Origin of the sequence: Flavobacterium limi (genome assembly GCF_010645075.1) — a bacterium.
Taxonomy (GTDB): Bacteria; Bacteroidota; Bacteroidia; order Flavobacteriales; family Flavobacteriaceae; genus Flavobacterium; species Flavobacterium limi.
Window position 1 is genome coordinate 461,370 of the sequence record NZ_JAADZV010000001.1, and the last position, 461,373, is coordinate 922,742.

Consider the following 461,373-nt stretch of genomic DNA (forward strand, 5'->3'; position numbering starts at 1 on the left):
GAAAATGGAGCACACCGTAAAATCGAAACCGATTATTTCATTCCACTTTTTGGATTGACTCCAAAATTAGGTCCAATTGCTGACTGGGGATTAGAAATCGAGAAAAATGCAATTAAAGTAAACAATGCATTAGATTACCAAACCAACATTCCGGGAATCTTTGCTATTGGTGACGTGAATACATACCCTGGAAAGTTAAAATTAATCCTTTGCGGTTTCCACGAAGCAACTTTAATGTGTCAGGCAGCTTACCAAATCGTTAACCCTGGTAAAAAATACGTTTTAAAATACACTACAGTTTCGGGTGTAGACGGTTTTGACGGAACTCGTAAAGAAGCGCCGAAAGCAGTTGTAAAAGCGATAGTGTAATCATTAATGCTGAAGTTTTAATGAAATAAGGCGTTAAGGTTTTAATATCAAAAGCTCAAACTTTTTTAGTTTGGGCTTTTTTGTTGATGTTAATTTAAACTTAGTCTGTAAGAAGTGGGTTAAATTTGCAGTATTAATTTTTTTTCAGATGAGAAATTTTGATTTTAGTATTTTGAATTACCAATATAAAATATTAACTTTAAGAAAGTATTAAACAAATTATCTATTATGAACAATGACGAACAACTACTAGAAGAAAATTCCAAAGTCGGCAGTGAAATGAAAATGACAGATAATGAATTAACAGATCATCAGGAAGTCATGGATACATTTCTAAAATGGGACAGAAGTTTTTAAACAAATCACATTTTGATTTTATTAATGAGTCAGTCTTTAGGCTTATTAGCGAGAAATTTAGAATAAAAAAAGCTCAACTACTATAGTTCGAGCTTTTTTTATTCCGGAAAATTTAATCTTAGAACCACAGAACCTTAGCATTTTAGAATCGTAAAAAAAACTTGCAAGTCGAAAGGCTATTTTGTACCTTTGCACCGTTCCTAATTTTATTGAAAGTTATCACGAAAGGCGGAGGGAAAGACCCAATGAAACCTTAGCAACCCTTTGCCATAAAGAAGGTGCTACATTCTACTTAATGCTTTGACATTCAAGATAGATAACGCAAAATACATCGCGTATTTCTCAAAACTTTTCCTGACAACATTACAACATAATTTTACTGAATCAATTTGGTAAAAGGAGCGAATTATTGGTGTGTTTTTTGCCATCATGGTTTCCCGCTGTCCGCAATATCTTTTATTCTGAACCCCAGAATAAAAGGATATTTGCTCCCATCGGGGCTAAAGAGCCGTCAATTGTGAGTTTTGGAAACAAATTAAAAATAATCATTCAAGTTCAAACCTAACAGGTTTTTAAAACCTGTTAGGTTTACTTTGAGAAAATATAAAAAAGCTTAGTGTCTTAGCGTCTTCGTGGCAAAAGGCAAAACAATATGTCAACAATACAACAAGCAATAAAAGAAAGAATCCTGATCCTCGACGGAGCAATGGGAACCATGTTACAACGATATAACTTCTCTGAAGAAGATTTTCGTGGCGAACGTTTTAAAGACTTCCCGCATCCTTTAAAAGGAAACAACGATCTATTATCCCTGACACAGCCAAAGGCCATTCGTGACGTACACGCTGCATATTACGAAGCAGGCGCAGATATCGTAGAAACCAACACTTTCTCAGGAACGACAATTGGTATGGCCGATTATTTCATGGAAGATCTGGTTTATGAACTAAACTACGAATCGGCAAAAATAGCCCGAGAAGTAGCTGACGAATTCACGGCCAAAAATCCGGAAAAACCTCGTTTTGTAGCAGGTTCAATCGGACCGACAAACCGTACGGCTAGTATGTCACCAGACGTAAACGATCCGGGCTACAGAGCCGTAACGTTCGATGATTTACGAATTGCATACAAAGAACAAGTAGAGGCTTTACTAGATGGAGGCTGCGATTTACTTTTAGTAGAAACGATTTTCGACACACTAAATGCAAAAGCAGCACTTTTTGCAATTGAAGAAGTAAAAGAAGAACGCAATATCGATATTCCAATCATGGTTTCAGGAACGATTACAGATGCTTCAGGAAGAACACTTTCCGGGCAAACGGTTGAGGCATTTTTGATTTCAGTATCACATATTCCGTTATTGAGTGTTGGTTTCAACTGCGCTTTAGGAGCCGATTTGTTGAAGCCATATTTAAAAACATTAGCGCAACATACACAATTCAACGTTTCAGCACATCCAAATGCAGGATTGCCAAATGCTTTTGGACAATACGATGAAACACCGGAGCAGACTCAGGCATTCATCAAAGAATATTTAGAAGATAATTTAATCAATATCATTGGCGGTTGTTGCGGAACAACTCCGGATCATATTCGATTAATGGCTGAAGTTGCTAAGGATTATAAGCCGAGAGTGGCGCCGGTTTTAGTGTAGAGAATCAATATAATTTATTTTAGTCAATTATGAGTCAAACATTTCAGTTACATTATTTCGATTTTAATATTTTGACGGAAAGAATTTTAGGGTTCAAAAATTCATCGTTTAAAGATGAAAATACCGTAAGAAAGACAATTGAAAATTGTGTTTTATTTTTAAAAATTGACAAGGTATTAGAAATTGGTGATATAAGTTTTTCTGGAGGTTCTATAGGTGAAAATTCATTTGTTCATTTTACATTGATAAAAAAAGAAAACGTGGACCAAATGGATTTTTTAAAAGCACTAAAGGTTTTTAATGTAGGTTAAAAATTTAAATTATCGGAAGGACATAATTTATTATGAAACCAAGTCTGCGTGAGGGATAGCAGTGAAAAGCCCGCAGACCAATGCAGTGATAACGGAATTGGTTGAGGACTTGTAATGGATAGCCCGACCGGAGGGCACGCCCAAAATAAAAAGATTAAAGGTTTAAAAGCCTAAAAAATATAGAATAAAACTTAGAACCTAAGCCTCTCAGAAGCTTAGCAACTTTAAAGAAAATGACAGAAAAAAGAAGAGACCTTGTATTATCAGGATTAGAACCGTTGATTATTACGCCCGAAAGTGTTTTTGTAAACGTTGGGGAGCGTACGAATGTAACAGGTTCGCGAAAATTCCTTCGATTAATCAAGGAAGAGAAGTATGACGAGGCACTTGATATTGCAAGACAGCAGGTAGAAGGAGGAGCGCAGATTATCGATATTAATATGGATGAGGGAATGTTGGATGGTGTAACTGCTATGACCAAATTCCTAAACTTAATTGCTGCAGAACCAGATATTTCGAGAGTGCCGATTATGATCGACAGTTCGAAATGGGAAATCATCGAAGCGGGTCTGAAAGTAGTACAAGGAAAAAGTGTTGTCAATTCAATTTCGTTAAAAGAAGGAGAAGAGGCCTTTATTCATCATGCTAAATTAATCAAACGTTACGGAGCGGCTGCGATTGTTATGGCTTTTGACGAAGTAGGTCAGGCGGATAATTACGATCGAAGAGTAGAGATTTGCCAGCGTTCGTATGATATTTTGGTAAACAAAGTAGGTTTTCCTCCACAGGATATTATTTTCGATTTGAATATTTTCCCGGTTGCAACCGGAATGGAAGAGCACCGTTTAAACGCTTTGGACTTTTTCAGGGGAACAAAATGGGTTCGCGAGAACTTGCCGCACGCACATATTAGCGGAGGTGTGAGTAACGTTTCGTTCTCGTTTAGAGGAAACGACGTCGTTCGTGAAGCGATGCACTCAGTGTTTTTATACCACGCCATTAAAGAAGGAATGACGATGGGAATCGTAAATCCGGAGATGTTGACGATTTACGATGATATTCCAAAAGACTTATTAGAACACGTTGAAGACGTAATTCTGGATAGACGTGACGATGCTACAGAACGACTTTTAGATTTTGCGGAAAATGTAAAAGGCGAAGTAAAAAGTGACGAAAAAGCCGTTCAGGAATGGCGTTTAGGATCGGTTCAGGATCGTATTACACATTCATTGGTAAAAGGAATTGATGCTTTTATTGAAGAAGATGTAGAAGAAGCACGTTTGGCAGCTACAAAACCAATTGAAGTTATCGAAATCAATTTGATGGCCGGAATGAATGTCGTAGGAGATTTATTCGGAAGCGGGAAAATGTTTCTTCCTCAGGTAGTTAAATCGGCTCGTGTAATGAAAAAAGCAGTGGCGTATTTATTGCCGTTTATTGAAGCAAGTAAACAAGCCGGTGACAAACAAGGAAACGGAAAAATCCTGATGGCCACTGTAAAAGGCGACGTTCACGATATTGGTAAAAACATCGTTTCGGTTGTTTTAGCCTGTAACAATTACGAGATTGTAGATTTAGGTGTAATGGTTCCTCCGGAGAAAATCATTGCAGCGGCGATCGAACACGAAGTAGACATTATCGGTTTAAGCGGACTGATTACCCCTTCGCTTGACGAAATGGTGTATTTAGCGAAAGAATTAGACAAACAAGATATTAAAATCCCGATTATGATTGGCGGGGCAACGACTTCGCGCGCACATACAGCCGTGAAAATTGCACCTCAATACAGAGAAACTGTAATTCACGTAAACGATGCTTCGAGGGCTGTTACCGTTGCAGGAAATCTGTTAGATCATAACCGAAAAATATACGCAGCGGATATTCGAGCAGAATATGATGCTTTTAGAGAAACATTCTTAAATCGTTCCAGAGATAAAAACTTCCTGACGATTGAAGATGCCCGTAAAAACAAATTGCAGTTGGATTGGTCTGAATATACTCCGACTAAACCAAAGAAAATTGGCGCTCAAACTATCGAAATAGAATTGGATGTTTTAGTTCCGTATATCGACTGGACTCCATTTTTTCAGACTTGGGAATTGCATGGAAAATATCCGGCGATTTTAACGGATGAGGTTGTGGGTGAGCAGGCAACTTCTGTTTTTAAAGATGCCCAGGCAATGCTGAAAGTGATTTTGGAAGAGAAAAAACTAAAAGCAAAAGGTGTTTTTGGAATTTTTCCGTGTAATCAGGTTGACGACGACGATATCGAATTGCGTGATGAAAACGGAAAAGTTTTAGAGAAGTTTTTGACTTTGAGAGTGCAGTCACAAAAGACGAAAGGAGCACCAAATATAGCTCTGGCTGATTTTATTTTGCCAAAAGAAAGCGGTATTGATGATTACATGGGAGCTTTCTGTGTAACAACCGGTTTTGGCGTAGACGAGTGGGCGGCAGAATACGAGAAAAACCTTGACGATTATAATTCGATTATGGTTAAGGCACTTGCCGATCGTTTTGCTGAGGCTTTCGCCGAATATCTTCACGAGAGAGTCCGTAAAGATTTCTGGGGTTACGACTCAGAAGAATCTTTAACCAACGAAGAATTGATTAAAGAGAATTATAAAGGAATACGTCCTGCTCCGGGTTATCCAGCTTGTCCGGATCACCTGGAGAAACCTACGATCTGGAAGCTTCTTGATGTTGAAAAACAAATTGGAGTTACATTGACAGAAAGTATGGCAATGTGGCCGGCTTCATCGGTTTCAGGATATTACTTCGGAAATCCGAAAAGTAAATATTTCGGACTCGGAAAAATAAAGGAAGATCAGGTTACAGATTACGCCAAACGCCGAAATGTACCGCTCGATTACGCAATGAAATGGTTAAACCCTAATATAGCAGATTAAAAATAGTCATAAAGTCAAAAGTCATAAAGTCCGAAAGGAAAGACTTTGGACTTTGGACTTTACAACTTTAAGACTTAAGATGAAAGTAACAGAACATATAGAAAACGCCAAAGGAAAAACATTATTCTCATTTGAAATTATTCCGCCTCAAAAGGGGAAAAGCATTCAGGAATTGTACGATAACATTGATCCGTTAATGGAGTTCAAACCGCCATTTATTGATGTAACGACATCTCGCGAAGAGTATATTTACATTGATAAAGGTAACGGACTTTTAGATAAAAAGTTAACTCGTATGCGTCCGGGAACGCTTGGAATCTGCGCTTCTATAAAACACAAATACAACGTTGATACAGTGCCTCATTTGCTTTGCGGCGGATTCACACAGGAAGAAACTGAATATATGTTAGTGGATTGTCATTATCTGGGAATCAATAATGTTATGGCACTTCGCGGTGACGCAATGAAACACGAACAGTCTTTCGTTCCTAAAGATGGAGGTAATCATTATGCTGTAGATTTGGTTAGACAAATTAACGATTTAAATTGTGGAAAATATCTTCATGAAGTGATGGATATCGACAATAGAGCCGATTTTTGTATTGGTGTTGCAGGTTATCCGGAGAAACATTTAGAGTCGCCTTCTTTGCAGTCTGATTTGCGAAGATTAAAAGAAAAAGTAGATGCAGGAGCAGATTATGTGGTAACGCAAATGTTTTTCGACAATGCTAAATATTTTGCATTCGTAGAAAAAGCAAGAGAAATGGGTATTACAGTGCCAATTATTCCTGGAATTAAACCAATTGCAGTTCAAAAACACATGCAGATCCTGCCACAGATTTTCCGCATCGATTTACCTGAAGATTTGATTCACGAAGTGGACAAATGCAAAAACAACGCTGAAATCAAACAGGTCGGAATCGAATGGGCGATTCAGCAGTCAAAAGAATTAAAAGCAGCCGGAGTTCCGTTTTTACATTATTATTCAATGGGTAAATCTGAGAATATCCGTCAGATTGCCAGTCAGGTTTTTTAAAGTTACTTTTCTGGCAAAAGAATAAAAAGTTTCAGGAGCTATTTCCAGCTCTCCACTGTATCTTTTGTGGTGAACCCCACCACAAAAGGATGCCGTTCCTATCTGGGCTAGGGCATTAGGAGTTTTAATTTCAATTTGTAATATTAAAAAATTATGGAAAAAGAAGAACTACAGGCAATAGCATCCCAGTTGAAACATCCAACAGGAGAAAAAGGAATCGAAATGGCCAATATGATGCATGAAACCAACATCAATATGACACGCCACTCAATTCAAAACCTGAATATCTCGGCAGAAAATAAAATTCTTGAATTAGGCCATGGAAACGCAGGCCATGTTGAATTTCTTTTCGAACAAGCCAAAAATCTAAAATATTACGGTCTTGAAATGTCAGAACTAATGTTTCAGGAAGCACGCCAGATGAACAGAAACTTTGTTTCTCAAAAACAAGCTTTCTTTTCGGTTTATGATGGAAATATCATTCCGTTTGAAGCAGCATCTTTCGATAAAATATTTACTGTAAATACCATTTATTTTTGGCAGAATCCTCAAAAACTACTCTCAGAAATTTACAGGGTTTTAAAACCAAATGGCAATTTCTGTCTGACTTTTGCAGAGGAAAGTTTTATGAAGACTCTTCCGTTTACTCAATTTGAATTCGAACTTTATGGTACAGGAAAAGTGTTAAAACTAATTGAAAAAACAGATTTTAGAGTTGTTTACACTGAAAGCCAGACAGAAAAGGTAAAAAGCAAAACAGGAGAGCTTGTTGACCGGACTTTTACAACAATTGTTTTAGAGAAGTAAGTTTTTATCAGCTTCAATAATGGTAATAATTAATTCTGTTTATTACCGTTTTAATACGTCAAACTTTTTAAAATTTATATAGTGAATTCAGTACTTCAACACGATTTGAATAATTTTGAAAACATTTTAGAAAAAACAAAAAAGCAAGGAATCGATTTTTTGAATGATCTCGAAAATATTCCAACTTCTAACAAAAATTCAATCGATCACAGCAGAGAATTAAACGAATTAGGTTTGGGATCGCTGGCAGCTTTAGAAGAGTTTAATGAAAGATTAGCACCATTAATGGTGGCTTCTTCCGGACCCAGATATTGGGGTTTTGTTACAGGAGGTTCAACCCCTGCATCTATTGTTGGGGACTGGCTGACTTCAGTTTACGACCAAAACACACAAGCTGTAAAAGCGCAGGGCGGTGTATCGGCATTGATAGAATTTGAAACAATTAATCTGCTTTTGCAATTATTAGAGCTGCCAAAATCATTTTTAGGAGGATTTGTGACCGGTGCAACGATGTCAAATTTTACCTGTCTTGGGGTTGCCAGACAATGGTTTGGAAAACAATCCGGGAAAGATTTTGCTAAAAATGGAATTTCAGAAACCATAAATATTTTTTCGGCTACCCCGCATTCTTCTTCCATAAAAACATTATCAATGTTAGGAATTGGAAGCCAGAATTATACCCCAATTCAAACCATTGAAGGAAATCGTGAAGGAATTGATATAGTAGATTTAGAGAAAAATATTAAAAATCTAAATGGTAAACCATTTATTTTAATTTCAAGTGCAGCAACAGTCAATACTGCCGATTTTGATGATTTTGAAGCAATTCTAAAACTAAAAGAAATATACAGTTTCTGGTGGCATATTGATGCTGCTTTTGGAGGTTTCGCTGCTGTTTCAGACAAATACAAACATTTTGTAAAAGGGTGGGAAGGAGCAGACAGTATTACAATTGATTGTCATAAATGGCTGAATGTACCCTATGAAAGTGCTTTTTATCTGATAAAAGAACAGCATACAGCTTTACAGATTGAAACTTTTCAGAACTCAAATGCACCTTATTTAGGAAATCCATTAGAGAATTTTAATTACTTTAATGTAGTACCTGAAAACTCAAGACGTTTAAGAGCTTTGCCTGTCTGGTTTTCATTATTGGCATACGGAAAAGAAGGTTTCCGGGATATAGTTGAAAATAACATTTCACTGGCTCTGAACTTCGGAAATGCTCTTATTGAAGAAGAATCTTTTGAACTTCTGGCGCCAATTCGGTTAAACAATGTTTGTTTTACATTAAAAGGAGATCATAATCAGGGAAAAGTATCCCAGTTTTTGTCTGAACTTAATAATACCGGAAAAGTGTTTATGACACCAACGGTATATCAAAACCGAAAAGGTATCAGGGCATCATTTGTCAATTGGCGAACAACAGCAGAAGATATCCGGATTGTGATTGATGAAATGAAAGAAGTTTTTTCTAAAATTTAATTCTTTAAAAAAAACATTATTACAGTTTAAAAGAAAGGATCTGCTTAAAAAAACAGATCCTTTTCTATTCAAAAAAAATAAAAAACAAAAAAAGGTAACTAAAGACATAGGTTTCAAAGAGTATTCAAACCTGTTACGATTACAAATATAATATTATTTGTAATAATTCTAAATAAAAATAATAAAAAATATTTAAATTTTATAATTAGATTTCGTTTAGGAGTTTTGATTTATAAAGTATAATTGTACTTTATAATCAGTATATGACAAATTTGTATAAACCGGATTGTTTTGATTACCTTATATTTAGCATTTATTTCTAAATTAATAGAGAATGAAAATTGTAAAAAAGAATATCTATTTCTGTCTTTTGATTTTTTTCAATGTAATTGTATCTCAAAATAAAGGTATTCAGATCCCATTGTGGGAATATGGAGCCCCTGGCTTTGAAAATCTTAAAGACGAACCGGAACAGTCACAGGACTGGTGGGTCAGAAACATTCATAATCCATCGATAACCGCTTATTTACCGGAGAAGCCAAACGGAATGGCGGTACTTATTTGTCCCGGAGGGGGGCATGAAAATCTGGTTTTTAATTCAGAGGGAAAAGATGCAGCTGTTTATTTGAATAGTATCGGAGTGACGGCTTTTGTTCTGAAGTACCGCTTAGCCAGAACAAAAGATTCCCCATATAAATTAGAAACACACATTAAACAGGATGCCGAAAGAGCGATGAGAGTAATAAGAAGTAAAGCCACTGAATATAAAATTGACCCTAGCCGAATTGGTGCAATGGGATTTTCGGCAGGTGGAGAAGTTGTTGCCCTGATTGCTTATAATTCTAATAATGTTTTGAAAAACACTTCGGATGCAATTGACAAATTAGATGCACAACCCAATTTTCAAATATTAGTTTATCCAGGACCATTGTTTATTCCGAAAGAGATTAAGTCCGATGCGCCTCCGGCTTTTTTTGTGGCGGCAAATGATGATTCCTGTTGTTCAGCTCCGATAATTGAACTGCTAAACGGATACCGGAAAGCGAATGTATCGGTTGAAATGCATTTATACGCAAAAGGCGGTCACGCTTTTAATTTGGGTAAAAGAGCCAAAACAAATTCACTGAAATCATGGCCGCAAAGATTGACAGAATGGTTTGAGGTTAATAGTTATTTTGTGAAACAGGATTAAAATTTACCTGCACTTTTTGAAAATACTTACACAAACGTTCAGGTGTAAAAATTCAAAAGCTCCTTTGAAGAGGAGCTTTTAATGTTATTGTTTAAAAAGAGTTATCTTAAAATATTCATTTTCGACACTTTCATTTAACCAAATCCCTTTGTCTGAAAAATGAGCTGAAAAATAGGTCTTATTGTCGGACTTGATGCTGTTGATATATTTGGCTACTTCTGAATTATAATTGTAGGCCGCAACAGCATTAAAATCAAAGGTTGTATTCTTTAATTGTTGAAGATTTTTAAAATCTTTATTGATATGAAAGTCATTATTATTAGTTTCGTTGAGATGAGCAAAAACATCTTTAAACTCTAAATTTTGGGTTTTTACCATTTTTCCTGTTGCCTTCTCTACAATATTATAATTAAAGAAATCCTTTAGTCCATTAATTCGGATAGTAAAACAAACAGTATTGTTCAATTGAAATAAATCAACATAAATGGTATTCATGACATGACCTTTGTTAAAATCATTATCTTCAATAGCATTGATAGATTCCCAAGTTTTGTTTCCTAATTTGTCATACTTAAAAATATAAAATCCTTTCGGGCTGGCCATCGTATTTAATTTTCCGGCTTCATCACCAAAAAGACCATAAATGTAGATATCACCAGTATTTGCATCTTCAATATAATTGTTTATAGAAAGATCATCAGCGAAATGAATAAAGTCATTATTATAACCTCCAAAATTATATTCACCGGCATCATTTTTTGAATATAGAAAAACACGATTAGGGATTTTCAGGTCATAAACTAAATTGTTTAAATTTTTGCCTTCATTGGATAATCTGGTTTTATACAAGATAGTATTTGAATAATCTTTTGAAATCGATTTACTAATTAAATCAATCGTTTCGTCATAATTCACTCTCAGGTCAAATCTGAATTCCTCCTTAACACTTATAAAATTCGATCCAATGTACATATCTAAATTAGGTTTGTCAATTTTATAAATATTCTTTTTTCTGGTAACAATATCTTTTACAGCTAAATAAATATCGTCTTTTAAAAAATTCAGTTTAAATTTCCCCTTGTTATTAACTAAATTATATTCATACTTTGAAGTAAAATTTTGGTTCTTTTCGAACATCTGGATATTAGAATCCTTAACTTCTGCATAATTTATTTCTATAATTTTCCCATCAATGATGTACATACATTTTTGATTAAATGCTCCTTTAGACCGGTCAACATTAAAGAAAGAATTTTCGGAATTCGATATTGCTAGAAAGTCTTTATTGAAATCTGTATTTGAAAGTGGTTTTTTATTGCCATTTTCGTCATAGATGTTTTTCCCTATCAAAACTGAATTGCTGTTTGGTAATAGGGTAGATTTGTAATATAGATACTGTTTACTATCTTTTTCTTCATAAATAGTGGTTTGAGCAGTAGTGTAGAAACCAGAAATTAAACATAAACAAAATATAATTTTTTTCATAAAAAGCGTTGGGATGATATCAATAAAAAGCAAAAATAGATAAATTAATAATAACAAATAATTTCTGTTAATAGCTATTGGTTTTTTAAAATAAAACAACATTGATTATTATATTTGAGAATCTAAACCTACTGTATATGATGAACTCTCCAATCTTAATGGGTATTACTTCCGGAGCTGCATTTTTACTTGGTTTTTTACTTTTTTTCGATGAACGAAAGGTAAACGTAAAAGCAAATAAATACCTCGGATTGTTTGTAGTTACATTAGGTTTTGCCATGCTCGAGATTCCTTTGTTTTATCAAAAAATTTACACAGCACATCCAAATCTTTTTGAGCTGATAGGTTTGCTGAGGTTTTTAACAGCCCCTTTTCTATATATCAGCATACAGTATTTCACGTCGTTGAATAAAAAAATTGAAAAGAAAAATCTATGGCATTTTTTACCGTTTGTCATTTTTCTCGTTTTCAGATTGCCTTTTTTTGCTACCGGAAAAAATATCGAATTCAGTCATGAAACAGGAAGGGTAGTTTTCTTTGTTCTTCGAACGGCACTGCCGCTTCAGGTGATTGTGTACTGGAGTTTGTCTTTTGCAAAATTGCAGCAACATCTTAAGAATTTAAAACAGTTTTCGGCATCGACAGAAGAAATAGATTTGGTCTGGCTGAAATATTTTCTTCTTATTTTGCTGGTAATTGTAATCGCCTGGTTTAATCTGGTGTTTTTCGAGCTGAAAAATTTAATTGAATTTACTCCTTTGCTGTATTGTGTAAGTATCTTTTTTCTGGCGTATTTTTCTCTGCAGCAAAAAGAAGTTTTTGATTTTAACAATTACGAAATAAGTGATTTATCTGAAATTAAAACCGACAAAAAAGATAATCCTAAAAGGGTTTCTGAAAATCGCCTGAATGAACTGAATGGAAAATTACAATTGCTTATAAACGAAGAAAAAGTGTATTTAGAAAATGACCTTAGCCTGCCGAAATTAGCACAAAATCTAAATGCCAGCTGTAACGAAACTTCGTTTTTGATTAACGAATTGTACAAGGACAATTTCTATAATTTTATAAATAAATACCGTATTGAAGAAGCAAAAAGATTGTTGCTCTCTGATAAATACAATCAATTAAACGTTTTGGGAATTGCTTATGAATCTGGTTTTAATTCAAAAACAACTTTTAATACCACATTTAAAAAACATACCGGAATGTCTCCCACAGAATTTGTAAAAGCGAATACAGTTTTAGTGAAAAAAGAGGTTTAATTACGTTCGAAAGGGTACATCGGAACATTTAGTGGTTGGGTAATATTCAAATTTGCAGGATATTAACTCAAATACTGATAAACCATGTTAGAACAATCATCTTTAGAAATTCAAAATTCAATCTGGAAAAAATTTTTCACTACTTTAATTCTTGGACTCGAATTTTCTGCGTTATTATTACTGCTTGGCAATGGCGGAAATATTCCGTGGTTTCCACCAGTTCTGGTTTTTTCCTTAATTGGAATTTCCTTGTCAAGTGTATTATTTTTTCCGCTTATCTGGCACTTTTTAGAAAAAAAACAAAAAATAAATTCCACAAAAATATATGGTTTTTTGTACAGCAGTATTCGGTATTGTATCGCTTTTACTATTGCTGCTTTTGGCTGGAAGAAATTTTATGGACTTCAGTTTATTGTGCCGGCAGAAATTGCTAGTATGCCAATGAACAGGCAGACAGGAGAGTGGCTGACCTGGTTTTATTTTGGATATTCACATACTTTCGGAATCATAGTAGCGATTATCCAGATTGTGGGAGGATATTTATTATTGTTTAGAAACACCTCATTAATTGGAGCCATAATTTTGTTTGCTTTACTTTTTAATCTCACTTTGATTAATATTTTTTATCACATGAATCCCGGTGCTTTATTACAATCGGTCTTGCTGACAATTGGGGTTTTATTTTTGATTTTGTTAGATTATAAAAAGCTCGCCGTATTTTTTCTAAAAACTAAATCTAATTTACCCTCACTAAATTTTGAGAATGGCTTACTAAAAAACATACTTCGGATTTCCGCCATTGTATTGTCGTTATTGTTTACGATTTATCTGAAATCATTGATGAGATAAAAAAGAAAAACTCGTTTTAAACTATTTTAAAACGAGTTTTTTATTATCTCAAACAGGTAAGCCTATTTAGTAATCTCTCTAAATACAGCTTCGAGATTTTTATTTTTCTGATTAAGCTGTAATGTTTTCAAACCATTATCATGGGCAAAATCAAAAACAGTCGGACGCATATCTTTATCTGCTAAAAAGGTTAATTCCCATAAAGAGTCATGTATGTTTACGTATGATTTTAAATGTGGAATTGTAGCAATTACCTGTTCTTCAATTTTATAATCAAATTCTACTTCGATTACCTGCTCTTTGTCTGCTGAGATTAAATTGTCCAGTTTTTTATCTGCCACTATTTTTCCTTTGTCAATAATAATGACACGGTCGCAAATGGCCTCGACTTCCTGCATGATGTGTGTGGATAAAAAAACGGTTTTATCTTTTCCCACATTTTTAATTACATTACGGATTTCGATTAACTGATTCGGATCCAGTCCGGTAGTGGGTTCGTCTAAAATTAATACATCAGGATTGTGTAATAAGGCATTGGCAAGTCCTACACGCTGGCGGTACCCTTTAGATAACTGGCTTATCTTTTTATGGCTTTCCGGTGTCAGTCCTGTCAGTTGAATTACTTCATCGATTCTTGATTTATTCACTTTATAAACATCGGCATTAAAAGCCAAATATTCACGAACATACAAATCTAAATATAACGGATTGTGCTCAGGTAAGTACCCAATTGAACGCTGGACTTCTTTGGTGTTTGTCATGACATCGTGACTATTTACAAGGGCTGAACCACTATCTGCAAGTAAATAAGTCGTCAAAATTTTCATTAAAGTAGATTTTCCGGCACCATTTGGTCCCAAAAATCCTACGATTTCTCCTTTTTCAATTTTAAAAGAAATTTCATCTAAAGCTTTTTGCTCTCCGTAACTTTTTGATATGCTGTTTACTTCTATCGACATGACTTTTTATTTGTTACAAAAGTAAACAGAAATAGTCTCGATTACTAAAAAATTATCTTTTAAAGTAATTATAAAAAAAATGAACAGCCCGGTATTCACGGCATCGTTGTTGTTAAAGGAAGGCTAAATTAAAATAAACCCAAATTATGAAAAAAATTTTAGTGATGGCTGCATTGGCTATCTGTAGTTTTGCAAATGCTCAAAAAGGAACAATCTTAGTAGGTGGAAACATCGGTTATGAGTCTGAAAAATCAGAGTACGGATTTAGCGAAGAGAAAGTAAATACTTTTTCTTTTTCTCCAAAAGTGGGTTATCAGTTTAATAATAACTGGACAGTTGGAGGAGAATTTGCAATAAGTTCATCTGATGTTGATAACTTCGATGTAAAACGTAAAGACAATAACTTCAGATTAGGAGGATTTGTACGTTACTCTGTGCCATTAAATCAGACTTTTGCTGTTTTTGCTGACATGGGAGCAGGTTTCCAGACTGAGAAAAATAAAATCTACGACAACAACGGAAACGGTTATGTGAAATACAAAGGAGACGGTATATATTTAGGTGTGACTCCGGCTCTTTTTATTAACATGAAAAAAGGTTTTGGTCTGAACTTCAGTATTGGTGGTTTAGGATACGAAACATTAAGTTTTGACAATAATGGAGAAGATTACAGTAGATTCTACATCAACTTCGGTCAGACTTTTAATATTGGGATTTCTAAAAACTTCTAATTTTAAGTTTTATATTCAATTTCAGAGAGCACTCCAATTGGGGTGCTTTTTTTGTGCTAAAGGGACTTATGAAAACTAAACCTGTCGTTTAGCCCCGATAGAAGTGGTATCCTTTTGTGGCGGTGTTCGCCGCAAAAGATATAACGGATAGCGGGACAGAATGTGATGTGAGAAAGGATGCTCTTAGCTTCAAAAAATAAAAAATGCCAGCTTAAACAAAGTCGAAATAAATCATAACTACAAGATTTTCGACTCCGTTTGCCGGCACTAAAAAAATATTTAAAACTTATAAACTTACAGGGTATTCAACAGCAGCTCTCATTTCCTGAGCGGCCGCAACCATTTCAATTAACGCTTTTTTGGTTTCATCCCAATGGCGTGTTTTTAAACCGCAATCCGGATTTACCCATAACTGATCTACGGGAATAACGGCAGAGGCTTTTTCTAATAATTTTACCATTTCCTCGCTTGACGGAACTCTTGGAGAGTGAATGTCATAAACGCCAGGGCCAATTTCGTTTGGATATTTAAAATCGGCAAATGCATCCAGAAGCTCCATTTGAGAACGCGAGCATTCGATAGTAATTACATCGGCATCCATATCAGCAATATTCTGAATGATATCGTTGAATTCGCTGTAGCACATGTGTGTGTGAATCTGCGTATCATCCTCTACACCAGAAGCAGAAATTCGGAACGCTTTTACGGCCCAATCCAGATAAGCAGCCCATTCTTCTTTTCTTAAAGGTAAACCTTCACGAATTGCAGGTTCGTCAATCTGGATGATTTTGATTCCGGCTTTTTCTAAATCCACAACTTCATCGCGAATGGCCAAAGCAATTTGCGTGCAGGTTTCAGAACGGGGCTGGTCGTTACGGACAAATGACCATTGCAGGATTGTTACAGGCCCGGTTAACATTCCTTTTATCCATTTTGGAGTCAAAGACTGTGCATATTTTGACCATTTTACGGTCATAGGGTTTGGTCTTGAAACGTCTCCGTAAATAACAGGAGGTTTTACGCAGCGGCTTCCGTAGCTTTGTACCCAGCCGTTTTTGGTAAACGTAAATCCGGACAGTTGTTCTCCGAAGTATTCCACCATATCGTTGCGTTCGAATTCTCCGTGTACCAAAACGTCAATTCCGGTTTCTTCCTGAAAACGAATCGTAGCTTCCGTTTCTTTTTCGATTAAATCATTGTATTGCTCGGTTGTTAATTCTCCTTTTTTGAATTTTGCCCTCCAGCTTCTCACTTCAGCAGTCTGAGGGAAAGATCCAATTGTAGTGGTTGGGAATAAAGGAAGGTTTAACGCTTCAATCTGACTTTTTCTTCTTGTGGCAAAAGTACTTTTTCTTTTGTCATCAGAAGCAGTAATTCCGGCAACACGGGCTTTTACTTCATTATTATGAATTAATTTTGAAGTTTTACGATTATCGTTTGCCACAACATTTCTTTCGTAATCAGCCGAAAATTTAACATCAACTTCTTTTGAAGCGAATTTTTTCAACAATACAATTTCGTTGATTTTTTGTTTTGCAAAAGCCAGCCATTGTTTGATTTCAGGAGTTAAGGTCTGATCATTTGTTTCCAGATCCAAATCGCAAGGACTGTGAATTAAGGAACAGGACGGAGCAACTAAAATCCTGTTTTCGCCTAATACAGCCGTTGCTTTTTGGATTAATTTTAAAGATTTTTGGAAATCATTTTTCCAGATGTTTCTTCCATCGACCACTCCAAGAGAAAGATTTACATTTGCAGCTAATTTTCCCGATTCTAAAATATCATCCAATTGAGAAGGACAGCGAACTAAATCTAAATGGAACGTATCAACCGGAAGAGCTAAAGCGGTTTCAAGATTTTCTCCGAAACAATCAAAATAATTGGCTAAAACGACTTTAAGTTTAGGAAAACGTTTGTTGATTTCGTTGTACACTTTCGTGAAAGTATTCCTTTCTTTGTCGCTCAGGTTTAAAGCTAAAAAAGGCTCGTCTAATTGAATGTATTCGGTATTTTCTGCTTGTAATTTTTCTAAAATTTCAAAATAAACAGGAAGTAACGCATCGATAAGATCAATTCTTTCAAAGCCTTCTTCTTTTTCTTTACCCAATAATAAATACGAAACAGGTCCGATTAAAACAGGTTTTGTTTTGATTCCGATTGCATTTGCCTCTTTAAATTCATTGATTATTTTTTCAGAAAACAATTCGAACTTTTGGTTTTTAGTAAACTCAGGAACAATATAATGATAGTTGGTATCGAACCATTTAGTCATTTCCATTGCCACAACATCTTGTCCGTCTTTTTGAGATCCTCTCGCCATTGCAAAATACAAATCAAGAGAGGAGTTACTTTTTGCCATTTCATGATAACGTGTTGGAATTGCGCCAACAGCCAAAGTCAGATCCAGAACCTGATCATAAAAAGAAAAATCATTAGACGGAATCAGATCAACTCCTGCCTCAGCTTGTAACTTCCAGTTTTTAAGACGGATTTCTTTTCCGGCATCAATAAGTTCATCAGCAGAAATTTTTCCTGCCCAGTACAATTCAGAAGCTTTTTTTAGTTCTCTGTTGCTGCCGATTCTTGGGTAACCTAAATTATTTGTTTTCATTTAGTTTCAGTATTTTTTACTGAACAAATTTACATTTATTGGTTTTTAAAACTTATATTTGATTTATATTTCAGTAAAATGTGTTTTTAAAATCATATTTTAAAGATTATATTACTGTAAAATTATTGTAAAAGGATTTTTAGCCGTAAAAAACACTATGGAAAATTTAGATAAAACTGATTTATTGATACTGAAACACCTTCAGGAAAACTCCAATATCAATACAAAAGATCTCGCCAGTAAATTATTTCTTACCGTTACACCAGTGTATGAACGTATAAAAAAACTGGAAAGGGATGGTTACATTACAAAGTATGTTGCGCTTCTGGACAGGAAAAAAATGAATCGGGGCATGACAGTTTTCTGCAACGTTCGTCTAAAAGAACATGCAAAAAACGTAGGGAGTAATTTTGTAAAAGATATTGTCGCCCTTCCTGAAATCATCGAATGTTACAATATTGCCGGTGATTATGATTTTATGCTCAAAATCTTAGTAAAGGATATGGCTAGTTATCAGGATTTTGTAATGAATAAATTATCGACCATAGAGAATATTGGAAATACCAATAGTATTTTTGTAATGGGTGAAATCAAACATAGTACGGCGTTGGAGTTTTAAGCATAATAGGTTTTAAAATAAAATGTAATTTTGGTTTGTAAAACAGAAAGAGAAATGAAAAATACGCGTTTTAAAATCCCAAATTATTTATTGGCATCAAAACCAAAACGATTTCTAAATTTTATTATTGATGGTGTACTAAAACTCATTATTGCAAGATTAACAATAAAATTTTTAAATATATCTGAGATTCAAAAGGAATTAATTCATTAGATATTACAGAACGTTATTTGTTTTGGGGCGTTATTAGTTTTGTGTTATGGAATAACAGAAACATTTCTTTCCCGCTCACCGGCCAAGTATTTTACTAAAACAATTGTAGTGATGGAAGATGGATCAAAACCAGCCTTACTGCCTGTTCTTGGCCGATCTTTATTGCGTATTGTACCTTTCGAAGCATTTAGTTTTTTAAGAGGGCGTGCTTTGGGACTGCATGATAAAAATTCGGGAACTTTTGTAGTTGTAAAATCTAAACTCGAAGAGCAATTAAAAGAACATCTTGAATTAGTATCTTTAGAAAAGTCCTAAAATAAAATGTATTTTTGATTCTTCTAAATCATAAAATCTAAAAATCGTTAATCGACAATCCAAAATCATAATGAACTGGGAACAACTTTTATCTCTTAAAAAACAAGGCGACACAAACAAAAGATTACGTATAGAACAAGATGATACCCGATTAGGTTTTGAGGTCGATTATGACCGTATCATTTTTTCATCGGCATTTAGGTCTTTGCAGGATAAAACACAGGTAATTCCGCTCTCTAAGACAGATTTCGTACATACACGCTTAACGCATAGCCTTGAAGTTTCGGTTGTAGGACGTTCGCTTGGACGTTTGGTTGGGAAAAAAATTATTGAAAAATACCCTTATCTAAGAGAGGTTCACGGTTATCATATGAATGATTTCGGTGCGATTGTGGCTGCGGCATCATTGGCTCACGATATAGGGAATCCGCCTTTTGGACATTCTGGTGAAAAAGCGATTGGAGAATATTTTTCGAGCGGAAAAGGATTAAAATACAAAGATAAGCTTACTGCAAAACAATGGCAGGATCTAATTGATTTTGAAGGAAATGCTAATGGTTTCTCTGTTCTAACAGGAAGTCGTCCGGGAATAGAAGGAGGATTGCGTATTTCGTATGCCACTTTAGGAGCTTTTATGAAATACCCAAAAGAAAGCCTTCCTAAAAAACCAACAAGCAATATTGCAGATAAAAAATATGGTTTTTTTCAGGCCGATAAAATATTCTTTCAGGAAGTTGCAGAAGATATGGGGTTGATCCCAAATAAGGAAGATGATGATATTGGTTTTGAAAGACATCCTTTGGCTTATTTAGTTGAAGCTGCCGATGATATTTGCTATACAATAATCGATTTTGAAGATGGTATTAATTTAGGGTTGGTTTCTGAAGATTATGCTTTAGAATACCTCATCAAACTGGTAAAAGATAATATTGGTGTTGATAAATACAATTTATTAGAAACCAAAGAAGACCGAATCAGTTATCTTCGTGCTTTGGCAATTGGAGCTTTGATCAATGATGCTGTAGAAGTTTTTATTGAAAACGAAGAAGCAATTCTGGCAGGAAATTTCCCTTTTGCCTTAACAGATAAAAGCAAATATAAGGCACAGATGAATGATATTATCAAACTAAGTATAGATAAAATCTATCAAAGCCGTGAAGTAATTGAAAAAGAAATTGTCGGTTATCAAATAATCCAGACTTTGCTGGATAAATTCATCACAGCTTTTAATAACAAATATGAAGGGACTGCTTCAAATTACGATAAATTAATCCTGAAGATGCTTCCTGAAAAGCATCATTTGGAAAAAGGTAATTTATATGAGCGTCTGCTTCATATTTGTCATTACGTTTCTCTTTTAACCGATGGAAACGCGTTAGAATTATATGAAATGATTAATGGCAGAAAAAAAAGTTAATTCATTTAAAAAGCATATACAAGACCTACTCCCAGAACTTGTCTTAGTTGAACTTTTGGCCCGTCATCTACCTGTGACTTTGAGCCTGAAACAGGATCAACGACTTCTTTTTTGGCTTTAATATCATCGTCGTAAATGATGTGAAGTCCGATATTGGCCTTTACGTATGCATTGACAACGAGATCCAGACGTGTATCGTAATCTACGTCTACATTTCCAAATCGGTTTAAATAATCAGTGTATAAAGTCAGTCTGTTTTCGTAAAAAATGTTTTTGTAAATTTCGCTTTTCATGTATCCCGTAAAAAGGATACCAAATTCAGCCTTTACTTTCTGACCTTCTTCAATTAAGATCTGATTATCAGGATCAAGAGGATCTGGAGCATAAATAGCTTTTTTAACACCAAAAGCGCCCTGATTTGCTAAATCCTGATCTAATACCAAAGTAGTTTTTAATGTGATTGGAGAGAAATAAAAAGTTCTGTTCTTTTTTTTGTCTGAATTCTCAGCTCCTGCTCCAAGAAAGATATAAGCCGGAGCAAAAGGTTTAGAAATTGCTACATCCCTGTTTGGGTATCGATAACCGTTGGTAAACTGGGTGTTGAAATTGAATTTTGCAGAATAAAACCAATTGGATATAGTATCCTTTCTAAAACCATAAGTAGAGTTAAACTGTACTGCATCGTCCGTTTTTCTTAGTTCTGTCCCATCTTGCTTATTCATTCCATACTTCACAATAAGTTCATTAAACCATTTGTGATTGTCTTTCATGTATGTTCGGGTAAATTCGCCTTTAAACAATCCTGAAATAGAACTTGTTCCCCCTGCACTCCAGTTAACAAAGGCAATTTCTGAAATATCAAAACCAAGTTTGTTTTTTTTCGCCCAGTTAGAAGGAGGCGGGGCTATCTGCCCAGGATCTAATGTAGTTCTGATAATCTGAGAAAAACTGTTTGTTGTAAATAAAAGAATGAATAAAAAAAGGGTATAGCGGAGTAATTTCATTAGGTTTAACTTTTGATTTCTTTTCGGCTGTGCAAAATACTTATTTTATAATTTTTTAAAAAGATTTACAAGATTTTTAACGTCAATTTTGCAAAAATGTTGTTGCTCAATTACTGTGCCATGTTCAATAAAAATGTCTGGAATACCTAAAATTTCTATTTTTTTTGCAAAACTATTTGCTGTAGCATACTCCAGAACCGCGCTTCCAAAACCACCAATTTTTGTTCCTTCTTCAATGGTAATGATATAATCAAAAGAGGCTAATATTTTGTCTAACAAATCATTGTCCAAAGGTTTTATAAAAGGAAAATCGTAATGAGCAATGGTTTCAGGATTGCCTAATTGATTTAAAGCGGCAATTACATTATTTCCAATAGCGCCGGTAGATAAAACAGCTGTTTTTGTTCCGGATTTTAAACAATTTGCTTTCCCAATCGAAACAGGTTTATAATGTCCGAAATTTTCTGTTCTCCAATTTGGCAAAACGCCACGCCCGCGCGGATATCGGATAGCTATTGGATGATTTAATCCCAGTTGGGCTGTATATAAAATATTTTGAAGCGCAATTTCGTTTATTGGCGCATAAATGATCATATTTGGAATAGCTCTTAAATAAGCAATATCGAAAACGCCATGATGTGTTGCACCGTCTTCGCCAACCAGACCGGCCCTGTCTAAACAAAAAATAACAGGTAAATTTTGAATTGCAACATCATGGATGACCTGATCATAGGCACGCTGTAAGAAAGTAGAATAAATATTACAATATACAATCATGCCCTGTGTTGCCATTCCTGCGGCAAGTGTTACGGCATGCTGTTCTGCAATTCCTACGTCAAAAGCACGTTCCGGCAATTCATCCATCATGAATTTTAAAGAACTTCCGGATGGCATTGCAGGTGTGATTCCGATAATTTTTTGGTTCTTTTTGGCTAAATCCAGTATGGTCAGGCCAAAAACATCCTGAAATTTTGGAGGTAAATTTTCTTCAGACTTTAGATGAATTTCTCCGGTTGAAGCATCAAATTTTCCTGGAGCATGATATTTTACCTGATTTTCTTCTGCCTGCTGCAGACCTTTTCCTTTTGTAGTAACAATATGAAGAAATTTTGGTCCTTTTATCTTTTTTAAACGATTTAATTCTTTGATTAATAAGGGGATATCATGTCCGTCAATTGGGCCTGAATAGTCAAAATTTAAAGATTTGATGATATTATTCTGCTTCGGATTTTTTCCGTTTTTAACCGCTGTCAGATATTTTTTTAAAGCCCCTACACTTGGATCGATTCCGATAGCATTGTCGTTTAAAATAACCAAAATATTAGCATCGGTAACTCCTGCATGGTTTAAGCCCTCAAATGCCATTCCGCTGGCAATTGAAGCGTCACCGATTACGGCAATATGTTCTTTGTCAAAATCTCCTTTTAGTTTAGAAGCAATCGCCATTCCAAGCGTTGCAGAGATTGACGTTGAAGAATGTCCAACACCAAAAGCATCGTAAACGCTTTCGTCTCTTTTTGGGAATCCCGCAACGCCGCCCAGCTGTCTGTTGGTGTGAAAATTTTCTCTTCTTTCGGTTAAAATCTTATGTCCGTAAGCCTGATGGCCCACATCCCAAACCAGTAAATCTTCTGGGGTGTTAAAAACATAATGTAGTGCAATTGTTAGTTCAATCACGCCCAAACTCGCTCCCAAATGTCCTTCTTTTACAGAAACCACATCAATAATAAACTGACGTAATTCCTGAGCAACCTGAGCAAGTTGCTCTTCTTTTAAAAGGCGTAAATCGGCGGGATTGTATATACCTGAAAGTAAATTGCTTTTCATTGTAAGGATAAAAAGCAAATTTACGGTTTTATATTTAATTTCTTTGGATGTGTCTTATTTCAAAAAAAGTGGAACAGAATATTGCATTTTGATTTTTTTTCCGTTGAATTCTCCCGGCTTCCATTTAGGGCATAAGTTCAGAACTCTGATCATTTCTTTTTCAACAGTTTCTTCGACTGCCGGCGAACACTCAAGAAATGAAACTGTACCGTTTTTTTCTACTGCAAATGCAAGATTGAGATTGATTTTCCAATAACTTGCACTTTCCGGTTTTTTATATTCTTTCATAAAAAAATTATGAAACTGTTCAATTCCACCAGGAAATTCTGCATTGATTTGAGATGGGATTTCTGCTGCATGAGTAGTTTTACTCGTTACTTTTGCAGCGCTGTTTTTCTCATTGTTTACTTTCTCAGCCTGAATGTTTTTGTTTACTTTGAGTTTAGCAGATTTTATAAGATTTTCCTTTGCCGGTGATGAAACGGAATGATTAGGATTGTCTTTGAGAGAAGTTGTTTTAGTAAGGATAACTTCTTCTTCAGTGTTTTTTTTAGCATGTTCCGATTGAATTTCTTGTGGAGACGGAGAAATCTGTTTCGAATTATCATTTTGCTTGTTTACGGAATTAGCAACAACTTCTGTTTTACTATTTTCTTTCTTATTGTCATTTTTATCCGCACAGCTAAACAGTGTTGTTACTGTAATAAAAAATGAAGCAAATAAAAACATTTTAGAGTAATATTTCTGCATATTTAAAGTAAGATTGATAATGTATAAGATGATCGGACAATGTGATTTTTTCGTTTTCCCGGAATCCATTTCGGACCTGTTTTTAAGATTCTGATAGCTTCTTCACCTATTTCTTTCGGTGTATTTTTGACTATGTTAAAGTTACTCAGACTGCCATCTTCTTCTACCACAAATAAGACAGCAATTTTACCTTTAGTTGAGACAGTATAATTTTTATTAAAAAATTTATAGAATTGTTTCATCCCGTTTTCCGGAACAGGTAAGACATCTAAATCAGTTTGATTATAGATAATATGATACTTAAAATTTCCTGATTCACTAATACCAGGAGATATTATTACTCCCATTGTAATTGCGATGTCACGTTTTATTTTTTTGGTTTTTTTAGATTCTATCTCATGTCCATAACATGTTGAAACAACTTCTTCATCCTGATTTTGTTCTGTATTATCAACAACTTCGATCTTATCAATTTTCTTTTTGTTTCCATCTTTATCAGAACAGCTAAACAAGGTCGTTCCCATTGCAATAAATAAAGCAAGTAAAAATATTTTAGGATAATGCGTTTGAGAATATAATACGCGATTTGGAATTTGAATAATTACAGAATCTAATTGCGATTTTTTAAATCTGCCGCAAATACTTCCATTTTGATTCTGAATAAAGAAATGCTGAATTTCATTCGGGAGCATGGAAGTAAAATCAACCACCGTTTTAGAACAGCTCATACAAAAACGTCCATTATCCTTTGGCGTCATCTTATCCCAGTTTTCCTGGCAGGGCTCCGGTATGGTGATTTTGTAATTTCTTTCCATGCTTTGAATTTCAGGATTTAAATGTAATAAAAATAAAGTGTAAAAGTTCTATTTTTGTACTTATGATAAATCCTTTCACCCACGAGTACTTTATGAAGAAAGCTTTGCAGGAAGCTGAAATGGCTTTTAGTAAAGGCGAAATTCCTGTTGGCGCTGTGATTGTTGTGGCTGATAAAGTGATTGCAAGCAGTCATAATTTAACGGAATTGTTAAATGATGTTACAGCTCATGCCGAAATGCAGTCGATAACCGCAGCAGCCAATTTTCTGGGAGGAAAATATTTAAAAGACTGTACCTTATATGTCACACTTGAACCTTGCCAGATGTGTGCCGGAGCTTTGTATTGGAGCCAGATTTCAAAAATTGTTTTTGGTGCTCGTGATGAGCAACGCGGATTTATGAATATGGGAACCAAACTGCATCCCAAAACAACTGTGGTTTCAGGAGTTATGGCTAATGAAGCTGCCGATTTGATGAAAAGGTTTTTTCTGGAAAGACGTAAATAGCCTTATGAAAACCTGATGCCTAGCCCAGATGGAAGCGGCATACTTTTTATTCGCTTTTTTTGCGGATAAAAAGATATAGCGGACAGCTGGAAACAGCTCCTTATCAAACATCAGCTGACGTGTAACTTCAATGAATACCAAATAATTTTGAGTAGGGAATTTTCTTCTTAAAAGATTCAGAAAATATTATACTTTTATCATAATTTAATTTGTGTTTTACTGTTATATTTTTTAACTGTGAAGGCTATTAAATTTCTTAATTGTTAACCATTAACTCTAAATAAAAGTGAAAACAAAAGGATTAGTTCTCGTACTTTGTGTGTTTTTTATTTTTCAATCCTGCGGGCGAAAATCAGCTGCAGATTTTAATTCTGATTTTTCATTATTTAAAGAGTATATCACCAGTTTTACAGGTGGAATTGTTTCTGCGGATTCTGATATCCGCGTGGTTTTAGCTTTTGATAAAAACGACTGGAAACCGAATCAGGAATTAGACGATGATTTGTTTGATATTTCGCCCAGTGTGAGTGGGAAAGTTGTAGCGCTTTCAACCAATACCTTAGCTTTTATTCCAGAGAAAAAGCTAAAACCCGGAACAGAATATCAGGTTACTTTAAACCTGGATAAATTAACTGCAATTCCGAAGGAAAAAGAAAAGGAACTTTCTAAATTCAACTTTACAGTTAAGACCTTAAAACAGGATTTTACTATAAATACGGCTGATATTCAATCCTATAGTAAGGAATACCAATATTTAAACTGTGTTTTAAAAACGGCAGATAATATTGATCTGGAAACGGCTAAAAAATTAGTTGAAGCCAAACAGAAAGGGAATGATCTTAAAATTAAGTTTGATAGAAATCCGGCTTCGGGTAAAGAGTTTCACTTTATAATTGACAGCATACAGCGTTATTCTGAGGCCACAAATCTTGAAATTATTTATGACGGAGATGATTTTGATATTGATCAGAAAGGCCAAATCGATTTTCCTATTACCGGTATCAATGAATTCAAAGTTATTAAAGTCGAAGTTCCTGATGGAAGCAGTCAGTCTGTATCGATCAATTTTTCTGAACCATTGGAAAAAGGGCAGGATTTTGCCGGATTAGTTTCGATTCAGAATACCAATAATCTGAAATTTTCTACTCAGGGAAATTTACTGAAAGTTTATTTTACGAATCAAAAAGCTCCTAAAAAAGAAGAGCCGGTAGTTGTTGCTGTAGAAGAACCAGTTGCTGTTGCAGTGGATTCAGCGGCTGTTGTCGTGGATTCAGCAGCAGTTGCAGTGGATTCAGCGGCTGCTATTGTAGAAGAAGCTGTTGAATATGTGCCGGATGAAGAACCGGAACAAGTGGTAATGGGTGAATTGCTGTTGGAAGTTTTTCAGGGAATTGAAAGTCAGTATGGTAAAAAAATGGAGGCGAACTACTCTGAAAAAATATCTTTTGACCAGATCAAACCCAATGTTCGTTTTATTAAAAACGGAACGATTCTGCCAAGTTCAAATAATCTAAAACTAAATTTTGAAGCTGTAAACCTTAGTGCTGTTGATGTAAAGGTTTATAAAATTTACAAGAATAATATTCTTCAGTTCCTTCAGTATAATGAATTAAACGGAGCGCAGAATCTCAAGAAAGTGGCTCAGCCAATTGCGAAAACAACACTTAATCTAAAAGAAAGTACACTTGTAAATCTAACCAAATGGAATACCTACGCCCTGGACTTATCTAAAATCATCAAACCGGAACCGGGAGCGATTTACAGAGTCGAATTTGAATACAAAAGAAAATATTCGTTATACAAGTGTGAAAGTTCAGACGAAGATTCAAATCAGGAAGAGGAAGAAGAAGTTGATGAAAATGATGTAAACTATAGCGGCAATTCGTACGACGATTATTACTATGACGATTATGACTGGCGAGAAAGTCAGGATCCGTGTTCTGGTTCGTATTATTACAATGCCAGAATTGCTACCAATATTCTGGCTACAGATCTGGGTGTAATTGCTAAAAGAGGTGAGAACAAATCGTATTTATTTGCGGTAAATAATATTGTTACGACAGAACCGGTTTCGAACGCAAGAGTAGACTTGTATAATTTTCAACAGCAGAAAATTGCCAGTGAAGCGACCAGTAGTGAAGGAATCGCTTCTTTTCAACTGGATAAGTTTGCTTATTTTGCGATTGTTACTTTAGGCGATCAATCTACATATGTGAAGCTGGATGACGGGCTTTCGTTGTCTGTGAGTAATTTTGATGTTGCCGGTGAAACGTTGCAAAAAGGGCTGAAAGGTTTTATTTACGGTGAGAGAGGTGTGTGGCGTCCGGGCGACAATCTGTATCTGTCTTTTATTTTGAATGATGCAGCGAATAAATTGCCTAAATCTCATCCAATTAAATTTAGATTGAATGATCCGAATGGGAAAACGGTTTATCAGACGGTTCAAAAAACAAATGAACTGAATCACTATGCCTTTATAGTCCCAACCAATTCAGAAGTGCCAACCGGTAACTGGGAAGCGATGGTAAGTGTTGGTGGTGCTAAATTTTACAAAAGCATTAAAATTGAAACCATTAAGCCAAATCGTTTAAAAATTAAGAATAATTTTTCCAGAAAAACGCTCTCATCGTCGTATCCAAATACGAGTAATCTTGAGGTTACCTGGCTTCACGGCGCGATTGCCAAAAATCTGAATGTAGAAATGCAGGCGAAGTTTTCTCAGCAGACGACTACTTTTAAAGGTTATGAAAAATATTCCTTTGATGATTTGGCGCGTCAGTTCAGTACCGAGGAAATCAACGTGTTCTCCGGAAAATTAAACGAAAAAGGAAAAGCTTCAGTAAACATTCAGCCAAGATTACAAGGTCAGGCACCGGGAATGCTTCGTGCTTCATTCATTACTAAAGTCTATGAAGAAGGAGGGGATTTTAGCACTGATGTAATGTCGACAACTTATTCTCCATATAAAACCTATGTCGGTATAAAATCGCCTGAGCTGAACAAATACAATATGCTTGAAACGAGAACAAATAATCGTTTTGAGGTTATTACAGTAGATGAAAACGGAAGGCCGAAATCTGTTAGAAATCTGGAAGTGAGAATTTATAAAGTTGACTGGCGTTGGTGGTGGGATTCTTCGAGCGATAATTTATCAAATTATAACTCTTCAAATGCTACAACATCTTATAAATCAACTATAATTAATACCGATTCAAGCGGAAGAGGTAGTTTTCAGTTTGCTTTGACCGATGAAGAATGGGGTCGTTATTTAATTCGTGTGGAAGATCAGCAAGATGGTCATGCTACTTCTTTAACCGTAAATATTGACTGGCCAATCTGGTCTGGGAAAACACGTAACAGAGATGCTTCTACAGCTAATATGCTGGTTTTTTCTACAGATAAGAAAAACTATGCTGTTGGAGAAAAGGCACAAATTTCTTTCCCTTCAAGTGAAGGCGGACGCGCTTTAATCTCAATCGAAAACGGATCAAGAGTTGTACAAACCATTTGGGCTGAAACCAAAAACGGTGAAACTAAAGTTGAGGTTCCAATTACAGGAGCTATGGCGCCAAACGTTTATTTCAATATTACCCTATTGCAGCCGCATGCTTCAACTAAAAACGATTCGCCAATTCGTATGTACGGAATCGTTCCGATTGAAGTGGTAGATAAAAATACCATCCTGACCCCAACACTTTCAATGCCCGATGTTCTGAAACCTGAGCAAAATTTTACCGTAAAAGTGGGTGAAAAATCAGGGAAAGAAATGACCTATACAATTGCCGTTGTTGATGAAGGGCTTTTGGATTTAACCCGTTTTAAGACGCCAAATGCCTGGGATAGTTTCTACGTTCGTGAAGCTCTTGGAGTAAAAACATGGGACATTTATGATGATGTGATTGGAGCGTATGGTGGAAAAATAAACCAGATTTTCAGTATTGGTGGAGATCAGGATTTAGGTGGCGGAAAAGCGAAGAAAGCCAATCGTTTTAAACCTGTTGTTTTGTACTACGGACCATTTAAATTAGGAAAAGGAGAAACGAAATCACATCAGTTAAAACTGCCAAAATACATTGGTTCTGTACGAACAATGATTGTGGCGGGAGACGCGAATACAAGCGCTTACGGAAGCGTAGAAAAAGCAACGCCTGTTAAGAGTCCGCTGATGGTGTTGGCTTCATTGCCAAGAAAGATTTCACCATCAGAGAAAGTAACACTTCCGGTAACTGTTTTTGCAACTGAAAACAAAATCAAAAATGTCACAGTTCAGGTTAAAACAAGTAATGGATTGAAAGTTATGGGGGGTGCAGTTAAGAGACTGAATTTTGCACAGCCGGATGAAAAAATGGCTTATTTTAATTTAGTTGTCGGTTCTGCGACCGGAATTGCTAAAGTTCAGGTAATCGCAACATCAGGAAGTGAGAAATCAGTTTACGATGTTGAAATCGATATGACGAATCCAAATCCGGTTACGAGTACTTTTACAGATGTTGTTTTAACGCCAAATAGTACCAAAACAATTTCATGGAAGACATTCGGAATTGCAGGAAGTAATAAAGCAAGACTGGAAGTTTCATCAATGCCATCTATGAACCTGAATGGAAGATTGCAATTCCTGATTCAGTACCCGCATGGTTGTGTAGAGCAGACGACTTCATCTGTTTTCCCTCAATTGTATTTGGGAGATGTTGCTGATATTGATGCGAAACGCAAAGATCTGATTCAGAAAAATATTGCGACGGGAATCACCAGATTGGGTAATTTTCAATTATCGAATGGCGGAATGCCTTACTGGCAGGGCAATGCAATTGCAGATGACTGGGGAACTTCTTACGCCGGACATTTCTTGATTGAAGCAGAGAAAAAAGGATATGTACTGCCAATAAATTTCAAATCGAAATGGATTTCATATCAGCAACGTGAGGCAAAACAATGGCGTTTTGAGCCGAAATACGGAAATGATCTGGCTCAGGCGTATCGTTTATATACCTTGGCTTTAGCAGGAAATGCCGATTTATCAGCCATGAACAGATTAAGAGAAACAAAAGGGATTTCGAATGAAAGTATGCTTCGTCTTGCTGCCGCTTATGTTTTGGCAGGACAAAAATCAGCTGGACAAAGTTTGTTTTTACGTACCAGTATCGACGGAAGTTCAGATGGTTATAACTATTACTATTATGGTTCAAGTGAAAGAAACAGAGCAATGGCTTTAGAAACGATGCTTCTTTTAGGACAAAAGCAAAAAGCATTTGTAACGGCGACTAAATTAGCTAAAGAAATGTCGGCTAACCAGTGGATGAGTACGCAGACAACGGCTTACTGTTTGTATGCAATGTCGAAATTTGCGATGAGTAACGGTCCAAAAGGAATCAATATTCAGTTTAGCAAAAACGGAAAAGGAGAAATAATCAATACAGGTAAATCGGTTGCAGATCGCAGTTTGTCTGTAGCTTCCGGAGCAAATAGTATTACGCTGAAAAACAATAAAGCCAATACAGTTTATGTTCGTGTTCTGAATACAGGAATTCTGCCAATCGGAAAAGAAAATGCAGTTCAAAGTGATGTTACCGCTTCTATTGTTTTCAAAAATAGAAAAGGAAGCGTGATCAATGTTTCGAAAATTAATCAGGGAACTGAATTTGTTGCTGAGGTTACGATTAAAAACCAAAGGGGAGAAAGCGTTCAAAATGTAGCATTATCACAAATTCTGCCTTCAGGATTCGAAATTGTGAATACGCGTTTCACAGATTATGGAGATGCTATAAATAACATTGCTGATTATATTGATATCCGTGATGACAGAACGAATTTCTATTTCGGAATGAAAGCAAGGGAAACCAAAGTCTTCCGTATTCTGCTGAATGCATCGTATTTAGGAAATTATTATCTGCCGGGATTGCAATGCGAAGCAATGTACGATAATACATTCTTAGCAAGAACAAAAGGATTCTGGGTTGAGGTTGTGAAATAAAAATAAAGTTTCACGCAGATTCAGCAGATTTGGCAGATTTTATTTTATCGGCTTGATCTGCAAAATCTGCGAGAAAAAAATTTGTGAACTTTGCGAAACGTAGCTGCTTTGCGGTTAAATCATCAATATTGAAAAATAAATTAAAAGCGTTTTTGCAACGCATTATAAACTGGATTAAAAACAATAAAATAAAATCAGCAATTGCATTTCTGCTCTTGCTGATTTACTATTTTTCGTTACCCCGAACGTTATTCAAAGAACCGTATTCAACAGTTATAGAAAGTAAAGAAGGAGAACTGCTTGGTGCTAAAATTGCCAGAGACGGACAATGGCGTTTTCCGGCACAAGACAGCGTTCCCGACAAATTCAAAAAATGTATCGTTTATTTTGAAGATGAATATTTCTATAAACACCCTGGTTTTAATCCCGGTGCGATGATTAATGCTTTTAAGCAAAATAGAAAAGCAGGAAAAGTAGTTCGAGGTGGAAGCACGCTGACGCAGCAAGTTGTAAGATTATCCCGAAAAGGAAGAAACAGAACCTATTTCGAAAAGATAATAGAAATTATTCTCGCTACCAGATTAGAACTAGGCTATTCTAAAAATGAAATTCTCGAAATGTACGCTGCACATGCGCCATTTGGAGGAAATGTTGTGGGATTGGAAATGGCTTCGTGGCGATATTTTGGCGTTCAGTCGAATCAATTATCCTGGGCAGAAAATGCTGTTTTGGCTGTTTTACCTAATGCTCCAAGTTTGATTTATCCGGGGAAAAATCAAATAAAACTATTAAACAAACGAAACCGGCTTTTATTAAAACTGCATCAGGAAGGCATAATCGACAAGCAGACTTATGAACTTTCAGTTGAAGAGCCATTACCTCAAAAACCTTATGATCTTCCTCAAATCGCTCCGCATTTACTTCAAAGAGTCGCTAAAAACGAAGAAGGAACAAGAGTAAAAACGACTATTGATTACGCACTTCAAAACAGAGTCAATCAAATTGCGAGATATTATTATAATCAGTACAAACAGAATGAAGTTCATAATCTGGCGATTTTGGTAATTGATGTTCAGAGCAGAAATGTAATGAGTTATGTTGGAAATTCTCCTGCCGATTCAGATCATCAAAAAGATGTCGATATTATCGATGCACCAAGAAGCACAGGAAGTATCTTAAAACCACTTTTGTATGGTGCTATGCTGGATGATGGTGAATTACTGCCGAATACCTTAATTGCCGATATTCCAACACAGATTTCGGGTTATACGCCACAGAATTTCAATCTCACGTTTGACGGTGCGGTTCCGGCACACCGGGCATTGTCACGGTCTTTGAATATTCCGGCGGTTTTGATGCTTCAGGATTTTGGAGTAAATAAGTTTTACGAAGAATTGCAGAAGTTCAAATTAAAGAACATTAATAAAACACCTGATCATTACGGGTTATCGTTGATTTTAGGAGGTGCTGAAAGCAATTTGTGGGATTTATGCCGAACGTATGCGAATCTTTCTTCTACGGTTAATTATTACACAAAAAATAAAGGGCAATACAGAACAAATGAATTTGCAGAGCTGAATTATAAAAACGATTTTGAACCCGATTTTGGTTCAGAAACCAATCAGAAGAATATCTTGGGGGCAGGATCAATCTGGCTGACTTACAACGCAATGGAAGAGGTAAACAGGCCGGAAGGAGACGAGGCCTGGAAGTTTTACGACAGTTCGCTCAAAATTGCCTGGAAAACCGGAACAAGTTTCGGAAACAGGGATGCATGGGCTATTGGAACAAATTCCAGATATGTTGTTGGGGTTTGGGCTGGAAATGCTACAGGCGAGGGAAGGCCAACTTTGACCGGCGTTACCAGTGCAGCACCAATTTTATTTGATGTTTTTAATTTACTGCCAAGACAAAGATGGTTTGATACTCCATATAATGATTTGGCTGAAGTTGAGGTTTGCCGATTAAGTGGTTATCTCGCAAAAGATAATTGCCCGAAAATCAAACAATGGGTTTCTAAAAAAGGAAAATCGACAAAAGTTTGTCCGTATCATAAAACGGTACATTTAGATAAAACCGAGCAGTTTCAGGTTAATAGCAGCTGTGAAAACATCGATAATATTGTGACTAAGAACTGGTTTGTACTGCCTCCGGTTATGGCTTGGTATTATAAAAGCCAGCATATTGAATACTTGCCGCTGCCACCGTTTAAAGAAGGTTGTGAAGCAACTCAAATGACAACAATGGATTTTATTTACCCGAAAGCGAATAGTAAAATTTATTTAACGAAGGATTTTAATAGTAATGTACAGCCAGTCATCATAAAAGTTGCTTATTCTGAGAGAGATAAAGAGCTTTTTTGGTATGTAGATGATGTTTATAAAGCCACAACCAAAACGTTTCATGAATTGCCAATTACACCTTCAGCAGGAATTCACTATTTAACTGTTGTTGATGCTGAAGGGAATGAAATTAGAAGGAAAATTGAGATAGTGAGGGAATAAATTTAAAAATCAGATCTCAATTTTTATAAATCCCAAATTCCAAAAATGTTCATTAGATGATGTTTTGTCAGACGGACCGGAGTCGAAGCCATTTACTTTTCATAAGCCTTCGACTTCGCTAAAGACGAATTCTTATAAATAAGTTTTTTTTGCAATAAATAGAATGACTTTTTGAAAACGGCTGCCTAGCCCGGATAGAAGTGGAAATCCTTTTGTTTTTTTCTTTAAAAAACAAAAGATTACAACGGATAGCCGGAAATTGCTCCTGATAAAACAAATTGTATTTTAAATACAAAAAAATGAGATTGCTTCGTTCCTAGCAATGACCCATAAAAAAACCGCCAGTCTTTCGAAAGGCGGTTTTTGTTTTATTCTGAGATAACATTTCCTTTTTTGTCGTAGAAATGATATTCTAAGTACGTGTAAGCGTCACGAGGTATGATTTTCACCCATTTCTTATGCTCAAAAAACCATTTTGAGCGTAAGGATGGAAAACCTTTACTGAGGTATGCAGCCACAAACGGATGTACATTAAGGACAACATTTTTGTGGGTTTTTAGAAGTCGGTCTAAATCAGATGAGATTTTATCGATAATTAAGATAGGTGCTTCAATTTCACCATTTACTTTATTAGGATCTTCTTCTCTGGTTTTGATGTTGACTTCGGGTCTTACTCTTTGCCTTGTAATTTGAACCAGGCCAAATTTACTCGGAGGCAATATTTTATGTTTTGCTTTATCGTCGCTCATTTCTTCTCGCAAGAAGTCGAACAAAACTTTCCTGTTTTCAGGATTAGACATATCGATAAAATCAACTACGATTATTCCGCCCATATCACGCAGACGAAGTTGTCTGGCAATTTCAGCGGCTGCAATCATATTCACTTCCATGGCGGTATCTTCCTGGTTGGTCGCTTTATTAGAACGATTTCCGCTGTTTACGTCTATAACGTGCAGCGCTTCGGTGTGTTCTATGATAAGATAAGCGCCTTTGCTCATTGAAACCGTTCTTCCAAAAGAAGTTTTGATTTGTCTCTCTATATTGTATTTCTCAAAAATCGGAGTGTCGTTTGATTGATAAAACTTCACAATTGATTGTTTTGAAGGTGCAATTTCCTGCAGATAATCCTTCGTTTGATGGTACAACTCTTCATCATCTATCTGAATACCACTAAAGGTATCGTTAAAAACATCTCTTAATATTGAAGAAGCTCTGTTAAGCTCTCCTAATACTTTGGATGGATGATGAGCAGTTGGTAATTTTTTACACATTGCAGTCCATCTGCCAAGCAGGTTCTGCAAATCTTTTTCTAATTCGGCTGTATTTTTGCCTTCGGCTACTGTGCGAACAATAACACCAAATCCTTTAGGTTTGATCGATAGAACAAGTTTTTTTAAACGGTCCTTTTCTTTTTTGTCTTCTATTTTTTGAGAAATAGAAACACGATCAGAAAACGGAACCAGAACGATAAATCTTCCTGCCAGTGAAAGCTCAGCGCTTATTCTTGGCCCTTTGGTCGATATAGGTTCTTTAACCACTTGTACTAAGACAGATTGATTGGCACTTAAAATATCAGTAATGATGCCATCTTTGTCAATCTCTTTTTCAAACTGAAAGGTTTTTAGGGAGAAATCTTTTATTTTACCTGCGCTTACAAGTTTTATGAATTTCAGTTGGGAAGCTAGGTTTGGCCCTAAATCGTGATAATGTAAAAAGGCATCTTTCTCAAAGCCTACATTTACAAAAGCAGCATTAAGTCCGGCAACTGGTTTTCTGATTTTGGCAATAAAAATATCACCAACCTGAAAGTTGCTTGTTTCTTGTTCCTTGTGTAATTCAATTAGTTTTCCATCTTTTAATAAGGCAAAATCTACGGCTTCAGGACTAGATCTAATGATCAATTCTTTATTCACTCTGTAAATTTTTATCCGTGAATTGGTTGTCAGTTGTTTTGTTGATAGCTGTTGGTAAAAACCAAAAGCCAAAAACCAAAAACCATCAACTTCTACAAGGATGGATTAAACAATATTTTTTAACAGGTATTAACCCGGCGAAAAAAAATTAATAGAGATGTAGAGTAAAGACTATAGATTTTGCGTCTATATTCTATTTTTCTTTTCTCTTTCATCTTTTTTCAATTTCAATGAACGTTTAAAAAGAAAAAAGTAGTTTAAAACTACTTTTTCTTTTTGTGACGGTTAGCTCTCGCTCTTTTTTTTCTTTTGTGAGTAGCTACCTTATGTCTCTTTCTTTTTTTACCACTTGGCATATCGTATCGATTTTATGATTAATTAATAGTGTTATTTTGCTTCGTTGTTTGTTTTTACCCCCTCTACAAAAACTTTTGCAGGTTTAAAAGCAGGAATATTGTGTGCAGGAATTTTGATTGTGGTATTTTTAGAAATGTTTCTTCCTGTTTTCTCAGCTCTGGTTTTTACGATGAAACTTCCGAAACCTCTTAGGTAAACATTGTCACCAGTTTCTAATGAAGTCTTAACTTCTTCCATAAAAGTTTCAACTGTTGCCTGAACGTCTCCTTTTTCAAGACCTAATTTCTCTGAAATCTTCGCTACGATATCTGCTTTCGTCATTTTCTTTCCTATTTTATTTATAAATGATGTACTATTTTTTTGAGGTTGCAAATATAGGAATTAAAAAAATAATTAATCAAGCTAATTCGTTAAATTTTAATTACATAAACATTTACTTTTGTTTTCTAAGTATTTTAAAATGAATTTTCATAACACGCTGATAAATTGGTATTTACAAAACAAACGTGATTTGCCCTGGCGAAATACGGTTGATCCGTACCATATTTGGCTCTCAGAAATTATGCTCCAGCAAACAAGAGTGGCGCAGGGAATGCCGTATTTTTTTTCTTTTACAAAGGAATTTCCTACTGTTTTTGATTTGGCAAATGCTGATGAAGAAAAAGTTCTAAAACTCTGGCAGGGATTAGGATATTATTCCAGGGCGAGAAACCTGCATAAAACAGCTCAGTATATTGCAAATGATTTAAATGGAGTTTTTCCGGCTACTTATAATGATTTGTTGAAGTTAAAAGGTGTTGGCGAATATACAGCGGCTGCGATTGCTTCTTTTTCTTATAATGAGGCTGTTCCGGTGGTTGATGGCAATGTATTCAGAGTGCTTTCACGTTATTTCGATATTGAATCGGATATTACATTACCTGCGACTAAAAAAGAATTTACTGCGCTTGCAAAAGAATTGATGCCGGACGGTAATCCTGCTATATTCAATCAGGCTATTATGGAATTTGGGGCGATACAATGTGTTCCTAAAAGTCCGGATTGTAATATTTGTGTATTCAACAATAGCTGCCTGGCACTGCAAAAGAAAAAAGTAGATGTTTTGCCTGTAAAATCAAAAAAGCTGAAAGTGACCAACCGCTTCTTTAATTATCTGATTGTAGAAGATATTGAGGGAAAAACCTTAATACAAAAAAGAACCGCGAAGGGGATTTGGCATAATCTCTATGAATTTCCGTTAGTGGAAACTCAAGAAATTATAAGCTTTGATTTTATCTCAAAAGTTGTTCAGCAGGGTATTTTGTCTTCTTATACCATTACCGCTATTGAAGAATGTTCGCAAGCAACTGTTATTCATAAACTTTCCCATCAGCATCTACACATACAGTTCTGGAAAATTAAAGTAAATAATGTTTTGGTTAATGGGTTGAATTTTAGTGATTTAAAATCGCTTCCATTTCCGATTGTGATTTATAATTTTATTGAAAAGGAAGAAATAAATCGTTAAAAAAAAGTACCTTTGATACAAAACACAAATGTTATATCATGAACGGAACATTAAACAAGGTGATGTTGATAGGCCATTTGGGCGACGATGTTAAAATGCATTATTTTGATGGAGGTAACTGTATCGGCCGCTTTCAGCTGGCAACAAATGAAGTATATATCAATAAAACGACAAACGAAAAAATTACTTCGACCGAATGGCATAATTTAGTTGTGCGCAATAAAGCCGCTGAAATCTGTGAAAAATATTTATCCAAAGGAGATAAAATATACATTGAAGGGCGTATTAAATCAAGACAATGGCAGGCGGAAGACGGAACTACAAAATATACTACTGAAATTCAGGTAACCGAATTCACTTTTTTAACAACTAAAAAAGAAACGGAACATAAACATCATCAGGCTTCAGAATCACCAAAAAACACTAACTTTGAAAATACAAATGAAGGCTTGCCTATTAACGATTTGCCTTTTTAATTGTTTAACTAATCTTTTTTAATTTGGACCCGGAGCCCGGTTTATTTTTTGTTTATACTGACGCCAATCTGATTGTTGGTTTTGTCGGGATATTTATTTTACTTTTCTTATCAGCAATTGTTTCAGGTGCAGAAGTCGCCTTTTTTTCCTTGTCACCAAAAGAAATTGAAGATGTGCTGCAGGAAAATAGTCCGAAAGGAAAAATAATTTCAAACCTTTTGGATAAACCCAAAAAGCTCTTAGCTACATTATTAGTAGCGAATAATTTTTTGAATATTGGAGTAGTTATCCTTTTCTCTTTTATCGGTAGAAATATTTTTAAAGATGTCGTTTCTGACTCATTAAAATTTATCTTAGAGGTTATTCTGGTTACTTTTCTGATTTTGCTTTTTGCAGAAGTTCTTCCAAAAGTGTATGCAAGCCGAAATAATATAAAATTTGCTAAAAGAGTAGTTTATCCAATTGCTTTCTTAGATAAATTACTTTCTCCGGTAAGTTTGCCAATGCGTTCACTTACGTTATATTTGCATCAAAAATTAGGGAAACAAAAAACAAATTTTTCAGTAGATCAGCTTTCGCAGGCTTTGGAGCTTACCGATTCTGAAGGTACATCCACAGAAGAGCAGAAAATACTGGAAGGAATCGTTTCTTTCGGGAATACAGATACCAAACAGGTAATGAGCCCAAGGATTGATGTTTTTGGGTTGGAGATTTCCGAATCTTTTGAAGAAATCTATCCAAAGATAATCGAAAAAGGATTTTCAAGAATTCCGGTTTATAGGGATAATATTGACCAGATTGAAGGAGTTTTATTTGTGAAAGATTTACTGCCTCATATTGATAATGACGGATTCGACTGGACGACTTTAATCAGGGAAGCTTTTTTTGTTCCCGAAAATAAAAAACTGGATAATCTGCTTAAAGATTTTCAAAGTCTGAAAAGCCATTTGGCGATTGTGGTCGATGAATATGGGGGAACTTCCGGGTTGGTATCTTTAGAAGATGTGATTGAGGAAATTGTAGGTGATATTAGTGATGAGTTTGACGATGAAAATCTGAATTATTCTCAAATTGATGAAAAGAACTTTCTTTTTGAAGGAAAAATCAATTTGAAAGATTTCTACAGAATAGTAGAAGTTAATGAGGAAATTTTTGAATCGCATAAAGGAGAGGCTGAAACATTAGCAGGTTTTATTCTTGAAATTCTCGGCAATTTCCCTAAAAAGAATCAAAAAATAGCGTTTGAAAATTGTGTGTTTACTATAGAAGCAGTTGATAATAAACGTATAAAACAAATAAAAGTAACAATAGAGTAAGATGTTAAAAAAAACAATTTGGTTAGCGGTGATTTTACTTGCGCTGACTGTTGTAAGCTGTAAAGATGAGGTATTGCCAAAACCGGCTGGTTTTTTGCGTCTGGATTACCCGGAAGCTAAATATGTAAACTTCGAAAATACATGTCCTTTTTCTTTTCAAATGAATGAAGGTGCAGTAATTAAAGGAGAAAAAGAATGTGGATTTGCTATCACATATCCAAAAATGAAAGCCACTATTTATCTTACCTATAAACCAGTAAATAATAATATCGATAAATTGCTCAGAGATGCTCAGAAATTAACGTATGAGCATGTTATAAAAGCTGATGATATATTAGAACAGCCGTATTTAAACCCTGAAAAAAAAGTATACGGAATGTTTTATCAGGTAAACGGAAATGCGGCAACCAATTCACAATTTTATGTGACCGACAGTACAAAACATTTTATAACTGGATCGGTTTATTTTTATTCCAAACCTAATTTTGACTCGGTTATGCCGGCTGCCAGTTATATCAAAAATGATATGCAGAGGCTTATGGAGACTCTAAAATGGAAATAAATAAATTTCTTTATTTTTCCAAAGTGCAGGCATCACGTTGGCGCGTTAATATGGATTTTGTCCTATTTTAACTCTGTCAATTATAATACTTTGTATTGTTTGAAATTGTAATGGTTCGATCCAGTTATCATCATCAGAGTACGGTTGCGCTTGAAAAACAGGTGGATTATCTCCTTCGTCTAAATAGATAAATAAAAAATTAAGACCTCCCCATACATCAAAGGCATAAAAAGGACGGTTTATAGAACGATTATTATCGCCCATATGCTCTCTTATCCATTCTTGTATTTCTTGCTGGCTGTCATTTGGCCCATAATCACATACATAACAAAACTCACCTGCTAAAAATAATAACTCTTTTAGGACCTGAGGAAAAAGATTACCGTTGTTCCATGTTAATTCTAATTGTTGAATTTCTGACTCAGAAATACCTTCAATTTTAAATTGAATTTCTGTATCACTTGTATAAGCAATAGGATTGTCTTTTAAATGTTGCAAATATTTTATGTTCATAATATTCTAGCTATTTAATATGATTTTTATGGTAATATGAGTACAGTCAAAGATGCATTTAAAAATCAATTCACGATAATATTTCAAACTACTTTTAATTTTGTCACTCTTCAGCAAATACAATTAAAAAGGCGTTCAATTTGAACGCCTTTTTTTATGGAGAAACTTTAATCTTAAGATTTCATGTTCGAAACTTTATATGTTTTTCCATCTCCTGTTTCCTGGACAACCTTTGTCAAAGATTCAGGATTTTGAATTGTTTTATCGAAAGTTACAGTTGCTGTTTTTTTGTCAAAATCAACTGCAGCTTTTTCTACACCGTCAAGATTAGCTAGTTCTTCTTCAATAGTTTTTGCACATCCTACTGCACAGGTCATTCCGTCAATTGTGAAACTGGCAGTCTGTACATTTTCTGCAGCAATTGGTTTGTGTTCTTTTGGTGCTTCTGTTTTTTCGCCTTTTGCTACAGCTAAACTTTTATCTTCTTCTTTTTTGCAGCTTACTAATACTAAACCCGCAATGGCTAATGAAGCTATTATTTTTGTGATTTTCATTTTATATATAATTTTAGGTTGTCTGAATAAATTTGTTGCAAAATTAATAAAAATCAGAAGGTCAGTTCCTAAAAATTATTACAAATTTGTATCAAAATACGATTTATGGAAGCAAAACAATTAAAGTGGTTTTATTTATTGCTGCTTTCTCTAATTTGGGGAAGCTCTTTTATTTTAATCAAAAGAGGATTGGTGGGATTGACAGCTGTTCAGGTAGGTTCAATCCGAATTATTTTTGCTGGTTTGTTTCTGCTTATAGTCGGTTTTTCAAGTTTAAAGAAAATATCAGCTCATCAGTGGAAATTTGTTGCTCTGACTTCATTCTTCGGAACATTTATTCCTGCTTTCTTTTTTGCCATTGCCGAAACTCAGGTTGACAGTTCCATTGTAGCTATTTTAAATTCGCTGACTCCTCTAAATACGTTGGTTTTAGGAATTATATTTTTTGGAATTCAGTTTCAAAAACGCCAGGTTTTAGGTGTTTTTATCGGATTAATCGGTTGTTTGTTGTTGGTTTTAAACGGTTCTTCAGGTTCATCAGGTCAAAATTATTATTATTTGATTTTAGTCGTAATTGCAACACTGTGTTATGCAATTAATGTAAATCTGATTAAGAAATATTTGTCTGATTTGAATTCGCTGAGTATTACTACCGGAAATTTCGCTGTTTTGTTCTTGCCGGCTTTAATTATTTTAAGTACTACAGATTTTACCCGAAAAATCCATCTTGAGACAACACATTATTCTGTTTTGTTCGTGATGATTTTAGGCGTTTTAGGAACCGGAATCGCAAATGTTTTATTTTTTAAGCTAATACAAATGTCTTCACCGGTATTTGCTACGTCAGTAACCTATTTAATTCCCATAGTGGCCTTTTTCTGGGGATTACTGGATAACGAGATGCTAACGCCAATTCAGTTCTTTGGAGCTTTTATTATTTTAATAGGGGTTTATTTGTCGGCGAAAAAATAATTCACAGTTATGAATTATGAGTGAAAAGTTATTTGTAAAATGTAAAAGGGGCTTCGACTTCGCTCATCCTGACAAAATGTATAACAAAAAAAGCTGTCAATTACGACAGCTTTTTTTGTTTAAAATCTTAGCGCATTGGCAGTTCAACTTTCTAAAGAAAATCCTTTTCAGCAACACCTTCGTTAATTTTGATGTCAGACATTTTGATATCTAATTCAAAACCTGCATTTTGAATTAAATTAAAAGGAACTTTTACGCCCTTTACTTCCTTGTAATCATTAAAATAAGTTGTTTGCGTAGTCGATTGTCCGCTTTGTTCTTTTACTTTGGTTTCGGCTACTTTTAAACCTGATTTTACATCGTAAAAGTAAATCGTTTTGCCGTCTTTTATCGAGTAAGCATCATTGCCGTTAATAGATTCGATTCCGTCAACCTTCAGGTCTGTTCTTTTGCTTAATTGTAATTCTTCAAAAGGAGCTGCGTTAGCTTTCATTTCTGCCAAATCTGCACCTTCTAAATTTTTACGTTGTCCCTGCTGCTCTACATAAGCTCCTTTTTCGTTTACAACCTGTTTCATCAAAGCCATACTTCCCATAGAAAGCGAAACCATCATTTTTCCTTTTGAATCTAATTTTGAAACAAAAGTCAAAGGTGACGGTGCCTGCGGAATTGTTGTAGTTCCGTTCATAAACAATGTTTTTACAGAAGAAACGGCTTTTTTTCCCCCAATTGCTTTGATATAATTTTCAAAAACGCTTTTTGCAGTAATTCCGGCCGGAACTTCTTTTTTAGTTGCAGGTTTTTCAACAGGATTTCCGTATTTGTCAAAATAAGATATCGGAATCCCGAGTTTTTCTAAACCGGGAAGTACTTCTGAACCTTTACCGACAATTACAATTCTCATGTTGTCGATTTGAAAATATTTATTTGATACACGATTAATATCCTCAATTGTAACAGTGTTGATGGTCTGAATGTATTTTTCGTAGAAATCAGCAGGAAGTTTTTCGGTTTCTATATTTAAAGCATAACGAGCAACAGACTGAGGTTTCTCAACCTGCATTACAAAACGTCCAATGTAGCCTGCTTTTACATTTTTAAGAACATCTTCAGAAACTTTTTCAGTTCTGATTCTTTTAATTTCTTTTACGAATTGAACTACAGCACTATCGGTAACGGCATTTCTAACAGCAGATGAGGCTTTAAATTTGGTTACGTATTTACCGCTACCAATATTTGAACTAGCGCCGTATGTCCAGGCGTGTTTTTCGCGTAAGTTCATATTAAGGTAACTGTTGAAATCGCCTCCTAAAATTTGATTTGCTATAACAGCAGGGAAAAAATCAGGATCGCTCATTTTTAGATTCACTGTATTTACCAGCGAAATTTCAGATTGAACAGCATTTGGAACATCTACAAAATCAATTTCGAGTTTTGATACATTTTCAGGATTTGGGTAAGTATTTTTTGGTGCAGCTTGTTTTTTCCATCCGCTAAAAAGCTTTTCTACGGCCGCTTTTGTTTCTTTAAATTTAATGTCGCCGACTATAACTAAATAAGCATTTTCAGGAACGAAATAAGTGTTGTAATTAGTCTGTACATCTGCAAGAGTAACATTTTGTAGCGTTTCTTCAGAAACAAATTCACCTGAAGGATGATTTTTTCCAAAAGCTAAAACATCAACAATACGACTGGCTATAGCAGGAACGCTTTTTTCATCAGCTTTAAGGCCTTCGAGCATTTTTGCTTTTTCTTTATCAAACTCTGTCTGAGTGAAATTGGGTTGTAAAGCACCTTCTGCTAAAAGCTCTAAGACACGACCTGAGTACTTTGAAAGAGCGCTCGCTGAAGCTCCCTGAGAAGTGAAATTGATGTTTGCCCCGTAAAAGTCAATTTCTTCATTGAATGCTTCTTTTGTCGTTTTTTTGGTTCCGTTTCCAATCAGGCTGCTGGTTAGTTCATCTACACCTTTTTTGTTCCCTTCGGTAAAAGGAGCGTTGTCCAAAGTAAGATTAAAACTCACTCTTGGTAATTTATGATTTTCAACTACCAAAACTTTCATACCGTTTGCTAAAACAAAAGTCTGTGGTTTTTTGATGTTAACAATTGGCGATTTTCCTGGTTTTGGCTGTGGTCGGTCTTGTGCTTGCATAATTCCGGTAAGGAATAAAAGGATTAAAACTGTATGTATTTTTTTCATGATTCGATAGTCTTAGTTTTGAGCTTTTTTTGAAGGAACATAATCTAAAATTAAACGCTGATTAGGATTTAAATACTTTTTAGCGACTTCCCTGATTTCTTCTCTGGTAATAGAGTGGTAGATGTCAATTTCGGTATTAATAAGGTTTACGTCTCCATAAAGCAAATAATAAGAGGCTAGATTTTCTGCAATTCCTTCAACACTAGCATTTGCATTGACAAAATTATTATCGAATTTATTTTGTAGTTTTTGATAGTCTTTTTCAGAAATCAAATCGGTCTGGATTTTTACGATTTCTTCGTCCATCTCTTTCAAAATGTCTGTTGTAGTGTGTTTACCCATTGGCAAACCATACAAAATGTACATTCCGTAATCTTCCTGGCTAAAACCTACAGCACCAATCTGAAGCGCCATTTTTTTATCATCCACTATTTTTTTGTACAATTTAGAGCTTTTTCCATCACTTAAATAAGAAGATATCAGATCTAAAACCCTTGCATCCCTTGTTTTCATGGAAGGCGTCCTGTAAGTAGCAACGACCATCGGAATCTGGATATTCGGATCTTCGTAAGTGGCGGTTATGGTCTGAGTAATGGGTTCTTCCGTGTAAGTTTGTTTTTTTAAAGCTTCTCCTTTCGGAATTGGTCCAAAATATTTCTGAATCCATTCTTTAGCTTTAGATTTTTCAAAATCACCGGCTACAACCAAAACGGCATTATTTGGAGTATAGAATTTTTTATTAAATGCCTGAAATTCTTCCAGAGTGGCGGCGTCAAGATCTTTCATGGAGCCAATAGTAGTCCATCGGTACGGATGGTTTTTAAACATGTATTTTTTAACCTCCGGCAAAATATTTCCATAAGGCTGATTGTCATAACGCATCCTCTTTTCCTCTTTTACGACTTCATTTTGAGTGTCAACACCAATCTTATTAATGATAGGATGCATCAAACGCTCTGATTCCATCCATAATCCAAGTTCAAGGCTGTTAGAAGGGAAAACTTCATAATAATAAGTTCTGTCATCAGAAGTATTCGCATTGTTTACGCCTCCATTTGCGGTAACGATTTTCATCCATTCGCCACGTTTTATATTTTGGGTACCTTCAAATAATAAATGTTCGAAGAAATGCGCAAAACCGGTTCGGTCAGGACGTTCGTCTTTTGATCCTACGTGGTACATTACAGAAGTAATAACAACAGGGGCCGAAGGGTCATTGTGCAAAATAACATGCAAACCATTGTCTAAATTGTATTCTTCAAAAGCTACTTTTTGGGCATTAGCTACTCCGCCTAGCATTATTGCAGCACTTAACATCATTATTGAGTTTTTCATAAAGATTAATAATTTATAATTATCTAATAAATTAGATATCCGGAAATTGGTTATGTTACATCAAAAGTAAGTTTTTTTAGTTGTTATTTAAAAAAGGGGATTTATTTTGCCGGTATTTTAACAATCTATTACTTCTGAGTTGTCTTAAAAAAGAGACGGAATGCATTGAAAAGCAGACTTTAAAGGGTGAAAAATATTTTTGAATTAAGGGATTGCACAGTAAATTATTAATTGTATATTTGCAACCTTAAAAATCAATAAATCAATTTGGTATGTATGCAATCGTAGAGATAGCAGGGCAACAATTTAAAGTAAGCAAAGACTTAAAGGTTTATGTTCACCGTTTGGCTAACGAAGAAGGTTCAAAAGTTTCTTTTGACAAAGTTCTTTTATTAGACGATAACGGAAGCGTAACTTTAGGCGCCCCAGCTATAGAAGGTGCTTCAGTAGAAGCTAAAGTGTTACAACACTTAAAAGGTGATAAAGTTATCGTTTTCAAAAAGAAAAGAAGAAAAGGATACAAAAAAAGAAATGGTCACAGACAATATCTTACACAAATTGTAATTGAAGGTATTACTGCAGCAGGCGGAACTAAAAAAGCAGCAGCTAAAAAAGCAGTTGTAGCAGAAGAAGCTCCGGCTACTGAAGCTGAAGCGGCTCCAAAAGCAAAAAAAGCAGCTCCAAAAGCAAAAAAAGAAGCTAAAGAAGAATAATAACAATATTTAAACTCATACGTCATGGCTCACAAGAAAGGTGTCGGTAGTTCGAAGAATGGTAGAGAATCAGAATCAAAACGTCTAGGCGTTAAGATTTTTGGTGGACAGGCTGCTATTGCTGGGAACATCATCGTTAGACAAAGAGGTTCAAAACACAATCCAGGTGAAAACGTTTACATCAGTAAAGATCATACTTTACATGCTAAAGTTGATGGAGTTGTTAAGTTCCAAAAGAAAAGAGATAACAAATCTTATGTATCTATCCTTCCATTCGAAGCATAATCATTAGATAAATTATTATAGAAAACCCGTTCTGAAAAGATCGGGTTTTTTGTTTTATGGGGTATTATTGGCTTTTCTGTCATTTCGACGAAGGAGAAATCTCCGCAACAATATTCCTCAAAGACGAAGAATACTTTGTAGAGTTTCATGTAAAGATTTCTCGTTTCTCGAAATATTGCATTAAAAAACCATTTTCAAAGTTTTAAATTTTGAAAATGGTTAATGTTTTGAGTGGAAGTATTTTTGGAATTTATGTCTGAGTATTCTGTTTTTTAATTGAATTTTGCCATTGCCATTGTTATTGAAGTTTTATTCAGTGTCCTGTGTTTCTTCCAGATCTTCAGTATTTCTTCCAACTTTTACTTTTGGGTTATTCTGTGTTCCGGTAACTGTCAGCGGGATTCCAAATATTCCCAATGGAGGCAATCCTAAACGCATTTTTAAATTCAGTTTTCCGTCCAGACTTGTTGTTCCTTCAATTCTTGGTCTGAATCCGGCAAATTTAAATTTAAAACGTTCCACAGTCATAATATTGTTTTTGATTGTAGTTTTAATATTTACTTTAGAAACATCAGGATTTTTCATGGATTCAGAACTTGTTTCCTTGCTCACGGCATTAAACATTTTCAATCCCCTTATTTTTACATCTTTTACAGAAAGTGTTCCGCCGCCTGCTAAAGATGGATAAACAGGTTCCATATTACCACTTAAACGGCCTTTTAGTTTGTAGTCTAAAGAAACAATTCCCTGCGCTTTTTCAGCAGAACTTGCCATTTTTCTAAACACTTCAATTTCATTATATGCTCTTTTAATATCAAAATCCGAAGCGTTAATAGCATAATCAAAACTGGCTTTTTGAGGTGTTGTTGCCTGATAATTGCCATTCATGCTTACATTACAGCCAATTAAATTAAATCCTGTATTTCGCATGGTAAGTTTGCCACTTTTCATGCTTAAATTTCCTTTTGCATTTTGAAGGTTAAGTTTGTCAAAATATACCTTTTGGGCATTTGCCATTAACTGAAGGTTTAGATTCGCCGGAATTATGATAACTCCTGTCTGGTGCGTTGTACCAGGTTTTGTTTCAGTTTGCGGAACAGGATTTTTTGTTGTAGATGTGTTAGTGTTTGTAGTTGACATAAATTCGTCTACGTTAATATATCGTGCCGAAACTGTAAATGACCCTTTTAGAATCCCCGTATTAGTGGCATAATTAAAAACATTTTGCAGATATCCGTTCATTTTAAAATCAGATTGTCCGTAAGCGGCCAAAAAGTTATTAAAAGACATTTTGTCCTGATTGATTTTAAAAATACCTTCTTTGATGATGAATTTTTTAGGGAGATATTCTGATGCGATTCCAATGTTTCGTAATTCAAGCGTTCCCTTATTATTAAGTTTGCTGTAATTTCCTTTTGTGGCATCGCTTTGTTTTCCTTTTAGAGTCAGATCAGCTTTTATAAAACCATCCAGATCAAGTCCTTTTTGAGAGAAAACCTTATAGATTTTTTTAACGTTGAGTTCTCCTTTTGCTTTTACATCATAATTTAAATCGTCAAAATTGCTCAGATCAGCCGATACAAAAACAGGTTTTCCTTCAAAAGTAAATTGTGCCGGTTTTAATTTTACTTTTAAATCATCAAAAGTCCCTTTTTCATTGTCAATGGTAGTTTTTACTCTGATATTGGTAATCGGATTTGGATAATACGGGGTTTTTATATACCCATTATTCAATTCGATTAAACCTTTAGTAGTAGGGAATAGCCTGTTCTTTTGATCAAATTTTCCATTGGTTTTAATGTCTCCGGTTAATGCTCCTTTCAATGTAATACCGGGAATTCCTAAGGCTTTGCTTAATTTGTCAAGATCGATTTTGGTTTTAAAATCACCATTTATATCAGGAGTATTTGCTCCTTTTATATAGAATTTTGATTTTAGATAATCTTTATTAATGTTTAAAGACAAATTTTTGGTATCAACAATTAAAAGATCCGGATCTAAAGAAGGAACTGTTGTTTTAACTTCTAAATTTAAGTTTGAAACCGGAAAAGCACTTTTATCATAATTTACAAATCCGTTATCGATTTTTACATCTAAATTTAAATTCGGGGCAATGTTTTGAGAAGCGATATAATTTCCTTTTAGGGTAAAAAGTAAATTAGTTTTTCCTTTTAATTCGGTTTTTGAAAGCCAGGTAATATATTTTGGAGGGAAAGCCGTAAAGACATCATACAAATCACTATTGTCTGATTTAATGACAAAATCCATATTATAGCCATCTTTCAAAAAGTCAAACTTGCCTTTGAAATCAACCAATAGCTGATTGATTTTTAAGTTGTTTTGCTGGAAATAAAAAGACAATGAGTTTATATTAACTTTAGTAATCAAATCTGCATCGATCTTTTTATTCATTAAATACGGTTCGCCATCATAAACAATATTCAGTTTTTCAATTTTTGCTTTTGAATATAAATCGAAAACGGCTTTGTTTAAATCCCCTTTTCCTAAATAGTTAAATCCTAAAGCGTCAAAATGCACTTTGGTTGACTGGTCGTCGTAAATGATTTTGCTATTTAAAATTTCAATTCTATCCAGTTTTAAAGCAGTATCTGTGGTGTCATTTGATTTTTCCTGTTGTGAAGTAGATTTGTAAATGTTATAGTTTGCCTCTCCTTTCGGATTGACTTTTACATTAATAAACGAATCAGATAAATAAATCTGATCGATTTTTACCTCTTTGCTAAATAGCAGACTGGCAACATTAATTCCAAAAGATACTTCTTTGGCTGTAATGAATTTTTGATTTGTATAAGGTGCTGATCCGTTTAAGTTTAAATCATTTAAAGTTAAAGTTAACGAAGGAAAATGATGAAAAAACGAAAGAGAAACATCTGAGTAATTCAACTCTGCACTAAGTTTTTGGTTCGCAGTTTTTTTGATTTGCTCTTTAATTTTATCAGAAAAAACAATAGGTGTCAAAAAAAGTAATGCCAAAACAACGGCAAATGTTATTCCAGAATATTTGGCAATTTTTAATAAGATAGATTTAGATTTGTTTTTTGACATAAATAATATTGAGAAGTTGTTTGAAATAATGATTAAAGAAGAGGATTATCCGTGAACAGTTTCGTTTTTTCCATAATTGGTAATAATGGAGCCTTCGTATTCAATCCATTCTTTCCAGCGTTTATCTACATCGACATTGTCAGCATATTTCCTGGCAAATCCTAAAAATGTAGTGTAGTGACCTGCCTCTGAAATCATCAAATCGCGATAAAATTTGGCTAATTCTTCGTCCTTTATATTTTCAGAAAGCACTTTAAAACGCTCACAGCTTCTGGCTTCTATCATAGCTGAAAACAATAAACGATCACAAAGGGCATCTTTTCGGCTCCCGTCTTTTTTCATGAATTTAAAAAGTTCATTTACATAATGATCTTTTCTTTCACGTCCCAAAGTCAGTCCTCTCTTTTTGATTACATTGTGAACCATTTGCAGATGTTCCAGTTCTTCTCTTGCAATAACGAGCATTTCGGTTACTAATTCCTCTAATTCAGAGTTATACGTAACTAAACTGATGGCGTTTGAAGCAGCTTTTTGCTCACACCACGCATGATCCGTTAAAATTTCTTCGATATTCGATTCGACTATATTTACCCAGCGAGGGTCTGTGGCTAACTTTAATCCTAACATGACAACGGTAATTTAGATGCTGCAAAATTAGTCTTTTTTTATAACCAAAACTTAGTAAAAATGGTGCAAAAACGTTCAAAAAACCATTATTTTGTAAAATGAAACCAATTATAATGAAACGGTTGAAAAAACTATTAATTATAGGCTTTGTCTGGCCTGAACCAAATTCTTCTGCGGCTGGCGGGAGAATGATGCAGTTGATCACTATTTTTAAAGAAAATGGATTTGATATTACATTTGCGAGTCCCGCTTTAGACAGTGATTTTATGGTTGATTTGTCTGAATTTGGTGTTAAAAAAAAGTCAATTGAGCTGAATAATTCGAGTTTTGATGATTTTATAACTGAACTCAATCCGGATGTTGTTTTGTTTGATCGTTTTATGATCGAAGAGCAATTTGGCTGGCGTGTTGCAGAAAACTGCCCAAAAGCTATTCGGCTATTGGATACCGAAGATTTGCATTGCTTAAGAACTGCCAGGCAAAAAGCTTTTAAGGAAAACAGAATTTTTAAGTTGACGGATTTGCTTTCTGAAGAGGTTGCCAAACGTGAAATCGCCAGTATTTTGAGATGTGATTTAAGTTATATTATTTCAGAATTTGAAATGCAAATTTTAAAAGATTTCTTTAAAATCGATGCTGCGCTATTGCAATATTTGCCTTTTTTGGTTGAAAAAATGTCTAGGGAAGATTTACTGCAATTGCCTTCTTTTGAAGATCGTAAGAACTTTGTTTTCATCGGGAACTTTCTTCATGAACCTAATTGGAATACGGTTCAATATTTAAAAGAATCGATTTGGCCTTCCATAAAAAAACAGTTTACTGAAGCTGTTTTAGAGGTGTATGGCGCTTATCCATCTCAAAAAGTTTTGCAGTTGCATCAGCCTAAAAACGGTTTTTTTATCATGGGAAGGGCAGAAGACGCTAATGAAATCGTTAAAAAAGCGAAGGTGGTTTTGGCTCCCATACGTTTCGGAGCGGGTCTCAAAGGAAAATTACTGGAAGCGATGCAATGTGGAACGCCAAGCGTAACTTCAACGATTGGTTCAGAAGCTATGAATGAAAATTTACCATGGAATGGTTTCATTGAAGATAACCCACATGAGTTTGCTAAAAAAGCAATTTCGCTATATCTGGATGAAAATCTTTGGTTACAGTCTCAAAAAAATGGAATTCCTATTGTCAATGAATGTTATTTAAAAGATAAATATTCGGAAAAATTGATAAATAGAGTTAATACATTATTGAATGATTCTGAATCCCATCGCCTTCATAATTTTATGGGAAACCTGCTGCAGCATCATACTTTAAAAAGTACAATGTATATGTCTAAATGGATCGAAGCGAAGAATAAAAAAGTTTAATTTTTTTCTGATGCTTTAATCGGGCTTGACTTGTTGTCAATACTGATATTGGTATAGGTTGTTGATTTTTAAATATTTATATTTTTCAGAAGGAAGGATGGTACAGGATAGTTTTTGGTTTCAATAGTAATAATTTACTGACCTATTAACTATCAAACCAAAAAATAGTATGAAAAAAGAAATGTTTAAGAGGCTTTTTTTAGCCTCGATGTTATTCGTTGGATTAGGTTTTTCCGCAGGCTGCGAAAGTGACACAGAAGAAACAAACACTGAAACTGCTGCACAGAACGAAAAAGAAACCTATGTAGTTTCAACTGCAAAAGGAGGTAATTTATCCGGTGAAGTAACCGGTTCTACAGGTGCTTATGTCGCTAAAGTAAACGGTGTAACCAAGTACACTGGATCAGATTATGTAGCTGCGATTCAGGCTGCGATTAACAATCTTACTTCAGGAAGAGATACAAAAGAATGGGTAACGGTTCGTGTTTCTGGTGCCTCAGGTTCTACAGGCGGTGCCTTAAAATATGTAAATATGGCCAGTTACACAGGGCTGGATTTTGCAAATAACACTTTCAATGCTAATAGTGGTGATGCTTTGGTGATTCCTGTCTGGGCTGACAGAAAAACCAATGTTGAAGTAAAAAACCTGAAAGTTACAGGAAAACCTCGCTATGGTATTTGGTTTAAAGGTTGTACGGTTATGAATATCAGTAATATTAATATGAATATTGGAGTGCCTCAGTCTGGTTTAGGATTAGGAATCAGAGTTGATAATAGTACCGCGGCTACCAGCAATTTGACTATTAGCGGAACGATAAATATTACTGGTGGGGATAATTCCGTTGAAACTTACGGTGTTAACGGATTTAGTATTGGTAACGTAACTTCCAGTAACAACGCGGCCTGCGGAGTATTACTGAATCAATCTAAAAATGGTACTGTGGGCACTGTTACCGGAACAAATAATAGTACAACAGGTTCGACTACAGGTTATGCAACTTTTCGTTGTGCGAATAATAATGGACCAAATGTAGTTTGTACTAAAGTATATTCCCGAGGAAGCGGACGTGGCTTTTTTAGTGTTACGGGCAGTAATGGATGTACTGTAAATACGGTTGATATTGCCAATACGGCTATTCAGGGAATTTTATTGCAGGACGCTACTAATACAAAAGTCCTAGGAGGAACAGTAACGAATGGACATCCGAATGTTCAGCACGTCAACTCAACGAGCTGCAGTACTAAAGTAAATGGACAAACCTATACTGCTGCAAACGGTATCTGGTAATTAATATGTAATATAGAAACCAAAAGCGATGTGATTTTTTACATCGCTTTTATTATAATTTTTTCTATGAATGGATTAATAAACCGAGTATTTTTTTGTGTATTTCTTTGGTTTTTCTACGGATGTAATAATTCGTCCCAGGAGAACATTGTAGATTTTGAAAGAACTATTTCGGAGCAAGACAATGTTTTTACAATTCCTAAGGAGATAAAAAATGCTATACTTCGTCAATTTCCATCAGTTGAAATAATAAAAAAGGAAGAGTATTCGAAGTTGTTTTGGGATTTTTATGATTCAAGTATAATTCCAAATGAGTGTTTTACAGATGTCAACAATGATCAGCTTCTTGATTATGCTATATTAGTCAGAGAAGGGAACAAATTGAAATTGGTAATTATTTTGTCTGACAATAAAGATTATTCCTATTGGATTTCGCCTTTTTCAATTGAAAAGATAACTGCTGAAGGAGTAAATTTTTGTGTATCAATAAAACCAGCAGGAAGAACAGATGTAGTGAAAAAAGTACCTGAATCACTGGTTATAAAGAAAAATGGGTTTCTTGTGCGGAATTTAGAACAAGATCATTTCGTATTTTATGAAGAAAATGGAAAGATAAAGAATTTTAAAATGCTTTAGAATAATTAATCATGAAACAACTTAGATCTATTTATAATTATACAGCTCTTTTTCTCTTTTTATGTGTTGCATTTTCCTGTAAAAATGCAGGAACAGTCGAAGATATAGATGGTAACATATATCATACAACCAGGATTGGAAACCAAACCTGGATGGTAGAAAATTTAAAAGTTACCCGATTTAATAACGGTGATTCAGTTAAATATCTTAAAAGTAATAACGATTGGAAACAGGAAAAGCAAGCAGGTTATTCTTTTTATAATAATGATATAGCTCTTGTAAAAGATTATGGTTTTTTATACAACTATAATTGTTTGCAGGATATTCGGGGAATTGCACCGAAAGGATGGAGGATTCCAACAGAAGATGATTTAAGAGAGTTGGAGTCATTTATAAAATCTAATTCAGCAGGAATTTTTTTGAAAGAAAAAGGCAATTCACATTGGCTTACATCAAATGTTATTGGAAATAATGCGACACGTTTTACTGCTTTACCGGGAGGATACAGAGATGAAGAAGGTTCTTTTTATATGCTGAAATCGAACGGATATTACTGGACAAAAACTGGAAGTTTCGAATTCTATCATTGGAGTTCCAGAATGTTTCAGGCTTTCGCCGATGTAAGAAGGGATAGTATTTTTAAAAAATATGGTTTTTCAGTTAAATGTATTAAACAAGAATAGTTTGTATAGGTATTTGCTGTAGCATCATATAAAAAGTAAAAATATATGGTAAAATATAGAGGCTAAAAATAAAATTAGGCCTGCATTTTTCCAAATCCAACTGTCTCGCGATAAATTTGAGGAGAAACATCAGCATTCGTTTTAAAGAAACGACTAAAATAATGCTCGTCGTCATAACCCAATTCGTAAGCAATTTCTTTGACTGTTTTATTGGTCATGTATAATTCTCTTTTCGCTTCAATAATGATTCTTTCCGAAATTAAATCGGTTAGGGTTTTGTTGAAATAATTCTTAGCTAATTTAGCCAGCGCTTTTGGAGATATATTTAATAAATCAGCATAATTTCCTGCTGAATGTTTGGTTTTAAAATTGAGTTCAATCGCATCCTTTAGGTTTTGAAGAATCAAGGGTTGTTTTGCATCTGGAACCGAATTCATTTCTTCTAATTGTTCTGTTTTTAATCTTGAAGCTGTAATTAAAAAGATTTTTAAATACGAAATGAGCAGTTCATATTGTGCCAATTCTGCATTTTGAATTTCAGCTTTCATTTGGTCAATAACCATATTAAAGGTCAATCCCGCCTGTTCTGTAACTTTTACATAAGGAGGCTGATAAATATTATTGAACAAAACACCATTGCAGGAAACCTCTTTTTGATGCATGTGAATGCAATAAAAATCTGGATGAAAATGAATCGCAATTCCTTCAATTGGCTCGCTTACGCAAAGCATAAAAGGCTGGTAAGGTGAGAAGGCGAGGAGAGAGTTTTCGTCAAAATAATGTTCTGCAAAATCGGCTTTGACTTTCCCTTTTCCTTTAGTTACCCAAATTAAGGAGTAATAATTATTGCGCTGCAAATGATCAAAATGAATATTACCTTCAAATGGAAGAATTTTGAAGGCTAAATTACCGGTATGCGGATTTATTAAAGTAGAAACATTGTGGGAATTCATAAAGTGCAGTTTTTAAAAATATAAAGATAGTCATGAAAATATTCACAACTATCCTTATAATGATTTTTGGTAAAATTAGTTTTGTAATTCAGCTACAGCTGGAAAATCAATTTCAGTATTAGCTAAATTGTTAAAGTAGTTTGTTAAAACGTTTAGCGCAGTATGAGCAACAGTTTCTGCAATTTCAGCATCTGAAATTCCTGCATTTTTGGCTTTATTTACATCTTCATCGTTTACCAAACCATTTTTGCTGATTAAGGTTTTTGCCAATTGCAAAATAGCTTCTGTTTTAGCGTCAGCAGAATTTCCTGATCTTGCTGCTTTTAAAACTGCCGGATCTGCTTTTACTAATTTCTCTCCGATAAAAGTGTGAGCAGCTAAACAGTAATCACAAGAGTTGCTTTCTGAAACCGCCAAAGCGATTAATTCACCTGTTTTTGCACTTAATTTACCGTGGCTCAAAGCACCGCTCAAATTCAAATATCCTTCCAAAACCGCTGGAGAGTTTCCCATTGTTCTCATCATGTTCGGAATAACTCCTAATTTTTCTTGTACAGCGTTGAATAAATCTTTAGTTTTTCCACTTACTTCTTCCGGGTTTAATGCTGTTAATCGTGTCATTTTATTTAATTTTTAATTGTTATTATTTGTTGTTGTCTTTTGACATTACAAAGGTGCGACGATTACAGATTTTAGAACATGGAGGATTGACGCTATGTGATGGACAATTTTCCCTGGCTTTATTTTCAGTAGCTAATCCAGCTTTCCGTTTCAAGTCCTCGCTCAAAAGCCTGGTTTTTCTAAACCATAAAACGAGCTTCCGTTGGTCGCTGTTTTCTGGTAAGAAAAATCAGGCTTTTGAGCTCCGGGCTTTTTCACTTCAATCTGGGCTAAGAGGCTCGTTTTCATAACGGTGTTTTGTCATTTCGACTGAAAGGAGAAATCACACTCGTAACCACAAAGATTGGAGACTTTCTTTGCGGAGTTTCCCTTCGGTCCAAATGAAAAATCTTTTCGCTCATGCTTTGGGAGAAGCTAATTTGAGCCTAGTTTGTCATCCTGACGAAGGAAGGATCTTCTTAAGAAACTCTACAAAGATTGTCGACTCTGATTATGGAATTTCTTGCGGAGATTCCTCGTTCCTCGGAATGACAAATATTACTCACAAAAAAAAAGAGATTGTCTTCAAAAAAAGCAACCTCTTTGTATTATATTTTCGAAAAGTTTATTTCAAAACATCTTCAACAGCCAGAATAGTTGTGGCATGATAACCAGATTTTGCTTTTTCAAAAACCTGTTTTGCCCAAACTTTCCCTTCCGGAGTTTTTACCATTTCTTTATAAAGCATTATCACAGATCCCGTTCTGCTGATTCCGATCAAGAATTGCTCAATTGCAGGATTAGCATCTTTGTATTGATGGCGAATAGCCTGAACAAACCATTGACGTTTGATAATGAAATTGCCGCCTTTTGTAAAGTTGAATTCTTTGTCAATGGCTTCCATTTCTTTTGGAGTAATATCAGCCGGAAGGTGATCTATAAAATGTTGTTTTTCTGCTGTAGTCGTGATTTTTTTGCTTAAACCTGTAACACCGGTTTCTCTCCGGCTTTTTTGAATTTTATCAATAGCGTCGAAATCAGCTGAACTTACAGGAACAATGTTTGATGGAATTCCTGGCTTGTAAATCCAGTCTTCTAATTTGATTTTATCAGCTAAGGTTTTGTCTCCTTTGATCAGATTTTCATTGATGTATTTAACGAAATCCTCTGTTGTAATGGATTTGAATGCATGAGCATCGAAATAATTTTTGATAAACGGATCGAATTTTTCGCGTCCCACAGCATTTTCAATGACTCTTAAAAAAGCATATCCTTTTACATAAGGAATCATGCTGATTCCGTCATCAGGATTTCTTCCGGTCAGGCTAACTTTCAATCTGGTGTCAGGACTGGTTTCGCCATATTCAGCAACATTATCAGTTAATTCTTTGTTGGTGATAACGTTTTGCATTTCAAATTCTTTTTTTCCAAAAATTGCTTCTCCAATTCTGTGTTCTACATAGGTTGTAAAACCTTCGTTTAGCCAAATATCATCCCAGGTTGCATTAGTAACTAAATTTCCGCTCCAGCTATGACCTAGTTCATGAGCTAATAAGCTAGTTAACGAACGGTCACCGGCAATTACACCCGGAGTTAAAAAAGTTAAGTTTGGATTTTCCATTCCGCCATAAGGAAAGCTTGGAGGTAAAACCAAAACATCATAACGCCCCCAGCGGTATGGTCCGTATAGTTTTTCTGCAGCCACAACCATTTTTCCAAGCTCAGCAAATTCATAAGCTGATTTTTTAAGCATTGATGGTTCTGCATAAACTCCGGTTCTGTTATCGATGGATTGAAATTCAATATCTCCAACAGCAATTGCCATTAAGTAAGACGGAATCGCTTTGTCTTGTTTAAAAGTGTAAACTCCAGTATCATTTTTCTTCTGCGGATTTACAGCGCTCATTACCGCCAGTAAATCTTTAGGAACCGTAACTTTTGCATTATAGGTAAAACGAATTCCTGGTGAATCCTGACATGGAATCCACGTACGGGACCAAACACTTTCTCCCTGAGAAAAAAGAAAAGGGCTCTTTTTGTCTGCTGTTTGTTCCGGTGTAAGCCATTGTAGTGCAACAGCGTTTTTAGTTGTGCTGTAATAAATGTTTACTTTGGTTGTATTTGGTTCAATTGTGATATGAAGCGGTTTTCCGTGAAATTCAGTATCTTTTCCCAATTCAAATTTCGTTTCTTTCTCTTCGTCGCCTAAGGTAACTTTTGAAATATTTAAAGTATTCTCGTCGAAAATAATTTCGTTTCCTTTGCTAATATTGTCAATCAGCCAAGAAGCTTTTCCTGAAATAGTCTGCGTATCAAAATCAACTTTAATATCAAGGTCCAGATGCTTGACCACAGCGAGTTCCGGTTTAGAATAGCTGTGTTCATCTGTAACTGTTGGTTTTTCGGATTGTTCTTTCTTTTGACAAGCTATAGCTGTCAGAAATAAAGTCAAAAGGATTAGCTTTTTCATATTGTCAAGAATTGAATTTTGAGGATGAAAATTAAACAAAAAATCCCGTTTTGAATAACAAAACGGGATTTAAATATAAAATTAACAAAGAATTATGCCAGCATAGTAACCGGGCTTTCGATGTATTGTTTTAATGTTTGTAAGAACTGAGCTCCGGTAGCACCGTCGATTGTTCTGTGGTCACATGCCAATGATAACATCATGGTGTTTCCAACTACAATCTGACCGTTTTTAACTACTGGTTTCTCAACAATTGCACCTACAGAAAGGATGGCAGAATTTGGCTGATTAATGATTGAATTGAATTCAGTAATACCAAACATTCCAAGGTTGGATACTGTAAAAGTACTTCCTTCCATTTCCTGTGGTCCTAATTTTTTGTTTTTAGCTCTTCCGGCAAGATCTCTAACAGAAGCACCAATTTGAGATAAACTCATCGCATCTGTAAATTTCAATACAGGAACTACTAATCCGTCTTCAACAGCAACAGCAACTCCAATATTCACGTGGTGATTGATGATGATAGCATCTTCTTTCCAGGTAGAGTTGATTTTTGGGTGTTTTTTCAATGCTAAAGCACAAGCTTTGATTACCATATCGTTGAAAGAAACTTTAGTATCAGGAACTGTATTGATTGTTGCTCTTGCTCCCATTGCTTCATCCATACTAACTTCGATCACTAAGTTGTAGTGAGGAGCAGTGAATAAAGATTCAGAAAGACGTTTTGCAATGATTTTACGCATCTGAGAATTTTTGATCTCTTCTGTGTAAACTTCTCCGGCAGGAACAAATACTTTTGGAGCAGCAGATTCTTGTGGTTTTGCATCAGAAGCTGCTTTAGCGGCAGGCTGTGCAGATGGAGTAAAGTTTTCGACATCGCTTTTTACGATACGTCCGTTTTCTCCTGAACCTTTAACTTGTGATAATTGAATTCCTTTGTCAGAAGCAATTTTCTTAGCTAATGGTGAAGCAATAACTCTTCCGTTTGAAGTTTCTCCTACAGCTTCAGGAGCTTTTTCAGCTTCAGGAGCAGCAGTTTTAGTTTCTTCAGAAGCAGCAACAGGAGCACTTGCAGTTGCAGTACCTCCGGCAGTAAACCCATCAGCAATGCCTGAAATATCAGTTCCTGCAGGTCCAATTATAGCTAATAAACTGTCAACAGGAGCAGTGTTTCCTTCCTGAATTCCGATATATAATAAAGTACCGGCATTGAAAGACTCAAACTCCATTGTCGCTTTGTCTGTTTCAATTTCCGCTAAAATATCACCTTCAGAAACTGAATCACCTACTTTTTTCAACCAGGTTGCAACTGTACCTTCAGTCATAGTGTCGCTCAAACGAGGCATAGTTACAACTACAACACCTTTTGGTAATTCAGCTGCAGCTTTTGCAGGAGCAGCAGTTTCATTTTTTGCTTCAGCAGCAGGAGCGTCCGCTTTCGGAGCTTCAGCAGCAGGAGCAGCACCACCGGCTAAAAGAGCAGAAATATCTTCTCCTTCATTACCAATGATGGCTAATAATGAATCAACAGGAGCAGTTTCTCCAGCCTGAATTCCGATATGTAAAAGAGTTCCTTCGTTGAAAGATTCGAACTCCATTGTTGCTTTGTCTGTTTCAATTTCAGCAAGGATATCTCCTTCGCTAACTTTGTCGCCTACTTTTTTTAACCAAGTCGCTACCGTTCCTTCCGTCATAGTATCGCTCAAACGGGGCATTGTTACTTTAATTGCCATAATGATTTATAGTTTATGAGGTGTAAATGGATAGTCTTCTTGTGCGTATACTACATCGTATAATTGTTGTAAATCCGGATATGGAGATTCTTCAGCGAATTTCACACATTCATCAACCAAATCTTTAACTCTTTGATCGATCACTTCAATTTCTTCTTCAGTAGCATATTTTTGATCCATAATTACATCTAAAACCTGAGTAATTGGGTCAATTTTTTTATACTCTTCAACCTCGTCTTTAGAACGGTATAATTGTGCATCAGACATAGAGTGTCCTCTGTAACGGTACGTTTTCATTTCAAGGAAAGTTGGTCCGTCTCCGCGACGGGCTCTTTCGATAGCTTCATGCATTGCTTCAGCAACTTTTACAGGATTCATTCCGTCCACTGGACCACATGGCATTTCGTATCCTAGACCAAGTTTCCAGATATCAGTATGGTTTGCAGTCCTTTCAACAGAAGTTCCCATTGCGTAACCATTGTTTTCCACGATAAATACAACTGGAAGTTTCCATAACATAGCCATGTTGAAGGCTTCGTGCAATGAACCTTGTCTGGCAGCGCCATCACCAAAGTAAGTCATAGTTACACCACCTGTTTCAAAATATTTATCAGCAAATGCTAATCCGGCTCCTACAGGAATTTGTCCACCTACGATTCCGTGACCTCCGTAAAAACGATGTTCTTTTGAGAAAATATGCATAGAACCTCCCATACCTTTAGAAGTTCCTGTAGCTTTTCCTAAAAGCTCGGCCATAACACGTCTTGGGTCAACTCCCATACCTATTGGCTGAACGTGATTTCTGTATGCAGTAATCATTTTGTCTTTAGTCAGATCCATAGCATGTAAAGCTCCCGCTAATACTGCTTCCTGACCATTGTAGAGGTGAAGAAATCCTCTGACTTTTTGTTGGATGTATAATGCTGCAAGTTTGTCTTCAAACTTTCTCCAAAGCAGCATGTCTTCATACCACTTTAAGTAAACCTCTTTTGTAACTTCTTTCATCTGAATTCTTTCTTTTGCTAAAGTTGTTTTTTTGTGTTATCAATATCACCTATAACGCAAAAATAGTTTCCTCCCACAAATTTGCGCCCGAAGGGTCGGGATGCAAAAATAAGACATTACATTTAAGAACTAAAATTTAAAAGGTACTTTTTGGCTTTTTTTGTTTTTTTTATAAAAACTTTTTGTCAAACATGAAAGGGAGCAGGTTTTTTAGGGATGAAGATTGATAAATTGCACCAATTTCTCCCATAAAATAGATTTCTATAGGGGTATCTTGTTTAATTTCATACTCTGCAATGGATTGTCGACAGGATCCGCAAGGAGGAATTGGAGCTTGTGTTTGGTTTGTATCCGAAGCTGCAGTAATTGCCATTTTTAAGATTTTAGCCTCCGGATAAACGCTTCCTGCATGAAAAATAGCCACACGTTCTGCACATAATCCGGATGGATAAGCTGCGTTTTCCTGGTTTGACCCTAAAATAATTTTTCCGTTATCCAATAATAGTGCAGTGCCAACTTTAAATTGGGAGTAGGGTGCATAGGCTTTTTTACGAATGGCTACGGCCTGACTCATTAAATCCTGAATGTCTTTTGGTAATTCTTCTAAGGTGTCAAAAACCAGAAAAGATGATGTTACGCTTATTTCTTTCATTGTTTTTAAGGGAAAAAAAATCCAAATTCCTAGTAATAGAAATTTGGATTTGATTTAGTTTTTTATTTATCTGATTAATACTCTTCGTATTTTTCGCCAAAATTAAAGGTTAATGAGAAGCGAAGTGTATTCTCTAACGGATTTTTAACTTTTGATGCAGAGAATAAGTAGGATACATCAACTTTTACAATGTTATACTTAAATCCTGCTCCTAACGAGAAAAATTGTATGTTCCCTTTTTCAGGACTTTGATGATAATATCCTGCTCGCATCGAAAATGAATCCTGATAAGTATATTCTCCGGATAAACTATAGGTTATTTCTTTTAATTCTTCACTGAAGCCATCCGGTGCGTCACCAAAAGATTTGAAAATTCCGGGAACCCAGCCTATGGAATTATATTCATTGTTGGCTTCCTGTATGCCATTAGATTCTCCTGCGTCTGAAGTGTCGCCATCGTTATTTAAGTCGATTGGTTTAGGTATTTGTGGGGTAGGTACCAGTAGTTTTGTAAATTCAAGACCTACGGCTACTTTGTTATAGTCATCTAATATAAAGTCAAAGCCACCGCCTACTCTTAAGTTTGCAGGAAGAAAATTTGAGCCAGGCCCATCTGTTGTTTCACTTAAATCGTAATTAATTTTTGGTCCAAGATTCTGGAAATTAAACCCCGCCCTCCATCTTCCGTTGAAATCTCTGTATGCAATCTCTTCAGACTGATAAAATCCGGCAACGTCAAATGCAAATGATTTAGCAGCAGATAGATTTTCCCCACCTGATGTAATTGCTAAATTTGAACTTATGAATCTTGCTCCGACAGCCATTGAGAAAGTTTCACTTAATTTTAAAGAATAGGAGCCGTCAATGGCGAATTCTGCTGGTTTAACTACATTGGCAGGATCGTTTGGGTTCTCTCTTAATTCAATTTCTCCAATGCTAAAATAGCGTATACTGCCGGCAAAAGCACTTCGCTCGTTAATTTTGTTGTAATATGTTAACTGGCTTAGTGAAATGTCATTTACCAAATCAGTTAAATAAGGAGTGTAGCTGACAGAAAATCCTTGTTTGTCAATAGAAAATGCATATTTTGCCGGATTCCATTGTTGAGAAAATACATCTGCAGAGGTTGCGACACCCTGATCTCCAAGACCGGCAGCCCTTGCATCTGATGCAACTTGTAAAAAAGGGACTCCGGTTGTAATTGGCCTAATTTGTGCGTTGGCAAACGATATAATAATAAAATAAAATAATAATAAAGGGGATATTTTTTTCATTTATATTAAGTAAGGTGTTAGTTTATGTTGTTAGTTGTGCAAATATATATTATAGAATTACAAGTTTTTCATACTTTTCTGCTTTTTTGTTTGTTAAATTAGATTTGACGGTGAGTTTGTAAATATAAACTCCTTTTCCGATTCTGTCTCCAAAGTCATCCTTGCCGTCCCATGTAATTTCCCTTGATAAAAATCCTTCAGTAGTAATAATTTGGTTTTTTGTCCATACAACCTTTCCTGTTATTGTCATCACCTGCACCTGAACATCTAAAGGTTCGTAAGGTTTGTTGTGAGAAAACCAGAATTGTGTGTAGGTAGAAAACGGATTCGGATAATTAAGAACGTGAGTCAATGTGAGCGATTCGTCGCCAACGACCATAAATTGTATTTCACTTGTTACCGGATTGTTGTAAACATCCCACGCAGTAAAACTTATAGTATGCATTCCTGCACTTAAATTACGTAATGGGAAACGTAAATTTCCATTGGTGTAATCATCTAATTTTGTTTGGTAATAATCATTTAAAATATAAGGATTACTAACATCTCCATCTAAAATAGCCACTATGTCATGGCCAATTCCACTTGCTGTATTAATTCCGTTTTCGTCTTCAAGAAGCGCTAAAAGAAAAGGAGAGTCATTTGTGATTCCTCCTGATACAAAAGTTTCATCGTTCATATATAACTGAACTTTTGGACTAATATTGTCCTGAGGTGCATTTTCGTTAATTCCTCCAATTTTTATTATATCATTAAAGCCAGATTGATTTTCTAAAACTTCATTCTTTTTCGAATAAAAGCTAATTCTGCCATTCTTAACCGGAATTCGGATGTCTCTTGGGACGACAAAACTAAATTCAAACTGGCCATTAACTACAGAAGCGTTCCCTCTAAAAATAGTTTCGCCCAGAGTTTTAAACTGTATTGCCGGACTAAAGCCATCGTTGTTAAGTGTGGTATTTGTAATTAGTTTATCATAAATTGCAGTTGAAAGCTCACCGTTATAGTTGCTTAAAAGGTTGTTGTTTTCGTCTGTAATTTCTCCTGATATTTTAATTTTTGCCAAAGATTTAAAATCTTCAATTGTTCCTGAAACAGGTACATCGTTTACTTTTGTTAAATTAATTCGGGGTTTAGGAATGGCCAGCATTATCGCAGGATCTCCTAAATAAAAAACGACATTGCTGGATGAGCTTGGATTTTCATTTTTTGAAATCCGAAGAGCTTCTGCAATAGTTGTATATTGATTTGAACCGAAAGACAGCAGATTTTTCGTTAAGTTGTCATTGAAATTTTCGGCATTATACTGTCCTATTGAGCGAATGGTGGTTAACATTGCTATAGCACCCCCTTTTGGGTTCCAAAAAGTATATTCTCCGGCTGTTGGGTGAGTTGGGTCATCAAAACGAGAAAACTCACAGGTTATGGTTATAAATAAAGGGTATCTGTATTGATTGTTTAGGTTTTGACCATCTGATTTTTCCCAAATCCTTTCGCTGGACAAGCCATCTTCTCCTCCGTGTCCTAAATAATTAAAGACTAAAGCACCTTTTTCAAAAGCATCAAAAAAGTTTGTTCTTGCTTTGGGATATCTTGAGCCTCCTGCAGATGCTTCTTGTGTATACGAGTCCAGAAAAATTTTGTCAATATTTAAAAAAGGTTTCTCGGCAGCGATTTTGTCAGCCAATGTATTTTGTCGTGACTGTAAAGTGGCATCAGAAGCTTTGTCGGAATCATCGCTAATTAAGACAAAATTATTTCGCCAGTTTCCGTAAGATTTAGTATTATGATATTCTAAAACTTTATTGACCATTTCTTCTGCTTGCGTATTGTCGGAAACTAACATTCTGCCTGTTGCAATATCAATTCCTCCAAAAAATGAGATTACATTTCCTTCATTATCATCCATTAATCCGTAGAAGTCATCAGATGCAAATGAAGATTCTCCAATAGTGTTACTGTTTAAAGAGTGGTATATAGGTACAATATTTGTGTTGTTGGAAATGCGGTTTTTGTAATCGAATGAAGCATCTCCAAAAAGATTCAGGTACTTTATTCTTTTATTTGATGAAGAGGCATTTTTATAAACGTACCTCACACAATTTCTAATCGCTGCAATATCTTGTTTTCCTGAAGAAAATTCCTGGTAGATATTTTCAAGAGTAACAACCTTCACCGTTAAATTGGAGTAACTTCTGTGGAAGTTAGCTAATTTTTCAGCTTGAGAAAGTAAAAACTTAGGAGTGACAATTAAATAATCAATGTCCTGAAAATTATTCTGGACATTCTTAAAAAGAGTGCCTTTTAGATTTTGATTTGCAACTTTTGACTGATTCTCTTTTAAAGGGGTGTAATAGTCTGCTGGATCAATTGCTATATATTTTCGTATTTCACCTAACGGAGCCTTGAAACTTAAATTGTTCAAATTGCTGTTTTCGATTTTTGAAACATCATACAAGTCTGTTATATCCCAAATTTGTGAAATGCCTGAGGCATTCGAGATATTGTAAGTGGCAATGCCGGATGTAGAACCTGCCTGATCGTGTTGGAATTGGAATTGCTTTCCGTAGCCAGTTAGTTTTCGTTTTGCTACTAAATTGATATAATCCAGATATCCTTTAGAACCCGGGACTCCATTATTATTATAAATGAGTTTTATTTTTACGTTTTCAGATCCTGTAAAGCTAGTATTGCCAGGTAGATTTCCAGTATAAAACTTTATGTCGGAATTGAGGCTAATTTGACCAAAAGAAATATTCCCAATATTCTGTCCGTTAGCAGAAATAGTAAATGAAGTGTTAGTAAATGCAGCTGATGCTGCAACAGTTTCTATTTTTATTGGAGAGGCGGGCTCAAAATTGGGAAAATTAAATTCAAACTCCTGTTCCTGATTGATTTCAAAAGATTCTCCAAACCATTGACGTCCTAAATGTGCAATATTAGTGAGATCGATTTCATGAAACTGATGGTCGTCGAAAGTTGTTAATTCTACAGTGCTGTTTTCGGTGGGTTGGTTCATGTTCGAAATCCTTTTTCCGTCACCTCCTTGGCTGGTAATATAATAATATGATTTAGTAGCGTATAAGTTAAGGTTGGTTTTGCTTTCAGTGTTCCAGTTGTTTATTCCTTCTGCGTAAAAAAGGATATAATCCTCATTGTTGAAAATGCCGTCATTCTCGCCCACAACCTGAATTGCATTTTCAGTTAAATCTTCCGGATAATATGAGTTATTGGATAAAGGAAGCATTCTTCCTCCATTTCCGTAAATTTTTATTTTTTTTGGGTCATTTTTGCCGGCATCAAAGCCCAGGCTTTGCAAAAAAGATCTTGAAATTTTATAAACACCTGATTTTTCAACATAAAAACGGTACCATTCTCCAGAGGATAGAACCGAATTTGAAATAATATTAGACTTTAATGTAGATGCAGAGCTGTTGTTTTTTGATAAACTGCCATTAATTGAATAAGAAAACGATTTGATTCTTTTAAAGCTATTTCCTTCAGATATGATTGGGGACAAGGAGATGAATCCTTGTTTTTGATCTCTTGATGTAACTATTTGAAATGTTTCATTTGGTTCTTTTGGGATGTTTGTTAATGATAAATCTCCTAGATCTTTAGCTGAAACAGGTTCGTAAATAATGTTGGTGATTTGAACTCTACTGTCGGCAGAATAATCCGAATAATCCGGTTTAAATAGCAATGTTATGGTTTTTTTAGTAATGTCAAATCGAAAATTATCACCTGTAAAGTAAGGAATGTCTATTTTTACTTCACCAAAATTCATTTCTTTTTTATTTTTCCAATCTATTGTGAGGGTGCCATTTTTCTGGGAAAACAAGAAAAAGGGTGTCAAAAAAAGATATAAAAGAATGATTTGTTTCATGATAAAAGAAAACGAAATTAAGGTTAAAATATTTTAGTAAGTAAAAATATAGTATTTAATGTAATAGTAATAATAAAAAGTATATTTTTGCGTTCGAAACTATAGGTTATTTTCTGGTAAAAAACAGCTAAATAAAATTATTAGAACAGATGTTGCTAATTAAATGTTAATTATTATATTGCAGCACCTAAATTTATCACCTAAGAATGAGTATGAAAGTAAACAAAATTGTAGCCTTGCAAGTAATGATGTCAATAGTATTGATGTTGGGCACGGCTAGTTGTAGCAAAAAATCAAGTTCTAGCCGCGGTTCAAGAGCAACAGGTTGGGATGTTGATAGTCAGAACGGAACAGCTGCTAGAAATGCAGGAAAAAAACAACAGGCTGGTCCTGGTTTAGTTTTTGTTGAAGGAGGTACATTTACTATGGGTAAAGTACAGGATGATGTTATGCACGATTGGAATAACACACCAACTCAACAACACGTTCAGTCGTTTTACATGGATGAAACGGAAGTTACCAATGGTATGTATTTAGAATACCTTGAATGGTTGAAAAAAGTTTTCCCACCTACAGAAGAAAGTTATAAAAACATCTATGCTGGTGCATCGCCTGATACCTTAGTATGGAGAAATCGTTTAGGATACAACGAAACGATGACAAATAATTATTTAAGACATCCTGCTTATGCTGACTATCCTGTAGTTGGTGTTAATTGGATCCAGGCAGTTGAATTTAGCAAATGGAGAACAGACCGTGTTAACGAAGCGGTTTTGGAAAAAGAAAGATATATTAAAAGAGGGGCTAAAACACAAGATGTTAGTGCCGAAAGTTTATTCAATACTGAAGCGTATCTTGCATCCCCATCTACTTCTTATGGAGGTAATGAAGAAATTGTTTTAAAGAAAAGCCCTACTGGCAAAAGACCAAGAAAAGGTAAAGATGGTACTGTAGAAGAGCAGAAAAATGTTTATGCACAACGTTCTTCAGGGATTATTTTGCCAGAATACAGACTTCCTACAGAAGCTGAATGGGAATATGCAGCAGCGGCAGATGTTGGACAAAGAGAATACAATATTTATAAAGGACAAAAGAAATATCCTTGGTCTGGAGATTATACCCGTTCAGCAAAACGTAAAAACAGAGGTGACCAATTGGCTAACTTTAAACAAGGAAATGGTGACTACGGTGGAATCGCAGGTTGGTCAGATGATGGTGCAGATATTACAAATAAGATAAAAAGTTATCCTGCTAACGATTTCGGTTTATATGATATGGCTGGTAACGTAGCAGAATGGGTTGCTGACGTTTACAGACCAATAATTGATAACGAAGCAAATGATTTCAACTATTACAGAGGAAATCAATATGCTAAAAACAAAATTGGTAAAGATGGTAAGTTAGAAATTATCACTAAAGATAATATTAAATATACCACTCTGAGTAATGGTAAAGTAGTTGCTACAAATTTACCAGGAGAAATAGCTCGAGTTCCAGTTGATGAGAATGAGACTTATTTGAGACAAAATTTCAGTAAAAGTGATAATATCAATTACAGAGACGGTGATAAACAATCTTCAAGATATTATGACTTCGGAGATTCTGAATCAGGTGACAGTACTAAAGTAGCTATGTATAATTCTCCAATACATAATGTTACTACAGATAGTTTAGGTAACATGGTGAGAAAATATGACAACTCAAGCAAAAGAACAACTTTAATAAACGATAACGCAAGAGTTTATAAAGGAGGTTCGTGGAGAGACAGAGCTTACTGGTTAGATCCTGCTCAAAGAAGATACTTCCCTCAGGATATGGCTACTGATTACATTGGGTTTAGATGCGCAATGTCTAGAGTAGGTGCTAAAACTGAAAGAAGAAAATCACCAAGGAATTAAATTAGAAAATTCCGATAAAAAAAATTCCAAATTCCAAAACTGAGTTCAGTAAGGAATTTGGAATTTTTTTATTGTTTTTTTTTATTTTTATAATCTAAATAAATGCTTATAAAATGAATATTAAAGAAATTCATAACTTATTTTTAAAATGTAAATCGCTTTCAATTGATACACGCAAAATTGAAAAAGATTCTATGTTTTTTGCTATTAAAGGAGAAAATTTTGACGCCAACACTTTTGCCCGGGAAGCACTCGAGCGTGGAGCTCTGTTTGTTATAATTGATAATCCGTCTTATTTAATAGATGAAAGAACAATTGTGGTGGAAAACAGTTTGCGAACATTACAGGAGTTAGCAAAATTTCATAGGCAATATTTAAATATTTCTATTGTTGCATTGACAGGAAGTAATGGAAAAACTACCACTAAAGAACTTATAAATGTTGTTTTAGCACAAAAATACAAGGCAAAAGCAACTGTCGGAAATTTAAATAATCATATTGGAGTTCCGTTAACCTTATTGTCTTTTACCAATGAAACTGAGATTGGAATTGTAGAAATGGGTGCTAATCATAAAAAAGAAATTGAGTTTTTATGTTCAATAGCTCAGCCAGATTATGGTTATATCACAAATTTTGGAAAAGCGCATTTAGAAGGTTTTGGAGGGATAGAAGGAGTAATTGAAGGAAAAAGCGAGATGTATAAGTATCTTGCGTCAAACAATAAACTGGTTTTTGTAAATCTGGAAGACCCAATTCAGGTTGATAAAACCAAAGAAATAAAAAAATATACTTTTGGGATTGATCGTAATGAAGCAGATGTTAAAATAAATTCAATTGAAGCAAACCCTTTTGTAATTATCGGTTATAAGGATTTTATGGTTAGTTCAAATTTAATAGGTCTTTATAATGCTAATAATATCAATGCTGCCGTAGCCATTGGAACTTATTTTGAGGTTAGTAACATCGAAATTAAAACCGCAATTGAAAATTATATTCCCACTAATAATAGGTCTCAATTAATAAGAAAGGGATCATTTGAAATTATTCTGGATGCTTATAATGCTAATCCGAGCAGTATGGCTGTTGCAGTTACTAATTTTTTACAATTAGACAATTCACATAAGATAATAATTCTGGGAGATATGTTCGAGCTTGGTAATGAAAGCCAGCAAGAACATAAAATTATTGTTGATTCTTTAGCAGATCAGAATCAATCGACTGTTTATCTGATTGGAAAATCTTTTTTCGGGAATTTTATTGCTAATGAAAAACTTCATTTTTTTGAAACTTTTGAAGATTTTGCTGAATATTTAAAAATAAATAAGTTCAAAGAAGAAAGTACTATATTGATTAAAGGGTCGCGTGGTATGGCTTTGGAAAGAACATTGGATTTTCTTTAAGATTAAAATAGATCAATCTGATGACTAATTAGATTTAAATTAACTATTCTATTTGTCGATTCCTAACTTATAAATGTGTAGAAAGCACTAATCTGATAAACATTATATTTTTAGAAACTAATCCGATGATTGATAGTAAAGAATGGAATATAAAAGTTCTGCCATATAATTCGGCTTGGGCAGAGGAATTTAAAAGAATTAAAAGCGAATTACTTGCACATATAAAGGATATGGTATTGACTATTGAGCATGTGGGCAGTACATCGGTAGCGGGTTTGCATGCAAAGCCTATTATTGATATAGATATTGTGATAGAAAATGATATGTTTTTAATAGTAAAACAAAAGCTGAAAGAGATTGGTTATAAACATGTAGGTGATTTAGGGATTAAGGGCAGGGAAGCATTCAGTTATAAAAATAAAATACATCTCATGGAACATCATTTATATGTATGTGATGAGAATTCTAATGAATTGAAACGCCATCTTACTTTTCGGGATTACCTGCGAAAACATGCTCATGAAAGAGAAAAATATGCCAGGATAAAAATTGAAATGGCAAAGAAATTTCCCCATGATATAGACCAGTATCTTTTAGGAAAACAATCTGTAATTTTAGATATTTATAAAAAATGTGGTTTGATAAATTGATTATTTATATTGTACAATAGTCCTGAAAGTTAAATTTACCCGTGGTTTTGTAGTTGTTTTTGTTGGCGGTAAACGATGCAGCCAGTGTGTTTGAGTTTCTTTTTTCATAACCAGTAAGCTGCCATGTTCCAAAATTAAAGAAATCGTTTCTTTAGTTTTTTTATGTTTGAAAGCAAACTTACGCTCTGCACCAAAACTCAACGACCCAATAGCACCATTCTTTTTTAAATCTTTTTCCGCATCGCTGTGCCATGCCATTCCTTCTTCTCCTGAATGATATAAATTAAGTAAGCAGGAGTTAAATGTTTCTCCTGTTTTTTCTTCAATTATAGCTTTTAATTCAAGTAATTCTGGAGTCCACGAAAGTGCTTTTTTAGTCGTATTCGAATAAGTATATTCAAATTCCTGATCACCATACCAGGCAACTTTTCGTTTGGTCAAAATTAATTTTCCGAAAATAATCGCTTCGTCATTTTTCCATTCAATAGTATTCAGTAAAATTTCTAAATAATGATTCGACTCTTCATTGGAGAATAATTTTCCATAGTAATTTACAGTCCCGTCTTTTGGAAGCCGGTTTGCTTTTTCGTCTTCGTGCGAATTAAATAAGTCCATTTTCCAGTTTTTATATTCGGTTTTCATACAATGTCCACAAGGTCTGAAGCCATTTTGTTTAGCTTCGTTTTCAGATAAAAAGAAAATCCGGTTTTCGCGCTTCATTCTTTTCCCCGAAGAACATTTTAGAGTTCCGTAGATTTTTAGTTTTTGGTTGCCACCAAAGCAAATTTCGCCATTTTTAATTTTATTCCGAAGATCGGAATCGGAAATTTTGTTGTGTTGAAGCATATTGTTATGTGTTTTTTTTCGCCACGAATTCACGAATTAAAATAATTCTATCCGCATAGATTTTAAAAATAATTCGTGAATTCGCGGCAAAAAAATATTTATGATAAGGCATCATGAAAAATAATTCCCAGTGTATACCTTTCGCCAGAAAGAACTTCGCTGACACCATGTTTCATATTTACGCGATAATATCCTATTGATCCTTTTACAGGTCTGAAATTGGTTGTAAAAATCAAAACATCTCCCTTTTTAGGTTTTAGAACAATCGCTTTGGATTGCGCTCTTGGTGTTTGCTGAGTCAGTACAAATTCTCCTCCGGTGAAATCTTCTTCGCATTCTGAAAGGAAAAGTACAATTTGAATAGGAAAATAAATATCTCCGTATAAATCCTGATGTAAAGTATTGAACCCGTTTTTTCCGTATTTCAAAATTAAAACTGTTGCTTTAAGCTGATTGTTGTCATGACATTGCTGTAACAATTCTTCATGAGTTTGAGGAAAAATGGTATTGATATTTAAAACTTTCATCCACGTATTGGCAATTGTGGCAAGCTTAGGATAAATAGAAGTTCGGATATCCCGAATTAGATCCGGAAGCGGATAATTAAAATATTTATATTCTCCCAAACCAAATCGATAGCGTTCCATTACAACCGTTTTTCGATATAAAGTAGGGGAGTCATAATCGAATTTTAAGTCTTTACATTGTTCATTATCTAGGATATTTGGAATAATAGCAAAGCCTTTTTCGTGCATAGATTCGGTGATGCCTTCCCAGTTTTGAGAAGCAATTTTTGATTGTATATTTTGCATGATTAGATTTTAGATATGTGAAATTTCAATGACAATTAATCATTAGAATTTGTGATTTAAAAATTTAGGATTTTTCCTTTTAAGGACTTATTTGTACGCCTTCCCAGCCAATAATGGCTGTTTTTCTGGTTTTTCCCCACATATAACCACCAAATGTCCCGGAAGATTGGATAACACGGTGACACGGAATCAAAAAAGCAACAGGATTGCTTCCGATCGCTGTTCCAACTGCACGCGATGCATTTGGTTTTTGAATTTGATTCGCAATTGTTCCGTAAGTAGAAAGCTGTCCCATCGGAATTTTTAATAAAGTTTCCCAAACTTTCAGTTGAAAATCCGTTCCTTTTAAATGCAGTTTTATTTCGGTTAATTTGCTCCAGTCGTTTTGGAAAATGAATAAAGCATTTTGTTGTGACAAATCTAGTTTTTTAGAAAATTGAGCATTCGGGAATTTATCTTTCAAGGCAGTAAATCCAGAGATTTCATCTTCGGCGAAAGCCATAAAACAAACTCCTTTTCGAGTAGACGCAACGATAATTTTCCCAAATGGACTTTCGGCAAAACTGTAACTTATTTCAAGATTCTTTCCTCCGTTTTTATATTCGGCTGGTGTCATTCCTTCGATATTTACAAATAAATCATGAAGCCGGCTTGTTCCTGAAAGTCCTGTTTCAAAAGCAGTTTCAGAGATTGTTGCCTGATTTTCTTTGAGTAGTTTTTTGGCGTATTGAATACTGGTATATTGCAAAAACTTCTTCGGACTTGTTCCTGCCCATTCACTGAAAAGCCGTTGAAAATGAAACGGACTCAAATGTACTTTTTCTGCCACTTCATCCAGATTGGGCTGATCTTTAAAATTAGCTTTGATATAATCTATAGCTTCGGCGATACGATTATAATTGATGGTTTCCTGTGTGTTCATCTTCTTCCCATTTTATAATACAAATATCGATTGGTTTTAGAAGGTACAAAATCCGAAACTTGCTGTAAATGTTTATCCAGTTTTGTACTTGAATACGAAACAATTTTTACAACTCTTTTTCCATTTTATAGTTGATCAATTCAACATTTAAACGGATATTTCTTTGTTCAGCTTTTACTACAAATCCTTTCTTTTCAAAAAAAGGTTTTGCAGTTATGCTAATATCTGAGGTTATGACTGATGAATGACATTTAGCAGCTTCAATTTCTAATTCATTCAGAATTTTGTCTGCGATTCCCTGCCTTTGAAAATCCTTATGGATGTAGAAGAAATCAATATAATTTCCGTCTTTCAAAGTTCCAAATCCGGTAATTTTATTATCTATAATAGCTAATAATACAAATTGTGAATGGATAACTTCAAACCACCTTTCGGTATTTTCTACACCCAAACTCCAAACTTTAAGCTGTTCCTTATTATAGTCATCTTTGCAAACTGCCTGAATAGTTTCGATATATAATTTTTGCATTTCCGGTAAATCTGAAATCGTCGCTTTTCTGAAAACAATAGACATGTTAGTTATAAATTTTGTAATTATTACTTAAGATTATTTTTTGCATCTGAGACCCCAATTAGCTTATAACCATTTTCAGTTCGTAAAAACTCAAAATGGTCTTGTCCTGAATCTGCTTTATTTCTGGATGAAATTATAACGCTTTTGACAGGATAAAGCCAGTCAATAGATTCTCTGCAATTATTAAAATACTTTTCATACTCAGCTGTTTCGTATATAAACGGGTTTAAACCATTTGATGAAACAAAATATTCAGGATTGTCAATGGTAAGTTCTGTAAGTTTCATTTTTATAAATTGATGATTCTGGTGGATAAATTTTGATTTTGGTTCGCTTATCCATCCCATCGGTTCTTTCCAATACGTAATTTTATCAAACGAATGTTTTTCTAAATTGGCTTTGGATAAATCACGAAGTAAAGTTTTTTTCAGCCATGATTTAAATTCTTTGTCAAAATTGATAAAGGAATAATATTGACCGTCAACACCTAAGAAATATTCTCTTGTTTCATCTTCGCCTTTTTCTTTTGATTTTTCTAAAGAATAAAAATTCAGTTCATCATTATAAGGAAAATTTTCAATCAGTATCTGGTTGTTAACATCGATTAGAAATTCTTTTCCTCCTGTCCAGAAAAAATGCTCACCATCGATTTCTTTTTTTGCATCTTTTAAAGCAATCGCCATTCCGTTTCTAATTTTAGTTAAATTACTATAATTAGCAGGAATTACAATTTTTCCTTCGCTATTAAACATTCCTATTTTATCAGTTTTAGGATCTCTAAAACGGATAAAACCTTCATTTTCGCAATCCGGACTATTGTCGAAAACATATAAACTGTCGCGGCCAACTATTTTTCCTTTTTTGGTTAAATAATAACTTTTCCAGCTGTCTTTAAATTCTTCTGATACGGAAATAATGTTTTCAAATTTACTGGCTGTTGTAAGTCCCATAAATTTGGGCTCGATTTTGATATTGCCGTTTTTGTCTTTAAAACCAATAAGTGTTGTGTCTTTATTTGGAAAAGAAATCCAGATGTCTTTTTCTTGTGCAAAAAGGGTAAAATTTATAAAGAAGAAAATTGTTATTATATATTGTTTCATAGAGAGGGTTTTGTAGTAAAAATAAACTATAAAATTTTAAAAGAGAAATCGTACAAGTTAATGTTTTCTTATTGTTGCTGAGTGTGAGGTATAAAGCGGGACACTTTTACAGAGCGTAAACGGAATAAAAGATTACTTCGTTAGTTTGCTATCGCTTTTGCGTAGCGGATAACACGATCCTAAGTTTTGACGCAGGGAAATGTCCAATAAAAAACCCTCACATTTCTGTAAGGGTTCTATCTTAATTCTTAGTACTAAAAACTTAATACTAATATCTGTAGTATTCCGGTTTGAATGGACCCTGAACTTCAACACCAATGTAAGCAGCCTGATCTTCACGAAGAACTTCTAACTCAACTCCTAATTTAGCTAAGTGCAAAGCAGCAACTTTTTCATCTAAATGTTTTGGTAACATATAGACGTCGTTTTTGTAAGCTGCGCTGTTGTTCCACAATTCAATTTGAGCCAAAGTCTGGTTGGTGAAAGAGTTACTCATTACAAAACTTGGGTGACCTGTAGCGCAACCAAGGTTTACCAAACGACCTTCAGCCAAAATGATGATATCATTGCCGTTGATGTTATATTTGTCAACCTGAGGTTTGATTTCGATTTTAGATGCGCCGTGGTTTTTGTTTAACCAGGCCATGTCAATTTCGTTATCGAAGTGACCAATGTTACAAACAACAGTTTTGTCTTTCATTTGTTCGAAATGTTTTCCAACAACGATATCTTTATTCCCTGTAGTAGTAATGATGATATCAGCATTTGCAATTACAGTATCTAATTTTTTAACTTCATAACCGTCCATTGCAGCTTGTAAAGCACAAATTGGATCGATTTCAGTAACTGTTACAATAGAACCGGCGCCTCTGAAAGAAGCAGCAGTTCCTTTTCCAACGTCACCGTATCCGCAAACAATTACTCTTTTACCAGCCAACATCAAGTCAGTTGCACGACGTACAGCATCTACAGCAGATTCTTTACAACCGTATTTGTTATCAAATTTAGATTTAGTAACAGAATCGTTAATGTTGATTGCAGGCATTGGAAGTGTTCCCGCTTTTACTCTTTCGTAAAGTCTGTGAACACCTGTTGTAGTTTCTTCAGAAAGACCTTTAATTCCAGGAACCAATTCAGGGAAACGATCGATAACCATGTTTGTTAAATCTCCACCGTCATCAAGGATCATGTTCAATGGTTTTCTGTCTTCACCAAAAAATAAAGTCTGTTCGATACACCAGTCAAATTCTTCTTCATTTAAGCCTTTCCATGCGTAAACAGAGATTCCTGCGGCAGCAATAGCAGCAGCAGCCTGATCCTGAGTAGAGAAAATGTTACAGGAAGACCAGGTAACTTCTGCACCAAGGGCAATTAAAGTTTCAATCAAAACAGCAGTCTGGATTGTCATGTGAAGACATCCTGCGATACGCGCACCTTTAAGAGGCTGCTCATCTTTATATTCAGCACGAAGTGCCATTAAACCTGGCATTTCAGCTTCAGCTAGTTCAATTTCTTTTCTTCCCCAGGCAGCCAGAGAAATATCTTTTACTTTGAAAGCCACATATGGCGTAGTTGTAGTACTCATTTATATTATATTTGTATATGTATAATTTTTTGCAAATTTACATAATAGCTTTTGAATTTTACTACTTTCTCTCAGATTTATGAAATGTTTAATTTATTAATCTTTAGAATGTTAGTAATAATGGTTTTTAGAAGCTAATCCTGCTGTCCGCTATATCTTTTGCGGCGAACCCCGCCACAAAAGGATGCCGCTTCCATCAGGGCTACAAACCAACAACGTTAAATTACAAATTCAGTTTTAGACAAGATAATTCACCACTCATAATTCATAATTAGAAAGAATGCCTCTATTTCAGACTATACAATTCAACGAAACCACTAAAATCTTAATTTGGGAGATAACAGAATCTTTTGACGAACTAAGGAGCAAAGTTGTTTTAAAAGAGAAAACCCAAAAAAGACTGGACGGTATGAAGTCTCAAATGCATCAGCGTGCTTTTTTGAGCGTGCGAATGCTGATTCAGGAAATGGGTTTTACAGACAAGGACCTTCATTATGATGAGTTCGGTAAGCCGTATTTCGATTGTCATAATTATATTTCGATAACCCACTCATACAATTATGCTGCAATTATTATCAGCAATGAAACAGTTGGAATTGACATGGAACTGCAGCGCGAAAAAATCATTCGTATTGCCGATAAATTCACCGATTATGAATGCAGTTATTTAAAACCTGATTTTACCGAAGAGTATGTGAAGAAATTAACAGTAATATGGGGAGCCAAAGAAGCGATTTTTAAAATCAGAAACGAAAAAGGAATCAGTTTTAAAGATCACATTTTGGTAGAGGATTTTTCGTTAGGGAAACCCCAAACACAGGCAAGCCTGCATTTTGATGATTTGGTAAAAGATTTTGATATACATTACAAGGAAATACAATCCGATAATTTTGAAGGAAAATTTACTTTGGTTTATGCTTTTGAAAAATAGATTTAAACTTAGTTTTCCTTTTTTCGATGTTCAAACATACTCATAAACAAAAATGTTCCCATTTTTCTGGCGCGACGTTTTAAGGTGTCTGCATTTTCACCTTCAAAGTGCTGATCCAGAGTCTGAAACCAATGATTAAGCCATATTCCGAATTCATTTGAAGTGATTTTACCATCAAAATGAGCATCAACTTCATTGTGAACTGCAAGCGGATTGCCATTGTATTTTTTTACGCCAAATAAATTCATTTCCCAAAAATCGGTCAGCTTTTCCAGATGCGCATCCCAGTCTTGGATAATATCATTAAAATAAGAGCCGATTTCTTTATCGGCTCTTATTTTATCATAGAAATGATCGACTAAAAATGCCACATCGTCTCTGTTTTCTATTTGTTTTTTCACAGAAAAATAGTGTTTAAAAGAATAAATACTACACTTAAAACTGAACTCAGAATCAAAAGGTTAAAAACTACTTTGTGTTTCATTTGTGCCAAAATTGAAGTGTTGACAAAGATACAGGCTAAAACGATAACTGCCAACTGTATCATTTGCAGAATTGAAGTTCCGTTGGCTAAAACATACATAGCAGCGGCACCTCCCAGACAGCTTTGACCAATTACAGCCATTGCAGCTGATCCCATGTAATTTTTATTGAAAATGTCGAATGTTGTTTGATATAGTGTCATGATATTCAGATTTTTATAGGACAAAGATACTCCCACTATACCGCTGTATTTTATGATTTAAATCATAAAACAGAAACTATTTTATCTGTATACTTTTCGGTTTATAATCTTCAGCTCGCCTTTTTTCTCTAGGGCTTTTATGGCTCTGATGACGGTTTCTACGCGCAAACCGGTTAAATCACCAATTTGTTGTCTGGTGAAATTTATCAGATAGCCGTTTTTGTCTTTTTGAAAATTGAAATAAGCAATTCCGTGATCGATAAGTTTTAAAACACGGTGCTCAGGTTCATGCGTTGATATCTCGGCAGCCATAACTGATTTGTAATATAACCGCTGGGCCAGATTTTCAATTATTTTGAGGCTAATGGCAGGATTTTCCTCAAGAAGTTTCATGAAATTTGATTTTGAAAGCATAAAAACTTCGCATTCTTCAACCGCAATGGCATTGGCTGGATATTTTTGATTTAAAAACAGAGGCGGCTCACCAAAAGACTGTTCCTTGTAAAATATTCCCTGAATAAATTCGCGTCCCTCATCATTATAATTGCTCATTTTTACTTCACCTGCAATAATCTGATAATAGTATGTAGGTAAATTCCCTTCCTCAAAAACAATTTCATTTTTGTCGAAAGCTTTCTTTAAAGCACCGTATTTCTCTAATAATTCAGGGCTAATCATCAATCTGTCACTTTAGTTATCAAAAGGATTCTACAAATATAATTTATTCAAAATAGTTCTTCTATATGAAAAAATTTTACTTTTACGCCCGTTATGCAGCAAAAAATACTCAATATACATCAGCAGATTTTAGAAGCTAAAAAAAGTGGTCAGAAACTTCTGGCTATACTTTTAGATCCTGATAAAATTGTGCTGGAAAACCTGGACAGGTTAATCCTAAAAATTAATCACTCTCCTGCAACCCATATTTTTGTAGGGGGAAGTATCGTTCAGGCAACTATTTTAGAAGAATTAATTACAAAGCTAAAACAAAATACAAACTTACCCGTTGTTATATTTCCGGGTGATCCTTCACAAATTTCACCATATGCTGATGCAATTTTATTTCTTTCATTATTATCCGGCCGGAATCCGGATTATTTGATTGAATATCAGGTTCAGGCTGCACCAATTCTTAAGAAAACCAATCTGGAAGTAATTTCAACCGGTTATATTTTAATAGAAAGCGGAAATGAAACAGCTGTTGCACGTGTCAGTAAGACAAAACCGCTTAATCGTGAAAATTTTGATTTGGTTTTGGCTACTGCTCAGGCTGGGGAAATGTTAGGTAATAAATTAATGTATTTAGAAGCAGGAAGCGGGGCTAAAAACGCAGTTCCACTGGAAATGATCCGGTTGATTGCCCAAAATATTGAAATACCTGTAATTGTTGGAGGAGGAATTACCGATTTGCGCGGAATCCAGAATGCCTATAACGCCGGAGCCGATTTAGTAGTAATTGGTACTGCATTTGAAAACGACACTCATTTTTTTGAATTATAAAATAACAGTTTAAATGTTTGATTTTTTTCTGAACAATTACAAAAATGCTCCTTTATGGCATATCACTTTAGAGTTTCTGGCTTTTATTTGCGGAATCTTAAGCGTCTGGTTTGCCAAGAAAGAAAATATATGGGTTTATCCGACTGGCTTAATTGCTACAGTAATTTCAGTTTATCTTTTGTATCTGGCTGGTTATATAGGTGATATGATTATTAATGGGTATTTTTCAGTTATGAGTATCTACGGCTGGTATTTTTGGGCAAAAGGAAAAACAGTTGAAGATAATCTACCTATTACAAGGACAAATCTGAATGAAAAAATAACAGGAATTTTATTGTTTATTGTTACGTTTTTTGTAGTTTTCGGTATTTATAAATATTTTGGTTATGAGATTAAAGCTGACAATTATATTGATATGATTTCGTCAGGAATATTCTTTGCAGGAATGTGGTACATGGCCAGAAAAAAGATAGAAAACTGGACACTTTGGATTATAGGTGATATTATTGTTGTACCATTGTATGCCTATCGAGGCTTAGGGATGCTGTCGCTACAATATTTAATTTTTACAATTTTGGCTATTTCAGCTTATATAGAATGGAGAAAAATCTTAGACAGCAAAAAACAAACATTATAAAAATTGCCCTATTTGGACCTGAAAGCACAGGGAAAACCACATTGGCAAAACAGCTTGCAGATCATTATGAAACCGAATGGGTTCCTGAATTTGCACGTGATTATTTGCAGGCTAAATGGGATAAAAACCAGCAGCTTTGCACCGAAAGGGATATGATGCCTATTGCGTATGGGCAGGTAGTATTAGAAAACGAAAAGCTGGATACTGCTCAAAAATATTTGTTTTGCGATACTAACTTAATGGTAACAAAAGTTTTTTCTGAGGTTTATTATGGAAGTTGCAATCCACTTTTAAACGAAGCAGCTTTAGCGCATGAATATGATTTGTTTTTTCTTACCGATATTGATGTTCCCTGGGAAAAAGATGATATTCGTGACACTCCAAATAAAAGAGAAACTGTTTTCTCTGTTTTTAAACAAACTTTAATAGATAACAATAAACCATTTATCACGATTTCAGGCGATAAGGAAAGGCGTTTGGCAAAAGCTACTGCTATTATCGATAATCTGACTATTGCTAAAAGAAAAGGATTTTCGTCAGCAGATTTTGTAGAAATCTATAATCATGGAATTCCTTTCGAGAATATTCTAAAACAGCTTAAAATTTTTAAAAAAGGAATTGCTAAAAGTAATTTAATAAGTCCGGCAACTGTTAATAACGGAATTTTAAGTTTGTCAACTGCTGATTTTGAAGAAAAAGCTGCCTTTTTTGATGCACATAAAGGATGTTTTAAAATATGCAAATTTATTCCGGCATCTGGTGCTGCAACCAGAATGTTTAAGTTTTTAATTGCCTTTTTAAATAATTACGATATCGAAAAAGAAACCATTAATTCCTATATCAATAGAAATAAAGACAATGATTTGTCTATTTTTATTGTTGGGATGGATAAATTCCCCTTTTTTAAAGCGGTATATAAAAAACTGAAAGAAATTTATCCTGATTTTGATACTTTAGAAAGGGATTATAAAAATTATTATTTTATAAAATTATTATTATCTCCCGATTACTTCAATTTTGCCAATAAACCAAAAGCGGTTTTGCCTTTTCATAAATATAAAACCCATATTGCTAATCCGATTGAAGAGCACCTGAATGAATGTGTGCATTATGCAGAGACTAATAAAACTTCTAATTTGCACTTTACAGTTTCAGAAGCACATCGTGAATTATTTGAAAATGCAATTGCTGAAGTTAAAGAGAAAGTTGAATCGGCATCAGGAACGCAGATAAATATCAGTTTCTCTTATCAAAACAAACAAACAGATTCTATCGCCGTAGATGTAAAAGATAATGTTTTCAGAAGTCAGAAAGGATCTTTTATTTTCAGGCCTGGAGGGCATGGAGCATTAATTGAAAATTTGAATAATATTGATGCGGACATTATTTTTATAAAAAATATTGACAATGTGATTCAAAATAATATAGATAAAACTACTTTATACAAAAAAGCATTAGCCGGGATTTTAATAGAAGCACAGCAAAAAGTTTTTGGTTATTTGAATGCGATAGAAAACGAAGAAATTAAGGACCAAGATATCGAAGAAATTGTTAAGTTTTTAATGCAAAGACTTAATATAGAAATTACTGGAGACTTTAATAAGTTTACTTTTGAAAATAAAATCAATAAAATAAAAGAATTGCTTGACAGACCAATTCGTGTTTGCGGAATGGTTAAAAATGAAGGTGAAGCCGGTGGAGGGCCTTTTTGGATCAGAAATGACAAAGGCGAAATTTCATTGCAGATAGTGGAAAGTTCGCAAGTTGATTTAAGCAATAAAAAGCAAAAGTCAATTTTAGAAAATGCAACCCATTTTAATCCGGTTGATTTGGTTTGCGGAACCAAGAATTACAAGGGAGAACAGTTTAATCTGGAAGAATTTGTAGATCAAAACACAGGATTTATCGTAGAAAAAAGCGCAGAAGGTAAAATAGTCAAAAACTACGAATTACCGGGATTATGGAACGGAGGAATGTCTAATTGGCTTACGATATTTGTTGCGGTTCCATTAATAACGTTTAATCCGGTAAAAACTGTAAATGACTTATTAAAACCGCCACATCAGCCCAATAAAAAATAATGAACGTTGAAAAAATCATATCAGAATTAAATTTCAAAGCGGTAAGAAGTAGTGGTGCAGGTGGACAAAACGTGAATAAAGTGTCCTCAAAAGTTGTACTTTCTTTCGACCTGAATGCTTCTCAAGCCTTGTCTGAAGAAGAAAAATTAATTTTGCAGACCAATATTGCACCACGTTTAACTACAGAAAACATTCTGATTTTAAATTGCGACGAAGACAGAAGCCAGATTAAAAACAAAGATATTGTCATAAAACGCTTTTTAGAAATTATCCAAAAAGGATTATATGTACCGAAAGTTAGAAAGGCAACAAAAGTTCCGAAATCGGTAATTAAAAAAAGAATCAAGGATAAGAAGAATATTTCTGAAATTAAACAATCTCGTAAAAAACCCAGATTGGATTAAGTTCAAATCTCACATCGAATTTAATTTTTGTGATTGATATTGATTTTAGCCATTGCTTTTTGATTTTAGCAATTTTAAACACTACTTTTGCACTGTCTCAAAGGGGTGCTCTAAATAACGAGCTGAGATCATACCCAAAGAACCTGAGCGAGTAATGTTGCTAAGGGAAAAACGACAACCATTTTAGTATAAAACTATATTTTGTCGGGAACACATTTATTAATTTAACCAAAAGAATAATTCCCCCTTTTATTCGTAATTCTTTACGGATGAAAACTTTTTTCAAAGGTACTGAGGTACTAAGTTACAAAGGTTCGAAGTTGAACCAAAAGTCTATTTTCTACTTTCTGTTTGCTATTTTCTTTACTTTTTCGGCATTTGCACAAGAGGAGGATTCAACCAAAGTTAATCAGTTGGATAATGTATTGGTTTCTGCTGTTCGTGTTACTACAAAAACACCGGTGAGTTTTAGCAATATGGATAAAAAAGAAATCAAATACAGGAATTTAGGCCAGGATATTCCAATTTTAATGAATTATCTTCCATCAGTAGTAACCACCTCTGATGCCGGAAACGGAATGGGTTATACAGGAATACGAGTACGTGGGAGCGATGCTACAAGAGTAAATGTAACCATAAACGGAATTCCCTATAATGATGCCGAAAGCCAGGGGACTTTTTGGGTAAACATGCCTGATTTTGCTTCTTCAGTAGAAAGTCTGCAGTTACAGCGTGGAGTTGGAACGTCAACCAATGGCTCAGGAGCTTTTGGTGCCAGTTTAAACATGCTTACAGATAATTATGCTACAAAAGCAAGTGGTGAAGTTTCAAGTTCTTACGGAACTTTTAATTCGAATAAAAACACCGTGAAATTTAGCACAGGCTTGTTAAATGATCATTTTGAACTTGCAGGACGTTTGTCTACAATGAAATCTGATGGTTATGTTGACAGAGCAAGTTCGGATTTAAAATCGTATTTTTTACAGGGAACTTATGTTGGAAAAACGACTTTGATTAAAGCACTTGTTTTCGGCGGTACTCAAAAAACGTATCAATCCTGGAACGGAATTGATGCTGAGAAATTAAATGATGACCGTCAATACAATTCTGCAGGAGAATATACAGATGAAGCAGGAAAAACCCGCTATTACGATAATGAAACCGATAATTACAATCAGGATCATTATCAGCTGCACTGGAGTGAATCATTCTCTGATAAATGGAGTACGAATTTAGCTTTTCATTATACTAGAGGAAAAGGATATTACGAAAATTATAAAGAAGATGCCGATATGGCTGATTATGGTTTGCTTCCTGTTGATGCGATAAACACAACTGATTTGGTACGTCAGAAATGGTTAGACAATGATTTTTACGGAACTACTTTTTCTGCGAAATACAAAGATGAAAAACTGGATGTTATACTTGGCGGAGGCTGGAATAAATATGAGGGAGATCATTTTGGAAAAGTAATCTGGGCAAGATATGCTTCACAATCGGAGTTGGGAGATCACTACTACGATGATTTTTCAACAAAAAGGGACGGAAATATTTTTGCAAAAGTTAATTACCAGATAGTTGATAAATTAAGTTTTTATGGTGATCTGCAATACCGAAATGTAAATTACACAGCCAATAGCTGGGAAACAGGTCTGGTAGATGATACTTTTGATTTCTTTAATCCAAAAGCAGGTCTGAACTTTGAAATCAATCAAAAAAACACACTTTATTTTTCATATGCCCGGGCAAATCGTGAACCAAACAGAACCGATTATGAAGGAGGAAATGTAAAACCCGAAAAATTGAATGATTTTGAATTAGGATGGAGGTTCAATTCAGAAAAGTTCCAATTGAATTCTAATCTATACTACATGAGATATAAAGACCAGTTGATTTTAACCGGAACATTAGATGATGTTGGGAATCCAATTCGTTCAAACACAGATAAAAGCTATCGTTTAGGACTTGAAGTTGATGCAACTATAAAACTTTCAGATAAATTTATTGTTAGGCCAAACTTTACAGTAAGCAGTAATAAAAATGTTGATTTAGATGTAGAAGGTCAAAATTACGGGACAACAGATATTGCGTATTCGCCTTCAGTTATTGCAGGAAACATAATCGTGTACAGCCCGATTCAGGATTTGCATATTTCGTTATTACAGAAATATGTTGGAGAACAATACATGAACAATATCGAGTTGCCGGCTGCGAAACTTGCTGATTATTTTGTGAACGATTTGAATGTTTCTTTTGAAATTAAACCAGCATCTATTTTCAAATCAATAATGATTACAGGATTGGTTAATAATATTTTAGATAAAAAGTATGTTTCAAATGGAGCTATGTGGGATGTTTACCCGTATTATTATCCGCAGGCCGGAATCAATATCTTAGCCGGACTGACATTGAAATTCTAAAAAATACTTCCAAAACAAAAGCCTGAAAGTTTAAAATTTCCAGGCTTTTGTTTTTTAATTATAAACATGTATCAAATTACCGTTTACTGTAACCCGATACTGTTTCATGGGATATTCTTCTTTTGCATATCCAAGTCCCGAATATAAGTTGTATTGGCTTTTGTCACAGGAACAAACGGCATTTATACCGTCGAGTGTCATTGCTTTACACGACATTGCAGACTGGTTTGGACACGCGGCATCAAAAGCGTTGTACATTCCCTCACCCACTTTCATAACAATGACGCCTTGAGCACCTTGATTAGGAATTAATACAGGATTGCTGAGATGAAGAAGTCCATTGTATAATGGAAAACTGGTGTTGATTTCTATATCAACACGATAATTTGGTATGTTTGGGTTTTTATTGTTAATACTATTATCGCTGCACGAAAAAAGTACTGAAATAAAAAGGAGTAAAAGCCAGTTTTTTTTCATAAGTTGTAATGGGAATTAGTGAAACAAAAATAATTTATTTGCTTTTGAATTCTATATGATTAACATATAATTATGTACTCTAAAAAATAATACTATATTTGTAATAAGAAAAATCCCGTCCCGATGGGATTTTTTGTATTTATATAAACGATGAAGTTATGAGTAAAGTATCTTATTATACCGCAGACGGTTTAAAAAAATTAAAAGATGAATTGGAGCATTTAAAGAGTGTAATGCGTCCGAAGGCATCTCAGGATATAGCAGAAGCAAGAGACAAAGGCGATTTATCTGAAAACGCCGAATACGATGCTGCAAAAGAGGCGCAGGGTTTATTAGAAATGAGAATTGCGAAGCTGGAAGAAGTTTATGCAAATGCAAGATTAATTGATGAATCCCAATTGGATGTTTCTAAAGTTTTGGTTCTTTCGAGTGTGAAAATCAAAAACCAGAGCAACGGAATGGAAATGAAATATACACTTGTTGCAGAAAGTGAAGCCGATTTAAAAACCGGGAAAATTTCGGTAACTTCTCCTATTGGAAAAGGACTTTTAGGAAAATCAGTTGGTGAAGTAGCAGAAATAACTGTACCAAATGGTGTTTTGAAATTTGAAATTCTTGAAATTTCAAGAGACTAACATATTAGAAGATGAGTTCGATATTTACCAAAATAGTAAACGGAGAAATTCCTGCCTATAAAATTGCCGAAGACGATAATTTTTTAGCTTTTTTAGATGTAAATCCAAATGCTAAAGGACACACGCTATGTATTCCAAAACAGGAAATTGATAAGATTTTTGATATAGAGGATGAACTGTATTTGGGATTGATGAAATTTTCTAAAAGGATCGCAATTGCTCTGGAAAAAACTATTCCCTGCAAAAGAGTTGGTATGGCAGTTGTAGGTTTAGAAGTTCCTCATGCACACGTACATTTGATTCCGTTAAACGAAATGGATGAAATGCGTTTTATCAATAAGGTATCACTTTCTAAAGATGAGTTTGAAGCTTTGGCAAAACAAATCCAGTCGAATTTGTAATATAAACAAACCCTGATTTTGGTAATTGATAATTAAAAATAAGGTAAGTATACCAATTTTACACCAGAACAAAAATAAAAACAAATATTAACTTGAATCCATCTTTTTAGGTGGATTTTTAATTTATAGAAATTATGGAAAATTTACAAACATTAACTAAAAAGCAGTTAATAGATAAAATAGAAAATCAAAGGCTGAATAATCGAGGTAGATGGGAAATCGAAATAAAAAGAATATCGGATTTCAGATTTTTTAAGCAAATAGAATTACATGATAAATTTACTATTATAATAAACTCTCCTCAATACACAGAGGTTGCAATATACATAACAACAAAAGAGTTAGTAGACCTACTTAAAACCTATAAAGATAACCTTAATAATCGATAGACTCATGTGTAATTCCCATATTTCTTAATTGTTGGATATTTAATTCAGTTTTTGCTCCGTTTATTAGGATATTTATAGTTTTGTCATTTTCCTCGTAACATTCGTAATTTTCAGAAAAAGCAATAAAAGCATAACGTCTGAAACTAAACTTTTCTATATTGGTAACATTAAAAGACTTTCTATCGCTTTCCATTAGGAAATTAAGTCCTATCTTTTTAAACACAATATTTAAATCATTCTCAATACAATTTACATATGTTTTATGCAGTAGTTTATCAATTGTCAATATAGATAAGAAATCATCAATTTCAATCTCAGAATGATTATTGTAAGCTTTAATAACCCCTTTGTATATTTTATCTACTACTTCCTGATTAAAGTCATTAGAAGGAGAAATTTGAATATTCCTAAGAAATCGGATAGTTTTTGTTGACATAGATTTGAATTAAGTTAGAAGTTAAAGATATATTTATTAGTTGGTTTGTCGTTTTTATCAAAAGTATCAAATAAAATAACAGTTTTGAAATCTGCATAAATATAAACATTTCCAAAATAGGATGCATAAAAATAGTAATTGCCTTTTTTATTGTAACCTTCTAACATTATATATCGAATAAGAGGTTCTTTAAAATGACTTCTTTTAAATGTTAGGTAATAATTGTTATAATTGATTTCGGAAGTGGTTGTATCGTTTGATACAAATACCTATTCTTCGTCAACAAATTTGTATTCATAAACTGATTTACACGCATGTTTACCTTTGTATTGGATAAGAGCATCAACAGTATTTTGTTTTGCTGTTGGTAGGTAGAGTTTATTTACAGGGTCATCTATAGGAATTTCTTGCGAAAAAGAACTAAAAGAGAGGAACAAAATAGAATAAAGTATTACTTTCATATATTAGTTACAGTCTTTAAAGTTATCACAAGCTATTTTTAAAGCCCCTTTTGACAAAAAAGCTATTAAATCATTTGTTACCGTATCATACGATAAATCATACTTACCATAACGAATTTTATCTACGTAGGAAACATCAAACTCAGTAACTGACCTTTTACCTTCTTCATATGAATAACCTTTGCTCTTAGAACAGGCGTATATATACATGGTAGATTGTTGTATTTCATCTTTGATTCTTTGCAAATTAGCATTGTACTTGGATTGTTTAGACCCCAATGTTTTTTGCACAACATCTAAGTTAATATTTGATTGAGGTTGTTGGATTTGATAACCATTACTATTACCTGTGCTATCATAATATTCCCATTGATTTAAGAGTGTATTGTACTGTTTATAACCAGTCATGTTGCCCCGGTTGTCAAAATATTCATACCTTCTCATGAGGGAATTATATTTTTCAGTGACTGTTTGGGCAAAACAATTAACTGATAGAAACAAAAAGAAATGATAAAAATACTTCATGGTATCTAAAAATTAGTTTTTTCCAATGTTCCAATATATTGACCCGTTAAATTTCCCGCACTACTAACTATATTGAAACTAAAGCTAAATGTACCGTTTGGGTTTTTAGTAATATTAACTCTACTGGGATTTGCAGAACCTGTTAAATCAGCTGTTGAGAGTATTGTAATAGTGGTGTTATTATTAATTTCTGTTAGTGCTACATACTCTAAATTAGATGCCTCCTTATATGTATATTGACCTGATTTAATGTCGTCTGCGGGACAACTTGGGCAAGAGTTATAAGAAGTTCCAATCCTAATCCCAATTTGAAAAGCATGCGAAGTTTTTTTATTTTTAAAAGTTATTCCAAACTCTGTTGCATCGTAGTTATTAGGGGTTCTGTTTATTGTAGCTCCTTCTAAAGCATACTTTTTACCCTTAAATTCTACAAAATTGATACTCGGATTTTCAACAGATGATTTAGAATCATCAGACGAACAGGCAATAAAAATTAAAGATAAGACTGCAAAAATAATTTTTCTCATAGGTTTGATTTTAGTATCACTCAAACCCAAAGTGACTTTGTTGTACAAAAAAGCGTGGGTTTATAACTGTACCACGAATCGGGGTTCTGGACAAACCTTGCACCAATGATAAGTTACACCCACGCCTAAGCATGAGCATAGTCTTATTATCGTGTGGTGCATTTGAAATTGTCCAGATTTCGATACCATGATAATAGCTAACGCTAATATTTTATTCAGCGGTAAAAGTAATGAATTACAACAAATTTCAAACATTTGCTGTTAAAAAAATAACCCTGATATCTTTGTATTCAAGTCTTTAAGCAGTAAAAAACAATTAGTAATAGAATTTACTTACACTAAAATTTTGTTTAAGTGTAAAAATGTTCTAAATTTGATAAAAGAAAAAAGAAGACCCATGTTTAATAAAGATTTTAATTCGATACTGGAAGTTGCGAGAGAGTTCGCAACAGAACAAAAGTGTATTGAACATTTAGAAGCACTTTATTGGAACAATAATCCAGTAAGCCCTTTCCATGAAGATAGTAAAGTATATAAGTGTAAAGGAAATAAATACAAATGTAAAACCAGTGGTAAATACTTTACAGTAAAAACTGGTTCTATGTTTGATAATACCAAAATTGAATTACCTAAATGGTTTATGGCTATCTTCTTAGTTACAAACCATAAAAAAGGAATCAGTTCTGTACAGCTTGGTAAGGATTTACAGATTAGTCAAAAGTCTGCTTGGTTTATGCTTATGAGAATCAGAAAATGCTTCGGTATTGAAAATGATATTGATGACAAGTTTGAAGGGATTTGCGAAGCTGATGAATCTTTTTTCGGCGGAAAGAATAAAAACAGACACAAAGACAAAAAAGTTCCAATGTCACAAGGTAGAAGTTTCAAAGACAAAACACCTGTAATAGGAGTACTTCAAAGAGGAGAATCTGAAATAATAGACGGCAAAAAGATTATGCATACACACAGTAAAGTAAAATGTATAGTCGGAAGCAACACTAAGAGCGAAACAATACAGCCGTTTATCAAATCAGTAGTAGTTAAAGACAGTGTTTTGATTTCTGATGAATGGTTTGGTTACAGAGGTTTAGATTCAATGTACGACCATCATGTAGTAGATCACGGAAAGAAACAATATGTAGACTTTGATAATCCAGAAATTCACAGTAACTCAATGGAGGGATTTTGGGGAATAATAAAACGAGGGTACAATGGAACATACAACTGGTGGAGTAAAAAGCACATGCAAAACTACGTTGATGAATTTGTTTTTAGATTTAATTTAAGAACTGTGCAAAATAACGAGAGATTTAATTCATTACTTTTGAACTCTCAAATACGAACTAAATACAAAGATTTAATGAATGCTTAGAATATTGCAAAAAGAAAAGATTTTAGCGGATGAAACTATCCATAAAACAGAATTTGAACAACAATGGTATTTCAGTCTTGAAGATATAGCAGAGTATTTACAGGAAGATTTATCAGAGGTTGAGTATTTAGAACTTCCTTTATTGATTGGCGGGCAAAGAAAGACTGTAAAAACAGCAACTTTTGAAGCAATTGAAAAAGGACGTAAGAAAGAAGAATTATCAGATTTCAATAAAGCACTTTTAAAAGCCAGACATTTTAAGAAATAAAATAGAGCAATGGTGGAACACTGCTCTAAGTATCATTCTTGCTACTATTGTTCACAAGAGTTACAGTGATGGCATTCTACTTCTTCGACAGGTATAGTAAAGGGATGTCCTTTCGGAGCTATCTCTTTTCTACCGTTTCTTAGACGTGACTGACGAAAAATCCACTTGTAACAAACGCCATCAACAAGGTTGTAAAAGTGATTCATATCGGTTGACTAAAGTCCTTCTTCTTTAACTGAAGTCTTCCAAAATTCAACAGTGGTATGCAGGAATGATTCTATAAAAATAGAAAAATAATTCACACAACAAAGCTCTAATTTATTTTAGGGCTTTTTTATTTACTATATTTGGAGTAAACTAAGAAAATCTAATGGAACTTGACGTATTTATTACAGAAACAATAAAATCAATTAGCAATGGAGTAATTAATGCTCAAATTTTTGGAAAGGAAAACAATGTTTTGGTTAATCCTTTGCGAAGCTTTGATGATAAATTTGCTCAACATTCACTAACTGTGAAAGATGGAGAGAGACGATCTAAAAGAACTATTACTCAAATTGATTTCGATGTTGCAGTTACTGTTTCCGCTGAGGATGCCAGTAAAGTAGGCGGAGGACTAAAAATACAAATATTTAATGCTGATGCATCTACTGCAACAAGCACTATTAATCAAACTACATCGCGAATTAAGTTTCAAATAGATATGTCATTACCTTTTGAAACGCAAACACCTTAACAAAATAATTCCGCCACAAACTAGAAAATAAAAAAAATCTAGTGTAAAGTGGGTATACTTACCAAAAATAATTATGAGTGCAGTAGTAGTTTACTGCACTTTTTTATTGAGTGAAATCTGAAATGTAGTCCCTTTTCCAATTTCAGAATTTAAGACTTTAATCTTTCCGTCATGGTATTCTTCGACAATTCTTTTTGTTAAAGAAAGTCCGAGACCCCAGCCACGTTTTTTAGTGGTATATCCAGGCTCAAAAATCGTTTTGAACTGTTTTTTATGAATTCCGGTACCTGAATCCTTAATGTTGATTTTTACATGTTGCGAGTCTTGTTCAATTTGAAGATCCAGACTTCCTTTTCCTTTCATGGCATCAATTGCATTTTTAACTAAGTTTTCAATAGTCCAGCTGTGCAGTATTGGGTTAATCAAAGAAAAAACAGGTTCCTGAGGAGCTTTATACGAAAAAGCAACTTGTTTAGAAAAACGGGATTGCAGATATTCATAACTGTTTAAAGTTTCGGCTACAATATCATGAACTTCTAAAACAGGTACAGAGCCAATTTTTGAGAAACGGTCAGTAATGGTCTGTAATCGTTCAATATCTTTCTCTATTTCTGTGGTAATAGAGTGGTCAATTTCTTCTGTTTTCAAAATTTCAACCCAGCCAATTAATGAGGATAGGGGCGTTCCGATCTGGTGTGCGGTTTCTTTTGCCATTCCTGCCCAAAGTTTATTCTGGGTAGCCATTTTGGTGCTTTTATAGAAATTGTAAATGAGAGCAATGCATAAAAACACAATTAAAAGCAGCGCAATAGGATAATATTTGAGTTTGTTCAGCAACGCTGAATTTCCGTAATATAAAGTTTGATATTTTCCTGTAGCATATTCAAAAGTTATAGGCTCATTCTCTCTTTTTAAAGTTTTTAAAAGAGCATCTCTTTTTTTCTTGTCATTGAGAATTTCATCAGGGACATTTTTAGAACTGACCACTTTATCATACAATATTACAACAGCCGGAATCGAAGTATTGTTGTTTATAATCTGAAGAGGCAATTCTACATCTGTATTTTCGTCTGCATTTACTATCGTAATCTGCGCGTTTACAAAAAGATTCATTTTTAAACGTTCCTCATTTTTAAAGATTTGGAAAAAAGTATAAGTATTCCAGAGAATCAGTGAAATGATTAAAAAGCAGAGTGAAATAATTATCCAGCGTACTGTATTTGTTCTTTCAGAAAAAGACATATCTATTGTTTTGAGGTATAAATATAACGAAATATACACATTTAATATTTTGTGAATATTTAAAGATTTTTTTGCTTTTAAGTCTAAAACTATTTCTTCGGGATAATCCATTTCTATACTTTTGTAATTGCATAAATGAGATTCTGTTAAAAAATAATGTATGATCAGCATTAATCCAAAAGAGATACCAACAGCAAAATTGCAGGGTTATCTGCAAAGTGCCATTGGACCACGTCCAATTGCTTTTGCAAGTACAATCAGCGCAAAAGGAATTCCAAATTTGTCGCCCTTCAGTTTCTTTAATGTGTTTAGTGCCAATCCGCCAATTTTAGTTTTTTCACCCTCAAGACGTGTGCGTGACAATACAGTTAAACATACTTTAATTAATGCTGAAGCAACACGTGAGGTTGTGATTAATGTTGTTAATTATGATCTGGTCCAGCAAACTTCTTTAGCAAGTACAGAATATGGAGACGGAGTAAACGAATTTATAAAAGCGGGATTAACCCAGATTCCGTCAGATTTGGTAAAACCCTATCGTGTAAAAGAATCCCCGGTGCAGTTTGAATGCAAAGTAACACAGATTATTCCTTTAGGAACTGAAGGCGGAGCCGGAAATCTGATTCTCTGCGAAGTGGTAAAAATTCATATTCATGAATCAATTTTAGATGAAAACGGAGCCATTGATCAGCATAAAATTGATTTGGTTTCAAGACTGGGAAATAATTGGTATTCGAGATCCAATCAGGGACTTTTTGAAGTAGAAAAACCACTGACCACTTTAGGTGTCGGAGTAGACGCTATTCCTAATTTTATCAGGGAAAGTAAAGTGTTTAATGGAAATGATCTTGGCAAATTAGGCAATATTGAAGCCTTGCCTACAACAGAAGAAGTTAGTATATTTGTGAAAGAAAATTTTTCGGTAAAAGGAGTTTTGAGCTCTGATGATCAGGAAAAATTACATTTAGAAGCTAAAAAATACCTCGATAAAGGTGATGTTTTATCAGCCTGGAAAGTGCTTTTGGCAAAGAAATAAGAAAAGAAACAATAATTAATATAGACAGAAGATGGAAGTTACAGGAAAAGTAAAAGTGGTTAATCCGGAGCAGCAAGTTAGTGCCTCATTCAAAAAAAGAGAATTAGTTGTTACTACTGATGAGCAGTATCCACAGCATATTTTAATCGAATTTACACAAGATAAATGCGATTTATTAAGTAGCTACAAACAAGGTGAGGCTGTAAAAGTTTCTATCAATTTAAGAGGAAGAGAATGGGTTAATCCACAAGGAGAAACCAGATATTTCAATAGTATTCAAGGTTGGAGAATCGAAAGACTGGCACCGGAAGGTCCTGGGCAAACACCTCCAATGCCTGCTGCAGAGGCTTTTGCTCCTGCTACAAATTTAAACGAAGACGAACCGGACGATTTGCCATTCTAAAGAGTTTAAATCACAAAAAAATAAAATTCCAAATTCCAAACACTCTGATGATGTGGGATTTGGAATTTTATTTTTGAAAGTAATTTTGTTATCCAAGGATAAGAAATAACAATATTCAGAAAATTGGAATTTTGGGATTAATTTTATTGGAATTTAAAAAATATGTATTACGTATTCAAAGATTTATTTTTTCCACCAGTTTCAGACGCTGATGAAGAAGGTGTTCTGGCAGTTGGAGGAGACTTAAGTTCCGAACGATTGCAGCTGGCTTATAAGAACGGAATTTTCCCATGGTTTAATGAAGGAGATCCGATTCTTTGGTGGGCTCCGGATCCCAGAATGGTTTTGTTTTTTGATGAATTGGTAATATCCAAAAGCATGAGAAAAATCCTGGATAAGAAAATGTTTAAGGTGACTTACAACAAAAATTTCAGAGACGTAATTTCTAATTGTCAGCAAATTAAGCGTGATGGGCAAAATGGGACCTGGATATCTGATGAAATGATTGAAGCTTATTGTAAATTAAACATTGAAGGAGTTGCTAAATCAGTTGAGGTATGGCAGGATGATGCTTTAGTCGGAGGTCTGTACGGGATTGATTTAGGCCATGTTTTTTGTGGAGAAAGTATGTTTTCTAAAGTTTCAAATGCTTCAAAAACAGCCTTTATTGCATTAGCATTATATTTAAAAAAAGAAAATTATAAACTATTAGATTGTCAGGTTTATAATCCGCATTTAGAGAGTTTGGGCTGTCGCGAAATTGTCCGTGACGATTTTATGTCTATTTTAAACAGTAAATAAAAATGAGTGCAGTTTATATTGTCGAAGAAATTTATATCTATCCGATAAAAAGCCTTGCCGGAATTAGCTGTCAAAAGGCTTTTGCTGAAGAAATGGGGTTTGAAAACGATCGCCGATGGATGTTGTTGGATTCAGATAACCAGCATATCACACAGCGTGAGTATCCCATAATGAGTCAGTTTTATCCACAAATTTCAGACGGAAAAATTACAATTACTTTTCAGGATCAAAAACATGAATTTTCGATAAGTGAGCACTTAAATGATCAGATTTATACAAAAGTATGGGAGGATAAAAGTTTTGTTTTTGAAGTAAATAAAGCGACTTCAAAATGGTTTAGCGATCATATAGGATTTGAATGTAAATTGGTTAAAATTATAAACAATGGAGACCGTAAACACGAAAGTTCAAGATCCAAAGAAACGTATAATGTCAGTTTTGCAGATGCATATCCATATTTATTAACCGGAACAAAAAGCTTAGATTTTCTGAATGAAAAGCTGGAAGAAAAAATCACGATAAAAAGATTTCGTCCCAATATCGTTGTAAGTACTCAAAAGGCTCATGAGGAGGATGATTTTGAGCATTTTAAAATTGGTGAAGTTCAGTTTAAAAACGTGAAACCCTGCGGAAGATGTATTATGGTTAATAATGATCCGCAGAGTGGAATTGTGAAAAAAGAACCGTTGAAAACATTAAGTAAATACAGGAATTTCAATAATTCTGTTTTATTCGGAACCAATATTGTGGGTTTGAATCCTGGAATAATTCAGGTGGGTGATGCCGTTGTATTTTAAAAATTCAATTTCGTAAAATTATAATCCCAAGTATTAAAAAGCACTAATTCATTTTTTAATGTTGGCAATTTAAGGATTAATTTAAGTGTTTCATGTGCCATCATTGTACCTATAATTCCGGGTAAAGTACCGAGAACTCCATTTACACTGCAATTCGGAACATACTTCGGATCAGGCATTTCAGGAAATAAATCACGAAGATTTTTACTTCCGTTATGATTGAAAACAGCTATCTGACCTTCGAATTTTAAAATGCTTCCGTAAACAAGAGGTTTTTTTAAAGTAACACAAGTGTCATTTACCAGATAACGGGTTGTAAAATTATCTGAGCCATCCACAACAACATCATATTGTTCAATTATCTGCGCTGCATTTTCAATAGTTAATTTTTCAGTAATAGCTTTAGCCTGAATTAAAGGGTTTAGTTTCAAAACAATATTTTGGGCTACAATGGCTTTCTGCTGGCCAATTTCGCTTTCAGTATATAAAATCTGTCTGTGAAGATTGTGAATTTCGATGGTGTCAAAATCCATTATTCCAATAAAGCCTATGCCAGCCGTAGCAATATATTGCAAAATTGGACAGCCTAAACCTCCGGCTCCAATAACCAGAACTTTGGCTTTTTTAAGTTTTTCCTGACCTTCATCGCCAATTTCCGGTAAGATAGTTTGCCTGCTGTAACGCAAAAATTCTTTTATAATGCTCATTATTGTGAAATGTAAAATGGATTTTGTAAAATGTTAGATCTGATGACCAAAGCTTCTGTCCCAGTCTTTCAAAACAGGTTCATAGCCTGAGTTTTTTATAATTTGTTTAATTTCTTCTGCAGAGCGTTCATCGCTGATTTCGAATTGTTCCAAAGACTGAGGATCAACGACATAACCACCTGGATTGGTTTTAGAACCGGCACTCATACTGGTAACACCAATCGGAATAATATTGTTTCTGAATTTTTCGTTTTCTCTTGTTGAAATGGAGATTTCAAGATCCTCATTCCATAGGCGATAAGCGCAGATTAATTGCGTTAGGTCTTTATCATCCATAATAAAATTGGGTTCGATAATGCCTTCTGCAGGACGTAACCTCGGAAATGAAACCGAATATTTGGTCTGCCAGTATTTTTTTTGAAGATAATCAAGATGTAATGCATTAAAAAAACTGTCGGTACGCCAGTCTTCTAAGCCTAGTAAAACACCCAGACCTATTTTATGAATTCCGGCAGTTCCAATTCGGTCAGGAGTTTCAAGTCTGAAATCAAAGTTTGATTTTTTACCTTTTGTATGGTACTTTTTGTATACTTCCTGATGATACGTTTCCTGATAGACCAAAACTGAATATACGCCGGCTTCGTGCAAGCGCTGGTATTCTTCGGTAGAAAGTGGCTGAACTTCAACAGAAATAATAGAAAATTGTTCTCTGATTAAATTAATTGAATTCAGGAAATAATTAATATTTACCGTATAATTAGCCTCACCCGTGACTAGCAAAACATGATCAAATCCTGTGTTTTTTAGTGCTTCTGCTTCAAGTTTTATTTCGGAATCAGACAGCGTTTTTCTTTTAATTTTGTTGTCCAGACTGAATCCGCAATATGTACAGATATTTTGGCATTCATTGCTCAGGTAAAGAGGTGCATACATCTGAATTGTTTTTCCAAAACGTTTTTTGGTGATTTCATGGCATTTTTGTGCCATTTCTTCCAGATAATTTTGAGCTACGGGAGAAATTAGAGCCAAAAAATCATCAAGACTTCGTTTGGTTTTGGACAAAGATTGCTCTACATCTTTTGATGTAGTCTGGTATATTTTGGATTGAATGGAATCCCAATCGTACTGTTCAAAAATGGATTTGAATGTTTTCATTGTATTGTTTTCTTTCACGCAGATTTTGGCAGATTTAAGCAGATAAAAGTGATTTATCTAATTTTTGATCTGTTTAAAATTGTGTTTCATTTTTATATTTATTGGCAATTCTTTTAATATCGTCCAAGATGTTTAGAGTATTGAAATTTACCAATAAACCTATTTTCTTGTTAGTAAGCCTTAGATAAGTTGCAATTTGCTTATAATGAATAGGTGCTAAATCTTCCACAGATTTTAATTCAATAATTACCTTATCTTCAACTAACAAATCGATCTTAAAAGCGACATCTAATATTAGTTCATCATAAGGAATTGTAATTGATATTTGTCTTTCAACTTTTAAATCAAGTTTTGTTAATTCATAATATAAAGCGCTTTCATATACAGATTCAAATAATCCCGGGCCAAGTTTGTTGTAAACTTTAAATATGGCACCTCTTATTTTATATGATATTTCGTTTTCTGTCATCATTCTTTATTTTTCAATCGCTTAAAAATAAAGATTTTTCTTCCTTTTTTAAGGTGGTTCAGAAAAATAAAATCTTTTTTAGATCTGCATAAATCTGCGTGAAATAATTTATTCATATAAAAAAGAAGTCAATGGACTGGATGCTATAGCATAATTTTGCTTATTAGGCACTTTGGCTTCAAAAGCTTTTCTTCCGGCTACGACAGCTTCTTTAAAAGCTTCAGCCATTAGTTTTGGATTTCCGGCTACTGCTATTGCTGTATTAACCAAAACGGCATCAGCACCAATTTCCATCGCTTTTGCAGCATCAGAAGGAGCACCAATTCCGGCATCGACAATTACAGGAACATTGCTTTGTTCTATAATTATTTCCAAGAAATCAATTGTTTTTAAACCTTTGTTGCTTCCAATTGGAGATCCCAAAGGCATGACTGCGGCTGTTCCTGCATCTTCTAAATGTTTGCATAAAACAGGATCTGCATGAATATACGGTAGGACGATAAACCCTAATTTTGCCAGTTCTTCAGTAGCTTTTAAAGTCTCAACAGGATCCGGCATAAGATATTTTGGATCCGGATGAATTTCAAGTTTTACCCAATTGGTTTCGAGAGCTTCACGTGCTAATTGCGAGGCAAAAATAGCTTCTTTTGCATTTCTGGCACCTGATGTATTAGGCAATAAATTGATGTTTGGATGTTGTAAGTGTGATAAAATAGCATCCGTATCTGTTTCGAGATCAATGCGTTTTAAGGCGACTGTTACCAATTCACTTTCTGAAGCTAAAATTGCTTCTTCCATTTGCAGATTAGAACCAAATTTACCTGTTCCCAAAAATAAGCGGGAATTAAAGGTTTTGTCTCCTATATTAAAGAATGACGTTAGCATATAATTTGTCGTTAAGTTGTTGAACCAGTTTTTCCTTTTCGGGACTTTTTGTAATTATTCCGGATACGGCAATACCATGAACACCTGTTTTTATCAGGTTTTCTATGTTTTCTAAAGTAATTCCGCCAATAGCGTAAACTGGAATTGAAATGTTTTCTGTTTTCATTTTATTTAGAATTGAAGCATAACCTTCAGTACCTAAAATCGGGCTTAGTTTTTCTTTGGTTTCAGTAAATTGAAAAGGGCCTAAGCCAATATAATCACAGCCGTTTTTCGTCTGAAGAAGAATGTCTTCAAAGGTGTTTGCGGTTGCACCAATAATTTTTTTCTCTCCTAAAATAGCTCTTGCCCCTGAAATGCTCATATCGGTTAAACCTAAATGTACGCCATCTGCAGCTATTTTCTGAGTCAGTAAGACATCATCATTTACAATGAAAGTTGCCAGATATTCTTCGCATAAATTTTTTACAGCTTCAGCTAAAGCAAATCTTTTTTCAGAAGTTTGATTTTTAAACCGCATCTGTATCCAATTACATCCGGCATCAAGAGCCTGATGAATATTTTGCAATTGCTTTTCGTTTGTCTCTCCTTGCGAGATATATTGTAATTTGTTAAACATAATGATGGCCAATTAATGATGGTGAAGAATTTAAATATTTTTCTATATACATTTTTGCCTCCTGACAGGCGGTTTTTAAGTCATATCCTAAAGCTAAATTTGCGGCAATTGCTGAAGACAATACACAACCTGAGCCGTGCTTTGGGCGGAAATTGATTTTAGTTGGCGAGAGTTCAATTAGGTTACTCTTTAAAAATAAATAATCAGTACCCAAAGCGGTATGATTATGCCCGCCTTTTAATAAAATAGCAGCTGGAAGTTCATTTTTAACCCAAAGTTTTTCAGAAATAAAATTTGGATAAAGCTGAAGAATTTCCTCATAATTGGGTGTTATCAAATCAATTTTGGATAATGTTTTTTGTAAATCTGCTTGGTTTTCAATTGTTAAAAATTCAAATTCAGTAGAGGATTTCAATACAGTATCCCACACAATAATAGTGTTTGGGTTTAATTTTTTAATTAAAGAAACGACCTCATTTAAGTATGAAAAGGAAGGAATAATACCAATTTTAACCGATTTTACCGGATAATTTTTGAATAGTTTTTTTATGGAACGCAATACAAAATCAAGCGATGTCCATTCAATTTCGTAGAATTTACAATCGGTTTGGATTGTATTTGCAGTACTTATAGCTAATCCCTGCACCTGATGCTGTTCAAAAGTTTTAGTGTCTGCTAAAATTCCGGCACCTCCCGAAGGATCTAAACCTGCTATGCTGAGAGCGAAAGGGCGATTTTTTGACATAGTTTAAAATTTTTAATTGCATTTGAATCATTCCATATTGTACCTAAAAGAGCGACATCATCAAAACCATTTTGAAGGGTTTTTTCAATATTGTCTGAATGTATTCCACCTAAAGCGACCATTTTTGTATTGAAATTTTTTCTTTGTTTTATATCTTCAGAAAGATTAGTTTTTGGATTGTAATTTTCTTTCGAAATGCTGGGAAATACAGGACTCAAAAAAGCATATTCGAAAATGTTTTCCAAAGCATTGAAATCCTGAATTGAATGTGTTGACGTAGACAAAACAAAACCCGATAGCCCATTAAAATCAATTCTTTTTTTTCTTTCTGTTTCTGGAAAATGAATTCTGTTAATTCCAAAATCGGCCGCTATTTCATGATGATGGTGTAAAACCAGATTCTTTCTATACTTGTGTTTTATCTGATGAATAAATTTTGCTGTTTCTACTTCTGAAAAATCAGGTTTACGAATATGAAGTAAAGACAATCCTTCTTCAAATAAAGAATCAATAATGCCAATTTCATCTGCAACAGCCGAAGGATTTGTAATTACGATCATATTTAGTAAAATGTTTTCTGTGAGATGTAAAATGTGAAAAGTCCTAATTTTCACATTTTACAAGTATCATCACATTATATGTAAATCTCTTTTCCCTGTTCAATAAATTCCTCTGATTTTTCCTGCATTCCTTTTTCGGCAGCAGCCACATCACGGATTTCCTGAGATATTTTCATTGAGCAGAATTTCGGTCCGCACATCGAACAGAAGTGAGCGACTTTTGCACCATCGGCAGGAAGCGTTTCATCATGGAACTCTCTTGCGGTATCAGGGTCTAATGCCAAATTGAACTGGTCTTCCCAGCGGAATTCGAAACGGGCTTTGCTCAATGCGTTGTCACGATACTGTGCTCCAGGGTGACCTTTAGCCAAATCGGCAGCGTGGGCTGAGATTTTATAAGTGATTACGCCGTCTTTTACGTCTTTTTTATTGGGTAAACCAAGATGTTCCTTTGGAGTTACATAGCATAACATGGCACAGCCGTACCAGCCAATCATCGCAGCGCCAATCGCTGAGGTGATATGATCGTAACCTGGGGCAATATCTGTCGTTAACGGGCCTAAAGTATAAAACGGAGCTTCATGGCAATGCTCTAATTGTTTATCCATGTTTTCTTTGATCATGTGCATCGGAACGTGTCCCGGGCCTTCAATAAAAACCTGAACATCATGTTTCCAGGCAATTTTTGTAAGTTCTCCCAAGGTTTCTAATTCAGCAAACTGAGCAGCATCGTTGGCATCAGCAATCGAACCCGGACGTAAACCGTCACCAAGAGAAAAAGCCACATCGTATTGTTTCATTATTTCGCAGATCTCTTCAAAATGGGTGTACAGGAAGTTTTCTTTATGATGAAATAAACACCATTTTGCCATAATTGAACCGCCTCGTGATACGATTCCCGTAACTCGATTTGCGGTTAGATGGATATAACGAAGCAAAACCCCGGCGTGAATCGTAAAGTATGAAACCCCTTGTTCTGCCTGTTCGATTAATGTGTCTCTGAAGATTTCCCAGGTTAAATCTTCGGCAATTCCTTTTACTTTTTCCAAAGCCTGATAAATAGGGACAGTTCCAATTGGAACAGGAGAATTACGGATAATCCATTCTCTGGTTTCATGAATGTTTTTTCCTGTCGAAAGATCCATAATCGTATCAGCTCCCCAGCGGCAAGCCCAGACTGCTTTCTCAACTTCTTCCTCGATACTTGAAGTCACAGCGCTGTTTCCGATATTGGCATTGATTTTCACTAAAAAGTTACGGCCAACAATCATCGGTTCGCTTTCCGGGTGATTGATGTTATTTGGAATAATGGCCCTTCCGCAAGCTACTTCAGAGCGTACGAATTCGGGTGTAATTTTGCTTTTTGGAGTGTTTGCACCAAAACTATGGCCGCTGTGCTGACACTGCATGGCTTTTGTTTGTTCATTTAAAAGCTCGATGCGCTGGTTTTCACGGATTGCAATATATTCCATTTCAGGGGTAATAATTCCTTGTTTGGCATAATACAACTGTGTTACGTTTGCACCTTTTTTTGCGCGTTTTGGCTGGTGTAAATATTCAAAACGAAGGTGGTTTAAGCTTTCATCTTTCAATCGGCTTTGTCCATAATCAGAAGTTATTTCGTCTAAGATTTCAACGTCATTTCGGTCTAAAATCCATTGATCTCTCAAACGGGGCAGACCTTTTCGAATGTTGATTTCAATATTCGGATCAGTATAAGCTCCCGATGTGTCATAAACGGTTACGGGAGGATTTTTTTCTATTCCGCCATTCGAAAGTTTGGTGTCGCTTAACTGAATTTCGCGCATCGCAACTTTTATGGGGTGAATTTCGCCGTCTATATATACTTTTTTAGAATTTGGGAATGGGGTTCTGGATATTTGTTCTTCGTTTGTCATAGTCTGTAAGTTGTATATTGTAAAATGTAAAATGTAAGATGTGATGGTAGAGATCTGCAGTGCGTCTTTTTTAGTCCCAAATTGGAATTTGGATATTTTAAAATTGGAATTTAATTCCTAACCTCCCTGAGTAGCAGAAATAATTAAAATTTCATCCGTTTCGGATACGAAGTGACTGCTCCAGTTAATTTTTGGAACAACGGTATTGTTGATGGCAACGGCGATTCCGTTTTGTTTGTTTGGAATTTCGAGATCGAGCAATGATTGAACGCTAAGCGATTCAGTATTGAATTGTTTGATTTGTTGGTTGATTTTTAGTTCCATTCCTTTTGAATTTAGTGTATAGTGACACATTAGGAATGGCTGCAATTGCGCATAAAAATGCGTGAAGAAGTCATCTTACTTTTCCCTACGCTAGTATGAACTAGATCAGGTTCAGAGGGTAAAATCTCAGCCTGCACGATGCAGACACCCCTAAAGTGTGAAGCAAATGTAATGAAAATTTTGCTTGGGAGTTTAAAAAAGTTTCATGTTTTAAGTTTAAAGTTTACTATTGGATAATTTCCGTTTCGATCGTAACCTGAAACCTGAAACTTGAAACAAACCTTTATTTTGTTCTTGTCCAGCAATCTTCCGCATGATCATTGACCATTCCGGTGGCTTGCATGTGAGCGTAAATTACGGTAGAACCTACAAATTTAAAACCTCTTTTTTTTAAATCTTTACTGATTTCGTCAGAAAGCGGAGTAGTAGCGGGAACGTCTTTTGAAGTTTTTGGATGGTTTATGATTGGTTTTCCATCGGTGAATTTCCAGATATAATCTGAAAAACTTCCAAATTCATCCTGAACTTTCATAAAAGCCTGAGCATTAGAGACGGCAGCTTTTATTTTGAGTTTATTGCGGATTATTCCGTTGTTCTGCATCAGTTCTTCGATTTTATCATCGCAATACAGGGCTACTTTTTTATAATCAAAATGATCGAAAGCATTTCTGAAATTTTCTCTTTTGTTTAAAATCGTAATCCAGCTTAATCCGGCCTGAAAAGTTTCCAGAATCAGAAATTCGAATAGAGTAGGATCATCATAAACGGGTATACCCCATTCTTCGTCATGGTATTTTTTGTATAAGTCACTGGAAGTACACCAGCCGCATCTTGTAGGTTCCATAGATTTTACATTAAATAGGCAGGTTTATTTATTTGCCGATTTGCCAGCTGTATCCTTTTACACCTGGAATATAGGCTGAACTGCCTACTATAACCAGATTATTGTAGATTCTTTTTTCATGTTTGATTCCGATTGCAGTTCCGGAAGTATATAACTTATTAGCTTTGAAAATAATTTTCATAATGCCGTCTTCGAATTTTGCATCGGAAACTTTTTCGAGTAGCCATGTCGATTTCCATTTCACAGCTATTTCATCATCAGCGGTTTTTGTAATGCTTTTAACGATTTTGACGGCTTCTTTTGGAATTTCGAAATTATCAATTAGTTCTTTTTGGGTAAAAGTATCTCCAATTTCGCTATTCGACAATATTTTTTTTAAATTATCAAACGTCATTAGATTCTTGTTTGATTCTTTTATGTTAACTTCCATATTTTCTGTATCAGTGTAGAAGTTTGGCATTACAGATTTGTCTTCGGAATCTTTATTGTATGAAAGAAGGTTTTTTTTGTGCGAATTGTAATTCTTGCTTAAATATTTGATCTCCGGCTTTTGTAAAGAAGCTGTTTTTGTCTTTTTTTCAGAAACAGGATTTAATTTATTTACAGAAACGATCACTTCCTTTTTAAGCTGTTTGTTTGCTTCATTGCCACAGCTTAAAAAAAAGTAAGATATTAATATGATTATCCCTGTATTTTTCATACTGTGAAGATAATTCTAATCGACTACAGATGTGTGCTCATTTAAATATTTTTTGATCAAATAATGACCCAAATAAATTAAAGGTGTCAAAACAATAGCAATTGAAAGTTTAAATGTATAGCCAACCAGTGCAGATGACAGGAAGGTATTAAAATCAATTTTTCCGGGCAAATAAAATGCAATACCCAGAACGATAAACGAATCAAATAATTGCGAAATTATGGTTGATCCTGTTGTTCGAAGCCATATTTTTTTATTTCCCGTACGGTTTTTAAAAAACCAGAAAACACTAACATCTATAAGCTGCGAAACCATAAAAGCAATAATACTTCCTACAATAATCCACATGCTTTGTCCAAAAACTGCCTGGAACTGTTGATCATTAACCGGACTAATTCCTTTTGCTGCCGGAATTGCAATCGCCATAAACAATATCAAAAAGGCATATGCAATTAGGCAAGCGGTAATAAAAGATAATTTTTTCACCCCTTTCTCGCCAAAATATTCATTGATTAAATCTGTTGTGAGAAAAACAATTGGCCAGGGTAAAATCCCAATACTCATTACAAACGGTCCTATTTGAATTAATTTGCCCCCAATAAGTTCTGCAACAATTGCATTTGTTATAAATATTCCTGCCAGAATTACAAAAACAATTTCTTTTTTGGTTTTAAACATATAATCACGATAAAAATTCAGATTTTCAAAGTTAATTCTTTAAGCTGAATTAATTTAAAAATGATTCATCAAGAGCAGTTTCGTTTATTGATTTTTCTTTTTCAAAACTTGCTCTTGGGTGACTGTCATTTAGCAATTCGTTGATAATCAATTTGTATTTTTCTTCTAAATTTTCTTCATCATCTATTTGTATGATATCGAAAGTTTTGAAAGCTAAAGGATTTATTTGTTTGTTTTCTGTTATAAAGGCTATTGTGTATAATTGATCTTTAGTTGTTTCTGTATCTGGTTTCTTTGTTTTGATTTTGTAAAAATAGAACGAAATTTCTTTGCCGTTTTTCTCAATTAATTTTTTTTGTAACAATGAAACAGAGTCTTTTTTAGTTAAATTTTGAAAATGTACAACAGCAGATTTAGAGATTTCTTCATCTGTAAACTGCAGCAGTTCTTTCTTGTTTTGATTTAATAATAAATTGATCATCACAAATTGTATTTTTGGGTCTTTTAAAAACTCCTGAATCTCTGATGTAGTCAGTTTATTATGAATAATTCCTAATCTGGCCAACTCTATATTCAATTCAGGAATATCAAGTTTTTTTATTTTGTTTAAAACCTCTTTTACCGCATTGTCATCAGTATAATTATAGATTAAGCTAGTATAATTTATGAGATCAGTCAGAGATTCTGCGGGTTCTGAATATAAATCAACATTTTCTTCAGATTCTTCTGTATCATCACTTTTTTTGTTTTTTTGATTCCAGCTTGCCACTCTTTTATATTCCAGTTTGGTGTTGGTAAGAATGATTTTTTTGAAGGCTTTTATCTTATTGACTGTTATAAGTTTCTTCTCTAATAACAAATTGCAGAAATCAATAATTGGCTTATTGTATTCTTTGATACTGTAATACTGAAAAATTTCAGGAAACAAGTCCTTGCTGTTTTCCGGATCAATTTCAAAAGAATTAAAAAGGTTTATTATTTCGTATTGATTATCAGAAATGGGTAAATCATACTCTAAAAGTTCATTTATTTTTTTATAACCTGCTTTTGATTTTTGAAGAGAAATACTCTTTAGAATACTAATCTGAACATCAGTTTTTACAGATTCTTTTTTGTAATAATTTTCGAGAAAGGGAATTACCCTATCGTCATTTATTTGGCCTATTTTTTCTAAAAGAGAAGTGATTGCATCTGTTTCGTTTTCTTTAAAATTATACGTATTAATAAAATTAGTAATGCGCTCCAGATCATTTTTTGTAATGTCGAGATTCTCTATAGATTTTAATGCAGAGTATCGAATAGTATCTTTTTCACTTTTGGCATCTTCTATAAAAAGTTTGATTTTATCCTCTGAAAGATTTTCTTTTTTGTTTTCGGCGAAAGCTAATGAATTAAAAGTATTTTCTATGAAAGGATCATTATTCTGATAATTTTTCTCTGTCAGGGTACTCAGTAAATAGTAAGTGTTGTTCTTATAAAGTGCTTTATATTTAATGGACTGAACGGCATCTGGTTTAGCGACAGTTGCATTAATAGTGTAGCTGTTTTCATCTTTGTTGAAAGTTGTGTTTTCAGCTAAAAACTCATAGCTATTTGTTTTGTCAGCTAAAATTTTATTCCAAAGAGATTTCGAAAATCCTTTTTTTTGATATAACGCAATATTTAATAATGAGTTAAGATTCCCATACGATTCATCTTCTCCATAATCGTAATCATTTTCAGCTAAGTCATCTTCAAATTGTTTTAAAAATGCTTTTTTAAATTTACTTTGAATGGAATCAATTGGTAAATCACGTTCATACTTATGGTATTTGTGATATTCGAAGTTTATTTTTCTGCCTGTTTCAGAATTAAAAACCAGATATTGATTTACTTGCCTGAAAGTGTTTTTTGCTTCGGATTTTGTTTTTAATTTTAAAAATAAATTTTTATTTTCTTTTTCGGGAATTTCTATTTTATAATTCGCTATAGAATCAATTAGAATTTTCGATTTTGATTTATAGTCAAAAGGCTTTATTAAAAAAGAATTGAAAAATCGGTTTGTATTTGTTTCGGATGCATTGATGGTTCCTAATAAATAATATTTGTTTCCGTGTACAATGGTTTTAAGATTTATTTTTCTGTCCCCAATGGCAGAGGATGAAACAAAAGAATTTTCAAATTTATTATAGCTTGCTTTTGTAGAATCCTGGTCATGCTGTAAATAAAACTGATAATGTATTTGCTTTTGTTCATACTCGGAATTCTCTAATAAATCAGTATCATTTAATGTTTTTTCTCTTAAAAAATAATATCCTTTTTCCTGATTATCATAGCCCTGGATCTCAATATTGGTTCCTTTTTCGATACTATTTCCAAAAACTAAATTAAAAGATGGAATTTCTATTTGAAATCCGCCTTTTATTGGTTTTATTTTTTCCCAGTCATTTTTAAAGGGCTTTATTTTTATATTTTCAAAAACACTGTTTTCATATTGACGTACATAATTTGCAGGACCAGTCATAGAGACTGAGATGATTTCTAAAGGTGTTATGTAGAATCTTGAGTGCTGGCTATTGCCTGTTTTAGTAATGTTTTTTATATCATATCCTGAATAATTCGCTTGTTCAAAATATTTTTTCTCAATAATATCCCCGGCAATTTTTTCAAAAAACAAGCTGTCCAAAGATTTGGGATTATACTGTATATCATTCTTTTTAAGGAAATAATTGAGAGGGATTCTTTTTATGGTGATAGCGCCTCCATTGGTGAAATCAGGTGATCCTAAAATTTCATTTTCATCTATAATAGTACTGTATAATGGAATTTGTACCATCTTGTCTTTTGTTGAAGAAGCAACAAAGTTTGGATTAGGAAAATAAGCCTCAATTGTCTTTTTTTGATTTTTTCCGTTGTCAGTAAAAATGTCTATTATAGGTTTTACCGTGTATCCTTTACGCTTTAAAATTTCGATCATACCATCACTTCCGGCAAGATGCGCTGCACCTACTGCAGAAAATAAACTTCCGGTCTTAGCTATAGAATCTATGCTGTTAGCCATAATTTTATTTCGGTTTACAATAAGGGCGTCATGCGCTTTTTTTGAAAACATTAGTTTGTAGATAGAATCCAGCATGATGATATCCTTCTCTCTGTAGTATTCTTTTAGGGCCTCTGTTGGATTTTTGTTCTTTAAAAGTTTCATTAAAGCAACTTTGTTCTCTTCTTTTGGTTTGGCATCGTTATCTTCAATCTGAAGTATAGAAAGTATCGACTCTTTAGCATTTTCTAAGCCTACGATTTTTTTCTTATACTTTTTACCGGTTTGAAATATAAACATATCAAGTACAGTATTTTCCTGAAAATCTGCCTGTTCCCCTTCAACTCCGGAAAGCATGCTTCTAAAGAATCGGGAACTGTCATTGTTGAAAAGTGTTTTGATATTTTCTTTTGTTGTTGGAAAAAGATAGAATTCGGTATAAAATTTATTATACAAGTTAAAATTGTCGCCTTTCATTAAGTCACTCAAATCAGTCCATGTTTCAGGATTACTCTCATTAGCTACAATATCTGAGTTTAAAAGGTTCTTGAAAAATGAGTCGGATAAATGAAAAGATACCTTATCATTTACGTGCATCGTACCATACAAGTAAGAGTTTTTTGTAAGTCCGTTTCCTGATATTTCCCAAAATAAACTTTTGTTTTGAGACTGAACAAATGAAGTAATCAATAATGAAATTAAAAGTAGTTTTTTCAATGGAAGGTTTTATTAGTTTTGCAAAACAAATATAGATAGAATCCTGTTAATTTACCTGTAAGTTTAGTTTTTCTGAGTTAAATTAATTCAGGTTTGAATGTAGGTATGAAGTTTTAATATTTTAGAGAATGTTAAAAACTATTTATAATTAGTAAATTTTGGATACTTTTGAAAGATTACTAATTCAAAATAATAATATGAAAAAATTAATGTCAATTTTTCTCATGGGAACAACTTTTTTTGCGATAAATGCACAAAATAAGGAAAAAAATCCTTTGCATAAACTGTGGACAGGACCTTATGGAGGTACACCGGCTTTTAATGAATACAAAGTTTCAGATTTTAAACCAGCAATTGAATTTGCCATTCAGGAAAAATTGAATGAAGTTGATGCCATTGCCAACAATTCAAAAGCAGCAACTTTTGATAATACTATCGCAGCCCTGGAGCGTTCGGGAGCAACAATGGATAGGATTTCTGCTGTTTACGCAATTTACAGATCGAACCTGAGTAGTGCTGAATTTAATATCATTGACAGAGAAATGTCTCCAAAATTTTCTGAACTCAGCGACAAAATCAATCAGAACAAAAAATTATTCACAAGAATCGAAGCGCTTTACAATTCTAAAGAGAGTAAAAAATTAACGAGCGAACAACAGCGTTTAATTTGGTTGTATTATACCAATTTTATTCGTCAGGGAGCAAAATTAAATGAAAAAGATAAAGAGAAAGTGGCAGCAATTAATAAAGAATTGGCATCGCTTTACACACGTTTCAGTCAGAATTTATTAGAAGAAGAGCAAAATCAATATGTAGCTTTAGAAAAAGAAAGCGATTTTAACGGACTTCCTGATGAAGTAAAAAAAGCAGCTATTTCTGAAGCTAAGACAAGAAAATTAAGCGTTTTGGGATGTATTGCTAATACACGCTCGTCTATTGAGCCGTTTCTAACATTCTCAACTCGTAGAGATTTAAGAGAAAAAGCTTTTAATATCTTTGTAAAAAGAGGTGATAACCGAAACGTTAATGACAATAATTCAACAGCAGTTTCAATTTTAGAATTGAGAACACAGAAAGCAAAATTACTAGGTTTTCCAACATTTGCACATTGGAGTTTGTCAAACAAAATGGCAAAAGATCCACAAAAAACTTTAGATTTAATGCTTTCGGTTTGGGAGCCTGCAGTTAATAAAGTACATGATGATGTAGCTGAAATGCAGAAAATTGTAGATGCTGAGGGAGGGAAATTTAAAATTGCTCCTTGGGACTACCGTTTTTATGCTGAAAAAGTAAGAAAAGCGAAATACGATTTAGATCAAAATGAAGTAAAACCATACCTTCAATTAGAAAAATTAAGAGAAGGAATGTTTTGGGTTGCAGGTGAATTATTTAACCTGCAATTCAAACAAATTACAAATGTGCCGGTTTATCATTCAGATGTGCGTGTTTGGGAAGTAAGTAATAAAGTGACTGGAAAAACGGTTGGGTTATGGTATTTTGACCCATATGCACGTCTAGGGAAACGTTCAGGAGCATGGATGAATGCTTATCGCAATCAGGAAAGGATGGATGGCGAAGTTTTGACAATCGTATCTAATAACTGTAATTTCATAAAAGGAGTTTCAGATGAGCCTGTTTTGATTTCATGGGAAGATGCAAGTACTTTATTCCATGAATTTGGACATGCATTACACGGTCTATGTTCAAATGTAACGTACCCAAGTCTTGCCGGAACTTCTGTTGCCAGAGATTATGTTGAGTTTCCATCACAATTGTTAGAGCATTGGTTGGCAACTCCAGAGGTGTTAAATAAATTTGCTCTGCATTATAAAACTGGAGAACCTCTTCCGAAAACTATGGTAGATAGAATTGAAAGAGCTGGTACTTTTGGTGAAGGATTTTCGACGGTTGAAACAATTTCAAGCTCTTTGATTGATATGAAACTGCATTTGACAACAGAAAAAATAGATCCTAAAAAGTTTGAAAAGGAAACTTTAGATGCACTTCATATGCCGTCAGAAATTGTAATGCGTCATAGAATTCCGCAATTTGGTCACATCTTTTCAGGAGACGGCTACTCTGCAGGATATTACAGTTATTTGTGGGCAGATGTTATTAATGCAGATGCCTGGGAAGCTTTCTTAGAAGGAAAGGGACCTTATGATAAAGCAGTAGCAAAAAGACTTCATGATAACGTGTTTAGCGTAGGAAATACTATTGATCAGGAAAAAGCATATGAAAATTTTAGAGGAAGAGCTCCAAAGTCTGATGCTTTAATGAGAGCAAGGAATTTTCCTGTTTCATCTAAAAATAATTAGATAATTTTAGAGAATTAGAAAAGCCCGAATAGTCAATATTCGGGCTTTTTTGTGGCATTGTATTAATTGATTAAGAAAAGAACCTTAATCATGTCAATAAAAAAAGCCCCGAATAACTAAATATTCGGAACTTTTTAATATTGAAAAAAATATATTAACCTAAAGTAACTCTTTTGAAACCAGTGATTTCAACGTTGAATCCTTTAACATAATCACTCACTTTTTTACTGTCATCTTTGATGAAATTTTGGTCAAGTAATGCTTTTTCCTGATCTAATGTAGTATTGTCAGAGATAAAACGCTGTACTTTTCCTGGAAGGATTTTATCCCAGATTTGTTCTGGCTTACCTTCAGCTTTTAATTCAGCTTTAGCATCTTCTTCAGCTTGTTTGATAACTTCAGGAGTTAATTGAGAGAAAGAGATATATTTAGGAACATTTTTTAAAGTTTTTCCTAAACGTTTTGCTTCTTCATTATCTTTTTCGATTACAGCAATACGGGCAGCAAGTTCAGATTCAACAAAAGCAGGATCAAAATCTTTGTATGATAATGTATCAGCACCCATAGAAGCAACCTGCATAGAGATGTCTTTAGTTAAAGTCTCAGCGTTGTCAACTTTTGCAGAAATAGCTGTTAAAGCAGCAATTTTGTTAACGTGAACATAAGATCCAACGAAAGCACCTTCTAAAATTTCAAAACCACCGATTTCGATTTTCTCACCAATAACACCTGTTTGCTCGATTAATTTCTCAGCAACTGTGATTCCGTTGAAATCAGAAGCTAAGAAATCTTCTTTAGTAGAGAAGTTGATAGCTCTTTCAACTAAATCTTTAGCTAAAGTTACGAAAGCTTCATTTTTACCTACGAAGTCAGTTTCACAGTTTAAAGTGATAATAGCTCCTTTAGTGTTGTCTGCATTGATAAAAGAAACAGCAGCTCCTTCAGAAGACTCACGGTCAGAACGGTTAGCAGCAACTTTTTGTCCTTTTTCTCTAAGGATTTGTATCGCTTTATCGAAATCTCCTTCAGCTTCAACTAAAGCTTTTTTACAGTCCATCATTCCGGCACCTGTAGATTGTCTTAATTTATTTACGTCTGCAGCAGTAATTGTTGCCATAATATTTTAAGTTTTAATGTTTTTAAAAGTAAAAATTCCAGCTTTTAAATCCCAAACTCCAATTTTAATAAATTATCAACATAACGTTTTTAATTTTGTCTTGGATTTTGGAATTTAAAATTTGGAATTTAAAATTGATTTATTCTTCAGTTGCAGGAGCAGCTTCAGCTTCAACAGCAGGAGCGGCTTCTTCTTCAGCAGCAACTTCAGTTTCTTTTTCAGCACCTCTGTCAGAAAGACCTTCGATTACAGCAGTAGTTACTAAAGATAAAATTTTGTCAATTGATTTAGAAGCGTCATCATTTGCAGGAATCACGTAATCAACCTCTCTTGGGTCAGAATTCGTGTCAACCATTGCAAAAACTGGAATGTTTAATTTTTGAGCTTCTTTTATTGCGATGTGTTCAGCTTTGATATCTACTACGAACAATGCTGCAGGTAGTCTGGACATATCAGCGATTGAACCTAAGTTTTTCTCTAATTTAGCACGTAGACGATCAACTTGTAAACGCTCTTTTTTAGAAAGTGTGTTGAAAGTACCGTCTTTCTTCATTTTATCAATAGAAGACATTTTTTTAACTGCCTTTCTGATAGTTACGAAGTTAGTTAGCATTCCACCTGGCCATCTTTCAGTAATGTAAGGCATGTTTGCGGCTTTTGCTTTGTCGGCAACGATGTCTTTTGCTTGTTTTTTGGTAGCTACGAATAAGATTTTTCTACCTGATGCAGCAATTTTTTTCAAAGCTTCGTTAGCTTCTTCGATTTTAGCTGCAGTTTTATATAGATTGATAATGTGAATACCATTACGCTCCATATAAATGTAAGGAGCCATGTTTGGATCCCATTTTCTAGTCATGTGTCCGAAGTGAACACCTGCTTCTAGTAATTCTTTTACTTCTATTTTGTTTGCCATTTTTGTACTAGTTTACGTTCTGTTGATTAGCAATGTATAAATGGCGATTTCTCAGGCTTTATACATTTAGATGCTAAACTATATCCTACCTCGATAGGAGAGCAACAATAACTGTGTTTTTTAATTTCAATAAATAATTGATAATGTCTTGTTTCTATATCAACAAGACAGGTAATATTAACGTTTAGAGAACTGGAATCTCTTACGAGCTTTCTTCTGACCGAATTTCTTACGTTCAACCATTCTTGGGTCTCTTGTTAATAAACCTTCTGGTTTAAGGATTCCTCTGTTTTCAGCGTTAACTTCACACATTACACGTGCTAATGCCATTCTTACAGCTTCTGCCTGACCAGTTGTACCACCTCCGTAAACGTTAACTTTTACGTCAAAGTTACCAGCGTTTTCTGTCATAGAAAGCGGTTGTAATACTTTATATTGTAAAGTTGCAGTTGGAAAGTAAGTTGCGAATTCTTTTTTGTTTACAGTGATGTTTCCAGTTCCTTCAGAAACGTATACACGTGCAACAGCGGTTTTTCTTCTACCGATTTTGTGAATAACTCCCATTACTTAAGATCATTTAGGTTAACAGTTCTAGGTTTTTGAGCTCCGTGAGTATGCTCAGCACCTACAACAACATTTAGATTTCTAAAAAGTTCAGCTCCTAACTTGTTTTTAGGTAGCATACCTTTTACAGCTTTTTCTACTAATAATGCAGGGTTTTTAGCTTGCAATACTTTAGCAGTTAAAGTTCTTTGTCCTCCTGGGTAACCTGTATGACGCATGTAAATTTTGTCATTCATTTTTGTACCTGTAAGGTTAATTTTTTCTGAGTTGATAACAATTACGTTATCTCCACAGTCAACGTGCGGTGTGTAACTTGGTTTGTACTTACCTCTCAAGATCATAGCAACCTTTGAAGCAAGACGTCCTAAGTTATGACCTTCAGCGTCAACAACAATCCACTCTTTAGTTACGGTGGCTTTGTTTGCTGAAACTGTTTTGTAGCTTAATGCGTCCATAATATTATTTTAATTAAACATTCCATCCCCAATAAAGGGGATGCAAAAGTACAATTAATTATTTTAAAACCAAATACCTTAAAAGATTATTTTAACTGCTGATTTTCAGCTGCTAATTTTTATTCAAAACAATAAAAAGCCATCTCTGCAATATTAAGCGGAGAAGGTTTGTCGATGAGCTTGTAAAAAATACCCTTTATAGATATATCGGTTATGTCGACAAGTTTGTTTTCTTTATAATTTCTTTAAAATAAGGAGTAGATGCTAAAATTTTAATGTACTCTCAGGTGAATTTTGTTGTGATTTCACTAATTCCACTATATTTGTACTAATTCCATAAATTATGATAGAATGAAAGCTAAAGCAACTTTAAAACAAATAGCAAAAGAACTTGGTGTTTCTGTATCAACTGTTTCTAAGGCATTAAACGATAGTCCTGAAATTAGTGAGCAAACAAAGGTGAAAATTAAAGAGTATGCCAAACTCAAAAATTATAAGCCAAATGTTATTGGTCTGAATTTAAAGAATCGTAAAACCAAAACAATAGGTGTAATTATACCTAATATATTGAACTCTTTTTTTGCAAAGGTTTTTAGTGGTATTGAAAAAGTAGCAGACAAAAAAGGATATAATGTAATTACATGTATTTCGAACGAATCCTTAGAGAAAGAAGTTCATACACTTGAAATGCTAAGTAACGGGACTATTGACGGATTTATTCTTTCTGTTTCACAAGAAGCTCAGAATTTGGAAGAATACAGTCATTTTTCTGAAATCATCAATGATGGTACTCCAATTGTAATGTTTGACAGGATTGCTGATGGAGTTGAATGTGATAAAGTTGTAGTTGATGATTTTGATTCGGCTTTAAATTCAACACAGCACCTGATTAATTTAGGATGTAAAAATATTGCTTTAATTTCTTCAGTAGATAATTTGAGTGTTGGAAAACTTAGAGCTGATGGGTATCTGAAAGCTTTAAAGGAAAATGATATCCCGGTAAACGAAAAAATAATTCTTCGTGCGAATTCAGAAGAAGAGATGAAAAGTAAAATCGAAGCAATTTTCGATCATAAAATTGACGGGATTTTTGCTTTGGATGAAAATGATTCAGTTGCTGCTTTGAGGGTGAGTTTAAAGAAAGGATTTAATGTTCCTGAAGATATTTCAATAATAGGATTTGCTGATGGGATTTTAGCATCAAGGCGTTTATCTCCAAGTCTGACAACTGTAAGCCAGCACGGAATTGAGATTGGTGAAGTTGCTGCTAAACGATTAATTTCAAGACTGGAAGAAGAAGAAGGGGAAAGTTCTGCTTATGAAACAATTGTTATTAAAACAAAATTAAAAGAAAGGGAGTCAACGAGAAAATCTAAATAAAAACCAGAATTCCATTTTAACACAAAATTGATTTCTGGTTTTTATTCTATTTTTAAATTTTAAATGTTATAACGGGTCTTGCAGTATGATTCACAAGGCCTTCACTAATGCTGCCGTTAAAAAAGTGGGCAAAGCCTGTTCTGCCATGAGTGCACATTCCGATGATATCGGCATTGATGCTGTTTGAAAAATTAATAATTCCTTTTTCTATATTGGTGTCATTATATATATGTGTAGAATAATTCGTCAGACTAAATTCGTTTACAAAATCTTTCATTGCTTTTTCAATAACATGAGTTGGTTTGAAACTGTTGGGGGTGCAAATTGTAACAAGATGTATTTTTGAATCAAAGAATTCAGTGAAGTTTAATAGTTTTTCAAATGGTTTTTTTGATTCTTCTGTGAAATCTGAAGCAAAAACGATATTAGATGCATTAAAATCTGAAATGTCTTTTTTAATAACCAAAACCGGAATGTCAGAATTTCTAACCACTTTTTCAGTATTAGATCCAATTAATAATTCCTGAACACCTGAAGAGCCGTGAGATCCCATTATAATTAAATCAATATTGTTTTCTTTGCTGACTTGCGAAATCCCATGAATTGTTTTATCAATTTTTAAGATTTCAGTTACGGAGATGTCTTGAAGGTAGGGTTTTTCAGTAGTTTTGTCCAGCATTTCATTAGCTTTTTTCATAAACAACATTGTTTCAGGAATACTCGCTCCGCCTGTAATTGCATCGTTCATTTGGCTTGGTAGTTCCAGCATATGAACCAGGATAATCTCTGAATTGTGTTTTCGTGCAATTTGTGCTGCGACTTTTAAGGCGTCTTCAGCATGTTCTGAGAAGTCAGTAGGGACTAAAATTCGTTTCATAATTTTTGAGGTTAAATTATTTGAATAATCCGTTATTTTAATGCTCTTATAAAGATAAGAAATATTATTAGAGCAATCTAATTATTTGATTTATAAAAAAAACACTATATTTGCACCGTTATTTATTAAAATCTAAATAATGAGGGGACTAAGTGTCCCCTCTTTTTATAAAATTATGACATTTAAAGAAAAAGTAAACGCATTAATCACAGAAGCCCTTTTAGAAAGACCTTCAATCTTTTTGATTGATTTGAGTATTTCTGATTCTTTTAAAATTAGTGTGGGTTTAGATGGGGATAATGGAGTGGCGCTTCAGGATTGTATTGATATTAGTCGTGCAATCGAGAATAATCTTGATCGTGAAGAACAGGATTTCTCTCTTGAAGTAGCATCTGTTGGAGTAGGTTCGCCACTGAAATTTACAAGACAATACAAGAAAAATATTGGTAGAACATTGATTGTTACTACAAATAGTGAAAAAATTGAAGCAGAATTGGTTGAAGCTAACGATGTTTTTATAATTTTGTCTTGGGAAGCAAGAGAACCGAAGAAAATAGGAAAAGGAAAGGAAACAGTTCAAAAAGAGCAGCAAATACCTTATACAGAAATTAAAGAGGCAATTGTTACAGTAACATTTTAATTTAAAGAATTCGCATGGAAAATTTAGCATTAATCGATTCATTCTCAGAGTTTAAAGATAATAAACTTATTGATCGTGTAACGCTTATGGCAATTTTAGAAGACGTGTTTAGAAATGCATTGAAGAAAAAATACGGTTCTGATGATAACTTCGACATTATTATAAATCCTGATAAGGGAGATATGGAAATTTGGAGAAGAAGAGTAATCGTTGCTGACGAAGATCTTGATTTTGAGAACGAAGAAATTACCCTGACAGAAGCCAGAATGATTGAAGCGGATTTTGAAATTGGTGAGGAGGTTTCTGAAGAAGTTAAATTGATTGATTTAGGAAGAAGAGCTATTTTGGCCTTGCGTCAAAACTTAATATCGAAAATTCACGAACACGATAATACAAATCTTTACAAACAATTTAAAGATATTATTGGTGATATTTATACTGCAGAAGTGCATCATGTAAGGCCAAGAGTTGTAATTTTGGTAGATGACGAAGGAAATGAGATTGTACTTCCAAAAGAAAAACAAATTCCGTCTGATTTTTTCCGTAAAGGAGATAATGTTCGTGGTATAATTGAAAGTGTTGAATTAAAGGGAAATAAGCCTCAAATTATTATGTCCAGAACTTCTGAGAAGTTTTTAGAGAAATTGTTTGAGCAGGAAATCCCAGAAGTTTTCGATGGATTAATTACGGTTAAAAATGTAGTTCGTATTCCAGGTGAAAAAGCAAAAGTAGCTGTAGATTCTTATGATGACAGAATTGATCCGGTTGGAGCTTGTGTTGGTATGAAAGGGTCTCGTATTCATGGAATAGTTCGTGAGTTAGGAAATGAAAATATTGACGTAATCAACTACACAAACAATATTCAGTTGTTTATTACAAGAGCATTAAGCCCTGCAAAAGTTTCTTCAGTTAAAATTGATGAAGAAAATAAAAGAGCTGAAGTTTTCTTGAAATTAGAAGAAGTTTCTAAAGCAATTGGTAGAGGAGGTCATAATATTAAATTAGCAGGTCAGTTAACAGGTTATGAATTAGATGTTATTCGTGAGGGTGATGTTGCAGGTACGGTTGCAGATGAAGATGACGTTGAATTAACTGAGTTTTCTGATGAAATCGAAGAATGGGTAATTGAAGAGTTTGCTAAAATAGGTTTAGATACTGCAAAAAGTATCTTGAAACACGATGTAGAAGACTTAGTAAGAAGAACAGATCTGGAAGAGGAAACTATTCTAGATGTTATGAAAATACTAAAAGAAGAGTTTGATAGCTAGAAACAGCTGAGTATCTGCTCTAACAACACAAACGAAAAAGGTAATAATAAAAAGGTTATATGTCTGAAGAGAGAGTAATAAGAATAAACAAGGTTTTAAGGGAATTAAATATTTCGTTAGAAAGAGCTGTTGATTATCTAAAAGATAAGGGAATTGCTATTGATGCAAATCCGAATGCTAAAATTTCTGACAGTGAATTTAATATCCTGCAAAGCCAATTTGCGGGCGATAAGGGGAATAAAGAGGCTTCTAAAGAAGTAGGGGAAGAGAAAAGAAAGGAAAAAGAAGCATTGCGTGTAGAACGTGAGAAAGAAATTGAAGACAAACGCAGACAAGACGAGGAACGTCAAAAACAACAGGAAATTATAAAAGCAAAAGCTGTTGTGACAGGACCTGTTCAGGTGGGTAAAATTGATTTGAATCCAAAAAAACCTGCTGCGGTTCAAATTCCTTCAGAGGGGCCGGCAAAAGTGAAAGTTGAGGAGCCTAAAGTTGTTCAGCCAGAAACCGAAAAATTAATACCAAAAGAGGAAGTTAAATCTGAAGCTCCTTTACCTCAAGACAAAGTAGAAGAACCTGTTATTACTGAGAAAAAAGAAATAAAAGCAGAAACCTCTAAAACAGCACAGGAACCTGTTATTGCAACTGATCCTGAAACTTCAGAAGAGACTATTACTACACAATACCAAAAATTATCTGGAACAACTCTTACTGGTCAGACTATTGATTTGTCTCAATTCAATAAGCCAAAGAAAAAGAAAGAAGATCCAAAAATAATGCCAAATAAACCGGGTGCTCCGGGCGCAAATAATAATGCTAATAAAAATAAGCGTAAAAGGATTGCTCCTAAACCTGGCACTGGTACTCCTGGATTGCAAAAACCGGCTGCGGGTAATGTACAGGGGGCGCCAGGATCTAATAAAATTACGCCAAATACTGGTGGTTTTAATGCCAATAGAAGTGCTCGACCTGGTTTTGTAAAAGGAAATCGTCCTGCTATAATTGCTAAGGTGGAGCCTACTGAAGAGGAAGTGAAAAACCAAATTAGAGAAACTCTTGAAAAACTACAGGGTAAAGGCGGAAAATCAAAAGCAGCTAAATACAGAAGAGACAAAAGAGATACGCATCGTCAGAAATCTGATGAGGAACAAAGAGCTCTTGACGAAGGAAGTAAAACCATAAAAGTTACTGAGTTTGTTACTGTAGGCGAAATTGCAATTATGATGGATGTGCCGATTACTAAGGTAATTGGAACCTGCATGTCTCTGGGTATTATGGTAACGATGAACCAGCGTTTGGATGCAGAAACTTTAACTATCGTGGCTGATGAGTTTGGTTATGAAGTTGAGTTTATTACAGTTGATATAGAAGAAGCTATTGAGATTGTAGAAGATAAAGAAGAAGATTTAGTAGTTAGGGCACCGATTGTTACTGTAATGGGACATGTCGATCACGGTAAAACATCTTTACTGGATTATATTCGTAAAGAAAATGTTATTGCTGGTGAGTCCGGAGGTATTACGCAGCACATTGGGGCTTATGGAGTTACTTTGGATAATGGTCAAAAAATCGCATTTTTAGATACGCCAGGTCACGAGGCTTTTACCGCGATGCGTGCACGTGGTGCTCAGGTTACCGATATTGCTATAATTGTTGTAGCAGCCGATGATGATATCATGCCACAAACAAAAGAAGCAATTTCTCATGCACAAGCTGCGGGTGTGCCAATTATATTTGCAATAAATAAAATTGATAAACCAAATGCTAACGTTGAGAAGATTAAAGAGCGTTTGGCAGGGATGAATTTACTAGTTGAAGACTGGGGTGGAAAAATTCAGTCACATGATATTTCTGCGAAAGTGGGGACAGGAGTAAAAGAATTATTAGAGAAAGTTTTATTAGAAGCTGAAATTCTTGATTTAAAAGCTAATCCGAACAAAGCTGCGCAGGGAACTGTTGTTGAGGCTTTCTTAGATAAAGGAAAAGGTTATGTCTCTACAATTTTAGTACAGCAAGGTACTTTGAAAATTGGAGATTATATGTTAGCAGGAAAGCATCATGGTAAGATTAAAGCGATGCATGATGAGCGTGGACATAATGTAAAAGAAGCAGGTCCGTCGACTCCGGTATCTGTTTTAGGTTTAGATGGAGCAGCTACTGCTGGAGATAAATTCAATGTATTTGAAGATGAAAAAGAAGCAAAACAAATTGCCTCTAAACGTTCTCAGTTAATGCGTGAACAATCTGTACGTACACAAAGACATATTACACTTGATGAGATTGGGCGTCGTATTGCTCTTGGTCAGTTTAAAGAATTAAATGTTATTCTTAAAGGTGATGTTGACGGATCTGTTGAAGCATTGTCTGATTCGTTCTCTAAACTTTCTACAGAAGAAGTTCAAATTAATATTATACATAAAGGGGTTGGAGCGATTACTGAAACAGATGTTAATTTAGCTTCTGCATCAGATGCGATTATCATCGGGTTTAACGTTCGTCCTGCCGGAAATGCAAGACAGCTTGCAGATAAAGAAGAAATTGACATTCGTTACTATTCTATTATCTATGCGGCTATCGATGACTTAAAAGATGCGATGGAAGGAATGCTGGCACCTGAAATGAAAGAAGAAGTGCTTGGAACTGCAGAAATTCGTGAGATTTTCAAAATTTCTAAAGTTGGTTCAATTGCTGGATGTATGGTAACGGATGGTAAGATTTTAAGAGCTTCTAAGATTAGGGTTATTCGAGAAGGTGTTGTTGTGCATACTGGCGAATTGGTTGCGTTAAAACGCTTTAAAGATGATGTAAAAGAAGTAACCAAAGGTTATGATTGTGGTATTCAGATTAAAGGTTTTAATGATATTGAAGAAAGAGATGTTATTGAAGCGTACCATGAAGTTGCAATTAAAAAGAAATTGAAATAGTGTTCAATATTAAAAGTCTCAATGAAAATTGAGGCTTTTTTTTTGTATAACTTTGAAGTAAAATCAACTTATTCTTGCTTAAATAATAATTTAGGCATACATCCGATAGTTGGTTTGTGAAGCTGAAAAAAGATTATTGTGTTGCCTGTTTGAGTTCTCGTGTTTATAAAAAAAAAGAAAGTTGTTTCATTTATTTTGAAACAACTTTCTTTTTGGATTATATTCTGAAATAATTATTTATATAGATATGGTCTAAAATCTTATTTGTTAGGTTTGACAAGAAATACACTTTTGTACTTTTTTCTAATTTCTTCTAGATTTCTTTCAGCTTCAATTCTTGTTTTAAAATTCCCAACTATAACCTTATAGTTTGGAGTATTGAAAATTATGGTACCATCCAGTGTGCTGAATTCTCTTTTAAAACCGGATAATGTTTTTTTTGCATCTTCGCTTTTTCCACTAAATATTTGAATTTTATAGGTGTCGTTGGTACTAATTGACGTGTTAATTTTACGTTTATCATTCAATAATTGTTCAAATTTTGGGTCTTGATTTAATGTAATATTTTGGTCTTGGGCATTAATGTTGTACGTACAGGTAAACATTGTTAATGTTAATAATATCTTTTCCGAAGGGGTTAAAATTCTCATAATCTGATTGTTTTTATACAAAAGTAGTATTTAAAGTTTATTGATGAAATGTTCTTATTATTTAGAATTGATATAAATTGATATTTAAGACTATTTTAAGGTTTTGAGAATAGTTCTTATATTGTATTTTTGTGCAAGTTTTTAAAAAAAGGTATCAGGTTTTTACTGAATGTTTACAGAAAAAATCATACCAAAGAATTAGTAGATAATTTTATACTATATGAAAAAGGTGGGTAACCATAATTCGATCTCAAGAAAATTGCTGTTTAGCTTATCGCTAACGCTGATTTTCTCCCTAACTTCATTTGCTCAAGACCCTGCTGCGGCTACTCCGGCTGCTGCTACAGAAGTTGCTGCTGCTCCGGCTGCAACAGGTGGGGGTGATCCGGTAAAAGGGAAAGAACTTTTTAATGCAAATTGCGCTGCATGTCACAAATTAGATGCTAAATCAACTGGTCCTGCTTTACGAGGTGTTGCTGATAAGCATGATAAAGCATGGCTTTATAAATGGGTGCATAACAGTTCTGACATGATTAAGTCAGGTGATCCTGTTGCAGTGAAACTTTTTGAAGAAAATAATAAGTCTGTAATGACTTCTTTTCCTCAATTATCTGAAGCTGATATTGATAATATTCTTGCTTATACTTCTGAAGTAAAAGCTGAGCCTGCTGCTGGTGCTGCTGTGTTGCCGACAGGTCCTCAGGCTGAAGGAAGTGGGATCTCTAATAATATTATTCTAGGGGCTCTTGCTCTAGTAATGGCTATTTTGGTTGTAATGTTGTTTATGGTGAACAAAGTATTAACTAAAGTAGCAAATAAAAATGGTATTGAAGTAGCTCCAAAAGAGGCCAGAACTCCAATCTGGAAAGCTTTTGTTCAAAATCAGTTCTTGGTTTTGGTAACTTCTATTTTTTTACTTTTGGCAAGTGGTTATTTTGTTTATGGGTATTTAATGCAGGTTGGTGTAGATCAAAATTATGAGCCAATTCAGCCAATTCATTACTCTCACAAAATTCACGCTGGTGATAACGAAATAAATTGTAAATACTGTCACTCTGCTGCACGTGTAAGTAAAACAGCAGGTATTCCTTCTTTAAATGTTTGTATGAACTGTCATAAAAATATTTCTGAAGTTGCTGAAACTACAGCTACAGCTGAGTATAGTAAAGCATTTTATGATGGTGAGATTCAAAAATTATATGATGCTGTTGGATGGGACAAGACTAAACAGGTTTATACCGGAAAAACAAAGCCTGTAAAATGGGTTCGTATTCATAACTTGCCAGACTTTGTTTACTTCAATCACTCACAACACGTTTCTGTTGCTGGTATTGAATGTCAAACTTGTCACGGACCAGTACAAGAATTTGAAATCATGAAGCAATATTCTAAATTAACAATGGGATGGTGTGTTGATTGCCATAGAAAAACTGATGTTAAGATGGAAGGAAATGCATATTATGATAAAATTCATGCTGAACTTTCTAAAAAATACGGTGTAGAGAAATTAACTGCAGCGCAAATGGGAGGTTTAGAATGCGGTAAATGCCACTATTAATCGAATTATTAAGATTTTAATATTTATATACAATGTCATCAAACAAAAAATACTGGAAAAGTGTTGAGGAACTAGAAAATAGTTCTATTGTTGAGGCGCTTAGAAATAACGAATTTGTTGAAGAAATTCCTACTGATGAATTCTTAGGGAACGCAGATGCTTTAGCATCTTCCGGAACTTCACGTCGTGACTTTTTAAAGTACGTAGGATTTAGTACTGCGGCTGTTACTTTAGCTGCCTGCGAAGGTCCTGTTCACAAATCGATACCTTATGTTTTACAACCAGAACAAATCATTCCTGGTGTTGCGGATTATTATGCAACAACGGTTTTTGATGGTTTTGATTTTGCTAATCTTTTGGTTAAAACTCGTGAGGGTCGTCCAATTAAAATTGAAAACAATACAATTGCAGGAGCCAAATTTTCTGCGAACGCTAGAATTCATGCTTCTATATTAGGGCTGTATGATAGTACTCGTTTGAAAGAGCCAAAAGTAGATGGAAAAGATTCTACTTGGTCTGCAGTTGATTTAAAGATAAAATCAAGTTTAGCTGATGCAAAAGCTAAAGGTGCTCAGGTTGTATTACTAACGAATACTTTGGCGAGTCCATCTACAGAAAAATTAATCTCTGAGTTTATTGCTAAAAATCCAAATGCTAAGCATGTGATTTATGATGCAGTTTCTTCATCTGAAGCTTTAGATGCTTTTGAAGCTGCGTATGGTGAAAGGGCGTTGGTAGATTATGATTTTTCTAAATCATCTTTAATTGTGTCTGTTGGTGCTGATTTCTTAGGAGACTGGCAAGGAGGTGGATACGATGCAGGATATGCACAAAGACGTATTCCTCAACAAGGAAAAATGTCGCGTCACTTTCAGTTTGAATCTAATATGACATTATCAGGAGCTGCTGCTGATAAGCGTGTTCCTATGACTACAGCTGATCAAAAACAGGCTTTAGTTCAGATTTATAATATTGTTGTAGGTGCTTCTGTTCCTGTTTCTTTGGATGGCAAGTTTAAAGCTGAAGTAGTTAAAGCTGCTCAACAGCTTAAAGCTGCTGGTTCAAGTGGAGTTTTAGTATCTGGAATTGAAGATAAAAATGCTCAATTATTAGTTTTGGCTATCAACCAGGCGTTGGCTAGTGAGGCTTTTACTACTGCAGGAACAAGACAGATTAGAAAAGGTTCTAATGCTGTGGTTTCTCAGTTGATTAAAGATTTGAATGCAGGAAGTGTTCATACTTTAATTATGAGCGGAGTTAATCCTGTTTACACGTTAGCAGATTCTGCTGCATTTGTTTCAGGATTGAAAAAAGCTAAAATGTCTGTTGCTTTTTCATTAAAAGAAGATGAAACAGCATCGATTGTTACTGTTGCTGCTCCAGCCCCTCACTATTTAGAGTCTTGGGGGGATGTTGAAATCACAAAAGGAACGTATAGTTTAACACAACCAACTATTCGTCCTATCTTTAATACTAAACAATTTCAAGATGTTTTATTGTCATTAAATGGTGCAGCTGTTACTTTTTATGATTATCTAAAAGCTAATTCTGCTGTATTTACTGCAGGTTCTTCTTGGAACAAAGTATTGCATGATGGTGTTTATGTAGTGGGATCAACTCCACTAACCGGAGGTTCAATCGATGCTGCTGCTGCTGCAAATGCAGTTTCAAAATCTAAAGCTGCTGGTGAATACGAATTAGTATTATACACTAAAACAGGTTTAGGGGACGGACAACATGCAAATAACCCTTGGTTGCAAGAATTCCCGGATCCAATAACAAGAGTTTCCTGGGATAACTACTTAACAATTTCAAATGCAGATGCTAAGAAATTTGATTTTTCAAACCCAATTGTGGCAAATGGAGGATTAAATGGAAATTATGCTACAATTACTGTTGACGGAGTTAAGCTGGAAAACGTTCCTGTAATTGTTCAACCAGGACAAGCGGTCGGGACTTTAGGTTTAGCTTTAGGTTATGGCCGTAAAGCTTCATTAAAAGAAGAAATGCAAGTAGGTTTAAACGCTTACGCTTTATATAAAGGTTTTAATGGTGTTCAATCTGTTTCTATAGCGAAAGCTGCTGGAGAACATGAGTTTGCTTGTGTTCAAGGCCAGAAAACGTTAATGGGAAGAGGTGATATCATCAAAGAAACTACATTAGATGTATTTAATAAAGAGAATGCTGAGCATTGGAACGAAAAACCAATGGTATCTTTAGATCACCAAGAGGTAGAAGCTACTACTGTTGATTTATGGGAATCGTTTGATCGTACTACTGGTCATCACTTTAACCTTTCAATCGACTTAAATGCTTGTACAGGATGTGGAGCTTGTGTTATTGCGTGTCACGCAGAAAACAACGTTCCAGTTGTTGGTAAAGCAGAGGTAAGAAGAAGCCGTGATATGCATTGGTTGCGTATCGATAGATATTATTCTTCTGAAAGTACTTTTGAAGGAGATAACGAAAGAAAAGAAGGAATTGCAGGTTTGTCTAGCTCATTATCTACATTTAATGAAATGGAAAACCCAGGTGAAAATCCACAAGTAGCATTCCAGCCTGTAATGTGTCAACACTGTAACCACGCACCTTGTGAAACAGTTTGTCCTGTTGCAGCAACATCTCACGGTCGTCAGGGGCAAAACCACATGGCTTATAACAGATGTGTTGGTACTCGTTACTGTGCAAACAACTGTCCTTATAAAGTACGTCGTTTCAACTGGTTCTTGTACAACAAAAACAGTGAATTCGATTATCATATGAATGACGATTTAGGTCGTATGGTATTAAATCCAGACGTTAACGTTCGTTCACGTGGAGTTATGGAAAAATGTTCTTTCTGTATCCAGAGTACTCAGGCTGTAATTCTTGAAGCTAAACGTCAAGGCAGAGAAGTAGCAAAAGATGAGTTTAACAATGCTTGTGCTTGTTCTGCTGCTTGTTCTTCTGGAGCAATGGTATTTGGGGATGTAAATGATAAAGAAAGTGCGGTTGCTAAATTAGCTGAAAGCGAAAGAGCTTATCATTTATTAGAGCATGTTGGTACAAAACCAAACGTTTTCTATCATGTAAAAGTTAGAAATACTTAGTAAAATTATTAATTAAGAAACAATATAAAGGATTATGTCGTCTCATTACGAAGCACCCATTAGAAAACCTTTAGTTATAGGTGATAAATCATATCATGATGTAACTGTAGATGTGGCAGCGCCTGTCGAAGGACCTGCAAATAAACAATGGTGGATTGTGTTTACAATCGCATTAGTAGCCTTCCTTTGGGGGTTAGGTTGTATAATTTACACCGTATCTACCGGTATCGGAACATGGGGATTAAATAAAACAGTTGGTTGGGCTTGGGATATCACAAACTTCGTTTGGTGGGTAGGTATTGGTCACGCCGGAACATTAATTTCTGCAGTATTATTACTTTTTCGTCAGCGTTGGAGAATGGCTATTAATCGTTCTGCGGAAGCTATGACCATTTTCTCTGTAGTACAGGCAGGTTTATTTCCAATTATTCACATGGGACGTCCATGGCTAGCATATTGGGTATTACCTATTCCAAATCAATTTGGATCACTATGGGTAAACTTTAACTCACCATTACTTTGGGACGTATTCGCAATTTCAACTTATCTTTCAGTATCATTGGTTTTCTGGTGGACTGGTTTATTGCCAGACTTTGCAATGCTTCGTGATAGAGCTATAACGCCTTTTAATAAAAGAGTCTATTCTATCTTAAGTTTCGGATGGAGCGGTAGGGCTAAAGATTGGCAGCGTTTTGAAGAAGTATCTTTAGTCTTAGCTGGTTTGGCAACTCCACTTGTGCTTTCTGTACACACGATTGTATCCATGGACTTTGCTACTTCTGTAATTCCAGGATGGCATACAACGATTTTCCCTCCTTACTTCGTTGCTGGAGCGGTTTTCTCTGGATTTGCAATGGTAAATACATTGTTAATCGTTATGAGAAAAGTTTCTAACCTTGAAGCATACATTACATTGCAGCATATCGAGTTAATGAATATCATTATTATGATTACTGGCTCTATTGTTGGTGTGGCTTACATCACCGAGTTATTTGTGGCTTGGTACTCAGGCGTAGAATATGAGCAATATGCATTCTTAAACAGAGCTACTGGACCTTACTGGTGGGCATATTGGGCGATGATGACTTGTAATGTTTTCTCTCCTCAGTTCATGTGGTTCAAAAAACTAAGAACAAGTATCATGTTTTCATTTGTTATTTCGATTGTAGTAAATATCGGAATGTGGTTTGAAAGATTTGTAATTATTGTTACTTCTTTACATAGAGATTACCTTCCATCTTCTTGGACAATGTTCTCACCAACATTTGTTGATATTGGAATTTTCATTGGTACAATTGGTTTCTTCTTTGTATTGTTTTTATTATACTCCAGAACATTTCCTGTAATTGCTCAGGCAGAGGTAAAAACAATTTTGAAAGGAACAGGAGATAATTACATTAGAGAAAGAGCAGCACATAAAGATTCACACCATGAGTAATAAAGTAATATACGCCATTTATAATGACGATGATATATTGATGGACGCAGTAAAGAAAACAAGAGCTGCTCATCATCATATTGAGGAAGTTTTTACTCCATTTCCGGTTCACGGATTGGATAAAGCTATGGGTTTACCACCAACAAGATTAGCAATTTGTGCTTTCCTATACGGATGTGTTGGTATTTCTGTTGCAACATTTATGATGAGTTATATCATGATTCATGACTGGCCACAGGATATTGGTGGAAAACCAAGTTTCAGTTTCATTCAGAACATGCCGTCTTTTGTGCCTATTATGTTTGAAATGACTGTGTTTTTTGCCGCACACTTGATGGTAATTACTTTTTATATGAGAAGTAGATTATGGCCATTTAAAGAAGCTGAAAATCCTGATGTAAGAACAACAGATGACCATTTTTTAATGGAGGTTGTTGTAAATGATAACGAAGCAGAACTTGTTTCTTTCTTTGAAGGAACTGGAGCTGTTGAAGTTAAAGTAATTGAAAAGAATTAATCGTAGCTATGAAAAGGATATATAAAATAACACTTTTAGTTGGTATAACTATTTTAGTTTCATCTTGCCACAATAATTCGGCACCAAACTATCAGTATTTCCCAAATATGTATGAGTCTGTAGCATATGAGCCTTATGCTGAGTCAAAAGTATTCAAAGGGGGAAAAGAAGGACAGCTTCCTGTAGAAGGAACTATTAACAGGGGTTTTGAACCCTATGAATACGAAAATTCAACTGCAGGTTACGAATTGGCTAAGGCTAATTTAAAATCTCCTTTGAGTATAGAGGAAAGAAATTCTGAAAAAGGAAAAGAGCTTTTTGAAATTTATTGTATCAGTTGTCATGGGGCTACTGGAAACGGTAAAGGTAAATTAGTTGAAAGAGAAAAATTTCTTGGAGTACCTAGTTATAAAGACAGAGAAATCACTGAGGGTAGTATCTTTCATGTTGAAACTTATGGTTTAAACGCAATGGGTTCACATGCAAATCAATTAAGTGCCCACGAACGTTGGTTAGTTGCTGACTATGTTCTAAAACTAAAAAGCCAATTATAATTGTTGAACAAACTGATCGTAATAGATATGTACACATTTTCAAGTAAATTAAAAACTTTTTCTATAATCCTAATGGCCGTTGGCATATTAGGTATCGGATATGGTTTTTTAAACGCTCCTAAAAATATTGAAGAGGTAGAGACTCTTCTCAAAAAAGAAGCATCAGAACATGGTGGCGGACATCATGAAGATGCAGCAATACATCATGAAGAAAAAACAGAAGTTATTCATGAAGAAAAAGATGAAGAAATTGCTCACCATGAGCAAGCTGTAGAGACTCATTCTGCAATTGCCGTAAATAAAGATTCAGTTGTTGCAAATGCTGATACAGTTCATGAAGTAAAAACTAAAGAGGCTCACGAAGCCGCAGTTACTAACCATGAAGTTAAAGCAGAAAAACACCAAGAAGTTTCTCATGGACATGATCCTAAAGCGCATGCTGAGCATGTTCTGCACCAATTACAAAATAAGCCATGGTCTGCTTTGTATGTTGCTTGTATTTTCTTCTTATTACTTTCTATGGGAGTTTTAGCATTTTATGCTATTCAGCAAGTTTCTCAGGCTGGATGGTCTCCTGTATTGTTTAGAGTTATGCAGGGTATCACGGCTTATTTACCAGCAGGTTCTATTATTTTCTTTATTATTCTGGTTCTTTGTGGATTACATTTTAATCACATTTTTGTATGGTTAAGTGAAGGAATTACTGATCCTTCACATGAGAATTATGATGCAATTATAGCTGGTAAATCTGGCTATTTAAACTTTCCATTTTGGATTGTAAGAGCAGCAATCTTTTTAGCAGGATGGAATTTATACCGTTACTTTTCCAGAAAAAACTGTTTAGCTCAGGATGAAGCTAATGATGATTTTTACTATAAAAAGAACTTTAAATTATCAGCTGGATTCTTAGTGTTCTTCATCGTTTCTGAATCAATTATGTCTTGGGACTGGATTATGTCTTTTGATCCTCATTGGTTTAGTACTTTATTCGGTTGGTATGTATTTGCTTCTTTCTTTGTAAGCGGTATTACAGCAATCGCATTAGTTACAGTTTACTTAAAATCTAAAGGATACTTAGAATATGTAAATACAAGCCATATTCACGATTTGGCTAAATTTATGTTTGGTATTAGTGTATTCTGGACTTATTTATGGTTCTCTCAGTTTATGCTGATCTGGTACGCAAATATTCCTGAAGAGGTAACTTATTTCGTAACAAGAATTCAATTATATAATCTGCCTTTCTTTGGTGCAGTAGTTATGAATTTTGTTTTTCCATTATTGATATTAATCAATACTGATTTCAAACGTCTTAACTGGGTTATTGTTATGGCTGGTATTGTTATTTTATTAGGACATTATGTTGACTTTTTTAATATGATTATGCCTGGTACTGTTGGTGACAGATGGTTTATTGGAGTCCCTGAAATTGCATCTATTCTTTTCTTCTTAGGTTTGTTTATTTTCATAGTGTTTACTGCTTTGAGTAAATCTCCTCTGTTAGCAAAAAGAAATCCTTTCATAGAAGAAAGTAAACATTTTCATTATTAATATTTAAAGAAATAAACAGATGACAAGTTTGTTGGTAATTATAGTTTTAGTTTTATTAGCAGTTGCGTTATGGCAATTGACCAAGATATTTGATCTTACTCAGGTAGGATCTTCTTCGGACGATTCTCAGGTTGCATCTGATAATGATAACAATGTTCAGGGATATATCATGTTTGGTTTTTTAGCTTTCATATATATCTTCACGATTTATGGTTTACTAAAATGGGGTAATTTGGCACTTCATACTCCTGCTTCAGAGCATGGTCTTTTAGTAGATAATTTAATGAATATTACTTGGGTATTAATTTTTACAGTTCAGGTTATTACTCAGGGATTGCTATATTGGTTTTCTTTTAAATATAAAGGGAACAAAGATAAAAAAGCCTTGTTTTTTGCTGATAGTAATAAGTTAGAAGCAATTTGGAGTATTATCCCTTCTGTCGTTTTAGCAATTCTAATTCTTTACGGATTGTATGCATGGAATAATATTATGTTTGTTGACAAAGATGAGGATGTAGTCGAAATTGAGTTATATGCTCAACAATTTAAATGGACAGCAAGATATGCCGGAAATGATAATACATTAGGTAAAGCCAATGTTCGTTTGATTGAAGGAGTTAATACTTTAGGTGTTGATATGTCTGATAAAAACTCTGAGGATGACATTGTAGTTACGGAATTACATATTCCTAAAGGTAAAAAAGTTCATTTTAAAATGCGTTCCCAAGACGTTTTGCATTCAGCTTATTTCCCTCACTTTAGAGCTCAGATGAACTGTGTTCCAGGTATGGTTACTGAGTTTGCATTTGTTCCAACTTATACAACTGCGGAGTATAGAGAGCTAGATTTCATGAAAGAAAAAGTCGCTCATATTAATAAACTTAGAGCTGAAAAAAGTGTTGAGTTAGTTGCTAAAGGAGGAACTGCTTTGGATCCTTATACATTTGATTATTTGTTATTATGTAATAAAATTTGTGGAGCTTCTCACTACAACATGCAAATGAAAGTTGTGGTTGATACTCCAGAAGATTACAAAAAATGGTTAAGTGAAAAAACTACTTTAGCTCAGGATATCGCTGCTGCTAAAGCTGCTGAAAAGCCAGCTGAAGGAACTGCACCAGCTGGAGATAGTTCTTCTAAGGTTATAGATACTGTTAAAGCGGTTGTTGATACTGTGAAGGCAGCTGTAGCTAAAGTTGCGATGAAATAATTTATTAAGAAATTTAAAGTACACATATATGTCAGCAGAAGCGCACGATCACGATCACGGACACGATCATCACGAGCACGAACATCATCATAAAGACACGTTCATTACTAAATATATCTTTAGTATTGACCACAAAATGATTGCTAAACAATACTTAATAACTGGTATTGTTATGGGAGTAATTGGTATTGCAATGTCCTTGCTTTTCAGAATGCAATTGGCTTGGCCGGAAGAGTCTTTTAAAATATTCAATGTTTTATTAGGAGATAAATTTGCACCTGATGGTGTAATGGCAAACGATATTTATTTAGCTTTAGTTACAATTCATGGGACCATAATGGTATTCTTTGTACTGACAGCTGGTTTGAGTGGAACTTTCAGTAATTTACTTATTCCACTTCAAATTGGAGCAAGAGACATGGCTTCTGGATTTATGAATATGATTTCATACTGGTTGTTTTTCTTATCTGCTGTAGTAATGTTATGTTCTTTATTTGTTGAAGCTGGACCAGCTTCTGCAGGTTGGACAATTTATCCTCCATTAAGTGCTTTGCCACAAGCGATTCCAGGATCTGGAGCAGGGATGACTTTGTGGTTGGTTTCAATGGCAATTTTCATCGCATCTTCTTTAATGGGATCATTGAATTACATTGTTACTGTAATTAATTTAAGAACTAAAGGAATGTCCATGACCAGACTTCCACTTACAATCTGGACATTTTTCGTAACAGCTATTATTGGTGTTATTTCATTCCCGGTTTTATTATCTGCGGCTTTATTATTGATTTTTGATAGAAGTTTTGGTACTTCATTCTTTTTATCTGATATCTATATTGCTGGTGAAGTTCTTCATTATCAAGGTGGGTCGCCAGTTTTATTTGAGCATTTATTCTGGTTCTTAGGTCACCCTGAAGTTTATATCGTAATTTTACCTGCAATGGGTCTTGTTTCTGAAATTATGGCTACGAACTCTCGTAAACCAATCTTCGGTTACAGAGCGATGATTATGTCTGTTCTTGCAATTGCATTCTTATCAACTATTGTATGGGGGCACCATATGTTCCTTTCAGGAATGAATCCTTTCTTAGGATCTGTGTTTACTTTTACGACTTTATTGATTGCAATTCCATCTGCTGTAAAAGCATTTAACTGGATTACTACTTTATGGAAAGGTAACTTACAATTTAATCCTGCAATGTTATTCTCTATTGGAATGGTTTCAACTTTCATTACTGGAGGTTTAACAGGGATCATTTTAGGAGATAGTACTCTTGATATTAACGTTCACGATACTTACTTTGTAATTGCACACTTTCACTTGGTAATGGGGATTTCTGCACTTTACGGAATGTTTGCTGGTATTTACCACTGGTTTCCTAAAATGTACGGAAGAATGTTGAATAAAAACTTAGGTTACATTCACTTTTGGGTAACAGCAGTTTGTGCTTATGGAGTATTCTTCCCAATGCACTTTATTGGATTAGCTGGTCTACCAAGACGTTATTATACTAACACAAATTTCCCATTATTTGATGATTTACAAAATGTGAATGTTTTGATTACAACATTTGCTCTTGTAGGAGGTGCGTTCCAATTAGTATTTTTATACAACTTCTTTAGCAGTATTTTCTACGGTAAGAAGGCGGTTCAGAATCCATGGAAATCAACAACTTTAGAGTGGACAACTCCAGTTGAACATATTCACGGAAACTGGCCAGGAGAAATTCCTCACGTATATCGTTGGCCGTATGACTACAGTAACCCAAATCATGATGTAGATTTTGTTCCTCAAAATGTACCGATGAAAGAAGGTGAAGAAGTTTTACACCACTAAAAATATTTTAAAAGACCATCAGAAATGATGGTCTTTTTGTTTTTGTAAAAGTTTTATCTCAGAAGTTTTACTGTTTTACAAACTGATTACTTTGTCTATCTTTGTAAAATGAATGAGAATCTAGATCCTACCACAAAAGGATACAACCCAGAAGAGTTAGATCTTGAAAAAAGATTGCGTCCGCTGTCATTTGATGATTTTGCCGGACAAGACCAGGTTTTAGAAAATTTAAAGGTTTTTGTTGCTGCCGCTAATCAGCGTGGAGAAGCACTTGATCATGCGCTTTTTCATGGCCCTCCCGGACTTGGAAAAACGACTCTGGCTAATATTTTGGCAAATGAACTTGAAGTTGGAATCAAAATTACTTCGGGTCCTGTTTTGGATAAGCCGGGGGATTTAGCAGGTTTGTTGACAAATCTCGATGAACGGGATGTATTATTCATTGATGAAATTCATCGTTTGAGTCCTATTGTTGAAGAATATTTATATTCTGCTATGGAGGATTTCAAGATTGATATCATGATTGAATCCGGCCCTAATGCCAGAACGGTCCAAATCAATTTAAACCCTTTTACCTTGATCGGAGCGACTACACGTTCAGGATTATTGACAGCACCAATGCGTGCCCGTTTCGGAATATCTTCCCGTTTGCAATACTATACTACAGAGCTTTTAACGACAATTGTAGAAAGAAGTGCTTCTATTTTAAAAATGCCTATCGATCTTGAAGCAGCAATAGAAATTGCGGGACGCAGTCGTGGTACGCCTCGTATTGCAAATGCATTATTGCGTCGTGTACGTGATTTTGCACAGATAAAAGGGAACGGTACTATCGACTTAGAAATTTCAAGATATGCCTTGAGAGCACTAAATGTTGACGCTCATGGCCTTGACGAGATGGATAACAAGATTTTGTTGACTATTATAAACAAATTTAAAGGCGGACCTGTTGGTCTTTCAACCTTGGCAACTGCAGTTTCTGAAAGCAGTGAAACAATTGAAGAAGTTTATGAGCCATTTTTGATTCAGGAAGGTTTTATTATGCGTACTCCTCGCGGGCGTGAAGTTACTGATAAAGCTTATAAGCACTTAGGGAAAATAAATACGAATATTCAGGGAGGATTGTTTTAATTTATTGTCCAATGTCTGAGAATAAAAGATATAATTATCCAAACAAGCTTTCAATTTTTAGATTTTTTTTGGATGCCGAAGGGATACGTAAAAACCCTATTCCGTTTCACAACAGATATTTTGATGTTTTAGGTGATTCGTTTTCTATTAAAATTGGAAAATCAAAATATATCATTTTATCCAGAGACAATGATATTGCCGAATATATTTTGCAGAAAAATCAAAAGAATTATCATAAATCAAAGTTTCAGTCTGTATATCTTTCAAAATATTTAGGAAAAGGACTTTTAACTGTTGATGGTGAATTTTGGTTAAAACAAAGAAGACTTATTCAGCCGGCTTTTCATAAGCAAAAAATGAATCAGCTGGTTGAAAACATGGAAAAAATAATTGGTTCAGAACTTGTTGATTTAGTTGAAGACAAAACAATTAATCTTTTTCCTGTAATGAGTGAGCTGGCTTTTAATGTTGTGGCTAAATCATTGTTTCAATTTTCAACTGATACTAAATTAAATCGTATAAAATTCATTATTGAAGAAGTCCAAAATTTTTTAATCAAAGAAATTAGACTTCCTCATAAAGCATGGTGGTTTTCAATTAGTGGCCAGGTAAAAAAACATCTCAAGTTGGCTGATGAGAGCAATAAAATAATTCAGGGAATTATAGAAGAAAGAATTGCTTCAAAAAATGAAGTTAATGATTTGCTGAACATGCTCCTTGAAACCCGTTATGAGGATAGTGGTGAAGGAATGTCTGTAGAACAATTAATAGATGAAATAAAAATACTTTTTATTGCCGGACATGAAACAACGGCTAATGCGTTAACTTTTACCTTACATCTTTTAGGAAATAATGCTGATGTACAGCAAAAAATATTTGATGAAATTATTAAAATTGAATCGGAGACTGATAATATAGTAGAGCAGCTTCAAAGAATGACTTATATAAATGCAGTTTTAAATGAGTCTATGCGATTGTATCCGCCCGCCTGGATTACAGACAGGGAGAATGTAGAAGATGATAACCTGCTACATTTTAATATTAAAAAAGGAACATTGATTGGTGTTTCTTTTTACGAACTGCATCGTAATCCTAAATATTGGGAAAATCCGAATGAATTTATTCCTGAACGTTTTCTTGGTGAACAAAAAAAGAAGTCATTGCAATATTTTTATCCTTTTGGAGCCGGTCCGAGAATGTGTATTGGGACAGGATTTGCTATTTATGAAATGTGCCTGACACTTTCTTATATTGTAAAAAAGTATAAGATTAAATCAACCAAAGCTGACATCCAATTTAACCCGTTAATAACTTTAAAGCCAGTTGGTGCTGAAGTTACATTCTCTAAAAGATGACCATTAATTCTAAAGAGACATATTCGAAATTTATTAAATCAGAAGCAAAACGACTTGGGTTCATTTCCTGTGGAATTTCTAAAGCAGGATTTCTTGAAGAAGAGGCTCCTCGTTTGGAAAAATGGCTAAAAAACAATCAAAATGGTCAAATGGCCTATATGGAAAACCATTTTGATAAGCGTTTAGATCCGACATTATTGGTTGATGACGCAAAAAGTGTAGTTTCGCTTTTGCTAAATTATTACCCTTCTGAAGTTCAGAATAATGAAAGCTTCAAGATTTCAAAATATGCTTATGGTCAGGATTATCATTTTGTTATTAAAGAAAAATTAAAAGAATTTCTTCATACAATTCAGGAAAACATAGGTGATGTTTCGGGACGCGCATTTGTAGATTCGGCTCCTGTTTTAGACAGGGCATGGGCTGCAAAAAGCGGTTTGGGCTGGATTGGCAAAAACAGTAATTTATTAACTCAAAAAGTAGGTTCGTTTTATTTTATTGCTGAACTTATTCTGGATTTAGATTTAGAATACGATCATGCAGTAACGGATCATTGCGGCTCATGTACAGCCTGTATTGATGCGTGTCCAACACAGGCAATAGTCGCACCTTATGTAGTAGACGGAAGTAAATGCATCTCATATTATACGATTGAACTCAAAGAAAATATTCCATACGAAATGAAAGGTAAATTTGATGAATGGATGTTTGGTTGTGATACCTGTCAGGATGTTTGTCCCTGGAATCGTTTTTCCAAACCGCATTCAGAACCTTTGTTTAATGCAAATCATGAGTTGCTTTCTTTTTCAAAAAAAGACTGGATTGAAATCACAGAGGAAACTTTTCGTTTGGTTTTTAAAAATTCTCCGGTTAAGAGAACTAAGTTTGATGGTTTGAGAAGGAATATTAAGTTTTTGGAATAATTTTATAAAAATATATTTTACTATTGTAATGGGCTTCTCAGTTTTTGGAAAGCCATTTTTATTTTTGTATTAAATGTAAAAATGTTGTGTTTTTCATAAAAAACTGGCTGTAAACTATTCTTTTCTTTTAAAGAATATTTTGAAATAGTTAAATAAGCTCTAAAGATTTAAAAATGAGTTTATTAGGATGTTAAAAGGTGTTGCGTCTTATCTTTTGTGTTCATTTTTTTTTAACTTTATAATACTAAAATTTTTTTAGATATGACTGTAAATCAAATACTAAACGCAAAAGGAAAAAATGTTTATTCCGTACGTTCAACAACAACTGTTTATGAAGCCTTGAAAGTAATGGGCGAAAAAAATATAGGCGCTATTCTGATTATCGATGGTTCTGAATTAAAAGGAATATTGTCTGAAAGGGATTATGCACGAAAAATTGTTTTAAAGGACAAATCGTCAAAAGAAACTCTAGTTGATGAAATCATGGAAAGAACTGTTTTTACAGTAAAACTTTCGGATAATTTAGAAGATTGCATGGAACTGATGAGTACAAAAAGAATAAGACACCTGCCAGTTTTAGAAGACGAAATCGTTGTAGGTATTATTTCGATTAGTGATGTGGTAAAAGCTATTATCGAATTGCAAAAGGATACAATAAATCATCTTAACTCATATATTTCGCAATAAGAATTTAAATAGTAAAAATTTTAATAATAGTCCGAATTAATATCGGACTTTTTTTTACCCAAAATTTAAACATTTTCAGTAAAAGTATACTCAAAAACAAACAGTTTTATTCCAAGTCTTATATCTTTGTAAGACACAATTAAAGTGAAAACGGATGAATAAAGAGACTAAAAAAAGAGAAGCGTTACTGTACCATGCAGAGCCGACTCCAGGGAAAATTCAGGTAGTTCCAACTAAAAAATATGCAACCCAAAGGGATTTATCTTTAGCTTATTCACCAGGTGTTGCAGAACCATGTTTAGAAATAGCAGCGAACATTGAAGATGTTTATAAATATACAGCAAAAGGAAATTTAGTTGCCGTAATTTCAAACGGAACAGCTGTTTTAGGTCTTGGAGACATAGGTCCAGAAGCAGGGAAACCGGTAATGGAAGGAAAAGGTTTATTATTTAAAATATTCTCTGATATTGATGTGTTTGATATCGAAATTGGAACAAAAGATGTAGAAGAATTTATTCAGACCGTAAAAAATATTGCCCCCACTTTTGGAGGGATTAACCTTGAAGATATTAAAGCCCCGGAATCTTTTGAAATCGAAAGAAGACTGATAGAAGAGTTAGATATTCCCGTAATGCACGATGATCAGCATGGAACAGCTATTATTTCTTCGGCGGCTTTAATTAATGCATTAGAATTGGCAGGTAAAAAAGCAGAAGATGTGAAGGTTGTAGTTTCCGGAGCAGGATCAGCGGCGATAGCCTGTACAGATTTGTATGTTTCGTTGGGAGTTAAAGTTGAAAATGTGTTGATGTTCAATAGTAAAGGACTTTTAACAAAAGATAATCCTTCTCTCTCAGAATTGCAATTGAAATATGCTGTAGATGGTGCTAAAATCGAACTGGCAGAAGCTGTAAAAGGAGCAGATGTTTTCATAGGATTGTCTTCGGGAAACATACTTTCACCAGAAATGTTGTTGTCAATGGCTGAAAATCCTATCGTTTTCGCAATGGCAAATCCAAATCCTGAAATAGATTATAATTTAGCAGTAGAAACCCGTAAGGATGTTATTATGGCCACAGGCCGTTCAGATTTTCCTAATCAGGTCAATAACGTTTTAGGTTTTCCTTACATTTTTAGAGGGGCTTTGGATGTCAGGGCTACAAAGATTAATGAAGCGATGAAAATGGCAGCTGTAAAGGCACTGGCTTCATTAGCAAAACAATCTGTTCCGGAACAGGTTAACGTAGCATATGGTGCTACAAAATTAGGTTTTGGCCGCGAATATATTATTCCTAAACCATTTGATCCAAGATTGATTGCGGTTGTTGCACCAGCTGTTGCAAAAGCAGCTATGGAATCAGGTATTGCCAAAAATCCAATAACGGACTGGATTGCTTATGAAGAAAGACTTTTAGAACGTTTAGGGAATGATAATAAAATGGTTCGTTTAATTACAAATCGTGCCAAAATGGATCCGAAAAGAATTGTTTTTCCCGAAGCTGAACATCTGAATGTTTTAAAGGCTGCTCAAATTGTACATGAAGAGGGTATTGGTGTGCCTGTCTTATTAGGAAATAAAGAAATAATTTTAGAGCTGAAAACGGAGTTAGGATTCGATGCAGATATTGAAATTATTGATCCTAAAATAAAAGATGAAGAACAAAGAAGGGACAGATTTGCAAAATCGTACTGGTCAACCAGAGAAAGACGTGGTATTTCATTATTGGATGCTCAGAAATTAATGCGTGAAAGAAATTATTTTGCAGCAATGATGGTAAACGAAGGCGAAGCGGATGCTTTAGTTACAGGTCATTCCCGAAGTTATCCATCAGTTTTAAAACCAATGCTGCAATTGATCGGTAAAGCAAACGGGGCTTCGCTGGTAGCGACTGCAAACATGATGCTTACAGCCAGAGGACCAATGTTTTTATCAGATACGGCGATTAATATTAACCCGTCATCAGAAGATTTGGTAAATATTGTATTAATGACGGCTAAGACGGCTAAAATGTTTGGGGTTGAACCTGTAATTGCAATGGTCTCGTATTCAAACTTTGGATCATCAACTCACCAGAACGCTTCTAAAGTAAGAGAAGCGGTTGCTTATTTGCATAAAAATCATCCCGATATGATCGTGGACGGAGAAATTCAGGCTGATTTTGCACTAAATCCCGAAATGCTTGAGGAAAAATTCCCTTTCTCTAAATTAGCAGGAAAAAAAGTAAATACATTAGTTTTTCCTAATCTGGAATCTGCAAATATTACCTATAAGTTGTTAAAAGAATTATATAAAGTAAACTCCATAGGACCTATTATGCTGGGAATGGGTAAACCTGTTCATATTTTTCAATTAGGTGCAAGTGTTGAAGAAATGGTAAATATGGCGGCAATTGCAGTTATTGATGTTCAGGAAAAAGAATTGAAGAAAATTAAGCTGGGTAAATAAGGGATTTATACGGTTGTTAATATTGTCTTAATTTCATTATATTTGGCACCACAAATAATATTATGATAGCACATTTGCAGGGAAAGTTAGTGGAGAAAAACCCAACAGAGGTAATTATTGATTGTGCAGGAGTTGGATATCAGGTCAATATCTCTCTGCATACTTTTTCACTAATTCCCAATACTGATTTTATAAAATTATATACGCATCTTTTAATCAAAGAAGATTCGCATACTTTATATGGTTTTGTAGAAAAATCCGAAAGAGAAATATTTAGAATGCTAATATCTGTGTCTGGAATAGGCGCTAATATTGCGAGGACTATGTTATCATCTATAGATCCAAAGCAAATTATCAATGCAATTGCCTCCGGAGATGTGAGTGTTATTCAGTCTATTAAAGGGATTGGTAATAAAACTGCACAAAGAGTGATATTGGATTTGAAAGAAAAAGTCTTAAAATTATATGATTTAGATGAAGTTTCTGTTGTTCAAAACAATACAAACCGAGATGAAGCGTTATCTGCTTTAGAAGTTTTAGGTTTTGTTAGAAAAACATCTGAAAAAGTTGTTGAAAAGATTGTAAAAGAAGATCCGGAAGCTACTGCGGAAACTATTATAAAAAAAGCATTAAAGGCTTTATAATTACTATTAAGACACTTGAGTTGTATGCGTAAAATTTTACTTTTTTTACTGGTTTTATTTTGTGGCAATGCTTTGCATGCACAAGTAAATCCAACAATTCAGGATACTACTAAAACTGGATTTTCTGTTGGAAAATTAGAATTAGAAAATCCGCCAAGTGTACTTTCTGCATACAAGTACGATCCAATAACAGACCGTTATATTTATACGAGTACTGTTGATGGTTTTTCTATTGACTATCCTCTGGTCCTGACACCAAAACAATACGAGGATTTGCTGCTTAAAGAATCCAGAAGAAATTATTTTAGGCAAAAAATGATCGCTATTGATGGGAAAAAAGCGGGCAGTGAAGACGCAAAAAAAGATTTATTGCCAAGATATTACATTAATTCCAGTCTTTTTGAATCTATTTTTGGAAGTAACACAATTGATGTAAAACCTACAGGTTCTGTTGAAATGGATTTGGGATTGCGATATAACAAACAAGATAATCCATCATTTTCACCCAGAAACAGATCAAGCCTTACTTTTGATTTTGACCAAAGAATTAGCATGAGCTTAATGGGAAAAGTAGGTACCAGATTAGAGGTAAATGCTAATTATGATACGCAGTCTACCTTTGCTTTTCAGAATTTATTTAAACTTGCTTACACACCTACTGAAGATGATATTGTACAGAAAGTAGAAGTAGGTAATGTAAGCATGCCTTTAAACAGTACTTTGATCCGGGGAGCCCAAAGTTTGTTTGGTGTTAAGACACAGCTGCAATTCGGAAAAACAACTGTTACCGGAGTTTTCTCTGAACAGAAATCACAAACAAAAAGTATAGTTGCTGAAGGTGGCGGAACAATTCAGAATTTTGATTTATTTGCACTAGATTATGATAATGACAGGCACTTCTTCTTGTCACAATATTTTAGAAATAAATACGATGCTTCGCTTAGAAATTATCCCTTAATTGATAGCCGTGTACAAATTACAAGACTTGAAATTTGGGTAACAAACAAGCAAAATCGTGTGAGTACGACAAGCAATAACTTAAGAAATATAATTGCTCTTCAGGATTTAGGAGAGGCACAGATTACAGGAATACCTGATCCGGAAATTGTTGTTGTAGATCCTTCTACAGGGTTTTTTAGTAAGCCTGTTGATTCACCCACAGACAATGAAAATAATAAATACGATCCGGCATCAATAGGACAATCTGGGTCTTATTTAAATTCTAACATTAGAGAGATTGTTACCGCAAAAAATGGTTTTACAAATGGTAACGTAAATGAAGGAACCGATTATTCTGTACTAGAAAATGCCAGAAAGCTAACTACTGCAGAATATACATTTAATCCTCAGTTAGGATATATTTCGTTGCAGCAACGTTTAGCAAACGATGAAATTTTAGCAGTAGCCTATGAATATACTGTAGGGGGAGAAGTGTATCAGGTAGGAGAATTTGGTAGTGACGGGGTTGATGCAACAGTAGTTACCGGAGGTACCGGGAATACAGGTCAGGCTGTTGTAACTCAAAGTTTAATTCTGAAAATGCTGAAAAGCAGTTTAACTAATGTTAATGACCCAGTTTGGAATCTGATGATGAAAAATATTTATCAGATACCGGGTGCTTATCAGGTTAAGCAGGACGATTTCAGGTTCAATATTCTATACACAGATCCTTCTCCAATAAACTATATAACTCCGGTGGTTCCGTTTCCGTCTAATCCTACTCCTGATAATAGAGTTGAAGATACTCCTTTATTAAAAGTATTTAATTTAGACAAATTGAATTATAATAATGATCCACAAGCGGGTGGAGATGGTTTTTTCGATTACCTTCAGGGAATAACTTTTGATGCGCAAAACGGACGAATTATATTCACTACAAAAGAGCCTTTTGGAAAGTTATTATTTGATAAATTAAATACAGGAACCTCGGGAGAAAATTATGACGATCCCAATACTTATAATCCGAATCAAAGAAAATATGTATTCAAGAGCATGTATGCGAATACCCAGTCAGCAGCTTTACAGGACAGTGATAAAAACAAATTTTTATTAAGAGGAAAATATAAATCATCAGGAAACGATGGAATTCCTATTGGTGCTTTTAATGTGCCTCAGGGATCAGTTGTAGTTACAGCTGCAGGAAGGGTTCTTGTAGAAGGAATTGACTATAGTGTTGATTATCAATTGGGAAGGGTTCAGATTTTAGATGCTTCTTTACAGGCTTCTGGGACACCAATAGAAGTCTCTCTTGAAAACAACTCTGTTTTTGGCCAGCAGACAAGAAGATTTATGGGACTTAACGTAGAGCATAAGATCTCAGATAAATTTATAGTTGGCGGTACTTATCTGAAAATGACTGAAAGACCTTTCACTCAAAAGTCAAGTTATGGACAGGAATCTGTAAATAATACGATTTTCGGGTTCAATGGAAATTATTCTACTGAAATTCCATTTTTTACAAGATTAGTAAATAAACTTCCAAACATTGATACAGATGTGCCTTCTAATCTTTCGATAAGAGGGGAAGTCGCTTTTTTAAAACCTGATGCACCAAAAGCTAGTGATTTTGAAGGTGAAGCCACTATATATGTTGATGATTTTGAAGGATCTCAATCTACTATTGATATGCGTTCTGCTTATGCCTGGAGCCTGGCTTCTACACCATTTATCAATTCTGACACTGATAATACTTTCGGAGCAGCATATAATTCTTTAGAATATGGACACAAAAGGGCAAAATTATCATGGTATTCTATAGATCCGATTTTTTATACTCAAAAGCCATCAGGAATATCAAATGATGATCTATCTTTGAATACAACCAGAAGAATTTACAGCAAAGAATTATATCCAAATACAGATATTGCCCAAGGCCAGTTACAAGTAATCAATACCCTTGATTTGACTTATTATCCTTCAGAAAGAGGCCCTTATAACAATAATCCTGATTTTGGTACAAATCCTGCTAATGCCAATTTTGGAGGAATTATGCGCTCTTTAAATTCAACCAATTTTGAACAGAGCAATGTAGAGTTTATCCAGTTTTGGATGTTGGATCCTTATTATGAAGGAAATGGAGCAACTCAGCCTTCAAATACGGGTAAAATTTATTTTAATTTAGGGGAGGTTTCTGAAGATATTTTAAAAGACGGAAGGAAACAATATGAAAATGGACTTGGTCCCGGTCAAATTATTGCACAGCCAATTCAAGGGCAGGCACATTGGGGGGATGTTCCTGCTTCACAGTCCCTGATTTATGCTTTTGATAATAATGCAGGTAACAGAACAAATCAGGATGTAGGTTTAGATGGTTTGCCAAATTCAAAAGAAAGTGCAATTTACACTAATTATGCATCTGATCCAGATCCTGCGGCAGATGATTATACCTATTTTTTAAATACAGAAGGTGGTGTTCTCGACCGTTATAAAAAGTATAATGGTGTGGAAGGAAACTCCCCTGTAGATATAAATGATGCCAACAGAGGATCAACGACTCTTCCTGATGTTGAAGATATTAATCGCGACAATACCATGAATACTATTAATGCTTATTATGAATATAGCATTGATATGAGGCCAGGAATGGATATTGGTGAAAATTATATTACTGATACTAAAGAAATAAACGATGTTCCATTGCCGAATGGTACAACTACTAAAGCGAGATGGATTCAGTTTAAAATTCCTGTCAGACAACCAGAGAAAACTATTGGAACGATTAATGAATTTAGATCTATTCGATTCATGAGGATGTTTATGACCGGTTTTAATGAACAAATCACAGTTCGTTTTGGATCATTGGATTTGGTTAGAGGAGAATGGAGAAGATATGAAAATTCGCTGCAGGCAAATGATGTCCCTGTCGATGATGGGACTAATTTTGAGGTTCAGGCAGTAAACATACAGGAAAATAGTACAAAAAAACCTGTAAATTATGTCATGCCGCCAAATGTTCAAAGAGAACAACTGTATAACAACAATACAGTAATCAATCAAAATGAACAATCATTAGCATTACGTGTTTCAGGAAATGGACTGGAAGTTAATGATGCAAGAGGAACTTTTAAAAATGTAAGTATTGATATGCGTCAATATAAAAAGCTGAAGATGTTTCTTCATGCGGAGTCGTTAGAAAAAGAAGTTCCGGTTCAGGATAACGAAATGGTAGCATTTATTCGATTTGGAAATGACTTTACAGAAAACTTTTATCAGATTGAAATTCCATTAAAAATGACTCAGTTTGTTGAAAATGGATCCGGGAATATTGATCCCAATTTGGTCTGGCCAGAAGAGAATGCAATGGATTTAGCTCTTTCTTTATTAACTAAAATGAAAATTAAAGGAATGAGTGTTGATATTAATTCTCCTAAAAGAGATGTCAACGGAATTTATTATCCTGATGAGGATGGAGAAATAAATGGTGATGTGAATTCAAGAGATGGCGACAGTAGGTTAAGATTAGGTATTAAGGGTAATCCTAATTTTGGCTTTGTACGAAATTTAATGGTTGGTCTAAAAAATAACACTACTGATAAAAATATTAAAGGCGAAGTCTGGTTCAATGAACTTCGACTGTCAGACATGGATAATAAGGGCGGAATGGCGGCCATATTAAACATCGATACAAATATGGCAGATTTTGCGACTGTTTCTGCAACGGGACGTAAAAGCACTATTGGTTTTGGATCTATTGAAGAGGGAGCAAATGAAAGAGATCGTGAGGATATCCAGCAATATAATATTGTTACCAATTTGAATTTAGGAAAATTACTTCCGCCTAAATGGGGAATTAATCTTCCGTTTAATTATGCAATTGGAGAAGAAATAATTACTCCGGAGTATGACCCCTTTAATCAGGATATTAAACTGGAACAATTACTCAATGAGACAACAGATCAGGCTCAAAAAGATAATATTAAAAACAGGGCGATAGATTATACCAAACGTAAAAGTATAAACTTTATAGGTGTTAGGAAAGACAGGGCGCCAGAGCAAAAAACGCACGTGTATGATGTAGAAAACTTTACATTTTCTCAATCCTACAATCAGGTGCAGCGTCATGATTATGAGATTGAAGATTATGAAGACGAATTGTCAAATTCGGCTGTAAATTATGCATATACATTTCAGCCTAAAGAAGTGGTGCCTTTCAAGAAGACTAAATTCATGAAAAAAAGTGAATACTGGAAGCTGCTGAGTGATTTCAATTTTAATTATCTCCCATCCAATATCTCGTTCAATAGTAACATTATCAGACAAAGTAACCGCCAGCAATTCAGACAGGTGGAAGATGTTCAGGGAATTGGTCTGGACGCTCTTTACAGAAGAAATTTTGCGCATAATTATCAATATGGTTTTGGTTTCAATCTGACAAAATCTTTAAAATTAAATTATACGGCATCCTCAAACAATATCGTAAAAAACTTCCTGAATGATGATAATACTCCTAAAGAAGATTTTAGTATTTGGGATGATTATTTTGATCTTGGAACGCCAAATCAGCATACACAACAGCTGGTTTTAAATTATGATATCCCAATTAACAAATTACCTGTTTTTAGTTTTATAAAAGCCAATTATTCTTACACTGCTGATTACAACTGGCAACGTTCTTCGAGTGCGTTATCTCAATATGAAGTGGAAAATCCAGACGGGTCTATTACAACATATGATTTAGGTAATACCATTCAGAATGCGAATTCCAATACATTAAGTACAACTTTTAATATGACTACGTTGTATAAGTATTTGGGGTTGACACCTGGAGCCAAAAAAACAGCCAAACCTAAACCGGCAGGGCCTCCAAAACCGGGAGAGAAAATAGTAAATACCAACAAAACACAAGCAGTGAGAAGTCCATTTTATGATGGTTTGATTGGAGTTTTGACCAGTGTAAAAAATATTCAGATAAATTATACAGAGAATAGCGGGACAGTAATGCCTGGTTATACTCCTGGGATCGGATTTTTAGGAACTTCAAAACCTACATTAGGATTTATCTTTGGCAGTCAGGATGATATACGATATGAAGCGGCTAAAAATGGTTGGCTGACAACTTTTGATAATTTCAATCAAAATTATACTCAGGTCAACAACAAGCTTTTGAAGGTAACAGCAAATGTTGATTTATTTCCTGACCTTAAAATAGATTTAACTATGGACAGGTCGTATTCTGAAAATTCTTCAGAGCAGTATAGTGTTGTCAATGGAGAATATACTCCTCTTTCTCCTTATACATATGGAATGTTTTCAATTTCCACTGTATTAATCAAAACCGCATTTTCTGCAAGTGATGAAAATGTATCAGCTGCTTTTGATGATTTTAGGAAAAATCGTCTGATAATAGCAAATCGTTTAGCAGAAGATTATTATGGCGCAGGAAATATTCCGAGATATGGTGATGCTGCTAACCCTATTCCAGTTCCGCCAACCGATCCTACTAATGATCCTGATAAAAACAAAAGAGACATTTATGCATCAAATGCAGGATACCCAATTGGATTCGGAAAAAGCAATCAGGCAGTTTTATTACCTGCTTTCTTAGCAGCTTATTCAGGTGGTGATGCCTCAAAGACCTCGACAGGAATTTTTAGAAATTTTCCTATTCCAAACTGGAGTGTGAAGTATAACGGTTTAATGCGTTATAAATATTTTAAAGACAGGTTTAAACGCTTTTCACTACAGCATAATTATAGGGCATCTTATACGATTAATCAGTTTAGATCTAATTTTGATTATGATGAAGCCATAGCAAATCCAGATAATGTCGAAAATCCTATGCAGGATCCAAATACTTATAATTTCTACAATAAAACCATCATGTCCAATGTTAATTTAGTAGAGCAGTTTAGTCCGTTAATTCGTGTCGATTTTGAATTAAAAGGATCATTAAGAGTGCTTACAGAAGTTAAAAAGGACAGAGCTTTGTCAATGAGTTTTGACAATAATTTATTGACAGAAGTAAAGGGTATTGAATATGTTGTAGGCTTAGGGTATCGCTTTAAAGATGTAATTTTTTCATCGACTCTGGCGGATAACCCAACCGGAATTATAAAAAGTGATATTAATATTAAGGCAGATTTATCATATAGAAACAATCAGACTTTGGTTCGTTATTTAGATTATGACAACAATCAGCTTGCAGCTGGACAAAATATATGGTCAGTAAAAGTTACAGCTGATTACGCTTTCAGTAAAAATCTAACAGCCATTTTCTATTACGATCATTCATTTTCGAAAGCAGTTATTTCTACATCATTTCCGTTAACTAATATTCGTTCAGGATTTACACTTCGATACAATTTCGGAAATTAATTTTGTGATTATAAACTAATTTTTATTATAAGATTGTTACATTTGTTGCTTTAAAATTAAATTATCAATTTCAAAAAAAGTATTATGAGCATACCGGCAAATTTAAAGTATACAAAGGATCACGAATGGGTTAGCATCGATGGAGATGTTGCAACAGTAGGAATTACTCATTTTGCTCAAAAAGAATTGGGAGATATTGTGTATGTAGAAGTAGAAACTTTAGATCAGACATTAGATAAAGATGAAGTTTTCGGAACTGTAGAAGCTGTAAAAACGGTTTCTGATTTATTTTTACCTTTAACAGGTGAGATAATCGCTTTTAATGAAGATTTAGAAAGTACTCCTGAAGCGGTGAACTCTGATCCGTACGGAGCTGGCTGGATGATAAAAGTAAAAATAGCTAACGCTTCAGAAATTGATTCATTATTATCAGATGAAGAATACAAACAATTAATAGGTGCCTAAACAACTGCTTTTATTGTGGGCTATAATCTGCTCAGGAATCATTGCCTATTTTTGTCTGACGGACTCAGGTAACATTCCGGTGGTAAATTTTCCCAGTATCGATAAAATAGTACATTTTGGTTTTCATTTTGGTTTTACAATTTCATGGATTTTGTTTTTTAAAAAAGAATTAAAAGGAAAAACAACCGATGATTCTAAGGCCTATTTGATTTCGTTTATATTTTCAGTTTTTTTTGGTATAACCATTGAGATATTACAAGGTGTTTTTACCAAAACAAGAGCAGCAGATGTTGCAGATATTTTAGGAAATGCAATTGGCGCAACGGCAGCTGTTTTTATTGCAATCGCTTTTAAAAAGCAAATAGATAAAATATAAAATATGGATTCCCACTTCGGTGGGTTTTTTTATTTTCTGAATTTAAATGTATTTTTGCCATAATTGCTGTAATTTTAAAAGCATGAACGTTAAACAGTATTTAGATTCCACTTACTTAAAAACTGCTTCCCAGGCTGGTGTTTCGGAAACAGAAAATGATGTTGTGGTTAAGCAAGCAATCACAGAAGCTATTAATGAGGGTTTTAAGCTGATTATGATTCGGCCGGAATACGTTGCGTTAGCAAAAAAAATGGTTTTACAGGCTAATTCAAATTTGAATGTAGGAACAGTTATTGATTTCCCGGAGGGAACATCAGATTTGGAAACTAAGATCAAAGAAGCAAATGAGGCAATAGTAAATGGTGCAGATGATCTGGATTTTGTCTGTAACTATGAAGCTTTTAAAGATGGTAATGTTGAATTAGTAAAACAAGAAGTTTTAATAGCGACACAAATAGGTTTAGCAAATAATAAAATAGTAAAATGGATTATTGAAACAGCTGCTTTAAATGAAAAAGAAATTATTCAGCTTTCAGCTTTGATAAAAAATATCATTATTTCTAATTTTAAAGAAGAAGATTATGCATCTGTTTTTGTGAAATCATCAACGGGATTTTATAAAACCCAGGATGGTTCTCCTAACGGTGCTACAATTCCTGTAATTATTATGATGTTAGAAAATGCCTCGCCATTGCCGGTAAAAGCAGCAGGAGGCGTCAAGTCTTATAAACAAGCAATAGAAATGATTCATTTAGGAGTTAAAAGAATAGGAACTTCATCTGCAAAAGCAATTGCAAATGGAGAAAATACTACAAATCAATACTAATGAAAATCAAAAATATTTTGAATAAAAGTTTCTTAACTTTTTGCCTGACATTGTTGTCAATTTCTGTTTTTTCTCAGGAAACCAAGTCTTCTGTAAAACCAGGTTTTACTGCGGAGCGCTTTCCGGTATTTCCTAATTGTGAAAATTTAGAATCTAAAAATTTAGAAAACTGTTTTTATAAAGAAGTTCATGATTTTGTATATAACAACTTTGAAGTTCCTGAAAATTTGAAGCAGGTAAATAGCAAAGGTGAAGTTAAAGTGTTGTTTGAAGTTGATGTAAACGGAGACTTTAAAGTAATTTATGTTAATGCAACAAATGAGGATTTGGCTAAAGAAGCGAAACGTGTTTTTGAGAAATTCCCAAATATAAAGCCTTCGACTTATAATGGTGCTGCAACTTATTCTAAATATACAATCTCAATAGATTTACCATTAAAAAGTTCAGAGCAAACAGCTAAAGAATCTTTGGCTGCTGCAGAAATTTTGAAACCTAAAGAAAAACCAATGACAGAATTGGACAGTATTGTATATAAAAAATATAATAATCCTGAATTTGACAGTCATTTAAATATTCCATTTTCACATAGCTATTATGCACAGTTTGACCCTGCAATGAATCAGGTTGGTAGTAACAATCATACGGCTTCAAAGCCTTATACTTATGCCGAAGTTTCAAAGTATTATAATTTAAAAGCTGTAAACCAATCACTCCAGAAAAAAACTTCAGGCTGGTTAGGAAGAAAATGGTGGAATGAGAACATGGTGCAGATACAGGGAGAAGATTATTGGCTTTCTTTAAATCCAATTGTTGATCTGCAAATGGGAAAAGCTTCAGATCTTGATGCGTCTTATACTTATGTAAATACTCGTGCGATAAATTTTAGAGGAGGATTAGGAAAGCAGATTAATTTTACAACAACCATTTTTGAAAGCCAGGGAAGATTTGCCGGATATTTTAATGATTATTCAAATTCGCTAAAGCCTTCAGGAGGTAATCCAGCTATAATTCCGGGTATAGGAATTGCTAAACGGTTTAAAACAGATTCGTATGATTTTCCTTTAGCAGAAGCTAATATCTCTTATTCTCCTAGTAAGTTTTTTGACTTTCATTTAGGTTACGGAAGAAATTTTATAGGGGACGGATATCGTTCATTATTGGAAAGTGATGGAGCAAGCCCGTATCCTTATTTCAAAATCAATACGACTTTCTGGAAGATAAAATATACTAATACCTATATGTGGCTTAAAGATGTTCGTCCGGATGTTACGGTTGATAAGACCTATGCCTCAAAATATATGGCAAACCATTATTTGAGCTGGAATGTTTCAAATAACCTGAATTTAGGCTTTTTTGAATCAGTAGTCTGGACAGATAGTAATAATAGAGGATTTGATGTGAATTTTGTCAATCCGATTATTTTTTATCGTTCAGTTGAGTTTAGTTCCTCTTCTAAAAGTGGAAATGCCCTTTTAGGGATTACATCTAAATACAAATGGAATAATAATGTCAATTTGTATGCTCAGTTTTTAATTGATGAATTTTCATTTGGAGATATAAAGGCAGGAGATAACAGCTGGAAGAATAAATTAGGATATCAGATAGGAGCTAAATATTTTGATGCTTTCAAAGTTAAAGATTTGCTTATTCAGTTAGAATACAATCATGTGCGTCCGTATGTGTATTCGCATAGTGCAGTAATAACAAATTATGGGCATAATAATCAAAGTTTAGGCCATCAATGGGGTGGTAATTTTGAAGAATTCGTTGCTATAGCACGTTATCATAAAGGCCGTTATTTTGCTGATGCGAAATTTACCGTTGGAAAAAGAGGTTTTGATTTTGATACAACTACAGACTCGTTTAATTACGGAGGGAATATTTATAAGAGTTATGATGAAAAACGGCCATATGACACTGGTGCAAAAGTTGGTCAGGGTAACAAAACGAATATTTTAATTGCAGATATTCAGGGGGGATATTTAATAAATCCGATGACTAATTTGAAGCTTTTTGGAAGTTTTATCTATAGAAATTTTGATCCTATGCAAAATACAGCAACTACTTTTAAGCAAAGTACAACCTGGTTTACAATTGGATTGCGTTCGGATATCTTTAATTGGTATTTTGACTACTAGTATTTAATAAGATTTTTCAAGGTAATTGTGTTAAAGATTGGCAAGTGCTTATTTTGCAAAGGTTTTATTGAAAAAATCTGATTTTATAGTTCAGAATTCTATAATCTAATTTGTACATTTGCACCACTCAAAAAAATAGAAAAAACAAATACCGTATTGAACGCTGCTAAAAATACAATTTCACTTAAATCAATATTTCTGGATTTCAAAGAGATTACCAAGGCTGGTTTGGCTATCAGTGTTTTGTTTTCTTCTATTGCCGGATATTTGTTGGGTGTAAATAGTGATAATCCTTTTCAATGGAGTGTTCTGGCTGTTTTGATGATTGGAGGTTATTGTATGGTAGGGGCTTCTAATGCTTTTAATCAGGTAATAGAAAAAGATATAGATTCTTTAATGGATCGTACCAAAAACCGTCCCGTTCCTTCAGGACGAATGTCTCCAAAAGCGGCTTTGTTGGTAGCAAGTTTGTTGACAATTACAGGTATTGTATTGTTGTATACAATAAATGCAAAGTCGGCAATGTTTGCGGCTGTTTCAATATTTCTCTATACAAGTGTTTATACACCTTTAAAAACGGTTACTTCATTGTCGGTTTTTGTGGGGGCTTTTCCAGGGGCGATTCCGTTTATGTTAGGCTGGGTTGCTGCTACAGGGGAATTTGGGATAGAAGCCGGAACATTATTTTTGATTCAGTTTTTTTGGCAGTTTCCTCATTTTTGGGCAATTGGCTGGTTTTTATATGAAGATTATGAAAAAGCCGGAATCTTTATGCTCCCAACAGGAAAAAAAGATAAAGGAACAGCTTTACAGGTTATATTATATACGGTTTGGTTGATTATTGCTTCTTTATTGCCTGTTTTTGGTTATACAGGGCAATTACTCATTTCGCCAATTGCTGCAGTTTTAGTGTTTTTGTTAGGGTTGTGGATGTTATTTTATGCAGTGCGTTTGTATCAGTTGAGGACAGCAAAATCTGCAAGAACCTTAATGCTGGTAAGTGTTTCGTATATTTCTTTATTGCAGATTGTATATATAGTAGATAAATTTTTAAGATAGTTATGGAAATGACAATGAAAATAAGTGAAGAACAAGTGCAAAAATCAAAATCTGCAAAATTGATTTTGTTGTTCGCAATGGTTAGTATGACCATGATGTTTGCAGGACTTACAAGTGCATTTGTGGTAAGTAAATCAAGAGCTGACTGGTTGAAAGATTTTCAGATACCAACTGCATTTTATTTAAGTACTGCAGTCATTATTGGTTGTAGCGTTACTTTTTATTTAGCAAAAAAAGCAATTGAAAGAGGGAATAGAAGTGCGACTTCTGCGTTTCTTTTAGGAACATTTGCTATGGGAACTGCTTTTGTGGTTTTACAGTTTAGAGGTTTTGGGCAAATCATTGAAAGTGGTTATTATATGACAGGTCAGGGTAGTTCAATTACTACAACTTTTCTATATGTAATTGCTCTAATGCACCTATTACACCTGGCAGGCGGATTAATTTCACTTTTAATTATAATTTATAATCATTTTAAACAAAAATACAATCCGACCCAAACTCTTGGAATAGAACTAGGTGCGATGTATTGGCACTTTTTGGACTTATTGTGGGTGTTATTATTTTTGTTTTTATATTTCTTTAAATAAGAAAAAAACGTAAATTTGGGAACTTTTTAACGAATATCTTTTATGGGAGCGACAGTTACTACTGCAAATAACAATGAAAAAACTTGGGGAGGCGGAGAAGACATCCAGCCATTAGGTGCAAGTTATGGTAAAATGATGATGTGGTTTTTTATCGTATCAGATGCCTTAACATTCTCTGGATTCCTTGCGGCTTATGGTTTTTCTAGATTTAAATTTATTGAAACATGGCCATTGGCTGATGAAGTGTTTACGCACTTTCCATTTATGCATGGAGTTTCGGCCCCAATGTATTATGTGGCCTTGATGACTTTTATTTTGATTTTCTCATCTGTAACTATGGTTTTAGCTGTTGACGCAGGTCATCAGTTAAAAAAGACTAAGGTTGCAATTTATATGTTCTTAACTATTATTGGAGGTTTTATTTTCGTGGGTTCTCAGGCCTGGGAGTGGAAAAATTTCATCAAAGGAGAATATGGTGCTGTTGAAACATCAGGCGGAAGTTTGTTGCAGTTTGTTGACAAAGACGGTAAAAGAGTTGCTCTTGCTGATTTTGCAGTAAAATTGCCAGAACAAAGAGAAGCTTTAACAAGAAGCCATTCAGCATGGTTTATGGAAGATGCTCAATCGCAGCCAAACTATACAGTTGCTGAGGTGCAGGCGGGATTTAAAGCTCACCCTGAGCTTTTAATAAGAACAGAACAACTTACTTCCAAAAAGAAAAAAACAGTACTGACAAGAGAAGAATCTGAGTCTCGTTTAGGTACTGCAAAATATGTTGTAGAAGGAGCAAACTTAACTAGAAACGAATACGGAAGTAAATTATTTGCTGATTTCTTCTTCTTTATCACTGGATTCCACGGATTCCACGTATTCTCTGGAGTTATTATCAATATCATTATTTTCTTTAATGTATTATTAGGGACTTACGAGAAAAGAAGAAGCTACGAAATGGTAGAGAAAGTTGGTTTATACTGGCACTTCGTAGATTTAGTTTGGGTATTTGTATTTACAGTTTTCTACCTAGTTTAATTTTAGATTTTAATTATTATGTCACACGAGCACGCATCAAATACAAAAAGAATCTGGTTAGTTTTTGGTTACTTATCATTAATTACTACAGTAGAAGTTATTTTAGGTATCATTAAGCCAGAATCTTTAGAATTTACTCACTTTATAGGGTTGAATTTATTAAACTGGATATTTTATATCTTAACATTAGTTAAAGCGTATTATATTGTATGGGCATTTATGCATATGGAAGGTGAGAAAAGCAGTCTTAGATGGTCTGTTGTTTCATCTGTTATTTTTCTGGTTTTATATTTATTGTTTATTCTACTTACAGAAGGACATTATATTTATGGGGTTTTTAAAGATTCTACTATCAAATGGAATTTTTAACATGATATTAATTCGAAAAGAGGCTCCGTTTAACGGAGCTTTTTTTATTTTTGTACCTCAATAATTTCCGCACTTACAATGAAAAAAAATATAGTTCTCTTTGTACTTTTTGTTTTGCCAATTGTAGCCTATTTGTTTTTCGCTTCAGGTGTAAACAGTTTTACAACACTTCCTGTAATTACACCAAAAATTGCTGATTTTGGGGATTGGAAATCTTTAAATAATAAAAAAGTTTTACTCGATAAAAAGATAACCGTTTTAGGTTTTGCAGGATCTGATATTTTAAGTAATCGGGGTAATTATTTTAACTTAAATGAGAAAATTTATAAACGTTATAATGGTTTCGAAGACCTTCAGTTTGTAGTTTTATGTCCACTTGGGACAGAAAAAGAAGCTCAGAAGATTGTAGATGCTTTATCTCCTTTTACAGATGTAAAAAACTGGAATTTTGTTTTTGCATCAAAGGAAGATATTCAAAAGTTTTATAATCAATTGCATTTAAAAGGAAAGCTGGATAAAAATCTTGGAACTTCTAATGTTTATATTGTAGATAAAGAACGAAATTTAAGAGGCAGAAAAGGTCTTGCTAAAGATCAAAAAGAAGAATATAAAGAAGGTTACAATACTTTTCATCCGTCTGAATTAAGCAACGAAATGCTGGATGATTTTAAAATTATCCTGTACGAATACCGCGCTGCTCTTAAAAAGAATCATAATGCTAGTAAACAACTCTAAATTAGAATTAAAATGTTTAAAAATAAATCATACATCGGAATTTCGTTTATCATTTTAATCTTTGGAATTTACGCTGTACCTAAAATTGTTGACAGAGTCAAAAATGGTGATGTTGTCAAAGGAAATCGTTTAGACAATGTAGGTGAAAAAACTTCTAATGCTGACACAAAATTAGTGACTATAGGAAAGGCTCCAAAATTTGAACTGACTAATCAGGATAATAATCAGGTTTCAAATGAAAATTACAAGGGGAAAGTGTATGTTTTAGAATTTTTCTTTACTACCTGCCCATCCATCTGTCCAAAAATGAATTTGAGCATGTTAGAGATTGAAAAAACCTTTTTCGGTAATCCTAACTTTGGAATTGTTTCGATTACGATTGATCCAGCTCATGACACGCCACAGGTGTTGAAAGATTACAGAAAATTGTTAGGAGTTAAGTCTTCAAACTGGAATTTTTTAACAGGTGATAAAGCAACTATTATGGACTTATCAAATAAAGGATTTAATTTGTATGCCGGTGAAAATGCTAAAGTCAATGGCGGTTTTGAACATTCAGGATTATTTGCCTTAATTGATAAAGACGGAAATATTCGTTGTAGAAAAGATGATTTCGGAAATCCAATCTTATATTATGACGGATTAGATAAAAAAGGAGTTAGGGACATTCAGCAAGACATTAAAATTTTATTAGAAGAATAAAAATGGAAGATCATTTATTAGAAAAAAAATACAATAAGTTTATTATTGCTGTTTCAATTGTAATTCCGGTTGTAGTAGCTATTTTATTTGGTGTAAAGCTTAAAGATTTCGGATACAATGTAGAGCCGCTTTCGTTTTTACCTCCTATATATGCAACAATAAATGGTATTACTGCTATTGTTTTAGTTCTGGCTGTTATTGCCATTAAGAAAGGAAATCAAAAACTTCATGAAATCCTTATGACAACAGCAATTGCCTTATCTGTTGCCTTTTTGGTAATGTATGTAGCATATCACATGACGGCTGATTCAACAAAATTTGGAGGGGAAGGCCTTGTCAGATATGTTTATTTATTTATTTTATTGACCCATATTTTATTGTCGATTGCTATTATTCCTTTAGTTTTAATTACTTATGTACGAGCTTTGGCAAAACGATTTGACAGGCACAGAAAAATAGCCAAAATTACGTTTCCGCTTTGGTTATATGTAGCTGTTACAGGTGTTGTGGTTTATTTGATGATTTCTCCTTATTATGCAAACTAAAAAAAATAACATACAGATCTTAAATTCCAAATTTCAAATTTTTGTTTTTGGAATTTTATTTTTCTTTATTGGGATTTCTTCCAATGCTCAGTGCGCAATGTGTCGTGCTGCTCTTTCGGGAGAATCAAACATTAAAAAAGCCGAAGCTGTAAATGATGGAATCGTCTTTTTAATGGTTATTCCGTATTTGCTTGTATCTATAATTGGTGTTCTAATTTATAGAATGTATAAGTCAAAGAACAAAGCCGAATAAAAATCTTATTAGGTTTTCTCTTTTTATTTTAATCCATCAACTGAAACGTTTACTGTTCCGTTTATTTTAATAAATGCTATAATTGCCTGATTGGTTAATTGTATCTTATCAAACTGAATATCTTCCATTTTCCCATTGATAAAAACACCTGGCATTGGTGAGTAGTTTTTAAGGTAAGTTGCCATCGTTTTTTTGCCTTCATCTAAATTCGACTGTATCGAATATCGACAGTTTTCCTCCATTTTTTTTAAAATAAAACCCTGAGCAAGCCAGTTTGCCGTCCGCATTAATTTACTTTTTGTGTCTAAAACATAATCAAGTTTTTCAAAATAGATTTCTTTTGTCTTCGGATTATATTGAGGAAAACCGTTTAAATAAATTGTGCCGTTTACAGATCCTAAAATATCAAGGGCAATTACCATTTTTCCATCTTTATGCCATATTTCAACATTTTTTACGGTTACCTTTTTACTTCCCGACCCGAATTCCTGTCCGGCAAAATTTTTAGTCATGATTTTTGAAGCATCAACATAACTGGATATAGCAGCAATGTTGGTGGTAATTTGATTTGGAATTTTAGCAATTGGTTTTAAGACAATTTTTGAAGCGTTAAACTTAGATTCTGGTTTTTTACCAATTACGGTTTCCATATTGCATTTTATTCCCATATCCAGTAAAAAAGAATCGTTTTTAAGTTTTGCATTCGTAGAATATATTTCTATTGGAGTAATTCTTAGCCAGCTTTCATAAGTTTCATTCATTTGAAATGGGGTGCAGATTTTTTCTAAAGCAAATAAAACATTCGGTTTAAAATCCATTGATTTTTCAATTGCTTCATCAATACTTTTTTCAATTTTTGATTTGAACATTGAGATAGCCGGATTGGCTAAATAAGTGATGGGCATATTTTTTCCAAAAACAGTCATAGTCGGGCTTTCATTCCAGTCAAGAGATTTGAACTCTGTTTTTGTATTGAGTTTCCAGTTTGTCAACGTGGCTTCGCTTGATAAAGTGACGATGCCATTTAAATTGAATTCGCGTGTATCATAAAATTCAACACCCATTTTTTTAGTGCCAATTCTGTATTTGATGTTTGCTTTTAAAGGTAAAATAGTTTTTAACCTTTTATCTGCATTAGCCGGATCATTTTGAATTTTGATTGGAGCCTGTTTCCAGATTTTTATTTCAATATCATCGTCCTCAATATTGTTATCTTCGTAAATTAGCCCGTTTAAAAGGTTATTGGTTTGATTTTCAATATCTTTTAATTTTACAGTGATAGGTAAATTAATAAAAGACGGATTGCTGTCATAAATCAATGGACTTGCATCATCTGGTTCAGGCTTTAAAGTGGCTAGCTTTTGTGAAGTTGAACAGCTCAACAACAATGTTAAGAGTATAAAAGGAACTGAAAAAGAAAGAAATTTCATTTGAACGGTTTTTAGTGAAGCAAAATTAAGAAAACAATTATATTCTTTGAAAAAAGTGTAACAATTAGTGGATAATGTAGTCTTATTCTAAAAGTCATCCAAAATTTATTAACTTTTTCTTACCATAAAATACGTAATTAAAATGTTATTATTGTCTTAAAATTCAGCGATATTATGATTGAAATCAAAGATTTGCATAAGTCCTATAAAATGGGAAGTTCAGAATTGCATGTGCTAAAAGGAATAAATTTTAATATAGAAGAAGGAGAACTGGTTGCTATAATGGGATCGTCGGGTTCTGGAAAATCTACACTTTTGAATATTTTAGGAATTTTGGATGAAGCAGATTCTGGCAGCTATATCCTGGATAAAACTCCTATAAAAAAACTTAACGAAACAATTGCTTCAAGATATAGAAATAAATTTTTGGGATTTGTTTTCCAGTCTTTCAATTTAATAAATTATAAAAGCGCATTAGACAATGTGGCAATGCCTTTGTATTATCAGGGCGTTAAAAGAAAAGAACGGTACGATATTGCTATGAAGTATCTTGAGAAAGTTGGTCTTGGATCTCATTCGCACCATTTGCCAAATGAACTTTCAGGAGGACAAAAACAGCGTGTAGCGATTGCAAGGGCTTTGGCATCAAACCCAAAAGTTTTATTGGCGGACGAGCCGACAGGTGCTTTAGATACAAAAACTTCATATGAAGTTATGGATCTTATTCAGGGGATTAATGATGAGGGAAAAACTATTTTAATCGTTACCCACGAACCAGATATTGCCGCAATGTGCAAAAGAAATGTTGTCCTGAAAGACGGATTAATCATTGATGATAAAAAAATAGAACAAGTTAGAGCTTCAGCGTATGTTTAATATTGAGCGTTGGCAGGAAATATTTGAAGCAATCTCCAAAAATAAGCTAAGAACTTTTTTGACGGGGATTTCTGTGGCTTCAGGAATTTTTATTTTAGTGATTTTACTGGGTGCAGGTAAGGGACTTCAAAATGGAATTGAAAAGCAGTTCGAGAATGATGCAGAGGGAATAATTGAGGTTTGGTCTAATGTAACTACTAAAGAATACAAAGGGTTAAACCCAGGAAGACAAATTCAGTTGAGAAATAGTGATTTCGAACTTCCTGTAAAAAAATATAACGCCGAAATCAGTAAAAAATCATCCACCCGAAATACCTGGGGCGGAACAATAACTTACGGCAAAGAGTCCGGAAATTATCAGTTCAGGGGCGTTACGCCGGATTATTTGGCTATTGAAAATGCAACGATTATTAAGGGACGCTTTTTAAATGATAATGATTTAAAAAATAATGAAAAAGTTGTGGCTATTGGTTTAAAAGTGAAGCAGGATTTATTTAAAGATGCTGATCCAATTGGGAAGCAGATTCTGGTAAATGATGTAAATTTTAAAGTGATTGGTGTTTTTACTGATCCTTCCGGAGAAAGAGAAGAATCAAGGGTATATATGCCAATGACAACCAATCAGCGAGCTTATGGAGCCGGAGATAAAATTAGCGGAATGATGTTCGTTTTAAATAAAAAAACGAATTATGACGAAGCTTTGGCACAATCTAAAAAATTCACTGACGGTATAAAAGAGCTTTTGAAAAGCAAAAATGTTATTGCGCCCAATGATGACAGTGCGATTGGGGTTTATAATTCTGTAGAAGAAGCAAAACAATTTTATGATTTAAATCTTTTTATCAGACTGTTTTTTTGGTGGGTTGGTATTTGTACCATCATTGCCGGAGTTGTTGGCGTAAGTAATATTATGCTTATTGTTGTAAAAGAAAGAACAAAAGAAATTGGGATTAGAAAAGCGTTGGGGGCGTCTCCTTTTTCTATTATTTCCATGATTCTTCACGAATCTATTTTTATAACTACTATTGCAGGTTTTACAGGTTTACTGGCAAGTCTTTTATTATTAGAGTTTGTTGGCCCAATGGTTCAAAGCGAATATTTCAGAAATCCCGAAGTAGATTTTGGTGTGGCTTTAACAACACTTGTTTTATTAGTATTTGCAGGAGCAATGGCTGGTTTTTTTCCGGCATACAGAGCTGCTAGAATAAAACCTATTGTAGCACTTAGAGATGAATAAATATGTTTAGTAAAGATAATTGGGATGAGATTTTGCAGGCTTTAACAGCCAATGTTTTCAGAACGGTTCTAACTGCATTTGGAGTGTTTTGGGGTATATTTATTTTAGTAATATTACTTGCAGCAGGAAACGGACTGGAAAACGGTGTAAAAAAAGGATTCGACGGAATAGCTACAAATACCATGTTTATGTGGAGCCAAACTACATCAAAAGCATATAAAGGTCTGCCGAAAGTGCGTCGTTATGATTTTAGAAATAGTGACGTTGCTTCTTTGAGAGAAGCTTTTCCGGATTTATTATATGTTTCCCCACGAAATCAATTAGGTGATTTTAACGGAACAAATAATGTTGTCAGGGGAACAAAAACTTCGGCATTTACCATTTATGGAGATTATCCCGAACTGATTAAGCAGCAGCCTATGGATATTATAAAAGGGCGCTTTATAAATCAGCAGGATATCCTTGAAAGAAGAAAAATAGCAGTCATAGGTAAAGGTGTTATTACGGAGCTTTACGGAAAAGAAGAAGAAGCTGTTGGGACTTATGTAAAAATCAACGGAATTAATTTTATGGTCGTTGGGGTTTATAAATCAAAACAACAGGGAGGGAATGCAGAGCAGGAGCAAAAAAACATTTTTATTCCTTTTACCACTTTTCAACAGGCATTTAATTATGGAGATAAGGTTGGCTGGATGGCACTTACAGCTAAAGACGAAACATCTATTACAGAATTAAAACCAAAGATTTTAGAAAAAATAAAAGCACTTCATTCTGTAAATCCGGGAGATGATCGTGCCGTAGGAAACTTCGATTTGTACGAACAGTTTAATAAAGTGCAGAGTCTTTTTAATATTTTAAAAATCATTGCATATTTTGTAGGAACTTTGGTTTTGATTTCAGGCGTAATCGGGATATCGAATATTATGCTTATTGTGGTTAAAGAAAGAACTAAAGAGATAGGAATACGAAGGGCTTTAGGAGCAACTCCCGGTGCTATAAGAGGACAGATTTTGTCAGAATCTATATTTTTGACCATCATTTCAGGTATGCTGGGAATTGCTGTAGCAACAGGGCTTATTGCGCTTTTGAATATGTTTTTAGATTCAATGCCACCAAACAGCAATACCATGTTTGCAAATCCAAGTGTAGATTTAAGGGTAGTATTTGTGGCTTTATTAATCCTTATTGGCTCTGGATTACTGGCAGGATTTATACCGGCTCAGACTGCAATCAATGTAAAACCGGTGGATGCTTTACGAACAGAATAAATTATCAGTCAAAATATAATCGAATTAACAACAAACAAAATGAAAAAAGGAGTAACCGTAACCATTTTAATCTTTATTGCTATAGTTTTCTTTGGCGCACTTTACTATCTGTATGCAAAGAATCAGGAGTCGCCTGTTGTTTTTAAAACAGAAAAAGCTGAAATTAAAACAATTGTAAAAAATACTATTGCAACAGGAAATATCCAGCCTGATGAAGAGGTATTAATCAAACCAAATATTTCAGGTATTATTGAGCAGGTTTATATAAAAGCCGGAGAGAAAATTAAAGCCGGAGATATGATTGCTAAAATCAAAGTTGTTGCCAATGTGTCTAATGTCAGCAGTACTCAAAATCAGGTTCAGACTGCTAAAATTGCTTTAGATAATCAGGAAAAATTGTATCAGAGACAAAAAACATTATTTGATAAAGATGTAATTTCTGCAAATGATTTTGATGCAGCTCAATTGGCTTACAAACAGGCAAAACAAAATTATCTGTCTGCCAAACAAAACTTGGATATTGTAAAAACCGGAACAACAGCATCATTAGGCAGCTATGCAAACACACTGATTCGTTCCACTGTAAACGGAATGATTTTAGATGTACCGGTGAAAGTTGGAAATCAGGTTATTGAAAGTAATAATTTTAATGAGGGAACCACCATAGCAAGTGTTGCAGATGTGGGAAGAATGATATTTATCGGGAAAATTGATGAATCAGAAGTTGGTAAGATAAAAGAAAAAATGCCAATTGAGATAACAGTCGGAGCAATTGAAAACAAAAAATTTACAGCGGTTTTAACCTATATCGCTCCAAAGGGAGTAGTTGAAAACGGAGCCATTCAATTTGAAATTAAGGCGTCATTAGAAAACAGGGATGCAACTTTTATCAGAGCCGGTTTAAGTGCTAATGCTTCTATTATTTTGGAGAAAGCGGATAAAGTTCTGGCAATTAAAGAATCATTGGTTCAGTTTGACAAAAAAACTCAAAAACCTTATGTAGAAATTGAAACAGCGCCTCAAAAGTTTCAAAGAAAAAATATAGTTCTGGGAGTAAGTGACGGGATCTATGTGCAGGTTAAAAGCGGTATTAAAGCTTCGGATAAAATTAAAATCTGGAATCAGGGACTGATAAATGAAGGAGAAGGCGAAAAGAAATAATTTTAGATTTATAAAAATGTTAAATTTGCATGGTGTTTTTACCGTGCTTTCATTTCAAAAATATATGAAAATAAATAAATATAATAGTCTTGTTTTTGCTATCCTTTTCGGTTTTGGATTATCAGCTCAGGCACAAACAAAATTATGGACACTGGAAGAATGTGTACGATATGCACTGGATAATAATATTACAATCAAACTATCTGAATTAGATGTTAAAAATGCTGCAATTGATAAAAAAGATGCTTTTGGGAGTTACCTTCCGTCAGTGAATGGTAGTGCTAGACATTCTTGGAATATAGGCCGAAACGTTAACCCTGTTACAAATGTTGCGAGTACAGAAACCTCACAATTTACTAGTTTAGGAGTTGGTGCCAGTGTTGATATATACAAAGGTATGCAAAATCTTAATGCTTACAGGAAGTCAAAACTTTCAATTATCGCCTCAAAATATCAGCTATTGAAAATGCAGGAAGATATTTCTTTGAATGTTGCTAATGCATTTTTAGAAATTCTTGCTTTTAAAGAGAATCTAAAAGTAAGAAAAGAACAGCTTTTAATAGATGAGAAAAGATTAAAACGTTCTGAGGAGATGGTAAGTGCAGGAACCATACCACGTGGAGATTTGTTTGATCTTAAGGCCACAGTTGCAACTGATCAGCAGGCTATTGTTGTTGCTGAAAATAACTTGTTGATTTCTAAATTAAGTTTAGCACAGCTTTTACAATTAAAAGAATTTACTGATTTTGATGTAGTTGATGATACAAATGCCAAAGATGAAAATAATATTATGGCGCAAACTCCTGTCGAAATTTACAATAAGGCAAAAGAGACTAGGACAGAATTAAAACTAGCACAAACCAATCTCGAAATAGCAGAAAAAAATGTTGTTATAGCAAAAGGTTCATATCAGCCGACACTTAAAGGTTTTTATTCATTTAACACCAGTGCGAGTTTTAATGATATTGTTGCTACGGATCCTGTTTTTCAGCAATTTAGTGATAATAAAGGACATAATTTCGGATTAGAATTGAGTGTTCCAATTTTTAATGGGTTTTCTGTTAGAAATAATGTAGAGCGTAATAAAGTCAATTTAGAAAAATCTAAAATAGATCTGGAACAAAAAAGTTTAGATTTACAGCGTAATGTGTACACTGCTTTTACAGATGCAAAAGGAGCATTGAATACTTATGAATCATCACTTGTAACTTTAGAAGCAAGACAACAATCATATAATTATGCTAAAGAAAAGTATGATGTTGGCTTGATGAATTCATTTGATTTTACTCAGGCACAAACTTTGCTGACCAATGCGCAATCAGATGTCATCAGAGCAAAATACGATTACATGTTTAAAATAAAAATACTTGAATTCTACTTCGGAATTCCAATTGTCCCAATTATTAAAAACTAATTATCATGTCAAAAAAAACAGTTTATTTCTTAATTGGCGGTGCAATAATTATAATTGCAGCTTTAATAGGACTTTCGAAATCGGGAGTGATAGGAAATAAGGACGAAGGAAAAGAAGTAGAAATATCAAAAGTAGTAGCTTCTACAATTGTTGAAACCGTTTCGGCTACAGGTAAAATTCAGCCAGAAATAGAAGTCAAGATTTCCCCGGAAGTTTCTGGCGAAATTATTTTATTAAATGTAAAAGAAGGACAAGTTGTTAAAAAAGGAGATTTATTAGTAAAAATAAATCCGGATTTATATACTTCAAGTTACAATCGCTCAGTTTCAAATTTATCAGGTACCAAGGCGGGATTAACGCAGTCGGAAGCTAGTTTTAAAGAAGCAAAAGCGAATTATGAACGTAATAAAACTTTGTATGACAAAGGTGTTATTTCAAAGTCGGACTGGGATAAAGCGATCGCTTCTTTTGAAGTAGCAAAAGCTACAAGACAAAGTTCTTATTATAATGTTCAGAGTGCTTCTGCATCGGTAAATGAAGCAAAAGATAATTTAGGCCGTACTACAATATATTCTCCTGCAGACGGAACTATTTCTGTTCTAAATGTAGAATTGGGTGAACGTGTTTTAGGAACGCAGCAAATGGCAGGAACCGAACTTTTAAGAGTGGCAAACCTTAATAATATGGAGGTTGAAGTTGATGTTAATGAGAATGATATTGTAAAAATAAAAATTGGAGACGAAGCGAACGTTGAAGTAGATGCTTATCTAAAGAAGAAATTTAAAGGTGTTGTGACAAGTATTTCTAATTCAGCAAGTACTACTCTGACAGCAGATCAGGTAACTAATTTTAAGGTTAAGGTTAGAATTTTAAAAGAATCTTATCAGGATTTACTTGAAGGAAAACCAGTTTCATATTCTCCATTTAGACCAGGTATGACTGCAACTGTAGATATTATCACTACAACAAAAACAAATGTTATGGCAGTGCCTATTAGTTCTGTTGTGGTAAAATCGGATACAACTGCTGTGAAAGATTTTAAAGTCGAAGATCCAAACCAGGATAAAAAAGCAGCACCGAAAAGCGATAAAAAATTCGAGTGCGTTTTTGTGAAAGTGGGCGACAAGGCAAAAATCAGAATTATCAAAACAGGAATTCAGGATGATACCAATATCGAAGTAATGTCTGGTTTGAAACCGGGTGATGTGGTAATTACAGGACCTTACACAACTGTCTCTAAAGAGCTGAATTCAGGAGATAAAGTAAAGCTTAAAAAAGCAGAAGCTCCAAAAAAGTAAATAAATATGATTATTGTATTGCATGGAGTTCCGGCAGAAATACTTTACAGTTTATTTAGTGCTTCTATTGCTGTAATTATATATTTGATATGGGGGCATTACTGCGTCTATAACACAAAATATTATAATGATGAATTTAAATATTTTGCAGTCGAAAAAGACTGATCATGTATTTAGGCTTTTTATTAGCAAATTTAGGTGTGGCATTCCTGTTATTTTGGTTATTAACCTTTATTTTTGCAGCTTTAATTTTTAAATGATTTTTTAATAAAAACACTTACTACTTTGTCTTTTATTCTCAATATCGAAACCGCTACCAAAAATTGTTCAGTATCAATTGCTAAAAACGGCGAAACCATTATATGCAAGGAAATTGCAGAAGAAGGGTATTCTCATGCTGAAAAATTACATGTTTTTATTGAAGAAATAATTGCTAAATCCGGAATTTCTGTTCATGATTTAGTTGCCGTTGCCGTAAGTCAGGGGCCTGGCTCTTACACGGGTTTGAGAATTGGTGTTTCAGCGGCAAAAGGATTATGTTTTGCTTTAAATATTCCGTTGATTGCAGTAGATACTTTACAAACCTTGGCATCTCAGGCTAAAGTTTCTGAGGGCAAAATAATTCCAATGCTGGACGCCCGGAGAATGGAAGTTTACAGTGCAATTTTTAGTGCTGAATTAAAAACTGAAAGAGCAATTCTTGCAGAAGTAATTGATGAAAATTCATTTAAAGATTTTACAGAAATACTTTATTTTGTTGGTGACTGTGCCGAAAAATGCAAGACAGTTTTAACTAAAGGCAATTTTGTGTTTTTAGAAAATATAAAATATCCTTCGGCTGATGGTATGAGTAAAATCAGTTACGATAAATATCAAAAAAGCGACACCGTAGATGTCGCTTACTTTGAACCTTATTATTTAAAAGATTTTATGATTACTGCTCCAAAAAAGCAGTAATATTTTTTATTTCTGCAACGTATAAGGTTGAATTGCGATACCAGCTTCGTCTAATGCAGTTTTGCAATTCTCTAAAGTTTCAGAAAAAACTGCTCCATAGTTTTCATTTTTTGCCCATGGCCGTACCGCAAACTCTACAGAACTTGCTGTTAGATTTTTTACAAATACTTCAGGTGCGGGGGTTTTAAGCACTTTTGGATTCTGAATTAAGACATCAAGCAATATATCCTTCGTTTTTTTAATATCAGAATCATAAGAAACTGCAAAAGTTAAATCGGCTTTTCGTTCTCCCTGCATCGAATAATTGATGATATTTCCATTGGATAAGGCGCCATTAGGTATAAAAACTGTTTGATTATTACCCGTAACTAATTTTGTAACAAAAATTTGAATTTCGATTACTGTTGCAACAACTCCCTGCGCTTCGATTGTATCTCCTACTTTAAAAGGCTTAAAAAGAATAATTAGCATTCCACCTGCAAAGTTTGAAAGTGAACCTTGTAATGACAAACCTACAGCTAACCCCATTGCTCCTAAAATAGCAACAAATGATGAGGTCGGTACGCCGAGATTTGAAATAACTGTTACAAATAATAAAATTCGCAAAGCCCAAAGTAATATATCAGCAAGAAATTTAGATAAAGTGGGGTCTAAATTTCTTTTTATCATTACTTTTCTAATGATCCTGTTTGTTAATCTAATAGCATAAAGGCCAATAAATAAAATTAAAAAAGCAGAAATTAATTTTGGGGAATAATCAAATAATAAATCAATAAATCGGGTAGCGTAATTACTGAGTTCGGCTGAGTTAACGTTCATGTTTTTAAAATAAAAAACCTTCTCATTGAGAAGGTGTATTAGATTTGCAAATATAAAAAAATGCTATAACAAAAAAATAATTTTGAATGGTTATAAGATATACCTGTTATGAGTCAGTTTCGGTTATTGCCTTTTCACTAATATCTACTACGGTATCATAAATCATTGGCTGTGTATCATCAGCTTCTACACTTTCTTTTACAGAATCAATGATGTCATTTATTGAATCTGAAGCTTTTTCGGCATATTCGCTAATTATAACTTTTGCTTTGTCAACATATTGAGAGGCATCTTCAAATAAAGGTTCTGAGGCTTCCTTGACTTTAGTAAGGGTTTCCTCTATAAAGATTTCTGCTTTTTCATATGCATTTTCAGCTGTATGTTGATTGGTGTTTTCTGTTTCAGCTGCTGGTTCCTGAATTTTGCCCAGAAAATTTTTTAAAAACGATGATAAACCCATGTTTGTAAAATTAATTAGTTAGAATACAATATTAATTATTTTACTCCAATATTGGATTATTTTTTGCTAAATTACTGAAGACAAGTGAGATACAAGGGTGAAAAAGCGCCATAAATGACGCTTTGTAATATAAAATAATTCGTTTTATGCATTTAGTGCTTCAACAGTAATTTTTTCATCATTAAGCATGCTTTTTAGCATGTTTTCTATACCACTTTTCAGAGTAAATGTTGATGAAGGACATCCGCTGCAGGCTCCCTGCAAAATTACTTTTACAACTTTGTCATCCTCATTATAAGAATCAAAAGCAATATTTCCTCCATCTGCAGCAACAGCCGGTTTTACATATTCTTCCAGTATATTAATGATTTGTTGAGAAGTAACATCTAATTTGTCAAAAGCCTCATCTTTGGTTGCGTCGTTTTTAGTTGCCGTTTCAATTAAACTTTCGTCTAAAACAGTTCCACCGTTTTCGATAAATTGTTTGATGAAGGTTCTTAATTCCAATGTGATTTCATGCCAGTCGTTAATTTCGTATTTAGTAACTGAAATGTAATTCTCGTCAATGAATACTTCTTTTACATAAGGAAACCTGAATAGTTCCTGAGCTAACGGAGAAGAAGCTGTCTGGTCTATATTTTTGTATTCAACAGCATTTCTGGTCAGCATTCTGCTTACAACAAATTTTAAAGCAGCAGGATTTGGAGTTGTTTCTCCGTAAACAGTAATCGGCTGTTTTTTAGGCTTGCTTTCATCAATATTAATAATTGTGCCGCCATTGTTTACAAACGCTTCAATTTGTTCGGCAACCGCATCCTGAACATCTTCCCATTCTACAATACTGAATCTTTCAACAGCTATAAAATTCCCTGAAATGTAAACAGTCTTTACAAAAGGAAGATAAAATAATTGTTGTGCTAATGGTGACGATTTTGCTTCATCGATATTTTTGAATTCAAAATTTTGATTTTGAGTAATGAAATCATCAAATTCAAACTTTATGATAGTAGGATTTTGAGTTTCTTTTATAGTGATTTTTGCCATGTCGATATATTTTTTGTAAATTTAATAAAGTTATTTTCTACTAATGGCTATATTTGGTTTTTTAATAAAATAATTAAGATTCTTTTTGTAATCCATCTTGTTAAAATCTAAAAAGCATCTAATAAGTTTACTTGCATGAAATTGAAAATCAGAATCTTATTTGTTTTTATGATTGCCTCATTCAATTCTTATTCTCAAGAAGGAATACCGGTATATTCTGACTATTTATCAGATAATTATTATTTGATTCATCCATCTATGGCAGGTGCGGCAAATTGTGCCAAAATAAGATTGACTGCCAGAAAACAATGGTTTGGTCAGGATGATGCACCGGCTTTGCAAACATTGAGTTTTAATGGAAGAATTGGAGAAAGATCCGGTGCGGGAATTATTGTTTTTAATGATAAAAACGGTTATCATTCGCAAAAAGGAGTAAAACTTACTTATGCACATCATATTATGTTTTCAAGAAGCGAACTTGATTTAAACCAGTTTTCTTTTGGTATCAGTGGTGGCTTAATTCAGAGCCAGCTGGATGAAACTTCTTTTGGAGGAACTTTTGATCCTATTGTTTTTGGCTCTATACAAAATGATTCATATTTCAATGTTGACGTAGGTGCATCTTATAATTTTTTAGATCTTTATGCACATTTAACTGTTCAGGGGCTTATTGAAACCAGAAGGAAATTATACACAGATTATGAGAGTGATAATTTGAGAAAATTTCTTTTGAGTACTGGATATGTTTTCGGGAAAAGTGAAAATATTACCTGGGAACCTTCTATTTTATTTCAGTACTTTGATCAGACCAAAGAAAAATCTATTGACCTGAATTTAAAAGCTTACAAAAACATGGATTTTGGCAGTTTGTGGGCCGCATTGTCTTACAGAAGAAGTTTTGATGGAGCACGATATAGTGGCGGTAGTGGAAGTAGTGATCAAAAATTGCAGTATATAACTCCTATTATAGGTGTTAATTATAAAAAATTTATGTTTGCTTATACCTATTCAAACGTTACTGGGGATGTGAAATTTGATACCGGGGGATTTCATCAGATTACTCTGGGTATTAATTTGTTCTGTACCAGAGAACGCTACGATTGTAAATGTCCTGCCGTTAATTAAATTTAAAAGATTATGTTGATAAAAGCTGTAAAGGGGAAGTCTCCTGTAATTCCTGATGATTGTTATGTTGCAGAAAATGCTACTATAGTTGGTGATGTAATTTTTGGCGATTCATGCAGTGTCTGGTTTAATGCAGTGATTCGGGGTGATGTCAATTTTATTAAAATTGGGAATAAAGTAAATATTCAGGATGGGGCGATTATACATTGTACTTATCAAAAACATCCCACAATTATTGGTGATAATGTTTCTATAGGTCACAACGCAATTGTGCATGGCTGTACTATTCATGATAATGTTTTGGTTGGAATGGGCGCTATTGTAATGGATAATTGTATTGTAGAGAGTAATTCTATTATTGCAGCCGGAGCCGTTTTAACACAAAATACAGTTGTAACTTCAGGAAGTATTTATGCCGGTATTCCTGCCAAAAAAGTGAAAGATATCGATCAGTCAGACTTTGCAGGAGAAATCGAGCGTATCTCCAATAATTACGTGATGTATTCAGGATGGTTCAAAAAAGAAGAATAAATATTCAAAAATTTCAAATAAAAAAAACAAATTCCAATAATGCACAAAACAATGGAATTTGGATTTTCTATTTTTGGAATTTAATTAGAGGTTGATTCTTTCGAAAAAAGCAGTTTTATAGCTTTCGCTAATTGGAATTCGTTTACCACTAATCAGAACTTTATTTTTTTGTATTGATTTTACATGTTTGATATTGATGATGTAAGATCTGTGAATTCTCGAGAACCCTTTGCTGAAAAGTAGATTCTCTAATTTTATCAGACTAATCAGAGTCAGGGTAAATTTATTATCTGTAGTGTAGATTTTTACGTAATCTTTTAAGCCTTCGATAAATAAAATATCAGAAAAATTCATTTTAACATTTTCATATTCTGCCCTCACGAACATAAAATCCTGCTCCAATTCTGGAATACTTGTATTTTCAGAAATAGTTTGAATCGGAACTATTGGAGGATTCAAAATTTGTTGAGCTCTGACTACGGCTTTTAAAAAACGGTGAAAAGGAATTGGTTTTACCAAATAATCTACAGCACCAAGGTTAAAACCTTCGACAGCATAATCAGAATAAGCTGTTGTGAAAATAATTAAAGGTTTTTTTTCAATAGTATTTAAAAACTCAATCCCTGAAAAATGAGGCATCTGAATGTCAAGGAAAATTAAATCTACATTGTTTTGATTAATATAAGATACTGCATCAATAGCATTGTTGAAAGTGCTGATTAATTCTAATGAATCCACTTTGCTAACAAAATCTTTAAGCAAATCTACTGCTAAAGGTTCATCATCTATAATTACACATTTCATCTCTTTAGATTTAAATTTTAATAAATTGGCTGGGTCAAAATTAGATTTAACGAAAGACTTACATTTTAAAATTTAGTTAAAATATGGAGTAAGTCTATTATTAACCCTGATTTTAATGAATATCACTCTTAATTTTATCTAATTTCAAATTGAGGTGTACACGATAATACTGGCTGTCCTGTTTTATTGTTAATTCATGGGCATTTGGATATAATAAATCAAGTCTGTTTTGAATGTTTGCCATTCCTATACCGGAGTTTTCAGGATCTTTCACATAATTCTCGATTGTATTTTCTGTCCAAAAATCGAGATCATTTTCAAGAATGATAATCTTGATTTTCACATGAGCAGCTCCTTTATAATCTGTTCCGTATTTAAAAGCATTTTCAATAAATGAAATTAATAACAAAGGCTCGATAAATTTATTTTTAGTATCTCCGTGAACGTTTATAATTATATCTTCAATATTGTTGAGCCTTAATTTTTGTAATTCAATATAATTTTGGATATAATTGATTTCTTTTTCTAAAGCTACAGTTTTATTGTCTGTCTCATACAGCATATATCGCATTAATTCGGATAATGTTACAATAGCATCAGGAACCAGGTCAGATTTTTTATGAGCCAAAGAGTAGATGCTGTTAAGCGAGTTAAACAGAAAATGGGGATTAGTCTGTTTTCGTAAATAATTCAATTCAGTGTTAGTTCTGTGTGTTTCAGCTATTAATTTGTTTTGCTGATTTTGATAAAATTCGCTTAGAGTTCTGATAATAGCACTAATAGCAGTAATCAGGAGATAGAAAAATGACGGTCCTATTTTAAAAAAAAGCGGTTGTTTGTGTATACGGACTTTCATTTTTCCCTCTTTCAAAAACATCTTTGCTTCCTCAGGCAGCATTTTTGGTGGCAGCATATTTTGTGTCCGTAAATGATTGAATTCAGGAATGAAATAATTAATTCTGATGATCATAAAAAGGAAAATCAGTATGAGTACAAAAATGAAATAAAGCCAGTATTTTTTTTCTAAAAGCAAAACAGGTACCAGATAAAAATAGTTCAGATAAAATAAAATGATTCCAGTTCCCCATTGTACATAAAAATCATTGTTAATTCTAAAAGGGCTTTCATAAAATTGAATCAAAGATGTCAATATAAAGAATGTCCATATGGTAATATGGAACAAAATTTTATTTGAATTTGTATTTTTAACAGCCCCTATGTTCATTTACATTTTTATTTTTAATAAAATTAAATCTTTTTTGGTTACCGATGGTGATATGTTTTGATTGAGTTTTTGGACTACTAAACCGGCAACTTTTAAGGCATCATCTTCAGAACTAAAGCTTTTAGTTTCATTAATTACAGGAATAATAGTCTGTTTGATCAAAATTTTATCTTTATATGAAATTTTATACCCCCAGCCGGATGTTGTTTTTATAGATTCAGTCATAAGGATTTCTTTTTTTGAACAACACAATAGTATCAGGAAAAAAATAAAAAATAAATTCTTCCGGAATAATTTCCAGAAGAATTTTAGATTTTTGGTATTAATTGTCATCATCGTTTTGTGCTTCAAGAGGTTTGAATTCCCAAGAATCATCAAAATAAGTAGAACCTATTCTGCCCAGCATTACAAAACCCCTGTTGTTAATTGCAAAACCAACAGCATCTGTTCTGGCAGCTCCTTCAAGAGCTGTCCTTTCTAGCCAAAGGTCACTTGTTGGGTTATATTCCCATACCGTTTTGATTCCCTCACCGCCTACTACATAGCCTAATCCGTTTAAACTGAAGCTGGATGCATTTGTACGTGTTATAGCGTAGTCATCGTTCCAGCTGTAATCGTCATCATCATCACGATCAATATCCCTTAGTCTTGTCCAAACTTCAGTTTCAGGATTAAATTCCCAAAAATCTACCTGATTGACACTATTATTTACTCCAGTTCCTAAATAGGCTTTGTCATTGATAACAAAAACTGTCGCATGACGTCTTTTGTTTCCGCTAAATCCGCTAACAAGTGTCCATGTATTGTCAGTATCGTTATACTGATAGAAATCTTTCAGATAATTTCCGTCATAACCAGTTCCAAAATAAGCTTTTCCACCTACCTGAAAACCAACAGCTCCATAGCGCCCTGTACCTCCAAAGTCAGCTTTTGCTGCCCAACTATTGCTTGCTGGATCATATTGATAAAAGTCCTTAAGTTTGTTGGTTCCGTCATATCCAAGGCCTATATACCCTTTACCATTAAGTTCAAAACTTGACGCAGAACTTCTTCCTATTCCTGTAAAATCAGCTTTTTGTTCCCAATAATCTCCATTGGAATTGTAGGCCCATAGATCCTTTAAATATTCGTCTCCGGTGTAACCCGTTGTGATGTAAGCATAATCTCCAATAACAAAGCTGGCTGCACTTGATCTGGCAGGGCCATCAAATGCAGATTTCTTAATCCAGTTCCCTATTAATTCATCCTCTTCATCATCGTTACTACAGCCTGTAAAGAACAAACCGAAAAATAGAGCCGCGAATAATACTCCTTTTTTTAAATTATTCATAGTATATTAAATTTTATTTATTGTTTGTATTTGATCCCAAAGTTTAAAATGTATCGGTTTCCGGCATTAAAATCACAAAGTTTATGATTGTTGTCGTCTAACAGATGGTATTGTTTGTCAAAATCGTAACCTGCTTTAAAATTTATAAACCAGTTTTTGTCCATGTTCCGCTCATATTCAAAAGCTGTTGTCATTTGAGAAGTGCTAATTTTGGCTGCATTACTGTATGATTCCAATGATTTGTTCAGATTGTAGAAATTTCCGTTAAAATTATTGTTGATGCTAAATTTGTTTCGCTCATTGTTGGAATAAGATATGGCTGCATAAGGAAAACCTATTAAAATATACACCTGATTTATTTTTCCGGAAAATGAAAGCGTAGGAATAAATTTAGGAGTGCCTAAAATTGTTGATCTTTCGACACCGATATTTAAATCTATTTTTGAATTTAGCTGTTGCTTCAATTGAAAACTTCCTAAAACGGTCATATCTGAAATATCTAAATTCTGTTGAAAATTTATTGTTGGTTTAACTGATAAAATCAATTTCTTAGCCCCGGAAACTTTATGTGAAATTTCAAACTTGTTCTGAATTTGATTAAACTGATTCAGATTCTCAAAATCATTATAAACCCCTTCTTCATATTTTATTTTAAGATTTGTGTACTCAATTCTGTTAGTAATTTTATTTTTATCATTTATTTTTTTAGAAACACTTATACCGGCATTTGTTTCATTAAAATTTATTTCTTCTGTTGACTCCGTCTTTAAACTAAAATCAACAGCAAGCTTTTCCTGTGCTTTCATATTAATGGAGCTAATCAAAAACAGCAACCACACAAAACCCTTCTTTTTCATTACATATTTAATTGGTTCAAAAGTAGGAGGGAGTCTGTTTTAAAAAAAAGAAGATATATGAACAGGACATTTTGGTAGACCAAATGCCCATTTTTGGGGTTTAGTGAGTTATTTGTCTACCAGTGTTTGTTGTAGATGTTTTTTTGCTTTCTGTAGTATAAAAATGAAGGTTTGTATATGTTATGATGTTGTCCAGAAATGCGCATTTTATATTTGTTCAAAAAAATCGGATTATGTATAAGTTTATATTGATGTTTTTTCTTGGATTTGCTGTGGTTTCATGTGGTACAGATACAGATGCTGGCGAGTTTGTTGTCGGGTCTGATTATCTGTCAGTAAACAATAAAGTTATTTTAATTGATACTGTTACAGTGGAGATGTCTACCATAAACTTCGATTCTCTGATTACTTCCAATAAGAGCAGAATTTTGATAGGCAACTATGATGACCCTCTTTTTGGCAGAGTAAAATCAAGCAGTTATTTTCAACTGGCTTCAGATTCATATTCTTTAATTAGCACCAGTGATACAGAATCAGCAAATTATGTTTTTGATTCAATTTCGATGATTTTAAAATATGATAACTACTATTATGGAGATACAACCAGGGTTCAGACCTTCAATATCCATAGATTGATTCAAAAGGTGAAGCCTAATACTGATGATGATTCATTCTACAATAATTCAGCTTTAAGTTATAACTCAGAAAGTTTGGGAACGATTTCGTATAAACCCAGACCATTAGAAAAAGATTCTGTAAATATAAAAATGGATGATGCATTTGGAGAGGCACTTTTTTTGAAATTTAAGAAAAGAGAAATAACGGATTTTGATAGTTTTGCCGAATATCTGAAAGGACTTGTAATTGTTCCTGAAACCATTAATTCTTCAAGTGTAATTGGTTTTAATCTGACAAGTAAAGTACGATTGTATTATTCAAAATATCTTGGTGACGATATAGACTCTTATGTAAAAGACTTTATTATCGTTGATGGTGCAAAACAGTTTAATGCTATTTCTATAGATAAGACAGGAACTTTGATTCAGAATTTGCCAGCTTCAAGTAGTAGATTGTCAAGTTTATTAACCAGTAATCAAGGATATATTCAGTCAGGAACCGGACTTGCCTGCAGAGTCGATTTCCCAAATATGAGACAGCTTAAATATATTTCTGATAAAGGTGCAATTGTCGATGCCGAGTTGATTTTAAAACCTGTTAATAACACGTATTCCAAGGTATTTCCTCTGTCCGATTCCCTGCAGGTATATGTGGCAGATAAATTAAACAGGATTAGCAGCGTATTAAATGATGCCTCAGGAGCGGCTTTGTATGCTAAACTAAACAAACAAAGTGACGAGTTTAATGAAAATGTGGGCTATTCATTATCAGTTGGCAATTTTCTGCAGAAGGAAATGTTAAAACAATCAGATTCTAAATCTTCCCTTGTTTTCGTTCTGCCAAATATTAGCAATGCTGTAAACAGGATTGTTTTAGGGGACCAGAAACATCCGAATAATAAAATTCAATTGAAAATTTACTACCTCTCTTATTAAATGAAAAATAAAATAAACTTTTTAAGTTGCTGTATTTTACTGTATGTAACTTCATTTTCACAAAGCATTTCAAGTTCCCCTTACTCATTATACGGTCTTGGGAGTATATATGATGCCGATTTTGGCTCTATTCCGGCTATTGGCTCTTCAGGTATTGCATTACCATCAGATACTTTTATCAATAATTTGAATCCTGCTTCATTAGGTTATTTGCCCCTAAATCATTTTATGTTTGAAGTAGGAGGAAAGGCAATTGGAACCACTTTTCAAAGCAGTTTTAAAACTGAGAACCGTAACAATTTTCAGTTTTCACATATTGCCTTTGCTTTTGCAGTAAATAAAAAATCTGCTTTTAGTATTGGTCTGCGCCCTTATTCAAGCGCATCATTCAAAATATCCGAATTTAAATTGCCTGTAGAAAACAGTTCAGAGTATTACATTTTAAATGCCGAAGGATCCGGAGGGTTAAATAATTTTGACATTTCATATGGGTATCGTATCAGTAAAAATTTATCAGCCGGGTTTACAGGAAATGTTCTTTTTGGAAATACTATTGATGAAAGAAGTTATACGATTTCAAATTCACTAACTTCGATTAATAAAAAAACTGATTACAGCGGTGTACGTTCAACTTTAGGAGTTCAGTATAAAATTGATTCGACTCTTACCATTGCCTCTACTTTTAAGGCCCCTGCCAAAATTAAAGCATCAAAAGTACAGTCTGTAGAAACTATCAGCAGCTCAGGTGAAAGCACAATAGAATCAGACGCAGCATCTGATACTGATGATTACTATATGCCTTTGGAAATAGGTTTTGGAATTAGCAAACGCTTCAAAAACAATCTGAACATGACCCTCGACTATGAAAAAAGCTTCTGGAATGATACCAATCAGTCAGAATTATATGGAGATTTTGTAAATCAGGATCGTTTTGCTTTTGGATTTACTTATCGAAGAAATAAAAAATTGCGAAACTATTGGGATAGAATACAATACGGTGCAGGAATAAACTTTGATACAGGTTATCTTGAAATTGATGGAAAAAGAGTCAATAATACTGCAATTTCTATTGGTGCTTCTTTACCGGTAGACAACACTTTTTCTGCTCTTCATATTTCCTATTCTTATGGTCAGAAAGGGAAAATTGGAGATGGTTTAATCAAAGAAAACTACCATAAATTATCACTCAGTTTATCGTTGGACGGAATATGGTTTGTCAAGCGAAAAATAGAATAATAAACTAAAAATCTTTTTGGATTACGTTGTATTTATTATTCAAAATTGATTCCAGAACAGCAGGATTTGAGTTGACATAAAATACAGGTTCGCTTTGTTCGGTGTTTGAAAACCCTACTTTTTCACGCAGTACGTTTTTCGTTTGTCTTGCTACCGCTTCGCCCGAATCAATAATTTGAATATGTTCAGGAAGAATTTTTTTGATCTGCGGAATTAAATACGGATAGTGGCTGCACCCCAAAACAAGATAATCAATATTAGCCTCAATCATAGGCTGTAAATAAGATTCTAATAACTGGGTCATTTCAGCAGAATTAAGATTCCCGTCTTCAATGAGCTGAACCAATCCGTAGCCTACCTGTTCAATTATTTTTGTATCCTGAAACATTTCAGCAGTTTTATTAAATAGCTCACTGTTCAAAGTGCCTTTTGTAGCTAAAATTCCAATAACCTGAGTTTTAGAATTATGAGCTGCAGGTTTTATAGCAGGTTCAATTCCTATAAACGGGATCTCGTAATCAGCACGAAGTTCCTGAATAGCATTTGTGGTGGCAGTATTACAGGCAACAACAATCAGTTTACACTTGTTTGCAATTAAAAAATCAACATTTTTTTTGCTTAAAGCAACAATTTCTTCTTTGGATTTTTGACCATACGGAGCATTTTTGCTATCTGCTAAATAAATGGTTTTTTCGTTCGGAAGCAGTTCGTGAATGGCTCTCCATATTGAAGTTCCTCCAATTCCGGAATCAAAAACGCCTATAGGATTATTGTTTGTCATAAAACAAAGTTACATTTTTTTCAAAATCTAAATTCGTACTTTTTATTGGATTTTTGGGTTAAATAAATCAGAAAATTAATAAAAATGAACACTTCTTTTCTTGAACAAATAATGAATTATTCTTTATATTTACGCTATGAGATTAGCATGGTTTTTATTTTCAATTTATCTGGTTTCTTTAGCATTGCTGCCTTGCAATGATATTGATGACTGTGCTGATTTTGCAAAAACCGAACTTCATAAAACTCATTCCCAGGATAAAAAATCAGAAACTCAAAACGACCAGTGTGCTCCTTTTTGTTCTTGTGCCTGTTGCGGAGTTCATGGTTTTCAATTCCAAAATTACTTTTACAAAGAAGAAAAAAACTCTCATTTTACTGATAATAAAAAGCAAACCGTTTTTTATGTCTATAACAACTACAAAACAATTTATTTAGGAATCTGGCAACCTCCAAAATTAAGTTAAATTAATATCCACTTTTCCCATTGTATCTCACTTTGGGTAATTTATTATTTATTTAATTTAGTATAAAATGACAAAATATATAATTATTTTGGCTATGCTTCTATGCTCGTTTGCCTATAGCCAAAACACTTTAAAAGTTATCGTAAAAGATAGCGAAACTCAGGAAAAATTAGCAGGTGTTTCTGTTCGTATTCACAATAGTACTATTTCGGGAGTAACAGATAATAATGGTTTTTTAGAGTTAAATTCTATTGAAAATGGAGGGCAGAAAATTAATTTTTTCCTTTTAGGTTATGTGGAATTTTCATTGGATGTAATTTTTCCAAAGCAGAATAGTGAGATTTTAAATGTTCAATTAAAATCGAGTGAAGAAGAAGAATTGGATGAGGTTATTGTTCAGTCAACCAGAACCAGCAGAACAATCAAAAACACACCAACAAGAATCGAATCTATTGATGCCGAAGAACTTGATGAAAAGGCAAACATGAAGCCAGCCAATGTAAGTATGGTACTGCATGAAAGTACTGGTTTACAGGTGCAGCAAACATCTGCGACTAGTGGGAATGCAAGTATCAGGGTTCAGGGGCTTGACGGGCGTTACACACAGTTATTGAAAGACGGTTATGCTAATTTCGGAAATTTTGCAAGCGGGTTGAGTATTCTTGAAATTCCGCCTTTGGATTTACAACAAGTTGAGGTTATAAAAGGTCCTTCTTCAACATTGTACGGAGGAGGAGCCATCGCCGGTGTTATTAATTTTATATCAAAAACACCTAAAGAAAAAGGGGAATACAATTTTATGCTGAATCAATCTAATATTGGCCAGACTAATATTGGAGCGTATGCTTCGCAGCGAAAAGGTAAATTTGGTTATTCTATTCTGGGCTTACTTAATTTTCAAAAAGCTTTTGATGTAGATAATGATGATTTTTCAGAGATTCCAAAATCGCATAATTTTACCATAAATCCCAGATTGTTTTACTATCCTTCAGAGAACCTGAGTTTTATGTTGGGAAATAGTTTTACCAAAACGAACATGGAAGGTGGGGATATGCATGTCATTGATGGCAAAGCTGATGCGAATCATGTTTATTTTGAAAAAAATAAAACTATTAGAAATACAACTACTTTTGAATTAGGTAAGAAATTTGAAAGCCAGAATAATTTTAAACTGAAGCAAAGCCTCAGTATTTTTGATCGAGTAATCAATATTCCGGATTATGAGTTTTCAGGAATAAATACCAATTCTTTTACGGATGCCTCATATGTTATAAACAGATCCAAATACACTATGATTAGTGGGATAAATTTAGTTTATGACAAATTTAAGCAAAGAAATTCGGGGATTTTGAATGGTAAATCTTTTACTACAGGTGCTTATGTACAGCATACATGGGATGTTTTTGAAACTGTAAAGTTAGAAAATGGTCTGAGAGTAGATAATGTGTCGTATTCGAATAGTAATTTTTCTAAAAATCAGACTTTCTTTTTGCCAAAAATATCAGCTTTGTTTAAAATAAATTCACAATGGAGCAGCAGGATAGGAGTGGGTTTAGGATATAAAATCCCAACTGTTTTTACTGAACAGACAGAATCTGTTCAGTATCAAAATGTGCAGCCTATGCAAAATGTTAAATCCGAAAAAAGCATAGGTGGAACGGCAGATGTAAATTATAAGACAGAACTTTTTTCTGATTTGAAATTTACAGTCAATCAGATGTTTTTCATTACGGAGATCAACAAACCACTGGTTTTACAAAATGATGGAGTGAATTCATTCTTTATGAATGCTTCTGATCCTGTTTTAAGTAAGGGTTTTGAGACCAACTTGAAATTTATTTATAATGAAGATTTTAAACTTTTTGCAGGGTATACTTTTACCGACGCAAAAGCTAAGTATTTAACGGGAAATCAATTTTTACCTTTACTTCCCAAAAACAAAGTAAACCTGGCTTTGATTTATGAAAAGGAGAACAATTTTAAAATGGGATTAGAAGGCTATTTTACAGATGAGCAGTTTTTATATAACGGAACAAAGACGCCAGCATTTTGGGAATTTGGTTTCATGGTAGAGAAAACGTTATGGAGCAATTTTGCCTTCTTTATCAATTTTGAGAACTTTACGGATACAAGACAAAGTAATTATAAAAGAGTAGTAAATGACCCTCATAACAAACCCACCTTTGATGATATTTGGACACATACAGAAGGATTTACTATTAATGGAGGTGTAAAAATAAAATTATAGAACAAAAAAATGGCTCAACTTAATGTTGAGCCATTTTTTATAAGTAATCCGTTTTTAGAATCCTAAATCTTTTTTAACATCAGCAGTAATGTTTGGACCATCAGCTAATAAAAGAGTTGAACCGTCTAATACATATTGGAAGCCTTTAGCTTTTCCAATTTTTTGGATAGAAGCTTTTACTTTTTCCATTAAAGGTTTTACTAAATCACTTTCTTTTTGTTGTAACTCTTTTTGAGCATTGTCTCTGTAATCCCCAATTCTTTTTTGCATATCCTGAACTTCTTTTACACGCTCAGCATTTACAGCTTCAGTTGCTGTTGTAGTTTCAGCATCATACTTTTTTATTTTTGTTTGATATTCCTCAATCATTTTTTTGTATTCCGCATCGTATGTTCCGCTTAATTTTTGTAATTGAGTTTGGGCATCAAGCATAGCAGGCATCTTCGACATAATCTCGCTAACATCAACATGAGCTGTTTTGGCCTGCGCATTCATTGTATTGTTTGCAGTTAAAATAAGCACTGCAGCAATTACTAAAGTTTTGATTTGTTTCATCATTTTAAAAATATTAATTAATTATTGGTCGTATTTGATTTTTGTGTTTCGGCCTCTTTAGCTTTTTTAGCCGCCTCTCTTTCTTCTAAAATTTTCTTCCTTTTTTCTTCTAATTCTTTTTTACGCTGTTCGTAAAGTCTCTGCCTTTCTTCTGCTTTATTAACTGAAGGCTCAGCTGTGGTTGTAGGTTGGTTCGTTGTCGGAGCCGTTACAGGTGTTGCTGTCGTTTCAGGCTTTGTAGCTTCTGTTGTTTTTGCAGTTTCAGAAACCGTGCCATTTTTTCTGGCTGCTTTTTCAGCGGCTATGGCATTTCTTTTATCTTCGTACTCTTTTCTTTTGGCTTCTTGTTCTAATTTTCTGTCAGCAACTAACTTTTCTCTTGCTGCTTTTCTGGCATCCAATGCCTTTTGTCTGTCTGCCATTGCCGGATTTTCATCGATTTCATTTTCCCGATTTTCTTTGGCCTCTTGTTCTTTTAATTGTTTTTTACTGAGTTGTTCTCTCTTTTCTGTTCTGTTTAGAATACGAATAACCTGATCACTTATGTCAAATCTTTTTGCTGAAAAAAGCATGGTTAAATCAGATGATTTATCAAAAATAAAATCATAGTTTTTAGCTTCGGCAATGTCCTGAACAGCAGTAAAAACCTGATCTTGTATTGGTTTTGCTAAAGCTGCTTTTTGATGCATCAAATTTCCATCAACTCCAAATTGTTTCTGCTGATATTCAAGCATCTCATTCTCAAGAAACTTAATTTCAGTTTCTCTTTCCTCAATAAGCTCTTTTGTAAGCAGAGCCTTTTCAGTTTTAAGATTTTCCTTTAATTTGTTAATTTCTAACTTTTTGGTTTCGATTTCCTGCTTCCATTTAGTAGCTTTTAAATCTAACTGAGATTTGGCCTCTTTGTAATCAGAAACATTTTCTAAAATATATTCCATGTCGATGTAGCCAATTCTGGTCGACCTTGTTTGTGCCTCACTTGTATTTGCTACAATCAAGGCTAAAAATATAAATAAAAATTGTTTTCTCATACATTAACTTTATTTCAGATTTTTAACCAAATATATTTTTTAAAATTGCTGTCCAATAATAAAATGTATTTCCTGTCCATGTGCTTTAGTTTCACCTGTCTGAGGATCAAATCCATAACCAAAATCAATACCTAATAATCCAAATGCAGGCATAAATACACGCAAACCAAAACCTGCAGAACGATACAAGTCAAAAGGATTGTAGTTTTTAAATCCATCATAAGCAGCACCAGCTTCCAGAAAAGTCAAAGCATATATTGATGCTGATGGTTTCAGTGTAATAGGATAACGTAATTCCATAGAAAATTTGTTATAAATCGTAGCACCAATTTGTTGGCCGTTTTTTATTGGAGTCAAAGAATTATTTTCATACCCTCTTAATCCAATTGTTTCCCTGCCGTCCATAGAGTAATTGGCCATACCATCACCACCTAAATAGAAACGTTCAAAAGGAACTATACCCCTGGCTTGATTATAAGCACCCATGAAACCAAATTCGGTTAATGTTCTTAAAACTAATTTTCCATATACTTTATTATACCAGTCTGCTTTAAATTTGATTTTATAATATTCTAACCAGTTATATTTTTGCTGATCGACTTTTGCATTATCTGTGTCAGCACTTGTATAATCAGATCCTACACTAACTCTTCCAGATTCTCCTTGAGCATTTGTACCTAGTTTATAATAATCGCCATCTTCTAATTTATTTCCGTTGATATCAGAAATCATTTCCCCTGAATATCTTGTTTTATATTCTTTCTGATTTCCTAAATCACTATAGTTAATACCATTAAACAAAGAATATGGAGGAGTTACTTTTGCAGAAACACTAAATTCTGAACCATAAGTTGGGAAAATTGGGTTAACCCCCTTGTTACTTCTTGTTAATCCAATTGTATATGCTAAGTTTCTCGATTCACCATTACCAAAAGTAAACAATCCGGTAAAGTAATTGTTCAAATCATAATGCTGGTAACTTACAGATTGAGATAATACAAAATAATCATCAGGTACTGTTAATCTTTTTGCAAGTCCAACTTGTACAGTAAAAATATTAAAGCTTTGATCTTTGTTTACATTTCGTCCATAACTGTAATTAAACTGCTTACTGTAAGAGATAGATGAACTAAATTGTACCGGTTTTTTTCCTCCAAACCAAGGCTCAGAGAAAGATACGCTATAAGTCTGGAAATAAGTACTTCCTTGTAAACGCAGGGATACTTTTTGTCCATCTCCCATAGGTAGTGGTTTGTAAGCTTCCTTCTTAAACATGTTTCTGGCCGAAAAGTTATTGAAAGATAATCCTAAAGTTCCAATGAAACCTCCACCGCCATATCCACCTTGTAATTCGACCTGGCTGGAACCTTTTTCAACTAAATTGTATTCAATATCTACAGTCCCGGCTGCAGCATCTACATTTTTAAATTTAGGATCAATTGCTTCCGGATCGAAGAATCCTAATTGTCCAATTTCACGAATGGTTCTTACTAATAGTTCTTTACTGTACTTTTCACCTGGCTTAGTTCTCAGTTCACGGTAGATAACGTGATCATTAGTTTTATCATTTCCTACTACAGATATTTTGTTGAAATAAGCAATAGGTCCTTCGGTAATTCTAATTTCAAAATCAATAGTGTCATTTGCTGTTTTTACCTCTACAGCATTTATGTTTGAAAATAAATATCCGTTGTTTTGATATAAGTTAGTAATGTCTTCACCATCCGGTTTGGTTTTATCTGCGATTCTTTTTTCAAGTAAAACACCGTTATATGTTTCCCCCTTTTTAATTCCTAAGTAACGATTAAGCTGTTGATCAGAATAAACGGTATTTCCTAAAAATTTAATATTTCCGAAGTAATATTTGTTTCCTTCTTCCAGATTAATTTTAATGGCAAGCATGTTTTTCTCTTTATTATAGGTGACGGAGTCATATATAATACGGGCATCACGATATCCTTTTTCTTTATAAGATGCAATAACTTTTTCTAAATCGGTTTTGTATTTTTCAGGAATGAATTTCGAAGCTTTCAGGACACGAAAAACATTTTTTTGTTTGGTGTCTTTCATGGCGCTTCTCAATTGACTGTCAGTAAGTTGTTTGTTTCCAATAAAGTCAATACTGCTAATCTTTACTTTATCTCCCTTATCAACACGTACAAGCATATTTACATTATTCCCAGCAGTTGTATCAGGAGTAGTTGTAATGGTAACTTTTGTATTGTAAAAACCTTCTTTTTTGTATTTGTTTTCGATGTAATTTTTTGTCGTAGTGATTAGGTTTTCGTTTACAATCTTGCTTTTTGTAAGGTTATTGTCTTTTATAAGTCCTTCTACTTTACTTTTTTTAATACCAACAAATTTTACTTCATTTAATTTAGGAAGTTCAACTATATTTAGGTCTAGATAAATGCTGTCATTTTCAACTTTATTTACATAAAAAGCGATTTCATCAAAAAGACCAAGCTTTCCTAATTTTTTAATTGCCCCACTAATTTCTTCACCCGGAACAGTGATTTCCTGCCCTTTTTGAAGGCCTGAAAATGTTACAACGGTTTGTTCATTGAAGCTTATTTTACCAACAACAGAAACTTTTGCAAGAATATATTTTTTTCCCTGATCAAAAGGGATTCTTTCTTGTGCTTTGATTTGAGAAAAACTACCCAAAAGAAGTAGGGTAAGTACTATTTGTATTCTTTTTTGTAACACTAAAATATTATTTAATTTGTTCACTGGTTTTTCCAAATCTGCGTTCTCTTTTTTGATAACTAATGATAGCCTCATATAAATCTTGTTCTTTAAAGTCTGGCCAGAGTACATCAGTAAAATATAACTCTGCATAAGCGATTTGCCATAGCAGAAAATTACTTATTCTGTGTTCTCCACTTGTTCGTATTAATAAATCTACATCAGGTAAATTTTGCGTGTAAAGATGCTCATTTATAATTGAATCGTCAATAGAGTCTAATGAAATTATATTATTTTTAACTTTATCACTTATGGTTCTGACAGCGTTCACCAACTCTTCTCTGGATCCGTAACTTAAAGCTAATGTCAGTGTTAAACCAGTGTTGTTTTTTGTCTTTTCGATAACATCCATTAACTCTTTTTGAGCTGATTTTGGCAGTCTGTCAAGATTTCCAATTGCATTAAGTCTTATGTCGTTTTCCTGCAAAGTTACAAGCTCTTTTCGTAATGAATTTATAAGTATTTTCATCAATGCCTGAACTTCTAATTTTGGGCGGTTCCAGTTTTCTGTCGAAAAAGCATATAATGTTAAAAATTCGATGTCAAGTTTGGTGCAAATCTTAATCGTTTCTTTAACTGATTTCGAACCATTTTCATGACCAAAAGCACGAAGAAAGCCTTGTTGTTTAGCCCAACGTCCATTACCATCCATAATGATGGCAAGGTGTTTAGGTAAATTTGTCTTATCTATAGATTCTAATAAATTCATTTTATTCTGCGCAATAGCAAGGTTTTTGTCCAAAGGTATATGTTAATGTTACTCCGGTAAAAACATACCAGTCATTATTGTTTAAATTACCAAAACGATTATCTGCGAAAGAGTCATCTTCGGGGTTACTTCCATCGATATTGTCTGTAAAAGTATATCGGGCTCCTATCTCAGCTGCTAAAACAAAATTGCGACTGATGTTTGATTTTATTCCTAATATTATAGGTATGGCAAACGAACCGGATCCTTTATCTTTTTTGGTTATACCGTTTTCTATATATAATTCATCATATTTAAAATAATTTATTCCTGAAAATATATAGGGAGTGATTTTTAGATCTTCATCATGTAAATTAAAGTCGAAGAAATTAAATTCTAATCCGGCAGAAAGTTCTTTTATATTGTTTTTAAAACTATAACCTCTATTGTATCGGCTAGACTCTTCAGATTTTGAATCATTGCCTGTTACGGTAGATTGGGTGTAAGAAAATCTATAAGAATGTCGTGGACTTTTATTCCATTTATACAAAATACCAATAGCTAAGTTTTCAGGAGCTATGTAAGTAGTACTACCAACATCACCAACAAAGTTGCTTCCCCCAAGAAAAACACCGATCTCATGTATTTGAGCATGAAGTGTAATAAAGGGGAAAAAACATAACAATAAATTAAAAATTTTCTTCATTTAATTCAAAATTGCGTGCAAATATAATAATTATCAATACGAATCAACGTTCCTTTAGATAAATGTGTCTTTTTTTAAATTTATTGTATGATTTTGAGACATTTGATAAAGATTCGATATATGCAAAACGAGAAAAAGTACTAATATCGTATAGTTGAATTTTATAAAAGTGTTTAATTCCTTTTGTCTTCTCCCCACAGCAATTTTTTTCGGAGGGTTTTTAAAAAAGTTTCGCCCGGAATTTCAACCATTTTAATCTTAAAATCTGTTTTTTTAATGGTTAGAACCGATTCATTTTTAATAGATGCAATTCTGGAATCCAATGATACTAAATATTGGTCTTCTCTCCCCGAAACACGAAGTTTTATTTCGGTATCATCAGGTATAACCAATGGTCTGGCGTTTAAATTATGAGGGGCAATAGGAGTAACTACTAAACTTTTTACGTCAGGAGTTAATATTGGTCCTCCACAGCTTAATGAATATCCGGTAGAACCTGTTGGTGTTGAGAGAATAAGTCCATCAGCCCAATATGAATTCAGATATTCATTATTTAAATAGGTTTCAACAGTGATCATCGAAGTGGTGTCTTTTCGGCTAACCGTAACTTCATTCATTGCAAAATTCAAATCGTCTTCGATAGCATCATTTTTCGGGTCACAAGTCAGGCTTAACAAAGTTCTTTCAGAGATGGTGTAGTTTTTATCTATTACAAACTGTAAAAAACCATCAATGCTCTCTTTTGGGACAGTTGCCAGAAAACCTAATCTTCCTGCATTGATTCCTAAAATTGGTACACCGGAATTACGAACTAAACTCGCAGCTCTTAAAATAGTTCCGTCACCGCCAATACTCAGCAGCATTTCAAAACTATCATCAAGTTTGGTTTTTGCAGAGAAAGTATTGTATTCTTTTTTTATTAATTGTTTCTCATATAGCATTTTCAGAAAGTTTTCTTCAATGACCATTTCGACATTATTGTTGTTGAAAAACACAAAAATATCTTTGATAATGGGTTCGGTACTGTTTTGATAATACTGTCCGTAAATGGCTACTTTCATTTTTTTAAATTAGATAATGAGAAATTTGATAATGGGCCAATATCTAATTGACTCATTTTCTAATTGTCACATTATAATTATATATTAAGGTATTTGTCTAAATAATCAGAACGTTCTTTTAAGCTGTTAATATAGGTATCTTCCTGATGTTCTGAGATAATTTCGTAATTGTATCTTCTGAATGTCTGAATGATTTCGTTCATTGGGCCAACTCCAATTTTTACTGTAATATTAACATTTTCTAAATCAGCTTCAGAGATAAAGCAGCCGAGTATTTTGCCATTATTACTTTCTACTATTTGGGTTACCTGAGCCATTGAATAATCTAAAAGTCCTTTTTGAACAATAATGATACCGCCCTGTTCTTTTAAAAATGGAGTTTCCTGAAAAAATTTCATTATATCTTCCATTTCATAATATCCGATGTAGATGTTGTTTTCGTCAAGTACCGGAATTACATTCGTATGATTTTTAGCAAAAATTTCTAAAACGTCCAGCCAAATCATTGATTTTCTTGCAAAAAAACGTTCTAATGTATATTTGTAATCAATTATTTTCTTGTCCGTATCAAATGTTTCAACATCATCAGAGGCGATGCTTCCGATGAAAATTCCATTTTCTAAAACAGGAAAATGAGAAAAACTTAAATCAGCAAAAAAGTCCTGAACAGATGTTATCGTTTCCTGACTGTCGATTCCTCTAAAATCGTTGGTGATATAGTTGGTGATTTCTGTCATAAGTCGGTTGATGATATTTGATGCAAAATAATCAAAAAATAGCAAAAAACGCTACGTTTTAGTTTGTATTTTTGCCATTACAAATATAATGTTACCAGAATTAATAATCTATTTATATGACAAAATTAAGTGTAAATATCAATAAAATAGCAACTTTGCGTAATGCACGCGGAGGAAATGTTCCTGATTTATTAAAAGTTGCAACTGATATTCAAAAATTTGGAGGTCAGGGAATCACGATTCATCCACGTCCTGACGAACGACATATTCGTTATCAGGATGCACGTGATTTAAAAGCAATTGTTACTACGGAATATAATATTGAGGGAAATCCGCAGCATAATTTTATTGATTTGGTTTTAGAATGTAAGCCTGATCAGGTTACGCTGGTTCCGGATGCAATTGGTGCAATAACCTCTTCTGCTGGTTGGGATACGATTAAAAATCAAGCTTATTTAACGGAAGTTATTCAGGAATTTCAAAAAAACGGAATCAGAACTTCAATTTTTGTTGATCCGGTTTTGGAAATGATTGAAGGTGCTAAAAAAACAGGAACAGACAGAATTGAATTATATACGGAAGCTTTTGCTCATCAATACGATTTAGGAAATAAAAACGGAATCGATCCTTACGTGAAAGCTGCTGAATTAGCAAATGAATTAGGTTTAGGAATCAACGCCGGACACGATTTAAGCTTGGAGAACATTCAGTTTTTTAAGCAAAATATCCCGGGATTATTAGAAGTTTCTATTGGTCACGCATTAATTTCAGAAGCACTTTATCTTGGTTTGGATAATGTGGTTAATATGTATTTGAATAAACTCAAATAGCATTCAAATTAAAACAATTATAACCTGATGGATTTGGTTATAATTGTTTATTTTCGCACTTTTCTCATTAAAATAAAGTATTGAAATCTACTATTCTCTTTTTTTTGTTATGTTTTTCCAAAGTTATAGCTCAATCTAATGTGAGAATAACAGGAAATGTAAAATCTTCTGAAAAAGAAAACTTAGCCGGAGTAAATATTTCCTTTAAAACCGGTAATCATCTATATGAGACTATTACAGATTCTACTGGGAATTTTGCAGAAAATATTCCTTTTGGGAATTTAATTATAGATATTCATCATCCGTACTTTGCATTAAAAACAATTCAGTTTAATGTTGTAAGAGATACTTTATTATCGGTTATATTGGAAAGTGATATTTCCCGATTAAAAGAAGTGATTATTTCAAATGATAAAAAAAAAGGAATAAAAGACTTATCAGGTGGCAAGTTGTCAATCAATTTAAAAGATTTGTCTTCTGTACCTACAATGTTAGGGACTACTGATGTTATAAAAATTTTACAGTTAACTCCAGGAGTACAAAATTCCGGTGATGCAAATGGTTATTTTTATGTCAGGGGCAGTGATCCCGGGCATAATGCTATTTTATATAATGGAACTCCTGTCTATGGAATGTCACATTTATTGGGGATATTTCCTTTTTATAACGCAGACCATGTTAAAGATGTTGAATTTGATAAATCAAGTTCTAATGCAAAATATGGCGGTCGATTAAGTTCAACAACACTTTTAAATTCTAATAAAAAAAATCCATCGAAGTTTGGTATTCAGGGAAATGTTGGCATTTTGGCTTCTCAATTAAGTGTTTCGGTTCCTCTTAACCAAAAGACCGGATTTTATGTTTCAGGACGAAAAACCTATATTGATGAAGTTGTTGCACCATTGTTAAATTCTAAAAACAGTGATGTTCAGGAGATGAAATATGGATTTTCTGATGGTAATCTTACTTTTGTGTCTCAGGTTTCGAAATCCAATTTATTTGCAGTAGATGTTTTTGTTAGTGGGGATCAGTTAAGAATTACAGATGAAGAACTAGCTCTTCAGACCAGTTTAAAATGGAGTAATTTTACGATTTCTCCTTCTTTAACCACGACGTTTTCACCAAAACTGAGCATGTCAAATGCTCTTTATTTTAGTAGTTATATTAATGATTTGAGAATGAATCAGGCGACTATTGAGATGGGTGTGTCATCAAATATACAGGATTTTGGATTTACAAATTCAATTCAGTTTTTTGTTAAAAATATTCCTTTTGAGTCAGGGATGACTTATGTTTACCATACCTTACAGCCTCAAAAAATCAACGTAGAAAATTTGACAACGACAGATAATAACACTGAAAATAGAATAAATGCTAATGAACTTGCCGTTTTTACTACTTTCAAACCTAAATTATCGGAAAAGTTAGCTGCTGATGTCGGGATAAGGATTAATTATTATACTTCGGGATCAAATGATTCATATCTGCATTTCCAGCCACGTGTTGTGTTGAATTATTATACTGATGAGAAATATTCTTTTTATGCCTCTTATAATAGGCAGTATCAATATTTAAGTTTGATAACAACTTCAAGTGTAGGGATTCCTACAGATTTTTGGATTTCAAGTTCAGATGGAATTAAGCCACAATCATCTCATGAATTCTCTATTGGATCCAATCAAAATATCTCAAGAATTTTTTCTTCATCTTTTGGAACATTTTATCGTTCAATGAAAAATTTATTGGAATATCCATACGGAATAACGCAGTTTAATGAAACAACAACTTTAAAAAATGATTTACTGGTTGGAAAAGGAAAGGCATACGGTTTTGAAATAATGCTGAAAAAGAAGAACGGAAAATTTAATGGATGGATCAGTTATACTTTAAGCTGGTCTAATCGGAATTTTGACGAACTTAATAACGGTAAAACGTATTTCGCAAAATATGACAGACGACATAACCTTTCAATAGTTGGAATTTATGATTTAAATCCAAAGTGGGATTTTGGAATAACCCAGATATTCAGTTCGGGAAACCGATTTACAATGCCCACTTCGTGGTATTTTATCAACAACAACCCTGTCAAGGAATATTCTGAATATAATAATGCGCAAATGCCAAATTACATTAGAACGGATCTTTCTGCAAACTATTATTTCTTTAAAAATGCTAAAAAAGAAAGTGCATTAAATTTTTCCATTTACAATACCTTTAATATTGATAATCCAATTTATGTGGTTTTAGATGTAGAGGCAAACGAAAATGAAGATAAAGTAATTGTTACTCAGGACAAAAAAGTCTTGTATCGAATTCTGCCTTCTATCAGTTGGAGATTTAAATTTTAGTACATGAAAAAATATGTTGTATTTCTTTTTGTTATAATGCTTGCGAGCTGTTCAAATGATTTTAGTGAACAAACCATTCTTGAATCGAAAATTGTAGTAGAAGGGTGGATTGAACAAGATGATTTTGCAAACGTTTTATTGTCCAGCAGTATTCCGGTAACAGATGTTATTGATTCGACGAATGTTCTGAATCATGTCATTAGGTCTGCAAAAATTACTATTTCAGATGGAGAGTCTTCAGAGGTTTTGAGAGTTAAAAATGATAAAAACAGAGTACCACCTTTTGTGTACTACGGAACAACCCTAAAAGGAGAAGCAGGAAAAATATATTCTTTAAAAATAGAATATTTAAACAGAGTAGTCGAAGCTGTAACGTCAATCCCTAAAAGTGTTGATATTAAAAGTGCAGAGTATGTCAAAAGGAATCAGACTGACACGACCGGATATGTTATTGTAAAATTTGAAGATCCGGCAGGTGAAAAAAACTATTATCAGATTGCTACAAAAATTGATCAGGAAGAACCCATTTTTGTGCCTTCGTTATATGGTAATTTAGATGATAAGAATTTTTCAGCATCTTCAGTTTCAGTACAGATAAACAGAGGTGTTTTGCTTTTTCCCAAAACAACATTTATCCCGTATTTTACTGATGGGGATTTGATTTATGTAAAATTAAGGACTCAAAACAAGGAAGCTTTAGATTTTTGGAATAGCTGGCAAAACGAAATTGTTAATAGTAAAAATCCAATTTACCCATCAAACACAAGCTTGAAATCAAATATTAAAGGAGGAATTGGTATTTGGTCAGGATATGGACAAAGTACTATAACCGTCAGAACACCTCCCAAAAAATAAAGCCGATTTGAATAGTTTCAAATCGGCTTTAAAATAGTTACTGAGATTTTAATTATTAAAAGAATTAAAAAAATCAAGGAATTTTGTATTAAGATTATCAAATCCTTCTGAGAAATATACACTCATGGCAACTTCTGTGTTGTCTTTGAATTTTAAATATAAAACTTCTGTGTATTCTTTAATTACAACTTTCGAATTATAGTCATTTTCCCAATACCCTCCTTTAGGATGATTTGCCACTACAACCCATGTTTCGTAAGGGAAGTAAGTTCCGCTTTCTTCAGAGCGCATTATAACGTCAGCTATTTTAGTTCCGTCTTTTTTCGATGCCAAAATTGCTTTTGTGTTTTTGTTAAAATTAGCAGCAACGGCCTGAGAATATTTTAAATTATATGCGGTTCTGTCAGTGTAATAATTTTTACTTCCAAAATCAAAAGGAAAAGGGATGTCATCTAATTTGTCCTCGTCAATTACTGAATTTTCAATATCAGTTTCACTCACTACGACAAAATTTTCCATGATTTGCACCAAACCATTTGCTTTGCCTTTGTATTCAGCTAATTCAGAATCTGTAATTAAGGAGCTAATGTCAGCAGTTGTACCTGCATTAAATTTGATTATATTTTTATCATTATAGCTTAGAGATGCATTGGATGAAGTGCTTTTACTTGCTGTTTTTCCACCCATTTCCCAGGCGTAACCTCCGTTAAAAGTTAATTTGTAGCTATATTCTTCTGGTGTTTGTTCTTTTGAATACTTAGTGCTTGTAGCAATAGTCGCTACCTGAGAACCATCGATTGATAAGGTTGCATCAGCAGATTTTGGTAAATAAAATGAATCATTTACAATTTCTCCGGTTTCCCAGTCATAAGTATCTTCAATCTCAATTTTGATGTCAGAAGAAACACTTTTAACAGAAAGGTTTGCATTATTAGTTGTTTGAGATTCTTTTGCAGGAAAGACAAATTTTAACTCTGAAGTTGAAGCGGTTTTAACCCATTTGTTTTGACTGCTGTTCCATGTGTATATGCCATAAGCTCCTGAAACTTTCAAAATATCTTCTACTTCATTGTTGTTTTTTCCATTAAAAAGGTCAATCGAATTAATGTCTAATAGTCTTTCAAGGTTTTCAAGAGCGTCAGTAGCACCTGTACTTTTTGATTTTTCTAACTGAACCAGTAATTCATTTGACTCTGCTTCTAATTTTAGCTTTTGCTCAGCAGGAGTAAGGTTTGAATAAGGTTGTTTAAGGATTTTTTCAATTTCTGCATTTACATTATCTCCTGATGAAGAATTGTCATCACTGGAACATGAAATCGTTAACTGAGAAATAATTACTGAAAATAAAAATAATTTTTTAATCATAATGGGTTTTTTAATTAATTTTTTTAAAGTGCGAATATACAATTTTGAATTGTATACATTGTTGATAATGCTTTAAAATGTAAACTTTTTTGTATAAATATTTTTTATGAAATATGAGTAATTATATTGGTAAATAAGTTTTTTATCTTTGCAATAAGCAAAAAAATATAAAATGTTATACTCAAAAATAGAAGGAGAAGGAAAACCATTCGTTATTATGCATGGATTTCTGGGCATGTCAGATAACTGGAAAACCCTTGCGGGACAATATGTAGAAGCCGGATTCCAGGTTCATATTTTAGATTTACGAAATCACGGCCGTAGTTTTCATTCAGATGAATGGAGTTATGAAGCGATGGTTCAGGATGTGTTTGAATACTGTCACGCAAATCAATTGACAAAAATTGATATTCTTGGACATTCAATGGGCGGCAAAGTAGCGATGCTTTTTGCGACTACACATTCGGATTTAGTTGATAAATTAATTGTAGCAGATATTGGTCCGAAGTTTTACAAACAGCATCATCAGGATATTCTGGCAGGATTAAATGCAGTTGATTTTTCTGTAAAACCAAGCCGAAATGATGTAGAAGCAATTGTAGCGAAATATGTGTCTGATTTTGGAACGCGCCAGTTTTTGTTAAAAAATCTATATTGGAAAGAGCCGGGACAATTAGCTTTTAGATTCAATCTGGAAGTTTTTAATAACAATCTGGATGCTATCGGAAAACCTTTGTCAGACGATTTAACATTTAGCAAACCAACTTTATTTATTCGGGGAGGAGAATCGGGGTACATTCCTGACTCTGATATTGAAGATATTCAAAAACATTTTCCGGATTTAAAATTAGAAACAATACCAAATGCCGGACACTGGCTTCATGCCGAAAATCCGAAAATGTTTTTTGAGTTGACTAATGCATTTTTGAAATCTTAATTTCGGATAAAAAAATAGTACTTTTATTAAAAATTTTAAAAAGCTAAACCATGAAATTATTACTTAGACTCCTTGTTACTGCTGCTTTGGTTTTGTTGCTGTCTAATCTTTTGTCTGGCGTACATGTTGCCAGTTTTGGTACAGCCATAATTGTAGCAATAGTTTTAGGATTATTAAACCTGTTTATTAAACCTATTTTAGTGGTACTAACATTACCGGTTACCGTTATTACATTAGGTTTGTTTTTGCTTGTTATCAATGCACTTATTATTTTGCTATGCACAAAAATTGTCGGAGGTTTTGCTGTCGACTCGTTTTTAACGGCATTAATTTTCAGTGTGATTTTGTCTATACTTCAATCGATCACTTATAAAATATTAGGAGACGATAAAAAATAAAATAAGAAGTGTTCTAAAACGCTTCAAATACAATACATTAAAAACTTGGCTGGGTTGCAAAAATTTTATAATTTTGCAACCCAATTTTATTACGTAAATTAAAGAAGAAGATGGATATTAAAAGAGTAGCAATAGACGCTGTAAACGAGACCATTGTGATGAATGTTGTTCACATGGATTATAAAGGTCAGGTAGCAAAAAGAATTAACGAAAAAATGCCTTTGGCGCAGGTTAAAGGGTTCAGAAAAGGACAGGTTCCTAAAGATCTTGTTGAAAAACAATACGGAAAAGCTATTAAGCAGGAAGAGATCAAAAAAGTAGTTGATTTGGCTTTGGAGCGTTATATTCAATCTGAAAGATTAAACCTTTTAGGAACTCCGCTTCCAAAAGTAAACGAAAACTTTGACTGGGATGCTGAAGAATTAACTTTCGAATACGAAATTGGTTTAGTGCCAAACTTCGAAATTGATCTTGAAGCAAAAAATGATATCGTAAAATACATCGTTACCGCAGATGATAAATTAATCGATGGACAAGTGGAGCGCATCCAGAAACAATTTGGAAAAGCAAACCCTGTTGAAAAAGTTACGGCTGATTCTGATGTTACAGGAACTTTCGCAAACACAGAAAACGGAATCGAAAACAAAACAACTTTGTCATTGTCAGTTTTCAAAGATAAAAAGACAGCTGATTTATTTATAGGTAAAGAAGTGGGTGATGTAGTTACTGTAAACACCAAAGGTTTATTTGAAGACGATCACCAATTAATGGATTACTTAAAAGTTCCTCACGATAATGTACATGATTTAGCAGTTGATGTAGCTTTTACAATTGAAGCAATCAATGTTTCTGAACCTGCGGAATTAAACCAGGAGTTATTTGATAAACTTTTTGGTGAAGGGAAAGTAGCTTCTCTTGAAGATTTGAAAGCTAAAATTAAAGAAGATGCCGAAGCACAATTCGCACAGCAGGCTGACCAAAAATTATTATTGGATGTTCAGGATTTCTTAATCGAAAACACAAAATTCGACTTACCTGCTGAGTTCCTTAAAAAATGGTTACAGACTGTTGGAGAGAAAAAACTTTCTGCAGAAGAAGCTGAAGTAGAATACGCAAGATCTGAAAAAGGTTTACGTTTCCAGTTGATCGAAGGAAAAGCAATGGCTCAAAGCAATATCCAAATCACTTTTGAAGATTTGAAAGCTTTTACATCAAACGCAATCAGACAGCAAATGGCTCAATTTGGTCAAACTAATCCAACTAACGAAGAAGTAGAAGGAATTGTGGCAAGAGTTTTATCTAACCAGGAAGAAGTAAAAAGACTTTCTGAGCAGGTTGTAGCGGCTAAATTGTTAGATTTGTTCAAAGAAAAAGCAAATCCAACAACTAAAGAGGTAACTTATGATGAATTTATTGCTGCGTCTTACGGAGAATAATTTCTGAAAATTAAGCATATAAAAGGAGCGTCACGGATAATTTTCCCTGACGCTCTTCTGTTTTTTTATTTCAGCTAAAGAAAATATTTTTTTGATATGGGTTTCAATTTATTTTTTATTACTTTTCAGAAGCTAATCCAGCTATCCGTTACAAGTTTTTTCATTGCTGCCTTTTTTTGTAAGTTAAAAAAAAGAGCTTCCGCCGGTCGCTTTTTTTTACCAACAAAAAATAGTTCCCATTTCAAAAAGCTTTTCACTGCTATCTGGGCTAAATAAGACAAATTGACACATCAGTAATTAAGGTACGACCTTTGATAAAATAAAAATAACAGATTAACGTAAAACTTAGAACACTTACAATATGAACTACGGTAAAGAATTCAAAAAATTTGCTACAAAGCACCAGGGAGTAAACGCCATGTACTATGACAAAATCGTAGCGGCAATGAACCCAACCAATATGACTCCATATATTATTGAAGAACGTCAGTTGAACGTTTCTCAATTAGATGTGTTTTCAAGATTAATGATGGACAGAATTATCTTTTTAGGAACAGGTATCGATGATCAGATCGCTAATATCGTTCAGGCGCAATTACTTTTCTTAGAAAGTGCTGATGCTTCAAAAGACATTCAGATTTATCTAAATTCCCCAGGAGGAAGTGTTTACGCAGGATTAGGAATTTATGACACTATGCAGTACATCAAACCAGACGTTGCTACAATTTGTACAGGAATGGCAGCTTCTATGGGAGCCGTTTTATTATGTGCAGGAGCAGCAGGAAAACGTTCGGCTCTGCCACATTCAAGAGTAATGATTCACCAGCCATCAGGAGGAGCTCAGGGAGTTGCAACAGATATGGAAATCAACTTACGCGAAATGCTGAAACTAAAAGATGAATTATACAACATCATCTCTCAACATTCAGGACAATCTTTTGAAAGAGTACACAAAGACAGTGAGCGCGATTACTGGATGAAAGCGGACGAAGCAAAAGAATACGGAATGATTGATGAAGTATTAAGAAGAGGATAATTTTTCTAGCGTCAAAGTTATTAAGGCACTAAGTTTTTAAGTGTTCTTTGTAATTTAAATATTTGAAATAAAATAAAATATTAAGCTGTAAGGAATTAAGTTTTAAAGTTTTAATTTAAAAAAACTTAGAAACTTAGTATCTTTGCAGCTTAGTAACTTAAATAAAGAATGGCAAAAGTAGTATTAGAATGTTCGTTTTGTGGAAGAAAAAAGCCAGAAACTAATTTATTAATAGCTGGAATCAATGCACATATTTGCGATAAATGTATTGAACAGGCACACGGAATTGTACTTGAAGAATTAAAATCAAGTGGAAGCGCAAAACTGGTTGGTGATTTAATTTTAAAGAAACCAAAAGAAATCAGGGCTTTCCTTGATCAATATGTAATTGGTCAGGACCAGACTAAAAAAGTAATGTCAGTTGCGGTTTACAATCACTATAAACGTTTAATGCAACAACAGTTAGACGATGAAGTAGAGATTGAAAAAAGCAACATCATTATGGTGGGTCAAACCGGGACCGGAAAAACATTGGTAGCTAAAACCATTGCAAAAATGTTAGACGTTCCTTTAGCAATTGTTGATGCAACCGTTCTTACAGAAGCCGGTTATGTTGGTGAAGATGTCGAAAGTATTCTGACTCGTCTGTTACAGGCTGCTGATTATGATGTAACCAAAGCAGAAAGAGGAATCGTTTTTATTGATGAAATTGATAAAATTGCCCGTAAGAGCGATAATCCATCCATAACACGTGACGTTTCCGGTGAAGGAGTTCAACAGGCTTTATTGAAATTATTAGAAGGAACAGTTGTAAACGTACCGCCAAAAGGGGGTCGTAAACATCCGGACCAGAAATTTGTTGAGGTAAATACACAAAACATTCTTTTTATTGCAGGAGGTGCTTTTGATGGAGTTGACCGTATTATTTCTAAACGTTTAAACCGTCAGGCAGTTGGATATTCAACTTCTAAAAATGTTGATAATATTGACAAAGACAATTTGTTGCAATATATCATTCCAAAAGATATTAAAGACTTTGGTTTGATTCCGGAGATTATTGGTCGTTTGCCGGTTTTAACCCACATGGATCCTTTAGACAGAGAAACTTTGCGTGCGATTTTGACACAGCCTAAAAATGCATTGGTAAAACAATATCAGAAGCTGTTTTTAATGGATGAAGTAGAATTCAGTATTACTGATGAAGCTTTAGATTTTATTGTAGACAAAGCTTTAGAATACAAATTAGGTGCCCGTGGATTACGTTCGTTATGCGAAGCAATTTTAACAGATGCTATGTACGAATTGCCAAGTTCTGATGATAAGGTTCTATCAATCGATAAAGATTATGCAGAACATACATTGAGTAAAAATTTATTGAAGCGTATGGAAATTGCTTCGTAATTTTTCAAATAATATTTTTCTAAAACCTGTTCATTTTGAACAGGTTTTTTTATACTTTTTTTGTTTCTGTTTTCGTTTGTTTTTTTGTGTAAATTGGATCAATGAAAAAAATAATTTTTATAGTTTGCCTGGTCCTACTTTTTTCTTGTAATAAGAAAGAAGTAAAAGAAACGACTTTTTCTAAAAATGAATTTAAACAAGAAATTGCAGGTACTGAAAAACCTCATAATGCAATTAATTATAGTGGCTACTACAAAGAAGCTCAGCAATATTGTAAAAGCAATAATCTGAATCATAATCAATTTATATTGATTGATTTAGGAGTTCATTCAGGTTTAAAAAGATTTTTTGTGTATGATTTCAGGAAAAATGCAGTTTCGAAATCTTATATGGTAAGTCATGGTTGCGGTGAGAATCGTTGGAGTGGAACAGAATCTAAAGAAAATCCAGTCATCAGTAATGAATTCGATTCACATTGCTCTTCTCTTGGGAAATATGTAATTTTAGACCGAGGCGTAAGCCAGTGGGGAATTAAGGTTAATTATATTTTAAAGGGAAAAGAGAAATCGAATTCAAATGCAGCAAGCCGTGCCATCGTTTTACATTCCTGGGAAGCGATTCCGACTGATGAAGTTTATCCCGAAGGAACTCCTGAAGGCTGGGGATGTCCGGCAGTTTCAAACGAAAGCATGAAAGAAATTGACGAACTTTTGAAAACCGATAAGAAGGTTTTAATGTGGATTATTAAGTCATAATTGTTTCCTGTTATGAAAAACAAAACTTCTGGTTTAGCCCTGATCGAAGCGGCATCCTGTTGTTGCGGGGTTCGCAACAAAAGATATAGCGGAGAGCAGGACAGGAGTTCTTCTGAAAATGATAATTTCTGCTCCTGAAATTACTGAACCCTGAATTTCTCCCGATATTCAATAGGTTTCATACCGACCATTTTGTAAAATACTTTTCTAAACGCTTTTGGATCGTTGTAACCTGTTTTTTCGATAATTTCAGAAATCGAAAGCTGGGTTTGTTCGAGATATTTCTTGGAACTCTCCACTCTTATATTTTGCAGATATTCGATAGGTGGAATGCCTGTCACTTGTTTGAAACGGCGTGTCATGTTGCGGGTACTTGTCGGAATATCTTTGGTGATTTCTTCTAAAGTTTCGATTGTACTGTATTCACTTTCAATTTTTTGTTGTAACCGGGCAACCAGACTGTCATTGTGCAAATGATTGGGTCTGAAAGTGCTGAAATAGCTTTGTTTGTATCGGTTTAAATCAATAGAGAAGATTTTGGCAATCTGAACTGCGATTTCGTTTCCGCAGTATTTCTGAATCAGAAGAATCAATAAATGAAAGGTTGAGGTTGATCCGCCACTGGTATACAAACTTCCGTCTGCGGTCAGGGTTTCCTCTGGTTTTAATTTCACAAGCGGAAAAGCTTTGGTAAATGCGCTGCAGGCATCGACATGCGTAGTAGCCAGTTTTTCGTTGAGCAATCCGGAAGCAGCAAACAAAAATGCTCCGGTGCAAAAGCTTGCCAGTTCGGCCCCTGCCTGATGCTGTTTTTGCAGCCACGGAATAAATTTGCGATTCTTGGCAATCATTTCACTCATATTATCGGTGGTAAAAGCTGGAATTAAAATGAGTTCTAAATTTTTATCTGCATCCTCAATTGAATTCACTTCATAACCAAATAATTTTTTTTCATCGATTTGTTCATCCGATTGAAACACCATAAACTCAAAAGGTTTGTCGGTTTCCTCATGTAATTTATTGGCTGTTTCGAAGACTTCCAGAATGGCAGCTACGCTTAACAATTTGTAGTCATGCCCCAAAATTAAACCTACTTTCCTGCTCATGATTTTAGTTTTAGAGTTTTACGAAGATATACATTTTGTCTTAAATGACCCTAAAGATGGCTTTTATTGTAGTAAAAAGCTGGTTTTGATATTTTAAATTTGTTTATATCTAATTTGAAATTTTATAAAGATGAGCACAAAAATTTTTCTGAATCTTCCTGTAAAAGATTTAAATCGTTCCGTTGAATTCTTTACTCAGCTTGGTTTTTTATTTAATCCACTATTTACTAATGAAAAAGGTACTTGTTTGATAATTGGCGAAAACATAAATGTGATGTTTTTAGAGGAAGAGTTTTATAAAACATTTACGAACAAGGAAGTTAGTGATGCCAATACGACCAGCGAAGTGATAATTGCAATATCTGTTGAAAGCAGAGAAAAAGTTGATGAAATAATTGAAAATGTAGTTAAAGCCGGAGGCGCAGAATATATGGATACAAAAGATTACGGCTGGATGTACCAGAAGATGTTTCTGGATCCGGACGGGCATCACTGGGAGGTTTTCTTTATGGATGAAAGTCAGATTCCAACAAATGAAAACGTATGATTACCGCTCAAAATTTAATTGATGCACCACTTGAAAAAGTTTGGCAATTCTGGACGTTGCCTGAACATATTGTGAAATGGAATTCTCCTTCGCCAGACTGGCATACACCAGTTGCAGACAATGATTTAAAGGTTGGCGGTAAATTCAAATATGTCATGAAAGCAAAAGACGGAAGCGAAGAATTTGATTTTGAAGGGCTTTATACTAATCTAAAATCCTTATCTTTAATTGAATACAAACTTTTTGATGACAGAGCCGGAAGTGTGTATTTTGATGAAATTGATGGAAAAGTAAAAATTACAGAAATATTTGAACCTGAAAAACAAATTTCAGAAAGTATGCAAAGGCAATGGTGTCAGGCTGTAATTGATAATTTTAAAGCCTACGTCGAAGCGAGTTAAGAACAGAAATATAAAAACTAAAATAATGATTACAATCAATACTACAGTAAAAGCCTCGATAGACAAAGTTTGGGAATTTTGGAACAAACCGGAACACATTACAAAATGGAGTTTTGCATCTCCGGATTGGCACACTCCCTATGCAGAAAATGATTTGAGAACGGGAGGAAAATTCAAATCGACTATGGCTGCAAAAGATGGCAGTATGAGTTTTGATTTTGAAGGTGAATTTACACTTGTAAAACCAAACGAAGCCCTGGAATATGTGATGGCAGACGGAAGAAAGGTCGAAATTACTTTTAAAGAAATATCAGGGGGAGTTGAAATAACTGAAAGTTTTGATCCGGAAACACAAAACCCGGAAGAAATGCAGCGCGCAGGGTGGCAGGCAATCCTGGATAATTTTAAAAATTACACTGAATCTAATTAGATTCAAAGCTCAGGATAGAAAGGTTCAAAGATTATAACACTCAAATTAACTTATATCGATTATACAACTTAAAAGAAAAAAAATAAATATCTAACCAACAAAATTCAAAAAAAATGACAAAACAAATATGGCTGAATCTTCCTGTAAAGGATATAGCAAAAGCAAAAGATTTTTTCTGGAAGATAGGTTTTTCGTTCAATGAACAGCATGATACACCAAACTCTACCTGTATGGTTGTAGGTGAAAGACATTTTGTAGTGATGCTTTTTGAAGAATCGGTGTTTGCGGGTTTTTCACAAAACAGTATTGCAGATACTAATTCAAGTTCTGAAGTTTTGATTTCGATTGATGCTGAGAGCAGGGAAGAAGTAGATGAACTTGCCCAAAAAGTACAGGATGCCGGAGGAACTGTTTTTGCAGCTCCGGCAGAAAGTCAGGGCTGGATGTACGGTTTTGGTTTCGCAGATTTAGACGGCCATCGTTGGAATGTCTTATTTATGGATTTTAGTAAATTATCTTAATTATGGAAACATTAGAATTTAAAATCAGAATCAAAGCTATACCGGAAAAAATCTGGTCAGTTTTATGGGATGACGAAACGTATAGAAAATGGACAAACTCCTTTTGCGAAGGTTCGTACGCAGTAAGTGATTGGAACGAAGGTGACAAAATACACTTCATGTCACCGGGCGGAGAAGGAATGAACAGTATAATCGAAAAGAAGGTTCCAAATGAATATATGGCTTTTAAGCATATTGGAGAAATAAAAGACTTTAAGGAACAGCCTCTTAACGAAGAAACCGAAAAATGGAGCGGTTACATGGAAACCTATCGATTGATTCCCGATGGTGAATTTACAGATCTGGTTTCGTATGTTGATGTAATTGAAAAACATATAGATTATTTTAAAGAAGCTTTTCCAAAGGGATTAGAATCAGTTAAGGAACTTTCTGAGAAATAGAATACAAATGAGAATTGCAAAAATCAATATCAATTGCAATAACAATAAAGAATATTAATAAAAAATAAAAAATATCATGGCAAAAGCAATAAATACTTATTTAATATTTAACGGAAATTGCGAAGAGGCATTTCAGTTTTACAGATCCGTTTTTGGAGGCGAATTTCAATATATCGGAAAATTTAAAGATGCTCCTCCGGAAGACGGTGATGAAGCACTTTCAGAAGAAGATTCAAATCGCATTATGCACGTTTCGCTTCCAATTGGCAACAGTGTTCTAATGGGAAGTGATAGTCATCCGAAATTTGGAGATGTAGGTTTTGGTGATAATTTTTCAATTTCGATCAGCGCAGAAAGTACAGAAGACGCAGACAAAATCTTCAACGGACTCACAGATGGCGGAAGAGTGGATATGCCAATGCAGAAAACTTTTTGGAGTTCTTACTTCGGGATGCTTAAAGATAAATTTGGTGTAAACTGGATGATAGATCTGGCCGAATGTGAGGAAGATGATAAAAGTTAGGTAATTTCAATACCTGAACATAATTGTTAAATAACCTGAAAAAGCACATTGATTTGTGCTTTTTCGTTATAAAAAACAAACAATATACTTTTATATCAGCAATAGATTACCGATTTTTGTCGCTTCTTAAATCAACAAGGATAAAATGGCAAAAGACGATAAGGAAATTATTTTATTAAAAGTTTCAGGACACGACAAACCGGGTGTTACAGCAGGTTTAACCACAGTATTAGCAGCTTATGATGCGGTTATTTTAGACATAGGTCAGGCCGATATTCATGATACATTATCTTTAGGGATTTTATTCGAAATCGAAGCTGGCTCCAGTTCCGGACCTGTTTTAAAAGACCTTTTGTTTAAGGCTTATGAACTCGAAGTAAAAGTTAAATTTATTCCGATTTCTGTCGAAGATTATGAAACCTGGGTAAAATCGCAATCCAATCAGCGTTATATTATCAATATTTTAGGAGAAAAATTAACGGCCGTACAATTAGCAGCCGTGACTAAAATAATGACAGATCAAAACCTGAACATCAATTCTATTATCAGATTGACAGGCAGAACATCTGTTGTAGAAAAAGAAGAATATCCGCGTTCCTGCATCCAATTATCCGTTACAGGAGAAATTGTAAACAAGATTGAAATGACAGCCAACTTTATGGCAATTTCCAGAACACTGGATGTTGATATTTCGTTTCAGGAAGACAATATCTACAGACGAAACAGACGTTTGGTTTGCTTTGATATGGACTCGACTTTAATTCAAACTGAAGTTATTGACGAGCTGGCAGAACTAAACGGAGTAGGAGAGCAGGTAAGAGCCATTACAGAATCTGCCATGAATGGCGAAATTGATTTTAACGAAAGTTTCAAAAAACGTATGGCTTTACTGGAAGGTTTAAGCGAAGACGTTTTGCAAAAAGTGGCCGAAAATCTGCCTATTACAAAAGGAGCACATCGTTTGATGAAAGCGTTAAAATATTATGGTTATAAAACGGCAATTCTGTCTGGAGGATTCACGTATTTTGGGGAATACCTCCAAAAAGAATTAGGAATCGATTACGTTCACGCCAATCAGTTAGAAATTAAAGATGGTAAATTAACCGGTAAATATATAGGTGATATCGTAGACGGTTTAAAGAAAGCAGAATACCTGACCGCCATTGCAGAAAAAGAAGGAATCCATATCAACCAGACCATTGCAGTTGGAGACGGAGCAAACGATTTGCCAATGATAAACCTTGCCGGTCTTGGAATCGCTTTCCACGCTAAACCAAAAGTAAAAGAAAGTGCCTCAAATTCTATCTCAAGTTTAGGACTTGACGGTGTTTTATACTTATTAGGATATCATGATAGGTATATTGATATGATGTAATATTCTCAATTTTGTCATTTCGACGAAGGAGAAATCACATAAGGAACTCCACAATCAAAATAAAAAAACAAACCTTAGTTCATATGATTTGATCTAAGGTTTTTTTCTGGGCATGTCCCCGCAGAAAAAGCGGGTCGGGCTATCCGTTGTAATCTTTTTGTTTTTAAAGAAAAAACAAAAAGGATTTCCACTGCTATCCCTCATGCGGGTTGGTGGAATTAATGGTTTAGAAATTATAGTTTCTTAGCTTCTCGAAATTTACAAATAGAATTGTAAATATCTTCCTTTCTTCCTTTAACTAAGCTTATCTCAGTTTTTGTAGCGATTTCTTCAGGATCAGGGAGTTTAAATAAAATTTTTGGAAGAAATCCATTTAACTGTTTGGCATATTCATTATTATCTTTGAGAATAAAATTTACATAGGTATTTCCTCTAATTGAAATTACACTTAATTTGTCAATATTGTGCCAATAAATTTTAATGTTATTTATGTGATCGAAGAAATATGCTTCAGTCAGTTCAATTGCGGGTTGATTTTTTAAGCTTCGATATAAATTTTTAATTGTTTTCTGTATGGGATATTTTGTTAAAATAATTAAGAAAAAAGCTAAAATAATTCCAAAAGGCTGATTGCTATTAAATAAAGTTAATAAAATCAGAGAAAAGGCAATAATCAAAAAAATAACCGAATCAAGCCATAGTTTAATGGAATAATATGGGTAGAGAAGATTATCCATTGCAGTTTATTATTATTTAATCACTATTGTATTAACAATTTTTTGAAACAACTCTGTGTTGTTGTCATCTTCAGTGTCCATTAATGTAACTTGATAAAATTGGTTTTTTACAGGAATAGCATACACAATAATCTTGACTTTTTCACTACCTCCTTTGCCTGTTAGAGTGTAAATACATGTTGCAGTAATACATTTTTTGTCATCAACAATGCTTTCGGTAGGGGCACTAATGTATTTGAAATCAGTAAAAACTTTTTTTATACCAATGAAACTTTCTTCAATACTTTTTCTAAAATCAACAAAATTCTTATGTGGATTACTTCTTAAGTTGACTTTTATAGTGGGTATAATTCCAGCTGTTGTTTCGATTCGATATTTGAAATAAGTAACAACTTGAATTGTTCCCTTATTTTGCTCTAATAATTTCGCAACAACTTTCTCATCTAATTTTATGTTGCTTTTTAAATTATCAATGGTTTGACCTTCTTTTGCTTTTATCCATTTTTCTGGTTGTTGAATACTAAATCCAATACTTTCATTTTTGAAAATGTTCTGACTCAAACTAACATTTGATAGAAATATTAAAGACAAAAACATTAAATTTTTTATAATTTTCATTTCGGAATTTTTAAAAATCTCTATTCTTAAAAGAAATAAAAGATTGTTGATTACATTCATGAACTAAGTTTGAAGTATACTAAAATTCGTAAAACTAACTTTAGAGTTCTTAAAACCTACATCCCCTTCAACTGCTCTAAATAATCCCTTTGATTCGAAAGCCTCGGAATCTTATGCTGCCCACCTAGTTTGTCTCTTTCTTTCAGCCAATCATAAAACAAATTCTCTCTGGCAACATTAATTACCAAAGGATTTAAAGTCATATTGTTGTAGCGTTTCGCTTCGTAATCAGAGTTTAAAGTCTGTAATGTTTCATCAAGTACTTTCTGGAAAAGACCAACATCAGCAGGCTTTTGTTTGAATTCAATCATCCATTCGTGAGCACCTTTTTCTTTGTCCTGCATAAAAATTGGAGCAACAGTGTAATCAATGACTTCAGTTTTGGTGATTTCGCAGGCTTTGGCAATCGCCTGATCGGTATTTTCGACCATCAGTTCTTCGCCAAAAACATTAATATGGTGTTTGGTTCTTCCTGTAACCCTGATTCTGTATGGGTTTAATGAGGTAAATCGAACGGTATCACCAATTAAATAACGCCATAATCCGGAATTGGTGGTAATAACGATGGCGTAGTTCTTATTCAGTTCGACATCAGCCAGACGAATCACCTTTTGGTTTGGAGTATCAAAAGTATCCATCGGAATAAATTCATAAAAGATTCCGTAATCAAGCATCAGCAATAAATCACTGGAATTGTTCAGATCCTGAATTGCAAAAAAGCCTTCGGAGGCGTTGTATATTTCGTAGTATTTAAAATCCTTGCTTGGCAGGATTTTCTTGTATTGTTCTTTGTAAGGAGAAAAACTCACTCCGCCGTGAAAATACACTTCAAGATTTGGCCAAAGCTCCAATAAGTTTCCTTTTCCTGTATCTTCTAAAACCCTGTTCATCAAAACCAGCATCCACGACGGAACTCCGGCAAAACTGGTTACATTTTCGTTTTTGGTTTCGTTGATGATAGCAGCAATTTTGGTTTCCCATTCACTCATCAGCGAAGTTTTGCTGCTTGGCGTACTGCTGAATTCAGCCCAGATTGGCATATTTTCAATCAGAATTGCCGATAAATCTCCAAAGAAAGTATTGTTGTTTTCGTAAATTTGGGAACTTCCACCCAGGCGAAGACTTTTTCCTACAAACAATTCCGAGTCCTCATTATTATTTAAGTACATGCAAAGCAAATCCTTGCTGCCTTTGTAATGACAGTTTTCGAGCGCTTCGTTGCTTACGGGGATAAATTTACTTTTAGCATTAGTAGTTCCACTTGATTTTGCAAACCATTTTATTGGGGTTTCCCAAAAGACGTTTTGTTCGCCCTGACGCGTTCGTTCAATCAAAGGCTGCAATTCTTCATAGCTTGCAATAGGCACTCTTTCTGCAAAAATCTGATATGAATTTATGGAAGCGAAATCGTATTGTTTTCCGAAAATCGTATTCTCTGAAGCAGTTAATAAATTATGGAGCAGTTCTTCCTGAACTTCGTTGGGATATTTTAAAAAAAGTTCTATTTGATGTATCCTTTGTTTAAGTACCCAGGATGCAATAGAATTTATTATAGATATAGGCATGAGTTTTTTTTAGTTTTTAGATTGCAAATTTGATTTCTGATTTACAAAAGCCATCAATTTAAAATTTGAAAATCATCAGACAAATAGTAACTTTGGCACTATATCAAAAATAGTGTTTTTTTACAAAAAACAATTTATTTAAAACAAAGATTCCGTTTCAAAAATTACATTTCTAAGAGTAAAAAAATCATTGTTCTCAAAAAGGAAATATAAAATCAGCAATATAAAATCTTATGACCTACGAAGGAGTTCTCACAAAAATGCAAACCGAAATCGGTGACCCAATTCAATATTATCTGGTTTTTGAAGATAGTTTTTTAAGTATGAATCAGTTATTGGATAAGGAAATCGAAATTAATTTTGTAGGGTATCAGTGTCTGAATTGCTGTAAAAAGAAAAAAATATTTCGCCAGGGATTTTGTTATGACTGCTTTTATTCAAGCCCGGCAGTTGGAGACTGGATTATGAGACCCGAATTGAGTACAGCACATTTAGGAATTGAAGACCGTGATTTAGAATATGAACAGAAAGTACAATTGCAGCCTCATGTTGTTTATCTGGCTGTAGCAAGCGAAATAAAAGTAGGTGTCACACGTAAGACACAAGTGCCGACCAGATGGATAGATCAGGGTGCCAGTCAGGCAATTGCAGTTGTTGAGGTTCCGAACAGATATTTGGCAGGAATTACTGAAGTGGCTTTAAAAAGCTTTTACACAGATAAAACCAATTGGCGAAAAATGCTTCAGAATTCTAACCAGACTTTTGATCTGATTGCAGAAAAGGTGAAAATTGAAACCCTGATTCCAGAAGAGGCAAAAGAATATTTTTACAGCCAAAAAGATGATATATATGATTTGCGCTATCCGGTTTTACATTATCCGGCAAAAGTGGCTAGTTTAAATTTGGATAAAACACCCTCATTCCAGGGGAAACTGGTTGGAATCAAAGGTCAGTATTTGATTTTTGAAAATGGTACTGTTTTTAATGTCAGAGGTTCTGAAGGTTACCTGGTTATTATTTCAGTTTAATTTTCAATCCAATATTATTTGTAGCAAACCAATCATTTGTTTGATATTGCATAATGGTGATTTTGAAATATTTAATTACAATTCTATAACAATTATTTAGCCTGGAAATTTAATTTTAAAAAAAAATTGAATTACTTTTGACTTGTATACAAGAAAGAATTCATTTTTTTAATAAGTTATAAATCAGCTAATTATTGTAAAATGGGAATTTTGAGTAAAGTAAATATCTTAAGGCGTACCTTAATGCGCAGCCTGACAAAAAATATCGGAAAAGTAAATACAGATCCGGGTATTACTTTGGTTAACAGAAGTGAAATCAAAAGGATTTTAATTTGCAGACCAAATGCGAGATTAGGAAACCTTTTGTTGATTACCCCTTTTATTCAGGAACTCGAAGAAACGTTTCCAAACTGTAAAATTGATTTGTTTGTAAAAGGGTTTTTAGCTCCGGTCATTTTTCAGAATTATGATTCTGTAGACAGGATAATCAAATTGCCGAAAAAGCCCTTCAGTAATTTGTTAAAATATTTTGCTGTCTGGATTTCTTTAAAGAAGTATAAATATGATATTGCCATAAATGTAGATCAGGGTTCTTCTTCGGGCCGACTGGCAACCAAATTTTCTAATTCGAAGTTTAAGTTCTTTGGCGACCTGCCTTTTTCTGCGAATTTATATTATGGAGATTATGCCCATATAGCCAAATATCCAATTTACCATTTTAGGGATTACGCAACTAGATTAGGATTTGAAAGAAGAGAACAGAATATTGCTCCTTTAAATCTTAAACTGACTACTGCCGAGATTGCGCAAGGCAAGCAAGCATTACACAATCTGGTCAATAATTATAAAAAAACAATTTGTATATTCACATATGCTACAGGTGCCAAATGTCTGTCAAAATCCTGGTGGGATGATTTTTATACCAATCTAAAATCAGAGTATGAAAATTATAATATCGTAGAGATTTTGCCGGTTGAAAATGTTTCACAGATTGATTTTAAAGCACCAGCATTTTATAGTAAAGATATTCGTGAAATTGGATCTGTAATCGCAAACGCTGATTTGTTTATAGGTGCTGACAGTGGAATCATGCATTTGTCCAGTGCTGTTCATACGCCAACAGTAGGGCTATTTTCGGTTTCGAACTTAAAAAAATATGAACCCTATGATAATAACAGTATCGGGATAGATGTTAACAGTTTATCGCAACAGGATTATTTCAAAACTTTCAATACCATATTAAGCAATGGGAAATCCAGCTTATATTCCAAAGCAATTTAAACAATAACAAAAGGTCAATCGATATCGATTGACCTTTTGTTTTATTGTTTAATTACTTTTTCTTCTTAAATAAGCCATTCAATAAATCGCTGGCTTTAGCTTTAACCTCTTCATTAGTTTTTGCCTTATTTTCTGTTGCCGTTTTAGTAGTGTCTTTCGGCTTGGTATTTTTATTAAGCAAATCGTTAAGGGCAGCAGCACCTTTTTGGGTTAATTTTTCCTTCTGTTGACTTACAACCTGGCTGGTCAGGTTATTGACTGCTGTTTTAGTATCTAACGCTACTTTTGGGTTTGAAAAATTACCTGTTATGATACCTGAAATTGGAATGTTTTCCAATTTAGCCGCATCAGCCGGAGATAATTTAGAAAGGAAAGCGTTTGCTTCTTTACCTAAATATTTTGCCGGAACGTCTAATTTTAAATTATAATTCATATTCTGATCAAAACCGTGAGTTCCGTCTACGGTAACTTTAATATCCTGGTATTTAATATCAAATGGTTTTATTTTTACTTTTCCGTCCTCAAAAGCTAAGGCCATTTTCAGGTCGTTCAAATTCAGCTTATTTACATCAATGAAATTTACTTTTGAACTTAAGGAATTCAATAAAGTCGAGTTTTTGGCATTTACAGTTGTAGAAAGTAATTGTCCTAATAAATCACCAGAAAGTGATTTTAGATCCGGAGTTAATTCCTTGGCATCTAAATTTCCGTTTAATTTGATTGTCGAATTTAATTTACCATTAATAATTCCCGCAATAGGCGCGATTTTTTTCATCATATCCAGTTGCGTAAAAGTCTGTGCAATATCTACCTTATTGAAACCTAAATTCATATCAAAAGTCGGAACTTTGGTTTTTGTTGAAACTGTACCGGTCAAACCGATAGATCCTCCAAAAATGGATGTTTTAAAATTTTCTAAAGTCGCTTTCTCATCCTTGATAATTAATTTCCCTGAAACTGCGGTCAGTTTTAGATTATCATATAAAACAGTATTTGCTTTTGCATTTAAAGTACAGTTTAAGAAAGCCGGGATTTTCATGGCTTCAGCAGGTTTTGCAGCTGTTTTTGTTTCAGTTTTTGCTTCGCCTCCTGCAGTTGTAGTTTTTGCAGGTTCGCCCGAAGTCATAAAATCGTCAACAGCCAACTGGTTTGAACTCATATTAAAGTTTCCTTTCAGCTCTTGTTTTTTAAACATAAAACCATAAAAATTTTCTAAAATCCCGTTAATAGCAATATCACTTCTACCTGTAGTGGCATTAAATTGTTTTAAGTTGATTTTACTAGGATTGAATTCAACCAAAGCAGTGCTGATGTTCATCGATTTATTATTTTCATCTGTGTATTTAAATCCTGACAAACTCATTGTTCCGGCATTTTTAATATTTTGATACTGACTTTTTTCTACAGAAGCCATATCAAAGTTCGTTGTCACATCAGCTTTCAAAATACCCGCTAAAGGCTTGTCTAACTTTATTGGATACGCTTTTGAAAGATTGGCCAGGTTAATGGTTCCTTTTAAAGCAGCATCAACAATAGGGTTTACGGTTACGTTTTTCACATTCGCTTTAGCGCTGAAAACATCCTGATCAATTCGAAACGAAAGTTTATCCAGATTTACATAAGTGTCATTTAAAATTCCGGTTTCATTGATGATCTTAGTATCAATTACAATATTCTCAACTGATTTTGGAAGGTTTGGATATTGAAAAGAAGCATTGTTGGATGCAATTGCAATATTAAATTTCGGAACCGTTGTATCTGTTAATTCTCCTTTTGCAAAACCAACAATCGTAAAGTCACCTGTTGTTTTTACGCCATCAAGACTTGCTGCATAAGCTGAAGGAATCAGGCCTAAGAAATTGGTAAAGGATGAGGTTGGAGTTTTAAATTTCAAATCATAAATCTGGGATTTTTCAGCCATTTGAATAAATCCGTCAAATTCTAAAGGCAATTGATTAATTAAGGCTTTATTTTCTTTAAAAGTATATTTACTTTTTTCTAAATCGATTCCTAAGACAGCATCCAGAGTTAGTTTTACATTTTTAAGGTAATTCATTTTATCCATGTCCAATGAAACATTGGCTGTGGTTTTTGTATTTAAATCCAGTTTGGAATTGGTAAAATCCCCTGTTCCTTCATGATTGAGGCTGTCAATTACCATCTTGATTTTTGAACCCTGATCGATATATCTGAAAGTGAAATTCTCAATTTTGTAGTTCTGGATTTTTAAGGAAAGAGGATCACTTTTTGTATCTTCTTTTTCAGTTTCTTTTTTATCTTTTAAAGCAATGTCAAAATTTCCAACTCCATCTTTATTGAAAATAATATTAATTAAACCGTTTTGAGTACTTATTCCTTCAATGTTCAAAGGTTCTTCTTTTCCTTTGAAAAGTTCCTTGATGCTCATTTTTAAATCTAATTCACCAAGCGAAACCAAAGTGTCTCCTTCAAACGGCGCTTTGTTGATAATCACCAGTTTTTCAATCGAAACATTGGCATTTGGAAAATTTTTAAACAAACTTAAATCGGCTTCAGCAAAACTAACTTTTGCATCAACATTCTTGTTGATCGCATCAGCAATTTTTGCTTTTATCTGATCTTTAAATAAATAAGGAATTGCGAACAAAGCCGCAACAAACACTACCAACACAATAGCAGTTATTTTTAAAATTTTCTTTAGCATATTAATTTCGATTTGAGGGTTTAACGTAATCAACTCATACAAAAATAGTTTTTTTGATGAAGTGTTCAGATTAATTTTTTATTTAAAACAGCAAGAATCGTTCCTGATTTAAATAAAAAATCCGTTTGAGTTTATTATTTCAAACGGATTCAATTTAATTTTTATTGTTATTTCTGAATAAAGGAAACTATTTTAGAAGTGAGTTCTTCAGAAATCGGAAGGCTTTCATTATTATAACTTTCTAAATTGGCCTGTTGGTCGCTTTCAATAATTTTCAGGATATGATTCATCTTATCAATAATAGCTAATTCTGAATTGGTATTCGCTTTGGATAAATTTTCCGCATCCTGAACGGTTACCTGTAGATCTTTGTTTCCCTGGAGGATTAAGATTGGAGCCGTAAGTTTCTTTATTTCTGTCTGCGGATTGTATTTGAACCAGGAAATTAGATAAGGTTGGATGCTGGCTCTAAAAAGAGAATTAAGCATTGGGTCCACATTCTTAACAGTTTTACCGTTTTTTAAACTGTCAATAATTGGGAAGGTCATGTCTTCAACCTGCTTCATTCCTTTGGAAGAAATTTGTGCCTTCAAAATTTTATCGGCAGAATCTCCGGCTCCTGCAATCGAAACAAATTTGTCAGCTTTTGTTCCGGCAATCATTCCTATTAATGATCCTTCGCTGTGGCCGATTACAATTACCTTCGAAAAACGTTTGTCTTGTTTTAGTAAATTAATCCAGCTTTTGGCATCCTCGGTATAATTTTCAAAAACTAATTCTCCTTCTGATATGGCAGCTGCTTTACTTTCGCCAATGCCTCTTTTATCATAGCGCAATGATGCAATTCCGTTTTTTGCCAAAATTTCAGCAAGCATTTTTAACGAATTATTTTTCATCATTGGATTATTTCCGTTTCGGTCTGTTGGTCCGGATCCCGCAATTATTAAGGCAGCAGGACATTTTTTTGATACATCCGGAATTGTCAGTGTACCATATAATTGATCGGTATTTATTTTTAAGATAACAGGAGATTCCTTAAATGGAATGTCTTTTTTATCCTGAGCGTTAACAAAACTCAGAATAAAAACGGTTAAAAGAAGGATGATTTTATTCATTCTAAAGTTATTTGATGTTGATACTATATGGCATTATCGCCTGAGCTCCTTTTAGCTTTTGAAGCCTTTTGATGTGTTCGATAAGCAGATAATTCTCTTCGCCAATTTCTTCTTTTATGAAATCTTCTTTTGATTGAGCGAAAGGAAGGCCGGATAATAAATCATTAAAATTTTTCTCGTATTCAGGATAATTTTGGGTACTGTATGATTTTATTTTGGCGATTTTAGCGGCTTCAGTAATAGCGTCATTAAGACCTCCAATTTTGTCTACCAAACCAATTTTTAAAGCTTCAGATCCTGACCAGACTCTTCCCTGGCCAATTGCATCCACTTGTGCAAAAGTCATTTTTCGGCCTTTGGCAACGTGTGTCACAAAAGTGTTGTAAATGTGTTCAACACTTTCCAGTGTAAAAGCTTTGAATTTTTCGTCGACAGGTACAAACGGACTATAATTAGCCGAATTTTCATGTGTTTTCACCTGCTCGCTATTGATCCCTAATTTGTTTGCCAAAGGACTGAAATTCGGTAAAACTCCAAAAACCCCAATTGAACCGGTAATCGTATTTTTTTCAGCAAAAATCTTATTGGCATTACAGGCAATATAATAACCACCAGAAGCAGCATAATTTCCCATAGAAACTACAACGGGTTTTACTTTTTTTGTAATTTCAATTTCTCTCCAGATTAAATCAGATGTGAGTGCGCTTCCGCCAGGACTGTCTACTCTTAACACAATTGCTTTTACATCCTCATTTTCCCTGGCTTCTTTTAATGAACGTCGCATGGAACCTTCACCAATTTGATTCACATCGCCTTCACCACTTCCAATTTCGCCCTGAGCGTAGATAATTGCTATCTCATCGGTTGCTGTATTAGTCAAAGCTGTTGTGATATTGTTTTGTGTATAATCTGAAATTGATATTTTATTATAATCATCATCACCGGTTACTTTCAAAGCTTTTTTGATTGCGTTGTGATACACATCTTCGTAGGCTACAATGTCAATCAGATGTTGTGTTTTTGCCATTTCGGGTGTTCTGGCTAATAACCCGTTTGCAATTTCGTTTAATCTGGCAACAGGAATATTTCGGCTTTTTGATATATCTGAAACAACAGTTGACCAAATAGAATTTAAAAGCGCGGTTATTTGTTCTCTGTTGGCATCGCTCATTTTATTTTCAAGGAAAGGCTCAACAGCACTTTTATATTTTCCATGGCGTATTACTTCCATATGGATGCCTGATTTTTCCTGAAAATCTTTAAAAAACATCACTTCAGAAGAAAGTCCTTTAAAGTCTAAATCTCCGGCAGGGTTCAAATAAATGGTATTTGCTACCGAGTTTAGATAATATTCTTTTTGTGAATAAGCATTGGCGTAAGCCCAGATAAATTTCCCAGATTTTTTGAAGCTTTCCAGCGCATTTCTCAAATCTTTATATTGTGCCAGTCCTAAAGAAGACTCATCATTTAATATGGAGATTCCTTTAATATTATCATCGGTTTTTGCCGCTTCAATCGCGTTGATTACATCAGTTAAACCAATTTTTCCATCCTTTGAAAATTGTGTCACCCATGGATCTGTAAATTTTCCTGCGTAGTCATTATTGATTCCTTTTAAGTCTAATTCAATAACAGAGTCAGCTTTCACTGTTACACTGTCGTCACCTCCAAAAATAGTTCCGATAAAAATTACTCCGAAGAAGAATAACATAATAAAAACAAAAATACCAATTACAGTGGCAACTACATTTCCTAAGAATTTCATAAATATATTTTTTTAATAAGTAGCAAAAACAGATGTTTCGTTACAGATTTTTACAAAGAAATCGAATTCACTTTTGAACCGTCTCACAAATATATTGCTAATTCTAAAATAGTTTTAGTTAATTTGCATTAATTATGAAATCACAGCATCAGGTCGTTTTATCAATAGGCAGCAATCAGGGAAACCGGTTGGAGAATATCCAAAGCTGTATTGATTTGATACATCAGGAGATTGGAACTATAATTCAGGTTTCAAAATTGTATGAAACGCCTGCATGGGGGTTTGAAAGTGATGCTTTTTATAATTGTGCCCTGCTTTTACATAGTAATTCTTCAGCCCAAAAAATACTCAGTCAGGTTCTGAAAGTAGAAAAACAGTTAGGCCGTATACGTACTGATCAGCAAGGTTATCAATCCCGGATTATAGATGTTGATCTGATTGCTTTTGATGATCAGATAATTGAAACAGAAAAACTTCACATTCCGCATCCGTTAATGCAAAACCGAAAGTTTGTTTTACTTCCCATGCAGGATTTGAAACTGGACTGGAAACATCCCGTTTTTCATAAAACGGTTTCTGAACTAATTGCGATTACATCAGATGACAGTGCTTGTAAAGTCATTCAGAATTTAAAAAATCCATTGGAAGAAATTCCGTTGGAAAAATTTAATTATATTGCTTTTGAAGGGAATATTGGGGCTGGAAAAACCACTTTAGTACAAAAAATTGCTGAAGATTTTAATGCAAAAACCGTATTGGAACGATTTGCTGATAATCCGTTTTTGCCAAAATTTTATAAAGATCAAAACCGATATGCTTTTCCGCTAGAAATGTCTTTTCTGGCAGATCGTTATCAGCAATTATCAGATGATCTTGCACAGTTCGACTTGTTCAGGGATTTTGTAATTGCCGATTATCATATTTTCAAGTCTCTGATTTTTGCTAAAATTACGCTGGCTGAAGATGAATATCGTCTGTACCGAAATTTGTTTGATATCATTTATAAAGAAATGCCAAAGCCGGATTTATATATTTATTTATATCAGAATACGGAGAGACTGCTTCAGAATATTAAAAAACGCGGCAGAAATTACGAACAAAATATTCAGGGAGATTATTTGGATAAAATAAATAACGGTTACTTAGAATATATTAAATCCCAAACAGATCTGAAGGTTTTGATAATTGATGTTTCCAATCGCGATTTTGTCAGGAAACACGAAGATTATCTTTTTGTACTGAATGAGATTCGAAGAGTAATCAGATAATGAGTGAATGTAACATTAGATAATTTCTTAAAGCACTTAAAAATTATAAAATTATCTAATTAATATATTTTCTAATTTAGATTATCTCTTCAGAGAAAAATGGCCTTTAAAAAGAGGGTTTGTATCATCGATTTTTAATATATACCAATAATCAGATGCAGGGAGCGGAACGTTATTAAAAGTACCATCCCATCTCATTTTTGATCCGTCTAATTGTGTTAATAGTTTCCCGTATTTATCAAAAATAGTGACTTGGGCTTCGGGATAATTTTCCATTCCTGTCACTTCCCAAAAATCATTATGAGAATCATTGTTAGGAGTAAAAAAAGGAGGAAAAACTAATACAATAAAGTTTTGGGAGGCTTCATTAATGTTGCATAAATTATCTTTAGCTTTTACATAAGCAGTCTGCAATCCGCCTGCTACACCATAAAAGGTATTTGAAGGTTGATAATTTATCCCGTCAACAGAGTATTCAAAATAAGCTGTTGCATTGGTCAGATGGATAGTGATAGTTGTGTTTTTTACGTCAATGTTTTTAATAATTGGTTTTTTATATTCAATAACGGTTATCGTTTTTATACTGGAACAATTTTCAGGATTAGGACTTGTTACTTCAACGGTATAGATGCCTTTTGTTTTAACTTCTATCGTTTGGGTTGTTTCTCCTGTTGACCATTTGTAGGTCATTCCACTTATTTTAGCATCTAATAGGACAGTCTGATTTTCACATAAAACAACTTCTTCATCAGTAACCACAGGAAGAGGATATACAATTACATTTGCCGGAGTACGATTTGAATTTGTGCAGCCACTGTATGAAGCTTCTGCATAATAGGTTGTATTTGCTGAAACGTTTGGTATAGTAAAACTGTTTCCTGTATAGATACTTGTTCCGCCAGTTAAATCTGTAAACCAATTAATGATTCCAATATTTGAAGTTGCCTGTAAAGTGACAGTTCCTGTTCCGCATCTGGAAACAGCAGAAGCTACAGTTGGACTGTCGGGAGTTTTATTGATAGTAGCAATTACAGCTTTTCGGTTTATTTCGCAGCCTGCATCTGCATAATAAGTCGTTGTCGTGTTTATTATTGGGGTTGTATAAGTGTTTCCGGTTGCCAGTAAATTACCTCCGGTCTGAGCATCATACCATCTTATCATACCGGCATTTGAAGCAGCATATAAAGTTAAAGGTCCTGAATCGCAAATTGGTCCTGGAACAGTAATTGTAGCTTCGGGAATTTTAATCTGTGTGCTCGCGGCAATTTCTAAAGGATATTCACCGGGCATTCCTCCGTACTCCACAATGTATCCTTTTGGCTCATAATTATCTCCGGGATTTAATGATCCTGTATTTGATAAATCATTCCAGGAACCTGGAATTCCAATACCCGGAGCAGTAATGTGTGCATAATCTTCATCTCCTAACTGATTCGGCTCATTGGTGTTCCAAAAAGCAAAATTAGGAGTAGTTCCGTTAGAAAGACCATTCCAAAAAATCGTTCCTGTTCCATTATTTGCGATTCCTTCGGGGCCTGTGACCCATTTCCATACATTTTCTGTTTCAGCGTCACTTCCGCCAATCCAGCCAGCTCCTGAGGCCTGCTCACCTGATAATTTCGCTTCATCTGCAGCTGTAATAGTAGCCAGATATCCTTTGAGCCCGTAATAAGTGCTGCTTTCTGCTGCTGATTTTGCCTGAGTCCACGAAATACCAACGTTAGGAACAAATTGATAAAAATGCCCGGTTGAGGGTAAATAATTTGCCTGGCCAATAGTTATAGAAAAAGTTTTGGTTCCTGAAACTGTAGGTGAGGAATTAGAGTAAACAATGTTCTTAACAGCTTCAACAACATCTGTGAAAAAGATGTCAATGCCGCTACGGCTTAAAAGAGTAAGTTTCCCTGAAGCGGAATCCCAATATTCTGCTATAGACGGATGTAGTGAGGGATCTAAAAGCCTTAATCTGTCAAAGCCGGCAGAATATCCTGATGAAATTTGAATATAAATTGCACGGACTCGATTATCGTTTGGATTATGTATTATAGAAAAATCAGTAACAATCTTAATATCAGTATTAGGACAGTATATTTGATTTCCGGCAGCAGTTAGTACAGGTGCATTTCGATTCATTACATTACAGCTGTTCAAATAGGAAGCAGAAAGATCTTTGAAGGCAGACCAATTCGTATTAGAGTAAACCGCATTATCTACTTGTATACAGGTTAGGTCCGGGTTAGATTGTGTGTTTAAAATTTGTATTAAATTGTTGTTGCCGTTTTTTAAGTTTAATGTGGTTAATTTATTATTAGAGCAAGATAGAATGTTTAAATTTGTGTTTTTAGAAAGATCTAATTTGGTTATGAGATTATGATTACACAAAAAATGAGTTAGATTTATATTTTTTGAAACATCTAAACTGGATAATTGATTCATATAACAAATAAATTCTGTTAGATTTATATTGTTTGATGTATTTAATGTTGTCAGTTGGTTTAATGTACATCCAAGAGAACTTAAGGAAGTGTTTTTTGAAATATCTAAAGTTGTTAATTGATTGTAACTGCACTCTAAGTTTTTTAAAGAAGGGTTATTTGAAATGTCTAAATTTTTTAATTTATTATGTTGACAATTTAAATCCGTTAAAGCCAGGTTGCCTGAAACATTTAGATTATCTAATTGATTGCTCAGGCAGTTTAATTTTGATAAATTGATATTTTTAGAAACATCTAAATTGGTTAATAAATTCGCTGAAATTATTAACTCTGTTAAAGCTGTGTTTTTAGAAAGATTTACTTTTGAAAGTTCGTTATCATTACAATTCAAATATTTCAAAGAGATAAAATCCTCAATTCCTGTTATATTGCTTACCTCTTTTCCGTAGATGTTTAAGCTGGTTATATTGTTTATGCTGGAAGTTAATACTCTGTGATCAATAGGACCACTATCAATTCCTAAATCAATTAAAGCCTTTTCAAAATTTGGATCAGGAATCGATGTGTATTGAGCCGAACAAAACAGACCTGACAAAAATAAAAATAGCAAAAACATTTTTCTCATAACAAATTGATTTGTAAACTCTTTTAGTAAAAGTACTTAAGAGAATTGTGAAATAAATGCTATGAATAGACTTTTTTGTTTAAATAATGGTAATTTTTATATGTATTATAAATTAAAGCTGATTTTTTTGAATAAATCCCAAACGACTATCCCTGCACTAACGGCAATGTTCAAAGAATGTTTAGTTCCGAGTTGCGGAATTTCGATACAGCCGTCGCAAACAGCTACGGCTTCCTGAGCAACACCATATACTTCATTGCCGAAAACTAATGCATATTTCTTATTTTTCTCAACTTTAAAATCCTGAAGAAAAATAGCACTTTCAACCTGCTCGATCGCAAGAGTTTCTACGTTTTCTTTTTTTAAGTTTTTAATAACTTCCAGAACATTTTCATGATGTTCCCAGGCAACGGTTTCGGTGGCGCCAAGAGCTGTTTTATGAATTTCTTTATTTGGAGGAGTGGCTGTTATGCCGCATAAAATTATTTTCTCAACCAAAAATGCATCGGCAGTTCTAAATACGGATCCTATATTATGTAAGCTACGAATATCGTCTAACACCAAAATCAGCGGTGTTTTCTCTGATTTTTTAAAATCGTCAATTGATTTTCTGTCCAGTTCACTATTTTCAAGTTTTCTCATTTGGGTTGAATTCAGGTCATAAAAAAAGCTTCCAAAGATAAGGAAGCTTTTTCGATTATTTTATTGTTTTCAGATTAGCTTTTTACAGGATCCGGTAAAACAGTACCTTTAATAGTTAATGTTTTTGTAGGCTGACCTTCTGCATTAGAAGTAACTGTTACCGTTTTTGTAAATGCACCAACTCTGTCAGTAGCATATTTTACACCAATAACACCTTTGGCTCCAGGAGCAATCGGCTCTTTTGGTGTTGTTGGTACAGTACAACCACAAGATCCGGTAGCATTAGTAATAATTAATGGCTTTGTCCCGTTGTTTACAAAAACAAACTGACGATTACCATCTGCATTGTGAGCAATAGTTCCGTAATCAATAGTCTCGTTTTCAAAAACCATTCCGGCTCCCTGAACTTTAGCAGCTTTAGTTGTAGTAGCTTTTTTAGTACTTTGAGCATTAGAAGCTGTAATTCCTGCTACAGCCAACATAGCAAATAAAATTATTTTTTTCATCTTTTAAGAGTCTTTGTTTTAATGATGAACAAATCTATGTAAAATTCTCAAATGTCAACTTAAAAAATCCTTAAAATATTTTAATTTTTGAAGCTCTTCGATATTCCTTCAAAATATTATAAATTCGCTGTCACAATTTTCATTTAATAAACATACTAATTTGGCAGCGAAAGAGAAAGTGGTGAAAGAAACACCTTTGATGAAACAGTATAATGAAATCAAGAGGAAATATCCTGATGCATGTTTGCTTTTCAGAGTAGGAGATTTTTATGAAACCTTTGGAGAAGATGCCATCAGGGCCTCTAAAATTCTGGGTATAACATTGACCAAAAGAGGAGCGGGTTCTGATACAGAAACTGCTCTGGCTGGTTTTCCGCATCATTCAATTAATACCTACCTGCCTAAATTAGTAAAAGCAGGACTTCGTGTTGCGATTTGTGATCAGCTGGAAGATCCTAAAATGACCAAAACGATCGTTAAACGTGGCGTAACTGAATTAGTCACGCCCGGAGTTTCTTTAAACGATGAGGTTTTACAGTCTAAAACAAATAACTTTTTGGCATCGGTTTATTTTGCCAATAAAAATATAGGAGTTTCATTTTTGGATGTTTCAACCGGAGAATTTTTAACCGCTCAGGGTAATGCCGAATACATAGATAAATTGTTGCAGAACTTTAATCCAAGTGAAGTGCTTGTTCCTAAAACCTGTAAAACAGAGTTTAAGGATGCTTTTGGGGATGATTTTCACAGTTTTTATCTTGAAGACTGGATATATAAAGAAGATTATGCATTAGAAACTTTAACCAAACATTTTCAGACCGTTTCTTTAAAAGGTTTTGGTGTAGAGGAACTGAAAGAAGGAATTATTGCTTCAGGGGCTATTTTATATTATTTGTCCGAAACACAGCATAACAGGGTGCAGCACATAACGGCAATCCAGCGTATTGCAGAGGACGCTTATGTATGGATGGACCGTTTTACAATCCGAAACTTAGAATTATATCACAGTTATAATCCAAATGCAGTAACCCTTTTGGATGTTATAGATCGTACGCTTTCGCCAATGGGAGGCAGATTGTTGAAGCGATGGCTGGCTCTTCCATTAAAAGATGCTAATAAAATTAAAGGACGTCATGATGTCGTTTCATATCTAAAGTCAAATCCTGAAATTCTTCATAATATTCAATATCAGATCAAACAAATTTCAGATCTGGAACGTTTGATTTCTAAAATCGCTGCAGGGAAAGTTTCGCCTCGTGAAATTGTGTATTTAAGAGAATCTTTGGATGCTATTATTCCAATTAAAACCTTGGCACTAGAAAGTCCGCAGGAAGCTGTGAAAGTTATTGGGGATAGCTTACATGCATGTGATTTATTGAGAGAAAAAATTAAAGTCACATTAAATCAGGATGCGCCTGTTGCGATTGCAAAAGGTAATGCCATTGCAAAAGGTATTAGTGAAGAGTTAGATGAGCTGCGTGCTATTTCAACTTCAGGAAAAGAGTTTTTGGAGGGTATTGAAAAAAGAGAGTCAGAAAGAACGGGAATCTCGTCTTTAAAAATTTCTTTCAATAATGTTTTTGGCTATTATATTGAAGTGCGAAACACACACAAAGATAAAGTGCCGGAAGAGTGGATTCGCAAACAGACTTTGGTAAATGCCGAACGTTATATTACCGAAGAATTAAAAGAATACGAAACAAAAATTTTAGGTGCCGAAGAAAGAATCCATAAAATTGAAACCGATCTTTTTGAGCAATTGGTAGCGTGGATTGCAACTTACATCAAGCCGGTTCAAATGAATGCATATTTGGTGGCACAGTTGGATTGTTTGTGCTCATTTACGCAGCTGGCTGTCGAAAATCAGTACGTATGTCCTGAAATTGATGATACGTTCGAATTGGATATCAAAAATGGAAGGCATCCTGTAATTGAGAAACAATTACCCGTTGGTACTCCTTATATTGCAAATGATGTTTATCTGGATAGGGAAGTGCAGCAGATTATCATGATTACAGGGCCGAATATGTCTGGTAAGTCAGCTATTTTAAGGCAAACAGCCCTGATAGTGCTTTTGGCTCAAATGGGAAGCTTTGTACCGGCTGATAGTGTGAGAATGGGAATTGTGGATAAAATTTTTACCAGAGTAGGGGCTTCGGATAATATTTCTATGGGGGAATCTACTTTCATGGTAGAGATGAATGAAACCGCTTCTATTTTGAATAATATTTCAGACAGAAGTTTGGTTTTATTGGATGAAATCGGGCGCGGAACGAGTACTTATGACGGAATTTCGATTGCCTGGGCTATTGCCGAATTTTTGCATGAGCATCCCGGAAGAGCGAAAACATTGTTTGCAACACATTATCATGAATTAAATGAAATGACGGAATCGTTACCAAGAATTCAAAATCATAATGTGGCTGTGAAAGAGTTAAAAGATACAGTTCTTTTTATTCGTAAACTGGTAAAAGGAGGAAGTGCCCATAGTTTTGGTATTCATGTGGCAAAAATGGCAGGTATGCCACAGCTGGTTATCTCAAAGGCTCAAAAATTACTAAAAAAACTGGAGAAGAACCATTCCAGTGATGCCTTAAATGGAATCAAATCTGCAAATGATGAAATGCAGATGAGTTTCTTTAATCTGGATGATCCTTTATTGGAAGAGATAAAAGAAGAGATTATGAGTCTTGATATAAATGCGATTACTCCGGTTGAAGCATTAATGAAGCTGAATGAGATTAAGCGAATGCTGGTTAAGAAATAAATTTCAGATTTAAAGTTTAGGTTATCAGAAAGTTATAAAATAAGTGTGATTTTTTTTCGAAAAAGGCTTGTTTAATTGAATAAATGTCCTAAATTTGCACTCGCAATACAGAACAAAGTGTTGTAGTTCTTAGTAAAATTTGAAACGCGAAAATAGCTCAGTTGGTAGAGCGCGACCTTGCCAAGGTCGAGGTCGCGGGTTCGAGCCCCGTTTTTCGCTCAAAACCATATAATGCTCTGATGGTATTTTGATTATTTAATTTTTTTTAAAAAAATTAGCTAAAAAAATATCTAAAAGTATAATTGCTCGGATGGTGAAATTGGTAGACACGCTGGACTTAAAATCCAGTGAACAGCAATGTTCGTGCGGGTTCAAGTCCCGCTCTGAGTACTAAAGCCTCTTCTTTTGAAGAGGCTTTTTTTATGGTGTGAACTGAGGTTAAAATAAATTTTGTAGAAATTTGTTTTAAAAGAATCTAAGAATTCTGAAATAAACAATCTAAAATCTAAAATTCAAATGGGTGCTTTTGTAGTTAGCAGGCGATTTAATGATGAGTATAAATTTGTATTTACTTCCAGGAAAGGGAAAGTGATATTTACTAGTTTGAGTTATGAGCTGAAATTTGAATGTGAAGAGGATATTGAGAAATTTAAAGTGAATATTGAGCAGGCTAAATTTTTGAAATTTAAGGGCTCTGGAGGGAAATATTTCTTTAAGCTAATGCTGGGTGAGGTTCATTTTGCAACAAGCCGTAAATACACTACAGAGTTGCTTTTGCAGAAAGGGATAAAAGAGATTGTTATGTATGCTTCAAGAGCAGAGATTTTGGATTTTTCTTCAAATGAATCGATTTTTGAAGATGAGGTGGTGATGGAGGAGGCTGAGGAGTGAAAAAAGTGATTGTGAATTTTTAAAACGCTTTTTTATTGTAAATGATAAAATGAAATTTTATAGCACAAAAAAAAACCATCTCAAGGATGGTTTTAAAAATGTTAGAACTTAGGTTCTAATTATTTTTTTACTTCTTTAGCAGCTTCTTCTACTTTTGCAGCAGCAGAATCAACAGTTGTAGCAGCAGAATCAACTACAGCAGCAGCAGAATCAACTACAGCAGCAGCAGAATCAACAGTAACTGCAGTAGAATCTACAGTTTCAGTAGCTGCAGCGTCAGCTTTTTTACAAGATACAACAGTTAAAACAGCAACAACAGCTAAACTTAAAAATACTTTTTTCATCTTACTTTATTATAAAAGGTTAATTATTAATTCGAGGCAAAGATATAAATTTTTTAATATGTAAAATATTTTTTTATTTTTTTTTTAAAATATTTTCCTTTGTCACTCGATGTTCTTACTTATCAATTAATATGCCAAAACTGACAAAACGAGTTATATTGTTGTATTTTTTGAAAATTTTGTTTTTCATTGAATATTCAAAAAAGATTTAGTGATTTTGATTTAGTTACTTGTGGTTTGTCTTGGTTTTTACTTATTATTTTTGAGTTCAGAAAATGTTGTTGGTATGTGATTTTAATTTTTTTAGAGAATCTGAAGGTAGAAAAATGAATATTTTTGGCTTTAACGTCTATGAGATGGTTGTGATAATGGTGTCTGTTGCTCCTTTGTTGTTCTGAATATAGGATTTGCAAATTTCTCCTTTTTCATTAAGAAAACCTTTATCAGAAAGAAAACGATCAAACATTTGTTTTAATTCTTCCTTGTTGGAAATTACGATACAACCTCCAAGGTTTACTAATTCAATAGCTTCTGCAAATTTCGAATAATTGGGACCGATAACAATTGGGATTCCAAAGGTTGCCGGCTCTAAAATATTGTGAATGCCTGGATTGCCAAAGCCACCGCCTACATAAGCGATAGTTCCATAGCTGTAAATTTTGGTTAATAAGCCAACTGTGTCAATTATGAAAACATTGTAATCGGCTAAAATTTTGTTTTCTTTTTCAGAAAATATAACTGTTTTTTTTGTAATGGCGTTTTTTAGATTTTCAATTTGCTCTGTCTTAATATTATGTGGGGCAATAATAAATTTTACAGTTGAAGAAGCCTGATTGATATATTCAGCTAATAAAGCTTCGTCTTTTGGCCAGGAACTTCCAATTACAATCAGCGGCTGGTTGTTTTTGAAAGTTTCAATAAAGTCAAGGGAATTATCACGGTCTAAAATCGCATTTACACGATCGAAACGAGTGTCTCCAGAAACAATTACATTGTGAAATCCTATAGATTCAATTTTTGTTTTGGAGTCTTCATTCTGAACAAAAAAATAAGTAAAAGTTTTTAATGCCTTTCTGTAAAATCCACCATACCATTTAAAGAACATCTGGCCGTTTCTAAAAATACCGGAAACTAAATAAACAGGTGTTTTTTGTTTTTTCAATTCTTCCAGATAATTAAGCCAAAACTCATATTTAATAAAAAAGACCATTTCAGGATGAACTAATTTTAAAAATCGTTTTGCATTGCCTTTAGTATCCAGAGGAAGGTAAATTGTTATATCGGCGACATTATTGTTTTTGCGGACTTCATAACCCGAAGGAGAAAAAAACGTAACAATGATTTTGTGTGAAGGGTATTTTTCTTTGATTTTTTCAATTACCGGGAGGCCTTGTTCGTATTCGCCTAATGAAGCTGAGTGAAACCAGATTGTTTTGTCTTCCAGTTTGATTTTTTCTTCTAAATTGGAAAAAACATTTTTTCGGCCATCGACAAAAAGTTTAATTTTTGAACTGAAAAGCGCTACTATTTTAAGAAAAAAAGCAGCAAGTAAAACGACTAAATTGTATAGAAAAAGCATCTGTTTAAATTTGGGGCTAAATTACGTTTCTTTCGATTATTTTCATTGTTTGAAGGTATTAAATAACTATTTTTGCTTTTCGTTTTAAAGATTTTGATGTAAATCCGAATCTTCAGATATAAAATAAGAAAGATAAATGAAAAAAATTCAAATGGTTGACTTAAAAAGTCAATACGAAAAAATAAAAGCTACTGTTGATGCTTCAATTCAGGAAGTTTTAGATACAAATACTTATATAAACGGACCTTTGGTTCATCAGTTTCAAAAAAATCTTGAAGATTATTTAGGTGCAAAACATGTTATTCCTTGTGCGAATGGAACTGATGCTTTGCAAATTGCGATGATGGGATTAGATTTAAAACCAGGGGATGAAGTTATTACGGCTGATTTTACATTTGCAGCAACTGTTGAAGTTATTGCTTTGTTACAATTAACGCCGGTTTTGGTAGATGTTGATCTGCATAATATGAATATCGATATTGACGCTGTTAAAAAAGCTATCACACCAAGAACAAAAGCAATTGTACCGGTTCATTTATTCGGGCGCGCTGCTAATATGGATGCGATTATGGAAATTGCGTCAGAACATAATTTGTATGTAATTGAAGATAATGCACAGGCAATTGGTGCTGATTATATTTCTAAATCAGGCGTAAAAAGCAAAGTAGGGGTTATTGGTCACGTTGCGGCAACATCTTTTTTTCCGTCTAAGAATTTAGGCTGTTATGGAGATGGCGGCGCGATTTTTACTAACGATGATAAATTGGCACACATTATCCGCGGAATCGTAAATCACGGAATGTATGAGCGTTATCACCATGATGTTGTTGGGGTTAATTCGCGTTTAGATAGTATTCAGGCAGGGGTTTTAAATGCAAAATTACCACTTTTGGATGAGTATAATGCAGCTCGACGTTTGGCTGCTTCTAAATATAATGCTGCTTTTGCGGGAAATAAAAGTATCATTACACCGGAATTTGATCCGAATGAAAATGATCACGTTTTTCATCAATATGTTTTAAGAATTATTGATGCAGACAGAAATGCATTGATGCAGTATTTATTGGATAAAGGAATTCCGTGTGCAATTTATTATCCAATTCCGTTGCATTCTCAGAAAGCGTATGTTGATTCCCGTTATAAGGAAGAGCAGTTTCCTGTAACTAATCAATTAGTAAAAGAAGTTATTGCATTGCCAATTCATACTGAACTTGACGATGAGCAAATTAAATTTATTACAGATGCTGTTTTAGAATTTTTGAATAAATAATTGAGTTTAAAATATATTCAAACCCAAATTGTCAATTTTTGATGATTTGGGTTTTCGTTTTTAATCTACTTTCTTAAAAACCACAAGTTTTCCCGACGGATTAGAAAGTGTTAATCGGTTGTTTTTAATTGAATAACTAGTCGTGTTTTGAAGTGTTTTTACAAATTTATCTTCTTTATTGTTTTCCGGGCAAGCCATTAAAGTAGAGGTTATATTGTTGAATCTAAGTAAGTCATTTTCGAAAAATAAACTTCCGCTAATTGAGTTACAGCCTCCAAATCCCATAAATTTGTTTTCTTCTGCGTGAATTTCGATTCGTGGTAGTTCTTTCTGAAAATCAGTAATAAAAACTTTAAATCCGTTTAGTTCTTCCAAAACCCAAATGTCATGTAATCGATAATCCGTAATGTATTTTCCGCAACCTTCAATTTTTTGAGTATTAGAATCTGTATTGTTTTTAATTTCAAGAGAAACTTTATAAGGTGAAATTATTCCGGACATTGAGTTTTGACATTCAATTTGTTGAATAGAAATCACAGCACTGGACTTTTCGTTTTTTACTTTGTATGTTTTTACATTAGCATCCATAGCTCTGATTGGTTTGGCCGTTGCAAAAGCAATACTTTCTTTTCCTTTAATCAAAGAGGTGAAAATAATTTGCTCTTTACCAATTTTTAATTCCCAAAAAGGTTCATTTCCGGTTGCTTTAAAATAAGTGGTATTGTCTTCTTCAGATTTGTTCTCTGAGATGGATTTGCTATTGTTTTTTTTAGTGTTTGAATTTGTAGCACTTATAGATTTACAGCTATATGCTAAAGTAACTATAATAAGTAACATTAAGTATTTTTTCATGTCAGATATTTTAGAATTAAACATAGCTTTCGGATGCTCTGTTAGGATAATAATGAATATGTTATACTTAAATTTAAGGAAAATAGTACAGATAAAGAAGCTTGTTAACAATGAGTTAGCGTTTATGTAGCCTGTACTTATTAGTATTAAGGGAAACTACGTATTTAGAAGAATTCTATTTAAGAAAAAAAATACGTAAATAAGTATTTTGTATAAGTATAAATACTTATATTTGCGTAGTAATACTTAATTAAAGAAATCATGATTAAAGTAATAGTAGTTGGAAACGGAATGGTAGGTTATAAATTCTGTGAAAAATTTATAGCGAAATCGGGACAGGAAAAGTATCAGATTACAGTATTTGGTGAAGAGCCAAGACGCGCTTATGATCGTGTTCACTTAAGTGAATACTTTGGAGGGAAGACGGCTGATGATTTGTCATTGTCAACAAGTGAATGGTACGTGGAAAATAATATTACTTTAAATACTTCAGAGTTAGTTACTGATATTAACAGAGAAGAAAAAACAATCCACACGCATTTAGAAAAAACGCATAAGTACGACTACTTAGTCCTTGCTACCGGATCGTCAGCTTTTGTTCCTCCAATTGACGGAGTAGAAAAAGAAGGCGTTTTTGTATATCGTACCATTGAGGATTTGGATGCAATTATGGCTTATGCTAAAAAAATAAAGCAAAAAGGCGCTACCGAAGCTGCTGTATTAGGTGGAGGTTTGTTAGGTCTTGAAGCTGCAAAAGCGGTTCGTGATTTAGGATTAAATCCGCATGTTGTGGAGTTTGCGCCTCGTTTGATGCCAAGACAATTGGATAAAGGGGCGAGTGATATGCTGCAGTCTAAAATTGAAGAGTTGAATATTGGAATTCATCTTAATAAAGCAACACAATATATCGATGGAAAAGAGAGTATAACGGGAATGATGTTTGCTGATGATGAATTGTTAAAAGTAGACATGTTGGTTATATCTGCCGGAATTAAACCGCGAGATGAACTGGCTAGAGTTTCGGGACTTGAAGTTGGTTTACGCGGAGGGGTTGTGGTAAACAATCAAATGCAAACATCAGATCCTTCTATTTTTGCTATCGGTGAGGTGGCTCTTTATAATCAAAATATTTATGGTCTTGTAGCTCCGGGTTATGAAATGGCCGATGTTGCTGCAGAGCAAATCTTAAATGGTTCTGAATCTAAAACCATGAGAGAAACCATCGATATGTCGACACAATTGAAATTAATTGGTGTTGAAGTTGCGAGTTTTGGTGATCCTTTTATTGAAAATGATGAGGTAACCGCTATTATTTATGAAAATAAATTATCAGGAATTTATAAAAGAATTAATGTAACTAAAGATTCTAAAACTTTGTTAGGCGGAATCTTAGTGGGTGATTCAAGTGATTATAATTCGCTTTTCCAGATTTACAACAATGGAATGGCCTTACCTAAAAATCCTGAAGATTTGATTTTAGGATCCAGAGACGGTTCTGAAAGTTCAGCTGTAGGTGTAATGGATTTACCGGATACTGCTGTAATCTGTTCTTGTGAAAATGTTACAAAAGGTGCCATCTGCTGTTCTATTTTAGATGAAACCTGTTCTAATCTTTCAGATGTTGTTAAGCTTACTAAAGCGACTTCAGGCTGTGGAGGATGTAAGCCAATGGTTTCTGATCTTGTAAAAGCGGCTCAGAAATCGATGGGTAAAGAAGTGAAAGATGTTATCTGTGAGCATTTTCAGCATACACGTCAGGAATTATTTGATTTAGTTAAAATCAATAAATACGAGAATTTTTACGATGTACTTGATCACCATGGAAAAGGCGATGGCTGTGAGATTTGTAAGCCTGTAATAGCTTCAATTTTCTCGAGTATTTATAATGATACTGCAAATAAACATTTAACAACACAAGATACCAACGATAGATTCCTTGCAAATATTCAACGTAACGGAACGTATTCTGTAGTGCCAAGGGTTGCCGGAGGAGAAATTACCGCTGAGAAATTAATCGTAATTGGAGAAGTTGCCAAACAATTTGATTTATACACCAAAATAACAGGAGCACAGCGTGTTGACTTATTTGGAGCACACTTAGATGATCTTCCTAAAATCTGGAAAGTTTTAATTGATAACGGATTTGAAAGTGGTCACGCTTACGGAAAATCTCTTAGAGCTGTAAAAAGCTGTGTTGGAAATGCATGGTGCCGTTACGGAATGGATGACAGTGCCGGTTTCGCCATCGAACTTGAAAACAGATACAAAGGAATCCGTTCTCCACACAAATTAAAAGGAGGAGTTTCAGCTTGTATCCGTGAATGTGCAGAAGCAAGAGGTAAAGATTTCGGATTAATTGCTGTTGAAGGAGGATGGAACTTATACATCTGCGGTAATGGTGGAGCCAACCCAAAACATGCAGTTTTACTTGCAGAGCAAATTGATAAAGAAACAGTTATTAAATATATGGACCGATTTTTAATGTACTATATCCGTACTGCCGGTCCGCTAATCAGAACATCAACCTGGCTTGAAAAGCTGGATGGAGGTTTAGATTACTTAAAAGAAGTAATTATCGAAGATAGTTTAGGTATTTGCGAAACTTTAGAAACTGAAATGCAGACTTTGGTAAATACATTTGAATGTGAGTGGAAACAGGTTCTTGAAAAACCAAGATTACTGAAACGTTTCAGTCACTTCGTGAACTCGGATGAAAAAGATGATAACATTGCTTTCGTTCCCTTAAGAGATCAAAAAATGCCAAAAGCCTGGTCATAATTAATATTTAACACATTGAAACATAGATTTTATAAACTCAAAAAAGACATTTATTATACAAATAGCTATGTATCAGAAACCACTTTCTTTTGAGTTCCTTTTCCGAGAATTAAAATCTATGTTTCGATGTGTTTAAAAAAGTTTAAAAAATAGAATTAACGATTGCTGTCCTCTTACCCTCTTTTTTACTGCGCCATCAAACTCTCTTGATTGTAAAAAGAGGGATAAGAATACAGATTATAAATATACAACCAAAATGGAAGAAATTTTAAACCAATACGAAACTGTGCATCCAAATGATGCCAAAATATGGTTCAAAGCCGGGAATGTGAGTGATTTTCCAACTAACCGTGGCGGTTGCATCAAATACAAAAATAAACAAATAGCTATTTTCAATTTTGCCCGCCGAAATGAATGGTATGCTTGTCAAAATGCCTGTCCTCATAAAATGGAAATGGTATTGTCAAGAGGAATGACAGGTTCTACAGAAGATATTCCTAAAATTGCCTGCCCAATGCACAAAAAAACATTTTCATTAGTAGATGGTTCTAACCTGAATGGTGATGATGATTTGAAAATTGCAACCTATCCGATTAAGATTGTCGAAGACGAAGTATTCGTTGGCTTTTTAGATTAATTACGTATATTTGAAAATATATTTTCAACAATAATGAATACACCTTTTCAGAAAGCAAGCGAGTGGATTGACGCCGAAAATGCTCAGGATCCGAATATAGAAACAGATCAGAATATCGAATATCCAAAAGAGCTTTTATACTCAAACAGGATGTATAAAAAGCTGATGCAGTTTTGTCCTGAAGCTTCGGAAGAAGTACAGATTGCTTCAAAAGCACAGCATATCTGCCGATGGAAAGTTGCCCGCGAATCGTATCCAATGGATCGCGTAGGATATTTAAGATGGCGGGAAGATTTAAAAAAATTTCATGCTAAAACTACTGCAGAAATTCTCGAAAGAGCAGGGTATGAGCAAAGCTTTATTGACCGTGTTTCCTTTTTAATTGAGAAAAAATTACTTAAAAAAGATGCTGAAACCCAATTACTGGAAGATGTAATTTGTCTGGTATTTTTGGATTACTATTTAGAGCCTTTTGTCGAAAAACATGATGATGAAAAACTAAAAAACATCATTAAAAAAACCTGGGATAAAATGTCTGAAAAAGGACATCAGGAAGCCTTAAAAATCAATTATTCTGAAGAAAATTTGAACTTGATAAAAGCATCTTTGGGACTATAAATCTGATTTTTTAATGAGCGAAAGCAAATTCCATTTTCCGATAAAAAACAAATAGTATCTTCGAATGAAAAAGGGCAGTCAGGAAGTTGCAGAGAAAATTACCTTCAAAAATTTACGTCGTTTGTATTTTTTTGCACTCTGGACTATCGCCGTAACCATTATTTTAAGTCAGCTTTTGATTCAGTACAATTTAAAGCAACAGCTTAGCGATTCTAAAATCATCAATATTTCCGGAAAACAAAGGATGTTGAGCCAAAGAATTACGAAAGAAATTTTAATTTTAAATTTTGTTTCTGACGCTTCTCCCAAAAAAGAAATTGCCCATGTTCGAAATGTTCTGTCCCTTTGGAAAATCAATCAGGATGCATTAGAAAATGGCAGTGACAGCCTTGCTTTTCCTCAGGAAAAAAGTGAAGAACTCTCTAAATTATATGCAGAAATAAAACCGAGTTTCAATACTATAGTGGAATCGGTGAATCTGTTTCTTTTAAATTTAGAACAAAAAAATGATACTTCTGATAATCAGAAACTGGTACAGAAAATTCTAAAAAACGAAGGAATCTTTCTCTCGAAAATGAATGAAATTGTAACTCAATACGATAAAGAAGCACATGAAAAAGTAACAGAACAGCGCACAACCGAATATTGGATTTTCGGATTTACACTGCTCGTTTTGCTTTTAGAATTTTTGTTCATCTTTAAACCGACCAACAAAAAGGTAGAAAAACTTATAGCCAAACTTTTATCTTCTGAAAAGAAAGCCCTGAAACTTGCTTATGATACTGAAATCATCAGCGAGATAAAGGAAAACTCTGTAAAAGAGCTGAAATCGCTGAATTATGCGATGGAAAATACCCTGCTTTATTGCCGTATTGCGCCCGACGGCTCTATCATTCACGTAGGTGAAAAATTTGCCAAACTTTTAAATTATACCAAATTTTCTTCGAATAAAACTTTTTCACAAATCTTAACGGTTGATGAAAAGGAACAACTCAATATTGATCGTATTATTTTTGAGAAGCAAAGAAGCGGATGGCAGGGTGAAATTAAAATTCTTAATCGGGATGAGCAGACGATTTGGCTTGATTTATCTATGGTTCCGGTGATGATTAAAAAAGATGAACTGGAACTTTTAATCGTTTGTTTTAATATTACTGAACGAAAAAAAGCGCAACGGGAAGTAGAGCGTTTAAATCTTGAAAATAGTACTGAAAAAATCAATCAGCAAAAGATTATTTCGAGTAAAATTGTTGAAAATCAGGAAAATGAACAAAATCGTATAGCCAAAGAAATTCACGATGGAATTGGACAGATGCTTACCGGATTGAAATTCAGTCTGGAAAGTATTAATCTGGACGATAAGGAAAAATCTGCACAGAAAATAGAATACCTCAAAAAACTATCACTAGATATTATAAAAGGTGTCCGTACCGCAACTTTTAATTTGATGCCGCCTGAATTAAGCGATCACGGAATAGTTTCTTCAATTTCAAAACTGACCCAGGAACTTTCGAAACTGACAGGAAAAGAAATTTTGTTCTATAATAAAACCGATTTTGACCAGCGACTGGACTCCTTAATCGAAATCAATATTTACCGTCTGACCCAGGAAGCGATTAATAATGCGATTAAATATGCAGAATCAACACATATTATAGTACAGCTTTCACATAGCGAAACGTTGTTGAGTATTATAGTGGACGATAATGGTAAAGGTTTTGATATGGCTGGCGTAGACAAAAAACGAAACAGCGAATCCGGAATGGGGCTTTTATTCATGAAAGAAAGGATTCAATATATCAATGGCCGTGTTTTCTTCAATTCAATTCCGGGCGAAGGAACGAGGGTTACTTTTAATATTCCAATTTCGAAAATAGAAAATTAGTTAATTTGGGAATGCGCCAATTATAAAATGTTAATCTAAAAACCGACCGATACTTTAGAAATATCGGTTTTTTTTTTTTTGGCGTGCCCCTCTGGGTCGGGCTATCCGTTACAAGTCCTCGCACTTCCTTCGTCAGGCTCCGGGCTTTCCACTGCTATCCCTCACGCAAACGGGTTAACGGGAAGTTTTCGTTTATTAAAATATAATTTATTCGACTTATAATTTTCCTCAATCTTGTCATTTCGCCAAATCTGTACGAGATTAATTCCAATTTTATTTATCTTTACTCTCAAAAGAAATTTAAAATGGAATCAAAAAATAACATTCAAGAATACGCAGTTATTGCTGGGATTTTTGTGAGCGCTTTTTTTCCAGTTTTAATATTTCGCAAAAGCCTTTTTGTCGATTTATGTATCCAAATATGTGACTTCGGTCAGTTTTGGAATCCAATATTCTGGGGCATCATGTTTCCACTATTTATTATTTTTCTTTTTTGGAGTGCCTCAAAAAAAATCAGTTTTTCATTAAATCAATTAGCTTATTTTCAAGCTTGTTCTCAGTTTTCTTTAAGAGTAAGCTCAAAACTTATTATTACTTTCTTCATCATTTATATAATCGGGAAATTTATAAATGGAATTTCAGCGCCTTTACAATCTCAATTTTCAGATCAAATTGTATTTTCATTATTGATGATTTTGTTTTTATCATCCATTTTAATGATTCTAACTTTTTTGAGCAGTTTAATAATTGTAAAAGCAAGCCAAAATACCCAATTTTAAATCAAACAAAATGAAAATATTACTCCTCGGTTCAGGTGAATTAGGCAAAGAATTCACCATTGCCGCACAACGAATCGGACAAACCATAATTGCTGTTGACAGTTACGAAAATGCACCGGCTATGCAGGTCGCACATGGTTTTGAAGTCATCAATATGCTCGATGGTGAAGCCTTGGACCGAATTGTATCCAAACACAATCCAGACTTTATAGTTCCTGAAATAGAAGCAATAAGAACCGAACGTTTTTACGATTACGAAAAGCAGGGAATCACTGTTGTTCCTTCAGCGAAAGCGGCAAACTTTACGATGAACCGTAAAGCCATTCGTGATTTAGCCTCAAAAGAATTAGGTTTAAAAACGGCCAAATACCAATACGCAACATCTGCAGAGGAACTTCAAAAAGCAGTTGGAGAAGTCGGAATTCCTTGTGTGGTAAAACCTTTGATGTCTTCGTCAGGAAAGGGGCAATCAACTATAAAAACAGAGGGAGACATTTTAAAAGCCTGGGAATATGCTGTTGGGGGTTCTCGTGGTGATGTAATTGAAGTAATTGTTGAGGCATTTGTAGATTTTCATTCGGAGATTACACTTTTAACGATTACTCAAAATAACAATCCAACGCTGTTTTGTGCTCCAATCGGACACCGACAGGAAAGAGGGGATTATCAGGAAAGCTGGCAGCCGGCTTTGGTTGCAGAAAAAGATTTATACGAAGCGCAGGATATGGCTGAAAAAATAACCGAAGCTCTTGGCGGCGCAGGACTTTTTGGAGTTGAATTTTTCCTGACTAATGAAGGTGTTTATTTCTCTGAGCTTTCACCTCGTCCGCACGATACCGGAATGGTAACTTTAGCCGGAACGCAGAATTTCAACGAATTCGAATTGCACTTGAGAGCAATTTTAAGTCTGCCCATTTTCGAAATTACCTTAGAAAAAGCGGGGGCAAGTGCCGTAATTTTAGCTTCAGAAAATTCACAAAGCCCAACTTTTACCGGAATCGAAAAAGTAGCGGCTTTACCTAAAACCGATTTCAGAATTTTTGGAAAACCAACATCAAGACCGTATCGTAGAATGGGTGTTGTTTTAAGTCATGATTCGCTTTCGACTCCGATCAATGAAGTAGCAGAACGAGCCAAAGAAACCGCGAAATTAATAACTGTAAATTCTTAACTATGAAAAATATTTTATTAGCGACTTTCCTTTGTATTGGAATTGCTGTTCAGGCTCAAAGCAAAAAGAAATTTGACAAACCAACAATCGTAGAAGCTTCCTGCGGTGAATGTAAGTTCGGAATGAAAGGAGAAAGTTGTGATTTAGCTGTTCGCATAGACGGAAAATCCTATTTTGTTGACGGAACGACTATTCACGATCATGGTGATGCGCATTCAGATCAGGGATTTTGTAATGCTATACGTAAAGCTTCTGTTACGGGAGAAATAAAAGGAAATCGTTTTGCAGCAACTTCTTTTAAATTAATTGAAGATAAAAAATAATGGCATTAATTCTCGATAATATCGCTAAACATGTTTCGTTGACTGCGGAAGAACAGGCACTTTTTTTATCTAAATTAGAAACGAATACATACAAGGCGAAAACTATTTTGTTAAACGCCGGCGAAGTTTGTAAACACTCTTATTTTGTTAATTCCGGGATTTTAAGAAGTTTCAATATCAATGATAATATTGTAGAACATGTTCTTTCCTTTGCCTGCGAAGGCTGGTGGATGAGTGATATGTACAGCTACTTTTCGCAAAAACCGGGACAGCTTTTTATAGAAGTTCTGGAAGAAGCAGAAGTAGTTTCATTATCCAAAGAAAGCCAGGAACAATTGTATCAGGAAATTCCGAAACTGGAACGTTTTTTCAGGATTTTAATTGAAAATTCATTAGTTGCCAATCAGCAAAGATTAATGGACAATTTAAGCTTGCCTGCTGAGGAACGTTTCGAGAAATTCTGTGCAAAATACGGAACATTAGTTCATAAAGTTCCTCAAAAACAAATTGCTTCTTTTATTGGTGTTACGCCTGAGTTTTTCAGTAAAATGAAGAGCAAAATGCTGCGAAAATAGTGACAATTAGTTAGATGTGTTTTTTAGTATATATTTGATATTGAAATTTTTCAAAACAAAAGCTCACTATGAAAAAAGTTTACCTTAAAATAGACAAGCTGTGTACTGAAAACTGGAACAACATGAAGCCAAATGCAAATGGCAACTACTGTGGCCTTTGTTCTAAAACAGTAATTGATTTTAGTAAACTTAATCAGAGTGAAATTATTGAAATAATGAAAAAAGCAGATCATAATATCTGTGCAAGAGTAACACAAAATCAGCTTTCTATACCTCTATTGCTTTTAGAGTCTCCCAAAAAACATGCTTTGCCTCTCTCAAATATAGCAGCTGGATTAATGATTGCTACAACTTTAGCTACAGCTGTTCCACTACAGGCTCATAATATTCATAAGTTTAAAACTGAGGTTTCACAAACTGCTGTTTCTTCCTTAAAATCAAACAATAATAAAAAAGAAACACCTCCCAATAAAACTGAACCTAATAAAACAACCGTATTTAAAGGAAAAGTAACTTCAGTCGAAAAAAATGAAGCAGTCGAAAATGCTAAAGTTACTTTTATAACCCTTAAAAAAGTTTTTACTGCTTATACTTTGGCAGATGGAACATTTTCACTCAGCATTCCAACTGAATTAATTGATAATGATAATGTGGTTAGGGTGAATTATGAAGAAATAAAAAATCCTATAAAGACAGAAAACTTTTTAGGTTTTGAATCTGTTGACCTTATAGTGAACAAAAAAGACATACTTTCTGATTATCAAATAAAAGCTGGCCCTATTCTATTCTATTTGGGAGGAGCAAGTTTGTCCCTCTCAGATCCAAAACCAAACATTATCATATATAATGGAAAAGAAATCATTGATCATGACTTTAGCCTTAATTATACTAAATATATTAAAGGCAGAAAAGAAAATGTAAATATGTATTCTTTTAATGCTAAAACAGCAAAGGCATTGTACGATAAACAAGAAATTGAAAGTCTTTTTATAATTATTGATAGTCCAGAAAAATAGTTACGATTATATTTTATGATCTGCTAAATTATATGAATTATCTTTTGAGTATTTCTGAAAACAAAATTTCTAATCCAGCCCTGATAGCAGCGGCATCCTGTTGTTGCGGGGTTCGCAGCAACAGATACAGCGAATAGCAGGAATAAACGTTTTATGAAAATAAAATTACTGCTCCCAAAAAACAACAAAATTTAAATTTTAGAATTTTAGTTTTTCAGTGCCTCAAAATCTTTCTTAATCTACATTAAGTGCGTTTTGCTTACTACCGCCGTAAATTTGTACTATAAAAATAACAAATACACAAAATCATGGAAAATATAGTATTGCACAAAGCAGAAACAAGAGGAAATGCAAATCACGGATGGTTGAACGCTTATCACAGCTTTAGTTTTGCAAGCTGGTACAATCCGGACAGAATTCAGTTTGGGGCTCTTCGTGTTTTGAACGATGACACAATTGCCGGCGGAATGGGTTTTGGAACGCATCCTCACGATAATATGGAGATTATTACCATTCCGCTTGAAGGTGATTTGGCGCACAAAGACAGTATGGGGAACACTGAAGTAATCAAAAACGGAGACATTCAGGTAATGAGCGCCGGAACCGGAATTCAGCATAGCGAGTTTAACCCGAATGCAGATCAGCAGACTAAATTGTTGCAAATCTGGCTGTTTCCAAACAAAAGAAACGTTACGCCACGTTACCAGCAAATCACTTTGAATGTTGCCGACAGACATAATAAACTGGCACAGGTTTTATCTCCAAATGCAGATGATGACGGTGTTTGGATTCATCAGGATGCCTGGTTTAACATGGGTAATTTCGACGCCGGGACTGCAACCGAATATAAAATCAAAAAAGAAGGAAACGGTGTTTACGCTTTTATTCTGAAAGGAAATGTAACCATCAACGGTCAGGAATTAAGTACCCGTGATGCTGTTGGGATTTCAGGAACTGATACACTTAATATCAAAGCAGATACTGATGCAGAATTCCTGTTGATGGATATTCCGATGAATTATTAATTCAATCAAGAACAATTAATACATGTAACGCTGAAACGATAATAAATCTGTAAATCAGATTGTTATCGTTTCTTTTTTTGCTCAAACGTATGCAAAAGCAGAAAAGAAAGACTAACTTTATAAATAGGCTTAGTTCATGTCGGTGTATCAAATAAGATTATATTTTCTTTCTTAATCTAGGTTAAGTGCTTCAGGACAACTGTCACCGTAACTTTGTCTTATCAAAATGAAAAATTAATTATTTAAAAAATAAAATTATGGCAACTACAAAATGGTCAATTGACCCAACTCACTCAGAAATTGGTTTTAAAGTCAAACATATGATGTTTACAAATGTTTCAGGAAAATTTGGAACTTACGATGCAACTATCACTACAGATGGTGATGATTTCGAAAATGCTGAAATTGAATTTTCAGGAGATATCGCTTCTATTGATACTGCAAATTCCGACAGGGATAATCACTTAAAAAGCGCCGACTTTTTTGATGCTGAAAATCATCCAAAATTAACTTTCAAAGCTTCGTCTTTTAAAAAAATCAATGACGAAAAATATGAAATCACAGGAGATTTAAACATCAGAGGTGTTGCAAAAACCGTAACTTTTCCGGTAGAATTCAGCGGAATCCTGATTGATCCATGGGGAAATACAAAAGTAGGTTTGAGTATCGAAGGAAAAATCAACCGTAAAGACTGGGGCTTAAACTGGAACTCTGCCCTTGAAACCGGTGGTGTTCTGGTTGGTGAAGAAGTAAAACTGAATATTGAATTACAATTTGCTAAACAGGCTTAATTATTATTTATTCTCTTGATTGTTTATTTTTTTATTAATTGATCAACGGAATATTTAAATACTAAAAACCCTTCTTAAACTATTTGTCTAAGAAGGGTTTTATTATTTTATAACTTAATTGAATAAAAATTAAGCATTCGCCGTAGCTGCTTCTTTGTCAATTTTATTGATTAATCCGGCTAATACTTTTCCAGGACCAACTTCAGTGAATAAAGTAGCGCCGTCAGCGATCATTTGCTGTACAGATTGTGTCCATTTTACCGGAGCAGTCAATTGGATAATTAAGTTCTTTTTGATTTCGTCTGCAGCCGAAACGGCATTTGCTGTTACGTTTTGGTATACCGGACAAATTGGAGTTGAAAATGAAGTCGCTTCAATCGCAGCTGCTAATTCTTCTCTTGCAGGTTCCATCATTGGTGAGTGGAATGCTCCTCCAACAGGTAAAATTAAGGCTCTTTTTGCTCCTGCTGCCTTCATTGCTTCGCATGCTTTTTCAACAGCAGTAGTTTCTCCTGAAATTACTAATTGTCCTGGGCAGTTATAATTCGCAGCAACCACAACTCCGTCGATAGAAGCGCAAACTTCCTCTACAATGTTATCAGCTAATCCTAAAACGGCAGCCATTGTAGAAGGTGTGATTTCGCAGGCTTTTTGCATTGCCAAAGCTCGTTGTGAAACTAGTTTTAATCCGTCTTCAAAAGATAAAGTTCCGTTGGCAACCAAGGCTGAAAATTCGCCTAAAGAATGTCCCGCTACCATTTCCGGTTTGAAATCTTCACCTAACGTTTTTGCAAGAATAACTGAGTGTAAAAAAACGGCCGGCTGCGTTACTTTGGTTTCTTTTAGTTCTTCGGCAGTGCCTTCAAACATGATATCTGTAATTCTGAAACCTAAAATTTCATTCGCTTTTTCGAATAATTCTTTGGCCAAAGCCGATGTTTCATATAAGTCTTTACCCATTCCTGTGAATTGAGCACCCTGACCCGGAAATACGTATGCTTTCATTTGTCTAATTTGTTTTTTATTTTTTTGGAATTGAAATTAGCTTCAATTGAAAGGCAAAAATAGTATTTTTTTAGCTGGTATAATCCTTAAACATGTAAATCCATGCTAATCTTGAGAATCGGAGATTGAATGATGTAAATAAGATAATGACAACAGCAATAATTGGAATGATTCTTAAGTCGAATGTGTTTTCAAAGAAAAACTGGGCTATACAATAGGTTGCAATTCCCTGAGCTACTGTCAGGCCATAATTTACATACATGGCGCCAAAGAAAAAACCGGGTTCTTTTTGAAATTTATAGTTACAGTGACTGCAGGTTTCATTCATTTTTGGAAAGCCAAAATTCAGGAAAATATTCTTGTCTTTAAAAACTTTTCCTTTATGACAATGCGGACATTCGTTTTTTAAAATATGGACTAATGTATTTGACATGACTTTATTGTTTTATTTATACAAAGGTAAATCAGATTCTATTGAAACCTTTTTTATATCTTCGCTACTTATAGCACAATAAAGACATTTTTGTAATGAAAAAATATCCTGTTTATAGTGTAGAAAATTTTAGCTGCAATGATATTCACCGGGAATTTTATGTGAATACTTTTAAAGAGCATTTAAAAAGCCATAGTTTTGTAGAAGAACCGCATCGGCATGATTCGTATCTGATGGTATTTTTTATGAATGGCTCCGGAATACATGAAGTAGATTTTGACCGTTTTGAAATTAAAAAGGGAAGCTTATTCGTTCTTCAGCCCGGACAGATGCACCATTGGAGTTTATCGGAAGATATTGAAGGATTTGTGATTATATTTTCGCAGGAACTTTATAATTTATATTTCGGACAGAAAAACATCAATGATTACAGCTTTTACCATTCGATTCACAATCGCCCCGAAATGCTTTTCGAAACAGTTGAAATACCTAAGATTTTACCTTATTTTAATCTTTTGATTGAAGAAAATAACAAGCGGAATAATCTCCAACTGGATAAAATGCTGAATTTGCTGGACTGTATCCATATCGAAATTTCGCGAAAATATGAGGAAGCGTATTCACATAAAACGCATTCTTATAATATTAAAATAAATGCTTTCGAAAAGCTTCTGGAAGAGCATTTTAAAGAAGAAAAATTGCCTTCTTTTTATGCTGATAAATTAAGTATTACACTCAAACATTTAAACCGAATCTGTAATGAAATATTGCAAAAAACAGCTACAGAAGTGATTATGGACCGTGTAATTCTGGAAATCAAACGAATGCTGACAGATAAACAATTGGCTGTAAACGAAGTAGCATCTGCTATTGGCTATGATGATTACTCTTATTTTTCAAGGGTTTTCAAAAAACAGACAGGGGTTTCACCGACGGCTTTTCGGGAATTTAAAAATTAAATTTTTTAAACCATATAAGTAATGTAAGTTCATTTTAAAGTTTTACTCATATTTGTTATCAAAAAAAAGCATTTCGGCTTAGCTTAATGAGAGAGAGTTAAAACTTAAATCACCTTATATTCAAAAAAAACTCAATGGCAGGCTGAGCGGAGTCTAAGCCCTCGTTTTCATAAGCCTTCGACTCCGCTCAGGGTGACAAGTGTAGTAAAACAATTTATGTAGTAACGGTTTCTAAAATTTTAAAATTGCTTTTTGGTGCTTCGCATAAAGAGCAGCAATAATTTTCAGCTAAATCTGTAAACAAAATGCCTTTTGGAATATTCTGACTTTCGTCTCCGTATTCCGGATTATACAACGAAAGACATTCCTGACATTGGTAAATATCCAGTTTAGGTTTCTCTTTTTTCTGATTGTTTTCGACTGTTTCGGGAACTAAATTTCCTAATTCCTCAAAATATTTTCGGCTCAGTTCAATTAAAATGGTTGGCAGTTCCAACTTGTCAATATCCTGTGAATGTACAATGTATTCTCTTGTGTTTGGGTCGAAATTCTTCGCAAATAAAACATTGTAAGTGTCACGGATTTTAATCGATTCCAAATCTTTAGGTAATTCATTTTTTTCGATTACAATCGAAGTAAAATAATGCCCGTCACGATTGTATTCAGAGATTCCGAAATTTAATCCGTAGGTGCTGATGTCAAACTGGTCCAGTGTTCGTACCAGAAAGGTTTTAAGGTTCAGCGCCCATTCCATTGCAACAGGTAAATGCCAGTTCAGTTCTAAAAGGGAATGACGCACATTGATTCCTTTTTTTCCTAAAAACTTTTCCCATTCCAACTTGCGGTCTTTTGGAATTCCTTTTACGATAAATGATTTCCAAGGCGTAATACATATTTTACCGATTTTACAATCGAAACACAAATCGCACATTTCTTTCAGGAAATCCAAATCATAAAGATTATTTCTCCAGTACAAACCCAACCAGTACTGATCGATTCCCATTCGGTTCATTCCTTCATAATACGGAAAAGGATAAAACGGAACATTCAAAGGTTTATCAATTGTTCTGTTATTGGTGTCCAAAGCTTCCGTAACCAGACTAAAAATGAGGTCAATTCCGCAGGATTCTTCAGTGGTAACAATGCGTTCTATTTCGTAGTAAAAGGTTGCAATATCCCAGCTGTAAATCAATACAGGATAGACTTCCATACGCTGCCACTTCGGCAAACGAATATATAAGTACCAGTAATCTTCATGCTCGGAAGCAATAAAATTAAGATGACCGGTAAACAACGGAACCAGTTGCTGCTTAGGGTCGTTGATGTTTACCTTAAGCTTGGGCTGATCTTTAAACTGTTCTAAAATATATAAAAACTTGTTTCCGGTAAGCCAGTTGGTATTTCTGAAAATATCTGTAGAAACATAGGACGAAACAATATTATTACCGCTTTTTTCATCAGGAAAAACAAAATGATGTTTCCCCATTTTTTCTTTTTCCAAAGCTTTAAAACCCTTAGGAAAAATAATATCCTGTCTTGAACCAAATGAAATCGAATCCAAACCCTGATCCATTGCCATATTGACAACTTCTCTAAGCTCACCAGGCGAAATAACGCCTCCCTTTACTATTAATCTCGTTAATTCCATTCTTGTTAGTTTTTTTAGTCCTTAGTCCTTAGTTTTTTAGTTCTTAGTTGTCTGATAGACTAAGGACTAATTACTCAGTACTCTTTAACTCATTTACATTTTGCTAAAATCTCTTTAACTTCTGTTTTACAGCTTCCGCAGCCTAATCCTGCTCCGGTATTTTTACATAAATCAGTAAAATTATTGACACCGCTTTTAATCGTTTCTTCGATGTTTCCGGCACCAACCTGACTGCAGGAGCAAACTAATTTCCCGAGAACAGGTTTGGCACTTGAACTTCCTCTAAGTAATAAATTTCGTTTTTCAGACAATTCGATTTTGCTCTCGATCATGGTTTTGAATTCGGCAAATTCGTTTTTGTCTCCCATTAAAATGGCGCCTACCAATAGATCATTCTTAACGATACATTTTTTGTAGTAACGCTGTTTTAAATCAGAGAAAACAATTTCTTCATACGAATCATCATTTTCCGGAATTTCTACTTCTCCGATACTGCACAAATTAATATCTTCCAGTTTCAGGATATTCATTAAAACCGAACCTTTGTAGTAACTGCTGATATCTCCAGCCAGAAAGTTAGCCAGAATATCTGCCTGTTCTTCTGCTGCAGATGTGATTCCGAATAGTCTGTTATTGAATTCGGCTATTTCTCCAATGGCATAAATATCCGGATTTGAGGATTGTAAATACTGGTTCACTTTTACTCCGCGTCCGCATGCAAGTCCTGTTTCTCGCGCAATTTCAATATTCGGAATAGTTCCGATGGTATAAACAATAGCATTTGCCGTAAGGATTCGTCCACTTTTTAAAGCGATTTCAAGTTCATTCTCGTTATCAGTTTCAAAAACAGTACTTACCTCATTATCAAAATAAATCTGGATATCACGAAGCTGAACTTCCTCGGCTAGTAATTTGCTCGAAATTCGATCCAGCTGGCGTTCCATTAATCGGGAAGCCCTTTGTATGATAGTTGTTTTTACTTTTTTATGTTTTAATGCTGCTGCCAGTTCCAATCCTAAAAGACCTCCGCCAACGATCACCACATGCTGTTCTTCGGGAGGCAAATTGGTATTGTCAAGGTGTGCTTTTAAACGATCAGCATCTTCTTTTCGTCTCACTGTAAAGCGTCCCGGCAAATGTAATTGAGCGTTTTCAGGCACAAAAGGACGACTTCCGGTAGCCAGAATCAATGAATCGTAAGAATGTCTGTCCCCATTACTATCGATAATGTTTTTCTCGGCAGCATTTATTTTACCAACAGCCACACCGGCATTCATTGTAATTTTCAATTTATTCAATGCTTCTCCGTCCTTAACTTTTAATAATTGCTGCCAGGTGAATTCGCCTGTCATATATTCAGGAAGCAATACACGATTGTAAAAAGGATTTATTTCATTTGAAAAAACGATAATTTCATCTGTAGAATTGAATTCGCGATAATTTTGAATGAAACGGAAAGCCGCTGCACCCGCACCCACAATCGCAATTTTCTTAAAAGGTTTTACGTATTTCGTAATAGAAACGGTGGTGTATTTAAAATCCGGTTCTTTTGAAATTGGATCAACTAAAGTATTGGTTAGGTTATTGGTTCGGTTTAGATCATTCTCAAGCTGTTTTCCCCAGTGCATTGGCAGAAAAACCACTTTTTCCCTGATCGAATCGGTAACTTTTGCTTTTACGCGAACCTCTCCGTTTTTACTGGTTACAGTTATAATGTCCCCATCTTTAATATCCGATTTAAAAGCGTCAATCGGATTTATCTCAAGTACCGGACTAGGCGTATGTGTCATTAGACGGGATACTTTCCCGGTTTTTGTCATCGTATGCCATTGGTCACGGACTCTTCCTGTGGTAAGGATAAACGGGAATTGAGGCGTTGGCTGCTCAGAAGTATTTTCAATAGAAGTTGGTAAATTAAAAATGGCTTTTTGAGAAGGCGTATAGAATTTTTTATCGGTAAAAAGACGAGGAGTTCCGGGATGTCCATAATCAGGAACAGGCCATTGAAAAGTACCTTCGGTTTTTAATCGGTTATAATTTAAGAATGAAATATCAATATTGGTGTTTTTGGTCAGCGCGCAATGCTCTTTGTAGATTTCTTCGGCATTATTAAAATTGAAGCCATTGAAATTCATTTTTTTAGCAAAACGAATTAAAATTTCAATATCCGGAAGTGCTTCTCCGGGAGGATTGATTCCTTTTGGCAAATAAGCAATTCTGCGTTCAGAATTGGTCATTGTCCCTTCTTTTTCAAGCCATCCTGCTGCTGGTAATAATAAATCGGCATATTTAGCGGTGTCGGCATTGTGTGAAATATCCTGAACCACAACAAATTTGGCGTTTTGCAATGCTTTTTCGATACGACGGGAATCAGGTAAGCTTACTAACGGATTGGTGCAGATTATCCAAACGGCTTTCATTTTACCTGATTCCAGTGCTTCGAACATTTCGGTTGCGGTCAGTCCCGGTTTATCTGATATCGAGTCAACACCCCAAAAATCGGCTACTTCTTTTCGGTGTTCCGGATTAGCGAGATCTTTATGTGCAGCCAGTAAACTTGCCATTCCGCCGACTTCTCTTCCACCCATTGCATTAGGCTGACCCGTAAGTGAAAAAGGCCCTGAACCCGGCTTGCCTATCTGACCTGTTAAAAGCGAAAGGTTAAGTAAAGCGGTATTTTTATCTACTCCAACGGCACTCTGGTTTAGTCCCATTGCCCATAAGGAGATAAATCCTTTTGCTTTTCCGATGGTATCAGCAGCAAGTTTAATATCGTTCACTGAAATACCGCATAATTTTGAGGCTTTTTCCAGTGAGGTTCCTAAAACTAAATCTTTGTATTGTTTAAAGTTTTCAGCGTGGTTTTTTACAAAATCGTGGTCTACATATCCTTTTTCGATGATGCGTTTTGCCATTGCATGATATAAAATAATATCAGAACCCGGAATAATCTGCAAATGTAAATCGGCGAAAGCGGCCGTATCTGTTCTTCTTGGATCGACAACAATAATTTTTACTTTCGGATTATTTTCTTTGTGCTTTTCAAGCCTTCTGAATAAAATAGGATGACACCAGGCAGGGTTTGCACCTGTAATTAAAAAAGTATCCGCCAGTTCAATATCGTCGTATGCAATTGGAACTGAATCTTCACCAAATGTTTTTTTGTACCCAACTACGGCAGAACTCATACAAAGTCTGGAATTGGTGTCTATATTATTGGTCTTTAAAAAACCTTTTACTAATTTATTTACCAGATAATATTCTTCGGTTAAACACTGTCCCGAAATATAGAAGCCTACACTGTCCGGTCCATGTTTTTTTATAATTGAAGAAAAAACAGCGGCAGCACGATCAATTGCAGTATCCCAGCTTACACGCTCCAAAGGGTAAGATTTGCTTCCGCGCATTTGTGGATACAAAATCCTGTCTGAAGTATCATTAACTACATAATGTAGATTCCTTCCTTTAGAACACAGCATTCCTTTGTTTACAGGATGGTCTTTGTCTCCATCAACCATTACACCATTTTTCGGATCGTTTGTAACGACAATTCCGCAGCCAACGCCACAATAGGAACAGGTAGTTTTGATTTTTGTGTTTTGCATCCCGGTTATTTTTAAATACTATAATTGTTGTCTTTGATAAGCCTTCAGATAAAGCACTTATGTAAAGTTATACAAAAATAAGTATTTTTACGTATAAATACTTATTTTGTCGATTTATTTTTCTATTTTTGAATCAAAATAAATAAGAAACGGGAAATTCGTTTTCGATGTAGTAATTAGTGAATAGTCATTAGTAATTGGTTTAAATTTAAAATTAAACTGAATACAAAAACTTAACTTATTATTTATTTAGTTGAAGCTAATCACTTATTACTAATCACTATGGACTAAGTATTAAAATAAAAAGCTATCCCATGAAAGAAGAATTGGCCATTTGTGATACCTGTGCAAACGAAAACTGTTTCATCAAAAAGCACATTCATTTAGAGCAGATGAAACAATATGTTGCGAAAAAGCATAGTTTCGTCTGCAAAAAATCGCATCAGTTTATTATTGAAGGAGCTCCTCTTCAGGGACTTTATTTTATCTGTAAAGGAAAAGTAAAAACGGTTAAAACCGGAATTAACGGACGTGAACAGATTGTCCGGTTAACCAAGAATGGAGACACCATTGGATTTCGGGGTTTTGGTACCAGCAAGCGTTATTTAATTGGTGCTTACGCACTTGAGGATACTGTTTTATGTAACTTCAGTAATGAAACGATGATAGAAATTCTTAAAAATGTTCCCGAATTTACATATGATTTAATGCTGTTTTATGCTGATGAACTCAATAAAAGCGAAAATAACATTCGAAAAATCGCCCATATGAATGTACGCGAGCGTGTAATTGATTTACTGCTGTATATTCACAAAAAATTTGGTCAAACCAATGGCCTGATAGAAATTGAACTTTCCCGGAAAGAAATTGCTGATTTTGCAGGAACTACTGAAGAGCAGGCTATCAGGATAATTTCGAGTCTTAAAAAAGAAGCCCTTATCAAAACGGTTGGTAAAAGAATCGGTTTATTATCTCCTTCCAAACTGCAATCTGAAATAATGGAACATAAGTATTTCTAAAAGATACATTTTTTATTACCTATATTAATTCTCTTTATTGCACACAATTTTAAGTATTTTTTCATAAACACTTAGAGGTGAATCTACGTATGTTTTATATTGTTTAGCATTATATGCTAGAAAAAATGCCTTAGCAGGCATCATTTTCATTTTATCCAAGTCTCTATTTTTCTTTATACACGATTCTCATCTCAAAATTTAGCTATTGTAATCCCTTGTTGTGCCTCGTTTATTTTGAAATTTATGCGATAACGCAGTAAATAAATTGACTTTGAAACGTTTTTTGTAGTAGAAAAAAAATGTTTTTATATGGTAAAAACATAATACTTAAGTATTAATACGTATGTAAGTTTGCTTCATACTAATCAAAACAAATTATTATGTTCCAATTAACCAATACTAAACCAACCATTCAAATTTCAAAAAAAGAGCGTTTTTTCAATACGAAAATTTCAAAATCTATTTTATTAGGATTTGCTATTACATGCTTTTCTCAATACGAAGCAAAAGCACAATTTACACTTACAGGTCAGTTAAGACCTCGTGTAGAAGTACGTGCAGGACAAGGAACATTGCAGCAGGAAGGTGACAAAGCAGCTCTCTTTACAAGCCAGAGAACAAGATTATCTGCAGGATATTCTGGATATCGTTTTAAAATTTTTACCACTTTGCAGGATGTTCGTGTTTGGGGGCAGGATGCTTCATCAATAAACAGAACAACTACAGAAGCTAATAACGGAATTTTACTGCACGAAGCCTGGGCTGAAATTTCTTTAGTAGATACATTAAGTACAATTCAGAATTTATCAGTAAAAGCCGGACGTCAGGAGATTTCGTATGATGATCAGAAAGTTTTAGGAGGTTTAGACTGGTTACAGCAGGCGAGACGTCACGATGCGATCATCCTGAAATATGCCAATAAAGGCTGGGTTGCAGATATCGGCGCTGCATTCAATCAAAATAGAGAATTGAATACCGGAACGATTTACAACGGAACTAATCCGGCATACGGTGCAGGAACAAACGGAATCGGGACTATGTACAAATCGTTTCAGTATGCTTACATCGGTAAAAAATTCTTCTTCGGAGATTTGTCTTTTCTTTTCTTTAAAGATGATTTCAACAAATACACAAACGTAACATCAGGAACACCGCCGGTAACCACGAAAGTAAATGGCGAAGGAGTCTGGAGCAGAAATACTACGGGAATTTATTATAATGTAAATGCAACCCGAAAATTAAATTTCATGGGTAGCTTCTATCACCAGGGAGGCCACGATAAGGACGGAAGATCTTTAAGTGCAAACATGGCTTCGATTACTTCGACTTATCAGTTGGGCAGAAAATTATTTATAGGCCCTGGAATTGATTATCTATCAGGTGATGACGGAACAAAAGCTGTAACCGCTACTTCTGACAATAATCGTTTTGATCCCTTGTACGGAACCCCGCATAAATTCTGGGGGAGCATGGATTATTTTTATGCAGCCAATGGTTTTGGAAAACAAGGTTTGCTGAATTATTTCTTTAAAATAAAATACAATGCAAAAGACAATCTGACTTTCGCATTAGACCTACACGGTTTTGAATCGGCAAACAAATTATCTAATGGTGCAGGAGGAACATTAAACTCTTATCTGGGAACTGAAGTTGATTTAACAGTGAAATACAATCTTACCAAAATCATCAATTTTGAAGCAGGTTACTCTTTCATGAAAGCAACAAATTCTATGGCTTCAGCAGCAGTTAAAAATGTTGCCAATGCCGATTTGAATCCACAATTTGCTTATGTAATGCTAAATATCAAACCAAACTTTTTAGCCAAAAAATAAATTCTAAATAACTTTTAAATCTATTTAAAATGAAAAAAATAAACACATTCACAAAAACTATATTGACTCTGGTAGTAGTCATAATAGCTTCTTTTTCGGAGATAACAGCACAAAATGATCCGGTAAAATTAGGATTTATTCCACTGACAGACTGTTCCCCAATCGTCATGGCAAAAGAATTGGGACTGTTTAAAAAATACGGTGTTGAGGTAGTAGTGACCAAAGAGTCTTCATGGGCCAATGTTCGTGATAAAATTTTAACCGGAGAATTAGACGGAGCGCACTGTCTGTATTCAATGCCATTTTCGGTTTACACAGGGGTAGGAGGAAAAGCAGGTTCTGAAATGAAAATAGCCATGATGCTGAATGTAAATGGCCAGGCGATTACACTTTCTAAAGATTTTTGTGGAAAAGTAGGTTTCAAACAAATGAATAAAGTGGCACCGGTCGTGGCAGCAAAATTAAAAGCCGAAAAAGAAGTAACATTTGCAATGACCTTTCCCGGAGGAACACATGATTTGTGGCTGCGTAACTGGATGGCAATTGCCGGAGTGAACCAGAAAACATCAAAAATCATTACAATTCCACCTCCGCAAATGGTAGCCAACATGAAAGTTGGAAATATGGATGGATTTTGTGTTGGAGAGCCTTGGGGCGGAGTTGCGGTAAAACAGGGAATTGGTTTCACACAGGTGGCCTCTCAGGATATTTGGAAAGACCATCCTGAAAAAGCTTTGGTTGTCAATAAAGAATTCAGCGAAAAACGCAGAACTGATCTTGTAAAAGTGATGAAAGCGGTTTTAGAAGCCTGCATTTGGTTAGACAATCCTGCCAACCGTAAAAAGGCAGCCGGAATAATAGGAAAAGCACCTTATGTAAACGCCCCTGCTGATGTTATCGAAAACAGATTAATGGGTAACTACGACTTAGGCTGTAATCAGGGAACTCAGGTTTATGCTAAAGATTATATGTTGTTTCACAAAGGCGGGGCTGTAAATTACCCTCGTAAATCACACGCAATCTGGGCAATGGCACAATTTGTCAGATTCGGAATGCTAAAAGAAGCACCTAATTATAAAGCGATTGCAGATAAACTGATTTTACAGGATTTATATGAAGAAGTTGCTAAAAGCATGAAAGTAAAAGTACCAAATGATGATATGAAGCCTTTCTCTTTAACTATGGACAAAACAGTTTTTGATCCTTCAAATCCTGCAGTTTATATAAAAGCAGCTAAGAAATAAAATCATTAACACATAGAAAAATAGGTTTTGACCTAAAGGGAATTCGAAAAGAATAAAATTTCTCACACATAGCTAAAATACAAGTATGCTGCCACAGATTCAAGGATTAAGATTATTTCTTTAAACCTACTTAAAGCACTTTTAATCTGTGAAATCTTTTTAATCTGTGGCTAAATTAACTTTCTTATTCAAAAATAATTTCAACTTTAAATCACAACGTCATGTCAGATAAAGATACATTAACACTAAATGATATTAGCGGTCAGGCCGAAGTTCTAACCTCGAATATTACGCCTGATGCTGTAAAAAATGACAAATTTAAATTGCTGATTAGTCAATTGGCAGAAAAATTAAAATCTACCGCGTTAGCCGGAGTCGGAGTTCTGGTTTTTATAGGCTTCTGGACTTTGCTGAGCATTTATACCAAAGATGCTCTTCCGGGACCTTTGGCTACTTTTACTGTTTTAAAAGAAATGCTGAGTGATCCGTTTTACGATTACGGTCCGAATGACAAAGGAATCGGATTGCAGTTATTCAATTCGATAAAAACCGTTTTGTCCGGATTTTTATTAGGTTCTTTAATAGCGATTCCAATTGGGATTTTGATGGGAGCAAGTGCTATTTGCAAACAGATCTTTTATCCGATTGTACAGCTTTTAAAACCGGTTTCGCCTTTAGCCTGGTTCCCAATTGGACTGGTGGTTTTTAAAGATACCGGAATGGCAACCATTTTTATTGTTTTTATTACATCATTGTGGTCCACTTTAATCAATACTTCTTTCGGGATAGCTTCAATTCCACAGGATCATAAAAATGTGGCTAAAGCTTTCGGATTTTCGAAAATGCGTTATTTGACCAAAATTTTGGTTCCATACAGTTTGCCTCATATTATTACAGGTTTGCGTTTGAGTATTAGTGTTGCGTGGTTGGTAATTGTTGCCGGAGAAATGCTTTCGGGCGGTGCCGGAATCGGATTTTTTGTATGGGACAGCTGGAATGCCCTGAGTCTGGAAAAAGTAATTTCTGCCATTATTATCATCGGAATCGTAGGACTTCTTTTCGATAAATTATTCACTTTTATTGAAAGTAAAGTGGCTTATAAAGCCTGATGAAGGAAAAACATTCAAAGAAACAAGGTTGCAAAGTTTCTAGCTTGAAACCTTGAACCTGAAACTTTTTAAAAACTTAAAACTAAAACATCATGAGCTACTTAGAAATAAAAAATTTAGAAATATCATTCCCAACCCCAAAAGGAAAATACATAGCCGTTCGCGATATTAATTTATCTATTCAAAAAGGAGAAATCATTTCTATCATTGGGCATTCAGGCTGTGGGAAATCAACTATTATGAATGCTATTGGCGGAATGCTGACTCCAACCGGAGGTTCTGTCGAACTGGCCAACCAAAAAATAAAAGGTCCGGGACCGGATCGTGGCATTGTTTTTCAAAACTACTCACTCCTGCCCTGGCTGACTGTTGAAGAAAACATTTTTCAGGCAGTTGATTCGGTGATGAGTGTTTCTAAAAAAGAAAAACACGAAATCGTAATCCAGAACCTTAAAATGGTTAATTTATTTGAGCACAAGGACAAATTACCCGGACAGCTTTCGGGCGGTATGAAACAGCGTGTTGCTATTGCAAGGGCTTTCGCCATTAACCCGGGCGTACTACTTCTGGACGAGCCTTTTGGCGCTTTGGATGCCCTGACAAAAGGCTCTATGCAGCTGGAAGTTTTGAAATTGTGGAACTTAAACAACCGCGAAAAAACAATTGTGATGATTACGCATGATATCGAAGAAGCTTTATTTCTATCAGACAGGATTATCGTTTTAAATAATGGTCCGGCTTCTACGATCCGTGAAATTGTTGAAGTGCATCTGCCAAGACCAAGAAACAAAATTGAAATTGTAAAAATGCCGGAATATATTGCCTTAAGAGACCGACTACTGCATTTATTGACTGATAAATTCTCTATCGAAGATATGGGAATGAAATATCAAAATTAATTTTAAGTTTAGTTTAATTTGTATCGTAGAGACGCATAGCTGGGCGTCTCTGCTTTTTTGTCTTTATTTTTTTCTTCCGACAAAACGAATTACGGAACCTTTACCGTTGTGAAATAAGCCTTCGTTGAGTTCGATTTCTTTTTTCTCTAACTCAATTATTTCATAGTCAGGAAAGTCGGCTTTAATTTCTTTGATTGAGAATAAGGATTCAATATCTTTTGGACCGCCTACTTTCTCATTTTTAGCCAGATATTCCAAATGCGTTTTACTGAAAGCTTCAAAAATGATTATCCCACCCTTGCGTAAATATTTATCCAGATGTTTATGAATTGAAGATTTAATTGCTGCAGGGAAATGAGCATAGATTAAAGCAATCGCATCAAAGTGGTTTTCGGTGAAATTCAGGGATTCCAGTTCTCCAACCTGATAATCAATTTTTACGTTATTTGTTTCCGCAAGTCGAATGGCTTTATTTTTACCTTCGGCACTAATATCAAATGCTGAAACTTGCCAACCCAATCTGGCTGCAAAAACAGCATTTCGTCCTTCTCCTTCTGCAGGAAAAAGAATGGTTCCTGGGTTTAATTTTTCGAGTTGTTCTTTTAGGTAATTGTTAGGCTTTTCGCCATACGCAAATTCTTCATTGCTGTAACGGTCGTCCCATCTTTGGGTCCAGGAGTTTGTCATTTAGGAATTATTTGTTTAATTTTTTTAAAATTTAATTTCAAACTCAAAAATACGTAAACCTCATAAAAAAAGAGCTTCTGAAATCAATCAAAAGCTCTTTTATGTTATTTATATTTCGTTTAACTTTAACCAATAAGTCTGGTAGTGCCACTATTGATGTCAATTTCTGCAAAATTATGTTTTCCCATAACGATAAGCAGTTTGTTTGTATTATAACCAACATATCGTATTTCAGGATTTCCATTTTTTGGTTTTCCACATACTGAAATAACATTTGTCTGCCATTTCAGTTTACTTCTTTTGTAAGCAGATATTGTTTGTAGATCATTTTCAACATAATAAACAATGTTGTTTTTTTTAATCCCTCTTTTTTGTGTTTTTGCAAAATTAATTTCTGAGTTTTTTGAAATTAAATCATCATTGAATTTTTCCGCAATACCGGTCTGAGTAACAAAAAAGGTTAACATGGATAATTTTAGGAATGGTTTCATTTGGATAGAATTTGGGGTTCGTAATCGTTTCAAATATAACTAATTAAAGCATATAATAATGCTTTTAGTAAATAAAAAAACACCCTTTTCTAAAAATAAGAAAAGGGTAAAAATATGTAAGTTAATTTTTAGTATAAACTATTTTATTAGGTAATAATTCTTAGATTCGTAAAAAAATAATCTATATACTAATCTTTGATTCCAATTTTAAATCCCTTAATATATTCCAGAGGCTTTTTTCCGTCGTACAGCATATTGTCAATAAATTCTGTGGTTGCAGGTTTATAACCATCTGTTAAAGGAATTTCTGCTTTTGTTAAGAAACCTTCTTCCAGTAATAATCTGGCAGCATTCATCCAGATTTCAGGTTTATAAATTTCTTTAATTTTAGAATGATACCATTCATTTGTTTTAGGTTCTGAAATTTGTCCCCAGCGTTTCATCTGAGTCAGAAACCAGATTCCGTCAGAATAATAAGGATAAGTAGCATTGTATCTGAAAAACACATTAAAGTCAGGAACTGATCGTATATCGCCTTTTTCAAATTCAAATGTTCCCAGCATGGAGTTGTCGATGACTCTTTTTTCGCCATCAACATACGCTGATTTTGACAAAATACGGGTTGCTTCTTTTCTGTTTACAGGATCATCAAGCCATTTTCCTGCTTTAATCAGAGCCTTAGTGATAGCAATAGTAGTATTTGGGTACTTTTCAACAAATTCCTTCGTCATCACAAATACTTTTTCGGGATGATTTTTCCAGATTTCCCTGCTCGTAACAACCGGGACTCCAATTCCCTGATCAACCGCTTGCTGATTCCATGGTTCTCCAACGCAATAAGCATTTATGGTTCCTGCCTGCAATGTTTCTGGCATTTGTGGAGGTGCAGTTACATTCAGCAATACATCTGCGCCAGTAGTCCCTTTACTTCCCTGTATATTGTTATTGCTGTAAAATCCCGGATTGATTCCCGCAGCTGCTAACCAGTAACGCAATTGATAATTATGATTAGAATAAGATGAAACGACTCCAATAACAAAAGGTTTTTTCAGTTTTTTATACATATTTAAGGCCGGCATCAGCGCACTTGCCGGGATTGGATGTACAGGTCTTCCATATTCCTGCGGAATGCTATCGACAATTTTAGACCAGACATCTTTAGATACTGTGATTGCATTACCATTTAAATCCATAGAAAATGTTGTGACTAAAGTACCTTGTCGTCCACAGCCAACTGCAGCAGCTATAGGCTGTCCGGCAAGCATCTGCGCACCATCGATTTGCTGGTCGAGAACTTTGTCTAAAATATCCCTCCAGTTAGCCTGAACTTCCAGTTTTACATTTAAGCCTTCAGCTTCAAAAAAACCAAGATGTTTTGCAATTGCCAAAGGAGCCATATCGGTAAGTTTGATGAATCCTATTGTTACGTTTGGCTTCTCCAGAGCCAGCTTTTTTGTTGTTGGAGGATCAATTATTCCTGATTTTGCTGAGGTTTCGTTTGCGTTTTTTCCTTTAAAACTAAAAATGATAAAAGCTGCTATGATGAGCATAGACAATCTAAGTAATATTGGTTTCATACTGGCTGATTTTTGGTTAAAAAATAAATTTGGCATTTCACTCAAAACAATAAGAGTCCTCAATTACTTCTTTAAGAAATAATTGTATTGGTATAAAAATGTTATCAGGTGTTTAACGGATTATAGTATAAGAAAGAGTTTCTGAAATAATTCAAAAACTCTTTTTTTGAATTCCTTTTTTATGGTTAAAAGGAGAAAAAACAAAACACTTGGCTTGAGCCTAATTCAAATAACTAAATAACTAAGAATTAAAAAAAATATAAAAGTTTATTGTCTATCTATTACTTTTGATAAAACAGGCTGTTTTTCGTTCATAATTTTGGTAATCGTATAATGCATCCATATTAAGCAAATAACAGAAAGAAACAGAATAAAAATCCATGAACTTGACCAGATTCCGGTAGCAGTTAATAGGTATCCAAAGATGATTGGTCCAAAGAAACCGCCTAAGCCGCCAATCATACCTACCATTCCGCCCACTACACCAACTTCTGTCGGGAAATATTCCGGAATGTGTTTGTAAACAGCTGCTTTTCCAATTCCCCATGAAATTCCAATTAAAATGACCAACACCAAGAAAACCCACATATTGGCATCAAACTTAATTACGGTAATTCCTCTGGCAAGTAATTCTTTTTTCTTTACAGGCTGATTTTGCTGCACTACAACCTGCTGCCAGGATGTACTGGTTGGGAAAATAGAATTTTCGGTATTGTTTTCCTTTTTCTGGGCTACTGCAAAACCGGTTTCTCCAATTTTGACAATTTCATTTGAAACTGCAGTTATTATCCCTTTTTTAGTAGCCAAAACTCCTGGGCCATTTGTGGTAATTTCCATTTTCGGAACCATTAATAAAGCACTTAACAGAACAGAAGAACTCAATACCCAGTACATCACTTTTCTGGCTCCGTATTTATCTGAAAGATATCCTCCAAAAGCTCTGATTACTCCTGACGGCAAACTAAACATGGTAGCAAATAATCCCCCCATTACAAGGCTGGTTTGGTAAACATTCATGAAATTTGGTAACAGCCATTGTGAATACGCGACAAAACATCCAAAAACTAAAAAGTAGTATGCGCCAAAACGCCATACACGAGCTGATTTTAAAGAGCCTAACATTTGTGAAACTGATTTGGTGTTGTTTTCTACTTTTTTGTTTTCTGTAAATATTAAAAAAGCAATACCTATTATTACTAATACTACTGCATAAATAACAGGAAGGATTTTCCAGCCATTTTGCGGATTTTCTATAGAAAAATGATTTAATAATGAAGGGGCTAAGAATGTAGTAATTGCAGCACCGGCATTCCCCATTCCGAAAATTCCTAAGGCGCGTCCCTGCCATTCTTTTGGATACCATATTGATGTAAATCCAATTCCAACGGCAAAGCCTGTTCCTACCATTCCAAACAGGAAGCTTAATACTGCAAACATTAAGAAACTATCAGCAAAAGGCAATAAGAATAATGGAATTGAACAAAGCAACAGTAATAATGAAAATACATATTTACCGCCAAATTTATCCGTCAGTATGCCTATTGGCAAACGCATCACAGAACCGGTAAGAATTGGTATTCCAAGTAACCAGCCTACCTGAACAACGCTCCAGTTAAATATGCCGTTATCGACTAAAAAGGTTACTAATACCCCATTTAAGGTCCAGCATGCAAAACACACTGTAAATGCCAATGTGTTTAAAAATAAAATTTTGTGCGATTTTGCTAGTGAATTTGCAGTTGTCATGTACTTATATTTTTTCGTAAAAATAAGTACTATAACGTAGTTAAAAACTGCGTTTTCGCAGTTTTTTAAAATTATTTAAGTAATTATACGTATATTTATTGCAGTAGTGAATATTCAGTCGCTTTATTGGATAATTCCATTAAGTTTTTGACCTTTAATTTTTTCATTAGATTAAAACGGTGTACTTCTGCAGTACGTTTGCTTATATCTAATGCTTCAGCAATTTCTTTATTTCCTTTTCCGGATAATAAAAGGGTCAAAATTTCTTTCTCTCTTTTGGTGATCATCATTTCTTCACCCAGATTTTGTTTTGGTTCTGCTGAAAGGGAAGAGCTCGTTAACTGACCAATCAGAATAGAAGAAATATCACCGCTAAAATATTTTCCACCATTAGCTACAGTATGCAAAGCTTTTAGGAATTCATCTTTGCTGGAACCTTTTAATAAATAACCGTCTGCGCCAGCTTTTATTGATTTTAACACATACTCTTCTGATTCGTGCATCGAAAGCATAATAATTTTTACGGCGTTATTATCGTTTCTAAGTTTTTCTACTACTTCAATACCGGTTAAGTTGGGCATGCGAATATCTACTATAAGTAAGTCGGGTTTGTTGGCTGTAACAACTTCAAGCGCGTCGGCACCATCAATTGCTTCTCCAACAACTTCTATGTTTGCTTCATTTTCAAGTAAAGATTTGATTCCATCTCTTACAAAAACATGGTCGTCTGCTAGTACAACCCGAATAATATCCCCCATATTCTACTTAATTTTGATTCTAAGCTTTTACGTATATTCATCTAAAACGAACCGCTAAGATACGTAATTTTTAAATTAAGAAACTAGTTAATTGCAAAATGTGAAAATGAATAGGCATAAAAAAAGCCGATACTTCAAAGCATCAGCTTATATTTTAATGAAAATGATCCTCTTCAATTTCAAATTCGGCATCTTTTTCCCAGATTTCCATTTCGCAGGGTTTGCAGTTGAATTTTAATTTGTATTCCAGTTCACCCTGTTTTAATACTAATGGTTCTTTAACCTTAACACCTACAATGTCTTTTTGGTGTATCGGACATTTTTTTAATTCGTATTTGATGCAGTATTTGGTTGTCATTACACGGGATTTTCCTGGGTCCCATTGTAATTCGAATGCTTTTTCGATTTCGGTAACGCCATGGCGTTCGTAGAATTTACGAGCCGTTTTGTTTGAAACGTTGTACATGAAATCCAGTTTCGTTTCCGGATAAGGATGTGACGTTTTTACCAATTGGTGTTCTTCGCGTTTGTAATTTGCTAAACGAATTTCTGATAATTGTTCGAAAACATTTCTTCTCATTTCGTTGATTTTTGAAATAGGAAGGAACCAGTTTTGAGAGAATACAACATCAATTTCATCGGCGCTGTAAGGTGTAAAACCCGTTTTTGCCAATTGTGTTTTGATGTTTTCTGCAATCGATTCTCCAGTTTTAGTCTGTTCTTTAGGGTGTTCTAAAGTTACAGTGCTTACGTTTCCGTCTTCGTCGGTTGCGATTAACTCGAAACCCTTTTCATTTTCGGTAAACAATAAAGTTGTTCCGATTTTACGGATGGCACTGTCTTCTCTTTCCACAATTTTGATGAAAGCAGCATCATTGTTTCGGTAAATAAAAGTTCCGTCTTTGATTTCTTTTAAAACGTTTGGATACACTTTTCCGTTTTCGGCTTTGTTTACATAAATTCCATCTGCTTCGTTGTTTTCGTTGATGAAACAAAGTCCGTCTCCGTTGTTTAGTAATTCGCCGTTTTCGATTTCGTAAGCGTCTCCGATAGTTCGGATTAATTTACCAATATATTGACCTTTTGATTTTGGACTTTCCCAGGAACCAATACTGGCATGTCTGTCATTAACGAAATAATCCGTATAACCACGGTTAAAAGTTCTGCTTAAAGTGGAGTCGAAAGAATATGTGCATTTTCCGGATGATGCTTTAGTATATTTATCGCTTCCTTCTAAATAACTGTCTAATTTTTGACGTAAATAAGAAACGTTGTTTTTAACGTAAGCTACATCTTTTAGACGGCCTTCAATTTTAAAAGAAACAATTCCAGCTTCAATTAAATTCGGAATCTGATCTGAAACGTCTAAATCTTTAATCGAAAGCAAGTGGCTGTTTTTGATCAAAGTATCTCCGTTTCCGTCGATTAAGTTATAGGGTAAACGGCAGTTTTGGGCACATGAACCACGGTTGGCACTGCGTTCTCCGTTTGCCACACTCATATAGCAGTTTCCGCTGAAGGAAACACATAATGCCCCGGTTACGAAGAATTCCAGTTCAACATCAGCATGATCGTAGATTGTTTTGATTTGATGCAAGTTTAATTCACGTGCTAAAACAACACGTTTGATTCCGGCATCTTTAAGGAATTTAATTTTATCTGCATCACGGTTGTTGGCTTGTGTACTGGCATGAAGTACGATAGGAGGCAAGTCCATTTCCATAATCGCCATATCCTGGATAATCAGGGCATCGACACCAATATCGTATAATTCCCAGATCATTGAGCGACACGTTTCTAATTCATTGTCGTATAAAATGGTATTAATAACTACAAAAACCTGAGCGTTAAATAAGTGTGCATATTTTACTAATGCCGCAACATCTTCGATGGAGTTATTGGCATTAGAACGTGCTCCAAATTGTGGTGCACCAATATAAACAGCATCAGCACCACTGTTGATGGCTGCCATTCCGCCAATTAAATCTCTGGCAGGTGCTAATATTTCAATCTTCTTCTTCATTTTTAAAACTTTAGCTTTTGTGGTATTCACGAAAAAAAGTGTGCAAAGGTCTTATAAATTATTTGAGATTGCTAAGATTGGACCGTTTTTTTTGAAATTTTTGGGATTATATGGAATGATAATGATTACATCAATCTATAGGAAAAGAAAAACCAGCGGCAAATGCTCCATTAAATTGATCAGCTGCGGAATGAAAATAGTAAGTAAATGCAATATCGATGTTGTTTTTTCTTCCTACAGCTAATCCAAGCGTAAAAGGGATATGCATTAGGACACCATTTTTTTTAATGTTGTTTAGTGGAGTGTAAGTTTCAAAGGAACCTATTGAAGCACCAATTCCACTTTCGATAAATGGAGCTACCCAAGGAATAGGAGCACAAATACGAGCTTTTCCTCCAATTAAAAACGCTTTAGAAGTTACTTTGTAGTGTTCCGGATTTTTGTTATTGTCTTCATCTGTTGATGTTAAAATAAGACCGGCATAAGGCCTTACGCTAAACCATTTGGTTACTCCGATGACATATTCCCCTTGTGTATAAAAACCTGAGCCTTCTATGTATTCTGACCCTTTTTCGTCATAATCAGAATAACTATAACCAAGTCCTATCGATGCTTTAATAAATTTACCTGTTGTTTGGGCTTTTATTTGATTAGAAAGGAATATTGTGAAAAAGATAATAATCAAACAGCGTAAAGTTGATTTCATAAAAGGTATTTTGATTTAGAATAGAGTTGCGAAAGTAAGATTATATTTCTAAATTCTGGTGAAAAAAAACTATCCAGCATTCTAAATTGGATAGTTTTTTCAGTAATATATAATTTTAATTTTATTTTTCAGATAACCACTTCCAGCGCTTTGCCCAATCCATTAAGATATCATTTCTCCATTTTAAGATGGTTTTGCCTCCCTGTATTTTGCCGTCATATAATTTTGGATCAGATTTATCGGTATACCAATTTTTACCCAACTTGTAATCTGTAGTATGTTTTTTGTCCGGCCATACGTTTTCTACCACTAATTTTCCTTCCTGTACAGGGAAATTTGGAATATCTGACGTGAATTTATAGTTTAATAATTCTGCTTGTTTTGGGACATATTTTATAGCGTATTCGCCGTTGCCCATATAAAATCCTGGCCATTTTTGCACTTTTCCTTTAAGGGTAGTTTCCATCCAGAAACAAACTGTACCATTAGGAATATTTGTAATCGGACCTTTCAGATGAAACTCTGTAACGGTACAATAAGCCACGGTATCCTTAACTGTCGTAATGTCATTGTACACCACTCTCGGACTATGGCTGAATTTTTCAAAACTGCCTCCCCAGCTTTCACGTGTTGGGTCGTTTGGGTTTCCGTCCATCATGTATAGAAGGGTAGGAGTGTCCCCCATTTTTACATTACCATCATAGTAATTTTTAAAATCTTTTCCCATATGTCCGGCTCCGGCTATGTATTTGTCATAGTAATCAGTAGTTTTTACACTGTCGGGATCATCATTGTTGGAGAAAAATCCATAATAAGATGCGTTATTTTCAATAAACCAGAGATTTGGAAAGTTTTCGACTATATAAGAATAGCTATTGGCGCTCCATTTTTTGTTTGGGCCGCCAATCCAGATAATTCGTATTTTGTTTTGGATTTCAGGAGCATCGTGTAATGCCTGAGCTACATCTTCTAATCCTCCCCAGACCAAAACCCAAAGAGGCTGTTTGTTTTCTTTTTTGGCACATTTTATAATCCATTCGGAGCCGTCAGTGGCAGTTGAATAGCCGATGTAAGGCGCTGCTCCATGACGTCCCTGTTTGGTAATGGAGCGTAAATAGTCAGGAGAAAGTAATCCTTTTTGATGTTTTTTTAATTTTGGTAAATCTTTTTCGTAAAGACTGATCATGCGTAAAATCTCTTCTTTGTTTCCATCTCCAAAAGAAGGAGAAGAAACAAGACCTTCTATATTAAATAATTCGCTGTACATGAACAAGTGAATGAACGACTGGTTGTCATCCGGGTCGGTACCGCCAATGTCGCTGCTAATAAGAATTCGGGGTTTTATCGGTACTTTTTGTTGCGCAATCGTGGTAAATGAATAAAACCACAGGATGAAGGGTAAAATAAATCTATTCATAATTTAAATTTATCTGTATGAGACAGGTTTAAAGTTGAAAAGTAGGATTTATTTTTAATTTTGACAAATAAAAAACCGCCCAATCCGAAGACCAGACGGTTCTCAAAAAAAAAGCATGAATCGATCGATCGATTAATTGGCTTTCATTTTAATTTGTGACAGAGTATTTTGAATACTGTTCAGTTGTTTTGAAACAACAGCAACCTGACTGTAGTCAAGATGGTTTTCTTCTAAAGCCATTTTGTACTTTTCGATTGCAGCTTCTTCACCGGTTACACAGGCATTGATGATTGCTTCTGTATCTCCGCCTGTAAAAGATGATTTGATGTCGATCCAGGTACGGTGTAAAGCGCCTAATGGTCCTCCACCTGAAGTGTCAGTTGATTTTCCAAGTTTGTTGATTTCATCTTGCAGTTCTACAATGAATAAGGCTCTTTCTCTGGCATATTCCAGAAAATCAGTTTTCATTGCCGGGTTTTCAACATGTTCTGCAGCGTTTGTATATCCTAGTTTTCCATCTTCCAGAATTGAAATTAATCCTTCTAAAGTTTTAACTGCTTCTTTCGTAGTTTCATCTGTATGTATCATGACGTATGATTTTTTAAATTTATATATTACAAAGATGGAATTTATAATATGCTCTTTTTTACAGGATTATGTTGTGATTTTTATAATATTATGGAATGGGAATTTTGAAACTATGAAGATGTTGTGCATTGATTACAGATGTCTTTCTTTAGAAAATAACACTTTTTGTAAACCGTTTTGCGTGAGGGATAGAAGAGGAAAGCCCGGAGCCTGACGAAGGAATGCGAGGACTTGCAACGAATAGCCCGACCCGGAGGGACACGCCCATAAAAAAAGCCTTAGGAATGCCTAAGACTTTGACGTTTTTAATTTATCCTAATTATTTTGAAGAATCTTTGACAGATTTTGGAGTAACAATATTGGGCTTTTTCTGTGCTTCCATATCTGTTCCCAAATAAAAACCGGGATGCGGTGGCTGGTTGTAAGCTGAGTTTTGCCATGCGATAGCGGTTCTGTACTGAGAATCGTGCATCAAAGTATATAACCGATGTGTCGTCGGAATGTTGGTAGTGTAAATTCTAATGGAAGAATTGTCAGCTTTGCGAAAGATGACTTCTTCACGCCAATCACCAAAAAGATCGGCACTCAGGCAAGGTGTAGCTTTGGTTCCGTTATTTGATTTATGATCTACAGCAGTTAGTAAATTAACGCTTTTTGAATTGATGTAATTCCATTTGTCAATTCGGTTTGAATTTAATAATTCCCTGTTCAAATCGGCATCCCACCAGATAGAGAAATTCATGGACGGTTTTGAATTACTGATCTGGTTTCCTTTGCAGTCATATAAATTTCCTACGGCTCCCCAGCATTCATACCCTTTGTAGCGGGGATCAATGTCAGCAGCATTACCACGGCCTACGTCCTGACCTTCTCCGTTAACTCCCCATAAAGGTTCGCCTGTTCTGGCATCCCTGAATTCAAGTCCGTATGTTTTGTAACTTGATGGCGCTTCGTGGCATTGCCAAATTTCCTGCCCGGGACGATCCGGATCCATGTCGGTCATGTGCAGGGAGTCGCCATGTCCTAAACCGTTGGCATATAATTTTGTCCCGTCATCATCAATGGCGCTTGTTCCGTTAAAAACTTCATCTTTACCATCATTATCCACATCTCCTACGGTCATTTGGTGATTTCCCTGTCCAAATGCACTTTTGTTTTTCGAATCGTTACTGTCAAAAATCCATCTTTGTGAAAGCGTATTGTTTCTCCAGTCCCAGGCTACACGTACGAGTCTTGTATAGTAGCCACGACCCATTACTAAACTTGGTTTTGAACCGTCAAGATACGCAACTGCAGCTATAAAACGATCTACGCGATTGCCATATCCGTCTCCCCAGTCTTTAATGTTTCCGCGTGCTGGCAAATAGTTAGTAGTAGCCATTGCTTTACCTGTTAATCCATTAAAAACGGTTAAAAATTCAGGGCCGTCTAAAACATATCCATTTGGATTTCTGTAATCGGCAGTAGCTGAACCGATGACGGTTTTGGTTCCGTCTATTGTTCCATCGGCAGTTTTACAGGCCATTTCGGCTTTACCATCAGAATCTAAATCGTAAACCATAAATTGAGTATAATGTGCTCCGGCACGTATGTTTTTTCCTAGGTCAATTCTCCAAAGGTGCGTTCCTTCCAAACGGTAACAATCGATAAATACATTTCCTGTATAGCCTTTATGAGAGTTGTCGTGGGCATTAGACGGATCCCATTTTACAAATATTTCGTATTGTCCGTCGCCGTCAACATCGCCTGCGCTGCAATCGCCTACGCTATAAGTATAAGTTTGTCCGTCAGGAGTAGTTCCTCTTTCTGGTATTTGCATGGGAATATCTAAATATTGATTAGCCCATACCTGAACTGTTTCTGAAGCAGACTGTTCAATGTCATTCACTATTGCCCGGATGTGATATTTACCGTCTGTGGCAATTTTGTGTGTAAAGTTGGTCGTTGTAGTAAAAGGGCTGCCTGCTACTTTTTGGTTGTTGCAGTATAAATTATAGCTTACATTGGTTGGTTCGGTTCCTAACATTCTCCAGTTAAGATAAACTTCATTCGGATTTAAGCGCATTGCAACTAGTCCGCGATTGAGTTTTTCTAAGGTATGTTGAGCGTAAGTCGAAAAAATGATTCCTGTAAATAGAAAAAGGTAAAGTGATAAAATTCTGAGTGATTTTGATTTAGTTGGTTGGTTCATGGTATTAGGTGAAATGTGTTAGTTTTGGTTGTTAGTTAAGATTTGATTTGCAGTATTTTGTCACAAAATTAATGCCAATAAAAAAGCCTCAGGGAAATTCCTGAGGCTCTGTTTTTGGTCTAAAAAAGCATGGTTTATGCAGTCAAAGCTTCTTTGATTCTACGTAATGCTTCTGTTAAAATATCATTGCTTGTTGCATATGAGAAACGGATACAGTTTGGATTTCCGAAAGCATCTCCGGTTACTGTTGCTACGTTAGCCTCAGCCAAAAGATACATAGAAACGTCGTTTGCATCTTTAATTTCATGTCCTTTTAAAGTTTTTCCGAAGAAAGAAGAAACGTCAGGGAATACATAAAAAGCACCTTCAGGAACATTGATTTTTACGCCTGGAATTTCTTTCAATAATCCAACTACTAAATCTCTGCGTCCGTGGAAAGCCTGAACCATTTCGTTTAGCACGCTTGGGTCAGCATCTACAGCAGTGATTGTAGCTCTTTGCGCCACAGAATTTGCACCAGAAGTTACTTGTCCCTGAATTTTTGTACACGCTTTTGCGATGAATTCCGGAGCTCCGATGTAACCAATTCTGTAACCTGTCATTGCGAATGCTTTTGCAACTCCGTTTACAGTGATTGTTTTTTCTAACATTCCCGGGATTGAACCGATACTGCAGAAAGTTCCAGAGAAATTGATATGCTCATAGATTTCGTCAGCAACTACGTAAATATTTGGGTGTTTTTCCAACACTTTTGCTAAAGCTGTTAATTCTTCTCTGCTGTAAACAGATCCTGAAGGATTACAAGGAGAGGAGAACCACATCATTTTTGTTTTTGGTGTAATTGCAGCTTCTAATTGCTCCGGAGTGATTTTGAAATCCGTTTCTACAGAAGTTGGAACTTCTACAGGAACTCCGCCTGAAAGTTTTACGATTTCGAAATAAGAAACCCAGTAAGGTGCAGGTAAGATAACCTCGTCACCGTCGTTTAACATTACCTGTGCAATGTTGTATAAAGATTGTTTTGCTCCAGTAGAAACTACAATTTGAGAAGGTTTGTACTCTAAACCATTGTCTCTTTTGAATTTTCTGCAGATAGCCTCTTTTAAATCCTGATATCCGTCAACAGGAGAATATGTACTGTAGTTGTCGTCGATTGCCTTTTTTGCAGCTTCTTTGATGAAGTCTGGCGTGTTAAAATCAGGCTCACCTAAACTTAAACTGATAATGTCTTTTCCTTGTGCTTTTAATTCACGTGCTAATGCAGCCATCGCTAAAGTCTGCGAAGTTGCTAAGTTGTTAATTCTGTCTGAAAGAATATGGTTCATTATAAAAAAATTTAATTGCTCTTAATTTGCTGTTATTTTAAGAGAGGTTATTATTAATAGATTTTTAGTTTATACGGATAATTCAGGCTTCATTCCTAAGTCACGTAAATGTTTAAAGTGGGCAATAATGGCACTTCTCATTGTTTTGTATTCATAATACGGCAAATTGCATTCTTTTGCTGTTTCTTTTACAATTTTTGCAATTTTACCATAATGAATGTGACTGATATGTGGAAAAATATGATGTTCAATCTGGTGGTTTAAGCCGCCTGTGTACCAGTTTACAAGTGCATTTTTTGGTGCAAAATTAGTAGTGGTATACAATTGGTGAATAGCCCAGGTGTTTTCCATTTCGCCTAATTCATTCGGTTCCGGATTTGTTGTATGGTCAACAACGTGTGCCAATTGAAATACAATACTTAAAATTAATCCTGTTGTATAATGCATGACGAAAAATCCCAGAACGACTTTCCACCATGTAATTCCAATAACGATTGGCAATACAATCCAGATGGATGCATAAATGATTTTTGTAATAATTAAAGTTGTCCAGAGAATTTTAGGGCTTTTTGGTTCGCCATACGATAATTTTCTTTTCAGATAATTACGCATTTGTTTAAAATCGGTTGTGATTGCCCAGTTGAAAGTCAGTAAACCATATAAGAAAACAGAATAATAATGCTGAAAACGGTGAAAACTATGCCACTCAGCATGTTCTGTAAAACGTATGATTCTTCCGGCATCCAGATCTTCATCGTGTCCGGGAATGTTTGTGTAAGTATGATGTAATACATTATGCTGAACCTGCCAGTTGTAAACATTTCCGGCCAAAACATAAATGGTGCCGCCCATTAGTTTGTTGATCCAGCCTTTATCAGAGTAAGAGCCGTGATTTCCGTCGTGCATTACGTTCATTCCAACACCGGCCATTCCGATACCCATTACAATAGATAAAAGCAACATGACCCAAAAAGGCATGTTAAGAGTAAGGATTAAAAAGTAGGGAGTTAAAAAAACAGCGAATAGAATAACAGCTTTTAAATGCAGCTTCCAGTTTCCCGTTTTTTGGATATTATTTTCTTTGAAATAATTGTTTACCCGAGAGTTAAGCGTTCTGAAAAACTTCAGATTGTCTTGTCTTGCAAAAGTAGGAGCGGTATTATTCATATTAATTTTAAATAGTTTCCAAAGGTAATTATTATAAATTTTCAATTTGCAAAATTGAGTTAAATATTTCAATCGTAAAGTAGTACTTTTGTTAAAAATTTACAACAATGGATGAGATTCTGAAATATTTTCCTGATTTGACCGATCTTCAAATCGAACAGTTTCAAAAATTAGACTTTTTATACCACGACTGGAATGAAAAAATCAATGTTATTTCAAGAAAAGATATTGATTCCTTATATACAAAACACATTCTGCATTCACTTGGAATTGCAAAAATCATGAAATTCGAACCAGGAACAACTGTTTTGGATGTCGGAACAGGAGGCGGTTTTCCGGGAATTCCGTTAGCGATTTTGTTTCCTGAAACCCGTTTTTATCTGATTGATGTAATTGCCAAAAAAATAAAGGTAGTTCAGGGTGTTGTAGATGCTTTGGAGTTAAAGAACGTAAAAGCTGAACAAAAACGTGCCGAACTGGTAAAAGGTGATTTTGATTTCATAGTAAGTCGTGCCGTAACCAATATGCCGGATTTCGTTTCATGGATTCATGATAAGATCAAAAAACAGCACAAGCATACCTTAAAAAACGGAATCTTGTATTTAAAAGGCGGGGATTTGACAGAAGAATTAAAAGACTTTCCGAAAGCTACTTTATATGACTTATCGACAATTTTTGAAGATGAGTTTTTTGAAACAAAAAAAGTGGTCCATTTGCCATTGAAATTTCAGCCTTAATTTATTTCTAAAATAATATAAAGCCGATAACATTCTTTATTAAAAGTGTTGTCGGTTTTTTATGCTTTGAAAGCAATCATAACCTAATGATAATTTATAGCTGACTCAAATTTTTTTATCTTTGAAAATGCTTAAATAAAGTTATAATGAATAGAAGGAAGTTCTTTAAAAATGGCTCATTGTTTACGATAGGAGCCGCAGTTATCAATCCGTTTGAGGGTGCTGCAAATGTTTTAGATTTAGAGTCTGCAAATAAAAATAAAAAGGCAAAAAATATCATTTTATTAGTTAGTGACGGAATGAGTACCGGCACCCTTAATATGACCGATTTGTTCCTGAACAGAAAAAATGGCAAGGGTTCAAATTGGCTGCAATTATATAAAGACAACAAGGTTTCCAGAGCTTTGATGGATACAGCTTCTGCCAGTTCTATCGTAACCGATTCTTCTGCGGCAAGTTCTTCCTGGGGTGGAGGTTTTAGGGTAAATAATGGTGCTCTGAATGTGAGCCCGAGTGGTGAACCACATTTACCAATCTGGCAAAAATTTAAAAAATCTGGAAAAATGGCGGGCTGTGTAACAACAGTTCCTATAACGCATGCAACTCCGGCCGGTTTTTGTGTAAACAGCAAAAGCAGAAATGCTCAGGAAGATATTGCCGAACAATATTTAGAATTGGGTTTTGATATCATGATGGGAGGCGGAGCCAATTATTTCAGCCCGGAATTAAGAAAGGACAAGAAAGATGTATTTGCTGCTTATACAGCAAAAGGATATCAGGTTGTAAAAACAAAATCTGAAATGGATGCTGCATCAAATTCAAAACCTGTTTTGGGTGTGTTTGCAGATGACGGGCTTCCTTATTATGTGGACAGAAATAGTGATGAAAAACTAAAAACAACTGTTCCGAGTCTTGCTGAAATGTCTAAAAAGGCAATTGACAGAATGAAAGATCATAAAAATGGTTTTGTTCTGCAGATTGAAAGTGGAAAAGTAGACTGGGCAGCACATGGAAATGATATTGCAGGTTTAATTCACGATCAGATTGAATTTGATGAGGCTGTAAAAGTAGCGATTGATTTTGCTGAAAAAGACAAAGAAACATTGGTCATTATTACCACAGATCACGGAAATGCAAACCCGGGAATTATTTATGGAAAAAACGCAAATGACAATTTTGACAGTATCCAAAAATATACTCAGACCAACGAATGGATTCTGAATCAGATAAAACCGGAATCTTCTGTTTCGCATGTAAAGGAAATTATCGAAAAAGCAAACGGACATTCGGTTTCTGATGAAGAGGCCAAATATGTATTGGGCTACTACGACGGATTACACAAAGAAGACGGATTGTACAATTACAAAAAACTTCCGTATAAAGCTTTCGCAGAAATGCAGAGGAAAATAAATTCGGTTGGCTGGATCAGTATGGATCATTCTGCAGATTATGTTGAGCTGGCGATGTTTGGACCCGGAAGTGAATTATTAAAACCTTTCGTGAAAAATACTGACCTTCATTATTTAATGCTGCAGGCTGCTGAAGTGGAGAATAAATTTTAATAGATGGTGAGATTTTAAAATTCACATCAAAAAAAAAGCCAAATCTTAATAAAAAGATTCGGCTTTTTTTATATAAACAAAGTCCTTTAAGACTTTTGACTTTCGACTTTAAGACTATCCAAGGAAAGGATATCTGTAATCTTCAGGAGTTACAAAAGTTTCCTTGATCGTTCTTGGAGAAGCCCAACGCAATAAGTTCAGTGCAGAGCCCGCTTTGTCATTAGTTCCTGAAGCTCTTGCTCCGCCAAAAGGCTGCATTCCTACAACAGCTCCTGTTGGTTTGTCGTTGATGTAGAAATTACCTGCAGAATTTTGCAATTTTACAGTAGCCGTTTCAATCGCGTAACGATCCTGGCTGAAAACTGCTCCTGTCAAAGCATATTCAGAAGTAGTATCAACCAATTCTAAAGTCTCTTCCCATTTAGCATCTTCATAGATATAAATTGTCACAATTGGTCCGAATAATTCGGTTTCCATCGTAGTATATTTTGGATTTGTAGTTACAATAACCGTTGGTTCAACAAAGTATCCAACAGATTTATCGTAATTCCCACCAATGATAATTTCAGCATCAGCATCCTTTTTAGCCTGATCGATATAGCTTGCTAATTTATCAAAAGAACCTTCATGAATAACCGCTGTAATAAAGTTTCCGAAATCTTCCGGAGAACCCATTTTCATAGATTTTACATCGGTAATCAATTGCTCTTTTACAGCTGGCCATAAACTTTGCGGAATATAAACTCTTGAAGCTGCAGAACATTTTTGGCCCTGGAATTCAAAAGCACCACGAGTGATTCCCGTAACTACCTGTTTTACATTGGCACTTGGGTGTGCAATGATAAAATCTTTTCCACCCGTTTCTCCAACGATTCTTGGATAGGTTTTATAATTGTGGATGTTGGCTCCAATTTTAGCCCAGATATCTTTAAATACGTGAGTAGATCCTGTAAAGTGAACTCCGGCGAAATCACGGCTTGCCAAAACAGTATCAGTAATCATTAAAGCATCTCCAAAAACTACATTGATTACTCCATCAGGAACTCCCGCTTCTTTGAAAACATCCAAAATGATTTTTGTTGAGAATACCTGACTGTCACTTGGTTTCCAAACGACAACGTTACCCATCATCGCAGCACTGGCCGGAAGATTGGCAGCAATAGCCGTAAAGTTAAAAGGAGTAATAGCGTAAACAAAACCTTCAAGAGGTCGGTATTCAAGACGGTTCCACGTAGTAGAATCAGATTTTGGCTGATCTGCATAAATCTGAGTCATGAATTCTACGTTGTAACGTAAAAAGTCGATAAGCTCACAAGAAGCATCAATTTCTGCCTGATGTATGTTTTTAGACTGGCCAATCATAGTTGCTGCGTTAATACGGGCTCTGTATGGTCCCGCAATTAATTCAGCAGCTTTTAAGAAAATAGCAGCACGTTGTTCCCATGCCATATTGGCCCATGCATGTCTTGACTCAAGTGCATTGGCGATGGCTTTTTCGATATGTTGTTTTTCAGCTAAATGATATTTTCCAACAATGTGTTGATGATCATGAGGAGCTGTAATATTTCTTGTGTTTCCGGTTCTGATTTCTTCGCTTCCAATATGCAAAGGAACATCAATTTGAGAATTCCACATTGTGGTGTAAGCTGCCTGGACAGCTGCTCTTTCCGGAGAGTTTGGTGCGTATCCTTTTACCGGTTCATTCACCGCTTTAGGTACATTAAAAAATCCTTTTAACATGGGATAAGATATTTTAAAATTACGAATTGTTTAATTTTAGGCAAAAGTACAAAGGTTATTTTGATTATATCACAATACAATACTAAAATGTTGTAATTTAATAAACTAATCCAGTCAAGCTGTAAAACAGTTGTTTGGATAAAGATTTAAATTTGAGTGACTTCAATTTTATAACACTATGAAAATTCCACTTCTGGCTTTTAACGATAAAGGAATTTACTGCCAACAGGCTGATGTGTATCTGGACCCATGGCGGCCGGTAAAAAATGCTATTATTACCCATGGTCACGCCGATCACTCCCGTTGGGGACATCAAAATTATATTACACATCATACCAATGTGCCTATCATTCGGCATCGTTTGGGTGAAATAAATGTGACGGGAAAAGAATGGGGAGAAACCTTCGTAATCAACAATGTGAAATTTTCTCTGCATCCTGCCGGACATATCATCGGAAGTTCACAAATTCGAGTGGAGCACAAAGGCGAAGTCTGGGTCTTTACCGGAGATTATAAAACGGAAGATGATGGAATTTCAACGCCTTATGATGTCGTAAAATGCCACACTTTCATCACCGAATGCACTTTCGGATTACCGGCTTTCAACTGGACACCACAATCCGAGGTAATTTCAGAAATCAATAATTGGTGGGCAGAAAATAAAGCGGAAGGAAAAACATCTATTCTTTTTGGCTACTCTTTAGGAAAAGCACAACGGCTTTTGAAATACCTGGATACAGATATAGGTAAAATTTACACACACGGCGCGATTGAAAATATGACTAATGTATTACGTCCGATGGTTGATTTTCCTCCAACAACTTTAGTGACAAGAGAAACCAAAAAAGAAGAGTTACTCGGGAATATAGTTCTCGCTCCGCCAAGTGCTCACGGAAGTGTCTGGATCAGAAAAATGACGCCTTTTGTTACGGGAGCAGCAAGTGGCTGGATGGCATTTAGAGGGGCAAGACGCAGACGAGCTATTGACAAAGGTTTTGTGTTAAGCGACCATTGCGATTGGTATTCGTTGTTGGATAGTATAAAAGCAACTGGAGCAGAACGTGTAATTTGTACACACGGATATACCGATATTTTTTCCAAATATTTAAGAGAATTAGGATTCGATGCCAGAACTGAAAAAACGCAATACGAAGGAGAATCGGCAGAAATGGAAAAAGATGAAAAGGAAGTTGTATTTGAGCAAAATGAAACTTCGAATAGTTCTGAAAATAACGAATTGTAGATGAAAAATTTCGCCCAACTCATAAAAACACTGGACAGTTCGAATAAAACGAATGTAAAAGTCGATGCCCTGACCACGTATTTTAGAAATGCGTCACCGGAAGATAAAGTATGGACAATTGCGATTCTGTCACACAGACGTCCGCCTCGACCTGTCAATACCACTTTATTACGTATTTGGGCGAATGAACTGGCGAATATTCCCTTATGGCTTTTTGAGGAAAGTTATCATATTGTTGGAGATCTGGCTGAAACTATAGCCTTGATTATTCCAACGACCAAAGAACATTCGGATAAGAGTTTAACTGAATATCTTCAGGAAATTATTGCCTTAAGAAAGAAATCGGATGTTGAGAAAAAGAAATATTTACATGATAACTGGCTCGCGCTTAATTATTACGAACGTTTTGTTTTTACTAAATTAATCACCGGAAGTCTACGAATCGGCGTAAGCCAGAAATTAATGACCCGTGCATTATCAAAAGCAGAAGATGTTGATGAAGATGCCTTGGCCTATAAACTAATGGGAAATTGGGATCCAAACACAATTACATTTCAGGAATTGATTCTGGATGAAAAAAACAGTGATTATCTGTCCAAACCATATCCGTTTTATCTGGCCTATCCAATTGAAGGAGAAGTTGATAATCTCGGAAATCCCGAAGACTGGTCCATAGAACATAAATGGGACGGAATCCGATCACAGACTATTATTCGTGAAAACGAAATCTATGTCTGGTCAAGAGGCGAGGAACTGGTTACCGATAAATATCCGGAGTTTCAGTCATTTGTTGGTTTGATTCCAAACGGAACTGTAATTGACGCTGAGATTTTGGCTTTTACAGAAGGCGAAATAGGAACTTTTAATGATCTCCAAACCCGAATCGGAAGAAAAACGATCTCAGCCAGTTTACTTGAAAAAGTTCCGGTGATTTTGAAAGCCTATGACATTTTAGAATGGGAAGGTCAGGATATTCGAAATTTGCCTTATTCAGAAAGAAGATTATTACTGGAACAATTATACGATTCCATAAAAGATAAAATACCCAGTTTTCAGTTATCAGAAAGGGTTTTGCTCCATTCCTGGGAAGATGTAACGGCTGAAAGAATGCGTGCCCGGGAAATGAAAAGCGAAGGCTTGATGCTAAAACGAAATAACTCACCTTATTTAGTTGGAAGAAAAAAAGGCGACTGGTGGAAATGGAAAATTGAACCGTTGGTAATTGATGCTGTTCTAACTTACGCGATGCGCGGACATGGAAGAAGATCTAATCTGTTTACAGATTATACTTTCGCACTTTGGCAGAACAACGATAAGGGCGAAAAAGAATTGGTAACATTCGCAAAAGCCTATTCCGGTTTAACCGATGCTGAATTCAGGAAAGTGGATGATTTTATCAAAAAAAACACTTTGGAACGTTTTGGTCCGGTGAGGAGCGTAACGCCACAACTGGTTTTCGAAATTGGTTTTGAAGGTATTTCGCTTTCCAAAAGACACAAAAGCGGAGTAGCTACCAGATTTCCACGTATTCTGAGATGGCGTCATGACAAAAAAATTGAGGATGCGAATTCGATTGAAGATTTAAAAAATATGATTTCGTGACTATTAAAGATGTTTAGATTCCTGCAAGGTTTTCAAAACCTTGTAGGTATTAATTATTTAGTACTCTAAAAATACCTACAAGGTCAAAAAAGGCCTTGCAGGAAAATCTCAAGTTATAAAATGAACAGAGAAGAACTATACGCAATTGCAGAAAACTGGTTCCAGGATCAGGGATGGAAAGCTTTTCCTTTTCAGACCCAAACGTGGACGGCTTTTCTGCAGGGTAAAAACGGTTTATTAAATGCTCCAACCGGAAGCGGAAAAACCTATGCCTTATGGTTTCCGATAGTTCTCGACTACATGAAGAAAAATCCGGATTATAAAACGAAGCATAAGCCGGGACTAAAAGCCATCTGGATTACGCCTCTTCGTGCTCTTTCTGTAGAAATCAAACAAGCTGCGGATAGGGTTGTTCACGATTTAGATACGCAAATGACAGTTGGAATTCGTTCGGGAGATACTTCTCAAAGTGAACGAACCAAACAAAGTAAAAAAATGCCCGATTTGCTTGTCACTACACCAGAAAGTCTGCAGCTACTTTTGGCATCTAAAGAATTCGCTAAAACTTTTGCGAATTGTTCTGCGATCGTAGTAGACGAATGGCATGAATTGTTAGGTACAAAACGTGGTGTCCAGATGGAACTGGCTTTGTCCCGATTGAAAACTGTAGCACCTAAAATGCGTATTTGGGGAATCTCAGCAACAATAGGAAATCTCGAATTGGCACAGCAGGTTTTACTTGGGCCTAATTCTGAAGCCTATCAAAACTCGGTTTTGATTAAAGCTCACATCAACAAAAAAATAAAAGTACTTTCTATACTGCCCGATAAAATGGACAGCTATCCATGGCGTGGTCATATGGGATTACATTTAATTGATGAGGTGGCTAAAATAGTAAGGAAAAGCAAAACGACATTAATTTTTACCAACGTTCGCTCCGCCTGCGAAATGTGGTTTCAGGCCATTTTAGAAAAATATCCTGAATTCGCCGGAGACATGGCAATGCATCACGGAAGCATTAGCAGGGAAACTCGCCTGTGGGTTGAAAATGCGATCAGGAATGAAGATTTAAAAGTAGTCGTTTGTACCTCCAGTCTGGATCTGGGTGTCGATTTTGCTCCGGTTGAAACTATTATTCAGGTGGGAGGACCAAAAGGTGTTGCACGTTTTCTCCAAAGAGCAGGAAGAAGCGGTCACCAGCCGGGAAAAGAAAGTCTGATTTACTTTCTTGCCACGCATGCTATAGAATTAATTGAAGCTTCAGCTCTTAAAAAAGCTGTTGCCAAAACCATTGTCGAAGACCGTATTCCGTATCTGAACAGTTGGGATGTTTTGGTGCAATACCTAAATACATTGGCTGTTTCAGACGGATTTTTTCCGAATGAAATTTTTGAAGAAGTTAAACAAACTTTCTGCTATCAAAATATTACAAAAGAAAACTGGAACTGGATTCTAAACTTTATTACAAACGGAAGTCAGAGTTTACAAGCGTATGATGAATTCAAAAAGGTAGAAATTGAAGAAAACGGAAGATTTAAAATAAATAGCCGTTTGATTGCGATGCATCACCGAATGCAGATAGGGACGATTGTTGGGGATGCGTCATTGAATGTGAAATTTTTAAGCGGAGGCTATATTGGAAATATTGAAGAATGGTTTGCCTCAAAATTACAGCCGGGAGATGTTTTTACCTTTGCCGGAAAAAGACTCGAATTATACCGTGTGAAAAATATGCAGGTTTTGGTTCGAAAGGCTGACCCTAAAAAAGAATCACGTACGGTAAGCTGGATGGGAGGACGCATGGCGTTATCGGTACAAATGAGTGAATTGCTGCGGGAAGAATTATACGCTGCCAATAGTGAGAATCTGACTCCTGAATTAAAAGCTTTGCAGCCCATTTTCGAGAGACAGCGAAAGGAAAGTATTGTTCCCGATGCTGATGAATTTTTAATTGAAACCTTTAAAACCAGAGAAGGATATCATGCGGTTTTTTATCTTTTTGAAGGCAGATTTGTACATGAAGCGTTGGCTAGTATTTTATCCTATCGCATAAGTTTACTGTCGCCGATTACTTTTTCACTTGCGTATAATGATTACGGGTTTGAATTACTTTCTGATCAGGAAATTGATATGCAGTCGGTTTTTGATAACAATTTGTTTTCTACAGAGTATGTGCATCATGATTTGCAAAAAAGCCTTAACTTAACTGAAATGGCCCGAAGAAAATTCAGGGATATTGCCGTAATTGCTGGTTTGGTTTTTACCGGAATGCCCGGAAGACCTGTAAAGACGAAACATTTGCAAAGCGGTTCTCAATTGCTTTTTGAAGTCTTTAGGGATTATGAACCGGATAATTTGCTTTTGCAACAAGCTTATTCAGAAACATTTGAGCATCAATTGGAAGAAGGGCGTTTGATTCAGGCTTTGGAAAGAGTGAATCAGCAGACTATTGTCTGGAAACAATGCAAAAAGCCTACACCATTCAGTTTTCCAATCATTACAGACCGATTACGGGAAAAATTATCAAGCGAAACATTAGCAGAAAGAATCAAAAAAATGACAGCCAGTTACATGAAATAATAAACATGAAAATTACAATTAACAATCAAAATTTTGTTTTACACCCGTGTGGAGCCGCTTTTTGGGAAGAAAAAAAAATACTTTTAGTTTCTGATCTGCATTTGGGTAAAGTTTCGCATTTTAGAAAACACGGAATGGCGATTCCGGAAAAAGCGGTTCATGAGAATTTTAATCGTTTAAATAATATTTTGAAACTGTTTGATGTTGAAACGATTATTTTTTTGGGAGATTTATTTCACAGTAAAATCAATAACGAATGGAATTTGTTTTCAGACTGGACAAAAACGATAACACAGCAGGTTGTTCTGGTGGAAGGCAATCATGATATCATTTCAAAAAAAAATTACACGGATTTAAATATACAAATGTATTCAGAATTTATAATTGATGATTTTCTGCTGACACATCATCCAATAGAAAGAGAAAATTTCTTCAATTTTTGCGGTCACATTCATCCGGGAATTAAATTAAAAGGACCAGGAAAACAGTTTTTGACGCTGTCTTGTTTTTTCAGAAAACCAAATCAAATGATTTTTCCGGCTTTTGGGGAATTTACGGGTAATTTTTATCTGATTCCTGAAGAAAATGATAAAGTGTATGCTCTTGCTAAAGGAGAAATAATAGAAATTACAAACTAATTTAATTCAAGGCAAAAGGTGCACACATTCTAAAGGTTGGAACGATTACCTTAAAAATTTTGGTAGTAGTGAAATTAATCATGTTAAAATGACCTTTCATGGCACCATAAGGAGATGATAATAAACAACCTGAGCTGTAAGTATGATTTTCTCCCGGTTTTAAAACAGGTTTTTTTCCTATAACTCCTTCACCATCAACAACTTCAAGGTCGTTTAGGGAGTCAAAAATTTCCCAGTGGCGGGATGTTAACTGTACAGAATCCTTACTATGATTTTCGATTGTAACAACATAACTAAAGGCAAAATGAATCTTGTAGTTCTTGAAGTAAGTACCTTCAAAACTAGTCAAAACAGATATTTTTATGCCTCTTGTTATTTGAGAAACCATACTAAAGCAGTATATATGTGTGTGTTATATTTGCAAACTTACGAAAAAAAATGATTCGATTTTAATCCTTTTTTAGAATGTTTAGTTAATAATATTCAATGAATTAGCATTGCCTTTCCCGATAACCCTTTCGTAACGGTCGGTGCTTTCACGGTAATAAACCAAAAGGGTATATTCGTTTTCAGTCTGGTAAAAATTTCCATCAACTGCATTTTCATAATCAATTACACCTTTCTGATCAGCAACAGTGTATTGAAAATTAGTAAATCCCTGTTTAATCATTACAGCTTTTTCATAGATTCCCTTCTCAATATTATAATCCATTTTGTATTCCGGGGACAAGCTGTAATTATTAAACATTCCTGTGATATAGATATCTTTGTTCAGTCTGAAAGCAGGAGCCGAAAGACTAAAATAAACCCAGGCATAGTCAGCCTCAATTTCCTGATTGGAACCGTTGATATTCTTGACTACAAAATTTCCGTTGATATCCTGATATATAGTGTAAATCTGATTCCCCCTTGCCGGACTAGTGTATAAAAACGAACTGTAAATATCACTGGTAGAACTTACTTTTGCTACATTATTATTGGCAGCCCTGATATCTTTATTTTCAAAATATAAAAATTCATTTCCGCCCCAAAACTGCGTTTCACTGTCGTATTTGTAAACCAGCTGATTGCCCAGTGTATATTGTGGTCGAATGTTTTTAATACTGGTGTGAAAATCTCCGTTTTGGAGTAAAAGTATTTTTACGTTTTGTAAAGGTGTCTGAAAAATAATATCATTTGAAGTAATCGTAAAATCAAGATTTTGCTTTTGATTAATATTATTCAGGTTTCTGGTGCGTTTTACCTGTGCAGCTACTGTGCATTGATTTTCATATAAAATAAATTTTCTGGAGAAGACAACTTCTCTGTCTTCATTTAGTATTTTTAAAATATAATTCCCTGAAATTCTTAACTGTGTGGTAAATTGGTTTGGAAAATTAATACGATAATGCGAATAATTTTGCAGCGTATTAAAAGAATTGCTGTAATCCATAATTCTTTGATTGTCTAAACCTCTGATGTAATCCATTTTAGGGATTTCTGAAGCCTTCCAGTTGTAGTCACAATGTACAATCTCAAAATAGTAGTTGGCTTCGTTCCCATACAAATCATCAAATTGTAGTTCAAATGTGGATCCTAATTCAAATATAGGAACCACATTATTGCCGTTTTGGACAAAAGAAACCGTTTTTATGTTGTATGGCGGATCAATTTCTTTTTCCTGGGCTTTCGCCGAAGTGAAAATAAAAAGGAAAATAAAGCTTGTATATAAAAATTTCGGCATCTTAGATAGGTGTAAGATTGTAAATATAATAATTTTCTATAACGAAAAAGATGCCATTCTATTGGATCTAACTATTAAGAGCTCAAAATGTAGTCTAAATTAACTTCAATTTCATCATTAATATAACTTTCCTCTAAAAGCGAATCAGATAAAAGCTTTTTGTTTTCCTGCAGTTTGATAATCTTTTCTTCCACAGTATTTTTAGAAATAAAACGAATTACATTTACTTTATTTAACTGCCCAATTCGATGGGCTCGTCCAACTCCCTGTTTTTCTGCAAAAGGATTCCACCATGGATCTAAGAACAAAACATAAGAAGCTTTTGTGATATTCAGTCCAACACCTCCGGCTTTTAGCGAAATAAAAAACAACAGCGGATTTTCTTTTTCCTGAAACAATTTTACCTGCTGTTCTCTTTTGGGTGCGGGAGTTTCACCGGTAATTTCACAAAATGATATTTTGTTTTCTTTGCACCAATCGGTATAAAAATTCAAATTGGTAACAAACGAACTAAAAATGATAACTTTTTGTTTTGCTTTTACTAAATTATCCAGATAATTCGTAACAACAATATATTTTCCTGAATCAATTTCAGAGTCCTGATCGATCATTTTCGGATGATTACTCAACTGCCTTAACTTCATTAAAGTATTGATAATACTAATTTTGTCCGGACTTGAACCATCGGTTTTAAGAAGGAAGTTACGGGCTTTAGATTTTTCTTTCTCGTATAATTTTTCCTGTTCAGGGTCCATGTCGCAGTAATAAATCTGCTCGGTCAATTCCGGCAAATCTTTTAAAACCTGTTCTTTGGTTCTTCGTAAAATATAAGGCTGGATGAGGTTTTTTAATTCGGTTAAAATATTTTCATCCTGCTTTTTCTCAATCGGAATTTTAAAATTTTCTGCGAAAAAACTGTAGCTTCCCAGGATTTCCGGATTTATAAATTCCATTTGTGACCATAAGTCGTCGAGCGAATTTTCGATTGGAGTACCGCTTAAAGCGATTTTGTGAACCGTATTTATTCTGTTGATTGCTTTAAAAATTTTGGAATTTTTGTTTTTGATGTATTGACTTTCGTCCAAAATCAAATAACGGAAATCGTATTTTTCTAAAATTGAAATATCACGATGAACAATGCTGTAACTGGTAAAAATCAAATCGGTTGAATTTATCCTGCCGGCTAATAATTTTCGGTCATTACCCACGTATTGCATTTTCGAAAAATGAGGCGTGAACTTTCCGGCTTCATTAAACCAGTTAAAAACCAATGAAGAAGGAAGAACAATCAAAGCTTTTAGCGGTTCTCTTTCGACTGTCGTTTCGTTTGCAAACAAATCAAAATTGGTGGTTTTGGTTGTAAATCCTAACTGTTCGTGTACAGCAACAAGGACGGCCAAAGTCTGCAGCGTTTTTCCAAGCCCCATATCATCCGCCAGACAAGCCCCCAGATTCGAGTTGAAATGCCCCAAAAGCCATTTAACACCATCAATTTGGTACTGTCTTAAAGTTGTTTTTAGCAAATCTGAAGATATGTATTCGGCTTTATGGATTTGGTCCAGATCATTGTCGATTTCTGAAATTCCGTCTAAAGCCGTAAAATTGCTTTTACGCAAAAGTAATGCTCCATTTTCTGTTTTGGCTAATTTTGCCAAAGAACCATATTTACTGAACCATTCTAACGGAATTACAAAATAGTTTCCGTCTGGAAGCATAAAAAGTCTTTCCCTGCTTTTTATATTGGGAATAATTTCGCTGAAATTGATTTTATAATTGCCAATTGTAATAACTATTTTAATATCAAACCAGTCTGCTTTTGTTTCTTTTGAAATTGAAATTGTATTACTTTCTGTAATAATTTCTTTGTTTTCGAGTTTCAGGTTTTGAATTGTGAAACCTAAATTTTCAAGCTTTTCTTTATTGTCAATAATTAATTGAATATTGATGTAAGGATCATTGGTTTCTGAATCTGTTTCCAGTCCAAACAATTCGTTTTTGATTTTTACTAAACCAATTTCAAGTAATTTTTTGATATATAAAATTTCGACAGCACTTCTTTTAAACTGAATTATTTTGGGCTCATTAGGAATACTGAAGTCTACAAAAGAATGTGTTTTTTTAGTTTTACCGGCGTCAAATACATAACCATTATAATCGAAATAAAGATTCAGGTAATAGCAATTCTTGAAGAAATCATAAACAGGCTGAATCGTACTGGAAATAATTTTGTCCCGAACTTCCATTTCAAAACCACTGGCTTCAATGTCAATCTTCTTTGCTATTTCGGGAATAAAGCCTTTAAAATAATTATCAACCAGCTTTGAGGGTATTTCAATTGATTTTTTCTTTAGAAAAGGAGTCAGTTTTTTAGAATTAAGCTCCTTTAAGCGTCCTAATTTCTTATTGATAATCAACCAGCCAGGTTCATCCAGCAGCATATCAATACTACAGTTCATAGGTAAAAAAGTAGTTTTGTTCTCTTTTAAAGAAAGCGTATAGGTTATACCTTCAGGGTGTTTGTCAAATTTTATATGAGGTTCAAATTCAAGTGGTTCAACACTGACCCTGGACCGATAAAAGTCTTTCTCAACCCCCAGATTCAAAGATAAAGGAAACTGTTCCTTCACGATTAAATCATAAAATGAACTTAAATTGAAGTTTAAATACTGCCGGATTGCAAACTCAATTTTAGAATCTTTTTGCAAATCAGCAATAGTTTTAGCCGATTTGATTTTGGCACCGAATTTTTTAAAAATAAATTCAGGTTTTAAAGATTCACAGGCTGTGAGGATTTTTTGGGTATTGGAATCTAAATTTTCAAAATCAATTCCAAAACTTTCCAGTACACCTCTCGTAGCTTTCTTGTCGAGATATTTGATTTCACTGGTATCTTCAACGATATACGAGGTTGGAATATAGGTATTCAGATTTTTTTCAAAACTGATGTCAAAACAGAACTGAAATGATTTTACAGGTTCCAAGATTTTAGGGTTTGGTTAGGTTGTAATTTGGGAATTCTATAAAATTAAAAAGTTTTCAAATTATTACTATTTTGAAAACTTTTTAATGAACTTAGGCACTTTTATATTGAAAAAATTAATTCTCCTGTTTGAAACAAAGCGGGATGATTTCTCCTTTTGCGAGACAATATTTCTCAACTAGTTCAGGAGCAATTTTATTGGTATAATCTTCTTCAATAACGATAAAACCGATGCTTCTTAATTTATCGAAATAATCTCGCCCGTACACACGAACGTGATCGTATTGTCCGAAGATTTTAGCACGTTCTTTCTGATCTGTAATCGAATCATCTGCAAATGTAACTTCGCGGGATAAATCCTGTGGAATTTGAAGAACTGCCATTCCTCCCGGTTTTAAAACACGGTATAATTCCTGCATTGCTTTTGTATCATCCGGAATGTGTTCTAAAACGTGATTACACAAAATAACGTCATATTCATTGTCTTTGAAAGGCAAATTGCAGATATCTGCTTTTACATCTGCTAGGGGCGAAAGTAAATCGGTTGTGGTGTAATCAAGATTTTTCTGCTTGCGGAATCTTTTGTAAAAGGCTTGTTCCGGAGCAAAATGCAATACTTTTTTAGGCGCTGAAAAAAAATCAGTCTGATCGTTTAAATACAGCCAAAGCAAGCGGTGTCTCTCTAGCGAAAGTGTACTTGGCGAAAGCACATTATTACGCTGTTTTCCGTATCCGTAAGGCAAAAACGATTTAAAGCTTTTTCCGTCAATAGGATCAGTAAATTTGCTTCCTCTTAATGATAAAGCTAAAATTGGGCGTACCACATAACTCAAACGAATTAATAATGGTCTTGGAATAGTATTTAAAACTAATTTGAAAAGTTTTTTCATGAGGGCTGTTTCGCAGAGTTACACAAAGGAGACACAGAGTTTCACAAAGTGTTTATAAATCTTTTTATATTGTTTTTTAAAATTTTTGAATCAAAATTGATAAGAAGTCCCAATGGATAATTACCAAGTTTTAAATAGCTTAATATCTGTGCAAAATTTACATCTGTAAAAGCTTCGACAGTCTTTAATTCGATTACAATTGTATTCTCAATCAACAAATCAATTCGATATCCATGATCAAGTTTTATATCCTTATAGATAATTGGTAAAACTTTTTGTCTCTCAACAGACAAGCCGGAATTTACGATTTCATAATACAAACATTCCTGATAAGCAGATTCTAATAATCCAGGGCCTAATTGTCTGTGAACTTCAATAGCAAGACCAATGATTTTGTATGTAATTTCATCTAATTTATTACGAGTTTCGTTGCTTTCTTCAAACATTTTTAGGCTTGTAAATAAATATTCTTAGTGAATCTTTGCGTATATCTCTGTGAATCTCGGCGTAATAACTACAATACTAAAGGCACTTTTCTAAATTCATCTTCTTCAGTGCTTTCGATTCCTAAAGCCTTGTAGATGTAATAGAAGGTCGATAAAATTTCAGGTTTTCCGTCGATTAAAGCAACGTCGTGTTCGAAATGTGCGCTTGGTTTTCCGTCAGCAGTCAGGATTGTCCAGCCGTCTTTTAGTTGTTTGATGTTTTTTGTTCCCATGTTGATCATAGGTTCAATCGCAACGACCATTCCTTCAACAAAAAGTTTTCCTCTTCCTTTTTTACCATAATTTGGCATTTCAGGCGCTTCGTGCATTTTTTGACCTAATCCGTGTCCAACTAATTCACGAACAACACCGTAACCGTGAGCTTCAGTATATTTTTGAATGGCATTTCCAACATCTTCAACGCGGTTTCCGGCTTTAAACTCTCTGATTCCTACGTACAGAGATTCTTTGGTTACCTGCAACAGTTTTTTGGTTTCCGGAGCAACCTCTCCAATTTCAAAACTATAGGCATGATCTCCATGATATCCGTTTTTGAAAGCGCCGCAATCAACTGAAATCACATCACCATTTTGTAAAGGCGTGTTGTTCGGAATTCCATGTACTACCTGAGCATTAGGACTCATACAAAGTGAATTAGGGAAATCATACAATCCCAGAAAACTTGGAACAGCACCGTGGTCACGAATGAATTCTTCTGCTAATTTGTCTAGATATAATGTAGTCACTCCTTCTTTGATTTCAGAAGCAATCATTCCTAATGTTTTTGATACGATTAAGGCACTTTCGCGCATTAATTCGATTTCCTCACGGGTTTTTTGGATAATCATATTTTTCAGATTTTCAGTTCGCAAAAGTACAATTTTAATCTTATTTTTTTAGAGTTGATTTTGAAATTAATTAGGTCTAAAATTTCAATAATTCAACTGAAAATCAAATGTCTTGTTGAATTCTAACATTTTTTTAAATAAATATCTGAGAAAAAAGCCATAAATTAGTAATAAAACGTTTGAAAACATGGAAACTATTATAGATCAGGATATAGTCAAAATGCAGGCTCTTAAGAAAATGAAGAGAAATGCTTTGGCACTTTTGGGTGTAGCAGTGCTTCTGTTTATAATTGCTATTTATTTTAAAATTCCGATGCTGCAGGCTTTTAGCGAAGCAGCAATGGTGGGCGGAATTGCAGATTGGTTTGCAGTTGTAGCGTTGTTTCGTCATCCGATGGGAATTCCCATTTGGCATACCGCAATTATTCCAACTAAAAAAAATGAAATTGGCGAGAATCTGGGAAATTTTGTTTCTGAAGAATTTCTAAATCGCGAAAAACTGGAAATCAAATTAGAAGAGTTCAATTTTGCCACTAAAGCTTCTGACTGGCTTTCACAGGGAGAAAACGCAGATGAAATTGCCAATTTGGTTTCGGTGAACATTATTCCGGGTGTTTTAAAAACCATAAAGGATGAAGATATAAAACGATTTATTCAGGTTCAGTTTAAAGAAAAACTGGAGTCAATTAATTTAGGGGATTGGGTTGCAGTCGCATTAGAACCCCTACAGAAAGGAGATTTAAAGAATCAAATGCTGACTAACCTTCTTGAAGTAATGAGCAGTGAACTGACTAACAACAAAGATTTAATCCGACAAAAAGTTAAGTCTTCAACTCCTTTTTTGAGTTTCGGACTGGCCGATAAAAGTATTACCGAAGGTATTTTTAATGGTCTGCAGGATTTTTTAAATGAAGCTAAAAATCCTGATAGTGAAGTACGACTAAAAATTGATGAATATATTTTTAATTTCCTGGAAAAAGTAAAAAACTCAGAAGAAATGAGAATTAAAATCAATAACATGATTTTAAATTTTGTTGGTAAAAAAGAAATACAGGATTATATCAATGGGATTTGGCACGAAATAAAATTGTCCATCACAACTGATTTGGAAAAAGAAGATAATTCTTCAATTAAAAAAAGCGTTGCAGGATTTATTCAAACTTTTGGTAACGGTCTAAAGGAAGATCAGGTGATGACAGATAAAATTAATAATTTCATTAAAAATGATTTGCTTTCTGTTCTTCTCAATAATAAAAAAGTAATAGGGGATTTAATTTCATCAACTGTAAAAAGTTGGGACGGTAAGGAAGTTTCAGAAAAATTAGAACTTGAAATCGGAAAGGATCTTCAGTATATCAGAATCAACGGAACTTTGGTTGGCGGATTTATTGGACTTATAATTTACGGTGTTGAATGGGTGTATCATTATTTTGCAATATGATATCTCCATTCAGGTCAATCTTTAAAAAGCGAAAAGAGACAAATCCTAAAATTTGCCTCTTTTCTATGTAAAAAAAAGTGGTTTTCTATAATAATGAATGACATGTCATTGCTTCAGGCTGCGGAACGCCCATTAATTCTAAAATAGTAGGAGCAATATCGCCTAAAACACCATTTTGAATATTTTTTAATTCTTTATCTACCAAAATAATCGGTACCGGATTTGTTGTATGTGCTGTATTTGGGCTTCCATCAGGATTAATCATCGTTTCGCAATTTCCGTGATCGGCAATTACAATAGTTGTATAATCGTTTGCAAGTGCGGCTTCGATAACTTGTTGTGCAGAGGCGTCAACAGCTTCGCAAGCCTTAATTGCAGCTTCCATAATTCCGGTGTGTCCAACCATGTCACCATTTGCGAAATTTAAGCATACAAAATCTACTTCACCTTTGTTTAGTTCTGGTACAAGTGCGCTTGTAAGTTCATAAGCACTCATTTCAGGCTGTAAATCATAAGTGGCAACTTTGGGAGAATTTCTTAAAATACGGGATTCTCCTTCAAAAGGAACCTCTCTTCCTCCTGAGAAGAAAAACGTTACGTGCGGATATTTCTCCGTTTCAGCAATACGAATTTGTTTTTTGCCTGCTTTTTCTAAAACTTCACCAAGAGTTTCAGTGATATTATCTTTATTATAAACAACTTTTACGTTTAAATACGTTTCGTCGTAATTGGTAAGCGTAACATAATACAGGTTTAATTTGTGCATGTTTTGCTCATGGAAATCCTGCTGCGAAAGCGCTTCAGTAAGTTCACGGCCTCTGTCTGTTCTGAAATTGAAGAATATTACAACATCACCTTCTACAATAGTAGCTAATGGTTGTTCGTTTTCATCAACCATTACGATTGGTTCAATGAATTCATCTGTAATCTCTTTTGAATAGCTTTCAAGAATACTTGCAACCGCGTTTTTTGACGGAGTTCCTACTGCATTTACAACCAGGTCATAAGCTAATTTTACACGTTCCCAGCGTTTATCACGGTCCATTGCATAATAGCGTCCAATGACTGAAGCGATTTTTACCGGGGTATCTTTAATATGATTTTCTAAGTCCTGAATGTATTTGGCTCCTGATTTTGGATCAACATCACGACCGTCTGTAAAAGCGTGAACGAATACATTTTCTAAGCCATATTCCTGCGAAGCATCAATAAGTCCGCGTAAATGTGATGTGTGTGAGTGAACGCCTCCATCAGAAACTAATCCTAAAAAATGCACTTTTTTATTGTTTTCTTTGGCATAAGTAAAAGCATCAACCAGAACCTGTTCTTTCGCAAGTGTTTGATGTGCTACTGCTAAATTTATTTTGGCTAAATCCTGGTAAACAATTCTTCCGGCACCAAGATTCATGTGGCCTACTTCACTGTTTCCCATCTGACCTTCTGGTAAACCTACATTTAATCCGTCAGTACGAAGCTGTGCACTCGGGTAATGTTGGTAAAGGCTGTTGATGAAAGGGATATTTGCGTTGTCTATTGCAGATACTTTAGGGTCAGGAGATTTTCCCCAACCATCTAAAATCATAAGGATTACTTTTTTGTTCATTGGTTTTTAGTTTTTGGCAAAGATAAACCATTTATAAAATACGCAAGAAACGATTGTGACAATTATACTTTATAAAATGAACACTATTAAAAAATAGTAATTTTATTGAAGCAGGCTTTGTTTTTTAAAATTAATGCAAGTCAACTTAAATTTTTGATCGTAATTGATAGCTCTTTTTTGGCTAATAAAGTTTAAAAGATTTAGATAAATAATGTCTTTTGGAGCAATATTTACTTTGGATTTTAATCAGGTAACAAATTGTTTTTACAAATTTAATCCGGCTAAATGTTTGATTTACAATAAAGTAAATTCTTGCCAAAAAAAATCATTTGATTAGATTAGTTTAACTTTTCAACAGGTTTACTGTTAAAGTTTAAACAAAAATACCCACTTTTAGTGATATTAATTTTGTCGGTTATAAATAAATTATACATTTGTCGAGTCCCAAAACAAATATAAACTAAACGTATTCAATGATTTATAAGATTTATCCCGCAATTTTATTTTTGTTTTTGTCGTTTGCTACAGATTCTAAAAATAATGCTGTTTCTACAAATGTAGCAGCAAAAAGCATCGCAAAAGTTGAAAAATCAACTGTAGATGCTAAAATTGAAAATATTTATAATACATTAAACACAAACAATTTTGTGCTTCCTGAACTAAGAACTTTTTCTGAGGCTTTAAAAGGATTTTACTTATTGAAGGAAAAAGGAGCTATTCAAAAAGATATTTTAACCTTGATTGATTTTAGTTTGTCATCAAACCTAAAACGTCTATGGGTAATCGATTTGACATCTAATACCATCCTGTTCCAGTCTCTTGTTGCTCATGGCAGAAATACTGGTGAAGAATTTGCATCTGCATTTTCGAATATAAATTCCTCATTTAAAAGCAGTCTGGGTTTTTATGCTACAGGCGAAATTTATCAGGGTAAGCATGGAGCTTCACTTCGTTTGGATGGTCTTGAAAGAGGGATAAATGATAAAGCCCGTGAGAGAGGTGTTGTAATGCATGGTGCCGATTATGTTTCTGAATCCTTTATCAGAGCTCACAAAAGATTAGGCCGAAGCCAGGGTTGTCCTGCAGTTCCGGTTGAATTGACAGATGATATTATTCAGGCTATAAAAGGTAAATCATGCCTGTATATCTATCATCCGTCGAGAAGTTTTCCTATGGAGCAGCTAATTTCGTAATTTAGAATATAAATCTTCATCCAGATCGTAGACGTCATATCTAAATGTCAGCTTGTCTTTTTCGCTCCATGCAGTCCAGTACCATTGATATAATTTGTATTTTTTGGTAATTCGGATACTAGTAGTTTTTTTTCGGGCAATAATAGTATCTATTTTATCTTTTGACCAGTTTTTAGAATCGTCTAAAATGTGCTGGGCTAATTCCAGCGGATTTTCAACACGTACACAACCGGAACTTAAAGAACGATTACTTCTTTCAAAATAGTTTCGGTGGTTGGTATCATGTAAATACACACTATAATTATTAGGAAACATAATTTTGATTAATCCCAAAGAATTGTAATAACCCGGTTTTTGAATATATCTGTAACTTCGGGGTTTATTGATGTTCCAGTTTGCCGGGTCAACTTCATGTCCGGCGGTGTCATAAATTGTGATATTTTTGTTTTTTAAATAATTCCGATTCCGTTTCATAGCCGGAACAACATCTTCTTTTAAAATAGTAGGAGGGACGGTCCAGGTTGGGTTGAAAACAATGCTTTTAAGTGTTGATGTCAAAACTGGTGTTCTTCTTTTACTGGTTCCGACAACCACATTTCTGACAGCTGTAGTGTCATTGTTTTCTACAACATGCAATTTGAAATCAGGAATATTTACGATAAAATAATTTTCTGAAAAATCGTTTGGATACCATCTCCAGCGTTCTAAATTCGCAATGATCTGATGTCTTCTTTTTTCTTTAGAAAAATTCAAAGCATGGATAGTACTTGCTCCGATAATACCGTCGGCAACTAAACCGTGACGGGATTGAAATTTTTTTACTCCTTCAAATGTTTTGCTGTCGTAAATATTAGTTAAACTATCTTTTCCTGACATGTCATTCCAATACAACAGCCTTTTTTTGATGTTTATTAATGCAATATTAGTATCGTTAGGCTTTATCATTTCTGTTGATTCGATTAGTTTGATATTGTCAACAGGGAATTCATTGATAAGTTTTAGTGCATTTAGTAATTGTTTGTATATTGGCGCTTTTGATTGGATATTTTCAACTAAACTGTCTAAAGTGTTATGATTGAAGCTTTTTACCAAAGCAGTATTGATGTCCAGATCCTTGTCTTCAAGAGCCCAATCGCGATATATATATTTAGGATTTAATTTTCCTTCATATAAATGGGTGACAAATTTTTCAAAATTATGGGTAAGCAGCAAATCATATTCAGCAAGCTGTTTGTTGTTTAGTTTGTTGATTTGTTTTTCATAAACATCCATTTTTTTTACCCGATAATCATTTGGGTTAAGTCCTAATTCATCAGATTTTTTTAATTGAGATAAAATGTAACTTCTCTTTTTAAGATTTCCCCAAATGGTTTTGTTATCAGATGAAAGATAAAATTGTTTTAATGTTTCACTCTTATAAGCATTTATAAGTGCAGTATCTATATCAACAGTCCGCGCATCCGTAATTACGATTGCAGGCAAAGGTTTTTTTATTTTAGGTTGTGTGTCTTTTTGGTCTTTTTTACAGCTTATAAAAACACAAAACAGGAACAGAAAGTAAAGTTTATTCATCTTATAATTTTTTGTACATTAAATAATGTTCTCCAATTTCCGGGATATCAAACGGTTTTCCCTGGATTTTGTATCCCATTTTTTTATAAAATCCAACAGCAGTTATCCGTGCATTGAACCATATTAAATCAATCTTTTTTGAAATACAATATTCTTCGCAGTGCTTTACGAGAGCTTCTCCAAAACCTTTTTTTTGGTGTGACTCTACAATAGCCATGCCGCGAATCTGAGACTGCGAATTTTCTGCAAAGATAGGATTGCTTTTTAAAAACAAGGATATTATTCCTGTTAAATTTGAACTATCAAATAATCCGAAATGATGTGTAGTATCTAAGTCATCACCATCAAAAAAGCAGGTTTGAACAGGTTTTCCTTTTCGAAGTACAGGATGTCTTACAATAAAAGTTTCCTTTGCGGATATTTCTTTAATTAATGTCATGTTTTGAATAAAAAAACAAAGCTATAACATTTTAATTTTAAATAGATTACTATAAATAGTGATTTTTTATTTATTTTTTTTCAAAAAAAGCTTGTTTTAAACCTTAGTTATTTTTTATATTTGCACCACAGTAATGCGAAAGTAGCTCAGTTGGTAGAGCTCCAGCCTTCCAAGCTGGTTGTCGCGAGTTCGAGCCTCGTCTTTCGCTCTAATCGAAACTTAGGTTGAGATTTAAATTTAAATAATTTTGTTTTTTATTTTGCTGAAAGATTAAATTGTTTATATTTGCACCCTGTTAATGCGAAAGTAGCTCAGTTGGTAGAGCTCCAGCCTTCCAAGCTGGTTGTCGCGAGTTCGAGCCTCGTCTTTCGCTCTTCAAAAACCTCAAACAAATTGTTTGAGGTTTTTTTGTTTTGCACCTATTTTAAATTACCCAAATCACTTTCAGGTGCCAATTCTGTCGGAAGTTGGTTCTTTAAAAATAATCGGGCAGACAAATTCCCTTTTAAAGTAATTTTTTCCCCTTTTACTTCAAGCCAGCTGCCTTCTCTTAAGCCTAATACCGGAATTGTATTAAATGCATGGAATTCTTTGATACGTTCTTCCCGTGTTTCTCCCATGTGGGTAGATTTCTCTTCAGGATCTAAATAATGCGGATTCAGGTTAAAAGAAATCAATCCTAAGGTCTGAAAGCTTGGCGGATAAACAATAGGCATGTCATTTGTGGTCTGCATCGAAAGGCCGCAAATATTACTTCCGGCACTAGTTCCTAAATATGGAGTTCCGTTTTTGACAGTTTCAGAAAGAAGCTGCATCATATTGTTTTTGTATAATTGAGAAACCAGTAAAAAAGTATTTCCTCCGCCGGTAAATATTCCTTCGGCATTTTTTATAGCTGTTTCCGGATTTTCAAATTCATGAATTCCTTTTACAGAAATATTGATTTTCGCAAAAGCTTCTGAGGCTTTTGCAGTGTATTCATCATGAGAAATTCCGCCAGGACGTGCATATGGGATAAATAAAAGGTTTTTACAGTCTTTAAAATGTAATTTCAAGGAAGGTAACAAATATTCTAAATAGCTGCTGCCATGCAAGGTAGATGTACTGGCAATAATAACTTTTTTCATAAAATTCTAAATGGTTTTCAGGTTTAAAGGTATTAAAAAAGGGAATTTTGGCTGTTAAAAAGCGGATTTTAATTAACATATTTTTATCAAGCTGTTAATAGTAAATTTGGAGCACATTAGGATATTTTTACATTTTAAGAGTAATTCTAATTTTTTTATTTTGATTTCGAAGATTATTTGTTTTTCAGTATTGCTTTTGTTTCAGACTGGCTGGTCTCAGGATGAGCAGCGTACAATGCTAAAAGGAAAAATCGTTTCAAATACAATTGATCTGGAAGGGGTTTATGTAATTAATGCGCAAACCGAAGTAATGGCAACTACTGCTGCTGATGGCTCTTTCTCTATAATGGCGAAAATCGGAGACACACTTGTTTTTTCATCAATTCAATTCAAGGAAAACAGAATTGTTTTAACAAAAGAAAATTTCTCAGACCTTAATTTTTCAGTAAAATTAAGCCTTCTCACGCATCAATTGCAGGAAGTAATCATTAAACGTTACGATAATATTAATGCAGTGGCTTTGGGGATTATTCCGTCAGGTCAAAAAACTTATACAGAGGCAGAAAGAAAATTACATACTGCCACAGCTTTAAATCCAACTGCAAATGCCGGAACAATGGCCGGAGGTTCTGTTTCTGCTGATCCGTTGTTGAATTTCTTTTCAGGTCGTACAGCAATGCTGAAGAAAGAAGTTGCTGTAGAGAAAAAAGAGTTTTTTATGAAGCTTTTAGAAAAGATGTTCCCGGTGGATCATTTTGTAGACAGGTTAAAAATTCCTCTTGAATATGTAAAAGGTTTTGAGTATTATGCTGTAGAAAATGAAAGTTTTACTAAAATTCTGAATTCAAAAAATAAAACCTCTACAGAGTTTTTACTGGGGGAGCTAGCAGTTAAATATAAAGAGATAATTGCCAGTGAAAAATAACATTACACTCTTTATTTTAATTTTTTCTGTTTCGCAGGTTTCTCTGGGACAGGCCGTTATTTCAAAAGAAATTAAGGGACAGATTTTTGAAGAATCCTCTTTTGTAGAAGGTGTAAATATTATTAATAATACTACTCAGGTTACAACTGTATCAGATGCAAATGGAGCGTTTTCTGTTGTGGTAAAAGAAGGAGATGTTTTGGTTTTTTCGTCCGTAAATTTAGAACCTGTAAGATATCGGGTTGTGGCTGAAGATTTGGTTTCAGATTTACTTCGGATAAAAATGGCAACAAAAAAAAATGAACTCAAAGAAGTAGTCATAAATGAAAACGCCAATATTACAGCCGAAAATCTCGGAATTATTCCAAAAGATCAAAAAAAATATACTCCGGCAGAACGAAAATTAGCAACTGCCGGAGATTTTAAACCTGTACATCTTTTAGGTTTATTGGGCGGGTCTGTAGAAATTGATCCTGTTATTAATAAAATAAACGGTCGTACTAAAAAGTTAAAGATAAATCTGGAAATTGAAAAAAAAGAATATTATATTGAAGAATTAGGTTATTTGTTTGAGGAGGAATATTATATTGACTATTTAAAAATTCCTTCAGAACATATTCGTGGATTTAAGTTTTATTTGGTCGAGAACCAACAGGTGAAAATGCTTTTAAAGGAAAAAGACAAGGCTAAATTAACTCTTTTAATGAGTGAATTAGCATTAAAATACAATGAAATAATTGCAAGTGAAAATAAATAATATTCTATATGTCATCTCATTATTTATCCTTCAGATTTCTTTTGGACAAACCTACGGTGCCAAAGAAATTCAGGGACAAATTTTTGAGCAGTCTACTGTGGTAGATGGCGTGAATATTATTAACAATAATACGCAGGTTACGGCTGTTTCAGATATAAACGGAATGTTTTCTATTCTGGTAAAAGAAGGGGATGTTTTGGTTTTTTCTTCGGTAAATCTTGAGCCTTTAAAACGTCGGATTAGTGCTGAAGATCTGGCTTCAAATTCAATTACAATAAAAATGGCAGCAAAAGAAATCGAGCTAAAAGAAGTAATTGTAAATGAGAATGCCCATATCACAGCAGAAAACCTCGGCATTATTCCGCATGGACAAAAAAAATATACGCCGGCTGAACGAAAAGTTTATACCGCAACATCAACTTCTGTAGACAAAGTATTAAATGCCATTTCCGGAAGAACTGCAATGTTGAAAAAAGAAGCTAAAATTGAGAAAAAAGAAATCCTTTTTAGAAAGATGGAATATCTTTTTGAAGAAAACTATTATACAGATCGTCTTAAAATTCCGTCAGAACATATCAAAGGATTTCAGCTTTATTGCGTGGATAGTCCCGAATTTGCTGTATCTTTGAGTACTAAGAATAAAACGATGAGTATGTTTTTAATAACAGGTTTGGCTCAGGAATATCTAAAAATCATAGAACATGAAAAGTAAATTAGGAGTATTTGTAGTATGTTTATTTTGTCAATTTATAATAGGACAGACTAATTCGAGAAAACCTTTACACGGAAGAGCGGTTAATAGTTCTCTTCCTATAGAAACGGGTAATGTTATGAATATAAATGCTAATACCAGAACTTTTATAGGGCCAAACGGATTGTTTGATATCGTGGCAAGACCTAAAGATACCCTACTTTTCACAGGTATGGCGTTTCAGTCCAAAAAAGTTGTACTAACAGAAAAAGACTGTGCAGAAGTGCTTTTTTCAGTGTCTTTGGATTTAGTAAATGTTGAATTAAAAGAGGTTTTGGTTCATAAAGAATTAAAAGTAAAATCATTACAGGGAGGCTCTCAAAGTATTGTTGATACACAGTTTGAAGATGATAAACTGTCTTCTCCAAAAAATAAGGTAATGTATTCAGATCAGACAATTAAATACGGAACCGATTTTGTCCGAATTTTTAAAGATGTGAAAAAGCTGCTTCGTAAAGACAAAGAAGTTGAAGAAGAAGTCATAAGTGATATTGCTTTCGTTGCCTATGCTAAAGACAATTTTACACCTGACTTTTACACTAAAACACTGGGGCTAAAAGAAGATGAAATTGATTTGTTTTTAATGTATTGCTCTAATGATGCTGAATCCAAAAGGCATTTAAAAGCGGATCAAAAGTTTGAATTGATAGATTTTATGATTAATAAAAATAAAGATTTTAAGAATGCTGAGGTAAGCCAAAAATGAAAAAGAATATAATGTATTCCCTTGTTGGAATATTGTTTTTATCACTGTCGTCTTTTGCATTTCATAAATTCTACATGGGGATTTTTCAGGTGAATTATGCGGTTGAAAAAAAAATGATTCAGATAACTTCAAGAATCTTTGTGGATGACCTGAATAATGCAATCGAAAAAAAATATCATAAAAAAACCTTTATCGGAACTGAAAAAGAAACCCAGACCGATCTGGATTTGTTAAAAAGATACCTTGCAGAAAATTTCAGCATTAAAATAAACGGTCAGCCCAAAACCATTGTCTTTTTATCCAAAGAACTCGAAGCAGATGATGTTTTGGTTTGTTATTCCAGAATTACTGCCGTAGAAAAATTTAAAACATTAGAAATTACAAACACAATTTTGACAAGCTGGAATTCTGAACAGCAAAACATTACACATATTTCAGCCTATGGTACTAAAAGAAGTGTTCTTTTTACAGAATCTTCAAGGAAAGAAGTGTTAAAGTATTAATGAACAGGTGAAGGTTGTTGTTTTAATTGCTATTTTCACCGCATCAAAAAATTCCAAAAATATTTATGAAATGAGCATCATTCAGGAATTGGTTGCAGTTACCAATTATGATATGCGAATTACATATACCAAAAAATAATAAATTCTGCATATGAAAAGACTTTCATTACTATTGCTTTTTCCTGTTATGTTATTTGCTCAGGAAAAAAATACGGATACTGCTCCAAAGCAACAAGGAAAGTATGATACGAACAAATTTAGCCAGATGTACGATTTAATGGCTACGCCAAATATGTTTCGTACAGCATCAGGTGCGCCAGGCCCTGCCTATTACCAACAACAGGCAGACTACAAGATTGATATTGAATTAGACGATAAAAACTCAAAATTAAACGGTTCTGAAACAATTACGTATTCCAATAATTCGCCTGACAGTTTAGAATATCTATGGATTCAGCTGGATCAGAATCAGGCTAAAGCCAATACTCAGTCAACTTTGGCAGAAGGTGAAAAAATTAATCAGGTATTTCCATTAGGGAGCTTTTCAGATAAATATCTGAAGAAAAACCTTGAACGTGGTTTTAATATCGAATATGTAAAAGATTCGAAAGGAAATCCGATGTCCTATACAATCAATGAAACCATGATGCGTATCAATCTGGATAAACCTTTAAAACCCGGAGAAAAAATTTCACTGGCTATAAAATGGTGGTACAATATCAATAATTATCAAAAAGAAGGCGGGCGTTCGGGTTATGAATTGTTTGAGAAAGATGGCAACAAATTGTATGTAATTGCTCAGTTTTACCCTCGAATGGCGGTTTATAATGATGTTGAGGGCTGGCAGAACATGCAGTTCTGGGGAAGCGGAGAATTCGCATTACCATTTGGAAATTTTGATGTAAATATTACAGTTCCTGCTGATCACGTTATAAATGCCACTGGGGAACTAATAAACAGAAGCGAAGTTTTTACGCCTGAACAGGTAAAACGTTACCAACAGGCTCAGAAATCTTTTGACAAACCGGTTGTAATTGTAACACAGACTGAAGCTGAAGCAGCTGAAAAAGGTTTTTCTGAAAAGAAAAAAACATGGAAATTCAGTGCAAAAAATGTGCGCGATTTCGGAATCGCTTCTTCAAGAAAATTTATTTACGACGCTATGGCTGTAAAAATTGGAAGCCGAACCGTAATGGCCGAATCGGTTTATCCAAAAGAAGCAAATCCGCTTTGGGGAGAAACTTCAACGTTAACTGTGGCACATACTTTAAAAAGTTATTCTTCACACACATTTGACTACCCTTATCCTAAAGCAGTTTCAGTTTCAGCTGAAGATCAGGGAATGGAATATCCAATGATTTGCTGGAACTACGGGCGTCCTGATGAAAATGGCGTAACCAGCAGGGAAGTTAAAAACGGAATGATAGGTGTAATAATTCACGAAGTTGGACACACTTTCTTCCCGATGATTGTAAACTCAGATGAGCGTCAATGGACCTGGATGGATGAAGGTTTAAACTCATTTTTAGAATATCTGGCAGAACAGGAACTGGATCCAAAATTTCCTTCAAGACGCGGGCCTGCCAAAAATATTGTTCCGTATATGAGTGGAGACCAGAAGTTTTTGGAGCCCATTATGTCTAATTCTGAAACCATCCATCAATTTGGAAATAATGCCTACGGAAAACCGGCTACAGGGCTCAATATTCTGAGAGAAGTCGTAATGGGCAGAGAATTGTTTGATTATGCTTTTAAAACCTATGCCAACAGATGGAAGTTCAAACATCCAACTCCGGAAGATTTTTTCAGAACGATGGAAGATGCTTCTGCAGTTGATTTAGACTGGTTTTGGAGAGGATGGTTTTATTCAACTGATTTTGTAGATATCGGAATCAAAGAGGTAAAGCAATATTATGTTTCTGAAACTCCAACAACAGATATCAAAAATGTCAAAGTGAGAAAAGGACGCTTCGGTTACGAAAAAGGGCCATTTGTTTATTTGGTAGCAGGTGATAATACAGAAGTAAGTGCTTCGAATAAAAAGCCCCTGAAAGTTGAAGATTTTAAAACACTCTCAGATTATATAAACGAAACTTTCAGTGCCGAGGAAAAAGCAAGTATAAAATCACCTAAATATTTTTATGAAGTTGAATTTAATAAACCTGGCGGAATGATTATGCCAATTTTGGTTGAAATTACTTATGAAGACGGTACAAAAGATAATTATAAGTACCCGGCACAAATCTGGCGAAAAAATAATACAACGGCTAAGAAGGTTTATGCAACTGAAAAAGCAATTAAAAGTATTCATATAGATCCGAAATTATTGACAGCTGATATTGACGTAGCCAACAATTCGTGGCCAAAAGCAGAACAAAAGTCAAAATTTGATTAAATATAAAATTTAAAATCACTCTGAAAAGAGTCTTTTTTTAAGTAAATTTTAGAACACGTGCCTGCAAAATTTAATATCTTTGTGACACAAAAAAATAAAAGATATGTTTGGTATAGGAGGAGGAGAATTAGTTTTTATAATGTTTATAGTGCTAATGCTTTTTGGTTCAGATAAAGTGCCTGAAATTGCCCGAACGATGGGTAAAGCGATGGCACAGTTAAAAAATGCAACAAACGATATTAAAAACGAAATTCAAAAAGGGGCAGAGGAAAATGGTTTTGACACAAAATCCCTGACTGACATAACCGGTAATATCAATGCTCAGATCAATGATGCAAAAACCAATCTGCTTGGTGATTCCGGAAACTTTTTGGGAGATACAGCAACAGAAATTAATAAAGTAAAAGAAGATATCGACTCCATTTCAGGACCTATAAAACGTCAAAGATAATATGCTCGAAAAAATACAGGAATTAGATACCAGTTTGCTTGTGTATCTTAATAGTTTAGGTTCTGAAACATACGATCCGCTTTGGCTGATTATTACCAAACAACTTTACTGGACTCCTGTTTTTTTATTAATGTTTTATCTTATATACAGAAAAATAGGGGGAAAACAAACCTTGTATTTACTGCTTTTTATAGCTGTACTAGTTGCTTTTACAGATCAGGCTACTAATTTATTTAAAACTACTTTTCAACGCTTACGACCTTGTAATAATCCTGAAATCAATACAATTATCAGGGTAGTACAATCCCGAAAATCATACAGTTTTTTCTCAGGTCATGCCGCTAATACTATGGCTGTAGCTACCTTTTTATTTTTCGTTTTAAAACACCATTTTAAATATTTAGGATTCTTGTTTTTATGGCCTTTAATCTTCGCCTATAGCCGTATTTACTTAGGATTGCATTACCCTGGAGATATACTTACAGGTTATTTTTTTGGAGCGCTTTTCGGATTTTTGATGTTCAAAATCTATCAAAATTTAAAGGCAAAATATTTTCCGGGATAATTTTCAGGAGCTGTTTCCGGCTGTCCGCTATATCTTTTGTTTTTTTTAAAGAAAAAACAAAAGGATGCCGCTTCCATCCGGGCTATGACATTTGTGTTTTCAAAACAAAATATTAGTCCAAAAGAACTGTTTTCTCACTCCACTCTAATTCGTTCGGAAGTTCGTGTTTGCTAAATTCAATATGAATAACTCTTCGTCTTTCGTTATTTGTAGTTTTGTTTGAAGCATGAAACAATAAAGGTTTCATAATCATGATACCACCTTTTTCAACTTCACAAATCGTTTCTTCTTTTTTTTCGAAATCCAGATTTTCAATCCTTAAAACTCCTTTTGAGTGTGAATTATTGATCACTTTCAAAGCACCATTATTTCTCGTAGTTTTATCAATATGAATTCTGATAGTGAAATTGTTTTCCAGAATTTTACAGGCGGCTGAACTGCAAACTGGTTTTGTTTTACAGTCCAGTTTTCAAATTGGCAATCTCAATTTTTTTATTGACAGAAATGGTCAAATCCTGATGATATGCCACAAACCAGTTTGATTTTTCAGGTTTGTCAAAATAAATGGATTTGGTTATAAAATACCCTTCACCAAAAGTCTCTTCAATAATATGTTTTAAATTTTGGTTAAAAATAAAATCTAAACTTTCCGGGACTTCTTTATGAAATTGTCTTATAGCAAACAAATCCTGTGATTTCCTGAAAGTTGCATTTTCAGGATTACTTTCAGTTGTATTTTCAATTATAGAAATTAATTTTTCAATTTCACTTTCTGTGTAAACCAGATTTATAATTGTAAAACCGTTAGAATTTATTTCGTGTAAATGGCTCATTAAAAATAGTTTTTGGTCAAAACCTCAAAATCTTAGTAACTCAGTCACTTTGCTTAAGTAATTAAAGCACTCTCGAAACAGTCAATCCATCACGAATTGGCAATAAAACTGTTTCTACTCTAGGATCATTTTTCAAAAGCAAATTATATTCTAAAAGTATTTTTGTACTTACATCATTAGGATGTACCGGTTCGAGGATTTTTCCGCTCCATAAAACATTGTCAGACAAAATGATTCCGCCCTTATTCATTTTCGGAACAATCATTTCCCAGTAATTAATGTAGTTTTCTTTATCAGCATCAATAAAAACCAAGTCAAATTTCACATCCAGAGTCGGAATAATATCGATTGCTTCGCCCAAATGCTGAAAAATTTGTTGTCCCCATGGCGAAGCATCAAAATATTTACGCTGAAAATCAACAAGCTCTTCTTTAATATCAATGGTGTGAAGCTGTCCGTTTTCCTGCATTCCTTCACAAAGGCACAAAGCTGCATAACCGGTATAGGTCCCTATTTCCAAAATATTTAGCGGTCGGATCAGTTTCGATAGCATACTTAAAACACGACCCTGAAAATGTCCGCTTAACATTCTGGGCAATAGAATTTTCTGATACGTTTCTTTATTTAATCTGGCGAGTAATTCCGGTTCGTTTTCAGAATGCTGTTCGATATAATCTTCTAATTCCTGTGATATAAAATGCATGAGATAATCTTCTAAATTTGAAGGACAAAAATACAAAAAATATCGGGTAACTTTTTTGCATAAAAAAACCATCCGTTTTAGCGAATGGTCTTGATTTTGAATTCTGATGAAATTATTTTTTCAAGGCTTCATTTACATCTTTTGCAGTTTTCACTGTGCCGTCTTTAGCAGCTTTAGCAGCAGCTTCTACTTTTTCAGCACCTTTTTTAGTAGCATCTTTTACATCTTCTATGGTCTCTTTAGTTTTTTCTTTTGCTTCCTCAGTAGCTGCTTTTGCTTTATCGGCTGCATTTTCTGCTTTCACAACGGCACTGTCTTTTACTTCTTCAATATCTGATGTCAGTGAATCTACTTTGTTGCCAAGTGTCAATTCATCTTCAGGTTTGTTTGCTTTTTTGTCTTCACAAGACTGAACTCCGAATGCTAATAAAGCGATAACTGCTAAACTTAAAATTTGTTTTTTCATGATTAATTAATTTTTTAAAAATTGATAAAATATAAAGGTTATAAAGCTGAAAAAATAAAAGTACAAATTTTTAAATGAAGCGCTCTTTGTAAGATTATTTTCCTTTTGAGTGCAAGACAATTCCCGTGCCAAAATTTTACTTTTTCAACCGAAACCTAATTTTTTTATGAATTAGTTTTATACAATTAATTTAATCATTTATTTGAAATTCCTCTGTTTATTTAACAACTAAATTAGTATCATTTTTGCCGAAATCTGTCAAACTAATATTGAATATAATGGTTAATTCTTTTCCTGTTCTTACCACTCCAAGAGCAGCCGTAGGAGGTGCCATCTCAAAGTCTCCAAAAGTTATTCTGTTAGAGCCTTTCAAAGTAAAGTTTCCATTTTCGTTCGCTGTTATCCTTACCTGAGTTCTAAAATCTTTACTAACCCCGGCAATTGTATAGGTTCCGGTGAAATTCCAGGTCGTTTCATTTACTTTATCTGCAGATTTTAAAACATATCTGATAGCTTTGTGCGTTTTGGTGTCCAGCGTTTCATAAGCGATTTCATCCATACTGGTCTTACTGCTTTTAATGCTTTCTGCTGCTACCGTAATGGTTAAACTTTTAATATCTGTCAGTTTAGAATCTGTTGCGGTTATGATTGCAGAACCGGTTGCCTCAGTAGATTTCATAGACCAGTCGTGTACCGTAGAAGTACCCGCAACCTCAAAGGCTGCTCTTTCTATGGTATATTTTTTTTGTGCGTTTACTTGTAATGACAATGTGATTACGATTGCGAATAAAATTGATTTGATTGTTCTCATCTGTATGCATATTTGGGTTTAAAATAAGTAAGACATTGGTTTTGCCAGAAAAACTGCTGTCTTTTCTTGTACCAAATTTATTCGGAATTTAGCGCAGTGAAGCTGATAAAAATCATGGTTAAAAAAGTATTATAGCATTATAATCATAGTGAGATTGAGAGTTAAAATGTAATAACTACTTATGTAAGTTATGCTAGACTATAAGATATTGTATTTTATTGTTTTTGATAATTCCCTAATTAGGTATTCTATTTTACCGGCATTGAGCAAGAATGGTTTCAAAAAGCTGAAAAAAATAACAAAAGTGATTAACTTTGCAACATGCAAATTGAGAAAAAAGACATAAGAGCCCTATCAAAAGATCAGTTACGTGAGTTTTTTGTTGCAAATAATGATAAAGCTTTTCGTGGAAACCAGGTGTATGAGTGGTTGTGGAGCAAGGGAGCACATAGCTTTGATGATATGACCAATGTAGCAAAACCTACAAGGGCGATGCTTGAAAACAACTTTGTGATTAATCATATCAAGGTTGATACAATGCAGCGAAGCAATGACGGAACTGTAAAAAACGCAGTTCGTCTGCATGACGGTCTGGTCGTAGAATCTGTTTTGATTCCTACTGAGACCAGAACAACAGCCTGTGTGTCCAGTCAGGTGGGATGCAGTCTGGATTGTAATTTCTGTGCAACAGCCAGATTAAAAAGAATGCGAAATCTGGAACCGGGCGAAATTTACGATCAGGTTCTGGCAATTGATAAAGAAAGCCGTTTGTATCACAATCATCCGCTTTCAAATATTGTTTTTATGGGAATGGGTGAACCTTTGATGAATTATAATAATGTTATCAAAGCTATTGATATGATTACTTCACCGGAAGGTTTAGGAATGTCGCCAAAACGTATCATGGTTTCAACATCAGGAATTCCGAAAATGATTAAAAAAATGGCCGACGATGATGTGAAATTCAAATTGGCGGTTTCCCTGCATTCTGCAATTGATGAAGTTCGTGCACGAATCATGCCTTTTAGCCAAAATTTTCCCTTAAAAGATTTGCGCGAAGCTTTGGAATACTGGTATCGAAAGACCAAAAGTAAAGTTTCATATGAATACGTGGTCTGGAAAGGAATTAATGATAATAAAGCGGCTGTAGATGCTTTGGTCAAATTTTGTAAATATGTTCCCTGTAAAGTCAATCTGATTGAATACAATCCAATTGATGACGGGGAGTTTCAACAAGCTTCAGAAGAATCTATTCTGGCTTATATAAAAGCATTGGAAAATATTGGAGTGGTGGTAAAAGTACGCCGAAGCCGCGGAAAGGATATTGATGCTGCCTGCGGACAATTAGCGAATAAAGAAGCATAGGAATAAATATTTCTAAGAACAAAAAGCATTAAAAACAAAATTCGTACTTGTTTTTAATGCTTTTCTTTTGGGCAAAAAAGGGGTTATTTTTTCAAATCTATTTCTGTAGTTATGCCATCTTTGGTTACATTTACAAGAGTATTGCAGTCACCGTTTCCGTAATCAACAATAGCGTTTGCACCATTTTTTGTGATAGATAAAATCCCTTTTAAAGCAAATGGTTTTTTGCAAGTACCGTTAAATTCAAGTGGTGTAGTGATTTCGGCTGAGAAAGTATCACCATTTGGGAAAGTTGTTGTTCCGCTTCCGGTAACAACAGTAACATTGTCTTCCCAATTAAACCAGGTATCATAACCTGCAATGGTTTCTTTTGTCAAAGTTCCTTTTCGGGTATAAACTCCTCCGTCATCAAACGTAATGGTTAAGTCTATTGCTGCTGTCAGGACAGGATGTACTTCTGATTGTAAGGCGGTAGCTTTTTTAGTACGGACAATGCTTTTGCTCCCCTGAAGTTTTTTACCATTATGATAAAATCCCTCGAAAGTGTAACTGATAGTTTGAGTCGAGGCTGAAAAATCATTAGAGAATGAAATAACCATTTTTCCTTTTACAGAATTGCCATTTTCAAGTGTACAGCCTTCAATACCAAAATCAACAGTTTTTGTCCATGTATTATTGGTTAGGGCTGTAGTAACCGTAGCACAACTTGGCAGAAAGTTTTTGATGAGTCCGTCTGGTTTATTATTGATGTTTTGTTGTGCGGTAAATTGATCTTCTGCAATATTGGTAACATCTTCTATAGACGCATCTATTTTAGAATTGGTGATGATTTCATCATTAGAAATTGTTTTGGCCGTTCCGTCATTTGTATTTTCATCGGAGTTACAACTCATGAAAAAACATAAAATGATGCATGTCCCGAAGAATGAAATTTTTGTCTTCATAATAAATAATTTAAGTTCTACTTTTAATTAAGGCTTCAAATTAGGTATTAGAATTAGATGTTTTTTTGGTGATTTTTAGAATTAGCACATAAAAAAATGTTATACTAACCTAAATAAACAACGTTTTTTTATTTAAAATAGTATATTTGAAAACGAAATGAATATTACTTCTCAAATAAAACAGCCTATTTTTAATGAAATGGAACTTTTCGAAAAAAAGTTCTACGAATCAATGACCTCAAAGGTTGCATTATTAAACCGTATAACCTATTATATTGTAAATCGTAAAGGAAAACAAATGCGTCCTATGTTTGTTTTTTTGACTGCAAAAATGGTTTCAGGCGGTATTGTAAATGAGAGAACCTATCGTGGCGCTTCTGTAATTGAACTGATTCATACTGCAACTTTAGTTCATGATGATGTTGTTGACGATAGCAATCGTCGACGCGGATTTTTCTCTATCAATGCACTTTGGAAAAACAAAATTGCGGTTTTAGTTGGGGATTATTTGCTCTCAAAAGGACTGTTGCTTTCAATCGACAATGGTGATTTTGATCTTTTAAAAATTATTTCTGTTGCTGTGCGTGAAATGAGCGAAGGCGAATTACTTCAGATTGAAAAAGCAAGAAGACTTGATATCACCGAAGAGGTTTATTACGAAATCATCCGGAAAAAAACCGCTACGCTTATTGCTGCTTGTTGCGCTCTTGGGGCGAAAGCAGTAATCGAAGACGATATTCAGGTTGAGAATATGCGTAAATTCGGTGAGCTTATCGGAATGGCTTTTCAGATCAAAGACGACTTATTCGACTACAGCGAAGAAGCTATCGGAAAACCAACCGGAATCGATATTAAAGAGCAAAAAATGACTTTGCCTTTAATACATGTTTTAAATACCTGTACTCCGCAGGAAAAAAAGTGGCTCATCAACTCCATCAAAAACCATAACAAAGACAAAAAACGAGTGAAAGAAGTGATTGCCTTTGTAAAAAACAATAATGGTCTGGCTTACGCCGAAAACAAAATGGTCGAATTCCAGCAGGAAGCACTCTCCCTTTTAGAAAATTACCCGGATTCTGAATTCAAAGATGCACTTACTTTGATGGTGAATTACGTTATTGAAAGAAAGAAATAATTCTTTTTAATTAGAAAATTAGATAATTATAAAATTGTTTTACTTTGTTGTAAATCAGTTATTTATCTTTGTGTTTTTTGGAATTTGATTTTTTTTTATTGAAATTTTTCCTTCTCATGCAACCATTTTAAAACTTATCTCGTCTATGCAAATAGAAGTCTGTTTCTAAAACCAAAACCGAACGCTTATTAATGAAAATTATTCAGTTATATCACGAAGAAGCTAAAATCATAAAGCTGGCTGTCGAAAATAACCGACAGGCACAGCAGCAGATTTATAGTAAGTTTTCTTCAAAAATGTTAAGCGTTTGCCGTCAATATATAAAAGACATTCAGCTGGCAGAAGATGTAATGATAACCGCTTTTATGAAAGTGTTTACGAATTTGAGCAAGTTTGAACATAAAGGAAGTTTTGAAGGCTGGATTCGCCGGATTATGGTTAACGAATGCATTTCGTATCTAAGAGTTCAGAAAAAAGTAAAATTTGTCGAAGATGAATTTTTTACCGAAGAAAGTTTCAACGAAATCGACAGTCAGTTTACAGTAGACCAAATTCAGTTTTTAATTGATGCCTTGCCGGACGGATATAAAATGGTTTTCAATTTGTATGCAATCGAAGGTTATAAACACAATGAAATAGCCAAGATGTTAGGAATTAATGAAGGAACATCAAAATCGCAATTATCGCACGCCAGAAAGATGTTGCAGGAACAGATTAGTAAGTTAAAAAATTATTGTTATGGAACTGAATAAAATTGAAAAACAATTCAAAGAGCAATTAAATTCCCGGGAGATAAAACCGTCGGAAATGGCTTGGGATAAATTAGACGCAATGCTCAATGCTGTTGATAGCAAACCAAAACGCAATTTTAAATGGCTGTATGTGGCTGCAGGTATTCTTGCTTTTTTGTTAGCGGGTACGGTTTATTTTAATCGTTTTGAATTTGTCAGAACAAATAAAGGTGTCCCACTAGTCCTTGAGCAAAAAACAGATAAAGTTATTTTAAACAAACAAGAAATAATTAAGAAGAGTATTTCACCTGTACAAATTCAGAAAAAAGTAACAAAGAATCAAGCCGTAGCTGTTTACAATAATAATCCAGGTAAGCAACTGAATCAATTCAAAAATAAACTTGAGCCTTTAATGACTAATACTTTAAAAGAAGATAATGCGACAGCTGTTTCTCCTGAGGAAAATATTTACCAATCAACTGCTAAAAATCAATATATATCTGCAGAAAAATTATTGGCAGAAGTGAATGAAACTAAATTTCAAGCAAAAACAACTGTAGAGGCAATTGAAAAAAGGAGAAAAGTTATTTCAGTAAATCCAAACGAATTATTGTTAAATGCGGAAAAAGAATTAAATCAATCTTTCAGAGAATCTGCATTGGATAAGTTTAACAAAAATTTTAAGGCTGTAAAAACTGTCATAGTGAATAGAAATTACGAAGAATAAATAAAAATCATCAATCATCAATCAAAAAACGAAAATCATGCAAAAAATTATTTTACTTATAATGATGTTAGTTGCTCTTGTGACTAAATCAAATGCCCAAAATCCAGATTCAATAAAAAGTACTTCAGAATGGAAAAATAGAGGTTCGATGCCTGCCAGTTACGAAATGGGACCTGAGAAAAGCCCAGAATTCAGTAATCAAAATGTATTAAAAATTAAATCTGTTGAAAGTAAAATCAATGGTTTTGGAACTCTTATGAAAACTATAAAGCCTGATTTATATTTAGGGAAAACAGTCAAAATGACTGCTTATGTTAAAAGTGAAAGTGTAAAATCATGGGCAGGACTTTGGATGCGTGTTGATTATTATGATGTTGGGACACTTGCTTTTGATAACATGGAAAAAAGAGCAATAAAAGGAACAAGAGAATGGCAAAAGTATGAAGTTGTTTTGTTTGTTCCCACTGAAGCAACATCTATTTCGTACGGTGCTTTATTAGATGGAACTGGCCAAATTTGGTTTAAAGATATAATACTTGAGGTGGTTGCAGATACAGTTCCGGAAACAGGCCTCAATAAAGGGCGTGAACACAAAGAAATCTCATTTGAAAAAAGAGCAAAAGCAATTGCTAATCAAATTAAAAAAGTTACTGATAATGAAAAAAAAGCTCTAAAAACTGAAGTAGATTCATTAGACAATCAAGTTGCAAATGGAATCATTTCTAAAGAAAAGGGAGAGGAACTTAAATTAAAAAAAGCTCAGTTTCGAGCTGCAAATATTGAAAAAAATATAGCTATTGAAGAAACAAAATTAAATCAGCTGGTTCAGGATAAAGTTGATGGGAAATTTGAAAATGAAGTAATTTCGAGAGATAGAACCAAATTAGTTTTGGGGATTAATACTGATTCGATTGGCGAACATAGCAGAGAATTGAATCTTACCGGACTGAAATTTTATAATGGTCAGAAGGACAAACACAATCGTCAATCAAAACGTACTACAAGTCAGATGGTTTTTGCTGCAGGATTTAATAATCTGATGACTGATAAAAAAGTTGCAAATTCTGATTTTAAGTATTTGGATTCTCATTTTTACGAATGGGGACTAACGTATAATACCAGAATTTTGAAAGAGGATAATTTATTACATTTTAAGTACGGGATGTCTTTGATGTATAACAATCTGAGAGCGACAGATAATCGCTATTTTCAAAAAAATGGAGAACAAACCGACTTAATAACCAATACTGTGAATTTAGATGAATCACGTTTTAGGAATGTATATGTCATGGTTCCTCTGCATTTAGAGTTTGATTTTACAAAGAAAGAAATTCGAGATAATGTTAGTTATTTTAGGACTCACAAAAGTGTGCGGGTTGGTTTGGGTGGTTATGCCGGGTTTAGACTGAAATCGAAACAAATTCTTTCTTTCGATGATGCAAACGGGAATGATGTGAAACAAAAAACCAAAGGTAATTATAATGTTAATGATTTTAACTATGGTTTAAGCACTTACGTAGGATACAAAGCTACAAGTTTATATTTGAAATATGATTTGCAACCTTTATTTGAAAATAATATCGTAGATCAAAATAATATTTCGTTAGGCCTAAGATTTGATTTTAATTAAGAATACAATTAGGTTAGTTAGTAGAAAGCACTTCGAAAGAGGTGCTTTTTTTATACTAAATCATTAAATTTTGAAAGATGATTTATGTACTTTTACAGGCTTTCAACTTTAAAAATATTTTTACATTTTGATTTCACAAAATACAATAGATACTGTTTTTGAAACTGCTCGGGTAGAGGAGGTTATTGGTGATTTTGTCAATTTAAAGCGTGCCGGAAGTAATTTTAAAGGCCTAAGTCCATTTTCAGATGAACGCTCTCCATCATTCATGGTTTCTCCTGCAAAAGGAATTTGGAAAGATTTTAGCACAGGGAAGGGAGGGAACTCTGTGAAATTCCTGATGGAGCATTCACAATTTACCTATCCCGAAGCCATTCGGTATCTGGCAAGAAAATACAACATTGAGATTGAAGAAACTGAGCAAACAGATGCCGAAAAAGCCATAACAGATGTTCGTGAAAGTATGTACCTGGTTTCAGAATTTGCAGCAAAATATTTTAATGATACACTTTTAAACTCTGAGGAGGGAAAGGCAATTGGTTTGTCTTATTTTAAAGAAAGAGGTTTTACGAATGAAACTATCAAAAAATTTAATTTAGGATATTCACCGGAAACCTGGGACGCTTTAACAAAAGAAGCACTTGGAAAAGGTTATAAATTAGAATTTTTAGAAAGCACGGGCTTAACCATTGCCAGGGAGGATCGTCCTTTTGACCGTTTTAAAGGTCGTGTGATGTTCCCGATTCAAAGTATGTCAGGTCGCGTTTTAGGCTTTGGAGGACGTATTTTAACGAATGATAAAAAAGCTGCAAAATATTTAAACTCACCGGAAAGTGATATTTACCATAAAAGTAAAGTACTTTACGGGATTTTTCAGGCCAAACAGTCAATTGCTAAACAAAATAATTGCTATTTAGTAGAAGGATATACAGATGTAATTCAGTTTAATCAGGCCGGAATAGAGAATGTAGTTGCTTCATCCGGAACTGCTTTAACACCTGATCAAATTCGTTTGATAAATCGACTTACCCGGAATATTACGGTGCTTTTTGATGGTGATGCGGCAGGGCTTCGTGCTTCTATTAGGGGAATTGATTTGATTCTGGAAGAAGGAATGAATGTAAGAGTATGTGCTTTTCCGGACGGAGAAGATCCTGATAGTTTTGCCAGAAAAAATTCGCATGACGATCTGGTTGCTTATTTAGAGAATAACAGCAAAGACTTTATTCAGTTTAAGGCTTCTATTTTGATGGGTGAAGCCAAAAACGATCCTATAAAAAAAGCCGATCTGATTCGGGATATGGTTGCCAGTATTTCTAAAATACCGGATCGTATTCAGCGAGAAGTATATATTCAGGAATGTGCCCGAATAATGGATATTTCTGAGCAGGTTTTGGTAAGTACTTTAGCGCAATTAATTCAAAAAGACATTGCAGAAGCTAATAAAAAGCAAAAACAGGAACAAAAACCTTTTCAGGTTTATAAAAACCAAAATCTAAATACGGGCTACTCTGGTGGAGATCCTGAAGATCCAAGAAATGGTCCGCCAGAGGATTATTATCCAGTGGAGTCAGGATACTCCGTACAGCAACAAGCTGATAAAGTTGATATTTTATATCGTTTAGAACGAAAGGTAATTGAAATTTTATTGCTTTATGGCGATAAAACAGAAGAATTTGAAGATGTTCTTCTGAAAAATAATGAAGAGGGAGAGGTTGTAATGGTTACTGAAAAGAAGGAATACAAAGTTTTTCAACGGATTTATTTGAGTCTGCAGGAAGATGAAGTTGAGCTTTCTAATACTTTATTCCGTGATATTTTTAAAGATTTAATTGATTTTTATCTTCAAAATGAGAAATTTAGCCTGGAACAATATTTAATGCGTTTGCAGCCAGAGTTCGCTCAGGAAGTTACAGATATTTTAATGGAAGATGAAAGGTTAACGCTGCACAATTGGGAAGGACAGAATATTTTCACCAAAGCGAAACACGAAACGATAGCGCAATACGTTACAGAAACAGTGATGTCTATGCGCTGGTTTTTAGTTGGGAAAATTATAGAAGAATTAAAAAGCTCTATAAAACCTGATAATTCAGATAATACAGAGCTTTTGTCAATGGTAATGGATTACTCCGGTTTAGTTAATTCGTTTTCAAAAAAACTAGGAAGAGTAATGTCCAGATATCATTAAATAATTTCTAAAGTTTTAGCTTTATTAACTAAGTCAACTAAATTAGTTACATTCAATTTAGTCAATAGTCTTAGTTTATAAGTACTAATTGTTTTTTCGTTCAGGTTTAAAATTTTAGAAATTTCATTGTTTTTCTTACCGTCACTTAAATAACGTAGAACTTCGATTTCACGGTTAGAAAGTTTTCTGTACAAACGTTCACTTTTGCTTTGTTTTGCAATAAGTGCCATGTTTTTACGTACAGTCTCATTAATAATAACTTTTCCTTCGTGTACCTTGATAATTGAAACACCTAATGTTTCAAGTTTTTCTGTTTTGTGCACGTACCCGGAAACACCCGCTTTGATTGCGTTAGGAGCATACATTTGCTCGGCCAGATCACTAAAAATTACAATTTTCGTTTTTGGAAAATTCTTTAGAATCGACTTTACTTCAAAGATGCTTGAAAGACCTTCTAATTCCAGATCGAGAATTAAGATGTCAATCTCCTTCGTTTGAAGAATGTCTCTTACCATTGAAAAATTACCTACGTTGGCGACAATTGAAATTTGGTCATGGTCTTTAAAATACGACTTAACGCCAAAGTGAGTCACAGGGTGGTTGTCTGCTAGACATACTTTAATCATAATTTTACCTTTTTAGAATTGTTCATTGTTTTTGGAGCTGTAAAATTAATAAATAAATTCTGTAGTTTATAGCCGACAAATGTTAAAAAAATTATTTTAACGTTTTTGGTATTTCACAAACAGGTATTGCTTCCATTTTATGTTTGTTGCTGGTGTTTAAACGTTTATAAATTTCAAAGACTGTTTTTTCACGTGCATTGAAATTATCTGCCGTATTTCCTGCTTCTTCGGCAAGCATTGCCCATTCGAGTTCGTCATAACTTGCACCTAACTGATCTTCATCAGTTCTGTTGTCACCAAACAACCCATCTGTAGGTGCAGCTGTTAAAATTGAATTTGGAATTCTCAAAAATTCTCCCAAAGCGTATACATCTGACTTCATCAAATCTGCAATTGGACTCAAGTCAACTCCTCCATCTCCATATTTCGTATAAAAACCAACCCCAAAATCTTCTACTTTGTTACCGGTTCCGGCAACTAAAAGTCCGTGAATTCCAGCTAGATAATATAAAGATGTCATTCGTAAACGGGCACGGGTATTAGCTAATGAAAGGTTTAATTTTCCTTCATCATCAGATTTTGGTACAGCCGCTTTAAATGATTCGAAAGTTGTAGTTAGGTCCGTTTTTACATCTGAAACATTTGGAAAACGTTTCTTTAATTGTTCAATATGTTCTCTTCCTCTTGAAACCTGGCTTTCAGCCTGATGAATAGGCATTTCAACACATAAAACCTTTAAACCGGTTTGTGCACATAACGTAGAAGTAACCGCAGAATCAACTCCGCCGGAAATCCCAATTACAAAACCATTAACTTTTGCGTTATTAGCATAATTTTTCAACCACTCTACAATGTGGATATTTACTTTTTCTGTTTGAATAGTGCTTTTTTTAGCCATAATAATTCAAGTTTTAAGATGTAGGGATGTATATTTGCAAAAATATTTTTTAAGTACATGTTTACTTAAGATAAGTAACACAAATCTAATTAAAATAAAATGAAAATATGTCGCTTTGTAGTGTTTCTGTCCTTGTTTTTTTTATCATGTGATCAAAAAAATAAGGTAGAAAAAGCTGTTGAAGAAATTCCGGTTGATATTAAGGTAGAACGTTTTGATAAAGTTTTTTTTGAAAGTAAACCTGAAGATTTAGAAAAAGTTAAAAAACAGTTTCCTTTCTTTTTTCCTCCAGGAAATGATGATTCAGTCTGGCTTCAGAAAATGCAGGAACCTATCTGGAGAGAAGTTTATGCTGAGGTTCAAAAAAAATATTCAAATTTTGAGCCTGTTCGTAAGGAGTTTAATTTGCTTTTTCAACACGTAAAATATTACTTTCCTAAAACAAAAACGCCAAAAGTTATTACCGTAATCGGAGAGATGGATTATACTGCAAAAGCTATTTATGCAGATAGTCTGGTTATTATTGCTTTGGAATTATATTTGGGGAAGGATCATAAATATTATCAATTCCCAAACTATCTGAAACAAAACTTTGAGGAAAAACAAATTATGCCGGATGTTGTTTCAAGTTTCACTTACAGAAATATTCCCGCCTATGATGATAAAAACTTGATTTCTCAAATGATATTCGAGGGAAAACAATTGTATGCTAAAGATTTGCTTTTGCCGGAGTATTCAGATGCTGAAAAAATTGGCTATACACCGGAACAGATAAAATGGTGTGAAGAAAATGAAGCATACATGTGGCGCTATTTCATAGAAAAAGAGATGTTGTATAGTGTCGATCCTAAGCTTACAACACGATTTATTGCTCCGGCTCCATTTTCTAAATTTTATCTGGAAATTGATAATGATTCTCCAGGGAGAGTTGGTGCCTGGATTGGCTGGCAAATGGTACGGTCATATATGAAAAATAATACTGTAACTTTGCCGGAATTATTAAAGATAAATGCAAAAGAAATTTTCGAAAAATCAAAATACAAACCTAAGAAATAATGTCAGATACAATAAAATCAGAAATTAAATTCAATATAGAATTAGATGAAAACCGTGTTCCTGAAAAATTATCATGGACAGCTAAAGATGGAGGAGTAGAAGGTGAAGAGGCAAAAGCAATTATGCTTTCTATCTGGGACAGCAAGGCCAAAGAAAGCATGCGAATTGATTTATGGACGAAAGATATGCCTGTTGATGAAATGAAAATTTTCTTTCATCAGACATTAGTCGCGATGTCGGATACTTTTAAAAGAGCTACAGATGACGAAAAAATGGCAGATACAATGAAAGATTTCTGCGATTATTTTGCAGAAAAATTAGAACTAACCAGATAGTTAAATTTTAATAAATAAAAAATCTCAAATCATGTTGTAAATCATGATTTGAGATTTTTTTTCTCCTGATAGGTAGGTAAGCGTTTTACAGGTTTGATTGAAATCTTTTTGATATCATTTATGATTTTTCTGTAACATCCCATTATTACTACTGATGTAGGGTAATTTGTAATGCTAAGCTCTTCTTCTAGACACCCGCCGGATGCTCGGGAGTAAATTATTTCACCGCGATTCAAATCGTATACTTCTAAAATAACTTCTGCATATGTCATTTGTTTCTTGTAGTAAAAATGATTTTGAAATTCAAAATTACTAAAGTCGTTTTTCGCATTTTTGCATTTTATATTCACATAATAATCAGAATCAGCTGCTTTTTTGAGTTCCAAAATTGCGGGTTTATCTAATTTCAATGGGACTTGTTTGGTAGTGAAATATTTTCGTTCATCCATCGAATATTTAACCCTTCTTCCTAAGTATCTTGAAAAATCAGTCATGACAGAACGGGTTAATTTTGTTTTTGTATTTTGATCAACTTCAATGTCGCCGATAAGCCATGTACCTTTAGTAAAATCCAAACTATTCACCCTATCTGTACTGTGCAAAAAATAATGAGTGACATTGCAGGATGATAAGAGTATTAAAAGTAAAAAACAAAGAGTTTTCTTCATAAAGAATGGGATTAATTTGGTTCAAATATAATTTAAAAAAGATAATGCTTAAAGGTTATTCTGTAAAATAAAAACCAGATTCAAAAAAATCTCAATAATGAAAACTCCCAAACTCCATTTTAGATGGGATTTGGAAGTTTTCATTATTTAAAATTAAGTCTTATTGATTGTAATTTAAAAACCGGAGTTGTTTTTAAAAACTTCCTGATTTACTTCATCGATATAAGAAAGCAATTCTTCTTTTCCGATTGATTCTGTAGATGAGGTTACAAAATATTGAGGCATTTCAGTCCAGTTGTTTGCATACATTTGTTTTTTGTATGCTGCAATATGGGAATCAATTTTCACTTTACTGATTTTGTCCGCTTTTGTAAAAATAATACAAAAGGGAATTTCGCTTTCACCCATATAAGACATGAATTCGATGTCTATTTTCTGAGCTTCATGACGAATGTCAATTAATACAAAAGCGCATACCAGCTGTTCTCTGTTTTCGAAATAATCGGTTATGAATTGCTGAAAAACAGATTTGGTTTTTTTAGATACTTTAGCATAGCCATAACCTGGTAAATCGACCAAAAACCAGTTACTATTGATTTTAAAATGATTTATTAATTGTGTTTTTCCTGGTTTTCCAGATGTTTTTGCTAAATTTTTATGATTGGTAATCATATTGATTAGGGATGATTTACCAACATTGGATCGGCCTATAAATGCATATTCCGGCAAAAACTCAGCGGGGCATTTTGAAGCATCAGAATTACTGATAATAAATTCGGCGGTATTAATTTTCATGTTTTTTATTTTTTAAAACCTCCTCAAGAAAGTTAGATGCTATAATTTCTGCTCAGTAAGCCATTTCTCCAGAATTTCATTAAATTCATCAGGATGTTCCATCATAGCGGCGTGTCCACATTTGTCAATCCAGTATAAAGTTGAATTAGGCAATAATTTATCAAATTCTTCAGCAACATTTGGAGGTGTAACAGTGTCGTTTTTTCCCCAGATGATACATGTTTCAACCGTCATTTTTGGTAAATCCTTGGCCATATTATGACGGATAGCACTCTTTGCAATTGTTAAAGTTTTGATCAGTTTGATGCGGTCATTAGCGGTTGCATATACTTCATCAATAAGGTCAGGTGTTGCAATTTTAGGATCATAAAATACATCTTCAGCTTTCTTTTTGATGTATTCATAGTCACCCCTTCTTGGGTAACTATCTCCCATTGCGCTTTCGTAAAGTCCAGAACTTCCGGTAATTACAAGTCCGGCTACTTTTTCAGGATATAATTTAGTATGGTAAAGTGCGATGTGTCCTCCTAAAGAATTTCCTAATAAGACAACTTTGTCAAAACCTTTAAAATTGATAAAATCTTTAACGTATTTAGCAAAACTCTTTACATTGGTTTTTAAAATACTTTGTGTATATATTGGCAAATCCGGAATAACAACTTTGTATCCTTTTGTCGGGAAATATTGTGCTACACCATCAAAGTTACTGAGACCTCCCATTAATCCGTGTAAAATTACGATAGGGGTTCCTTCTCCAGCTTCAAAATAGCTGTATTTGCCTTCTTTTTTGTAGTGTTTGTCCATTTAATCTAATGCCAATTTCAATTTGGACAAATATAGGGTTTAATAAATAAAAATGAATTTTTGCTGCTGTTTTTTAACTATGTAATTTTTGTAGAACTTCTAACTTGTTATAAATCAGGTTTTATTGTTGATTTTGTCTAATTTGTAAAATGTTAAGAACCTGAATGATAAAATATTTTTTTAAGAAAAATACGCCTTAATTTTTTTGATTTATTAGTGATTTAGTTGATTCTGTAATAATTAGTTAAGATATTGAAAGTCTATCGATTATGGGGAATGGGAGAATAGTGGTTAAACTTATTAACAAAGTGGTATATTGTGGTAAAATGTGGTAAAAATTTTTATATTTTTGCTGTATAACATGTTAATGAGTTTTTTTGAACACAATTGTAGGGACATATGAGTGTAAAGTTGATGCTAAAGGCAGGTTAATGATACCTGCGCCTTTAAAAAAGCAATTGGCCTCGTCTCTTCAGGATGGATTTGTCTTGAAGCGTTCAGTTTTTCAGCCATGTTTGGAATTGTATCCGATGGATGAGTGGAATTTGATGATGCAAAAAATTAATAAGCTGAATCGTTTCGTGAAAAAAAACAATGACTTTATCAGAAGATTTACAGCCGGAGTTAAAATAGTGGAGATTGATGCATTAGGGAGGTTGTTGGTTCCAAAGGATTTGGTTTCTTTTTCAAATATTTCAAAAGATGTGGTTTTTTCATCAGCAGTTAATATTGTAGAGATTTGGGATAAGGATTTATATGAAAAATCAATAAGCGGCGAAGATATGGATTTTGCAGATTTAGCCGAAGAAGTAATGGGAAATATTAATGACGACGACAATGGAATATCATAATCCGGTTTTACTTCATCCTACGGTTGATGGCTTAAATATTAAACCTGACGGGGTATATGTTGATGTAACGTTTGGAGGAGGCGGTCATTCAAAAGAAATATTGAAAAGATTAGGACCAAACGGAAAACTGTTTGCTTTTGATCAGGATGAAGATGCTTTAGAAAATGCTCTGAACGACGAAAGATTTACTTTAATTAATGAGAACTTCAGATTTATAAAAAGATTTTTGCGTTTTTATGGTGTTAAAGGAGTAGATGGAATTTTGGCAGATCTGGGTGTGTCATCGCATCAGTTTGATGTTCCGGAAAGAGGTTTTTCGACAAGATTTGATGCCGGACTGGATATGCGAATGAGTCAGAAAAATGATTTGAATGCTTACAGGGTTGTTAATGAGTATGACGATGCGAATTTAAGAAGAGTGTTTTTTGATTATGGAGAATTGAAAAATGCTCCTGCTTTGTCAAGGACAATTGTCGAGGCGAGAGCGCATAGTCCAATTAAAACGACTGACGAATTAAAAGATGTTCTGGCGAAATATTTACCTGAAAGACTTCGAAACAAGATATTAGCTCAAATTTATCAGGCTATCCGTATTGAAGTAAATCAGGAAATGGATGTTTTGAAAGAATTTATTGAGCAGTCATTAGAAATTCTAAATCCGGGAGGAAGATTATCTGTGATCTCGTATCACTCTCTGGAAGACAGACTGGTAAAAAGATTTATTAAAAACGGAATGTTTGAAGGGGAGCCTGAGCGTGATTTTTATGGAAATTTTTCAGTTCCGTTTAAAACAATAGGAAAACTGATTGTTCCTGACGATGCTGAAATTAAAGAGAATAACAGGGCAAGAAGCGCAAAATTAAGAATTGCTGAAAAGATATAATATATAGGTAGAATGAAAAGCGGAGTATTTAGCATATTAAAAGCAAGGTTTCTGATACATGATGATGCTGTGAAAAACTGGCGATTCATTGTTTTTATTATTCTTCTAGCTATAATAATGATTGCTAATACCCAACGATATGAACAAAAGGTATTTGAAATTGCAAAACTAAGTAATGAAGTAAAAGAATTGAGGTCAGAATTTGTTGATCGGCGTTCAGAATTGATGAAGTTAAAAATGGAGTCAACAATATCGAATAAGATGCTTGAAAAGCAAATTTTTCCATCAACGGTTCCTCCAATAAAAATAGAAGTTAAAAAAGAAGAAGAAAAAAATTTCTTTCAAAGAATATGGCAGTAGACGATAGACATATATCCTACAGAATTTACCTCGTAGCAGTTTTCATCTTTTTGATGGCAATTGCTATTGTTGTTAAATTGACCAATATTCAGTGGGTTGAAGGAGATTATTACAGGAAACTGGCAAAACAACGTACGGTTAGGAATTTTGTAATTCCGGCGAATAAAGGAAATATTTATTCAGCAGACGGAAGTTTGCTGGCGACATCAATACCTAATTATGAAATAAGGTTTGATTCGAAAGCACCCAAAGAAGAAAATTTCGAAAAATATATAAAACCTCTTTCAGATTCTTTGTCTTCTGTTCTCGGACGTCCAAGTGGTTATTATCAGAATGAACTAAGAAAAGCAAGGGCAAATAAAAACCGTTATTATTTAATTGCCCGAAACTTAAGTTATACCGAGTATGTGAAAATTAAAGGCTTTCCATTATTTAATTTAGGAGCTTTCAAAGGAGGGATCATAGTTGAACAGGAAACGGTTAGAAAACACCCAATTGGTAAAATTGCTGAAAGGACAATAGGCTATGACAGAATCGATCCTGCTACAGGTGTAGAGGTTGGAAAAGGAATTGAGTGGGCATTTAAAAGTTATCTGAACGGGAAAGATGGTAAGATTTTAAAACAAAAAATTGCTAAAGGACAGTGGAAACCTATTCGTGATTTAAATGAAGTTGATCCTATAGATGGTTATGACGTAATATCTACCATTGACGTTTTTATTCAGGATATTGCACATCATGCGTTATTGAAACAGTTAGAAGATTATGAAGCTCATCATGGATGTGTAGTGGTTATGGAAACGCAGACTGGTCATGTAAAAGCGATTTCAAATTTAGGAAGGCAGGAAGACGGATCGTATACTGAAACTACGAATTATGCTGTAGCAGAGTCTCACGAACCAGGCTCAACTTTTAAATTGGTTGATTTAATGGCAATTTTAGAAGACAAGGTGGCAGATACAAGTACAGTGTATGACAGTCATGGAGGTGTAGTTAAGTATTACGGAAGATCTGTTCGGGATTCTCACACAGGTGGATATGGAAAGATTTCACTAGCACGAGGATTTGAACTTTCATCAAATACTGTTATGGTTCAGGCAGTTTATGAAAATTATAAAGGCAATCCGTCAAAATTTGTAAATCATATTAAAAATTTTGGCTTGGATAAGACTTTAGGGTTGCATTTTAAAGGAGAGGGAAGACCAGTTATTCCACATCCCGGAGATAAAAGCTGGTCAGGAATTTCACTTCCATGGATGGCTTTTGGATACGAGGTTTCAGTTACACCAATGCAGACGCTGGCATTTTATAATTCGGTTGCCAATAATGGTGTAATGGTAAGACCGCAATTTGTATCTGAAATTAAAGAATGGAACAGGACCATTAAGAAATTCGACACAGAAGTGATTAATCCAAAAGTTTGTTCATCCGAAACCATTAAAAAATTGAAAGCTGTTTTGTTGAATGTGGTTAAAAAAGGAACGGCTTCAAAATTGTATTCAAAAGATTTTTCGATGGCTGGAAAAACAGGAACCGCTCAAATGAATTATGGAGGAAAAGAAGGGAAGTCAGCGTTGTATTATGCATCATCTTTTGTTGGATATTTTCCGGCAGATCATCCAAAGTACTCTTGCATTGTAGTGGTTCATAAGCCAAATACAGCCAAAAATAATTATTATGGAGCAGATGTTGCCGGGCCGGTTTTCAAAAGAATTGCCCAAAAAATATTTACAGATGCGCCTTCAACAAATAAAATCAAACGTTTAGATTCTAAAATTCCGAAGCAGGAATACAGCTATGATAAATTTAATGATGTTTCCAATAAAAAACCAAAGTTGATTCCGAATTTAAAAGGAATGCCGGGTATGGACGCAGTCGCATTACTTGAAAATTTAGGTTTAAAAGTTAGAGTAAACGGAGTAGGAAAAGTGAGGTATCAATCGATTCAGGCTGGTCAGAATATTAATAAAAACACAATTATAGTATTAGAATTATCGTGAAAATACTAAAAGACATATTATATAAGGTAGCTATTGAATCTGTTACAGGTTCAACAGACATTCCAATTCATAAAATAGATTTTGATTCAAGAAAAATTGAAGAAAATGATGTTTTTATAGCGATTCGTGGTACTCTTTCAGATGGACATGATTATATCGAAAAAGCGATTCAGTTAGGTGCAGCAGCAATTATTTGCGATACATTGCCAGGAAATATTGAAAAAGGAATTACATACATACAAGTTAAAGACACTAATTCGGCTTTGGCTTTTATGGCTGCCAATTATTTTGACAATCCTTCCCGAAAATTAAAGCTGGTTGGGGTGACCGGTACAAACGGAAAAACAACTATTGCATCGTTATTATTTCAATTGTTTCAAAAAGCAGGTTTTAAAGTTGGGTTGTTATCAACAGTAAAAATCATGGTTGATGAAACGGAATATAAAGCAACACACACAACTCCGGATTCAATTACAATTAATCATTATTTTAATGAAATGATTGAGGCTGGCGTAACACACTGTTTTATGGAAGTGAGTTCTCACGGAATTCATCAAAAAAGAACTGAAGCATTACATTTTGTTGGCGGAATTTTTACAAATCTTTCTCACGACCACTTGGACTATCATCCAACTTTTGCAGAATATAGAGACGTGAAAAAATCATTTTTTGATTCATTACCAAAAACAGCCTTTGCTTTATCAAATATTGATGATAAAAACGGAACTGTGATGCTGCAAAACACAGTGGCAAGAAAATTTACATATGCCTTAAAAACGTATGCAGATTTTAAAGCACAAATTTTAGAAAGCCAGTTGTCCGGTTTATTATTGAAAGTAAACGAGAATGAAGTTTGGGTAAAGCTAATCGGTACATTTAATGCTTATAATGTTTTGGCTATTTATGGTGCTGCAGTTGAATTAGGAATGGATAGTTTTGAAGCGTTGCGTTTGTTGTCTGATTTAGAGAGTGTTTCAGGTCGTTTTCAGTATATTATTTCAGAAGGTAATGTGACTGCAATTGTTGATTACGCCCACACGCCTGATGCTTTAGAAAATGTTTTAATAACTATTGATGATATCCGTACTAAAAATGAACAATTGATTACGGTTGTAGGTTGTGGCGGGAACAGAGATAAGGCAAAAAGACCAGTCATGGCACAAATTGCTGCAAATTTAAGTGATAAAGCTATTTTAACTTCAGATAATCCTAGAAATGAAGATCCTGAAGTTATTTTAGATGAAATGGAAGAGGGTGTCGAAGCCCATAATTATAAAAAACTCCTGAGGATTACAGATAGAAAACAGGCTATAAAAACGGCTTGTCAATTGGCTCAGTCCAATGATATTATTTTAATTGCAGGTAAGGGACATGAAACTTATCAGGAAATAAATGGTGTACGTCATCATTTTGACGATATGGAAACGGTAAAAGAAATTTTGGAACAACTAAGAAAATAAAAAAATAGAAATTCCAAATTCTAAAATCCAATTAGCGTTGGAATTTGGAATTTAATTCGAAATTAGAATTTAAAAAATAACGATATGCTATACTATTTATTTGAATATTTAAATAAAACATTAGATGTTCCTGGAACAGGCGTTTTTCAGTACATCACCTTCAGATCGGGTTTAGCTTTAATGCTTTCGTTGCTTTTATCAACAATTTATGGTAAAAGGGTGATTAATTTTCTGCGTCGTCAGCAGGTTGGAGAAACAGTTCGTGAGCTTGGGCTTGCAGGTCAGAATGAAAAAGCAGGGACTCCAACAATGGGAGGACTGATTATCATTTTCGCAACTTTAATACCGGTTTTGTTATTTGCACGGTTGCATAATATTTATATAGTATTACTTATTGTTACAACACTTTGGATGGGTACTATTGGTTTTGTAGATGATTATATTAAAATATTCAAAAAAGATAAAGAAGGGCTTAAAGGAAAATTTAAAGTGATTGGTCAGGTTGGTTTGGGAATTATTGTTGGAGCTGTTCTTTATTTTAATCCGGCTGTTACAGTTAGGACAGATACAGGTTATAGTGAAAGCTTCAAAACAAATAATACTACTGTTGTTCTTCCTGCACCTGTTGAAGAAAAATCAACTGCAACTACCATTCCTTTTGTAAAAAACAATGAGTTAGATTATGCTGAAATTTTGGCTTGGACAGGTGAAGGTTATGAAAAATGGGCATGGTTAATTTTTATTCCGGTTGTTATTTTTATTATCACAGCAGTTTCTAACGGAGCTAATTTAACTGACGGAATAGATGGTCTGGCTGCAGGTACTTCGGCAATATCCGTCTTAGCGCTTGGTATATTTACGTTTGTTTCGGGGAACATCATCTTTTCGAATTATCTAAATATTATGTATATCCCTAATTCGGGAGAAATGACAGTTTTTATATCGGCTTTCGTAGGTGCCTTGATAGGTTTTCTTTGGTATAATTCTTATCCCGCTTCAGTTTTTATGGGAGACACAGGAAGTTTAACTATTGGCGGAATTATAGCCGTTTTGGCAATCGCCGTTCGTAAAGAGATATTGATTGTTTTGTTCTGCGGAATTTTCCTTGCAGAAAATGCTTCAGTAGTGATTCAGGTTTTTTATTTTAAATATACTAAAAAACGTTTTGGCGAGGGCCGCAGAATTTTCCTTATGGCGCCTTTACATCATCATTATCAGAAAAAAGGATATCATGAAAGTAAAATTGTAACGCGTTTCTGGATTGTCGCTGTTATGCTGGCAATATTATCAATTGTTACCTTAAAGCTGAGATAGATGAGGTTGGTGGTTTTAGGAGGAGGAGAAAGCGGTGTAGGTACCGCTATCCTTGGAAAGAAAAAAGGATATGATGTTTTTTTATCTGATTTTGGAAAGATAAAAGAAAGCTATAAAGAAGTTCTTATAATTAATGGAATTGCCTGGGAAGAGGAACAGCATACTGAAGATTTGATTCTGAATGCTGATGTGGTAATGAAAAGCCCGGGAATTCCGGAAAAATCTCAGATAGTAAAAAAGCTTGTAGCTGCAGGTGTCAAAGTAATTTCGGAAATAGAGTTTGCAAAACCTTACACCGAAGCATTGACTATTGGAATAACCGGAAGTAATGGTAAAACCACTACAACAATGCTGACCCATCATTTATTGAAATCAGCAGGATTAAATGTGGGTTTGGGAGGAAATATCGGAAAAAGCTTTGCCTGGCAGGTAGCCGAAAATAAATACGATGCCTATGTGCTCGAATTAAGTAGTTTTCAACTGGATGGAATTATTGATTACAGGCCCGATATTGCCATAATAACGAATATTAGTCCGGATCATTTAGACCGATATGAATATAAATATGAGAATTATATCAATTCCAAGTTCAGGATAACGATGAACCAGACCGAAAGCGATTATCTCATTTATGATTCAGATGATGAAGCGAGTACAGAATGGTTAAAGAATAATAAAACAAAAGCAAAATTAATTCCTTTTTCATTGACTAAATCATTCGATGAAGGGGCTTCTATAAATAACAACAAAATGGAAATAAAGATCAACCAGGAAGAGTTTACAATGGAAACAGAATACATTGCGTTAGAAGGAAAACATAATATGAAAAATGCAATGGCAGCAAGCTCTGTAGCAAAATTGATGCAAATTAGAAATGCAACAATTCGCGAAAGTTTATCAAATTTTCAAGGTGTTGAACATCGTCTAGAGAAAGTATTAAAAATTCAGAATGTACAATACATAAACGACTCAAAAGCGACAAATGTAAACGCTACTTTCTTTGCTTTAGATAGTATGAATGTCCCAACTGTATGGATTGTAGGTGGTGTTGATAAAGGAAATGATTACAATGAATTAATGTCATTAGTACGCGAAAAGGTAAAAGCAATTATTTGCTTAGGAATTGATAATCGTAAAATTATCGAAGCTTTTGGGAATGTTGTTGATATAATGGTGGAAGTGAATAATATGAATGATGCTGTGAAAACGGCACAAAGATTAACAGAAAAAGGGGATGCTGTTTTATTATCTCCTGCTTGTGCTAGTTTTGACTTATTCGAAAACTACGAAGACAGAGGAAAGCAATTTAAACAAGCCGTTCACAACTTGTAAAAATTCAGGTTTTATATTAGATGTAATTTGAAACCTGAAATAAAAAGAAAGATTTATGAAAGAGCTGGTAAACAAATTAAAAGGTGACAGGGTAATATGGTCATTTGTGGCTTTATTGGCACTGTTTTCATTTATGCCTGTTTTTAGTGCAAGTAGTAATCTGGCCTATATTGGTCATGGAACTGGAAATACGCTGGGCTATTTAATTAAGCATTTAGCGCACATTTGTATTGGTTTTATGATTATTTATTGGGTTCATAAAATCCCGTATCATTATTTTAGGGCTATTTCAAAAATTGCGCTGCCGGTAGTCTGGATTCTTTTGGTTTTTACGTTAGTTAAAGGAACTGTAATCTCCGGAGCAAATGCCAGTAGGTGGATTCAGCTTCCGTTTATAGGAATTACATTTCAGCCTTCGACAATTGCTTCAATTGTACTTTTTATATTTGTAGCACGTTATTTGTCTAAGACGAAGCAGGAGAATGAGTCTTTTCAAACTTCATTGATTCAACTTTGGCTTCCGGTTTTTATTACTTTAGCACTTATTTTACCTGCAAATTTTTCGACTACTGCGTTGATTTTTTCAATGGTAATTATGTTGACCTTTATTGGTAAATATCCGCTGAAATATATTGGTTTTATTATTGGTTCAGGAGTTGCTATGCTGGCTTTTTTTCTATTAGTCGCTAAAGCTTTTCCTGATTCAAAATTTTTCAGCAGGGTTTCAACCTGGGAAAGTCGTATTATGAACTTTACAACTGATAAACCGGATGAAGATGATTATCAGATTGAAAAAGCCAAAACAGCAATTGCTTCAGGAAAATTGGGTGGATTAGGACCAGGAAAAAGTGTACAAAAAAACTTTTTGCCACAATCATCTTCCGATTTTATTTACGCGATTATTGTTGAGGAATATGGTTTAGTTGGAGGAGTAGCAATATTAATTTTGTACTTATTATTGTTGTTTCGATTTGTTATAGCGTCACACAAGGCAAACACGCTGTTTGGGAAATTAGTCGTCGTCGGACTTGGGTTTCCAATGATATTTCAGGCAATGATTAATATGGCGGTTGCAGTTGAATTATTACCGGTAACGGGTCAGACGCTCCCTTTGATAAGCAGTGGGGGAAGTTCGATCTGGATGACTTGTTTTGGTCTTGGAATTATTATCAGTGTAACTAAAAAAGAAGAAGAAATCTCTGAAGAAAGAGAAGAGAAAGAAAGACGAAAAGAAGCACTCCAAAGATTAATTGATAAAGAGCTGGCAGAAGAAGATTTACCTGCAGATGAAATATACGAAGAAGAAGTAATGTATTCTATTCAGGATAATTCTAAAAATCCTATGAGTGCAGTATTAAACAAATAAAATTAAAAGAGAATAGTTTTAAATACTACAACTTTTCAAGAATATGGCAAAGTATAAATTCATACTAAGTGGTGGTGGAACAGGAGGGCATATTTACCCTGCAATTGCGATTGCAAACGAATTAAAATTACAATTTCCTGATGCTGAATTTCTTTTTGTAGGTGCCAAAGATAAAATGGAGATGCAAAAAGTGCCTCAGGCTGGTTACGAAATAAAAGGACTTTGGATTGCTGGGTTACAAAGAAAATTAACGTTACAAAACATGATGTTTCCTTTAAAATTAGCATCCAGTTTATTAGCATCAAAGAGAATTATCAAACAGTTTAAGCCAAATGTAGTAATTGGGACAGGTGGCTTTGCCAGCGGGCCTCTTTTACAGGCTGCCGGATCAGCAGGAATTCCAACAGTAATTCAGGAACAAAATTCATTTCCGGGAATTACAAATAAGTTACTAAGTAAAAAAGCAAATGCAATTTGTGTGGCATACGAGAATTTAGAGCGTTTTTTTCCAAAAGAAAAAATTGTTTTAACAGGAAATCCGGTTCGTCAGGATTTAATTGATATTGATACAAAACATAATGAAGCTATGGCTTTTTACGGTTTAGATCCGAATAAAAAAACGCTGTTAGTTTTGGGGGGGAGTTTAGGTGCCAGAAGAGTTAATCAGCTAATCGAAAAAGAACTGGATAATTTTCTTTCGCAAAATGTACAGGTAATTTGGCAATGCGGAAAATTATATTTTGATGATTACAAAAAATTTAATCAGCCCAATGTAAAAGTAGTTGATTTCATTGAAAGAATGGATTTTGTTTACGCCGCTGCAGATGTGATTATTTCCCGGGCAGGCGCATCATCAGTTTCTGAATTATGTATTGTAGGGAAACCGGTAATTTTTATACCGTCGCCAAATGTAGCTGAAGATCATCAGACCAAAAATGCTCAGGCAATTGTAGATGCTAAAGGTGCTATTTTATTGAGAGAATCAGAATTAGACAGCCAATTCAGTATTGTTTTTGAAGCGCTCCTAAAAGACGATGGAAAACAAAAACAGTTAAGTGACAATATTAAAAAACTGGCCAGACCAAACGCTACAAAAGTTATTGTAGATGAAATCAAAAAGTTGTTATAATGTAACTTTTAAGAATAATTATAAAACACATTACAAAATTTAGAATGCTATTTTTAGGCGTTTTGAGTTGTTAAATAATAAAAAATATAAAAGCTTAATTACTAGTTTTTTAAAGTAAAATAGCTCAAAATAAAAATCAAATGAATTTAAATCAAATACAAAATGTTTATTTTATTGGTATCGGAGGAATCGGAATGAGTGCCTTGGCCCGTTATTTCAAATACATCGGAAAAAAGGTTTCTGGTTATGATAAAACTCCATCGATGCTCACAAATGAATTGATAGAAAGTGGTATTGATATTCATTTTGAAGAAAATATTGGTTTAATTCCATCCGATTATTATGTAGAAAACACACTGGTGATTTTTACGCCGGCAGTTCCTGTAACTCATTCAGAATGGAATTATTTTATTGAAAGACAATATCAGGTTAAAAAACGTGCAGAAGTTTTAGGTATTATTACCAAAGGTACATTTAGTTTTGCAGTAGCCGGAACGCACGGAAAAACAACTACTTCAAGTATTTTGGGACATATATTGCATGAAAGCGGTGCAGACGTTACGGCATTTGTAGGTGGAATTGTGGAGAATTATAATTCAAATCTAATTGGAAACGGAAAGACGGTAACAGTTGTCGAAGCTGATGAATTTGACAGATCGTTTTTGCATTTGCACCCGAATATCGCCTGTGTAACATCGATGGATGCAGACCATTTGGATATTTACGGAACGAGTGATGCTATTGAGGCATCTTTTGTAGAATTCGTCTCTAAAGTTGAAGATAAAAATAATCTTTTTATAACTAAAGAATTGCCTCTTGATGGAGTTCAATGTGCTATCAATGAAGATGGTGTATATAAGGCTTTTAATGTTAGAATAGAAAATGGGACCTATGTTTTTGATGTTCATACACCATCAGAGGTTATGAAGGATTTGCGTTTTGGATTGCCTGGGAAACATAATCTGATGAATGCATTAATGGCAATTGCAATGTCAAAAACTTTTGGAACATCAACAGATGCTATTGCAAAAGCACTTGCTTCTTTTAACGGAATCAGAAGGCGTTTTTCATATCAGATTAAGACAGAAAAATTAGTCTATATTGATGATTATGCGCATCATCCAACAGAAATTAATGCCGTTCATCAGGCAGTTAGGGAGTTGTATCCGCATCGAAAGGTACTTGCAATTTTCCAGCCGCATTTATTCAGTAGAACAAGGGATTTTGTAGATGGATTTGCCGAAAGTTTGTCGGCATTTGATGAGGTGTTCTTAATGGATATTTACCCGGCAAGAGAACTTCCGATGGAAGGAGTGACTTCTGAATGGCTATTGGGTAAGATGACTAATTCGAATAAAAAAATTGTTGCAAAAGAAGATTTACTGACAGAAATTAAAGCTAATGATGCGCCAGTAATTGTAACAATAGGAGCTGGTGATATTGGAGAAATGGTGCCATCAATTAAAACGATTTTAAATGAAAATATTTAATTGGACAAATATTAAATTAGTATTGATTTTTGGACTCATTCTCTTTCTGTATTCATTTGCTCAGTATCGAAATGGAGACAGGAAATTGAAGAAATCGGAGGTTGTTTTTGTAGGAGAGAATACGCTTTTTGTGAAGCCCGAAACGGTTAATAAATTGTTGATAGAAAATAAAAGAGACGCTTCCAGTATCCGAAAAGATGAGTTAGATTTGAATAAAATAGAAAAAAGCCTCGATGACCAGGACATGATTGAAAAGTCAGATGTTTTTGTAAGTATCGATGGAGTTCTCAAAGCGCGGGTAAAACAGAGAACACCAATAGTAAGAGTTTATGATGGTGGGAGCTCTTTCTATATTGACTATGAAGGCAATAAAATGCCTTTGTCAGACAATTTTACGGCGCGTGTTCCTCTTGTTTCGGGAACAATAAATAAAAAAAATAACGAAGATTTAGCTGCCCTATTTCGCACAATTTATGACGATGCGTTTTTGAAAAAAAACATCATTGCAATAGAAATTATGCCTAATGGTAGCTTAAAAATGTTTAATAGAAATTATAATTACTTCATTGATTTTGGAAGAACAATGAATGTGGGTGAAAAATTCAGGAATTATAAAGCTTTTTTTCAAAAGGCTGTTTTAGACAGTTCGTTATATAAATATAATAAAATTGATCTGAGGTTTACGGAACAAGTAGTTTGCACAAAATAATAGAAAATGGAAAAAGATAACATTGCAGTAGGTCTAGATATTGGAACAACCAAGATAGTTGCCATGATAGGCAAGAAGAATGAGTACGGAAAATTAGAAATCCTGGGTATTGGTAAATCCAAAAGTTTAGGTGTGGCAAGGGGTGTAGTAAATAATATTACACAAACTATTCAGTCAATTCAGCAAGCTATTCTTGAAGCCGAAGCAAATTCAGGTTACAAAATTAAAGATGTGGTTGTGGGTATTGCCGGACAGCACATCAGAAGTATTCAGCATACAGATTACATTAGCCGTAATAATCCGGAAGAAGTAATTGGCGAAAAAGATATTCAGCTTTTAATTGATCAGGTAAATAAACTGGCCATGTTGCCGGGTGAAGAAATTATTCATGTTTTGCCGCAGGAATTCAAAATTGACGGACAATCTGAAATAAAAGAACCAATCGGGATGTATGGCGGGAGACTGGAATCTAGTTTTCACGTTGTAGTAGGACAGGCATCATCAATCAGAAATGTTGGAAGATGTATTCAGAGTTCAGGAATTGAATTATCAGGATTAACATTAGAACCATTAGCTTCAGCAGACGCTGTTTTAAGTCAGGAAGAAAAAGAAGCAGGTGTTGCACTTATCGATATTGGTGGAGGAACAACAGATTTAGCCATTTTTAAAGATGGAATTATTCGACACACTGCTGTTATTCCTTTTGGAGGAAATGTAATTACAGAAGACATAAAAGAAGGATGTTCGATTATTGAAAAACAGGCTGAGCTTTTAAAAATAAAATTCGGATCGGCCTGGCCGGGAGAAAATAAAGATAACGAAATCGTTTCTATTCCGGGTTTAAGAGGAAGGGAGCCAAAAGAGATTTCGCTTAAAAATCTATCTAAAATTATTCATGCACGTGTAGTAGAAATAATTGAACAGGTTTTTGCTGAAATTAAAGCTTACGGGCACGAGGATCCGCGTAAAAAATTAATTGCCGGAATTGTTCTTACTGGTGGAGGTGCTCAGTTAAAACACATTAAGCAGTTAGTAGAATATATCACTGGTATGGATACCAGAATTGGATATCCAAACGAACATTTAGCAGGTAACTCCAGCGAAGAAATTTCCAGCCCATTATTTGCAACAGCAGTCGGACTGGTTATGAATAGTATTGAAAATAGTACTCAAAGTGCTGTTAGAATGGAGGTTGTAAATGAGCAGCCAAGAGTGGTTTACAAAAATGTTCCTCCAGTAACTCAACAGCGATACGAAGTTGAAGAAAACTACGTTGAAAGAGTTGAGACGGTTGAAGAGCCAAGAGAAGTTAGAACTAATGTTGCTGTCGAGGAGTCTACAGAAACTAAAATCAGAAGGTCATTTTTTGATAGATATGTCGATAAAATCAAAGAATTTTTAGACAACGCAGAATAAAGAAAAGGAAAATTACTATTGGCCCCAAGTCAAGAAGTAAAAAATGTATTAAATAAGAATTTCAAAACCAAAAAGATGATGAGCAACTCAGAATTTGGAAGTATTTCATTTGATTTACCAAAAAACCAATCAAATGTAATCAAAGTAATAGGTGTAGGAGGGGGCGGAAGTAACGCTATTAACCACATGTTCCAGCAGGGAATAAAGGGGGTTGATTTTATCGTTTGTAATACAGATTCACAAGCATTGCAAAACAGTTCTGTTCCAAACAAAATTCAGTTAGGAGTAAATTTAACAGAAGGTCTTGGAGCTGGAGCTAATCCTGATGTAGGACAACAATCTGCTATTGAAAGTATTGCTGATATAGAAAAAATGTTAGACCGCAATACAAAGATGGTATTTATTACCGCTGGTATGGGGGGTGGAACAGGTACAGGTGCTGCTCCGGTAATTGCACAATTAGCAAAAGAAAGAGAAATTTTGACTGTTGGTATCGTAACAATTCCTTTTCAGTTTGAAGGTAAAGTACGTCAGGAACAAGCGCTTTTAGGAATTGAAAAGTTACGTAAGCAAGTAGATTCACTAATTGTAATCAATAATAACAAGTTAAGGGAAGTGTACGGAAATCTTGGTTTCAAAGCCGGATTCTCTAAAGCGGATGAAGTTTTGGCAACAGCCTCAAGAGGTATTGCTGAAGTAATCACACACCACTATACCCAAAATATAGATTTACGTGATGCTAAAACTGTTTTGTCAAATAGTGGAACAGCTATCATGGGATCTTCTGTCGCTTCGGGTGAAAACAGAGCTAAAGAGGCTATTGTTTCAGCATTGGATTCTCCGTTATTAAATGACAATAAAATTACAGGAGCCAAAAACGTATTGTTGCTTATCGTTTCTGGGTCTGATGAAATTACTCTTGACGAAATTGGAGAAATCAATGACCATATTCAGGCAGAAGCAGGTTATAATGCTAATATCATTATGGGGGTTGGTGAAGACGAAACTCTTGGTGAAGCTATTGCTGTAACTATTATTGCAACTGGTTTTGATGTTGAGCAACAGAACGAAATCGTAAATACAGAGCCTAAAAAAATCATTCATACACTAGAAGATGAACAAAGAAGTGTTCATAATTTAACAAACAGACCTCTTACTTCCTTTGATTTGAATGCAGAAACATCAACCCCTCCAACTGAGCCAAAAGTTGTTTTTGATTTGATGGAAGATACGGTTGCTTCAGCTATACCAACTCCGATAACTCCAGTTGCGGTTGCTCCAACTATCAATCAGGAGGAGTTAGTAGTAATGTCTGAGTTCATCAAAAATCTTGATGTTACTTTTGAAATTGTTTCGCCTATTACAGATATCGATTTTACTATTTCAACTCCTGAGGTACAATCTTTTCAGGAAACTCAATTAGCCCCACAAAGAACTTTTGAGAAACAGGAACAGACTACTTTTTCATTTGATTTACCTCTTTTTAGAGCTGAGCCAGAAGTAAAAAAAGAACCAGTTGTTGAGGATAATAAAATTTTGTTCGAATTGACAAACGAAACCCGTAATATAAAAGTTAATGAGCCAGTTTCATTTGTGCCGGTAACAGAGCTTTCTGAAAATGGAATCATAAAATATTCTTTAGAAGAATATATGGAAGTTGAAAATGAATTAGTTGCTTCAAAACCAGTAGAAAAAGTGGTAGAAGATGTAGTTCCAGAGGAATTAAATATCACATTGAAGCCAAGGGTTGAGTTTGCCAGCGAACCTGACTTTTCAACCACTTCGAATGTTTCTCCAATGGAATTAACAATTGAGGAAACATTACGTTTAAGAGCTGAAGAAAGAAGGAAGAAACTAAAAGAATTTAATTATAAATTCCATAATAATGTTTCGAGAATCGATGAACTTGAAAAAGAACCAGCCTATAAAAGATTGGGGATCGATTTGTCGAATTCACAATCTAATAATACCAATTCAAGAATTTCGGTCGGAACAGACAGTAATAATGACTTGCAATTGCGTTCAAATAATTCATTCCTACACGACAACGTAGATTAGTCTTAAAAAATCATAATATTTGGATAGCCCGAAAATTGGATTTAATTTTCGGGTTATTTTTTTTATCTTCGCACAGAATTTAAAATTTGACTTTTTTGAACAGTTTTTAAAGCGAATCAATTATTAGTACCAATAAAGTCAAAAACAATCAAATTACTATAGTAATGATAAGCAGTGCTTATCTAAATAAAAATAAAAGATGAGTTTACAAGCACAAATCATGGACGAGATTAAAACTGCCATGAAAGCAAAAGATACAGTGGCTTTAGAAGCTTTAAGAGCTGTTAAATCTGAATTATTATTAGCATCGACATCATCAGGATCTAAAGAAGAATTAACTGAAGATGAAGAAATAAAACTGCTTCAGAGATTAGTAAAAACTCGTAAAGAAAGCGCAAGAATTTTTACTGAACAAAACCGTCCTGATTTAGCTGAACCAGAATTGGCTCAGGTTGCTGTAATTGAAAAGTTTTTACCGGCTCAGTTAAGCGAAGAAGAAGTAGAAGCTGTGATAGCAAAAATCATTGCAGAAACAGGGGCTTCAGGAATTGCGTCAATGGGCAAAGTAATGGGATTAGCATCTGCCCAGTTGGGAGGAACAGCTGAAGGAAAGACAATTTCTACAATTGTAAAGAAATTACTTTCATAAATATAATTTAAGAGTTTGATTATCCGAACTCTAAAATCATAAATCTAAATAAAATAAAGACCACGTAGTTCAACTGGATAGAATATCAGATTTCGGCTCTGAGGGTTGGGGGTTCGAACCCCTCCGTGGTCACTATGAAAAAATTAAAGCCTGCAAAGTGTATGTTTTGCAGGCTTTTTTATGATTCGAAAATTATTCTCGAAATTTTTGTTTTTTTGTGCTGTCAGTATTTCTGATTAGAAATTACAGACACTAAATTGGCTTGATGTATCGGTCAATCCAATTATAACGGGTGGTGCTGTAATGGAATCGGTTGTATTTACCGGAACTCTCACTACAGGTAAATATGTTAATGGATACACTATCGTAAATTATACAGGATATGATTTTGATAATAAATGAAATGTAAGATCTTCCGGGAATTCTAACAGGGCTGGGTGCAAGTGTCACAGGAGAGTTTAGTGTGAATTTTACCTCAGGTAACGCAGTTATAGCTACAGTAGATAATTCAGGAATAGCTGCTAAAGTAAAAGCTACAATGGCATCGAGTTCTATATTTAGATTTACTGCTAACAATACAGGGAGACTACATATATAGGATTCAAAAAAAGAATTGTAAATTCAACGGTAGCTATCGGGACTGCCACAAAAGGATGTCGCTTTCCTCTGGGTTAGGATTTTCTGTTTTTAAAAGTAAGATATTGTAAAATAAATTCATTTATTATTCAGAACCTTTTGCAGGTAGTTTTGAAAATTAGCAAATCCATTTTGTGAAGCGTTTTCCAGATCTAGCATTTTGCTTAAACTAGTGTCGTAAATCTGCCAGTTTTGAATTTTTGCAAGTTTTGCTATTTCAAATAATGCTTTTTCGCTATACAGCGAAATCATTTTGTTGCTAACTGGTGCGTCGTCGGTGTAAAAATCTATTTAAGAATCAATTTCTTTAATTTCCTCTCCTTCTTTTGAACCAAAATATTCTGATATAATACTATCGAAATCTGTCTGGATGAATGCTTGCTCATCAATTTCTTCGATCGAATTAATTTTTTGTGATGAATTAAATAAAATGATGTCCCAACTCATAATTCTAAGTTTAATAATTGTTTTTTATTCCTCAAAAACTTTTTCAGTATCTATCGGATTGTTTTCCTGATACAATTTCTGGCCAATGATTCCTTTATCTCCCAGAGCACGGCCCTTAATTAGCCAGGCAGTTCCAAAAGCAAAAAGAGAAAGCGCTTCAAAAACTAATGTAGAATAAGGAAACAGATGGAGTTTTTCTGCTATTGGCACCATAACAATGAATAGCAATATCGAATAACCGCAAAATCGGTAAATATTGTTTTCGTTCAAAATGCTTTTAGATAAAGGTATTTTGTTTTCGTGACTAATTGTAAAGACATTAATAGCAAGTAAAGCAAATATTAAAAACAATAAAGCGGCAAATCCATAATGAAGCCATCCCATCCATTTTTCTGAGTACGGAATCAGTGTGTAAATCTTATCTGATGCGACTTCAGGGTTTGTTGGTACTAAAGCAACACCTAAAGCCGTAACTCCGGCAATATTGGTTAATAAGTTGTCGTTTTTTAGGATTGAAATATTTCCATGACCTTTATAGCAAATCAAAAATAAACCAACAGCACATAAGGCTCCGGTAAAAATTTCCCTCAGATTTGTATAATAATAGTGACTTATTGAATGTTGAAGAGGAGTTTGAAAAAAAGATATGAAAGACAAAACAACCAGTAATATTGGTAAACTGATCCCTAAATAGCCAATTGCACGCCGGATTCGTCGATAAGTGAAAATGTCATAGCTCTCAATTTTGATTTCCTTATTTTCTATTTTCATTTACGAATCATTTTATGTGAAATAATTATCTCATAATATCGGTATCAACAGGGATATATCCTAAGTGTCTGCTTAAAGATAATATTTGTCCTTTGTGATGGTATTCATGGGTAATTACATGGCTAAAAAGCCTAATAGGTTTTGTTGAATGTTTGACATTTTGTATTTTGTATGATATTTCATCGCCAAAATAATCCATTTTTGAAATGAATTCGAACATAAAATCATCTACAGTAGTAAACAATATAATTACATCCTGTATTGTTTTGAAATTTTCGTATTCAGAATAGATTACATTTTTCTTCAAGGCAAGGTTTGCAATCCAATATTGATAGGTGTTTGTAATATGAACTAATAGATTTCTAATGCTTCCGCCACGGCCAAATGAAGAATTCTGGTTCACAAAATCCTCTGGAGAAATTGTTTTGCAAAATTCGAACAATACTTCTCGTGATTCTTTTATATATTCATATTGCTCTTTAGAATATACAGATATAAATTCCATAGCTAAATATTAAATATTACCAGAATTATTTCTTAGAAAACAAATTATCCACAACCCAGGCAGGACCGATCATTAAAAACTGTATATCTTTAAGGAAAGACGGTTTTTTTCCTTCAATGTTATGTCCATAGAATTGCCCAATCCATGCAATAACAAAAACACCAACAGAAAACATCCATAGGGGTAAAACCTGGCCAATGTAATAATTTGCAATCAGACAAATAGCTGAAAAAACAGCAATTTTGACAGCCATAGTAATTGATAACCTGATGTAAAAGATAAGTACAAAAATCAATACAACAGCTGCCCAATTTTCTATTATCGGAACATTGAGTGATAGCGTCTTGGAAATGAAATTACTAGGGATACTCATCAATAAACCAACAATGGAGAAATAAATCGCAGGAACACAGATATAATGTATCGCTTTGTTTTTTGGGTTTTGATGACTAACAGCATATTCTTCAAACCATTGATCTAATGTTCTCATTTTTTGTAATTTAGGATTATATCAAAGCTATTAAATATTTTTGAGTTTTTGAGTCAGTTTTAAAATCTATTGCTATTATAAAATTGTGAATATCTATTTTTCGAATAAACGATTTTTTTTCTTTGAAAATATATCTTTGACTTCCTTAAAAAATACAAAAAGAAATGAGCGCAATTTGGTACGAATGTAAAGTAAAATACAGAAAAACGGATGATATCGGATCACAAAAGGTTACAACAGAGCCTTATTTGGTAGATGCTATATCTTACACAGAAGCTGAAAGCAGAATTAATGAAGAAATGAAGGCATATGTAAGCGAAGAATTTAAAATTACGAATATAAAAGTGGCAAATTATGCAGAAATTCATCCTTTTGAAAATGCAGACCGTTGGTTTAAATCAAAAGTTTCCTTAATTGCTTTTGATGAAGAAAGCGGAAAAGAGCGTAAGACGAATATGTATTTACTGGTTCAGGCAAATGACGTAAAAGAGGCTTATGATAACACTGTTGCAGTTATGAAAAATACAATGGGTGATTATACTATTCCAGCAATTTCAGAATCACCGATTATGGATGTTTTCCCTTATTTCAGTGGAGAAGAAGAAGAGTTGGAACAATTAGAAAGGTTCAATTCGCTTAAGGCATCCAGACCTGACTTAGTAGTTGCAGGTGAAACAGAAGAAAATTTTATTGAAGCAGAAACTGAATAAGATTAATAAAAAAATAAAAGAAAAGAGGACTCTATGGTTCTCTTTTTCTTTTATTAGTTTTAGTAAGCACTTAATGTTATGTTAGGATAGGTTTTTCAAAATTAGTTTAAGATGATATAATTTTTCAATAGCCAGAATGAATCCACTTTTCTAAAATTAGAATACAAATAGTTACTAAAAGAAACGAAATCCAAAGGCTAAGAAGCATTTTTTTTGTCATAATATTTTATTTTTTCAAATCTTAACCAAATTGTTAATAAATTATTTAAAAAAAATTATTTTAACTTTTAATATGATAATTAATTTATGTTATTCATAAAAAGAATAAAATTTACATATAAAAATGTTTGTTTAATAAAAAAGATTAAATTTTTTAACTGCCCAATATTACAAATAAATCGATGAAATGCAAAATAAATCGACAAAATACTTATTTTTTTATTCAAGTGTTTTGCGTAATTTATAAATTGAGGCGTTTGGATTTTATTTGTTAAAATATTATATCATTACAGGACTAAAAATGATTTGTAATTGAAAATTTTCAATAAAAAAATTAAGATAGTTTAAAGCTTGGATTTTAGTGATGTAAAGATTATTTTTGATAATAATCAAAGGCTTCATCCCATAATTGATCAATTTTTATTAGGGATTTCTCAAGCGGAATGACTTCCCATTTGTTATTGTTTTCTATTCCAAGACCGATATTTTTTAATTTTAATAACGCATCTTTTACATCAAAATCCAGATTGGCGTTAAGTGTAGTTTTAAACCAGGATTCTATTTGATTGTCAAGCTCTTCAGCGGTTAATGGATTCTTACTTTTGTGTAAAAAAGTGTAGGCCAAAATAGTTTCCTTCAATATTTCTTCTTCTGATGAATTTAAAAGCGAATAAAAAGCGCCGCTATTATTTCCCAGATTTTTAAAATACAAACTGTCCGAAAGCATTTTAGAATATCTTATCTTCTTGTTTATAAAATTATTGTATTGGCGAAAACAATAGGCAGATAAAATTCCCAATGCAATTAATCCCTGATTTAAGGAGGTTTTACTGTTTAATAAATCAATGGCTTCACCTGTCTGATAAGCCTCATACATATTAATCAAAGCCGGAATGACTTTGGCACTTAATAATGAAACGCCTCCAAAAATTCCCGGAACCCAAAGCAAAAGTTTGTCAGTTGCGGACATTTTGGGAATTGCATTTGGGAAAATTGTTTCTAGGTCATTTTTAGGAACGCGCTTAAAGATTTTCAATACAATTGATCCTGGATCTACAGGTACTTTTCCTAGTTTTACTTTTTTCTTTGTCAGATAATCTGCTTCGTTATAATTGAGGTAAATCATAACGCGGTCATAGTACTCAATTTCTATTTCCTTCTTCCAGAAAATATATTTTGTAATTTTTTCTTTTGTTTTGTGTTGACCGCGAACATATAGTTCATAATCTTTAAATGCATTTAAATCTATTGCAAGTTTTAAACCAATTAAATCAGAATCCTTAAAGGCTTTATCTAACACTTCCTGCTCTACACGCCTGTAGTTGCCATTTTCCAGGACTTTTAGAAGCGTTTTTTTAAAGGTCGAAAAATCACTTTTTCCAATATACCCTTTGCGTTCTTCCTCGCTCAAATCCGGATCGAATAAGGCATAGTTTTGTTTGAGGTTTCGATTAAGATTAAAAGCTTCATGATGATAATAATGTTCGATAATGTCGAATAGCTTTTTAAAATCTTCCACTTTTTTTTGATCTTCTGCGAAAGCAGCTGTTTGATCGAGTAAAAATTCCTTGTTAAAGGGAATATAATGTTCTCGTGTCATATGAATTTTGAGACTTAATTTAGTGGTATCCTGGAAATACAAAAATACCACCCGGAATTTGATTTTTGTGAGTGGTAGTGAATAAAGTTTAGTTTATGATTTTAATATTCTGAAACGCCCCGGATACTTATCCCACAAACTTTTTTTGTTGCCATAATAATCCATAAAATCTTCACAAACAAAAACAGCATGGGCATTTGACCATGCCACAACTCCACAAAATTCACTTCCTGAAAGGCGTTTTAACTCTTGTACATGCTTGCCCTTTTGAAATCCTAAATATTTATAAATAGTTGGGGTGTGTATTTCACCATCTTCTAAATCTTCAAGAGCTTTGTCAAAAGTTTTCTCCTTGTCTAAAATTTGCTTGTATTTTGCCATCACAGCATAAGTCAATACTGCATAGTCTGTTATTTTTTTACTGTCCTCATTGGTTTTAATGAATACAAATCCGGCAGAGAATTCAGCTTTATTTAACTCATCGGTTTTTAGTTTAAACGTAGCATTATTTTTTAATGTTATCTGATATAAACTGTCATTTATTTTTTCAGTAATAAAAAGATTGTCTAATCCATAAATATTTAAGGAAGCTTTGATGAAAGCAATTGAGGAGCAATTTGTACGCTCTCCCTGTTTAAAACTTTCAAATATTTTATCAGAACTAAGTTGTGCGTGAGAATTTGAACAGGCAAATATTAAAAATAAAAATGTCGAAATGATAGATCGCATGGTGTTAGGAATTATAATTTGTTTTTTTAAAAGTATTTGGAAAATGTGGCTTTTTGCAAAGCTATAAAAATCAACTCATAATTGATGTTTTTAACACTTAATTTTCTTCGTGAAACTGCCTTGTACACGAATATTTTGCTGTAGCGAAGACAGAAAGGTAAATATTTACAGCCTGGTTCTGGTTTATAAAAACGAATTATAATAAAAGATTGAAAACGGCTATAGCAAATTTCTGGATTTGTTAATAGAAGCCATTACAAAAGAGAGTGTGTACTTAGAGAAAAATCTATCGTAATTTAAAGATGATTGCAAAGAATAACAAAAAAACCGAGAATGTTATTTTGTAATAAACTGAAAGTTAGTTTGTTATACAGGGTTAAAATAAAAAATGAGATTTTAATCTTTTTACGGATTTAAATCTCACTAATTATTCCAAAAAAAGTTCTTCATTTACAATTCCTTGCGGATTAACTAAAAATGATGGTTAAAATTATTCTTTGCAAGAATAGAACTAATTTTGATTCTGGCTATACGTATAAATACCTGTTTTTGTAAAAAAAATAAAAAATAATATTAATTTATTACTTCATGCAGTTTTGCTATTTTCAAAAATCATTGATGAAAATTTTCATAAACAATTCCACTAAATTTTTATCTAAAATATTAAAATCTATTTTTTATATTAATTATTGGAATTTAATGACGATTTCCCAAATCCATAATTTATTCCAAATAGGGTAAAAATGTTTTTATCAATTCCGAAATTAGTTCCATATGCACCGGTTATAAATAATCCGTCACTTATTTTATATTGTATTGTCCCCACCTTTCGTTCACTATTTAAATTACTTTTGTCTGAGTAATCTCTTTTTATATATTCATACGAAATGGATAAATCTTTGATAGAATATTCTAATTTAAAACCTAAATCAAATGCGTTTATCCGCTTAAATACATCTAAAGAACCTTCTTCCGGTAAATTATCACGTATAAATCTGGTGCATAATATGAAAGCTAAATTATCATTTAATTCAGTCTTATCTACACTAAAGGCATTCACTGCAGCATTCATCCATAAACCACTTCTGTTAAAACGTTTGTTTTTTGTTGTATTATCTGGAAATGCTTCTGAATAAGCAAATGCTAAATCAACCTGAATTAAAGGAAGGTCATCTAATTCTTTTAAATAATTTTGAATAAGAGTATCTTTTTTGATGTTTTCTTCTAATAAATCAGGAGCCTGATTTTCAAAATCATCCATTTTTTTTTGAAGAAGTGCTCTGTTTGCAATTGCGTTTTGATATTCTGTGTTAATGCTGTCCTTTAAAGTGTTATCATCTTCATTTTTTAATTGTGTATATATTTCTCTGATTTTATTATCTATCCTGTTTAATTCTATTTCGAGAGCATCAACATCTTTTTGATTTGGGCGTAAGTTTATTATTCTTTCAGAAAAATTAGCCAAAGCAGTTTTTAATTTTTGATTTTGTTTTTCGCTTCTGTATGTAATAAGATTTGTTTTTACACCAAAGGCTATATAGTTTGTATTTTTAATCAAACTGCCGGAGGTAGAATCATTAAAAACAGAAGCTAAAGAAATACTCATTTTATTAAATATACCTGTGAATGTATTTGCTTTGCCTGTTTCATCTTTTATATTTAAATATTGGAAAACATTAGCATTTTTAGGTTTAAAATACCAATAAGGAGTTACTTCTAATGCAAAATTTTTAGGAATCGCCGTCCCATTGTTAGTAAGGCTCATTATACTTGCAGCAAATGCCTTCGGGTTAGAAGGTCTGTCTATATTACTTGGAGCTATATCAAGGATTTGAAATCCCGGAGTGTTTAGGTTTTTTAAATCTTTAAGTTCAATATTTTGCGCTTGTAGTGAAAACGTACACCACAGCAATACTATAATTAGAAGATTTTTCATATGAGTTAATATTTGTCCTTTGAATTTGATTTCTTACCTGCTTAATAAGTTGATTTTTTTAGTTGCGATTATAGTTTCTCCACTAGTACTTTTCTTTTTTTCAGCAGGAAGTAATTCAAATGGATTTTTTTGATTTGATTCTCCACCTTCTAAATAATAATGAATCTGTAAATTCTCAAAGCAACTTCCCCAGGCAGTTTTAGGAATTTTAGTAAGTACGATGTCAGTTTCAATTTTTATAGTACCTCCGTCTAATTGTGAAGCAAAGCCCAAACTAGTTTTACTAACTAATCCGGCTCCATTTGATGACGCTCCTTTATTATATATACTGCCATTAATAATTAACTTTATTTCAGTCACAGCAATACCATGTGTAGAAACCGTAACAGTTATAAAGACTTCTTTTTTATCTTTTCCAATAAAGTAATTTTCTATTGCCATAAATTTTAAAATTAATGTATTTTGTTCAACAAGATTACTACATTTAGAAAAAATAAGAACAAGTATTTGTACGGTATTTAGTATGTAAAATAAATTAATTTGTTTGTAATGAGTGTTTTAATTATTGAAAAAGAGTGTCCTATTTTGAAAATGTTTTTGCATGGATATAAAATAATAAATCTAAGTAAGCTTGTAAATATCTGACTTAGTTGATGTTTAAATTTGTGTAGAATTTATAGGCATAAAATAAATATAAAAAATATCTTAAGTATGGAAAACACAAACACATCAAAACTTCAAAATTTCGTTAGAATATTTCTCGGATTATTTATGATTACAGCCGGAATAGGACATTTAACTTTTCAAAGAGATGATTTTCAGGCACAGGTTCCTAATTGGATTCCTCTTAGTAAGGATTTAGTGGTGATACTTTCGGGAATCGTTGAAATCATATTGGGTCTGGCAATGCTGTTTTTGACGAAGTATAAAACTAAAGTCGGAATTGCACTTGCTGTATTTTATATTTTAATTTTTCCCGGGAACATTGCGCAATATGTAAATGGAACTTCCGCTTTTGGTCTTGACACTGATCAGGCTCGATTAATCCGGCTATTTTTTCAGCCAGTTTTGATTTTTTTAGCGTTGTGGTCTACTGGAACTTTGTTTAGGAAGAAATAGTTATAATCTGGATATAAATTTGTTTAAAGGAATGGCTTCATCAAAATACTGTTTGAATTTTTCCGATAGTATTTTATTTTTGAATTTGATGATTGTATATGTACTGTCAAAAGCGTTTATCTCAATAACGGCATTTTCGACTTGAAATTTTCCATTTTCCCAAATTGAATCATTTTCTTCAGTATAGGGCAAATTATTTTTATCAATTATGATTTCCTGATTTTTTGGAAAACCACAAATCACTCCCCAAATTATTTGCGTTTCAGAGTTAAGAATCTCATGGAAATTTTCATTTGAAAGAATAAAAAAATCTTCTTCATGATTAATTGATAAATATTTATCAGAGATAAATTCAACATCACTAATTAACCAGTTATATGATTTAATGTCAGCTAAAACTGGGTTTAATATTTCTTTTAAATTAGTGTGAAATTTTAGTCTTTCGCTATGTTGAATTATCCAGTTCATTATCCTTTTTTTAAAATTTACTTAAAAAAACTATCCAATAAAATCTGATACTTTCTTCCGACAGGGATAATTTCATTGTTGCATAGTGTCAGATTTTTAAAAGTAACAGAGGTAATTTTGCTCACATTTACAATGTAAGAACGATGTACCTGAAGGAAATCAGTGCAATCTATTTCTGCGGCTATGCTTGCCAGAGATCCGTAAATAATCATTGGGAGGCTATGTCCGGAACTGTAAAGTTTCATATAGTTGCCCAGACTTTCGATGTAAATAATATCGCTCAAAAGAATATTGGTCATTTGGCCGTTTACACGATGAGAAAGTACTTTTCCGTTGGAGGTGTTTTCTTTCTTTATGTTGTTTCCTGAGAAATAAATTTTAGCCTTTTCAATTGCTTTAGAGAATTTTTCGAAGGAAATAGGTTTCATCAGATAATCTATAGCATCATTTTGATACGCTGAAAGCGCAAAATCAGAATAAGCCGTGGTGACAATTGTAAGTGGGCGGTTGGGTTGCAATTCCATTAATTCTACACCCGAAATTACCGGCATATTAATATCAAGGAAAATAATATCGTATTTGTTTTCGTTGAGCATTTTAAGAGCTTCCATTCCGCTAAAAGCGCTTCCGGAATGTTCCAGATCGTCAAATTTTGCAATATGCGAGGAGAGCGCCTTATGTGCAGGAGATTCATCGTCAATAATCAGACAACGGTAGGTAAATTCCATATGCTTAATTTTACGATAAAGGTATCTTTTTCTTTTTTACAGCTTAAGACGTGTTTTAAGCCATAAACTTCTAATCGTCTTTTAAGGTTTTCGATTCCAATTCCCGTACCCGAAAGTCGTGAACCTGAAACGAGAAAATTGTTTTTTAGAGTAAAAGTCAAATTTCGGCAATTTAATTTTAAATCCAGATGAATAAAAGGCTCCTGGGTTTCGGCAGAGAATTTAACAGCATTTTCTACTAAAGGCAAAAAGAACAATGGCGGAATCTCGGTCAGATTATAAACACCTTCAATGTTTTGAATGACACACAGTCTTTCGTTTCTAAAGGTATAATATTCAATATATTTTTTAACAAAGGCTATTTCTTCTTCAATTAAAACATAATCTTTTTTGGTAGCTTCAATCTGATACCGAAGCATGTCAGAAAGATTCAGTATCCGGTCAGGAACTTTATCCGGTTCTGCTAATGCTTCCCCGTAAAGGTTATTCATAGCATTCAGTAAAAAATGTGGATTCAATTGCTGCTTCAAAAACAAAAGTTCAGACTTGAAATTCATTATATCTTTATCTGTTTGTATAATTTTTTTGGTAATAAAAATATGTACAAAGTAAAAGAAAGTTCCATTTATAATGAGTGACAATATTTGCAGTGTCTTTAAATTTCCTAATCCAACTTCGGGAAAAAACCAGGCCATACAATAGTAAAAACCAGTCCAGTAGACTACCATAAGTATAGAAAAAAGTTTAAATTTTTTACGGAATAAAAAGGGTTTGATTATAAAAAGATTAAAACAGGTAACCCAAACGATAGTGGGGAAATAACCAACAGCAATTTTGCTGAGAATATAAGGCCAGTCATGTCCGTCCAGTTTTATTTCATCGTACACACAAGCCAGGATAATCAAATATACAAGCGTGTTTACGATAAGGTTGCGTAGAAAAAAGTTCTGGTAGATTTTTGCAATTGTCATAGCGGCAAAAATAATATAATAGTATAGGTTATAGTTGTTAGTGAGAGATAAATTATACAAACGCCATTCGTATAAATCATACGCCACTGGTATAAAATTGTTATTATAATCAGAATCTCTAAATTATTTTTGAACAGGATATAATCATTATAAAAACAGTATTTCAAGTTTATGAAATCAAAAATCATTTCGTTAATCGTTGTATTTACATCTTTACAAACCATAGCTCAGGAAAAAAAACCGGATATGAAAACATTTGGTAAAGCTATAATTGACAAATTTCCAGCTACAAGAACTTTTGATATTCAATACGAGCAATTAGGACCTTCAGATTATGATTCTGAATTATTGGGAAATAAATTTGAAAGAGGCAGAATTGAAAATCATAATCGGTTTAAAGCAGCTTTTAATTTGCCTTTTTATGCTTCAAAATCCAAACAGTTTGTTTTGACAACTTCACTGCGATACAAATATGAAAGTTATGATTTTGGAGAAATTTACAATTATAATACAAGTCAAATTTATTCTCGAGAAAATAAAAATACCCAATATTGGGCCGGAGCAGTAAGCGCAACCTATATGTCTTTTCTTTTTTACAAACCGGTTATTTATAATGCAACAGCAACTGTTGATGGGGACGAGAATGATTTCCAGCGTTTAAAAGGTTTTTTTTCGGTAGTTTTTGTGCTTAAAAAAAACTCTTCTACAACAATTACCGCAGGAGCTTTGGCATTATTGGATCCTTCATCAATAATTCCGGTTACACCACTTTTTTCACTGAATCATAAGTTTAAAAATTCAAAATGGGATATGGATTTTGTTCTGCCACAGCGAATTTTGTTTAGAAGAGAATTGCTCGAAAATGGAAGAATTTCTATGGGAACAGAATTAAATTCTGAAAATTTTTATCTCAATTTAAATACTGCCAATTTGAAAGACGTTTATGAACTTAATCAACTGGAATTAAAATCCGGAATTACATATGAATATAGTTTTTCACGCAAAATAATTGCATTTGTAAAAGGCGGTGTTAATCATGTGCTGACCACCCGAATTACCGAAAAAGGTGAGCGAACCAATCGATATGTTTATGATCAGAAAGAAGATACTCAGGGGTATTTTAGATTTGGAATTTCATACAATCTATTTTAATTTAAATTAATAATTATGGTAGTTGAAATTTTTAGGACAAATGTTCAGGAAGAGGCAGATAAAAATCATATTATAAATGGTATTCAGACTCAATTTCCTGCTTATAAAATCAATTTTGATTTAGAAGACTGCGATAAAATATTGAGGGTTGAAGGTGATGAACTGAAACCTGAAAATATTGTAGAATATGTTACTCATCTGGGATATGTTTGTGTTCCTTTAGAATAAAATATGATAAGTTTTATTTTTTCATGTATAATGCTGTTCTTGGAGCAGTTATAAGTACTGAAGTTTCTTTTTTTGTAGAGAAAGGTTTTATTCATTTTATGCACATTATTTTTCTAAATTTGTACCTTATGAAAAAAGCTTTCCAACTCTTCGATTTTTCTCAAAAGGTCAATTATAAAAATGAAATTTTAGCAGGTTTAACGGTAGCTATGACAATGATTCCGGAATCGTTGTCGTTTGCAATTTTAGCCGGATTTCCACCTTTAGTCGGGTTGTATGCCGCTTTTATTGCTGGATTGGTTACGGCAATATTTGGAGGAAGATCAGGAATGATTTCCGGCGGGGCAGGAGCAACCGTGATTGTTTTAATAGCTTTGATGAAATCCCACGGAATAGAATATGTTTTTGCAGCCGTCGCGTTGGGCGGAGTTGTGCAAATCTGCATCGGACTTTTTAAACTCGGTAAATTTATCAGATTAGTTCCGCAGCCCGTTATGTTTGGCTTTGTAAATGGTCTTGCAGTTGTGATTTTTATGTCGCAGTTAGAACAATTCAAAACAGTTGTAAACGGTCAGGTTTCATGGTTGCAGGGTACTCCGTTATATATTATGTTAAGTTTGGTGGCTTTAACAATCAGCATTGTTTTGCTTTTTCCTAAAATTACAAAAGCTGTTCCGGCATCTTTGGTTGCCATTATGATTGTATTTGCTCTGGTAATTGTGTTTAATATCGAAACCAAAACGGTAGAAGATATAGCATCCGTTCAGGGCGGATTTCCTCCTTTTCACATTCCAAATATTCCCATTTCTTTTGAGACTCTAAAAGTGATATTTCCGTATTCCGTAATTGTGGCGGCAGTAGGCTTAACTGAAGGTTTGCTGACACTAAATTTGGTCGATGAAATTACCGGAACAAGAGGAAACAGCAATCGAGAATGTATTGCGCAGGGAAGTTCAAATATCTTAAACGGCTTTTTTTACGGAATGGGAGGGTGTCCGATGATTGCACAGACTTTAGTAAATCTTGGCGCAGGTTCAAGAGCAAGACTTTCAGGAATTATTGGTGCTTTAACGATTTTAATAATCATACTTTTTGGTGCACCTGTAATCGGGAAATTGCCAATGGCAGCTCTGGTTGGGGTAATGATGATGGTTGCAATTACCACTTTTGAATGGGCGAGTTTCAAAATCATTAATAAAATGCCAAAACACGATATTTTTGTTGGAATTTTAGTTGCCTTAATCACAATTGTACTGCATAATCTGGCTTTAGCGGTTTTAATTGGAGTAATTATCTCAGCTTTGGTTTTTGCCTGGGAAAGTGCTAAAAGAATCCGTGCAAGACATTTTATTGATGAAAACGGCATAAAACATTATCAGATTTATGGGCCTTTATTTTTTGGTTCTACAACTGCTTTTATCGAAAAATTTGATATTCAAAACGATCCTAATCATATTATAATTGATTTTAAAGAAAGCCGTGTTTCTGACATGTCAGCAATTGAAGCTTTAAATAATCTGACCCAAAAATACAATCAATTAAATAAAGTAGTTGAATTAAAACATCTGAGTGAAGACTGCAGACAATTATTGAAAAACGCCGAGGCAGTTATTAATGTAAATGTGATTGAAGATCCGACGTATAAAGTAGTTTCTTAATAATTATAAATTGTCAATTGATTTTCTAATTAGCACATTTTCAAATTGTCTAATTAATAATTTGATTTTTGTAACTTTACTAAATGAAACTCACAGAAACCTTAGAAGATTTTTATACCGTTAAAATAAAAGGAATGCCCGAAAACCTTAAAAAAGAAATCGGACATTTTAATGTATTTAAACTCGATGATTATGTTGGAACAACTTGTAATCCATTACCGTATACCAGAAAAGATTTCTTTAAGATAAGTTTGATTATTGGCAAAAATAAAGTCCACTATGCGGATAAAATTGTTGAGATAGAAGATCAGGCTTTATTTTTTGCAAATCCGCAAATCCCATATAGCTGGGAACACTTAGACGAAAAGCAAACCGGGTTCTTCTGTATTTTTACAGATGCTTTTTTTAGTCAGTTTGGCAATTTAAAAGATTACCCTCTCTTTCAGCCGGGCGGAAATCCTGTTGTTCCGATTTCAGAAGAATTAGCGGAGTCCTTAAAAAATGTCTATTTAAGAATGTTTGACGAAATAAATTCAGATTATGCTTTTAAATATGATATACTCAGAAACCTTGTTTTCGAAATTATTCATCTTGCGCTGAAAACACAAACTGTAACTGCTTCATTATATAGTAAATCGAATGCTACAATCCGGATTTCTTCGTTGTTTTTAGAATTGTTAGAGCGACAGTTTCCTGTTGAATCCATATCTCAGCAAATTAATTTCAGATCTCCATCTGAATTTGCAAGTCAGTTAAATGTGCACGTGAACCATCTTAATAAAGCTTTGAAAGAAACCACCGGAAAAACCACTTCTCAAATTATTACTGAAAGAATTATTCAGGAAGCAATGATTTTACTTAAGCAGACCAATTGGAATATTAACGAAATCGCCTGGTGTTTAGGTTTCGAAGAGTTGTCTCATTTTATCAATTTTTTTAAGAAAAACGTTCAGACTTCACCCAAAAATTATCGTATGGCTGAAATTGTTTGATTTTTGTAACTTTTGGTTTGATTGAGTTAATATTTATGATGAACTTCGACCATAACTTTGTCCTGTAATTAAAACGTAAAAAATTTAAAATCATGGAAAATAACAAAGTATGGTTCATTACAGGAGCTTCAAAAGGAATTGGATTAGTTTTGGCAAAGAAACTATTGGCTCAGGGTCAAAAAGTAGCTGCGACATCAAGAACAAAAGAAGCTTTGATTAAAGCAATTGGAGGTACTTCTCCTAATTTTCTTCCCTTAGAAATGGATTTGACCAAAGAAAGTAGTGTAAAAAATGCAATTGAAACTACTGTTAATCAATTTAAGGCCATCGATGTTCTGGTAAATAACGCGGGTTACGGTTTATTAGGAGCATTGGAGGAATTGACAGATGAAGAATCAAGGAAAAATTATGAGGTAAACGTTTTTGGATTGTTGAATGTAATCAGAAATACGATGCCTTACATGCGTGCTAACAAATCAGGGCATATTTTTAATATTTCTTCTGTTGGAGGTTATGTTGGGAATTTTCCCGGTTGGGGGATTTATTGTTCTACCAAATTTGCAGTTGCGGGCTTAACAGAATCTTTGTCGGCAGAAGTAAAAGAATTTGGGGTGAATGTAACCTTGGTTTACCCGGGATATTTTAGAACTGATTTCTTAAAAGACAGTTCTTTATTGCTGCCTGAAAATCCAATAGCAGAATATAAAGCTGTCAGAGAATCTGAAAGCGCTCATAAAGACAGTATTAATGAAAATCAGCCTGGAGATCCTGAAAAATTAGCTGACGCTTTGATTAAAGTTAGTCAGGATCAAAACCCACCGCTTCATTTATTCTTAGGAGAAGATGCTTTTAATATGGCGAACCAAAAAATAGCAAGTATTCAGGGAGAATTGGAAAAGTGGAAATCAGTTTCAGTTTCAACCGGGTTTTAAATTGTCTAGGTTTTCTAATTAGTAAATTTTTAATCAATAAAGATAAAAGTTTAAAGTAAAACGCCACATAGAATTTCTATGTGGCGTTTTAAGTTGTAAGAAGTTGAGACGATTACATCATTCCCGGCATTCCGCCTCCCATCGGCATTCCGCCTCCGGCATTTTCTTCTTTAATATCAATTAAGGCACATTCTGTAGTTAAGATCATCCCGGATACAGATGCAGCGTTTTCAAGAGCTACACGAGTTACTTTTTTAGGATCGATAATTCCTGCAGTTAGCATGTCTACATATTCATCAGTTTTAGCGTTGTATCCAAAATCACCAGAACCTTCACCTACCTTAGAAACTACTACAGAACCTTCAAGACCAGCGTTTTCAACGATAGTTCTCAATGGAGATTCAACAGCTCGGGAAACGATTTGAATTCCGGTTGCCTCATCAGCATTGTCTGCTTTTAATTCAGTCAAAGCAGCTTTAGCTCTCAATAAAGCTACACCGCCACCAGCAACGATTCCTTCTTCGACAGCAGCGCGGGTTGCGTGTAGTGCATCGTCAACTCTGTCTTTTTTCTCTTTCATTTCAACTTCAGAAGCAGCACCAACATAAAGAACAGCAACACCTCCGGCTAATTTAGCCAAGCGTTCTTGTAGTTTTTCTTTATCGTAATCAGACGTAGTGGTTTCCATCTGACCTTTAATTTGGTTTACACGGTTTTTGATGATATCTGCTTCACCGGCACCGCTTACGATAGTTGTATTATCTTTATCGATAGAAACTCTTTTTGCGTTTCCTAACATTTCGATAGTTGTGTTTTCAAGAGTATAACCTCTTTCTTCAGAAATTACAGTTCCTCCGGTTAAGATTGCGATATCTTCTAACATTGCTTTTCTTCTGTCTCCAAAACCTGGAGCTTTTACAGCAGCAATTTTAAGAGCACCTCTTAATTTGTTTACTACCAATGTAGAAAGAGCTTCTCCGTCAACATCTTCAGCAATAATTAATAATGGTTTTCCCGATTGGGCAACTGGTTCTAAAACCGGAAGTAATTCTTTTAAGGAAGATACTTTTTTGTCGTATAATAATATGTATGGAGAGTCTAATTCAACTTCCATTTTTTCTGGGTTTGTTACGAAGTAAGGAGAAAGGTATCCTCTGTCAAACTGCATTCCTTCAACAACATCAACGAAAGTATCAGTTCCTTTAGCTTCTTCAACAGTAATAACACCTTCTTTTCCCACTTTAGCGAAAGCAGTAGCGATTAGTTCACCAATAACTTCATCATTGTTTGCAGAGATAGCTGCAATTTGTTTGATTTTGTCAGAATCACTTCCGACTACTTTAGCTTGTTTAGCTAAATCAGCGACAATAGCTTCAACAGCTTTGTCAATACCGCGTTTCAAGTCCATTGGATTTGCACCGGCAGCAACGTTTTTTAAACCTTCTTTTACGATAGCCTGAGCTAAAACTGTAGCAGTTGTAGTTCCGTCTCCCGCTAAATCATTGGTTTTAGAAGCAACTTCTTTAACCATTTGCGCACCCATATTTTCTAATGCGTCTTTTAATTCGATTTCTTTTGCAACAGAAACACCATCTTTAGTAACTGTTGGCCCACCAAATGATTTCCCGATAATTACATTACGACCTTTTGGTCCCAGGGTTACTTTTACAGCATTTGCTAATGCATCAACACCGCGTTTTAATCCGTCACGTGCTTCAATATCAAATTTTATATCTTTTGCCATTTTTAATTTTTTGTTTAAAGTTTTATTTGTTTCAAGTTACATTAGTCTTAATTCTTAATACTGAGAACTTAATACGTATTGTTTTTTAGATTATCGCTAAGATATCATCTTCACGCATGATCAAATAATCAGTTCCTTCCAGTTTTAATTCTGTTCCTGCATATTTACCATAAAGGACAGTATCACCAACTTTAACGGTCATAGTGTGATCTTTAGATCCGTTTCCTACTGCCACTACGGTTCCTTTTTGTGGTTTTTCTTTGGCAGTGTCCGGAATAAAGATTCCTGATGCAGTTTTAGTTTCGGCTGCAACTGGCTCGATAAGTACGCGATCTGAAAGCGGTTTAATGTTTAAGGCCATGATTTTATATTATTATAGTTATACGTTTTTTAATGCTCTATTAACTTTCAGAAATTATGCCATGCTTATAAAACTGACATTTTTTCCTAAAAAAAATGCCAGCTTTGACAGGCTGGCATTTATCTTTTTATTTCAAAATTATTATTTAGCTGCAGGAGTAGCCGGAGCCGGAGTTCCCTGAACAGGAGCAGCTGGTGTTGTTGCTGCAGGTGCTTCAGTTTTTTCAATAATTTTAGAGTCGGTATCACTTAATGATCCTGTAAAGCTTAAACTTGAAAGCAAAATTAAAGCAATCAGAATAGTAGCTAACGTCCAGGTACTTTTGTCTAAAAAGTCTGTGGTTTTTTGTACTCCGCCTAACATTTGAGTTCCGCTGATAGTAGATGACAATCCTCCACCTTTAGGGTTCTGAACCATGATTACTACGATCAATAGAAAACAAACTATTGTGATTAAAACTAAAAAAATTGAAAATGTGCTCATTGCCTTAATTATTGTTATTGTTATTTTGTTGTAAAATCTTTATGTCCGATATGCGGTCTGCAAAGAAAGTAATTTTTTCTGGATATTTCAAAATTAATATTTCATATGCTTGTATTGCTTTTGTATATTTTTTTTGTTCCAAATATACTCTGGCTAACGTCTCTGTCATTAGGTATGAATTATCTTCTTTGCTGGCGTCGGGTTGTACTGCAGGATTTATTGCTGTTTGTTTTATAGGAGAAATTTTGGGGTTTGTTTCGATGAATTTATCGATTATTTCTGCTTTTTTCTTTTTCTCTTCGTCAATCATATCATTTTCGACTATGTTTTCAACTTTTGTTTCTTTACTTACTGCTTTTGTCCGGTCAATTGGCTCAGGTTTTGCTAATTGCAGCCATTCCTGAAAAGAATGTTTCTCATTGAATGAAAAATCCAGTGGCTTTCCTATTTCCAGATTTTCTTCGGCAGTTTTTACTGTTTGTAGAACCTCAGTTTCTTTTCGTTCTTCAATTTCAGGCACTTCTTCAAAAACAACTGTTGCGGCTTCCTGTAATGAAGTATATATTGACTCTTCAATTGGTTCAACCCTTACCTCAGGAATTTTATTCTCTTCGGTTTTACCATCTTCTATTTCATCCTCTACAATTTCATCAAAAAAAGTTCTTGTTGGTTCTTTAATAGGTAATGGTTCAATGACAGGCGTTTCTTCAATAGTTGGACTTACTTTCTGAAAAGAATCTAATGTCGGTTGATTAGTAATGGAATCAATTGGATTATCTTCAATTTTTAGAGGTTCTTCAAAAGTAGTTTCTGTTACTTCTTTAAAAGAATTTAAAATGGATTGCTCAGAAAGTGGCTCGATTGGTTTTTCTTCAGTTTCTGCAGGTTCTTCAAAAGTAACGTTTGTGACTTCTATAAACGAATCTAAAATAGATTGCTCAGAAACTGACTCAATTGGATTTTCTTCAATTTTTACAATTGCCTCAAAAGTAGTTGCATTTGTAGCTTCCTTAATCGAATCTAAGATAGACTTTTCGATAGGATCAACCCGAACTTCTGCCTGTTTTTTCTTTTCTTCTGCCAATACAATTTCGCTGTCAAGGACTGTTATGTTTAACAGGTCTCTAAGTTTGCGGTCATAATATTCGCCCTGGATAGAAGTAAAAGTTTCAGAAGTAATAAAATCAAACAAAACCGAACGATCTGATGTGTGCGCAGCTGTAACTTTTAAAGCATAATTATACTTAAAACTGTTTTGATTGTATAGCCCTTTTAATCGCAATGCACGTGCACTTTGAAAGTAAGGAAATTCGATCAAAACACTACCTAATGCTTCTGTCTGCTTTTCTGTAATAGCATCAGGTTTGTTAATTAGGTAAGTATAATTAGTTACGTTCATTATTTATTATTTAATTATTTTTTTTATTATAATAGTTTTGTTTGGTCGATTGTCTTAACAATTGAGCCTAAAAATTACCATTTTGCTAATGACTCATTAAAGATGTCTTGTGTGATTCTTTCAAAAATAGTTTTAAGAGCTTCATTTAAAACACTTCCAACAAGCTGGGATTGAGCTGGATAATCATGATAAAATTCGAATGTTTTTTCAAAATCGTCAGTTTCTTTCTTTTTATTTGAAAAACGAACATTTACACGAATTGTTAAACGATTTTGAGAAGCTGCTGCGTCACCATTTGTAGTTACAGCTGTTGCAGTCATTGGAGTAATTCGATAATCTATAATTTCACCCTCATAAAGTAAATCGCCATTTGCAGTTACCAAATTTAAATTGGTTTGATTCATAATCAAATCCTGCAAAGTTAATGTAAACTCCCTGTCGATTCCCGGCTCAATCAAATCAGCATTATTCTGAAAAAAGTTTACCTGAAATGTGTCGGCATCAATTGGAGTAGCTCCAGTAAAATTATAAATACCACATCCGCTGAAAGTTGTAGTTATTAACAGAATTAAAATGTACTTTAAGTTTTTCATTTTTAAATTTAAAAATTGTCACAGGTATAATTTTGACAAAGATATTTATTTTATGTCGTAAGTTTTTGTAAACTATAAATCGAATTGTTTGATTTTTCGGTACAAAGTTCTTTCTGAAATGCCTAATTCATCAGCAGCAGCTTTACGTTTTCCTTTGTTTTTTTCTAATGATTTTTTGATCATTTCGATTTCTTTTTGTTCTAAACGTAAAATCTCCTCTTCTTCAATCGTTTCAGCATCCAGATAATTATTGTCATCTTGTAGATGGTAATTATCTTCATGGGTTGTGGGTGTCATTACTGCAGTTCCTGGCTGTTCTTCAAAATCGATTTCGCTGTCATTTACTTGTGAACCGTATATTTTCTGAATTAAATTTGGATTAATGTCCTGCACTTTTGATGAACCATTTTTCATCAGTTCCAAAGTGAGTTTTTTCAAATCATTCAGGTCGCTTTTCATATCAAAAAGCACTTTATATAATATGTCTCTTTCGGTACTGAAATCACTTTCTTTTTTGCTGTCGCTGATTACAGAAGGCAGATTGCTTCCTTCGGCAGGCAAATACGATTGTAAAGTTGCTAATGAAATATCCCGGTTAGTCTCCAATACGGAAATTTGTTCTGCCACATTTCGTAATTGACGAATATTACCGCTCCATCTGAATTTTTGTAAAAGCTGCACCGCATTATCATCCAGTTTCAATGGGGGCATTTTGTATTTATGCGCAAAATCAGCTACAAACTTCCGGAACAACAAATGAATGTCATCGTTTCTTTCACGTAAAGGCGGCAAAGTGATTTCGACTGTGCTTAAACGATAATACAAATCTTCACGGAATTTCCCTTTTTCAATTGCATTAAATAAATTGACATTCGTTGCAGCGACAATTCTCACATTGGTTTTCTGAACCTGTGAAGAACCTACTTTTATAAATTCTCCATTTTCAAGTACACGCAGCAAACGAACCTGTGTTGTTAAAGGTAATTCTCCAACTTCGTCCAGAAAAATAGTTCCTCCGTCAGCCACTTCAAAATAACCTTCACGTGTATTTGTTGCGCCGGTAAAAGCTCCTTTTTCGTGTCCGAAAAGTTCACTATCAATTGTTCCTTCCGGAATCGCTCCACAGTTTACTGCAATATATTTTCCGTGCTTTCTGTGTGAAAGCGAATGTATAATCCTTGGAATATTTTCTTTACCAACACCACTTTCCCCGGTTACCATAACCGAAATATCAGTCGGAGCCACCTGAATTGACTTTTCTATCGCACGGTTTAATTTTGGGTCATTCCCAATAATTTCAAATCGTTGTTTTATTGCCTGAACTGATTCCATTTGTATTTTGTTTCAAGTTGTTATTTGTTTAAGGTTTCAGGTCTGAACTTGAACTTTAAACTTATTGGCTTGTATTTTTTTGTTTCTGATTTGAAGTTACAGAAATAACCTGAAACTTAAAACCTGAAGATTCAAACAATTTTAATTCATTTCACTCAACCCAACAGCTTCGCCTTTTAAGGTTCCGCTTGTACAGCTTGTAATTTTTACATTCACAAAATCCCCAATTTTATAATTCTCTTTAGGGAAAACCACTGTAATACTCTGAGAATTTCTTCCGGAGAATTCTTCTTTTGATTTTTTAGAAACTTTCTCCACTAAAACTTCAACGGTTTTGCTCACAAATTCCTCGCTTCTAAACCAGGCATGTTTTTGTTGTAAATCAACAATTTCCTGTAATCTTCGGGCTTTAGTTTCTTCTTCAACATCATCTTTCATTTTTCTTCCCGCCAGAGTTCCCGGGCGTTCAGAATACGAATACATATAACCGAAATTATATTTTACATATTCCATTAAACTCATAGTATCCTGATGATCTTGTTCAGTTTCTGTTGGGAAGCCGGCAATCATATCCTGCGAAATCGAAGCATCCGGAACAATTGTTCTAATTTTATCAATCAAAGTCATGTATTCTTCACGGGAATGCAAACGATTCATTTCTTTTAAAATTCTGTTGCTTCCGGACTGAACCGGTAAATGAATGTGTTTACAAATGTTTGGATATTTTGCCATAACATGCAAAATACTTTCATGCATATCCTGCGGATTAGAAGTGGAAAAACGAATGCGCATTTTTGGAAAACCAACCGCAACCATTTCAAGCAATTGATCAAAATCGACAGCAGTTGCTTTCTGCATTTCAGAAGCATTTACGAAATCTTTTTTCAAACCTCCGCCGTACCACAGATAACTGTCTACGTTTTGTCCAAGAAGTGTAATTTCTTTAAAACCTTTATTCCACAAATCCTGAATTTCAGCCATAATACTTTGCGGTTCACGGCTTCGCTCACGTCCGCGCGTAAACGGCACAACGCAAAATGTGCACATATTGTCACATCCTCGCGTAATCGAAACCAAAGCTGTGATTCCATTACTCATCAAACGAACTGGCGAAATATCTCCGTAGGTTTCTTCTTTTGATAAAATTACATTAATGGCGTCGCGGCCTTCTTCAACTTCCGCTAACAAATTCGGAAGATCTTTATAAGCATCCGGACCAACGACAAGATCAACGATTTTTTCTTCTTCCAGAAACTGGCTTTTTAAACGTTCTGCCATACAGCCTAAAACGCCCACTTTCATTTTCGGGTTGGTACGTTTCACGGCGTTGTATTTTTCAAGACGTTTACGTATGGTTTGCTCGGCTTTGTCACGAATTGAGCAGGTATTAACCAAAACCAAATCAGCTTCTTCTAAAACGGAAGTTGTGTTATATCCGCCATCAGACAAAATGGAAGCTACGACCTCGCTGTCCGAAAAATTCATCGCACAGCCGTAACTTTCTATAAATAGTTTTTTAGTATTCTCAGGTTTATTTTTCAAAACAAGACTTTCGCCCTGCTTGCTTTCTTCAATAATCTTTTCCATTATAAAAATTCAAAGTGCAAAGATAGCGCAAATATCATGAATATGACAAGATGTCAGATAAAGAATTAACAATGTTTTCAGAATCGTTTGGTAACATTTTTTTGCAAATACATTTTACATTTTACAAATTGTATTTTACTTATTAGGGAGCTATTCCGGCTCTCCGTTTCAAGTCCTCATTAAAAAAGCAAAGTTTCTAATGTTTAAAAAGAGCTCCGCTGGTCGCTTTTTTAAAACAGGAAACTTTTGCTTTTTTAACTCCTGGCTTTTCACTTCAATCCGGACTAGGAACTTTAGTGTTATAAAGAACATTTCGTGGCTATGAACCTTTAAAAATTATACCTATATATATAATTAATCTGTTTACAGATAAATCTTCAATTTTTAGAATCATAATCCCAAAATACTTCAAAAATGAATTATCAGGGTTGATATTTAAAAAAAACTTCTACTTTTGTTGCAGAAAAATAGACTATGGCAAAGAATTTAGTAATAGTGGAGTCACCTGCAAAGGCGAAAACAATCGAGAAATTTCTCGGGAACGATTTTCAGGTGGAGTCAAGTTATGGACACATAGCCGACTTACCTTCCAAGGAAATAGGAGTAGATGTAGAAAATGGGTTTAAACCTAAATACGAAGTTTCTTCTGATAAAAAAGCCTTGGTTAGCAAGCTTAAAACACTATCTAAAAATGCCGAAACGGTTTGGTTAGCGAGCGATGAGGACCGCGAGGGGGAGGCTATTTCATGGCACTTGGCGGAAGAATTAAAACTGGATACCAAAAAAACCAAAAGAATCGTTTTTCACGAGATTACCAAAAGCGCGATTCTTAAAGCAATAGATAATCCAAGAGAAATTGATTATAATTTAGTAAATGCACAACAGGCACGTCGTGTTCTGGATCGTTTAGTGGGTTATGAATTATCTCCGGTTCTATGGAGAAAAATTAAAGGAGGGCTTTCTGCCGGACGTGTCCAATCTGTTTCTGTTCGTTTAATTGTAGAAAGAGAACGCGAAATCCAAACCTTTAATGCAGTTGCAACTTATTCTGTTGTTGCAGAATTCGTAAATGAAGCAGGAAAAGCTTTTAAAGCAAAACTGCCAAAAAATTTCAACACTAAAAAAGAAGCCGAAGATTTTTTAAATCAAAATATCGGTTCTATATATAAGGTAGCAGATTTAGAAACTAAGCCTACCAAAAAATCACCGACAGCACCATTTACAACTTCTACGCTTCAGCAGGAAGCAGCAAGAAAATTGTATTTGCCGGTTGGTATCACCATGCAGCTGGCACAGCGTTTATACGAAGCGGGACTTATTACTTATATGAGAACGGACTCGGTAAATCTTTCAAAAGAAGCAATGGATGCTGCTGAAGCTGAAATCATAAAGTCTTATGGAAAAGAATTCTCTAAACCGAGAATTTTTGCCAATAAAAATAAAGGTGCTCAGGAAGCACACGAAGCTATTCGCCCTACTGATATGTCTCGTCATTCAGTAAATATTGATCGTGATCAGGCTCGTTTATATGATTTGATCTGGAAAAGAACTTTAGCTTCGCAAATGAGTGATGCACAGCTTGAAAGAACAAATGTGAAAATAGAGGCCGATAATCATAGTGAAATCTTTACAGCTTCAGGAGAAGTATTGCTTTTTGAAGGTTTCTTGAAGGTTTATTTAGAAGGTCACGATGACGATGAAGAAGAACAGGAAGGAATGTTACCTGCATTAAAAGTAAATGAAAAGTTAGCTAATAATTACATCACGGCAACTGAAAGATATTCAAGACCGCCAGCAAGGTATACAGAAGCTTCTTTGGTGAAAAAATTAGAAGAATTAGGAATCGGACGTCCGTCTACGTATGCACCGACTATTTCTACTATCATCAATAGAAATTATGTAGAAAAAGGAACTCTTGAAGGGCAAGAACGTAACTATACACAACTTACTTTGCAAAATAGCAAAGTTGGAGAAAAATTGCTAAAAGAAAACACAGGTTCAGATAAAGGGAAACTAGTTCCAACAGATATAGGGACCATTGTTACCGATTTCTTAGTGAAAAATTTCGGAAATATTCTGGACTATAATTTCACTGCAAAAGTAGAGCAGGATTTTGATGAAATTGCTGAAGGAAATATTGATTGGGCAACCATGATGCAGGAATTCTATGATAAGTTTCATCCAAATGTTAAAGATGTTGAGGCAAATGCAGAAAGAGAAAGCGGTGAAAGAATTCTTGGAAAAGATGCAGATGGAAGGCAAGTGTCTGTTCGTTTAGGGAAGTTTGGTCCTATGGCTCAAATAGGAGAAGCTGACGATGAAGATAAAAAATTTGCCAGTTTAATGGCAGATCAAAATATAGGGAATATTACTTTAGAAGATGCTTTGAATCTTTTCTTACTTCCTAAAAACTTAGGAGAATATAAAGGAGAAGAAGTTGAAGTGAGTAATGGACGTTACGGGCCTTATGTACGTCATGGAAGTGTTTTTATTTCTCTTCCAAGAGGAGAAGATCCACTTGCGGTTACAAAAGAAAGGGCTCAGGAGCTAATTGATGAAAAAGCTCTTGCTGATGCGCCAATTGCAGTTTACAAAGGTGAAGCAGTTCAGAAAGGTGTAGGGCGCTTTGGTCCGTTTATAAAATGGAATGGTCTTTTTGTGAATGTCAGTAAAAAATACAATTTTGATAATTTATCTCAGGCTGACGTTGAAGAGCTGATAGAAGATAAATTACAAAAAAACATTGATAAGGTTCTTCATAATTGGGAAGAAGAAGGAATTGTTGTTGAAAAAGCAAGATGGGGACGCTCAGTAATTTTAAAAGGTAAAATCAAAATTGAATTGAGTAAAGATGTTGATGCGACAAAATTGACGTTGGCTCAGGTTCAGGAAATGATCGCGGCTAAAACGCCTGCAAAGAAAACACCTGTAAAAAAAGCAACAACCGCAAAAAAAGCACCAGCAAAAAAAACAGCTGCTAAAAAGAAATAAAAAATGGAATTTGATTTTCTGGAACCGGTTAACGAAGGAATTTTAAAATTTATTAGTTCGTTATCTTCTCAAGAATTAGGTGGTAAAATTGTTTTGCACACTCAGGATCAATTTCCTGATTTAAGTAAAATTAATATTGCCATTGTTGGAGTATTGGAAGACCGCAGAAATATTGATATTGTTAATGAGGTTAACCTGACAGCTGTTCGTAAAAAACTTTACGGAATGTTTCCTGGTAATTGGGATGCTTCGATTGCTGATTTAGGCGATATTTTAGCTGGTGATTCAGTAGAAGATACTTATTTTGCATTAAAAAAAGTAGCTTCGTTATTAATAAAAAATAAAGTGATTCCGATAGTTATAGGAGGTTCGCAGGATTTGACTTATGCTTTATATCGTAGTTATGATGACTTAGAGCAAATGGTCAATATGGTTTCTGTAGATAATAGATTTGATTTTGGCAAAGAAAATGAATTAGTTTCGTCTAATTCTTATTTGACAAAAATCATAATTGATGAGCCTAATAATCTTTTTAACTATTGTAATATAGGTTATCAAACCTATTATAATTCTCAGGAAGAAATTGATTTGATTGAAAAGTTATTTTTTGATGCTTATCGATTAGGTGAAATTTCAAACAATATAGCTTTGGCTGAACCTGTTTTTAGGGACGCTGATTTAGTTAGCATCGACTTAAATTCGGTAAAGTCATCAGATTCAGGAAATATGGTTTCTTTTGAACCGAATGGTTTTAACGGAAAAGAGATTTGTTCTTTGTCGCGCTATGCAGGTATTAGTGATAAAGTTTCATCTTTTGGAATTTTTAATCATAATAGTACTTTACATGAATCGGCTATAATTGCTCAGATGATCTGGTATTTTGTTGAAGGCTATCATTATCGTTCTAAAGAGTATCCTTTTGGAAGCAGAACAAATTATTTAAAATATATTGTTCCACTTGAAGAAGAGGAGTTGATTTTTTACAAAAGTGATAAAACAGATCGATGGTGGATTGAAATTCCTTTTTTGTCAAATGGAAACAATAAGTTGAAAAGAAATACGTTGTTACCTTGTTCCTATGATGAGTATTTATCTGCTTGTAATCAGGAATTGCCTGAAAGATGGTGGAAAGCACAACGAAAAAACGCTTTGTAATTAATATATTTAGTTAAAAATCTTAATTTTTAATTTTATAAGGATTTTATTTTATTTCAGATAGTACGAATAAAAGCATTAATCATAAAATTTAGCATTTTAGGGTGATTATTTTTAACTCTTTCTTGATAAAATATTTTTTTTTTATTTTTTTTAACATTAATTTTGACCGCTGAAATAAATATAGATATTGTATTGTTTTTTTAAAAAATAATAAATACGTTTACGACTTATAATAATGAATAGAAATCCCAAATTTATATGAAGAAGTTTATTGCATTTGCGACAATGTTAACACTAGTAATTAGCTGTGGTAAATCCGGTGATAAAGGCGAGTTAGTTGGTGTGCAAGGAGGAAAATGGCATCCTGAAAAGCCTTATGGAATGACTTTGATTCCAGGCGGATCTTTTATCATGGGTAAATCCGATGGTGATTTAGCCGCAGTAGAAGATGCTCCTACTAAAACTGTAACTGTTCGTTCTTTCTATATGGATGAAACAGAAATTACAAATTCTGAATATCGTCAGTTTGTAGAATGGGTAAAAGATTCTACAATGAGAGTTCGTTTAGCTATTTTGGCCGATGAGACTGGTCAGAAATCAACGGGTGGGACTGGAAAAGGTAAAAATGCCGGTAGTATTGCTGATTATGCATTTAATGATTCAGAGCCTGAAAAAATGACGGCTTATGATAAATATATGTATGATAATTACTATAGTGTAGGAACAAAAGATGATCCTTATGCTGGAAGAAAATTAAATAAAAAAGTTAAGTTAATAAAAGATACAAAAGCTTATCCAGATGAGTATTATACTGAAGTAATGGATTCTATGTATTTGCCAATTGAAGAATCATATAATGGTTTAAGAACAATTGATGTGAATAAACTGAAATTTCGTTATTCATGGATGGATATTCAAGCTGCTGCTAAAGCCAAAGTTGGTAAAAGAAAAGATTTTGTAAAAACAGAAGAAGTGCCAATTTATCCTGATACAGCTGTTTGGATTAAGGATTTTGCTTATTCATATAATGAACCTATGCATAATGATTATTTTTGGCATAAGGCATACGGAGATTATCCTGTAGTGGGAGTGACTTGGAAACAAGCAAAAGCTTTTTGCGCATGGAGAACTTTGAATAAAAACAGTTATATCAAATCAAAGAAAAAAGGACGTGACTTAGTTAATGCTTTCAGGCTGCCAACAGAAGCAGAATGGGAATATGCCGCAAGAGGAGGTCTGGAATCTGCAACTTATCCTTGGGGAGGTCCTTATACTAAGAGTGACAGAGGTTGTTTTATGGCTAATTTTAAGCCAAGCAGAGGAGATTATGCGGCAGATGAAGCTCTTTATACTGTTGAAGCGAAATCATATGAAATGAATGGTTATGGTTTGTATAATATGGCAGGAAACGTTTCAGAGTGGACAGATTCTGCTTATAATCCAAATGCATACGAATATGTTTCTACCATGAATCCAAATGTGATTGATGGAAACAATCAAAGAAAAGTTGTTCGTGGAGGTTCTTGGAAAGATGTAGCATACTTTTTGCAAGTAGGAACACGTGACCATGAATATGCAGATTCAGCAAGAAGTTACATAGGATTCAGAACCGTACAGGATTATATGGGAACTCAGGCAACCGGAAGTAAAAAGTAAATTAAATTCAATTATAACACCAAATCTATTTCAATTAAAACCTAAAAAAGAGTATTATTATGGCATTATTAAGTAAAAAAGCAATGAATTTCGCTTATGGTATGGGAGCGGCAGTAGTAATTATTGGAGCATTATTCAAAATTACTCACTTTGAGATTGGACCTTTAACTGGTACACTGATGCTTTCAATCGGATTAGTTACTGAAGCGTTAATTTTTGCATTATCAGCTTTCGAACCTGTAGAAGATGAATTAGACTGGACACTTGTGTATCCTGAATTAGCAAATGGACAGCCAAAAAAGAAAGCAGATAAAGTTGAAACTCCAACTGATGCTCAGGGATTGTTGTCTCAAAAATTAGATGCAATGCTTAAGGAAGCTAAAATTGACGGTGAATTAATGTCAAGCTTAGGAAACAGTATTAAAAACTTTGAAGGAGCTGCAAAAGCAATTTCTCCAACTGTGGATTCTATTGCAGGACAAAAGAAATATGCTGAAGAATTGTCTATGGCTGCTGCACAAATGGAATCATTAAATAGCTTATATAAAGTACAATTAGAAAGTGCTTCAAGAAACGCACAGGCTAACAGTGAAATCGCTGAGAATGCATCTAAATTAAAAGAGCAAATGCAATCTATGACTGCTAATATTGCTTCTTTAAACAATGTGTATGGTGGTATGCTTTCTGCAATGAGTAACAAAGGATAATTAGTTTTTAACTATATATTAAATTATTAATAAGAACTAATTAGAAAAAAATGGCAGGAGGAAAATTAACCCCTAGACAGAAGATGATTAACCTGATGTACCTGGTTTTCATCGCAATGTTGGCAATGAACATGTCCAAAGAAGTTTTATCTGCTTTTGGATTAATGAATGAAAAATTTGAAAGCGCAAATACATCTTCAGAGCAGTCAAATGCTGGATTGTTAAGTGCTTTAGATCAAAAAGCTGCAGAAGCTAAAGGAGAATTTGCTGCTGCTGCGGTTACTGCTCATAAAGTTGAAGCGGCTTCAAAGGAATTTTATGCATACATCGGTAGTTTAAAAGGTGATGTTTTAAAAGGCTTTGAAACAGATAAAGAAACAGGGAAATTGCCGTATGAGGCAATGGACAAAGGTGACAATATCGATAATTGGTTTACAGGAGAAGGATATACTGCAAAAGGAAATGAAATAATTTCTAAAATTGAAAAGTATAAAGCTGATATGAAAGCCGCATTGGCAGATAAAAAATATGCTGCTATTGTTGCAGAAATTGAAAAGAAATTTGATGTTTCTGATGTTGCTAATAAAGAAGGTTTGAAAGATAAATATTTATCTTACCACTTTAAGGGCTTTCCTGCAGTAGCTTCATTGGCTAAGCTTTCAGCTTGGCAAAATGATGTTCAGAAAGCAGAAACTGATGTTTATAACTATGCTTTAGGAAAAGCTGCTGTTGCCACAGCTTCTTATAGTAATTATCAGGCAATTGTTGTTTTGGATAAAAACGCTTATTTCCAAGGTGAAAAAGTAACTGGTAAAGTAGTTTTAGGTCGTTATGACGAAAATACTAAGCCAACTTCATTCCAAGGTCCTGGGCAAATTGTAAACGGACAAGCTGTTATCTCATTAACTGCTGGTGGTGTTGGAGAACAAGATATTAATGGTCAATTTACATTCTTAGAGGATGGAAAAAATATTCCACTTAAATTTTCTGGGAAGTATGTTGTAGTCCCAAGACCAAACTCTGCTACAATCTCTGCAGATAAGATGAATGTAGTTTACAGAGGTGTTGTTAACCCAATTTCAGTTTCATTTGCTGGGGTTGATGCTAATAAAATTGTAGCAAGCGCACCTGGATTAAATTCTGCTGGTAAACCAGGTAAATATAACATGAGTCCAGGTTCTGGTACAGAAACTACTATTTCTGTTACAGGTACTTTGCCAAATGGAGATAAAGTTACAGATAAGAAGACATTCAGAATTAAAGGTATTCCTGGTCCAACAGGTACAATTAGAGGTGAGATGGGAGTTGTTAAAGGGCCTAAATCAAACTTAGAAATTGCTACAATTGGAGCTAAATTACTTGATTTCGATTTTGAAGTTGGTTTAGATGTTGTTGGATTTAATTTAAAAATTGCAGGACAGCCTACAGTTGTTGTAAATGGTAACAGATTAAATGCACAATGTAAATCAGTACTTTCTAAGGCAGGTAGAGGAGATCAGGTTACTATTTCTGAAATTAAAACAAAACTTGTTGGAGCTGGAAGTTATTTATTGCCAAGAACTGCTCCGGTAATTTACGAAATACAATAATAAAGTAGGTAAAACTACGTTCAATATCTTATAATGATATCATGATGAAAGTAAGAAATTTTTTAATAGCTGTTGTTTCTATCGCTGGAAGTTATACTTCTAATGCACAATCTAACTTGCTTAATGCGAAGACACCTGATCAGATAGGACTTAAAACTCCTGCGCAGCTTATCTCAGACAATGATAAGCCTTTGGCTTATGGCTATGTTGATGATAGAGATGTATTAATGGGGAAAACTACTTGGGAAATTATTGATTTGAATGAAAAAATCAATTTCCCATTATATTTTCCTGTAGATACGGCTAATATTGGAGCTGACAGACGTTCTCTTTATGACGTTTTGACGAAAGCTATGAAAAACGGCAAGATAACGGAAGTTTATGCTGATAGTTATTTTAATACAAAAAAATCTTTGAAAGACATCGAAGGATCATTGTCGCGTATTGATACAACCGATGCTGGTAGAGAACTGATTAACCAATATCCTGATGATTACAAATCTCGTATTGTTAAGAAAAAGGTAGTTACTGGTACTGGTAAAAAGAAAGTAGTTACTTATGTTGATGAAGTGGTTGGTCCTACGAGAACAGTTCCTTCAGAATATATTTTGAAACAAGATCTTACAGCAGCTGATGTTTCTCAGTATAAAATAAAAGGTTATTGGTATTTTGATAAACGTCAAAGTGAACTGAAATATCGTTTACTTGGAATTTGTCCGGTAACTCCTGATGTTTATACTATGAACAGTGATGAAAAGGATTATATTGAATTATTTTGGATTTTCTATCCTAACTCAAGAACAGCATTGCATGAAGCAAAAGCTTTCAACGACAGTAATTCAGCACTTCCAATTTCATTTGATCAAATCTTAAATTCAAGACGTTTTAATGCTGTAGTGTATAAAGAAGAGAATATGTACGGAGATCGTGAGATCAAAGAATATATGAAAGACAACGCACAAAACCAATTATTAGAATCTGAAAGAGTTAAAGAAAAGATTCGTAATTTTGAACAGGATATGTGGAACTACTAAGTGTCAACATTATATTATAAGAAAAACTCTTGCTACCTTTGTAGCAAGAGTTTTTTATTTTATATCTCATATGTTAATGCTTGATTATTTAATTGTCGGATGTGGACTTGCCGGAATTTCTTTTGCTGAAGTTGCGCTTAAAAACAATAAAACCATTTTATTTATTGATGATAAATCACAAAATTCATCAAAGGTTGCCGGAGGCTTGTATAATCCTGTAATTTTGAAACGTTTTAGTGAAGTCTGGAATGCAAAAGAGCAATTGATTCTAATGAATGTGTTTTATGATCAGGTGGAAAATAAATTAAATGAGAAATTCAATTTTAAAATGCCTGTTTTAAGAAAGTTTTTTTCTATTGAAGAGCAGAATAACTGGTTTGCTGCTTCTGATAAAGTAAATTTAGCTCCTTTTTTATCTACAGATCTAATATTTAAAAAGTTTGCTGGTATTGATTCTCCCTATGATTATGGTGAAGTTTTGCACACAGGTTATGTTGATACGGCTTTGTTATTAGTCAAATATAAAGAATATCTGCATCAAAATAATTTGCTACGTGAAGAGTCTTTTGAGAACGATTGTATTAAGTTTTTAGATTTTGGGATTCAATATAAAGATATTAAAGCCAGACACATCATTTTTGCGGAAGGCTTTGGATTACATAACAATCCTTTTTTTAATTATCTTCCTCTTGATGGTACAAAAGGGGAGTTGTTTATAATTAGAGCACCAAATTTGAGTCTCGATGTAATCGTAAATACAAGTGTTTTTATTTTGCCATTAGGAGACAATTTGTTCAAAGTTGGAGCAACTTACAGCTGGCATGATAAAACTTCTGGGCCTACGGAGGAGGGGAAACAGGAACTTTTAGAGCGTATCAAAGAGATTATTACCTGTGATTTTGAAATCATAGAACATTTTGGAGGTGTACGTCCTACAGTTGCGGACAGAAGACCTCTCATTGGAACGCATGAGGTGCATAAATCTCTTCATATCCTTAATGGATTAGGAACAAGAGGAGTAATGCTCGGTCCTGCTCTTGCTCAAAACTTATTTAATCATATCGAAAATGGTCACCCAATCGATCGTGAAGCTGATATTAAAAGATTCCATAAGAGATATTTAAAGTCTCTTATTTCTGGTCGGTCTTAGGATTGTACGAAACGAACATATTAATATATAAATTTCTGGCGAGTCTTAAAACAAAAGGGAATAAAACAATTAAAGTTATAATAATCGCTAAAAAAGACTGCTCAATAGTTGTTTCGAAAAAAACAAATGAAACAATAAACGCTGCAATTCCAATACCTACATTTAATCCATAACTTACATACATTGCGCCGTAAAAAAAAGAGGGCTCCAGATGGTATTTTAGTCCGCAATGACTGCAATTTTCATTCATTTTTAGAACTTTAGAAAGATGAAGTGGGTTTTTGTCTAGATACATACTTTCATTTTGACACCTTGGACAGCTTCCTGTTAAAATACTATTTATTTTGGATCCTTTTTTAATCATTGTATGAACTTTATATTTTTTAAACTGCATATAATCATATGCTATTTATAATTGTGCGGTTATTAAAAATGATGGGATGTAAAGATAAGATATTGATTTAGTTTCTCAGACTATTTGTATTAACTCTTCAAAAATTGTTGTTTTTAATGTATTATTTTGTTAAAGACAGATTTTTTATAATATACAAAAAGCTTTTTAAATTAGTAGGATATTTTTTTATTTTGTTGATAAATATTTAGCTTTTAACAGAGTCGCCGTTTTTAAATAATTTGCTTTTTCGTATCATTGTATAGTTTAAAAATCTAATTGGATATTGTAATGGCAATAAATTTACAAAAAGGTCAGAAAATTGATATTGGTTTATCGAAGATTACAGTTGGGTTAGGATGGGATCCAAATGAGGGTACCGGACATGAGTTTGATTTAGATGCTTCAGCAATCATGATAAATTCAAACAGAAAACTTTTAGGGGAAAATTATTTTGTTTTCTATAATAACCTTTCTTCTCCTGATGGTGCATTAGAGCATACAGGGGATGATCCAACGGGAGGTAATAGTGACGGAGATGATGATGAAGCAATAAAAGTAGATCTTAGTAAAATTGAAAATGCTGTAGAAGAAATTCTTTTTGTAGTTACAATTGAAGATTTTGAGAGGAGAAAACAAAACTTCGGACAAGTTAGAAATTCATATATAAGAATTGTCGATGATGCCAACGGTCAGGAAATTGCGAAATATGAATTAGATGAAGACTTTTCTATTGAAACCGGCGTAGAGTTTGGAAGGTTATATAAACGCAATGGTAATTGGAGATTTGAAGCATCTGGGATTGGTTACCGAGCAGATTTAGGTTTCTTTCTGGAAAAGTATTATTCTGGAGAAATAATTAAATAAGATTAGCTTTAGAATAGTTTACTCATTTAACATATTCATAATTTTATTTATTTCCTGGGAAAAAACATAAAATTTAATATTGTTAAACTGCTTTAGTGAATCATTTTTGAGTTTTCAGCTTGATTGATGTACTCTGAAATAATATTACCGACTAAAATAAATACTATTGAAAATAAATTATGAAAATTACAGCCATCTTTCTTTTGACCTGTGGCTTACATTAATAAAATCGAATCCTGAATTTAAACAAAAAAGAAATTTATTGTTTAGGGATTTTTTTGAAATTGATCAATCAATTGAAAAAGTAAATGAAGTTGTAAGGTATTATGACGTTCTGTGCAATAATATTAACGAAAACACAGGGTTAAATATAGAAACATACGAAATATATTATTTAATTTTAGGAGCTTTAAATGTAGATCTTAGAAGATATGGAACAGATAAGCTATCTCAGTTTTACAATCATACTGAGGAATTGTTTTTAGAATATAAACCAGTTTTAATTTTTACTGATATTCAAAAAATGTTTGATGATATTACTAATCAAGGTAAAACAATCAGCGTTTTAAGTAATACAGGTTTCATTAAAGGGTTTACATTACAAAAGCTATTAAAATATTACGGTTTGATTGATTATTTTAAGTTTCAGATTTACTCTGATGAAGTTGGATTTTCTAAACCAAATACAGAGATTTATCAATTAGTATTTGATGAAATTAATAAATTTAAAAAAGTAGAGAAAAAAGATATTTTGCATATTGGCGATAATAGTATTGCCGATTACAACGGAGCTTTGAAATTTGGTTTTAATGCTCATCTCTTAAAAATATAAAAGTGAATAAAAGTTACAGTTTACATAAAATAACAGAAAAAGATAACTGCCCTTTTGAGGAACCAGAATATAGCAGGTTTAAATTTGGAGATAAATTCTACGCAGAAAAATTCGCGGAAGAGCTCTTTGACGGTTTTGTTAAGCAATTTAAAGATATAATTTTATCTGAAAAAGAGATTGTAATCCTGCCGAGTCCTTACTTATCTATTCCAACAGCATCCAACTTTTTATGTTATTATTTTAAAAAAGAGCTTAACAGTTTCTTGTTTAAAAATGGTAAAAAAGCCTGTATTGAATCTAAAATTTACAGAAATCAGACCTATGTAACAGATTATGGAAATTTGGATTTTGAACAGCGGGTTAAACTAATTTCGAATGACACCTATTATATAGACCGTAATTTTATCGAAGGTAAGCTTTGCATATTTGTGGATGATATTAAAATAACAGGGAGTCATGAACATACTGTAAATAAAATCCTGGATCAATATGATGTCAAAGGAGATTTTGTGTTCGTATATTTTGCAGAATTAGTAAACAAAGACATTCATCCGAAAATAGAAAATCACTATAATTATTTTGCTGTAAAAAATGTAGAAGATATCGTTTCTATAGTGAATAGCGAAGATTTTCAATACAATACACGAATCGTAAAATTTATTTTAAGCCTTGATGATAAACAATTTGCATTTTTGATATCTAATATTTCAAGAAAAAAAAGCAATGAACTATTTCATCTTGCAATAAGTAATAATTACCATCAGATTTTAGAGTATAAAAAGAATATTAACGTAATAAAAATAGATTAGACTATGGCTATCAATTTGCAAAAAGGACAAAGAGAGAATATAAATGCACCAAAATTTACTATTGGTTTAGGATGGGACACTAATAACAGCAGTACAGGTTCGGGTTTTGATCTTGATGCCTCTGTTTTTATTCTTGGAGATAACGGAAAAATTTTATCTGACTCTCATTTTGTTTTTTACAATAATCTAAAATCTCCGGATGAAGCTGTTATTCATACAGGAGATAACCTGACAGGTGATGGTGACGGAGATGATGAGCAAGTAAAAATTGATCTGACCAAAATTAATCCTTCTGTAAAAGAAATTTGTATTGTGGTTACCATTCACGATGCTGTAAACAGAAAACAAAATTTTGGGCAAGTTAGAAATTCATTCATCAGAATTGTAGACGACAGCAATAATACTGAAATGGTTAAATATGAATTAGAAGAAGATTTCTCCATAGAAACAGCGGTTGAATTTGGAAGGATTTACAATAAAGACGGTCAATGGAAATTTGAAGCAAAGGGTGTGGGTATGAAAGGCGGATTAGAAGATTACTTAAATAAATATAACTAAGATATGGCAATTAATTTAGAAAAAGGACAACGTATAAATCTTGAAAAAAGTAACGGTACAAAATTACAAAATATTTGTGTTGGAGTAAACTGGGGAGCAATTGAAAAAAAGGGATTCTTTGGTACAAAAAAAGAAGCTGTAGATTTAGATGCGAGCTGTGCGGTTTATGATGATAAAAAAAATCACATTGATTCAGTAAACTTTAGAAAATTAATTTCGAGTGATCGTGCTATTAAACATAGTGGAGATGATTTGACAGGAGATTTAAATGGAGATGACGGATTGGATAATGAAGTTATCACTTTAGATTTTACTCAATTAACACCGGCAGCAAATCACGTTGCATTTTTTATAAACAGTTTCAGAGGCCAGGATTTTAAAGATATTCCATTTGCTTCTATTCGTATTTATGAAGGAACTCCAACAAGAGTGACTCAGGAATTTGCACGTTTTGATGTTGCAAATGATGCAACTTTCGCCGGAAACGTTTCTATGGTTTTAGGCGTTTTCTATAAGAGAAACGACGAATGGAAATTTAGTGCAGTGGGTGTACCAACAAATGATAAGAAACTTGAACAGACAATTGTAACAATTCAACAGAATCACTTATAGTCATGTCAGAAAATCAATTAGTTACTCAGGAGAATTCTGCTTTAATTGATAAAGACGGAAATGTAAATTTAGCTTCGATTACTGAAGCTGATGTAAATAATTACAAATCTATTTCTAGTCAGTTAAACGAGAATGACGCCAATTCAATTCTGAATTATGGTGCCGAAATTCAAAACTCTATTGCGAAACAGAGTGATACTTTCTTAACAAATGTTAGAACTTATAATTCGGGAGAGGTAGGAACTTTGATTAACGACCTGCTTACTGAATTGAATTATGTAGATGTTGATCAGTTAGATCAAGGTCCGTTTAAAAGATTCATTTCTAAAATTCCATTACTCAATAAGTTAATTGTCGATGTAAAAAAATTATTCCAGGAATATGATCGAATTACTGTAAATATTGAAAAAATCAGTAATAAGGTTAAAGCAGGAATGATTAATTCTGTCAAAGATAACAGTGCCCTTCAGACCATGTTTGACGGTAATGTGAATCTGATTAAGGAAATGGAAAAGCATATCATAGCAGGACAGATTCGTTTTAAGGAATTAAATGAAGAACTTGCCGTAATGGAAGGAAACAGTGCTCAGTATCAGGATTACCAGATTTCTGATAAGAGAACTTTCATTAACAGGCTGGACAAGCGCCTGGCTGATATGAAGATTGTTCGTTTTATAATGTTGCAGTCACTTGCGCAGATTAGAGTAGTGCAAAATAATAATACTTCTATCGCGGAGAAAGCACAGTCCATTTTGACTACTACAATGCCGGTATGGAAAAACCAGCTTACCCTAGCCGTAGCATTACAAAGACAAAAACAGAATATTGAAGTTCAGCGTAGAGTTTCTGAAACAACTAATACGATTTTGCAGAAAAATGCAGAAATGCTAAAACAAAATAGTATTGAAGTTGCCAGAGAAAACGAAAACACTATTGTTTCTCTGGAAACGCTAAAAATGACAACCAAATCATTAATAGATACTTTGACAGAAGTAAAACAAATTCACGATCAGGGTACAGAAACAAGAAGACAGCTGGACGCAGGTTTACAAAGTCTGGAACAGGAATTAAAAAAAGGCGTTGTAAGCTAGAAAATTTACAGAAATTGAATATTGGAAATTAGATAAATGCAGGAGGAAGAAGAAGAAAGGTATCTTCAAATAATAAAAGACAGTAACAGAAAACTTGTGGTTTTAGAATTGTTATCCAATTTCTTTAACCACAAGGATCTGGTCGGCATTCTGGTAAGGACAAAAATCATTCATACTCTTTTTGAAAAGAACCGGATATTAGATATTAATAAATTAGAGCTCTTTCATATTCAGTTTACAAGCAGTCTCATTGATTTGTTTCAAAAAATTAAAAAATCAAAAGAACAGCAATATGTTTTAATCAGTGATGAAATATATATTAATGAAGATATTTTATCAAAATTAAAACTGGAAATAGGAGAGAGTAAGTTTGCTAAACAAATGCAGCTTCACGCTCAAAATATGTCCAGAAAGATAGAAGAACTCTATCAGTTATTTGTTTCTGAAAAAGATGTTTTTTTTAATTGGAATGATTTAATGACTTTTTCTCAAAGTGTTCAGGCAGAATATTACAGGGAAATAACAATTGACCAGTACGAAAGGCTTTCACAGTTAAATAAAAGTGTATATGAAAATCCACATGCTAAATTTGAAAAAAAACTTTTAGGTCGTCTTAACATTTTAAAGTTTAAAATTAAGTTTTCCTGCGGACTGGTTTGTAATAATGAAATAATTGAAGTTTATGAGTTTAGGGATTCTAACGATAAATTTGTTTTTGTAGCGAATGAGAAATCATTTTATTTTTTGAACGAAGAAGATGTAAAAGATATTGATATTTCAAAAAACGGATCTGCAAAAGAAGAAATTATAAGAGGTTTGAAAAATAAAAATGCAGAATTGAAAAGAGAACTTAGTGTCTTAAAAACAACGTTGCCGGAAAACGTTTTGGAAGTATTAAGGGAATATCATGAAAAAATTTCATCGGTAGATTTTCTGGAAGAATTACAAAATGTTGATGAACAAACCAATATTTTAAAAACAATGTTGAATATAAATATTAATTAAAAATATAAAATGGCAATTAACTTAGAAAAAGGACAAAGACAGAGTATAGATGCACCAAAATTTACTGTAGGTCTTGGATGGGATAGTAATTCAAGCAACACAGGATCAAGTTTTGATGTAGATGCTTCGGTATTTTTAGTTGGTGCAAACGGAAAAATTCCGAATGATAACCATTTTGTTTATTACAATAATTTAAAATCACCTGATGGGGCAGTAGTTCATGCAGGAGATAATTTAACCGGTGATGGTGATGGTGATGATGAAAAAATCCAGATTGATCTATCGGTAATCTCTCCGGATGTTCACGAAATTTCTTTCGTAGTAACTATTCACCAGGCAGATACCAAAAGACAGAACTTTGGACAAATCAGAAATTCATTCATCAGAATTCTGGATCAGACAAATACTGAATTGGTTAAGTATGAGTTGGATGAGGATTTTTCTATTGAAACTGCAGTAGAATTTGGAAGAATCTATAAAAGAAACAACGAGTGGAAATTTGAAGCAGTTGGTATAGGAATGAAAGGTGGCTTACAAGATTATTTGAATAAATATAACTAATTTAAAACCAATTAAAAAGTATGGCAATTAACTTAACCAAAGGACAAAAAATTGATTTGCGAAAATCAAGCGGTGAAACATTAACCAATTTTTGCGTCGGTGTAAACTGGGGTGCAATTGAAACAAAAGGATTTTTAGGATTATCAAAAAATGTAACAGAAGTAGACTTAGATTTAAGCTGTGTACTTATTGATGACCAAAACAAACTTTGTGATCATTTATATTCTCCATTGTACAGAGTCGAGGTATTACAGCAGTTTGGTTTACCAAAAGGTAAATTAGTAAGTGTTGACGGAGCTCTAAAACACACTGGCGATGATCTTGCCGGAGATACAGGCGGTGATGACGGTTTGGATAATGAAATTATTACCGTGGACCTTTCTAAAGTTGATGCCAAAGTTAATCAGATATTTTTCTTTTTAAATAATGCAGGAAAAGAAGATTTCTCTCAGATTCCATATGCAAAAATCAGAATGTATGAGGGTACACCAACGAGAGTAGCTTCAGAATTTGCATCTTATAATGTTTCTGCTGAAGCTCAATATGTGAACAAACGCTCTATCATTATGGGGAAATTATACAAGCGTAATGGTGAATGGAAGTTCAGTGCCATTGGTGACCCTACAGATGATACCTTTCTAGGTCAGACTATTCATAAAATCGTTCAGTCTTACCTGTAATGCAGATCAAAAATATAGAAGGACTAAGCGTTTCGCAGATTCGGGACATGGTTCAGCAAGGAGGTAAGTTTGTTGTATTTCCATACACAATATCATTTATATTAATGACTTTAAAAAGAAGTTCTGATATTTATTTCATTAAGGCAGATGAAAATACTTTTAAGTATTCGTATGGTTTTGTTTTTCTAAACTTAATTGTTGGCTGGTGGGGATTCCCATGGGGGCCTATTTATACTATAGGTTCTGCCTACCACCATATTGTAGGAGGTAAAGATCTCACTTTAGAGATTATGAGTCATTTAACCCAGCATGATCCGGAAGCTAATACCAGCTCTTACAATATTAATGGTGTTGAAAGCTCAAACCAGGGTAGTGGAAATACCGAAACTCCAGTTTACAATATTCCTGTATAAAAATAACAACCATGAGAAGACTGCCTGTATACTTATTAATAGACACATCGGGTTCAATGACCGGAGAGCCAATTGAAGCTGTTAAAAATGGCGTTCAGATGATGATTAGTTCGTTAAGACAAAATCCTCAGGCGATTGAAACTGCTTTTCTAAGTGTGATTACTTTCGATACTACAGCGCAGCAAATTATTCCGCTAACTGATTTGGCTTCTTTTCAAATGGTCGATCTTAAAGCAACCGGTGTGACTTCGCTGGGAGAAGCATTAAGACTGACCGCTAATAAAATAACAACTGAAGTTGCGCAAACAACAACAGAGCAAAAAGGGGACTGGAAACCATTGGTATTTATAATGACTGACGGGATTCCAACAGACAATTGGGAAAGCGGATTGGAAGAATTTAAAAAAGCAAAAATTGCTTTTACAGTTGCCTGTGCTGCAGGTGGAGGAGCAGATGCTGCAATTTTGAAAAGAATCACAGAGAATGTAGTAAGTCTTGATACAGCTGATAGTGCGAGTATAGGAAAGTTTTTTCAGTGGGTTACCGCTTCGATTGGCGTAACTTCAACCAAAGTCGAAGATTCAGGAAAAGAATTTACAAATTTAAAAGAATTACCTCCGCCTCCGTCAGAATTAAACATCGTAGTTTAAACTTGATAGGCGGAGTTTATAGTTTTTTGAGTATTGCATCTTTTAAAAGAAGTTATACCAAGTCAGCATGCCTTTTTATTTCTCAAACCGAAATAGAAAGTTAGTAATTTCATTGTTATACCATTTTTAAAAAGCAATATGAGAAGACTACCAGTATATTTTTTATTAGATACATCAGGTTCTATGTACGGAGAACCCATTCAGGCTTTAAACAATGCTTTAAGCGGAATGATCAATACCTTACGATCAGATGCTCAGGCCTTGGATTCGCTTTGGATTAGTATCATAACGTACGATCGGGAAGTAAAAGAAATTGTCCCGTTAACGGAACTAGTTCATTTTCAATTACCTGAAATTACCTGTCCGCAAAGTGGTCCCACCAATACAGGAGCAGGTCTGGATTTTGTAATTCAAAAAGTAAATACAGAAGTTATAAAAGGTTCAGCCACTCAAAAAGGAGACTGGAAACCGTTACTTTTTGTATTTACAGATGGGAAACCTTCAGATATTCAGCTTTACAGACAAAAAACTCAGGAGATTAAAAACCTAAGTTTTGGAGCTGTTGTAGGATGCGCAGCCGGACATATGGCAAACGATGAAATCTTAAAAGAACTGACAGACAATGTAGTTCATCTGGCTTCTGCCGATAGTTCAACATTGAAACAATTTTTTAAATGGGTATCAGAAACCATCGAGCAAGGCAATAAAAGCCAGGGAACCGGAGAAAGTGTTACCTTACCGCCTCCGCCGAGTGAAATAACTGTAGTGATTTAGTTATGGACGTGCTTTCTTTTATATGTACAGTTTTGCCAATAATTATACATATATATTATAAAATAGAGCAATCATCAGTCGGTAAATCAGGTAAAACTTCTTATGTAGATTATAGTTACGTAGAAACTTATGTTTTCAGTGAAGAAGAAAAACTTGAGAATATGAATATTGATAGTTTGATTGTATGTTATAATTCAACTACAAAAATTAATGATTATTCTCCAAAAAAAGTAGAACAAGCTTTTATTGGAAATACTAATTTAAGAGAAGTAATTGTGAAAGATATCATCGTTAGAAAGAATTGCATTTATATAAAAGTTATGTATTCGATACCTTACACAGGTTCAAATAAATGTTACGGGAGTTCTTTTTCTATCAATTATATGAAACCCAATAATTGTGTTTCTATATACGGATCAGAAAAAATGAATCCTGAAGAAAGAAACACTTTTAAAAATATTTCAAATGAATTATTAGCTGCTCTTTCAAAATGATTTTCATCAAAATCGCTATTGATGTCCTGATTATCGGCTTGTTTTTATATTCAAAAGTATTGCCCTGTAAAGACAAGTTAATTTCACAGAACAAAGCTATTTTTGATTTTTTCAATACTGTTTTTTCGCCTATATTTAATTTTCCTGAAGCCAATGATAAAGCCTTTTTAAGGTTGGAGTCGGTTTGTCGGTTATGACGCAGATTGTTTCTTTTAGTTATTTTTAATATTACTAAATTTCTTTTAAAATGAGAAGATTACCTATATATTTTCTAATTGATATTTCAGAGTCAATGGTCGGAGAGCCAATTCAGCAGGTTGAAGAAGGTCTGTCCACCATTATTCAGGCATTAAAAACAGATCCGCATGCGCTGGAAACCGTTTTTGTTTCTATTATTGTATTTGCCGGACAGCCAAAAACACTGGTTCCACTGCAGGAAATAGTGAGTTTTTATCCACCTAAATTCCCAATTGGCAGCGGTACATCGCTTAGCAAAGGCTTAGGACATTTAATGTATGAATTAAGAAGTAATATCGTTAAGACAACTTATGAAGTAAAAGGCGACTGGAAACCAATTGTTTTCTTGTTTACAGACGGGGTCCCTACTGATGACAGTCAGGCTGCTATTGCTGAATGGAAACAAAACTGGCAGCGAACAGCGAATTTAATTGCGATTTCTTTCGGAAGCGAAACAGATACAAAATTATTAGGCGAGCTAACTGAAAATGTGCTTCATTTTAAAAATACAAATGCACAATCATACAAAGAGTTTTTTAAATGGGTAACCGATTCTATTAAAACCAGTAGCATTAGTGTCGAAAATAATTCTACCGGTTTTGAACTGGCTAAATTAGACGGAGAAACACTTTCTAAAATAGATCTAACCAAAGAAAATCCAAACAGACAGTATGTTGACGATAATTTTGTGGTTTTAAATGGAAAATGTCAAAATACAAAAAGACCTTATTTAATGAAATACCGCAAAACTATCGCGGAATCTATTTATGCGGGAATCGAATTATCTTCTAAAAATTATAAATTGGTCGGTGCTTATCAGGTTGATAACTCTTATTTTGAGTTAACTGATTCGGGTAATTTTAGCAACAAAGTAAATACAGATGAATTAATCGGAGGACCAACTTGTCCGTGTTGTGGTAATCAGATTGCATTTGCGGTTTGTATTTGCCAAAAGATACATTGTATTGGCGATGAAGAGGTAAGCACCTGCCCATGGTGTAACAATCAGGGAAGCTATGGTTGTGGTGAAGGCGGATTCGATGTAAACAGAACTCAGGGATAACTCACTATAAAAAGTAATGGAAGAAACCAAAAGATATCTTCAGTCCTTTTTGTCCCAACATAAAATGGATATTTCTTCAGGTAAAACAGCTCTTTTTGACGAGTTTATTGCAAATGAAGAGAATATCCTTGCAGTTAAAATAATTCAGGAAAACCAAAAAATAATCATGCAGAATTGGATTTTGAAAAACAGAATTGACGATGTTTTGACACAGACTGTAACTATTCCAAACGGTACTGTAAACAAAAAATATCAGGCGAAAATTGATTTTGATGTTTTAGGGTGGAATGATATTATTTATTTTGAGATGAAAGGGCTTGAAAAGTCAGGACTTGAGTTTGATTTGGAGGATGAACTATTGTATGGCGTTCCTGAAATAAGCGGTGACCTGAAAATCAAAATTTTATTTAGGATTGACGGCGAAGCAGAAGATTCTGTTTTGAATGAAAAAATAATAACACTAATTATTAATCCTGATCCGAAGTCATTGTGGAAAAATTTAGAAAGCAATAAAAATGATCCATTTTGGAAATCTGATGGCGCTGCAGTTTCAGATCAATTTTTAGACAGAAATATTGTAATTGCTTCCAAAAGAGGAAGAAGCCATGCCAACACTGGTTCTTATAGGGAAGATGATTTTGCTTTTAAAAATTTTAGCGAAATTGGATGGAGCGTTATTGCAGTTTCAGATGGAGCGGGTTCTGCGAGCTTATCCAGAAAAGGTTCGGAATTGGCTTGTAATTCGGTTATTGATTATTTTGAACAAAATTTAAATACCTCCATTTTAAACGAATTTGATCAGGTTTTAGCTGAACATCATGCAAAAGCAACTGACGAAACATCCAAAAAAATAAGTCATTTTGTCTATGAGAATCTTTCAAAAGCGGCCTATTTTGCCCATCAGAAAATTGAAGAAACTGCTTTGAAAAATGAATCCGATCTGAAAAATTTCCATGCAACCTTAATATTTGCCTTAATTAAAAAATATGATTTTGGCTATGCGGTTCTTACTTTCGGAGTTGGTGATTGTCCAATTGGTTTGCTGAATAAAGATCTGACAGAAATCAAACTGATGAATTGGCTTGACGTAGGTGATTTTGGAGGAGGAACACGTTTTATCACGATGCCGGAAATTTTCCAAAATGATAAATTCTCTTCAAGATTCGGTTTTAAACTTGTCGATGATTTTTCTTATTTGGTTTTAATGACAGACGGAATTTACGATCCAAAATTTGTGGTGGAAGCAAGTCTGGAAAAAATTGAAAAGTGGAACGAATTTCTTCAGGATCTGCAAGGGAACAACGAGGACGGAATTAAAGTTGAATTTGATAAAAATAATCCTGAAATTGCGCAGCAGCTTGCAGACTGGATGGATTTCTGGAGTCCCGGAAACCATGATGACAGAACTCTTGCTATAATTTATTAGACATGAATACGATTACTGTAAAATCAATTAATGACTCTGCAAAAACCTATCAGTTTGTCGATAACGGTGAACCGATGCGTGGTGGTGTAAAGGATGTTTATTTTAGTCCTGATAAAAGATATGTAGTAGCTATTTTTAGGGAAAAATTAGATTTTAATCAAAAAGAGAGACTACAAAGGATAACCAATAAGTATTTAGCTCAGATTCAAAACGGAGAAGCAGGCGATTATTATTTGAAAGAAGTGTACCGATGGCCTACGGATGTTATTGATTATAATGGATTAACAGGAATTGTTGTTCCGATTTACGATGCTAAATTTTTCTTTAAAAAAGGATATGAAACGAGTGATTTAATTCAGGGGAAAGAAAAAAACGGAAAATGGTTTGCAGGGTCTAAATTCAGAAATCCGGCATTTCCGCTTCGTGTTGCGAAATCAGAATTAGGGGATTGGCTAAGTTATTTTCAGGTTTGTGTTAACTTAACCCGCGGCGTAAAAAAAATGCATGCAATGGGATTGGCACATTCTGATTTGTCTTATAACAATGTTTTGATAGATCCGATTCAGAAGTCAGCTTGTATGATCGATCTAGACGGATTGGTAGTTCCGGGATTATTTCCGGCAGAAGTTATCGGAACAGCAGAATTTATTGCGCCAGAAGTGCTTTCTACCAAGCATCTTGATAAAGCCGATCCGAACCGAAAACTACCAAGCCGATTAACCGACTTACATGCGCTCCCGGTTTTAATTTATATGTTTTTGCTTCACCGTCATCCGCTAAAAGGCGGAAAAGTACACGATCTGGATACCGAAAAAGATGATTTGTTGTCGATGGGCGAAAAAGCAATGTTTATTGAGCATCCAACAGACCCTATGAACCGTCCAAAACTCAATCAGGTTTCTAAATGGGATTTGCCCTGGGCAGATATTGATAAACTGCCTTATACACTTACAGGGCCGTACTTGAAAACCTTATTTGATAAAGTTTTTATTGACGGACTACACAATCCGATGCAGCGTCCAAATGCAGAAGAATGGGAAATTGCTTTATTAAAAACAACCGATCTAATGCAGAAATGCCACAACGTTTCCTGCGAGCAGAAATGGTATGTTTTTGACAATACAAACAGTCCAAAATGCCCGTTCTGTGGAACACCGCACAAAGGAACTCTTCCGGTTTTGGATTTGTATTATCAGTTTCAGGAAACAACATGGAAACCCGAAAATCACAGATTAATGGTTTATAACGATCAATATTTGTTTCAATGGCATGTTAATCGTAATATTGCCAGAAATGAGAAATTAACCCAGCTTCAAAAAGTGCCTGTAGGTTATTTTACTTTTTTTAATGATAAGTGGGTGTTAGTCAATCAAAAACTGACTTCACTGAAGGATTTAACCGAAGACAAGGAGATTCCAATAGGGACAATGGTGGAGCTTACTCACGGGAAAAAAATACTGCTTTCCAGTGAAGAGGGAGGAAGAGTGATAGTAGTAACGATGGCCAATACATAATTTTAAAATTTAACTTAATTAATATTTCAAATGAATCAACACCCCATTTTTTCGGAACATCCCGGTTTAGTTATCGTTTTTGCGGTTGCAGTACTTATTATGCTATTGCTGGATTTAGGAATTTTCAACAAAAAAAGTCACGTAGTAACCAATAAAGAAGCGATTACCTGGTCATTGGTCTGGATAAGTTTAGCCATGATTTTCAGTGGTTTGGTATATCATTTTGCAGGTGCAGCAAAATTCTATGAATTTCAGTCGGCATACTGGATTGAAAAAGCACTTTCTGTAGATAACCTGTTTGTTTTTATATTGGTTTTTAAATTTTTTGATGTACAAAACGAGAATAAACACAAAGTTTTATTCTGGGGGATTATCGGAGCATTGGTTTTACGTGCGATTTTCATATTCTCAGGGGCTTTCTTAATTGAGCTAACGTACTTAAACAAGCTTTTAGGCTTAGCAGGTATAGAAGGGTTCAAATACGATATTAACTTAATCATGACTGCTTTTGGATTATTCCTTGTGTATGCAGGAATCAAATCCTGGTCTGCAGGCGATGATGATGACGAAGAAGATTACAACAATACAAGAGGAGCGAAACTGATTAGAAAGTTTTTCAGCGTTTCTGATAAATATGATGGTGACAAATTCTTCACATACGAAAACGGAAAAAAATTAGCAACGCCGCTTTTAGTAGTAGTAGCAGTAATTGAATTTACAGATTTATTATTCGCAGTAGATTCTATTCCGGCAATTTTCGCTATTTCAAACGATCCGTTTATCCTTTATACATCTAATATTTTTGCAATTTTAGGATTAAGAGCTTTGTTCTTTTTATTGGATAACTTTATTCACTTATTTAGTAAACTGCAATATGGACTGGCAATTATTCTTTCTTTCATTGGTATAAAAATGATTATTGCACCATTTTATCACATCGAATCCATTTATTCACTAATTGTTATTGGAGGTATTCTTGTAATATCGGTATTGTTATCCGTGCTGTTACCTGAATCAAAAGAAGAATAATGAAATTTAGATAAATAGAAACGGATGGAAAACTGAAATGATTTCCATCCGTTTTTTTATGGTTAGAACTGAAGCTTTGTGATTTATAAGCTGAAAATGACAAGTTATTCGTTTTCAAAAGGACAGTCAAAACTTTCAATTAATTGTCATACTTTTGCACTTTCAAAAAGTAAAGTAATAAGGTGCTTAAATCTTTATTGCTGATACTGATAGTCACAAATTATGCTTAATATACACAATCTTTCAGTTTCTTTTGGAGGAACTTATTTATTTGAAGAAGTTACTTTTCGTTTAGGTGCAGGAGACCGCGTAGGTCTTGTTGGTAAAAACGGAGCGGGTAAATCCACCATGTTAAAAATGCTTGCAGGAGATTTTAAACCTGATTCGGGAGTTATTTCGCAGGAGAAAGACATTCGAATGGGTTTTTTGCGCCAGGATATTGATTTTGAACAAGGAAGAACAGTTTTGGAGGAAGCTTATGAAGCTTTTACTGAAATTAAGGTGGTAGAAAAAAAACTGGAAGAAATCAATCATCAATTGGTTACCAGAACCGATTATGAAAGTGAAGAATACAGCCAGATTATAGAAGATTTATCTGATTATACCCATCGTTTTGACCTTTTGGGAGGTTACAATTATGTAGGGGATACAGAAAAAATTCTTTTAGGTCTTGGGTTCAAAAGAGAAGTTTTCAATAACCAGACCGAAACCTTTTCAGGGGGATGGAGAATGCGTATTGAGCTGGCTAAATTATTATTACAATCCAATGATGTTTTATTGCTGGATGAGCCAACCAACCACTTAGATATCGAAAGTATCATTTGGTTAGAAAATTTCCTTCGTAATTATCCGGGAGTTGTAGTAATCGTTTCGCACGATAAAATGTTTTTGGATAATGTGACAAATCGTACTATCGAAATTTCATTAGGAAAAGCATACGATTTCAATAAGCCGTATTCGCAGTATTTAGAATTGCGTCACGAAATTCGCGAAAAGCAATTGGCAACTCAGAAAAATCAGCAGAAAAAAATTGAAGAAACCGAAAAATTAATCGAGAAGTTCCGTGCCAAAGCTTCAAAAGCTTCCATGGCGCAGTCGTTGATTAAAAAACTGGATAAAGTAGAACGGATTGAAGTTGATGAAGACGATAATTCGGTTATGAATATTTCTTTTCCCGTTTCAAAAGAACCAGGAAAAGTAGTTATAGAAGCCGAACATGTAACCAAAGCTTACGGAGATAAAACGATTCTTAAAGATATTAGTTTGTTGGTTGAACGCGGAAGTAAAATTGCTTTTGTCGGCCAGAACGGACAAGGAAAATCGACTTTCATTAAAGCGCTTGTAAATGAGTTTGAGTACCAGGGAAATATCAAACTAGGACATAATGTACAATTAGGATATTTTGCTCAGAATCAAGCGGAATATTTAGACGGTGAAATCACCTTACTGCAGACTATGGAAGATGCAGCAACCGATACTAACCGTATGAAAGTCCGCGATATGCTCGGTTCTTTCCTGTTTCGTGGAGATGATGTAGAGAAAAAAGTAAAGGTGCTTTCCGGAGGAGAGCGTAATCGTCTGGCGCTTTGTAAACTGCTTCTTCAGCCAATCAATGTATTGCTGATGGATGAGCCTACGAACCACTTAGATATCAAATCTAAGAATGTTTTAAAAGCCGCGTTACAAAAATTTGGAGGAACCCTTTTACTGGTTTCTCACGACAGGGATTTTCTTCAGGGAATGTCAAATATCGTTTACGAATTCAAAGATCAGAAAATCAAGGAATATTTAGGTGATATCAACTTTTTCTTAGAACAGCGTAATCTCGAAAACATGCGTGAAGTCGAGAAAAAAGATGTTGTAAAAGCAGCAGCTCCGGTAAAAGAAACCAACAAAGTTTCATACGAAGATCAGAAAAAAACAAAAACGCTTCAAAACAGATTAAGCAAAATCGAAAGTCAGATTCAGCAATTAGAAAAAGACATTCAGCACGACGATAAAATGCTGGCTTCAAATTATGATAAACATATCGAAGACGCCTCATTTTTTACCGCATACAATAAAAAGAAAGCAGATTTAGATCAATTGCTTATGGATTGGGAAATCGTTCAGGAAGAGATTGATAATTTTAATGCTTAAAATATTTTTCGGGAGCTATTTCCAGCTTTCCGTTTCAAGTCCTCACAAAAGAGGCTGTATTTCTAATGTTGCAAAAAGAGCTTCTTCCAGTCGTTTTTTTTCAACAAGAAATACGGCCTTTTTGCTCCGGGCTTTTCACTTCAAATGAAATTCACTGAACTCCGAATAAAATAAAATTATAGTGAAGTAATCTGGGCTAGGAGTTTCCGGTTTTTAAGTTTGATTGTTTCATATTTCAGGTCTCCAACTCATAACTTTTCAACCTAATATTCTTTATTTAATAATCTCAATAGATTTTGAATGCATAATCGCTTCACTGCTTTCTTTAAAGTAACAGGCAGAAACATCAAGCGATTCTAAATTCTTCATGATTTTTTTGACTTCCGATTTTTGACTTTTACCGGTTTGTCTGATATAAACGGCAATTACCGTAACCGGAAATATTTTGCAGATTTGCTCATACAGAAACGGGTCATGTTGTGAATCATCTCCCAACAATACATATTTGAGATTCGGATAGAACTCCAATACATGTTTTATTTTGTCAAATTTATGATTGTGGTCACCACGTCCGCTCATGAAAAAATCGGTAATGCCTCTTTTAATATCCTTCAATAAAATGACGGCTCTGGGCAACTGATGTATTTTGGTAAATTTTACAATAAACCGGTATAAATTCCATTCGCTGCTTGAGATATAAAAAAAAGCATTCTGTTCGTCCTTATTATTTCTTCCAGCGGAACTTAAAGCCTGATAATGCGGAACAACATCTTTAAACACTTTTCGGTCATTTACATTTTTAAATAATAGAATATAAATTTTCCTAAAGATGTTTTTTGTATGCGAAATCAAAAAAGTATCATCGATATCAGATATGATTCCAAGGTTTCCATCATGAGGTCTTATAAAACTACCTTTGCAGGAAATCTTTTCTGATTTGTATTTAATGCTGACTTCATATTCCATCCATCCAAAATTAAATTCCTTTTCAAGCGGAATACAAAACTTGAAATAACCATCGTCTAAAGTTTTGGTATGGATTTCTTTTTCACCAAATTTCAGGTAAATATCAAAATTTTGAATCGTTTTTATCCTGAACTGATTAATAATTGAGCGTGCATTTTTTAAGTTTTTCTTCTGAAAATCATACTTGTACGTTCTCTTAAAAACATGCCCCATTACAATTAATTCCTGTTCATTGGCATAACCCCGATATAATTGTAAAATTGGTTTCATTAATTGCGTATATTTATGTAACTGTAATTTAATTATTTTAATTGGTTTTTAAATAGAAAATTTTGAAAAAGAATATCATATTCGTTGTAAACCCTATTTCAGGAGACCTTGATAAATCTGATTTGATCGAGGCGGTACAGGAGTTTGCGACTACAAATAATTTTGATTTAGAGGTATATGAAACTACCGGAAAAAATGATGCGAAAAAAATACAAGCCTTGTATGATCAGTACAATCCGGAACGAATTGTAGTAGCCGGAGGTGACGGAACTATTAAGATGGTAGCCGAAGCAATGGAAGAGCACGATGTTATTATTGGTATTTTGCCTGCCGGTTCTGCTAACGGACTTTCTGTTGATTTAAACCTGCCATCAACAATTGAAGAGAACCTTAAAATTGCCTTTTTGAACCATTATATCGAAATGGATATGATTTGTATAAACGGTAAAAAAAGTATTCATTTAAGCGATTTAGGATTAAATGCTGACCTCGTTAAAAATTATGAAGAAAGCGATGTACGTGGTTTTTGGGGTTATGCTTTGCAGGCGTTTACGACCTTGACAGAGTCCAACGAACCATTTGTTGCGACTATTAAAGCAAATAAAAAAACAGTTGAACATACAGCAAGAATGATTGTTATTGCTAATTCTCAAAAGTATGGGACAGGTGTAACCATCAATCCCAATGGAGCTATGAACGACGGTAAATTTGAATTGGTCATCCTGAAAAACCTTGATTTGTTCCTTATCGGAAAGATAATTACCGGTAACATGCCGATCGATTCTGAGGATGTGGTTATTATCTCTACAGATCAGGCGACTATAGAAACGGATTATCCGGTGAGTTTTCAGATCGATGGTGAATACTGTGGAGCGCAGAAGTCATTGGAAATCCATATTCTGTACAAACAAATGAAAATTGCTATTCCGTAAAAGATATTATTTAAAAGGATTTCGTTCCTGCCAATCTGTTTTTGGTTCCAGATAATTAAAAAATCGCGCAATATTGTGATTGATTAAAGCATTGCTATGCGTAATGAGTCCATACATTTTTATCGGTTTAGCACCTACTGAACTTTTAATTTCAAGAGCGGTTCTGGCAAAAACAATTTCCTTAAATCCTTTTTTGATGGAGTATGCAATCATGTCGTATAACATGTTAAGATATAGCATTTTTTCACGCTGTATACTTTCGTCATAGCCTAAAAAATAAGTGTCCATTGTGTCACTATTTTTTATAAGGGTATTGAAACCGATTAACTTTTCGTCTAAAAAATAACCATAAAGGAGAAAGTCATCTTTCATGATTTCCTTAAAAAAGCTAAAATGATTTCTAGCGAGAAAAAAAGTATTGAAAGGAGCATTTTTTGCCACATGAAAATAGAGGTCGTAAATAACATCTTCATATTTTCGAATGTCAGATAAGGACATTTTTTGTTTTACGATTCCTTCTGCTTTTTTTCTGGCACGTTTGTACTGGTCGCGGTATTTTTTGGATAAAGCATCAATATAATCCTGTTCTGATTTCCAGTTTTTATTGATTTCAAAAATCATATTGGGCTGGGTCGAAAACGTATAATTGTTTTTGAATTCTGCTTGTAAAGGCTCAACTTCTTTGGCAGTAAAATCTTTTATACTCGTGATATGTACTTTTTTTCCACTTGCTTTTAAATCCTTTTTAAGCTGACTAATCGCTTTATGAAGTGTTTTAATGGCTTTTGCTTGTTTTATGTTTTGAGCAAAAGCAAAAGCATTTTGCCCCGTGAGCATATTGTTGCCTACGAATAACACATGCGAAGCAAAATTTTTAAGGGCAAAATTGCGGACAGAAGTTTTCAAGCATTTATCGCGTTCTCCAAATGATTCCAGTTTTTCTGCAAATAAAAATTGAGTCAGCGCAATCCCGATAAGTTTTTTTTCTTCAAAAAATCCGATGAAATGACAGGTCATATTTACCGGACAGGAATTTTCCAGTACTTTGAGATATTCCCGTGTCAAAAAAATGTTTTCTGAAGCCAGCGAGTTCCATTCTAAGGGCAGCAGGGACGTGTTTTTAAATATTTGGAAAGAATAGTTTGTATTCAAGAGTGTAAGCTAATTTCTTCAAAATTAGATAATATTTGCAATAACCAATTTGCTTTAAGTTATTATTAAGAAAAATCCGTTTGAGTTCAATTTTCAAACGGATTTATTTTTATGTTTTTATTAGGCGTATGCGCAGACAATTCCACCTATAATAGTAAGTGTAAGCATCCAGTATCCCGCATGTACAAAGATGTATTTCCATGATTTTCTTTCGAATAAACCATTAATTCCAATAACTGGGAAAACAAAAAATAAACCGGCCATAAAGCCATGAAGCGCGCCATGTTTAAATGTTCTGTAGGCAGTTCCGTAATCCGCCATAAAAGCGTGAAATGAAGGTTTGGCACTTTCTATCATAGGTGGTCCTCCAATCATTCCCAATGCACCCGACTGGTGAATCGTGAATGACATTAGAGCCATAGAAATCATTACGGAAAAGATGTAAGTGAATCCAAATATTTTGAGCATATTGCCTTTTCTGAGATCTTCTTGTGTAAAATTATTTTCTCTCATCCAGATGGTTCCGAATACTTTTGGATTGTACCAGATAAAGCCGGTTACAAGTGTAACAACAGCAGCTGCCAGAAATGTAATAAAGTTAATTTCCATAAAATAAGGTTTTTATAATTAGTTGCTCAAATTTAATTAAAAATTCAGCGTAAAAGATATTTTTATTTGGACTATGAAAACGAAGCTTTTTACTTATTAACACTTTATCGACATTACTTGTACTGAAGTTTTAAATCACATAATTTTGCAGCAAACATTGATGCCCCAATCTATGCGAAAATTGTACTTTTTGCTTTTACTTTTTGCTTTATCAAATTCAGTTTTTGCAGATACGGTTTCTGATAAGGAGAAAGATGCCCTGATTAAAATATATCAGGCAACAAATGGAAGGGATTGGAAAATAAAATGGGATTTAACATCCTCAGTTTCTACCTGGTTTGGTGTTGAAATCAATAATGGTCAGGTTGTCGGACTTAATTTGGCAGATAATAACTTAAAAGGGGAATTACCATCCGCTATTGGAGATTTACGGCACTTGCAAACTCTTGCACTTTTTAATAATGAAATAAAAGGAAATTTACCGGAGTCAGTATATGAAATTCCAAATTTGAAAATCCTGCTTTTGAATAATAATAAATTCTCAGGTAGTCTGAGTCATAAAATAGAGAATTTCAATTCTTTAGTAAACCTCAGCTTATTTGATAATAATTTTGAAGGTGAAATTCCGAAAGAACTTCAAAACCTTCAAAATTTATCCGAAATGAATCTTTCGTATAATAAATTTAAAGGGTCAGTTTCAAAAAAGCTCACTTTGCTGGATGCTTTAAATATGACCATGCTGGATGAAAATGGAAATCCTTTTTTGCTGGATGTAACTGAAGAAAAAGATATTACCAATATTACCGTTAATTAATCGTGCTTATGAATGAATTTTACTCGTGAAAAAAGTTGATTAATCTATTTAGTTAATTGTGAAAAAACCGTAATTAATTGCGGTTTTTTTATGCCAAAAAAAATATAATTTAATATTAGGTAATGTAGCTTTTTGCTTTTTTTTCATAACTTTAAATATTCAATTAAAAAGCAATTTAAGCTAACTATAAAATAAATTCTAACCTTAATACTAAAATCATGGTAATACATTATCAGGGAAAACAACACGGAAAAAGCACTAAATTCACTATCAGGATAATTGGTAATAACCTTTCAAAAAGCAGTTCCAACTATCAGATTGATTTATTGGTAGGAGATAATCAATTACCATTGTTTACTTCTGAAATTCATCAGAGTTTGTCTAATTGCCTGAGAGAGATTTATTTGTTCAGAAAACACAATGGGATTACTTTTGAAGAATCGTCTGAAAAAATTGAAACATTATTGGTTCCTTACGATAAGGTTTTGTACGATTATAATAAGTTTGCTTTGTTTAGGGCTTAATCAATGGGGACACAATCAAAATTAAAGACTGCATTTGCGGTCTTTTTTTGTTTTAGGGTAAGTCAGAAGGACTCATGAAGGTTTTACAAACAATTCTTCATAGAAATATCTAAAGTATTAGATTTTATTTTACTAATTCCTATTGTTTGAATTCACAATGTCAGTGACTTGGAGGATTGATAATACAGTTAAGAGTAAAATTTAAATTTAAGAGGCTATTTCCAGGTAGGGAAATAGCCTTTTTTCTTGTTTTATGTAAGCATTCAAAGAATAATAAACGGAAATGCTGAACACCGTTTTACAAAGTAGGCAGATTTAATTAAAATAAAAAATGAACAATCAACTTAAAGCAGTAGCAATGTTGTACGCAGCAATGCTTTTTGTCTCTTGCAACAATGGAGCAAAAACAGAAAAATCTACTCCGGAACAAGATTTAAAGCCTGTGGTTTCTCATGTAATGACTAAGGAAGAGCAGATAAGACTTACTCCTGACGGAATTTTACAGGAATTTGTAGAAGGAAATAAACGTTTTCAAAGCGGTACTACTACGGTTCGTGATCATAGTAAACAAGCCAGAAAATCGGCACCGGGTCAGTTTCCAAAAGCAGTTGTATTAAGTTGTGTCGATAGCCGAGTACCAGTCGAAGATGTCTTTGATCAGGGTTTGGGTGATATTTTTGTGGGACGAGTAGCAGGGAATTTTGTAAACGAAGATCTATTAGGAAGTTTGGAATTTGCCTGCAAGGTATCGGGTGCAAAACTTATTTTAGTAATGGGACACCAGCATTGTGGAGCTATAAAAGGAGCAATTGATGATGTGAAACTTGGAAATATTACAGCTATGCTTTCAAAAATAAAACCTGCTGTACTGATGAGTCAGGATTTTAAAGGTAAGAAAACCTCTAAAAATGATGAATTTGTAAAATACGTTTCAGAAAACAACGTGACTTATACTATAGAGCAAATTCGTAAAAAGAGTCCTATTCTTAAAGAAATGGAAGATAAAGGAGAGATAAAAATCGTTGGTGTTTTTTATAATTTGACAGATGGGACTCTTGAGTTTTTAAAATAATAACCTTTAGAATACTTCATGCCAGTTTCTGATTTAAGAAAAATAACTTTAAACAAATAACTGAAAAATCTAACTTTTCAGTTGTTTGTTTACCACAAAATTAATTTTTTCTGATTCTTTATCAGATTTTTCCTTTAGTGCTAAGACTAAAAATAAATCGTAGCGTTTGTAAAGCAGCTAACTAAAACAGGTCTTTGTTTTTAATTATATTCTTAAATCAGACAGCTTGGCAGTGTAGATTAAATCATTTTTATATAAAATTCTTCAATTCAAAATCAAATCTATACTTTCAGATAATTGTTCAGATAATTGAACTTCGTTATTGTCTTTTAAGGTATAAGGTACGAGTCTTCCATTTTTAATAATTTCGTTTTTCGAATAAATCATATTAAAGTAGTTGCTCAGATTATTTGCATCTGTTGTCAGGATGATATTTTTTCTGTCTTTTGGAATATCTTCATAATAATATCTTGATTTTTCTAAAGCAGGATATTTATCTAATAAAGAATCATTTATTGTAAAAGAGGAACCGCCTTTATATAAATCTTCTGAAAGTATCGCAGTAATTTGAATATTATGAATGGTTTGTTTTAAATCCTTGAATAAATCTTTCGTAGTCGAAAAATCAGATTGCAGAAGTTTATCTTTTTGAGATAATTGCCTAATTACAGAAAGCCTTACGTAATCACAATTTATTTCAGTCACTTTGAAAATAAAATATTTGTTTTCAAAGCTTTGACTGCCATTGTGGCCTCTTTGTTTGCTGAATATAAAACTTCCTAATTGTAATTTATGTTCTGGAGTATTCATTGCTTTTTTCCATGCATAAGGTTTATAGACCAATTGTTTAAAAGTGTAAATAGCAATTATAATCAGACTTATAAAAAATATTCTTTTCATTTTTTGTGATTTAAAGAGACTTTGAAAGTATGATTTGCTTTCAAAGTCACTCTAAATTAACATTTATCCTTAAATTATCTGTTGATTTTTCCTGAAATTCATCCAGCCCAACCCAATAAAAATGATGTTGAAAATCACTAAAGGAAGCAAACTTTTTATCAGGTTTGTTTGAGACTTGTCTTCAAAAGTTTCAACCTCAAATTCAGACCAATTTTCTTTGGCTACAGGTGCATTATCAAAGATTTTAGGATAAAAATACAGCCTCATTTTTTCATGAAATGCTGTTGTTTTCTGCATAAATAAAAGCTGGTTTTCCAAATCTGATTTTGCAATTTCATTCAGTAGAATTTGGGTATGCAAAGTCGGAATAAATTGTGCGATTGACTGGCTCGTCTGATTGCGTTGTTTTAATTTAGTTTGTAATTCCAGAGACTGTTTTGCCGATTCGTCATCGCCCATTTGCTGCATCGCGTAATACCAAAGCCAGCTGAATTCTTCATCAGGTAAAACATAACTTTTGAACTGTGGATAATGACTGTAGAATTTATTCATTGTCGTTTTTTTATCCATATCCCATTTTTCGTGGTAGGCATTTCGTTGTTTCAGTGTTAGTTCTAATGCTTCAGGAACCGGATATTTGTTTACAATGTAAGTGTTAATGGCCGCCGGAAGAATAATAATCAGAAACAGCCAGACCGTCAATAAGATTACAGCATTAAAATTTGAATCTTTTTGAAGCGAAACCATAAAAAAGCAAACAGTAAACCAAAAAAGAATGTACAAAATACTGATGATGTAAAAAGTGAGAAGTGAATTGTCAAATGGTATATTCAAAAGTATGACGGCAATAATGAGGATAATTGTTACTAATGCAAGCAAGCTTAAAATCCGGATATAAAATAATTTGAGAATGTATAAAAAAGTATTGTCGCTTTGTGTGGCTACAATTTTCCAGGTTCCGGATTCTTTTTCTTCTGAAACAATATTATAGGTAAAAGCAATAATAAGAAGCGGAAAAAGATAAATAAGTACAAAACTAAAATCAAGATTTCCCAACAAAAGATTACTTGGATTATTGAGTTCCGAATCGTATTTCTGCCCTTCCAAACCTCTGATTGTAACACTCTGAATCGACGGATTGACATCCCGCTGCCCAATCGCCAGACTGTTGAGAGGAAATGTTTTGTTGACAAGTGAAAATTTTACATAATAAAGCAAAAGTCCCATTTCGTCTTTGTGAAAAGAAGCGTTTCTGGCAATGTGTTCTTTTTGATAAACTGTCGCTTCGATAATGTTTTTATGCTGCTTTTGCTGGAATTGCTGTCCAATTAAAAGACTTATGAATCCGATAATCAGGAGAAACAATAATCCAACTTTTGTTCCCTTAGAGCGGATGAAATTTTTGAATACTAATGCTAACATATTAAATGGCTTTAAGTTTTTTGGATGCGAATCGGATTAAAATAAATAACAAAATGATCCAGAGAAAAAGTGAAATAACAGAGACCATTTCGTTTTTTAAAACGCTCAAAACTCCTTTTGGCTCATAATGAAATTCCTGCACTTCTGCCCAATGGTCTTTGTCGATTACAGCCGGTTTGTCTTTTTTGTTGCTGATGTATTTGATTTGTAACGCATTCATTTTTTGCGCCATATCATAGCGGTACGTTTCAGCTTGTTTCTGGAAATCGATGTACGAATCATAATCGGTATTTGACAACGCCATCGACAGGTTTTTCATCGCGATATACGGATTTAAAAGCGATACTGCTTTTGAAAAACTGTTTTGCTTTTCGTACACATGAAGCAGGCTTTCTAAATGTTTGTTGTAAATATTCGAACTGATTTTCTCACCTTCGGTCATAATAAAACCCGAATAATTAAAAGGGAGTTTCTGAACCGAATCGACTTTGTGAACCGCCAGTAAAGAATCCTTTATTGCCTTGTAATGCGGATCATTCGGATTGTGACTGTCGCCTTGTTTCAAAATATCTTTTTCGATATCGCTGTTGAACTGGATTTTCGAAGGTGCTTCGTAAATATAAGCGCCAATTGCCTGCGTTGTTCTCGGTAAAAGAATTGTGAAAACCAACCAAATCCCAATTAATGAAACCAACGCTTTTTTTGAAGTTTTGCAAGAAGCAGAAATCAAAACGGCAATGGCGCAAAAAAACATTAGATATAGAAAATGAAACCCAATAAAAAAGATCATTTTGAGGGTTTCGTCAAGTGTAACGGCAAAGTTCTGAAGCAATAACAAGATGAAAACCAAAACAAGAACTACCGGAATAAACAGCATCATAACGACAGATGCAATTCCGAGTATTTTGCCTGATAAAAGCTGTTTCCAGCTGATTCCCTGACTCAAAAGCAGTTTTAGTGTCCCGTTTTCCCTTTCGGCTGCGACCGAATTAAATCCAAGGAAAAAAATCAATAACGGTAATAAAATCTGTAAAACCATAGCGGTACTGATTTCTCCAAAACGGAGCATGCTGTTGGAGAATCCGGCTTCAGAAAAATTGGCTGTATTTTGTTTATGGGCTTCCAGGAAAATGGCATTCCCAAAAAACGGTTCCATTCCAAATTCAAAAACACTCAGAGAGGTACTTTTTCGAAAAGCAAAATTTCCATAATGCGCCATTCGGTGTGGATTCTTATCCGGATTATTCAGCCAGTCTTCGCGCGATTCATGCTGGTATTTTTCGCTGGCTTCATTTTGATTGGTATAGTTTTTCCAGCCTGATAAAACCGCGTAAATCAGTAAAATACCAATAAAAAAAGTAATTATAAATACAGCTCCGTTTTTAAAAGCTGAATTTTTTAAATGTTTTGCAATTAAAATTTCTACGTGTAAAGACATGCTTCATTAAAATTTATAAGTTACGGTAAGCGTCGCATTTCGTGGCGCACCGGGAAATAAACGAAGATAGTTTTGTGCTCCAAGCCAATACGTTCGATTAAAAACATTGCCGGCATTCAGGGCAATCTGCATATTACTTTTATTAGGTTTGTAATATAAAGCAGCATCAAAAATGGTAAAATCCGGAATTGTAAAATCTCTCGTAAACCACGGAATTTTGCTGCTTTGGTACTGTATTCCAAAACCAATCCCGAAATTATCCAGAGCAGAATCAGATCTGAAATTATAACGTGTCCATAAGTTAGCGCTGTTTTTTGGTGTATTTTGTTTTCTGGCACCAATCAAAGAAGCATCACGATCATTAGTAATTTCAGCATCAATATAACTGTAAGAAGCATTAATTTGCCAGTCCGGAATAATGAAACCCGCCAGATCGCATTCAAAACCACGGCTTCTTTCTCCACCCCTTGTTACCAGTAAATCTGGGTTTACAGGATCATTCGCATTCATCAGTATATTACGCTGGTTGATTTCGTAAACAGCAGCATTAAAACTCATTGAATTATTCAGGAAAGTAGCTTTGATTCCCACTTCTTTCAAATTACTTTTCAGCGGATCAAACTGGCTTCCCGCCGGCAAACTTCCGGTTTGAGGCATTAAGCTTACCGTATTTGATTGTGGCTGATAGCCTTCAAGATAAGTGGTATACACGTTAATCGAATTGTTTACGGCATACGTTACCCCAACTCTTGGCAGCAAAGCCGATTTTTTTACGGTCAGTTCATTGTTGGTTTTATAATTGGTAATGTCTTTAAACCATTCGTTTCTTAAGCCCAACAGAAAGGTAAATTTTGCCCACTGAATCTGATCCTGAATATAAATGGAATTCGTAGTGGTCAATGCTGAGGGCAAAGCAGTTCTGACATTCAACGTATAATCTTCAGGACTTGTAACGGTATATTTTGGATTGTTCAAATTAAAATAAGTTACATTTGGCTTTGGCATAACAATTCCATCGATAGTAACTGTCTGATAATTTGAAGCATTTGCCGGTACAAAAGAACCTGCTACCGTTTCGTCATTTAGCAGATAACCTCTGGCGGCATTTTGTCCACCGCCTATGTTTTTGTTCCAGCTGCTTAAATCGTAACCGGTCAATAATTTATGGTTCAGTTTTCCGGTTTTTAAGTCGAAATTTAAGTAAGCACTTAAGTTATCAATGTCCCAATTTTGTTGGCGTTGTACAAACTGCATCATGGCCAGGCTTGTTACGGGCTGGTTGTTCATGTCAACAGCAAAGGCATTGGTTGTGCGGTGTTCCTGAAGATCTTCTGTCCAGGTTTGTTTCATGTACGAAGCATTGAAACTAATTTTAGAATTGAATTTATGTGCGAAATTCGTCATCAGAATCATTTCTTTCGACCTGAAAAAATCACCCGGAGCACCAAGATTCAGACTTATTGGGGTTTTATTCAAATCTGTCACTCCGGCAACGGCACCAAAAATGGGCTGTCCTCTGTCCAGAATTCCCTTCATGTCACTTAGGATCAATTCGGTATTGATAGCCGTTTTTTCATTCGGAATATAACTGAAGGATGGTGAAATCAGAAAGGATTTATTATTTACCAGATCACGAAACGATTTGGCTTCCTGATACGCACCGTTTACCCGATACAATAATGTTTTGGATTCGTTTACAGGTCCGGTAAAATCCAGAGTTCCGCGTAATGTACTGAAACTTCCAACACTCATGCCGACTTCTTTATGTTCTGTTGCCAAAGGTTTTTTTGTCACCATATTGATACTTCCGCCCGGATCTACAGAAGAGAATGTAGCGCTCGAAGGACCTTTTATAACTTCCACACGTTCAACATTAGTAGTAAGTGGCTGTAAAAAATAATATTGGCGTGTCCGCATTCCGTTAATGATCTGGCCTTCCTCGTTCTGACTGATTCCGCGAATCGTATACTGATTGTAATAACTCGCCGGAATAACACCACTGGTCATTTTTACCGCATCGGCTAGGTAAATAGCTGCTTTGTCTGCAATTAATTCTTTGGTTACAGTTGAAATAGATTGCGGAATATCCTTATTTAATGCTGCCGTTTTTGTCGCTGCAAAAGAATAGTCGCTGTAATATTTTTTTGTAGAACGACCAATGATTTCAACGGTTTGCAGTTCATTTCTCTTCGCTGTCATTTCTATTGAATCTTTAGCGATGCTGTCACTGACTTTTTCGTTTATGGTTTGGGATAGTACGGTTTGTATGCCTATTAGAAATAATACGGCACTTAAAAATAAATGTTTCATTTTTTAGATGGAAAATCTTTCCTTTTTAAACAGTTTGTAAGTACAAATCTTCAAGTTCGTTTGCGGATATTTTTTCGGCTTCTATAATCGTAACCAGATTTCCCTGTTTCATAATACCAATGTGTGTTGCGACTTCCCTTGCTCTGAAAATATCGTGTGTTGCCATTAAAATTGCAGTTCCGTCTGCTGAAAGTTCTTTTAAAATCTGCGAAAATTCATTGGAAGCTTTAGGATCAAGACCGCTTGTTGGCTCATCAAGTAAAAGCACTTTTGCTTTCTTGGCAATGGCAATGGCAATCCCTACTTTTTGACGCATTCCTTTTGAATAACCTCCCAGATTTTGGTCGTGGGCCGTGATTTGTAAACCGGCTTTGGTTAAAAAATATGTCAGCTCTCCGATTGAGTATTTAAATCCGGCAAGGGAAGAAAAGAATTTCAGGTTTTCCAGCCCCGTAAGATTTGGGTATAGCATGACCGTTTCAGGAATGTAAGCCACATCTTTTTTGGTTTTATCAGCATCGGTAACAACCGAAACATTATTTATTTTAATCTCGCCTTGGGAAGGTTTTATAAATCCGAGAAACAGGTTTATGGTAGTAGTTTTTCCGGCACCGTTTTGTCCTAAAAGGGCAAAAATTTCGCCTTTATTGATTGTTAAATTCAGAGCATTTAAAGCAATTTGGTCACCGTATTTTTTAGTCAGGTTTACTGCTGTGAGCATAATGTATGGATTTGGAAATTATTTGTTTTTAAAACATATATAGCTGTTTCCGGTTGTTATGATAGAACAACCAGAACTACTTAATAAAATGTAAGGTGAAGAGTTTACTGAGAAAGCGATTTTATTTAAGCTTGAAAATAAAGAGATTAATCAAATTTGCTGATGAATTCTATTCGCCAAAATAGATTTCATCAGATCAATATCTGAAATAACAGACATTACCTTTTGTCAGAAACAAAAAGAATGATTTTCAAGATTTAAAAAATAAGAATCCGGTAAACTAAAACAGAGCAGGAGGCGCTCTTAAAGCAAACAGGCTGCCTTTGAAAAATGTTGAAGTAACTTTATTGTAAAAGAAGAATACAGTTGAAGTTACAACGTTTGGTGTATGAAATGAAAAAGTATGAAACGAATTTGAAACGAAAGTGCTGAATGTAAAATGGCAGACAGGGCAATTAGTATCTACAGCATGGCTATGCGTGATTTGTTTTTCGTTGGGAGAATATTTATGATCGCATTGTTTCTCGTGAATCTGTGTATAAATATGCTCATAAGAGTGAATGGTCTGAAAAAGCATTGCGAACAATACCGTTAAAGACATGAAAAGATTAATTATTAAAAATTTCTTTTTATTCATTCTGGATTTGGAAATCTTCAGCAAATAATGCAACTAGGTTGCAAAGATAGGTATCTTATTTTAAAACGGAAGCAAAATCATTTTTATCTTTTTTTAAAAGCTTAAGAGAAGTATTACTTAAACATGAAAACTGACATTTCATTTTTCAATAATCATTGTAATTCCCTGTCCGCCTGCCGCACAAATTGAAATAAAGCCTCTTCCGGATCCTTTTTCGTTTAATAATTTTGCCATAACACCAATAATCCGGCCTCCGGTTGCTGCAAACGGATGTGCTGCCGCAAGACTGCTTCCTTTTACATTTAGTTTTTCACGGTCAATAGGTCCTAATGCTTTTTTCAAGCCTATTTTTTTGCTGAGTTCCGGGCTTTCCCAAATTTTCAGGGTGGCTAAAACCTGTGCTGCAAAAGCTTCGTGAATTTCATAATAGTCAAAATCCTGTAAAGTCAATCCGGATTTTTCGAGCATTCTGCTGGCTGCAAATAATGGAGCTAATAAAAGGTTTTGCTGGTTTTTTACGTATTCAATCGCAGCTACTTCGGCAAAAGTTATATAAGCTAAAATTGGAAGTCCGCGTTCTTTAGCCCATTCTTCGGTGGCTAAAAGAATACAGGAAGCGCCATCTGTAAGAGGAGTTGAGTTTCCAGCCGTTAAAGTTCCGTTTACTTTATCAAAGGCAGGATTTAATTTGGCTAATTTTTCAATAGTGCTGTCTTTCCTCAGGTTATTGTCTTTTTCGAGTCCGTTAAACGGAGTAATCATATCATCAAAAAAGCCTTCATCATAGGCTTTTGCCATATTCAAATGACTTTTAAGAGCCAGATTATCCTGATCTTCCCGGGATATTTTATAATATTTTGCAGTTATTTCTGTATGTCCGCCCATCGAAAGTCCGGTTTGGGATTCTTCATTTCGGGGAACCAATGGAGCTAAATCTTTTGGTCGGAGTTTTAAAAATAATTTGATTTTTTCGCCTAATGATTTCGCTTTTCTGGCGTTCAGTAAAATTTTCCGTAGTTTTTCGCTCACGGCAATTGGCATATCACTAATAGAATCGACACCTCCGGCAATACCGGATTCAATTTGTCCCAAAGCAATTTTATTGGCAATATAAATGGCACTTTCAATTCCTGTGTCGCAGGCTTGCTGTAAATCGCAGGCGGGAGTAGCAGGATCGAGAGTTGTTTTCATGACACATTCCCTCATCAGATTGCTGTCATATGTATGTTTGATAACTGCACCGCCAACTACTTCGCCTAATAGCTGCCCGCTTAAATTGTATTTATCAATAAGCCCGTTTAAGGCCGCGGTCATCATTTGCTGATTTCCAACTTCGGCATAGGCTGTATTGGCTCTTGCAAACGGAATTCGGTTATAACCTACAATAGCTACTTTTCTAATGGTATTGGGAGTACTCATATCTCGATTTTTATGACAATTTAATATTTCCAAAGATTAAAGATAAGCAGGAATTTCTAAATTTTACCCGAAACCAGAAAAGGATTAAATTACTTTTTCAATAAAGGATAAGCTGAGAGGTGTAATTATTCAAAACGTCAGTTCGAGTGTTTTTTGTGTAGAGAAACGGAACAAAAAATGTATCGAGAACCGTTTTTGATAATAATTTTTCTGTTCTCGATACAATCCCGATGAAAAATCAGGATTACTCGAACTGACGAAAAATCATCATTAAAAACTAATTGTGTTAAAAGATATTCGATTTTTAGTTCAACCGTAGTTTTTTCTTTTTTCCGAAAAGCAAAAGCAAAACTGTTTTAACCTTTTCTTCAAGTGATGAACGCAGAATTGAAAATGCCTTTGTAATCTGCGCTTCAACCGTTTTGATTGACACATCAAGATGTTCAGCAATTTCAATATTGGTTAAACCTTCCTTTTTACTCAAAATAAAAACTTCTTTGCATTTAGGAGGCAAACTTTCTATCTCTTTATTTACTACCTTTAATACACGCTGAAATGATTCGGAGTCATCTTCAAGAACAACTGAATTTAAAGCATCGTAATAAGTTTTTTCAAGAGAAAACAGCGATTGGTTTTTTCGGTATAAATCAATGAATTCATTATAAACCAATTTATAAAGAAAGCTTTTGATGGAATGGTCTGATTTTAATCGTATGCGCTGTTCCCACACTTTTATAAATACATTTTGAACAATGTCTTCTGCGCTGTAAATGTTTTTTACCAGGCTGTTGGCGTAAACACAAAGTTTATGATGATAGTTGTCAATTAGAAAAGTATAAGCCCTTTCGTCTCCGTTTCTCAGAGATTCAATTAGTATCTCGTTTTCGTTGTAATCATCAGTTTTCATAGTAACAAATATATAGATTTATAATTTTTCATGTTTACATTTTGAGGTGCATTTCGTAAAAAAGCCTCACTTTTTCTGTTTTCTATTTGAATTTTATTACAAATAGAAAAGTGATAAAACGCAAAGATAAAGCTTTTACTTCTTTAATTCTATCAAATTTATATAGTTTTGTGAAGGAAAACACTTGTGAAAAATAAAAAAATCACTAAAATCAAAAAAACTTTATCAAATTGTTAGGGTTTTGCTTTTTGGCTTCGTAATAATATTAAAAAAAGATGCAATGACAGTAAAAAAGTCAGAACGATTAATGGTGAAATTTATCACCAATCAGGCCAGTCAGGATGAAATTGAAATGCTGACAGAATGGTTAAAGGATGAAGAAAACCAAATTGTGTTTAAGGATTTTGTAAAAACCAATTATGCAATTGATACGGCTATGAATAATTTTGATTCAACTGAAGTAAGAAAACAGCTGGCAGAAAGAATTCAGAAAGAAAATAGTGTTTTTTATAAGAGAAGATTTTCTTCTTATTATAAATATGCGGCGATTTTGATTATCGCTTTAGGCGGATTTTATTTTTATAAAAATTCGAATAACTCGACATCAAAACAAAATGTAGTTATTCCGAGGGAGGATGAAATTGTTTTACAGCTGGATAATAATTCGGAAGAAGAAATTGATACCGCTGATACCCGAAATCTGACTGATAAAGACGGAAACATCATTGGAAGACAGGAAAAAAACAGGCTGGTTTATAATAAAGCTTATGCTGATGGTAAATTGATTTACAATTCGATTAAGATTCCGTACGGTAAAAAATTTGAGATACAATTATCAGACGGAACCATTGTACATCTGAACGCCGGAACTTCATTGAAATATCCGGTTCAGTTTCTGAAAAATCAGGGAAGGCAGGTATTTTTAACGGGCGAAGCTTATTTTGAAGTTGCAAAAGATAAGTCACATCCGTTTACGGTAGATGCTCAGGAAGTCAGCGTTGAGGTATTGGGAACCCGATTTAATGTAGATACGTATATGGATAATGCCAGTACCAATGTTGTATTAGTTGAGGGAAAAGTTTCGCTTTATAAAGGTCAGAAAACAAATGAAAATCAGGTGTATTTAAAACCGGGTTCGAGGGGTTCAAATATAAAAGGACAGTCTGTAATTAGAATTGATGAGGTGAATACAGATTATTACACCGCCTGGGTAAAAGGAAGCTTAGTATTTAAAAATGATTCATTTGCTGATATTATCAAAAAACTCGAACGCAGATATAATGTGACTTTTATCAACAGAAATAAAGAGTTGGGGAGAGAAATTTTCAATGCGCGCTTTGATAATGAACCGATTGAAGTTGTTCTGAAATATTTCAGCGACAGTTATGCGATTGATTATACTATTGACAGAGATAAGATCACTATTAAATAACAATTACAATATCAAAATTCAATATCAAAAAGCAATGGCAATGTCAAAAGTCAATGATAATAAAAATAACAATAAAAAATAGCAATAAACAATTTTCACGCCTATGTAACAAAAATCCAAACCGAAGGATTGTTATCTAAAAAAAACCGGAAAATGCGCCAACATTTCCCGGCAAATAAGATGCGATCAGTAATTAACCAATCACACTAAAAAACATTTTAAAAGTATGAAAAAACTATTGAACAAAATCAGGTTTGACAAGCCTTTTTTGAAATTCGATTTGAAGATGAAATTGACGACATTATTATTATTAACCACTTTATCTGTTATGCAGGCAGGTGTGACCTATTCTCAAAAGGCCAGACTTTCTTTCAGTGCCAACAACATGACAGTTGGAAAAGCAATTGAAAAGCTCGAATATACCAGTGATTACAGATTTGTATATAACGTAAGATCGGTAGATTTAGACCGCAAAATAGATGTTAATTTAACTAATGCTTCTATTGAAACGATACTGAATACCATTTTTAAGGATTCAGGAACCGATTTTAAAGTGAGCGGATCCCATATTGTTTTAACCCCTAAAAAAGCACCGGTTGAGAAACCTGCGCCGGTAAAAGAAGTGCAGGATTTCATAGTAAAAGGTAGAGTTACAGATGAAAAAGGAATGCCATTAGTAGGTGCAGCAATTTCGGATAATGGTTCCGGAAGAGGTGTTCAGACTGATTTTAACGGTGACTATCAAATTATAACTGTGGGAAGCGAAACCACTTTGGCTTTTGCTTATTTAGGATACGTAAGACAGGAAATAAAAGTAGCAGGAAGAAGCGTTATCAATGTTGTACTGAAAGAAGATGTTCAGGAATTAGAAGGAGTGATTTTGACTACTGGATATCAGAATATTACGGCAGAAAAAGCAACAGGAGCTTATTCAAGTTTAAAAGCAAAGGATTTTCAGGAACAGCGTTTAAGCAGTTTAAACTCAATTTTAGAAGGTCGTATTGTAGGGTATCAGGATGGTAAAATTCGTGGAACTACTACTATGACAGGAACAACAACTCCGCTATATGTTATTGATGGATTCCCGGTTGAGAATACAAAATTAACCCCGTTTTCTAATCTTGACGAAAATGTGCCCAACCTGAATTTAGAAGATATTGAAACCATTACTGTTTTAAAAGATGCAGCAGCTTCCTCGATTTACGGAGCACGTGCTGCCAATGGGGTGGTTGTAATTACCACTAAAAAAGCCAAAGCGGGAAAAACAAATATTTCGTTTTCAAGCAACCTAACAGTTACACCTTACAGAAACTACACAGGAAACCTTACTGATGCTGCCGATATTATTGGTTTAGAAAAAGGCTGGGCAGCAGGAAACCCTAATTTACAGGGCGCAAATGCAGGCACTTATGCAAAGTCATTATTAAGCAATGCTGTATTTACAAGTTTAGGAATGCAGACGATCTTAAACGGATATGCCGGAAATATTTCGCAGACAGAAGCCAATAACCGCTTAAACTCTTTAGCAGGACAGGGTTATAAATATTTTGATGATATTGCCAGATATGCAAAGCGTGACCAATTTTTAATGCAGCACAACGTGAGCTTAGGTAAAGCTACTGAAAACAATACTTTTAATGCCTCTTTGACCTATAGAAACAATCAGCTTGAAGATATTTATTCAGAAAATGAGTCAGTTGGTATTAACTTAAAAAATACAACCCAGATTAACAACTGGCTTTCTTTGGATTTAGGAACTTATATTAATTATGGTAAGGGAGATACGCAGAGTTATTTTGCTTCGAGTCCGGATTTCATTTCAGGACCCGGATTTAAATATATGCCATACAATCAATTGGTGAATAACGACGGGACAAATTTTGTTTCTACAGCAGCATCCCGTTACAATGCTTTTACGCTTCAGTCTTTACAAAATTATGGTCTTTACAACATGGACATCACACCAATGGACGAGTTTGGAAGAAACCTGATTGAAAGCAAAAATTTCTTAAACAGAACGTTTGCTAAATTTAATGCAAAGATCAGCCGTGCATTTAATTACAACGTAATGTTCCAGTACGAATATGGTGCTGATCGTACAAGTCAGGTATTTGAAAAAGAATCCTACTATGTGAGAAGCAAAGTAAACGGTATGGTAACTGTTGTAAATAACAAACCGGTTTATAACCTGCCTTACGGAGACATTATAAAAGAAGCCAATCAGTATAATAACGCTTACAATTTCCGTCAACAGCTAAATTTCAATCAGACTTTTAATGAAAAACATGATGTATCTGCCATTGCAGGTATGGAAATTCGTCATACAAAACTAGAGTATACAGATAATACACGTTATGGTTACGACGACCAGACTTTAGGTTTTGCACCAGTTAATCAGGCTGACTTGCTTAAAGTATACGGAAGTGTGTTTGGCGGATCTATGACACAAAATGATTTTTCGTTAGAAAGAGAATTGATCAACCGTTATGTGTCGGTATACGGAACAGGTGGTTATACTTATGACGGAAAGTATTCTGCAACAGGGAGTTTGCGTTGGGACCGTTCCAATCTTTGGGGAACCGACAGTAAATATCAGAACAAACCAACCTGGTCAACAGGTGTGGCATGGAATATTGATAAAGAATCATTTTTTAAAGTTTCGTGGGTAGATGCGCTTAAAGTTCGTGCTTCTTATGGTATCGGTGGAAATATTGCTAAAAATTCAGCACCATATTTAACGGCTTATTACAACTCTAATTCAAACGTTGGAGGAAATCAGGGAAGCGTTAGTTCCAGACCAAATCCTGAATTATCCTGGGAAAAAACAACTACAACCAACATCGGATTAGATTTCGCATTATTCAAAAACCGATTAAGCGGTACAGTAGACTTTTACAACAAAAAAGGCGAAGATTTATTAGCGAGCAGTCAGGGAATTCCAACTGAGGGATGGGGATACTCTACTTATTATACCAATAATGGAGAAATGACCAACAAAGGGATCGAGGTTAGTTTAAGCGGAGCTATCGTAAAAACGCCTTCATTTTCATGGGATGCAACTGTTTTATATGCGTATAACAAAAATAATGTGGATAATGTAGATGTAGAAGCTCCTGTATATTTCTTACAGTTAGATTATCCTCAGGCTTTCCCAAGGGTTGGAACCAGTTTTAACTCTATTTATGGTTACAAATGGGCAGGCTTGAGCAATACAGGAGTACCTCAGGTATATGATGCTTCGGGAACTGCAGTGCAATATAACCCGGGTGAGATTGAGGCCATAAAAGACTTTGGTTCAACAGTTCCAACACACAGTGGATCTTTCCATACCTCTGCGAACTATAAAAACTTCTCACTTTCTGCACTTTTTATTTATGAGTTAGGGCATAAAGTAAGAAATACATTCCTGCCAATGTTAACCAATAACTACAATGGTGCTGCGGGCGGATATGTAACAGACATTACAGTGGTGAACAATAATATTGCTAACCGTTGGATGCAGCCAGGTGACGAGGCTTTTACAGATGTGCCAAGAGCTGTATATGAGTATGAAGCAGATTTCAATTCAGATTCCCGTACGATTTATTCGTATGCAGATATCAATATTCTGGATGCTTCAAATGTGAGATTAAGCAACATTTCATTGAGTTATCAATTGCCCAAAGATCTTATTCAGAGAGTGAAATTACAAAATGTACGTTTTAATCTGAATGCCGAAAATGTGTACACATGGGCCAAAAGCAGGGATGCTAAATACATGTTAGGTGGTTTTCAGTCTCCGAGTTTTGTCATGGGTGTAAATGTTAATTTCTAATTTATAAAGACGGGAAGATGAAAAATATATATAAAAAAATAGTGTGCTTGTTCGCTTTAGGATTGACTTTTGCGTCTTGCGAAAATTATTTGGACGATGCACCCAAAGGATCCAAAATACCTACAACATTAGCAGATTACGAAGCTTTTTTACGTGATGAATATACCAATCACAGAGTAAACATTACTGGCGCTTCACAACTGTTAAATGACCAGTATGTAACACTGGCTACGTTATCAAGTGACCGACTAATCAATGCCAATTATATGTGGGATCAGAATGCCGACAGAATTGCTTTGAAAGTATCTGATGAAACGACTTATTATGCAGGTTATCAGGCAATTTCGACTTTTAATTTAATTATCGAAAATGCATTAAACACAACAAATGCAACTGAAGCAGAAAAGAGAATTGTCTGGGCAGAAGCAAAAGTATTACGTGCCATGAATTACTTTAATCTGGTTAATTTTTATGCAGATACGTATGTTGCTTCTACGGCTACTACAAAATTATCTGTACCATTAATTACAAGTGCTAACATCAATGCACCAAGTAAACAGGTAACCATTCAGGAATTGTATGATTTTATTCTGAATGATGTTAAAGAAGCCCTGCCTTACCTTCCAAAAGTTTCCCAGACGGTTTTACATCCAAATCTGGGTACAGGTTATGCTTTTTATGCAAGGGTTTTTCTTCAGATGAACAATTATACAGAAGCTTTGAAATATGCAGATTTGGCACTGGCTGAAAACAATAAACTCTATGACTGGATTGCGTTTTATAATTCAAATAAAACCCTGATTGAAACTCCGGGTAATTACACCACATTTGTATCGCCAATGGGATATAATTACGTAGAGAATTATAATTATCGTCATGGGGCTATTGATTATTTGACCACAGAAAACAGTATTCCGGTAGAACGTGCACAGCGTTTTGAAGCAGGAGATGCACGTTTCCTTTCACGCTGGAAAACGTATACGGTTGGTGCTGAAACGTATTTTAGAAGAACCTTGTCAGGTGCTTTTAATTTTGGCGGTATTACAACTGTGGAAGTTTATCTGATCAAAGCAGAATGTCTGGCTCGTGATAATAAAATCAGTGATGCATTAGCTGTTTTGAATACTGTTCGTAAGACCCGTATTCTTCCGGTTTCTTATCAGGATATTTCGACTACAGACAAAACAACTGCTTTGAAAGCTATTTACAGAACAAAAAATAACGAACTTGTTAATACGCTGATTCCTTTTGCAGATGCACGCCGTTTAAATGCCGAAGGTGTTTATCCTGTGAGTTTCTCCAAAGTAGCCAGTGGAACAACATATACGTTACCATCGAACTCTCACATGTGGACAATGCCTTTCCCACAAGGGGCTGTAAAAAATCCGGGTAACGGAACGATTACTCAAAACGTAGCAAAATAAAAATCCCAAAGCTTCCTGATTAGGAATGTTGTCTGAAAAGGAAGCTTTCACTTAAAATATCAATCAAAATGAAAACAATTAAATTTAAAATTTTAGCATTGTGCGCTTTATTAATGGTTTCTTATAATCATGAAGCACAAACAAAAAAAGCAGCTCCGGCATCTTATACCCTCGAAGGAAATATTACAGGTTTGGAGAACGGAATGGCTGTAAAACTTCTTCCGGGAGCAACGCATGATTCTGAAAAACCAGTTGCAGAAACAACTGTAAAAGACGGAAAATTTACTTTTGCCGGAAAATTAAATGAACCTCGTTTATTTTTATTAGTATTTGGAGACAATAAAGGTTTTATACAGGTATTGGTTGAAAATTCAAAAATTAAAGTAACTGCTACTGCCGAAAATTTTAAAGAAGAAGGAGGAAGAATTGAATTTAAAAACAAAGTAATTTCAGGTTCAAAATCAAACGATTATTTTGTAAAAGAAACAGCTTTTAGAGAAGAATTAGAAAAAGACTACCAGGCTTATCATGCAGGAATTGATGAATTAAGCAACATTGTTGGTAAAGCCAGAAAGGAGAATAACAAGAAATTGCTGGATTCTGTTTACAATACGCCACAATGGAAAAAATTTGAAGCAGATGAAAAAGCCTTTTTTACAAAAGTAGAAAAAACAACAAAAGACCTTATTGCAAAACACAAAACAAACTGGTGGGGAGCACTTTTTATGATGACACAATATTCGTATTTAACTCCGGACCAAAAACCTGAATTTGAACAGCTTTCAGAAGTTGCTAAAAAAAGCTACTACGGACAATTGGTTGACAAAGAAATCAATCCAAAATCATTGATTGGAACCAGCGTTGCTAATTTTCAACTAAATGATAAAGACGGAAATGCCAAGAGTGTAAAAGACATTGTTTCGGGCAAAAAATACATACTGATCGATTTTTGGGCTTCCTGGTGTGGACCTTGCCGTAAAGAAATTCCAAACCTTAAAAATGCTTATACAGCTTATGCTGACAAAGGATTTGAAGTGCTGAGTATTTCTATTGACAAAGACCAAAAATTGTGGTTAAAAGCCTTAGGACAGGAGAATATGCCATGGCCAAATTTGTATGATGATGACAAGGTGAGCAAAGCTTTTAATGTAAAAACAATTCCGGCCACTTATCTCGTAGATAATAAAGGAGTTATCGTTTCTGATAATTTACGTGGAGAAGCTTTAGAAGCAAAATTAAAAGAGTTATTGAAGTCTTAATCTGAATTATTTCAAAAATAAAAAATATCAACATGAAAAGTACCATTTTAAAATCGGGTTTAGCTGCCCTAGCAGTTGCTGCCATTATCGCTTCCTGTTCTAAAAAAGAGGAAGGTTTTACAATCACCGGAAATATTCCGGGACAAAAAGACGGAATGATTTATCTGGAGTTTCAGGATGGCGACCAGTCTATCGTGAAAGATTCTGCTAAAATAGTCGACGGTAAATTTACCTTTGCAGGAAAAGTGGAAGAGCCTTTGCGATACAGTATCAAGCTAAAAGGACAGGAATACGGGAAAGTTTTTGTTTTAGGTAATGAAACTATTGCATTTACCGCTCATAAAGACACCATTTACAATGCAAAACTGGCCGGAGCAATTCAGGATTCTATTTATACTTCGTATTACAAAAATGAATTCAAAAAGATTCAGGATGTTGCAGGACCAATTTATAAATTATCAGATTCATTGTCGCAAAAAGGGAAAGTAAAACTTACTGCTGAGCAGCAAACTATGATGGATAAAAAATGGAAGGATTTGCAGACTCTGGCAGACGATCTGACTTTCAAATTTATCAAATCACACAAAGATCAGCTTGCAGGCGCATTGGTTTTAGACGATCGTTTGGTAACCTACGGAACTCCGGAACAGGTAAAAGAATATTTTGCTGTTTTAAGCCCGGAAGTACAAAAATCTTATTTTGGTAAAAAAATAAAAGAAGGAATCGAACTTAACAATAAAACAGCCATTGGTGTTGCAGCTCCGCAATTTTCACAAACAGATGTGAACGGAAAAGTGGTTAAACTTTCAGATTATAAAGGAAAATATGTACTGGTTGACTTTTGGGCAAGCTGGTGTGGCCCATGCCGAAAAGAAAATCCAAATGTAGTTTTAGCCTACAAAACTTACCATGACAAAGGCTTTGAAGTTTTAGGCGTTTCATTAGATGATAAAAAGAATCTTTGGGAAAAAGCAATCGCAAAAGACGGTCTTACCTGGACGCATGTTTCTGATTTGAAAGGCTGGAAAAATGAAGCTGCTGTTTTATACGGTGTAAAATTAGTTCCAACCAATTATCTGATCGGACCTGATGGAAAAATCGTGGCTAAAAACCTTAGAGAAGCTGAACTTCAGTCCAAACTGAAAGAAATTTTCAGCAAGTCATAAAAACTTTTAAACACATAGAAATATACTATTTTCTATATTTCTATGTGTTTAAATTATCATTTATATTCTTTTTAAAAATATCAAACAAATGAAAAAATACATTTTTCTGGGCTATTGCTCTCTGGCTTTCTGTACGCTTGTTTCTGCGCAGAGCAAATCGGTTAACTTTAAAAAAATCAAAGAATTAGGCGGGATAGAAGAATATTTATACCAGCCGAACGGTATGAATGTATTGCTTTTGCAGGATAATGCTTCTCCGGTTGCAACTGTACAAATCGTGTATCGTGTTGGCTCAAAGCATGAAGTTTTAGGAAACACGGGGTCAACGCATCTTCTGGAGCATTTAATGTTTAAAGGAACGCCAACTTTCAATAAAAAAAGCGGAACTACGATTACAGATGTGCTTCAAAATACAGGTGCTCAGTTAAATGCCACAACCTGGTACGACAGAACGAATTATTTTGAAACGCTTCCAAGTGATAAAATCGGATTGGCATTGCAAATCGAAGCCGACAGAATGCGTAATTCTTTATTGACCAAAGAAGATAAAGAAGCAGAAATGACCGTTGTCCGCAATGAATTTGAACGTGGAGAAAACGATCCGAACAGTTTACTGGATAAAGAAATCTGGGCTTCGGCTTACATTGCGCATCCGTACCATCATTCTACAATTGGCTGGAAATCGGATATTGAAAAAGCGCCAATTGAGGTTTTACGTAATTTCTATAATACCTATTACTGGCCTGATAATGCGACTTTAACCATTATTGGTGATTTTAAAAAAGAAAATGTATTTGAATTAATCGAGAAATATTTTGGCGGAATCACAAAAGCACCGCACACTTTGCCACAACCTTATACTGAAGAACCGGAACAATATGGACCGCGAAAAATTATTGTTAAAAAACCGGGCGAATTAGGGGTAGTGAATAAAGCCTATAAAATTCCGGGTGCTTTACACGAAGATTTACCTGCTCTGAATATTTTGGGCGAAATAATCGGAGCAGGACCTTCGGCAATTTTGAATAAAACTTTTGTAGATACCCGTATGGGAATTTATTCATACGCAAGTGCAACGAATTTTAAAGAAGTAGGTCTTTTTACGATTGGAGTTGGTTTTCCAACCACTTCAAAACATGAAGATATAGAGGCTAAAATAAACGAAGTTGTGGCTAAAATTCAAAAAGAAGGCGTTACTCAGGATGAGGTAAACCGGGTTGTTGCCAAAATTAGTGCACAGACTATTTTAGCCCGTGACGGTTCGGGCGTTATTGCTTCAGAATTGAACGAAGCTATTGCGTCAGGCGACTGGACAGATTTTGTAACAGGAGTAGACCGCTTGAAAAAAGTAACACCGGCTGATGTTTTGCGTGTGGCTCAAAAGTATTTAGTGGAAGATCAAAGTACAACAGGCTATTTTATTCCGAAACAATCCGGAACTCAAAATCAGGATACAGCGCAGGCAAAGAATTTTATGCCAGAAAACGAGCCGTTTTATTACAGACATCCGGAACATAATGATGCTGAAAAAGCTTTTGAATATGAGAATTTTGAAGGAGAAACAACATTAGCAACAATATCAGCAGAAGATCATAATGCAATTGAAAAAGTGACTTCAGCTTACAAAAGAGAAAAAGTAGCGGGAATTGACGTAGTTTCTGTAAAAACATCTGCTAAGGATTTTGTTACCGTTGCAGCCAGTATTTCATTAGGAAATTTCATTAATGAAACCAAAAATCCGATGATTTCTTCTTTGACAGCTTCGATGCTTTCAAAAGGAACTACGCTGAATGATAAATTCAAATTCTCTGAAAAATTGCAAAAATTAGGGGTGAATCTGAATGTAAGTGTTTCAACAACTAAAATAAACATTGGTTTTAAATGTCTTAAAAAAGATCTGGATCAGGTTATTGTTTTATTGGCCGAAGAAATTCGTAATCCTTTATTTGACCAAAAAGAATTCGATAACCTGAAACAACAGTACACAGGAAACACTCAGCAAAGCCTAAATGATCCAGGTGAAAGAGGCGAAATTGCGTTGTCTCAGGCGATTTATCCAAAAGGAAATCCAAATTACAGTTTAAGTGTTGAAGACAATTTAAATAACATCAAAAATGCTACTCTGGATGAGGTAAAAGCATTTCATAAAAAATACTTCGGACCGGCTTCGATGCATTTGGTAATTGTGGGAGATACAGAAGGTGCCAATTTGAATGCTTCTTTGAAAAAATCATTCAAAAACTGGAATGGCGGTGTTTCTGAAACTTTAAAATTTGAAGATGCTGTAAAAGTAGCTCCTAAAACAGAAGTAGTTACCATCGCCGAAAAACCAAGTGCCGAATTATACATCGGGCAATACACAGGTTTAAAAAGAGCCGATGCCGATTATATTCCGTTTTACATTGCAAACTATACCTTAGGAGCCGGTTTTGCTGGTCGTTTGATGCAGACTGTTCGTGATAATGACGGTTTAACATACAGCATTTCATCCGGAATGGGAGGAAATATTACTACAGGCGGTTATTGGATGGTAAATGCTTCTTTCAATCCAAATTTATTTCAAAAAGGACTGGATGCAACTATGGTTCAGGTGGATAAATGGGTAAAAGACGGAATTACAGCGACTGAATTGGAGAACAAAAAAACAAATTTGATTGGAAGTTTTAAAGTTGGAATGTCCACTACAAACGGAATGGCGAGAACGATTTTGAGTTTTGTAGAAAGAGGTTTAGAGCCAAATTACATTGAACAATATCCGAATGATATTGAGAAAGTGACTTTGAAACAGGTTAATGATGCGATTAAAAAATACATTCAGTTAGATAAAATGATCATCATCAAAGCAGGTTCACTTGACAAAGACGGAAATCCTTTAAAATAAGCTATTCAGTCTTTCATTTTTACAAAATCATGATTAGTTAATTATTTTGTTGAAAGGCCTAAAGAGCTGTTTTCGGACAGCTCTTTTTTTAAAATATCAAATCAAAAATCCAATGAAAAATAGCATAATAACCTTCATGCTGCTGCTGAGTGCGGGCATGTTTGGGCAGATGTATAATCCCGTAAAATGGAAAACTTCTGCAGAACAACTTTCAGAAAAAGAATATCTTTTAAAAATTCAGGCCGAAATTCAGTCAGGCTGGCATTTATATGGACAATATATCGAAGAAGGAGGACCGTCGAGAACTGCTTTCACTTTTAAAAATCCGAATAAAAATTTCGAATTAATAGGTAAAACAACAGAAGAAAAAGGACATGAAGTTCAGGATAAAATTTTCGACATGAAGATTAAATATTTTGAAGGAAAGGCTCTTTTTACCCAAAAAATCAAAGTTATTTCAGGTTCCATAACAACTCTCAATGCTGAGGTTGAATTTATGGTTTGTGATGACAGTAATTGTTTACCGCCGTCTTCAGAAGAATTGGTTTTTAAAATTCCGGCTTCAAAAGTGGATGTAGCCGAAGAAACCGCTACTGCAAAAATTGATACAGCTTCGATTAAGAATGATACAGCAGCAGTAAATGAAACTCCGAGTCTTAAAGAAGAAAAATCTCCGGAAGTAGCCGATACAACACCAAAATCCTCAAAAGGATTATGGAGTATTTTTATCATTTCTTTTCTTTCAGGTTTCGCGGCTTTGCTGACACCTTGCGTTTTTCCGATGATTCCGATGACTGTAAGTTATTTTACCAAACAAAGTAAAACAAAAGCGGCTGGAATTAGAAATGCCCTGATTTACGGGTTCTCAATCGTCATTATTTATGTTTTATTGGGCTCAATTGTAACCGCGGTTTTTGGTGCCGATTCGCTGAATGCGCTTTCAACAAATGTTTGGTTCAACCTTATCTTCTTTATTTTACTGGTTGTTTTTGCCTGTTCATTTTTAGGTGCTTTCGAAATCATGCTGCCGAATGCATTGGCGAACAAAGTCGATTCACAGGCAGACAGGGGAGGACTGATCGGGATTTTCTTTATGGCGCTGGCTTTGGCGATTGTATCATTCTCCTGTACAGGTCCAATTGTTGGGACATTGTTGGTTGAAGCAGCTTCAAAAGGAGGAATCGCTCCAATTGTCGGAATGTTAGGATTTTCGATTGCGATTGCTTTGCCGTTTTCATTATTTGCAGCTTTTCCGGGCTGGCTGAATGCTTTGCCAAAATCCGGAGGCTGGCTGAATACGGTAAAAGTGGTTTTGGGTTTTTTAGAATTGGCTTTAGCCTTTAAATTTTTATCGAATGCCGATTTGGTTTTACAGCTTCATTGGCTGGAAAGAGAAGTTTTTCTGGCTATCTGGATTGCCGTTTTTGGGGCTTTGGCCTTTTATTTATTCGGAAAAATTACCTTGCCGCATGATTCGCCTTTAAATCATATTTCTGTTGGAAGATTAAGCCTTGGATTAGTTGTTTTAGCATTTACTATTTACCTGATTCCCGGACTTTGGGGTGCACCTTTAAAATTAATCAGCGGATTTCCTCCGGCAATGCATTATAGCGAATCTCCGGATGGATTTGGATCTAAAAGTGAATCTTCAGCAAAAGCACCTTTGCCTGAAGGAGCAGAATATGGTCCGCACAATATCATTACTTTTCATAATTATGACAAAGGAATGGAGTTTGCTAAAAAAGCAGGAAAGCCAGTATTGCTTGATTTTACGGGATATGCCTGTGTGAACTGCCGAAAAATGGAAGAACTGGTTTGGTCAGACCCTAAAGTTTTAGGTGTTTTAAACAATGATGTGGTATTGATTTCACTGTACGTTGATGATAAAAAAGAATTGCCTGAAAACGAGCAGTATGTTTCTGAAACTACCGGAAAGAAAATCAAAACGATTGGGAATAAATGGAGCGATCTGCAGATTAAAACCTATAAAGCCAATGCACAGCCATTTTATGTAATTGTAGATCATAAAAGTGCCAATCTGACTGAGCCTTCTGCTTACAATCCTGATATTACAGCCTATTACAACTGGCTTCAAAGCGGAATTAAAAATTTTAAAAAATAAGCTGTTTTAAAAGAAATTAAAGGATGAATACTATTCTGAACAAAATTGAGACAACGCAATTAGAACAACATTTTTCAAAGTTTAGAGGCAACATAATTGGGGTGAACCATACTTTCGAATCGGTTTACGGAACGCAAAAATTACGTTATGCCGACTGGATTGCCAGCGGAAGACTGTACATTCCGATTGAAGATATTATGCTCAATAAGATAGGTCCGATGATTGCCAATACACACTCTTTTTCAAGTGAAACAGGCAAAGCATCGACTTATGCTTACCAACATGCCCGACAACTAATCAAAAAGCATGTTAACGCCCATGAACAAGATGTTTTGGTAACAACCGGAACTGGAATGACGGCTGCCCTGAATAAGCTGCAGCGTATTATGGGATTGCGTTCTGCTGATAATATTTACAATGTTGACCTGAAATATGATGATGAACGACCGGTAGTTTTTATTACACACATGGAACACCATTCGAATCAGGTTCCATGGTATGAAACCATTGCTGACGTGGTGGTTTTGCCTGCCGGCGAAAATAATCTGGTTGATTCGAAAATACTTGCGGTTGAACTTAAAAAATATGAAAATAGAACTTTGAAAATCGGTTCTTTTACAGCATGTTCTAACGTTACCGGAATTATTACACCTTATCATGAACTGGCAAAAATTATGCATCAGCATGGAGGTTATTGTTTTGTTGATTTTGCAGCTTCGGCACCTTACGTGAAAATCGATATGCATCCTAAAGATCCAGAAGAATGTTTGGATGCGATTTTCTTTTCTCCCCATAAATTTTTAGGAGGTCCGGGAACTTGCGGTGTTTTGGTTTTTAATGAAAAATTATACAATTCAAATTTTCCGGATAATCCCGGCGGAGGAAATGTAAAATATACTAATCCGTGGGGAGGGTATCATTACAGTGATGTTATAGAAATAAAAGAAGATGGCGGTACACCTGGTTTTTTGCAGGTCATGCGTACTGCTTTGTGTCTGGAACTCAAAGAAAAGATGGGAGTAGAGAATATTCATAACAGGGAAAAAGAGTTGTTGAAGCTTTGTTATTCAGAGCTTCAAAAAGTACATGGATTGTCTATTCTGGGCGATTTGAAAAATGAACGAATTGGCTGTGTTTCTTTTACAATAGAGAATATCCATTACAATTTAATCGTTCGCCTTTTAAATGACCGTTTCGGAATCCAGGTTCGTGGAGGCTGGTCCTGTGCGAGTACCTATGCACATTATTTGTTTGATATTGATGAAGAAGCTTCTCACGATATTACTAATGAACTCCTTCATAAAAATCTAAGCAATAAACCGGGCTGGGTACGTCTGTCGTTACATCCCACGATGACAAATGAAGAACTTTTGTTTATTTGTGATGCAATACAAAACGTGGCTCTGCATTATCAAGAATGGCAAAAAGAATATCAGTATAACCCGTCAACAAATGAATTTGAAGATCTTTTAGCAGTAGTGACGATTGCTGAAGATGTAAAGGAATGGTTTTGCTTAGACTAAGGCATTTTTTTAGAATATAAATTAAAGCACTCCCTTTTGGAGTGCTTTTTTTTTTTGAAAGAATTAAGATGTTATTTTAAACTTTTTTTAAGCGGCAATAATGACAGGACAGGACAGGACGGTTTAGTTTATTTAATAAAATATGTTTGTAATAGGATAATAAACTTTAATTGAAATATTATCTATTTTATTAATACAAAGGCGATTAGTTATGAATGAGGTCACAATTGATTGTGTAGTTTTCGGTTATGATAACGGAAGTTTGAAAGTACTCCTGGCAAGAGAAAATAAAGGAGTAGGGACAAAATGGGGGCTTATATCCGGTATTGCAAAAAATGTAAAGAAAGCAGATGAGGCTGCTATGGATTTATTAAATGAATTTGGTAATTTTGAAAATGCGTCCTTAAAACAGCTAACCGGAGCCGATGAAAATTCTCAAAGCTTACAATATTATACTGTCATTAATATCGAAGAACACAGAGTGAAATTCGGGCGAGTAGATTTATACCAAAGATGGTTTATGATTACAGAAGTTCCTGATTTAATTCAGGATCATAATTTAGTTTTAGATTACAGTTTGTATCAGTTAGAAACAAGTGTGCGGGAGTCTCCAATAGGTTTTACTCTTCTTCCTGAGAAATTTACAATAACAGAATTAATGAATCTTTACAAAGGAATTTTAGGAATAGAAACGGATAAAGAGAGTTTTAGCAGAAAATTTTTGAAGAAAAAAGTACTGGTTCCCTTAAAGGAAAAGAAAGAAAATGTATCTAAAGAGACAGATAAACTGTATAAATTTAATGCTGCTTTTTATGAAAAAAGGGCTTTTAGCGATTTTGCTTTAGATTTTTAATAGCCTAAAAAATAATCTTTTATAATAAAACCTCATTTGAAAACAGCTGCCCTAGCCCAGACAGGAACGGCATCCTTTGACTGCTTTCTTTAAGCAGGCAAAGATATAGTGGATGGCTGGATTAGCTCCTAAAAAAAAACCTTAGCTAATTATTTATGCTAAGGTTTTTTTAATAGAAATAGGTTGGGGAACTATTTCCTGGTTTTATAAAATATTACCATGTAAAAGGCAAATACCAATTATTAACATTCATTAATTTAGAACGTATTTCAGCAGCATTTGCATTTCCTTCCTTACTAAGTTTTTCATATACTTTATCAGCTAGAAAAGCAGGGTCATTTCGACGTAAAGAAATACGTACCAGGTCTTCCCAGCGATTTCCTTCATACGCTAATTCTAAAGCTGCTTCGTTAATGATATTATTTTCTATAGAAATCAAAGGATCTCCAACAATTTCAGCTCTTTGAAGTCTCGCACGACCGCGGATACCACCCCCACGGTGCCAGATTGCTCTAAAAGATGGGAAGTCACCCTGACGCGCATCAAAATCATATGGAAAAGGAAGTTTGGTTTGCTTAATATCTGTAGCATCACCAGTACTATTATTGTATCCTGCAGGGGTATAGGCTTCTTGTATACCAAAATTTAAAAGGGCATCAGCAATTTTATGTTGATTGTCTCTGTTGGCTGCTTCGGCATAACGCAGATGCAATTTGGCTGCACGGTATAAAAACCAGTCACCATCTGTTTTAAAGGTATTGGCTGCAGCTTCATACTTATAAATATATTTCATGATGACAGGTTCGCCACCCACCATTTTGTAAGTGAATTTTTGTCCACGTGCATCGTAAGGGAAACCATTGCTTTGTGTGTTACTTTGCCAAAGATCTATTGCTCGCTTAGATGGTTTTGCTAAATATTTCCCGCCTGTTTTTGAAAAAATTTCAATAAATGGATTTTTAGGGGCAAAATCACTATCAAAAGGTAATGACCAAATCCATTCTGTGTTCCACAATACATCTCTGTCTCTTCCAAAAATAGATCTCCAGCCTTGCGTATTGTTATCTACCAATGTTGTAGCATCCTGTTCGTAATATCTTAAATAGCCCACCGCCAAGTCATTGTTTGTTACAACTTCAGCATATTTAATTCTATACATGTCAACATCGTTTCTTGGAGTTCCGGTTTCCATTACATTTTTGTAATGCGTAGCTGCCTGTAGATAATTTCCTTTCCAGAGTTGTAAATCGCCCAATAAACATTCTTTATTGATAAAAAACTTCTCTGTGTTATAGCCGTCTACCGTTACTAGTAAGCTGCTTCCTGAGTCATATATTTTTTTATAAGTCAATCCCTCAGTAAACGTTACTAATTCATCCAGAAGCTCATTAAAAGAAAGCCTCGGGAATTTATTAATATTTTTAACATCCTCTATGTTTGCCAAAGGTTCCGTGATGTAAGGTACAGTACCATATTGAATTCCTAATTGTAAATAAATCCAGGAACGGATACAGGCAACATCAGCATAACGCTGTTCGTATTGTGATTGCGTAAATTTCTTTTGGGCAACCATAATGTCAAAGTTTTTAAGGGCGTCATTACAGTTCTGAATCACCAGATAGAAGTCTTTTGGGCTTACATATGGATTCTCTGCTGAAACATTTTGTTCTGAAAGTTCTTTTAAATAAGGATCAGAATTATTGGTTGTCGTCATTAAATCTGCACGCATTTCGTTAAGGATCACGTATTTTTTTGCAAGTCCCATGAATTTTCCATAAATCCCTATAACAGCAGCGTCAGCATCATATACATTACGGTACATTTGCTCTTCGGCTACTTTATCCTGAGGATCTACATCCAGATATTGCTCGCAAGAGCCAAGGCTCAGTAACAGTACTGATACCCATAACATGGCCTTGGTCGATTTTCTTGTTCTTATTGTTGTTGTCATTGGTCTGTTGTATGTTGTAATAATAATTTTAAAGCCCTAAGCGTAATCCAAGCTGATAGTTTGTAAACTGAGGAACCAGACCGATATCTGCACCCTGTCCAAAAATAGATGAGGTAGCGCTAAATTCAGGATCGTATCCAAGATATTTGGTGAAAGTAACCAAATTGTTGGCAGTAGCATACAGTTGAATATATTTTACATATTTACTATTCGTTGGTATATTATATCCTAATACTAAGGTTTTCAATCTTAAGTAAGAACCATCTTCAATCCATCTGTCTGAAAATTCTGCGTTGCCCATTGGATCTCCCCAGGCTGCTTTTGGCATATCTGTTTGCTGGCCTTCGGCTCTCCATCGGTTTGCAACAGCTATACTTTGATTTTCATATCCGCTCATTTTTTCAAGATTGTAACGTACTCCATTGTAAAGATCATTACCAACAGAGAAGTTAAACAATGCCTGAAGGCTAAATCTTTTGTAATTGAAATTTGTACTAAAACTTCCTATCACATCCGGATTCGGGTTTCCGATAACCATACGGTCTTTATCATCGATTACTTTGTCTCCGTTAACATCTGTAAAACGCATGTCTCCGCCGCTAAACGGAACTAAACTTCCATTTGTTAAGCGTCTTGATAATCCGTCAGCATTGGCTTCAGCTGTTGTACTGTATACTCCGTTACTGTTTAATCCGTAAAATAAATTGGCATCTTTGCCTACAGATGTTAAGTAAGTCGCTCCGCCAAATTGCGTAAGAATATCTCCGCTTGGTAAACTTTCTACTTTGTTTTTATAATGGCTTACATTAAGTCCAAAATCAAAAGTAAAGTCTTTAGTGTTGACAACACGGGTATTCAAAGCAACTTCAGTCCCATAGGTACGCATTGCACCACCGTTGGTAACTACATAATCAAATCCGCTTTCAGCAGCGATTGTTTCGTAGGTAATCATGTTGGATGTTTTATTACGATAATAATCCAAAGAAAGATTGATGCGTTCTTTGAACAAACCTAAATCCACACCTAAATTCTTTTTTAAAACGGTTTCCCATTGCAAATCAGGATTTCCAATATTACCACGAACCAAACCTTGCATTCCCAATAAATTTTGAGAAACATAATACGTTTGAGCGGTATAATTACCAATATCATCGTTTCCGCTAGTACCTACACCAACTCTAAGTTTAAGATAATCGATATCCTTTATATCTTTCATGAAATTTTCTGAAGATACTAACCAGCCTCCTGAAATGGAAGTCATCAAAGCATATTTGCTTTTTCCTGTTGATGCATCATCTCCAAAACGGCTGGAACCATCTACAGCATAACTTGCCGTTAAAAAATATTTATTACGGAAATTATAGTTTCCATTGGCATACATATTCATCCAGTTCGATTCGCCCAATGCTCCTCCAACCTGACGTAGCAAGTTGGAACCTGCTCCTACGCTTGTAAAATCATCAGTAGAAGAATTGTATCCTAAACCTAAATCACTTTCAGTTTTATTGGTTTGAGCCCTGAATCCAAAACGAACATCTAAATTATGATCATTATTAAAGTTTTTCAAGTAACTCGCAAAGGTATCTGTATAGAGACCGTTATAAATCTGAACTTCACTTCCTGATTGATTTTTTCCAATAGCAGTAGGTAAAATAAGATCTGCAACTCCCATATCAGGAAGAAAGAATGATTCTCTTTCCTTGTTATAATTCAAACCAACTACAGAAGTAATATTCCATGCTTTGTTTAAGGCATAGTTAAATTTTAAATTACCAAAAAAGCGATAGTTATTGTTCTTAGCAAATCCATTTGCCATGATAGCATTTGGATTACTAACATTGAAGTAGTCTGTATCGGCAAAATTAGGTGAAACTTCTCCTGTATCGCTAACATCATTATAAGTTAAAAAAGGAGATTTTGTCAATGCTAAATATAATGGGCTTGTTTTATAAGCAAAACCTTGATTCCACTGATTTTGCTGATTATTAATAAAGGAAAGATTAGCATCTACAGTTAATTTTTCTGTTAGTCGCAGCGCAGCATTTAAACGAACGCTATAACGTTTTGAATCTGTACCTTTAATAACTCCCTGGCTGTCTAAGTAGCCTACAGATAAACCAAACTTTGCAATATCGTCACCTCCACGAACTTTTAAGAAGTAATTTTGATTATAACTAGAGTTAAAAACCTGCTCCTGCCAATTGGTCTGGTTATGATATTTGTAATATCCAACAGAACCAATCTGATCATTCATGTAAGGTAAAGAAGCAACTTGCTCCTGAGACAAACCACGGCTTGATTCTAACTGAGAAACGTGAGTACGATAGGCATCTGCACCAAGCAAAGGCAATTCATCCGGAGTTTGATTAACCCCACCATACATCGTGAAATCAATTTTAGTTGATAACTCGCTGGCACGGGTAGTGGTAATGTTTATTACTCCGTTTGCTCCTTTGGTTCCGTATAAGGAAGTACCATCTTTAATAATCGTAACATCCTCAATATCTTTAACATCAATATTTGTTAAAGGAGAAGAACTGTTGTTTTGTATGATTCCGGATCCGTAATCTTCATCATCATAGATCATTCCGTCGACAATAATTAAAGGTCGGTTGCTTGCGTATAAGGAATTAAAACCTCTCAAAGCCAGATAACTTCCGGCGTTGGGGGCACCGGAATTTCTGACACTGTTCAGTCCTGTTGCTCTGCCCTGAAGAAATCCAGCTACAGATTCGGTTACAGAACTTGACCATTGATCTTTTTCGAAGTCAACTACATTGGCTGCATTCGTATTATTGTACTGCATGATATTACCGGATGGTAAATTAGCAATTTGATAAGCAGGAGAGTAGTTGGCTCCATTAAGCACTATTTCTAAACCTGATTTTCTGTTTTTAACAGCATAAACTTTGGTTTGAAAATCCTGACCGCTTATAGTAAGAAGTGCTTCTAAATTGGGTACTCCAATTTCAAAAGTACCGTCATCTTCTGTAATGGCTGCAGAAAATCCTTCGACAGTGATATTAATTCCTGATAGAGGTGCTTTAGTTTTCGCACTTTTAACAACACCCTGTACTAAAATTCCCTGTACTTTTTTCTGAGGAGCTGCTGCAGTTGAATCCTGAGCTTCCTGGGCGTATAATTGTGCTTCAAGACTACTGGCAAAAAAGAGACTTACAAGGCAAGTTAGTTTTATAATTTTTAACATAATTAACTCTTTATAAAATATTAATTTTTAAGGGACAACAGGAACAAATTTCAAATAGTCGAGAGTGAGGGCACTGGTTGATTTTGTGCCACCTATTAGAGAAATCAGACCACTACTACCTGCGGTAGTATATGTAAATTCACCTATTTCTACCTCTTCATAATTATTAAGCGGCACTATAACCATTGGAAATGTTTTTGTAATATTGACTAAAGGGAATCCTGTTGCAGTTTGGTTGACTGTTCCGCCAATAGCCAATTGTTGTTCAAAAAGATTTGCCGTTCTGTCGTTTATGGCTCTCCAGTATATCTTGTATTTGGTACTGAACATATCATTTGCATGATAAAATAGGGTAAACTGCGGCAGGGCAGGAAGTTCTACCATAAGATCATTGTAAAGACCATCCGGGTAGAGTAGACTAATTGGCCCTTTTTTATCACGATAAAGCATTCTGCTGCGAACGCCATAATATGCGATATTTTTTTCTCCTTCAATCTTTGTAGTAACTAAACGTTTTTCCAGTTTAACATCTACCTTTTTCATGATATAGACAATCCCGTTGCTTAACACAATTGGTTCTCCTACAATCTGTGTTTTGTCCACATCAAACTCAACACCAAATCTGGATGTTAATTTAGCAGGCAGTGCCTCTTTTGTATAGGCTTTTGGAAAAACCATGTCTCTTACTGTAAAATATTTTGAATAAATAGCAGTAAGATCTGCAGATGGTTTATTCAAATAAGGTATCATTTTTGTTACTTCGGCATCGAAACCATCATTTTCCATTAAGAAAAGGGTATAGGAATTCTTTTCGTTGTTAAGATTGTAAACATTTTTTAAAAATGAGTTTGATAAGGAATCTGCAAGAAAACCAGGAGCGGCAGTAGATTTGGCAATTGCATCTGCATCGTAAATACTAAATTCTTTCAGACTTAATAAATAATTACTCATTGCCGAAGTACCTGCTTGTGAAGTAACATATTCCCAGATATTCAGTTTTGGAGCAAGGGCTTTATTAACAACATGAAATACGCCATTGGCAGCATAATGATCTGCAGTAACTATAGTGGCATCACCTATTGTTGTGCTTCCTTTGAATGTTAAATATTTGGCGTTTAACATTTGGATTCTTTCTTCATTATTGTTTCTAACAGATGAATAAGAAGTTAAGGCAATATGGTTTTCAACAAATTTTTTAAGTGCTTCCGGGTTGTTTAATATTGTTGTACTAACGGCTTTCACAGCCTCGTTTGTTGGTACAAAAACAGTATAGGTTTTAGAGGCCGCCAATATTTTGTCGTAACCTGTTTGAGCTAATAATTTACCAAATTCAGCTGTTTCCGGTGTATTGCTGATAGCCTCATTTAGCGTCTCATTTAAATTTGCATCACCATTATCCTCTTTATCATCCCACGGACTGGAACATGAAACCAGTCCGATTGTGAGAATGATAAAAAGAAGTTTTTTATATTTTAATAAAGTCATTTTTACTTAATTAAGTTTGAAATTAGATTTTTGATTTAATTCTTAATTATTTGATTGGTGCAAAACCGCTTGTACCGGAATTAAATTTTGGATACAGTTGATCCATATCTACTGGGCGAAACTCTGCCACATCAAACCAGGCCTGAGCAGAGAATGAAGATTGAGATTGTAAGGTCAATTTGTGTCTTCCTGTAGTTGCAATATCTACTGTCCCTACTAATCTACAATTCATTTTACTGGAAGAAGGTTCAATATGACGTTTGTATCCTTGCGATTCTAACACTCTTTCTTCTATACTACTGAATTTGTTACCGTTTTCGAGCATATTGATTTGTCTGGACATTTCTACTCCGTCAACAAACACTTTTACTAGTCCTACTTTTGTATCCTGTCCTCTGTAAGAAATCCATAATTTGTATTTCCCTTTTATGATTACAGGGGTTGTAAAGGTGATATTTTGACAATTTCCATTTCTAAAACGATTAATTTCAAGACAGTCACCATGCCATCCAAAACCTACTGTACCTCCTTTGGCAGGATCTTTAAAATAGGTAATAGGATCATTATCATCCCAGGTAACATCCTTAAATAAAGCTTTTGCTAAAGATGTTTTAGGAGCTGCTCCAGGGATTCTGAATACAGAAGTTAACTGTCTGAATTCATTTTGATCGCAGAAATCAAAATATACAGGAGCCGGTAAACGTTTTTTGATGGCAAAATTAGCAGCAGCAAAATGCAATACTCCATTTGATGCCGTTACATCACTTTTTTCTCTGGTAATAGCTACTCCTTTTTCTAATACGCCATTAAAAACCTCTTCGTTTAATAAAATGACATCCTTATCCAATTTTGCACTAATCACTTCAAGCGGAGCCTTAGTTACCAAAGCTGGTGATATTGCTATATCTGCTAAATATTGCAATTTTGGTAAAATACGGTAACTCACAAATAAATTCAAACTGTCTTTTACATCTAAAGGATTATGTAGGTGACTGTATTTTGCTTTTAATTCTTCAATATTATTAATACCAGCTGCTTTAAAAGCATCATTTGTCTGTGCTAAAACGGTAAGATAACTGTCTATATCATTTTTTGTATAATCAATAGGTTTATTAAGTGCATCATACCATCCTGTAACTTTTAAAGCTTCAGTAAACAAAGAAAGGTTTGTATCCTGTTCAATAGTCTGAGCCAATGTTTTATCAGCAACACGCAATACTTTATCAATAACATGAATTACCCCGTTTCCTACTTTAACATTTGACTTAAGGATACTAGATTGTTTGTTAACTGTTGTACTGGATGTTCCATTTTTATTAGTAGCACCAGTTACTAAAAACTGGCCATACAAACTTGGTGTGGCTATTTTTCCATCTGTAAAATCGGTCGTATTTATTGTTTGGTTTAAGATGTGAAGTTTAACAATATTCTGCAAATCTGCCAAAGGAACGTCTTTTAATGAACTGACACCTGCATCTTTTAAATATTCTTTCACAGCTTCGTTAGTGGGAAGAAATAAGGTGTAAGTTCCATAAGTATTCATAAATGGAGCGTAATTTGTAATTTCCAGCATTTCTAAAAACATAGAAAATTCTGGTTCATCTCTTAAAAAATCAGTAATGTTAAGAGTTTCGTCTGTACTTTCCTTAATTTTTTGCTCAGTGCAATTTTGAAACACTAAAGCGATCAAAAACACTAAAGTAAATCTCAAGAGGCTAGGTAATCTTAATAGTCTTTTCATGTCTTGTTGTTTTTATTTGTAAAATGGATTTTGTACAAGTTTTTTATTTGTATAAAGCTCGTAAGTATTAATAGGCAAATAGTGGCTATTTGGGTCTTTTAATTTTGTGACAATGGATTGCTGTTGCTCGGGAGGTGCACTCAAAAGAGCAGCATCAGTTAAAATATCTAATCGTTCGTAATTGTTTCTTCTGGCATTACGTAGCATGTCGAACCAGCGTTTGCCTTCAAATGCAAGTTCACGTGAACGTTCTGCTAGTATATAATCAATAACTTCTTTTTTGTTATCAGTACCTATTGACTCAGCAGTCTGGTCGATTGCATCGTGTTTTAATCTGACATAATCAATAATTGCTAATGCTTCTGTTCCTCTGTTTAATTCGGCAAGTGCTTCAGCCTGCAGTAATAATACATCGGCATAACGATATACAAACCAATGGGTATCTGCATCCTGCAATTCTTTTCGGCTATCGTTGTCTGAACCTACATATTTGTAAATCTCATTTGTTCCGGCTACGAAAGCAGTACGATCACCGCGAATGTCTTTATTAGCAGGATTTTCAAAGTCAACGCCAAATACATCTTCTGAAACAGTAGCTGAAGCCAAAAACTGTGGTCTGAAAGTAAGGAAATTATAAAATGGACCTAAATTAGTTTTAGTATACTGAAATTCAAAAATACTTTCAATTGAATTTCCTTTGGCAAAAACGGTATTAAACCAGATATTGTTTGAAGCTTCGATTAAATCAAACTTACCTGATTTAACTATTTTGTCAGCTGCATCAAAAGCTTCCTGAAAATTATCATTCCACAGATAAACATCTGCCAGCATCGCATTAATACTATATACTGTAATACGTCCTTTGTCAGATGCAATATCGCCATAACTCTCAACAGCGTATCCTTCTGCCAATTTAAGGTCTTTGATTACCTGAGCAAATACATCTTTTTGTGGAGTGACAGGTAATTGAAAATTGTCTTTATCGGTAAGAGTAGCGGTTAATTTTAAAGGAACATCTTTAAAAGTACGGGCCAATGTAAAATACAAATAAGCTCTTATTGCCAAAGCTTCTGAAAGATAATGATTTAGCTGAACCTGAGTTAAAGTTGGATCTTTTTCCAGAACAGCAGGTGCAAGATCAATTACGGTATTACAATAATTGATGGTTCTGTAAAAAATTGCCCAGCTAGTCAGATCATTGGACGCCATAATATTCGAGTTCATAATGTCTCTTTGATCCTCGGTAACGTTAGGCCCCGGGGCAATCATGTCACCTCTTAATTCTCCGTGCATGAATAAATACTGAGACATTGACAAATCAGCTACACCCGGAGGTGAATTTAACAGAGAAGAATATATACCTATAACTGCGGCCTGGATGTCTTCTTTGGTTTTCCAAAATTCTTCACGGATAATCCCGTCCTGCGGACGTAAATCTAAGTAATCATCGCATGATGTTACTGAGATAAACAGAGTGAAGATGGCGAGAATGGTTTTTATTTTAGTTTGCATAATTCAAATTTTATTTTTAGAAACGAACAGAAGCTCCTACTGTAATACGTTTTGTTGGCGGAGTACTGGAATTATCTCTTGCGATAGCAAAAGGATCTCCGGACTTCATTGTTACCTCAGGATCCTGCCCTCTGTATTTAGTAAATGTTATTAAGTTGTCTGCTGTTATGTAACAGTTTAAATCGCCCAACCCTAATTTTTTTATTAAATTTTTACTGAAAGTATAACTGAACGTAACTGAACGAAGACGTGCGAAAGAAGCATCTTCAACATAACGATCTGAACCTAACCAGTTATAACCTGCTCCATAGACTGCTCTTGGCATATCTGTTACATCACCAGGATTACGCCATCTTGATAAAACGGCAGTACTCTGGTTACTGTATCCGTACATGTTAGTAGTTTTCATATCGGCCTCATTCACTACTTCATAACCCACTCTGTAGGTGAAATAAAGCAATAGCCTGAATTGGTTGTTAAAAGTTACTGTAGGTCCAAAACCACCTGAGAATTTAGGATTACTGTTTCCTAAATAAACTACATCACGGCTGTCAATATTTCCATCATGGTTTACATCTTCGTACATAGCATCTCCCGGTTGGAACACATAGTTTGTAATAGGATAATTAAAACGCATAAATACTTCTTCACCGTTAGGTCCTACTATAGTATTTCCACTGGCATCTTTAGCTTTGGTTGCATTAAGATCTGTATAAACTCCTTTAAAGCGGTATCCGTAAAATGAACCAAAAGGATTACCAACCTGAAGGAAGCGTTTGTATTCTCCGTTTCTGTCTGTATTTCCACTCTCACTTGGATAATATTCAGAAATTTCCTTAACCGTGTTTTCATTGCTTGAAATGTTAAAATTGAAATCAATTTTCCATTTATTAGATTTTAGAGGAGTGGTATTAAGCGCTATTTCAAATCCTTTGTTTTGTAATGTACCTACGTTTTGATCCACACTATTGTAACCAGAAACACTGCTTAGCTGAAGATTGTCAAAAATAAGGTCTTTGGTAATGTTTCTGTACAAATCTACATCTAAGTTAATACGGCCTTTAAACAATTGCAGGTTGAAACCTAAGTTTGTACCTTGTAATGTTTCCCAACGAAGATTACTCAATTCGATATTAGAAGGGAAAACACCATTAAGACCTAAATACTGAGTAGCGTAATTTGAATACGTGTTAAAATAAGTATAATCCGCTTTTGGGGCTCTTCCGGACTCTCCGTAACTCGCCCTGATACTCAAATCATCAAGAAATGAAATATTTTTCATAAATGGTTCTCCGGAAACTCTCCAGCGACCTGATATAGAAGGGAAAAATCCATATCTGTTTTCCGGACCAAACTTAGAACTTCCATCTCCACGCACCCCTACATTAAGGATGTAGCGATCTAATAAACCGTATTGTACGCTCATTAATCCTCCAACAGTTCTGGCCTGACCATTATTGGTATATAAAAATAAATCAGAGTTCTGAGTTCTTGACGGAACTGAAGGATCTGTCAATAAAGAAGAAGCTGTATTGGATGTCATTGACCTGTGAGTCGTATACATAAAATCATTGGTTTGCAATGATAATAAGGTTTGTAAAGTTTGTTTTTCTCCAATATTTGGTGTCCAGATAAAATTTGTTTTAGTTACAATATTAGATTCATCACTATCGGCATCAGATGCTCTGTTTACAACTGTTTCAGTAAAAGGGCGTCCTGTTGCATTTTGCGGTAAAAATGCTTTAGATTTTGTGCTTTTATAATCGAACTGTAAATCGAAAGTCGAAATAAATATTTTAGGTATAATATCCACATTCACATTAAAATGGGGAGTTATACGATGCTGCACCTGATCATTCATAGCATATTCAGCCATTGCCAGTGGATTATAGGTACCTGAATAAGTTCCCTGGATGTTAAACGCCGGAGAAAAATAATTTGGGGTAAGATTTCCCATTTCGTCATATTCATAAATACTCATATTTGGCATTTTAGTGAAAGCAACAGCACGCAAACGGTCGCCATCCTTATCATCAAAACTATTTACATAGTTGCGCTGCGTATTAGTGAAAGTATAAGCGATATCGGTTCTGAATTTAATGCGGTCAGAAACGATATAATCCAAATTTAATCTGGCATTTAATCTTTCAAGGCCTGTTCCTACAGTTACTCCCTTTTGTTTGTAGTAGCCTACAGAGCTAAAATATCGGGCTTTTTCTCCCCCTCCCTGTAAAGAAAGATTGTGTTCATGTGTTAAACCTGTTTGTGAAATAGCGCCTACCCAATCAGTGTTTTGTCCATAATTCTTATAGTTGTATACATCTATCGGATCATATTGAAATTCTTTAACAAGCCAGGTATTCAACGGAACTCCGTTTCTATTCATAAATGCTTCAGGAATCAGCTGAGAATACTGATCTCCACTCAACATCGGGATGGTAGAAGGTAATTTAGAATAAGTTGATTTATAGGTGTAAGAAATTTTAGGAGCACTCACACCTCCACGTTTAGTAGTAATTAATAAAACCCCACTGGCAGCACGTGATCCCCACATTGCTGTTGCGGCAGCATCTTTTAAAACGGTGATGCTTTCAATATCTGTAGGAGCAATATTTAATAAAGCTGAATAACTTTCTGAATCTGCAGTACCAAAGTTAAAATCATCCGGAACGGATGTCTCATAAGGCATACCGTCTACTACAATTAAAGGGTCTGAAGATCCGGAAATAGAAGAAGTTCCTCTAATTCTGATTTGCATTCCTGCCCCCGGATCACCACTGGTAGAGGTGATGTCAACACCTGCCAGACGTCCCTGTAAAGCTTCGTCGATAGTTGGGGCCTGGGTATAAGCTAAGTCTGCTGCATTTATAGAAACAGAGCTGGTTGTTCTGTTTCTGTCATCAATTTTCATTAAACCGTTGTCAGATTTCTTTGTACTGGTAACGACTACCTCTGTAAGCGATTCTACAGTAGAAACAAGTGAAATTTTAATAAACTCCCTGCCTTTAATTTCAATACGCTGAGATTTATATCCTATTGTTGAAATGAATAATTTATTGTTTGGATCTTTAACCCGTATAGCAAAATTTCCATCAATATCTGTTACCGCACCGGAAACAGTACGATTTTCAGAATCCTGTTCTGCAATTGTTGCTCCGGGAATGCTTAGTTTATCACTTGAGTCAATAACCTGACCACGAACTAAAAAAGTTTTATTTCCTTGTTGCGCCAAAGCTGGAAAAGCAGTCAGTAGAACAAGGGCAAAAGTAAAACTGTAAAATATGTTTGTAATTTTTTGTCTCATTTTATCGCATATATGTAAGATAGTTATCTACTAAATGAATTAAGGATCTGTCTGCCAGGTTGTTGCTTTGGGCTGGTATGTAATGAGCCCAGTTTAAAAGTGAATCCCTGAAAGATAAAGTACCAGGGGTGCTCTGAACAAGTACATAAGTTTTCTCGCCAAAGCCATCCTTTCTTAGTGTTTCAAACTCCCCGGTTGTCAATCCATCATCTGATGCTATTTTGTTTACTATAATGTGAGCCTTAATAAAATCTGCAACCAGATCCTTATCACTTTGTATAGTTGGTGTAACTGATGAAGGTAAAGCACCATTGGTTACTGCTTTTGCAATTGCAGCGTTATTAGGTATTACAAAAGTGTACGATGTTCCCAGATCTACTCCCTGGATCTTACCTGTAGCAGGATCATATATAGTAGAATTTTTTAGATAATTAAAGAAAGAAAGGTACTGAGAATTAACGGTTTCAGATAAACGTTTTATTTTTAATCCCTGCATTTCCTCACTATATTGAAGTAAATTATCAACATAATAGGTTCTTCCGTTTTGCTGGTCTTCGTAACCTAGAATTCCTACTGGGGTACCACCTGTTACTTCATTTCCTGCCGCATATAATTTATTGTTGTTCCATTTGATATATTCACCCGGAAGATCCATGTCTCCTGAGCGAATAATTCCTGAACCGGATAAATCATTTAATTCTCCATTTGGAGTTAGGATTATTCCATTATAAAGGATACGCAATAAACGGGCGCGGGCAATGGCACTTGTCGCAGATGATCCTCCAACTGCAGGATTTACATATGTCCATGTTGAAAGAGTAGAATTATATCCAAAGCCCATCTCAGTAAGTTTAGCATCAGATGGCAAGAACAGGGTGTATCTTGTACTGATATTGCTAATCATTTCTTTGAATCCGGATCCATCATTCATTATTCTTGTTGCCATTGTAAATTTTGGATCTAAATAAGCTGATGTATAAACACTATAAAACAAATTCGATTTTTGAATTTTTTTAGTACCATAAAAGAATCCGTTACTCAGGATTTTGGCTTCAAGGATATCAGAATTAAAATCAAATCTTAAATTTTCGTTCAAAGCATTGCTATTAGCTGGCCCTTTAGAAGGCCAAACAGCATTTTGAACCATATGGGCATTAATAAAATCACGGAAAATGTATAATGGAAGCACATTCAGAGAAGGATAATTTTTAAGTAAAACAGTATTAATAAATTGTGTTAAAGCTTCGTTTTCCGGAACTAAAAGGGTATACAAATCGCTTTGACCGTCATTATCAGCTTGTTTTAAATAATTTTCATTATTTGGCGAAAAAGACAAAAGAGGATCATAAAATTTAATATAAACATTGTCTGATTTACCTGTAAAATTGCGGTAGGTATCAGTAGCACTCTGATTAAACATATAACTAACAAGCCCATGATCTTCCAGTAGTTTGCGGAACTCACTGTACTGAGGTTTTTGCTCAAGATATTGTTCCAGTGTAGGTAAAGGAAGATTTACTTTGTTAACCTCATGAATAATTCCATTTTCAGCGACAATATCTGCCTGGGTAACTTTTGCATTTAAAACATCAAATCCGGAGTACTGTGTATTAGGGTAGAAATAATTAAAATCGACAGTACTTAAGCTCTTTGCTGCGAAATATTCATCTGTAAAGTAAGTGACATATTTATTATTATTATCACCTGGAAGGTAAGCGCCGTTTCTATTAGATCCCACGATCACTTTAGATTCTCCTTTAATTGTTTTAGTGACGAATCCGTCATAATAAGCAGTTCTTCTTCTAAAGGCATTATCAGGAATCCATCCCGTTGCAGATTGGTAATCAGAAAGTTGTTCTGTTCGGAAAGCATTGTATATAAGGGCATATCTAACAATTTTTGCTGCAGTTTCAGCATCAATTTTATTTACATCTGTAATGCCTTGTTCCTGAAAATATTTAGTAAAAGCTTCGTCATTAGGAGCCATCATTGTCCAATAACCGGCTTTGCCTAAAATGTCCTTATATCCGGCTTTCTCTATTAAAACCAGAAGATTTTTAAAATTTCCAAGAGCTTCAAGTCGTTGGTAAATAGGAGGTTCCAGTGAATCTGGTCGCTCATAGTAATCATCGTATGCATCCTTACTGCAGCTTGACAGAAGGATTAAAAATGAAAAGACAAGTAATTGGTGTATTTTTTTCTTCATTCCCGGTTAGTTTAATATAGTTGAAAAGGCTAATTAGTTTTAACTTTTTTTTAGCAAATACTGATATGTCAAACCTAAAGTGTTCTGTTGCTAATTCTATCCTGCACTATCCTGTTTTTTTTTATATGTGTTTTTTTTGGGTGAATTAAATAGTAATACTATAATGTATGTGTTAATATTTTAAATATGCGTAAAATATAGGATTCGTAAGGCTTGACGCCATTTTTTGAATAATTTTAGTCAGGAACTAATTATTCAAAAAAAATGAATAATTAAATAAATAATCATTAAAAAGATGTCTAAAACCAGTACTTTATGAAAAAATACTTGCGCTTTTTAGAAGAAAATAAAGACTAAATTTCCTAATAGTTTATTAGGATCTGCTGGCTGTTTTTCTAATTTTATAAAAGTTGGGTTTGGAAATTCAGAGATATAATACTTTAACAGTTTTTATGTTAAAATTTATTAACAAATTTTAATGAATCATAATGCTTCCGTAAAGTCAAATTCTTCATGTCATTTAGCCCAATTATTAAAATAAATATATTACGTCCTTAGTTTAAATACCGTTTAATAATCTTACGGATTAAAAAGCATTAATACAGGTTCGCATTCTTTTATATATCATTGACTTTTTGCTATGTCGCTTATAATTCCTTGCATATTTGAAATGTAAGGCTTGTTCAGGACTTTGAACTTTCATATGAAAACAGTGTAATTCATCCCGATGACATTAATTTTTGTTATAAAAGCAGAAGACTCTTAACTAAATTGCTTTTTGAGAAATGTAGAATGGGATAATCTTTTAAATAGATAAGTTGGAGTCAGTTAATTAATTTAATTTTTAAATTTTTTTTAAGGCATTTCAATGAAGCCATTTCTGGACAGATGTTCTGAAATGGCTTTTAGATTTAAAATAGTATTCAAAATATTTCAGGAAACATTTTGAATACTAAATCGTTTTAGTATATTTGCCTGCTAATTATTAGTTTTTGCTAATAAGTGTGATAAATTCAAAACTTCTTTATTAATTGTTTTTTAAATAGTTAAATTTTGATATAGTCTTTAGGTTAAAACAAAAAAATAAATAAAGTTCGAAACAACTTTTCAAATTTTTAAAAGAAGTAATCATGCATTTTTATTAATCAGCCATAGTTTTAGAATGAGAATCAATGTTTTTTTTTACTACATCTTATTAGTACTGTCTATTAATTTTTCATATGGTCAGGACTGGCCTGATTTAAACAGATATAAAATAGACAATTCGAAAGTGCCTGTTCAAAATTCTAAAGAATACAATCGCATAGTTTTTATGGGAAATTCTATAACGGAAGGATGGCTGAATAAAAGACCTCAATTTTTTAAAAACAAAAATTATATCAATAGGGGAATAAGTGGCCAGACAACCCCACAGATGTTATTGCGTTTTCGACAAGATGTTATTGATTTGGAGCCAGCTGTAGTTGTTATTTTGGCTGGAATAAATGATATCGCACAAAATACAGGGCCATATTCAGTTGAAGCTACCTCCGGGAATATTTTTTCGATGTGTGAATTGGCTAAGCAAAACGGAATCAAGGTGATTATTTGTTCAGTTCTTCCTGCGATAGATTTTCCGTGGAGACCAGGTATTGATCCGGCTCAAAAAGTTATTGCGCTAAACACTATTCTTAAATCGTACGCTGTAAAACATAAAATAGAGTATGTGGATTATTTTTCGGCTATGGTTAATGAAAAAGAAGGTTTAAAAGAAGAGTTGGGTACAGATGGTGTGCATCCTAATGAAGCGGGATATGCGGTTATGGAACCGATTTTAGAAAAAACTATCCGGAGATTGTTAAAAAATTAAATTTAGAGTCAATCTTTTAAAGCTAGTAGGAAATTTAAATATTTAACACATTTTCTGATTAGTGTGTAATAGAATGATAAAATAGTGGAGACCGTATAGAGAATAGTATTGTTTTTTGACAATATAGTATCGAATGACAAAAGTCTTTCTTTTTAGGTTTGAATATTATTTTTAATCTAAGATAAACAACTCCATCGAATAAGAATTTGAATAATAAACATAATGAGTTCAATAACTGATTATAAGTTAAAATAATTAAAAAGATTGAAAAAATGTCAGTAACAATAGGTGTAGATATAGGAGGAAGTCATATTAGCAGTGCAGCCGTAAGCAGCAATAATCTTAAAATAATTCCCGGAACTTATTTTAGTGGAGCTGTAAATAGCAAAGCATCCAAAGAAATAATAATTCAAAAATGGGCTTTAATAATAAACCAGACGATTAAGGTAATTAAGGAAACTAAGGAGCTTTCCTCAAATGAAACGATTGGGATCGCTTTTTCAATGCCTGGTCCATTTCAGTATCAAACGGGAATTGCTATGTTTGAAGGTAATGACAAATTTGAATCATTGTATAATGTTTCAGTTTCAGATGAGCTGTTAAAATGTTTAAGTACTAAGAATGTTAGTTTTAGATTTTTGAATGATGCAAGCTGTTTTGGAGTAGGAGGAGCTCTCCGGCAAGAATCTACAGGAAACAATAAAGTAGTAGCAATTACCTTGGGAACCGGATTTGGAGCCGCTTTTTTAGATAACAAACTGCCTATAACTCAAGGAAGCAATGTGCCGAATAATGGGTGCTTATGGGATAAACAATTTAAAGACAGCATTGCGGATAATTATTTTTCGACAAGATGGTTTTCAAATCAATACGAAAGTGTTACCGGCGAAAAATTAACAGACGGAGTTAAAGAAATTGCCAGTATTGAAAATTATTCAACAGCAAAAATATTTGATGACTTTGCTAATAATTTAAGTAACTTTTTGTCTCCTTATCTTATTGATTTTGATGCCGATTTATTAGTAATTGGCGGGAATATTGCAAAATCATACCGTTTGTTTTTACCTAAACTGAAAGAGAATTTTAAAAATAATAATATTGATATTTCAGTAAGTATTGTTGAAAATACAGAAGAAACGAGCGTTTTAGGATCAAGTTATCTTTTTAATGAGGTTTTTTGGGAAAAAATAAAAGCAGAACTGCCATCTTTTTAGTTGGCTTAATTAATTTAAAAAAAAAATATAAAATGAATATTGAAATTTCAAATCAGGATAGTAAGACAGTAGTATTTGAAAAAATTAGGAATGAAATAAAAAAAAACAATTTTAATATTATAAATGAAGATCAGAACAGGCCCTGGGGAGGTTTTTTTGTAATTGATGAAACTCAGGCAGGCGATTTTATTGTTAAGTTTTTTTCACACTTAAAACTTGACGATGTAAAAATTACTAACAAATTAAGCCCTAAGATATTAGTTGTTGCTCCGGATAGCAGACTATCATGGCAATATCATTTTAGAAGATCAGAAATCTGGAAAGTTGTTGGGGGCCCTGTTGGTGTCAAAATAAGTGATACTGATGCTGAAGGAGAATTAAAAACACTTAAAAATGATGATTTTATTCAAATGGATAAAGGAGAACGCCATCGTTTGATTGGTTTAGACTCGTGGGGTGTTATTGCTGAAATCTGGCAGCATACAGATGAAAATAATCCTTCAGATGAGGATGATATTGTGCGTATCCAGGATGATTTTGGACGCTAAAACTGCTTTGTTTTTTTAGGCAGTAAAGTTTTGATATTAGTAGGTTTTTTTGATAAATGTTTAAATTACACTAAATTAGATTTTAACAATACACTATAACTTTACTATATTTGAACCAAATTTGTGGTTTAAAATTAAAAATGACTCTTAAATGAAAAAAAAACCTGTTTCTATTAGAAATATTGCTGATGAACTAAAAATATCTGTTACGACTGTATCATTTGTTTTAAATGGTAAGGCAAAAGAAAAACACATTTCTAAAGAACTTACAAAAAAGGTTTTAGATTACGCAAAACTGATTAACTACAAGCCAAATCAAATTGCACAGAGTCTTCGCACCGGCAAATCAAAAATTTTGGTTTTTATGGTTGAAGATATTTCAAATAATTTTTTTGCCAAGCTAGCCCGTATTTTTGAAGATATTGCTTATGATAAAGGATACAAAGTAATTTTCTGTAGTAACGAAAATGATGATGAGAAATCCAATGAATTAATTACGTTGTTTAATTTTCGCCAGGTAGATGGCTTTGTTATTGTACCATCACCGGGTATTAAAGATACTATTGAAAACTTAATAAAAGATAATATACCTGTTGTGTTATTAGACAGGTTTTTTGATGGATTGGATTGTAATAGTGTTGTTATTGATAATGAAAAAGCTTCTTTTGATGCCACACAGCATTTAATTGATAATCAGTTTAAAAATATTGGTTTTGTTACCATTGCTCCAGATCAGAGTCAGATGGAAGGCCGTCTTTCGGGATATATAAAAGCAATAGATGAAAATGGCTTGAAACCACACACACTTGAAATTCCTTATGATCAGGTCTATAAAGGAAAAGGGAAAGAACTTGTCAGGAAATTTTTTGAAGAAGAGAAAGATTTAGACGCTGTATTTTTTGCCACTAATTATTTAACACAAACCGGACTGGAAATTTTTAAGGAAAATAATCCATCATTAATTAATGATCTTGGAATTATTTCTTTTGATGATAATGATATGTATAAAATTTACAGCCCAACCATAACATCCGTTTCTCAGCCGTTAAATGATATAAGTACTAAATTAATGGAAATTATGCTCCCACTTTTGAAGAAAAAGGACGTAACAGAAACCACTCATAAAGTTATGGTTAATGCAGAACTGATTATACGCCAATCGTCATTAAGCAAATAAACAGAATTTAAAAAAAGCTTTTACTTTTTAATAATATCATATAATCTGAAGGTCAATGTTAAATTGATTTTCAGATTATTTTTTTTGCCTCAATTTCCTGACAGGAAGAGGATTGGCAAACCTACTTGTCATTTTCATAAATTTCTTTTTCATCGAAATTTATAACGTTTTCGTTGATTTTTATTGAATTAAATTCAAATTATTATCTCTTTTTAACGCATGCTTTATAAAATTAACATAAAATTTATATTTACTAAAAAAAATTTTGTTTTACTAAAACGTTTTAGTATGTTTGCTATGAATTAGTTGCTTAATTAATTGTTTAGCTTTTGATTTAAGGATTTACCGGGATCTTTTAACCTTCAAAAAAAGTTTTACAGTTTTAGCCTAACTTTTTAATTAATACTTTTTTAAAAAATTTTAAAAATATATTTTCTGAAAAGTTAAATACTAATTTGATTAAAAACTAACCTAAAATTTTTATGATGAAACAATCAAATTGCAGAAAGAAAAGAATGCTTTTCATGCGTTTCTTTCTTACGAGTATTCTCTTTTTTGGCGGATATGTCTATTCAACCGCCCAAAATCAAAAAACGCAAGTTACCGGAGTTATCACTTCAAAGTCAGAGAATTTATCTCTTCCAGGTGTATCTGTTGTTGATGTAAACGAGCCTAGTAATGGAGTTAATGCGGATTTTGACGGGCATTACTCGATATCATTAAAAAATGGCAGTACTACATTACGATTTACTATGATAGGATATAAGCCGGTCGAAATAAAAGTAAATAACAGGACTGCAATAAATGTTGCTATGGACTTAGATGTAGCAACTCTGGAAGAAGTCGTTGTAGTTGGTTATGGCACTCAAAAAAAGAGAAAGGTAACAGGTGCTATAGACCAGGTAAGCAGCCAGGCTTTTGAAGGAAGGCCAAGTGTTAATGCTACTCAGGCGCTACAGGGTAAAGCTCCGAGTTTAATCATCCAGCAGACCAACTCTGAGCCAGGTGCGGGTTTAAATATCAACATTAGGGGAATTAGTACGCTAAATAACAATGGGCCTTTGATTGTAATTGACGGAATCGTAGGAGGTGATATCAATTCATTGAATCCTAATGATATAGATAGTGTTTCTGTGTTAAAAGATGCAGGAAGTGCTGCAATTTATGGATCAAGGGCTAATAATGGAGTTGTATTGATTACCACTAAAAAAGGAAGCAAAAGTAAACCAATGACTGTACAATACAGTAGCCTTGTAGGATATAATAACCCATTTTATTTTACCAAACCGGTTCATGGTTATGAAAATGCAATGTTGAGAAATGAGGCAGCTTACAATTCTGATGCTGCAAATGCAGTATTTACCTCTGCCCAAATTGCTGAACTTAAAGCGAAAGGTGATACAAAATGGTTCGCAGAAGAAATAGTAAAGCCCGCACTTCAGTTAAACCAAAATCTTTCGGTTTCCGGAGGTAATCAAAATTCTACTTATTTAGTTTCTTTAGGATATTTAGATCAGGAAAGTAATTTTGTCGGACCAAAAAAAGGGATGCAGCGTTATAATTTCAGAATAAATCTAACCAATGAATTTGGAAAATTTAAACTGACATCTAGTTTAGCTTATTCAAAACAAAAAATTAACGATCACTCTTCGAGTACGGGAACTTTAATGGTAGATGCTTTCAGGGTTCCATTGTACTATACCCAAAAAGATGAAGAGGGTAATTATCTAACGAACGATGTATTACAGCAATTTAACTCTTTAGGAATTTTAGAAAAGGGGGGGTTCAGAAAATATGATAATGACGATCTTTTTGGTGCTTTGAATGCGGAATTTAAACTCACGAGCTTCCTAAAAGTTAAAGGTGTTTTTGGAGGGCGTTTATGGAATGGAAGCATGTTCAGCAGAACAAAACAAGTTAATTTTTCTCCATCGGGAGTTTACGGTGCAGACCGTGATACCAGGGATGAAACTACTAAAGCACTTGACCTGAACACGCAATTTATGCTGGAGTTTAACAAAAGTTTTGCCGGCGTTCATAACATAGGTGCTATGATCGGTGTATCAAACGAAAACCATTCACACAGATCAATTGGTCTTTATAAAAAATTTACAGATCCGGATTTAGGAATTCCGGGAACTGGTACTGTTATTGGAGATGATTCTTATAACTCTAACGGAACTAAACCGGATAAAAATCCGGCTTCTTCAAAAAACAGCCTTAATTCACTGTTTGGCCGTGCAACATACGACTTTAATGATAAATATTTTGCTGAAGTAACTTTTAGATATGATGGTTCTTCAAAATTCAGAGAAGAGATAAGATGGGGCTTCTTTCCGGCAGCTACAGTAGGTTATGCACTTACAAAAGAAAACTTTATGGAAAGCTACAGAGATAAGGTAGGGAACATTAAGTTAAAATCGTCTTATGGAATCGTAGGGAATCAGAATGTTAGGGATTTCCAGTATCAAACAACTTATTTTACCTTCCCAAATGCGTACGGGTTTAATAATTCCGGCGTAACCGGAACAGGATACACCTTTGCGAATGCTGACATTCAATGGGAAAGAGCTGCAACGTTTAATGTTGGATTAGAGGCTGATTTCTTCAAAGGAGCTCTAAGTTTCTCTTTTGATTACTTTGATAAAGTAACCTCAGATATCCTTATTCCACCACAAGTACCAGGAGTATTTGGTACACAGCTTCCGGATTTTAATGATGCTAAATTAGGAAATAGGGGATGGGAAGTAAGTGCTACTTACAGGCATAAAGGCAAAGTTTTAAATCAAAGTTTAACAGTTAATGTTGGAGATTCTAAAAACAAGGTACTTGAATACAGTGGTGGCGATGAGAAATTAACAGGAGTAGAAGAACTACAGGTATTACTTAGAGAAGGGCTGCCATACAATTCATATGTGGGTTTAAAAAGAGATGGATACTTCCAGAATTGGGAAGAAATCCAGGGAGCTGCTGTTCCTGACGGACTATCAGTAGTGCCGGGTGATAATCGCTATGTAGATGCTAATAAGGATGGTAAGATTGATGATAACGACAAATTCATATTTGGGAATCCTTTTCCAAGATATACATTCGGAGCTACCTACACTGCAGATTACAAAAATTTCGATCTAAGCATTTTTATTCAGGGTGTTGGAAAAAGAACAATGATGATCAGAGGGGAACTTGTTGAACCATTTCATTCTAATTATGGTATGACGATGTACACGCACCAATTGGATTACTGGACACCACAAAATCCGGATGCAAGATATCCACGTTTAGCAAATAATGGTACACAATCTAATACAAATAACTTTAGAAGGGGTTCAGATATGTATCTATACGATGGGGCCTATGCCAGACTTAAAAATATACAGTTAGGATATTCTTTACCAGCAAATACAGCCGAAAAACTAGGTATGAGCAGATTCCGTATGTATGTATCCGGACAAAATCTTCTTACATTATCAAAAGTGAAATTCCTCGATCCTGAACTTTCTGAATTCAATGGTAACATGTCTCCTTCCGGAGGTAACAGCGGAAGAGCGTTTCCAACACAGGCTTACTACGGAATGGGTCTTGATATTAGCTTTTAAAAAAAACGAAAATGAAAAATATATTTAAACAAATAAAATTCATACCGGTAGTATTATTACTATTGGTAAGTTGTGAAGATCTCGATCTTGCACCTGAAGATAGATTTACAGATGCTACTTACTGGACAAGTGTAGAAAAGGCGCAGACTTTTCTTAATACAGCATATTCACAAATGCAGAGCAGCTCTCGTTTCTTTTATAACGAAGGTTTGTCTGATAATGCTTATAATGGAAGAGGGGATAATGAAGGAGCAGCCTCTATCGCTGCGGGTATATACGATCCATCTTTAGGAAGACTAAAAAGTGAATGGAATGACAGATATGCTGGAATTAAAACCTGTAATCTTATAATCGAAAATATTGATCGTGTACCAAATGCTGATCCGGCTGTAATTGCAAGAATGAAGGCTGAAGCACGTTTTCTAAGAGCATTTCAGCATTTTCAATTAACGACCTGGTTCGGGGATATTCCGTTACTTAAGAAAGATCTTTCTCTTAAAGAAGCACAAACAATGACCCGCACTCCGCATGCAGAAGCGGTTCAGTTTATATTAGATGAACTTGATGCCATTACTCCGCTATTGCCAAAGAACACGGAATTGCCAAATGCCGAAAGAGGAAGAATTACTAAGGGTGCAGCGGCTGCCTTAAAAGCAAGAGTATTTTTGTATGAAGGCAGATGGGAAGATGTTATCGATACAACAGAGGACTTTATGGCAATGACATATGGTCAATATGGCCTTTTTTCTTCATATGAAGGATTATTTGAAGCTAAGAACGAATACAATAGCGAGGATATTTTGAGCTTGCAATATGTAATACCGACTGAGCCAAGAAGTTGGGGGGAGTTTTTTGATATGGCACCAATATCTGCCGGAGCAAGGTTAAATGCATTGGCACCAACTCAGGAATTAGTTGACAGTTATATAATGCTTAACGGAAAAAAAATTAACGAAACTGGTTCTAATTACAACGAAAATAATCCATATGTAAACAGAGATCCAAGACTTACGGCAACGGTGGTTTACGATCAGTATAACTGGAAAAAACCCGATGGCAGCACATCCATTATTTACATAAAACCAGGATCTTACCCGGATGGCGATCCAAATAAGCCTGGACCTGATGAATTTGTACAGGGTTCATCAGCAACCGCAACAGGATATTATACCCGTAAATATTTTGATGTGGAACATGGTACGGATTTAAAATCAGGAATAAACTTAATGTTGTTTAGATATGCTGATATATTGTTAATGTATGCAGAAGCTAAAAATGAAATGGGCCAAATGACCAGTACTGTTTGGGATCAAACGATCAAGGCTTTGAGAACACGTGCAGGTTTTACAGATGCAGCCGCTTTATCATTTAACAGTTCATTAAATCAGACAGGCCTTCAGGAAATTATAAGAAATGAGCGCCGTACAGAATTTGGTATGGAAGGCTTAAGAATCTTCGATATCAGAAGATGGGAAATTGCAGAAGACGTATTGAACGGTTATGCACACGGAGCAAAATTCGGACCTTCATCAGTTGATAATGGTTATTTAAGAGTCAACTTAAGAACATTCGATCCGGATAAACACTATTTATGGCCGGTACCAAGAGATGAGCGTTTGATTAACACTAATTTATCTCAAAACCCAAATTGGTAATATTAAATTAAAAATCTAAAAAACATAAAGATGAAAAATATATATTCAAAATTAGTATTAATTGTATTTGCAGTATTTCTTGTAAGCTGCGAGAACGATGATTCAATGAACCATACAAAAGTAAGTGCAGTAAAAACACTTTATTCTCCTGAAAATAACAAGTTTTTTGATCTTAACGCACAGAGTTCTGCTTTATTCGAGTGGGAAGGGGCTAAAGCTCAAGATAATGGAGTAGTGCTTTATGATGTGGTTTTTGACCATGTAGATGGAGATTTTTCTAATCCTGTTTATATCATGCCTTCTGATGGTAAAGGATTGCAGCCAAGTTTAAATCTTTCTTTTACAGATTTAAACAAAATTGCAAAACTGGCAGGCATAGAATCAGAAACCCTTGGAAAATTAAAGTGGACTGTTTATTCTTCTAAAGGAATAAATGTTGAAAAATCTACAGTTTCAAATGTGATTGAAATACTAACACCAAGCGGATTTCCGGCTCCTGATCAGTTATTTATTACCGGTACAGGTTCTGAAACCGGAGATGTAACAGCAAGCGCTCAGGCTTTCAAGAAAACAGGTGGTAATACATTCGAGATATATACAAAGCTGCAGGCAGGTAGTTATAAATTCATAACTAGAAAAAATGGTACTCCTGAAGTTTTTTATATCAACAATGAAGGTAAATTAAAACAAGATGGTGAAACTACTTATACCGGAGCTAGTAAAGTGTACAGAATTAGAATTGACTTCAGTAATGGTTCAACAACTATAACAGAAATTGCAAAAGTGGAGTTTTGGTATCCTTTATATCAAAAATTTCCTTTCGAATACACATACACAGGCGGAGGTGTATGGAAGGCGACTAATAAACCTATTTCATTTCAGGGTTCTTGGGTAGATGAGCGTTATAAATTTAAATTTACTGTAGTAAACGGTACAACTACATCTGCTGAGTGGTTTGGAAGTGTTAACAAAGACAATAGCAGCAGACCAACTGCGAGTACTCCTGCTTCATTTTGGTACATGGTTCCTGCAGACGGTAGTGATTGGGACTATACTTTCAAATTTAAATCTGAAATTGATGGCAAAAATGTAAATTCTGAAATCAACTTTAGTGCTTCGGTTCCTGCATACACACACAGTTTTACAATTTTATAAATAACTATCACGTCTCTTGAAGAGTGATCTTCAGGAGACGTTATTTAAAATGAATTAATTATGAAAAGATTTTTTTCAAAAACTTATAGCATTCTGTTTTTATCTGTTGTAGGATTGGGGTTAATGACCACTTCATGCGAAGATGATGCAATTCCGTTACGCGATCCTAATAATTCAGGCGGTAACGATTTTGTGTACACCTGGGAAAAGACAGCAGATTCTTTACAGCTTTCTACGTACAATAATTATTTAGGATCCAACGGTACTTTTGTAGAAAACAATACGGGAAAGACCACTTTTCATTATTGGCCTAATGCTCACGCTCTTGATGTTTTGGTGGATGGATATTTAAGAACTGGTAATGATAATTATAAAGCCAAAATGAAAGCCTTGGTACAGGGAATTAAAGTTAAAAACGGTAATACCTATAATAACGTTTTTAATGATGATATGATTTGGTTAGCTCTTTCAAGTCTTCGTGCTTACAGCGCCACTCAAGATCAGGAATATAAAGCTGTTGCTGAAGAATTATGGGGAAGAATAAAATTAAGCTGGAGTGATAATGTTTTTGGAGGTGGTATCACCTGGAAACAAGATACGCCTAAGCAAAAAAACGCGGTATCTAATGCTCCTGCAGCAATTATTGCACTTAGGCTTTATGAGATTGACAAAAAAGCGGAAGATTTAGAATGGGCGAAGAAAATCTATGCATGGCAAAAAGCTAATCTTGTTGATCCTGTAACTGGCGTGGTTTGGGACAATATAGCTGAGGTAAATAATGTTGTAATAACCAATAAAGACTGGATATTTACTTATAACATGGGAACTTGGATAGGAGCTGGTTTAAGGTTATACAAAGCCACAAATGAACAGACATATCTTAACGATGCTGTAAAATCAGGAAGAACAGTTTTAACAAGTCCGAAATTAATTTCAGAAGGTCTTCTTAGAGATGAAGGTCAGGGAGATGGTGGTTTGTTCAAAGGTATTTTGGTGCGTTATTTTACTGAACTTACTCAGCATCCAACGATCAATTCTACAGATAGAGAAAAGTTTGCAAATTTCTTAAAATTTAATGCTCAGACATTTTACAAAAAAGGGATCCAGAGACCAACTATGTTTTCTGGTAATAATTGGAAAGTTGCTCCTGCTGCAGGTGCAAATACAGATCTTACAACGCAGTTAAGCGGTGTAATGCTTATCGAAGCAGCAGCAAAATTAGATAAAGACGGATATTTTGATTAAATAAAAAGTGTTTGTTTTTGTGTTGGTAGTTTTTGTAATACCTGGAGGAAATGAGCAGCCTTCAGGTTTTATAATATTTTGACTGACTGAAATCAAATTATTAAAAATAGCCCCATTTTAAAACACTTCCCTAATTCAAAAATAAAATATCACAATGAAAAATAAAATATCACAATGAAAAATAAATTAACAATTATACTTTTCTTATTTGCAGGATTTGCCTGTATGGCACAATGGAAACCGCAGGGAGATAAAATAAAAACAAAATGGGCAGAACAAGTTGATCCTAATCATGCACTGACTGAATATCCACGACCTATAATGGAAAGAAAGAAGTGGAAGAATCTTAATGGCTTATGGAATTATTCAATACAACTGGCAGGACAAGCAGCACCAAAAGGATATGACGGAAAAATACTCGTTCCTTTTGCTGTTGAATCAAGCCTTTCCGGAGTAATGAAATCTGTGGGTTCAGAAAAAGAGATTTGGTACGAAACCAGTTTTACCTTAGAAAGTAATTGGAAAAATAAAGATATTTTACTGCATTTTGGAGCAGTAGACTGGAAAACAGAAGTCTGGGTGAATAATGTAAAAATTGGGACACATACCGGAGGTTTTACACCATTCAGTTTTAATATTACACCGTTCCTGAATGGAAAATCACAAAAATTGGTTGTAAAAGTTTGGGATCCTACAAGTGACGGAACTCAGCCAAGAGGAAAACAGGTTAAAAATCCGGAGTCAATCTGGTATACTCCGGTGAGCGGAATCTGGCAGACTGTGTGGTTAGAGCCGGTAAGCAAAAAACACATCGATAATTTAAGAACAACACCGGATATTGATCGCAATCTTATTAGTATTGTACCTGAAGTAAAAGACAGTAATGCAGGTGATATCCTTGAAATTACAGTTTTTGATGGTACAAAAGTTATTGCTTCAGAAAAAGCAGTTGCAGGTCAGTCTTTGGACATTGTTCTTGATAATCCAAAATTATGGTCGCCAGAGACACCGTTTTTATACGATATTAAAGTTAAACTGGTCAGTAACGGCAAAATCGTTGATGAGGTAAAAAGCTATTTCGCAATGCGCAAAATTTCTTCAAAAAGAGATAAAAATGGTATTGTCAGAATGCAGCTCAATAATAAGGATTGTTTTCAGTTTGGACCGCTGGATCAGGGCTGGTGGCCGGACGGATTATATACCGCCCCAACAGATGAAGCCTTAAAATACGACATAATCAGAACTAAAGAATTAGGTTTTAATATGATTCGTAAACACGTAAAGGTAGAACCTGCAAGATGGTACACACATTGCGATAAATTAGGAATTCTGGTTTGGCAGGATATGCCAAACGGAGACGCAGGTCCAATTTGGCAAATGCACAACTATTTTGATGGAAATGAGTTAAAAAGAACTCAACAATCTGAAGCAACATACAGAAAGGAATGGAGAGAAATTATGGATCATTTGTATTCTTATCCAAGTATTGTCGTTTGGGTGCCATTTAATGAAGCCTGGGGACAGTTCAAAACAGTTGAGATTACAGAGTGGACTAAAAATCATGATCCAAGCCGATTGGTTAATTCTTCAAGTGGAGGAAATCATTTTCAGACGGGTGACATTTTAGATATTCACCATTATCCGGGACCTGAATTAAAATTGTATGATGCGCGCAGAATCACGGTTTTGGGAGAATATGGCGGAATAGGTTTTCCGGTAACGGGTCATTTGTGGCAAACAGATAAAAACTGGGGGTATACTCAGTTCAAGAATACGGACGAAACCACAGCGAAATATAAAGAATATGCAGACAAGCTAATTGAATTGTCGAAAGTTGGTTTTTCAGCAGCGGTATATACACAGACAACAGATGTGGAAGGAGAAGTAAATGGTTTTATGACGTACGATCGTAAGGTTGATAAAATGAATTTTCCTGAAGTAAGCAAGATTAATAAGGAGGTAATTAATTCTATTAAATAAGGAAGTTTTGAAAAAAAGTAAATACATTTTTACATTAGTATTTTTTGCCTTTATTGCTGTTAAAGCACAAAATACACAAGTAATTACGCCACAACAGCCTGTTGACTGGGTAAATCCTTTAGTAGGAACCGATTCTGATTACGGAATTTCAAACGGAAATACGTATCCGGCAATTGCAATGCCATGGGGAATGAATTTCTGGACACCGCAAACAGCTAATATGGGTGATGGCTGGGCTTACACTTATAAATCAAGCCGGATTAAAGGTTTCAAACAGACACACCAGCCTTCGCCATGGATGAATGATTATGGTCAGTTTTCGATTATGCCTGTTACTGGAGAATTGAAATTTAAGGAAGAAGACAGACAAAGCTGGTTTTCACACAAAGCCGAAATCGTTACGCCGTATTATTACAGCGTTTATCTGGCAGATCATAATGTTACAACTGAAATAACGCCAACAGAAAGAGCAGCGAGGTTTCGATTTACATTTCCGCAAACAGATAAGTCCTATGTTGTTATTGATGCATTTGATAAAGGATCTTATGTGAAAATTATTCCATCTGAAAGAAAAATTATAGGTTACACGACTAAAAATAGCGGTGGAGTTCCGGAAAATTTCAAAAACTATTTTGTCATTATTTTTGATAAAGATTTTGAGGTAAATTCAACTTTCAACGGAGATGTTCTGGGAAATGCTTTAGAAATGAAAGCAGATCACGCCGGAGCCGTAATTGGTTTTAAAACAAAAGAGGGAGAAAAGGTAAACGCCCAGGTTGCTTCATCCTTTATAAGTTATGATCAGGCCGAGTTGAACTTAAAAGAAATTGGCAGTAATAATTTTGATCAGCTTAAAGAAAAAGGAAAAGCAATCTGGAATAAAGAATTGAGCAGAATAAAAGTAGATGGCGGAACACCCGATCAAATGGGAACTTTTTATTCCTGTCTATACAGATCGCTTCTTTTTCCAAGAAAATTTTATGAATACGATCAAAATAAAAAAGTAGTGCATTACAGTCCGTACAACGGAAAAGTTTTGCCGGGCTATATGTTTGTTGATACGGGTTTTTGGGATACATTTAGAGCCTTATATCCTTTTTTAAATTTGATGTATCGGGAACTGAACACACAAATGCAGGAAGGTCTTTCAAATGCCTTCAACGAAAGTGGCTGGCTTCCGGAATGGTCCAGTCCGGGATTAAGAGATATTATGGTCGGAAATAATTCGGCATCCATTGTGTCTGAAGCGTATTTAAAAAGCGGTAAAGTAAAAAACTACGATATCGAAAATCTTTACAAAGCGTTAATTCATGGTGCTAATAATGCAGGTCCGTTGAGGGCTGTAGGACGTGCCGGAGTTGATTATTATAACGCTTTGGGATATGTTCCTCATGATGAAATTCAGGAAAGTGCGGCCAGAACATTGGAGTACGCTTATGATGATTTTGCTATTTATCAATTGGCAAAAGCGTTGAATAAACCGCAGTCAGAAATTGATTTGTATAAAAGAAGAAGCTTTAATTACAAGAACCTTTTTGATCCGAAATACAATCTGATGCATCCTAAAAATAAAGACGGCAAATTCATGGAACCTTTTGATCCTTTCCAATGGTTTAACGGATTTACAGAGGGCAACAGCTGGCATTATTCGTGGTCCGTTTTTCATGATGTACAAGGTTTAGTTGATTTGATGGGAGGGAAGCAGGTATTTGTTTCGCAACTGGATAAAGTTTTTTCAGCACCTCCGGTTTTCGCTACGGGAAAATTTAATGGAGGCGTAATTCATGAAATGAGGGAAATGCAAATTGCAAACATGGGACAGTATGCGCATGGAAATCAGCCAATTCAGCACATGATTTACCTTTATAATTATGCAGGAGAGCCATGGAAAGCACAATATTGGGTAAGAGAAACTATGAACAGAATGTATCATGCAACCCCGGATGGTTATTGCGGGGATGAAGATAACGGACAGACCTCGGCCTGGTATGTTTTTTCTTCCTTAGGATTTTACCCCGTTACTCCGGCTTCTGATCAATATGTTGTAGGTGCCCCATTATTTAAAAAAGCAACAATACAACTTGAAAATGGTAAAACCATAACTATAAACGCAGACTCAAATAACGATCAGAACCGTTATGTTAAAGGAGTGAAACTGAACGGAAAAGCCTATTCTAAAAACTGGCTAAGCCATTCTGAACTAATGAAAGGAGCAACACTTGACTTTGATATGTCGGCAACTCCAAACACCAAAAGAGGAATCAACAAAGAAGATTTTCCGTACTCATTATCGAATGAATAACAGGAAGCTCTTTTTTTATAATTTTAAAACATACAAAAATGCAAAGAAGAAAATTTATCCAGAACGCAGCTTTATTTAGCAGTTTAGCCCTTATTGATCCTATGGAAATCATTGCCGGCACAAAGGCAATCAAAGATTTCCCGATTGTGAGAGTAGCAAAAGGCAAAAGAAATTTTGAAAGCGAATTTATTGAAAAAACAATTGTTGAGTTTCAAAAGAATGTAAAGGATAAAGAATTGGGATGGTTGTTCAATAACTGTTTTCCTAATACTCTTGATACAACGGTTACTCACACCCAGAAAAACGGAAAACCTGATACCTATGTTATTACAGGAGATATAGATGCGATGTGGTTAAGAGACAGTTCTGCGCAGGTATGGCCGTATATGGCTTTTGCCGGGAAGGATTCAAAATTAAAAAACCTTATTGCAGGTGTGATTAACAGACAGACAGAATACATTCTGAAAGATCCGTATGCCAATGCATTTTATAATGACCCTAATAAAAAAGGGGAGTGGACCTCGGATCATACCGATATGAAACCAGGTGTACATGAAAGAAAATACGAAATTGATTCTCTTTGTTACCCAATCAGGCTTGCTTATAATTATTGGAAGAACACAGGAGACGTTGCCCCATTTGATGAAAATTGGGTAAAAGCGATTAAATCGACACTTAAAGTTTTCAGGGACCAACAGCAAAAAGACGGTAAAAATCCCTATACTTTTCAAAGAACAACACAGTTTGCCACTGATACAAGGCCATTAAGAGGTGCTGGATATCCGGTAAAACCAGTTGGCCTGGTTTGTTCTGCTTTCAGGCCAAGTGATGATGCAACTGTTTTTTCGTTCCTTATTCCGTCAAACTTTTTTATTGTAGCCAGTATGAACCAGGCTGCAGAAATGCTGGAAGCAATTAAAAAAGATACTGCTACTGCAAAAGAATTAAGGGATTTAGGAAATGAAGTAAATAAAGCTATTAAAGAACATGCAGTGGTTAAACATCCTAAATATGGTGACATTTTTGCATTCGAGGTAGATGGTTTTGGAAGTCATTTGCTGATGGATGATTCGAATGTACCAAGTTTATTGAGCCTTCCGTATTTAGATGCCATCGATGTAAATGATGCAACATATCAAAATACCCGAAAATTTATCCTTTCAGAGGATAATCCGTTTTTCTTTAAAGGAAAAGCAGCCGAAGGTGTCGGTGGACCGCATTGTGGTATGGATATGATCTGGCCAATGTCTCTTGTAATGAGAGCGTATACAACTTCTGACCAGAATGAAATAAAAGAGTGTATCAGAATGCTGAAAGCTTCTCACGGCGATACTGGTTTTATGCACGAATCTTTCCATAAAGATGATGCTAAAAATTTCACAAGATCCTGGTTTGCATGGACTAATACTTTGTTTGGGGAATTATTATGGGATACCTATAAAACGAATCCGAAATTACTGGAACTTTAATTATTTAACACGTTGGGTGTAATTATCCAAAACGTCAGTTCGAGTGTTTTTTGTGCAGAGAAACGAAACAAAAAATGTATCGAGAACCGTTTTGATTTTTCTGTTATCAATACGATTTTCTATCGAAAATTACCTGAACTGACGAAAAATCATAATTAAAAACTAATTAGACCCAACAAGTTAATTTAACGACTTTTTAAATTCTTATAAAATGATAAAATTTCACAAGAATATTGTTCTTGCAGCCCTTTCTATGTCATTTTTTGGCTATAATGTGGCAGCACAGAAATCCGGTGGAGGCCTTTCAAAAGGGAAATATACAGCTTTGGTAAATCCGTTTATTGGGACAGCGCCTTTGCTTGATACTAAAATAATAGGCTATACACCGCCTGCAGATATGCGAGTTTGGGCAGGTTTGGTATTTCCGGGTTCATCAGTACCTAATGCTATGGTGCAGTTAAGTCCGATGACAAAATACAGATCGGGAGCAGGATATGAATATGAGGATACTAACATTTTAGGATTCACACATACTAATAAAGGACACTGGAATTTATGTCATATTCCGCTTTTGCCAGTTTCGGATGGAGCTTCTTTTCCATACAAATCATCCTTTAGTCATGATCAGGAAAAGGCAAGCCCGGCATATTACGAAGTGTATTTAAAAGAGTATAATGTTCAGGTAAAACTAACATCAACTTTGCGTTGCGGTGTGCACGAATATACTTTTAAAAATAACAAAGGCAGAAAAGTACTTTTTGATCTTGGAAGAGCGAATAACCGTGTTGATGACTGGCAGATAAAACAGGAAAGTTCAAATGCGGTAAGCGGTTTTCAAAGAACCGGAGGCGAAAAAATATACTTTTATGCTTCTTTAAGCAGTCCTATTGAAAAATTAGACACTAAAGATATAGCTAAAAGCGGTGGATATACTTTAGTCAATATTAAGGACGGCGATGCTAAACCGGTTACAGTAAAAATTGCTTTATCGTTTGTAAGTGTTGAAAATGCAACTGAAAATTTAAAAGCCGAAGTAGGGGAAAAAAGCCTGTCAAAAGTTTTTAATGAAGGAAGTGTCGAGTGGGAAAACCTGCTTTCTAAAATTCAGGTTAAAGGAGGAAACGAGCAGCAAAACGTGATGTTTTACAGTATGCTTTACAGATCGTTTTTATGGCCTGCCCTGCGAAGTGATGTAAACGGTCAGTTTATTGATGAAGCCGGAAAAGTGCGAAAAGAAAATTACCGTTATTACACACTTCCTTCATTATGGGATGATTACAGAAATAAATTGGTTTTATTAAGCATTTTTTCTCCGGAAGTTACCGCTGATATTATTAGTTCCATGATTAACGAAGGAGAGATTAAAGGTTTTATGCCTACTTTCTTCCATGGAGATCATGCAGCATCCTTTATTGCAGGCTCATACATGCGCGGAATCAGAAATTATGATGTTAAAAAAGCGTACGAGCTATTATTAAATAATGCCTATAAAGAGGGAGGAACCAGACCTCACATTTCAGAATACATTGCAAAAGGGTATGTTCCTGAACAAGATATTAAGAATCCAAAAATAGAAACCAAAGGGAATGCAGGAGTTACTAAAACCCTTGAATATGCTTATGATGATCATGCACTTTCATTATTAGCTAAAGAGTTAAATGACACAGAACATTATAACGATTTGGCTAAACGCGCTAAAAATTATGCCAACGTATTTGATGAGTCGACTACTTTCATGAGAGGAAAACTGGAAGATGGAAAATGGGTCACGCCATTCAACCCTGAATTTCCGTACTATGAGTACATGTACAGGGAAGCGAATGCATGGAACGTTTCCTTTTATGTACCGCATGATATGCCCGGATTAGTCAAACTTTATGGCGGTGACAAGCCTTTCGAAGCTAAATTAGACGAACTGTTTACAAAACCATGGAATACAAATTATATTGCATGGAATATTTCGGGGTTTATAGGACAATATTGTCATGGGAACCAGCCGGCTCATGAAGCGCCATTTTCGTATTATTTTGTAAACAAACCTGAAAAATCGCAAAAGAGAATAGACGAAATCTTAGAAACAATGTACGGGATTGGTCCAGAAAAACTTGCCCTGAGTGGTATGGATGATGCGGGTGAAATGTCTTCGTGGTATGTGTTTGGAGCGCTTGGACTTTACCCGTTATCGCCTGCCGATCCTGAATACATTGTAACAGTTCCAATTTTTAAGGAAGTGGCCTGGACTACACCAGCAGGAAAGAAACTAACAATAAAAAATCCTAATGGGAAAAGAGATTTAGAAGCCATTAAAGTAAACGGTTCTAAAATTAACGGTTATTTCATTCCTCATGATTTGTTTAAAAATGGAGGAGAAATACAAGTTATAACCAAATAATAAAATTAAAATAAATGAAGAAGCCGTTCAAAATATGTTTTGGAACGGCTTCTTTTTTGCATTTATAACGAATTCAAATCCGATTACTCTTTATTTGAGTTTAAATCATTTTTGTTTTCATCATTCGTAATAACGTCGTCTTTATTTACGATATTTTCCTGTTTCTCTGATTTAGTTTTATTGGTTTCAAAATCGTTTTCAGGATGTTTGAGATCTTCAATAAATTCTTCCTGATATTGATATGGATCTTCATCTCTCGCATAATTATCATTGTCAACGAGTGTATTTTGATCTATGTAATCAGGATCGCTTTCTCCGAATTCTGTTTTATTTTCTTTATTCGGCACCGGCTGGGAATGAGTTTGATTTTGAATATCACTACCATCAACAAGTGTGTTTTGATCAATAAAATCCGGATCTGTTTGGCCGTATTCGTTGTTGTTTTGATTTTCCATGATATTGTTGTTTTAGAATGATTATTGTTTTAGTCTTGTGTTTTTAACCTTTGATATTTACAAATTTATTCTAAAGTATTGATGAAGGTATTACAGAAAAATAGCTTATAGTTCTATAATTAATAGGAATTTATAATTAAAGCTGAATACTTGAAAAACAATATCGACTAAACAAGTAATTACGAATGTTATCCATTCTGATACTAATTGAATAGTCATAATTTGTTTTAGAGTATTAAGGATATCTTTAAAATATTTATTTGGTATTTAATTACCTAAAAACTATATATTTGTATTTTACTAAATCGTTTTACTAAATTTATGTTACTTAAATATTGAATATAGTCTTTAGGAACAAAATTAGAAAAAACATACTACTAACTAACTAACTAAACCTTAATTATGAATAAAATACTTTTATGGTCAATAACGGCTGCTTTGGCCGGTTTTTTATTTGGATTTGATACTGTTGTAATCTCCGGAGCCGATAAAAAATTACAGGAATTATGGCATACTTCAGATGTTTTTCATGGATCAGTAGTAATGGCAATGGCTTTATGGGGAACTGTTTTGGGAGCTATCTTTGGAGGTATTCCAACCAATACTTTAGGAAGAAAGAAAACTCTCATCTGGATTGGTATTTTATTTTTAGGATCTGCCATTGGATCCGCTTTCTCAAATGATCCGTGGACTTTCGCATTTTTCCGTTTTTTGGGCGGATTAGGAATAGGAGCGTCTACAATTGCTGCCCCGGCATATGTTTCTGAAATCGCTCCTGCAAAAGATCGCGGAAGATTAGTGTCCTTATATCAGTTTAATATCGTTTTAGGAATTTTAATGGCTTTTTTATCTAATTATTTGTTGAGAGATGCAGGCGAAAACGCATGGCGATGGATGGTTGGAGTGATGGCTTTTCCGGCTTTTATTTACACTGTTATTGTTTTTACTATTCCGGAAAGTCCAAGATGGTTATTGTCAAAATCGAGAATTCATGAGGCTAAGGTTATTTTAGAAAAAATTGACCCTACAGCAAAAATTGAAGATTTGATGCAGGAAATGCATATTGGCGAAAGCGAAAATGAAGCTATAAAAGGGGAAACCATATTTTTGAAGAAATACAGATTTCCGTTAATTCTGGCTTTTTTAATAGCAGTGTTTAATCAGTTTTCAGGTATAAATGCATTTTTATATTACGCACCAAGAATTTTCGCAGAAGCAGGATTAGAAGAAAGCGCAGCATTAATGAGCAGTGTAGGAATTGGAATTACTAATCTTGTATTTACATTATTTGGAGTATTTTTAATTGATGTTTTAGGAAGGAAAGTATTAATGTATATTGGCTCTATTGGCTACATCATATCTCTAAGTCTTGTATCAGTTGCATTCTTCTTAAAATGGCAGGGTGTGCAGGTTCCCCTCTTTTTGTTTCTGTTTATTGCTTCTCATGCCATTGGGCAGGGTGCTGTCATTTGGGTTTTTATTTCTGAGATATTCCCTAATCACTTAAGAGCAGGTGGACAGGCGTTCGGTTCTTCCACGCATTGGGTTTTAGCAGCAATTATTCCATCTGCGATCCCTTTTTTATTTTCGACAATTGGTGCGGGAGTTGTCTTTTTGATTTTTGCTGTGATGATGGTATTTCAATTGCTTTTTGTGATTTTTATGATGCCTGAAACGAAAGGGAAATCTTTGGAAGAACTTCAGGAGACAATTTTAAAAGACAAATAATTTGGATTATCATCATTTATTGGAATTGTCTTCCAGTAAATGACTAAAATCTTTTGCAAATTGCGATTGCTCAAAAAAGTGAGAAGGAGAATGACCAAAAAAATGTTGAAAATCCTTAATTAAGTGTGCCTGATCAAAAAACTTATAATCATGTATAATCTGCTGCCAATCCAGTGTGTCCATTTGTAGTACATCTTTGTATAAAGCATTTGCCCGAATGATACGGCTATACATTTTAGGCGAAACACCCACCTGTTCCTTAAAGTGATTTTGAAAAGATGCCCTCGTCATGCCTACATGGTTACGAAGCTGAACAATATCAATCTGACCATTACTTTCCTTAATGAGCTGCATGGCGGCCATAAGTTCTTTTCGACAATCTTTTTTTGACCTTAAAGCTTGTTCCAATAACCAGTTGTCAACAACAGCAATTGTCTTTTTTATATTTGGGTAACTATCGTCTAAGGGGTTATAAAGGCTTGAAGTATTTGGTAAGAAATCATCTGCTTCTGTCCATCTATTGGTGAAATTTTGTTGTGGAATACCCCACAATGTGTAAGCTGCACCAGGTTTAAATTCAACAAAAATCCCGGTATTGAGGCATACATCGCTCGAAAAATGCCTGACTCCATCCAATTGCCCGCTGAAACGAATGCGTGCCCGCATATTTTCTCCCCTGCCAATATCCAGTACACTTGCCGGAGAAATAAGTATCGTCAATGTGTTATATCCCGAAGGCGAAACCATCCACGGCTGATTAAAGGCAGGATTACTTCCAAAATTTATTACCCGATAACACGATATCAGATGTTGGAGGGCAGGTTGTGGGTAATAGAGTTCCAAATAAAGACATGAATTAAATACCGAAGGTAAAGATAAATAAGTCAATAAATAAAAAAAGCTTTCAGACTTAGCATTTTTTACAATGAAGTTAAATTGTAAGAATTTTATTTTGCATCCAGTGGAATTCAGATAAAAATGCTTTGTAAAAATTGATATACTTCCATTTTTATGTCAGGCTTTATTTTTCCATTGCATCTAAGATTTTAAACATATATCAAAGAAGAATTTTTAAATCAAAAACCTTTATGAAAATGAATGTAAGAATAATGAACATCAGTGTAATATTCTCAATACTACTGCTGACCATGCCTGGATGCAGTAAAGATGATGAGACAACTGGCAATTCTGAAATCTCGAATGTGTATGTTGCCGGTTATGAACAAAACGGAGGGGTAAATCAGGCTGTGATATGGCAAAAAGGTGTGGCTGTAAATTTAGGTACAGCAGGAAAAAACTCTGTTGCAAAAGCTGTGTTTGTGTCTGGAAAGGATGTTTATGTAGCAGGTCACGAATCTGTTAGTGCAGAAGAAGGTTCGAACAGGCAAATAAAACTTTGGAAAAACGGGAAGCCTGTAACTATTACGGACGGTTCAAAAGATGCAGTTGTTACTGATTTATATGTAGCGGGCAATGATGTATACATTCTGGGGAATGAATTTAATGGTTCTTTGAATGTAGCTAAAATTTGGAAAAATGGAACAGCCTCTGCGCTTACAGACGATACAAAAGAAGGAATAGCAAATGCAATAGCAGTATCAGGAGGAAATGTATATGTTGTCGGTTCTGAAGCAAGCAATGGAATGCAAATAGTAAAACTCTGGAAAAATGGAGTTTCAGAAGACCTTACAGATGTCGTAAAAAGTGCCGAAGCCAATGCTTTATTTGTATCCAATAGTGATGTATATGTGGCAGGAGAAGAACAGGGAAATGCAAAATTCTGGAAAAAAGGTAAAGCCACAATCGTCGCCAGTAAAATTGCAAAAGCAACAGGCATTCATGTATCAGGAAATGATGTTTACGTAATTTTTGAGCAATATAATGCTGAAACCAAAAAGTGGCAGGGCAAGCTTTGGAAAAACGGACAAATCAACAATATTTCCGACGGAACACAGGATTGTCAACTGACAAACATAGTCGTTGATGATAATACAGTATACATATCGGGCAGTGAGAGTGACGGAACCCTAAATAATGCGAAAGTATGGAAAAATGGTATTGCTACGAATATTGGCAGACAAAATGCAGTAGCACTTGATATAACTGTAGCTGAGTAATAAATTATAATAGTAACTCTTTTGAAAATCAATTTATACTAATCTAATAATATCAATTATAAAATATTAATTAAAATAAAACATGAAATATCTATTGTTACCAATATTTTGTATGCTCTTACTATCCTGTTCTAAAGATGATGGAGATGTAGACCATACTCCATTACAGAAGGTCAGCCTGACAGTAAAATCAATATACAAAGATGCTGGTGGGAATATAACTTTAACAAATGAATATACTTATGATAGTCAAAAACGCATGAAGACGCATAAGGCTATTAATAAAAACCCTCAATTAAATGCCATTACAACTTATGATTATGAAAATGGTAAAATTACATCGATAAAAGATTATGATGATCCTTCAAAGCCATTAGAAAAAAAAATATATTTCTACAATGCAAATGGTATGGTAAAAGAAGAGGAATATATCAATAATGTACTTAAATATATTATCGAATGGTATCATCGTTCAGACGGGGGAAAAGAAAGAAGAATAAAAAATCCGTCGGGTCATTTATTTGAAACCTGGTATTATCGTTTTACTTCATCCGGTAATATACAACGTGTTGTGCTCGATTATACAGATAATGCTGATGACGATACAGAATACATTTTTAGTAATTATGATACTAAGAAGCGTTCAGAAGTTAGTTATTTAAACGCTGTTTTACCTAGTCTTCTCATGCAGATTGAAGGAACAAAATTATCAATTCAAAATAATCCTCAGACCTTTGCTCAAAAGAGTCTTGTTACGGGCGGTTATTTAATTAACAGTAAAATTGAATATACCTATAATATAAAAGATCAGGTAACACAAATGAAAATATTCCGGGCTCACAATAATGATTTAGTATATAATATTACTTTAGAGTATCAGGATTTTTGATACAAATAATGAGTATGTTATAAAGATAAATACTCAGGGAATGTATATAAATAATCTCCCTAAGTATTTTAATGACTTTTATTAAGAGTATAACATAGCTTAAAAAGATCTGTACATCAAAAATGTAGATAAGGAGGATATATAGTTATTGCAGAGATATTAATAATGTTTTTTAAAAATTGTTATTAAAATGTTGATAAATAGTGTTTTATGTTGAGGTTTTATAATTGTTTTTAACTCAATTAATAGTTATATTTGATTAAATCAAACGGCTTATTAATTTAAAATATTTACTATGGATAAAGCTATAAAACTTAAGGTTCGTAAGGAATTAAATGGTCAGCAGCAGTTGAATATAATTAGATTAAAAGGAAGTTTAATTTCGAAAGGATATACAGAAATAATACATATACTGGATCAGGATGATGAATTTCATATCAATTCGTTTGCAACACCGGTAGAGTCAACTAATGAAGTCCAGGAGTATATTACTGCATTTATTAGTAAAGAAAATTTAAGTGATACAATATGTCTTTATAAATAGTATTCTTTATTTTCTATAATTAAAGCAATCTTAGTAAAATCAAAATGTCCGGCTATCGGACATTTCATTTTTACAGCAATATTAAGCTATAAATCACTAACGTTTAATGCTATTATTTTGCACTTTTATAAAGTATCAGCCTCAGAGGAACAGGCTAAATTGCTTCGGTTTTTGATTTTTTATATCCACTTCACTTTTACTATTGCCAATAGAGGAAACCTTAAAATGAATAAAAATGCTTATTTTGTACCGATATTTTACAAAATATCATATACAAAATTTCAGATTCAAACCTTCTATTACATGAAACAGATTAAATACATTTATTCAGTCATTATTCTTTTACCGCTTATGGCTTTTTCTCAGGCAAAAGGTATAATTGAAATCCAAAATAATTCAGATTTAGAAAGAAAAGAAGCCGTAGTTGCCATTAAATGGGAAACGATTCTGTCTCATTATTCTCAAATTGATACAGCAAATTTTGTTGTAATAAATACTACAACCAAAAAACAGATTCCGTATCAATTAGAGCATAAAGGACTTCCTGGAATTCAGAATTTGCTGGTACAGGTAAATGTTAAGGCAAAAGCAACAGTTCGTCTTTCTATTCAAAAAGGAAAACCAAATCCGATAGAAGTTAAAACGTATGCCC

The 461,373-nt window shown here is 34.3% G+C and carries 401 protein-coding genes, 5 tRNA genes, 1 pseudogene and 2 riboswitches (2 of these 409 running past the window's edge); of the genes and pseudogenes, 239 read left to right on the forward strand and 168 right to left on the reverse strand.

The window, feature by feature from the left end:
* The 9 genes from GXM16_RS01990 to GXM16_RS02025 all read left to right on the forward strand — a co-directional run.
* Positions 1–369: the end of an NAD(P)/FAD-dependent oxidoreductase gene (locus tag GXM16_RS01990; RefSeq protein ID WP_163392219.1), read on the forward strand. The gene continues 684 nt to the left of window position 1, outside the view; 369 of the gene's 1,053 nt are visible here — the last part of the coding sequence; its start codon lies beyond the left edge, outside the window; the stop codon is at positions 367–369.
* Positions 370–597: 228 nt separating this feature from the next.
* Positions 598–726: a hypothetical protein gene (locus tag GXM16_RS22970; RefSeq protein ID WP_262494090.1), complete on the forward strand. Its 129-nt coding sequence runs from the start codon at positions 598–600 to the stop codon at positions 724–726.
* 213 nt (positions 727–939) lie between these two features.
* A riboswitch (SAM riboswitch) is annotated at positions 940–1,049 on the forward strand.
* Positions 1,050–1,378: 329 nt separating this feature from the next.
* Entirely contained in the window at positions 1,379–2,380 is a 1,002-nt protein-coding gene (locus GXM16_RS01995) for a homocysteine S-methyltransferase family protein (RefSeq protein WP_163392221.1), read from the forward strand.
* 29 nt (positions 2,381–2,409) lie between these two features.
* Positions 2,410–2,691, forward strand: a complete 282-nt coding sequence (locus tag GXM16_RS02000; protein WP_163392223.1) for a hypothetical protein — start codon at positions 2,410–2,412, stop codon at positions 2,689–2,691.
* Between the two features lie 233 nt (positions 2,692–2,924).
* Complete coding sequence (metH, locus tag GXM16_RS02005; RefSeq protein WP_163392225.1) at positions 2,925–5,600, forward strand: methionine synthase; 2,676 nt, start codon at positions 2,925–2,927, stop codon at positions 5,598–5,600.
* A gap of 79 nt (positions 5,601–5,679) precedes the next feature.
* On the forward strand, positions 5,680–6,636 hold the full coding sequence (gene metF, locus GXM16_RS02010; protein WP_163392227.1) for a methylenetetrahydrofolate reductase [NAD(P)H]: 957 nt from the start codon (positions 5,680–5,682) through the stop codon (positions 6,634–6,636).
* Positions 6,637–6,789: 153 nt separating this feature from the next.
* Complete coding sequence (locus GXM16_RS02015) at positions 6,790–7,443, forward strand: class I SAM-dependent methyltransferase (protein ID WP_163392229.1); 654 nt, start codon at positions 6,790–6,792, stop codon at positions 7,441–7,443.
* A gap of 81 nt (positions 7,444–7,524) precedes the next feature.
* Positions 7,525–8,928 carry a pyridoxal phosphate-dependent decarboxylase family protein gene (locus tag GXM16_RS02020; protein ID WP_163392231.1) on the forward strand — a complete coding sequence of 468 codons (1,404 nt, stop codon included), beginning with the start codon at positions 7,525–7,527 and terminating at the stop codon, positions 8,926–8,928.
* Between the two features lie 334 nt (positions 8,929–9,262).
* On the forward strand, positions 9,263–10,120 hold the full coding sequence (locus tag GXM16_RS02025) for an alpha/beta hydrolase (RefSeq protein WP_163392233.1): 858 nt from the start codon (positions 9,263–9,265) through the stop codon (positions 10,118–10,120).
* 84 nt (positions 10,121–10,204) lie between these two features.
* Here GXM16_RS02025 and GXM16_RS02030 read toward each other — a convergent pair whose 3' ends face one another.
* Positions 10,205–11,605, reverse strand: coding sequence for an opioid growth factor receptor-related protein (locus GXM16_RS02030; RefSeq protein ID WP_163392235.1), 1,401 nt, complete (start codon positions 11,603–11,605; stop codon positions 10,205–10,207).
* A 137-nt stretch (positions 11,606–11,742) separates the two neighbouring features.
* Between GXM16_RS02030 and GXM16_RS02035 the strand changes: the two genes are divergently transcribed.
* Both GXM16_RS02035 and GXM16_RS02040 read left to right on the forward strand, forming a co-directional pair.
* Complete coding sequence (locus GXM16_RS02035; RefSeq protein ID WP_163392237.1) at positions 11,743–12,870, forward strand: helix-turn-helix domain-containing protein; 1,128 nt, start codon at positions 11,743–11,745, stop codon at positions 12,868–12,870.
* A gap of 84 nt (positions 12,871–12,954) precedes the next feature.
* Positions 12,955–13,719, forward strand: coding sequence for a hypothetical protein (locus GXM16_RS02040; protein WP_163392239.1), 765 nt, complete (start codon positions 12,955–12,957; stop codon positions 13,717–13,719).
* A 62-nt stretch (positions 13,720–13,781) separates the two neighbouring features.
* Here the strand turns inward: GXM16_RS02040 and gldA are convergent, their stop codons facing one another.
* Positions 13,782–14,678 carry a gliding motility-associated ABC transporter ATP-binding subunit GldA gene (gldA, locus tag GXM16_RS02045; protein ID WP_163392241.1) on the reverse strand — a complete coding sequence of 299 codons (897 nt, stop codon included), beginning with the start codon at positions 14,676–14,678 and terminating at the stop codon, positions 13,782–13,784.
* A 146-nt stretch (positions 14,679–14,824) separates the two neighbouring features.
* Between gldA and GXM16_RS02050 the strand changes: the two genes are divergently transcribed.
* A complete protein-coding gene (locus GXM16_RS02050; protein ID WP_163392242.1) occupies positions 14,825–15,409 on the forward strand; it encodes an outer membrane beta-barrel protein in 585 nt (194 codons plus the stop codon).
* 286 nt (positions 15,410–15,695) lie between these two features.
* On the opposite strand, the gene metE is transcribed toward GXM16_RS02050, so the two are convergent.
* Entirely contained in the window at positions 15,696–18,020 is a 2,325-nt protein-coding gene (gene metE / locus GXM16_RS02055) for a 5-methyltetrahydropteroyltriglutamate--homocysteine S-methyltransferase (protein ID WP_163392244.1), read from the reverse strand.
* Between the two features lie 157 nt (positions 18,021–18,177).
* On the opposite strand from metE, the gene GXM16_RS02060 reads away from it, so the two are divergent.
* The 3 genes from GXM16_RS02060 (at position 18,178) to GXM16_RS02070 (ending at position 20,584) form a co-directional block, all read left to right on the forward strand.
* Positions 18,178–18,639, forward strand: coding sequence for an Lrp/AsnC family transcriptional regulator (locus tag GXM16_RS02060; protein WP_163392246.1), 462 nt, complete (start codon positions 18,178–18,180; stop codon positions 18,637–18,639).
* 324 nt (positions 18,640–18,963) lie between these two features.
* Entirely contained in the window at positions 18,964–19,167 is a 204-nt protein-coding gene (locus GXM16_RS02065; protein ID WP_163392248.1) for an RDD family protein, read from the forward strand.
* 70 nt (positions 19,168–19,237) lie between these two features.
* Positions 19,238–20,584: a deoxyguanosinetriphosphate triphosphohydrolase gene (locus GXM16_RS02070; protein WP_163392250.1), complete on the forward strand. Its 1,347-nt coding sequence runs from the start codon at positions 19,238–19,240 to the stop codon at positions 20,582–20,584.
* 5 nt (positions 20,585–20,589) lie between these two features.
* On the opposite strand, the gene GXM16_RS02075 is transcribed toward GXM16_RS02070, so the two are convergent.
* Genes GXM16_RS02075 through GXM16_RS02090 form a run of 4 tightly spaced genes read right to left on the reverse strand, consistent with a single transcriptional unit; the run spans position 20,590 to position 24,980 of the window.
* Positions 20,590–21,588 (reverse strand): DUF3078 domain-containing protein, encoded by a 999-nt coding sequence (locus GXM16_RS02075; RefSeq protein ID WP_163392252.1) that lies wholly within the window; start codon positions 21,586–21,588, stop codon positions 20,590–20,592.
* Positions 21,589–21,633: 45 nt separating this feature from the next.
* The gene (locus tag GXM16_RS02080) at positions 21,634–23,415 is read right to left on the reverse strand and encodes a 1-deoxy-D-xylulose-5-phosphate synthase (RefSeq protein ID WP_163392254.1); all 1,782 of its coding nucleotides are present in this window, start codon (positions 23,413–23,415) and stop codon (positions 21,634–21,636) included.
* A gap of 54 nt (positions 23,416–23,469) precedes the next feature.
* Positions 23,470–24,165: a hypothetical protein gene (locus GXM16_RS02085; protein WP_163392256.1), complete on the reverse strand. Its 696-nt coding sequence runs from the start codon at positions 24,163–24,165 to the stop codon at positions 23,470–23,472.
* 2 nt (positions 24,166–24,167) lie between these two features.
* Positions 24,168–24,980, reverse strand: a complete 813-nt coding sequence (locus tag GXM16_RS02090; protein WP_163392258.1) for an energy transducer TonB — start codon at positions 24,978–24,980, stop codon at positions 24,168–24,170.
* Positions 24,981–25,042: 62 nt separating this feature from the next.
* Between GXM16_RS02090 and GXM16_RS02095 the strand changes: the two genes are divergently transcribed.
* The 3 genes from GXM16_RS02095 (at position 25,043) to pbpC (ending at position 33,961) form a co-directional block, all read left to right on the forward strand.
* Positions 25,043–25,486, forward strand: a complete 444-nt coding sequence (locus tag GXM16_RS02095; protein WP_163392260.1) for a nucleoside deaminase — start codon at positions 25,043–25,045, stop codon at positions 25,484–25,486.
* A gap of 286 nt (positions 25,487–25,772) precedes the next feature.
* Entirely contained in the window at positions 25,773–31,457 is a 5,685-nt protein-coding gene (locus GXM16_RS02100; protein WP_163392262.1) for an alpha-2-macroglobulin family protein, read from the forward strand.
* 128 nt (positions 31,458–31,585) lie between these two features.
* Complete coding sequence (pbpC, locus tag GXM16_RS02105; RefSeq protein ID WP_163392263.1) at positions 31,586–33,961, forward strand: penicillin-binding protein 1C; 2,376 nt, start codon at positions 31,586–31,588, stop codon at positions 33,959–33,961.
* A gap of 368 nt (positions 33,962–34,329) precedes the next feature.
* Here the strand turns inward: pbpC and GXM16_RS02110 are convergent, their stop codons facing one another.
* Positions 34,330–35,874 (reverse strand): Rne/Rng family ribonuclease, encoded by a 1,545-nt coding sequence (locus GXM16_RS02110; RefSeq protein ID WP_163392265.1) that lies wholly within the window; start codon positions 35,872–35,874, stop codon positions 34,330–34,332.
* A gap of 387 nt (positions 35,875–36,261) precedes the next feature.
* Positions 36,262–36,552, reverse strand: coding sequence for an HU family DNA-binding protein (locus GXM16_RS02115; RefSeq protein ID WP_007805026.1), 291 nt, complete (start codon positions 36,550–36,552; stop codon positions 36,262–36,264).
* A gap of 139 nt (positions 36,553–36,691) precedes the next feature.
* On the opposite strand from GXM16_RS02115, the gene mutY reads away from it, so the two are divergent.
* The 4 genes from mutY to gldD are packed head-to-tail and all read left to right on the forward strand — an operon-like array spanning position 36,692 to position 40,092.
* Entirely contained in the window at positions 36,692–37,738 is a 1,047-nt protein-coding gene (mutY, locus tag GXM16_RS02120; protein ID WP_163392268.1) for an A/G-specific adenine glycosylase, read from the forward strand.
* 38 nt (positions 37,739–37,776) lie between these two features.
* Positions 37,777–38,214, forward strand: a complete 438-nt coding sequence (locus tag GXM16_RS02125; protein WP_163392270.1) for a single-stranded DNA-binding protein — start codon at positions 37,777–37,779, stop codon at positions 38,212–38,214.
* Between the two features lie 23 nt (positions 38,215–38,237).
* Entirely contained in the window at positions 38,238–39,530 is a 1,293-nt protein-coding gene (locus GXM16_RS02130) for a gliding motility-associated protein GldE (RefSeq protein WP_163392272.1), read from the forward strand.
* 1 nt (position 39,531) lies between these two features.
* Positions 39,532–40,092: a gliding motility lipoprotein GldD gene (gldD, locus tag GXM16_RS02135; protein ID WP_163392274.1), complete on the forward strand. Its 561-nt coding sequence runs from the start codon at positions 39,532–39,534 to the stop codon at positions 40,090–40,092.
* Positions 40,093–40,137: 45 nt separating this feature from the next.
* On the opposite strand, the gene GXM16_RS02140 is transcribed toward gldD, so the two are convergent.
* Both GXM16_RS02140 and GXM16_RS02145 read right to left on the reverse strand, forming a co-directional pair.
* Complete coding sequence (locus tag GXM16_RS02140) at positions 40,138–40,605, reverse strand: hypothetical protein (protein WP_163392276.1); 468 nt, start codon at positions 40,603–40,605, stop codon at positions 40,138–40,140.
* 173 nt (positions 40,606–40,778) lie between these two features.
* Entirely contained in the window at positions 40,779–41,159 is a 381-nt protein-coding gene (locus tag GXM16_RS02145) for a heavy-metal-associated domain-containing protein (protein WP_163392278.1), read from the reverse strand.
* Positions 41,160–41,264: 105 nt separating this feature from the next.
* Here GXM16_RS02145 and GXM16_RS02150 point away from each other — a divergent pair, with 105 nt between their 5' ends.
* Positions 41,265–42,131, forward strand: a complete 867-nt coding sequence (locus GXM16_RS02150; protein WP_163392280.1) for a DMT family transporter — start codon at positions 41,265–41,267, stop codon at positions 42,129–42,131.
* Between the two features lie 151 nt (positions 42,132–42,282).
* Here the strand turns inward: GXM16_RS02150 and GXM16_RS02155 are convergent, their stop codons facing one another.
* Positions 42,283–44,331 carry an insulinase family protein gene (locus GXM16_RS02155; RefSeq protein WP_188726525.1) on the reverse strand — a complete coding sequence of 683 codons (2,049 nt, stop codon included), beginning with the start codon at positions 44,329–44,331 and terminating at the stop codon, positions 42,283–42,285.
* A gap of 12 nt (positions 44,332–44,343) precedes the next feature.
* Positions 44,344–45,666 carry a M16 family metallopeptidase gene (locus tag GXM16_RS02160; protein WP_163392282.1) on the reverse strand — a complete coding sequence of 441 codons (1,323 nt, stop codon included), beginning with the start codon at positions 45,664–45,666 and terminating at the stop codon, positions 44,344–44,346.
* 272 nt (positions 45,667–45,938) lie between these two features.
* On the opposite strand from GXM16_RS02160, the gene rplU reads away from it, so the two are divergent.
* On the forward strand, positions 45,939–46,379 hold the full coding sequence (gene rplU / locus GXM16_RS02165; RefSeq protein ID WP_163392284.1) for a 50S ribosomal protein L21: 441 nt from the start codon (positions 45,939–45,941) through the stop codon (positions 46,377–46,379).
* Positions 46,380–46,403: 24 nt separating this feature from the next.
* On the forward strand, positions 46,404–46,664 hold the full coding sequence (rpmA, locus tag GXM16_RS02170) for a 50S ribosomal protein L27 (protein WP_025539465.1): 261 nt from the start codon (positions 46,404–46,406) through the stop codon (positions 46,662–46,664).
* Between the two features lie 309 nt (positions 46,665–46,973).
* On the opposite strand, the gene GXM16_RS02175 is transcribed toward rpmA, so the two are convergent.
* Together GXM16_RS02175 and GXM16_RS02180 are read right to left on the reverse strand one after the other, a co-directional pair.
* A complete protein-coding gene (locus GXM16_RS02175) occupies positions 46,974–49,730 on the reverse strand; it encodes an AsmA family protein (RefSeq protein ID WP_163392286.1) in 2,757 nt (918 codons plus the stop codon).
* Between the two features lie 45 nt (positions 49,731–49,775).
* Positions 49,776–50,357, reverse strand: coding sequence for a MiaE family protein (locus tag GXM16_RS02180; RefSeq protein ID WP_163392288.1), 582 nt, complete (start codon positions 50,355–50,357; stop codon positions 49,776–49,778).
* A 113-nt stretch (positions 50,358–50,470) separates the two neighbouring features.
* On the opposite strand from GXM16_RS02180, the gene GXM16_RS02185 reads away from it, so the two are divergent.
* From GXM16_RS02185 to GXM16_RS02200, 4 genes are all read left to right on the forward strand, one after another.
* Positions 50,471–51,718, forward strand: coding sequence for a glycosyltransferase (locus GXM16_RS02185; protein ID WP_163393235.1), 1,248 nt, complete (start codon positions 50,471–50,473; stop codon positions 51,716–51,718).
* 169 nt (positions 51,719–51,887) lie between these two features.
* Positions 51,888–53,006: a hypothetical protein gene (locus GXM16_RS02190; protein ID WP_163392290.1), complete on the forward strand. Its 1,119-nt coding sequence runs from the start codon at positions 51,888–51,890 to the stop codon at positions 53,004–53,006.
* Positions 53,007–53,072: 66 nt separating this feature from the next.
* Positions 53,073–53,642 carry a hypothetical protein gene (locus GXM16_RS02195; RefSeq protein ID WP_163392292.1) on the forward strand — a complete coding sequence of 190 codons (570 nt, stop codon included), beginning with the start codon at positions 53,073–53,075 and terminating at the stop codon, positions 53,640–53,642.
* An 11-nt stretch (positions 53,643–53,653) separates the two neighbouring features.
* On the forward strand, positions 53,654–54,325 hold the full coding sequence (locus GXM16_RS02200) for a fibrobacter succinogenes major paralogous domain-containing protein (RefSeq protein ID WP_163392294.1): 672 nt from the start codon (positions 53,654–53,656) through the stop codon (positions 54,323–54,325).
* Positions 54,326–54,399: 74 nt separating this feature from the next.
* On the opposite strand, the gene GXM16_RS02205 is transcribed toward GXM16_RS02200, so the two are convergent.
* The 9 genes from GXM16_RS02205 to porU form a co-directional block, all read right to left on the reverse strand.
* Positions 54,400–55,278, reverse strand: coding sequence for a helix-turn-helix domain-containing protein (locus tag GXM16_RS02205; RefSeq protein WP_163392296.1), 879 nt, complete (start codon positions 55,276–55,278; stop codon positions 54,400–54,402).
* 75 nt (positions 55,279–55,353) lie between these two features.
* On the reverse strand, positions 55,354–55,899 hold the full coding sequence (locus GXM16_RS02210; RefSeq protein ID WP_163392298.1) for a carboxymuconolactone decarboxylase family protein: 546 nt from the start codon (positions 55,897–55,899) through the stop codon (positions 55,354–55,356).
* A 162-nt stretch (positions 55,900–56,061) separates the two neighbouring features.
* Positions 56,062–56,187 carry a hypothetical protein gene (locus tag GXM16_RS22975; protein WP_262892341.1) on the reverse strand — a complete coding sequence of 42 codons (126 nt, stop codon included), beginning with the start codon at positions 56,185–56,187 and terminating at the stop codon, positions 56,062–56,064.
* 316 nt (positions 56,188–56,503) lie between these two features.
* Positions 56,504–58,348, reverse strand: a complete 1,845-nt coding sequence (locus GXM16_RS02215; RefSeq protein WP_163392300.1) for a hydrolase/aminopeptidase — start codon at positions 58,346–58,348, stop codon at positions 56,504–56,506.
* A 92-nt stretch (positions 58,349–58,440) separates the two neighbouring features.
* On the reverse strand, positions 58,441–60,081 hold the full coding sequence (locus GXM16_RS02220; RefSeq protein WP_163392302.1) for a pyruvate dehydrogenase complex dihydrolipoamide acetyltransferase: 1,641 nt from the start codon (positions 60,079–60,081) through the stop codon (positions 58,441–58,443).
* 6 nt (positions 60,082–60,087) lie between these two features.
* Positions 60,088–61,086 (reverse strand): pyruvate dehydrogenase (acetyl-transferring) E1 component subunit alpha, encoded by a 999-nt coding sequence (gene pdhA, locus GXM16_RS02225; protein ID WP_163392304.1) that lies wholly within the window; start codon positions 61,084–61,086, stop codon positions 60,088–60,090.
* Positions 61,087–61,255: 169 nt separating this feature from the next.
* Positions 61,256–61,738, reverse strand: coding sequence for a cytidine deaminase (gene cdd / locus GXM16_RS02230; RefSeq protein WP_163392305.1), 483 nt, complete (start codon positions 61,736–61,738; stop codon positions 61,256–61,258).
* A gap of 74 nt (positions 61,739–61,812) precedes the next feature.
* Positions 61,813–63,012 (reverse strand): type IX secretion system outer membrane channel protein PorV, encoded by a 1,200-nt coding sequence (porV, locus tag GXM16_RS02235; RefSeq protein ID WP_163392307.1) that lies wholly within the window; start codon positions 63,010–63,012, stop codon positions 61,813–61,815.
* A gap of 49 nt (positions 63,013–63,061) precedes the next feature.
* Positions 63,062–66,898 (reverse strand): type IX secretion system sortase PorU, encoded by a 3,837-nt coding sequence (gene porU / locus GXM16_RS02240; protein WP_163392309.1) that lies wholly within the window; start codon positions 66,896–66,898, stop codon positions 63,062–63,064.
* Between the two features lie 212 nt (positions 66,899–67,110).
* On the opposite strand from porU, the gene gldJ reads away from it, so the two are divergent.
* From gldJ to GXM16_RS02255, 3 genes are all read left to right on the forward strand, one after another.
* On the forward strand, positions 67,111–68,796 hold the full coding sequence (gene gldJ, locus GXM16_RS02245; protein WP_163393238.1) for a gliding motility lipoprotein GldJ: 1,686 nt from the start codon (positions 67,111–67,113) through the stop codon (positions 68,794–68,796).
* 113 nt (positions 68,797–68,909) lie between these two features.
* Entirely contained in the window at positions 68,910–70,196 is a 1,287-nt protein-coding gene (locus tag GXM16_RS02250; RefSeq protein WP_163392311.1) for a UDP-N-acetylmuramoyl-tripeptide--D-alanyl-D-alanine ligase, read from the forward strand.
* Between the two features lie 125 nt (positions 70,197–70,321).
* Positions 70,322–70,846 (forward strand): GrpB family protein, encoded by a 525-nt coding sequence (locus tag GXM16_RS02255; protein WP_163392313.1) that lies wholly within the window; start codon positions 70,322–70,324, stop codon positions 70,844–70,846.
* Here the strand turns inward: GXM16_RS02255 and GXM16_RS02260 are convergent, their stop codons facing one another.
* The 7 genes and pseudogenes from GXM16_RS02260 to ahcY all read right to left on the reverse strand — a co-directional run bounded on the left by GXM16_RS02260 (position 70,847) and on the right by ahcY (position 76,685).
* Positions 70,847–71,461 carry an alpha-ketoglutarate-dependent dioxygenase AlkB family protein gene (locus GXM16_RS02260; protein WP_208797370.1) on the reverse strand — a complete coding sequence of 205 codons (615 nt, stop codon included), beginning with the start codon at positions 71,459–71,461 and terminating at the stop codon, positions 70,847–70,849.
* 39 nt (positions 71,462–71,500) lie between these two features.
* A pseudogene (locus tag GXM16_RS22980) lies at positions 71,501–71,692 on the reverse strand (Ada metal-binding domain-containing protein); the annotation flags it as partial.
* A 98-nt stretch (positions 71,693–71,790) separates the two neighbouring features.
* Positions 71,791–72,504 (reverse strand): 2OG-Fe(II) oxygenase, encoded by a 714-nt coding sequence (locus GXM16_RS02265; RefSeq protein WP_163392317.1) that lies wholly within the window; start codon positions 72,502–72,504, stop codon positions 71,791–71,793.
* 79 nt (positions 72,505–72,583) lie between these two features.
* On the reverse strand, positions 72,584–73,426 hold the full coding sequence (locus GXM16_RS02270; RefSeq protein ID WP_163392319.1) for a bifunctional helix-turn-helix domain-containing protein/methylated-DNA--[protein]-cysteine S-methyltransferase: 843 nt from the start codon (positions 73,424–73,426) through the stop codon (positions 72,584–72,586).
* A 106-nt stretch (positions 73,427–73,532) separates the two neighbouring features.
* The gene (locus GXM16_RS02275) at positions 73,533–74,000 is read right to left on the reverse strand and encodes a GNAT family N-acetyltransferase (protein ID WP_163392321.1); all 468 of its coding nucleotides are present in this window, start codon (positions 73,998–74,000) and stop codon (positions 73,533–73,535) included.
* A 23-nt stretch (positions 74,001–74,023) separates the two neighbouring features.
* Complete coding sequence (locus GXM16_RS02280) at positions 74,024–75,100, reverse strand: WG repeat-containing protein (RefSeq protein WP_188726524.1); 1,077 nt, start codon at positions 75,098–75,100, stop codon at positions 74,024–74,026.
* Positions 75,101–75,368: 268 nt separating this feature from the next.
* Positions 75,369–76,685, reverse strand: coding sequence for an adenosylhomocysteinase (ahcY, locus tag GXM16_RS02285; protein WP_163392322.1), 1,317 nt, complete (start codon positions 76,683–76,685; stop codon positions 75,369–75,371).
* 280 nt (positions 76,686–76,965) lie between these two features.
* Between ahcY and GXM16_RS02290 the strand changes: the two genes are divergently transcribed.
* On the forward strand, positions 76,966–77,616 hold the full coding sequence (locus GXM16_RS02290) for a 4'-phosphopantetheinyl transferase family protein (protein ID WP_163392324.1): 651 nt from the start codon (positions 76,966–76,968) through the stop codon (positions 77,614–77,616).
* An 8-nt stretch (positions 77,617–77,624) separates the two neighbouring features.
* Here GXM16_RS02290 and GXM16_RS02295 read toward each other — a convergent pair whose 3' ends face one another.
* The 3 genes from GXM16_RS02295 to GXM16_RS02305 all read right to left on the reverse strand — a co-directional run bounded on the left by GXM16_RS02295 (position 77,625) and on the right by GXM16_RS02305 (position 78,979).
* The gene (locus GXM16_RS02295; RefSeq protein ID WP_163392326.1) at positions 77,625–78,017 is read right to left on the reverse strand and encodes a group III truncated hemoglobin; all 393 of its coding nucleotides are present in this window, start codon (positions 78,015–78,017) and stop codon (positions 77,625–77,627) included.
* On the reverse strand, positions 78,014–78,301 hold the full coding sequence (locus tag GXM16_RS02300; protein ID WP_163392328.1) for a hypothetical protein: 288 nt from the start codon (positions 78,299–78,301) through the stop codon (positions 78,014–78,016). The genes GXM16_RS02295 and GXM16_RS02300 overlap by 4 nt, the downstream gene beginning before the upstream one ends.
* 81 nt (positions 78,302–78,382) lie before the next feature.
* Complete coding sequence (locus tag GXM16_RS02305) at positions 78,383–78,979, reverse strand: Crp/Fnr family transcriptional regulator (RefSeq protein WP_163392330.1); 597 nt, start codon at positions 78,977–78,979, stop codon at positions 78,383–78,385.
* A 93-nt stretch (positions 78,980–79,072) separates the two neighbouring features.
* Between GXM16_RS02305 and GXM16_RS02310 the strand changes: the two genes are divergently transcribed.
* The 5 genes from GXM16_RS02310 (at position 79,073) to GXM16_RS02330 (ending at position 85,343) form a co-directional block, all read left to right on the forward strand.
* The gene (locus tag GXM16_RS02310) at positions 79,073–79,801 is read left to right on the forward strand and encodes a phosphoglycerol geranylgeranyltransferase (RefSeq protein ID WP_163392332.1); all 729 of its coding nucleotides are present in this window, start codon (positions 79,073–79,075) and stop codon (positions 79,799–79,801) included.
* A gap of 13 nt (positions 79,802–79,814) precedes the next feature.
* Entirely contained in the window at positions 79,815–80,438 is a 624-nt protein-coding gene (gene pnuC / locus GXM16_RS02315; RefSeq protein ID WP_163392334.1) for a nicotinamide riboside transporter PnuC, read from the forward strand.
* The gene (locus GXM16_RS02320) at positions 80,399–82,519 is read left to right on the forward strand and encodes a DUF4301 family protein (RefSeq protein WP_163392335.1); all 2,121 of its coding nucleotides are present in this window, start codon (positions 80,399–80,401) and stop codon (positions 82,517–82,519) included. Before pnuC ends, GXM16_RS02320 begins: the two co-directional genes overlap by 40 nt.
* Complete coding sequence (gene arfB, locus GXM16_RS02325; protein ID WP_163392337.1) at positions 82,519–82,923, forward strand: alternative ribosome rescue aminoacyl-tRNA hydrolase ArfB; 405 nt, start codon at positions 82,519–82,521, stop codon at positions 82,921–82,923. The genes GXM16_RS02320 and arfB overlap by 1 nt, the downstream gene beginning before the upstream one ends.
* A 269-nt stretch (positions 82,924–83,192) precedes the next feature.
* Positions 83,193–85,343, forward strand: coding sequence for a TonB-dependent receptor (locus tag GXM16_RS02330; RefSeq protein WP_163392339.1), 2,151 nt, complete (start codon positions 83,193–83,195; stop codon positions 85,341–85,343).
* A 54-nt stretch (positions 85,344–85,397) separates the two neighbouring features.
* On the opposite strand, the gene GXM16_RS02335 is transcribed toward GXM16_RS02330, so the two are convergent.
* Positions 85,398–85,820: a Rieske (2Fe-2S) protein gene (locus GXM16_RS02335; RefSeq protein WP_163392341.1), complete on the reverse strand. Its 423-nt coding sequence runs from the start codon at positions 85,818–85,820 to the stop codon at positions 85,398–85,400.
* A gap of 158 nt (positions 85,821–85,978) precedes the next feature.
* Between GXM16_RS02335 and greA the strand changes: the two genes are divergently transcribed.
* The 3 genes from greA (at position 85,979) to GXM16_RS02350 (ending at position 87,245) form a co-directional block, all read left to right on the forward strand.
* Positions 85,979–86,455 carry a transcription elongation factor GreA gene (greA, locus tag GXM16_RS02340; protein WP_025572576.1) on the forward strand — a complete coding sequence of 159 codons (477 nt, stop codon included), beginning with the start codon at positions 85,979–85,981 and terminating at the stop codon, positions 86,453–86,455.
* An 11-nt stretch (positions 86,456–86,466) separates the two neighbouring features.
* Positions 86,467–86,856, forward strand: a complete 390-nt coding sequence (locus GXM16_RS02345) for an HIT family protein (protein ID WP_163392343.1) — start codon at positions 86,467–86,469, stop codon at positions 86,854–86,856.
* A gap of 134 nt (positions 86,857–86,990) precedes the next feature.
* A complete protein-coding gene (locus tag GXM16_RS02350; RefSeq protein ID WP_163392345.1) occupies positions 86,991–87,245 on the forward strand; it encodes a hypothetical protein in 255 nt (84 codons plus the stop codon).
* Here the strand turns inward: GXM16_RS02350 and GXM16_RS02355 are convergent.
* From GXM16_RS02355 to GXM16_RS02370, 4 genes are all read right to left on the reverse strand, one after another.
* On the reverse strand, positions 87,232–87,681 hold the full coding sequence (locus GXM16_RS02355; protein WP_163392347.1) for a hypothetical protein: 450 nt from the start codon (positions 87,679–87,681) through the stop codon (positions 87,232–87,234). The two genes, GXM16_RS02350 and GXM16_RS02355, sit on opposite strands and share 14 nt — an antisense overlap.
* Before the next feature lie 269 nt (positions 87,682–87,950).
* The gene (locus GXM16_RS02360; RefSeq protein ID WP_163392349.1) at positions 87,951–88,142 is read right to left on the reverse strand and encodes a hypothetical protein; all 192 of its coding nucleotides are present in this window, start codon (positions 88,140–88,142) and stop codon (positions 87,951–87,953) included.
* Positions 88,143–88,145: 3 nt separating this feature from the next.
* On the reverse strand, positions 88,146–88,667 hold the full coding sequence (locus GXM16_RS02365; RefSeq protein WP_163392351.1) for a hypothetical protein: 522 nt from the start codon (positions 88,665–88,667) through the stop codon (positions 88,146–88,148).
* A 5-nt stretch (positions 88,668–88,672) separates the two neighbouring features.
* The gene (locus GXM16_RS02370) at positions 88,673–89,194 is read right to left on the reverse strand and encodes a hypothetical protein (RefSeq protein WP_163392353.1); all 522 of its coding nucleotides are present in this window, start codon (positions 89,192–89,194) and stop codon (positions 88,673–88,675) included.
* A gap of 397 nt (positions 89,195–89,591) precedes the next feature.
* Here GXM16_RS02370 and GXM16_RS02375 point away from each other — a divergent pair, with 397 nt between their 5' ends.
* The 3 genes from GXM16_RS02375 (at position 89,592) to GXM16_RS02385 (ending at position 91,570) form a co-directional block, all read left to right on the forward strand.
* The gene (locus tag GXM16_RS02375) at positions 89,592–90,566 is read left to right on the forward strand and encodes an IS1595 family transposase (protein WP_163392355.1); all 975 of its coding nucleotides are present in this window, start codon (positions 89,592–89,594) and stop codon (positions 90,564–90,566) included.
* The gene (locus GXM16_RS02380; protein WP_163392356.1) at positions 90,559–90,834 is read left to right on the forward strand and encodes a hypothetical protein; all 276 of its coding nucleotides are present in this window, start codon (positions 90,559–90,561) and stop codon (positions 90,832–90,834) included. The genes GXM16_RS02375 and GXM16_RS02380 overlap by 8 nt, the downstream gene beginning before the upstream one ends.
* Positions 90,835–91,204: 370 nt before the next feature.
* Positions 91,205–91,570 (forward strand): hypothetical protein, encoded by a 366-nt coding sequence (locus GXM16_RS02385; RefSeq protein ID WP_163392358.1) that lies wholly within the window; start codon positions 91,205–91,207, stop codon positions 91,568–91,570.
* A 90-nt stretch (positions 91,571–91,660) separates the two neighbouring features.
* On the opposite strand, the gene GXM16_RS02390 is transcribed toward GXM16_RS02385, so the two are convergent.
* Positions 91,661–92,812, reverse strand: coding sequence for a sensor histidine kinase (locus GXM16_RS02390; RefSeq protein WP_163393242.1), 1,152 nt, complete (start codon positions 92,810–92,812; stop codon positions 91,661–91,663).
* A 160-nt stretch (positions 92,813–92,972) separates the two neighbouring features.
* Here GXM16_RS02390 and GXM16_RS02395 point away from each other — a divergent pair, with 160 nt between their 5' ends.
* The 4 genes from GXM16_RS02395 to GXM16_RS02410 all read left to right on the forward strand — a co-directional run bounded on the left by GXM16_RS02395 (position 92,973) and on the right by GXM16_RS02410 (position 95,849).
* On the forward strand, positions 92,973–93,848 hold the full coding sequence (locus GXM16_RS02395) for a flavin reductase family protein (RefSeq protein WP_163392360.1): 876 nt from the start codon (positions 92,973–92,975) through the stop codon (positions 93,846–93,848).
* Positions 93,849–93,879: 31 nt separating this feature from the next.
* Complete coding sequence (locus GXM16_RS02400) at positions 93,880–94,251, forward strand: DUF3127 domain-containing protein (RefSeq protein ID WP_110308488.1); 372 nt, start codon at positions 93,880–93,882, stop codon at positions 94,249–94,251.
* A gap of 162 nt (positions 94,252–94,413) precedes the next feature.
* Positions 94,414–95,052 carry a leucyl/phenylalanyl-tRNA--protein transferase gene (gene aat / locus GXM16_RS02405; RefSeq protein ID WP_163392362.1) on the forward strand — a complete coding sequence of 213 codons (639 nt, stop codon included), beginning with the start codon at positions 94,414–94,416 and terminating at the stop codon, positions 95,050–95,052.
* Positions 95,053–95,054: 2 nt separating this feature from the next.
* On the forward strand, positions 95,055–95,849 hold the full coding sequence (locus tag GXM16_RS02410; protein ID WP_163392363.1) for an MOSC domain-containing protein: 795 nt from the start codon (positions 95,055–95,057) through the stop codon (positions 95,847–95,849).
* Here the strand turns inward: GXM16_RS02410 and GXM16_RS02415 are convergent.
* From GXM16_RS02415 to GXM16_RS02475, 13 genes are all read right to left on the reverse strand, one after another.
* Positions 95,846–96,556: a HesA/MoeB/ThiF family protein gene (locus GXM16_RS02415; RefSeq protein WP_163392365.1), complete on the reverse strand. Its 711-nt coding sequence runs from the start codon at positions 96,554–96,556 to the stop codon at positions 95,846–95,848. The genes GXM16_RS02410 and GXM16_RS02415 overlap by 4 nt on opposite strands.
* A 33-nt stretch (positions 96,557–96,589) precedes the next feature.
* A complete protein-coding gene (gene thiH, locus GXM16_RS02420) occupies positions 96,590–97,711 on the reverse strand; it encodes a 2-iminoacetate synthase ThiH (RefSeq protein WP_163392367.1) in 1,122 nt (373 codons plus the stop codon).
* Positions 97,712–97,784: 73 nt separating this feature from the next.
* Positions 97,785–98,180, reverse strand: coding sequence for a GxxExxY protein (locus tag GXM16_RS02425; RefSeq protein WP_163393244.1), 396 nt, complete (start codon positions 98,178–98,180; stop codon positions 97,785–97,787).
* A gap of 108 nt (positions 98,181–98,288) precedes the next feature.
* On the reverse strand, positions 98,289–99,065 hold the full coding sequence (locus GXM16_RS02430; RefSeq protein WP_163392369.1) for a thiazole synthase: 777 nt from the start codon (positions 99,063–99,065) through the stop codon (positions 98,289–98,291).
* Positions 99,046–99,684, reverse strand: coding sequence for a thiamine phosphate synthase (locus tag GXM16_RS02435; RefSeq protein ID WP_163392371.1), 639 nt, complete (start codon positions 99,682–99,684; stop codon positions 99,046–99,048). Before GXM16_RS02435 ends, GXM16_RS02430 begins: the two co-directional genes overlap by 20 nt.
* Positions 99,677–100,429, reverse strand: coding sequence for a hydroxymethylpyrimidine/phosphomethylpyrimidine kinase (locus GXM16_RS02440; protein ID WP_163392373.1), 753 nt, complete (start codon positions 100,427–100,429; stop codon positions 99,677–99,679). Before GXM16_RS02440 ends, GXM16_RS02435 begins: the two co-directional genes overlap by 8 nt.
* On the reverse strand, positions 100,396–100,989 hold the full coding sequence (locus tag GXM16_RS02445) for a thiamine phosphate synthase (protein ID WP_163392375.1): 594 nt from the start codon (positions 100,987–100,989) through the stop codon (positions 100,396–100,398). The genes GXM16_RS02440 and GXM16_RS02445 overlap by 34 nt, the downstream gene beginning before the upstream one ends.
* 74 nt (positions 100,990–101,063) lie before the next feature.
* The gene (thiC, locus tag GXM16_RS02450; RefSeq protein WP_163392377.1) at positions 101,064–102,887 is read right to left on the reverse strand and encodes a phosphomethylpyrimidine synthase ThiC; all 1,824 of its coding nucleotides are present in this window, start codon (positions 102,885–102,887) and stop codon (positions 101,064–101,066) included.
* Between the two features lie 117 nt (positions 102,888–103,004).
* The gene (gene thiS, locus GXM16_RS02455; RefSeq protein ID WP_163392379.1) at positions 103,005–103,211 is read right to left on the reverse strand and encodes a sulfur carrier protein ThiS; all 207 of its coding nucleotides are present in this window, start codon (positions 103,209–103,211) and stop codon (positions 103,005–103,007) included.
* A gap of 65 nt (positions 103,212–103,276) precedes the next feature.
* Positions 103,277–103,373: riboswitch (TPP riboswitch) on the reverse strand.
* A gap of 121 nt (positions 103,374–103,494) precedes the next feature.
* The gene (locus tag GXM16_RS02460) at positions 103,495–104,055 is read right to left on the reverse strand and encodes a DNA-3-methyladenine glycosylase I (protein WP_163392381.1); all 561 of its coding nucleotides are present in this window, start codon (positions 104,053–104,055) and stop codon (positions 103,495–103,497) included.
* Between the two features lie 28 nt (positions 104,056–104,083).
* Positions 104,084–104,755 carry a hypothetical protein gene (locus GXM16_RS02465; protein WP_163392383.1) on the reverse strand — a complete coding sequence of 224 codons (672 nt, stop codon included), beginning with the start codon at positions 104,753–104,755 and terminating at the stop codon, positions 104,084–104,086.
* A 15-nt stretch (positions 104,756–104,770) separates the two neighbouring features.
* A complete protein-coding gene (locus GXM16_RS02470; protein ID WP_163392385.1) occupies positions 104,771–105,433 on the reverse strand; it encodes a queuosine precursor transporter in 663 nt (220 codons plus the stop codon).
* Positions 105,434–105,482: 49 nt separating this feature from the next.
* Positions 105,483–109,169 carry a TraB/GumN family protein gene (locus GXM16_RS02475; protein WP_163392387.1) on the reverse strand — a complete coding sequence of 1,229 codons (3,687 nt, stop codon included), beginning with the start codon at positions 109,167–109,169 and terminating at the stop codon, positions 105,483–105,485.
* A gap of 197 nt (positions 109,170–109,366) precedes the next feature.
* On the opposite strand from GXM16_RS02475, the gene GXM16_RS02480 reads away from it, so the two are divergent.
* The gene (locus GXM16_RS02480) at positions 109,367–111,487 is read left to right on the forward strand and encodes a M3 family metallopeptidase (RefSeq protein ID WP_163392390.1); all 2,121 of its coding nucleotides are present in this window, start codon (positions 109,367–109,369) and stop codon (positions 111,485–111,487) included.
* Between the two features lie 154 nt (positions 111,488–111,641).
* On the opposite strand, the gene tsf is transcribed toward GXM16_RS02480, so the two are convergent.
* The 4 genes from tsf to rplM all read right to left on the reverse strand — a co-directional run bounded on the left by tsf (position 111,642) and on the right by rplM (position 114,536).
* Positions 111,642–112,604, reverse strand: a complete 963-nt coding sequence (gene tsf, locus GXM16_RS02485; protein WP_163392392.1) for a translation elongation factor Ts — start codon at positions 112,602–112,604, stop codon at positions 111,642–111,644.
* Positions 112,605–112,743: 139 nt separating this feature from the next.
* A complete protein-coding gene (gene rpsB / locus GXM16_RS02490; protein ID WP_163392394.1) occupies positions 112,744–113,517 on the reverse strand; it encodes a 30S ribosomal protein S2 in 774 nt (257 codons plus the stop codon).
* Between the two features lie 177 nt (positions 113,518–113,694).
* A complete protein-coding gene (rpsI, locus tag GXM16_RS02495) occupies positions 113,695–114,081 on the reverse strand; it encodes a 30S ribosomal protein S9 (RefSeq protein ID WP_035645327.1) in 387 nt (128 codons plus the stop codon).
* The gene (gene rplM / locus GXM16_RS02500) at positions 114,081–114,536 is read right to left on the reverse strand and encodes a 50S ribosomal protein L13 (protein ID WP_163392396.1); all 456 of its coding nucleotides are present in this window, start codon (positions 114,534–114,536) and stop codon (positions 114,081–114,083) included. The genes rpsI and rplM overlap by 1 nt, the downstream gene beginning before the upstream one ends.
* A 351-nt stretch (positions 114,537–114,887) precedes the next feature.
* Between rplM and GXM16_RS02505 the strand changes: the two genes are divergently transcribed.
* The gene (locus GXM16_RS02505) at positions 114,888–115,916 is read left to right on the forward strand and encodes a LacI family DNA-binding transcriptional regulator (protein WP_163392397.1); all 1,029 of its coding nucleotides are present in this window, start codon (positions 114,888–114,890) and stop codon (positions 115,914–115,916) included.
* A 52-nt stretch (positions 115,917–115,968) separates the two neighbouring features.
* Here GXM16_RS02505 and GXM16_RS02510 read toward each other — a convergent pair whose 3' ends face one another.
* Positions 115,969–116,793, reverse strand: coding sequence for a universal stress protein (locus tag GXM16_RS02510; RefSeq protein WP_163392399.1), 825 nt, complete (start codon positions 116,791–116,793; stop codon positions 115,969–115,971).
* 175 nt (positions 116,794–116,968) lie between these two features.
* On the opposite strand from GXM16_RS02510, the gene rimP reads away from it, so the two are divergent.
* Genes rimP through infB form a run of 3 tightly spaced genes read left to right on the forward strand, consistent with a single transcriptional unit; the run spans position 116,969 to position 121,625 of the window.
* Positions 116,969–117,433, forward strand: a complete 465-nt coding sequence (rimP, locus tag GXM16_RS02515) for a ribosome assembly cofactor RimP (RefSeq protein WP_167519848.1) — start codon at positions 116,969–116,971, stop codon at positions 117,431–117,433.
* Between the two features lie 14 nt (positions 117,434–117,447).
* Entirely contained in the window at positions 117,448–118,701 is a 1,254-nt protein-coding gene (nusA, locus tag GXM16_RS02520) for a transcription termination factor NusA (RefSeq protein WP_163392403.1), read from the forward strand.
* 59 nt (positions 118,702–118,760) lie between these two features.
* A complete protein-coding gene (gene infB, locus GXM16_RS02525) occupies positions 118,761–121,625 on the forward strand; it encodes a translation initiation factor IF-2 (protein ID WP_163392405.1) in 2,865 nt (954 codons plus the stop codon).
* Positions 121,626–121,885: 260 nt separating this feature from the next.
* Here the strand turns inward: infB and GXM16_RS02530 are convergent, their stop codons facing one another.
* A complete protein-coding gene (locus GXM16_RS02530) occupies positions 121,886–122,275 on the reverse strand; it encodes an SPOR domain-containing protein (protein WP_163392407.1) in 390 nt (129 codons plus the stop codon).
* 220 nt (positions 122,276–122,495) lie between these two features.
* Here GXM16_RS02530 and GXM16_RS02535 point away from each other — a divergent pair, with 220 nt between their 5' ends.
* From GXM16_RS02535 to GXM16_RS02665, 27 genes are all read left to right on the forward strand, one after another.
* A complete protein-coding gene (locus GXM16_RS02535) occupies positions 122,496–123,833 on the forward strand; it encodes a c-type cytochrome (RefSeq protein ID WP_163392409.1) in 1,338 nt (445 codons plus the stop codon).
* 32 nt (positions 123,834–123,865) lie between these two features.
* On the forward strand, positions 123,866–126,922 hold the full coding sequence (locus GXM16_RS02540) for a TAT-variant-translocated molybdopterin oxidoreductase (RefSeq protein WP_163392411.1): 3,057 nt from the start codon (positions 123,866–123,868) through the stop codon (positions 126,920–126,922).
* 34 nt (positions 126,923–126,956) lie between these two features.
* Positions 126,957–128,360 (forward strand): NrfD/PsrC family molybdoenzyme membrane anchor subunit, encoded by a 1,404-nt coding sequence (nrfD, locus tag GXM16_RS02545; protein WP_163392413.1) that lies wholly within the window; start codon positions 126,957–126,959, stop codon positions 128,358–128,360.
* Positions 128,353–128,877, forward strand: coding sequence for a DUF3341 domain-containing protein (locus GXM16_RS02550; protein WP_163392415.1), 525 nt, complete (start codon positions 128,353–128,355; stop codon positions 128,875–128,877). Before nrfD ends, GXM16_RS02550 begins: the two co-directional genes overlap by 8 nt.
* A gap of 8 nt (positions 128,878–128,885) precedes the next feature.
* Positions 128,886–129,431 (forward strand): c-type cytochrome, encoded by a 546-nt coding sequence (locus GXM16_RS02555; RefSeq protein ID WP_163392417.1) that lies wholly within the window; start codon positions 128,886–128,888, stop codon positions 129,429–129,431.
* A 27-nt stretch (positions 129,432–129,458) separates the two neighbouring features.
* Positions 129,459–130,982, forward strand: a complete 1,524-nt coding sequence (locus GXM16_RS02560) for a cation-translocating P-type ATPase (protein WP_163392419.1) — start codon at positions 129,459–129,461, stop codon at positions 130,980–130,982.
* Between the two features lie 19 nt (positions 130,983–131,001).
* Positions 131,002–132,192: a cytochrome c oxidase subunit II gene (locus tag GXM16_RS02565; RefSeq protein ID WP_163392421.1), complete on the forward strand. Its 1,191-nt coding sequence runs from the start codon at positions 131,002–131,004 to the stop codon at positions 132,190–132,192.
* A gap of 28 nt (positions 132,193–132,220) precedes the next feature.
* The gene (locus tag GXM16_RS02570; protein ID WP_163392423.1) at positions 132,221–134,026 is read left to right on the forward strand and encodes a cytochrome c oxidase subunit I; all 1,806 of its coding nucleotides are present in this window, start codon (positions 132,221–132,223) and stop codon (positions 134,024–134,026) included.
* A 108-nt stretch (positions 134,027–134,134) separates the two neighbouring features.
* Complete coding sequence (gene ruvB, locus GXM16_RS02575) at positions 134,135–135,157, forward strand: Holliday junction branch migration DNA helicase RuvB (RefSeq protein ID WP_163392425.1); 1,023 nt, start codon at positions 134,135–134,137, stop codon at positions 135,155–135,157.
* Between the two features lie 11 nt (positions 135,158–135,168).
* Positions 135,169–136,512 (forward strand): cytochrome P450, encoded by a 1,344-nt coding sequence (locus GXM16_RS02580; RefSeq protein WP_163392427.1) that lies wholly within the window; start codon positions 135,169–135,171, stop codon positions 136,510–136,512.
* Positions 136,509–137,435: a tRNA epoxyqueuosine(34) reductase QueG gene (gene queG, locus GXM16_RS02585; protein WP_163392429.1), complete on the forward strand. Its 927-nt coding sequence runs from the start codon at positions 136,509–136,511 to the stop codon at positions 137,433–137,435. The genes GXM16_RS02580 and queG overlap by 4 nt, the downstream gene beginning before the upstream one ends.
* Positions 137,436–137,696: 261 nt before the next feature.
* Positions 137,697–138,122 (forward strand): CBS domain-containing protein, encoded by a 426-nt coding sequence (locus GXM16_RS02590; protein WP_163392431.1) that lies wholly within the window; start codon positions 137,697–137,699, stop codon positions 138,120–138,122.
* Between the two features lie 154 nt (positions 138,123–138,276).
* A complete protein-coding gene (locus tag GXM16_RS02595) occupies positions 138,277–140,568 on the forward strand; it encodes an NADP-dependent malic enzyme (protein ID WP_163392433.1) in 2,292 nt (763 codons plus the stop codon).
* Between the two features lie 62 nt (positions 140,569–140,630).
* Positions 140,631–141,212 (forward strand): Holliday junction branch migration protein RuvA, encoded by a 582-nt coding sequence (gene ruvA, locus GXM16_RS02600; protein ID WP_163392434.1) that lies wholly within the window; start codon positions 140,631–140,633, stop codon positions 141,210–141,212.
* A gap of 24 nt (positions 141,213–141,236) precedes the next feature.
* Positions 141,237–148,526 (forward strand): T9SS outer membrane translocon Sov/SprA, encoded by a 7,290-nt coding sequence (gene sov / locus GXM16_RS02605; RefSeq protein ID WP_163392436.1) that lies wholly within the window; start codon positions 141,237–141,239, stop codon positions 148,524–148,526.
* Between the two features lie 84 nt (positions 148,527–148,610).
* Positions 148,611–148,991, forward strand: coding sequence for a glycine cleavage system protein GcvH (gcvH, locus tag GXM16_RS02610; RefSeq protein WP_163392437.1), 381 nt, complete (start codon positions 148,611–148,613; stop codon positions 148,989–148,991).
* On the forward strand, positions 148,984–149,367 hold the full coding sequence (locus GXM16_RS02615; RefSeq protein WP_163392439.1) for a VanZ family protein: 384 nt from the start codon (positions 148,984–148,986) through the stop codon (positions 149,365–149,367). The genes gcvH and GXM16_RS02615 overlap by 8 nt, the downstream gene beginning before the upstream one ends.
* Before the next feature lie 82 nt (positions 149,368–149,449).
* On the forward strand, positions 149,450–150,193 hold the full coding sequence (deoC, locus tag GXM16_RS02620) for a deoxyribose-phosphate aldolase (RefSeq protein ID WP_163392441.1): 744 nt from the start codon (positions 149,450–149,452) through the stop codon (positions 150,191–150,193).
* Complete coding sequence (locus GXM16_RS02625; RefSeq protein ID WP_229684152.1) at positions 150,193–152,331, forward strand: gliding motility protein RemB; 2,139 nt, start codon at positions 150,193–150,195, stop codon at positions 152,329–152,331. Before deoC ends, GXM16_RS02625 begins: the two co-directional genes overlap by 1 nt.
* A gap of 156 nt (positions 152,332–152,487) precedes the next feature.
* Positions 152,488–153,390: a heme o synthase gene (gene cyoE, locus GXM16_RS02630; RefSeq protein ID WP_163392443.1), complete on the forward strand. Its 903-nt coding sequence runs from the start codon at positions 152,488–152,490 to the stop codon at positions 153,388–153,390.
* Between the two features lie 2 nt (positions 153,391–153,392).
* Positions 153,393–153,980: a cytochrome c oxidase subunit 3 gene (locus GXM16_RS02635; protein WP_163392445.1), complete on the forward strand. Its 588-nt coding sequence runs from the start codon at positions 153,393–153,395 to the stop codon at positions 153,978–153,980.
* 42 nt (positions 153,981–154,022) lie between these two features.
* The gene (locus GXM16_RS02640; RefSeq protein ID WP_163392447.1) at positions 154,023–155,009 is read left to right on the forward strand and encodes a cytochrome c oxidase subunit 3; all 987 of its coding nucleotides are present in this window, start codon (positions 154,023–154,025) and stop codon (positions 155,007–155,009) included.
* Between the two features lie 18 nt (positions 155,010–155,027).
* Positions 155,028–155,378 carry a cytochrome C oxidase subunit IV family protein gene (locus GXM16_RS02645; RefSeq protein WP_163392449.1) on the forward strand — a complete coding sequence of 117 codons (351 nt, stop codon included), beginning with the start codon at positions 155,028–155,030 and terminating at the stop codon, positions 155,376–155,378.
* A gap of 78 nt (positions 155,379–155,456) precedes the next feature.
* Entirely contained in the window at positions 155,457–156,113 is a 657-nt protein-coding gene (locus tag GXM16_RS02650; RefSeq protein ID WP_163392451.1) for a hypothetical protein, read from the forward strand.
* 12 nt (positions 156,114–156,125) lie between these two features.
* On the forward strand, positions 156,126–156,815 hold the full coding sequence (locus GXM16_RS02655) for an SCO family protein (protein WP_163392453.1): 690 nt from the start codon (positions 156,126–156,128) through the stop codon (positions 156,813–156,815).
* A 2-nt stretch (positions 156,816–156,817) separates the two neighbouring features.
* Positions 156,818–157,360 carry a DUF420 domain-containing protein gene (locus tag GXM16_RS02660; RefSeq protein ID WP_163392455.1) on the forward strand — a complete coding sequence of 181 codons (543 nt, stop codon included), beginning with the start codon at positions 156,818–156,820 and terminating at the stop codon, positions 157,358–157,360.
* A complete protein-coding gene (locus tag GXM16_RS02665; RefSeq protein WP_163392457.1) occupies positions 157,350–157,613 on the forward strand; it encodes a hypothetical protein in 264 nt (87 codons plus the stop codon). The genes GXM16_RS02660 and GXM16_RS02665 overlap by 11 nt, the downstream gene beginning before the upstream one ends.
* Before the next feature lie 23 nt (positions 157,614–157,636).
* On the opposite strand, the gene GXM16_RS02670 is transcribed toward GXM16_RS02665, so the two are convergent.
* Positions 157,637–159,043, reverse strand: a complete 1,407-nt coding sequence (locus GXM16_RS02670) for a DUF4403 family protein (protein WP_163392459.1) — start codon at positions 159,041–159,043, stop codon at positions 157,637–157,639.
* A gap of 174 nt (positions 159,044–159,217) precedes the next feature.
* Between GXM16_RS02670 and GXM16_RS02675 the strand changes: the two genes are divergently transcribed.
* From GXM16_RS02675 to tsaB, 8 genes are all read left to right on the forward strand, one after another.
* Positions 159,218–159,919 carry an ABC transporter ATP-binding protein gene (locus tag GXM16_RS02675; RefSeq protein ID WP_163392460.1) on the forward strand — a complete coding sequence of 234 codons (702 nt, stop codon included), beginning with the start codon at positions 159,218–159,220 and terminating at the stop codon, positions 159,917–159,919.
* Positions 159,912–161,156: an ABC transporter permease gene (locus GXM16_RS02680; RefSeq protein WP_163392462.1), complete on the forward strand. Its 1,245-nt coding sequence runs from the start codon at positions 159,912–159,914 to the stop codon at positions 161,154–161,156. Before GXM16_RS02675 ends, GXM16_RS02680 begins: the two co-directional genes overlap by 8 nt.
* Positions 161,157–161,158: 2 nt before the next feature.
* Entirely contained in the window at positions 161,159–162,424 is a 1,266-nt protein-coding gene (locus GXM16_RS02685; RefSeq protein ID WP_163392464.1) for an ABC transporter permease, read from the forward strand.
* A 39-nt stretch (positions 162,425–162,463) separates the two neighbouring features.
* The gene (locus tag GXM16_RS02690) at positions 162,464–163,585 is read left to right on the forward strand and encodes an efflux RND transporter periplasmic adaptor subunit (RefSeq protein WP_163392466.1); all 1,122 of its coding nucleotides are present in this window, start codon (positions 162,464–162,466) and stop codon (positions 163,583–163,585) included.
* 64 nt (positions 163,586–163,649) lie between these two features.
* The gene (locus GXM16_RS02695) at positions 163,650–164,999 is read left to right on the forward strand and encodes a TolC family protein (protein WP_163392468.1); all 1,350 of its coding nucleotides are present in this window, start codon (positions 163,650–163,652) and stop codon (positions 164,997–164,999) included.
* Positions 165,000–165,004: 5 nt separating this feature from the next.
* Positions 165,005–166,297 carry an efflux RND transporter periplasmic adaptor subunit gene (locus tag GXM16_RS02700; protein WP_163392470.1) on the forward strand — a complete coding sequence of 431 codons (1,293 nt, stop codon included), beginning with the start codon at positions 165,005–165,007 and terminating at the stop codon, positions 166,295–166,297.
* Between the two features lie 6 nt (positions 166,298–166,303).
* Complete coding sequence (locus GXM16_RS02705) at positions 166,304–166,462, forward strand: hypothetical protein (RefSeq protein ID WP_163392472.1); 159 nt, start codon at positions 166,304–166,306, stop codon at positions 166,460–166,462.
* A gap of 120 nt (positions 166,463–166,582) precedes the next feature.
* Positions 166,583–167,254 (forward strand): tRNA (adenosine(37)-N6)-threonylcarbamoyltransferase complex dimerization subunit type 1 TsaB, encoded by a 672-nt coding sequence (gene tsaB / locus GXM16_RS02710; protein WP_163392474.1) that lies wholly within the window; start codon positions 166,583–166,585, stop codon positions 167,252–167,254.
* Positions 167,255–167,260: 6 nt separating this feature from the next.
* Here tsaB and GXM16_RS02715 read toward each other — a convergent pair whose 3' ends face one another.
* The 3 genes from GXM16_RS02715 to GXM16_RS02725 form a co-directional block, all read right to left on the reverse strand.
* Complete coding sequence (locus GXM16_RS02715; protein ID WP_163392476.1) at positions 167,261–168,073, reverse strand: mechanosensitive ion channel family protein; 813 nt, start codon at positions 168,071–168,073, stop codon at positions 167,261–167,263.
* Positions 168,074–168,179: 106 nt separating this feature from the next.
* Positions 168,180–168,533 carry a YtxH domain-containing protein gene (locus tag GXM16_RS02720; protein ID WP_163392478.1) on the reverse strand — a complete coding sequence of 118 codons (354 nt, stop codon included), beginning with the start codon at positions 168,531–168,533 and terminating at the stop codon, positions 168,180–168,182.
* A gap of 144 nt (positions 168,534–168,677) precedes the next feature.
* Complete coding sequence (locus tag GXM16_RS02725) at positions 168,678–169,577, reverse strand: NifU family protein (protein ID WP_163392480.1); 900 nt, start codon at positions 169,575–169,577, stop codon at positions 168,678–168,680.
* Between the two features lie 135 nt (positions 169,578–169,712).
* On the opposite strand from GXM16_RS02725, the gene GXM16_RS02730 reads away from it, so the two are divergent.
* Both GXM16_RS02730 and GXM16_RS02735 read left to right on the forward strand, forming a co-directional pair.
* Complete coding sequence (locus GXM16_RS02730) at positions 169,713–170,702, forward strand: PorP/SprF family type IX secretion system membrane protein (RefSeq protein ID WP_163392482.1); 990 nt, start codon at positions 169,713–169,715, stop codon at positions 170,700–170,702.
* Positions 170,703–170,714: 12 nt separating this feature from the next.
* The gene (locus GXM16_RS02735; RefSeq protein WP_163392484.1) at positions 170,715–171,233 is read left to right on the forward strand and encodes a gamma carbonic anhydrase family protein; all 519 of its coding nucleotides are present in this window, start codon (positions 170,715–170,717) and stop codon (positions 171,231–171,233) included.
* 84 nt (positions 171,234–171,317) lie between these two features.
* On the opposite strand, the gene GXM16_RS02740 is transcribed toward GXM16_RS02735, so the two are convergent.
* The 5 genes from GXM16_RS02740 to GXM16_RS02760 all read right to left on the reverse strand — a co-directional run bounded on the left by GXM16_RS02740 (position 171,318) and on the right by GXM16_RS02760 (position 175,449).
* Positions 171,318–172,037: a LytR/AlgR family response regulator transcription factor gene (locus GXM16_RS02740; protein WP_163392486.1), complete on the reverse strand. Its 720-nt coding sequence runs from the start codon at positions 172,035–172,037 to the stop codon at positions 171,318–171,320.
* Between the two features lie 112 nt (positions 172,038–172,149).
* Positions 172,150–173,262 (reverse strand): sensor histidine kinase, encoded by a 1,113-nt coding sequence (locus GXM16_RS02745; RefSeq protein ID WP_163392488.1) that lies wholly within the window; start codon positions 173,260–173,262, stop codon positions 172,150–172,152.
* On the reverse strand, positions 173,263–173,487 hold the full coding sequence (locus GXM16_RS02750; protein WP_229684150.1) for a DUF4907 domain-containing protein: 225 nt from the start codon (positions 173,485–173,487) through the stop codon (positions 173,263–173,265).
* A gap of 97 nt (positions 173,488–173,584) precedes the next feature.
* Complete coding sequence (locus tag GXM16_RS02755; RefSeq protein WP_163392489.1) at positions 173,585–174,592, reverse strand: Kelch repeat-containing protein; 1,008 nt, start codon at positions 174,590–174,592, stop codon at positions 173,585–173,587.
* A gap of 17 nt (positions 174,593–174,609) precedes the next feature.
* Entirely contained in the window at positions 174,610–175,449 is an 840-nt protein-coding gene (locus GXM16_RS02760; RefSeq protein ID WP_163392491.1) for a DUF6268 family outer membrane beta-barrel protein, read from the reverse strand.
* Between the two features lie 233 nt (positions 175,450–175,682).
* On the opposite strand from GXM16_RS02760, the gene GXM16_RS02765 reads away from it, so the two are divergent.
* Complete coding sequence (locus GXM16_RS02765) at positions 175,683–177,002, forward strand: DUF4270 family protein (protein ID WP_163392493.1); 1,320 nt, start codon at positions 175,683–175,685, stop codon at positions 177,000–177,002.
* Positions 177,003–178,238 carry a BamG family beta-barrel-assembly machinery protein gene (gene bamG / locus GXM16_RS02770; RefSeq protein ID WP_163392495.1) on the forward strand — a complete coding sequence of 412 codons (1,236 nt, stop codon included), beginning with the start codon at positions 177,003–177,005 and terminating at the stop codon, positions 178,236–178,238.
* Between the two features lie 4 nt (positions 178,239–178,242).
* Here the strand turns inward: bamG and murI are convergent, their stop codons facing one another.
* On the reverse strand, positions 178,243–179,019 hold the full coding sequence (gene murI, locus GXM16_RS02775) for a glutamate racemase (RefSeq protein ID WP_163392497.1): 777 nt from the start codon (positions 179,017–179,019) through the stop codon (positions 178,243–178,245).
* A 136-nt stretch (positions 179,020–179,155) separates the two neighbouring features.
* On the opposite strand from murI, the gene GXM16_RS02780 reads away from it, so the two are divergent.
* Both GXM16_RS02780 and GXM16_RS02785 read left to right on the forward strand, forming a co-directional pair.
* Entirely contained in the window at positions 179,156–179,485 is a 330-nt protein-coding gene (locus GXM16_RS02780; protein WP_163392499.1) for a DUF6660 family protein, read from the forward strand.
* 67 nt (positions 179,486–179,552) lie between these two features.
* Entirely contained in the window at positions 179,553–181,733 is a 2,181-nt protein-coding gene (locus GXM16_RS02785; protein WP_163392501.1) for a TonB-dependent receptor, read from the forward strand.
* Between the two features lie 54 nt (positions 181,734–181,787).
* Here GXM16_RS02785 and GXM16_RS02790 read toward each other — a convergent pair whose 3' ends face one another.
* The 7 genes from GXM16_RS02790 to GXM16_RS02820 form a co-directional block, all read right to left on the reverse strand.
* The gene (locus GXM16_RS02790; RefSeq protein WP_188726522.1) at positions 181,788–182,291 is read right to left on the reverse strand and encodes an OmpH/Skp family outer membrane protein; all 504 of its coding nucleotides are present in this window, start codon (positions 182,289–182,291) and stop codon (positions 181,788–181,790) included.
* A gap of 14 nt (positions 182,292–182,305) precedes the next feature.
* Positions 182,306–183,319: an OmpH/Skp family outer membrane protein gene (locus GXM16_RS02795; protein WP_163392503.1), complete on the reverse strand. Its 1,014-nt coding sequence runs from the start codon at positions 183,317–183,319 to the stop codon at positions 182,306–182,308.
* A 39-nt stretch (positions 183,320–183,358) separates the two neighbouring features.
* Positions 183,359–186,103: a BamA/OMP85 family outer membrane protein gene (locus GXM16_RS02800; RefSeq protein ID WP_163392505.1), complete on the reverse strand. Its 2,745-nt coding sequence runs from the start codon at positions 186,101–186,103 to the stop codon at positions 183,359–183,361.
* The gene (locus GXM16_RS02805; RefSeq protein WP_163392507.1) at positions 186,036–186,776 is read right to left on the reverse strand and encodes an isoprenyl transferase; all 741 of its coding nucleotides are present in this window, start codon (positions 186,774–186,776) and stop codon (positions 186,036–186,038) included. The genes GXM16_RS02800 and GXM16_RS02805 overlap by 68 nt, the downstream gene beginning before the upstream one ends.
* Before the next feature lies 1 nt (position 186,777).
* Positions 186,778–187,461 (reverse strand): type IX secretion system protein PorG, encoded by a 684-nt coding sequence (gene porG / locus GXM16_RS02810; RefSeq protein ID WP_163392508.1) that lies wholly within the window; start codon positions 187,459–187,461, stop codon positions 186,778–186,780.
* A gap of 173 nt (positions 187,462–187,634) precedes the next feature.
* Entirely contained in the window at positions 187,635–188,522 is an 888-nt protein-coding gene (locus tag GXM16_RS02815) for an NAD kinase (RefSeq protein WP_163392510.1), read from the reverse strand.
* A 77-nt stretch (positions 188,523–188,599) separates the two neighbouring features.
* Positions 188,600–189,259, reverse strand: coding sequence for a CBS domain-containing protein (locus tag GXM16_RS02820; protein WP_163393252.1), 660 nt, complete (start codon positions 189,257–189,259; stop codon positions 188,600–188,602).
* 116 nt (positions 189,260–189,375) lie between these two features.
* On the opposite strand from GXM16_RS02820, the gene GXM16_RS02825 reads away from it, so the two are divergent.
* From GXM16_RS02825 to GXM16_RS02835, 3 genes are all read left to right on the forward strand, one after another.
* A complete protein-coding gene (locus tag GXM16_RS02825; protein WP_163392512.1) occupies positions 189,376–190,089 on the forward strand; it encodes a pyridoxine 5'-phosphate synthase in 714 nt (237 codons plus the stop codon).
* A gap of 140 nt (positions 190,090–190,229) precedes the next feature.
* A complete protein-coding gene (locus GXM16_RS02830) occupies positions 190,230–192,437 on the forward strand; it encodes a TonB-dependent receptor (protein WP_229684148.1) in 2,208 nt (735 codons plus the stop codon).
* A 3-nt stretch (positions 192,438–192,440) separates the two neighbouring features.
* Positions 192,441–193,292, forward strand: coding sequence for a DUF4249 domain-containing protein (locus GXM16_RS02835; RefSeq protein WP_163392516.1), 852 nt, complete (start codon positions 192,441–192,443; stop codon positions 193,290–193,292).
* A gap of 48 nt (positions 193,293–193,340) precedes the next feature.
* Here GXM16_RS02835 and GXM16_RS02840 read toward each other — a convergent pair whose 3' ends face one another.
* Positions 193,341–194,657 carry a hypothetical protein gene (locus GXM16_RS02840; RefSeq protein ID WP_163392518.1) on the reverse strand — a complete coding sequence of 439 codons (1,317 nt, stop codon included), beginning with the start codon at positions 194,655–194,657 and terminating at the stop codon, positions 193,341–193,343.
* Between the two features lie 172 nt (positions 194,658–194,829).
* Here GXM16_RS02840 and GXM16_RS02845 point away from each other — a divergent pair, with 172 nt between their 5' ends.
* The 7 genes from GXM16_RS02845 to GXM16_RS22985 all read left to right on the forward strand — a co-directional run bounded on the left by GXM16_RS02845 (position 194,830) and on the right by GXM16_RS22985 (position 200,758).
* Positions 194,830–195,594: an alpha/beta fold hydrolase gene (locus GXM16_RS02845; RefSeq protein ID WP_163392520.1), complete on the forward strand. Its 765-nt coding sequence runs from the start codon at positions 194,830–194,832 to the stop codon at positions 195,592–195,594.
* A 50-nt stretch (positions 195,595–195,644) separates the two neighbouring features.
* Complete coding sequence (locus tag GXM16_RS02850) at positions 195,645–195,992, forward strand: phage holin family protein (RefSeq protein WP_163392522.1); 348 nt, start codon at positions 195,645–195,647, stop codon at positions 195,990–195,992.
* Between the two features lie 110 nt (positions 195,993–196,102).
* Positions 196,103–197,428, forward strand: coding sequence for a trigger factor (locus GXM16_RS02855; protein ID WP_163392524.1), 1,326 nt, complete (start codon positions 196,103–196,105; stop codon positions 197,426–197,428).
* 361 nt (positions 197,429–197,789) lie between these two features.
* Positions 197,790–198,464 carry an ATP-dependent Clp endopeptidase proteolytic subunit ClpP gene (clpP, locus tag GXM16_RS02860; RefSeq protein ID WP_065452078.1) on the forward strand — a complete coding sequence of 225 codons (675 nt, stop codon included), beginning with the start codon at positions 197,790–197,792 and terminating at the stop codon, positions 198,462–198,464.
* Between the two features lie 168 nt (positions 198,465–198,632).
* Entirely contained in the window at positions 198,633–199,865 is a 1,233-nt protein-coding gene (clpX, locus tag GXM16_RS02865; RefSeq protein ID WP_163392526.1) for an ATP-dependent Clp protease ATP-binding subunit ClpX, read from the forward strand.
* A 101-nt stretch (positions 199,866–199,966) separates the two neighbouring features.
* Entirely contained in the window at positions 199,967–200,620 is a 654-nt protein-coding gene (locus GXM16_RS02870) for a murein L,D-transpeptidase catalytic domain-containing protein (RefSeq protein WP_163392528.1), read from the forward strand.
* A 12-nt stretch (positions 200,621–200,632) separates the two neighbouring features.
* Positions 200,633–200,758 carry a hypothetical protein gene (locus GXM16_RS22985; RefSeq protein ID WP_262892340.1) on the forward strand — a complete coding sequence of 42 codons (126 nt, stop codon included), beginning with the start codon at positions 200,633–200,635 and terminating at the stop codon, positions 200,756–200,758.
* Positions 200,759–200,760: 2 nt separating this feature from the next.
* Here GXM16_RS22985 and GXM16_RS02875 read toward each other — a convergent pair whose 3' ends face one another.
* Positions 200,761–201,726 carry a GlxA family transcriptional regulator gene (locus GXM16_RS02875; RefSeq protein ID WP_163392529.1) on the reverse strand — a complete coding sequence of 322 codons (966 nt, stop codon included), beginning with the start codon at positions 201,724–201,726 and terminating at the stop codon, positions 200,761–200,763.
* Positions 201,727–201,856: 130 nt separating this feature from the next.
* Between GXM16_RS02875 and GXM16_RS02880 the strand changes: the two genes are divergently transcribed.
* The 7 genes from GXM16_RS02880 (at position 201,857) to serB (ending at position 205,963) form a co-directional block, all read left to right on the forward strand.
* Positions 201,857–202,273, forward strand: coding sequence for a VOC family protein (locus GXM16_RS02880; RefSeq protein WP_163392531.1), 417 nt, complete (start codon positions 201,857–201,859; stop codon positions 202,271–202,273).
* Positions 202,270–202,674: an SRPBCC domain-containing protein gene (locus tag GXM16_RS02885; protein WP_163392533.1), complete on the forward strand. Its 405-nt coding sequence runs from the start codon at positions 202,270–202,272 to the stop codon at positions 202,672–202,674. The genes GXM16_RS02880 and GXM16_RS02885 overlap by 4 nt, the downstream gene beginning before the upstream one ends.
* 25 nt (positions 202,675–202,699) lie before the next feature.
* Positions 202,700–203,104 carry an SRPBCC family protein gene (locus GXM16_RS02890; protein WP_163392535.1) on the forward strand — a complete coding sequence of 135 codons (405 nt, stop codon included), beginning with the start codon at positions 202,700–202,702 and terminating at the stop codon, positions 203,102–203,104.
* Positions 203,105–203,217: 113 nt separating this feature from the next.
* Positions 203,218–203,625 carry a VOC family protein gene (locus tag GXM16_RS02895; protein WP_163392537.1) on the forward strand — a complete coding sequence of 136 codons (408 nt, stop codon included), beginning with the start codon at positions 203,218–203,220 and terminating at the stop codon, positions 203,623–203,625.
* Positions 203,626–203,627: 2 nt separating this feature from the next.
* Positions 203,628–204,065: an SRPBCC domain-containing protein gene (locus GXM16_RS02900; RefSeq protein WP_163392539.1), complete on the forward strand. Its 438-nt coding sequence runs from the start codon at positions 203,628–203,630 to the stop codon at positions 204,063–204,065.
* 76 nt (positions 204,066–204,141) lie between these two features.
* Entirely contained in the window at positions 204,142–204,588 is a 447-nt protein-coding gene (locus tag GXM16_RS02905) for a VOC family protein (RefSeq protein WP_163392541.1), read from the forward strand.
* Between the two features lie 145 nt (positions 204,589–204,733).
* Complete coding sequence (gene serB / locus GXM16_RS02910; protein WP_163392543.1) at positions 204,734–205,963, forward strand: phosphoserine phosphatase SerB; 1,230 nt, start codon at positions 204,734–204,736, stop codon at positions 205,961–205,963.
* Positions 205,964–206,196: 233 nt separating this feature from the next.
* On the opposite strand, the gene GXM16_RS02915 is transcribed toward serB, so the two are convergent.
* The 3 genes from GXM16_RS02915 to GXM16_RS02925 form a co-directional block, all read right to left on the reverse strand.
* Positions 206,197–206,700 (reverse strand): STM3941 family protein, encoded by a 504-nt coding sequence (locus tag GXM16_RS02915; RefSeq protein WP_163392545.1) that lies wholly within the window; start codon positions 206,698–206,700, stop codon positions 206,197–206,199.
* Positions 206,701–206,712: 12 nt separating this feature from the next.
* Positions 206,713–207,318 (reverse strand): hypothetical protein, encoded by a 606-nt coding sequence (locus GXM16_RS02920; protein WP_163392546.1) that lies wholly within the window; start codon positions 207,316–207,318, stop codon positions 206,713–206,715.
* Between the two features lie 116 nt (positions 207,319–207,434).
* Positions 207,435–208,943, reverse strand: coding sequence for a GH3 auxin-responsive promoter family protein (locus GXM16_RS02925; RefSeq protein ID WP_163392548.1), 1,509 nt, complete (start codon positions 208,941–208,943; stop codon positions 207,435–207,437).
* A 233-nt stretch (positions 208,944–209,176) separates the two neighbouring features.
* Between GXM16_RS02925 and GXM16_RS02930 the strand changes: the two genes are divergently transcribed.
* Entirely contained in the window at positions 209,177–209,971 is a 795-nt protein-coding gene (locus GXM16_RS02930) for a DUF2797 domain-containing protein (protein WP_163392550.1), read from the forward strand.
* Positions 209,972–210,172: 201 nt separating this feature from the next.
* Entirely contained in the window at positions 210,173–211,252 is a 1,080-nt protein-coding gene (locus GXM16_RS02935; protein ID WP_163392552.1) for a glycosyltransferase family 9 protein, read from the forward strand.
* A gap of 52 nt (positions 211,253–211,304) precedes the next feature.
* On the opposite strand, the gene GXM16_RS02940 is transcribed toward GXM16_RS02935, so the two are convergent.
* The 3 genes from GXM16_RS02940 to sppA all read right to left on the reverse strand — a co-directional run bounded on the left by GXM16_RS02940 (position 211,305) and on the right by sppA (position 216,815).
* A complete protein-coding gene (locus GXM16_RS02940; RefSeq protein WP_163392554.1) occupies positions 211,305–213,935 on the reverse strand; it encodes an AsmA-like C-terminal region-containing protein in 2,631 nt (876 codons plus the stop codon).
* A gap of 167 nt (positions 213,936–214,102) precedes the next feature.
* The gene (locus tag GXM16_RS02945; RefSeq protein WP_163392556.1) at positions 214,103–215,050 is read right to left on the reverse strand and encodes an alpha/beta hydrolase family protein; all 948 of its coding nucleotides are present in this window, start codon (positions 215,048–215,050) and stop codon (positions 214,103–214,105) included.
* 7 nt (positions 215,051–215,057) lie between these two features.
* Positions 215,058–216,815, reverse strand: coding sequence for a signal peptide peptidase SppA (sppA, locus tag GXM16_RS02950; RefSeq protein WP_163392558.1), 1,758 nt, complete (start codon positions 216,813–216,815; stop codon positions 215,058–215,060).
* Positions 216,816–216,949: 134 nt separating this feature from the next.
* On the opposite strand from sppA, the gene folK reads away from it, so the two are divergent.
* Positions 216,950–218,083, forward strand: a complete 1,134-nt coding sequence (gene folK / locus GXM16_RS02955) for a 2-amino-4-hydroxy-6-hydroxymethyldihydropteridine diphosphokinase (RefSeq protein ID WP_163392560.1) — start codon at positions 216,950–216,952, stop codon at positions 218,081–218,083.
* An 81-nt stretch (positions 218,084–218,164) separates the two neighbouring features.
* Here folK and GXM16_RS02960 read toward each other — a convergent pair whose 3' ends face one another.
* The 3 genes from GXM16_RS02960 to GXM16_RS02970 form a co-directional block, all read right to left on the reverse strand.
* Complete coding sequence (locus GXM16_RS02960; RefSeq protein WP_229684146.1) at positions 218,165–221,143, reverse strand: Ig-like domain-containing protein; 2,979 nt, start codon at positions 221,141–221,143, stop codon at positions 218,165–218,167.
* Between the two features lie 105 nt (positions 221,144–221,248).
* A complete protein-coding gene (locus GXM16_RS02965) occupies positions 221,249–221,785 on the reverse strand; it encodes an RNA methyltransferase (protein WP_163392562.1) in 537 nt (178 codons plus the stop codon).
* 74 nt (positions 221,786–221,859) lie between these two features.
* Entirely contained in the window at positions 221,860–222,291 is a 432-nt protein-coding gene (locus GXM16_RS02970) for a DUF1573 domain-containing protein (protein ID WP_163392564.1), read from the reverse strand.
* A gap of 160 nt (positions 222,292–222,451) precedes the next feature.
* On the opposite strand from GXM16_RS02970, the gene mutS reads away from it, so the two are divergent.
* The 4 genes from mutS to GXM16_RS02990 all read left to right on the forward strand — a co-directional run bounded on the left by mutS (position 222,452) and on the right by GXM16_RS02990 (position 225,949).
* Positions 222,452–225,058, forward strand: coding sequence for a DNA mismatch repair protein MutS (gene mutS / locus GXM16_RS02975; RefSeq protein WP_163392566.1), 2,607 nt, complete (start codon positions 222,452–222,454; stop codon positions 225,056–225,058).
* Positions 225,059–225,204: 146 nt separating this feature from the next.
* Positions 225,205–225,277, forward strand: a tRNA-Gly gene (locus GXM16_RS02980).
* A gap of 85 nt (positions 225,278–225,362) precedes the next feature.
* Positions 225,363–225,448 (forward strand) — tRNA-Leu (locus GXM16_RS02985).
* A 126-nt stretch (positions 225,449–225,574) separates the two neighbouring features.
* Positions 225,575–225,949: a DUF1508 domain-containing protein gene (locus GXM16_RS02990; protein WP_163392568.1), complete on the forward strand. Its 375-nt coding sequence runs from the start codon at positions 225,575–225,577 to the stop codon at positions 225,947–225,949.
* A gap of 119 nt (positions 225,950–226,068) precedes the next feature.
* Here the strand turns inward: GXM16_RS02990 and GXM16_RS02995 are convergent, their stop codons facing one another.
* Complete coding sequence (locus GXM16_RS02995) at positions 226,069–226,293, reverse strand: PG1828 family lipoprotein (RefSeq protein WP_110348862.1); 225 nt, start codon at positions 226,291–226,293, stop codon at positions 226,069–226,071.
* Positions 226,294–226,642: 349 nt separating this feature from the next.
* Positions 226,643–227,872 carry a 3-deoxy-D-manno-octulosonic acid transferase gene (locus GXM16_RS03000; RefSeq protein WP_163392570.1) on the reverse strand — a complete coding sequence of 410 codons (1,230 nt, stop codon included), beginning with the start codon at positions 227,870–227,872 and terminating at the stop codon, positions 226,643–226,645.
* 136 nt (positions 227,873–228,008) lie between these two features.
* On the opposite strand from GXM16_RS03000, the gene GXM16_RS03005 reads away from it, so the two are divergent.
* Positions 228,009–229,142, forward strand: coding sequence for a DegT/DnrJ/EryC1/StrS family aminotransferase (locus tag GXM16_RS03005; protein WP_163392572.1), 1,134 nt, complete (start codon positions 228,009–228,011; stop codon positions 229,140–229,142).
* A gap of 60 nt (positions 229,143–229,202) precedes the next feature.
* On the opposite strand, the gene GXM16_RS03010 is transcribed toward GXM16_RS03005, so the two are convergent.
* The gene (locus GXM16_RS03010; RefSeq protein WP_163392574.1) at positions 229,203–229,994 is read right to left on the reverse strand and encodes an META domain-containing protein; all 792 of its coding nucleotides are present in this window, start codon (positions 229,992–229,994) and stop codon (positions 229,203–229,205) included.
* Between the two features lie 261 nt (positions 229,995–230,255).
* On the opposite strand from GXM16_RS03010, the gene nirB reads away from it, so the two are divergent.
* The 11 genes from nirB to GXM16_RS03065 all read left to right on the forward strand — a co-directional run bounded on the left by nirB (position 230,256) and on the right by GXM16_RS03065 (position 241,592).
* Positions 230,256–232,772 carry a nitrite reductase large subunit NirB gene (gene nirB, locus GXM16_RS03015; RefSeq protein ID WP_163392576.1) on the forward strand — a complete coding sequence of 839 codons (2,517 nt, stop codon included), beginning with the start codon at positions 230,256–230,258 and terminating at the stop codon, positions 232,770–232,772.
* Positions 232,773–233,028: 256 nt separating this feature from the next.
* A complete protein-coding gene (gene nirD, locus GXM16_RS03020; protein ID WP_163392577.1) occupies positions 233,029–233,409 on the forward strand; it encodes a nitrite reductase small subunit NirD in 381 nt (126 codons plus the stop codon).
* A 33-nt stretch (positions 233,410–233,442) separates the two neighbouring features.
* A complete protein-coding gene (locus GXM16_RS03025) occupies positions 233,443–234,027 on the forward strand; it encodes a DUF4202 domain-containing protein (RefSeq protein WP_163392580.1) in 585 nt (194 codons plus the stop codon).
* A gap of 64 nt (positions 234,028–234,091) precedes the next feature.
* Positions 234,092–235,912: a sensor histidine kinase gene (locus GXM16_RS03030; RefSeq protein ID WP_163392582.1), complete on the forward strand. Its 1,821-nt coding sequence runs from the start codon at positions 234,092–234,094 to the stop codon at positions 235,910–235,912.
* 305 nt (positions 235,913–236,217) lie between these two features.
* The gene (locus GXM16_RS03035; RefSeq protein WP_163392584.1) at positions 236,218–236,691 is read left to right on the forward strand and encodes a hypothetical protein; all 474 of its coding nucleotides are present in this window, start codon (positions 236,218–236,220) and stop codon (positions 236,689–236,691) included.
* Between the two features lie 10 nt (positions 236,692–236,701).
* The gene (gene purT, locus GXM16_RS03040; protein WP_163392586.1) at positions 236,702–237,862 is read left to right on the forward strand and encodes a formate-dependent phosphoribosylglycinamide formyltransferase; all 1,161 of its coding nucleotides are present in this window, start codon (positions 236,702–236,704) and stop codon (positions 237,860–237,862) included.
* A gap of 2 nt (positions 237,863–237,864) precedes the next feature.
* Entirely contained in the window at positions 237,865–238,185 is a 321-nt protein-coding gene (locus GXM16_RS03045; protein WP_163392588.1) for a DUF6370 family protein, read from the forward strand.
* Complete coding sequence (locus GXM16_RS03050; RefSeq protein WP_163392590.1) at positions 238,185–238,760, forward strand: Crp/Fnr family transcriptional regulator; 576 nt, start codon at positions 238,185–238,187, stop codon at positions 238,758–238,760. Before GXM16_RS03045 ends, GXM16_RS03050 begins: the two co-directional genes overlap by 1 nt.
* A 68-nt stretch (positions 238,761–238,828) precedes the next feature.
* Positions 238,829–239,776, forward strand: a complete 948-nt coding sequence (locus GXM16_RS03055) for a hypothetical protein (protein ID WP_163392592.1) — start codon at positions 238,829–238,831, stop codon at positions 239,774–239,776.
* Positions 239,777–240,084: 308 nt separating this feature from the next.
* On the forward strand, positions 240,085–240,801 hold the full coding sequence (locus GXM16_RS03060) for a pirin family protein (protein WP_163392594.1): 717 nt from the start codon (positions 240,085–240,087) through the stop codon (positions 240,799–240,801).
* A 257-nt stretch (positions 240,802–241,058) separates the two neighbouring features.
* A complete protein-coding gene (locus tag GXM16_RS03065; RefSeq protein WP_163392596.1) occupies positions 241,059–241,592 on the forward strand; it encodes a YceI family protein in 534 nt (177 codons plus the stop codon).
* Positions 241,593–241,721: 129 nt separating this feature from the next.
* Here the strand turns inward: GXM16_RS03065 and fabD are convergent, their stop codons facing one another.
* The gene (gene fabD / locus GXM16_RS03070) at positions 241,722–242,597 is read right to left on the reverse strand and encodes an ACP S-malonyltransferase (RefSeq protein ID WP_163392598.1); all 876 of its coding nucleotides are present in this window, start codon (positions 242,595–242,597) and stop codon (positions 241,722–241,724) included.
* Positions 242,598–242,667: 70 nt separating this feature from the next.
* Positions 242,668–243,030, reverse strand: coding sequence for a DUF983 domain-containing protein (locus tag GXM16_RS03075; protein ID WP_163392600.1), 363 nt, complete (start codon positions 243,028–243,030; stop codon positions 242,668–242,670).
* A 95-nt stretch (positions 243,031–243,125) separates the two neighbouring features.
* On the opposite strand from GXM16_RS03075, the gene GXM16_RS03080 reads away from it, so the two are divergent.
* Positions 243,126–243,989 carry an AraC family transcriptional regulator gene (locus tag GXM16_RS03080; protein WP_163392602.1) on the forward strand — a complete coding sequence of 288 codons (864 nt, stop codon included), beginning with the start codon at positions 243,126–243,128 and terminating at the stop codon, positions 243,987–243,989.
* A 214-nt stretch (positions 243,990–244,203) separates the two neighbouring features.
* On the opposite strand, the gene GXM16_RS03085 is transcribed toward GXM16_RS03080, so the two are convergent.
* Together GXM16_RS03085 and GXM16_RS03090 are read right to left on the reverse strand one after the other, a co-directional pair.
* Positions 244,204–245,637 (reverse strand): rubredoxin, encoded by a 1,434-nt coding sequence (locus GXM16_RS03085; RefSeq protein ID WP_163392604.1) that lies wholly within the window; start codon positions 245,635–245,637, stop codon positions 244,204–244,206.
* 89 nt (positions 245,638–245,726) lie between these two features.
* Positions 245,727–249,242 (reverse strand): nitrate reductase, encoded by a 3,516-nt coding sequence (locus GXM16_RS03090; RefSeq protein WP_163392606.1) that lies wholly within the window; start codon positions 249,240–249,242, stop codon positions 245,727–245,729.
* A 314-nt stretch (positions 249,243–249,556) separates the two neighbouring features.
* Here GXM16_RS03090 and GXM16_RS03095 point away from each other — a divergent pair, with 314 nt between their 5' ends.
* The 5 genes from GXM16_RS03095 to GXM16_RS03115 all read left to right on the forward strand — a co-directional run bounded on the left by GXM16_RS03095 (position 249,557) and on the right by GXM16_RS03115 (position 255,345).
* Positions 249,557–250,261: a Crp/Fnr family transcriptional regulator gene (locus GXM16_RS03095; RefSeq protein ID WP_163392608.1), complete on the forward strand. Its 705-nt coding sequence runs from the start codon at positions 249,557–249,559 to the stop codon at positions 250,259–250,261.
* Between the two features lie 380 nt (positions 250,262–250,641).
* Positions 250,642–252,093, forward strand: a complete 1,452-nt coding sequence (locus tag GXM16_RS03100; RefSeq protein ID WP_163392610.1) for an alginate export family protein — start codon at positions 250,642–250,644, stop codon at positions 252,091–252,093.
* 29 nt (positions 252,094–252,122) lie between these two features.
* Positions 252,123–253,337 (forward strand): CmpA/NrtA family ABC transporter substrate-binding protein, encoded by a 1,215-nt coding sequence (locus GXM16_RS03105; protein WP_163392612.1) that lies wholly within the window; start codon positions 252,123–252,125, stop codon positions 253,335–253,337.
* A 221-nt stretch (positions 253,338–253,558) separates the two neighbouring features.
* Positions 253,559–254,446, forward strand: coding sequence for a nitrate ABC transporter permease (gene ntrB, locus GXM16_RS03110; protein ID WP_163392614.1), 888 nt, complete (start codon positions 253,559–253,561; stop codon positions 254,444–254,446).
* A gap of 92 nt (positions 254,447–254,538) precedes the next feature.
* Positions 254,539–255,345, forward strand: a complete 807-nt coding sequence (locus GXM16_RS03115; protein WP_167519849.1) for an ABC transporter ATP-binding protein — start codon at positions 254,539–254,541, stop codon at positions 255,343–255,345.
* A gap of 63 nt (positions 255,346–255,408) precedes the next feature.
* Here GXM16_RS03115 and GXM16_RS03120 read toward each other — a convergent pair whose 3' ends face one another.
* The 12 genes from GXM16_RS03120 to GXM16_RS03175 form a co-directional block, all read right to left on the reverse strand.
* Positions 255,409–256,032, reverse strand: a complete 624-nt coding sequence (locus GXM16_RS03120) for a class I SAM-dependent methyltransferase (RefSeq protein WP_163392616.1) — start codon at positions 256,030–256,032, stop codon at positions 255,409–255,411.
* 125 nt (positions 256,033–256,157) lie between these two features.
* A complete protein-coding gene (locus GXM16_RS03125; RefSeq protein WP_163392618.1) occupies positions 256,158–256,523 on the reverse strand; it encodes a hypothetical protein in 366 nt (121 codons plus the stop codon).
* Between the two features lie 188 nt (positions 256,524–256,711).
* Complete coding sequence (locus GXM16_RS03130; RefSeq protein WP_163392620.1) at positions 256,712–258,100, reverse strand: CmpA/NrtA family ABC transporter substrate-binding protein; 1,389 nt, start codon at positions 258,098–258,100, stop codon at positions 256,712–256,714.
* A 267-nt stretch (positions 258,101–258,367) separates the two neighbouring features.
* Positions 258,368–259,846, reverse strand: coding sequence for an MFS transporter (locus GXM16_RS03135; protein WP_163392622.1), 1,479 nt, complete (start codon positions 259,844–259,846; stop codon positions 258,368–258,370).
* Between the two features lie 95 nt (positions 259,847–259,941).
* The gene (locus GXM16_RS03140; protein WP_163392624.1) at positions 259,942–260,604 is read right to left on the reverse strand and encodes a response regulator transcription factor; all 663 of its coding nucleotides are present in this window, start codon (positions 260,602–260,604) and stop codon (positions 259,942–259,944) included.
* Between the two features lie 154 nt (positions 260,605–260,758).
* Positions 260,759–262,627, reverse strand: a complete 1,869-nt coding sequence (locus GXM16_RS03145) for a peptidase U32 family protein (protein WP_163392626.1) — start codon at positions 262,625–262,627, stop codon at positions 260,759–260,761.
* Positions 262,628–262,757: 130 nt separating this feature from the next.
* The gene (locus tag GXM16_RS03150) at positions 262,758–263,333 is read right to left on the reverse strand and encodes a hypothetical protein (protein ID WP_163392628.1); all 576 of its coding nucleotides are present in this window, start codon (positions 263,331–263,333) and stop codon (positions 262,758–262,760) included.
* Positions 263,334–263,454: 121 nt separating this feature from the next.
* A complete protein-coding gene (locus GXM16_RS03155; protein WP_163392630.1) occupies positions 263,455–264,750 on the reverse strand; it encodes a nucleoside hydrolase-like domain-containing protein in 1,296 nt (431 codons plus the stop codon).
* 132 nt (positions 264,751–264,882) lie between these two features.
* Entirely contained in the window at positions 264,883–265,338 is a 456-nt protein-coding gene (locus tag GXM16_RS03160) for a ferritin-like domain-containing protein (RefSeq protein WP_163392632.1), read from the reverse strand.
* Positions 265,339–265,657: 319 nt separating this feature from the next.
* Positions 265,658–267,529 carry a rhamnogalacturonan lyase gene (locus GXM16_RS03165; protein ID WP_163392634.1) on the reverse strand — a complete coding sequence of 624 codons (1,872 nt, stop codon included), beginning with the start codon at positions 267,527–267,529 and terminating at the stop codon, positions 265,658–265,660.
* A gap of 134 nt (positions 267,530–267,663) precedes the next feature.
* Positions 267,664–268,854, reverse strand: coding sequence for a pyridoxal phosphate-dependent aminotransferase (locus tag GXM16_RS03170; RefSeq protein ID WP_163392636.1), 1,191 nt, complete (start codon positions 268,852–268,854; stop codon positions 267,664–267,666).
* Between the two features lie 69 nt (positions 268,855–268,923).
* Complete coding sequence (locus GXM16_RS03175) at positions 268,924–270,021, reverse strand: fatty acid desaturase family protein (protein WP_025572912.1); 1,098 nt, start codon at positions 270,019–270,021, stop codon at positions 268,924–268,926.
* Between the two features lie 107 nt (positions 270,022–270,128).
* On the opposite strand from GXM16_RS03175, the gene rsmG reads away from it, so the two are divergent.
* Positions 270,129–270,758: a 16S rRNA (guanine(527)-N(7))-methyltransferase RsmG gene (gene rsmG, locus GXM16_RS03180; protein WP_163392638.1), complete on the forward strand. Its 630-nt coding sequence runs from the start codon at positions 270,129–270,131 to the stop codon at positions 270,756–270,758.
* Positions 270,759–270,904: 146 nt separating this feature from the next.
* Positions 270,905–272,320: an alkaline phosphatase gene (locus GXM16_RS03185; protein ID WP_163392640.1), complete on the forward strand. Its 1,416-nt coding sequence runs from the start codon at positions 270,905–270,907 to the stop codon at positions 272,318–272,320.
* Between the two features lie 114 nt (positions 272,321–272,434).
* Here the strand turns inward: GXM16_RS03185 and pruA are convergent, their stop codons facing one another.
* A complete protein-coding gene (pruA, locus tag GXM16_RS03190) occupies positions 272,435–274,060 on the reverse strand; it encodes an L-glutamate gamma-semialdehyde dehydrogenase (protein ID WP_163392642.1) in 1,626 nt (541 codons plus the stop codon).
* A gap of 178 nt (positions 274,061–274,238) precedes the next feature.
* Between pruA and GXM16_RS03195 the strand changes: the two genes are divergently transcribed.
* From GXM16_RS03195 to pdeM, 4 genes are all read left to right on the forward strand, one after another.
* Positions 274,239–275,303, forward strand: a complete 1,065-nt coding sequence (locus tag GXM16_RS03195) for a ligase-associated DNA damage response exonuclease (protein WP_163392644.1) — start codon at positions 274,239–274,241, stop codon at positions 275,301–275,303.
* A complete protein-coding gene (locus GXM16_RS03200) occupies positions 275,304–276,905 on the forward strand; it encodes an ATP-dependent DNA ligase (RefSeq protein ID WP_163392646.1) in 1,602 nt (533 codons plus the stop codon).
* Positions 276,906–277,025: 120 nt separating this feature from the next.
* The gene (locus GXM16_RS03205; protein ID WP_163392648.1) at positions 277,026–279,485 is read left to right on the forward strand and encodes a ligase-associated DNA damage response DEXH box helicase; all 2,460 of its coding nucleotides are present in this window, start codon (positions 277,026–277,028) and stop codon (positions 279,483–279,485) included.
* A gap of 5 nt (positions 279,486–279,490) precedes the next feature.
* Positions 279,491–280,123, forward strand: coding sequence for a ligase-associated DNA damage response endonuclease PdeM (gene pdeM / locus GXM16_RS03210; RefSeq protein ID WP_163392650.1), 633 nt, complete (start codon positions 279,491–279,493; stop codon positions 280,121–280,123).
* Position 280,124: 1 nt separating this feature from the next.
* Here the strand turns inward: pdeM and apaG are convergent, their stop codons facing one another.
* From apaG to map, 6 genes are all read right to left on the reverse strand, one after another.
* Complete coding sequence (apaG, locus tag GXM16_RS03215) at positions 280,125–280,511, reverse strand: Co2+/Mg2+ efflux protein ApaG (RefSeq protein WP_110348906.1); 387 nt, start codon at positions 280,509–280,511, stop codon at positions 280,125–280,127.
* Between the two features lie 81 nt (positions 280,512–280,592).
* Entirely contained in the window at positions 280,593–281,846 is a 1,254-nt protein-coding gene (locus GXM16_RS03220; RefSeq protein WP_163392652.1) for a type IX secretion system plug protein, read from the reverse strand.
* A 74-nt stretch (positions 281,847–281,920) separates the two neighbouring features.
* On the reverse strand, positions 281,921–284,827 hold the full coding sequence (locus GXM16_RS03225; protein ID WP_163392654.1) for a DEAD/DEAH box helicase: 2,907 nt from the start codon (positions 284,825–284,827) through the stop codon (positions 281,921–281,923).
* A gap of 115 nt (positions 284,828–284,942) precedes the next feature.
* The gene (locus GXM16_RS03230; RefSeq protein WP_163392656.1) at positions 284,943–285,716 is read right to left on the reverse strand and encodes a class I SAM-dependent methyltransferase; all 774 of its coding nucleotides are present in this window, start codon (positions 285,714–285,716) and stop codon (positions 284,943–284,945) included.
* A gap of 41 nt (positions 285,717–285,757) precedes the next feature.
* Entirely contained in the window at positions 285,758–286,162 is a 405-nt protein-coding gene (locus GXM16_RS03235) for a GxxExxY protein (protein WP_163392658.1), read from the reverse strand.
* A 68-nt stretch (positions 286,163–286,230) separates the two neighbouring features.
* Positions 286,231–287,049: a type I methionyl aminopeptidase gene (gene map / locus GXM16_RS03240; RefSeq protein ID WP_163392660.1), complete on the reverse strand. Its 819-nt coding sequence runs from the start codon at positions 287,047–287,049 to the stop codon at positions 286,231–286,233.
* 187 nt (positions 287,050–287,236) lie between these two features.
* On the opposite strand from map, the gene GXM16_RS03245 reads away from it, so the two are divergent.
* Positions 287,237–288,490, forward strand: a complete 1,254-nt coding sequence (locus GXM16_RS03245; RefSeq protein WP_163392662.1) for a DUF445 domain-containing protein — start codon at positions 287,237–287,239, stop codon at positions 288,488–288,490.
* A gap of 85 nt (positions 288,491–288,575) precedes the next feature.
* Here GXM16_RS03245 and gpmI read toward each other — a convergent pair whose 3' ends face one another.
* Positions 288,576–290,093, reverse strand: a complete 1,518-nt coding sequence (gpmI, locus tag GXM16_RS03250; RefSeq protein WP_163392665.1) for a 2,3-bisphosphoglycerate-independent phosphoglycerate mutase — start codon at positions 290,091–290,093, stop codon at positions 288,576–288,578.
* A 473-nt stretch (positions 290,094–290,566) separates the two neighbouring features.
* On the opposite strand from gpmI, the gene GXM16_RS03255 reads away from it, so the two are divergent.
* On the forward strand, positions 290,567–291,286 hold the full coding sequence (locus tag GXM16_RS03255; protein WP_163392668.1) for a murein L,D-transpeptidase catalytic domain family protein: 720 nt from the start codon (positions 290,567–290,569) through the stop codon (positions 291,284–291,286).
* On the opposite strand, the gene GXM16_RS03260 is transcribed toward GXM16_RS03255, so the two are convergent.
* Together GXM16_RS03260 and GXM16_RS03265 are read right to left on the reverse strand one after the other, a co-directional pair.
* Positions 291,275–292,858 (reverse strand): L,D-transpeptidase family protein, encoded by a 1,584-nt coding sequence (locus tag GXM16_RS03260; RefSeq protein ID WP_163392670.1) that lies wholly within the window; start codon positions 292,856–292,858, stop codon positions 291,275–291,277. The genes GXM16_RS03255 and GXM16_RS03260 overlap by 12 nt on opposite strands.
* Before the next feature lies 1 nt (position 292,859).
* The gene (locus GXM16_RS03265; protein WP_163392672.1) at positions 292,860–293,297 is read right to left on the reverse strand and encodes a GNAT family N-acetyltransferase; all 438 of its coding nucleotides are present in this window, start codon (positions 293,295–293,297) and stop codon (positions 292,860–292,862) included.
* Between the two features lie 135 nt (positions 293,298–293,432).
* On the opposite strand from GXM16_RS03265, the gene GXM16_RS03270 reads away from it, so the two are divergent.
* Positions 293,433–293,505, forward strand: a tRNA-Gly gene (locus tag GXM16_RS03270).
* Between the two features lie 92 nt (positions 293,506–293,597).
* A tRNA-Gly gene (locus tag GXM16_RS03275) sits at positions 293,598–293,670 on the forward strand.
* Positions 293,671–293,716: 46 nt separating this feature from the next.
* Here GXM16_RS03275 and pepE read toward each other — a convergent pair.
* Positions 293,717–294,424 (reverse strand): dipeptidase PepE, encoded by a 708-nt coding sequence (gene pepE / locus GXM16_RS03280; protein ID WP_163392674.1) that lies wholly within the window; start codon positions 294,422–294,424, stop codon positions 293,717–293,719.
* Positions 294,425–294,584: 160 nt separating this feature from the next.
* Here pepE and GXM16_RS03285 point away from each other — a divergent pair, with 160 nt between their 5' ends.
* The 8 genes from GXM16_RS03285 (at position 294,585) to GXM16_RS03320 (ending at position 301,477) form a co-directional block, all read left to right on the forward strand.
* Complete coding sequence (locus GXM16_RS03285; RefSeq protein ID WP_163392676.1) at positions 294,585–295,349, forward strand: peptidase associated/transthyretin-like domain-containing protein; 765 nt, start codon at positions 294,585–294,587, stop codon at positions 295,347–295,349.
* A complete protein-coding gene (locus GXM16_RS03290) occupies positions 295,339–296,106 on the forward strand; it encodes a carboxypeptidase-like regulatory domain-containing protein (RefSeq protein ID WP_163392678.1) in 768 nt (255 codons plus the stop codon). The genes GXM16_RS03285 and GXM16_RS03290 overlap by 11 nt, the downstream gene beginning before the upstream one ends.
* A complete protein-coding gene (locus tag GXM16_RS03295; RefSeq protein ID WP_163392680.1) occupies positions 296,093–296,818 on the forward strand; it encodes a carboxypeptidase-like regulatory domain-containing protein in 726 nt (241 codons plus the stop codon). The genes GXM16_RS03290 and GXM16_RS03295 overlap by 14 nt, the downstream gene beginning before the upstream one ends.
* On the forward strand, positions 296,808–297,563 hold the full coding sequence (bamP, locus tag GXM16_RS03300; protein WP_163392682.1) for a BamP family beta-barrel-assembly machinery protein: 756 nt from the start codon (positions 296,808–296,810) through the stop codon (positions 297,561–297,563). Before GXM16_RS03295 ends, bamP begins: the two co-directional genes overlap by 11 nt.
* Positions 297,560–298,066 (forward strand): DUF6702 family protein, encoded by a 507-nt coding sequence (locus tag GXM16_RS03305; protein ID WP_163392684.1) that lies wholly within the window; start codon positions 297,560–297,562, stop codon positions 298,064–298,066. Before bamP ends, GXM16_RS03305 begins: the two co-directional genes overlap by 4 nt.
* Before the next feature lie 151 nt (positions 298,067–298,217).
* A complete protein-coding gene (locus GXM16_RS03310; RefSeq protein WP_163392686.1) occupies positions 298,218–300,461 on the forward strand; it encodes a M1 family metallopeptidase in 2,244 nt (747 codons plus the stop codon).
* A gap of 103 nt (positions 300,462–300,564) precedes the next feature.
* Entirely contained in the window at positions 300,565–300,912 is a 348-nt protein-coding gene (locus tag GXM16_RS03315; protein ID WP_163392688.1) for a Sec-independent protein translocase subunit TatA/TatB, read from the forward strand.
* Position 300,913: 1 nt separating this feature from the next.
* Positions 300,914–301,477 (forward strand): phosphatase PAP2 family protein, encoded by a 564-nt coding sequence (locus GXM16_RS03320; protein WP_163392690.1) that lies wholly within the window; start codon positions 300,914–300,916, stop codon positions 301,475–301,477.
* 112 nt (positions 301,478–301,589) lie between these two features.
* Here GXM16_RS03320 and GXM16_RS23040 read toward each other — a convergent pair whose 3' ends face one another.
* From GXM16_RS23040 to GXM16_RS03340, 5 genes are all read right to left on the reverse strand, one after another.
* A complete protein-coding gene (locus tag GXM16_RS23040; protein ID WP_308422525.1) occupies positions 301,590–301,829 on the reverse strand; it encodes a phytanoyl-CoA dioxygenase family protein in 240 nt (79 codons plus the stop codon).
* 103 nt (positions 301,830–301,932) lie between these two features.
* Positions 301,933–302,310 carry a hypothetical protein gene (locus GXM16_RS23045; protein ID WP_308422524.1) on the reverse strand — a complete coding sequence of 126 codons (378 nt, stop codon included), beginning with the start codon at positions 302,308–302,310 and terminating at the stop codon, positions 301,933–301,935.
* A 61-nt stretch (positions 302,311–302,371) separates the two neighbouring features.
* Positions 302,372–303,013 (reverse strand): O-methyltransferase, encoded by a 642-nt coding sequence (locus GXM16_RS03330; RefSeq protein WP_163392692.1) that lies wholly within the window; start codon positions 303,011–303,013, stop codon positions 302,372–302,374.
* A gap of 112 nt (positions 303,014–303,125) precedes the next feature.
* Positions 303,126–303,479: a hypothetical protein gene (locus tag GXM16_RS03335; protein ID WP_163392694.1), complete on the reverse strand. Its 354-nt coding sequence runs from the start codon at positions 303,477–303,479 to the stop codon at positions 303,126–303,128.
* Between the two features lie 217 nt (positions 303,480–303,696).
* The gene (locus GXM16_RS03340; RefSeq protein WP_163392696.1) at positions 303,697–304,290 is read right to left on the reverse strand and encodes a YceI family protein; all 594 of its coding nucleotides are present in this window, start codon (positions 304,288–304,290) and stop codon (positions 303,697–303,699) included.
* Between the two features lie 321 nt (positions 304,291–304,611).
* Here GXM16_RS03340 and rlmN point away from each other — a divergent pair, with 321 nt between their 5' ends.
* Positions 304,612–305,655: a dual-specificity RNA methyltransferase RlmN gene (rlmN, locus tag GXM16_RS03345; RefSeq protein ID WP_163392698.1), complete on the forward strand. Its 1,044-nt coding sequence runs from the start codon at positions 304,612–304,614 to the stop codon at positions 305,653–305,655.
* A gap of 83 nt (positions 305,656–305,738) precedes the next feature.
* Here rlmN and GXM16_RS03350 read toward each other — a convergent pair whose 3' ends face one another.
* The gene (locus GXM16_RS03350; RefSeq protein WP_163392700.1) at positions 305,739–306,599 is read right to left on the reverse strand and encodes a hypothetical protein; all 861 of its coding nucleotides are present in this window, start codon (positions 306,597–306,599) and stop codon (positions 305,739–305,741) included.
* Positions 306,600–306,756: 157 nt separating this feature from the next.
* Between GXM16_RS03350 and GXM16_RS03355 the strand changes: the two genes are divergently transcribed.
* The 5 genes from GXM16_RS03355 to dnaG all read left to right on the forward strand — a co-directional run bounded on the left by GXM16_RS03355 (position 306,757) and on the right by dnaG (position 313,013).
* Positions 306,757–307,734, forward strand: coding sequence for a polyprenyl synthetase family protein (locus GXM16_RS03355; RefSeq protein ID WP_163392702.1), 978 nt, complete (start codon positions 306,757–306,759; stop codon positions 307,732–307,734).
* Positions 307,735–307,925: 191 nt separating this feature from the next.
* On the forward strand, positions 307,926–308,486 hold the full coding sequence (locus GXM16_RS03360) for an RNA polymerase sigma factor (RefSeq protein WP_163392704.1): 561 nt from the start codon (positions 307,926–307,928) through the stop codon (positions 308,484–308,486).
* A complete protein-coding gene (locus tag GXM16_RS03365) occupies positions 308,473–309,192 on the forward strand; it encodes a hypothetical protein (protein ID WP_163392706.1) in 720 nt (239 codons plus the stop codon). Before GXM16_RS03360 ends, GXM16_RS03365 begins: the two co-directional genes overlap by 14 nt.
* Positions 309,193–309,229: 37 nt before the next feature.
* Positions 309,230–310,822 (forward strand): porin family protein, encoded by a 1,593-nt coding sequence (locus GXM16_RS03370; protein WP_163392708.1) that lies wholly within the window; start codon positions 309,230–309,232, stop codon positions 310,820–310,822.
* Between the two features lie 127 nt (positions 310,823–310,949).
* Positions 310,950–313,013: a DNA primase gene (gene dnaG, locus GXM16_RS03375; RefSeq protein WP_163392710.1), complete on the forward strand. Its 2,064-nt coding sequence runs from the start codon at positions 310,950–310,952 to the stop codon at positions 313,011–313,013.
* On the opposite strand, the gene GXM16_RS03380 is transcribed toward dnaG, so the two are convergent.
* Positions 313,010–313,639, reverse strand: coding sequence for a response regulator transcription factor (locus GXM16_RS03380; RefSeq protein ID WP_007810686.1), 630 nt, complete (start codon positions 313,637–313,639; stop codon positions 313,010–313,012). The genes dnaG and GXM16_RS03380 overlap by 4 nt on opposite strands.
* A gap of 91 nt (positions 313,640–313,730) precedes the next feature.
* Entirely contained in the window at positions 313,731–314,537 is an 807-nt protein-coding gene (gene nadE / locus GXM16_RS03385; protein ID WP_163392712.1) for an NAD(+) synthase, read from the reverse strand.
* Positions 314,538–314,636: 99 nt separating this feature from the next.
* Between nadE and gldB the strand changes: the two genes are divergently transcribed.
* A complete protein-coding gene (gene gldB, locus GXM16_RS03390; protein ID WP_163392714.1) occupies positions 314,637–315,593 on the forward strand; it encodes a gliding motility lipoprotein GldB in 957 nt (318 codons plus the stop codon).
* Positions 315,593–315,928, forward strand: coding sequence for a gliding motility protein GldC (gene gldC / locus GXM16_RS03395; RefSeq protein WP_163392716.1), 336 nt, complete (start codon positions 315,593–315,595; stop codon positions 315,926–315,928). Before gldB ends, gldC begins: the two co-directional genes overlap by 1 nt.
* 41 nt (positions 315,929–315,969) lie before the next feature.
* Here the strand turns inward: gldC and GXM16_RS03400 are convergent, their stop codons facing one another.
* The 3 genes from GXM16_RS03400 to GXM16_RS03410 form a co-directional block, all read right to left on the reverse strand.
* Entirely contained in the window at positions 315,970–316,596 is a 627-nt protein-coding gene (locus tag GXM16_RS03400) for a hypothetical protein (protein WP_163392719.1), read from the reverse strand.
* 174 nt (positions 316,597–316,770) lie between these two features.
* On the reverse strand, positions 316,771–317,391 hold the full coding sequence (yihA, locus tag GXM16_RS03405; RefSeq protein WP_163392721.1) for a ribosome biogenesis GTP-binding protein YihA/YsxC: 621 nt from the start codon (positions 317,389–317,391) through the stop codon (positions 316,771–316,773).
* 39 nt (positions 317,392–317,430) lie between these two features.
* Positions 317,431–318,195, reverse strand: a complete 765-nt coding sequence (locus GXM16_RS03410) for an alpha/beta fold hydrolase (RefSeq protein WP_163392723.1) — start codon at positions 318,193–318,195, stop codon at positions 317,431–317,433.
* Positions 318,196–318,572: 377 nt separating this feature from the next.
* Between GXM16_RS03410 and mraZ the strand changes: the two genes are divergently transcribed.
* The 15 genes from mraZ (at position 318,573) to GXM16_RS03485 (ending at position 335,344) form a co-directional block, all read left to right on the forward strand.
* Positions 318,573–319,046 (forward strand): division/cell wall cluster transcriptional repressor MraZ, encoded by a 474-nt coding sequence (mraZ, locus tag GXM16_RS03415; RefSeq protein ID WP_163392725.1) that lies wholly within the window; start codon positions 318,573–318,575, stop codon positions 319,044–319,046.
* Positions 319,021–319,929, forward strand: coding sequence for a 16S rRNA (cytosine(1402)-N(4))-methyltransferase RsmH (rsmH, locus tag GXM16_RS03420; protein WP_188726521.1), 909 nt, complete (start codon positions 319,021–319,023; stop codon positions 319,927–319,929). Before mraZ ends, rsmH begins: the two co-directional genes overlap by 26 nt.
* A 12-nt stretch (positions 319,930–319,941) precedes the next feature.
* Positions 319,942–320,289: an FtsL-like putative cell division protein gene (locus GXM16_RS03425; RefSeq protein ID WP_163392729.1), complete on the forward strand. Its 348-nt coding sequence runs from the start codon at positions 319,942–319,944 to the stop codon at positions 320,287–320,289.
* Positions 320,280–322,289 carry a penicillin-binding protein gene (locus tag GXM16_RS03430; RefSeq protein WP_163392731.1) on the forward strand — a complete coding sequence of 670 codons (2,010 nt, stop codon included), beginning with the start codon at positions 320,280–320,282 and terminating at the stop codon, positions 322,287–322,289. Before GXM16_RS03425 ends, GXM16_RS03430 begins: the two co-directional genes overlap by 10 nt.
* Positions 322,286–323,749, forward strand: a complete 1,464-nt coding sequence (locus tag GXM16_RS03435) for a UDP-N-acetylmuramoyl-L-alanyl-D-glutamate--2,6-diaminopimelate ligase (protein WP_163392732.1) — start codon at positions 322,286–322,288, stop codon at positions 323,747–323,749. Before GXM16_RS03430 ends, GXM16_RS03435 begins: the two co-directional genes overlap by 4 nt.
* A gap of 84 nt (positions 323,750–323,833) precedes the next feature.
* Positions 323,834–325,063: a phospho-N-acetylmuramoyl-pentapeptide-transferase gene (gene mraY / locus GXM16_RS03440; RefSeq protein WP_163392734.1), complete on the forward strand. Its 1,230-nt coding sequence runs from the start codon at positions 323,834–323,836 to the stop codon at positions 325,061–325,063.
* On the forward strand, positions 325,064–326,395 hold the full coding sequence (gene murD / locus GXM16_RS03445; protein ID WP_163392736.1) for a UDP-N-acetylmuramoyl-L-alanine--D-glutamate ligase: 1,332 nt from the start codon (positions 325,064–325,066) through the stop codon (positions 326,393–326,395). It abuts the gene before it with no gap.
* Positions 326,396–326,450: 55 nt separating this feature from the next.
* Positions 326,451–327,761 (forward strand): FtsW/RodA/SpoVE family cell cycle protein, encoded by a 1,311-nt coding sequence (locus tag GXM16_RS03450; RefSeq protein ID WP_163392738.1) that lies wholly within the window; start codon positions 326,451–326,453, stop codon positions 327,759–327,761.
* 43 nt (positions 327,762–327,804) lie between these two features.
* A complete protein-coding gene (gene murG / locus GXM16_RS03455) occupies positions 327,805–328,890 on the forward strand; it encodes an undecaprenyldiphospho-muramoylpentapeptide beta-N-acetylglucosaminyltransferase (protein WP_163392740.1) in 1,086 nt (361 codons plus the stop codon).
* Between the two features lie 140 nt (positions 328,891–329,030).
* Positions 329,031–330,380 carry a UDP-N-acetylmuramate--L-alanine ligase gene (gene murC / locus GXM16_RS03460; protein ID WP_163392742.1) on the forward strand — a complete coding sequence of 450 codons (1,350 nt, stop codon included), beginning with the start codon at positions 329,031–329,033 and terminating at the stop codon, positions 330,378–330,380.
* Positions 330,367–331,089, forward strand: a complete 723-nt coding sequence (locus tag GXM16_RS03465) for a cell division protein FtsQ/DivIB (RefSeq protein ID WP_163392744.1) — start codon at positions 330,367–330,369, stop codon at positions 331,087–331,089. The genes murC and GXM16_RS03465 overlap by 14 nt, the downstream gene beginning before the upstream one ends.
* A gap of 6 nt (positions 331,090–331,095) precedes the next feature.
* Positions 331,096–332,505: a cell division protein FtsA gene (gene ftsA, locus GXM16_RS03470; RefSeq protein WP_163392746.1), complete on the forward strand. Its 1,410-nt coding sequence runs from the start codon at positions 331,096–331,098 to the stop codon at positions 332,503–332,505.
* Positions 332,506–332,580: 75 nt separating this feature from the next.
* Positions 332,581–334,563, forward strand: a complete 1,983-nt coding sequence (ftsZ, locus tag GXM16_RS03475; protein WP_163392748.1) for a cell division protein FtsZ — start codon at positions 332,581–332,583, stop codon at positions 334,561–334,563.
* A 199-nt stretch (positions 334,564–334,762) separates the two neighbouring features.
* Positions 334,763–335,212 (forward strand): GatB/YqeY domain-containing protein, encoded by a 450-nt coding sequence (locus GXM16_RS03480; RefSeq protein WP_163392751.1) that lies wholly within the window; start codon positions 334,763–334,765, stop codon positions 335,210–335,212.
* Between the two features lie 58 nt (positions 335,213–335,270).
* Positions 335,271–335,344 (forward strand) — tRNA-Arg (locus GXM16_RS03485).
* Between the two features lie 120 nt (positions 335,345–335,464).
* Here the strand turns inward: GXM16_RS03485 and GXM16_RS03490 are convergent.
* The 5 genes from GXM16_RS03490 to GXM16_RS03510 all read right to left on the reverse strand — a co-directional run bounded on the left by GXM16_RS03490 (position 335,465) and on the right by GXM16_RS03510 (position 338,061).
* Positions 335,465–335,788, reverse strand: coding sequence for a hypothetical protein (locus GXM16_RS03490; RefSeq protein WP_163392753.1), 324 nt, complete (start codon positions 335,786–335,788; stop codon positions 335,465–335,467).
* Positions 335,789–336,139: 351 nt separating this feature from the next.
* Positions 336,140–336,295: a hypothetical protein gene (locus tag GXM16_RS03495; protein WP_163392755.1), complete on the reverse strand. Its 156-nt coding sequence runs from the start codon at positions 336,293–336,295 to the stop codon at positions 336,140–336,142.
* Positions 336,296–336,319: 24 nt separating this feature from the next.
* Positions 336,320–337,066: a hypothetical protein gene (locus tag GXM16_RS03500; RefSeq protein ID WP_163392757.1), complete on the reverse strand. Its 747-nt coding sequence runs from the start codon at positions 337,064–337,066 to the stop codon at positions 336,320–336,322.
* Positions 337,067–337,091: 25 nt separating this feature from the next.
* Complete coding sequence (locus tag GXM16_RS03505; protein ID WP_163392759.1) at positions 337,092–337,571, reverse strand: DinB family protein; 480 nt, start codon at positions 337,569–337,571, stop codon at positions 337,092–337,094.
* 25 nt (positions 337,572–337,596) lie between these two features.
* Entirely contained in the window at positions 337,597–338,061 is a 465-nt protein-coding gene (locus tag GXM16_RS03510; protein ID WP_163392761.1) for an Mpo1 family 2-hydroxy fatty acid dioxygenase, read from the reverse strand.
* A gap of 164 nt (positions 338,062–338,225) precedes the next feature.
* Here GXM16_RS03510 and GXM16_RS03515 point away from each other — a divergent pair, with 164 nt between their 5' ends.
* Entirely contained in the window at positions 338,226–338,771 is a 546-nt protein-coding gene (locus GXM16_RS03515) for a DUF4494 domain-containing protein (RefSeq protein ID WP_163392763.1), read from the forward strand.
* Between the two features lie 592 nt (positions 338,772–339,363).
* Here the strand turns inward: GXM16_RS03515 and GXM16_RS03520 are convergent.
* The 4 genes from GXM16_RS03520 to GXM16_RS03535 all read right to left on the reverse strand — a co-directional run bounded on the left by GXM16_RS03520 (position 339,364) and on the right by GXM16_RS03535 (position 343,696).
* The gene (locus tag GXM16_RS03520; protein ID WP_163392765.1) at positions 339,364–340,590 is read right to left on the reverse strand and encodes a TMEM143 family protein; all 1,227 of its coding nucleotides are present in this window, start codon (positions 340,588–340,590) and stop codon (positions 339,364–339,366) included.
* Between the two features lie 93 nt (positions 340,591–340,683).
* Positions 340,684–341,319 (reverse strand): hypothetical protein, encoded by a 636-nt coding sequence (locus GXM16_RS03525; RefSeq protein WP_163392767.1) that lies wholly within the window; start codon positions 341,317–341,319, stop codon positions 340,684–340,686.
* A 682-nt stretch (positions 341,320–342,001) separates the two neighbouring features.
* Positions 342,002–343,255 (reverse strand): hypothetical protein, encoded by a 1,254-nt coding sequence (locus GXM16_RS03530; RefSeq protein ID WP_163392769.1) that lies wholly within the window; start codon positions 343,253–343,255, stop codon positions 342,002–342,004.
* A gap of 33 nt (positions 343,256–343,288) precedes the next feature.
* On the reverse strand, positions 343,289–343,696 hold the full coding sequence (locus GXM16_RS03535) for a hypothetical protein (RefSeq protein WP_163392771.1): 408 nt from the start codon (positions 343,694–343,696) through the stop codon (positions 343,289–343,291).
* 270 nt (positions 343,697–343,966) lie between these two features.
* Between GXM16_RS03535 and GXM16_RS03540 the strand changes: the two genes are divergently transcribed.
* Positions 343,967–344,374 (forward strand): DoxX family protein, encoded by a 408-nt coding sequence (locus GXM16_RS03540; protein WP_163392772.1) that lies wholly within the window; start codon positions 343,967–343,969, stop codon positions 344,372–344,374.
* On the opposite strand, the gene GXM16_RS03545 is transcribed toward GXM16_RS03540, so the two are convergent.
* The 3 genes from GXM16_RS03545 to GXM16_RS03555 are packed head-to-tail and all read right to left on the reverse strand — an operon-like array spanning position 344,375 to position 346,541.
* Positions 344,375–344,842, reverse strand: coding sequence for a hypothetical protein (locus GXM16_RS03545; RefSeq protein WP_163392774.1), 468 nt, complete (start codon positions 344,840–344,842; stop codon positions 344,375–344,377).
* 17 nt (positions 344,843–344,859) lie between these two features.
* Entirely contained in the window at positions 344,860–345,570 is a 711-nt protein-coding gene (locus GXM16_RS03550; protein ID WP_163392776.1) for a LytR/AlgR family response regulator transcription factor, read from the reverse strand.
* Positions 345,546–346,541, reverse strand: coding sequence for a sensor histidine kinase (locus tag GXM16_RS03555; protein WP_163392778.1), 996 nt, complete (start codon positions 346,539–346,541; stop codon positions 345,546–345,548). The genes GXM16_RS03550 and GXM16_RS03555 overlap by 25 nt, the downstream gene beginning before the upstream one ends.
* Positions 346,542–346,712: 171 nt before the next feature.
* On the opposite strand from GXM16_RS03555, the gene GXM16_RS03560 reads away from it, so the two are divergent.
* From GXM16_RS03560 to GXM16_RS03580, 5 genes are all read left to right on the forward strand, one after another.
* Positions 346,713–347,693, forward strand: coding sequence for a hypothetical protein (locus GXM16_RS03560; protein WP_163392780.1), 981 nt, complete (start codon positions 346,713–346,715; stop codon positions 347,691–347,693).
* Between the two features lie 15 nt (positions 347,694–347,708).
* Positions 347,709–347,921, forward strand: a complete 213-nt coding sequence (locus GXM16_RS03565) for a hypothetical protein (RefSeq protein WP_163392782.1) — start codon at positions 347,709–347,711, stop codon at positions 347,919–347,921.
* A gap of 128 nt (positions 347,922–348,049) precedes the next feature.
* A complete protein-coding gene (locus GXM16_RS03570; protein ID WP_163392784.1) occupies positions 348,050–349,579 on the forward strand; it encodes a SulP family inorganic anion transporter in 1,530 nt (509 codons plus the stop codon).
* Positions 349,580–349,662: 83 nt separating this feature from the next.
* Positions 349,663–350,571: a helix-turn-helix domain-containing protein gene (locus GXM16_RS03575; RefSeq protein ID WP_163392786.1), complete on the forward strand. Its 909-nt coding sequence runs from the start codon at positions 349,663–349,665 to the stop codon at positions 350,569–350,571.
* A gap of 92 nt (positions 350,572–350,663) precedes the next feature.
* Positions 350,664–351,503 carry an oxidoreductase gene (locus GXM16_RS03580; protein WP_163392788.1) on the forward strand — a complete coding sequence of 280 codons (840 nt, stop codon included), beginning with the start codon at positions 350,664–350,666 and terminating at the stop codon, positions 351,501–351,503.
* A 112-nt stretch (positions 351,504–351,615) separates the two neighbouring features.
* On the opposite strand, the gene groL is transcribed toward GXM16_RS03580, so the two are convergent.
* The 7 genes from groL to miaB form a co-directional block, all read right to left on the reverse strand.
* The gene (gene groL, locus GXM16_RS03585; RefSeq protein WP_163392790.1) at positions 351,616–353,247 is read right to left on the reverse strand and encodes a chaperonin GroEL; all 1,632 of its coding nucleotides are present in this window, start codon (positions 353,245–353,247) and stop codon (positions 351,616–351,618) included.
* 85 nt (positions 353,248–353,332) lie between these two features.
* The gene (locus GXM16_RS03590; protein WP_012023920.1) at positions 353,333–353,608 is read right to left on the reverse strand and encodes a co-chaperone GroES; all 276 of its coding nucleotides are present in this window, start codon (positions 353,606–353,608) and stop codon (positions 353,333–353,335) included.
* A gap of 141 nt (positions 353,609–353,749) precedes the next feature.
* The gene (gene secG, locus GXM16_RS03595) at positions 353,750–354,091 is read right to left on the reverse strand and encodes a preprotein translocase subunit SecG (RefSeq protein WP_163392793.1); all 342 of its coding nucleotides are present in this window, start codon (positions 354,089–354,091) and stop codon (positions 353,750–353,752) included.
* Between the two features lie 4 nt (positions 354,092–354,095).
* A complete protein-coding gene (locus GXM16_RS03600; protein WP_163392795.1) occupies positions 354,096–355,490 on the reverse strand; it encodes a tetratricopeptide repeat protein in 1,395 nt (464 codons plus the stop codon).
* A 74-nt stretch (positions 355,491–355,564) separates the two neighbouring features.
* Positions 355,565–356,083: an LptE family protein gene (locus GXM16_RS03605; RefSeq protein ID WP_163392797.1), complete on the reverse strand. Its 519-nt coding sequence runs from the start codon at positions 356,081–356,083 to the stop codon at positions 355,565–355,567.
* A gap of 72 nt (positions 356,084–356,155) precedes the next feature.
* On the reverse strand, positions 356,156–357,415 hold the full coding sequence (locus GXM16_RS03610) for a sigma-54 interaction domain-containing protein (protein ID WP_163392799.1): 1,260 nt from the start codon (positions 357,413–357,415) through the stop codon (positions 356,156–356,158).
* A gap of 141 nt (positions 357,416–357,556) precedes the next feature.
* Positions 357,557–359,002 (reverse strand): tRNA (N6-isopentenyl adenosine(37)-C2)-methylthiotransferase MiaB, encoded by a 1,446-nt coding sequence (gene miaB / locus GXM16_RS03615; RefSeq protein WP_163392801.1) that lies wholly within the window; start codon positions 359,000–359,002, stop codon positions 357,557–357,559.
* A gap of 474 nt (positions 359,003–359,476) precedes the next feature.
* On the opposite strand from miaB, the gene topA reads away from it, so the two are divergent.
* The 7 genes from topA (at position 359,477) to GXM16_RS03650 (ending at position 369,287) form a co-directional block, all read left to right on the forward strand.
* Positions 359,477–361,993 (forward strand): type I DNA topoisomerase, encoded by a 2,517-nt coding sequence (topA, locus tag GXM16_RS03620; RefSeq protein WP_163392803.1) that lies wholly within the window; start codon positions 359,477–359,479, stop codon positions 361,991–361,993.
* 3 nt (positions 361,994–361,996) lie between these two features.
* Positions 361,997–363,148, forward strand: a complete 1,152-nt coding sequence (locus GXM16_RS03625) for a formimidoylglutamase (protein ID WP_163392805.1) — start codon at positions 361,997–361,999, stop codon at positions 363,146–363,148.
* Between the two features lie 261 nt (positions 363,149–363,409).
* Positions 363,410–364,807 carry a T9SS ring complex lipoprotein PorK/GldK gene (gene porK / locus GXM16_RS03630; RefSeq protein ID WP_163392807.1) on the forward strand — a complete coding sequence of 466 codons (1,398 nt, stop codon included), beginning with the start codon at positions 363,410–363,412 and terminating at the stop codon, positions 364,805–364,807.
* 59 nt (positions 364,808–364,866) lie between these two features.
* Positions 364,867–365,514 carry a type IX secretion system motor protein PorL/GldL gene (gene porL, locus GXM16_RS03635; RefSeq protein ID WP_163392810.1) on the forward strand — a complete coding sequence of 216 codons (648 nt, stop codon included), beginning with the start codon at positions 364,867–364,869 and terminating at the stop codon, positions 365,512–365,514.
* Between the two features lie 50 nt (positions 365,515–365,564).
* Positions 365,565–367,103 (forward strand): type IX secretion system motor protein PorM/GldM, encoded by a 1,539-nt coding sequence (gene porM, locus GXM16_RS03640; protein WP_163392812.1) that lies wholly within the window; start codon positions 365,565–365,567, stop codon positions 367,101–367,103.
* 44 nt (positions 367,104–367,147) lie between these two features.
* Complete coding sequence (porN, locus tag GXM16_RS03645) at positions 367,148–368,137, forward strand: type IX secretion system ring subunit PorN/GldN (RefSeq protein ID WP_163393255.1); 990 nt, start codon at positions 367,148–367,150, stop codon at positions 368,135–368,137.
* A 76-nt stretch (positions 368,138–368,213) separates the two neighbouring features.
* Positions 368,214–369,287: an NAD(P)/FAD-dependent oxidoreductase gene (locus tag GXM16_RS03650; protein ID WP_163392814.1), complete on the forward strand. Its 1,074-nt coding sequence runs from the start codon at positions 368,214–368,216 to the stop codon at positions 369,285–369,287.
* On the opposite strand, the gene GXM16_RS03655 is transcribed toward GXM16_RS03650, so the two are convergent.
* Positions 369,268–369,651 carry a DUF983 domain-containing protein gene (locus tag GXM16_RS03655; RefSeq protein WP_163392816.1) on the reverse strand — a complete coding sequence of 128 codons (384 nt, stop codon included), beginning with the start codon at positions 369,649–369,651 and terminating at the stop codon, positions 369,268–369,270. The genes GXM16_RS03650 and GXM16_RS03655 overlap by 20 nt on opposite strands.
* Positions 369,652–369,969: 318 nt before the next feature.
* Between GXM16_RS03655 and GXM16_RS03660 the strand changes: the two genes are divergently transcribed.
* The 18 genes from GXM16_RS03660 to GXM16_RS03745 all read left to right on the forward strand — a co-directional run bounded on the left by GXM16_RS03660 (position 369,970) and on the right by GXM16_RS03745 (position 386,432).
* Entirely contained in the window at positions 369,970–370,545 is a 576-nt protein-coding gene (locus GXM16_RS03660) for a TerD family protein (RefSeq protein WP_163392818.1), read from the forward strand.
* A 166-nt stretch (positions 370,546–370,711) separates the two neighbouring features.
* The gene (locus tag GXM16_RS03665; RefSeq protein WP_163392819.1) at positions 370,712–371,377 is read left to right on the forward strand and encodes an HAD family hydrolase; all 666 of its coding nucleotides are present in this window, start codon (positions 370,712–370,714) and stop codon (positions 371,375–371,377) included.
* A gap of 2 nt (positions 371,378–371,379) precedes the next feature.
* Positions 371,380–372,186 (forward strand): phosphoribosyltransferase family protein, encoded by an 807-nt coding sequence (locus tag GXM16_RS03670; protein ID WP_163392821.1) that lies wholly within the window; start codon positions 371,380–371,382, stop codon positions 372,184–372,186.
* A gap of 3 nt (positions 372,187–372,189) precedes the next feature.
* Complete coding sequence (locus GXM16_RS03675) at positions 372,190–372,744, forward strand: TerD family protein (protein WP_163392823.1); 555 nt, start codon at positions 372,190–372,192, stop codon at positions 372,742–372,744.
* Between the two features lie 3 nt (positions 372,745–372,747).
* Positions 372,748–373,356, forward strand: coding sequence for a TerD family protein (locus GXM16_RS03680; RefSeq protein ID WP_163392825.1), 609 nt, complete (start codon positions 372,748–372,750; stop codon positions 373,354–373,356).
* Positions 373,357–373,358: 2 nt separating this feature from the next.
* A complete protein-coding gene (locus tag GXM16_RS03685; RefSeq protein ID WP_163392827.1) occupies positions 373,359–374,447 on the forward strand; it encodes a toxic anion resistance protein in 1,089 nt (362 codons plus the stop codon).
* 36 nt (positions 374,448–374,483) lie between these two features.
* Entirely contained in the window at positions 374,484–375,452 is a 969-nt protein-coding gene (locus GXM16_RS03690; protein ID WP_163392829.1) for a hypothetical protein, read from the forward strand.
* Positions 375,453–375,461: 9 nt separating this feature from the next.
* Complete coding sequence (locus GXM16_RS03695; protein ID WP_163392831.1) at positions 375,462–376,013, forward strand: TerD family protein; 552 nt, start codon at positions 375,462–375,464, stop codon at positions 376,011–376,013.
* Between the two features lie 20 nt (positions 376,014–376,033).
* Positions 376,034–376,693 (forward strand): TerD family protein, encoded by a 660-nt coding sequence (locus GXM16_RS03700; protein ID WP_163392833.1) that lies wholly within the window; start codon positions 376,034–376,036, stop codon positions 376,691–376,693.
* On the forward strand, positions 376,693–377,106 hold the full coding sequence (locus GXM16_RS03705; protein WP_163392835.1) for a hypothetical protein: 414 nt from the start codon (positions 376,693–376,695) through the stop codon (positions 377,104–377,106). The genes GXM16_RS03700 and GXM16_RS03705 overlap by 1 nt, the downstream gene beginning before the upstream one ends.
* 11 nt (positions 377,107–377,117) lie before the next feature.
* Complete coding sequence (locus GXM16_RS03710; protein ID WP_163392837.1) at positions 377,118–377,756, forward strand: vWA domain-containing protein; 639 nt, start codon at positions 377,118–377,120, stop codon at positions 377,754–377,756.
* A 138-nt stretch (positions 377,757–377,894) separates the two neighbouring features.
* Positions 377,895–378,530, forward strand: a complete 636-nt coding sequence (locus GXM16_RS03715) for a vWA domain-containing protein (protein ID WP_163392839.1) — start codon at positions 377,895–377,897, stop codon at positions 378,528–378,530.
* Positions 378,531–378,562: 32 nt separating this feature from the next.
* Positions 378,563–379,024: a hypothetical protein gene (locus GXM16_RS03720; protein ID WP_163392841.1), complete on the forward strand. Its 462-nt coding sequence runs from the start codon at positions 378,563–378,565 to the stop codon at positions 379,022–379,024.
* A 247-nt stretch (positions 379,025–379,271) separates the two neighbouring features.
* The gene (locus GXM16_RS03725) at positions 379,272–380,324 is read left to right on the forward strand and encodes a TerY-C metal binding domain-containing protein (RefSeq protein ID WP_163392843.1); all 1,053 of its coding nucleotides are present in this window, start codon (positions 379,272–379,274) and stop codon (positions 380,322–380,324) included.
* 16 nt (positions 380,325–380,340) lie between these two features.
* A complete protein-coding gene (locus GXM16_RS03730; RefSeq protein ID WP_163392844.1) occupies positions 380,341–381,750 on the forward strand; it encodes a PP2C family serine/threonine-protein phosphatase in 1,410 nt (469 codons plus the stop codon).
* A gap of 2 nt (positions 381,751–381,752) precedes the next feature.
* Positions 381,753–383,264 carry a helix-hairpin-helix domain-containing protein gene (locus GXM16_RS03735; protein ID WP_163392846.1) on the forward strand — a complete coding sequence of 504 codons (1,512 nt, stop codon included), beginning with the start codon at positions 381,753–381,755 and terminating at the stop codon, positions 383,262–383,264.
* 30 nt (positions 383,265–383,294) lie between these two features.
* Entirely contained in the window at positions 383,295–384,293 is a 999-nt protein-coding gene (locus GXM16_RS03740) for a TerC/Alx family metal homeostasis membrane protein (RefSeq protein WP_163392848.1), read from the forward strand.
* Positions 384,294–384,515: 222 nt separating this feature from the next.
* The gene (locus GXM16_RS03745; RefSeq protein ID WP_163392850.1) at positions 384,516–386,432 is read left to right on the forward strand and encodes an ABC-F family ATP-binding cassette domain-containing protein; all 1,917 of its coding nucleotides are present in this window, start codon (positions 384,516–384,518) and stop codon (positions 386,430–386,432) included.
* Between the two features lie 273 nt (positions 386,433–386,705).
* Here GXM16_RS03745 and GXM16_RS03750 read toward each other — a convergent pair whose 3' ends face one another.
* Entirely contained in the window at positions 386,706–387,668 is a 963-nt protein-coding gene (locus tag GXM16_RS03750) for an App1 family protein (protein WP_163392852.1), read from the reverse strand.
* 62 nt (positions 387,669–387,730) lie between these two features.
* Between GXM16_RS03750 and GXM16_RS03755 the strand changes: the two genes are divergently transcribed.
* The gene (locus GXM16_RS03755) at positions 387,731–388,600 is read left to right on the forward strand and encodes a diacylglycerol/lipid kinase family protein (RefSeq protein ID WP_163392854.1); all 870 of its coding nucleotides are present in this window, start codon (positions 387,731–387,733) and stop codon (positions 388,598–388,600) included.
* Positions 388,601–388,606: 6 nt separating this feature from the next.
* Here GXM16_RS03755 and GXM16_RS03760 read toward each other — a convergent pair whose 3' ends face one another.
* Positions 388,607–389,752 carry a GNAT family N-acetyltransferase gene (locus GXM16_RS03760; protein ID WP_163392856.1) on the reverse strand — a complete coding sequence of 382 codons (1,146 nt, stop codon included), beginning with the start codon at positions 389,750–389,752 and terminating at the stop codon, positions 388,607–388,609.
* 120 nt (positions 389,753–389,872) lie between these two features.
* Positions 389,873–390,361 carry a DUF1761 domain-containing protein gene (locus GXM16_RS03765; RefSeq protein WP_163392858.1) on the reverse strand — a complete coding sequence of 163 codons (489 nt, stop codon included), beginning with the start codon at positions 390,359–390,361 and terminating at the stop codon, positions 389,873–389,875.
* Between the two features lie 145 nt (positions 390,362–390,506).
* Between GXM16_RS03765 and GXM16_RS03770 the strand changes: the two genes are divergently transcribed.
* The 3 genes from GXM16_RS03770 to GXM16_RS03780 all read left to right on the forward strand — a co-directional run bounded on the left by GXM16_RS03770 (position 390,507) and on the right by GXM16_RS03780 (position 392,771).
* Positions 390,507–391,175, forward strand: coding sequence for a leucine-rich repeat domain-containing protein (locus GXM16_RS03770; protein ID WP_244307515.1), 669 nt, complete (start codon positions 390,507–390,509; stop codon positions 391,173–391,175).
* A 218-nt stretch (positions 391,176–391,393) separates the two neighbouring features.
* Complete coding sequence (locus GXM16_RS03775) at positions 391,394–391,699, forward strand: hypothetical protein (RefSeq protein WP_163392859.1); 306 nt, start codon at positions 391,394–391,396, stop codon at positions 391,697–391,699.
* A 331-nt stretch (positions 391,700–392,030) separates the two neighbouring features.
* Entirely contained in the window at positions 392,031–392,771 is a 741-nt protein-coding gene (locus tag GXM16_RS03780) for a carbonic anhydrase family protein (protein ID WP_163392861.1), read from the forward strand.
* Between the two features lie 264 nt (positions 392,772–393,035).
* On the opposite strand, the gene GXM16_RS03785 is transcribed toward GXM16_RS03780, so the two are convergent.
* The 8 genes from GXM16_RS03785 to GXM16_RS03820 all read right to left on the reverse strand — a co-directional run bounded on the left by GXM16_RS03785 (position 393,036) and on the right by GXM16_RS03820 (position 402,525).
* Positions 393,036–393,671 (reverse strand): hypothetical protein, encoded by a 636-nt coding sequence (locus GXM16_RS03785; protein WP_163392863.1) that lies wholly within the window; start codon positions 393,669–393,671, stop codon positions 393,036–393,038.
* Positions 393,672–393,740: 69 nt separating this feature from the next.
* Positions 393,741–395,093, reverse strand: coding sequence for a DUF3526 domain-containing protein (locus GXM16_RS03790; protein ID WP_163392865.1), 1,353 nt, complete (start codon positions 395,091–395,093; stop codon positions 393,741–393,743).
* A 1-nt stretch (position 395,094) separates the two neighbouring features.
* Positions 395,095–396,531 carry an ABC transporter permease gene (locus tag GXM16_RS03795; RefSeq protein WP_163392867.1) on the reverse strand — a complete coding sequence of 479 codons (1,437 nt, stop codon included), beginning with the start codon at positions 396,529–396,531 and terminating at the stop codon, positions 395,095–395,097.
* 6 nt (positions 396,532–396,537) lie between these two features.
* Positions 396,538–398,841, reverse strand: a complete 2,304-nt coding sequence (locus GXM16_RS03800; protein WP_163392869.1) for a TonB-dependent siderophore receptor — start codon at positions 398,839–398,841, stop codon at positions 396,538–396,540.
* A 25-nt stretch (positions 398,842–398,866) separates the two neighbouring features.
* On the reverse strand, positions 398,867–399,562 hold the full coding sequence (locus GXM16_RS03805; protein ID WP_163392871.1) for an ABC transporter ATP-binding protein: 696 nt from the start codon (positions 399,560–399,562) through the stop codon (positions 398,867–398,869).
* 280 nt (positions 399,563–399,842) lie between these two features.
* Positions 399,843–400,199, reverse strand: coding sequence for a hypothetical protein (locus GXM16_RS03810; RefSeq protein ID WP_229684143.1), 357 nt, complete (start codon positions 400,197–400,199; stop codon positions 399,843–399,845).
* A gap of 138 nt (positions 400,200–400,337) precedes the next feature.
* Positions 400,338–401,618 (reverse strand): acetyl-CoA C-acetyltransferase, encoded by a 1,281-nt coding sequence (locus GXM16_RS03815; RefSeq protein ID WP_163392873.1) that lies wholly within the window; start codon positions 401,616–401,618, stop codon positions 400,338–400,340.
* A 304-nt stretch (positions 401,619–401,922) separates the two neighbouring features.
* A complete protein-coding gene (locus GXM16_RS03820; RefSeq protein WP_163392875.1) occupies positions 401,923–402,525 on the reverse strand; it encodes an RNA polymerase sigma factor in 603 nt (200 codons plus the stop codon).
* 280 nt (positions 402,526–402,805) lie between these two features.
* Here GXM16_RS03820 and GXM16_RS03825 point away from each other — a divergent pair, with 280 nt between their 5' ends.
* From GXM16_RS03825 to GXM16_RS03865, 9 genes are all read left to right on the forward strand, one after another.
* Positions 402,806–403,957, forward strand: a complete 1,152-nt coding sequence (locus GXM16_RS03825; RefSeq protein ID WP_163392877.1) for a FecR family protein — start codon at positions 402,806–402,808, stop codon at positions 403,955–403,957.
* A gap of 226 nt (positions 403,958–404,183) precedes the next feature.
* The gene (locus GXM16_RS03830) at positions 404,184–407,771 is read left to right on the forward strand and encodes a SusC/RagA family TonB-linked outer membrane protein (RefSeq protein WP_163392879.1); all 3,588 of its coding nucleotides are present in this window, start codon (positions 404,184–404,186) and stop codon (positions 407,769–407,771) included.
* Positions 407,772–407,788: 17 nt separating this feature from the next.
* Positions 407,789–409,195, forward strand: a complete 1,407-nt coding sequence (locus GXM16_RS03835; protein WP_163392881.1) for a RagB/SusD family nutrient uptake outer membrane protein — start codon at positions 407,789–407,791, stop codon at positions 409,193–409,195.
* A 68-nt stretch (positions 409,196–409,263) separates the two neighbouring features.
* Positions 409,264–410,454 carry a TlpA disulfide reductase family protein gene (locus tag GXM16_RS03840; protein ID WP_163392882.1) on the forward strand — a complete coding sequence of 397 codons (1,191 nt, stop codon included), beginning with the start codon at positions 409,264–409,266 and terminating at the stop codon, positions 410,452–410,454.
* A gap of 32 nt (positions 410,455–410,486) precedes the next feature.
* Positions 410,487–411,620 carry a TlpA disulfide reductase family protein gene (locus tag GXM16_RS03845; RefSeq protein WP_163392884.1) on the forward strand — a complete coding sequence of 378 codons (1,134 nt, stop codon included), beginning with the start codon at positions 410,487–410,489 and terminating at the stop codon, positions 411,618–411,620.
* Between the two features lie 88 nt (positions 411,621–411,708).
* A complete protein-coding gene (locus GXM16_RS03850) occupies positions 411,709–414,501 on the forward strand; it encodes a M16 family metallopeptidase (protein ID WP_163392886.1) in 2,793 nt (930 codons plus the stop codon).
* Between the two features lie 112 nt (positions 414,502–414,613).
* The gene (locus tag GXM16_RS03855; protein WP_163392888.1) at positions 414,614–416,623 is read left to right on the forward strand and encodes a protein-disulfide reductase DsbD family protein; all 2,010 of its coding nucleotides are present in this window, start codon (positions 414,614–414,616) and stop codon (positions 416,621–416,623) included.
* Between the two features lie 23 nt (positions 416,624–416,646).
* Entirely contained in the window at positions 416,647–418,146 is a 1,500-nt protein-coding gene (locus GXM16_RS03860) for an aminotransferase class V-fold PLP-dependent enzyme (RefSeq protein ID WP_163392890.1), read from the forward strand.
* A 211-nt stretch (positions 418,147–418,357) separates the two neighbouring features.
* Positions 418,358–418,999, forward strand: coding sequence for an NrtR DNA-binding winged helix domain-containing protein (locus GXM16_RS03865; RefSeq protein ID WP_163392892.1), 642 nt, complete (start codon positions 418,358–418,360; stop codon positions 418,997–418,999).
* A 214-nt stretch (positions 419,000–419,213) separates the two neighbouring features.
* On the opposite strand, the gene GXM16_RS03870 is transcribed toward GXM16_RS03865, so the two are convergent.
* The 7 genes from GXM16_RS03870 to GXM16_RS03900 are packed head-to-tail and all read right to left on the reverse strand — an operon-like array spanning position 419,214 to position 434,406.
* Positions 419,214–420,950, reverse strand: coding sequence for a RagB/SusD family nutrient uptake outer membrane protein (locus GXM16_RS03870; protein WP_163392894.1), 1,737 nt, complete (start codon positions 420,948–420,950; stop codon positions 419,214–419,216).
* 28 nt (positions 420,951–420,978) lie between these two features.
* Positions 420,979–424,158 (reverse strand): SusC/RagA family TonB-linked outer membrane protein, encoded by a 3,180-nt coding sequence (locus GXM16_RS03875; protein WP_163392896.1) that lies wholly within the window; start codon positions 424,156–424,158, stop codon positions 420,979–420,981.
* Between the two features lie 27 nt (positions 424,159–424,185).
* Positions 424,186–425,643 carry a fasciclin domain-containing protein gene (locus GXM16_RS03880; protein ID WP_163392898.1) on the reverse strand — a complete coding sequence of 486 codons (1,458 nt, stop codon included), beginning with the start codon at positions 425,641–425,643 and terminating at the stop codon, positions 424,186–424,188.
* 46 nt (positions 425,644–425,689) lie between these two features.
* The gene (locus tag GXM16_RS03885; RefSeq protein ID WP_163392899.1) at positions 425,690–427,384 is read right to left on the reverse strand and encodes a fasciclin domain-containing protein; all 1,695 of its coding nucleotides are present in this window, start codon (positions 427,382–427,384) and stop codon (positions 425,690–425,692) included.
* Positions 427,385–427,396: 12 nt separating this feature from the next.
* Positions 427,397–428,896 (reverse strand): RagB/SusD family nutrient uptake outer membrane protein, encoded by a 1,500-nt coding sequence (locus GXM16_RS03890; RefSeq protein WP_163392901.1) that lies wholly within the window; start codon positions 428,894–428,896, stop codon positions 427,397–427,399.
* Between the two features lie 16 nt (positions 428,897–428,912).
* Positions 428,913–432,200: a SusC/RagA family TonB-linked outer membrane protein gene (locus tag GXM16_RS03895; RefSeq protein WP_163392903.1), complete on the reverse strand. Its 3,288-nt coding sequence runs from the start codon at positions 432,198–432,200 to the stop codon at positions 428,913–428,915.
* A gap of 1 nt (position 432,201) precedes the next feature.
* On the reverse strand, positions 432,202–434,406 hold the full coding sequence (locus tag GXM16_RS03900) for a fasciclin domain-containing protein (protein ID WP_163392905.1): 2,205 nt from the start codon (positions 434,404–434,406) through the stop codon (positions 432,202–432,204).
* Positions 434,407–435,568: 1,162 nt separating this feature from the next.
* Between GXM16_RS03900 and GXM16_RS03905 the strand changes: the two genes are divergently transcribed.
* The 12 genes from GXM16_RS03905 (at position 435,569) to GXM16_RS03960 (ending at position 454,988) form a co-directional block, all read left to right on the forward strand.
* Positions 435,569–436,255, forward strand: coding sequence for an SGNH/GDSL hydrolase family protein (locus tag GXM16_RS03905; protein ID WP_163392907.1), 687 nt, complete (start codon positions 435,569–435,571; stop codon positions 436,253–436,255).
* A gap of 272 nt (positions 436,256–436,527) precedes the next feature.
* Positions 436,528–437,469 (forward strand): ROK family protein, encoded by a 942-nt coding sequence (locus GXM16_RS03910; protein ID WP_163392909.1) that lies wholly within the window; start codon positions 436,528–436,530, stop codon positions 437,467–437,469.
* A gap of 32 nt (positions 437,470–437,501) precedes the next feature.
* Positions 437,502–438,017: a cupin domain-containing protein gene (locus GXM16_RS03915; protein WP_163392911.1), complete on the forward strand. Its 516-nt coding sequence runs from the start codon at positions 437,502–437,504 to the stop codon at positions 438,015–438,017.
* Positions 438,018–438,168: 151 nt separating this feature from the next.
* Positions 438,169–439,194: a LacI family DNA-binding transcriptional regulator gene (locus GXM16_RS03920; RefSeq protein ID WP_163392913.1), complete on the forward strand. Its 1,026-nt coding sequence runs from the start codon at positions 438,169–438,171 to the stop codon at positions 439,192–439,194.
* A 482-nt stretch (positions 439,195–439,676) separates the two neighbouring features.
* Positions 439,677–442,790: a SusC/RagA family TonB-linked outer membrane protein gene (locus GXM16_RS03925; protein ID WP_163392915.1), complete on the forward strand. Its 3,114-nt coding sequence runs from the start codon at positions 439,677–439,679 to the stop codon at positions 442,788–442,790.
* Positions 442,791–442,801: 11 nt separating this feature from the next.
* Complete coding sequence (locus GXM16_RS03930; protein WP_163392917.1) at positions 442,802–444,445, forward strand: RagB/SusD family nutrient uptake outer membrane protein; 1,644 nt, start codon at positions 442,802–442,804, stop codon at positions 444,443–444,445.
* Between the two features lie 30 nt (positions 444,446–444,475).
* Complete coding sequence (locus GXM16_RS03935) at positions 444,476–445,600, forward strand: SusE domain-containing protein (protein ID WP_163392918.1); 1,125 nt, start codon at positions 444,476–444,478, stop codon at positions 445,598–445,600.
* A gap of 60 nt (positions 445,601–445,660) precedes the next feature.
* Complete coding sequence (locus tag GXM16_RS03940) at positions 445,661–446,845, forward strand: glycoside hydrolase family 76 protein (RefSeq protein ID WP_163392920.1); 1,185 nt, start codon at positions 445,661–445,663, stop codon at positions 446,843–446,845.
* A 174-nt stretch (positions 446,846–447,019) separates the two neighbouring features.
* Entirely contained in the window at positions 447,020–448,825 is a 1,806-nt protein-coding gene (locus tag GXM16_RS03945; protein WP_163392922.1) for a glycoside hydrolase family 2 protein, read from the forward strand.
* Positions 448,826–448,832: 7 nt separating this feature from the next.
* Complete coding sequence (locus GXM16_RS03950; RefSeq protein WP_163392924.1) at positions 448,833–451,127, forward strand: GH92 family glycosyl hydrolase; 2,295 nt, start codon at positions 448,833–448,835, stop codon at positions 451,125–451,127.
* A gap of 38 nt (positions 451,128–451,165) precedes the next feature.
* Positions 451,166–452,596 carry a glycoside hydrolase family 125 protein gene (locus tag GXM16_RS03955; RefSeq protein ID WP_163392926.1) on the forward strand — a complete coding sequence of 477 codons (1,431 nt, stop codon included), beginning with the start codon at positions 451,166–451,168 and terminating at the stop codon, positions 452,594–452,596.
* Positions 452,597–452,807: 211 nt separating this feature from the next.
* Positions 452,808–454,988: a GH92 family glycosyl hydrolase gene (locus GXM16_RS03960; protein WP_163392928.1), complete on the forward strand. Its 2,181-nt coding sequence runs from the start codon at positions 452,808–452,810 to the stop codon at positions 454,986–454,988.
* Positions 454,989–455,071: 83 nt separating this feature from the next.
* Here GXM16_RS03960 and GXM16_RS03965 read toward each other — a convergent pair whose 3' ends face one another.
* Positions 455,072–455,443: a hypothetical protein gene (locus tag GXM16_RS03965; RefSeq protein WP_163392930.1), complete on the reverse strand. Its 372-nt coding sequence runs from the start codon at positions 455,441–455,443 to the stop codon at positions 455,072–455,074.
* Positions 455,444–455,845: 402 nt separating this feature from the next.
* Here GXM16_RS03965 and GXM16_RS03970 point away from each other — a divergent pair, with 402 nt between their 5' ends.
* The gene (locus tag GXM16_RS03970; RefSeq protein ID WP_163392932.1) at positions 455,846–457,171 is read left to right on the forward strand and encodes a sugar porter family MFS transporter; all 1,326 of its coding nucleotides are present in this window, start codon (positions 455,846–455,848) and stop codon (positions 457,169–457,171) included.
* Between the two features lie 12 nt (positions 457,172–457,183).
* On the opposite strand, the gene GXM16_RS03975 is transcribed toward GXM16_RS03970, so the two are convergent.
* Positions 457,184–458,014: a helix-turn-helix domain-containing protein gene (locus GXM16_RS03975; RefSeq protein WP_163392934.1), complete on the reverse strand. Its 831-nt coding sequence runs from the start codon at positions 458,012–458,014 to the stop codon at positions 457,184–457,186.
* 251 nt (positions 458,015–458,265) lie between these two features.
* On the opposite strand from GXM16_RS03975, the gene GXM16_RS03980 reads away from it, so the two are divergent.
* The 4 genes from GXM16_RS03980 to GXM16_RS03995 all read left to right on the forward strand — a co-directional run.
* Positions 458,266–459,288, forward strand: coding sequence for a hypothetical protein (locus tag GXM16_RS03980; protein ID WP_163392936.1), 1,023 nt, complete (start codon positions 458,266–458,268; stop codon positions 459,286–459,288).
* A gap of 82 nt (positions 459,289–459,370) precedes the next feature.
* Positions 459,371–460,177, forward strand: coding sequence for a hypothetical protein (locus GXM16_RS03985; protein WP_163392938.1), 807 nt, complete (start codon positions 459,371–459,373; stop codon positions 460,175–460,177).
* A gap of 295 nt (positions 460,178–460,472) precedes the next feature.
* Entirely contained in the window at positions 460,473–460,721 is a 249-nt protein-coding gene (locus GXM16_RS03990) for a hypothetical protein (RefSeq protein WP_163392939.1), read from the forward strand.
* A 303-nt stretch (positions 460,722–461,024) separates the two neighbouring features.
* Positions 461,025–461,373 carry the beginning of a DUF4861 family protein gene (locus GXM16_RS03995; protein ID WP_229684141.1) on the forward strand. The gene runs 782 nt beyond the window's last position, so the window shows 349 of its 1,131 coding nt (coding positions 1–349); its start codon is at positions 461,025–461,027; its stop codon lies off the right edge, out of view.

What these genes read in the sequence shown, in the direction of transcription:
- GXM16_RS02760 (WP_163392491.1), bottom strand. Translation starts at nt 175,449, where the DNA reads ATGAAAAAGAAGGGTTTTGTGTGGTTGCTGTTTTTGATTAGCTCCATT.
- GXM16_RS02805 (WP_163392507.1), bottom strand. Translation starts at nt 186,776, where the DNA reads ATGAATTTATTAGAATCTATAGATAAGACAAATTTACCTAAACACCTT.
- GXM16_RS02365 (WP_163392351.1), bottom strand. Translation starts at nt 88,667, where the DNA reads ATGAAGTATTTTTATCATTTCTTTTTGTTTCTATCAGTTAATTGTTTT.
- GXM16_RS02400 (WP_110308488.1), top strand. Translation starts at nt 93,880, where the DNA reads ATGGAAGTTACAGGAAAAGTAAAAGTGGTTAATCCGGAGCAGCAAGTT.
- GXM16_RS03810 (WP_229684143.1), bottom strand. Translation starts at nt 400,199, where the DNA reads ATGAATAAAAAGAAATTTTTAATAATTAATCTTTTCATGTCTTTAACG.
- GXM16_RS02675 (WP_163392460.1), top strand. Translation starts at nt 159,218, where the DNA reads ATGATTGAAATCAAAGATTTGCATAAGTCCTATAAAATGGGAAGTTCA.
- GXM16_RS02945 (WP_163392556.1), bottom strand. Translation starts at nt 215,050, where the DNA reads ATGAATAAAATCATCCTTCTTTTAACCGTTTTTATTCTGAGTTTTGTT.
- GXM16_RS03060 (WP_163392594.1), top strand. Translation starts at nt 240,085, where the DNA reads ATGGAAAATATAGTATTGCACAAAGCAGAAACAAGAGGAAATGCAAAT.
- GXM16_RS03100 (WP_163392610.1), top strand. Translation starts at nt 250,642, where the DNA reads ATGTTCCAATTAACCAATACTAAACCAACCATTCAAATTTCAAAAAAA.
- GXM16_RS02275 (WP_163392321.1), bottom strand. Translation starts at nt 74,000, where the DNA reads ATGTCTATTGTTTTCAGAAAAGCGACGATTTCAGATTTACCGGAAATG.
- GXM16_RS03805 (WP_163392871.1), bottom strand. Translation starts at nt 399,562, where the DNA reads ATGCTCACAGCAGTAAACCTGACTAAAAAATACGGTGACCAAATTGCT.
- miaB (WP_163392801.1), bottom strand. Translation starts at nt 359,002, where the DNA reads ATGGAAAAGATTATTGAAGAAAGCAAGCAGGGCGAAAGTCTTGTTTTG.
- GXM16_RS02995 (WP_110348862.1), bottom strand. Translation starts at nt 226,293, where the DNA reads ATGAAAAAAGTATTTTTAAGTTTAGCTGTTGTTGCTGTTTTAACTGTT.
- GXM16_RS03335 (WP_163392694.1), bottom strand. Translation starts at nt 303,479, where the DNA reads ATGAAAAAACAAATTTTAAGTTTAGCAGTTATCGCTTTATTAGCATTC.
- GXM16_RS03145 (WP_163392626.1), bottom strand. Translation starts at nt 262,627, where the DNA reads ATGAAGAAGAAGATTGAAATATTAGCACCTGCCAGAGATTTAATTGGC.
- GXM16_RS02835 (WP_163392516.1), top strand. Translation starts at nt 192,441, where the DNA reads ATGAAAAAATATGTTGTATTTCTTTTTGTTATAATGCTTGCGAGCTGT.
- murG (WP_163392740.1), top strand. Translation starts at nt 327,805, where the DNA reads ATGGCAAAGTATAAATTCATACTAAGTGGTGGTGGAACAGGAGGGCAT.
- GXM16_RS02175 (WP_163392286.1), bottom strand. Translation starts at nt 49,730, where the DNA reads ATGTCAAAAAACAAATCTAAATCTATCTTATTAAAAATTGCCAAATAT.
- GXM16_RS03905 (WP_163392907.1), top strand. Translation starts at nt 435,569, where the DNA reads ATGAGAATCAATGTTTTTTTTTACTACATCTTATTAGTACTGTCTATT.
- GXM16_RS03030 (WP_163392582.1), top strand. Translation starts at nt 234,092, where the DNA reads ATGAAAAAGGGCAGTCAGGAAGTTGCAGAGAAAATTACCTTCAAAAAT.
- GXM16_RS03750 (WP_163392852.1), bottom strand. Translation starts at nt 387,668, where the DNA reads ATGAAACCAATTTTACAATTATATCGGGGTTATGCCAATGAACAGGAA.
- rpsB (WP_163392394.1), bottom strand. Translation starts at nt 113,517, where the DNA reads ATGGCAAACAAAATAGAAGTAAAAGAATTACTAGAAGCAGGTGTTCAC.
- murC (WP_163392742.1), top strand. Translation starts at nt 329,031, where the DNA reads ATGAATTTAAATCAAATACAAAATGTTTATTTTATTGGTATCGGAGGA.
- GXM16_RS03330 (WP_163392692.1), bottom strand. Translation starts at nt 303,013, where the DNA reads ATGCATTTTATATCACAGGAATTAGAAGATTATATCGAACAGCATTCT.
- GXM16_RS02095 (WP_163392260.1), top strand. Translation starts at nt 25,043, where the DNA reads ATGATAAATCCTTTCACCCACGAGTACTTTATGAAGAAAGCTTTGCAG.
- GXM16_RS03980 (WP_163392936.1), top strand. Translation starts at nt 458,266, where the DNA reads ATGAATGTAAGAATAATGAACATCAGTGTAATATTCTCAATACTACTG.
- GXM16_RS03795 (WP_163392867.1), bottom strand. Translation starts at nt 396,531, where the DNA reads ATGTCTTTACACGTAGAAATTTTAATTGCAAAACATTTAAAAAATTCA.
- GXM16_RS03080 (WP_163392602.1), top strand. Translation starts at nt 243,126, where the DNA reads ATGAAAAAATATCCTGTTTATAGTGTAGAAAATTTTAGCTGCAATGAT.
- GXM16_RS03825 (WP_163392877.1), top strand. Translation starts at nt 402,806, where the DNA reads ATGACAGTAAAAAAGTCAGAACGATTAATGGTGAAATTTATCACCAAT.
- GXM16_RS03560 (WP_163392780.1), top strand. Translation starts at nt 346,713, where the DNA reads ATGAAATCAAAAATCATTTCGTTAATCGTTGTATTTACATCTTTACAA.
- GXM16_RS02580 (WP_163392427.1), top strand. Translation starts at nt 135,169, where the DNA reads ATGTCTGAGAATAAAAGATATAATTATCCAAACAAGCTTTCAATTTTT.
- porU (WP_163392309.1), bottom strand. Translation starts at nt 66,898, where the DNA reads ATGAAACAAATCATTCTTTTATATCTTTTTTTGACACCCTTTTTCTTG.
- GXM16_RS02395 (WP_163392360.1), top strand. Translation starts at nt 92,973, where the DNA reads ATGATCAGCATTAATCCAAAAGAGATACCAACAGCAAAATTGCAGGGT.
- GXM16_RS02180 (WP_163392288.1), bottom strand. Translation starts at nt 50,357, where the DNA reads ATGTTAGGATTAAAGTTAGCCACAGACCCTCGCTGGGTAAATATAGTC.
- gpmI (WP_163392665.1), bottom strand. Translation starts at nt 290,093, where the DNA reads ATGAACAAAAAAGTAATCCTTATGATTTTAGATGGTTGGGGAAAATCT.
- GXM16_RS02410 (WP_163392363.1), top strand. Translation starts at nt 95,055, where the DNA reads ATGAGTGCAGTTTATATTGTCGAAGAAATTTATATCTATCCGATAAAA.
- GXM16_RS02970 (WP_163392564.1), bottom strand. Translation starts at nt 222,291, where the DNA reads ATGAAAAAAATAATTTTATTTGCTATGTTGGCTGTAGCAGGAATTACA.
- GXM16_RS03715 (WP_163392839.1), top strand. Translation starts at nt 377,895, where the DNA reads ATGAGAAGACTACCAGTATATTTTTTATTAGATACATCAGGTTCTATG.
- GXM16_RS02960 (WP_229684146.1), bottom strand. Translation starts at nt 221,143, where the DNA reads ATGAGAAAAATGTTTTTGCTATTTTTATTTTTGTCAGGTCTGTTTTGT.
- GXM16_RS02025 (WP_163392233.1), top strand. Translation starts at nt 9,263, where the DNA reads ATGAAAATTGTAAAAAAGAATATCTATTTCTGTCTTTTGATTTTTTTC.
- GXM16_RS03025 (WP_163392580.1), top strand. Translation starts at nt 233,443, where the DNA reads ATGAATACACCTTTTCAGAAAGCAAGCGAGTGGATTGACGCCGAAAAT.
- GXM16_RS03965 (WP_163392930.1), bottom strand. Translation starts at nt 455,443, where the DNA reads ATGGAAAATCAAAACAACAACGAATACGGCCAAACAGATCCGGATTTT.
- bamG (WP_163392495.1), top strand. Translation starts at nt 177,003, where the DNA reads ATGAAAAATAAAATAAACTTTTTAAGTTGCTGTATTTTACTGTATGTA.
- pdhA (WP_163392304.1), bottom strand. Translation starts at nt 61,086, where the DNA reads ATGAAAGAAGTTACAAAAGAGGTTTACTTAAAGTGGTATGAAGACATG.
- GXM16_RS03535 (WP_163392771.1), bottom strand. Translation starts at nt 343,696, where the DNA reads ATGGCAATAGAAAATTACTTTATTGGAAAAGATAAAAAAGAAGTCTTT.
- fabD (WP_163392598.1), bottom strand. Translation starts at nt 242,597, where the DNA reads ATGAAAGCATACGTATTTCCGGGTCAGGGTGCTCAATTCACAGGAATG.
- GXM16_RS03310 (WP_163392686.1), top strand. Translation starts at nt 298,218, where the DNA reads ATGAAAAGACTTTCATTACTATTGCTTTTTCCTGTTATGTTATTTGCT.
- metH (WP_163392225.1), top strand. Translation starts at nt 2,925, where the DNA reads ATGACAGAAAAAAGAAGAGACCTTGTATTATCAGGATTAGAACCGTTG.
- GXM16_RS02260 (WP_208797370.1), bottom strand. Translation starts at nt 71,461, where the DNA reads ATGGACTTATTTAATTCGCACGAAGACGAAAAAGCAAACCGGCTTCCA.
- GXM16_RS03890 (WP_163392901.1), bottom strand. Translation starts at nt 428,896, where the DNA reads ATGCAAACTAAAATAAAAACCATTCTCGCCATCTTCACTCTGTTTATC.
- porK (WP_163392807.1), top strand. Translation starts at nt 363,410, where the DNA reads ATGAAGAAGTTTATTGCATTTGCGACAATGTTAACACTAGTAATTAGC.
- GXM16_RS22975 (WP_262892341.1), bottom strand. Translation starts at nt 56,187, where the DNA reads ATGAAAACGAGCCTCTTAGCCCAGATTGAAGTGAAAAAGCCCGGAGCT.
- GXM16_RS03820 (WP_163392875.1), bottom strand. Translation starts at nt 402,525, where the DNA reads ATGAAAACTGATGATTACAACGAAAACGAGATACTAATTGAATCTCTG.
- GXM16_RS02795 (WP_163392503.1), bottom strand. Translation starts at nt 183,319, where the DNA reads ATGAGAAAACAATTTTTATTTATATTTTTAGCCTTGATTGTAGCAAAT.
- GXM16_RS02190 (WP_163392290.1), top strand. Translation starts at nt 51,888, where the DNA reads ATGAAAAAAGAAATGTTTAAGAGGCTTTTTTTAGCCTCGATGTTATTC.
- GXM16_RS03465 (WP_163392744.1), top strand. Translation starts at nt 330,367, where the DNA reads ATGAAAATATTTAATTGGACAAATATTAAATTAGTATTGATTTTTGGA.
- GXM16_RS02535 (WP_163392409.1), top strand. Translation starts at nt 122,496, where the DNA reads ATGAAAAAGGTGGGTAACCATAATTCGATCTCAAGAAAATTGCTGTTT.
- GXM16_RS03875 (WP_163392896.1), bottom strand. Translation starts at nt 424,158, where the DNA reads ATGTTAAAAATTATAAAACTAACTTGCCTTGTAAGTCTCTTTTTTGCC.
- GXM16_RS03115 (WP_167519849.1), top strand. Translation starts at nt 254,539, where the DNA reads ATGAGCTACTTAGAAATAAAAAATTTAGAAATATCATTCCCAACCCCA.
- thiS (WP_163392379.1), bottom strand. Translation starts at nt 103,211, where the DNA reads ATGGAACTAAAAATCAACCAACAAATCAAACAATTCAATACTGAATCG.
- GXM16_RS03195 (WP_163392644.1), top strand. Translation starts at nt 274,239, where the DNA reads ATGAAAATTCCACTTCTGGCTTTTAACGATAAAGGAATTTACTGCCAA.
- queG (WP_163392429.1), top strand. Translation starts at nt 136,509, where the DNA reads ATGACCATTAATTCTAAAGAGACATATTCGAAATTTATTAAATCAGAA.
- pdeM (WP_163392650.1), top strand. Translation starts at nt 279,491, where the DNA reads ATGAAAATTACAATTAACAATCAAAATTTTGTTTTACACCCGTGTGGA.
- GXM16_RS02425 (WP_163393244.1), bottom strand. Translation starts at nt 98,180, where the DNA reads ATGACAGAAAACGAAATATCATATAAAATAAGAGGTGCCATATTTAAA.
- GXM16_RS02480 (WP_163392390.1), top strand. Translation starts at nt 109,367, where the DNA reads ATGAAAAAATTAATGTCAATTTTTCTCATGGGAACAACTTTTTTTGCG.
- GXM16_RS02090 (WP_163392258.1), bottom strand. Translation starts at nt 24,980, where the DNA reads ATGGAAAGAAATTACAAAATCACCATACCGGAGCCCTGCCAGGAAAAC.
- GXM16_RS03355 (WP_163392702.1), top strand. Translation starts at nt 306,757, where the DNA reads ATGAATATTACTTCTCAAATAAAACAGCCTATTTTTAATGAAATGGAA.
- GXM16_RS03255 (WP_163392668.1), top strand. Translation starts at nt 290,567, where the DNA reads ATGATTTATAAGATTTATCCCGCAATTTTATTTTTGTTTTTGTCGTTT.
- GXM16_RS02345 (WP_163392343.1), top strand. Translation starts at nt 86,467, where the DNA reads ATGAGTTCGATATTTACCAAAATAGTAAACGGAGAAATTCCTGCCTAT.
- GXM16_RS02085 (WP_163392256.1), bottom strand. Translation starts at nt 24,165, where the DNA reads ATGCAGAAATATTACTCTAAAATGTTTTTATTTGCTTCATTTTTTATT.
- GXM16_RS03960 (WP_163392928.1), top strand. Translation starts at nt 452,808, where the DNA reads ATGATAAAATTTCACAAGAATATTGTTCTTGCAGCCCTTTCTATGTCA.
- GXM16_RS03625 (WP_163392805.1), top strand. Translation starts at nt 361,997, where the DNA reads ATGGAATTTGATTTTCTGGAACCGGTTAACGAAGGAATTTTAAAATTT.
- GXM16_RS02750 (WP_229684150.1), bottom strand. Translation starts at nt 173,487, where the DNA reads ATGACTGAATCTATAAAAACAACATCCGGCTGGGGGTATAAAATTTCA.
- nusA (WP_163392403.1), top strand. Translation starts at nt 117,448, where the DNA reads ATGGAAAATTTAGCATTAATCGATTCATTCTCAGAGTTTAAAGATAAT.
- GXM16_RS03260 (WP_163392670.1), bottom strand. Translation starts at nt 292,858, where the DNA reads ATGAATAAACTTTACTTTCTGTTCCTGTTTTGTGTTTTTATAAGCTGT.
- GXM16_RS03780 (WP_163392861.1), top strand. Translation starts at nt 392,031, where the DNA reads ATGAACAATCAACTTAAAGCAGTAGCAATGTTGTACGCAGCAATGCTT.
- GXM16_RS02790 (WP_188726522.1), bottom strand. Translation starts at nt 182,291, where the DNA reads ATGATGAAACAAATCAAAACTTTAGTAATTGCTGCAGTGCTTATTTTA.
- GXM16_RS02815 (WP_163392510.1), bottom strand. Translation starts at nt 188,522, where the DNA reads ATGAAAGTAGCCATTTACGGACAGTATTATCAAAACAGTACCGAACCC.
- GXM16_RS02035 (WP_163392237.1), top strand. Translation starts at nt 11,743, where the DNA reads ATGATGAACTCTCCAATCTTAATGGGTATTACTTCCGGAGCTGCATTT.
- GXM16_RS02695 (WP_163392468.1), top strand. Translation starts at nt 163,650, where the DNA reads ATGAAAATAAATAAATATAATAGTCTTGTTTTTGCTATCCTTTTCGGT.
- GXM16_RS02870 (WP_163392528.1), top strand. Translation starts at nt 199,967, where the DNA reads ATGAAAAAAATAATTTTTATAGTTTGCCTGGTCCTACTTTTTTCTTGT.
- GXM16_RS03425 (WP_163392729.1), top strand. Translation starts at nt 319,942, where the DNA reads ATGAAAAGCGGAGTATTTAGCATATTAAAAGCAAGGTTTCTGATACAT.
- GXM16_RS02015 (WP_163392229.1), top strand. Translation starts at nt 6,790, where the DNA reads ATGGAAAAAGAAGAACTACAGGCAATAGCATCCCAGTTGAAACATCCA.
- GXM16_RS03175 (WP_025572912.1), bottom strand. Translation starts at nt 270,021, where the DNA reads ATGAATAATACCGCTCCTACTTTTGCAAGACAAGACAATCTGAAGTTT.
- GXM16_RS03235 (WP_163392658.1), bottom strand. Translation starts at nt 286,162, where the DNA reads ATGTTTGAAGAAAGCAACGAAACTCGTAATAAATTAGATGAAATTACA.
- GXM16_RS03140 (WP_163392624.1), bottom strand. Translation starts at nt 260,604, where the DNA reads ATGGGGGATATTATTCGGGTTGTACTAGCAGACGACCATGTTTTTGTA.
- GXM16_RS02075 (WP_163392252.1), bottom strand. Translation starts at nt 21,588, where the DNA reads ATGAAATTACTCCGCTATACCCTTTTTTTATTCATTCTTTTATTTACA.
- GXM16_RS03230 (WP_163392656.1), bottom strand. Translation starts at nt 285,716, where the DNA reads ATGAAAAAACTTTTCAAATTAGTTTTAAATACTATTCCAAGACCATTA.
- GXM16_RS03320 (WP_163392690.1), top strand. Translation starts at nt 300,914, where the DNA reads ATGCTCGAAAAAATACAGGAATTAGATACCAGTTTGCTTGTGTATCTT.
- GXM16_RS02990 (WP_163392568.1), top strand. Translation starts at nt 225,575, where the DNA reads ATGGGTGCTTTTGTAGTTAGCAGGCGATTTAATGATGAGTATAAATTT.
- GXM16_RS03700 (WP_163392833.1), top strand. Translation starts at nt 376,034, where the DNA reads ATGGCAATTAACTTAACCAAAGGACAAAAAATTGATTTGCGAAAATCA.
- GXM16_RS03860 (WP_163392890.1), top strand. Translation starts at nt 416,647, where the DNA reads ATGAATACTATTCTGAACAAAATTGAGACAACGCAATTAGAACAACAT.
- GXM16_RS02115 (WP_007805026.1), bottom strand. Translation starts at nt 36,552, where the DNA reads ATGACGAAAGCAGATATCGTAGCGAAGATTTCAGAGAAATTAGGTCTT.
- GXM16_RS02385 (WP_163392358.1), top strand. Translation starts at nt 91,205, where the DNA reads ATGGAACTTGACGTATTTATTACAGAAACAATAAAATCAATTAGCAAT.
- GXM16_RS02460 (WP_163392381.1), bottom strand. Translation starts at nt 104,055, where the DNA reads ATGGAACCTACAAGATGCGGCTGGTGTACTTCCAGTGACTTATACAAA.
- ftsA (WP_163392746.1), top strand. Translation starts at nt 331,096, where the DNA reads ATGGAAAAAGATAACATTGCAGTAGGTCTAGATATTGGAACAACCAAG.
- GXM16_RS02685 (WP_163392464.1), top strand. Translation starts at nt 161,159, where the DNA reads ATGTTTAGTAAAGATAATTGGGATGAGATTTTGCAGGCTTTAACAGCC.
- GXM16_RS03370 (WP_163392708.1), top strand. Translation starts at nt 309,230, where the DNA reads ATGCAAAAAATTATTTTACTTATAATGATGTTAGTTGCTCTTGTGACT.
- GXM16_RS02530 (WP_163392407.1), bottom strand. Translation starts at nt 122,275, where the DNA reads ATGAGAATTTTAACCCCTTCGGAAAAGATATTATTAACATTAACAATG.
- GXM16_RS02145 (WP_163392278.1), bottom strand. Translation starts at nt 41,159, where the DNA reads ATGAAAATCACAAAAATAATAGCTTCATTAGCCATTGCGGGTTTAGTA.
- GXM16_RS03885 (WP_163392899.1), bottom strand. Translation starts at nt 427,384, where the DNA reads ATGAAAAGACTATTAAGATTACCTAGCCTCTTGAGATTTACTTTAGTG.
- GXM16_RS03130 (WP_163392620.1), bottom strand. Translation starts at nt 258,100, where the DNA reads ATGAAACCAATATTACTTAGATTGTCTATGCTCATCATAGCAGCTTTT.
- rlmN (WP_163392698.1), top strand. Translation starts at nt 304,612, where the DNA reads ATGCAAATTGAGAAAAAAGACATAAGAGCCCTATCAAAAGATCAGTTA.
- GXM16_RS02925 (WP_163392548.1), bottom strand. Translation starts at nt 208,943, where the DNA reads ATGCCTATATCTATAATAAATTCTATTGCATCCTGGGTACTTAAACAA.
- GXM16_RS02250 (WP_163392311.1), top strand. Translation starts at nt 68,910, where the DNA reads ATGAATATTAAAGAAATTCATAACTTATTTTTAAAATGTAAATCGCTT.
- GXM16_RS02555 (WP_163392417.1), top strand. Translation starts at nt 128,886, where the DNA reads ATGAAAAGGATATATAAAATAACACTTTTAGTTGGTATAACTATTTTA.
- rimP (WP_167519848.1), top strand. Translation starts at nt 116,969, where the DNA reads ATGACATTTAAAGAAAAAGTAAACGCATTAATCACAGAAGCCCTTTTA.
- ruvA (WP_163392434.1), top strand. Translation starts at nt 140,631, where the DNA reads ATGATAGCACATTTGCAGGGAAAGTTAGTGGAGAAAAACCCAACAGAG.
- murI (WP_163392497.1), bottom strand. Translation starts at nt 179,019, where the DNA reads ATGACAAACAATAATCCTATAGGCGTTTTTGATTCCGGAATTGGAGGA.
- GXM16_RS02465 (WP_163392383.1), bottom strand. Translation starts at nt 104,755, where the DNA reads ATGAAAAATACAGGGATAATCATATTAATATCTTACTTTTTTTTAAGC.
- ruvB (WP_163392425.1), top strand. Translation starts at nt 134,135, where the DNA reads ATGAATGAGAATCTAGATCCTACCACAAAAGGATACAACCCAGAAGAG.
- GXM16_RS02920 (WP_163392546.1), bottom strand. Translation starts at nt 207,318, where the DNA reads ATGAAAATTATAAAAAATTTAATGTTTTTGTCTTTAATATTTCTATCA.
- GXM16_RS02360 (WP_163392349.1), bottom strand. Translation starts at nt 88,142, where the DNA reads ATGAAAGTAATACTTTATTCTATTTTGTTCCTCTCTTTTAGTTCTTTT.
- GXM16_RS03000 (WP_163392570.1), bottom strand. Translation starts at nt 227,872, where the DNA reads ATGCTTTTTCTATACAATTTAGTCGTTTTACTTGCTGCTTTTTTTCTT.
- GXM16_RS03570 (WP_163392784.1), top strand. Translation starts at nt 348,050, where the DNA reads ATGAAAAAAGCTTTCCAACTCTTCGATTTTTCTCAAAAGGTCAATTAT.
- secG (WP_163392793.1), bottom strand. Translation starts at nt 354,091, where the DNA reads ATGAGCACATTTTCAATTTTTTTAGTTTTAATCACAATAGTTTGTTTT.
- GXM16_RS03150 (WP_163392628.1), bottom strand. Translation starts at nt 263,333, where the DNA reads ATGAAATCAACTTTACGCTGTTTGATTATTATCTTTTTCACAATATTC.
- sov (WP_163392436.1), top strand. Translation starts at nt 141,237, where the DNA reads ATGCGTAAAATTTTACTTTTTTTACTGGTTTTATTTTGTGGCAATGCT.
- GXM16_RS03895 (WP_163392903.1), bottom strand. Translation starts at nt 432,200, where the DNA reads ATGAGACAAAAAATTACAAACATATTTTACAGTTTTACTTTTGCCCTT.
- GXM16_RS02705 (WP_163392472.1), top strand. Translation starts at nt 166,304, where the DNA reads ATGATTATTGTATTGCATGGAGTTCCGGCAGAAATACTTTACAGTTTA.
- GXM16_RS02755 (WP_163392489.1), bottom strand. Translation starts at nt 174,592, where the DNA reads ATGAATAATTTAAAAAAAGGAGTATTATTCGCGGCTCTATTTTTCGGT.
- GXM16_RS02880 (WP_163392531.1), top strand. Translation starts at nt 201,857, where the DNA reads ATGAGCACAAAAATTTTTCTGAATCTTCCTGTAAAAGATTTAAATCGT.
- GXM16_RS01995 (WP_163392221.1), top strand. Translation starts at nt 1,379, where the DNA reads ATGTCAACAATACAACAAGCAATAAAAGAAAGAATCCTGATCCTCGAC.
- GXM16_RS02895 (WP_163392537.1), top strand. Translation starts at nt 203,218, where the DNA reads ATGACAAAACAAATATGGCTGAATCTTCCTGTAAAGGATATAGCAAAA.
- GXM16_RS03520 (WP_163392765.1), bottom strand. Translation starts at nt 340,590, where the DNA reads ATGACACGAGAACATTATATTCCCTTTAACAAGGAATTTTTACTCGAT.
- pnuC (WP_163392334.1), top strand. Translation starts at nt 79,815, where the DNA reads ATGTTTGATTTTTTTCTGAACAATTACAAAAATGCTCCTTTATGGCAT.
- GXM16_RS02140 (WP_163392276.1), bottom strand. Translation starts at nt 40,605, where the DNA reads ATGAACATAAAATATTTGCAACATTTAAAAGACAATCCTATTGCTTAT.
- GXM16_RS02040 (WP_163392239.1), top strand. Translation starts at nt 12,955, where the DNA reads ATGTTAGAACAATCATCTTTAGAAATTCAAAATTCAATCTGGAAAAAA.
- rplM (WP_163392396.1), bottom strand. Translation starts at nt 114,536, where the DNA reads ATGGACGCATTAAGCTACAAAACAGTTTCAGCAAACAAAGCCACCGTA.
- GXM16_RS02655 (WP_163392453.1), top strand. Translation starts at nt 156,126, where the DNA reads ATGTTTAAAAATAAATCATACATCGGAATTTCGTTTATCATTTTAATC.
- GXM16_RS03480 (WP_163392751.1), top strand. Translation starts at nt 334,763, where the DNA reads ATGAGTTTACAAGCACAAATCATGGACGAGATTAAAACTGCCATGAAA.
- clpP (WP_065452078.1), top strand. Translation starts at nt 197,790, where the DNA reads ATGAACTACGGTAAAGAATTCAAAAAATTTGCTACAAAGCACCAGGGA.
- GXM16_RS03035 (WP_163392584.1), top strand. Translation starts at nt 236,218, where the DNA reads ATGGAATCAAAAAATAACATTCAAGAATACGCAGTTATTGCTGGGATT.
- GXM16_RS03830 (WP_163392879.1), top strand. Translation starts at nt 404,184, where the DNA reads ATGAAAAAACTATTGAACAAAATCAGGTTTGACAAGCCTTTTTTGAAA.
- GXM16_RS02640 (WP_163392447.1), top strand. Translation starts at nt 154,023, where the DNA reads ATGGGAGCGACAGTTACTACTGCAAATAACAATGAAAAAACTTGGGGA.
- GXM16_RS02070 (WP_163392250.1), top strand. Translation starts at nt 19,238, where the DNA reads ATGAACTGGGAACAACTTTTATCTCTTAAAAAACAAGGCGACACAAAC.
- purT (WP_163392586.1), top strand. Translation starts at nt 236,702, where the DNA reads ATGAAAATATTACTCCTCGGTTCAGGTGAATTAGGCAAAGAATTCACC.
- GXM16_RS03880 (WP_163392898.1), bottom strand. Translation starts at nt 425,643, where the DNA reads ATGACTTTATTAAAATATAAAAAACTTCTTTTTATCATTCTCACAATC.
- GXM16_RS02905 (WP_163392541.1), top strand. Translation starts at nt 204,142, where the DNA reads ATGGCAAAAGCAATAAATACTTATTTAATATTTAACGGAAATTGCGAA.
- porL (WP_163392810.1), top strand. Translation starts at nt 364,867, where the DNA reads ATGGCATTATTAAGTAAAAAAGCAATGAATTTCGCTTATGGTATGGGA.
- GXM16_RS02220 (WP_163392302.1), bottom strand. Translation starts at nt 60,081, where the DNA reads ATGGCAATTAAAGTAACAATGCCCCGTTTGAGCGATACTATGACGGAA.
- GXM16_RS02595 (WP_163392433.1), top strand. Translation starts at nt 138,277, where the DNA reads ATGAATAAAGAGACTAAAAAAAGAGAAGCGTTACTGTACCATGCAGAG.
- GXM16_RS02375 (WP_163392355.1), top strand. Translation starts at nt 89,592, where the DNA reads ATGTTTAATAAAGATTTTAATTCGATACTGGAAGTTGCGAGAGAGTTC.
- ahcY (WP_163392322.1), bottom strand. Translation starts at nt 76,685, where the DNA reads ATGAGTACTACAACTACGCCATATGTGGCTTTCAAAGTAAAAGATATT.
- GXM16_RS02445 (WP_163392375.1), bottom strand. Translation starts at nt 100,989, where the DNA reads ATGATCGTAATTACAAATCCTTCGGCTGTTGCAGATGAAATTGGCATT.
- GXM16_RS03525 (WP_163392767.1), bottom strand. Translation starts at nt 341,319, where the DNA reads ATGCGATCTATCATTTCGACATTTTTATTTTTAATATTTGCCTGTTCA.
- GXM16_RS02415 (WP_163392365.1), bottom strand. Translation starts at nt 96,556, where the DNA reads ATGAGCATTATAAAAGAATTTTTGCGTTACAGCAGGCAAACTATCTTA.
- GXM16_RS03135 (WP_163392622.1), bottom strand. Translation starts at nt 259,846, where the DNA reads ATGACAACTGCAAATTCACTAGCAAAATCGCACAAAATTTTATTTTTA.
- GXM16_RS02935 (WP_163392552.1), top strand. Translation starts at nt 210,173, where the DNA reads ATGGGAATTTTGAGTAAAGTAAATATCTTAAGGCGTACCTTAATGCGC.
- GXM16_RS03315 (WP_163392688.1), top strand. Translation starts at nt 300,565, where the DNA reads ATGTTTGGTATAGGAGGAGGAGAATTAGTTTTTATAATGTTTATAGTG.
- GXM16_RS02570 (WP_163392423.1), top strand. Translation starts at nt 132,221, where the DNA reads ATGTCAGCAGAAGCGCACGATCACGATCACGGACACGATCATCACGAG.
- GXM16_RS03745 (WP_163392850.1), top strand. Translation starts at nt 384,516, where the DNA reads ATGCTTAATATACACAATCTTTCAGTTTCTTTTGGAGGAACTTATTTA.
- GXM16_RS03155 (WP_163392630.1), bottom strand. Translation starts at nt 264,750, where the DNA reads ATGAATAGATTTATTTTACCCTTCATCCTGTGGTTTTATTCATTTACC.
- GXM16_RS03590 (WP_012023920.1), bottom strand. Translation starts at nt 353,608, where the DNA reads ATGGCCTTAAACATTAAACCGCTTTCAGATCGCGTACTTATCGAGCCA.
- GXM16_RS03550 (WP_163392776.1), bottom strand. Translation starts at nt 345,570, where the DNA reads ATGGAATTTACCTACCGTTGTCTGATTATTGACGATGAATCTCCTGCA.
- porV (WP_163392307.1), bottom strand. Translation starts at nt 63,012, where the DNA reads ATGAAAAAAATATCCCCTTTATTATTATTTTATTTTATTATTATATCG.
- GXM16_RS03815 (WP_163392873.1), bottom strand. Translation starts at nt 401,618, where the DNA reads ATGAGTACTCCCAATACCATTAGAAAAGTAGCTATTGTAGGTTATAAC.
- GXM16_RS03610 (WP_163392799.1), bottom strand. Translation starts at nt 357,415, where the DNA reads ATGGAATCAGTTCAGGCAATAAAACAACGATTTGAAATTATTGGGAAT.
- GXM16_RS02290 (WP_163392324.1), top strand. Translation starts at nt 76,966, where the DNA reads ATGCCTCTATTTCAGACTATACAATTCAACGAAACCACTAAAATCTTA.
- GXM16_RS03005 (WP_163392572.1), top strand. Translation starts at nt 228,009, where the DNA reads ATGAAAAAAATTCAAATGGTTGACTTAAAAAGTCAATACGAAAAAATA.
- GXM16_RS02380 (WP_163392356.1), top strand. Translation starts at nt 90,559, where the DNA reads ATGCTTAGAATATTGCAAAAAGAAAAGATTTTAGCGGATGAAACTATC.
- GXM16_RS03125 (WP_163392618.1), bottom strand. Translation starts at nt 256,523, where the DNA reads ATGAAACCATTCCTAAAATTATCCATGTTAACCTTTTTTGTTACTCAG.
- GXM16_RS23045 (WP_308422524.1), bottom strand. Translation starts at nt 302,310, where the DNA reads ATGAGCCATTTACACGAAATAAATTCTAACGGTTTTACAATTATAAAT.
- GXM16_RS02875 (WP_163392529.1), bottom strand. Translation starts at nt 201,726, where the DNA reads ATGAGCAGGAAAGTAGGTTTAATTTTGGGGCATGACTACAAATTGTTA.
- yihA (WP_163392721.1), bottom strand. Translation starts at nt 317,391, where the DNA reads ATGAAAATTAATACCGCCGAATTTATTATCAGTAATTCTGATGCTTCA.
- GXM16_RS02155 (WP_188726525.1), bottom strand. Translation starts at nt 44,331, where the DNA reads ATGAAAAAAATACATACAGTTTTAATCCTTTTATTCCTTACCGGAATT.
- GXM16_RS03910 (WP_163392909.1), top strand. Translation starts at nt 436,528, where the DNA reads ATGTCAGTAACAATAGGTGTAGATATAGGAGGAAGTCATATTAGCAGT.
- GXM16_RS03095 (WP_163392608.1), top strand. Translation starts at nt 249,557, where the DNA reads ATGAAAGAAGAATTGGCCATTTGTGATACCTGTGCAAACGAAAACTGT.
- GXM16_RS03165 (WP_163392634.1), bottom strand. Translation starts at nt 267,529, where the DNA reads ATGAACCAACCAACTAAATCAAAATCACTCAGAATTTTATCACTTTAC.
- rsmG (WP_163392638.1), top strand. Translation starts at nt 270,129, where the DNA reads ATGGATGAGATTCTGAAATATTTTCCTGATTTGACCGATCTTCAAATC.
- gcvH (WP_163392437.1), top strand. Translation starts at nt 148,611, where the DNA reads ATGAGCATACCGGCAAATTTAAAGTATACAAAGGATCACGAATGGGTT.
- GXM16_RS03955 (WP_163392926.1), top strand. Translation starts at nt 451,166, where the DNA reads ATGCAAAGAAGAAAATTTATCCAGAACGCAGCTTTATTTAGCAGTTTA.
- GXM16_RS03265 (WP_163392672.1), bottom strand. Translation starts at nt 293,297, where the DNA reads ATGACATTAATTAAAGAAATATCCGCAAAGGAAACTTTTATTGTAAGA.
- GXM16_RS03725 (WP_163392843.1), top strand. Translation starts at nt 379,272, where the DNA reads ATGAGAAGATTACCTATATATTTTCTAATTGATATTTCAGAGTCAATG.
- GXM16_RS02080 (WP_163392254.1), bottom strand. Translation starts at nt 23,415, where the DNA reads ATGAAAAGCAATTTACTTTCAGGTATATACAATCCCGCCGATTTACGC.
- GXM16_RS02940 (WP_163392554.1), bottom strand. Translation starts at nt 213,935, where the DNA reads ATGCTAAAGAAAATTTTAAAAATAACTGCTATTGTGTTGGTAGTGTTT.
- GXM16_RS02205 (WP_163392296.1), bottom strand. Translation starts at nt 55,278, where the DNA reads ATGAATTCCCACAATGTTTCTACTTTAATAAATCCGCATACCGGTAAT.
- GXM16_RS03565 (WP_163392782.1), top strand. Translation starts at nt 347,709, where the DNA reads ATGGTAGTTGAAATTTTTAGGACAAATGTTCAGGAAGAGGCAGATAAA.
- GXM16_RS02625 (WP_229684152.1), top strand. Translation starts at nt 150,193, where the DNA reads ATGAAAATCAAAAATATTTTGAATAAAAGTTTCTTAACTTTTTGCCTG.
- groL (WP_163392790.1), bottom strand. Translation starts at nt 353,247, where the DNA reads ATGGCAAAAGATATAAAATTTGATATTGAAGCACGTGACGGATTAAAA.
- GXM16_RS02890 (WP_163392535.1), top strand. Translation starts at nt 202,700, where the DNA reads ATGATTACAATCAATACTACAGTAAAAGCCTCGATAGACAAAGTTTGG.
- gldD (WP_163392274.1), top strand. Translation starts at nt 39,532, where the DNA reads ATGTTAAAAAAAACAATTTGGTTAGCGGTGATTTTACTTGCGCTGACT.
- GXM16_RS03430 (WP_163392731.1), top strand. Translation starts at nt 320,280, where the DNA reads ATGGCAGTAGACGATAGACATATATCCTACAGAATTTACCTCGTAGCA.
- GXM16_RS02210 (WP_163392298.1), bottom strand. Translation starts at nt 55,899, where the DNA reads ATGACACGATTAACAGCATTAAACCCGGAAGAAGTAAGTGGAAAAACT.
- GXM16_RS03990 (WP_163392939.1), top strand. Translation starts at nt 460,473, where the DNA reads ATGGATAAAGCTATAAAACTTAAGGTTCGTAAGGAATTAAATGGTCAG.
- GXM16_RS03580 (WP_163392788.1), top strand. Translation starts at nt 350,664, where the DNA reads ATGGAAAATAACAAAGTATGGTTCATTACAGGAGCTTCAAAAGGAATT.
- GXM16_RS03850 (WP_163392886.1), top strand. Translation starts at nt 411,709, where the DNA reads ATGAAAAAATACATTTTTCTGGGCTATTGCTCTCTGGCTTTCTGTACG.
- apaG (WP_110348906.1), bottom strand. Translation starts at nt 280,511, where the DNA reads ATGGTTTCTCAAATAACAAGAGGCATAAAAATATCTGTTTTGACTAGT.
- nrfD (WP_163392413.1), top strand. Translation starts at nt 126,957, where the DNA reads ATGTCGTCTCATTACGAAGCACCCATTAGAAAACCTTTAGTTATAGGT.
- GXM16_RS03075 (WP_163392600.1), bottom strand. Translation starts at nt 243,030, where the DNA reads ATGTCAAATACATTAGTCCATATTTTAAAAAACGAATGTCCGCATTGT.
- GXM16_RS03065 (WP_163392596.1), top strand. Translation starts at nt 241,059, where the DNA reads ATGGCAACTACAAAATGGTCAATTGACCCAACTCACTCAGAAATTGGT.
- GXM16_RS02565 (WP_163392421.1), top strand. Translation starts at nt 131,002, where the DNA reads ATGACAAGTTTGTTGGTAATTATAGTTTTAGTTTTATTAGCAGTTGCG.
- GXM16_RS03650 (WP_163392814.1), top strand. Translation starts at nt 368,214, where the DNA reads ATGCTTGATTATTTAATTGTCGGATGTGGACTTGCCGGAATTTCTTTT.
- GXM16_RS02965 (WP_163392562.1), bottom strand. Translation starts at nt 221,785, where the DNA reads ATGAGAAAACTTGAAAATAGTGAACTGGACAGAAAATCAATTGACGAT.
- topA (WP_163392803.1), top strand. Translation starts at nt 359,477, where the DNA reads ATGGCAAAGAATTTAGTAATAGTGGAGTCACCTGCAAAGGCGAAAACA.
- GXM16_RS02820 (WP_163393252.1), bottom strand. Translation starts at nt 189,259, where the DNA reads ATGACAGAAATCACCAACTATATCACCAACGATTTTAGAGGAATCGAC.
- rpmA (WP_025539465.1), top strand. Translation starts at nt 46,404, where the DNA reads ATGGCTCACAAGAAAGGTGTCGGTAGTTCGAAGAATGGTAGAGAATCA.
- porG (WP_163392508.1), bottom strand. Translation starts at nt 187,461, where the DNA reads ATGAAGAAAATTTTTAATTTATTGTTATGTTTTTTCCCCTTTATTACA.
- GXM16_RS03200 (WP_163392646.1), top strand. Translation starts at nt 275,304, where the DNA reads ATGAAAAATTTCGCCCAACTCATAAAAACACTGGACAGTTCGAATAAA.
- GXM16_RS02780 (WP_163392499.1), top strand. Translation starts at nt 179,156, where the DNA reads ATGAGATTAGCATGGTTTTTATTTTCAATTTATCTGGTTTCTTTAGCA.
- GXM16_RS03845 (WP_163392884.1), top strand. Translation starts at nt 410,487, where the DNA reads ATGAAAAGTACCATTTTAAAATCGGGTTTAGCTGCCCTAGCAGTTGCT.
- GXM16_RS02510 (WP_163392399.1), bottom strand. Translation starts at nt 116,793, where the DNA reads ATGAAACGAATTTTAGTCCCTACTGACTTCTCAGAACATGCTGAAGAC.
- GXM16_RS03855 (WP_163392888.1), top strand. Translation starts at nt 414,614, where the DNA reads ATGAAAAATAGCATAATAACCTTCATGCTGCTGCTGAGTGCGGGCATG.
- GXM16_RS03540 (WP_163392772.1), top strand. Translation starts at nt 343,967, where the DNA reads ATGGAAAACACAAACACATCAAAACTTCAAAATTTCGTTAGAATATTT.
- GXM16_RS03970 (WP_163392932.1), top strand. Translation starts at nt 455,846, where the DNA reads ATGAATAAAATACTTTTATGGTCAATAACGGCTGCTTTGGCCGGTTTT.
- porN (WP_163393255.1), top strand. Translation starts at nt 367,148, where the DNA reads ATGAAAGTAAGAAATTTTTTAATAGCTGTTGTTTCTATCGCTGGAAGT.
- GXM16_RS03575 (WP_163392786.1), top strand. Translation starts at nt 349,663, where the DNA reads ATGAAACTCACAGAAACCTTAGAAGATTTTTATACCGTTAAAATAAAA.
- greA (WP_025572576.1), top strand. Translation starts at nt 85,979, where the DNA reads ATGAGTAAAGTATCTTATTATACCGCAGACGGTTTAAAAAAATTAAAA.
- GXM16_RS03545 (WP_163392774.1), bottom strand. Translation starts at nt 344,842, where the DNA reads ATGAACTGGATAATTCAACATAGCGAAAGACTAAAATTTCACACTAAT.
- GXM16_RS02060 (WP_163392246.1), top strand. Translation starts at nt 18,178, where the DNA reads ATGGAAAATTTAGATAAAACTGATTTATTGATACTGAAACACCTTCAG.
- GXM16_RS02160 (WP_163392282.1), bottom strand. Translation starts at nt 45,666, where the DNA reads ATGAAAAACTCAATAATGATGTTAAGTGCTGCAATAATGCTAGGCGGA.
- GXM16_RS03120 (WP_163392616.1), bottom strand. Translation starts at nt 256,032, where the DNA reads ATGACAAACTCCTGGACCCAAAGATGGGACGACCGTTACAGCAATGAA.
- GXM16_RS02885 (WP_163392533.1), top strand. Translation starts at nt 202,270, where the DNA reads ATGATTACCGCTCAAAATTTAATTGATGCACCACTTGAAAAAGTTTGG.
- GXM16_RS03685 (WP_163392827.1), top strand. Translation starts at nt 373,359, where the DNA reads ATGTCAGAAAATCAATTAGTTACTCAGGAGAATTCTGCTTTAATTGAT.
- GXM16_RS02550 (WP_163392415.1), top strand. Translation starts at nt 128,353, where the DNA reads ATGAGTAATAAAGTAATATACGCCATTTATAATGACGATGATATATTG.
- GXM16_RS02215 (WP_163392300.1), bottom strand. Translation starts at nt 58,348, where the DNA reads ATGAAAAAGCTAATCCTTTTGACTTTATTTCTGACAGCTATAGCTTGT.
- GXM16_RS03695 (WP_163392831.1), top strand. Translation starts at nt 375,462, where the DNA reads ATGGCAATTAACTTAGAAAAAGGACAAAGACAGAGTATAGATGCACCA.
- pepE (WP_163392674.1), bottom strand. Translation starts at nt 294,424, where the DNA reads ATGAAAAAAGTTATTATTGCCAGTACATCTACCTTGCATGGCAGCAGC.
- GXM16_RS03605 (WP_163392797.1), bottom strand. Translation starts at nt 356,083, where the DNA reads ATGAAAAACTTAAAGTACATTTTAATTCTGTTAATAACTACAACTTTC.
- GXM16_RS02065 (WP_163392248.1), top strand. Translation starts at nt 18,964, where the DNA reads ATGGAAGATGGATCAAAACCAGCCTTACTGCCTGTTCTTGGCCGATCT.
- GXM16_RS03710 (WP_163392837.1), top strand. Translation starts at nt 377,118, where the DNA reads ATGAGAAGACTGCCTGTATACTTATTAATAGACACATCGGGTTCAATG.
- GXM16_RS02900 (WP_163392539.1), top strand. Translation starts at nt 203,628, where the DNA reads ATGGAAACATTAGAATTTAAAATCAGAATCAAAGCTATACCGGAAAAA.
- GXM16_RS03870 (WP_163392894.1), bottom strand. Translation starts at nt 420,950, where the DNA reads ATGACAACAACAATAAGAACAAGAAAATCGACCAAGGCCATGTTATGG.
- GXM16_RS03510 (WP_163392761.1), bottom strand. Translation starts at nt 338,061, where the DNA reads ATGAGAACATTAGATCAATGGTTTGAAGAATATGCTGTTAGTCATCAA.
- GXM16_RS02310 (WP_163392332.1), top strand. Translation starts at nt 79,073, where the DNA reads ATGCAGCAAAAAATACTCAATATACATCAGCAGATTTTAGAAGCTAAA.
- gldB (WP_163392714.1), top strand. Translation starts at nt 314,637, where the DNA reads ATGAAAATATGTCGCTTTGTAGTGTTTCTGTCCTTGTTTTTTTTATCA.
- GXM16_RS02740 (WP_163392486.1), bottom strand. Translation starts at nt 172,037, where the DNA reads ATGAAATGTGTAATTATAGATGATGAACCTTTAGCAGTAGATTTGCTT.
- GXM16_RS02665 (WP_163392457.1), top strand. Translation starts at nt 157,350, where the DNA reads ATGCAAACTAAAAAAAATAACATACAGATCTTAAATTCCAAATTTCAA.
- deoC (WP_163392441.1), top strand. Translation starts at nt 149,450, where the DNA reads ATGAACGTTAAACAGTATTTAGATTCCACTTACTTAAAAACTGCTTCC.
- GXM16_RS02560 (WP_163392419.1), top strand. Translation starts at nt 129,459, where the DNA reads ATGTACACATTTTCAAGTAAATTAAAAACTTTTTCTATAATCCTAATG.
- GXM16_RS03705 (WP_163392835.1), top strand. Translation starts at nt 376,693, where the DNA reads ATGCAGATCAAAAATATAGAAGGACTAAGCGTTTCGCAGATTCGGGAC.
- GXM16_RS03675 (WP_163392823.1), top strand. Translation starts at nt 372,190, where the DNA reads ATGGCTATCAATTTGCAAAAAGGACAAAGAGAGAATATAAATGCACCA.
- mutY (WP_163392268.1), top strand. Translation starts at nt 36,692, where the DNA reads ATGAATTTTCATAACACGCTGATAAATTGGTATTTACAAAACAAACGT.
- GXM16_RS03450 (WP_163392738.1), top strand. Translation starts at nt 326,451, where the DNA reads ATGAAAGAGCTGGTAAACAAATTAAAAGGTGACAGGGTAATATGGTCA.
- GXM16_RS02680 (WP_163392462.1), top strand. Translation starts at nt 159,912, where the DNA reads ATGTTTAATATTGAGCGTTGGCAGGAAATATTTGAAGCAATCTCCAAA.
- GXM16_RS03505 (WP_163392759.1), bottom strand. Translation starts at nt 337,571, where the DNA reads ATGGAATTTATATCTGTATATTCTAAAGAGCAATATGAATATATAAAA.
- GXM16_RS03835 (WP_163392881.1), top strand. Translation starts at nt 407,789, where the DNA reads ATGAAAAATATATATAAAAAAATAGTGTGCTTGTTCGCTTTAGGATTG.
- GXM16_RS02715 (WP_163392476.1), bottom strand. Translation starts at nt 168,073, where the DNA reads ATGAACGTTAACTCAGCCGAACTCAGTAATTACGCTACCCGATTTATT.
- thiC (WP_163392377.1), bottom strand. Translation starts at nt 102,887, where the DNA reads ATGACAAACGAAGAACAAATATCCAGAACCCCATTCCCAAATTCTAAA.
- GXM16_RS03055 (WP_163392592.1), top strand. Translation starts at nt 238,829, where the DNA reads ATGAAAAAAGTTTACCTTAAAATAGACAAGCTGTGTACTGAAAACTGG.
- nadE (WP_163392712.1), bottom strand. Translation starts at nt 314,537, where the DNA reads ATGGCTAAAAAAAGCACTATTCAAACAGAAAAAGTAAATATCCACATT.
- GXM16_RS02440 (WP_163392373.1), bottom strand. Translation starts at nt 100,429, where the DNA reads ATGTCAAAAAATCGCCCTTTCGCTCTCAGCATAGCAGGTTTAGATCCT.
- GXM16_RS22985 (WP_262892340.1), top strand. Translation starts at nt 200,633, where the DNA reads ATGAAAAACAAAACTTCTGGTTTAGCCCTGATCGAAGCGGCATCCTGT.
- GXM16_RS02470 (WP_163392385.1), bottom strand. Translation starts at nt 105,433, where the DNA reads ATGTTTAAAACCAAAAAAGAAATTGTTTTTGTAATTCTGGCAGGAATA.
- map (WP_163392660.1), bottom strand. Translation starts at nt 287,049, where the DNA reads ATGATTATCCAAAAAACCCGTGAGGAAATCGAATTAATGCGCGAAAGT.
- mraY (WP_163392734.1), top strand. Translation starts at nt 323,834, where the DNA reads ATGCTATACTATTTATTTGAATATTTAAATAAAACATTAGATGTTCCT.
- GXM16_RS02650 (WP_163392451.1), top strand. Translation starts at nt 155,457, where the DNA reads ATGAAAAAAAATATAGTTCTCTTTGTACTTTTTGTTTTGCCAATTGTA.
- GXM16_RS02430 (WP_163392369.1), bottom strand. Translation starts at nt 99,065, where the DNA reads ATGCTAACGTCATTCTTTAATATAGGAGACAAAACCTTTAATTCCCGC.
- GXM16_RS03340 (WP_163392696.1), bottom strand. Translation starts at nt 304,290, where the DNA reads ATGAGAACAATCAAATCAATTTTATTCGCAATCGTAATCACATTGTCA.
- GXM16_RS02590 (WP_163392431.1), top strand. Translation starts at nt 137,697, where the DNA reads ATGACTGTAAATCAAATACTAAACGCAAAAGGAAAAAATGTTTATTCC.
- GXM16_RS03410 (WP_163392723.1), bottom strand. Translation starts at nt 318,195, where the DNA reads ATGGACAAACACTACAAAAAAGAAGGCAAATACAGCTATTTTGAAGCT.
- nirD (WP_163392577.1), top strand. Translation starts at nt 233,029, where the DNA reads ATGGAAGAAATTTTAAACCAATACGAAACTGTGCATCCAAATGATGCC.
- GXM16_RS03765 (WP_163392858.1), bottom strand. Translation starts at nt 390,361, where the DNA reads ATGGAAATTAACTTTATTACATTTCTGGCAGCTGCTGTTGTTACACTT.
- GXM16_RS03045 (WP_163392588.1), top strand. Translation starts at nt 237,865, where the DNA reads ATGAAAAATATTTTATTAGCGACTTTCCTTTGTATTGGAATTGCTGTT.
- ftsZ (WP_163392748.1), top strand. Translation starts at nt 332,581, where the DNA reads ATGATGAGCAACTCAGAATTTGGAAGTATTTCATTTGATTTACCAAAA.
- GXM16_RS02930 (WP_163392550.1), top strand. Translation starts at nt 209,177, where the DNA reads ATGACCTACGAAGGAGTTCTCACAAAAATGCAAACCGAAATCGGTGAC.
- GXM16_RS02300 (WP_163392328.1), bottom strand. Translation starts at nt 78,301, where the DNA reads ATGACACTATATCAAACAACATTCGACATTTTCAATAAAAATTACATG.
- GXM16_RS03380 (WP_007810686.1), bottom strand. Translation starts at nt 313,639, where the DNA reads ATGATTAAAGTATGTCTAGCAGACAACCACCCTGTGACTCACTTTGGC.
- GXM16_RS02825 (WP_163392512.1), top strand. Translation starts at nt 189,376, where the DNA reads ATGACAAAATTAAGTGTAAATATCAATAAAATAGCAACTTTGCGTAAT.
- GXM16_RS02350 (WP_163392345.1), top strand. Translation starts at nt 86,991, where the DNA reads ATGGAAAATTTACAAACATTAACTAAAAAGCAGTTAATAGATAAAATA.
- GXM16_RS02505 (WP_163392397.1), top strand. Translation starts at nt 114,888, where the DNA reads ATGAAAGCTAAAGCAACTTTAAAACAAATAGCAAAAGAACTTGGTGTT.
- GXM16_RS02195 (WP_163392292.1), top strand. Translation starts at nt 53,073, where the DNA reads ATGAATGGATTAATAAACCGAGTATTTTTTTGTGTATTTCTTTGGTTT.
- GXM16_RS02000 (WP_163392223.1), top strand. Translation starts at nt 2,410, where the DNA reads ATGAGTCAAACATTTCAGTTACATTATTTCGATTTTAATATTTTGACG.
- GXM16_RS02435 (WP_163392371.1), bottom strand. Translation starts at nt 99,684, where the DNA reads ATGTTTAACAAATTACAATATATCTCGCAAGGAGAGACAAACGAAAAG.
- GXM16_RS02150 (WP_163392280.1), top strand. Translation starts at nt 41,265, where the DNA reads ATGGAAGCAAAACAATTAAAGTGGTTTTATTTATTGCTGCTTTCTCTA.
- GXM16_RS03305 (WP_163392684.1), top strand. Translation starts at nt 297,560, where the DNA reads ATGAAAAAGAATATAATGTATTCCCTTGTTGGAATATTGTTTTTATCA.
- GXM16_RS02855 (WP_163392524.1), top strand. Translation starts at nt 196,103, where the DNA reads ATGGATATTAAAAGAGTAGCAATAGACGCTGTAAACGAGACCATTGTG.
- metF (WP_163392227.1), top strand. Translation starts at nt 5,680, where the DNA reads ATGAAAGTAACAGAACATATAGAAAACGCCAAAGGAAAAACATTATTC.
- GXM16_RS02745 (WP_163392488.1), bottom strand. Translation starts at nt 173,262, where the DNA reads ATGAACATAGGGGCTGTTAAAAATACAAATTCAAATAAAATTTTGTTC.
- GXM16_RS02540 (WP_163392411.1), top strand. Translation starts at nt 123,866, where the DNA reads ATGTCATCAAACAAAAAATACTGGAAAAGTGTTGAGGAACTAGAAAAT.
- GXM16_RS03245 (WP_163392662.1), top strand. Translation starts at nt 287,237, where the DNA reads ATGGAAACTATTATAGATCAGGATATAGTCAAAATGCAGGCTCTTAAG.
- GXM16_RS03775 (WP_163392859.1), top strand. Translation starts at nt 391,394, where the DNA reads ATGGTAATACATTATCAGGGAAAACAACACGGAAAAAGCACTAAATTC.
- GXM16_RS03220 (WP_163392652.1), bottom strand. Translation starts at nt 281,846, where the DNA reads ATGCCGAAATTTTTATATACAAGCTTTATTTTCCTTTTTATTTTCACT.
- GXM16_RS03105 (WP_163392612.1), top strand. Translation starts at nt 252,123, where the DNA reads ATGAAAAAAATAAACACATTCACAAAAACTATATTGACTCTGGTAGTA.
- GXM16_RS02185 (WP_163393235.1), top strand. Translation starts at nt 50,471, where the DNA reads ATGAAACGGTTGAAAAAACTATTAATTATAGGCTTTGTCTGGCCTGAA.
- GXM16_RS02355 (WP_163392347.1), bottom strand. Translation starts at nt 87,681, where the DNA reads ATGTCAACAAAAACTATCCGATTTCTTAGGAATATTCAAATTTCTCCT.
- bamP (WP_163392682.1), top strand. Translation starts at nt 296,808, where the DNA reads ATGAAAAGTAAATTAGGAGTATTTGTAGTATGTTTATTTTGTCAATTT.
- GXM16_RS02785 (WP_163392501.1), top strand. Translation starts at nt 179,553, where the DNA reads ATGACAAAATATATAATTATTTTGGCTATGCTTCTATGCTCGTTTGCC.
- GXM16_RS02845 (WP_163392520.1), top strand. Translation starts at nt 194,830, where the DNA reads ATGTTATACTCAAAAATAGAAGGAGAAGGAAAACCATTCGTTATTATG.
- GXM16_RS02730 (WP_163392482.1), top strand. Translation starts at nt 169,713, where the DNA reads ATGAAATTGAAAATCAGAATCTTATTTGTTTTTATGATTGCCTCATTC.
- GXM16_RS03690 (WP_163392829.1), top strand. Translation starts at nt 374,484, where the DNA reads ATGCAGGAGGAAGAAGAAGAAAGGTATCTTCAAATAATAAAAGACAGT.
- GXM16_RS03840 (WP_163392882.1), top strand. Translation starts at nt 409,264, where the DNA reads ATGAAAACAATTAAATTTAAAATTTTAGCATTGTGCGCTTTATTAATG.
- GXM16_RS03185 (WP_163392640.1), top strand. Translation starts at nt 270,905, where the DNA reads ATGAATAGAAGGAAGTTCTTTAAAAATGGCTCATTGTTTACGATAGGA.
- aat (WP_163392362.1), top strand. Translation starts at nt 94,414, where the DNA reads ATGTATTACGTATTCAAAGATTTATTTTTTCCACCAGTTTCAGACGCT.
- GXM16_RS03985 (WP_163392938.1), top strand. Translation starts at nt 459,371, where the DNA reads ATGAAATATCTATTGTTACCAATATTTTGTATGCTCTTACTATCCTGT.
- metE (WP_163392244.1), bottom strand. Translation starts at nt 18,020, where the DNA reads ATGAAAACAAATAATTTAGGTTACCCAAGAATCGGCAGCAACAGAGAA.
- sppA (WP_163392558.1), bottom strand. Translation starts at nt 216,815, where the DNA reads ATGAAATTCTTAGGAAATGTAGTTGCCACTGTAATTGGTATTTTTGTT.
- GXM16_RS03515 (WP_163392763.1), top strand. Translation starts at nt 338,226, where the DNA reads ATGAGCGCAATTTGGTACGAATGTAAAGTAAAATACAGAAAAACGGAT.
- cdd (WP_163392305.1), bottom strand. Translation starts at nt 61,738, where the DNA reads ATGAAAGAAATAAGCGTAACATCATCTTTTCTGGTTTTTGACACCTTA.
- GXM16_RS03360 (WP_163392704.1), top strand. Translation starts at nt 307,926, where the DNA reads ATGAAAATTATTCAGTTATATCACGAAGAAGCTAAAATCATAAAGCTG.
- GXM16_RS02670 (WP_163392459.1), bottom strand. Translation starts at nt 159,043, where the DNA reads ATGAAATTTCTTTCTTTTTCAGTTCCTTTTATACTCTTAACATTGTTG.
- rsmH (WP_188726521.1), top strand. Translation starts at nt 319,021, where the DNA reads ATGACGACGACAATGGAATATCATAATCCGGTTTTACTTCATCCTACG.
- GXM16_RS03350 (WP_163392700.1), bottom strand. Translation starts at nt 306,599, where the DNA reads ATGAAGACAAAAATTTCATTCTTCGGGACATGCATCATTTTATGTTTT.
- GXM16_RS02390 (WP_163393242.1), bottom strand. Translation starts at nt 92,812, where the DNA reads ATGTCTTTTTCTGAAAGAACAAATACAGTACGCTGGATAATTATTTCA.
- GXM16_RS03915 (WP_163392911.1), top strand. Translation starts at nt 437,502, where the DNA reads ATGAATATTGAAATTTCAAATCAGGATAGTAAGACAGTAGTATTTGAA.
- GXM16_RS03495 (WP_163392755.1), bottom strand. Translation starts at nt 336,295, where the DNA reads ATGAGTTGGGACATCATTTTATTTAATTCATCACAAAAAATTAATTCG.
- thiH (WP_163392367.1), bottom strand. Translation starts at nt 97,711, where the DNA reads ATGAAAACATTCAAATCCATTTTTGAACAGTACGATTGGGATTCCATT.
- GXM16_RS02370 (WP_163392353.1), bottom strand. Translation starts at nt 89,194, where the DNA reads ATGAGAAAAATTATTTTTGCAGTCTTATCTTTAATTTTTATTGCCTGT.
- GXM16_RS02265 (WP_163392317.1), bottom strand. Translation starts at nt 72,504, where the DNA reads ATGCAAAATATACAATCAAAAATTGCTTCTCAAAACTGGGAAGGCATC.
- nirB (WP_163392576.1), top strand. Translation starts at nt 230,256, where the DNA reads ATGATTAAAGTAATAGTAGTTGGAAACGGAATGGTAGGTTATAAATTC.
- GXM16_RS03010 (WP_163392574.1), bottom strand. Translation starts at nt 229,994, where the DNA reads ATGAAAAAATACTTAATGTTACTTATTATAGTTACTTTAGCATATAGC.
- tsf (WP_163392392.1), bottom strand. Translation starts at nt 112,604, where the DNA reads ATGGCAACAATTACTGCTGCAGACGTAAATAAATTAAGACAATCTACA.
- GXM16_RS02255 (WP_163392313.1), top strand. Translation starts at nt 70,322, where the DNA reads ATGATTGATAGTAAAGAATGGAATATAAAAGTTCTGCCATATAATTCG.
- GXM16_RS03400 (WP_163392719.1), bottom strand. Translation starts at nt 316,596, where the DNA reads ATGAAGAAAACTCTTTGTTTTTTACTTTTAATACTCTTATCATCCTGC.
- GXM16_RS02735 (WP_163392484.1), top strand. Translation starts at nt 170,715, where the DNA reads ATGTTGATAAAAGCTGTAAAGGGGAAGTCTCCTGTAATTCCTGATGAT.
- GXM16_RS03925 (WP_163392915.1), top strand. Translation starts at nt 439,677, where the DNA reads ATGATGAAACAATCAAATTGCAGAAAGAAAAGAATGCTTTTCATGCGT.
- serB (WP_163392543.1), top strand. Translation starts at nt 204,734, where the DNA reads ATGGCAAAAGACGATAAGGAAATTATTTTATTAAAAGTTTCAGGACAC.
- GXM16_RS02700 (WP_163392470.1), top strand. Translation starts at nt 165,005, where the DNA reads ATGTCAAAAAAAACAGTTTATTTCTTAATTGGCGGTGCAATAATTATA.
- GXM16_RS03740 (WP_163392848.1), top strand. Translation starts at nt 383,295, where the DNA reads ATGAATCAACACCCCATTTTTTCGGAACATCCCGGTTTAGTTATCGTT.
- GXM16_RS02200 (WP_163392294.1), top strand. Translation starts at nt 53,654, where the DNA reads ATGAAACAACTTAGATCTATTTATAATTATACAGCTCTTTTTCTCTTT.
- porM (WP_163392812.1), top strand. Translation starts at nt 365,565, where the DNA reads ATGGCAGGAGGAAAATTAACCCCTAGACAGAAGATGATTAACCTGATG.
- GXM16_RS03160 (WP_163392632.1), bottom strand. Translation starts at nt 265,338, where the DNA reads ATGATACATACAGATGAAACTACGAAAGAAGCAGTTAAAACTTTAGAA.
- GXM16_RS02635 (WP_163392445.1), top strand. Translation starts at nt 153,393, where the DNA reads ATGGAAATGACAATGAAAATAAGTGAAGAACAAGTGCAAAAATCAAAA.
- GXM16_RS03500 (WP_163392757.1), bottom strand. Translation starts at nt 337,066, where the DNA reads ATGAAAATAGAAAATAAGGAAATCAAAATTGAGAGCTATGACATTTTC.
- GXM16_RS03050 (WP_163392590.1), top strand. Translation starts at nt 238,185, where the DNA reads ATGGCATTAATTCTCGATAATATCGCTAAACATGTTTCGTTGACTGCG.
- rplU (WP_163392284.1), top strand. Translation starts at nt 45,939, where the DNA reads ATGTATGCAATCGTAGAGATAGCAGGGCAACAATTTAAAGTAAGCAAA.
- gldC (WP_163392716.1), top strand. Translation starts at nt 315,593, where the DNA reads ATGTCAGATACAATAAAATCAGAAATTAAATTCAATATAGAATTAGAT.
- GXM16_RS03920 (WP_163392913.1), top strand. Translation starts at nt 438,169, where the DNA reads ATGAAAAAAAAACCTGTTTCTATTAGAAATATTGCTGATGAACTAAAA.
- GXM16_RS02765 (WP_163392493.1), top strand. Translation starts at nt 175,683, where the DNA reads ATGTATAAGTTTATATTGATGTTTTTTCTTGGATTTGCTGTGGTTTCA.
- clpX (WP_163392526.1), top strand. Translation starts at nt 198,633, where the DNA reads ATGGCAAAAGTAGTATTAGAATGTTCGTTTTGTGGAAGAAAAAAGCCA.
- GXM16_RS03735 (WP_163392846.1), top strand. Translation starts at nt 381,753, where the DNA reads ATGAATACGATTACTGTAAAATCAATTAATGACTCTGCAAAAACCTAT.
- GXM16_RS03730 (WP_163392844.1), top strand. Translation starts at nt 380,341, where the DNA reads ATGGAAGAAACCAAAAGATATCTTCAGTCCTTTTTGTCCCAACATAAA.
- GXM16_RS03555 (WP_163392778.1), bottom strand. Translation starts at nt 346,541, where the DNA reads ATGACAATTGCAAAAATCTACCAGAACTTTTTTCTACGCAACCTTATC.
- GXM16_RS02645 (WP_163392449.1), top strand. Translation starts at nt 155,028, where the DNA reads ATGTCACACGAGCACGCATCAAATACAAAAAGAATCTGGTTAGTTTTT.
- GXM16_RS02280 (WP_188726524.1), bottom strand. Translation starts at nt 75,100, where the DNA reads ATGAAACAATATATAATAACAATTTTCTTCTTTATAAATTTTACCCTT.
- GXM16_RS02690 (WP_163392466.1), top strand. Translation starts at nt 162,464, where the DNA reads ATGAAAAAAGGAGTAACCGTAACCATTTTAATCTTTATTGCTATAGTT.
- ntrB (WP_163392614.1), top strand. Translation starts at nt 253,559, where the DNA reads ATGTCAGATAAAGATACATTAACACTAAATGATATTAGCGGTCAGGCC.
- GXM16_RS02320 (WP_163392335.1), top strand. Translation starts at nt 80,399, where the DNA reads ATGGAGAAAAATCTTAGACAGCAAAAAACAAACATTATAAAAATTGCC.
- GXM16_RS02725 (WP_163392480.1), bottom strand. Translation starts at nt 169,577, where the DNA reads ATGGCAAAAATCACTATAAAAGAAACTCAAAATCCTACTATCATAAAG.
- GXM16_RS03170 (WP_163392636.1), bottom strand. Translation starts at nt 268,854, where the DNA reads ATGAACCATATTCTTTCAGACAGAATTAACAACTTAGCAACTTCGCAG.
- GXM16_RS02305 (WP_163392330.1), bottom strand. Translation starts at nt 78,979, where the DNA reads ATGATTAGCCCTGAATTATTAGAGAAATACGGTGCTTTAAAGAAAGCT.
- GXM16_RS03600 (WP_163392795.1), bottom strand. Translation starts at nt 355,490, where the DNA reads ATGAACGTAACTAATTATACTTACCTAATTAACAAACCTGATGCTATT.
- GXM16_RS03900 (WP_163392905.1), bottom strand. Translation starts at nt 434,406, where the DNA reads ATGAAGAAAAAAATACACCAATTACTTGTCTTTTCATTTTTAATCCTT.
- GXM16_RS02840 (WP_163392518.1), bottom strand. Translation starts at nt 194,657, where the DNA reads ATGATTAAAAAATTATTTTTATTTTCAGTAATTATTTCTCAGTTAACG.
- GXM16_RS03785 (WP_163392863.1), bottom strand. Translation starts at nt 393,671, where the DNA reads ATGAAAAGAATATTTTTTATAAGTCTGATTATAATTGCTATTTACACT.
- GXM16_RS02915 (WP_163392545.1), bottom strand. Translation starts at nt 206,700, where the DNA reads ATGGATAATCTTCTCTACCCATATTATTCCATTAAACTATGGCTTGAT.
- GXM16_RS03660 (WP_163392818.1), top strand. Translation starts at nt 369,970, where the DNA reads ATGGCAATAAATTTACAAAAAGGTCAGAAAATTGATATTGGTTTATCG.
- GXM16_RS03090 (WP_163392606.1), bottom strand. Translation starts at nt 249,242, where the DNA reads ATGCAAAACACAAAAATCAAAACTACCTGTTCCTATTGTGGCGTTGGC.
- GXM16_RS03790 (WP_163392865.1), bottom strand. Translation starts at nt 395,093, where the DNA reads ATGTTAGCATTAGTATTCAAAAATTTCATCCGCTCTAAGGGAACAAAA.
- GXM16_RS03680 (WP_163392825.1), top strand. Translation starts at nt 372,748, where the DNA reads ATGGCAATTAATTTAGAAAAAGGACAACGTATAAATCTTGAAAAAAGT.
- GXM16_RS22970 (WP_262494090.1), top strand. Translation starts at nt 598, where the DNA reads ATGAACAATGACGAACAACTACTAGAAGAAAATTCCAAAGTCGGCAGT.
- GXM16_RS02800 (WP_163392505.1), bottom strand. Translation starts at nt 186,103, where the DNA reads ATGAGGCTATCATTAGTTATCAAAAAAGAGAACGCAGATTTGGAAAAA.
- GXM16_RS03655 (WP_163392816.1), bottom strand. Translation starts at nt 369,651, where the DNA reads ATGATTAAAAAAGGATCCAAAATAAATAGTATTTTAACAGGAAGCTGT.
- pruA (WP_163392642.1), bottom strand. Translation starts at nt 274,060, where the DNA reads ATGTTAAAAGGATTTTTTAATGTACCTAAAGCGGTGAATGAACCGGTA.
- GXM16_RS02335 (WP_163392341.1), bottom strand. Translation starts at nt 85,820, where the DNA reads ATGAAAAAAAACTGGCTTTTACTCCTTTTTATTTCAGTACTTTTTTCG.
- GXM16_RS02330 (WP_163392339.1), top strand. Translation starts at nt 83,193, where the DNA reads ATGAAAACTTTTTTCAAAGGTACTGAGGTACTAAGTTACAAAGGTTCG.
- gldJ (WP_163393238.1), top strand. Translation starts at nt 67,111, where the DNA reads ATGAAAGTAAACAAAATTGTAGCCTTGCAAGTAATGATGTCAATAGTA.
- folK (WP_163392560.1), top strand. Translation starts at nt 216,950, where the DNA reads ATGAAATCACAGCATCAGGTCGTTTTATCAATAGGCAGCAATCAGGGA.
- GXM16_RS03800 (WP_163392869.1), bottom strand. Translation starts at nt 398,841, where the DNA reads ATGAAACATTTATTTTTAAGTGCCGTATTATTTCTAATAGGCATACAA.
- GXM16_RS02125 (WP_163392270.1), top strand. Translation starts at nt 37,777, where the DNA reads ATGAACGGAACATTAAACAAGGTGATGTTGATAGGCCATTTGGGCGAC.
- arfB (WP_163392337.1), top strand. Translation starts at nt 82,519, where the DNA reads ATGAACGTTGAAAAAATCATATCAGAATTAAATTTCAAAGCGGTAAGA.
- GXM16_RS03865 (WP_163392892.1), top strand. Translation starts at nt 418,358, where the DNA reads ATGAATGAGGTCACAATTGATTGTGTAGTTTTCGGTTATGATAACGGA.
- GXM16_RS03945 (WP_163392922.1), top strand. Translation starts at nt 447,020, where the DNA reads ATGAAAAATAAATTAACAATTATACTTTTCTTATTTGCAGGATTTGCC.
- GXM16_RS03530 (WP_163392769.1), bottom strand. Translation starts at nt 343,255, where the DNA reads ATGAAAAATCTTCTAATTATAGTATTGCTGTGGTGTACGTTTTCACTA.
- gldA (WP_163392241.1), bottom strand. Translation starts at nt 14,678, where the DNA reads ATGTCGATAGAAGTAAACAGCATATCAAAAAGTTACGGAGAGCAAAAA.
- GXM16_RS02030 (WP_163392235.1), bottom strand. Translation starts at nt 11,605, where the DNA reads ATGAAAAAAATTATATTTTGTTTATGTTTAATTTCTGGTTTCTACACT.
- GXM16_RS03940 (WP_163392920.1), top strand. Translation starts at nt 445,661, where the DNA reads ATGAAAAGATTTTTTTCAAAAACTTATAGCATTCTGTTTTTATCTGTT.
- GXM16_RS03085 (WP_163392604.1), bottom strand. Translation starts at nt 245,637, where the DNA reads ATGGAATTAACGAGATTAATAGTAAAGGGAGGCGTTATTTCGCCTGGT.
- GXM16_RS02050 (WP_163392242.1), top strand. Translation starts at nt 14,825, where the DNA reads ATGAAAAAAATTTTAGTGATGGCTGCATTGGCTATCTGTAGTTTTGCA.
- rpsI (WP_035645327.1), bottom strand. Translation starts at nt 114,081, where the DNA reads ATGGGAGTTATTCACAAAATCGGTAGAAGAAAAACCGCTGTTGCACGT.
- GXM16_RS03365 (WP_163392706.1), top strand. Translation starts at nt 308,473, where the DNA reads ATGGAACTGAATAAAATTGAAAAACAATTCAAAGAGCAATTAAATTCC.
- GXM16_RS03205 (WP_163392648.1), top strand. Translation starts at nt 277,026, where the DNA reads ATGAACAGAGAAGAACTATACGCAATTGCAGAAAACTGGTTCCAGGAT.
- infB (WP_163392405.1), top strand. Translation starts at nt 118,761, where the DNA reads ATGTCTGAAGAGAGAGTAATAAGAATAAACAAGGTTTTAAGGGAATTA.
- GXM16_RS02850 (WP_163392522.1), top strand. Translation starts at nt 195,645, where the DNA reads ATGAAATTATTACTTAGACTCCTTGTTACTGCTGCTTTGGTTTTGTTG.
- GXM16_RS02270 (WP_163392319.1), bottom strand. Translation starts at nt 73,426, where the DNA reads ATGAACACACAGGAAACCATCAATTATAATCGTATCGCCGAAGCTATA.
- GXM16_RS03930 (WP_163392917.1), top strand. Translation starts at nt 442,802, where the DNA reads ATGAAAAATATATTTAAACAAATAAAATTCATACCGGTAGTATTATTA.
- GXM16_RS02720 (WP_163392478.1), bottom strand. Translation starts at nt 168,533, where the DNA reads ATGGGTTTATCATCGTTTTTAAAAAATTTTCTGGGCAAAATTCAGGAA.
- GXM16_RS03935 (WP_163392918.1), top strand. Translation starts at nt 444,476, where the DNA reads ATGAAAAATATATATTCAAAATTAGTATTAATTGTATTTGCAGTATTT.
- GXM16_RS02660 (WP_163392455.1), top strand. Translation starts at nt 156,818, where the DNA reads ATGGAAGATCATTTATTAGAAAAAAAATACAATAAGTTTATTATTGCT.
- murD (WP_163392736.1), top strand. Translation starts at nt 325,064, where the DNA reads ATGAGGTTGGTGGTTTTAGGAGGAGGAGAAAGCGGTGTAGGTACCGCT.